General features: G+C 49.2%; 443 protein-coding genes, 4 tRNA genes, 1 other RNA gene and 17 pseudogenes (1 of these 465 only partly in view). 247 read left to right on the forward strand and 218 right to left on the reverse strand.

Translation table 11 applies throughout. The features are described from left to right. Positions 1-49: 49 nt before the first annotated feature. The 3 genes from DBZ16_RS00005 to DBZ16_RS00015 all read right to left on the reverse strand — a co-directional run bounded on the left by DBZ16_RS00005 (position 50) and on the right by DBZ16_RS00015 (position 1483). Positions 50-125, reverse strand: a tRNA-Val gene (locus tag DBZ16_RS00005). 103 nt (positions 126-228) lie between these two features. Next, positions 229-822, reverse strand: a complete 594-nt coding sequence (ribA, locus tag DBZ16_RS00010; protein WP_107812479.1) for a GTP cyclohydrolase II — start codon at positions 820-822, stop codon at positions 229-231. After that, entirely contained in the window at positions 815-1483 is a 669-nt protein-coding gene (locus DBZ16_RS00015) for a hypothetical protein (protein WP_107812480.1), read from the reverse strand. Before DBZ16_RS00015 ends, ribA begins: the two co-directional genes overlap by 8 nt. Before the next feature lie 133 nt (positions 1484-1616). Here DBZ16_RS00015 and DBZ16_RS00020 point away from each other — a divergent pair. The 14 genes from DBZ16_RS00020 (at position 1617) to DBZ16_RS00085 (ending at position 11203) form a co-directional block, all read left to right on the forward strand. Further along, positions 1617-1701 (forward strand) — tRNA-Leu (locus DBZ16_RS00020). 197 nt (positions 1702-1898) lie between these two features. Next, positions 1899-3122, forward strand: coding sequence for a tyrosine-type recombinase/integrase (locus DBZ16_RS00025; protein WP_107812481.1), 1224 nt, complete (start codon positions 1899-1901; stop codon positions 3120-3122). 84 nt (positions 3123-3206) lie between these two features. Further along, positions 3207-3998 (forward strand): hypothetical protein, encoded by a 792-nt coding sequence (locus DBZ16_RS00030; protein ID WP_107812482.1) that lies wholly within the window; start codon positions 3207-3209, stop codon positions 3996-3998. A gap of 90 nt (positions 3999-4088) precedes the next feature. Beyond that, on the forward strand, positions 4089-4301 hold the full coding sequence (locus DBZ16_RS00035) for a helix-turn-helix transcriptional regulator (protein ID WP_070602585.1): 213 nt from the start codon (positions 4089-4091) through the stop codon (positions 4299-4301). Between the two features lie 64 nt (positions 4302-4365). Further along, positions 4366-4605 carry a helix-turn-helix domain-containing protein gene (locus DBZ16_RS00040; protein ID WP_060975619.1) on the forward strand — a complete coding sequence of 80 codons (240 nt, stop codon included), beginning with the start codon at positions 4366-4368 and terminating at the stop codon, positions 4603-4605. A gap of 16 nt (positions 4606-4621) precedes the next feature. After that, complete coding sequence (locus DBZ16_RS00045) at positions 4622-5320, forward strand: hypothetical protein (RefSeq protein ID WP_107812483.1); 699 nt, start codon at positions 4622-4624, stop codon at positions 5318-5320. A gap of 68 nt (positions 5321-5388) precedes the next feature. Continuing rightward, positions 5389-5928, forward strand: a complete 540-nt coding sequence (locus DBZ16_RS00050; RefSeq protein ID WP_107812484.1) for a terminase small subunit — start codon at positions 5389-5391, stop codon at positions 5926-5928. Between the two features lie 284 nt (positions 5929-6212). Then, the gene (locus tag DBZ16_RS00055) at positions 6213-6464 is read left to right on the forward strand and encodes a hypothetical protein (protein ID WP_107812485.1); all 252 of its coding nucleotides are present in this window, start codon (positions 6213-6215) and stop codon (positions 6462-6464) included. A 135-nt stretch (positions 6465-6599) separates the two neighbouring features. Continuing rightward, a complete protein-coding gene (locus DBZ16_RS00060; RefSeq protein WP_107812486.1) occupies positions 6600-6815 on the forward strand; it encodes a PTS sugar transporter subunit IID in 216 nt (71 codons plus the stop codon). Then, entirely contained in the window at positions 6812-6997 is a 186-nt protein-coding gene (locus DBZ16_RS00065) for a polyribonucleotide nucleotidyltransferase (RefSeq protein WP_070680744.1), read from the forward strand. Before DBZ16_RS00060 ends, DBZ16_RS00065 begins: the two co-directional genes overlap by 4 nt. Next, positions 6994-8115: a DUF7146 domain-containing protein gene (locus tag DBZ16_RS00070; protein WP_107812487.1), complete on the forward strand. Its 1122-nt coding sequence runs from the start codon at positions 6994-6996 to the stop codon at positions 8113-8115. Before DBZ16_RS00065 ends, DBZ16_RS00070 begins: the two co-directional genes overlap by 4 nt. Further along, a complete protein-coding gene (locus tag DBZ16_RS00075; RefSeq protein ID WP_107812488.1) occupies positions 8112-9860 on the forward strand; it encodes a DUF927 domain-containing protein in 1749 nt (582 codons plus the stop codon). Before DBZ16_RS00070 ends, DBZ16_RS00075 begins: the two co-directional genes overlap by 4 nt. A gap of 690 nt (positions 9861-10550) precedes the next feature. Next, the gene (locus DBZ16_RS00080) at positions 10551-10889 is read left to right on the forward strand and encodes a type II toxin-antitoxin system RelE/ParE family toxin (RefSeq protein WP_070492805.1); all 339 of its coding nucleotides are present in this window, start codon (positions 10551-10553) and stop codon (positions 10887-10889) included. Then, positions 10886-11203, forward strand: a complete 318-nt coding sequence (locus DBZ16_RS00085) for a helix-turn-helix domain-containing protein (protein ID WP_019270431.1) — start codon at positions 10886-10888, stop codon at positions 11201-11203. Before DBZ16_RS00080 ends, DBZ16_RS00085 begins: the two co-directional genes overlap by 4 nt. Before the next feature lie 596 nt (positions 11204-11799). Here the strand turns inward: DBZ16_RS00085 and DBZ16_RS00090 are convergent. Continuing rightward, entirely contained in the window at positions 11800-12456 is a 657-nt protein-coding gene (locus DBZ16_RS00090; protein WP_049224090.1) for a response regulator, read from the reverse strand. Further along, positions 12446-14266: a histidine kinase gene (locus DBZ16_RS00095; RefSeq protein WP_205836763.1), complete on the reverse strand. Its 1821-nt coding sequence runs from the start codon at positions 14264-14266 to the stop codon at positions 12446-12448. The genes DBZ16_RS00090 and DBZ16_RS00095 overlap by 11 nt, the downstream gene beginning before the upstream one ends. Before the next feature lie 310 nt (positions 14267-14576). Between DBZ16_RS00095 and DBZ16_RS00100 the strand changes: the two genes are divergently transcribed. After that, positions 14577-15161, forward strand: coding sequence for a molybdenum cofactor guanylyltransferase (locus DBZ16_RS00100; protein ID WP_107812490.1), 585 nt, complete (start codon positions 14577-14579; stop codon positions 15159-15161). Positions 15162-15249: 88 nt separating this feature from the next. Here DBZ16_RS00100 and galU read toward each other — a convergent pair whose 3' ends face one another. The 4 genes from galU to ampD form a co-directional block, all read right to left on the reverse strand. Then, positions 15250-16119 (reverse strand): UTP--glucose-1-phosphate uridylyltransferase GalU, encoded by an 870-nt coding sequence (galU, locus tag DBZ16_RS00105; protein WP_107812491.1) that lies wholly within the window; start codon positions 16117-16119, stop codon positions 15250-15252. Between the two features lie 235 nt (positions 16120-16354). Next, complete coding sequence (gene ligA / locus DBZ16_RS00110; protein WP_107812492.1) at positions 16355-18829, reverse strand: NAD-dependent DNA ligase LigA; 2475 nt, start codon at positions 18827-18829, stop codon at positions 16355-16357. Positions 18830-18976: 147 nt separating this feature from the next. Beyond that, positions 18977-20233, reverse strand: a complete 1257-nt coding sequence (locus DBZ16_RS00120) for a cell division protein ZipA C-terminal FtsZ-binding domain-containing protein (RefSeq protein WP_003763891.1) — start codon at positions 20231-20233, stop codon at positions 18977-18979. Positions 20234-20468: 235 nt separating this feature from the next. Next, positions 20469-21041, reverse strand: a complete 573-nt coding sequence (gene ampD, locus DBZ16_RS00125) for a 1,6-anhydro-N-acetylmuramyl-L-alanine amidase AmpD (protein WP_107812493.1) — start codon at positions 21039-21041, stop codon at positions 20469-20471. Positions 21042-21169: 128 nt separating this feature from the next. Between ampD and mltG the strand changes: the two genes are divergently transcribed. After that, positions 21170-22165, forward strand: a complete 996-nt coding sequence (mltG, locus tag DBZ16_RS00135; RefSeq protein WP_107812494.1) for an endolytic transglycosylase MltG — start codon at positions 21170-21172, stop codon at positions 22163-22165. A 149-nt stretch (positions 22166-22314) separates the two neighbouring features. Here mltG and DBZ16_RS15475 read toward each other — a convergent pair. Both DBZ16_RS15475 and DBZ16_RS00140 read right to left on the reverse strand, forming a co-directional pair. Beyond that, a pseudogene (locus DBZ16_RS15475) lies at positions 22315-22431 on the reverse strand (IS5/IS1182 family transposase); the annotation flags it as partial. Positions 22432-22482: 51 nt separating this feature from the next. Beyond that, positions 22483-23226, reverse strand: coding sequence for a hypothetical protein (locus DBZ16_RS00140; RefSeq protein ID WP_107812495.1), 744 nt, complete (start codon positions 23224-23226; stop codon positions 22483-22485). 428 nt (positions 23227-23654) lie between these two features. Here DBZ16_RS00140 and DBZ16_RS00145 point away from each other — a divergent pair, with 428 nt between their 5' ends. Further along, entirely contained in the window at positions 23655-23996 is a 342-nt protein-coding gene (locus tag DBZ16_RS00145) for a hypothetical protein (RefSeq protein WP_107813073.1), read from the forward strand. Between the two features lie 153 nt (positions 23997-24149). On the opposite strand, the gene DBZ16_RS00150 is transcribed toward DBZ16_RS00145, so the two are convergent. From DBZ16_RS00150 to DBZ16_RS00175, 6 genes and pseudogenes are all read right to left on the reverse strand, one after another. Beyond that, positions 24150-24452, reverse strand: coding sequence for an ArsR/SmtB family transcription factor (locus DBZ16_RS00150; protein ID WP_107812496.1), 303 nt, complete (start codon positions 24450-24452; stop codon positions 24150-24152). Between the two features lie 79 nt (positions 24453-24531). Continuing rightward, positions 24532-25052 (reverse strand): annotated as a pseudogene (locus DBZ16_RS16650) (rhodanese-like domain-containing protein). Positions 25053-25064: 12 nt separating this feature from the next. Beyond that, positions 25065-25259, reverse strand: coding sequence for a YgaP family membrane protein (locus DBZ16_RS00160; RefSeq protein WP_019271712.1), 195 nt, complete (start codon positions 25257-25259; stop codon positions 25065-25067). Between the two features lie 254 nt (positions 25260-25513). Next, a complete protein-coding gene (locus DBZ16_RS00165; protein ID WP_107812497.1) occupies positions 25514-26026 on the reverse strand; it encodes a single-stranded DNA-binding protein in 513 nt (170 codons plus the stop codon). A 3-nt stretch (positions 26027-26029) separates the two neighbouring features. Further along, positions 26030-27412 carry an MFS transporter gene (locus tag DBZ16_RS00170; RefSeq protein WP_107812498.1) on the reverse strand — a complete coding sequence of 461 codons (1383 nt, stop codon included), beginning with the start codon at positions 27410-27412 and terminating at the stop codon, positions 26030-26032. 130 nt (positions 27413-27542) lie between these two features. Then, positions 27543-28172: a lytic transglycosylase domain-containing protein gene (locus DBZ16_RS00175; RefSeq protein ID WP_003756649.1), complete on the reverse strand. Its 630-nt coding sequence runs from the start codon at positions 28170-28172 to the stop codon at positions 27543-27545. 257 nt (positions 28173-28429) lie between these two features. Between DBZ16_RS00175 and ppx the strand changes: the two genes are divergently transcribed. Continuing rightward, positions 28430-29938 (forward strand): exopolyphosphatase, encoded by a 1509-nt coding sequence (gene ppx / locus DBZ16_RS00180; RefSeq protein WP_107812499.1) that lies wholly within the window; start codon positions 28430-28432, stop codon positions 29936-29938. 53 nt (positions 29939-29991) lie between these two features. Here ppx and DBZ16_RS16170 read toward each other — a convergent pair. From DBZ16_RS16170 to uvrB, 7 genes and pseudogenes are all read right to left on the reverse strand, one after another. Continuing rightward, positions 29992-30534: pseudogene (locus DBZ16_RS16170) on the reverse strand (nucleotidyl transferase AbiEii/AbiGii toxin family protein); the annotation flags it as partial. A gap of 24 nt (positions 30535-30558) precedes the next feature. Further along, a complete protein-coding gene (locus DBZ16_RS16175) occupies positions 30559-30903 on the reverse strand; it encodes a hypothetical protein (protein WP_240600097.1) in 345 nt (114 codons plus the stop codon). Positions 30904-30993: 90 nt separating this feature from the next. Further along, positions 30994-31581 carry a hypothetical protein gene (locus DBZ16_RS00190; RefSeq protein WP_107812500.1) on the reverse strand — a complete coding sequence of 196 codons (588 nt, stop codon included), beginning with the start codon at positions 31579-31581 and terminating at the stop codon, positions 30994-30996. Between the two features lie 22 nt (positions 31582-31603). Further along, the gene (locus DBZ16_RS00195) at positions 31604-32335 is read right to left on the reverse strand and encodes a hypothetical protein (protein ID WP_107812501.1); all 732 of its coding nucleotides are present in this window, start codon (positions 32333-32335) and stop codon (positions 31604-31606) included. A gap of 143 nt (positions 32336-32478) precedes the next feature. Beyond that, positions 32479-33027, reverse strand: a complete 549-nt coding sequence (locus DBZ16_RS00200) for an SMI1/KNR4 family protein (protein WP_107812502.1) — start codon at positions 33025-33027, stop codon at positions 32479-32481. A 263-nt stretch (positions 33028-33290) separates the two neighbouring features. Next, positions 33291-33944, reverse strand: coding sequence for a hypothetical protein (locus DBZ16_RS00205; RefSeq protein WP_107812503.1), 654 nt, complete (start codon positions 33942-33944; stop codon positions 33291-33293). 23 nt (positions 33945-33967) lie between these two features. Next, on the reverse strand, positions 33968-35995 hold the full coding sequence (gene uvrB / locus DBZ16_RS00210; protein WP_107812504.1) for an excinuclease ABC subunit UvrB: 2028 nt from the start codon (positions 35993-35995) through the stop codon (positions 33968-33970). Between the two features lie 183 nt (positions 35996-36178). Here uvrB and dnaB point away from each other — a divergent pair, with 183 nt between their 5' ends. The 6 genes from dnaB (at position 36179) to DBZ16_RS00240 (ending at position 41221) form a co-directional block, all read left to right on the forward strand. Further along, positions 36179-37585: a replicative DNA helicase gene (dnaB, locus tag DBZ16_RS00215; protein ID WP_107812505.1), complete on the forward strand. Its 1407-nt coding sequence runs from the start codon at positions 36179-36181 to the stop codon at positions 37583-37585. Between the two features lie 157 nt (positions 37586-37742). Then, positions 37743-38429: a pilus assembly FimT family protein gene (locus tag DBZ16_RS00220; RefSeq protein WP_107812506.1), complete on the forward strand. Its 687-nt coding sequence runs from the start codon at positions 37743-37745 to the stop codon at positions 38427-38429. Between the two features lie 13 nt (positions 38430-38442). Beyond that, entirely contained in the window at positions 38443-39141 is a 699-nt protein-coding gene (gene pilV, locus DBZ16_RS00225; RefSeq protein ID WP_107812507.1) for a type IV pilus modification protein PilV, read from the forward strand. Continuing rightward, complete coding sequence (locus DBZ16_RS00230) at positions 39141-40124, forward strand: PilW family protein (RefSeq protein WP_107812508.1); 984 nt, start codon at positions 39141-39143, stop codon at positions 40122-40124. The genes pilV and DBZ16_RS00230 overlap by 1 nt, the downstream gene beginning before the upstream one ends. Continuing rightward, entirely contained in the window at positions 40103-40717 is a 615-nt protein-coding gene (locus DBZ16_RS00235; RefSeq protein ID WP_070495239.1) for a pilus assembly PilX family protein, read from the forward strand. Before DBZ16_RS00230 ends, DBZ16_RS00235 begins: the two co-directional genes overlap by 22 nt. Positions 40718-40729: 12 nt before the next feature. Then, complete coding sequence (locus DBZ16_RS00240) at positions 40730-41221, forward strand: PilX family type IV pilin (RefSeq protein ID WP_107812509.1); 492 nt, start codon at positions 40730-40732, stop codon at positions 41219-41221. 489 nt (positions 41222-41710) lie between these two features. On the opposite strand, the gene DBZ16_RS00245 is transcribed toward DBZ16_RS00240, so the two are convergent. The 5 genes from DBZ16_RS00245 to eno all read right to left on the reverse strand — a co-directional run bounded on the left by DBZ16_RS00245 (position 41711) and on the right by eno (position 49237). After that, positions 41711-43318, reverse strand: coding sequence for a calcium-binding protein (locus DBZ16_RS00245; RefSeq protein WP_107812510.1), 1608 nt, complete (start codon positions 43316-43318; stop codon positions 41711-41713). A gap of 337 nt (positions 43319-43655) precedes the next feature. Continuing rightward, positions 43656-45845 carry a calcium-binding protein gene (locus tag DBZ16_RS00250; RefSeq protein ID WP_107812511.1) on the reverse strand — a complete coding sequence of 730 codons (2190 nt, stop codon included), beginning with the start codon at positions 45843-45845 and terminating at the stop codon, positions 43656-43658. A 473-nt stretch (positions 45846-46318) separates the two neighbouring features. After that, positions 46319-47278, reverse strand: coding sequence for a tRNA 2-thiocytidine(32) synthetase TtcA (ttcA, locus tag DBZ16_RS00255; RefSeq protein WP_049230729.1), 960 nt, complete (start codon positions 47276-47278; stop codon positions 46319-46321). Between the two features lie 377 nt (positions 47279-47655). Continuing rightward, positions 47656-47934 (reverse strand): cell division protein FtsB, encoded by a 279-nt coding sequence (gene ftsB, locus DBZ16_RS00260; RefSeq protein ID WP_003743241.1) that lies wholly within the window; start codon positions 47932-47934, stop codon positions 47656-47658. Positions 47935-47950: 16 nt separating this feature from the next. Further along, complete coding sequence (eno, locus tag DBZ16_RS00265) at positions 47951-49237, reverse strand: phosphopyruvate hydratase (RefSeq protein WP_016687921.1); 1287 nt, start codon at positions 49235-49237, stop codon at positions 47951-47953. 361 nt (positions 49238-49598) lie between these two features. Here eno and DBZ16_RS00270 point away from each other — a divergent pair, with 361 nt between their 5' ends. Further along, the gene (locus DBZ16_RS00270; RefSeq protein WP_070512216.1) at positions 49599-50591 is read left to right on the forward strand and encodes a WG repeat-containing protein; all 993 of its coding nucleotides are present in this window, start codon (positions 49599-49601) and stop codon (positions 50589-50591) included. Between the two features lie 65 nt (positions 50592-50656). On the opposite strand, the gene guaB is transcribed toward DBZ16_RS00270, so the two are convergent. Then, the gene (guaB, locus tag DBZ16_RS00275) at positions 50657-52120 is read right to left on the reverse strand and encodes an IMP dehydrogenase (RefSeq protein WP_003756759.1); all 1464 of its coding nucleotides are present in this window, start codon (positions 52118-52120) and stop codon (positions 50657-50659) included. Positions 52121-52316: 196 nt separating this feature from the next. On the opposite strand from guaB, the gene DBZ16_RS00280 reads away from it, so the two are divergent. Then, entirely contained in the window at positions 52317-52754 is a 438-nt protein-coding gene (locus DBZ16_RS00280) for a DUF4124 domain-containing protein (protein WP_107812512.1), read from the forward strand. A gap of 126 nt (positions 52755-52880) precedes the next feature. On the opposite strand, the gene DBZ16_RS00285 is transcribed toward DBZ16_RS00280, so the two are convergent. Further along, positions 52881-53741, reverse strand: a complete 861-nt coding sequence (locus DBZ16_RS00285; RefSeq protein ID WP_107812513.1) for a tetratricopeptide repeat protein — start codon at positions 53739-53741, stop codon at positions 52881-52883. Positions 53742-53920: 179 nt separating this feature from the next. Between DBZ16_RS00285 and hpnD the strand changes: the two genes are divergently transcribed. The 9 genes from hpnD (at position 53921) to DBZ16_RS00340 (ending at position 67179) form a co-directional block, all read left to right on the forward strand. Beyond that, positions 53921-54769 (forward strand): presqualene diphosphate synthase HpnD, encoded by an 849-nt coding sequence (gene hpnD / locus DBZ16_RS00290; protein ID WP_107812514.1) that lies wholly within the window; start codon positions 53921-53923, stop codon positions 54767-54769. Beyond that, positions 54766-56109, forward strand: a complete 1344-nt coding sequence (gene hpnE / locus DBZ16_RS00295; RefSeq protein ID WP_107812515.1) for a hydroxysqualene dehydroxylase HpnE — start codon at positions 54766-54768, stop codon at positions 56107-56109. The genes hpnD and hpnE overlap by 4 nt, the downstream gene beginning before the upstream one ends. A 235-nt stretch (positions 56110-56344) precedes the next feature. Beyond that, complete coding sequence (locus DBZ16_RS00300) at positions 56345-57604, forward strand: aspartate aminotransferase family protein (protein WP_276308296.1); 1260 nt, start codon at positions 56345-56347, stop codon at positions 57602-57604. A 432-nt stretch (positions 57605-58036) separates the two neighbouring features. Next, positions 58037-60700, forward strand: a complete 2664-nt coding sequence (aceE, locus tag DBZ16_RS00305; RefSeq protein WP_107812517.1) for a pyruvate dehydrogenase (acetyl-transferring), homodimeric type — start codon at positions 58037-58039, stop codon at positions 60698-60700. Between the two features lie 240 nt (positions 60701-60940). Further along, positions 60941-62554 (forward strand): dihydrolipoyllysine-residue acetyltransferase, encoded by a 1614-nt coding sequence (gene aceF / locus DBZ16_RS00315; protein ID WP_107812519.1) that lies wholly within the window; start codon positions 60941-60943, stop codon positions 62552-62554. Between the two features lie 87 nt (positions 62555-62641). After that, positions 62642-64429: a dihydrolipoyl dehydrogenase gene (gene lpdA, locus DBZ16_RS00320; RefSeq protein WP_107812520.1), complete on the forward strand. Its 1788-nt coding sequence runs from the start codon at positions 62642-62644 to the stop codon at positions 64427-64429. Between the two features lie 518 nt (positions 64430-64947). Further along, complete coding sequence (trmB, locus tag DBZ16_RS00330; RefSeq protein ID WP_107812521.1) at positions 64948-65655, forward strand: tRNA (guanosine(46)-N7)-methyltransferase TrmB; 708 nt, start codon at positions 64948-64950, stop codon at positions 65653-65655. A 19-nt stretch (positions 65656-65674) separates the two neighbouring features. Next, a complete protein-coding gene (locus DBZ16_RS00335; protein ID WP_107812522.1) occupies positions 65675-66316 on the forward strand; it encodes a riboflavin synthase subunit alpha in 642 nt (213 codons plus the stop codon). Further along, the gene (locus DBZ16_RS00340) at positions 66313-67179 is read left to right on the forward strand and encodes an ATP-binding protein (protein ID WP_107812523.1); all 867 of its coding nucleotides are present in this window, start codon (positions 66313-66315) and stop codon (positions 67177-67179) included. The genes DBZ16_RS00335 and DBZ16_RS00340 overlap by 4 nt, the downstream gene beginning before the upstream one ends. A gap of 752 nt (positions 67180-67931) precedes the next feature. Here the strand turns inward: DBZ16_RS00340 and DBZ16_RS16655 are convergent. Continuing rightward, positions 67932-68150, reverse strand: a pseudogene (locus DBZ16_RS16655) (integrase core domain-containing protein); the annotation flags it as partial. After that, positions 68148-68726 (reverse strand): annotated as a pseudogene (locus tag DBZ16_RS16570) (RHS repeat protein); the annotation flags it as partial. The pseudogenes DBZ16_RS16570 and DBZ16_RS16655, both read right to left, overlap by 3 nt. A 172-nt stretch (positions 68727-68898) precedes the next feature. On the opposite strand from DBZ16_RS16570, the gene DBZ16_RS00360 reads away from it, so the two are divergent. Further along, a complete protein-coding gene (locus DBZ16_RS00360; protein ID WP_107812524.1) occupies positions 68899-69096 on the forward strand; it encodes a hypothetical protein in 198 nt (65 codons plus the stop codon). Between the two features lie 60 nt (positions 69097-69156). Here the strand turns inward: DBZ16_RS00360 and DBZ16_RS00365 are convergent, their stop codons facing one another. The 20 genes from DBZ16_RS00365 to DBZ16_RS00460 all read right to left on the reverse strand — a co-directional run bounded on the left by DBZ16_RS00365 (position 69157) and on the right by DBZ16_RS00460 (position 98302). Beyond that, complete coding sequence (locus DBZ16_RS00365) at positions 69157-69462, reverse strand: hypothetical protein (protein ID WP_107812525.1); 306 nt, start codon at positions 69460-69462, stop codon at positions 69157-69159. A 9-nt stretch (positions 69463-69471) separates the two neighbouring features. Further along, entirely contained in the window at positions 69472-71175 is a 1704-nt protein-coding gene (locus DBZ16_RS00370; RefSeq protein ID WP_240600099.1) for an RHS repeat-associated core domain-containing protein, read from the reverse strand. A gap of 126 nt (positions 71176-71301) precedes the next feature. After that, a complete protein-coding gene (locus DBZ16_RS00375; RefSeq protein ID WP_107812526.1) occupies positions 71302-71751 on the reverse strand; it encodes a hypothetical protein in 450 nt (149 codons plus the stop codon). A gap of 12 nt (positions 71752-71763) precedes the next feature. Further along, positions 71764-76050, reverse strand: coding sequence for a DUF6531 domain-containing protein (locus DBZ16_RS16190; protein ID WP_107812527.1), 4287 nt, complete (start codon positions 76048-76050; stop codon positions 71764-71766). Positions 76051-76133: 83 nt separating this feature from the next. Beyond that, positions 76134-77270, reverse strand: a complete 1137-nt coding sequence (locus tag DBZ16_RS00385; protein WP_107812528.1) for a DUF2169 family type VI secretion system accessory protein — start codon at positions 77268-77270, stop codon at positions 76134-76136. 12 nt (positions 77271-77282) lie between these two features. Further along, a complete protein-coding gene (locus tag DBZ16_RS00390; protein WP_107812529.1) occupies positions 77283-79556 on the reverse strand; it encodes a type VI secretion system Vgr family protein in 2274 nt (757 codons plus the stop codon). A gap of 142 nt (positions 79557-79698) precedes the next feature. Continuing rightward, positions 79699-83256 (reverse strand): type VI secretion system membrane subunit TssM, encoded by a 3558-nt coding sequence (gene tssM, locus DBZ16_RS00395; protein WP_107812530.1) that lies wholly within the window; start codon positions 83254-83256, stop codon positions 79699-79701. A gap of 31 nt (positions 83257-83287) precedes the next feature. Further along, complete coding sequence (gene tssL, locus DBZ16_RS00400) at positions 83288-84553, reverse strand: type VI secretion system protein TssL, long form (RefSeq protein WP_107812531.1); 1266 nt, start codon at positions 84551-84553, stop codon at positions 83288-83290. Between the two features lie 24 nt (positions 84554-84577). Beyond that, entirely contained in the window at positions 84578-85921 is a 1344-nt protein-coding gene (gene tssK, locus DBZ16_RS00405; RefSeq protein ID WP_049230678.1) for a type VI secretion system baseplate subunit TssK, read from the reverse strand. Between the two features lie 25 nt (positions 85922-85946). Continuing rightward, positions 85947-86573: a type VI secretion system lipoprotein TssJ gene (tssJ, locus tag DBZ16_RS00410; RefSeq protein ID WP_107813074.1), complete on the reverse strand. Its 627-nt coding sequence runs from the start codon at positions 86571-86573 to the stop codon at positions 85947-85949. A 143-nt stretch (positions 86574-86716) separates the two neighbouring features. Beyond that, positions 86717-89368, reverse strand: coding sequence for a type VI secretion system ATPase TssH (tssH, locus tag DBZ16_RS00415; protein WP_107812532.1), 2652 nt, complete (start codon positions 89366-89368; stop codon positions 86717-86719). A gap of 89 nt (positions 89369-89457) precedes the next feature. Further along, entirely contained in the window at positions 89458-90498 is a 1041-nt protein-coding gene (tssG, locus tag DBZ16_RS00420) for a type VI secretion system baseplate subunit TssG (protein WP_107812533.1), read from the reverse strand. After that, entirely contained in the window at positions 90495-92471 is a 1977-nt protein-coding gene (locus DBZ16_RS00425; protein WP_107812534.1) for a type VI secretion system baseplate subunit TssF, read from the reverse strand. Before DBZ16_RS00425 ends, tssG begins: the two co-directional genes overlap by 4 nt. After that, positions 92468-92980, reverse strand: a complete 513-nt coding sequence (gene tssE, locus DBZ16_RS00430) for a type VI secretion system baseplate subunit TssE (protein ID WP_070515412.1) — start codon at positions 92978-92980, stop codon at positions 92468-92470. Before tssE ends, DBZ16_RS00425 begins: the two co-directional genes overlap by 4 nt. A gap of 33 nt (positions 92981-93013) precedes the next feature. Next, positions 93014-93829, reverse strand: coding sequence for a type VI secretion system accessory protein TagJ (locus DBZ16_RS00435; RefSeq protein WP_107812535.1), 816 nt, complete (start codon positions 93827-93829; stop codon positions 93014-93016). Between the two features lie 159 nt (positions 93830-93988). Further along, positions 93989-94471, reverse strand: a complete 483-nt coding sequence (locus DBZ16_RS00440) for an Hcp family type VI secretion system effector (protein WP_003761730.1) — start codon at positions 94469-94471, stop codon at positions 93989-93991. A gap of 87 nt (positions 94472-94558) precedes the next feature. Further along, positions 94559-96058, reverse strand: a complete 1500-nt coding sequence (gene tssC / locus DBZ16_RS00445; protein ID WP_003743368.1) for a type VI secretion system contractile sheath large subunit — start codon at positions 96056-96058, stop codon at positions 94559-94561. A gap of 33 nt (positions 96059-96091) precedes the next feature. Next, a complete protein-coding gene (gene tssB, locus DBZ16_RS00450) occupies positions 96092-96610 on the reverse strand; it encodes a type VI secretion system contractile sheath small subunit (RefSeq protein WP_049254633.1) in 519 nt (172 codons plus the stop codon). A 68-nt stretch (positions 96611-96678) separates the two neighbouring features. Then, positions 96679-97746: a type VI secretion system protein TssA gene (tssA, locus tag DBZ16_RS00455; protein ID WP_107812536.1), complete on the reverse strand. Its 1068-nt coding sequence runs from the start codon at positions 97744-97746 to the stop codon at positions 96679-96681. A gap of 4 nt (positions 97747-97750) precedes the next feature. Further along, on the reverse strand, positions 97751-98302 hold the full coding sequence (locus DBZ16_RS00460) for a TagF domain-containing protein (RefSeq protein WP_107812537.1): 552 nt from the start codon (positions 98300-98302) through the stop codon (positions 97751-97753). A gap of 378 nt (positions 98303-98680) precedes the next feature. Between DBZ16_RS00460 and DBZ16_RS16195 the strand changes: the two genes are divergently transcribed. The 6 genes and pseudogenes from DBZ16_RS16195 to DBZ16_RS00500 all read left to right on the forward strand — a co-directional run bounded on the left by DBZ16_RS16195 (position 98681) and on the right by DBZ16_RS00500 (position 107271). Next, entirely contained in the window at positions 98681-100579 is a 1899-nt protein-coding gene (locus tag DBZ16_RS16195; protein ID WP_346426862.1) for a DUF6531 domain-containing protein, read from the forward strand. 832 nt (positions 100580-101411) lie between these two features. After that, entirely contained in the window at positions 101412-102917 is a 1506-nt protein-coding gene (locus tag DBZ16_RS16580) for an RHS repeat domain-containing protein (protein ID WP_430914327.1), read from the forward strand. After that, positions 102911-103741, forward strand: a complete 831-nt coding sequence (locus DBZ16_RS00485; RefSeq protein WP_107812540.1) for a hypothetical protein — start codon at positions 102911-102913, stop codon at positions 103739-103741. Before DBZ16_RS16580 ends, DBZ16_RS00485 begins: the two co-directional genes overlap by 7 nt. A gap of 289 nt (positions 103742-104030) precedes the next feature. Next, on the forward strand, positions 104031-104831 hold the full coding sequence (locus DBZ16_RS00490; protein WP_205836765.1) for an RHS repeat protein: 801 nt from the start codon (positions 104031-104033) through the stop codon (positions 104829-104831). Positions 104832-105945: 1114 nt separating this feature from the next. Next, positions 105946-106755: pseudogene (locus DBZ16_RS00495) on the forward strand (RHS repeat-associated core domain-containing protein); the annotation flags it as partial. Between the two features lie 189 nt (positions 106756-106944). Next, positions 106945-107271: a hypothetical protein gene (locus tag DBZ16_RS00500; protein ID WP_107812541.1), complete on the forward strand. Its 327-nt coding sequence runs from the start codon at positions 106945-106947 to the stop codon at positions 107269-107271. A 236-nt stretch (positions 107272-107507) separates the two neighbouring features. On the opposite strand, the gene DBZ16_RS00505 is transcribed toward DBZ16_RS00500, so the two are convergent. From DBZ16_RS00505 to uvrA, 6 genes are all read right to left on the reverse strand, one after another. Next, the gene (locus DBZ16_RS00505; protein ID WP_107812542.1) at positions 107508-108131 is read right to left on the reverse strand and encodes an FMN-dependent NADH-azoreductase; all 624 of its coding nucleotides are present in this window, start codon (positions 108129-108131) and stop codon (positions 107508-107510) included. Positions 108132-108228: 97 nt separating this feature from the next. Then, complete coding sequence (gene ilvD / locus DBZ16_RS00510; protein ID WP_107812543.1) at positions 108229-110088, reverse strand: dihydroxy-acid dehydratase; 1860 nt, start codon at positions 110086-110088, stop codon at positions 108229-108231. A gap of 130 nt (positions 110089-110218) precedes the next feature. Next, positions 110219-110632, reverse strand: a complete 414-nt coding sequence (locus tag DBZ16_RS16660; protein ID WP_240600103.1) for an REP-associated tyrosine transposase — start codon at positions 110630-110632, stop codon at positions 110219-110221. A gap of 161 nt (positions 110633-110793) precedes the next feature. Beyond that, a complete protein-coding gene (locus tag DBZ16_RS00520; protein WP_107812544.1) occupies positions 110794-112833 on the reverse strand; it encodes a toll-Interleukin receptor in 2040 nt (679 codons plus the stop codon). A 53-nt stretch (positions 112834-112886) separates the two neighbouring features. Then, complete coding sequence (locus tag DBZ16_RS00525) at positions 112887-113345, reverse strand: toll/interleukin-1 receptor domain-containing protein (protein WP_107812545.1); 459 nt, start codon at positions 113343-113345, stop codon at positions 112887-112889. Positions 113346-113397: 52 nt separating this feature from the next. After that, positions 113398-116268, reverse strand: coding sequence for an excinuclease ABC subunit UvrA (gene uvrA / locus DBZ16_RS00530; protein WP_107812546.1), 2871 nt, complete (start codon positions 116266-116268; stop codon positions 113398-113400). Positions 116269-116715: 447 nt separating this feature from the next. Here uvrA and nrdG point away from each other — a divergent pair, with 447 nt between their 5' ends. Both nrdG and nrdD read left to right on the forward strand, forming a co-directional pair. Next, a complete protein-coding gene (gene nrdG / locus DBZ16_RS00535) occupies positions 116716-117252 on the forward strand; it encodes an anaerobic ribonucleoside-triphosphate reductase activating protein (protein ID WP_107812547.1) in 537 nt (178 codons plus the stop codon). Between the two features lie 34 nt (positions 117253-117286). After that, entirely contained in the window at positions 117287-119068 is a 1782-nt protein-coding gene (gene nrdD / locus DBZ16_RS00540; protein WP_107812548.1) for an anaerobic ribonucleoside-triphosphate reductase, read from the forward strand. Between the two features lie 163 nt (positions 119069-119231). On the opposite strand, the gene DBZ16_RS00545 is transcribed toward nrdD, so the two are convergent. Together DBZ16_RS00545 and DBZ16_RS00550 are read right to left on the reverse strand one after the other, a co-directional pair. Continuing rightward, positions 119232-119561: an NGK_0946 family protein gene (locus DBZ16_RS00545; protein ID WP_107812549.1), complete on the reverse strand. Its 330-nt coding sequence runs from the start codon at positions 119559-119561 to the stop codon at positions 119232-119234. Between the two features lie 56 nt (positions 119562-119617). Continuing rightward, positions 119618-119863 (reverse strand): hypothetical protein, encoded by a 246-nt coding sequence (locus tag DBZ16_RS00550; protein ID WP_070498890.1) that lies wholly within the window; start codon positions 119861-119863, stop codon positions 119618-119620. Positions 119864-120343: 480 nt separating this feature from the next. Between DBZ16_RS00550 and glgB the strand changes: the two genes are divergently transcribed. The 5 genes from glgB to DBZ16_RS00580 all read left to right on the forward strand — a co-directional run bounded on the left by glgB (position 120344) and on the right by DBZ16_RS00580 (position 131821). Next, complete coding sequence (gene glgB, locus DBZ16_RS00555; protein ID WP_107812550.1) at positions 120344-124657, forward strand: 1,4-alpha-glucan branching protein GlgB; 4314 nt, start codon at positions 120344-120346, stop codon at positions 124655-124657. Between the two features lie 550 nt (positions 124658-125207). Beyond that, on the forward strand, positions 125208-125879 hold the full coding sequence (locus tag DBZ16_RS00565; protein WP_107812551.1) for a hypothetical protein: 672 nt from the start codon (positions 125208-125210) through the stop codon (positions 125877-125879). A gap of 20 nt (positions 125880-125899) precedes the next feature. Next, entirely contained in the window at positions 125900-126955 is a 1056-nt protein-coding gene (locus tag DBZ16_RS00570) for an HlyD family secretion protein (RefSeq protein ID WP_107812552.1), read from the forward strand. Positions 126956-127134: 179 nt separating this feature from the next. Continuing rightward, on the forward strand, positions 127135-129135 hold the full coding sequence (glgX, locus tag DBZ16_RS00575) for a glycogen debranching protein GlgX (protein ID WP_107812553.1): 2001 nt from the start codon (positions 127135-127137) through the stop codon (positions 129133-129135). A 205-nt stretch (positions 129136-129340) separates the two neighbouring features. Further along, positions 129341-131821 (forward strand): glycogen/starch/alpha-glucan phosphorylase, encoded by a 2481-nt coding sequence (locus DBZ16_RS00580; protein WP_107812554.1) that lies wholly within the window; start codon positions 129341-129343, stop codon positions 131819-131821. A gap of 163 nt (positions 131822-131984) precedes the next feature. Here DBZ16_RS00580 and DBZ16_RS00585 read toward each other — a convergent pair whose 3' ends face one another. Next, positions 131985-132665, reverse strand: coding sequence for an energy-coupling factor ABC transporter permease (locus DBZ16_RS00585; protein ID WP_107812555.1), 681 nt, complete (start codon positions 132663-132665; stop codon positions 131985-131987). Positions 132666-132803: 138 nt separating this feature from the next. Here DBZ16_RS00585 and DBZ16_RS00590 point away from each other — a divergent pair, with 138 nt between their 5' ends. Together DBZ16_RS00590 and greA are read left to right on the forward strand one after the other, a co-directional pair. Continuing rightward, a complete protein-coding gene (locus DBZ16_RS00590; RefSeq protein ID WP_107812556.1) occupies positions 132804-135953 on the forward strand; it encodes a DNA translocase FtsK in 3150 nt (1049 codons plus the stop codon). 197 nt (positions 135954-136150) lie between these two features. Next, positions 136151-136627 (forward strand): transcription elongation factor GreA, encoded by a 477-nt coding sequence (gene greA, locus DBZ16_RS00595; protein ID WP_016686342.1) that lies wholly within the window; start codon positions 136151-136153, stop codon positions 136625-136627. Between the two features lie 82 nt (positions 136628-136709). Here the strand turns inward: greA and ispG are convergent, their stop codons facing one another. The 9 genes from ispG to cmk all read right to left on the reverse strand — a co-directional run bounded on the left by ispG (position 136710) and on the right by cmk (position 145784). Beyond that, positions 136710-137975, reverse strand: a complete 1266-nt coding sequence (ispG, locus tag DBZ16_RS00600; RefSeq protein WP_107812557.1) for a flavodoxin-dependent (E)-4-hydroxy-3-methylbut-2-enyl-diphosphate synthase — start codon at positions 137973-137975, stop codon at positions 136710-136712. 2 nt (positions 137976-137977) lie between these two features. Further along, complete coding sequence (locus DBZ16_RS00605; RefSeq protein ID WP_107812558.1) at positions 137978-138853, reverse strand: helix-turn-helix domain-containing protein; 876 nt, start codon at positions 138851-138853, stop codon at positions 137978-137980. 4 nt (positions 138854-138857) lie between these two features. Then, entirely contained in the window at positions 138858-139613 is a 756-nt protein-coding gene (gene pilW, locus DBZ16_RS00610; protein ID WP_107812559.1) for a type IV pilus biogenesis/stability protein PilW, read from the reverse strand. Positions 139614-139615: 2 nt separating this feature from the next. Beyond that, positions 139616-140710: a 23S rRNA (adenine(2503)-C(2))-methyltransferase RlmN gene (rlmN, locus tag DBZ16_RS00615; protein WP_049223036.1), complete on the reverse strand. Its 1095-nt coding sequence runs from the start codon at positions 140708-140710 to the stop codon at positions 139616-139618. A gap of 260 nt (positions 140711-140970) precedes the next feature. Continuing rightward, the gene (gene ndk, locus DBZ16_RS00620) at positions 140971-141396 is read right to left on the reverse strand and encodes a nucleoside-diphosphate kinase (RefSeq protein WP_003744626.1); all 426 of its coding nucleotides are present in this window, start codon (positions 141394-141396) and stop codon (positions 140971-140973) included. A gap of 119 nt (positions 141397-141515) precedes the next feature. Continuing rightward, the gene (zapE, locus tag DBZ16_RS00625; protein WP_107812560.1) at positions 141516-142652 is read right to left on the reverse strand and encodes a cell division protein ZapE; all 1137 of its coding nucleotides are present in this window, start codon (positions 142650-142652) and stop codon (positions 141516-141518) included. 305 nt (positions 142653-142957) lie between these two features. Continuing rightward, positions 142958-143272, reverse strand: a complete 315-nt coding sequence (locus DBZ16_RS00630) for an integration host factor subunit beta (RefSeq protein ID WP_003744632.1) — start codon at positions 143270-143272, stop codon at positions 142958-142960. A gap of 10 nt (positions 143273-143282) precedes the next feature. After that, positions 143283-144968, reverse strand: coding sequence for a 30S ribosomal protein S1 (gene rpsA, locus DBZ16_RS00635; protein ID WP_003744633.1), 1686 nt, complete (start codon positions 144966-144968; stop codon positions 143283-143285). A 156-nt stretch (positions 144969-145124) separates the two neighbouring features. Further along, the gene (cmk, locus tag DBZ16_RS00645; RefSeq protein ID WP_107812561.1) at positions 145125-145784 is read right to left on the reverse strand and encodes a (d)CMP kinase; all 660 of its coding nucleotides are present in this window, start codon (positions 145782-145784) and stop codon (positions 145125-145127) included. 353 nt (positions 145785-146137) lie between these two features. On the opposite strand from cmk, the gene DBZ16_RS00650 reads away from it, so the two are divergent. From DBZ16_RS00650 to DBZ16_RS00675, 6 genes are all read left to right on the forward strand, one after another. Then, complete coding sequence (locus tag DBZ16_RS00650) at positions 146138-147352, forward strand: uracil-xanthine permease family protein (protein WP_107812562.1); 1215 nt, start codon at positions 146138-146140, stop codon at positions 147350-147352. A 184-nt stretch (positions 147353-147536) separates the two neighbouring features. Beyond that, positions 147537-148112, forward strand: a complete 576-nt coding sequence (locus DBZ16_RS00655) for a hypothetical protein (RefSeq protein WP_107812563.1) — start codon at positions 147537-147539, stop codon at positions 148110-148112. A 327-nt stretch (positions 148113-148439) separates the two neighbouring features. Then, positions 148440-149384, forward strand: a complete 945-nt coding sequence (locus tag DBZ16_RS00660; RefSeq protein ID WP_107812564.1) for a DnaJ C-terminal domain-containing protein — start codon at positions 148440-148442, stop codon at positions 149382-149384. A gap of 11 nt (positions 149385-149395) precedes the next feature. After that, positions 149396-149689 carry a chaperone modulator CbpM gene (locus DBZ16_RS00665; RefSeq protein WP_009312947.1) on the forward strand — a complete coding sequence of 98 codons (294 nt, stop codon included), beginning with the start codon at positions 149396-149398 and terminating at the stop codon, positions 149687-149689. Between the two features lie 69 nt (positions 149690-149758). After that, the gene (recD, locus tag DBZ16_RS00670; protein ID WP_107812565.1) at positions 149759-151516 is read left to right on the forward strand and encodes an exodeoxyribonuclease V subunit alpha; all 1758 of its coding nucleotides are present in this window, start codon (positions 149759-149761) and stop codon (positions 151514-151516) included. A 247-nt stretch (positions 151517-151763) separates the two neighbouring features. Beyond that, positions 151764-152882, forward strand: a complete 1119-nt coding sequence (locus DBZ16_RS00675) for a hypothetical protein (protein WP_107812566.1) — start codon at positions 151764-151766, stop codon at positions 152880-152882. Between the two features lie 78 nt (positions 152883-152960). Here the strand turns inward: DBZ16_RS00675 and DBZ16_RS00680 are convergent, their stop codons facing one another. The 3 genes from DBZ16_RS00680 to cysT form a co-directional block, all read right to left on the reverse strand. Further along, complete coding sequence (locus DBZ16_RS00680; RefSeq protein WP_107812567.1) at positions 152961-154034, reverse strand: sulfate/molybdate ABC transporter ATP-binding protein; 1074 nt, start codon at positions 154032-154034, stop codon at positions 152961-152963. Continuing rightward, entirely contained in the window at positions 154031-154891 is an 861-nt protein-coding gene (gene cysW, locus DBZ16_RS00685; RefSeq protein ID WP_107812568.1) for a sulfate ABC transporter permease subunit CysW, read from the reverse strand. Before cysW ends, DBZ16_RS00680 begins: the two co-directional genes overlap by 4 nt. A 263-nt stretch (positions 154892-155154) precedes the next feature. After that, positions 155155-155991 carry a sulfate ABC transporter permease subunit CysT gene (gene cysT / locus DBZ16_RS00690; RefSeq protein WP_107812569.1) on the reverse strand — a complete coding sequence of 279 codons (837 nt, stop codon included), beginning with the start codon at positions 155989-155991 and terminating at the stop codon, positions 155155-155157. A gap of 173 nt (positions 155992-156164) precedes the next feature. On the opposite strand from cysT, the gene rep reads away from it, so the two are divergent. The 9 genes from rep (at position 156165) to DBZ16_RS16225 (ending at position 169156) form a co-directional block, all read left to right on the forward strand. Further along, positions 156165-158165 (forward strand): DNA helicase Rep, encoded by a 2001-nt coding sequence (rep, locus tag DBZ16_RS00695; RefSeq protein ID WP_107812570.1) that lies wholly within the window; start codon positions 156165-156167, stop codon positions 158163-158165. Between the two features lie 849 nt (positions 158166-159014). Continuing rightward, positions 159015-159428, forward strand: a complete 414-nt coding sequence (locus DBZ16_RS00700) for a hypothetical protein (protein ID WP_107812571.1) — start codon at positions 159015-159017, stop codon at positions 159426-159428. A 161-nt stretch (positions 159429-159589) separates the two neighbouring features. After that, positions 159590-161065 (forward strand): anthranilate synthase component I, encoded by a 1476-nt coding sequence (gene trpE / locus DBZ16_RS00705; protein WP_107812572.1) that lies wholly within the window; start codon positions 159590-159592, stop codon positions 161063-161065. A 63-nt stretch (positions 161066-161128) separates the two neighbouring features. Further along, positions 161129-161698 carry an RNA 2'-phosphotransferase gene (locus tag DBZ16_RS00710; protein WP_107812573.1) on the forward strand — a complete coding sequence of 190 codons (570 nt, stop codon included), beginning with the start codon at positions 161129-161131 and terminating at the stop codon, positions 161696-161698. Positions 161699-161946: 248 nt separating this feature from the next. Continuing rightward, positions 161947-163854, forward strand: a complete 1908-nt coding sequence (locus tag DBZ16_RS00715; protein ID WP_107812574.1) for an ATP-binding cassette domain-containing protein — start codon at positions 161947-161949, stop codon at positions 163852-163854. A 441-nt stretch (positions 163855-164295) separates the two neighbouring features. Beyond that, entirely contained in the window at positions 164296-164595 is a 300-nt protein-coding gene (gene csx16, locus DBZ16_RS00720; RefSeq protein WP_107812575.1) for a CRISPR-associated protein Csx16, read from the forward strand. After that, positions 164519-165457: a CRISPR-associated ring nuclease Csm6 gene (gene csm6, locus DBZ16_RS16215; protein WP_240600108.1), complete on the forward strand. Its 939-nt coding sequence runs from the start codon at positions 164519-164521 to the stop codon at positions 165455-165457. Before csx16 ends, csm6 begins: the two co-directional genes overlap by 77 nt. Continuing rightward, positions 165447-165809 (forward strand): hypothetical protein, encoded by a 363-nt coding sequence (locus DBZ16_RS16220; RefSeq protein WP_240600111.1) that lies wholly within the window; start codon positions 165447-165449, stop codon positions 165807-165809. Before csm6 ends, DBZ16_RS16220 begins: the two co-directional genes overlap by 11 nt. A 56-nt stretch (positions 165810-165865) precedes the next feature. Continuing rightward, complete coding sequence (locus tag DBZ16_RS16225) at positions 165866-169156, forward strand: hypothetical protein (protein ID WP_240600114.1); 3291 nt, start codon at positions 165866-165868, stop codon at positions 169154-169156. Positions 169157-169907: 751 nt separating this feature from the next. Here the strand turns inward: DBZ16_RS16225 and cas6 are convergent. The 13 genes and pseudogenes from cas6 to DBZ16_RS00800 form a co-directional block, all read right to left on the reverse strand. Continuing rightward, positions 169908-170870 carry a CRISPR system precrRNA processing endoribonuclease RAMP protein Cas6 gene (cas6, locus tag DBZ16_RS00740; RefSeq protein WP_240600116.1) on the reverse strand — a complete coding sequence of 321 codons (963 nt, stop codon included), beginning with the start codon at positions 170868-170870 and terminating at the stop codon, positions 169908-169910. A 1054-nt stretch (positions 170871-171924) separates the two neighbouring features. Then, positions 171925-173043, reverse strand: a complete 1119-nt coding sequence (gene cmr6 / locus DBZ16_RS00745; RefSeq protein ID WP_107812576.1) for a type III-B CRISPR module RAMP protein Cmr6 — start codon at positions 173041-173043, stop codon at positions 171925-171927. Then, a complete protein-coding gene (cmr5, locus tag DBZ16_RS00750; RefSeq protein WP_107812577.1) occupies positions 173040-173420 on the reverse strand; it encodes a type III-B CRISPR module-associated protein Cmr5 in 381 nt (126 codons plus the stop codon). The genes cmr6 and cmr5 overlap by 4 nt, the downstream gene beginning before the upstream one ends. A gap of 1 nt (position 173421) precedes the next feature. Beyond that, positions 173422-174327 (reverse strand): type III-B CRISPR module RAMP protein Cmr4, encoded by a 906-nt coding sequence (gene cmr4, locus DBZ16_RS00755; protein WP_107812578.1) that lies wholly within the window; start codon positions 174325-174327, stop codon positions 173422-173424. Between the two features lie 52 nt (positions 174328-174379). Then, positions 174380-175543, reverse strand: coding sequence for a type III-B CRISPR module-associated Cmr3 family protein (locus DBZ16_RS00760; RefSeq protein ID WP_107812579.1), 1164 nt, complete (start codon positions 175541-175543; stop codon positions 174380-174382). Further along, positions 175540-177378: a type III-B CRISPR-associated protein Cas10/Cmr2 gene (cas10, locus tag DBZ16_RS00765; protein ID WP_107812580.1), complete on the reverse strand. Its 1839-nt coding sequence runs from the start codon at positions 177376-177378 to the stop codon at positions 175540-175542. The genes DBZ16_RS00760 and cas10 overlap by 4 nt, the downstream gene beginning before the upstream one ends. A 17-nt stretch (positions 177379-177395) precedes the next feature. Then, on the reverse strand, positions 177396-178643 hold the full coding sequence (gene cmr1, locus DBZ16_RS00770; protein WP_107812581.1) for a type III-B CRISPR module RAMP protein Cmr1: 1248 nt from the start codon (positions 178641-178643) through the stop codon (positions 177396-177398). Positions 178644-178799: 156 nt separating this feature from the next. Continuing rightward, a pseudogene (locus DBZ16_RS00775) lies at positions 178800-179015 on the reverse strand (transposase); the annotation flags it as partial. A gap of 24 nt (positions 179016-179039) precedes the next feature. Beyond that, complete coding sequence (locus DBZ16_RS00780) at positions 179040-179393, reverse strand: VanZ family protein (RefSeq protein ID WP_107812582.1); 354 nt, start codon at positions 179391-179393, stop codon at positions 179040-179042. Continuing rightward, positions 179390-179596: a dioxygenase gene (locus DBZ16_RS00785; protein WP_107812583.1), complete on the reverse strand. Its 207-nt coding sequence runs from the start codon at positions 179594-179596 to the stop codon at positions 179390-179392. The genes DBZ16_RS00780 and DBZ16_RS00785 overlap by 4 nt, the downstream gene beginning before the upstream one ends. Before the next feature lie 42 nt (positions 179597-179638). Further along, entirely contained in the window at positions 179639-180217 is a 579-nt protein-coding gene (gene pth / locus DBZ16_RS00790; protein ID WP_107813077.1) for an aminoacyl-tRNA hydrolase, read from the reverse strand. A gap of 84 nt (positions 180218-180301) precedes the next feature. Further along, the gene (locus DBZ16_RS00795) at positions 180302-180577 is read right to left on the reverse strand and encodes an RnfH family protein (RefSeq protein WP_107812584.1); all 276 of its coding nucleotides are present in this window, start codon (positions 180575-180577) and stop codon (positions 180302-180304) included. After that, positions 180570-181001: a type II toxin-antitoxin system RatA family toxin gene (locus DBZ16_RS00800; protein WP_167390247.1), complete on the reverse strand. Its 432-nt coding sequence runs from the start codon at positions 180999-181001 to the stop codon at positions 180570-180572. The genes DBZ16_RS00795 and DBZ16_RS00800 overlap by 8 nt, the downstream gene beginning before the upstream one ends. A 159-nt stretch (positions 181002-181160) precedes the next feature. On the opposite strand from DBZ16_RS00800, the gene ssrA reads away from it, so the two are divergent. Then, positions 181161-181523: a transfer-messenger RNA gene (ssrA, locus tag DBZ16_RS00805) on the forward strand. Positions 181524-181648: 125 nt separating this feature from the next. Here the strand turns inward: ssrA and DBZ16_RS16230 are convergent. Beyond that, positions 181649-181821, reverse strand: a pseudogene (locus DBZ16_RS16230) (IS5/IS1182 family transposase); the annotation flags it as partial. A 287-nt stretch (positions 181822-182108) separates the two neighbouring features. On the opposite strand from DBZ16_RS16230, the gene DBZ16_RS00810 reads away from it, so the two are divergent. From DBZ16_RS00810 to DBZ16_RS00820, 3 genes are read left to right on the forward strand one after another with little or no spacing between them, the layout of a single operon-like run. Then, positions 182109-182888, forward strand: a complete 780-nt coding sequence (locus DBZ16_RS00810) for a (Fe-S)-binding protein (protein ID WP_003763626.1) — start codon at positions 182109-182111, stop codon at positions 182886-182888. Further along, the gene (locus DBZ16_RS00815) at positions 182885-183586 is read left to right on the forward strand and encodes a LutC/YkgG family protein (RefSeq protein ID WP_107812586.1); all 702 of its coding nucleotides are present in this window, start codon (positions 182885-182887) and stop codon (positions 183584-183586) included. The genes DBZ16_RS00810 and DBZ16_RS00815 overlap by 4 nt, the downstream gene beginning before the upstream one ends. Further along, positions 183583-185037 (forward strand): LutB/LldF family L-lactate oxidation iron-sulfur protein, encoded by a 1455-nt coding sequence (locus tag DBZ16_RS00820; protein ID WP_107812587.1) that lies wholly within the window; start codon positions 183583-183585, stop codon positions 185035-185037. Before DBZ16_RS00815 ends, DBZ16_RS00820 begins: the two co-directional genes overlap by 4 nt. A gap of 428 nt (positions 185038-185465) precedes the next feature. Here DBZ16_RS00820 and bioB read toward each other — a convergent pair whose 3' ends face one another. Next, positions 185466-186527, reverse strand: a complete 1062-nt coding sequence (gene bioB, locus DBZ16_RS00830; protein WP_107812588.1) for a biotin synthase BioB — start codon at positions 186525-186527, stop codon at positions 185466-185468. 414 nt (positions 186528-186941) lie between these two features. On the opposite strand from bioB, the gene DBZ16_RS00835 reads away from it, so the two are divergent. After that, entirely contained in the window at positions 186942-187385 is a 444-nt protein-coding gene (locus DBZ16_RS00835; RefSeq protein ID WP_167390248.1) for a methionine ABC transporter permease, read from the forward strand. A gap of 262 nt (positions 187386-187647) precedes the next feature. Here the strand turns inward: DBZ16_RS00835 and DBZ16_RS00840 are convergent, their stop codons facing one another. The 6 genes from DBZ16_RS00840 to DBZ16_RS00865 are packed head-to-tail and all read right to left on the reverse strand — an operon-like array spanning position 187648 to position 193920. Further along, a complete protein-coding gene (locus DBZ16_RS00840; protein WP_107812589.1) occupies positions 187648-188304 on the reverse strand; it encodes a MarC family protein in 657 nt (218 codons plus the stop codon). Positions 188305-188315: 11 nt separating this feature from the next. Further along, the gene (rodA, locus tag DBZ16_RS00845; RefSeq protein ID WP_107812590.1) at positions 188316-189479 is read right to left on the reverse strand and encodes a rod shape-determining protein RodA; all 1164 of its coding nucleotides are present in this window, start codon (positions 189477-189479) and stop codon (positions 188316-188318) included. After that, complete coding sequence (gene mrdA / locus DBZ16_RS00850; protein ID WP_107812591.1) at positions 189472-191511, reverse strand: penicillin-binding protein 2; 2040 nt, start codon at positions 191509-191511, stop codon at positions 189472-189474. The genes rodA and mrdA overlap by 8 nt, the downstream gene beginning before the upstream one ends. Before the next feature lie 9 nt (positions 191512-191520). Next, the gene (gene mreD / locus DBZ16_RS00855) at positions 191521-192024 is read right to left on the reverse strand and encodes a rod shape-determining protein MreD (protein ID WP_107812592.1); all 504 of its coding nucleotides are present in this window, start codon (positions 192022-192024) and stop codon (positions 191521-191523) included. Between the two features lie 7 nt (positions 192025-192031). Next, positions 192032-192871 (reverse strand): rod shape-determining protein MreC, encoded by an 840-nt coding sequence (mreC, locus tag DBZ16_RS00860; RefSeq protein ID WP_107812593.1) that lies wholly within the window; start codon positions 192869-192871, stop codon positions 192032-192034. Between the two features lie 11 nt (positions 192872-192882). Then, on the reverse strand, positions 192883-193920 hold the full coding sequence (locus DBZ16_RS00865) for a rod shape-determining protein (RefSeq protein ID WP_107812594.1): 1038 nt from the start codon (positions 193918-193920) through the stop codon (positions 192883-192885). Between the two features lie 226 nt (positions 193921-194146). Here DBZ16_RS00865 and gatC point away from each other — a divergent pair, with 226 nt between their 5' ends. The 14 genes and pseudogenes from gatC (at position 194147) to DBZ16_RS00935 (ending at position 204781) form a co-directional block, all read left to right on the forward strand. Next, positions 194147-194437, forward strand: coding sequence for an Asp-tRNA(Asn)/Glu-tRNA(Gln) amidotransferase subunit GatC (gene gatC / locus DBZ16_RS00870; protein WP_107812595.1), 291 nt, complete (start codon positions 194147-194149; stop codon positions 194435-194437). Between the two features lie 141 nt (positions 194438-194578). Next, on the forward strand, positions 194579-195334 hold the full coding sequence (locus DBZ16_RS00875) for a WGR domain-containing protein (RefSeq protein ID WP_107812596.1): 756 nt from the start codon (positions 194579-194581) through the stop codon (positions 195332-195334). Positions 195335-195380: 46 nt separating this feature from the next. Further along, positions 195381-195983 carry a DUF4240 domain-containing protein gene (locus DBZ16_RS00880; RefSeq protein ID WP_107813079.1) on the forward strand — a complete coding sequence of 201 codons (603 nt, stop codon included), beginning with the start codon at positions 195381-195383 and terminating at the stop codon, positions 195981-195983. Between the two features lie 25 nt (positions 195984-196008). Further along, positions 196009-196641: a DUF6714 family protein gene (locus DBZ16_RS00885; protein WP_240600119.1), complete on the forward strand. Its 633-nt coding sequence runs from the start codon at positions 196009-196011 to the stop codon at positions 196639-196641. A 130-nt stretch (positions 196642-196771) separates the two neighbouring features. After that, a complete protein-coding gene (locus tag DBZ16_RS00890) occupies positions 196772-197221 on the forward strand; it encodes a hypothetical protein (RefSeq protein WP_240600121.1) in 450 nt (149 codons plus the stop codon). A gap of 159 nt (positions 197222-197380) precedes the next feature. Then, positions 197381-198829 carry an Asp-tRNA(Asn)/Glu-tRNA(Gln) amidotransferase subunit GatA gene (gatA, locus tag DBZ16_RS00895; protein WP_107812597.1) on the forward strand — a complete coding sequence of 483 codons (1449 nt, stop codon included), beginning with the start codon at positions 197381-197383 and terminating at the stop codon, positions 198827-198829. Between the two features lie 104 nt (positions 198830-198933). Beyond that, positions 198934-199353, forward strand: coding sequence for an SMI1/KNR4 family protein (locus DBZ16_RS00900; protein WP_107812598.1), 420 nt, complete (start codon positions 198934-198936; stop codon positions 199351-199353). 50 nt (positions 199354-199403) lie between these two features. Further along, a complete protein-coding gene (locus tag DBZ16_RS00905; protein ID WP_107812599.1) occupies positions 199404-199847 on the forward strand; it encodes a hypothetical protein in 444 nt (147 codons plus the stop codon). Between the two features lie 95 nt (positions 199848-199942). After that, the gene (gatB, locus tag DBZ16_RS00910; RefSeq protein WP_107812600.1) at positions 199943-201373 is read left to right on the forward strand and encodes an Asp-tRNA(Asn)/Glu-tRNA(Gln) amidotransferase subunit GatB; all 1431 of its coding nucleotides are present in this window, start codon (positions 199943-199945) and stop codon (positions 201371-201373) included. 192 nt (positions 201374-201565) lie between these two features. After that, on the forward strand, positions 201566-202249 hold the full coding sequence (locus tag DBZ16_RS00915) for a suppressor of fused domain protein (RefSeq protein WP_107812601.1): 684 nt from the start codon (positions 201566-201568) through the stop codon (positions 202247-202249). Positions 202250-202267: 18 nt separating this feature from the next. Continuing rightward, a pseudogene (locus DBZ16_RS16590) lies at positions 202268-202570 on the forward strand (winged helix domain-containing protein); the annotation flags it as partial. Between the two features lie 356 nt (positions 202571-202926). Continuing rightward, on the forward strand, positions 202927-203070 hold the full coding sequence (locus DBZ16_RS14620) for a hypothetical protein (protein ID WP_159070273.1): 144 nt from the start codon (positions 202927-202929) through the stop codon (positions 203068-203070). After that, positions 203067-203690, forward strand: a complete 624-nt coding sequence (locus DBZ16_RS00930) for a peptidoglycan-binding protein (protein WP_107812602.1) — start codon at positions 203067-203069, stop codon at positions 203688-203690. Before DBZ16_RS14620 ends, DBZ16_RS00930 begins: the two co-directional genes overlap by 4 nt. A gap of 83 nt (positions 203691-203773) precedes the next feature. Then, a complete protein-coding gene (locus DBZ16_RS00935) occupies positions 203774-204781 on the forward strand; it encodes a 2Fe-2S iron-sulfur cluster-binding protein (protein ID WP_107812603.1) in 1008 nt (335 codons plus the stop codon). Between the two features lie 54 nt (positions 204782-204835). On the opposite strand, the pseudogene DBZ16_RS16665 reads toward DBZ16_RS00935, so the two are convergent. The 4 genes and pseudogenes from DBZ16_RS16665 to DBZ16_RS00955 all read right to left on the reverse strand — a co-directional run. Next, a pseudogene (locus DBZ16_RS16665) lies at positions 204836-205047 on the reverse strand (hypothetical protein); the annotation flags it as partial. 84 nt (positions 205048-205131) lie between these two features. Next, a complete protein-coding gene (locus tag DBZ16_RS00945; RefSeq protein WP_107812605.1) occupies positions 205132-205626 on the reverse strand; it encodes a DUF302 domain-containing protein in 495 nt (164 codons plus the stop codon). A gap of 55 nt (positions 205627-205681) precedes the next feature. Continuing rightward, positions 205682-206047 carry a rhodanese-like domain-containing protein gene (locus DBZ16_RS00950; protein ID WP_107812606.1) on the reverse strand — a complete coding sequence of 122 codons (366 nt, stop codon included), beginning with the start codon at positions 206045-206047 and terminating at the stop codon, positions 205682-205684. A gap of 125 nt (positions 206048-206172) precedes the next feature. Then, positions 206173-206508, reverse strand: coding sequence for a carboxymuconolactone decarboxylase family protein (locus DBZ16_RS00955; protein WP_045075755.1), 336 nt, complete (start codon positions 206506-206508; stop codon positions 206173-206175). Positions 206509-206665: 157 nt separating this feature from the next. Here DBZ16_RS00955 and DBZ16_RS00960 point away from each other — a divergent pair, with 157 nt between their 5' ends. From DBZ16_RS00960 to DBZ16_RS00975, 4 genes are all read left to right on the forward strand, one after another. Next, on the forward strand, positions 206666-207616 hold the full coding sequence (locus DBZ16_RS00960; protein ID WP_107812607.1) for a helix-turn-helix transcriptional regulator: 951 nt from the start codon (positions 206666-206668) through the stop codon (positions 207614-207616). A 149-nt stretch (positions 207617-207765) separates the two neighbouring features. Beyond that, positions 207766-208611 carry a 23S rRNA (adenine(2030)-N(6))-methyltransferase RlmJ gene (locus tag DBZ16_RS00965; RefSeq protein ID WP_107812608.1) on the forward strand — a complete coding sequence of 282 codons (846 nt, stop codon included), beginning with the start codon at positions 207766-207768 and terminating at the stop codon, positions 208609-208611. Between the two features lie 106 nt (positions 208612-208717). Beyond that, on the forward strand, positions 208718-209089 hold the full coding sequence (locus DBZ16_RS00970; protein ID WP_107812609.1) for a hypothetical protein: 372 nt from the start codon (positions 208718-208720) through the stop codon (positions 209087-209089). Positions 209090-209158: 69 nt separating this feature from the next. Next, entirely contained in the window at positions 209159-210133 is a 975-nt protein-coding gene (locus DBZ16_RS00975) for a class 1 fructose-bisphosphatase (protein WP_107812610.1), read from the forward strand. 282 nt (positions 210134-210415) lie between these two features. Here DBZ16_RS00975 and argB read toward each other — a convergent pair whose 3' ends face one another. After that, entirely contained in the window at positions 210416-211306 is an 891-nt protein-coding gene (gene argB / locus DBZ16_RS00980) for an acetylglutamate kinase (protein ID WP_107812611.1), read from the reverse strand. Between the two features lie 30 nt (positions 211307-211336). Then, complete coding sequence (locus tag DBZ16_RS00985; RefSeq protein ID WP_107812612.1) at positions 211337-211522, reverse strand: pseudouridine synthase; 186 nt, start codon at positions 211520-211522, stop codon at positions 211337-211339. 92 nt (positions 211523-211614) lie between these two features. Here DBZ16_RS00985 and DBZ16_RS00990 point away from each other — a divergent pair, with 92 nt between their 5' ends. From DBZ16_RS00990 to DBZ16_RS15325, 3 genes are all read left to right on the forward strand, one after another. Then, entirely contained in the window at positions 211615-212745 is a 1131-nt protein-coding gene (locus DBZ16_RS00990; protein ID WP_107812613.1) for a M14 family metallopeptidase, read from the forward strand. 109 nt (positions 212746-212854) lie between these two features. Next, entirely contained in the window at positions 212855-213709 is an 855-nt protein-coding gene (gene lgt / locus DBZ16_RS00995) for a prolipoprotein diacylglyceryl transferase (RefSeq protein ID WP_107812614.1), read from the forward strand. A 192-nt stretch (positions 213710-213901) separates the two neighbouring features. Beyond that, on the forward strand, positions 213902-214048 hold the full coding sequence (locus DBZ16_RS15325) for a hypothetical protein (RefSeq protein ID WP_003767024.1): 147 nt from the start codon (positions 213902-213904) through the stop codon (positions 214046-214048). A 361-nt stretch (positions 214049-214409) separates the two neighbouring features. Here DBZ16_RS15325 and DBZ16_RS01000 read toward each other — a convergent pair whose 3' ends face one another. The 4 genes from DBZ16_RS01000 to DBZ16_RS01020 all read right to left on the reverse strand — a co-directional run bounded on the left by DBZ16_RS01000 (position 214410) and on the right by DBZ16_RS01020 (position 218277). Further along, positions 214410-215090, reverse strand: a complete 681-nt coding sequence (locus tag DBZ16_RS01000; protein ID WP_107812615.1) for an SIR2 family NAD-dependent protein deacylase — start codon at positions 215088-215090, stop codon at positions 214410-214412. A 14-nt stretch (positions 215091-215104) separates the two neighbouring features. Then, positions 215105-216319 carry a pyridoxal phosphate-dependent aminotransferase gene (locus DBZ16_RS01005; protein ID WP_107812616.1) on the reverse strand — a complete coding sequence of 405 codons (1215 nt, stop codon included), beginning with the start codon at positions 216317-216319 and terminating at the stop codon, positions 215105-215107. Between the two features lie 198 nt (positions 216320-216517). Beyond that, a complete protein-coding gene (gene glyA, locus DBZ16_RS01015; RefSeq protein ID WP_016688274.1) occupies positions 216518-217768 on the reverse strand; it encodes a serine hydroxymethyltransferase in 1251 nt (416 codons plus the stop codon). Positions 217769-217899: 131 nt separating this feature from the next. Then, positions 217900-218277: a hypothetical protein gene (locus tag DBZ16_RS01020; protein WP_070514258.1), complete on the reverse strand. Its 378-nt coding sequence runs from the start codon at positions 218275-218277 to the stop codon at positions 217900-217902. A 137-nt stretch (positions 218278-218414) separates the two neighbouring features. Here DBZ16_RS01020 and DBZ16_RS01025 point away from each other — a divergent pair, with 137 nt between their 5' ends. After that, positions 218415-219572 (forward strand): sugar transporter, encoded by a 1158-nt coding sequence (locus tag DBZ16_RS01025; RefSeq protein ID WP_107812618.1) that lies wholly within the window; start codon positions 218415-218417, stop codon positions 219570-219572. A 175-nt stretch (positions 219573-219747) separates the two neighbouring features. After that, on the forward strand, positions 219748-220167 hold the full coding sequence (locus DBZ16_RS01030; RefSeq protein WP_070514260.1) for a YidB family protein: 420 nt from the start codon (positions 219748-219750) through the stop codon (positions 220165-220167). Here DBZ16_RS01030 and DBZ16_RS16670 read toward each other — a convergent pair. Both DBZ16_RS16670 and DBZ16_RS01035 read right to left on the reverse strand, forming a co-directional pair. Further along, positions 220135-220308 (reverse strand): annotated as a pseudogene (locus DBZ16_RS16670) (IS5/IS1182 family transposase); the annotation flags it as partial. The gene DBZ16_RS01030 and the pseudogene DBZ16_RS16670 sit on opposite strands and share 33 nt — an antisense overlap. A gap of 36 nt (positions 220309-220344) precedes the next feature. Beyond that, complete coding sequence (locus DBZ16_RS01035; protein WP_107812619.1) at positions 220345-220983, reverse strand: DedA family protein; 639 nt, start codon at positions 220981-220983, stop codon at positions 220345-220347. Between the two features lie 178 nt (positions 220984-221161). Here DBZ16_RS01035 and hda point away from each other — a divergent pair, with 178 nt between their 5' ends. From hda to DBZ16_RS01100, 10 genes are all read left to right on the forward strand, one after another. Beyond that, on the forward strand, positions 221162-221830 hold the full coding sequence (gene hda / locus DBZ16_RS01045; protein ID WP_107812620.1) for a DnaA regulatory inactivator Hda: 669 nt from the start codon (positions 221162-221164) through the stop codon (positions 221828-221830). Beyond that, the gene (locus DBZ16_RS01050) at positions 221827-222495 is read left to right on the forward strand and encodes an HAD family hydrolase (RefSeq protein WP_003756384.1); all 669 of its coding nucleotides are present in this window, start codon (positions 221827-221829) and stop codon (positions 222493-222495) included. The genes hda and DBZ16_RS01050 overlap by 4 nt, the downstream gene beginning before the upstream one ends. Before the next feature lie 243 nt (positions 222496-222738). Then, entirely contained in the window at positions 222739-223038 is a 300-nt protein-coding gene (locus DBZ16_RS01055) for a TonB family protein (RefSeq protein ID WP_070440177.1), read from the forward strand. A gap of 10 nt (positions 223039-223048) precedes the next feature. Next, positions 223049-223369 carry a divalent-cation tolerance protein CutA gene (cutA, locus tag DBZ16_RS01060; RefSeq protein ID WP_070440179.1) on the forward strand — a complete coding sequence of 107 codons (321 nt, stop codon included), beginning with the start codon at positions 223049-223051 and terminating at the stop codon, positions 223367-223369. A 239-nt stretch (positions 223370-223608) separates the two neighbouring features. Then, a complete protein-coding gene (panD, locus tag DBZ16_RS01070; RefSeq protein WP_003778979.1) occupies positions 223609-223992 on the forward strand; it encodes an aspartate 1-decarboxylase in 384 nt (127 codons plus the stop codon). A gap of 87 nt (positions 223993-224079) precedes the next feature. Continuing rightward, complete coding sequence (kdsA, locus tag DBZ16_RS01075; RefSeq protein ID WP_003767526.1) at positions 224080-224922, forward strand: 3-deoxy-8-phosphooctulonate synthase; 843 nt, start codon at positions 224080-224082, stop codon at positions 224920-224922. Between the two features lie 114 nt (positions 224923-225036). Further along, a complete protein-coding gene (locus DBZ16_RS01080) occupies positions 225037-225690 on the forward strand; it encodes a hypothetical protein (protein WP_240600124.1) in 654 nt (217 codons plus the stop codon). A gap of 401 nt (positions 225691-226091) precedes the next feature. Beyond that, the gene (locus tag DBZ16_RS01090) at positions 226092-226706 is read left to right on the forward strand and encodes a phosphoribosylglycinamide synthetase (RefSeq protein ID WP_107812621.1); all 615 of its coding nucleotides are present in this window, start codon (positions 226092-226094) and stop codon (positions 226704-226706) included. Positions 226707-226774: 68 nt separating this feature from the next. Next, positions 226775-227443, forward strand: a complete 669-nt coding sequence (locus DBZ16_RS01095; protein WP_240600126.1) for an OmpA family protein — start codon at positions 226775-226777, stop codon at positions 227441-227443. Positions 227444-227660: 217 nt separating this feature from the next. Beyond that, positions 227661-228500 carry a DUF4198 domain-containing protein gene (locus DBZ16_RS01100; protein ID WP_107812622.1) on the forward strand — a complete coding sequence of 280 codons (840 nt, stop codon included), beginning with the start codon at positions 227661-227663 and terminating at the stop codon, positions 228498-228500. Positions 228501-228569: 69 nt separating this feature from the next. Here the strand turns inward: DBZ16_RS01100 and fghA are convergent, their stop codons facing one another. After that, positions 228570-229418 (reverse strand): S-formylglutathione hydrolase, encoded by an 849-nt coding sequence (fghA, locus tag DBZ16_RS01105; RefSeq protein WP_107812623.1) that lies wholly within the window; start codon positions 229416-229418, stop codon positions 228570-228572. A gap of 449 nt (positions 229419-229867) precedes the next feature. Between fghA and DBZ16_RS01110 the strand changes: the two genes are divergently transcribed. Then, the gene (locus DBZ16_RS01110; RefSeq protein ID WP_107812624.1) at positions 229868-231580 is read left to right on the forward strand and encodes a proline--tRNA ligase; all 1713 of its coding nucleotides are present in this window, start codon (positions 229868-229870) and stop codon (positions 231578-231580) included. 83 nt (positions 231581-231663) lie between these two features. Here the strand turns inward: DBZ16_RS01110 and DBZ16_RS15535 are convergent. Both DBZ16_RS15535 and DBZ16_RS01115 read right to left on the reverse strand, forming a co-directional pair. Then, a pseudogene (locus DBZ16_RS15535) lies at positions 231664-231783 on the reverse strand (IS5/IS1182 family transposase); the annotation flags it as partial. 32 nt (positions 231784-231815) lie between these two features. Continuing rightward, a complete protein-coding gene (locus DBZ16_RS01115) occupies positions 231816-232220 on the reverse strand; it encodes a hypothetical protein (RefSeq protein ID WP_107812625.1) in 405 nt (134 codons plus the stop codon). Positions 232221-232434: 214 nt separating this feature from the next. Here DBZ16_RS01115 and DBZ16_RS01120 point away from each other — a divergent pair, with 214 nt between their 5' ends. From DBZ16_RS01120 to cah, 4 genes are all read left to right on the forward strand, one after another. Then, the gene (locus DBZ16_RS01120; protein ID WP_070514278.1) at positions 232435-232929 is read left to right on the forward strand and encodes a hypothetical protein; all 495 of its coding nucleotides are present in this window, start codon (positions 232435-232437) and stop codon (positions 232927-232929) included. Between the two features lie 144 nt (positions 232930-233073). Then, positions 233074-234132 carry a DNA polymerase IV gene (gene dinB / locus DBZ16_RS01125; protein ID WP_107812626.1) on the forward strand — a complete coding sequence of 353 codons (1059 nt, stop codon included), beginning with the start codon at positions 233074-233076 and terminating at the stop codon, positions 234130-234132. Positions 234133-234261: 129 nt separating this feature from the next. Then, on the forward strand, positions 234262-234993 hold the full coding sequence (locus DBZ16_RS01130) for a phosphoadenylyl-sulfate reductase (protein ID WP_107812627.1): 732 nt from the start codon (positions 234262-234264) through the stop codon (positions 234991-234993). A gap of 316 nt (positions 234994-235309) precedes the next feature. After that, on the forward strand, positions 235310-236068 hold the full coding sequence (cah, locus tag DBZ16_RS01140; protein WP_107812629.1) for a carbonic anhydrase: 759 nt from the start codon (positions 235310-235312) through the stop codon (positions 236066-236068). A 131-nt stretch (positions 236069-236199) separates the two neighbouring features. Here the strand turns inward: cah and DBZ16_RS01145 are convergent, their stop codons facing one another. The 3 genes and pseudogenes from DBZ16_RS01145 to DBZ16_RS16595 all read right to left on the reverse strand — a co-directional run. Further along, positions 236200-236400, reverse strand: a complete 201-nt coding sequence (locus DBZ16_RS01145) for a hypothetical protein (RefSeq protein WP_003765401.1) — start codon at positions 236398-236400, stop codon at positions 236200-236202. 438 nt (positions 236401-236838) lie between these two features. Beyond that, on the reverse strand, positions 236839-238380 hold the full coding sequence (locus tag DBZ16_RS01155; RefSeq protein WP_107812630.1) for an L-lactate MFS transporter: 1542 nt from the start codon (positions 238378-238380) through the stop codon (positions 236839-236841). A gap of 269 nt (positions 238381-238649) precedes the next feature. Next, a pseudogene (locus DBZ16_RS16595) lies at positions 238650-239087 on the reverse strand (DUF6707 family protein); the annotation flags it as partial. A gap of 881 nt (positions 239088-239968) precedes the next feature. Between DBZ16_RS16595 and DBZ16_RS01170 the strand changes: the two are divergent. Together DBZ16_RS01170 and DBZ16_RS01175 are read left to right on the forward strand one after the other, a co-directional pair. Further along, the gene (locus tag DBZ16_RS01170; RefSeq protein ID WP_159070275.1) at positions 239969-240466 is read left to right on the forward strand and encodes a tetratricopeptide repeat protein; all 498 of its coding nucleotides are present in this window, start codon (positions 239969-239971) and stop codon (positions 240464-240466) included. A gap of 107 nt (positions 240467-240573) precedes the next feature. Further along, a complete protein-coding gene (locus tag DBZ16_RS01175; protein WP_107812634.1) occupies positions 240574-241017 on the forward strand; it encodes a hypothetical protein in 444 nt (147 codons plus the stop codon). A 457-nt stretch (positions 241018-241474) separates the two neighbouring features. Here the strand turns inward: DBZ16_RS01175 and DBZ16_RS01185 are convergent, their stop codons facing one another. The 8 genes from DBZ16_RS01185 to DBZ16_RS01220 all read right to left on the reverse strand — a co-directional run bounded on the left by DBZ16_RS01185 (position 241475) and on the right by DBZ16_RS01220 (position 247212). Further along, positions 241475-241783: a hypothetical protein gene (locus DBZ16_RS01185; protein ID WP_107812636.1), complete on the reverse strand. Its 309-nt coding sequence runs from the start codon at positions 241781-241783 to the stop codon at positions 241475-241477. A gap of 99 nt (positions 241784-241882) precedes the next feature. Continuing rightward, positions 241883-242299: a hypothetical protein gene (locus tag DBZ16_RS01190; protein WP_107812637.1), complete on the reverse strand. Its 417-nt coding sequence runs from the start codon at positions 242297-242299 to the stop codon at positions 241883-241885. 108 nt (positions 242300-242407) lie between these two features. Next, positions 242408-242890: an Imm26 family immunity protein gene (locus tag DBZ16_RS01195; RefSeq protein WP_107812638.1), complete on the reverse strand. Its 483-nt coding sequence runs from the start codon at positions 242888-242890 to the stop codon at positions 242408-242410. A gap of 73 nt (positions 242891-242963) precedes the next feature. Next, positions 242964-243329, reverse strand: coding sequence for a hypothetical protein (locus DBZ16_RS01200; protein WP_107812639.1), 366 nt, complete (start codon positions 243327-243329; stop codon positions 242964-242966). Between the two features lie 352 nt (positions 243330-243681). After that, positions 243682-244173, reverse strand: coding sequence for a DUF1841 family protein (locus DBZ16_RS01205; protein ID WP_107812640.1), 492 nt, complete (start codon positions 244171-244173; stop codon positions 243682-243684). A gap of 116 nt (positions 244174-244289) precedes the next feature. Beyond that, entirely contained in the window at positions 244290-245066 is a 777-nt protein-coding gene (locus tag DBZ16_RS01210) for a ferredoxin--NADP reductase (protein WP_003756710.1), read from the reverse strand. Positions 245067-245278: 212 nt separating this feature from the next. Beyond that, positions 245279-246691, reverse strand: a complete 1413-nt coding sequence (thrC, locus tag DBZ16_RS01215; RefSeq protein WP_107812641.1) for a threonine synthase — start codon at positions 246689-246691, stop codon at positions 245279-245281. A gap of 143 nt (positions 246692-246834) precedes the next feature. Continuing rightward, a complete protein-coding gene (locus DBZ16_RS01220) occupies positions 246835-247212 on the reverse strand; it encodes a hypothetical protein (RefSeq protein ID WP_080614307.1) in 378 nt (125 codons plus the stop codon). Positions 247213-247369: 157 nt separating this feature from the next. On the opposite strand from DBZ16_RS01220, the gene DBZ16_RS16235 reads away from it, so the two are divergent. The 5 genes from DBZ16_RS16235 (at position 247370) to aroA (ending at position 252578) form a co-directional block, all read left to right on the forward strand. Next, positions 247370-248770, forward strand: a complete 1401-nt coding sequence (locus DBZ16_RS16235) for a hypothetical protein (protein WP_240593946.1) — start codon at positions 247370-247372, stop codon at positions 248768-248770. Positions 248771-248834: 64 nt separating this feature from the next. After that, entirely contained in the window at positions 248835-250148 is a 1314-nt protein-coding gene (locus tag DBZ16_RS01230) for a replication-associated recombination protein A (RefSeq protein WP_107812642.1), read from the forward strand. A 168-nt stretch (positions 250149-250316) separates the two neighbouring features. Further along, positions 250317-250532, forward strand: a complete 216-nt coding sequence (locus DBZ16_RS01235; protein ID WP_040668071.1) for a hypothetical protein — start codon at positions 250317-250319, stop codon at positions 250530-250532. 71 nt (positions 250533-250603) lie between these two features. Beyond that, on the forward strand, positions 250604-250930 hold the full coding sequence (locus DBZ16_RS01240) for a low molecular weight protein tyrosine phosphatase family protein (RefSeq protein WP_003756693.1): 327 nt from the start codon (positions 250604-250606) through the stop codon (positions 250928-250930). Positions 250931-251279: 349 nt separating this feature from the next. After that, entirely contained in the window at positions 251280-252578 is a 1299-nt protein-coding gene (gene aroA / locus DBZ16_RS01245; RefSeq protein WP_107812643.1) for a 3-phosphoshikimate 1-carboxyvinyltransferase, read from the forward strand. 88 nt (positions 252579-252666) lie between these two features. On the opposite strand, the gene lolD is transcribed toward aroA, so the two are convergent. Beyond that, positions 252667-253347 (reverse strand): lipoprotein-releasing ABC transporter ATP-binding protein LolD, encoded by a 681-nt coding sequence (gene lolD / locus DBZ16_RS01250; protein WP_107812644.1) that lies wholly within the window; start codon positions 253345-253347, stop codon positions 252667-252669. Further along, positions 253340-254590 carry a lipoprotein-releasing ABC transporter permease subunit gene (locus DBZ16_RS01255; RefSeq protein WP_107812645.1) on the reverse strand — a complete coding sequence of 417 codons (1251 nt, stop codon included), beginning with the start codon at positions 254588-254590 and terminating at the stop codon, positions 253340-253342. Before DBZ16_RS01255 ends, lolD begins: the two co-directional genes overlap by 8 nt. 224 nt (positions 254591-254814) lie before the next feature. Here DBZ16_RS01255 and DBZ16_RS01260 point away from each other — a divergent pair, with 224 nt between their 5' ends. After that, positions 254815-255102, forward strand: a complete 288-nt coding sequence (locus tag DBZ16_RS01260) for a hypothetical protein (RefSeq protein ID WP_003760695.1) — start codon at positions 254815-254817, stop codon at positions 255100-255102. Between the two features lie 56 nt (positions 255103-255158). Here DBZ16_RS01260 and recR read toward each other — a convergent pair whose 3' ends face one another. The 3 genes from recR to DBZ16_RS01275 all read right to left on the reverse strand — a co-directional run bounded on the left by recR (position 255159) and on the right by DBZ16_RS01275 (position 258281). After that, the gene (gene recR, locus DBZ16_RS01265) at positions 255159-255764 is read right to left on the reverse strand and encodes a recombination mediator RecR (RefSeq protein ID WP_107812646.1); all 606 of its coding nucleotides are present in this window, start codon (positions 255762-255764) and stop codon (positions 255159-255161) included. 190 nt (positions 255765-255954) lie between these two features. Further along, a complete protein-coding gene (locus tag DBZ16_RS01270) occupies positions 255955-257805 on the reverse strand; it encodes a SurA N-terminal domain-containing protein (protein ID WP_107812647.1) in 1851 nt (616 codons plus the stop codon). A gap of 125 nt (positions 257806-257930) precedes the next feature. Then, complete coding sequence (locus tag DBZ16_RS01275) at positions 257931-258281, reverse strand: ArsC family reductase (protein WP_107812648.1); 351 nt, start codon at positions 258279-258281, stop codon at positions 257931-257933. Positions 258282-258509: 228 nt separating this feature from the next. Between DBZ16_RS01275 and DBZ16_RS01280 the strand changes: the two genes are divergently transcribed. Then, positions 258510-259364: a YgfZ/GcvT domain-containing protein gene (locus DBZ16_RS01280; RefSeq protein WP_107812649.1), complete on the forward strand. Its 855-nt coding sequence runs from the start codon at positions 258510-258512 to the stop codon at positions 259362-259364. Positions 259365-259488: 124 nt separating this feature from the next. Here DBZ16_RS01280 and DBZ16_RS01285 read toward each other — a convergent pair whose 3' ends face one another. From DBZ16_RS01285 to DBZ16_RS01300, 5 genes are all read right to left on the reverse strand, one after another. Then, entirely contained in the window at positions 259489-260832 is a 1344-nt protein-coding gene (locus DBZ16_RS01285) for an aldehyde dehydrogenase family protein (RefSeq protein WP_107812650.1), read from the reverse strand. A 298-nt stretch (positions 260833-261130) separates the two neighbouring features. Further along, positions 261131-261604: a hypothetical protein gene (locus tag DBZ16_RS01290; RefSeq protein ID WP_107812651.1), complete on the reverse strand. Its 474-nt coding sequence runs from the start codon at positions 261602-261604 to the stop codon at positions 261131-261133. A 122-nt stretch (positions 261605-261726) separates the two neighbouring features. Next, positions 261727-262650: an aromatic amino acid DMT transporter YddG gene (gene yddG, locus DBZ16_RS01295; protein ID WP_159070276.1), complete on the reverse strand. Its 924-nt coding sequence runs from the start codon at positions 262648-262650 to the stop codon at positions 261727-261729. Between the two features lie 67 nt (positions 262651-262717). Continuing rightward, on the reverse strand, positions 262718-262843 hold the full coding sequence (locus DBZ16_RS16485; RefSeq protein WP_276308299.1) for a hypothetical protein: 126 nt from the start codon (positions 262841-262843) through the stop codon (positions 262718-262720). A gap of 12 nt (positions 262844-262855) precedes the next feature. Beyond that, the gene (locus DBZ16_RS01300; protein ID WP_107812653.1) at positions 262856-263284 is read right to left on the reverse strand and encodes a hypothetical protein; all 429 of its coding nucleotides are present in this window, start codon (positions 263282-263284) and stop codon (positions 262856-262858) included. Positions 263285-263600: 316 nt separating this feature from the next. Here DBZ16_RS01300 and DBZ16_RS01305 point away from each other — a divergent pair, with 316 nt between their 5' ends. From DBZ16_RS01305 to DBZ16_RS16245, 26 genes and pseudogenes are all read left to right on the forward strand, one after another. Beyond that, complete coding sequence (locus DBZ16_RS01305; RefSeq protein WP_107812654.1) at positions 263601-265373, forward strand: assimilatory sulfite reductase (NADPH) flavoprotein subunit; 1773 nt, start codon at positions 263601-263603, stop codon at positions 265371-265373. Positions 265374-265602: 229 nt separating this feature from the next. Then, entirely contained in the window at positions 265603-266442 is an 840-nt protein-coding gene (locus DBZ16_RS01310; RefSeq protein ID WP_240600129.1) for a hypothetical protein, read from the forward strand. Between the two features lie 33 nt (positions 266443-266475). Continuing rightward, complete coding sequence (locus DBZ16_RS01315) at positions 266476-267246, forward strand: hypothetical protein (RefSeq protein ID WP_107812655.1); 771 nt, start codon at positions 266476-266478, stop codon at positions 267244-267246. A 173-nt stretch (positions 267247-267419) separates the two neighbouring features. After that, a complete protein-coding gene (gene nadE, locus DBZ16_RS01320; RefSeq protein WP_107812656.1) occupies positions 267420-268211 on the forward strand; it encodes an NAD(+) synthase in 792 nt (263 codons plus the stop codon). Between the two features lie 156 nt (positions 268212-268367). Further along, positions 268368-270377, forward strand: a complete 2010-nt coding sequence (locus DBZ16_RS01325; RefSeq protein ID WP_107813086.1) for a site-specific recombinase — start codon at positions 268368-268370, stop codon at positions 270375-270377. 55 nt (positions 270378-270432) lie between these two features. Beyond that, a complete protein-coding gene (mnmC, locus tag DBZ16_RS01330; protein WP_107812657.1) occupies positions 270433-272049 on the forward strand; it encodes an FAD-dependent 5-carboxymethylaminomethyl-2-thiouridine(34) oxidoreductase MnmC in 1617 nt (538 codons plus the stop codon). A gap of 155 nt (positions 272050-272204) precedes the next feature. Further along, positions 272205-273584 carry a multidrug efflux MATE transporter NorM gene (gene norM, locus DBZ16_RS01335; protein WP_107812658.1) on the forward strand — a complete coding sequence of 460 codons (1380 nt, stop codon included), beginning with the start codon at positions 272205-272207 and terminating at the stop codon, positions 273582-273584. Positions 273585-273647: 63 nt separating this feature from the next. Next, positions 273648-274421 carry an LEM-3-like GIY-YIG domain-containing protein gene (locus tag DBZ16_RS01340; RefSeq protein ID WP_107812659.1) on the forward strand — a complete coding sequence of 258 codons (774 nt, stop codon included), beginning with the start codon at positions 273648-273650 and terminating at the stop codon, positions 274419-274421. Between the two features lie 48 nt (positions 274422-274469). Continuing rightward, the gene (murB, locus tag DBZ16_RS01345; protein WP_107812660.1) at positions 274470-275510 is read left to right on the forward strand and encodes a UDP-N-acetylmuramate dehydrogenase; all 1041 of its coding nucleotides are present in this window, start codon (positions 274470-274472) and stop codon (positions 275508-275510) included. A gap of 11 nt (positions 275511-275521) precedes the next feature. Continuing rightward, positions 275522-276172, forward strand: coding sequence for a TetR/AcrR family transcriptional regulator (locus tag DBZ16_RS01350; RefSeq protein WP_003751497.1), 651 nt, complete (start codon positions 275522-275524; stop codon positions 276170-276172). Between the two features lie 47 nt (positions 276173-276219). After that, complete coding sequence (locus DBZ16_RS01355; RefSeq protein WP_107812661.1) at positions 276220-277029, forward strand: SDR family oxidoreductase; 810 nt, start codon at positions 276220-276222, stop codon at positions 277027-277029. A gap of 175 nt (positions 277030-277204) precedes the next feature. Then, positions 277205-277777, forward strand: coding sequence for a ubiquinone biosynthesis accessory factor UbiJ (locus tag DBZ16_RS01360; RefSeq protein WP_107812662.1), 573 nt, complete (start codon positions 277205-277207; stop codon positions 277775-277777). A gap of 20 nt (positions 277778-277797) precedes the next feature. Next, entirely contained in the window at positions 277798-278688 is an 891-nt protein-coding gene (locus DBZ16_RS01365; RefSeq protein WP_049222657.1) for an NAD(+) kinase, read from the forward strand. 156 nt (positions 278689-278844) lie between these two features. After that, positions 278845-279075, forward strand: coding sequence for an NGO_0222 family membrane protein (locus DBZ16_RS01370; RefSeq protein ID WP_019270290.1), 231 nt, complete (start codon positions 278845-278847; stop codon positions 279073-279075). A gap of 156 nt (positions 279076-279231) precedes the next feature. Then, positions 279232-279852 carry a DUF1269 domain-containing protein gene (locus tag DBZ16_RS01375; protein ID WP_003741838.1) on the forward strand — a complete coding sequence of 207 codons (621 nt, stop codon included), beginning with the start codon at positions 279232-279234 and terminating at the stop codon, positions 279850-279852. 130 nt (positions 279853-279982) lie between these two features. Then, positions 279983-280196 (forward strand): annotated as a pseudogene (locus tag DBZ16_RS01380) (HI_0552 family protein); the annotation flags it as partial. A 139-nt stretch (positions 280197-280335) separates the two neighbouring features. After that, positions 280336-280566, forward strand: coding sequence for an NGO_0222 family membrane protein (locus tag DBZ16_RS01385; RefSeq protein ID WP_003741840.1), 231 nt, complete (start codon positions 280336-280338; stop codon positions 280564-280566). A 9-nt stretch (positions 280567-280575) separates the two neighbouring features. Continuing rightward, positions 280576-281169: an RdgB/HAM1 family non-canonical purine NTP pyrophosphatase gene (gene rdgB / locus DBZ16_RS01390; protein ID WP_107812663.1), complete on the forward strand. Its 594-nt coding sequence runs from the start codon at positions 280576-280578 to the stop codon at positions 281167-281169. Between the two features lie 76 nt (positions 281170-281245). Then, on the forward strand, positions 281246-281755 hold the full coding sequence (locus DBZ16_RS01395; protein ID WP_107812664.1) for a hypothetical protein: 510 nt from the start codon (positions 281246-281248) through the stop codon (positions 281753-281755). 78 nt (positions 281756-281833) lie between these two features. After that, entirely contained in the window at positions 281834-282601 is a 768-nt protein-coding gene (locus tag DBZ16_RS01400) for a DUF6630 family protein (RefSeq protein ID WP_240600132.1), read from the forward strand. Positions 282602-282823: 222 nt separating this feature from the next. Continuing rightward, positions 282824-283999: a radical SAM family heme chaperone HemW gene (hemW, locus tag DBZ16_RS01405; protein ID WP_107812665.1), complete on the forward strand. Its 1176-nt coding sequence runs from the start codon at positions 282824-282826 to the stop codon at positions 283997-283999. Positions 284000-284182: 183 nt separating this feature from the next. After that, a complete protein-coding gene (locus tag DBZ16_RS01410) occupies positions 284183-284761 on the forward strand; it encodes an opacity family porin (RefSeq protein ID WP_070496237.1) in 579 nt (192 codons plus the stop codon). A 332-nt stretch (positions 284762-285093) separates the two neighbouring features. After that, on the forward strand, positions 285094-285483 hold the full coding sequence (locus tag DBZ16_RS01415) for a RidA family protein (RefSeq protein WP_107812666.1): 390 nt from the start codon (positions 285094-285096) through the stop codon (positions 285481-285483). A gap of 82 nt (positions 285484-285565) precedes the next feature. Then, complete coding sequence (locus DBZ16_RS01420; protein WP_107812667.1) at positions 285566-286396, forward strand: symmetrical bis(5'-nucleosyl)-tetraphosphatase; 831 nt, start codon at positions 285566-285568, stop codon at positions 286394-286396. 812 nt (positions 286397-287208) lie between these two features. Continuing rightward, complete coding sequence (locus DBZ16_RS01430) at positions 287209-287736, forward strand: SMI1/KNR4 family protein (RefSeq protein ID WP_107812668.1); 528 nt, start codon at positions 287209-287211, stop codon at positions 287734-287736. 639 nt (positions 287737-288375) lie between these two features. Then, a pseudogene (locus DBZ16_RS16245) lies at positions 288376-288522 on the forward strand (IS5/IS1182 family transposase); the annotation flags it as partial. A 63-nt stretch (positions 288523-288585) separates the two neighbouring features. On the opposite strand, the gene DBZ16_RS01445 reads toward DBZ16_RS16245, so the two are convergent. After that, a complete protein-coding gene (locus DBZ16_RS01445; protein ID WP_107812671.1) occupies positions 288586-289716 on the reverse strand; it encodes a polyamine ABC transporter substrate-binding protein in 1131 nt (376 codons plus the stop codon). Positions 289717-289944: 228 nt separating this feature from the next. Between DBZ16_RS01445 and alaS the strand changes: the two genes are divergently transcribed. Then, positions 289945-292569, forward strand: a complete 2625-nt coding sequence (gene alaS / locus DBZ16_RS01450) for an alanine--tRNA ligase (RefSeq protein WP_107812672.1) — start codon at positions 289945-289947, stop codon at positions 292567-292569. A 563-nt stretch (positions 292570-293132) separates the two neighbouring features. On the opposite strand, the gene DBZ16_RS01455 is transcribed toward alaS, so the two are convergent. The 3 genes from DBZ16_RS01455 to DBZ16_RS01465 are packed head-to-tail and all read right to left on the reverse strand — an operon-like array spanning position 293133 to position 294821. Further along, positions 293133-293903, reverse strand: coding sequence for an ATP-binding protein (locus DBZ16_RS01455; protein WP_107812673.1), 771 nt, complete (start codon positions 293901-293903; stop codon positions 293133-293135). A 16-nt stretch (positions 293904-293919) separates the two neighbouring features. Then, positions 293920-294636: a hypothetical protein gene (locus DBZ16_RS01460; RefSeq protein WP_107812674.1), complete on the reverse strand. Its 717-nt coding sequence runs from the start codon at positions 294634-294636 to the stop codon at positions 293920-293922. A gap of 47 nt (positions 294637-294683) precedes the next feature. After that, positions 294684-294821, reverse strand: coding sequence for an excinuclease ABC subunit A (locus tag DBZ16_RS01465; protein WP_430914311.1), 138 nt, complete (start codon positions 294819-294821; stop codon positions 294684-294686). Positions 294822-295239: 418 nt separating this feature from the next. Between DBZ16_RS01465 and DBZ16_RS01475 the strand changes: the two genes are divergently transcribed. Beyond that, on the forward strand, positions 295240-296061 hold the full coding sequence (locus DBZ16_RS01475) for a CPBP family intramembrane glutamic endopeptidase (protein WP_107812676.1): 822 nt from the start codon (positions 295240-295242) through the stop codon (positions 296059-296061). Between the two features lie 204 nt (positions 296062-296265). Next, positions 296266-296853 (forward strand): class I SAM-dependent methyltransferase, encoded by a 588-nt coding sequence (locus DBZ16_RS01485; protein ID WP_107812677.1) that lies wholly within the window; start codon positions 296266-296268, stop codon positions 296851-296853. Positions 296854-297185: 332 nt separating this feature from the next. Here DBZ16_RS01485 and DBZ16_RS01490 read toward each other — a convergent pair whose 3' ends face one another. The 3 genes from DBZ16_RS01490 to DBZ16_RS01500 form a co-directional block, all read right to left on the reverse strand. After that, complete coding sequence (locus DBZ16_RS01490; protein WP_107812678.1) at positions 297186-297533, reverse strand: hypothetical protein; 348 nt, start codon at positions 297531-297533, stop codon at positions 297186-297188. A 575-nt stretch (positions 297534-298108) separates the two neighbouring features. Beyond that, the gene (locus DBZ16_RS01495) at positions 298109-298363 is read right to left on the reverse strand and encodes a hypothetical protein (protein WP_070495335.1); all 255 of its coding nucleotides are present in this window, start codon (positions 298361-298363) and stop codon (positions 298109-298111) included. A gap of 12 nt (positions 298364-298375) precedes the next feature. Further along, positions 298376-300004, reverse strand: a complete 1629-nt coding sequence (locus DBZ16_RS01500) for an ABC-F family ATPase (protein WP_107812679.1) — start codon at positions 300002-300004, stop codon at positions 298376-298378. Positions 300005-300103: 99 nt separating this feature from the next. Between DBZ16_RS01500 and DBZ16_RS01505 the strand changes: the two genes are divergently transcribed. Then, positions 300104-300298, forward strand: coding sequence for a hypothetical protein (locus DBZ16_RS01505; RefSeq protein WP_003742028.1), 195 nt, complete (start codon positions 300104-300106; stop codon positions 300296-300298). 22 nt (positions 300299-300320) lie between these two features. Beyond that, positions 300321-300782 carry a DUF4124 domain-containing protein gene (locus DBZ16_RS01510; RefSeq protein WP_107812680.1) on the forward strand — a complete coding sequence of 154 codons (462 nt, stop codon included), beginning with the start codon at positions 300321-300323 and terminating at the stop codon, positions 300780-300782. A gap of 94 nt (positions 300783-300876) precedes the next feature. Here the strand turns inward: DBZ16_RS01510 and DBZ16_RS01515 are convergent, their stop codons facing one another. Beyond that, on the reverse strand, positions 300877-301569 hold the full coding sequence (locus DBZ16_RS01515; RefSeq protein ID WP_107812681.1) for an O-methyltransferase: 693 nt from the start codon (positions 301567-301569) through the stop codon (positions 300877-300879). 211 nt (positions 301570-301780) lie between these two features. Here DBZ16_RS01515 and DBZ16_RS01520 point away from each other — a divergent pair, with 211 nt between their 5' ends. Then, positions 301781-302662: a YicC/YloC family endoribonuclease gene (locus DBZ16_RS01520; RefSeq protein ID WP_107812682.1), complete on the forward strand. Its 882-nt coding sequence runs from the start codon at positions 301781-301783 to the stop codon at positions 302660-302662. Positions 302663-302671: 9 nt separating this feature from the next. Here the strand turns inward: DBZ16_RS01520 and DBZ16_RS15555 are convergent. From DBZ16_RS15555 to dnaQ, 5 genes and pseudogenes are all read right to left on the reverse strand, one after another. Continuing rightward, a pseudogene (locus DBZ16_RS15555) lies at positions 302672-302791 on the reverse strand (IS5/IS1182 family transposase); the annotation flags it as partial. Between the two features lie 52 nt (positions 302792-302843). Then, positions 302844-303515 carry a ribose-5-phosphate isomerase RpiA gene (gene rpiA, locus DBZ16_RS01525; protein ID WP_107812683.1) on the reverse strand — a complete coding sequence of 224 codons (672 nt, stop codon included), beginning with the start codon at positions 303513-303515 and terminating at the stop codon, positions 302844-302846. Between the two features lie 69 nt (positions 303516-303584). After that, positions 303585-304064 carry a 2-C-methyl-D-erythritol 2,4-cyclodiphosphate synthase gene (gene ispF / locus DBZ16_RS01530; RefSeq protein ID WP_107812684.1) on the reverse strand — a complete coding sequence of 160 codons (480 nt, stop codon included), beginning with the start codon at positions 304062-304064 and terminating at the stop codon, positions 303585-303587. 43 nt (positions 304065-304107) lie between these two features. Further along, positions 304108-304794 (reverse strand): 2-C-methyl-D-erythritol 4-phosphate cytidylyltransferase, encoded by a 687-nt coding sequence (gene ispD / locus DBZ16_RS01535; protein WP_107812685.1) that lies wholly within the window; start codon positions 304792-304794, stop codon positions 304108-304110. After that, positions 304791-305516, reverse strand: a complete 726-nt coding sequence (dnaQ, locus tag DBZ16_RS01540; protein WP_107812686.1) for a DNA polymerase III subunit epsilon — start codon at positions 305514-305516, stop codon at positions 304791-304793. Before dnaQ ends, ispD begins: the two co-directional genes overlap by 4 nt. A gap of 380 nt (positions 305517-305896) precedes the next feature. On the opposite strand from dnaQ, the gene DBZ16_RS01545 reads away from it, so the two are divergent. Beyond that, entirely contained in the window at positions 305897-306379 is a 483-nt protein-coding gene (locus tag DBZ16_RS01545) for a hypothetical protein (RefSeq protein ID WP_009311747.1), read from the forward strand. 166 nt (positions 306380-306545) lie between these two features. On the opposite strand, the gene DBZ16_RS01550 is transcribed toward DBZ16_RS01545, so the two are convergent. Next, a complete protein-coding gene (locus tag DBZ16_RS01550) occupies positions 306546-308114 on the reverse strand; it encodes a YdgA family protein (protein ID WP_107813088.1) in 1569 nt (522 codons plus the stop codon). A gap of 197 nt (positions 308115-308311) precedes the next feature. On the opposite strand from DBZ16_RS01550, the gene uvrC reads away from it, so the two are divergent. Continuing rightward, a complete protein-coding gene (uvrC, locus tag DBZ16_RS01555; RefSeq protein WP_107812687.1) occupies positions 308312-310147 on the forward strand; it encodes an excinuclease ABC subunit UvrC in 1836 nt (611 codons plus the stop codon). Between the two features lie 71 nt (positions 310148-310218). Here uvrC and DBZ16_RS01560 read toward each other — a convergent pair whose 3' ends face one another. The 5 genes from DBZ16_RS01560 to nrdA form a co-directional block, all read right to left on the reverse strand. Beyond that, complete coding sequence (locus tag DBZ16_RS01560) at positions 310219-310644, reverse strand: hypothetical protein (protein WP_049230070.1); 426 nt, start codon at positions 310642-310644, stop codon at positions 310219-310221. A gap of 74 nt (positions 310645-310718) precedes the next feature. Continuing rightward, positions 310719-311021, reverse strand: a complete 303-nt coding sequence (gene yfaE / locus DBZ16_RS01565; protein WP_070774369.1) for a class I ribonucleotide reductase maintenance protein YfaE — start codon at positions 311019-311021, stop codon at positions 310719-310721. A 119-nt stretch (positions 311022-311140) separates the two neighbouring features. Then, positions 311141-312274 (reverse strand): class Ia ribonucleoside-diphosphate reductase subunit beta, encoded by a 1134-nt coding sequence (gene nrdB / locus DBZ16_RS01570; protein WP_036529320.1) that lies wholly within the window; start codon positions 312272-312274, stop codon positions 311141-311143. A gap of 98 nt (positions 312275-312372) precedes the next feature. Further along, positions 312373-313149 carry a hypothetical protein gene (locus DBZ16_RS01575; protein ID WP_107812688.1) on the reverse strand — a complete coding sequence of 259 codons (777 nt, stop codon included), beginning with the start codon at positions 313147-313149 and terminating at the stop codon, positions 312373-312375. 70 nt (positions 313150-313219) lie between these two features. After that, the gene (gene nrdA / locus DBZ16_RS01580; RefSeq protein ID WP_107812689.1) at positions 313220-315499 is read right to left on the reverse strand and encodes a class 1a ribonucleoside-diphosphate reductase subunit alpha; all 2280 of its coding nucleotides are present in this window, start codon (positions 315497-315499) and stop codon (positions 313220-313222) included. 489 nt (positions 315500-315988) lie between these two features. On the opposite strand from nrdA, the gene DBZ16_RS01585 reads away from it, so the two are divergent. Continuing rightward, positions 315989-316318 carry a stress response protein gene (locus DBZ16_RS01585; protein WP_107812690.1) on the forward strand — a complete coding sequence of 110 codons (330 nt, stop codon included), beginning with the start codon at positions 315989-315991 and terminating at the stop codon, positions 316316-316318. An 86-nt stretch (positions 316319-316404) separates the two neighbouring features. On the opposite strand, the gene thrB is transcribed toward DBZ16_RS01585, so the two are convergent. From thrB to lon, 4 genes are all read right to left on the reverse strand, one after another. Next, the gene (gene thrB, locus DBZ16_RS01590; RefSeq protein ID WP_107812691.1) at positions 316405-317322 is read right to left on the reverse strand and encodes a homoserine kinase; all 918 of its coding nucleotides are present in this window, start codon (positions 317320-317322) and stop codon (positions 316405-316407) included. A gap of 151 nt (positions 317323-317473) precedes the next feature. Further along, positions 317474-318007 carry an inorganic diphosphatase gene (locus DBZ16_RS01595; protein WP_049231389.1) on the reverse strand — a complete coding sequence of 178 codons (534 nt, stop codon included), beginning with the start codon at positions 318005-318007 and terminating at the stop codon, positions 317474-317476. Positions 318008-318286: 279 nt separating this feature from the next. Continuing rightward, positions 318287-318556: an HU family DNA-binding protein gene (locus DBZ16_RS01605; protein ID WP_003677477.1), complete on the reverse strand. Its 270-nt coding sequence runs from the start codon at positions 318554-318556 to the stop codon at positions 318287-318289. A gap of 184 nt (positions 318557-318740) precedes the next feature. After that, entirely contained in the window at positions 318741-321203 is a 2463-nt protein-coding gene (gene lon, locus DBZ16_RS01615) for an endopeptidase La (RefSeq protein WP_107812692.1), read from the reverse strand. Between the two features lie 200 nt (positions 321204-321403). Here lon and DBZ16_RS01620 point away from each other — a divergent pair, with 200 nt between their 5' ends. From DBZ16_RS01620 to lipA, 3 genes are read left to right on the forward strand one after another with little or no spacing between them, the layout of a single operon-like run. Continuing rightward, a complete protein-coding gene (locus DBZ16_RS01620) occupies positions 321404-321670 on the forward strand; it encodes an HP0495 family protein (protein ID WP_107812693.1) in 267 nt (88 codons plus the stop codon). 1 nt (position 321671) lies between these two features. Then, entirely contained in the window at positions 321672-322289 is a 618-nt protein-coding gene (gene lipB / locus DBZ16_RS01625; protein WP_107812694.1) for a lipoyl(octanoyl) transferase LipB, read from the forward strand. Next, on the forward strand, positions 322289-323275 hold the full coding sequence (lipA, locus tag DBZ16_RS01630; protein WP_019271297.1) for a lipoyl synthase: 987 nt from the start codon (positions 322289-322291) through the stop codon (positions 323273-323275). Before lipB ends, lipA begins: the two co-directional genes overlap by 1 nt. Before the next feature lie 59 nt (positions 323276-323334). Here the strand turns inward: lipA and DBZ16_RS01635 are convergent, their stop codons facing one another. Together DBZ16_RS01635 and ung are read right to left on the reverse strand one after the other, a co-directional pair. Then, entirely contained in the window at positions 323335-323832 is a 498-nt protein-coding gene (locus DBZ16_RS01635) for a YbhB/YbcL family Raf kinase inhibitor-like protein (protein WP_107812695.1), read from the reverse strand. Positions 323833-323942: 110 nt separating this feature from the next. Then, on the reverse strand, positions 323943-324602 hold the full coding sequence (gene ung / locus DBZ16_RS01640; RefSeq protein ID WP_009311769.1) for a uracil-DNA glycosylase: 660 nt from the start codon (positions 324600-324602) through the stop codon (positions 323943-323945). Positions 324603-324782: 180 nt separating this feature from the next. On the opposite strand from ung, the gene DBZ16_RS01645 reads away from it, so the two are divergent. From DBZ16_RS01645 to ruvB, 5 genes are all read left to right on the forward strand, one after another. Beyond that, positions 324783-325190, forward strand: coding sequence for an NfeD family protein (locus DBZ16_RS01645; protein ID WP_107812696.1), 408 nt, complete (start codon positions 324783-324785; stop codon positions 325188-325190). 101 nt (positions 325191-325291) lie between these two features. Beyond that, positions 325292-326251: an SPFH domain-containing protein gene (locus DBZ16_RS01650; RefSeq protein ID WP_003743103.1), complete on the forward strand. Its 960-nt coding sequence runs from the start codon at positions 325292-325294 to the stop codon at positions 326249-326251. 348 nt (positions 326252-326599) lie between these two features. Continuing rightward, positions 326600-327853, forward strand: a complete 1254-nt coding sequence (locus DBZ16_RS01665; protein ID WP_107813089.1) for a multifunctional CCA addition/repair protein — start codon at positions 326600-326602, stop codon at positions 327851-327853. A gap of 120 nt (positions 327854-327973) precedes the next feature. Next, positions 327974-328282 (forward strand): hypothetical protein, encoded by a 309-nt coding sequence (locus DBZ16_RS01670; RefSeq protein WP_003756802.1) that lies wholly within the window; start codon positions 327974-327976, stop codon positions 328280-328282. 71 nt (positions 328283-328353) lie between these two features. Beyond that, the gene (gene ruvB, locus DBZ16_RS01675; RefSeq protein ID WP_107812698.1) at positions 328354-329385 is read left to right on the forward strand and encodes a Holliday junction branch migration DNA helicase RuvB; all 1032 of its coding nucleotides are present in this window, start codon (positions 328354-328356) and stop codon (positions 329383-329385) included. A gap of 164 nt (positions 329386-329549) precedes the next feature. Here the strand turns inward: ruvB and rpe are convergent, their stop codons facing one another. Next, positions 329550-330233, reverse strand: a complete 684-nt coding sequence (rpe, locus tag DBZ16_RS01680; protein WP_107812699.1) for a ribulose-phosphate 3-epimerase — start codon at positions 330231-330233, stop codon at positions 329550-329552. A gap of 312 nt (positions 330234-330545) precedes the next feature. On the opposite strand from rpe, the gene DBZ16_RS01685 reads away from it, so the two are divergent. From DBZ16_RS01685 to DBZ16_RS01705, 6 genes and pseudogenes are all read left to right on the forward strand, one after another. After that, positions 330546-330917: a Spy/CpxP family protein refolding chaperone gene (locus DBZ16_RS01685; RefSeq protein ID WP_240600137.1), complete on the forward strand. Its 372-nt coding sequence runs from the start codon at positions 330546-330548 to the stop codon at positions 330915-330917. A gap of 622 nt (positions 330918-331539) precedes the next feature. Then, positions 331540-331845: pseudogene (locus tag DBZ16_RS16675) on the forward strand (RHS repeat-associated core domain-containing protein); the annotation flags it as partial. 148 nt (positions 331846-331993) lie between these two features. Beyond that, positions 331994-332353 (forward strand): hypothetical protein, encoded by a 360-nt coding sequence (locus tag DBZ16_RS14685; RefSeq protein WP_159070278.1) that lies wholly within the window; start codon positions 331994-331996, stop codon positions 332351-332353. A 23-nt stretch (positions 332354-332376) separates the two neighbouring features. Beyond that, the gene (locus DBZ16_RS01695) at positions 332377-332751 is read left to right on the forward strand and encodes a hypothetical protein (protein ID WP_107812702.1); all 375 of its coding nucleotides are present in this window, start codon (positions 332377-332379) and stop codon (positions 332749-332751) included. 342 nt (positions 332752-333093) lie between these two features. Further along, a complete protein-coding gene (locus tag DBZ16_RS01700) occupies positions 333094-333624 on the forward strand; it encodes a hypothetical protein (RefSeq protein WP_107813090.1) in 531 nt (176 codons plus the stop codon). Between the two features lie 409 nt (positions 333625-334033). After that, on the forward strand, positions 334034-334555 hold the full coding sequence (locus DBZ16_RS01705; RefSeq protein ID WP_159070279.1) for a hypothetical protein: 522 nt from the start codon (positions 334034-334036) through the stop codon (positions 334553-334555). Positions 334556-334785: 230 nt separating this feature from the next. On the opposite strand, the gene DBZ16_RS01710 is transcribed toward DBZ16_RS01705, so the two are convergent. Beyond that, positions 334786-335265 (reverse strand): FKBP-type peptidyl-prolyl cis-trans isomerase, encoded by a 480-nt coding sequence (locus DBZ16_RS01710; RefSeq protein WP_107812704.1) that lies wholly within the window; start codon positions 335263-335265, stop codon positions 334786-334788. 566 nt (positions 335266-335831) lie between these two features. Here DBZ16_RS01710 and DBZ16_RS01715 point away from each other — a divergent pair. Continuing rightward, positions 335832-336143 (forward strand): hypothetical protein, encoded by a 312-nt coding sequence (locus DBZ16_RS01715; protein ID WP_159070280.1) that lies wholly within the window; start codon positions 335832-335834, stop codon positions 336141-336143. 134 nt (positions 336144-336277) lie between these two features. Then, a complete protein-coding gene (locus tag DBZ16_RS01720; protein WP_107812705.1) occupies positions 336278-337645 on the forward strand; it encodes an FAD-binding oxidoreductase in 1368 nt (455 codons plus the stop codon). 132 nt (positions 337646-337777) lie between these two features. Here DBZ16_RS01720 and DBZ16_RS01725 read toward each other — a convergent pair whose 3' ends face one another. The 4 genes from DBZ16_RS01725 to DBZ16_RS01740 form a co-directional block, all read right to left on the reverse strand. Next, positions 337778-338398 (reverse strand): Smr/MutS family protein, encoded by a 621-nt coding sequence (locus DBZ16_RS01725; protein ID WP_107813091.1) that lies wholly within the window; start codon positions 338396-338398, stop codon positions 337778-337780. Positions 338399-338481: 83 nt separating this feature from the next. After that, positions 338482-338964 (reverse strand): GNAT family N-acetyltransferase, encoded by a 483-nt coding sequence (locus tag DBZ16_RS01730; RefSeq protein WP_107812706.1) that lies wholly within the window; start codon positions 338962-338964, stop codon positions 338482-338484. 106 nt (positions 338965-339070) lie between these two features. Next, entirely contained in the window at positions 339071-340207 is a 1137-nt protein-coding gene (locus DBZ16_RS01735; protein WP_107813092.1) for a 5-(carboxyamino)imidazole ribonucleotide synthase, read from the reverse strand. A gap of 248 nt (positions 340208-340455) precedes the next feature. Next, positions 340456-341391, reverse strand: a complete 936-nt coding sequence (locus DBZ16_RS01740) for a dihydroorotate oxidase (protein WP_003756931.1) — start codon at positions 341389-341391, stop codon at positions 340456-340458. 337 nt (positions 341392-341728) lie between these two features. On the opposite strand from DBZ16_RS01740, the gene crcB reads away from it, so the two are divergent. Then, positions 341729-342091 (forward strand): fluoride efflux transporter CrcB, encoded by a 363-nt coding sequence (crcB, locus tag DBZ16_RS01745; RefSeq protein ID WP_107812707.1) that lies wholly within the window; start codon positions 341729-341731, stop codon positions 342089-342091. Between the two features lie 27 nt (positions 342092-342118). Here the strand turns inward: crcB and DBZ16_RS01750 are convergent, their stop codons facing one another. Continuing rightward, positions 342119-342745, reverse strand: a complete 627-nt coding sequence (locus DBZ16_RS01750) for an NAD(P)H-hydrate epimerase (protein WP_107812708.1) — start codon at positions 342743-342745, stop codon at positions 342119-342121. Positions 342746-343061: 316 nt separating this feature from the next. On the opposite strand from DBZ16_RS01750, the gene DBZ16_RS01755 reads away from it, so the two are divergent. From DBZ16_RS01755 to DBZ16_RS01765, 3 genes are all read left to right on the forward strand, one after another. Further along, positions 343062-343328, forward strand: coding sequence for a FeoA family protein (locus DBZ16_RS01755; protein WP_003742387.1), 267 nt, complete (start codon positions 343062-343064; stop codon positions 343326-343328). Positions 343329-343503: 175 nt separating this feature from the next. Further along, positions 343504-345372 (forward strand): ferrous iron transporter B, encoded by a 1869-nt coding sequence (feoB, locus tag DBZ16_RS01760; protein ID WP_107812709.1) that lies wholly within the window; start codon positions 343504-343506, stop codon positions 345370-345372. Then, entirely contained in the window at positions 345369-345497 is a 129-nt protein-coding gene (locus DBZ16_RS01765) for a FeoB-associated Cys-rich membrane protein (protein ID WP_107812710.1), read from the forward strand. Before feoB ends, DBZ16_RS01765 begins: the two co-directional genes overlap by 4 nt. Positions 345498-345615: 118 nt before the next feature. Here the strand turns inward: DBZ16_RS01765 and DBZ16_RS01770 are convergent, their stop codons facing one another. Then, positions 345616-346221, reverse strand: coding sequence for a phosphatase PAP2 family protein (locus DBZ16_RS01770; protein ID WP_070512143.1), 606 nt, complete (start codon positions 346219-346221; stop codon positions 345616-345618). A 145-nt stretch (positions 346222-346366) separates the two neighbouring features. On the opposite strand from DBZ16_RS01770, the gene DBZ16_RS01775 reads away from it, so the two are divergent. Continuing rightward, complete coding sequence (locus DBZ16_RS01775) at positions 346367-346690, forward strand: hypothetical protein (protein ID WP_070512038.1); 324 nt, start codon at positions 346367-346369, stop codon at positions 346688-346690. Between the two features lie 115 nt (positions 346691-346805). On the opposite strand, the gene mpl is transcribed toward DBZ16_RS01775, so the two are convergent. Next, positions 346806-348182, reverse strand: a complete 1377-nt coding sequence (gene mpl, locus DBZ16_RS01780; RefSeq protein WP_107813093.1) for a UDP-N-acetylmuramate:L-alanyl-gamma-D-glutamyl-meso-diaminopimelate ligase — start codon at positions 348180-348182, stop codon at positions 346806-346808. Between the two features lie 416 nt (positions 348183-348598). On the opposite strand from mpl, the gene DBZ16_RS01785 reads away from it, so the two are divergent. The 3 genes from DBZ16_RS01785 to DBZ16_RS01790 are packed head-to-tail and all read left to right on the forward strand — an operon-like array spanning position 348599 to position 352011. Next, positions 348599-350161 (forward strand): BCCT family transporter, encoded by a 1563-nt coding sequence (locus DBZ16_RS01785; RefSeq protein WP_107812711.1) that lies wholly within the window; start codon positions 348599-348601, stop codon positions 350159-350161. A gap of 3 nt (positions 350162-350164) precedes the next feature. Next, the gene (locus DBZ16_RS16490) at positions 350165-350293 is read left to right on the forward strand and encodes a hypothetical protein (protein ID WP_276308300.1); all 129 of its coding nucleotides are present in this window, start codon (positions 350165-350167) and stop codon (positions 350291-350293) included. Positions 350294-350343: 50 nt separating this feature from the next. Further along, positions 350344-352011, forward strand: a complete 1668-nt coding sequence (locus DBZ16_RS01790) for a choline/carnitine O-acyltransferase (RefSeq protein WP_107812712.1) — start codon at positions 350344-350346, stop codon at positions 352009-352011. Between the two features lie 330 nt (positions 352012-352341). Here the strand turns inward: DBZ16_RS01790 and DBZ16_RS01795 are convergent, their stop codons facing one another. Further along, the gene (locus tag DBZ16_RS01795) at positions 352342-352668 is read right to left on the reverse strand and encodes a hypothetical protein (protein ID WP_107812713.1); all 327 of its coding nucleotides are present in this window, start codon (positions 352666-352668) and stop codon (positions 352342-352344) included. Between the two features lie 116 nt (positions 352669-352784). Further along, positions 352785-352943, reverse strand: a complete 159-nt coding sequence (locus DBZ16_RS01800; protein ID WP_205836766.1) for a hypothetical protein — start codon at positions 352941-352943, stop codon at positions 352785-352787. A 777-nt stretch (positions 352944-353720) separates the two neighbouring features. Between DBZ16_RS01800 and DBZ16_RS01815 the strand changes: the two genes are divergently transcribed. Next, on the forward strand, positions 353721-354215 hold the full coding sequence (locus DBZ16_RS01815; RefSeq protein ID WP_107812716.1) for a hypothetical protein: 495 nt from the start codon (positions 353721-353723) through the stop codon (positions 354213-354215). 106 nt (positions 354216-354321) lie between these two features. Here the strand turns inward: DBZ16_RS01815 and DBZ16_RS01820 are convergent, their stop codons facing one another. From DBZ16_RS01820 to DBZ16_RS01840, 4 genes are all read right to left on the reverse strand, one after another. Beyond that, positions 354322-355548, reverse strand: a complete 1227-nt coding sequence (locus tag DBZ16_RS01820) for an HlyD family type I secretion periplasmic adaptor subunit (RefSeq protein ID WP_107812717.1) — start codon at positions 355546-355548, stop codon at positions 354322-354324. Between the two features lie 90 nt (positions 355549-355638). After that, the gene (locus DBZ16_RS01825; protein WP_107812718.1) at positions 355639-357822 is read right to left on the reverse strand and encodes a type I secretion system permease/ATPase; all 2184 of its coding nucleotides are present in this window, start codon (positions 357820-357822) and stop codon (positions 355639-355641) included. 39 nt (positions 357823-357861) lie between these two features. Continuing rightward, positions 357862-359163: a TolC family protein gene (locus DBZ16_RS01830; RefSeq protein ID WP_107812719.1), complete on the reverse strand. Its 1302-nt coding sequence runs from the start codon at positions 359161-359163 to the stop codon at positions 357862-357864. Between the two features lie 197 nt (positions 359164-359360). Then, complete coding sequence (locus DBZ16_RS01840) at positions 359361-360146, reverse strand: inositol monophosphatase family protein (protein ID WP_107812720.1); 786 nt, start codon at positions 360144-360146, stop codon at positions 359361-359363. A 183-nt stretch (positions 360147-360329) separates the two neighbouring features. On the opposite strand from DBZ16_RS01840, the gene DBZ16_RS01845 reads away from it, so the two are divergent. Continuing rightward, complete coding sequence (locus DBZ16_RS01845) at positions 360330-361145, forward strand: RNA methyltransferase (RefSeq protein WP_107812721.1); 816 nt, start codon at positions 360330-360332, stop codon at positions 361143-361145. Positions 361146-361290: 145 nt separating this feature from the next. Here the strand turns inward: DBZ16_RS01845 and DBZ16_RS01850 are convergent. From DBZ16_RS01850 to radC, 9 genes are all read right to left on the reverse strand, one after another. Beyond that, a tRNA-Ser gene (locus tag DBZ16_RS01850) sits at positions 361291-361381 on the reverse strand. A gap of 192 nt (positions 361382-361573) precedes the next feature. Next, positions 361574-361664: transfer RNA gene (locus DBZ16_RS01855), tRNA-Ser, on the reverse strand. Positions 361665-361744: 80 nt separating this feature from the next. Beyond that, entirely contained in the window at positions 361745-362524 is a 780-nt protein-coding gene (yaaA, locus tag DBZ16_RS01860) for a peroxide stress protein YaaA (protein ID WP_107812722.1), read from the reverse strand. Between the two features lie 177 nt (positions 362525-362701). Next, positions 362702-363889, reverse strand: a complete 1188-nt coding sequence (gene dapC, locus DBZ16_RS01865; protein ID WP_107812723.1) for a succinyldiaminopimelate transaminase — start codon at positions 363887-363889, stop codon at positions 362702-362704. 205 nt (positions 363890-364094) lie between these two features. Further along, a complete protein-coding gene (locus DBZ16_RS01870) occupies positions 364095-365264 on the reverse strand; it encodes an NAD(P)H-dependent flavin oxidoreductase (RefSeq protein WP_107812724.1) in 1170 nt (389 codons plus the stop codon). Positions 365265-365678: 414 nt separating this feature from the next. Then, a complete protein-coding gene (locus DBZ16_RS01875; protein ID WP_107812725.1) occupies positions 365679-366959 on the reverse strand; it encodes a malic enzyme-like NAD(P)-binding protein in 1281 nt (426 codons plus the stop codon). Positions 366960-367178: 219 nt separating this feature from the next. Beyond that, on the reverse strand, positions 367179-367805 hold the full coding sequence (tmk, locus tag DBZ16_RS01880) for a dTMP kinase (RefSeq protein ID WP_107813094.1): 627 nt from the start codon (positions 367803-367805) through the stop codon (positions 367179-367181). A 430-nt stretch (positions 367806-368235) separates the two neighbouring features. Next, the gene (gene clpB / locus DBZ16_RS01885; RefSeq protein WP_107812726.1) at positions 368236-370809 is read right to left on the reverse strand and encodes an ATP-dependent chaperone ClpB; all 2574 of its coding nucleotides are present in this window, start codon (positions 370807-370809) and stop codon (positions 368236-368238) included. 329 nt (positions 370810-371138) lie between these two features. Continuing rightward, a complete protein-coding gene (gene radC / locus DBZ16_RS01890) occupies positions 371139-371819 on the reverse strand; it encodes a RadC family protein (protein ID WP_107812727.1) in 681 nt (226 codons plus the stop codon). Positions 371820-372365: 546 nt separating this feature from the next. On the opposite strand from radC, the gene DBZ16_RS01895 reads away from it, so the two are divergent. The 4 genes from DBZ16_RS01895 (at position 372366) to DBZ16_RS01910 (ending at position 376778) form a co-directional block, all read left to right on the forward strand. Beyond that, the gene (locus DBZ16_RS01895) at positions 372366-373490 is read left to right on the forward strand and encodes an ABC transporter ATP-binding protein (protein WP_029609631.1); all 1125 of its coding nucleotides are present in this window, start codon (positions 372366-372368) and stop codon (positions 373488-373490) included. Positions 373491-373505: 15 nt separating this feature from the next. Beyond that, positions 373506-374471 (forward strand): ABC transporter permease subunit, encoded by a 966-nt coding sequence (locus DBZ16_RS01900; RefSeq protein WP_107812728.1) that lies wholly within the window; start codon positions 373506-373508, stop codon positions 374469-374471. After that, positions 374471-375361, forward strand: a complete 891-nt coding sequence (locus tag DBZ16_RS01905) for an ABC transporter permease subunit (protein WP_107812729.1) — start codon at positions 374471-374473, stop codon at positions 375359-375361. The genes DBZ16_RS01900 and DBZ16_RS01905 overlap by 1 nt, the downstream gene beginning before the upstream one ends. Before the next feature lie 121 nt (positions 375362-375482). Then, complete coding sequence (locus DBZ16_RS01910) at positions 375483-376778, forward strand: NAD(P)/FAD-dependent oxidoreductase (RefSeq protein ID WP_107812730.1); 1296 nt, start codon at positions 375483-375485, stop codon at positions 376776-376778. A gap of 194 nt (positions 376779-376972) precedes the next feature. On the opposite strand, the gene DBZ16_RS01915 is transcribed toward DBZ16_RS01910, so the two are convergent. The 3 genes from DBZ16_RS01915 to metX all read right to left on the reverse strand — a co-directional run bounded on the left by DBZ16_RS01915 (position 376973) and on the right by metX (position 379798). Beyond that, positions 376973-377809, reverse strand: a complete 837-nt coding sequence (locus DBZ16_RS01915) for an NMB0938 family lipoprotein (RefSeq protein WP_430914314.1) — start codon at positions 377807-377809, stop codon at positions 376973-376975. A 271-nt stretch (positions 377810-378080) separates the two neighbouring features. Then, the gene (metW, locus tag DBZ16_RS01925) at positions 378081-378662 is read right to left on the reverse strand and encodes a methionine biosynthesis protein MetW (protein ID WP_003743445.1); all 582 of its coding nucleotides are present in this window, start codon (positions 378660-378662) and stop codon (positions 378081-378083) included. Next, the gene (metX, locus tag DBZ16_RS01930; RefSeq protein WP_107812732.1) at positions 378659-379798 is read right to left on the reverse strand and encodes a homoserine O-succinyltransferase MetX; all 1140 of its coding nucleotides are present in this window, start codon (positions 379796-379798) and stop codon (positions 378659-378661) included. Before metX ends, metW begins: the two co-directional genes overlap by 4 nt. A gap of 157 nt (positions 379799-379955) precedes the next feature. On the opposite strand from metX, the gene DBZ16_RS15335 reads away from it, so the two are divergent. Beyond that, entirely contained in the window at positions 379956-380156 is a 201-nt protein-coding gene (locus tag DBZ16_RS15335) for a protein MIGRI (protein ID WP_003675061.1), read from the forward strand. Positions 380157-380279: 123 nt separating this feature from the next. Here DBZ16_RS15335 and prfH read toward each other — a convergent pair whose 3' ends face one another. Then, positions 380280-380924 carry a peptide chain release factor H gene (gene prfH, locus DBZ16_RS01940; protein WP_167390252.1) on the reverse strand — a complete coding sequence of 215 codons (645 nt, stop codon included), beginning with the start codon at positions 380922-380924 and terminating at the stop codon, positions 380280-380282. Positions 380925-380926: 2 nt separating this feature from the next. Continuing rightward, a complete protein-coding gene (locus tag DBZ16_RS01945) occupies positions 380927-382066 on the reverse strand; it encodes an RNA ligase RtcB family protein (RefSeq protein ID WP_107812735.1) in 1140 nt (379 codons plus the stop codon). 666 nt (positions 382067-382732) lie between these two features. Between DBZ16_RS01945 and DBZ16_RS01950 the strand changes: the two genes are divergently transcribed. Further along, complete coding sequence (locus DBZ16_RS01950; RefSeq protein WP_107812736.1) at positions 382733-383551, forward strand: tetratricopeptide repeat protein; 819 nt, start codon at positions 382733-382735, stop codon at positions 383549-383551. A gap of 45 nt (positions 383552-383596) precedes the next feature. On the opposite strand, the gene DBZ16_RS01955 is transcribed toward DBZ16_RS01950, so the two are convergent. Beyond that, the gene (locus DBZ16_RS01955; protein ID WP_070495908.1) at positions 383597-384100 is read right to left on the reverse strand and encodes a MarR family winged helix-turn-helix transcriptional regulator; all 504 of its coding nucleotides are present in this window, start codon (positions 384098-384100) and stop codon (positions 383597-383599) included. Positions 384101-384204: 104 nt separating this feature from the next. Here DBZ16_RS01955 and DBZ16_RS01960 point away from each other — a divergent pair, with 104 nt between their 5' ends. The 3 genes from DBZ16_RS01960 to DBZ16_RS01970 all read left to right on the forward strand — a co-directional run bounded on the left by DBZ16_RS01960 (position 384205) and on the right by DBZ16_RS01970 (position 386513). After that, positions 384205-384870: an NAD(P)H-dependent oxidoreductase gene (locus DBZ16_RS01960; protein WP_107812737.1), complete on the forward strand. Its 666-nt coding sequence runs from the start codon at positions 384205-384207 to the stop codon at positions 384868-384870. Positions 384871-385008: 138 nt separating this feature from the next. Continuing rightward, positions 385009-385473 (forward strand): carboxymuconolactone decarboxylase family protein, encoded by a 465-nt coding sequence (locus DBZ16_RS01965; RefSeq protein ID WP_107812738.1) that lies wholly within the window; start codon positions 385009-385011, stop codon positions 385471-385473. Positions 385474-385652: 179 nt separating this feature from the next. Continuing rightward, positions 385653-386513: an EamA family transporter gene (locus DBZ16_RS01970; RefSeq protein WP_107812739.1), complete on the forward strand. Its 861-nt coding sequence runs from the start codon at positions 385653-385655 to the stop codon at positions 386511-386513. 55 nt (positions 386514-386568) lie between these two features. Here the strand turns inward: DBZ16_RS01970 and hpnC are convergent, their stop codons facing one another. Then, on the reverse strand, positions 386569-387384 hold the full coding sequence (gene hpnC, locus DBZ16_RS01975) for a squalene synthase HpnC (RefSeq protein WP_107812740.1): 816 nt from the start codon (positions 387382-387384) through the stop codon (positions 386569-386571). A gap of 361 nt (positions 387385-387745) precedes the next feature. On the opposite strand from hpnC, the gene DBZ16_RS01980 reads away from it, so the two are divergent. The 8 genes from DBZ16_RS01980 (at position 387746) to DBZ16_RS02030 (ending at position 394843) form a co-directional block, all read left to right on the forward strand. After that, positions 387746-388006: a hypothetical protein gene (locus tag DBZ16_RS01980; RefSeq protein WP_107812741.1), complete on the forward strand. Its 261-nt coding sequence runs from the start codon at positions 387746-387748 to the stop codon at positions 388004-388006. A 127-nt stretch (positions 388007-388133) separates the two neighbouring features. Next, positions 388134-388652 carry a GbsR/MarR family transcriptional regulator gene (locus DBZ16_RS01985; protein WP_070495920.1) on the forward strand — a complete coding sequence of 173 codons (519 nt, stop codon included), beginning with the start codon at positions 388134-388136 and terminating at the stop codon, positions 388650-388652. Between the two features lie 619 nt (positions 388653-389271). Continuing rightward, positions 389272-389661: a DoxX-like family protein gene (locus tag DBZ16_RS01995; protein WP_107812743.1), complete on the forward strand. Its 390-nt coding sequence runs from the start codon at positions 389272-389274 to the stop codon at positions 389659-389661. Next, positions 389658-390140: a DUF2269 family protein gene (locus DBZ16_RS02000; RefSeq protein WP_107812744.1), complete on the forward strand. Its 483-nt coding sequence runs from the start codon at positions 389658-389660 to the stop codon at positions 390138-390140. Before DBZ16_RS01995 ends, DBZ16_RS02000 begins: the two co-directional genes overlap by 4 nt. A gap of 38 nt (positions 390141-390178) precedes the next feature. Continuing rightward, positions 390179-391018 carry an NAD-dependent epimerase/dehydratase family protein gene (locus DBZ16_RS02005; protein ID WP_107812745.1) on the forward strand — a complete coding sequence of 280 codons (840 nt, stop codon included), beginning with the start codon at positions 390179-390181 and terminating at the stop codon, positions 391016-391018. Positions 391019-391213: 195 nt separating this feature from the next. Beyond that, positions 391214-391942: a DUF6973 domain-containing protein gene (locus DBZ16_RS02015; RefSeq protein ID WP_049230463.1), complete on the forward strand. Its 729-nt coding sequence runs from the start codon at positions 391214-391216 to the stop codon at positions 391940-391942. Between the two features lie 151 nt (positions 391943-392093). Further along, on the forward strand, positions 392094-393095 hold the full coding sequence (gene hemB, locus DBZ16_RS02020; RefSeq protein WP_107812746.1) for a porphobilinogen synthase: 1002 nt from the start codon (positions 392094-392096) through the stop codon (positions 393093-393095). A 335-nt stretch (positions 393096-393430) separates the two neighbouring features. Beyond that, positions 393431-394843, forward strand: coding sequence for a tetratricopeptide repeat protein (locus DBZ16_RS02030; protein ID WP_107812747.1), 1413 nt, complete (start codon positions 393431-393433; stop codon positions 394841-394843). Positions 394844-395220: 377 nt separating this feature from the next. Here DBZ16_RS02030 and DBZ16_RS02035 read toward each other — a convergent pair whose 3' ends face one another. Beyond that, complete coding sequence (locus DBZ16_RS02035; protein WP_107812748.1) at positions 395221-397443, reverse strand: TonB-dependent receptor; 2223 nt, start codon at positions 397441-397443, stop codon at positions 395221-395223. A 250-nt stretch (positions 397444-397693) separates the two neighbouring features. Between DBZ16_RS02035 and DBZ16_RS02040 the strand changes: the two genes are divergently transcribed. Continuing rightward, a complete protein-coding gene (locus tag DBZ16_RS02040) occupies positions 397694-399463 on the forward strand; it encodes an ABC transporter ATP-binding protein/permease (RefSeq protein ID WP_107812749.1) in 1770 nt (589 codons plus the stop codon). A gap of 234 nt (positions 399464-399697) precedes the next feature. Then, positions 399698-401008: a DUF2130 domain-containing protein gene (locus DBZ16_RS02050; protein ID WP_107812750.1), complete on the forward strand. Its 1311-nt coding sequence runs from the start codon at positions 399698-399700 to the stop codon at positions 401006-401008. Positions 401009-401212: 204 nt separating this feature from the next. On the opposite strand, the gene purM is transcribed toward DBZ16_RS02050, so the two are convergent. Then, positions 401213-402247 (reverse strand): phosphoribosylformylglycinamidine cyclo-ligase, encoded by a 1035-nt coding sequence (gene purM / locus DBZ16_RS02055; RefSeq protein ID WP_107812751.1) that lies wholly within the window; start codon positions 402245-402247, stop codon positions 401213-401215. 204 nt (positions 402248-402451) lie between these two features. Here purM and DBZ16_RS02060 point away from each other — a divergent pair, with 204 nt between their 5' ends. The 3 genes from DBZ16_RS02060 to DBZ16_RS14700 all read left to right on the forward strand — a co-directional run bounded on the left by DBZ16_RS02060 (position 402452) and on the right by DBZ16_RS14700 (position 404619). Then, positions 402452-403522: an AI-2E family transporter gene (locus DBZ16_RS02060; RefSeq protein WP_107812752.1), complete on the forward strand. Its 1071-nt coding sequence runs from the start codon at positions 402452-402454 to the stop codon at positions 403520-403522. 85 nt (positions 403523-403607) lie between these two features. Continuing rightward, positions 403608-404324: an S-methyl-5'-thioinosine phosphorylase gene (locus tag DBZ16_RS02065; RefSeq protein ID WP_107812753.1), complete on the forward strand. Its 717-nt coding sequence runs from the start codon at positions 403608-403610 to the stop codon at positions 404322-404324. A 22-nt stretch (positions 404325-404346) separates the two neighbouring features. Further along, positions 404347-404619, forward strand: a complete 273-nt coding sequence (locus tag DBZ16_RS14700; RefSeq protein WP_159070281.1) for a hypothetical protein — start codon at positions 404347-404349, stop codon at positions 404617-404619. A gap of 248 nt (positions 404620-404867) precedes the next feature. Here the strand turns inward: DBZ16_RS14700 and DBZ16_RS02070 are convergent, their stop codons facing one another. Continuing rightward, positions 404868-406238, reverse strand: a complete 1371-nt coding sequence (locus DBZ16_RS02070; protein ID WP_107812754.1) for a polynucleotide adenylyltransferase PcnB — start codon at positions 406236-406238, stop codon at positions 404868-404870. Positions 406239-406641: 403 nt separating this feature from the next. On the opposite strand from DBZ16_RS02070, the gene DBZ16_RS02085 reads away from it, so the two are divergent. The 5 genes from DBZ16_RS02085 (at position 406642) to DBZ16_RS02105 (ending at position 409260) form a co-directional block, all read left to right on the forward strand. Next, complete coding sequence (locus DBZ16_RS02085) at positions 406642-406827, forward strand: DUF3460 family protein (RefSeq protein ID WP_107812755.1); 186 nt, start codon at positions 406642-406644, stop codon at positions 406825-406827. Between the two features lie 12 nt (positions 406828-406839). After that, entirely contained in the window at positions 406840-407508 is a 669-nt protein-coding gene (locus tag DBZ16_RS02090; protein ID WP_107812756.1) for a class I SAM-dependent methyltransferase, read from the forward strand. 1 nt (position 407509) lies between these two features. Then, entirely contained in the window at positions 407510-408250 is a 741-nt protein-coding gene (locus DBZ16_RS02095) for a tetratricopeptide repeat protein (protein ID WP_107812757.1), read from the forward strand. A gap of 77 nt (positions 408251-408327) precedes the next feature. Beyond that, the gene (purE, locus tag DBZ16_RS02100) at positions 408328-408813 is read left to right on the forward strand and encodes a 5-(carboxyamino)imidazole ribonucleotide mutase (RefSeq protein WP_003778018.1); all 486 of its coding nucleotides are present in this window, start codon (positions 408328-408330) and stop codon (positions 408811-408813) included. Between the two features lie 111 nt (positions 408814-408924). Continuing rightward, positions 408925-409260 (forward strand): hypothetical protein, encoded by a 336-nt coding sequence (locus DBZ16_RS02105; RefSeq protein WP_107812758.1) that lies wholly within the window; start codon positions 408925-408927, stop codon positions 409258-409260. A gap of 677 nt (positions 409261-409937) precedes the next feature. On the opposite strand, the gene DBZ16_RS02115 is transcribed toward DBZ16_RS02105, so the two are convergent. Further along, positions 409938-411731, reverse strand: coding sequence for a 2-isopropylmalate synthase (locus tag DBZ16_RS02115; RefSeq protein ID WP_107812760.1), 1794 nt, complete (start codon positions 411729-411731; stop codon positions 409938-409940). Positions 411732-412158: 427 nt separating this feature from the next. Here DBZ16_RS02115 and DBZ16_RS02120 point away from each other — a divergent pair, with 427 nt between their 5' ends. The 7 genes from DBZ16_RS02120 (at position 412159) to DBZ16_RS02150 (ending at position 420910) form a co-directional block, all read left to right on the forward strand. Beyond that, on the forward strand, positions 412159-413277 hold the full coding sequence (locus tag DBZ16_RS02120) for a methyltransferase (RefSeq protein ID WP_107812761.1): 1119 nt from the start codon (positions 412159-412161) through the stop codon (positions 413275-413277). A 40-nt stretch (positions 413278-413317) separates the two neighbouring features. Then, positions 413318-414001, forward strand: a complete 684-nt coding sequence (locus tag DBZ16_RS02125) for a 16S rRNA pseudouridine(516) synthase (RefSeq protein ID WP_107812762.1) — start codon at positions 413318-413320, stop codon at positions 413999-414001. 362 nt (positions 414002-414363) lie between these two features. After that, positions 414364-415623 carry a glutamate-5-semialdehyde dehydrogenase gene (locus tag DBZ16_RS02130; RefSeq protein ID WP_107812763.1) on the forward strand — a complete coding sequence of 420 codons (1260 nt, stop codon included), beginning with the start codon at positions 414364-414366 and terminating at the stop codon, positions 415621-415623. Positions 415624-416178: 555 nt separating this feature from the next. Further along, positions 416179-416739, forward strand: coding sequence for a hypothetical protein (locus DBZ16_RS16265; RefSeq protein ID WP_240600140.1), 561 nt, complete (start codon positions 416179-416181; stop codon positions 416737-416739). Then, positions 416715-417083, forward strand: coding sequence for a hypothetical protein (locus DBZ16_RS16270; protein ID WP_240600142.1), 369 nt, complete (start codon positions 416715-416717; stop codon positions 417081-417083). The genes DBZ16_RS16265 and DBZ16_RS16270 overlap by 25 nt, the downstream gene beginning before the upstream one ends. 412 nt (positions 417084-417495) lie before the next feature. Continuing rightward, positions 417496-419523, forward strand: coding sequence for a BCCT family transporter (locus tag DBZ16_RS02145; RefSeq protein ID WP_107813096.1), 2028 nt, complete (start codon positions 417496-417498; stop codon positions 419521-419523). Between the two features lie 463 nt (positions 419524-419986). Beyond that, on the forward strand, positions 419987-420910 hold the full coding sequence (locus DBZ16_RS02150) for an RluA family pseudouridine synthase (protein WP_107812764.1): 924 nt from the start codon (positions 419987-419989) through the stop codon (positions 420908-420910). A gap of 82 nt (positions 420911-420992) precedes the next feature. On the opposite strand, the gene DBZ16_RS02155 is transcribed toward DBZ16_RS02150, so the two are convergent. After that, complete coding sequence (locus tag DBZ16_RS02155) at positions 420993-422246, reverse strand: D-alanyl-D-alanine carboxypeptidase family protein (RefSeq protein WP_107812765.1); 1254 nt, start codon at positions 422244-422246, stop codon at positions 420993-420995. A 215-nt stretch (positions 422247-422461) separates the two neighbouring features. On the opposite strand from DBZ16_RS02155, the gene ilvA reads away from it, so the two are divergent. Together ilvA and DBZ16_RS02165 are read left to right on the forward strand one after the other, a co-directional pair. Further along, a complete protein-coding gene (gene ilvA, locus DBZ16_RS02160) occupies positions 422462-423988 on the forward strand; it encodes a threonine ammonia-lyase, biosynthetic (protein WP_107812766.1) in 1527 nt (508 codons plus the stop codon). 210 nt (positions 423989-424198) lie between these two features. Next, a complete protein-coding gene (locus DBZ16_RS02165; RefSeq protein WP_107812767.1) occupies positions 424199-424603 on the forward strand; it encodes a hypothetical protein in 405 nt (134 codons plus the stop codon). A 150-nt stretch (positions 424604-424753) separates the two neighbouring features. Here the strand turns inward: DBZ16_RS02165 and DBZ16_RS02170 are convergent, their stop codons facing one another. Both DBZ16_RS02170 and DBZ16_RS02175 read right to left on the reverse strand, forming a co-directional pair. Continuing rightward, the gene (locus DBZ16_RS02170; protein WP_107812768.1) at positions 424754-425095 is read right to left on the reverse strand and encodes a hypothetical protein; all 342 of its coding nucleotides are present in this window, start codon (positions 425093-425095) and stop codon (positions 424754-424756) included. A 10-nt stretch (positions 425096-425105) separates the two neighbouring features. After that, entirely contained in the window at positions 425106-425723 is a 618-nt protein-coding gene (locus DBZ16_RS02175; protein ID WP_240600145.1) for a hypothetical protein, read from the reverse strand. Positions 425724-425813: 90 nt separating this feature from the next. On the opposite strand from DBZ16_RS02175, the gene rph reads away from it, so the two are divergent. The 4 genes from rph (at position 425814) to DBZ16_RS02195 (ending at position 430713) form a co-directional block, all read left to right on the forward strand. Continuing rightward, on the forward strand, positions 425814-426539 hold the full coding sequence (rph, locus tag DBZ16_RS02180; protein ID WP_107812769.1) for a ribonuclease PH: 726 nt from the start codon (positions 425814-425816) through the stop codon (positions 426537-426539). A 422-nt stretch (positions 426540-426961) separates the two neighbouring features. Continuing rightward, positions 426962-428398: an MBOAT family O-acyltransferase gene (locus DBZ16_RS02185; RefSeq protein ID WP_107812770.1), complete on the forward strand. Its 1437-nt coding sequence runs from the start codon at positions 426962-426964 to the stop codon at positions 428396-428398. Positions 428399-428413: 15 nt separating this feature from the next. After that, the gene (patB, locus tag DBZ16_RS02190; protein ID WP_107812771.1) at positions 428414-429490 is read left to right on the forward strand and encodes a peptidoglycan O-acetyltransferase PatB; all 1077 of its coding nucleotides are present in this window, start codon (positions 428414-428416) and stop codon (positions 429488-429490) included. Between the two features lie 113 nt (positions 429491-429603). Further along, positions 429604-430713 carry an SGNH/GDSL hydrolase family protein gene (locus DBZ16_RS02195; RefSeq protein WP_107812772.1) on the forward strand — a complete coding sequence of 370 codons (1110 nt, stop codon included), beginning with the start codon at positions 429604-429606 and terminating at the stop codon, positions 430711-430713. A gap of 380 nt (positions 430714-431093) precedes the next feature. Here DBZ16_RS02195 and trpD read toward each other — a convergent pair whose 3' ends face one another. The 22 genes from trpD to DBZ16_RS02315 all read right to left on the reverse strand — a co-directional run bounded on the left by trpD (position 431094) and on the right by DBZ16_RS02315 (position 442665). Then, positions 431094-432128, reverse strand: a complete 1035-nt coding sequence (gene trpD / locus DBZ16_RS02205; protein WP_107812773.1) for an anthranilate phosphoribosyltransferase — start codon at positions 432126-432128, stop codon at positions 431094-431096. 66 nt (positions 432129-432194) lie between these two features. Continuing rightward, positions 432195-432785 (reverse strand): aminodeoxychorismate/anthranilate synthase component II, encoded by a 591-nt coding sequence (locus DBZ16_RS02210; protein WP_107812774.1) that lies wholly within the window; start codon positions 432783-432785, stop codon positions 432195-432197. Between the two features lie 86 nt (positions 432786-432871). Next, entirely contained in the window at positions 432872-433180 is a 309-nt protein-coding gene (locus DBZ16_RS16275; protein ID WP_240600148.1) for a helix-turn-helix transcriptional regulator, read from the reverse strand. Positions 433181-433317: 137 nt separating this feature from the next. Continuing rightward, positions 433318-433773 (reverse strand): nucleoside triphosphate pyrophosphohydrolase family protein, encoded by a 456-nt coding sequence (locus DBZ16_RS02225; protein ID WP_107812777.1) that lies wholly within the window; start codon positions 433771-433773, stop codon positions 433318-433320. 12 nt (positions 433774-433785) lie between these two features. Continuing rightward, complete coding sequence (locus DBZ16_RS02230; RefSeq protein ID WP_107812778.1) at positions 433786-434070, reverse strand: hypothetical protein; 285 nt, start codon at positions 434068-434070, stop codon at positions 433786-433788. A gap of 109 nt (positions 434071-434179) precedes the next feature. Beyond that, positions 434180-435091, reverse strand: coding sequence for a hypothetical protein (locus tag DBZ16_RS02235; protein WP_107812779.1), 912 nt, complete (start codon positions 435089-435091; stop codon positions 434180-434182). A gap of 59 nt (positions 435092-435150) precedes the next feature. Continuing rightward, the gene (locus DBZ16_RS02240; protein WP_159070282.1) at positions 435151-435546 is read right to left on the reverse strand and encodes a hypothetical protein; all 396 of its coding nucleotides are present in this window, start codon (positions 435544-435546) and stop codon (positions 435151-435153) included. A 31-nt stretch (positions 435547-435577) separates the two neighbouring features. Beyond that, positions 435578-435925 carry a hypothetical protein gene (locus DBZ16_RS02245; protein WP_107812781.1) on the reverse strand — a complete coding sequence of 116 codons (348 nt, stop codon included), beginning with the start codon at positions 435923-435925 and terminating at the stop codon, positions 435578-435580. A gap of 2 nt (positions 435926-435927) precedes the next feature. Next, positions 435928-436155, reverse strand: a complete 228-nt coding sequence (locus DBZ16_RS02250; RefSeq protein ID WP_107812782.1) for a hypothetical protein — start codon at positions 436153-436155, stop codon at positions 435928-435930. 15 nt (positions 436156-436170) lie between these two features. Continuing rightward, on the reverse strand, positions 436171-436611 hold the full coding sequence (locus tag DBZ16_RS02255) for a single-stranded DNA-binding protein (protein ID WP_107812783.1): 441 nt from the start codon (positions 436609-436611) through the stop codon (positions 436171-436173). After that, positions 436601-436897: a hypothetical protein gene (locus DBZ16_RS02260; RefSeq protein WP_107812784.1), complete on the reverse strand. Its 297-nt coding sequence runs from the start codon at positions 436895-436897 to the stop codon at positions 436601-436603. The genes DBZ16_RS02255 and DBZ16_RS02260 overlap by 11 nt, the downstream gene beginning before the upstream one ends. A gap of 9 nt (positions 436898-436906) precedes the next feature. Continuing rightward, positions 436907-437752 carry a phage recombination protein Bet gene (bet, locus tag DBZ16_RS02265; protein ID WP_107812785.1) on the reverse strand — a complete coding sequence of 282 codons (846 nt, stop codon included), beginning with the start codon at positions 437750-437752 and terminating at the stop codon, positions 436907-436909. A gap of 12 nt (positions 437753-437764) precedes the next feature. Continuing rightward, positions 437765-438403, reverse strand: a complete 639-nt coding sequence (locus DBZ16_RS02270; RefSeq protein WP_107812786.1) for a translocation protein TolB precursor — start codon at positions 438401-438403, stop codon at positions 437765-437767. Then, on the reverse strand, positions 438400-438657 hold the full coding sequence (locus tag DBZ16_RS02275) for a hypothetical protein (protein WP_107812787.1): 258 nt from the start codon (positions 438655-438657) through the stop codon (positions 438400-438402). The genes DBZ16_RS02270 and DBZ16_RS02275 overlap by 4 nt, the downstream gene beginning before the upstream one ends. Further along, the gene (locus DBZ16_RS02280; protein ID WP_107812788.1) at positions 438654-438965 is read right to left on the reverse strand and encodes a hypothetical protein; all 312 of its coding nucleotides are present in this window, start codon (positions 438963-438965) and stop codon (positions 438654-438656) included. Before DBZ16_RS02280 ends, DBZ16_RS02275 begins: the two co-directional genes overlap by 4 nt. After that, a complete protein-coding gene (locus tag DBZ16_RS02285; protein WP_107812789.1) occupies positions 438965-439237 on the reverse strand; it encodes a hypothetical protein in 273 nt (90 codons plus the stop codon). The genes DBZ16_RS02280 and DBZ16_RS02285 overlap by 1 nt, the downstream gene beginning before the upstream one ends. Positions 439238-439465: 228 nt before the next feature. Next, positions 439466-439825 (reverse strand): hypothetical protein, encoded by a 360-nt coding sequence (locus tag DBZ16_RS02290; RefSeq protein WP_107812790.1) that lies wholly within the window; start codon positions 439823-439825, stop codon positions 439466-439468. Then, positions 439822-440052 carry a hypothetical protein gene (locus tag DBZ16_RS02295; RefSeq protein ID WP_159070283.1) on the reverse strand — a complete coding sequence of 77 codons (231 nt, stop codon included), beginning with the start codon at positions 440050-440052 and terminating at the stop codon, positions 439822-439824. The genes DBZ16_RS02290 and DBZ16_RS02295 overlap by 4 nt, the downstream gene beginning before the upstream one ends. A gap of 174 nt (positions 440053-440226) precedes the next feature. Continuing rightward, positions 440227-440550: a hypothetical protein gene (locus DBZ16_RS15585; RefSeq protein ID WP_205836767.1), complete on the reverse strand. Its 324-nt coding sequence runs from the start codon at positions 440548-440550 to the stop codon at positions 440227-440229. Continuing rightward, the gene (locus DBZ16_RS02305) at positions 440547-440987 is read right to left on the reverse strand and encodes a DUF6948 domain-containing protein (RefSeq protein ID WP_107812792.1); all 441 of its coding nucleotides are present in this window, start codon (positions 440985-440987) and stop codon (positions 440547-440549) included. The genes DBZ16_RS15585 and DBZ16_RS02305 overlap by 4 nt, the downstream gene beginning before the upstream one ends. Positions 440988-441421: 434 nt before the next feature. After that, positions 441422-441979 (reverse strand): hypothetical protein, encoded by a 558-nt coding sequence (locus DBZ16_RS02310; protein WP_107812793.1) that lies wholly within the window; start codon positions 441977-441979, stop codon positions 441422-441424. After that, positions 441976-442665 carry a LexA family transcriptional regulator gene (locus DBZ16_RS02315; protein WP_107812794.1) on the reverse strand — a complete coding sequence of 230 codons (690 nt, stop codon included), beginning with the start codon at positions 442663-442665 and terminating at the stop codon, positions 441976-441978. Before DBZ16_RS02315 ends, DBZ16_RS02310 begins: the two co-directional genes overlap by 4 nt. Positions 442666-442797: 132 nt before the next feature. Here DBZ16_RS02315 and DBZ16_RS02320 point away from each other — a divergent pair, with 132 nt between their 5' ends. Further along, positions 442798-443031 (forward strand): transcriptional regulator, encoded by a 234-nt coding sequence (locus DBZ16_RS02320; RefSeq protein WP_107812795.1) that lies wholly within the window; start codon positions 442798-442800, stop codon positions 443029-443031. Positions 443032-443059: 28 nt separating this feature from the next. Then, positions 443060-443206, forward strand: a complete 147-nt coding sequence (locus tag DBZ16_RS02325; protein ID WP_016686374.1) for a hypothetical protein — start codon at positions 443060-443062, stop codon at positions 443204-443206. Here DBZ16_RS02325 and DBZ16_RS02330 read toward each other — a convergent pair. Then, positions 443192-443380, reverse strand: coding sequence for a hypothetical protein (locus DBZ16_RS02330; protein ID WP_107812796.1), 189 nt, complete (start codon positions 443378-443380; stop codon positions 443192-443194). The two genes, DBZ16_RS02325 and DBZ16_RS02330, sit on opposite strands and share 15 nt — an antisense overlap. A 181-nt stretch (positions 443381-443561) precedes the next feature. Here DBZ16_RS02330 and DBZ16_RS02335 point away from each other — a divergent pair, with 181 nt between their 5' ends. From DBZ16_RS02335 to bamE, 10 genes are all read left to right on the forward strand, one after another. Beyond that, positions 443562-443789 carry a helix-turn-helix domain-containing protein gene (locus DBZ16_RS02335; RefSeq protein ID WP_016686376.1) on the forward strand — a complete coding sequence of 76 codons (228 nt, stop codon included), beginning with the start codon at positions 443562-443564 and terminating at the stop codon, positions 443787-443789. Beyond that, positions 443786-444598 carry a replication protein gene (locus DBZ16_RS02340; protein ID WP_107812797.1) on the forward strand — a complete coding sequence of 271 codons (813 nt, stop codon included), beginning with the start codon at positions 443786-443788 and terminating at the stop codon, positions 444596-444598. The genes DBZ16_RS02335 and DBZ16_RS02340 overlap by 4 nt, the downstream gene beginning before the upstream one ends. Before the next feature lie 11 nt (positions 444599-444609). Beyond that, on the forward strand, positions 444610-445386 hold the full coding sequence (locus DBZ16_RS02345; protein ID WP_107812798.1) for an ATP-binding protein: 777 nt from the start codon (positions 444610-444612) through the stop codon (positions 445384-445386). Between the two features lie 209 nt (positions 445387-445595). Then, positions 445596-445925, forward strand: a complete 330-nt coding sequence (locus DBZ16_RS02355; RefSeq protein WP_159070284.1) for a hypothetical protein — start codon at positions 445596-445598, stop codon at positions 445923-445925. Next, positions 445913-446287 (forward strand): RusA family crossover junction endodeoxyribonuclease, encoded by a 375-nt coding sequence (locus DBZ16_RS02360; protein WP_107812800.1) that lies wholly within the window; start codon positions 445913-445915, stop codon positions 446285-446287. Before DBZ16_RS02355 ends, DBZ16_RS02360 begins: the two co-directional genes overlap by 13 nt. Beyond that, positions 446277-446573 carry a Ref family recombination enhancement nuclease gene (locus DBZ16_RS02365; RefSeq protein ID WP_083286707.1) on the forward strand — a complete coding sequence of 99 codons (297 nt, stop codon included), beginning with the start codon at positions 446277-446279 and terminating at the stop codon, positions 446571-446573. The genes DBZ16_RS02360 and DBZ16_RS02365 overlap by 11 nt, the downstream gene beginning before the upstream one ends. Next, on the forward strand, positions 446563-447186 hold the full coding sequence (locus DBZ16_RS02370) for an HNH endonuclease (RefSeq protein WP_240600154.1): 624 nt from the start codon (positions 446563-446565) through the stop codon (positions 447184-447186). Before DBZ16_RS02365 ends, DBZ16_RS02370 begins: the two co-directional genes overlap by 11 nt. Then, positions 447183-447581, forward strand: a complete 399-nt coding sequence (locus DBZ16_RS02375; RefSeq protein WP_107812801.1) for a recombination protein NinB — start codon at positions 447183-447185, stop codon at positions 447579-447581. The genes DBZ16_RS02370 and DBZ16_RS02375 overlap by 4 nt, the downstream gene beginning before the upstream one ends. Positions 447582-447637: 56 nt before the next feature. Further along, the gene (locus DBZ16_RS02380) at positions 447638-448075 is read left to right on the forward strand and encodes a hypothetical protein (RefSeq protein ID WP_240600157.1); all 438 of its coding nucleotides are present in this window, start codon (positions 447638-447640) and stop codon (positions 448073-448075) included. A gap of 29 nt (positions 448076-448104) precedes the next feature. Next, positions 448105-448383, forward strand: coding sequence for an outer membrane protein assembly factor BamE domain-containing protein (gene bamE / locus DBZ16_RS02385; RefSeq protein ID WP_107812803.1), 279 nt, complete (start codon positions 448105-448107; stop codon positions 448381-448383). 114 nt (positions 448384-448497) lie between these two features. Here bamE and DBZ16_RS14705 read toward each other — a convergent pair whose 3' ends face one another. After that, positions 448498-448695, reverse strand: a complete 198-nt coding sequence (locus DBZ16_RS14705; RefSeq protein WP_159070285.1) for a hypothetical protein — start codon at positions 448693-448695, stop codon at positions 448498-448500. A 122-nt stretch (positions 448696-448817) separates the two neighbouring features. Between DBZ16_RS14705 and DBZ16_RS02390 the strand changes: the two genes are divergently transcribed. The 16 genes from DBZ16_RS02390 to DBZ16_RS02470 form a co-directional block, all read left to right on the forward strand. Next, positions 448818-449270, forward strand: coding sequence for a hypothetical protein (locus tag DBZ16_RS02390; protein WP_107812804.1), 453 nt, complete (start codon positions 448818-448820; stop codon positions 449268-449270). A gap of 71 nt (positions 449271-449341) precedes the next feature. After that, positions 449342-450763 carry a phage terminase large subunit gene (gene terL / locus DBZ16_RS02395; protein ID WP_107812805.1) on the forward strand — a complete coding sequence of 474 codons (1422 nt, stop codon included), beginning with the start codon at positions 449342-449344 and terminating at the stop codon, positions 450761-450763. Next, positions 450760-452901, forward strand: coding sequence for a phage portal protein (locus tag DBZ16_RS02400; protein ID WP_107812806.1), 2142 nt, complete (start codon positions 450760-450762; stop codon positions 452899-452901). The genes terL and DBZ16_RS02400 overlap by 4 nt, the downstream gene beginning before the upstream one ends. A gap of 68 nt (positions 452902-452969) precedes the next feature. Then, positions 452970-454124, forward strand: a complete 1155-nt coding sequence (locus DBZ16_RS02405; protein ID WP_107812807.1) for a caudovirus prohead protease — start codon at positions 452970-452972, stop codon at positions 454122-454124. Positions 454125-454164: 40 nt separating this feature from the next. Next, positions 454165-455667 carry a hypothetical protein gene (locus tag DBZ16_RS02410; protein ID WP_107812808.1) on the forward strand — a complete coding sequence of 501 codons (1503 nt, stop codon included), beginning with the start codon at positions 454165-454167 and terminating at the stop codon, positions 455665-455667. A gap of 54 nt (positions 455668-455721) precedes the next feature. Beyond that, positions 455722-456045: a hypothetical protein gene (locus DBZ16_RS02415; protein ID WP_107812809.1), complete on the forward strand. Its 324-nt coding sequence runs from the start codon at positions 455722-455724 to the stop codon at positions 456043-456045. Between the two features lie 2 nt (positions 456046-456047). Next, positions 456048-456578 (forward strand): head-tail connector protein, encoded by a 531-nt coding sequence (locus DBZ16_RS02420; RefSeq protein ID WP_107812810.1) that lies wholly within the window; start codon positions 456048-456050, stop codon positions 456576-456578. Beyond that, positions 456578-457060 (forward strand): HK97 gp10 family phage protein, encoded by a 483-nt coding sequence (locus DBZ16_RS02425; RefSeq protein ID WP_107812811.1) that lies wholly within the window; start codon positions 456578-456580, stop codon positions 457058-457060. Before DBZ16_RS02420 ends, DBZ16_RS02425 begins: the two co-directional genes overlap by 1 nt. Beyond that, the gene (locus DBZ16_RS02430; protein WP_107812812.1) at positions 457057-457485 is read left to right on the forward strand and encodes a hypothetical protein; all 429 of its coding nucleotides are present in this window, start codon (positions 457057-457059) and stop codon (positions 457483-457485) included. The genes DBZ16_RS02425 and DBZ16_RS02430 overlap by 4 nt, the downstream gene beginning before the upstream one ends. A gap of 27 nt (positions 457486-457512) precedes the next feature. Beyond that, a complete protein-coding gene (locus DBZ16_RS02435; RefSeq protein ID WP_107812813.1) occupies positions 457513-458286 on the forward strand; it encodes a hypothetical protein in 774 nt (257 codons plus the stop codon). A gap of 57 nt (positions 458287-458343) precedes the next feature. Then, the gene (locus DBZ16_RS02440) at positions 458344-458673 is read left to right on the forward strand and encodes a hypothetical protein (RefSeq protein ID WP_107812814.1); all 330 of its coding nucleotides are present in this window, start codon (positions 458344-458346) and stop codon (positions 458671-458673) included. An 11-nt stretch (positions 458674-458684) separates the two neighbouring features. Further along, positions 458685-458951 carry a hypothetical protein gene (locus DBZ16_RS02445; protein ID WP_107812815.1) on the forward strand — a complete coding sequence of 89 codons (267 nt, stop codon included), beginning with the start codon at positions 458685-458687 and terminating at the stop codon, positions 458949-458951. Further along, the gene (locus DBZ16_RS02450; protein ID WP_070491946.1) at positions 458952-459551 is read left to right on the forward strand and encodes a DUF2460 domain-containing protein; all 600 of its coding nucleotides are present in this window, start codon (positions 458952-458954) and stop codon (positions 459549-459551) included. After that, positions 459548-460834 (forward strand): baseplate hub protein, encoded by a 1287-nt coding sequence (locus DBZ16_RS16280; RefSeq protein ID WP_240600160.1) that lies wholly within the window; start codon positions 459548-459550, stop codon positions 460832-460834. The genes DBZ16_RS02450 and DBZ16_RS16280 overlap by 4 nt, the downstream gene beginning before the upstream one ends. 13 nt (positions 460835-460847) lie before the next feature. Then, positions 460848-461279: an NlpC/P60 family protein gene (locus tag DBZ16_RS02465; protein ID WP_107812816.1), complete on the forward strand. Its 432-nt coding sequence runs from the start codon at positions 460848-460850 to the stop codon at positions 461277-461279. Next, positions 461269-461373 carry the start of a hypothetical protein gene (locus DBZ16_RS02470; protein ID WP_159070286.1) on the forward strand. It continues 447 nt past the right edge of the window, so 105 of the gene's 552 nt are visible here — the first part of the coding sequence; its start codon is at positions 461269-461271; its stop codon lies off the right edge, out of view. Before DBZ16_RS02465 ends, DBZ16_RS02470 begins: the two co-directional genes overlap by 11 nt.

Below are 461373 nucleotides of genomic sequence, written 5' to 3' on the forward strand. Positions count from 1 at the left end.
AACTGAGCTACCACCGCGCATCATTGTTTTGCAACAATGAAAGGAAACTTGGTGGGTGATGACGGAGTCGAACCGCCGACATTCTGCTTGTAAGGCAGACGCTCTACCAACTGAGCTAATCACCCGAGAACTTCGGATTAAACCAAAAAACCTCTATTAGGGCAAGCCGTTTGTTTTAAGATAAATATATTTATTTGAATATAAATAATAAATAAGTTTAGTATTATCTCAATCAAAAATCATATGCCCCAGTTTGTCGGCTTTGGTGTGCAGATACCGTTCGTTTTCCACATTTTCGCCGACATGGAGCGGAATACGTTCGACGACGTTGATGCCTGCATCTTTCAACGTCTGAATTTTTTCGGGATTGTTGGTCAACAGCTTGACCGCGCGGATATTCAGATGGTCGTAGATTTGCTTGGCAAGCGTAAAATCACGTGCATCAACGGGTAGTCCGAGCGCAAGGTTGGCTTCGACCGTATCCATCCCTTCGTCTTGAAGCCGGTAGGCACGGATTTTGTTGATTAAACCGATACCGCGCCCTTCTTGACGCAAATAAACGATGACACCGCGCCCTTCTTGTTGAACCGCTTTCATCGCCGCTTCAAGCTGCGGACCGCAGTCGCATTTTTTGGAAAACAGCGCATCCCCGGTCAAGCATTCGGAATGGATGCGGGTCAGGACAGGGAGGTCGTCTGAAAAATCGCCCATCGTCAAAGCGATATGTTCTTGTCCGCTCGGCTCTTCAAAACCGTGCATAGTGAAGTCGCCCCATTCGGTCGGCAGGCGGCAGGCGGCAACGAATTTCAAGGTATTATTCATGTTCTTCTTCCTTGTCTTCGATGCCTGCCAATGCTTTCAGCGGCTCGGCAAGTGCCAAAGCCAGCGCCGACCAATCCGTTTGGGCTGCTTCATCGGCCTGATCTTTATCGGCAAATTCAGCATGGACCACGCCCAAAACCGTACCGTTTTGAGTAGCGACAGGAATGGACAACTGGCTTCCACTGCCTTTATTCCTGTCGCCTTGGATTTCGTCCAGCGAAAGCCAATAGGCAATATCGTTGGCAATATTCATCCAGCCGCTCTGCGCCGTACGGCAGGCAAGGTAAACCGTACCGTTTTCTTCATGCACCGCCAACAGGTTCTCCAAAGGCTCGCCTTGCGCCGAGATACGAACCAGCCTTGCATGTGGTTCACTCGGAATGTGGATGTAAACCGCCGCGCTTTTGACGGCTGTTGCGCGACTGAATACCGAATCCAGAGCCATGAAAACCTGTTTGAGCAAAACTTCATTTTCCGACGTTTCTCCAATATGGTCTGCCAGCTTCCAACCGTCTTCTTCACGCCATAAAACCGAGCGGTCAATCGAAGCATTGCCCATATCCATCACCGTCTTCGCGGTCAGATAAGCAACACGGAGGTCGTCTGAAGACAGCTTCAAACCCTGTGTCTGTAAAAAATCCTGAATCAGTAAAACGGGCATGATGTTCCTCTTTGATATTAGTGTGTTCCGGCAGATAACCGACCTACCATTATATCGGTCGGAATAAAGCAATTTCAAGCCAAAGATTGTTTGCAGAGCAGGATACTTTGTGTATAATCCCCAGTTTCATCACGCGGACGTGGCGAAATTGGTAGACGCACCAGATTTAGGTTCTGGCGCCGAGAGGTGTGAGAGTTCGAGTCTCTCCGTCCGCACCACCTAACCCCTTTCAGGGGTTATTTTTTTGTCTAATCAAATCTAATGCAGTAATCAAGATTCAATACTGGTAAGGCTTTCAGGCTAATAACCCCCTTGCCAAGTGTCTAAATACCTCCAATGCCGTATAATTGAATAAACCAAAATATGGGGGTATGATTTGGGGAATCTGACAACACCCCCTAAAAACATACCCCCAATGCCCCTGAACGACCGCCAAATCAAAGCCGCCAAGCCGTCTGATACTGGAAAGAAAGCCAAGTTATTTGACGGGGGCGGCCTGTATCTTGAAGTTACCCCAGCGGGCGGAAAAGTATTCCGCCTGAAATACCGTATAGATGGCAAAGAGAAAACTCTCACTATCGGGAAATATCCGACCATTTCACTGGTAGAAGCCCGCCAAGCCGCCGAAAACGCCCGCCGCATGATTGCACAAGAGCAAGACCCATCAGCAATGAAGCAACAGGCCAAACAGGAGCGCAAAACGGCCTTACTGAATACCTTTGCCAACGTTACCAAAGCATGGCATGAGAAAACCACCAAGCGCAAAAGCTGGAAGCCTAATCATGCCGCCCGTGTTTTGCGGTACTTTGAAACAGATGTTTTCCCTATTATTGGGGAAACGCCTATAAACAAAATCGGGAAAAAAGAGATAAAGGCCGTATTGGATAAAGTAACAGAGCGGGGCGTATCTGAAACCGCCGAAAAAATCAGGCAATGGATAGGCGCGGTGTTTACCTATGCCGGTTATGAAGAATTGACCGACCGAAACCCTGCCGCGTTACTGAAAGGCTATATAGAGCCAACAGAAAGCAAAAGAATGCCCGCCCTACCCCGTGAAGAATTGCCGGAGTTTTACCGCCGCCTGATACTGGCAGATTGTGAGCAACAAAACAGAATTTGCGTAATGTTGATTATGCTTTGCTTTGCCCGAAACAAAGAGATACGCGGCGGCCAATGGCAGGAAATCGACTTTAAGCGCAAAACATGGACGATTCCCGCTAATCGTATGAAACGGCCACGAGAGCACACAATCCCCTTGTCTGATTGGGCGATTGAGCTATTAAACGAACTACACGCCATAACCGGCGAAACACCCTTTCTATTTCCAAGCCCTAAATCCAAAACTGGTTACATTAGCGAAAATACAGCGGGCAAAATCATCAACAGCATGGGCTATTACGGGATAGCCACCCCGCATGGTTTCCGCTCGCTTGCAAGCAGCGTTTTGAATGAACAAGGCTTCAACCCTGACGCGATAGAACGGCAGCTTGCCCACATTGAAAACAACAAAATCCGCGCCGCCTACAACCGCGCCGATTATCTGAACGAGCGCAAAGAGTTTATGCAATGGTATAGCGACTTTTTGCGGGAACGGTATAACCAAGCATTGCAACTGATCCGAGATGGTAAGACTGATTAGAGGTCGTCTGAAAATATCTACTTCGAGTTTCGGAGTGTTTTTTATAAGACTGAAAAATAGTATAGGAATTTATAAGAGGTAAAAATGGCTTGGAGACTATATTACACGCTTGAAGAAGCGGCAGAAAAGTTAGGTAGGGAGTTTAACGATACCTACACAGCAAATGACCTAATACATTATGCGGCTATTGGTTTAGTTGAGTTATATATAAATGGGATTGGACGTAAATATTATTTTGCAAAGAGACCATTTTATGATTTGACGTATGACGAAGAAGAAAAAGGGAAATATGCGGAATTACCCGAAGACTTAATATATGGAGGAGACTTCATCCCTATGACACAATTTGATGCGATGTGTTTCGAGGGAGGAACGGAATATATAGAAATAAAACATGTGGATAAATTAGCCGTCATAGATATTCATGGAGAACTGGGGAAAATCTATGCTGAATCTTCTTCTGAGTGGAAAGACCTTGAAACATTAGTGTATTGCCTCATCCCGAATGAGTTACTAGGAAATCTATTTCAAATTTCATCAGAGGACGAACCAACAAAACGAGAAGAAATAGACAAACCTGAAAATGTAATCAGAGTAAAAAGGCATGATTTGTGCATTTTACAAGATGATTTAACCATACTGCGTCAGGAATTGGCATACAGAATTAAAGGTAAGAAAGTAAAAGAAGTAAATGACAAAAAATCGTTACTCAACATCATATCAGCCCTGAAAGATACGCTAATTGACAAAGGAGTCTATAAGAACCAAGCTGGAATTATCGAATATTTGGCAAATGAAGCAGAAGGTTACGGATTATCTGAAGCCAATCTGAAAGCCAAATTTGCAGAAGCGAACAAGCTGAAAAAGTCTAATTAAACTTGGAAAAGTCTAATTGTACTGAAGCCGCCCACATGGGCGGCTATATTTTTGCCTGTCATATAACCCCGACTAAGAAAGGCAAAGCATATGAATACTGTATTACGAGTAAACGATACCGCCCGCGTTATGGGTGTTTCACGGGCGACTATTTGGAATTGGGCAAACCCTAAGAGCCGCCATCACCGCCCTGATTTTCCTAAGCCTATCAAACTTTCCGAAAATATTACCGGCTGGCTTTCTAGTGAGATTGAAGAGTATCTCGGCAAACTAGCAGCCAAACGCGAAGAGCAGGCAAATTGATTTATCAGGCGCAAAACAAATGCCGCCTGAACGGACATTCAGACGGCGGAAAGGATTATTAAGCATGAGCAGCTATTCTACCAACGGCAAGGCAAAAACGCCAAGCCAAAAAGAGCGCGTTTTATCCCGATTGAAACAGGGCAGCGTTACATCATGGGAGCTTACCCAAATGGGGATATTGGGCTACAACACGCGCATCATGGAGCTTCGCAGGGCGGGGCATGACATCGTTACCGTGATGGAAGAAGTAACAAACCAATTCGGGGAAACCGTGAAACGCGGTCGGTTCGTATTAATCAATTAAATCAGGAGCTTTAACAATGAATATCGAATATACAAAGACAACTTTTGAGACCCGTCAAAAGTTACTGAAAGAAGAAGAGGACAAATGCAGCGAACTGACCGCCCAAATTGAAGCGGCGGAAGCTGGTGTTACAGAAGCGCAGGCGGTGATCAATGAATTTGCAGGGTTGCGAAACAGACGCAAAGGCATATTTGCAAATTTGTTGAAAATGGGCAAACCGACAAACAGCGAAGAAGCCAAAGGGCTTGATTCAGAGATTGCCGCCAAACGTGAAGAAGCAGACCGCGCCGCCGATATGCTGGAAGCGCAAAAAGAACTGCTGGAAAGCCTTTTTGATGAACGCCTCCAACATCTGAACCGCATTTCAGAGCTTCGCAATTTATTGTCCGTTTCCCGATATGAGCTGTTTATCGCCGATATAGAAGAAACCCACTTGCCCGAATATTTGGAAGCCGCGCGCGCCTATGCCAATGCCGCCGCGAAATTGGTGGGGATCGGTAAAGCCGCCGTTGAGATGAAAACGAAGCTACAAGAAAACGGTTTGCGGGTTGATTGCCCGTCTTACGGGCAATCCCTGCCAAATCGAATCATTGATTTACGTTTGCCGGGCTTCTTCAACATGATGGACGGTACAGGCGGAGAAGAAAACGCTATTTTCGACATCTTGGAAGACATGGAGAAAGAAAAAGAAGCGGCTTTGGACAATTTGAAATAGCAACACTCAAACAGCCGCCCAAAGGCAGAAAAATCGCTATTGGGCGGCGTTCTGAAAGGATTAAGGACATGACCCCGAAACAAGAACAGTTTGCCCGTCTGTATGTGGAAACGGGCAATGCGAGCGCAGCATATCGGCAAATCTACAACACCGACAACATGAAGCCCGAAACGGTAACGAATGAAGCCTATAAGCTGCTTCAAAACCCCGATATTTCCGCGATGGTGGACGGCTTAAAGGAAGAAGCGCGGCAACGACACGCGGTAACGGTGGGCGACCTGTTGCACGAATTGGAACAGGCACGGGCGGCGGCACTGGCAGCCCCTACCCCGCAAAGCAGCGCGGCGGTATCGGCAACGATGGGCAAGGCAAAAATGCTGGGCTTGCTGGTGGATAAGGCGGAAATCAAGGCAGAGGCGGAAGTCAGCACGAAACAGGAAAAATACACCCCGCCGTTAACGGACGATGAAATGAGGCAAGTCATGGAAGATTTTTTTCACAAGCCATACAGTGAAATCACGCTTAAGGACATCATCGGAACCGTTGGAGAAAATACGGAACGCATCGGGTATGCAATAACCATGATTATCGTGGATAAAAAAATTTAGCCGCCTGATGCAAAAATCATTTGACAAATCGAGCCTTGAGAATCAGAATCTTGGTTCTCTCTCAAATACAGTTAGCCCAAATCAGCAGGGTAAACGCTGATTTTTTATCGCCAAAATTCTTTTACGGGCGTTTGCGATGTTATTAAACGTTAACATTTCAGACGACCTATCACGAGTTATGGCGGTGTGTGGTAACGGTAACGTCCACGCCTGACTAACTGCAGGAGAGAGCACCGCCCCCTTATTTGGGCTTCTCAAATCTCAAACAGTTAGGAGCATTTCAAATGCAATCTTCAAATTCTATCCAAATCCAAGACGTTCAATCCCCATCAGAACAAGGCTTTTGCGCCGTCGTCCACGAACCGACTGCGTATTTAGCCGATATTGACGTTCATTCATGTACCGCCCGCCGTTTGGGTATCTATCCATCACACGCCGCCGCCGTTGCCGCCTGTCGGTCGTTTATTGCTTCACTTTCAGACGACCTAAAAGCATGGGCTGCTTACAGCGTAACGACAGCCGAACAAATCCGCTAAATCCCTGAAAAACACCCGCCTTTATGCCGCCCGTTTTGGACGGCATAAGGCAAACTTCGCCCTAGTGTTTTCATAAGTATTTGATTTTTCGATATTTGATATTTTTGGTGCGCTGGGCATGGAGGACATGAAAACATGAAACAGACTGATAAAAACGACCGTTTCCGCCGCTATTTCAACCGCGCTTTGCTGGTGTTTTGGGTGTTGTTGACGGCTTTGGCAATCCGAGCCTGTAACCAGCCCGCCCATGCAGAAACGGAGCAGGCAATCACGGCAACCCCGACCATATGGGAGACCGACCCGATGGCGGGGGTAGTTTTAGAACCTGTAACAGAGGAGGCGCGGCAATGAAGACCATCACGGAGAAGCTGGCAAACCAGCTAAACAGCAAAGAGAAGGCAATCGCAGCGGTGGACGTTTTGACCGCCGTCTTGCTGATTGTGAACGACGGAGCAAGCCGAAAAGCCGCGATTAATACCGTAGCAGCCATAGCGCGTGAAGCGATGGACAGATATGGGGAGGCAGAACAATGAAGCCGACCTATCAAGACATCAAAGCCGCCGCGCAATACCGCTGGCAGGAAATTCACGCCGCCATAGGCATAGACCCGCGATACCTGAAAAACAAACACCAGCCTTGCCCCGCGTGTGGGGGCAAAGACCGTTTCAGATACGACGACAAGGACGGTAACGGCACATTCATTTGCAGCCATTACCACAACGGCGCGGGCGACGGTTTCGGCTTGGTAATGCACTATCTGAATTGCGGTTTTGACGAAGCATTGCGCGCCGTAGCGGGCGTGTTGAACATGGGCGGGGTAAACCCCTTGCCGATACCGCCCACGCGCCCACAGACGCAACTATGCCCCGAAAAAGACCACATCGGCAAACTTGCCGCATTGTGGGACGGGGCAGAACCGATAACCGCCGATTCCCCCGCCGTGCAGTATTTGAAATCACGCGGTTTGGACATGGCGCAATTACCTGAAAACATCCGTTTTTTGAAAGGGGCGGATTATTGGACTAGGGGCGAAGATACGCCGCTTTTTATCGGTCGTTTCCCCTGTATGGTTTGCGCCATCCGCGATACGGGCGGTGAGCTTCAAGGCTTGCATATGACCTATTTTCAGACGACCTATGACAAGCCATGTGGAGAGGACGGACTACACGCCCCGCATTATCGAAAGCTGGCAATCAAACACCCCGAAACGGGCGAAGATTTGCCCGCCAAGAAAATGCAGAGCCGCAAACAGGGCAGCATTTCAGGCATGGCGGTTCACTTGTTTCCCATTCCTGAAAACGGACGGCTTGTCATCGCAGAGGGTATAGAAACCGCCCTTGCCGCCCGTAAACTGTTCCAAGCCCATGACTGGGGCTTATCCGCCGCCTTGAGCGCAAACAGCATGGCGAAATACCGGCTTTCAGACGACCTAAAGGAAATCGTGATTATTGCCGATAACGACACGCCGCGCCCCGTAGGTTTCAAAGCCGCGCATGATTTGGCAGTCCGAGCCATCAAGCAGGGCATCAAGGCGCGCATATGGCAGAGCGACACACCAGGCTATGACGCATTGGACGAACTGAAAGAAAAAAGGTCGTCTGAAGCCCAATCAGACGACCCTATCCAACAAAATGGAGACGTTACACTATGAAAACGAACGTAATTATAGATGCTAAAGCCATTGAAGACTACAACATCGACAACATCGAACCATACCGCCCGCGCCCCCGCTTCGATACCGACCATCGGGGCGTATGGTGGATAAACGTCAGAACAGGTAAAGACGGCGAAGCCATCGAAGCAGAGCCGCTATTGCTTTCCGACCCTATCGACATCATCGGCACGGGGCAGGACAACGACGGCGCGTATTACCGCGTTATCCGCTGGCAGGACAAAATCACACGCCAAACCAAGACCGCCGCCATCCCACAAGCGGAAATCGGCACGGTTCAGGGCTGGCAGCGTTTGCAGAGTTACGGCTTGACCGTCATGAGCGGGCGGGCAAAAAGGGAGCGGCTGGCAGACTATTTGCAGACACAGGGCAGCCGTACCGCCTTTACCATTACCGACCGCGCGGGCTGGCACGGCGACACCTACATCATGCCCAGCGGCGAAACCATCACGGCAGACGGCAAAACCCCCGCCGTCATCTACAACGGCGACACCGGCCAAGCGGCGGCATACCGACCAAACGGAGAGCTTGGCGACTGGCGGCAAAATATCGCCCGATACGCAGCGGGAAACAGCCGCCTATGCCTAGCATTGGGCGCGTCCTTTGCCGCCCCCTTGCTGTCCCTGTTGAGCGAAGAATCAGGCGGTTTTCATCTGATGGGCGATTCATCCGACGGCAAGACCACCGCCGCCAAAGCAGCCTTGAGCGTATGGGGCAGACCATCGGGCAGCCTGTTGTCTTGGAGTGGCACGAAAATAGGCTTTTCCAATACCGCCGCCGCCCGCAATGACGGCTTGCTGGTGTTGGACGAAATCGGGCAGGCAAGCCCCCACGTCATCGGCGACACCGTTTACAGCGTCATGAACGGAATTAACAAAGTACAGGGCGCAAAACAGGGCGGAAACCGCGCATTGAGCCGCTGGAAAGTGATGATGTTCTCCACAGGCGAAAAGACCCCCGATTCCATCCTGAAACACCACAAAGGCGATTGGAACGCAGGACAAGCCGCCCGTCTGCCCAGTATCAGAGCCGCCGCCCGATACGGCATTTACGACACCTTGCACGGCTTCGAGAGCGGGGCATTATTGAGCGAACATATCGCCCAATCCGCCGAACAATATCACGGGGCAGCGGGCAGAGCGTTCATCCGCCGGCTTTCAGACGACCTAGAGCAAGCCAAACGACAGGCAAACGAGCGCATGATCGCATTTATGGAGACCGTCCCCGAATTGTCAGGGCAGGCACGAAGAGTGGCGAAACGCTTTGCCCTTGCCGCCGCCGCTTTGGAGCTTGCCGCCCCTGTTACCGGCTTGCCCGTAGGTGTAGGCATGGCAGGCGTGAAACAATGCTTTGACGAATGGCTGGAAGCCAACGGAGCGGGGAAACACGAAGACCGTAGAATCATCGAGCAGGCAGCCGCATTTATGGACGTTTACGCTTTGTCCATGCGCTTTTCAGACTGGAACAGCCAAACCGTGAACCAAAATCACGCAGGCTATCGGAAACAAGAAGGGCATATAACTGAATATTGGTTGATTCCTGTTGTATTTGAAGAAGAAATCTGCCAAAACTTCGACAAGCTGAAAGTTTGCGAAGTGTTACACGCCGAGCAATGGCTGAAAAAACCAAACAACGGCAGATGGCAACACCAGCGCAAATACAACGGCGCGTCAGCACGATTCTATGTTTTGATGGGAGAAGCCCCGCCCGATATTGACGAATGACCGAAAGACAGCCCGCTATGACCGATACAGGCGGGCTTTTTTGCGCCCATTACTTCAGGCGAACCATTCCATACGCCATAAAATCAACAGCAAGCCCCTAATTTTCGAGAATTAGGGCTATTCATCCCCTGCCCAATACTAATCCCATACCCAAACAGCAAAACTCGCTTACAGCGCAATTTTGACCTATTTACGCCATATCTACCAAAAAGGCAGGCAGTGAATAAATAATTTCGATACCAATACGCGCGCGCACGCGCGAGAGCCATACAACGAATTTTGCGAGTCCATAAAAAGGAAAAGAAGACCAAGACGCGTGGACAGATAAAACCCTATGCGCGAGACAAATAAAGTGGTTACCGTGGTTACCACAAAACTTAACATTTATAACTATATGAATATAAATATAAAAACACAGAAAAAACGGTAACCACCTACATTAATTTAACAGGTTACCGAGTGGTTACCAGTGGTTACCCTTTTATTTTCATGTACTTATGCCCCAAATCAAATAGCGGTAACCAGCGGTAACCATGTAAAGCTCTGTAAGTGGTTACCGCGAAAGCCCCGATTTATAAGGCTTTGGCAGCGCGGTAACCACAGTAACCACGGTAACCACCACTTTTTTTATCTATATACGCTTTTTCTTTATTCTTGCCTCTTGCTGCTTATTTGTATAAAATTTGATACATGAACAGAGAGAAGCCGATTGAATGGCGTGATACATCGCTAGAAGACCTAAAAGCCTTTCCGATTGAAGCGGTAAGGCATTTCGGCTATGAGTTGGGATTAATCCAAAATGGCTTAGAGCCGACAGACTTCAAGCCGATGATTAGTCTTGGCAGCGGGGTTATGGAACTTAGAAAACGTTTGCCCGACGGGGCGTTTAGAGTGGTTTATGTGGCTAAGTTTGAAAAAGCCGTCTATGTATTGCACAGCTTCCAAAAGAAGAGCCAAAAAACCGCCCCGAAAGACACAGCAATCATCAAGAGCCGATATAGGGCATTGATACAGGAGATAGAAAAATGACATCGAAAACCACGCATATTACACCGGTAGGCGGTAATGTTTTTGCCGATTTGGGTTTTCAGCCTGACGAAGCCGCCAAACTCAAGGCACATAGCGATATGATTATCAGAACCAAGTTACAGCTTGCCGAAAGCGTCAGCGCATGGATAAAAGAGCAGAACTTGAAACAGGAACAGGCGGCAGAAATCTTTAACACCAGCCGCCCCCGTGTTTCCGATTTGGTAAACGGCAAAATCAGCAAGTTCACGATAGATGCGTTATTAACCATGCTTGCTAAGACAGGCAAAACGGCGGAACTGAATATCAGCCGCTAATCTGATGGCGAACAGCTAAAGTGGAGTAATGCTTACCCCTGAAAAATTTTGACTTTGACAAAATGGGGGTGTATTTGGGGGTATTTTTCCAAATTCATAAAATTATATTTATAAATATCAATATCTTAATTATTTAATTCGAGTCTCTCCGTCGCACCATTATAATCGTATAAAACATATACTTACAACACGCTGGGACAGTTATGAGACACAAAAAAGCCGTCATTTTAGATGGCTTTTTTATTTTTATCGTTAGCGGTGTTTTGGGATGCAGGCTTCGATTAGGGTGGGAGGTCGTCTGAAAACTTAAATTGTGTCTGTTTTGTAAGAAACTTGCTTTCGTTTCAATTTTTCGCCCAAATCATTCTGATGGGTTTGATAAGCTATAAGGCGGATGTTTTGTAGTGCATTAGATTAATGAGACAACATAGAACAAGTAAACTAATGGGAAGTAAAACCGAATAAATCAGTATCTTCATTTCTACACCTGTTTGATGGGAAAGGTCGTCTGAAAATGGTTTTAGCGAAATTTGCTATGTCCGTTTTCAGACGACCTTTTTTGTTTTTACCGCATTAGCATCGATATCTTGAGCTGTTTAATTAATTTCAGGTTGCGGGACTTTGTGTTGGACGGCGTAAACGGCGGCTTGGACGCGGCTGCTGAGGTTGAGTTTGCGCAGTAGGTTTTGGACGTGGACTTTGACGGTGGATTCTGCCAAGTCCAGATGGCGGGCGATGACTTTGTTGCTGTGTCCGGCGGCGAGATAGCCAAGGATTTCGAGTTCACGCGGGGTGAGGGTGGCGAGTGCTTGGTCGGTGCGCGGTGCGGACGGGGAAATCAGGGACTGGACGAGGCGTGTGGTCATTTCGGGGGAGAAGACGTTGTCGCCGTCGACGGCTTTGCGGATGCTATCGAGCAGGAAGTCGGCGTTGATGTTTTTCAGCAAAAAGCCGCGTGCGCCGATGCGCATGCATTCGGTCAGGTCGTCGCTGTCTTCGGAAACGGTCAGCATGATGACGGTTTGGTTCGGGTTGACGCCCAAGATTTGTGCCAGTGCTTCGCGTCCGTTCATGACGGGCATGTCAAGGTCGAGTAAGACGACGTCGGGTTTGAGCTGTTCCGCCATTTTGACGCCGGACAAGCCGTCGGCAGCTTCGCCGATGACTTCAAAATCGCTTTGGCGTGAGAGTAGTGCTTTGATGCCGCTGCGGAAGAGTGTGTGGTCGTCGATGAGGATGATTTTAATAGTCATGGGTCGTTCTCTTGTGTTGCGGTAAGGTTAAGGTAACGGTTGTGCCTTGTTCGGGCTGGGATTGGATGTCTAGGTTGGCATTGATGCGGCGCGCGCGCTCTTGCATGATGCCGAGTCCGACATGTTCGCCGGAGAGTTTGTGCAGGTGTTGCGGGTTAAAGCCGATACCGTCGTCTTCGATGCTCAGGGTAAAGTTTTGTTGGTTGAGCATGCTGATTTTGACGTGTTGGGCTTTGGCGTGTTTGCGGATGTTGGACAGGCTTTCTTGCAGGATGAAGATGATTTGCAGCTGTTCGTCATCGTTTAGTGTGCGGCCGTCGTCCTGCCATACTGTTTCTACATTGATTTTGGTTTGGCGTTTAAACCTGGACAGCAGGGTGGTTACGGCTTCCGGGAAGTCTTTGTTGCTGATTTTGGTCCGGAAGTTCAGCAGAAGTTCGCGCACGTCTTCGTAACATTCTTGTACGCCGTCTTTGATGAAGCGGATGTTTTCTTCGGCTTGTTCTTTCTGGTCGGCATGGAACGCGCTTTCCAGCATTTGAACTTGAAGATTGAGGAAGGTCAATGCTTGGGCGATGCTGTCGTGCAAACCTTGGGCAATCAGGTTGCGCTCTTGGAGTACGGCAAGCAGGCGCCGCTCTTGTTCGAGACGGCTGCTGGCGATGGATACACCTAATTGACCGCATAATGTACGCAGGAGTTCGTTGTCGTTGTCGTTAAGTGTGGGGTCGTCTGAAAAATATAGGGTCAGGATGCCGAGTTCTTCTTCTTGATAGGTGATGGGGAAAACGACGGTATGTTTGAATAGGGGTGTTTCTTCTTCAGGTTGGGTTTGTTCGGTGTCCGAATCGTCGCCTTCTGCTTCGGACAAACCGATGGAGGCGACTAGGTTTGTGTTTTTGCGGTCGTTGTCTAAAAGGCGGATGCTGCCTGCGCTTGCGGAAACGGCTGGCAGGGTCCGTGCGAGGAATTCTTCTGCTGCTTCGCGCGGGGTAAGGGTTTGGTGCAGGTCTCGCGTGGTTTGGTAGAGCAGGGTCAGGTCACGGTTTTGGCGGGCGAGGTCTTGGGTTTGTCTGGCGACTTGTCCTTCCAAATCGGTATAGAGGACTTTCAGACGACTGCTCATTTGGTTGAAGCCTTTGCTGACTTGCGCAAACTCTTGAATCTGTTCGGTATCGATTTGTACGCCGAATCTGCCTTGGCTGATGGTTTCTACACCGTCGCGCAGGGTTTCAAGTGGACGGATAATCCAAGCGTAGTGCCATACGATCATTAAACCTGCGGCGACAAAAATCATCAGCATCATCGCCATTTGGAAACGGCGCAGCCATAAGGTGTTTTTTTCGTTGGCGTTTTCCAATGCCTGTAAGAACAATTCGATATTGCCGGCAAAGCGGTAGAGTTCGATCTGCGTCGGTCTGCGGTAACGTTTCAACGCGGGTTGGATGTTTGATTTCCAGTCGATTAAGAGCATGGATTGGATCAGGCCATAGGCCGGCGGTGTTTCCGAAGGCATCAGGGGATAGATGGCATCGCTTTGGGTAATGCGCAGGAGTGTTCCTTCAAATTCGCGTAATTGGTTGTCGATTTGCGCTTGCGGGGTGCGTTCGCTTGCCATATAAGCCAAACGGTAAACCTGCATTCTCAAGCTTGCGGCATCATCAATGACGGTGGCTGCGTTTTCCAGCCTCAGCGATAAAATCAGGGTCAGGATGACGGACAATAAAGCCGAACCAACCCATAAGACAGTCAGCAGTTTTAATCTTGAGGACAGGCTCAGGCCGCCTGAAAATAGGGTTCGTAAGCTCATGGAATAAAGGAAGGGCGTTGTGTTGCCAAATGTTATAAACATATCATTCTTTAAGCGGGGAAACAACCTGTCCGAAAAGGAATTTGGCGCAAATGAGAAGAGATTAGCTTTAATGTAAAATCGTGTTATGATAAAATTCACTTTATATGAATTTTATCGCGGGCAATCGTCTTTTCAGACGACCTCGAGCGATATGCCGATTTCTCAGGGAATCGGTCGAAACACAACATCCATGAATTAAAAAAGATAAGAATCAGCCGATTAACAGTATGGGCACACAAAACCAGAGACTTCACAAAGGACTACCAAAATGAAAACCTTCGCATTGATATTGGCCGGCGGGCAAGGTGAGCGAATGGGAGGGGCGGATAAAGGATTAGCGTTGTGGCGTGACAAGCCTTTGATTGATCATGTTATTGAGGCGGTAAGCCCACAGGTTGAACACATTGCCATCAGCGCCAACCGGAATTTGGAGGAATATGCTCGCCGTAGTGCGCATATTTTTGCCGATTCGCGTCAATGGCAGCATTTGGGACCGCTAGCGGCTTTGTGTACGGCTGCCAATGATTTGCAGATTGCGGCGGCGGATTGGCTGTTGGTGGTACCGTGCAATATGCCCGCGCTGCCGGCAGATTTGGTGGCAAAATTTGAAACGGTTTCCAAGCGCACGCCTTTATGCAACGCGTTTTATGTGGAAACGCCGGTCACGCCGCATCACAACGTGATGTATATCCGCCCGCAAATCCTGCAAAGCACCGTCCCGTATCTGTATTCGGGGATGAAAACCTTGAGTGGCTGGCTGCATCAGCAACGGGCGAGATCGGTGCATTTTGGTTCGGAAGATGTTTTTTTCAGCTGCGATACGTCGGAAGATTTGCGGGCGCAGCCGCTTTAAAAATTGCATTTTGGTTTTAACATGGAAAGCCGTGCATCCCATACAAAAAGGTCGTCTGAAACTTTCAGACGACCTTTTGTCATTTGCTTTATTGGGGGATGTATTGTTTCAGCAGTTCGCGGAACTGCGCGCCGGTTTCCGGATGTTTCAAGCCGTAGGCGACAGTGGCTTCGAGATAACCCAGTTTGCTGCCGCAGTCGTAGCGTTTGCCGTCGAAGGCATGGGCGAGGACGAACTCGTGATCCAACAGGCGGGCAATGCCGTCGGTCAGTTGGATTTCATTGCCTGCGCCGCGTGGCAGGTTTTCCAAAAGGCTGAAAATGTGAGGGGTCAGAATATAACGACCGACCACGGCAAGGTTGGACGGCGCTTCTTCGGGTTTCGGTTTTTCAACGATATTGGTAATTCGTTGAAAGCTTTTCAGTTTTTCCACTTCAACAATGCCGTACGAGCCGGTTTGCGACGGATCGACGGTTTCCACGCCTAACACGCTGTTGCCGCTTTGATTGTAGATATCGACCATTTGCTTCAGCGCGCCTTTGGGCGCGTCAATCAAGTCGTCGGCAAGAATGACGGCGAAGGGTTCGTCGCCCACTGCGGCGCGGGCGCACAATACGGCGTGTCCCAAACCTAAAGCTTCGGCCTGACGGATGTAAAGGCAGGTAATGTTGGAAGGCAGGATGTCTTTGACGTGTTCCAGCAGTTTGTCTTTTTGACGCATTTCCAGCTCGGTTTCCAGCTCGTAGGCTTTGTCGAAATGGTCTTCGATGCTGCGTTTGTTGCGGCCGGTGATGAACACCATTTCGGTACAGCCTGCTTCTACTGCTTCTTCTACCGCGTATTGAATCAACGGTTTGTCGACGATGGGCAGCATTTCTTTCGGGCTGGCTTTGGTCGCGGGCAGAAAGCGCGTACCCATGCCGGCTACGGGGAAAACGGCTTTTTTAATCGGTTTCATGTAGTTCCCTTCAATTTAAATGTGGAATCGAGGTTTCAGACGACCTCGGTTGCATATGATTGACTTGGTTGCCACGCTGTCGACGACAAACGAATAACAGCATCTAAAAGGCGTTCAACGAACTTAGAGTGTTCATTCTCCGATAAGTTGCCAAAATCGGTCGAAAACCGAATCAAGGATTTGGACGATTGTGTAAGCCAGCTTGGTTATCTCTTTGAATGCTCTTAATAAATGCTTAACCCAGCATCGCCAAAAGTTCTTCTTCGCTCAATACCGCCACACCCAAGGCATTGGCTTTTTCCAGCTTGCTGCCGGCGGCTTCTCCGGCGACGACGTAGTTGGTTTTTTTGGAAACGCTGCCGGAAACTTTTCCGCCTGCGGCTTCGATCAAGGCTTGGGCTTGGTCTCGTTTGAGGGTGGGCAGGGTGCCGGTTAACACAAAGGTTTTGCCTGCTACGGCTTCGTTGACGTCGTCTGAAATCCTTACTTCTTGGTTTTCAGACGACGTTTGGGCAAAGAAGGTTTTCAGGTTTTCGAGCAGGGCGGCGTTTTGTGTCTCGCTGCGCCATGCTTGCCAGTCGGCGGGGAGGGCTTTGTCGGTTTGCAGACCTTCTATGCTTTTGCCGGCGAGTTCCCATAAGGCTTGGGCTTTGTTTTCGCTGATTTTGAAACCGGGCAGGCGGGCAATCCAGCGTTGCGGCTCGGCGTGGCGGGCGGGCGGGATGGTAACGGCTTGGGTTTGCGGGGCAACGCCTGCGGCGAGCAACTCGTCTATCATCGCCTGCTGCGCGTCTTGGGCGAAGAAATGGGCGATGGAGTGGGCGACGACGGTTCCGATGTCGGGCAGGCAGGCGAGGATGGGTTCGGGTGCGCGGCGGACGTGTTCCAGCGAACCGAATGCCTGCGCCAGCGTTTTGGCGGTGCGTTCGCCGACATGGCGGATGCCGAGCGCGAACAGGAAGCGGGCGAGTTCGGGCGTTTTGCTGGCTTCTATGCCTGCGAGGATGTTTTCCGCCCACTTGGTCGGCTGTTTTTTGCCGGTTTGGGTGTTGCGTTCAGACAGGTCGTCTGAAACCGTTTCGGCGTCGCTGTTTTCATTTTCAGACGACCCTTTATCCGCTGTTTCCTTCATTTTTTGCAAGGTCGGGATGTCGAGGCGGTAGAGGTCAGCGAAGTGGCGGACGAGATCTTGGGCGACAAGCTGCTCGATTTGTTTTTGACCGAGTCCGTCGATGTCCATCGCTTTGCGTGAGGCGAAGTGGATTAAGCCCTGTGCGCGTTGCGCCTGACAAAGCATGCCGCCGCTGCATCGGGCGACGGCTTCGCCTTCTTCGCGTTCGATTTCGCTGCGGCAGATGGGGCAATGGGTCGGCAGGCGGTAGGGCTTGTGGAGTGGAACGGATTGAGTTTGGTTTGCGGACGGTGTTTTGGCAAACAGGTCGTCTTGCTGATGCTTGAGGTCGTCTGAAACGTTGGAAACGGCGGTTTCCTGCATCGGACGGCGTTCGAAAATCACGCGCACGACTTCGGGAATAACGTCTCCGGCGCGGCGCACGACGACGGTATCGCCGACGCGCACGTCTTTGCGCGATACTTCGTCCTGATTGTGCAGGGTGGCGTTGGTTACGGTTACGCCGCCGACGAATACGGGTTGCAGGCGGGCGACGGGGGTAACGGCGCCGGTACGCCCGATTTGCACGTCTATGGCTTCGACGACGGTCAGGGCTTCTTCGGCGGGGAATTTGTGGGCAATCGCCCAGCGCGGCGCGCGGGAAATGAAGCCGAGTTCGCGCTGTTGCGCCAAGCTGTTGACTTTGACCACCATGCCGTCGATTTCGTAGGGCAGTTCGGGGCGCTTTTGCTGCATTTGTTCGTAAAACGCCAATACTTCGTCGATATTTTTGAAACAACCGAAATTACCGTTGGGCAGACTGAAGCCGAGTTCTTGGAAATAGGTGAGTTCTTGGATATGTGCTTCCGCGATGAAACCGCCTTGCTGACGGGCGACGGAGTAGGGGAAAAAGTGCAGTTTGCGTTGCGCGGTAATACGCGAATCGAGTTGGCGCAGGCTGCCGGCGGCGGCGTTGCGCGGATTGGCAAAGGGTTTTTGCCCGTTTTCGGCTTGACGTTTATTGAGGGTGGCGAAATCGGCTTTGAGCATCAACACTTCGCCGCGTACTTCGATGAGTTCGGGCACATTTTCGCCGTGCAGCCGCAGGGGGATGTTGGCGACGGTTTTGACGTTTTGGGTAACGTCTTCGCCCGTTGTGCCGTCGCCGCGCGTCGCCGCCTGTACCAAGACGCCGTCACGGTAAAGCAGGCTGATGGCGAGGCCGTCGAATTTGGGTTCGATAACGTATTCGGGATTGCCGCCGTCCAAGCCGTCGCGCACGCGTTGGTCGAAAGCGTACATTTCGGCATGGTCGAACACGCCGTTTTCACCTTGCGGGGAAAAGGCGTTGGTCAGCGACAGCATCGGCACTTCGTGGCGCACTTCGGCAAATCCCGCCAAAGGCTCGCCGCCGACGCGCTGGGTCGGGCTGTCGGGCAGTTTGAGCTCGGGATGGTTTCGTTCCAACGCTTCGAGTTCGCGGAATAATTTGTCGTATTCGGCATCGGGTACGCTGGGCGCGTCGAGGGTGTAGTATTCGTAGGCGTAGCGGTTGAGGAGGTCGGTGAGTTGGCGGATATGTTGTGCGGTTTGATTCATGGAGGAGGGTTTTCAGACGACCTTCGTCTGATACAGGAGGATACGGGCAAAGGTCGTCTGGAAAATGATAGGTTGAAAACAGCTGAATTTTACCCGAAAAAAAGCGGATATGCCGTAACGACATATCCGCTTTGATTGCATTCGATTTTAGGAGAACAGGCGCAGGGCTTGTTTGCTGCCGGGTTTGATGCCGACTTTGAGCATTTCTTCCTGACGCGCCAAGACGTAATTGCGAATGTCTTTGAGCCATTGGGTAGAAACTTCTTCCATTTTGTCGTTGACCAAATCCAAGCCCAACTGACCGGAGAGGCGTACCGCCAAGTCCATGAAGAGGTCGAAGGTTTTTTCGCCGGCGGGCGCGTGCGGGATGTCGAGCAGCATACTGAAGCCTTTGTAGGACTGGTTGTCCAAGAGGGCGTTGGTAAACGCGTCGCCTGTGAGACTGTGGATGGCAAACATCGGACTGCCGGTTTGTCCGGTGTAGTGGAATGCGCCGTCTTCGCCCAACACGAAACCGAGGTTTTCAACAGAAGCGCGCAGTTCGACGCCGCTGATGTTGCTGTGTGAAACCAAGTGGATGGCGATGGTTTGATCGACGCGGGCGCAGAAGGTATCCAATGCCTGCGCGACTTCGGTAAACGCTGCCAAATCGGTGTGGAGGACTTTGCCGCCCATCAGTTGGGCGAAGGTGTCAACCTGTTGGTTGAACTGTTGCAATTCTTCTTGGGTTGCCAAACCGTTGCGGCTGACTGCTTGCAGGCCGACGACGAAACCTTGGTAATACACGCTCGGAATCGGTTCGGCAACTTGGAAGCGGTCGTCCATGGTGCAGCCGATGATTTGGAAACGGTGGCGGTTGGACAGGCGGGGCAGGGCGTGCAGCTCTTGCGCTTCAGAGAGGGCGATGTAGGCGAGGTAGTCGAAGCGCGGGTCAAACCACGGCAATTCGACTTGAGACAATTCGTCCAAGCTGACCAAAGGTTGGTTGGCGGCGGACGGCAGGTTGACCGGCTCGTCGCTGGCGGCTTGGGTGGTGATTTCGTTGTTCAGCCCGATGACGGTATGCTGTACCGGCTCGTCGGTAAAGTCGTCTTCAATCGCCAACTCGACATCGGTTTTGATGGCGGAAGGTTTGGCGAGTTTGGCTTTGGCGGCGAAGATTTCGTCTTGTTCTTGCAGATTGCGCAGCGCGGCTTCTTGGGCTTTGTTCGCTTTTTTGACGAACAGGCCTTTGCCGCCGGATTCTTTACCGTCGCGCACATGGCTGGTTTTACTGTTCAGGAGCGCGTCTTTGTCGGAGTGGCCGAACTGCTCGCGCACCTGTTTGCGGTATTGGTTTTCTTGGTACATATTGTAGGCGATGACGGCAAGGATGACTGCCAAGCCTAAGACGATGAAAATCATGGGTAATCACTTTTTTGTAAGAGCGGCATTCCGTCTTCGTTGCCCGGGGTGGTTTGCCTTTGGGCGTATGCGGAATCGTATTGCCGCGAGTAAGTTCGTCGGAGTCGGACACGGATTGTCCCGTATGGATGCTTGATTATAACGAAAATAAACTTTTCTGACAGCAAATGCCGAGAATGATAGCCCAAAATCGGGCCAGGTCGTCTGAAAAATGCTATATGGCATTTTTGAGCGATTAACGGACAACCGGGAAACCTGCTGCCTGCAATCTTTGCCAGTCGAAAAAGTGGCCGGGGTCGGTTTTGCGGTCGGGCGCGATGTTTTGATGGCCGGTAACGGAGGTGATAGGGTAATGCCCGACCAACGCGTGCAGCAGGGTTTCCAGCGTTTGATATTGCGCTTCGGTAAACGGTTCGAAATCGCAGCCTTCCAATTCGATTCCGACCGAAAACGCATTGCACTTTTCACGTCCGCGAAACGACGACACGCCCGCGTGGTACGCCATATCGTCGCAAGAAACAAACTGTACCGCTTCGCCGTCGCGGGTAATCAGAAAATGGCTGGAAACGCGCAAGGTGTGGATGACGCTGAAAAACGGATGTTCGTCGGGGTCGATGCGGTTGGTAAACAGTTTTTCCACCGCGCCTGTCCCATATTCGAAGGGTGGCAGGGAAATATTGTGTAAAACCACCAGCGATACGCTTTCTGATTCTGCCCGCGGTTCGAAGCTCGGCGAAAACGCGCGGCGCGCAGGCTGCCACCAGCCTTGTTGCCAGTCAATGTCTTTGCATTCGGATGGAAGATTCATATTCAGACGACCCTTTATTTCAGACGACCACTGAGGCGGAAAAAACATACGTCGGGCGGGTGCCCGAGGAAGAGGGCGCGCATTTCAGTTATACTGTCGCCCGACGTTCACAAATCAAGAATCCTACCATGCTGAAAAAAATGTTGAAATGGTTTGCGGTATTTTTTGTTGCCGTTGCCGCCGTGTTCGCCGCCTTGCTGTTCGTTCCCAAAGACAACGGCAAAGCATACCGTATCAAAATCGCAAAAAACCAAGGCATCTCTTCCGTCAGCCGTACGCTTGCCGAAGACGGAATCGTTTACAACCGCCACGTTTTGGTCGCAGCCGCCTACATGATAGGCGCACACAATAAACTCAACGCAGGCTCATACCGCCTCCCTTCCAACATTTCCGCATGGGGCATTTTGCAGAAAATCCGCAGCGGCAGACCCGATGCCGTTACCGTTCAAATTGTCGAAGGTTCGCGTTTTGCCACGATGCGTAAAATCATCGACAACACGCCCGACATCGAACACAAAACACGCGGTTGGAGCGATTCAGAACTCATGCAGGCAATTGCCCCCGACGCGCTCAGCAGCAATCCTGAAGGCCAGTTCTTCCCCGATAGCTATGAAATCGACGCAGGCAGCAGCGATTTGCAAATCTACCAAACCGCTTATCAAACCATGCAACGTCGTCTGAACGATGCTTGGGAAGATCGCGAAAGCGGATTGCCCTACAAAAATCCGTATGAAATGCTGATTATGGCGAGCCTGATTGAAAAAGAAACCGCCCACGAAGACGACCGCGCCCATGTTGCTTCAGTATTCGTCAACCGCCTCAACATCGGCATGCGCCTGCAAACCGACCCGACCGTGATTTACGGTATGGGCAGCGCGTATAAAGGCAAAATCCGCAAAGCCGACCTCCAGCGCGATACGCCGTATAACACTTACACTCGCAGCGGCTTAACCCCGACCCCCATCGCCCTGCCGAGCAAAGCCGCCCTTGAGGCTGCAGCCCACCCGTCAAATGAAAAATACCTCTATTTCGTCTCCAAAATGGACGGCACCGGCTTGAGCCAGTTCAGCCATAATCTGGAAGAACACAATGCCGCCGTACGCAAATATATTTTGAAAAAATAGGTTGAATTAAGCCTCAGAAGCATAAAGGTCGTCTGAAAATCTGTTGAACCGGTTTTCAGACGACCTTTTGTATTCAGGACATTGGGACAGAACATTGTTGTCTATCTTTATTGATGGATTGCCGTTTTAACTCTGATTGTGTCCGCAAAAATATATAGTGGATTAAATTTAAACCAGTACGGCGTTGCCTCGCCTTGCCGTACTATCTGTACTGTCTGCGGCTTCGTCGCCTTCTCCTGATTTAAATTTAATCCACTATAAAAACGGTCTGAAACCGTATGATTTGGTTTGCAGACCGTTTTTTAACCTTAAATACTTTATCGGGTAGGCGGTTTGGCGTATCCGTTGTCAGCAGGGAACGCCTCAGGTTCGTTGGTTCGGCGGTTCGGGTCGTACAGTTCGAAAATTGCAGTGCCGATTACACCTGTATTGCGGATGGAGCCATTATCCGAGTTGGCGGCATAAGATTCGCGAGGGCTGCTGAAAATAAACGATGCCACTGCGCTGCTGCTTTTGCGGAAACCTTCGATTTCCAAAGAGCCATGGGGATGCAATACATAACCGCTGGCGTATTTGCTGGCTTGTTTGCCTGAAATTACATCCAAACCATCGACGCTGGCGACGATTTCCAAAGTTTTGTTGCTATTGTTTTTATAGACCAAACGGTATGCTTGTCCGTCTGTACCGCGCAGATAGTAGTTGCCTCTGTCGCGGAAGATCGGCAACAGGTCGCCGTCATCACCGCGCACGGACAACTCCACTTTGCCTGAAGCTAAAGAAATCGAATTGACGCTGCGACCGTGATAATCTTTGGATGAGTAGTTTAATACGCTTTGTGCCAAAGGTTCACGGCTGACGCGGCGTAAATCTACGGAATGGACAGAAGATTGGACTTCATCACCCCAGCGCGTTCCTAATTTCTCTGCCTTGTGAGCACGCTGACTCGGCATTGCTGAATTGGCAGCAGCCGGTGCTTCCATTGCTTGATGCGATTGGGAACAGGCTGCTAAAACGGCAGCCAGTAACACCGGCAACCATAATTTAAATTTCATTTGAGGCATAATCGTTCCTTCGGTAAGGTGGATGATAGATATACAACCTGAAAATACAAAATGAAACTAGCCATATCATTATTGTTTTTTCTGAGTAACAGGAACAATACAGCAAAAGAGTTACCCATATTTTATAAAATTAATCCAAATGGGTAAGAAACAGTATTAAATCATATTTTGTAGGTTTATACATCTAAAGGGTTTATTAAAAAATGTTTTTTCATTGGGGTGTTGTCAATAAGTAGGGTAAATAGAGGTAAAGTTATCGAATAGGTCGTCTGAAAATTATCACCGCATCGTGTTCATCATGCACAGAAATTTTAAGTAGTACATTGTCAATTTAGACAACGGAGATTTGTTTTGAGGGAACAGCATTGTTGTGTATAGTAATCTTGATGATACATTAGAAGATGCCTTTATCTAAGGATGAAATGATAATGAAAGTTAAAGTAATTATGCTGGGTATTACCGGCTTGATATTGTCCGGCTGCTTTTTCGCTAATGATGAAATCAAGTTGGACGATATTGGGAATTTCAAAATTATTGTCAATAAAGCTAAGGGTAATAGACAGGCGCACTTAACAGGCTTGTTGAGTAACAGCGCAATGGGCATTTCAGATATAAAAACAACTTCCCACAAGGATGAGTTGAACATTACTTTATTTCAAAAATTGGCAGGTTCAGAATATTCAGGAAAGCTAGATAAAGAAATTGCTCTGGAACACAATATCAAGAAGATTACTTATGGTTCTAAACACGAGATTATTTGGCAGGAGTAAATGGGCTTCTATGTCAGTATATCTATTGCCTTTTGAAATACTATTTAGCCGTTTTAAATTACTAAACACAACAAAAGGTCGTCTGAAAAATTTTCAGACGACCTTTTAGGCTAATTTTTCCGGATAGTCTGTCCAAGGCAGTACAACCACATTTCAATCTTTTCCTGCACAGAAAAAGGAATATAGCAGCTGTATCATCTCGTTAACTCGGGGATCGGCAATGTAATATTGCCGCTCTCGGTGGTTTACTTCAAAAGACACCAACCTGGCCTCGCGCAACAGGGCTAATTGGCTGGACATCGCCGCTTGAGGCAGGCCGGATGATTCAGCCAGTTCGGTTACATTGTGCGGTCTTTCGTGCAGCTTACATAGTACGGCGAGGCGATGGGGGTTTGCCAGAAGTTTAAGAAAGGCAGCGGCTTCTTCGTAGGGCGGTTGATTATCGGCAGTGGTCATGGTTTGCCCTTTTCGGCAAATGTGAAGGTCCCATTATCAGTCATAACTGCCGCAGCGGCAACTTTCAGACGACCTCTGTTCAGCGGTTCCATGGCATTTTAGCCAGCAGTCGTGCCATGCCGCAGAATCCGGTTAAACCGGCTGTCAACAGACCTGCGCCGACTACTGCGTCTATCAGATAAAACCAAGGCGATACCAGCGAACCTGCCAACACGCCAAACAGAACCAAGCCGCCTGCGATGGTTTGCACCTGCCGCATGATGTCCGGTGCGGCGTGTTCGGCGATTATGGGGAGACCTGCGGCTTTCCATGCCTGCAAACCGCCTTCAAGAATGTAGCACTCGCGTCCCCGACCAAGTTCCGCTAATGCTGCTTCTGCCTGCGCCGTGCGTTTGCCACCCAAGCAATAAAAAATCAGACAGGGGGCAGCATTTTCGACAGTTTATCGCGATGCCGCTCCGGTGGTAGGGATAATGCGCAACCAATATGTCCGCCCCGATATTCTGCTTGGCTGCGAATGTCCACTGCCAACGCACCTTCACAGATTTTTGCTGCCGCTTCCGCAGGAGTAATTCGTGGAAGTTGTCCTTCTTTACTCATATTTTGCCTTCTTTATTTTTTGCTGATGTGGCAGGTATTGATGCCCAATAAGCTGTACAACGCGCAGTTGCCTATCAAGGCGGTAGCCAGCGGAATGATGCCCAACCAACCCCACCAGCCGATTTGACCTGTCGCAGCGGCGGCGATTAAGGCTACTCCAATGACGATGCGGAGAGTGCGATCCAAAGTACCTAAGTTCCGTTTCATTTAATTGCTCCTTGTTTGAGAGTGATTCATATAAAAATAAAGATATATAATAAAAATAATATATAATAAATATTATATTTTTGAGATGATTTTGTCAAACGGTTTGCAACCATGCGGTTCAGCAGGAAGGGATAAGCTTATTTTTTAAACGGGTATGTGCAAGCTAAGTTATGTCTGATTTGCGACACGCAGCAAAAAGGTCGTCTGAAAACCGGTAAAACCGATTTTCAGACGACCTTTTATGCAATTCTGTTTTAGAACGGAATATCGTCGTCGATGTCTTCAACTGGAGCAGCCGGTGCGGTGGGAGCTTGGCGGCGGGGGGCTGTGGGAGGCTCTTGGTTTTGCGGGGCAGCTTGGTATTGTTGCTGCGGTGCTTGTTGGTAGCCGCCTTGGCTGTAACCGCCGTCGTCGTAAGGCGCGCCGCCGCTGTTGTCGTTGCGGCCGCCGAGCATTTTCATTTCGTTGGCGATAATGTCGTATGCGGTACGTTCGATGCCGTCTTTGCCTTGATATTTACGGCTTTGAATGCGGCCTTCCAGATATACTTGACTGCCTTTTTTCAGGTATTGTCCGGCGATTTCGGCGAGGCGGCGGTACATGGTGATGTTGTGCCATTCGGTACGCTCTACGCGCTGGCCGTTGCGGTCGTTCCAGGTTTCGCTGGTGGCGACGCTGAAATTGCAGACGGCTTCGCCATTAGGCATATAGCGGACTTCGGGGTCGCGACCGAGACGGCCGATAAGGATGACTTTGTTCAATGACATTTTTTAAACTCCTGTGATGATGTTTTCGGCGGCCTCTTGGTCAAATCCTTTTTGCAACGCCTTGATGTAAATGGTTTGTTTGTCTGCGCTGAAGGCGATGCTTTCGACGCCTTCGACTTGGGATAATGCTTGGTAGAGCGAATCGTGTTTTTCCTGCCATGCGGGGCTGACCGGATAGCTGAGGTTTTTAACGGGTTTGGGCGCGGGCGCGAGTATGGCGATGACCAGCCATAGCAGCATCAACACGCTGCAAAAGGTGAAAACACCTGCAAAGCCGTATTGTTGAAACAGCCATCCGCCACTTGCCCCGCCCACAAACAGCCCGACGGACTGCATGGTATTGTAAACGCCCATCGCCGTACCTTTCAAATCGGATGGCGCAATCTTAGACACCATGGACGGCAGGCTGGCTTCCAATACGTTGAAGCCGATAAAGTAAACAATCAGATAGGCGGTAATCAGCCAAATCGAGTGCATGCCGAACAATAAGCCGATTTGCGCCGCGGCAATGCAGGCGATGCCGAGGATGAAGACTTGTTTGAGCTTGTTGCGGGTTTCGCCGATGATGATGAGGGGAATCATAATCACCAGCCCTGCGATGGTCGAGGGCAGATAGACTTTCCAATGCTGGATTTTTTCCAAACCGAGCTGCGTCATGGCAAAAGGCAGGGCGGTGAACAACGCCATTTGTGCGGCGTGCAGCGCGAAAATACCGAAATCGAGATTGAGAAGCTGGCGGTCGCGGAGCACTTCGCCCATGCGCGAGGGCTGCGCCTGTGTGTCTTCGTGCAGCTTGGATACTTCGGGATCGGGGGTCATCCAAGCGACAACGCCTATGCTGATGACGGTCAGGATACCGGTCAGCATAAATAATCCGGGAACGCCGATAATGTCGGCAATCATCGGGGCGACCACAAGGCTGACGGAAAAGGTCAAGCCGATGCTTAAGCCTATCATCGCCATTGCGCGGGTACGCACGCCGTCTCGGGTCAAGTCGGCAAGCAGCGCGGTAACTGCCGCACTGACTGCGCCTGCCCCTTGTATGGCGCGCGCGGCAACCAGCATGGGCAATGAGTTGGCGGCAGCGGCGAGAAAACTGCCGGCGGCAAAGACAATCAGTCCGACATAAATGGTTTTTTTGCGTCCGAATTTATCGGAGGCGATGCCCAAAGGCAGTTGCAGCAAAGCCTGCGTCAGTCCGTAAATGCCCATTGCCAGACCGACCAAAGTTTTGTTGTTTTCCGCGCCGGGCAATGAGGCGGCATATAAGGACAAAACGGGGAGAACCAAGAACATCCCCAACATACGCAATGCGTAAACGCCGGAGAGGGTGGTGCTGGCACGCCATTCGTGCGGGAACATTTGGATGCGGTTGTCTTTTGCCATAAACGGTTTTTCAGACGACCCCGTAGGATTCAAAGGTCGTCTGAAATTTTGAAATTGATAGATGTGCGGATTATACAGGATTCAAAAGGGTTTGCATTTGAACAGACCGCAGCCGTCTATAAACCGCGACTCAACCCCACTGCCAACGGTTGCGCCACGCGCCTAAGACGGCGTTGGGGTATTTGTTGCTGCCCAAGCTGCCGTTGAAGCGCGCCAAAGCGCGGACGATGTTGCCTTTTTCAATATTGTTGTAGTGGCGCAGGATGGTGCAGCCGTAGCGCAGGTTGGTGCGGATGTCGAACAGGTTGTGCGAAGGTTTGCCGATATAGTTTTTCCAAAACGGCATGACCTGCATCAGCCCGCGCGCGCCGACGCCGCTGATGGCGTATTGGCGGAATGCGCTCTCGACTTCGATCAAACCCAAAATCACTTGGGTATTCAACCCCGCGCGGCTGCTTTCGTATTGGATGTTGACCAGCAGGCGGCGGCGTTCGGCGGCATCGGGAACGTAGCGGGCAAGGCGGGAGGACATCGCCGCCAGCCAGCGTTCGCCTTCGTTTGGATCGGCGAACACGAGGCGCGGCGGATTGACATTGTTGATAGAGCTGCGCATGACCGAAGCGACATCGTCGGCAAGCGTTTCTTCACGTTGCGCGCCGGCGAGCGCAGCGGCAGGGCTGAGCAGCAATGCGCCGCCTGCCAGTAAAAAGCGGCGGCGGGACGGGGATTCGGGTGTGAGGATCAGGTTTTCCGTTTTCATGTGTAGTGTCATTCGTTTGGTCGGTTTAAAGGTCGTCTGAAAAACCTATTTTCGTTTTCAGACGACCTTTTGACGTTTGCAAAACGGATATTATAAGAATATCTCCGTGCAGAATCAAAGGCAGTGTGCATCATTTATAAATATAAATGGATTGACTTGAAGCAGAATTGCGGCGGTTTAAAGTTGATTTGCGATATTGTCAATCAACGGCGGGACAGAGTAACATTAGACCTTCGTTTATCCACCGGTATCTCTTCATGACCACTACGCCCACCAACGTCCTGGCATCCGTCGATTTAGGTTCCAACAGCTTCCGCCTCCAAGTTTGCGAAAACAACAACGGACAACTAAAAGTCATTGATTCCTTCAAACAAATGGTGCGCTTTGCCGCCGGTTTGGATGAACATAAAAACCTCAGCGAAGAATCCCAAGAACGCGCCTTGGACTGTTTGGCAAAATTTGGCGAACGGCTACGTGGGTTCAAACCCGAACAAGTGCGCGTCGTGGCGACCAACACCTTCCGCGTAGCAAAAAATATCACCCAATTCCTGCCCAAAGCAGAAGCCGCACTGGGTTTCCCCATCGAAATCATCGCCGGTCGCGAAGAAGCCCGTCTTATTTACACCGGCGTCGTCCACACACTTCCGCCCAACGGCGACAAAATGCTCGTCATCGACATCGGCGGCGGCTCAACCGAATTTGTTATCGGTTCCGACCTGCACCCGCTCGCTACCGAAAGCCTGTCTTTAGGCTGCGTCACTTACAGCCTGCGTTTCTTCCAAAACAAAATCACCGCCAAAGATTTCCAAGCCGCAATCTCCGCCGCACGCAACGAAATCCAGCGCATCAGCAAAATGATGAAGCGCACAGGCTGGGATTTCGCCATCGGCACATCCGGCTCCGCCAAATCCATCCGCGACCTCATCGCCGCCGAGCTGCCACAAGAAGCCGACATCACCTACAAAGGCATGCGCTACCTCGCCGACCGCATCATTGAAGCCGGTTCCGTCAAAAAAGCCAAATTCGAAAGCCTCAAGCCCGAGCGTGTGGAAGTGTTCGCCGGTGGACTGGCCGTCATGATGGCAGCGTTTGAAGAACTCGAACTCACCAAAATGACCGTTACCGAAGCCGCCTTGCGCGACGGCGTGTTCTACGACCTGATTGGACGCGGTTTGAACGAAGACATGCGCGATCAGACGACCGCCGAGTTCCAAAACCGCTATCACGTCAGCCTCAACCAAGCCAAACGCGTCGCCGAAACCGCGCAAGCCTTTATGGACAGCCTGTGCCACGCCAAAAACGTAACCGTCCAAGACCTTGCCCAATGGCAACAATACCTCGGCTGGGCAGGCAGACTGCACGAAATCGGACTCGACATCGCCCATACCGGCTACCACAAACACTCCGCCTATATCCTCGAAAACGCCGATATGCCCGGCTTCTCCCGCAAAGAGCAAACCATACTCGCACAACTGGTCATCGGACACCGCGGCGACATGAAAAAAATGGCGGATATTGTCGGCAGCAGCGAAATGCTTTGGTACGCCGTCCTTTCCCTGCGCCTTGCCGCACTCTTCTGCCGCGCCCGCCTACCTTTGGATCTGCCGCCGCAAACCCAACTGCGCGCCGACGAAACCGGAAAAGGCTTCATCCTGCGCATCAGCCAAAACTGGCTCGAACAACACCCCCTAATCGCCGCCGCGCTCGACTACGAAAGCGCGCAATGGCAAAAAATCGATATGCCTTTCAACGTGCAGCCTCAATAGGGTTGAAAATGGTAAAAAGGTCGTCTGAAAATCATTTTCAGACGACCTGAATTTTATTGAGGCAAGACAAGATTGTCTAACGTCAGACCCGCATCGCGCAAGCTTTGTACGTATTGCTCAAACACGGTTTGATAATCGTGCGGTATTTGCGGACAGGTATAGGAAAATTCATCTGTTTTACGTTGGTAGTCCCAGTCTTGGCGGAGGTTTTTGATATAGGGGGGGCGTGTATCGTAATGGCAGAAAATATCACGCAGATTGCTCGAAAACAGGCGGCGTATGTTTCCCAGCGGGATGCGGTCGCGGCGGCATTCGGCGGCGAGTATTTCTAATATTTGTTCAATCAGATTGGTGTCGCCTTGAATGTGTTGAACGAGATAACTCAAGTCATATAAGTCCTTAAAGCGCGGACGGACGAGGGTTTGATGCAGCTTCCATGCGATTTGCGGGGCGAGCGGTACGGAATAGGGTAGTGTGAACTGGTCTATCGCGGTATTGAATGTGGTGTAGTAGTCGGGCTCGATGGGCAAATCCAGATTGAACGATACATCAACACTTAATTCTACGCGTTGGCCGTTGATGGTGCAGGTCAAATCGGTATTGGTGGTGGGGAAATCGTCCTACATGGCGTAATCCACGTTGCGCCAAAAGGGATTTTGGGAGAATGGTGTGAAGGTCACGCTATCATAGGCATAAGTGGTGGTTACGGCTTGCGCCCATTTGTTCAGACTGTTTTCGGCTGAACGGTAGTCTTCTTTATGCGGCAACATCACATAATCCAAGTCGGCAGGCAGACGCATTTGAAGGTTGGGAAAATATTGGCGCGTAACGTGGCTGCCTTTGAGCATAAAGGGGAAATCCAAGCTGGCGGCGCGACGGATAAATGCTTCTTGGGCGATAAGTTCCAGCAGTCGGGTTTCGGAAAGGTCGGGATACTGAAGGGCGTAGAGTTCGATGGGATTCATGATATTTTGGGGGTAAGTTATAAATTAAGACAAAGGCTTAGACATGCTGTTCGTCGAAGATTGGGGATTCAGACGACCCGAAGAGTTCTTTTAATGCGTCCATCCTTTATCTAAATCCAAATTGCCATCATACACACAATATTCAAATTGCTGTTTGATCAGTGAGACCGAATCGGGCAGACCGTGCAACAACTTTTCTACACGCTGGACAAACTCCGTGTAATCACCCGAATGGCGTACGGTAATAAACCGTTGGTCAGGCGTGTGGCGTAAAGTATTGCGCGACAGGTGGGCATGGTTGCGGGTGCAGTAAACATTCAGGGCAGGTAATTCTTCAGCCTCATGGCGCACCTTGCCGTGCCATTCGAAATAACAGGGTTTTTCGTTTGGATAGGTCGTCTGAAAACGGGCGGCACAATCGGCAGGAATTTCAATTTTTTCACGCACGATGGTAAAGCCTTGCGCGGCGAAGCGGTTGGCAAGCATATGCACATACTGCCGGACAGCATGATAATCGTCCGCCTGTATCACGGCAGAAAACATCGGCTGTTGAGGATACGCGCCTTCGGGCAGTTCGATTAGCACGGCTTTGCCTCCCAAGTCGGCACAGGTCGTCTGAAAACGGGGAAGGGCGGAGGAAGGTTGCGGCGTGGCAGTAAGGTGGAGTTCGTAATACATGGTTTCAGACGACCTTAATGTTCTAGGTTGTTTCGTTTATTTGTTTCGGTAGGTCGGATTGCAGGAAATCGGACATTTCGCGATAAAACGCCATAACAGTCTGCATTTTTTGCCGGTCCGGTTCGCTTGTTTGAGGTCGAATGTTTATTTCATCTATCAATTCGCGCAACGGGCGGCGTTTGGTGGGATTGGCTTCGTCCAATATAAAATACAGAATTCCCCCGTCTTGTATCAACCTGCGGCGGGCATCCATTATATGACTGTTAAAAAATAAATTTTGAATCAGATTGGTGCGTTGTTCATCATTTTGTGGAGGTTTAGCGGTCTCAGGAAGCAACACGGTTTTGTTGCATACGCAGGACTGAGACTGATTGAGCGCAAAAACGGGCAGGTAAAACATCATTAACATTGCCTTCAGAATATCGCAGAAATGCCCTTCAGCCTCGTCATCACCCTGTTGCAGGCAAGCGGGCAGTTGGGAGGTTTGAAGGGTAAAGTCCCATTCGCTGCAGCCAGCCGGCAAACCCAGTCCTAAATCCAAATAAAAATGACCGTCCAGTTCGATAAAATGCCACGGCGTGTGGTTGGCGCGTACGCGCGGCAGATGCAGATAGGGATTGCGGCAAATCCGTAGGTACAGGCGGATCAGATGGGCAATACTGCCGCGATAGGCATGACTGAGCGGAGACACGCGTTTGATGCGTGTCGTCTTTTCTTTTTGAAGGGAAAAGCGGCGGTATTGTTTGGGTTTCATCAAAATAATTTGGTCGTTTATCGTAGTTGTATGTGTTCGAACCAGATTTACGGCTGTTTCAGATAATTGTCAAACAGTCTCGAAGGCATCTTTGGAGGTATGGAAAACATGGGCGGCAAGCGTAGAGCGGATATTTACGCCAGTTAGAGTGTATCTTCGCCCTCGCTTTCTACGCAACGAATGATCCAGTCTTCAAATCGCCGCCATTCGGCTTCTTCGGCATAGGTGGCGGGGTTAGCGGCATCGTGGATAAAAATATCGAAGTTAGGTTCGGCACGGGAAAGGTCGAAGCCGAACCAATCTCCCATACTGTGATGTGCGCCGACGATAAAGATTTCGCCTATGTCGGGTTGTTCGTCAGGCAGTAGGTCGTCAAGTTCTTCGCGCAATAATTGTTGGTAATAGAGATTTTGTTCTTGCAGTTGGGCGAGGTTGTAGATTTCTATTTTGGGTGTTTGCGATGCCGTTTGATCTATCACGCTGGTGTACCACGAATAGAAAAAATTCCCCGTGCCGCATTGCTGTAAAAATAAATAATAGCTTTCAGGCAGCCTGTTTTGCGTATATTCGCGTATCGCCTGCAATTTATCGGCTGAAAGGGGATGTACATTGAAATTTAGATGGTTAGCTTGAGATGCTTGGTTGTTTGTCAGCCAGTATTGCAGTTTTTGCAGGGCTTGCAGATAGGTCATGATGGGAGGGTTCTTTTTAAAATGGACTTTGTTGGGTATTGAACCAACAGGAAGAAATAAGTTTTCGAGCCATTATATTTGTTGCTTGGAATGAAACAAAGGTCGTCTGAAAACAGAATCACGGTTTTCAGACGACCTTTTTATTATGTGCCACTTGAGCAAAATGTAGGTTGGGTTGCAAACCCAACATTTTGTGAAATTTAACAGTTTTGTTGGGTCTTGACCCAACCTACGCTTGCTTGCTTGTTTATTATATACATTTATTAAATATGATAGTCTAATTGTTGATTATTGAATTGTTCTAATTTAAGTTGTAATTTTTTTGCATTTTCGTATGGGATTGCTTGGATCCGTATCAATACACTGAAAATCAAAATGACTACTCCTGAAATAAATGAAAGAAATCCACGTAAACTATATTGCCAAGATACAAAATTCAACAAAAATATTATCGATGCAGCGAATATGAATAATATAAAAGCAATTACATAATATATTAGCGCATCTATTACCCAATCAACAAATGAAGTCTTAATAGAAAGTTTCCCTTCTTTGAATTTTATATATCTCCTACTCTTTATAATTTGATTAAAAGTAAACTCTCCATTTAAAAAGGAATGAAACTCAATTAATCTTTCTATAAAAATAACTTCTGCATTAAATTTAAATACACGAACAAAATATTCTCTAATTAATTCATCTTCTAGGAAATTTTTTATTTCTAGTTTTTGTATTTTATTAATAATTTCCTCTAAAAGTCTTCGGCGAAAATTCTGTTTATTAGACCAGTATTCTAAAAAATCTTTAAACTTAAAGATAACAGATAATACTATTAGAAGTAATACCATTATCACTGCTGTTTTATAGTTTCCTTCTTGAATATATTTAAAAATTGTCTCTAAAAGTTTTGTATCCATTTTTATCACCTAAATTTGAAATATTACTCTGCTCCAAACAACAAGTTCTCCTTAATCCCCCGAATCCTATCCCTTAACACAGCCGCTTCTTCAAACTGCAAATCCCTGGCCGCCTGCTGCATGGCTTTTTCCAGTTTGGCGATTTCTTTAATCGCGTCTTCTTCGTTGTGAATCTCGCCGACTTTAACTTTGTTTTTGCCTTTCAGACGACCTTTGCCGCCGTCTTCTTCGTGGTACACGCCGTCGATGATGTCTTTGACCTGTTTTTTAATCTGCTGTGGCACGATGCCGTGTTCTTCATTGAATTTAATTTGTTTTTCGCGGCGGCGTTCGGTTTCGTCGATGGCGGCTTTCATGGAGTCGGTGATTTTGTCAGCGTACAGGATGGCGACGCCGTTCACGTTACGCGCGGCGCGGCCTATGGTTTGAATCAGGCTGCGGTGGGAGCGCAGGAAGCCTTCTTTGTCGGCGTCGAGGATGGCGACGAGGGAGACTTCGGGGATGTCGAGGCCTTCGCGCAAGAGGTTGATGCCGACGAGTACGTCAAACAGGCCGAGCCGCAAATCTCTAATGATTTCAACGCGCTCGACGGTGTCGATGTCGCTGTGCAGGTAGCGCACTTTGATGCCGAGTTCGCTGTAATAGTCGGTGAGTTGCTCCGCCATGCGTTTGGTGAGGGTGGTAACGAGTACGCGTTCGCCTTTTTGGATGCGGTCGTTGATTTCGCTCATTAAGTCATCGACTTGGGTGGCGACGGGGCGGATGATGATTTGGGGATCAACCAGTCCTGTGGGGCGGACGACTTGTTCGACCACTTGTCCGGCGTGTTCTTCTTCGTATTTGGCGGGAGTGGCGGAAACGAAGACGGTTTGCGGCATGACTTTTTCAAATTCGTGGAATTTGAGCGGGCGGTTGTCGCGGGCGGAGGGTAGGCGGAAGCCGTAATCGACGAGGTTTTGCTTGCGCGATGCGTCGCCTTTGTACATGCCGCCGATTTGGGTAACGGTAACGTGGCTTTCGTCGATGAACATGATGGCGTTGTCGGGCAGGTAGTCCATCAGCGTGGGCGGCGGTTCGCCTTCTTTTTTGCCGGAGAAGTGGCGGGAGTAGTTTTCAATGCCTTTGCAGAAGCCCATTTCGTAGAGCATTTCGAGGTCGAAACGGGTGCGCTGTTCGATGCGTTGTTGCTCGACGGGGCGTTGTTCGCGGGCGAAAAATTCGATGCGTTCGCGCAGTTCTTCTTTGATGGACTCGCAGGCGCGCAATACGGTGTCGCGCGGGGTAACGTAGTGGCTGGACGGGAAGACGGTGTAGCGGCCGACGCGTTGGATAAGGCTGCCTGAAAGCGGGTCGAACATATCGAGGCGGTCGATTTCGTCGTCAAACAGGCTGATGCGTAAGGCGTTTTCGGAGCTTTCGGCGGGGTACACGTCAATCACGTCGCCGCGCACGCGGAAGCTGCCGCGTTTGAAGTCCAAATCGCCGCGTTCGTACTGCATGGAAACGAGCGTGGCGATGATGTCGCGCTGCTCGATGGTGTCGCCTTCTTTGACGGACAACACCATTTGTTGATACTCGGTCGGGTCGCCGATACCGTAAATGGCGGACACGGTGGCGACGATAATTACGTCGTCGCGCGTCATCAGGTTTTTGGTAGCGGAAAGGCGCATCTGCTCGATGTGTTCGTTGATTGCGCTGTCTTTTTCGATGAACAAATCGCGGCTGGGCACATAGGCTTCGGGTTGGTAATAGTCGTAGTAGGAGACGAAATATTCCACCGCGTTTTCGGGGAAAAACTCGCGCATTTCGGCGTAGAGCTGGGCGGCAAGGGTTTTGTTGTGCGCCATGATGATGGCGGGGCGGCCGCTTTGGGCGATGACGTTCGCCATGGTGTAGGTTTTGCCCGAACCGGTTACGCCGAGCAGGGTTTGATAGGCCAGGCCGTCTGAAAGCCCTTCGAGCAGGCCGGCAATGGCGGTGGGCTGGTCGCCTGCGGGAGGAAAGGGTTGGTGGAGTTTGAAGGGGGAATTTGGGTATTGGATGACTTCCATATTGCCGCCTGTACCTGTTTTCTAGTTCGGGGAAAAGGGAAATTATAGCAAAAAGGTCGTCTGAAAATTTTCAGACGACCTATCTATTTCTTGATGGCAGTTAAGTTGGCACAAAGCTAATGCCAACCCGATTTCCACTACGCTATAATATCGGATTCCCATTTCAGCCTAAGAGCAACTGCCATGAACGATTATCCTGATACGTCGTCTGAAGACCGCGAAGTCAGCGCGTTGTCGCTGCCGCCGCATTCTATGGAGGCGGAGCAATCCGTTCTGGGCGGTCTTTTGCTTGAAAATTCGGCTTGGGACAGAATCGCTGATGTGGTCACCGGTGAAGACTTCTACCGACACGAACACCGCCTGATTTTCCGCGCCATTGCAAACTTGATTAACGAGAGTCGTCCTGCCGACGTGATTACCGTTCAGGAAAGTTTGGAGCTCAATGAGGAACTAGAGGCGGCGGGTGGATTCAATTATCTGATTACCTTGGCGCAAAACACGCCGTCCGCTGCAAATATCCGCCGCTACGCCGAAATCGTGCGTGAGCGTTCCATCATGCGCCAGCTTGCTGAAGTAGGAACTGAAATTGCCCGTAGTGCCTACAATCCGCAGGGCAGGGATGCCGGGCAGCTGTTGGATGAAGCGGAAAACAAAGTGTTCCAAATTGCGGAAAGTACAGCTAAATCCAAACAGGGCTTTCTCGAAATGCCTGCGCTTTTGAAGGAAGTGGTCGAGCGCATCGACATGCTCTATTCCCGCGATAATCCGGATGAAGTTACCGGCGTGTCGACTGGATTTATCGATCTGGATAAAAAAACCTCGGGTCTCCAGCCTGGCGATTTGATTATCGTGGCGGGTCGTCCGTCTATGGGCAAAACCGCCTTTTCGATCAACATTGCCGAACACGTTGCCGTAGAGGGCAAGTTGCCTGTCGCCGTATTTTCGATGGAGATGGGCGGTGCGCAACTGGTGATGCGTATGCTGGGTTCGGTGGGTAGGCTTGATCAGAGCGTTTTGAAAACAGGCAGATTGGAAGATGAACATTGGGGTCGTCTGAATGAGGCTGTGGTCAAGCTTTCCGATGCGCCTATGTATATCGACGAAACACCGGGCTTGACCGCACTTGAACTGCGCGCCCGCGCCCGCCGCCTTGCACGCCAGTTCAACGGAAAATTGGGCTTAATCGTAATTGACTACCTGCAATTAATGGCAGGATCAGGACGTTCGGACAACCGCGCCTCAGAACTCGGCGAAATTTCGCGCTCCCTCAAAGCCTTGGCGAAGGAGCTGCAAGTTCCCGTCATTGCCTTGTCGCAGTTGAGCCGTACCGTAGAGCAACGTACCGACAAGCGTCCAATGATGTCCGACTTGCGGGAATCCGGTGCCATCGAGCAGGATGCTGACCTGATTATGTTTATGTACCGTGATGAATACTATAACCAAGAATCGCCCATGAAAGGACTCGCGGAATGTATTATCGGTAAACACCGTAACGGTCCTGTCGGGAAAGTATTCCTCACTTGGATGGGACAATTTACCAAATTCGACAATGCAGCCTACATACCCGAATCCGCATTGATGGAAGATTGAGACAAATCAGCCTAAAAAACAAGCAAATTTCATATTTTATTAGGCAATTCATCCCAATATCGTTTAGAATGAGCCAAACCGCATAATTACCGGCGATAAAAACATTCTAAGCCGGATGACAAAACACATTACTTAACTCTAGACGTTTTTACTACTCATGTACGCACAACAAAAAGGTTTTACCTTAATCGAATTGTTGGTCGTGATTGCTATTACCGCCATCATGGCCACTATCGCCCTTCCTAATATGAGCGAATGGATTGCCTCCCGCCGCGCTGCCAGTCAGGCAGAGCAGGTGGCAAATCTCTTGCGTTTCGCACGAGCCGAAGCAGTTCGCCTCAATCTCCCTGTCTATGTCTGTCCCGTGCAAATCAGAAAAAACGGGGTTCCAGACAATAAATGTGATACCAAATACAATCAAAGTGGCATCTTGGCCTATGCTGATAAGAGTGGTGATGTTAACTACAATGATGATAGGGCGGATATTTTCCTGCGCACTATCGTCTTGAACGCTAAGGATGCGAATAAAGTCACCTACCAATTTGATCATGTCAAATTCGGAGGCAAAGACTCTGATTCACAGCCTGTTTTTTGGGCATTTCAACCGAATGGTACTTTTGGCTATTCCGTCAAGAAACCCAGTAAAAAAACTGATTTTACCTACTCAGATGGTTATATCAAGATTAGTATGACTGATAAAGCTGCAACGACCGAAGAAACTAGAAAATCTCGTGCTAGTATCGTTCTTATTGACAGTAGTGGTCGTGTTGAAATCTGCGCCAAATCAGATTCACGCCCTCTCTGCCAATATTCTGAACCTCAAAATTCTGAATCACAAAACTAAAAAACGCTATCCTATGAAATACATGACATTACATACAAAAGGTCGTCTGAAAACGAACGGATCGAGTTTCGTCAAAACGAGATCGGTAAGTTCCTCTAAGCCATATCAATCAGGCATGACTTTAATTGAAGTTTTGGTCGCCATGTTTGTCCTCGCAATCGGCGTGCTCGCTTTGCTTGCCATTCAATTGCGTACCGTTTCCAGCGTGCGCGAAGCAGAAGGACAGACTATCGTATCGCAACTTACTCAAAATTTGGTGGAAGGGATGTTGATTAATCCGAGGCTTGTAGAATGCCCAACCCCTAAACAAGGAGCAACCAATAGCAGGAATGGTAGAGGGTGGTGTAAGAATTATAAGGATTATTACACCACATACGGTGATTCCTCTACTGAACCATTGAAAAAAGGGCCGTTGAAAGAGAGTATGAAAAAAGAAGAGTTGGCTAAAGCACAGCTTGGTAAATTTCATGACGAACTGAAAGCAGCTCTTCCTGACTCTGCGTTCTACTATTCAGTATGTCAAGATAGTTTGAATAAGGAGCCTACTTATGACGGTGCTTTTCACGAAAATTGCGATAAAAAAGCAGGTGCTGATACCGTTATCAAAGTATTATGGCTTAAAGATTTGGAAGGCGGTAAAGCAGCAAGTGATGTCAAAACATATGAAGATTCCATCATTTACACCTACCAAGTACGCGTAAGGGAAAAATAATGAATAATAAAAACCGCTCACACATTCCGGTCAAAACAGGTATGCAAGGCTTCAGCCTGATCGAATTCCTTGTGGCAAGCGCATTGAGCATGATAGTCCTGTTGGCAGTCAGCTCCAGCTATTTCACTGCACGCAGCTTGAATACTGCTGCCACAGCGCGTTTAAATGTTCAGCAGGATTTGCGTAACGCATCTAACCAGATCGTACGTGACGCCCGTATGGCTGGAAACTTCGGCTGTTTCAATATGTCGGCCTATGATGCCCAAGCCGTTATCGCTGACTCAGGCTCCAAAGACTTTCTCAAGCTTAAAGGTAGTGGAAAAATAAAAATGCTTCCTGCCGTCAGACAAATAGATTTTTCAGGTGTGGCTGACTTTAAACCGAGTAGTAAGGCGCTGATTTTCCAATACGGCATAGATACCGCATCACCAGACGCGGCAACAGTAGTGGCCAGCAGCTGCACAAACATTACCAAACCAGGAGAAGAAATTACTGATAGTAAAGCGGCTTTAAAGACAGATAGCTCCCAAGCGGGCAATATCTCCATCATGAAACATGAGGTGAATGCCTATGTTGTGGGTACGGCAGGTGGGCAAAAAGGTCTTTACCGTTTCCAATTGACAGACAAAGGTGAGTGGAGTAATCCGCAGTTGCTGATTAAGGGAATTGAAAGTATGAGTATTCATTACTTTTATACCGAAGGCTGTCCTGAAACATTTGAGGAAAGTGAAGCAGCATCTGCGTCTGCACCTACCCCAACTCCAGCCGGAAATGCTCAGAAGCAGGAGGACGATAAGGCAAAAGATGAAACGTTTAAATATACTTCGACACTGTCTAGTGATGAAGCCCCAGCCTCTATCGAACTCTTGTTGAACAGCGGCAGTATTAATGCTGGCGGAAGCAATGATGAAAACAAAGTTCAACTCTATCAAATCAATGCAACTGTACGCGGAGGAAACAAATGCGCAGACCGATTACTCTAAACCATCCTGCTAAAGCCTCTGCACAAAAAGGCTTTGCATTATTCATCGTCCTGATGATCATGATCGTCATCGCCCTGCTTGTCGTTACAGCAACTCAATCCTACAACACTGAGCAGCGAATCAGTACTAACGATGCCGACCACAAGTTTGCTACGACGCTTGCGGAAGCGGCATTGCGTCAAGGTGAAAACGATATTTATTCTATTGAAGAAGGCACTCAAATTTTTAATGATCAATGTTCCAAGGGGCTTTGTAGAGCTAAACAACTTAGTGTTAAAGAATACACTACCCCAACTGGTATTATTGATGTTAAAGGCGAGGCTGATCTGAGTAAAGTTGAAGAAGCTTGGAAAAGAAAGCATGCAGAATGTCTTGATTCATATTCTAAGAAAGAAACAGAATGTATTAATGTTAATGGTAGAGAGTATCCGCTTGATAAAAATAGCGGAGCTAAAAAACCTCCCCGCTACATCATCGAATACCTAAGCACCAATTCTACCGACAACCGTACCATTTATCGCGTCACTGCTAAAGCATGGGGAAAAAACGAAAATACGGTAGTCATGCTGCAATCCTATGTGGCTAATGAATAAATAGATAAAATCATGAATACGTCTATCACTAAATTTCAAGGGTTTACGCTGGTTGAGATGTTGATTGTCGTTGCTATCATCGGCATCCTCAGTACCATCGCTTACCCTTCCTATATCCATTACATTGAACGCGGCTATCAATCTCAGGCGCATGCTGAATTGGTTATCATCAATAATTCCTTGAAAACCAAACTGGTTAAAAACCCTGCCCTTAAAATGAAAGATGAAATTGAAGGAGATACAGGGTTTTTTAAAAAATATCATGCTACATCTGAAGTTGCGGCTAAATACGACTTCAGCGGTGAAATGAAAAATAAGGACGCTAAAAACAGCAGGGCTTATTATCTTTTCGCCACCCCGAAAAGTGGGACGAATTACAAACTTTCCGTCTGGATGGACAGTTTGGGCAATGCCTACAGATGTACCGATGCTGAATCAGCCAAAGCCAAGTTAACCACTAAAAACGGTAATACAGGTTGCGAACCGGTTTCAAATAAAAAGTAGAGAAAAATAGTTGATACTTTCCTGAGACTTTGTTTGATTATTCAAGAAATCATTACTCAGAAGGTCGTCTGAAATGATGTTTTAGGCTTTAGAATGGATTAAACCACACCTTAGTAGATTCGCTAAGGTGCAGTTTTTATAGGCGCAATGTACTTTACTCTGAAACTTAGGTTTTCAGACGACCTTTTAAATTGATTGGTAAATATAGTTTCAAGCAACTGCTTAAATCAATTTTCTTCCATGTCAATTTAGGATTTGAAACTTGAGTTTGAGGGAGAGCTTCTGATTCGACGAAAGATCTTGTAGATGTCAACAACACGGGTCTTAGAAACCAAAACGTCGTCTGAAACCTGTAATTGAGTTTTCAGACGACGTTTTATATTGAATCAGCTTAGAGAGAACGGACAATTTGTTAACAATAGCGTTTGGTCTTGAATCTGTTATTTGGGGCAGATTCGTTTTAAATGGTCAGTTCTTTTATGCAGGTCTTTAGCCGATGATATTGGATGCGTTCAACCATACTGCTTGGTCGCTATCGAATTTGGCAAATACAGTATTACTGCTTGCACCTGCCGCACGATAAGCAAGAGTTTGCTGCGCTGAATCAAAAACGAGATAAGAGCGGTCGGCATCGTAATAAGAAGGGTTGCTGACGAACATTTCTGACCAGCTCAACTTCGCATTGTTGCCACTCAATAATGAACGCATAGCAGACAGGTCGAGTTTGTCCATATAAGGGTTGAAGTCTGTCAAACGATCTGTGCTGCCGTCACGGATATCTGATGCAGTAAAGGCGACGGTGTCTCTGCCTGCACCTGTGACGATGGTGTCGCTACCTAAGCCACCTGCAAGATAGTCATCACCGTCTCCACCATTGAGGTAGTCATATCCATTGCCGCCTGACAGTGTGTCATCGCCGCTCATGCCGTATAGAGTGTCGTTGCCGTCTTCGCCACTCAAGCGATTATGTCCGCTGTTGCCGGTCAGGGTATTGTTGCCATAATTGCCAATACCGAAGATGTTGTTGCTGCCTGTCAAAGTCAGGTTTTCAACGTTGGTTGGGGCGGTGTAGGAAACGCTGCTGTAAATGGTATCGGTCCCTTCAAACCATCCTTCAGTAACGGTATCGTTCACATTGTCTACATAGTAAATGTCATCCCCATATCCACCGCTCATGCTGTCTGCACCGCTACCACCGTCTAAAGTGTCGTTGCCGTATCCGCCATCGAGCAGGTCGTTTCCTTCGCCGCCTTGTAGAACGTCATTTCCACTACCTCCGTAAAGATAGTCGCGATCATCGCCGCCCATCAGCAGATCGTTACCGTCCATGCCGTAGAGCGTGTCATTTCCGCGCCCACCGCTTAAGCGGTTGTTACCGCTGTTGCCTGTCAGGGTATTATTTGAGTTATTGCCGAAACCGTAGTTGTTGTCGTAGCCTGTCAGCGTCAGGTTTTCAACGTTGGTTGGGGCGGTGTAGGAAACGCTGCTGTAAATGGTATCGGTACCTTCTCCCCACCATTCGGTAACTGTATCGTTCACATTGTCTACATAGTAAATGTCATCCCCATATCCGCCGCTCATGCTGTCTGCACCGCTGCCACCGTCTAAAGTGTCGTTGCCGTATCCGCCATCGAGCAGGTCGTTTCCTTCGCCGCCTTGTAGAACGTCATTTCCGCTACCTCCGTAAAGATAGTCGCGATCATCGCCGCCCATCAGCAGATCGTTACCGTCCATGCCGTGGAGCGTGTCACTTCCACGCCCACCGCTTAAGCGGTTGTTACCGTTGTTGCCTATTAGGGTGTTATTTGAGTTGTTACCGAAACCGTAGTGGTTACCGTAGCCTGTCAGTGTCAGGTTTTCGACGTGTGTAGGTAAGGTAAAGTCCGTATCAGCATAAACCGTATCGTTGCCTTCATATCCATATTCAACGATAGTGTCACCTGCGTTTTTACTGTGATAAATATCGTTGCCTAAGCCGCCGTAGAATACAGTATGTCCGAGACTGCCATATAAAACGTCATCACGGGTCGTGCCTTTAATGACGACGGATTCATTGTTTGCTACGTTATAGTATAAAGGGTGCAATGTATTGGCCATAATGGCTCTCCTTGTGAACAAGTTGCTAGGAAAAAATAGATATAAATATCTATTTGACATTTATAGGTTTTTTCTTGTATGTTTGATGCTGATTGTATCGAGAAATAAAATAATGCAAAAGATATAATAATTTATATTATTGTTTTTTATATTAATTTAAAATATGAAATAATATTGAATAGTATTTTAATGTCGAGAGGGTGAAAAAACGAAAAGGTCGCCTGAAAACTGATTTTCAGACGACCTTTTGTTGCTATCTGTAACGAATCATGCTTTATGTGTCGTTTCCCAGTAAAGGCAGATTCGTTTTAAATGGTCTGTTCTTTTTAGCAAATCTTTAGCCGATGATATTGGATGGGCCCAACCATAGTTCTTGGTTGCTCTCAAATTTGGCAAATACAATATTACTGAATGTTCCTGCTGCATGATAAGCAAGAGTTTTGTCCACTGAATCGAAGATGAGATAAGAACTGTCGTAGTTGTGGTAAGAGTGAGTATAAGAGCTGTAAAACAGCATCTCTGACCAACTCAAATTTTCGCTGCCGCCACTCAACAGCGGACGTATAGCAGATAGGTCGAGTTTGTCCATATTAGGGTCAAAGTCGAGTACACGATCTATGCTTCCATCATGGATATCTGATGGGGTAAAGGCGATGGTGTCTCTGCCTGCACCTGTGATGATGGTGTTACTACCTGTTCCTCCTGCAAGATAGTCATCGCCGTTTCCACCGTTGAGGTAATCATGTCCATTGCCACCTAATAGTCTGTCATTACCATCTCCACCGTTGAGGTGGTCATTTCCATTGCCGCCTGACAGTGTGTCGTTGCCGCTCATGCCGTACAGGAAATCATTGCCGTTATGACCGCTCAAATGATTATGACCGTCGTTGCCTGTCAGGACATTGTCACCATGGTTGCCAATACCGTTGATGTTGCTGCTGCCTGTCAAAGTCAGGTTTTCAACATTTGCTGAGACGGTGTAGGAAACGCTACTGTAAACGGTATCGGTACCTTCTCCCGGTTGCTCGATAACTTTGTCATTTACATTGTCCACATGATAGACATCATTTCCGTCCCCACCGCTCATGCGGTCTGTATCGGTGCCGCCGTATAAAATATCGTTACCGTTTCCACCATCAAGTACGTCGTGGTCTCGATCACCATATAAAATGTCATCTCCGCTACCTCCGTAAAGAGAGTCGTTATCATCACCACCGATCAGAAGGTCGTCACCATCCATGCCGTAGAGCTTGTCTGCCCCCCAACCACCGTCCAAGAGGTTGTTGCCGCTGTTGCCTATCAGGGTGTTGTTGAAAAAGTTACCGAAGCCGTTGAGGTTGCCATTGCCTGTCAGTATCAAGCTTTCAACTGCAGAGCCGTGTTTTATCTCGTAGGAAACGCTACTGTAAATGGTATCGTTACCTTCTCCAGCCCGTTCGGAAACGATATCGGCCACATTATCTACATAGTAAATGTCATCCCCATCTTCGCCGCTCATACCGTCTACGCCACTGCCACCGTCTAAAGTGTCATCGCCATCTCCGCCCCAGAGATTGTCGCTGCCATCTCCGCCCTCGAGCCAGTCGTTACCATATTCGCCATAGAGCCAGTCATTGTCTTTACCGCCCTCGATCCGGTCGTTGTTATTTCCACCATAGAGCCAGTCCGTTTCTCCACCTCCTTGTAGAACGTCATCTCCATCACCTCCGTAAAGATGGTCGATACCATCATCGCCCATCAGCTGGTCGTCACCGGCCATACCGTAGAGATAGTCACTTCCACGACCACCGCTCAAGCGGTTGTTGCCGCTATTTCCCGTCAGTGTGTTATCAGAGTCGTTGCCAAATCCAGAGGTGTCGCTGTCGCCTGTCAGTGTTAATTTTTCGACGTTGGCTGGGGCAGTGTAGGAAACGCTACTGTAAATGGTATCGGTACCTTCTCCACTATATTCGATAACTGTATCGTTTACATTATCTACATAGTAACTATCATTTCCGTGTCTGCCGCTCATGCTGTCTGCGCCACTACCGCCGTATAATTTGTCATCGCCGTGTCCGCCATCGAGCAGGTCGTCATCTTCGTCGCCTTGTAGAAAGTCATCTCCGTTACCTCCGTAAAGATAGTCGCGATCATTGCCGCCTATCAGTTGGTCGTTGCTGTCCATACCGTAGAGCTTGTCACTTCCGTTACCGCCGCTCAAGCGGTTGTTGCCTTTGTTGCCTGTCAGAATATTGTTGGAGTTGTTGCCAAATCCAAAGGTGTTGCCGTCGCCTTCCAGTGTCAGGTTTTCGACGTGGTTTGGTAAGGCAAAGTTTGTACTGGCATAAACCGTATCGGTGCCTTCATGTGCATATTCAACAATGGTGTCGCCTGCGTTCTTACTGTAATAAATATCGTTGCCCAAGCCGCCGTAAAATGTGGTATGCCCGAGACTGCCATGTAAAACGTCATTACGGGGCGTTCCTTTAAGGACGACGGGTTTATTATTTGCTGCGTTGCTGGGTAAAGAGTGCAATGTATTGGCCATGATGGCTTTCCTTGAGAACAAGTTGCTGGGGAAAATAAATAACGCTATCTATTTGACATTAAAAGATTTTTTCTTTTTTTGGTACGATGTTGATTGTATTGGGGAATAAAATACTGGGAAAGATATAATAAATTATATTATTGTTTTGTTTATTAATTTAAAATAAGAAATGATATTTAATAGTATTCTGATGTTGATGAGTGAAAAACGAAAAGGTCGTCTGAAAATCGGTTTTCAGACGACCTTTTGTCGTTATCTGTAACGAATTGTGCTTTATGTAGTTTCACAGCAAAAGCAATTGCAAAAATATACTGGGATTGTTTCTGTATGTCTTGTCAGGAAAAGAAAGAATAATGCTAAATTTCTAGAAAACGGTTAGGTTGATGCAAACGAGCGAATACGTTGAATTTTAGATATAAAAATTCAGACGACCTTGGGGGTGTCTCAAAGGTCATCTGAAAATACAAATTCTGCTATAAACCGCAAGTTTTCGGCTTATTCGCCAGAATATTGATAACTTTACGTTCAGGTTTGGACGGGGTGATTTTGATTTCACTCTCGTCTTCTTCGCTGCCGTCGGAGTAGCGTTCGGGCATTTTTTCGCTGTCAAATGCCAAGTCGCCGCCGTGTTTCAAGGTTTGACCGCGCTCCAAACCGACGAAATCGAAAAGTTCGGGGTCGGCAAGATGGGAAGGAACGACGTTTTGTAGGGCGGAGAACATCGATTCAATGCGGCCGGGGAAACGTTTGTCCCAATCTCGCAGCATATCGCCGATGACTTGGCGTTGCAGGTTGGGCTGAGAGCCGCAGAGGTTGCACGGGATGATTGGGAACTGCTTCAGTTCGGCGTATTTAATTAAATCTTTTTCTTTCACATACGCCAGCGGGCGGATGACGATGTGTTCGCCGTTGTCGCTCACCAATTTAGGCGGCATGGCTTTGAGTTTGCCGCCGTAAAACATATTCAGGAACATGGTGGCGAGGATGTCGTCGCGGTGGTGTCCCAAGGCGATTTTGGTGCAGCCCAATTCTTTTGCGGTGCGGTAGAGGATGCCGCGGCGCAGGCGGCTGCACAGCGAACAAGTCGTTTTGCCTTCGTCCAACACGCGTTTGACGGTGGAGTAGGTATCTTCTTCGACGATTTTATACGGTACACCTATGCTTTCAAGATAGGTCGGTAATACTTCTTCGGGGAAGCCCGGCTGTTTTTGGTCGAGATTGACGGCAACCAGCTCAAAATCAATCGGCGCACTGGCTTGGAGTTGGCGCAGGATGTCTAAGAGGGCGTAGCTGTCTTTGCCACCGGAGAGGCAGACCATGATTTTGTCGCCCGGCTCTATCATGTTGAAATCGTTAATCGCATCGCCGACGGCATGGCGCAGGCGTTTGTTGAGTTTGTTGTTCTCTAATTCTTGTTTGGTTTTTTTGGACATGGCGGTTTGTGCTTTGAAATAAGGAAAAATTTAAGGGCGGTATTGTACCGCAAAAAGCGTTTGGAAACTGCATATTAGAAAAAGAATAGGGGGCGGATTTAGATTTGAAGCACAATATTTTTCTCAAGAGAAAGATTTGTATCTAGGAAGGTTTTTTCTATTGTGTTGAGAGTGGGATGTTTGTATCAGGATAGGGTGGATGAATTGATAAAGCAGGAGGATGATGACAATGAGTACGATGCCGTTTTTGAATGAGAGAAGCCGGCTTCTGTGGCACACAGAAGCCTGCTTGTACGAAACGTCTGAAAGTTATTTATAGAGACCTAAAATTTGGGAATCACTCTTTTTCAGACGACCTTTTATTCCCATCAGGGCAATTAACGGCTGCGTTCGATAAAACGGTAATAGGTTTCGCCGTCTTGGACGTAACCCAATTCCACACGGGCAATTTCAGAAATCGCTTCTTGACCGTTCGCCAAATCATCGACTTCCGCAGCAAGGAACTGGTTGCGCAAAGTGAGCGTCTGGTTTTTCTCCTCCTGCACGGAAAGTTGTTCCTGCAATTCTTCCGTATGCCCGATACTGCCTTTTCCGAACCAAAGGCTGTATTGGCAGTAAGCGAGTGCGATGGATAAAACAACAGTTACCCACTTCATACATCAATACCTTTTCTTATTTGCCCAGTTGATAGAATGCGGCTTTGCCGGGGTAGTAGGCAGCTTCTGCCAATTCTTCCTCGATGCGCAGCAGTTGGTTGTATTTCGCCATGCGGTCGGAGCGGCTCAATGAACCGGTTTTGATCTGCATACAGTTGGTAGCGACTGCCAAGTCGGCGATGGTACTGTCTTCGGTTTCGCCGGAACGGTGGCTCATTACGCTGGCGTAACGGCTGCGTTTTGCCAAGTCAACCGCTTGCAAGGTTTCGCTCAAAGTACCGATTTGGTTGACTTTGACCAGCAATGCGTTTGCCACGCCTTTTTCGATGCCTTGGGCAAGGATTTTCGGATTGGTTACGAACAAGTCGTCGCCGACCAGTTGTACTTTGCTGCCGAGTTTTTCGGTAAGGAGTTTCCAGCCTTCCCAGTCGTTTTCATCCATACCGTCTTCGATGGAGATAATCGGGAATTCGTTAACCAGGCCTTCAAGGTATTCGGCAAATTCTGCGCTGGTGTAAGAACGGCCTTCGGCTTCCAAGTGGTATTTGCCGTCTTTGTAGAACTCGCTGGATGCGCAGTCCAAAGCAAACAATACGTCATCGCCCGCTTTGTAGCCGGCGGCCTCGGTTGCTTCAACCATCAGTTGCAGGGCTTCTTTGTGGCTGTTCAGGTTAGGTGCGAAACCGCCTTCATCGCCGACAGTAGTCGGGAAACCTTTACCGTCGCACAGTTTTTTCAGCGCGTGGAAAATTTCGGCACCGCAGCGCAGGGCTTCGCGGAAAGATTTCGCGCCGACAGGCATAATCATAAATTCTTGAATGTTCAAGCTGTTATTGGCATGTTCGCCACCGTTGATAACGTTCATCATCGGAACAGGCAAAGCCATAGGACCGGCACCGCCTAAGTAACGGTAAAGCGGCAGGCCTGAATCTTCGGCAGCTGCGCGGGCAACAGCCATAGAAACCGCCAAAGTAGCGTTCGCACCCAAATTGCCTTTGTTTTCAGTGCCGTCCAGCTCGATCATGATTTTGTCGATGTAGGATTGTTCGTTAGCGTCGATACCGATCAGGGCTTGGGCAATTTGGTTGTTGACGTGTTCGACTGCTTTCAATACGCCTTTACCCAAGTAACGGGATTTGTCGCCGTCACGAAGTTCCAAAGCTTCTTTTTGACCGGTAGATGCACCGCTCGGTACAGCGGCACGGCCCATTACGCCGGACTCCAGCAATACATCGCATTCTACGGTAGGGTTGCCGCGTGAATCCAAAATCTCGCGAGCAAAAATATCAACGATTGCGCTCATGAATATTCTCCAAATGAGGATAAAAAAGAAAAAGTAGCTTTGTTACATTTCAGACGACCTATGATCGCCGCTGAAAACATATCAATACCGATTATAACGATAGCGATACCAGAATCGCGATGAAACCGACTGTAAGTTTGTTTCACGTCAACATCAGTTTGCACAAAAAGCCAGATACGCCTAAACAGCCCCGCATTTTAACAGTTTTTGAGATTTTAGGGCAGGGAGGCTTGCTGCAAATGCTTTGTTTTAGGTGGAAAGGTCGTCTGAAAATATCTTAAGTAAGCTAATTGTTTTTGAATATGGACAGGTCATATGGTTTTTTATAAAATTCAGACATCATTTTTAAAAAGGTTACCGTATGAAGAAAATATTTTTAGGCGCTTTCATTGCATCAGTGTATATGCCTATTGCACTGGCTGATACCTGCGAAGCACCAAAATTGACCGGTAGAGAAGGTTACAGCACGGTTTTTTGTCTTAATGAAGAAGGCTTGTCTAGGGTTGTGAAGCCGGGTAACAAGAAGAACCCTTTTTTGCATGGCTTTGTTAATCGACAAGGGAAGGTTGTTGTTCCACTTAAGTATTATGATGCCTATGATTTTTCTGAAGGATTGGCAGCAGTATGTAAAACCGTAGGAAAATCAGATCAAATTTTATGCGGTTATATCAATGCCAGTGGTAAAGAAGTTATTCCTTTAAAATTCGAATACATGCCTGGTGATTTTTCACAAGGCATTGCCCCTGTCAAACAAAAAGGCAAATGGGGCTTTATCGATAAAAAGGGTAAAGTTGTCATCCCATTTCAATATGTTAAAGCCGATCCATTCAGTGAAGGACTCGCTGCGGTCGCTACTGTTGATACAAATAAATATGGCTATATCAATACAAAAGGTGAGATGGTTATTCCACCAAAATATGAAGAAGCTTTTTATTTTAATGAAGGCTTAGCTGCTGTTAAGATTCTTGATAAATGGGGTTATATCGATAAAAGAAATCAGTGGGTAATTCCTGCGCGATATAAAAGTGCTTATAATTTTGAGGATGGTATGGCAAGGGTTTCACAAAATGATAAATACGGTTATATCGATAAAAAGGGAAAGGTAGTTATCCCTTTTAAATATACGTATCTAGGTTCATTAAGTGAAGGTTTGATTGGTGCAGAATTAAACGGCAAATTCGGCTATTTAGATAGAACCGGCAAAGTAATCATACCGTTCAAATTTGGTACTTTCAATAATTTCCAAAATGGTGTGGCTCTTGTTAATATGAAAAATATATTTAAAGACGAAGATTATAGTGAGGATGAATTTTTTTATATTGATAAGCAAGGCAAGCCAGTTGAAGTGGAATAACAATTTTTGAATGTGATGCAATTAAGGTCGTCTGAAACTTTCAGACGACCTTTGTTCACTTGATCTCAGCGGTGATAGTTTGGTGCTTCTTTAGTAATCTGAACGTCGTGAACATGTGATTCGCTCATGCCCGCAGAGGTGATTTCTACAAATTCCGCTTTCTCGTGCATTTCTGCGATATTGGCGCAGCCCAAATAGCCCATGCTGGAACGCAGACCGCCGGTCAGTTGGTGAATGATGTTCACAATCGGGCCTTTGTAGGGAACACGGCCTTCGATACCTTCGGGGACGTATTTGTCGGTGCTGTCGGTTTTGTCTTGGAAGTAGCGGTCGGCGGAGCCTTGGCTCATTGCACCCAGAGAACCCATGCCGCGGTAGGATTTGTACGAGCGGCCTTGGTAGAGTTCGATTTCGCCCGGTGCTTCTTCCGTACCGGCAAACATACCGCCGAGCATGACGCTGTATGCGCCCGCTGCCAAGGCTTTGGCGATGTCGCCGGAGAAGCGGATGCCGCCGTCGGCAATCAGTGGAACGCCTGTGCCTTTGAGGGCTTCGGCAACATTGTGAATGGCGGTCAGTTGCGGCACGCCTACGCCTGCAACGATACGGGTGGTGCAAATCGAACCCGGACCGATACCGACTTTGACGGCATCTGCACCTGCTGCGACCAAATCCAAAGCGGCTTTGGCGGTTGCGATATTACCGCCGATGACTTGAATGTGCGGATAGGTTTCTTTCACCCATTTCACGCGTTCGATAACGCCTTGGCTATGACCATGTGCAGTATCGACGACGATGACATCGACTCCTGCTCCAACCAATGCTTTTACGCGCTCTTCAGTGTCACCGCCAGTGCCGACTGCCGCGCCTACACGCAAACGGCCTTCGGAGTCTTTGTTGGCGTTTGGAAACTCGGTGGTTTTCAAAATATCTTTTACGGTAATCAAGCCTTTAAGCTCGTCTTTTTCGTTCAAGACCAAAACGCGCTCAACTTTATGTTCGTGCATCAGTTCGCGCGCTTCGTCGATGCTTGTGCCTTCGGGGACAGTAACCAAACGTTCGCGCGGGGTCATGATGGCGGAAACGGGCAGGTCGAGGCGGTTTTCAAAACGCAGGTCGCGGTTGGTAACGATACCTACTACTTTGCCGTTTTCAACGACGGGCAGGCCGGACATTTTGCGTTTGCGTTGCGCGCGCATTTCCAATACTTCGCGGATGAGCGTCGTCGGGGCAACCGTTACCGGGTCTTTTACCACGCCGCTTTCATGGCGTTTCACTTTGGAAACGGCACGCGCCTGCATTTCGGGCGTCATGTTTTTATGGATAATGCCGATACCACCTTCCTGCGCCATGGAAATGGCGAGGCGTGCTTCGGTAACGGTGTCCATCGCGGCGGAAAGTAAGGGGAGGTTGAGCGTGATTTCGCGGGTGAGCTTGGTTTGAAGTTTAACGTCTCGTGGCAGCACGGTTGAATGTGCAGGAACCAACAAAACATCGTCGAAAGTATAGGCTTTTTCTACGATACGCATGATGCTCAGTCTTTCAGTTTGTGCAAGATGCACGGCATTATAACACCCGCTAAGATTTGTTGACAGCGGATTGTTTGCAATTTGAGATTATTTTTTTACGACACCATTGCAACGCATATTTTTGAATTAATATGACATATTTTTGAAAATCAAGTAGAATAGGGTCGTCTGAAAACACGTTTACGATGAAAACAATATGAAAAAATCATCTTTATCCTTATTTTTGGTGGGCGTTTTGTATGCTGCCGGAGCAGTGGCCGGAAATAACGTTTATACATGGAAAAGCGGCAGTGGCAGCACCAGCTACTCCGATACCCCTAACCGCTTGCAGCCGGAACGTTCGAATATTGTGAATATTCGCACTCGTAATGTGACGCCTGCGGTTGCCAAACCAGAAAATGCCCAAGAAGGGACACTGTCAGAACAGCAAGCCAAGCTGAACGAGAAAATTTTGGCGCAGAATAAGCAGGTTGAGGAGCAGAATAAGAAGGTTGAAGAAGCAAACCGCCAAAATAAGGAAGACAATTGTCGGATTGCCCGTGTAAACCGTCAGTTTGCGGAAAGTGCGCGTACAGCCAATCGTGATGATTTGATTAAGCAATATCAGGGTGATATTAATAAATATTGCAATTGATTGTATCAAAAGAAAAATAAGGCATATGGTTGTAACCGTATGCCTTATTTTTTAGCTTTCTCTAGTATGGCTGTTCAATGGACAGGGTTAATCTATCGGTAATGGTGTATTGGCAAAATATCGGGTTCAGTTGTGATTTTGCTGCGTCATGTATTCCAAGGCGTGTTGTGCAAGCGTATTGCCTTGGGCGGCGGCTTTTTCAAACCAAGATTTTGCTTGGGTAACATTTTGGGTTACCCCTTGTCCGTTTTCGTATAAAACGCCCAAGTTGTTTTGAGCATTCGCGTTCCCTTGTTCTGCTGCTTTGTTATACCAATATTTCGCTTTGGGATAATTTTGGGTAACGCCTTGTCCCTCGGCAAACATGATGCCTAAATTATATTGCGCTTTAGCATTACCTTTCTTGGCAGCTTTTTCAAACCATGACTTGGCAAGCTTATAGTCTTGAGCTACACCTTCACCCGAGTAATACATCAAACCCAAGTAAAATTGTGCGCTGTCTTCTCCTTGGTCCGCTGCTTTGTGAAACCAAGTTTTTGCCTGTATATAATCTTGTGGGATGCCTATACCGGCATAGTGCAGAATACCTAAATTAAACGCTGCTGCTGCATTGCCTTGTTCGGCTGCCTTTTCCCACCAAAATTTGGCTTGACGATAGTCTTGTGCCGTTCCTTCACCTTCGTAATAAACGATTCCAAGATTGAATTGTGCTTCGGCGTTGTCGCTGTGTGCTGCTTTTTCAAACCAGTATTTTGCCTGCTCGTAATCCTGTGTCGTACCGATGCCTTTTGCGTACATAGTGCCTAAGTCAAGTTGAGAACGGGTATCTCCCTGTTTCGCCATTTCTTGCATCAATCGGAAGGCTTGGTTTTCATTATTTTGAGAGACATTGTGACGTGGGGTGTAATGTGGTTTTGCCGCATAAGCCTGCATTCCTGAGATGGAAAGCAGGATGGTTAGGATAAGTGTTTTAGACGTAATGTTCATGACTATAAAATATAATTGGTATTAGGAGAGTCGATTATCTATATTAACTTGTCTTAAAAATGAAGTAAATCAAATATGGACGATTTGAACAATATAGGGATGAAAGGTCGTCTGAAATTGCCACAATTCCCCAAATCCCGATAAAATCGTCCTTCATAACCATATTTTTAGGACACGCCGTGCAAGGACTTGATTATTGCCGTCAGAAGGCAGAAGAAAGCCGCTCCAGTTTTTTATCGGGCTTCCGTTTCCTGCCGCAGGAAAAGCGGGATGCGATAACGGTTTTGTATGCTTTTTGCCGCGAATTGGACGATGTGGTCGATGATTGTTCCGATCCGAATGTGGCGCAGGCAACGTTGAACTGGTGGCGCGGCGATTTGGACAAGGTATTCGGCGGCGTGATGCCGGAGCATCCGGTCAATCAGGCTTTGAGGCAGATAAAGGAAACCTTCAAGCTGCCGAAATATGAATTGGAAGCCTTAATCGACGGAATGCAGATGGATTTGGTTCAGGCGCGTTACGGTAGTTTTGAAGAGTTGAAACTGTATTGCCACCGCGTCGCAGGCGTCGTCGGCTGCCTGATTGCGCGGATTTTGGGTTTTTCAGACGACCGAACGCTGGAATACGCCGATAAGATGGGCCTTGCGCTGCAACTGACGAACATTATTCGTGATGTTGGCGAGGATGCGAGAAACGGTCGGATTTACCTGCCGATGGAGGAAATGCGGCGGTTTGACGTACCTGCAAGCGTGATCATGCAATGTAAGCCGACGGATAACTTTGCCAAACTGATGCGTTTTCAAGTTTCACGCGCCCGCGAGACTTATCGCGAGGCGATGTCGCTCTTGCCCGCCGCCGATAAAAAATCCCAAAAAGTCGGGTTGGTGATGGCGGCGATTTATTACGCGCTGCTGAACGAAATCGATCTCGACGGCGCGCAAAACGTCTTGACTTATAAAATTGCCATTCCTTCGCCACGAAAAAAGCGTATTGCCCTGAAAACCTGGTTATTCGGATTTAAGCCATGAATACTCCGCATCTTCGCCCGAAAATTGCCGTCGTCGGCGCAGGTTGGGCAGGTTTGTCTGCCGCAATATCGTTAGCGCGCCGTGCCGATGTTACTGTGTTTGAAGCCGGTCGGCAGGCTGGTGGTAGGGCGCGTACTTTGGCTGGAAATACCGACGGATTCAGTTTTTTGGACAATGGGCAGCATATTTTGCTCGGCGCGTATCGCGGCGTATTGGCGCTGATGGAACACATCGGTGCCGACCCTGAAGCCGCGTTCTGCCGTTTGCCCCTGCAATGGCATATGTATGAAGGTTTGCAGTTTCAAGGTACCAATCTTCCTTCGCCGCTGCATATTTTGACCGGCATATTGCGTGCTAAAAATATTTCGTTTTCGCTGAAAATCAGGTTGTTATCCGATATGGGGGCGTTGCAGCGTTACGCACGCGGCAAGCACGCTGATTTGGCTGTTGCTCAATGGCTGCGGCAGCACAATGTTCCACGCAGGCTGGTTGCAGAGTTTTGGCAGCCGCTGGTGTGGGGCACGCTCAATACGCCGTTGGAACACGCAAGTTTGCGGGTATTATGCAATGTTTTGTCCGACGGCGTATGGGCGGATAAATCCGGTAGCGACTACCTTTTACCCAAGCGCGATTTAGGTGCAATTATCGCCGAGCCTGCGTTGGCAAAACTCAAGCAATTCGGGGCGGACATCTTTCTTGAAACCCGAGTAGGTCGTCTGAAAAACCTTCCTGACGGACGCGTTGTTGTGAATGATGAGGCTTTTGATGCCGTTATTGTTGCGACTGCGCCGTATCATGCCGTCCATCTTTTTCCTGAAGATACTCCGGACTATATTCAGACGACCTATCAAAATCTCCAATACCACTCAATCACCACCGTCTATCTTCGCTATGCCGTTCCCGTCCATCTGCCCGCGCCGCTGACCGGATTTGCCGATGGTACGGCTCAATGGCTGGTGTATCGCGGCGCACTCGGTTTGCCGACAAACGAAGTCGCTGCCGTCATCAGCGTTTCCGATCATGTTGGCGCGTTCAAAAGCCAAGAATGGGCGGAGAAAGTCCATGCCGACGTAAAACGGATCTGCACTTATTTGGACGAACCCGAAGCCGTCCGCGTTATTACCGAAAAACGCGCGACCACAGCCTGTACGCCAGATACCGCACCTCCCGATTTTGCTTGGCTGCACCAGCGGAATATCTATCCCGCAGGCGACTACCTGCATCCGCGCTATCCGGCTACGTTGGAAGCTGCGGTGCAGTCGGGTTTGGCGGCGGCGGAAAGATGTTTGGCAGAAATCAATTTGAAACCAAAGGATGGAGATGCACAGTCCTTACTTTGATTGGCCAATTAAAATTTGTCGTGAATGTTACGCAAAAAGGTCGTCTGAAAACGTTTGGCAGATTAAATCTGTGTTTTCAGACGACCTTTGTTGATGGTGGTTGCATGATCTAAACATTTGGGTCCGGCTGCGGATGACACATTGTCTTAATCGGCGCATAATCGACGAATTGACTCAATCTCTGCAACGGCGTTGTTGTCTTCGGTTCAAAAACAATCTGGATAGGAAATGTCTCATGCCATGTCAGGCGAAACCATACGAAACAACGCCATTCATTGACTATACATCAGACTTAAACTGCAAAGGAAACCGAATGCAAAACTACCTGACCCCCAATTTTTCATTTGCCCCCATGATTCCCGAACGCGCCCTCGGCAGCCGTGTCTGGGATATCGAAGGTCGTGAATATATCGACTTGTCGGGCGGTATCGCGGTCAATGCGTTGGGACACTGTCATCCCGATTTGGTTGCCGCGCTGGCAGAGCAGTCGCAAAAATTGTGGCACATTTCTAATATTTACACGACCAAGCCCGCGCAGGAATTGGCGCAAAAGCTGGTAGAGCATACATTCGCCGACAAAGTGTTTTTCTGTAATTCCGGCGCGGAAGCCAACGAAGCCGCGCTGAAACTGGCACGAAAATACGGGCGCGATCATTTTGGCGGACAGAAAACCGAAATCATCTCCTGCCTCAACAGCTTCCACGGCCGTACGCTGTTTACCGTCTCGGTCGGCGGTCAGCCCAAATACAGCAAAGACTACGCGCCGCTGCCGCAAGGCATCACCCACGTTCCGTTCAATGATATTGCCGCATTGGAAGCTGCCATCAACGAAAACACTTGCGCCGTAATCATTGAGCCGATTCAAGGCGAAAGCGGCATCCTGCCTGCCACGCAGGAATATCTGCAAGCTGCGCGCCGTTTGTGCGACGAACACGGCGCATTGCTGATTTTAGACGAAGTGCAAACCGGTATGGGGCATACGGGTAAACTGTTCGCCTACGAACATTACGGCATTACGCCCGATATTCTCAGTTCCGCCAAAGCATTAGGTGGCGGCTTCCCCATCGGCGCGATTCTGACCACTGACAAAATCGCTCCGACCTTCGGGTCGGGGACGCACGGTTCTACGTTCGGCGGCAATCCGATGGCGTGTGCTGTCGGCAGTCGCGCGTTCGACATTATTAATGCACCTGAAACCTTGGCACATGTTGAAAAACAAGGACAAAAATTTCAGACGACCTTGCGGGAATTGGGCGAAAAAACCGGCGTGTTTAAAGAAGTACGCGGTATGGGGCTGCTCATCGGCTGCGTGCTGGCGGACAAATACAAAGGCCGCGCTTCAGAAATTACCGCCGCTGCATTGAAACATGGCTTGATGGTATTGGTTGCCGGAGTCGACGTCGTGCGCTTCGCTCCCAGCCTACTGTTAAATGATGAAGATATGGCGGAAGGTCTGAAACGCTTAGAAGCTGCATTGACAGAATGGCTCGTCTGAAACTAATTGATTTTATTTAACTGTTAACAAATTTGATGAGGTATTTCTATTCGGTTGGCAATGGATAATGTGCTTATTTGTTGTTTTTAGAAAATAATTTAATGATAAATTTTCGTTTTTATTTAAATTCGAGCAAAAATCAATCAAATCCATATATCAATTGTTCAGAATAAAACCGATGTTATAAATTGCAATTTGCCAGTTATTCCAATTACTGATACGATTTGCAGCGAAATAAATTCAAATAAATGACTCATTGCGCCCATTGTTTTCAATTATGTTTTTAATTGATTGATAATATTAGGGTAATTGTGGTTTTACGTTTGATTTGATTTTAGGAATTTTCGTTTTTGTACATCAATTTTCGCAAACGAAAGCATTAGGGGTATAACCCTCCGTCATTGAATAACACTCAACATAAGGATAGATACTATGTCCACCCAATTACACGATGTTGACCCGATTGAAACCCAAGAGTGGTTGGATGCGTTAAGCTCAGTTCTCGAATACGAAGGCAGCGAACGCGCGCAATATCTGTTGGAACATCTGGTTAAATACAGCCGCGACAAAGGCGTTCGTATGCCTCACGGCACAACCACTCCGTATTTGAATACCGTTTCGGTTGAAGACGAAAAAGGTATTCCGGGCGACCAAAACATCGAACACCGCATCCGCGCATTTGTGCGCTGGAACGCCGCCGCCATCGTATTGCGCGCCGGTAAAAAAGATTTGGAGCTGGGTGGTCATATCGCATCTTTCCAATCTTCAGCAACCATGTACGAAGTGGGCTTCAACCACTTCTGGAAAGCTAAGGGCGAAGGTGAAGAAGGGGATTTGGTATTCTTCCAAGGCCACATTTCTCCAGGCATCTACGCCCGTGCTTTCGTTGAAGGCCGTCTGACTGAAGACCAGCTGGACAATTTCCGCCAAGAAGTGGACGGAAAAGGTCTGCCTTCTTACCCGCACCCGCACTTGCTGCCTGACTTCTGGCAGTTCCCGACTGTATCCATGGGTTTGGGTCCGATTATGGCGATTTATCAAGCCCGTTTCCTGAAATACTTGGAATCCCGCGGTTTGGCAAAAACCAAAGGCCGTAAAGTATGGGTATTCTGCGGCGACGGCGAAATGGACGAACCTGAATCACAAGGCGCCATCGCCCTTGCTGCACGCGAAGGTTTGGACAACCTGATTTTCGTCATCAACTGTAACCTGCAACGCTTGGACGGTCCTGTTCGCGGTAACGGCAAAATCATCCAAGAATTGGAAGGCAACTTCGCCGGTGCCGGCTGGAATGTTGTTAAAGTCATCTGGGGTCGCCGTTGGGACCGCCTCTTGGCAAAAGACAAAGACGGTATCCTGCGCAAACGCATGGAAGAATGTTTGGACGGCGACTACCAAACTTACAAATCCAAAGATGGCGCGTACGTTCGTGAACACTTCTTCAATACGCCTGAATTGAAAGCATTGGTTGCCGATATGACAGATGAACAAATCTGGGCATTGAACCGCGGCGGTCACGACCCTCAAAAAGTGTACAATGCTTATGATCTCGCAGCTAACCATGCAGATGGCAAACCTACCGTAATTTTGGCGAAAACCATTAAAGGTTATGGTATGGGTGCATCCGGCGAAGGTCAAAACGTTGCCCACCAAGCCAAAAAAATGGACAAAGCATCTCTGAAACAATTCCGAGACCGCTTTGACATTCCTGTTACCGACGAGCAAATCGACAGCGGCGATCTGCCTTACCTGACTTTCGCTCCCGACAGCGAAGAGTACAAATACCTGCACGCCCGCCGCGAAGCCTTGGGCGGTTACCTGCCTCAACGTCATCCGACAAAAGAGGTATTGGAAGTGCCTGAGTTGTCCGCATTCGATGCTCAACTGAAATCCAGCGGTGATCGTGAATTCTCTACCACTATGGCATTTGTCCGCATTCTGTCTACTCTGTTGAAAGACAAAAAAATCGGCAAACGCGTCGTACCTATCGTTCCCGACGAAAGCCGTACCTTCGGTATGGAAGGCATGTTCCGTCAATACGGTATTTGGAACCCGAAAGGTCAACAATACACCCCGCAAGACAAAGACCAACTGATGTTCTACAAAGAATCCGTTGACGGTCAAATCTTGCAAGAAGGTATTAACGAACCAGGCGCAATGGCTGACTGGATCGCAGCTGCAACCAGCTACGCCAACAGCGACTTTGCGATGATTCCGTTCTACATTTACTACTCTATGTTCGGTTTCCAACGTATTGGTGACTTGGCATGGGCTGCCGGCGATATGCACGCACGCGGCTTCCTGCTGGGCGGTACTGCCGGCCGTACGACGCTGAACGGTGAGGGTCTGCAACACGAAGACGGCCACAGCCACGTTCAAGCTGATTTGATCCCGAACTGTGTTTCTTACGATCCGACCTTCCAATATGAAGTAGCCGTTATCGTACAAGACGGTCTGCGCCGTATGTATGCCAACAACGAAGACGTGTTCTACTACATCACCCTGATGAACGAGAACTACGCTCATCCGGATATGCCTGAAGGTGTGGAACAAGACATCCTGAAAGGTATGTACTTGCTGAAAGCCGGTGGCAAAGGCGACAAGAAAGTTCAACTGATGGGCTCTGGTACCATCCTGCAAGAAGTGATTGCCGGTGCCGAATTGTTGAAAGCTGACTTCGGCGTAGAAGCAGACATTTGGTCTTGCCCGTCCTTCAACCTGTTGCACCGCGATGCCATCGAAGCAGAACGTTTCAACCGCCTGCATCCGCTGGAAGCTGAAAAAGTGCCTTTCGTTACTTCACAACTGCAAGGTCATGACGGTCCGGTTATCGCCGCTACTGACTATATCCGCAGCTATGCCGACCGTATCCGCGCGTACATCCCGAACGACTACCATGTCTTGGGTACCGATGGTTTCGGCCGCTCCGACAGCCGTGCCAACCTGCGCCGCTTCTTCGAAGTGGACCGCTACAACGTTGCCGTGGCAGCATTGAGCGCATTGGCAGAACAAGGCAAAGTCAGCAAAGAAACCGTTCAGCAAGCCATCGAAAAATACGGCATCAATGCCGACGTGGCTCCAAGCTGGAAACGTTAATTCTGTTTTCAGACGACCTCAAAGTAAATTTGCTTGCGGGGTCGTCTGAATCAAGAATACGTTGACGGTTTGCATAACGGATAGACCTTGAGTTACCAAGCAGCGGGCGCAAGTTGTACAAAAGCTTCGAAGCGCAGAAAAGCTGCTCTGGAAATGGTTATCCGTGCCGGAAAACATAAGTGATGTCGTCTGAAACAGTTTTTCAGACGACCTCAAACCGAAATCATCAAAGGAACTCAAATGAGTATCGTAGAAATCAAAGTACCTGATATCGGCGGTCATGAAAACGTCGATATCATCGCAGTAGAAGTCAAAGCGGGCGACACCATCGCCGTTGACGACACCCTGATTACTCTGGAAACCGACAAAGCCACTATGGACGTACCTGCCGATGCAGCAGGCGTAGTCAAAGAAGTGAAAGTCAAAGTCGGTGACAAAATCTCCGAAGGCGGCGTGATTCTGACCGTTGAAACCGGTGCCGCCGCAGCTGAAGCCGCTCCGGCTCCTGCGGCTGAGACACAACCTGCACCAGCCGCTGCACCCGCTGCCGCTCCCGCAGGCGGCGCAACCGTTCAAGTAGCCGTTCCTGATATTGGTGGTCATACTGATGTAGATGTAATTGCCGTTGAAGTCAAAGTTGGCGACACTGTTGCCGAAGACGACACGCTGATTACTTTGGAAACCGACAAAGCGACCATGGACGTACCTTGTACTGCTGCCGGTGTCGTTAAAGCCGTATTCCTGAAAGTCGGCGACAAAGTATCCGAAGGTACTGCCATTATCGAAGTGGAAACCGCCGGTTCTGCCGCTGCTCCCGCTCCTGCTCAAACCGCTGCACCGGCAGCTGCACCCGCTCCGGCTGCCGCGCCTGCCGCAGCTCCGGCTCCTGTTGTCGCTCCTGCACCTGCCGCTGCCAAAATCGACGAAGCCGCTTTCGCCAAAGCACATGCGGGTCCTTCCGCACGCAAACTGGCGCGCGAATTGGGCGTGGATTTGGGTCAAGTCAAAGGTACCGGCTTGAAAGGCCGTATCATGGGCGACGACATTAAAGCATTTGTAAAATCCGTAATGCAAGGCGGTGCGGCGAAACCTGCTGCTGCCGGCGCATCTTTGGGCGGCGGTCTGGACTTGCTGCCGTGGCCTAAAGTGGACTTCTCCAAATTCGGTAATGTCGAAGTTAAAGAATTGTCCCGCATTAAGAAAATTTCCGGTCAAAACCTGTCCCGCAACTGGGTAGTCATCCCGCACGTTACCGTTCACGAAGAAGCGGACATGACCGAGTTGGAAGAATTCCGCAAACAGCTGAACAAAGAATGGGAACGCGAAGGCGTGAAACTGTCTCCATTGGCGTTCATCATCAAAGCCTCCGTTTCCGCGCTGAAAGCCTTCCCTGAATTCAACGCTTCTTTGGACGGCGACAATCTGGTTCTGAAAAACTACTTCAACATCGGTTTCGCAGCCGATACGCCGAACGGCTTGGTTGTTCCCGTTATCAAAGACGTGGATCAAAAAGGTCTGAAAGAAATCAGCCAAGAGCTGACCGAATTGTCTAAGAAAGCCCGCGAAGGCAAGCTCAAACCGCAAGAAATGCAAGGCGCCTGCTTTACCATTTCCAGCTTGGGCGGCATCGGCGGTACAGGCTTCACTCCGATTGTGAACGCACCTGAAGTTGCTATTTTGGGTGTGTGCAAATCCCAAATCAAACCGGTTTGGAACGGTAAAGAGTTCGCTCCGCGCCTGATGTGTCCGTTGAGCCTGTCCTTCGACCACCGCGTCATCGACGGTGCCGCCGGTATGCGCTTTACCGTATTCCTGGCGAACCTGTTGAAAGACTTCCGCCGTATTACCCTGTAATCCGAGCGTATTTCAGACGACCTTCGGCAAACAATCCAACAGGTCGTCTGAAAACAGAAGTCCGAATATCATTCAGAAAGATTAGACATGAGCTTAGTTGAATTGAAAGTGCCCGACATTGGCGGACACGAAAATGTAGATATTATCGCGGTTGAAGTGAACGTAGGCGACACTATCGCCGTTGATGATACCCTGATTACCTTGGAAACCGACAAAGCGACGATGGACGTGCCTGCCGAAGTTGCGGGCGTGGTCAAAGAAGTTAAAGTCAAAGTCGGCGACAAAATCTCCGAAGGCGGTTTGATTGTAGTCGTTGAAGCCGAAGGCGCGGCTGCCGCTCCTAAAGCCGAAGCACCTGCTGCTGCCCCTGCGCAAGAAGCCCCCAAAGCTGCTGCTCCTGCACCGCAAGCGGCGCAATTCGGCGGTTCTGCCGATGCTGAGTACGACGTGGTCGTATTGGGTGGCGGTCCTGGCGGTTACTCCGCTGCATTTGCCGCAGCTGATGAAGGTCTGAAAGTTGCCATTGTCGAGCGTTACAAAACCTTGGGCGGCGTTTGCTTGAACGTTGGTTGTATCCCTTCCAAAGCCTTGTTGCACAACGCTGCCGTTATCGACGAAGTGCGCCACTTGGCTGCCAACGGCATCAAATACCCCGAGCCTGAACTCGATATCGACATGCTGCGCGGCTATAAAGAAGGCGTGGTTTCCCGCCTGACTACCGGTTTGGCAGGCATGGCAAAAGGCCGTAAAGTGGATGTTATCCAAGGCGATGGTCAATTCTTGGATCCGCATCACTTGGAAGTGTCGTTGACTACCGGCGACGTGTACGAGCAAGCTACGCCTACCGGCGAGAAAAAAATCGTTGCGTTCAAAAACTGTATCATCGCAGCGGGCAGCCGCGTAACCAAGTTGCCGTTTATCCCTGAAGATCCGCGCATCATCGATTCCAGCGGCGCTTTGGCTCTGAAAGAAGTACCGGGCAAACTGCTGATTATCGGTGGCGGTATCATCGGCCTCGAAATGGGTACGGTTTACAGCACGCTGGGTTCACGTCTTGACGTCGTTGAAATGATGGACGGCCTGATGCAAGGTGCAGACCGCGATTTGGTAAAAGTATGGCAAAAACAAAACGAATATCGTTTTGACAACATCATGATCAACACCAAAACCGTTGCAGTCGAGCCGAAAGAAGACGGCGTTTACGTTACCTTCGAAGGTGCGAACGCGCCGAAAGAGCCGCAACGCTACGATGCCGTATTGGTTGCCGCTGGTCGTGCGCCTAATGGCAAACTCATCAGCGCCGAAAAAGCAGGTGTTGCCGTAACCGACCGCGGCTTCATCGAAGTCGACAAACAAATGCGTACCAATGTGCCGCACATCTACGCCATCGGCGACATCGTCGGTCAGCCTATGTTGGCACACAAAGCCGTTCACGAAGGTCACGTTGCCGCTGAAAACTGTGCCGGCCACAAAGCCTACTTCGACGCACGCGTGATTCCGGGCGTTGCTTACACTTCTCCTGAAGTGGCTTGGGTTGGCGAAACCGAGTTGTCTGCCAAAGCCTCCGGCCGCAAAATCACCAAAGCCAATTTCCCATGGGCTGCTTCCGGCCGTGCGATTGCCAACGGTTGCGACAATGGTTTCACTAAGCTGATTTTTGATGCCGAAACCGGCCGCATCATCGGCGGCGGTATCGTTGGTCCGAATGGTGGCGATATGATTGGCGAAGTTTGCTTGGCAATCGAAATGGGCTGCGACGCGGCAGATATCGGCAAAACTATCCACCCGCACCCGACCTTGGGCGAATCCATCGGTATGGCCGCCGAAGTGGCGCTGGGTACTTGTACCGACCTGCCTGCTCAAAAGAAAAAATAAGTGTATTCAGTCAGTTGAATTAAACTGCTGACGCTGCATTTATCAGTCAAAGGTCGTCTGAATTTTTCAGACGACCTTTTCGTCAAACAGCATATTGTCAGTGATAGTGATTTCATTAACGATATAGTGGATTAACTTTAAACCAGTACGGCGTTGCCTCGCCTTAGCTCAAAGAGAACGATTCTCTAAGGTGCTGAAGCACCAAGTGAATCGGTTCCGTACTATCTGTACTGTCTGCGGCTTCGTCGCCTTGTCCTGATTTAAAGTTAATCCACTATATAATGAATGAACAAGAATGCGTGTCTAAGCTCCAAGTCAGCCATTTAGTCATGCTTTAAAACAGCAAACAAACGAGTTCGGCAGGATTGATACTGTCCGTGGCTTGTTTCATGCTTATTCATCGACTATAAAAACAAACCGTTTGACGGTTGACCCCATACATTCAGAGGTCGTCTGAAACCATACTGTAGATTTTCAGACGACCTTTCCCCAGTTTTATCAGATACAAGAAATGATTTATGAACGAAATAACTCTGGATTCCACCGTTCCTGAAGGGCACAAACGCTCCATCCGCAGCTTTGTGTTGCGTCAAGGGCATATGACTGCGGCGCAGCAGCGTGCCATTGATACGATGTGGCCGCAGTTCGGCATCGATTACCAAGATTCCGTGTTGGACTTGAATCAGCGTTTCGGCAGCGACCGCCCCAAGGTTTTGGAAATCGGTTTTGGTATGGGCGTGGCGACTGTGGAAATCGCCAAGCGCCTGCCTGATACCGACTTTTTGGCGATTGATGTGCACGGTCCCGGCGTCGGCAACATCCTGAAATTGATTGAAGAAGAACGCATCGGCAATATCCGCGTGATGCGGCACGATGCGGTCGAAGTGGTCGAAAATATGCTTTCAGACGACGTGCTCGACGGCATTCACATTTTCTTTCCCGACCCTTGGCACAAAAAACGCCATAACAAACGCCGCTTGGTGCAAACGCCGTTTGTGCAGAAACTGCTGCCCAAGTTGAGAGTCGGCGGCTATATCCATCTGGCGACCGACTGGGAAGAATACGCGCAGCAGATGCTGGAAGTGTTGAGCGGTTTTGACAATTTGCAAAATACCGCCGCCGATTACGCGCCTACGCCCGACTACCGTCCCGAAACGAAATTTGAAGCCCGCGGCAAACGCTTGGGGCACGGCGTTTGGGATTTGGTTTTCAAACGCATCAAATAAACCGATTGGAGAATCTTCCATGTTTACAGGTATCGTCCAAGGTGTCGGCGAAATCATCGCCATCCGCGAACCGTCCGCCGATTTCCGTACCCATATCGTCAAGCTGCCCGATGGGATGACCGAGCATCTGCAAATCGGCGCATCCGTCGCCAACAACGGCTGCTGCCTGACCATTACCCAAATCAACGGCGATACGGTCAGCTTTGATTTGATGAAAGAAACCTTGGAAAAGACCAATTTGGGTCGTCTGAAAACGGGAGATGCGGTTAATCTCGAACGTGCCGCCCGTTTCGGCGATGAAATCGGCGGACACGTCATGAGCGGGCATATCATGACGACTACGCGAATTACTCGGATAGAGCACAGCGAGTTTAACCGCACGGTATGGTTTGCGCTGCCGCCCGAACTCAAGCCCTATATTTTGAGCAAAGGCTTTGTCGGCTTGGACGGTTGCAGCCTAACCATAGGCGACGTTACCGAAACGGAATTCAATGTCCATCTGATTCCGGAAACTTTGACGCGCACCTTGTTCGGCAGTCGGAAAGAGGGCGACGTCATCAATATCGAAATCGACCCGCAAACCCAAGCCGTTGTCGATACCGTGATGCGCGTGATGGCGCAGCAAAATCCTGCCACATCAGGACAAGAGGGATATATATGAAACTCGCCGCCTTTTTGCAGAAAGCCTATTCCGTTTTGAACCGTCTTGATTTGGTGTTGCCCGAAGAACCCGGTAAAACCGACTGGAACGCTTTGGCATACCGTTGGCACAGTGTCGGTAAAAAAGGGATTTTGGAAAGCCTGCCGAACCCGCATACATTCCCGCTTGACCGTCTTGCTGCCGTCGGGGCGCAAACCGAAAAACTGAAACGCAATACTGAACAGTTTTTGGCAGGCCGATCTGCGAATAATGTTTTGATGAGCGGTTCGCGCGGAACGGGTAAATCCTCGTTGGTCAAAGCCTTGTTACACGAATATGCCGAACAAGGGCTGCGCTTGATTGAGGTCGATAAGAGCGATTTGGTCAGCCTGCCAGCGCTGCTTTCCTTGTTGAAAGACCGTCCTGAAAAATTCATCGTATTCTGCGACGATTTATCGTTTGAAACCGGCGATGAAACCTACAAAGCCCTGAAAACCGCATTGGACGGCGGTTTGTCGCAAAGATGCAGCAACGTCTTGGTGTACGCAACCTCCAACCGGCGCCACCTGATGCCTGAATATATGGATGAAAACGGCGGGACAACGGGCATACGCGGCGAAATCCATCAAAAAGAAGCCGTTGAGGAAAAAATTTCCCTGTCCGACCGTTTCGGTTTGTGGTTGAGTTTTTATCCGTTTGATCAAAACGACTACCTTCAGGCAGTTCAAAATTGGTTGAATGATTTCGATGTGGATTTTGATGAAACGGCACACAAGGCAGCATTGCAATGGGCGCAAATGCGCGGCAGCCGCTCGGGGCGCTCAGCTTGGCAGTTTGCGTGTGATTGGGCAGGACGTTTGCCGGAACAACGGATTTTGGATTGAGTTTTTTGAAAATATGCCTGCCGCACTGAAATCTGCGAGAGAGTAAGGGAAGGCAAAGCTTTTTCGGTCAGTTTCCATTTATCTTTCGATGACATCCCTTTAGATTGCCATAGTTCAAAAGGTCGCCTGAAAATTGAACTGCGCCCCAAATCTTGAACACACATAAAAGCCTATTCAGGTACTCTGTGCAAACTGGGTTCTGTATGCGACAGGATTCAGCTTTTTCAATTTCAAACTGCAACGCTCCTAGTTGTAGTAGTCCATATATTCGCCGATCTGTTTCATTAAGTCGCCCACCATCAACTCATCTGGGGCTTTGGGGCTGTGAATTGGCGGCTGGGAGCTCACAAAGTGCAGTTCAAGGTTTTCGACGACCTTGGTGTTTGTTGGGTCTCGAACTAATCTACAGCTACTATTAGGCTATAAAGAAGAATCTAAATATAAATAAGCACGCTATTATATCTAAAAGCAAGCAAATTATAATAAATAATAATAATTTAATGGTTTGGCTTTTTGTTATCAATGATGCTAAGTATTTTGATAGAAAAACAATACTTAAACTTAATAAGTAATATAATAAAATCTCTACTATTCCTAAGATATAATTGCTGATATTTCCATTATAAATATTTAGAATGAGGTTAATAAGTCCTTTCAGTTCTCTGGTTAAGCACAAAATAAACAATAGGTTTAAAAATGATGAGATAAATAATTTCAACATATTATGTTACTTATAATAAAAAATACGTTGTTTACTCAACAGGTTGAGAAAAATAAGTCTGTAAGACCTCAAAAGGCGTATCATCCTTCAAGCTTTTATGAGGCTTTACCATATTATAAAAATTCACAAAGCGGTACAACTCCTTTTGCCGGTGTTCCGAATCCCTAAATGGAAACTTGCTATGTTACATCTCCTTCAAGGTGTGGATTATCCGTTCCGCCTTACTGTTGGTCTGTTGTCGGACAGGACGGTTGCCGTTGAAGTCGTAGTGGTAGCGGACGGTTTCGGTAACGGGCAGGTACAGCATGTCGTACTGCGCATCGCGCCAGTCGGTTTCGGGTAAGCCGTTTCGGGCATTTTCTTCCTTGCTCGGCACCTTCCATTGGTGCTGGGCTATGAGTTGGCCGTTTTCGTTGTAGTCGAAGCAGGTGATGTTATGGCGGTTGGCGGCGCGGACGAGGTTGCCGTCCAAGTCGTATTGGTAAGCGGTTTCCTGAACCTTGTCGTTATCGCGGGCGAGGGTGTGGATTAAGCGTCCCAATTTATCGCGTTTGAACTCGGTAATCCGCAGCGGGGTTTGGCTGTCGAGGTCGTCTGAAAGCGGGGCGGCGTCTTTTTTGGGGATGGGCTGTCCGCCCAGCTGCGCCATCAGTTTGGCGGCGAGGGAGGCGTCGTCGCCGAATTCGTGCTGCTCGACCAGCTCATTGCCGGCGTTGTAGCGGTAGCCGGTGAGCTTATGGTCGAAACCGCTTTCGGCAATCAGGCGGTCGAGGACGTCGTAGGCAAAGCGGTAGCGCGCATCGTTTTCATTGGTAAGGCCGACCAGGCGGCGGGTTTTGTCGTAGTGGTAACCAAAGGTATGACCCAGCGCATTGGTGCGTCGGATCGGCAAACCGTCTTGGCTGTATTCGTAGGAGCTTTTGGCTCAGATTGTTAAAGAATAAATAGTTCAGACGACCTCGAAAAAGGATCGAGGTCGTTTGAAAAGCAGAAACAGCATGATTACCGCACCCACGCTACGGCGGAATTTGAGGTTTCATGCGGGCTACGGCTTGTTGTTGGGTCTCGACCCAACCTACGCTTGCTTTCCATTGGTGCTGGGCGATGAGCTGGCCGTTTTCGTTGTAGTTGAAGCAGGTAAGGGGGATATAGGTAAAGGCCGTCTGGAGGTTATTTCAGACGACCTTGATGTTTGATTAGGTCTCGACCCAAACTACGGCTACTCGGAGTTTTCTTACATTTTATATATTTTTAGATCATAATGTTTTCATATTGAAAGATATTACTTGTGATACCAAATCATTAGTATCAAAAAATATAATTATTCTATAGTTCTCATAATCTCCGTTAGTATCTGGCAACCAACATACGAAGATATGTGAATTCTGATAATTTGAAGCATAATAATCAGGATCAAAAAAATATTTAATTTCAATCCATTCACCACTAGGAAATTCAAATAATTTTTTTAAGTAATTACTCTTTTTTTCTAAAACAAAATCATCTAACAACATATCTAATTCAATTACTGATTTAAGCTCTTCATCTGAGAAAAGTTTCATGATATCTCCTTATTGAACAAATGATTTAATATGAGAAATCTCTTCTAAAGTTGCCCGTCTAATTTTACCTGCGCGTAATCTTTGTTGATGAGCTGCTTTGGGTCTATTATTAATCGTAGTTACCACTTCTCCATCAGGTTCGATAATATGCTCTCGGCTTCCTTTGCACCTAATTACATATCGACCATCGCTTGGCTGAACAAAAATATCTGCATCTCTTGCATTTATTAAATCATTCGTTACATTTCCAACATTCCTACCTTGTAACTGTCTTTCAATAGCATGCTTCCCTTTTCGAAGGCTTACACCTAGGGGGTCAATCCAAATATGGTTATTAGGTGCGAACTGATAAAAATTCTCTCCACTCCACAACCCAATCGGATCCTGATTCACAAACCGCCCGGCATCAGGCTCATAATACCTGAAGAAGTTGTAATGCAGCCCCGTCTCACGGTCGGCGTACTGGTTCTGCAATCGGAACGGCTGGTGCGTCGTTCCCGTTACGTTCGTCTCGTTTTTCAGACGACCCCAGCCGGTGTAGTTGCCGAACCACAGCAAATTGCCATCCTTATCGGTCATCTCCCTAGGGATGCCGATTTGATCGCAGTGGAAGTAGTGGGTCTGTTGGCGGCTTTCGCCGTCTTCGGTTGTCCAGTTTCGGACTTGCGCCAAAGGCTCGTAGGAATCCGGGTCGGTGTAGATATAGGTATATCTACCGTCCGAGTGGATTTCTTGCAGCAGATGGCTGCCGTCCCAAACGAAACGGGTTTGGTTTTCGAGGTCGTTCCCGCTTAAATCATGAGGGAATGACGTTTCTGAAACTTCTTCGTTTTTCAGACGACCTTTGCCTATCCTTCTGCCCAAGGCATCGTAGGTGTACGCCCAAGTTTCTTTCGTGCCGTCTTTTTTGAAGATTTCGGCTTTAACCAGTTGGTCGTGCAGGTCGTAGAAATAGTTCTGCACTTCGCCATCGGCCAATTCGCGGTGGATGAGGTTGCCGAGGTCGTCGTAATAACAGGTCGTGCCGTTGTAGGTTTTCAGGCGGTTGTCGGTGACGGCATTGAGGTCGTCTGAAAGCGGCGCGGCCGTTTTGCCCTCTCCCCGACCCTCTCCCACGGGAGAGGGGGTAGGGTATGGTTTGACCTTTTCCGTCGGGATGTCGAGGATATTGTGCGCGGGGTCGAAGGCGAACAGTTCGCTGCCCGCTTGGATAATCCTGCCCAGTTTGTCGTACTCGAAATGCGTCGTCCCCGTCCGCTGGTCGGTGCTGTGGGTCAGGTTGCCGGTGCGGTCGTAGCCGTAGCTGCGTTTGACGGCGGTTTGGCCATAACCTGCCGCGACTTTGGTTTTGCCTTTGTCGCCCTCAGTCAAGTCGTTGAGGGTGGCGATTTGTCTTTTCAGACGACCTAGGGGATCGAGTTCGTAACGGCTGGCGAGCTTACCCTGTGTGCGGTAGATTTCACGGTGCAGCTGATCGCGTTCGATGTCGGTGATGACTTCGTCGTCGAGGCTGATTTGGTGCAGGTGGCCGCTGCCGTAATACAGATAGTTGATTTGTCTGCCGTCGGGCAGGACGGTGGCGGTACGGTTGCCGTTGAAGTCGTAGTGGTAGCGGACGGTTTCGGTAACGGGCAGGTACAGCATATCATACTGCGCATCGCGCCAGTCGGTTTCGGGTAAGCCGTTTTGGGCGTTTTCTTCTTTGGACGGCACTTTCCATTGGTGCTGGGCGATGAGTTGGCCGTTTCCGTTGTGGTTGAAGCAGGTAAGGGTAAGCGTATAGGGAAAGGTCGTCTGAAGGTTATTTCAGACGACCTTGCGATAGCTACTATGACTACTTCATTCAAGTCCATAATCAGGAATAGATAATTGAAATGGAGACAATATTAAAGACTCTCCGCTTTTAATATTTTTTACATGAAACAGTACAAGACCCATTGTCCAGCGTTTATCAGTTTGAATATCTAAATCACACTGTTCCTGTTCATTAATTGAAAAATAAATTCCCTGTTTATTTTCAAACTGAATTAATCCATTTACTAGAATACCAACAATAGCAAAAGGTGGTATCCACATTGCTTGTATAGCGTAGGAGTCAGTATCAGATAATTCAAAATGAAAATTATCTAATATTCTAATATTTTTTATTCTTTCAATAATAAATTTTTCATACTCTATATAATTTTCTATTATATCATAAGGGTTTCTCATAAAATCAAGACAATCAATAAACTCATATGAATAAGCAAAAAAATTTCTAATATCTTGTGGTTTATAAGGTAAATTCATTATATTTCTTCCTTAAAATATAAGTATGATTTTCTCAGCAAACCGCTGAGCATTTTCAGGGAATCGTGATTTCTGAACCTTAAATGAAAATAAGTCATTTCCTTTTCCATTATTAGGGCATTTTTCTTTTAATGCTTTGTTTATGTCTGATTCTATATTCTTTAATTCACTAGGCAAATCTTTTCCCATTGCTCCTTTTGTTAGCATATCAGTAGCAATAAAAGCATCAATATCTGAAGATGGACTCCAGTTCGTACCCTTATAACTACTTTTCCCTGAAGCGGTACTACCTCTTATTCCAACTCTCGCATCAGAGGCAATACTTTTAATATCATTTTTACGTTTTCCTACCTCAAGTTTAGTGTACTCAATAATGTCTTCTCTAGAACATGGGGTATTGCATGCACCAGGAGTAGGAGATAAACCTAGTAAATCAAACCATGCTTGTGTATTTTTTGCAAACCGATAAAGATTCTCTCCACCCAGCAACCCAATCCTATCCTGATTTACAAACCGCCCGGCATCAGGCTCATAGTACCTGAAGAAGTTGTAATGCAGCCCCGTCTCGCGGTCGGCATACTGGTTCTGCAACCTAAAAGGCTGATGTGCTGTTTCCGTTATGTTGGTTTCGCTCTTCAGCTTACCCCAACCGTAATAATCCCCAAACCACAGTAAATTACCGTCTTTGTCGGTCATCTCTCTTGGGATGCCGATTTGGTCGCAATGGAAGTAGCGGGTTTGTTGGCAGCTTTCGCCGTCTTCGGTTGTCCAGTTTCGGACTTGCGCTAAAGGCTCGTAGGAGTCTGGGTCGGTGTAGATATAGGTATATCTGCCATCCGGGTGGATTTCCTGCAAGAGATGGCTGCCGTCCCAAACGAAGCGGGTTTGGTTGTCGAGACCGTTCCCGCTTAAATCATGCGGGAATGACGTTTCTGAAACTTCTTCGTTTTTCAGACGGCCTTTGCCTATCCTTCTGCCCAAGGCGTCGTAGGTGTACGCCCAAGTTTCTTTCGTGCCATCTTTTTTGAAGATTTCGGCCTTAACCAGTTGGTCATGCAGGTCGTAGAAATAGTTCTGCACTTCGCCGTCGGCCAGCTCGCGGTGGATCAGGTTGCCGAGGTCGTCGTAGTAATAGGTCGTGCCGTTGTAGGTTTTCAGGCGGTTGTCGGGGACGGCGGAGCGACCGTCTGAAAGCGGCACGGTCATTTTGCCCTCTCCCCGACCCTCTCCCACGGGAGAGGGGGCAGGGTATGGTTTGACCTTTTCCGTCGGGATGTCGAGGATATTGTGTGCGGGGTCGAAGGCGAACAGTTCGCTGCCAGCTTTGGTGATTCGACCGAGTTTGTCGTACTCGAAATGGGTCGTCCCAGTCCGCTGGTCGGTGCTGTGGGTCAGGTTGCCGGTGCGGTCGTAGCCGTAGCTGCGTTTGACCGCGGTTTGGCCATAACCCGCTGCGACTTTGGTTTTGCCTTTACCGCCTTCCGTCAGGTCCTTGAGGGTGGCGATTTGCCGTTTCAGACGACCTAAAGGATCGAGTTCGTAACGGCTGGCGAGTTTACCTTGTGTGCGGAAGATTTCGCGGTGCAGCTGATCGCGTTCGATGTCGGTGATGACTTCGTCGTCGAGGCCGATTTGGTGCAGGTGGCCGCTGCCGTAATACAGATAGTTGATCTGTCTGCCGTCGGGCAGGACGGTGGCGGTACGGTTGCCGTTGAAGTCGTAGTGGTAGCGGACGGTTTCGGTAACGGGCAGGTACAGCATATCATACTGCGCATCGCGCCAGTCGGTGTCGGGCAAACCGTTTCGGGCGTTCTCTTCTTTAGACGGCACTTTCCATTGGTGCTGGGCGATGAGCTGGCCGTTTTCGTTGTAGTCGAAGCTGGTGATGCTGTGGCGGTTGGCGGCGCGGACGAGGTTACCGTCCGGGTCGTAGCCGTAAACGGTTTCCTGAACCTTGTCGTTATCGCGGGCGAGGGTGTGGATTAAGCGTCCCAATACATCGCGTTTGAACTCGGTAACTCGCAGCGGGGTTTGGCTGTCGAGGTCGTCTGAAAGCGGGGCGGCGTCTTTTTTGGGGACGGGTTGTCCGCCCAGTTGCGCCATCAGTTTGGCGGCGAGGGAGGCGTCGTCGCCGAATTCGCGCTGCTCGACCAGTTCGTTGCCGGCGTTGTAGCGGTAGCCGGTCAGCTTATGGTCGAAGCCGCTTTCGGCAATCAGGCGGTCGAGGACGTCGTAGGCAAAGCGGTAGCGCGCACCGTTTTCATTGGTAAGGCCGACTAAGCGGCGGGCTTTGTCGTAATGGTAGCCGAAGGTATGCCCCAAGGCATTGGTGCGTCGGGTCGGCAGACCGTCTTGGCCGTATTCGTAGGAAGTGGTATGGCCTTCACCGTCGGTATGGGTTTTCAGACGACCTGCGGCATCGTAGCCGAAGGTTTCTTTGCTGCCGTCGGGATAGAGGGCGAGGGTAAGGTTTTGGTCGGCGTCGTAATGGTATTCGGTGTGCTGTCCCAGCGCATCGGTAATACGCGCCAGCTGTCCTTCGGGGGTGTAGGCCAGTTTGGTTTCGTAACCGGAACAGTCGGTAATGAGGTCGGGCTGGCGGTTTTCATTGTAGTGATAGGCGGTGCTGCTGCCGTTCGGATCGGTTACCGACAGCAACAGGCCGTTGTCGGCGTATTCGAAACGGGTGGTATGTTTCAGCGGGTCGGTATGGGTCAGCAGGTTGCCCGCTTCGTCGTAGGTATAGCCGTCATAACGGCCTTCCGCATCGCTTTTACGGATCAGGCGGTAGCAGTCGTCATAGTCGAAATACAGGATGGCGCCGTCGGGACGGACGATGGTTTCGATCTGTCCCTCGTTGCTGTACTGATAACGGGTAACGCGCCCCATCGCATCGGTGTGGCTGAGCAGACGGCCCAAACCGTCGCGTTCCATCAATACGGTGCTGCCGTCAGCAAACACCCGTTTGGTCAACTCGTTGTTGTAATCGTAATGATATTGCTCGGTACGGCCTAATACGTCGGTTACCTCGGTATAGCCGTCGTGATAGGTAAAGCGCCATTCTTCGCCCAAAGAAGTCCAGTTGCGCAACACCTTGCCGGTCGGGGTGTAATGGTTGTATTCGTATTCCGATACCAATCCTGCCGCATCCGTGTGCGACACCATCAGGTTGTTTTTATAGCCGAAGCTGCGTTTGACGTTGCCGTCGCGGCCGATGACGCGGATCAGGTCGCCGCTGCCGTTGTATTCGTAGCGGACCAGCGGACTGCCGACCCGGACCGCTTCGCCGAAGGCGGGCAAACCCTCCAACAGCGATACCGACAGCAGCCGCATTCTAGGCGACTGCTCATCGGCCACATTGCCGAAGTTCAGCGAGAATACCCGTCCGTTGCCGTCGATGACGTATTGCGGCAGACCGGTCAGCGGATGATAGACGAAACGCTGATGGTTGCCGTTGGCGTCTTCCACCGCGACCAGCGGGAAGAGGGTGGAATCTTTATCCGAACCGTCTTCCGCGACCACCAAAGGTGCAAAGCGCAGCGCTATCAAACCATCCAGCGACGCAATGACATAATGCCCGTCCGGATTTTTGCTGAACCAAATCTGTTCGCTCTCGAACAATACCGGCTCTTCGTCGTCTTCATCGACTTCCGGCAGCGGGAACAAACGACCCTGATCGTCGATATAGGCCAATCCCGCCGCATCGCGGATAATGCGTTGGCAACCCGGCACGCTCCAGCCCTCGCCGAGCCAGCCGATACCGTCTTGGTCGGAATAATAGCTGCGGCTCCAGACCAGCGGCAGGATGCCTTCAAAAGCAAAGTCGGTTTCACTCTCCAAAAACTTCAACCCGTGTATCGGATTGACCGGCCGGCCGGCAGCGGCGGCGGCTTTGCAGGAAATACAGGGTTTTTTTCCTAGTTTTCCTTTGAACTTGTTGTTCATGTAGAACACGTCGCCGGTACGGACGATGTAGCGTTTGCGGATTTTAACCGAAGAAGAATGTATCATCGGCCATGCTGGTTTGGTGGCGGTACGGGAAAGTATGCCCTTGCGGCCGGGCACGGCGGGTTCATCGCCGGTAGTGCGGTTGGTTTTACTGGCTTTGAAGACGAAGGCGGGTTTGCGATTGAGACGCACGTCTTTGGCGACCGTCTTGGCGCCGCCCAAGTCGGCGAAGAGCGGGAAGGGGAGGGGCGGGACTTGAGGAGGAGCAGGAGGAGGCGGCCAACAGAAATCAGGAAGGGTAAAGACGACGCGGAAACTACTGTCTTTGCGGGCGATTTTATTGAATGCCATGGCGGCTTGCTCCTGTTAGGGGATGGGGTCGTCTGAAAGCTGGGTGAATGAGGGTTTAGAGTTTCAGACGACCTATGTGTGGTTTATGCGTGTGCTGCCAAAGATGGTGGGATTGGGATAAATTCATCCTGTGAATCCCGACAAGCTTGGGCGGCTGCGATTTGGTCTGCCCGTTCGTGTCGGGCGATAAATCTGAGCTGACATGCCGCAATTTCCAGTTCTTCCGGAAAAGAAGTACGGTAGCTGCAATCAATGCGGCGTTGTTCTACATCGACGAGGATGGTGTCCAATACCATGTCTTTGCACAATGACGAGTTGGTTGCCGTATGGACGTGGACGAACACGGTTTCTACCGGCAAATCAACGGTAAAACGTTGGTTGGGTGCTTGGAAGGAATGCACCATGCCGGTAAAGGTTAGTTCGTAAATATGGTTGGGTTTCAGATGGGGAAGTTGCAGCGAGGGATGGGCGCTGTTCCAATAAGCCATAGAAAAATCTTTAGGCAGTAGCGGGGCGCGGTTGGCTATCCATTGCTCATCGGCAGTGCCGGTATGTTGGGCGCGCAGTGCGAAATAACGGGGCATAAAGCCGAAACCTTCGGGAGCGGCCTTATCGGACGGATCGCGCACGGGGTGTGCAGGGTCGTAGATCTGATGTGCTTTCAGCGTCCGTTTGAACCCGTTTTTTTTGAGTTCGGCTTTCGGATAGTAGCCGATACCGATGGCGTTCTGCTGATAGCCTGTGTGGTCGTCTTCGACTGCGCTGCCGCCAAAGGCAAATTCATAACGGATAGGCAGCGAAAGGATGGGGTCGGGTTCGCTCAAAGACCATCCTGCCGCCTCCCGCACCCAGTAACGTTCCCCGGTAAGCGCTAGGCTTTTTTGGTAGTCGCCGATACTTACGGATACGGTAAATTGCCGAGAGGGAATATCGTCGGGTGCATAGGCGGTGGCATTGACAACCAAGTCGGTTTTGGGCTTGTAGAGGCTGAAGTCGCTTTCAAACTGAGTCGAGGTTCGCGAAGGATCGCCGTAATAGGTATCGGCAAACGTGAGCGGCGTTTGCTTACGGGCAAACGCAAGCTCCGTTTTTCCTGTTTCCGGGTCAATTTCAAACTCGTAGCTGACTTTGGCGACGACTACATCATAAGCCCGATCTGTTTGGTCGATGTTTTTAAACTGCTGCGTATGAAAGCAGGTAAAGTTCTGCAACTCAAACATGGCGTATCTTCTCTAGTTGATATCGACTTTTTTGCCGTCGATATCCACTACTTTGGTGCCGACGATCTTGATCGTTTTGCTGACGATGCTGATTTTGTTTTTATCAATCAAAATCATGGAACTACCAACTTGTATGGTAATTTTCTTGCCTGCGGACAGGGTAATGTTTCGACCTGCGTTGAGGCCGATGTTCATACCGGCGTTGAGACCCATCACCAAGCCGACGCTATGCATTTCTGCACCGACGACATTGGTCATCCAGCCTGCACCGACGTTCAGCATATAACCGGCACCGATGTTGGTCATCTGACCGATGCCAACATTGTTCATACCGTTTAGGCTGACGGTTTCCTGTCTGTTGCCGCCGATACTGCTGACTTCGTTAGCAACAATGGTCTTGTTGCGGTTGGCACCGACGGTCAGCGCTTGGTTTTTGCCGACAGCAACGTTCTGGTCTTGTCCGACAGTCAGCGCTTGGCTCTGACCTATGCCTACTTTTTCGTTCAAGCCAACAGAACGGCTGCGGTTTTTACCCACGTTGACACTTTGGTCTTTACCTACGCTGGTACTTTGGTTATCACCCACACTAATGCTTTGGTTTTGGGTAATGCTGGAGGTCTCGTTTTGACCTACCGATTTTGTGCGGTTTTGGGTAATCGAAGCCGTTTCGTTTTTTTGGACGGTTTTCGCTCGATCGCCCACTACTGTTACGGTTTCGTTGTTACCGATCGTGGTGGTGCGGTCGTTGTTGACGTTGCGGGTTTCGTTATTTTTAACCAGCGAGGTCAGGTCTTTTTGCGCTTGGAAATTGACCATCTCGGAACCGGCAGTATCGTTGAACATCAGTTCATTGAAGTTGGCAAGCGGCGAATTAAAGCTCTTACTTTTGATACCGGATTGTTTGGCTGCGGCAGGAAAGCCCCATGGTGGCGACATTGCGCTGTTGTACAGGCGACCCAATACAATCGGTCGGTCGGCATCGCCGTTGATGAAGTCAACCAACACTTCTTCACCGATACGCGGAGTATTGATAGAACCGTATCCCGCGCCGGCAGAACCTTGCGTTACCCGAACCCAGTTGGAGCTGTTTTCATCCATTTTGCCGTAGCGGTCCCAATGGAATTGGACTTTAATATCGCCATATTCGTTGGTATAAACCTCTTCTCCGGCAGGGCCCGTTACCGTCGCCGCTTGTGTGCCCAATACTTTAGGTTTTGGCGTTTTAAGGGGAGGGCGGTATGGGTAGGATTTGGGCAATACGCGGAATGAAATTCTGAATTTGCCGATACGATCGCCGGTAGTATAGCCGGCTTCTTCAAAATCATAGTCTGCTTTCAGAATGGTGTATTCGGTATTGGATGACGAGTGCGGGTGCTTACTCAGGGTAAATGTATAACCGGGAGCTACCGTCAATGCAGTACCCGAACCGGTAATGATCTTGGTTTGGCTTTTCAGATCTTCACTGCGTACCTGACTGTAATTTTGCGCTTCGGAAACATCGCTAAAGCCGGTATAAAAATCATAATGTTCCATAGGAACAGAACTGAAGTCGTGAACCGAATCAGAAGACTTCATCGGGACTTTGGCGTTTTTATAATTGTATTCTTGGGTCACGAACTGGCTGGATTTCAGGGCATCACGTTCCTCCCAAACATCGATATAGGCGATGTTGGGTGCACCGGGCGCAGTATTTTTGGAATGGTAAGGAATATTAGGAGAAGGGATGGCTTCCAGAATACCCACATCATCAGCAATAACCAGCTCGTGCGAACCGTTGCTGTGGGTAAAATAATAGTAAATGCCTTCCTGTTCAAATAAGCGGCTCAAGAAGTCAAAACTGTTTTCCTGATATTGGACGCAAAAGCCCCTTGTACGATAGCTTTTTTGGCATTTTACTTGGAAAGGGAATCCGAACGGGGACAAGACTTCATTGGTAATATCCAGAACAGACTTATCGACGAATACCCTGCTGTCGGTATTTTGGGTGAGATACCACATAAACGGACGGGCTGTGCAGGTATAGGCATGATAGTCTTCTTCGTCTTCATCTTCACCGATATAGCCGAAGTCGGTCACCAAACCGTTCAGATAGCGCGGGCTGCCTGCTTCTGTATCAATTTCCAATGTTATTGGCTGACCGATAATATCTTTGCCTTGTAAATTGGAATCTTTGGAAACTAAAGTGATATTAAACTCAAAAAGGTTTGAAACAAATTCGGTTCCAAGCATTTTTTTGAATAATAGTTGTGATCCCAAAGGTGTATGAGCAACGACTGTTCTATTCATTTCGGGAAATTCCTTGTTTACATTAAAAGCCAATTCCGCTTCAACGTCAGATTTTCTATTTTTCAATCACACATAGGGCTGTGGCGGAAGCTTGTTGGAATATGTGATTTCAGACGACCTACTTACATCCTCACTATGACCTTCAAACGCACTGAAAATTCCTTAATTTATTTAAATTAAAGGGGTTGAAGGCTGTGGAAGTAGTAAATTCAAGTACAACGGTTTTGCCTTGGATATTGTATTCGACAACGGTAGTGTTTCCTGTCTGGCGAATGATTTTCCCTTTTTCAATCAGGCGGAATATTGACCATGGTCCGGTTGAACTGATACCCGCACTATTGATTTGAGGGGAGGAAATATCTATTTTTGCCAAGGCGTTTTCTTCTTTTGAAGGCCAAGTAAAGGTTGCAGGATTGACTGGACCGTGACTGTATACATAGCTTTTCCCTGCATAAGAAACATTCACACTTTCCAAGCTGGAGTCAAGAATCAAGACTTTGACTGTAAAGTCAAAAGTGGGTGTTTCTGAGCCTTTGTCAAAATATCCTTGTCGGATTGCCGCTATGTCGTTCAGCCTGGAAAAACGGTCTTTAAATGCGCTGTTTTTAGCAGTCAAGGTTTCCAGTTTTTCTGAACGTGCCAATACGGCGGCTTCACCTGATAAATTGGTAAACTTGCTGTACATGCCGTTTGGACCAAATATGTTGGTGAAGCTTTCCAAGGCAACATTGTTTTCAGAACCTCTGTCAAAAGGGTAACCCTGTTGGTGTATCTCTTGGCAACTGTTCGTTACGGTTGCCAACTGTTTTTCCAAGGTAGACATGAGCTTTTCATCGACAATCTTGTCGGTGTTTTTCAAAATAATCTCAGAAAAGCTGTCTAGCATTGGGCGGAAGGGCATAGGAAGCCGGTTTACTTCAGCTTTGTATTTCACAAACGGATCATCAGGAGGTAAATCTACGCCTTTTTCAACTGCGACATTAACGGCAACCAAATAAACGTACAAATCATTAATGGCTTCAGTAACACTGTTAATTGCCGGAGGTTGATCATTTGTGGTTTCAGTTAAACTATGGAAATCTGCAAAAGCATCATCAACAGGAGTGGCCAGTTTTAAAGCAGCCAATTCATTTTTTACATTGGCCTCTCCTTCAACGTCTAAAAGCTTTGACAGTCCTGCTCTATTTAACCATTCGGCAATTTTACTGTCTGCTTTATCCGTTATCTTTTTATCAATGGTCAGCGTTGTGTTATCACTGATACCTTTGATAATGTTAACCAAGGGAGAATTTTTCTCTGATAAAAGCTTGGCAATCTGAATGCTTTCTCGTGATGATTTAGGTACGACCAATGACAAATCAGCCAAATAGTTATTCCATGCTTTGATGTAATTACTGAAATAAAGCTTTTGAGCATCAGAAAGGACAGTAGCTTTACTTTGGCTTTGAGAAGCATAACTACCTAATACCCAGTTGTCTTCATTAAAAAATTGCTCTGCCGATTTAACCATAGCAGGTAAGACTTTGGTAATGTAAGCCTCTTTGGTATAAATGAAGTTAATAGGCTCTTTTAAAGCTCCACCAGTTTTACGACGGAACAATAAGTGGCTTTGCACACCGCCCATACTTGAAAAAGAAACAGGTGTGATTCCTTCTTTGCCTGAGAGAGCAACTGTGTTGATGGTATCTTCCAGTACCATAGTGGCAATATCTCTTTGGGCAATTTCCTGCCTACGGCGTTCTACCAATTCTTCATCATAGGGTACGCTGGGAGTAATGCTTTGTTTGGAGAGTATTTGGTTTAAAGCTTTCTCAAGAGATTTTTTCTGTTGCTCACTCATACCTGAAGATTCTGCTTTAGACAAATTAGTCATCAGCCAATTTTGCATAAAAGCGGCATCAAAATGTTCTTTGTCATACATCATCAGATAAGCTTTTAAAGCATTGTAACCATTGATGCCGTCTGAGCCGCTGGTTGTACGCAGAAGTTCATCTAATTTGAAGCTGATTAAAGGCATCACGTTGTCTTGAAGGATTCTTCGGTAGGCAGATTCCCCAACGTCTTCCATTTGCCCGCCTTGATAAAGACCCATGCGATAGCTGAGGGGAGGAGAAGACAGATCGGGAATCTCTCTACTGCGGGTCGTATCTTTGACATGTTCTGCAAATGTTACTGCTTTAAGCAGGTCGGGAGCTTCAGTGTATTTCTTCGCCTCTTGACCCAGTTTGGTTGCTTTATCGCCAACCTGCTCAAGATATGAGCGATTATTCGAATAACTGTTCAGCATCATGGCTAAGCAGGCGGCGACTATGGTGACAATAGCTCCAATGCCTAACCAATAGAGCATTTGTTTTTTGACAAACCAAGATTTATTTTCTCCCGCCAGGTTTGCTTCACTAAGAATGACATCAGAGAACAGTCTGTGCAGGAAAAAGCTTCGCTCGTTGTTTTGAGTTTTGGTTCGATCCGAATCCAAGTATTTTTTCGATAATTGGAAATCGTTTTGTAAGCCATCCAAGATGGGATTGAAATGTTGTCCCGTTTGGGTGCCACTTGAGAAATAAACACCTCTCCACGAGATAGGTTGCTCAAATTTTGAAGATTTAGATAATTCTTTAAATAGAGAAAGTACCGCCTGATTAAGACGTTCAAATTCTTCAGGGAAAGCAAAAGCCGCTGCTTTATCTTCAGAAGATTCCAATTGATGGATGGTACCCAACATAGAAGAGCGCAATTTATCAACAACTTCCGATAAAGCATTGGAAGCAGTGGCAATTGGAGTTTCCATTCCTTCGGTATCAGAAAGAGAAATACCCAAATATTGGTTTCTTTGTTCTTCCGTCAGATGATCAAAGAATTTGTCAAAACCATGCAGCAAATCCAGTTTGGTTATCATAAGATAAACAGGGAAATGTATACCTAATTTGGTATGCATTTCGTGGATCCTTTTGCGAAGTTCTGCAGAAATTTCGGTAATATTGGTTTTACCGCCTAAAAGGTCGTCGACTCCTACGGTAACTACTACACCGTTGATAGGTTGTTTGGGACGGTAGCGCTTCAGTAGGGATACAAATTCTTCCCAGTCGCTGGAGTCCTTATTGCTGTGGTTGTCATGTAAAGACAATCTGCCTGCAGTATCAAGAAGTACAATTTCATCGGATAAAAACCAATCGCAATCGCGCGTCCCTGCCAAGCCGCTTACAGATGTTCCTAAAGTGCTTTCTAGAGGGAAGTTGAGACCAGAGCGTTTTAATGCTGTTGTTTTACCAGAACCGGCAGCACCTAAAACAACGTACCACGGCATTTGATAAAGATATTGCCCCTCTTCCAATCTTGCCAATAAACTATTTTTAGATCTGGAAAATTTAGCGTTTTTCAGTACTTTATCCATTTCAGCAAACTGACGACTCATTGAGCTAACATCGCTTGCATTTTTCAAGATGGGTTCTTGCGCTGCGCGGATTTCCTTCAGTAAGGCAGCGTTTCGGCGTGACTCACGATATTGGCGAAATATAGCTTTAGCCAACCAAATGCCGATAATGGCGGCGCACACAGCAAGGCGAATGACCTTGCTTTCTAAGGGGCGAATTTCACCTATGGAAATCAGTGGGCCGATAAACCATACCAATATAATCAGACCGGCGATACCCAGCATTACCCATAAAGAACGGGAGCCTAGAAAATAAAGAATTTTTTTCATATTTGTTTTTCCGTATCAATCCAATTTCAGATTATTGATGTGTATTCACATCACTGCTTGGCTGAGTAGTGGAAGTATTGGTTTTTACTTCCACTGCGCTACCCAGTTTAGGACCGGTTCCAGTTGTGAATAGGGTGATTTCAACCCTTCGGTTTTTGGCTCTATTTTCCAAAGTATCATTTGGCGCAACAGGATCGGTCGAGCCACGTCCTTCAGAACGAATACGTGTTCCACCATTTTTGATGTAATTCAATAAAATTTCTTTTACTGCATCTGCCCTAGCCTGCGAGAGATGCCAGTTAGATGGGAAGTTCAAGCTTTGAATAGGTTTGTCGTCAGTATATCCGGTAACGACGATTTGCCCTTCTACACTGTCTAGAGCTTGGCTGACTCTAGCCAAGACAGGGTAATATTGGTCTTGGATTTGCGCAGAACCAGATTCAAAAAGACCATCACCTAAAATAGTAACCGTACTTCTGTCTTGGAAGTCTTCCACAGAGACTAGCTTTCTGGCGATTTCATTTTCCAATAAAGGCCGTAACCGAATGGTGCCTTGTGTTTCTTGCTGTTTGGCTGTGACAGGAGGAAGTTTGAGATTGTTGACTTTTGTACTGGACGTATCAAAATCATTACCTAAAGACCATTGCATAGCAAAGTAGCCTATTCCCAAGACAACAGCTCCTAAAACACCTACTACCCATAAAGGAATGGTAAGCCTCTGTTTTCGTTGGATAGTATTAGTAATAATTGGATTGTGTTTGAAAAGCTCAGCGGTTTGATCCGGCCGTTTGCTGTGAATTAAGGCAAGCAAATCTCTCTTAATTTTGTCGATTTCGAGTTCACCACTATTTAATACTTGATATTTGCCTTTGTAGCCGAATTGTAAACATAAGTACATGAACTCTAATAAATCAATATTTTTATCCGGATCCTGCTTCAGATTTTGAATAATCTCAAAAAAACGCTCTCCGCCCCATGTTTCGTCATAGAAAGAGACTAACAGGCTGTTTTTGGACCAAGTTTCATCTGCCCAACCCGCCCGAACAGCTAATTCATCTACGAATGTACATAGACAGTACTTTGCAGCTTGGATGGCGTCGTACCTTGCTCCGTTTTTTTCAGCATTTTCTTCAAAATTATTGATTAGTATAGAAAATTTGTTGATCAAACTGTCGGTAGACAATTGACTGGTAGTTTGCTGCATCGCATTGACTAAGATAAAAACCGGTTTGGCTGCCTCAATCAAAGGGTTATAAATATTTGCGATGCTGTGTGCAGCATTATTCTGGTTATCCATAATGAAATTCCAAATTAAACCAAATTAACTTAAAGACTTAATTGCCCAAAATTCAACATCTAAATTCGGAAAATTACCGGCTAAATGGAAGGCCATGCCTGATGAAGTATCAAACATATCCCACAGCTCATGCTTTTTGTCCAATTCAAAATAGACATAACCGCTGTGGTATGGCAATTCTCTTGGTGCTACAGATAAAGCGTGCACCCTGATTCCAGGAAGGTGGTAAGCAACTAATTCTTTTACTTTTTCCACGGTGCCTATTTTTACTACGCTAGGAATTTTTTGGCGCAATGCTTCGTTCGGCATATCGGCTTTAATCGCAAGAACAAATGAAGCTTTGTCTAGTAAACTTTGGTCTGGTGTTTGAGCAACGCGAGTGGCTTCGTCACGCATATCGAGCGGGATTCTGATCGCACGTTGTTCAAGAACGATGGATAATGATTTACGCAGATTGAAAAATAATTTACCGAAGCATGAGGCTAGATCATTATGCTCATATACTGGGATGTCACCTACTTTGCGAGAAGGCAGGAAGGTCATCAAATCAGCACATAGTTTGGATAAGTTAATAAATAATTGTTCAGGGTGCGTTTGTCGGGCGCCTTCATTTTCGTGATGCAAATATGCCAAATATCGATTAATGGTTTGAAGCATCATGAAGTCCATAACTTCAACAGAGCCACCGGTATTAGGATCGTTCACAGCATTAGCCAAGCTATTGCTTTTTTGCATCAATAAACCATAAATCTCTGAAATATAGGCTTTTAGGTGTTGTTGCTTTTGGCTTCCGAGGCAAGGCGGAATATATGATTCGTCTAGAATGATTTCAAAGTCCGCAGAGCTGGAACGGATGAGAGCAATGGGCAGGGCAGTTTGACCGCTGGTTAAGTCGTTTTCTAAAACCAACATTGGATTAAGATCTGCCAGTGTTACTTGACGACCATCTAATTCAGTATTTGTAGTGTCTGCTAGAGTTTTATTAAAGGCTTTGTAGCGACATGAGTCTGAGGAGTCCTGATTTGGAAAATAAATCTCATTATTTACAGAAGAAGGCAGAGTAACAGCTAGGCAGATTTTGGTGTCTTTAATATTTGCAGGAACTTTTAGACTCAAATTTTCGAGTTGTTTTTGAGAGAACAAAAATACAGAACCATCGGGGAAAACACCTTCTGCTTCATTAATACCGATTACCCCTCGTTTGAGGCCGTCTGAATTTAATACCAGCGAAGAGAATCCCCAAAAATGACCCTCTTGAGAAACGGCTAATTGGCGTAGGCCGGATTCAAGATAACGTTCAAATTGCTGGAAATGTTGAGGGGTAATAAAGATACCCTCTGACCAGACTACTTTTGCTTCTATTGCCATTCCTTCATCCTTAATCTTTTAGTTATTATTTTTCTTCACGGAAAACGCCTTTACTAAGGTCGCTACCATATTTGCGCGTTTTTCCATTTTCTTTAATTTTTTTATCGTCAGGGTGCCGTTCTTTATACTCTTTTAACATATCCTTCATTTCTGATTTTGATAGTTGGGTTAATTTATTTTTGCCAACGTTTACATAGAAATAATGTTTACCAAAGTGATACCATCGTTTCTTCTGTTTCAATAATACCAATTGCCATTGACTGTTATCCAAATCTCGATAGCTTGCGACTACACCCAGATATTTCAGGTGGGAATCCATTTTAATCGGCAATATGGTAACCGTATCAGGATGCAGCATGAATTGGTTTTGCTGGATTAACTTCTCACCTAAATTTTCTTTGGCATTGTTGGTAAGTTCAAAATAGTTTGATTTTTTGAACTCTCCATCAGAAGACAATTGATATAAATCCAGTCTGATGGGAGAAGGTTGGCCAACTATATTTGGATTCGCATCAGGAGAAACTATGATTTGCACATCAATTTTTTCCCCACTCTCATCAGATTCTTTAGGGGGTTTATGGTCGGAAGCACATGAGCTTACCATTAAGGATATCATTAAGAATGATATATATTTTATTAGTTGTTTATGCATCTTAATTGCCTTCAAGTCCATCAATATTGATTACGTCTGCCAACAAATATTTCAATCAGCCATACAATATATGACTACTAGAGAAATAAATAGGTTCGTTATAATTAATTAGAAAGACTAAATTTTTTTAATATTTTCTAAAATTATAAAGTATTTTTCTTGCGGGGTTTATATTTATATTGATAAGTAAAGTCATGGTTACTTGCATCAATATTTACGCTTAAAACTTGTTTACCTTGAGTTGCACAAGTAAGCAGTTCCCGACTAATTTGCGGTAAAACCGTATTGGTCAGAATCGCATCAATCATGCGACCACCTGACTCAACTTCTGTGCAGCGCGAAGTAATCAGTTTTAGCACTTCAGGCGTGTAGTGCAGGTCGATACCGTGGTTATCTTTAATTCGATCTACGATACGGCCTAATTGCAATTCCACAATTTTTGAGAGCATATCGTCGGATAGCGGATAGTAAGGAATCACCTGCATACGACCTAATAGCGCGGCAGGGAAAGTTTTCAGCATGGGGGCGCGTAAGGCTTTGGTTAAACCTTCCGGAGTAGGTAGCATTTCAGGGTCATCACACATATCCATAATCAAATCTGTGCCCACATTGGTGGTCAGGATAATGATGGTATTTTTGAAATCGATATAACGACCTTCGCCATCTTCCATCCAGCCTTTGTCGAATACTTGGAAAAAGATTTCATGCACATCCGGATGTGCTTTCTCTACTTCATCAAGCAAGATGACGCTATAAGGTTTGCGTCGCACGGCTTCTGTCAGTACGCCGCCTTCACCATAACCGACATAGCCCGGAGGCGCGCCTTTCAGGGTGGATACGGTATGAGCTTCCTGATATTCGCTCATATTGATGGTAATTACGTTTTGTTCACCGCCGTACAATGTATCAGCCAGAGCCAATGCCGTTTCGGTTTTGCCCACGCCGGAAGGACCTGCCAACATGAAAACGCCGATAGGTTTATTGGGGTTATCCAGATTCGCACGTGATGTTTGGATACGACGGGCGATTGCATCCAAACCGTGACGTTGACCAATGATGCGTTTATTTAAAGTATCAGCAAGTTGCAAGACAGCCTCAACTTCATCTTTCATCATTTTGCCAACCGGAATACCTGTCCAGTCAGCTACAACGTCGGCAACGGTACGGCTATCCACTAAAGGCATAACTAGCGGTTGGATGCCTTGCAGTTTTTTCAGTTTGTTAACCAACTCTTTTTGGCGGGTATGCAGCTGCTTGGTTTCTTTCTCAGCTGTTCCTTCTTCCGCTTGCATGATTTGTTCACGTACTTCTAACAGCTCAGTAACCAAGTCTGCTTCAGATTTCCATCTGTCTTCTAATTTTTTCAGACGACCTTCAACTTCAGTCAGTTCTTTACCGATATTGGTTATCCGCGTTTCAGAATCGAAACTGAGTTTTTTCTCACGTTCCAAATTTGCTTGTTCAAGCTTTAATGCTTCGGATTTCTTGCGCAGAAACTCGATGCTGCCGGGCACAGCATGCTGGCTGACTGCAACTCGCGCGCAGGCAGTATCAATTAAGCCGACAGCTTTATCAGGAAGTTGGCGTGCAGGGATGTAGCGGTGGGAAAGCTTCACGGCTGCCTGAATTGCTTCATCGAGAATAATCACGTTATGGTGTTTTTCCAAAGAAGCATTCAATGCCCTAAGCATGTTGATGGCTTTGTTTTCGTCAGGCTCATCTACTTGTACCACTTGGAAACGGCGGGTTAAGGCAGGGTCTTTTTCAAAGTATTTTTTGTACTCTGCCCATGTTGTCGCGCCGATGGTACGCAGTTTGCCACGGGCCAGCGCAGGTTTGAGCAGGTTGGCTGCATCGCCAGTGCCGGCTGCACCACCTGCACCAATCAAGGTATGGATTTCGTCGATAAAGAGCACAATGGGAGTCGGGCTGGATTCCACTTCGTCCATAACCGCTCTAAGGCGTGATTCAAATTCTCCGCTGATGCTGGCACCTGCTTTGAGTAAACCTATATCCAGCAGGATTAATTGAACGTCTTTCAATCCCGGCGGAACATCTCCAGCAGCCAAACGCAATGCCAATGCCTCGACGACGGCTGTCTTACCGACACCGGCTTCGCCTGTCAGAATCGGATTGTTTTGACGGCGGCGCATCAGGATGTCAATCATTTGCCTGATTTCGGCATCGCGACCGGTAAGGGGATCTATTTCGCCATTTTTAGCTTTTTCAGTGAGATTGCTGCCGTATTTGGCCAAGGCACTTTCTTTGTGGGTAGCGTTAGGCTCCGAAGATAAGGCGTTTTGGGTAACATCAAGATTTTCTTCAGAGTTTGCAGTAATAGCGATGATATTGTTTGCCAATGTTTCAGGTTTGATTTTGAGGAACTCGGATGAAATATTGGCCACAATGCTCTGCAAAGTTTTATTTTCCAGAATGGTGTAGAAAATATGAGCAGTACGGATTTTGTCAGTGCCGAATTTGAGCGAACTGTATGTCCAAGTTTGTTCAACAAGGGTTTGGATATGTTCGGAAAAATCGATGACAGCAGTCGAGCCGGCTGGAAGTTTTTCAACTGCTGTTAATACATCTTTGCGGACTCTGGCTTCGTCTAAATTAAAACTGTTGATCAGACAGAAGATGTCGGTTTTCTCGGTTTGCAGCAGAGAATGAAGCCAGTGAACCAGCTCAACGTAGCTGTTTTCACGAAGACGGCAGAAGGTGTAGGCATTTTCCAAAGTTTTATACAAGGTAGTATTCAACTTGCCAAATAATACGCTGCGGCTGATGTTTGACATAATGTGTCCTTAATTAAATTATTCCAAGTATGTCTAAAAATAGTTTGAAAGAAGTTTTTTCCGACAAAGGGGTCGTCTGAAAAAGCTGTTTAATGGTTGCTGACGATCAAGTCTTCGGCATCACGGGAAACATTCCCCAGCCAAGTTGTTAAGCCGAGTTGTGTTTGTCCGCCTAAGTCCATGAGCGGTACTTCTTTTTGCATTAAAACAGGCTGTATATCCCATTCATATTCATCTGCGGCAAACAGTCTTACCCACTCTCGTAAGCGGGCGGTGTTGATGCCGTCTTTAAAGAATGATCGGTAAGCGGGTAGGGTAAGTGGGCCAATGATGATGCGGAATTTACTTTGAACATCGTAAAGCTTGTCTCCCAGCAGCAAGCCATCTCCCAGCGTATAGTTACCCATGATGCCGATTTGCGTTTTTTCTTCCGAAATCTCAACCCAATATCCGACATTGGTTTGAATGGTAACGGGGACTTTGAAATAACGGTTAAGCAGTTGTTGAAGACTGGCTGCCGACCGACTCTGTTTCATCAGCAGACCGGCAAAATAACGTTTAGCGAATTCGTGGATTAAGCCTTTATTATGTATGGTCGGTGTATCCAGACCATTGAAACTAGCGATATATTTCCCAAAACGGTCTTCAGCATTTTTGTCTAAAGAAGTAATGCTTTGAGCGTTGGCCCATGCCCGATAGAACAAGACAGCCAAACGGTGTTGCAACATATTGGCAAAACCGGTCCATGTTCGGTCGCCGTGCTGGTGTTGGCGCTCATAGGCATATTCGGTCAAATGCAAAGGCAGGGGACCAGATGGTCCGAACAAACCGAATCCGTTGATGGAAATTTCCACATAACGCGGCGATAGGGCAACCGACTGGATGTTGCGGGGAGCAAAAATAAGCGATGGCTCTTGGCGAATCCTTATTTTTTCCATTTTCGGGCTGACGGCTTTGCCTAATAATTTTCCGCCGGTAACAAATTTGACGGACTCAAGCTGGCGCAAGAGTGAAAAATAATCGTATTTATACGGCTGAGATGCGACTTTGTTTAACAAGCCTGTCAGTTTTTCATCCCATGTGTCGTCCAATGAGTCGCCAAAATCTGTTTGAGCGTTAACCGGACTCATACGATTACCCTCTCTCCAACAGCAGTCGGCCAAGTAGCCATGTGTCCTTGTTGGAGCGTGTCAATTTGAAGCTGTATGAATGAGTTAATTGACACCAAACGTTGGAAGTAATGGTTTAAAACCGATCCGAATAGGAAGGGATGGATACCGCCCAATTGCGCTTCATCCAATGTAATCGTGATTTTGATGCCTCGAACAGGCGCCGCAACTCCGTAATGACGGACTACCTTGTTCACGGTGGAGGTCTCAACACGTGTAATCGACTCAATCTGTTTTTTCAGCAAATCATTTTCGGAAGAAACAAACACCATTAAAAGCTCTTTTAAGGTGACGGGTGCATCTTCTTGGTCGATGTTTAATAATGACAGATAGTTCAAGCTTAATTGGTTTAAAAACGACCAAAGCGTTCGATCCTCACTCACAGCCGCTTGAGGACGTGTTAACTTAGAAATCAGCTTGATAGAGTTAACCGGCAGGAAGCCTTCAATCAGGAAATCAGACTCTCCGTCGCGCGGCATCATCAGTGGCAAATCCCTGCTGGTACACCAAGCATCTACGGAAAGATGTTGTATGCCGGAATTGAAGGCGTAATCCCGATTGTCGGCCAGAGACAAAAATACTTCGCTGCCTAAGTAGGAAGAACGGAAGCCATTTTTGACAGAATTTTCCGATGGAACTCTGTCTGCACGCCGTGCTGAAAAATAAGCATGCTGAGTTTGGGCTTCGGGGAAGAGTCCTATATCCGGCGCTTTGTACATCGGCGAAAATACAACGGTTTGACGGTTGTTGGTGTCAAAACCTTTTACTTGTTCGATGGCGTAGATTTCATAATTTAAAGGTTGTGTACGGTCGATGATAACGTGGTGTTCCTGGTCTTGGATGTTTACAGGGAAGCGGGAGCTTTTTTTTCTGAAAAGGTTTACCACAGGTACCGCATTGACGGAAAAATCCTCTACACCGATCAATTCTGTCAATTCGGGTATTTTGTTGCTGAATAAAAATGAAAGACTGAAATAACGTTTGCGATAGGTAATGATTTTTTTATTGACACCCTTATCGTTTACGATTTCTTCCAAATGTTCGGGTACTTTGGGCAAATGTCCGTCATTCTCAGCCTGACGGACAGCCTGTTTGATATCTTTTTGAGCAACAAACAGGAATTTTTCCGGTAGTCGCGCGTATTCCTGCATAATCCGGAATGCACTGACGGATTTGTCCAAATTAAACGATAAGGCTTCATCTTCCCGAAATCCCCGATGTTCCGGTTTGGAGGACAACGGGTAATACCATTGTTTGGGGTTCTCATAACTGTGGCAAACGACGCCTACGCATTCTGAGGCCAGTAAAAACAGCAGTGCAGATGACTTAGAAAGTTCCGTACCTAAAAACACAGATAATTCATCCGGCAACATTTCCGAACATGCGCCAGGTACGCTGAGTGAGAAGTCCAAACGCAAGGCAGATTGCACTTTTTTCCCGGCAGATGCTTTGAGCGCGGGAAGCGTACTTGGTAAATAGCCGAGCGAATCGGTATATTTGGCTTTTTCTATGCGTAAAGGTAGGATTTCAGTAGTTTTAGTTACGGAAAACGGGCAACTTACTTTGAATTCGTCGATGGGTAATGAGCGCAATACTCTGCCACGTTCCAGTAGATTGATCACGTCAGCGTTGTATTGACCGGTAGGTTCCAAATTGACAATAGCTGCCGCCGGTTTCTGATTGATGAAGTCGGGGTAAACGACTTCCAAGATTCTTTGTACGAAACGGGGATATTCCGCATCCAGCTTGAGTTGGGTGCGGGCAGTGAGAAAGCTTACACCTTCCAATAATCTTTCGACATAAGGGTCGGGGATGTCGGTTGTATCCAGTGCCAATCGGGAGGCGATTTTGGGATATTGCTGTGCAAATTCCCTGCCCATTTCCTTCAGGAAGGTCAGTTCTTTATTGTAGTAAGACAATAATTTGTTGTTCAAGACCTATTTCCCCCATCTAACAAGTCAAACAACCCGGTCTCGACATCCATACTGGTTCGCAGCAGGAACTCTTTGGGATAAGGATTGAGTTTCAGGTAACCTTTGACTTCAATAATAAGTTTGTTGTGTAAAGCATCGTCATCATCGTCTACGGTATTCACGATAACTTGCAGGGTTTTGCTTTCAAGGCGTGGTTCGAAATCGATGATGGCCTGTTTGATATTTTGTTCTACATCCTGCCATTCTATGTCGGAGAAATTCACTCCCGACAGGGGCGGAATGCCGTAATTGATTGTGGACGAGCGCACGTTAACAGGCAGATCTTTCTCCATGGTCTCCGCTTGCATGTTGCAGGTATTCAGTAGGTAAAGAATATCGCGCAGCACTGCCTGCCGATATTGGTCAAGATTGATGACCTGATCGGGGCGTGCCTCTTTTTTTTTGCGCGGCTCTTCATCTGTTAGTCTGTCAAACAAAGAAGGCAGCAGTTGGTTTCTGAATTGCGACATGATGGATTGCGATAGTCAGAGGATGGATAAGGTTTAACGCTGTTGTCCGAATTTAATATTGCGAATATCCAAGAGACCAAAATCATGGCTGTCGGTATACAGGTTTTTTTGACCCATGCCTGTAAAGAGCTGTTTGGCTACTTCTATCCAGTCTGTTTGCGAGCAGTTCATCAACATATCCGACCATTCGGTTTCTGCATCCGGCAAAACAGCATAGCGGGCAGGACTGGTACATTGGATACATTCGCCGTCGGTAAATTTGATTTCAGACGACCTCCAGATGATGTCGAGCAATGAGCTGGGTGCTTTGAAAGCTATACTTTCAATAGAGTCCCAAGTTTGCCAATAGTAGTGGCCTTGATAGAAGAATTCATAAACAAAAGCAGTACGTACGTCGCCATCCATAATCCAGTTGCTGTCGGTTTCGGCAACCGATTTATCTGCCAGAAGATAAGTGATGTGCGCCGGCGTACCGTCGATACAGTTGGATAAGGCTTCGTAGTCGGCAGTGAAGGCAGAGTTTTTTTTCTCTGCAACATGAGCAACTAAAGAGAGTTGTTTTTGAAGAATATCGAGTTTGCTTGCGTGCTGTTCCAGAGTTTTAGGTTTTTGCTGTGTTTCCAAAACTGCTTGGCGGCGCATTTCGGCAGAAATATTTTCAATAAGGTAGAGTATCAGGGGCTTTTGTGTATCGGGAAACAGTTTTTGGTATTGTCCGATTTGCTTTAAAGCCTGTTCCCATTTGGCACTCAGACAGAGATATTGAATCAATGCCAGACGATGTTCCTGATTGTCAGGATTTGAACGTACAAGCTCAATCATGTCCGTTAATTTAGTCTTCAAATCCATCCCAGCAACTCCTTATTTATTTGTATAAAGTGTGTAATAGTTGAAACCCGATTAACTTTTCAGGAGGACAGGGGTCGTCTGAAAAGTAAATTTATTGTAATAAAGCCTGACTTAAAACGCCTTTTAAGCCAGGCTTCTGCAGTTAAATGCGCATAGTGGTTATGCGGATTTGTTTTCTTTGATGTTGAAGGCCATTTGAACTTCAGCGCCTTTAGAACCTTTATCGGTTTGTTCCCAATATTGGTTTTTCACTTTGGCAGCTTGGAATGAGTAACGCATTTTCAGCGCATCGTTGTCTTGTACGCCGATGAATTTCACGCCGGTTACCAAGACATCTTCCAAAGTAGTGCGCGAATATTCAATCTGCTCGCCACCGGCTTTGCATACGGAAATTTCTACCTTGCTCAAGTGTTGACCGGTAGCACAGTTTTTCAGAATGGTTGGAGCGGCTTTATCAATAGCGGCAACTACGGTCAAGTCATTGAAATTGACTTTGCCTGCACCACCGCCACCACCACTGGTCATCGAACCGGGTTGCTCGGCACCCCAGTCAAAACTTTCGATGTTGGTCCAGTCTTTGTGGTTGGAATCCTTTGATTCGCCGTTAACACCTTCAACTTTCATGAACATATCAATAGCCATGTTTTTACTCTCCTTGTTAAAAGGTTAAAAAATTAAGGGATTTAACAACAGGGCATGAGTATGCCCACCTAAATAAACCAAACCCGACTATTCCTGTTTAGCCGAAGGAAGTTTGGAAACTAAGCGCAACGAAACGGTAAGACCTTCGAGTTGGTAGTGCGGACGCAGGAAGAATTTGGAAGTGTAATATCCGGGATTGTCTTCAACTTCTTCCACAACGACTTCAGCAGCGGCCAACGGTTTACGGGCTTTTGTTTCTTGAGTGGAGTTAATCGGGTCTCCATCTACATAATTCATAATCCATTCGTTTAACCAGCGTTCCATGTCTTCACGCTCGCGGAATGAACCGACTTTGTCGCGTACGATACATTTCAGATAGTGGGCGAAACGACAGCACGCAAACAGGTAAGGCAGACGCGCAGACAAACGGGCATTAGCGGTAGCATCAGGATCATAATATTCAGACGGTTTATGCAGCGATTGAGCGCCAATAAACGCGGCCAAGTCGGTATTTTTACGGTGAATCAACGGCATGAATCCCAATGCTGCTAATTCGGCCTCGCGGCGGTCGCTGATGGCGATTTCGGTTGGACATTTCATATCCACGCCTCCGTCATCCGTCGGGAATGTGTGGCAGGGAAGGTTTTCAACGATACCGCCGGATTCCACGCCGCGGATTGAGGTACACCAACCATAATATTTGAATGAACGGTTAATATTTACTGCCATTGCATAAGCCGCATTGGCCCATGTGTATTTGTTGTGATCCGCGCCTTCAGTTTCTTCTTCAAAGTCAAACTCATCGACAGGATTTGTCGTGGCACCGTAAGGCAGACGGGATAAGAAACGTGGCAGAGCCAAACCGATATAACGCGAATCTTCGGAATCACGCAGGCTGCGCCATGGGGCATATTCGGCATTTTGGAAAATTTTGCTCAAATCACGAGGATTGGCCAACTCTTGCCAAGATTCCATCTGCATCAGTTTGGGGGATGCGCCGGCGATAAATGGGCAGTGTGCGGCGGCAGCAATTTTTTCAAGACTATTGAGCATTTCTACATCGGGTGCAGAGTGGTCAAAATAGTAGTCGCCAATCAAACAGCCAAAAGGTTCGCCACCAAATTGACCGTATTCTTCTTCATAAATACGTTTGAATAGGGGGCTTTGATCCCACGCGGTGCCTTTGAAGCGTTTTAAGTTGCGGGCAACTTCTTTTTTAGAAATGGGCAATACTTTGATTTTCAACAAAGTATCAGTTTCGGTGTTTGTAACCAAATGATGCAGACCGCGCCATTCGCCTTCCAGCTTTTGGAAATCTTCATGATGCAGAATCAGATTAATCTGTTCGGAGAGTTTTCTGTCGAGTTCAGCAATAATTGCTTCGATAGTTTGATAAGTGTCGTCTGAAATAGTAATGGCATTTTGCAAGGCCTGTTGGGCCAGTGTCGCCACAGCATTATTTACAGCGCTTTTAGCTTCTTCGGTTTTGGGTTTGAATTCTTTTTGCAGCAGCTGTTCAAATTCATTTGCGGCAAATACGCTTTTCGCGCCGCTATCCCCTTGGATATCTAATTGCTTTTCAGTCATGATTCACGCTCACCTTATTGATTTCATCTGAAATTACTGCTCGTCTTTGGGAGTCGCTTTAGGCGCAGCTGCAAGGCTTTTCAGCAGCTCGCTGTCTCCCAAGACTTTTCCGATTAATTCTTCAGCACCACTCTTACCATCCATATATGAAAGCAGGTTGGCAAGCTCTGTGCGCGCTTGTAGGAGTTCATTTAAAGGACCTACTTTTTTGGCGATTGCTGCCGGAGAGAAATCATCCATGCTTTCCAATTCAAGCTCTACATTCAGATTGCCTTCACCAGTAAGCGTGTTTTTTACATTGAATGCTACACGGGGTTTGAGGGCTTTCATACGCTCATCGAAATTATCTACGTCAATTTCCAAAAATTTGCGTTCGGCCAATTCGGGCAGTGGCTCCACAGGTTTGCCTACCAAATCCGCCATCACGCCCATAACGAATGGAAGCTCAATTTTTTTCTCAGAACCGTAAAGTTCTACATCGTATTCAATCTGTACGCGAGGAGCCCGGTTGCGGGCAATAAATTTTTGTCCGGATGATTTGTTTCGTGACATATTCAATGACCTTTAAATGATAAAAGTTGTTTATTTAAACGAACTTTAAATATTGCGGATAGACTAGCTTATTCGTTGGAAGTTCCCGTTTCTTCGTCCTGCTTCCCGATCAAAACTTCCAGATTGGCAATGCTTTCAGGACTGATATCTTTCATGATGTCGTAGAAGTTCATATTCATTTGCCGCTGTACCCTACGGATAAATAACGGGGCAGGGTGGCTGGGTTCAAGCGTTTCAAAGTAAATGCAGATTTTTTCCAAAGCCAAATCGACATCAGCCCGATTTTTGATATTCAGACGACGCCATGCATCCGCTTCTTGAAGGGTCGATTGCTCTTGAACAACGCTTGAAACGGGCATTTCAGCGGGTTGTTCTGTTTGTTCAGTATGTTGCAGCTGCGGGGTACTTCCATCGTTGTAATTGATGGCTTTGTGGATCAGGGTAAGCGGTTTTTGAATCACTTCAAAATTGAGTGAGTGTTCGTCTTGCAGCTGGGTCGAGAAAGTGTTTTGAATATCTTTCAGATGGTCTAATGCCTGGATTAAGGCAATCAATTCCGGTTTACCGGTATCGGCACTTACCCTGATATCGAGCATCAAACGTTCTTTGCCGCCCGGATAACTTTGAGGGTCATTGCCTTGCAAGACAGAAACTGCTTCTTTAACGGTAATAGGCTGTTGGGTCAGTCCGTTTACTAATAATTTAGCTGAAAATACTTCTTTGGCGATGCCATCAAGTGTCGTGAATGCACTTAATGCATTGATTCGATAAAACGGGTCGGGTTCGCCGTCCTCATCTTCGAGTTTGGGATATAGGGATTTCCAATACAAATCCACATTGGTTTTGATGGCTTCGCAGCCGGCGCAAAAGCCAACCAGCCCGTGTTTTGCGGTAAGAGCCTGTGTGTAATAGGCTAAAACATGAAGGTCTTTCGATTCAGCCAGCAATTGATTGCACAGCTTCTCTACTGTTGCCCAATCAGGCTCTTCAGCAGGGATGATGGTATCGCCATATTGTCTTTCCGGTTTCCCTTCGGCAGCGCTTTGAAGCTCTAAAAAGCGACTATCGTATTCAATATTTACCCCTTCAGGGGTGTCGGCGGAAATTGGTTCAGCCCATAGGGGAAATGTACTCATCTACTTATAATCCAAATATTTTATTAAACAGAGAGCACGTTGGCTCTCCGTCTCTTTCTATATGGTTACCACTTTCGCATTCCATCCAAAAGCTACCGATGTTATCTGTTTTGGATAAAAAAATGAGGAAAGATTCAGATAGTGGATTGGTAGGTTTGTGAATTGTATCTAAGCAATCTTTTAAAACACATTTGCCATTAGTCAATGTTTGGTTAAAGAAATCTATATTTTTGTAAAAAAAATTAATAGATTTTAACTGTTCGGAAGGGGGGTAGGGCTTTTGAAATAATACAAAAGGATATTGCCGACCTGTTTGGTCCGAACTAAGGGCTGTTATACCTGTATAGGTTATGTTCGCAGGCAGTTTAACGCAAAACAGCCAAATACGAGATGCGAAAAGCGCCTTTCGGGTAAATGGAATTAACTTATCTTGGTGGGTGCAACGACCAAACCATCCATCCCAAAAATTTTTATCGTTAGCTTGGAGATTTTCAGAAACAATAAAATCACGAGATTGATTTAGCTTTCCGAAAAAGTAGGTTTCTATTTGCTGCATAAATAACAATCATATAATGTAAAATTAACAAAAGATAAAGTTACTTAAGGTATTGATTATGCCTTTGCCTCAAACATATCCAATATGGCTGCCGTATATATACTTTACCATAATTTTGGTTTATGTATTAATATATTTTTTTATTTGTTAAAAGAATAAGTAAGGTAAATCCTTTATGATTTTAGTATATTTACGGAACATTTATTGTTATTTTAGTGTCTTAAGATACAATGTATTTACAGTTTGTTATTTGTTATAATTTTATTGTAATGCTATTTCAAAACAGTCAGAATTATTTTGACTTGGCGTCTTAAGTCTCTAAATATCTTAAGTTTTTCATTTCAAAAGCAATAGAATCTCGACGGAGGGAGTAAGCGCATGGCCTCTTTCGGTAACACTTTCGGTGTTCTCATTCCTAAACCAGCCGCACCAGCCATGGTGTCTCAAGGCTCTGCTAATCCACCCGAGCCGCTGACCAATGCAGCCGGACCGGTTGATGTGATAGAGATGGTTGCCGATGTCGCTTCCACTGCCCTTTCCATAGTTGCGCCTGATTCTGCTGCAGCCGATGCAGTTGATGCCATATCCGAACTGGTTTCCCTTGCGTCCATGATACCCGGTCAGCCGGACCCCAAGCCGCCTTCCCGTAAAATGGTCAGTGGTTTTAGTGGCGGTATGGGCATGGGTTTTGATGGTGGGATAGTTACCTCGGGTCATGGTCACTGTATTCCTTGTAAGGTCGCTGCTGCTATCGGTAACCCCGTAAACGCAGTACTCGGTATCAAAGTCCTATTTGATGATACCGAGACCGACTTTGCCTTCGACTCCCCGCTTCCCCTTGTGTGGCAGCGCAGCTACTATTCCGACCAAATAGGCAATGGCTGGTTGGGGCAGGGTTGGTCGCTGCCGTTCTCCATGCGTCTTGTCCGGACTGCCGACGGTTTCCTTTATATTGATGAGCAGGGCAGGGAAATTCCGTTGCCGGATATCAGCGACGAAGCGGACGAGCCTTATTCCGCAGCCGACGACGATGAAGACGATTTATATGAAGAAGAAGCCGCACCAAGACCTGCTTCCGCCGAAGAAAACCCCTACGGTCTGGATGACGCCTATTTCGATCCTTACGAACAAATTTTCTTTTCACAGATTTCAGACGACCTCTATCAAATCGCCTCCCCCGACGGCGGCGCACGGCTGCTGTTTGCCGAAGTCGATTCCGGCTGCGGCATTTACCAACTGGTCGCCCAACTCGACCGAAACGGTCGCCATATCCGCCTCTGCTATGACGACAACGGACTGCCGCACAGCATTTACGACGGCAGCGGCCGACACTTCCAACCCGTATTCTCCTCCATCCGTCTGAACGACAACGATCCCGACTTTGATCCGGCCGGGGAACGGGACGTCTTCGTTTCCGAAGACGAGCGTTTCTACGTCAACCGCCTCACCTCCGTCACCTTCAACGGCAAGGAACTGGTGCGCTACGACTACGACGGCTACGGCGATTTGACCGCCGTTTACGGACGCGACGGCAAAAAACTGCGCGGTTTCGCCTACCGCAACCACATCATGGTCGAACACAGCCAGCCCGACGGACTGGTATCCCGCTACGAATACGACCGTTACGACACCGACGGCAAAGTGCTCAAAAGCAGCAACAACCTCGGCGAAGCATGGACGTTCGACTACCGCAAAGACCATACCGTCGTTACCGACGCACTGGGGCGGACGGAAGTGTACGGTTTCGATGAAAACCAAGAACTCGTCTACCGCATCGACGCCGACGGACAACGCAGCGACAGCGAACGCGACAGCTACGGCCGCATTACCGTAGAACGCGACCCCCTCGGACGCGAAACCCGCTATCTCTACGATACCGAAGGCAACGTCATCGCCATCACCGCACCGGACGGCAGCAGCACCCAAATCGACTACCACGAAACCCTCAACCTGCCGGTTGCCGTCAACGATCCCGCAGGCAGGATTACCGCCTACGATTACGACGGACGCGGCAACCTCGTCAGCATCACCAATCCCGCCGGTTACACCACCCGCTACGGCTACAATGCCCAATGGTTGCCCGAAACCATTACCGACGCCTTAGGCAAAACCCGACACCTACACTACGACACCCTCGACCAGCTCGTCTGCTTTACCGACTGTACCGGCGAAACCACCCGTTTCGGTTACACCGAATACGGCGATATACGGCGATCTCGAAACCGTTACCGATGCGCTGGGCCATACCACCCGCCATCATTACGACGCAGCGGGTAACCCCGTCCGTACCGATTATCCCGACGGCAGTCACGAAACCTTCGAATACGACCGCCTCAACCGGCTAACCGCCCACATCGACGGACTCGGTGCCAAAACCGCCTACGAACTCGCGGTGGACGGACTGCCGCTCAAACGCACCAACGCGCTGGGCCATACCTTCGCCTACGCCTACGACAAAGCCCGCCGTCTGACCGTCCTCACCAACGAAAACGGCGAAACCTACCGTCTCGATTACGACCCGACCGACAACCTGATCCAAGAAACCGGCTGGGACGGCAAAATCACCGCCTACGGCTACGATGCCGCCGGACAACTGGTTCAGCAGACCGAATACGGTCAAAGCAATAATGAAGGTCGTCTGAAAAACCGTCCCGAGACTTGGCACATCCACCATTTCAAACGCAATATCCTCGGCCAACTGCTCGAAAAACAAAGCCGCAAAGTCTCCGGCCGCAACGGGCAAAGCAAAGACGAAGGCATCAGCCGCACCCGTTTCGACTACGACCCCGTTACCGGCAACCTGACCAAAGCCCGCAACCAACACAGCAGCGTCGAACTCGCCTACGACGAACTCGACCGACTCATCAGCGAAACCACCGTCCACAACGGCCAAAGCGCCACCGTAGGCTACCGATACGACCCGTTGGGCAACCGCATCCGCACCATCCTGCCCGACGGCCGCCATATCGATTACCTTTACTACGGCAGCGGACACCTGCACCAAATCAGCCTCGACGGCGAAGTCATAACCGACATCGAACGCGACAAACTGCACCGCGAAATCCAAAGGACACAGGGCAGTATCAGCAGCCTGTACGACTACGACCCCATGGGTCGTCTGAAAAGCCAGCGTACCGTTTGGAGCGGCACACAAACACCCCGCGGCAAACAAAACCCGCTGGCCGGCGGCGCCGTCAACCGCCGCTACGCCTACGACAAAGCCGGCAACCTGATCCAAAGCGCCGACCAAAGAAGCGGCGTCCTCAATTACATCTATGACAAAATCGGACGCATTCAGGAAGCCCGCAACAGCCAAACCGGCCGCAGCGAAACCTTCGCCTTCGACCCCGCCCACAACATCCTTGACATTCCAACATCTACTCCCTCTCCCGTGGGAGAGGGTCGGGGAGGGGGCAAAACGACCGCCCCGATTTCAGACGACCCCAAAACTCAAGGTCGTCTGAAATCACCTGCCAACCCTAACCCTGTCAGCGGCAACCGCCTCAAAGAATACAACGGCATCGAATACACCTACGACGCCTTGGGCAACCTGATCTACCGCCAGCTTCCCGACGGCGAAAACCAATATTACCAATACGATCTCGAAAACCAACTCGTCCGCGCCGAAATCAAAAAGCCCGCCGGCAATACCGAAATCTGGACATACGCCTACGACCCGTTCGGAAGACGCCTTTCCAAAGAACGCCAAGACAAACTCGCCTGGACGAGCACCGACCCGAAACGCACCCACTTCGTCTGGGACGGAACGCGATTACTTCAGGAGTACACCTACAAAGGCAGCTACACCTATATCTATACCGACCAAGACAGCTACGAACCTTTAGCCCAAATCTTTGACAACGCCAAAGACGGCAAGCAATACCTTGCCTATTTCCACAACGACCAAATCGGCATCCCGCGCGAGATGACCGACATCCACGGCAATCTCCTCTGGTACGGCGAATACACCGCCTGGGGTCGTCTGAAAAAGGACGAGCGGGTTTATAAAGATGCGCATCAGCCGTTCCGGTTGCAGAACCAATACTTCGATGAAGAGACGGGGCTGCACTACAACCTGATGCGCTATTACGAGCCTGAGGCTGGGCGGTTTGTGAACCAGGACCCGATTGGGTTGTTAGGTGGGGCGAATCTTTATTGGTTTGCGCCTAATTCGCAGATTTGGGTTGATGCTCTAGGATTAACTCCTATAGATGGTGGTTCTTACAGTGCTGTACGAAAATCTAGAAAGGGTGGAGAAGTAAATCATATGCCTGCATCTCAAGCATTACAAAATGGGGGTGGGTCTATTTCAAGAGATAATGCTCCTTCCATTTGGATGGAGACGAATGATCATAGAAAAACTAAGGATAACTTAAATGGAACTGCGAGTTGGGGACGTTGGAAAGAAGCCGATCGTTGGCGAAGTCACCAAGCTGAATTAATTAGAAAGGGTAAGGTAGGGAAGGCTATGGAAATGGATATTCGGGATATTAAACGAAAATTTGGAAAAAAATATAATCAGGGGTTAATAGAAATGATTGACTATGCTATTAAAAATGAATACATTAACCGTAAAGAAGGTAGACGTTTAAAAAGGAAGTATACAAAATGCTAAAAATTAGAAAAAACTCTCTAGATAATATACAGTTAGGGAAAAAAAAGGAGGATTTGCCAGAATCAATAATCAATAATACTTTATATTTTTTAGAGTTTGATAGAAGTCATAAAAAATTGGCAGAGTCAACACTTATTACAATATCTGTTAGAGAGGTGCACTCTTTTGATATTAATGGTAAGGTTATATCTTTTAGGAATATTGTTTCTTTCTTGGAGGGCGAAAATCCATTGGTTGAAGATGAATCATTCTATATATTTCCAAAATATTGTTTAAGTTTGTATATAAATTGGGATGAGAAGATATTTAATGAAGTTCTAATTTATGATATCAGCTTAAAAAAAGAGTATGAGAAAGATTCACTCTTGACGTATAAAGAAATTATAGAGAATCAACAGCAAAAGAAAAGATTAAACCTTAATAATCTGTCTTTTGTCCCATATGTAGCAGTTGGAAGTTTTAAATTTGGAATGGACTCTCAATTATTTTCACAGCAAAATAATTTTAATATTCCAAAAGAGATTTCAAAGAGGCAGATTATTGAATTTGATAAAAATATTTTAATTAGGTTTGATGAGAATAAATTAACTCAGGTTGTAATAAATAATAGAAATAATTCTATATTCTATAATAATCTAAACTTATTTTCTCAAGATGCTCTGGATGAATTAATAAGAAGTGAAGAATACATTGAAAGAAATTTGGGGTATGTTTTTGTTAACTTAGGCCTTGCTATTACGCATGACATAGACACTATATATTTCTTCCATCAATCCTTATTACCTTTTTGGAAAAACAAGCACAGGCCTATTACTAGTTGGTAAAGTAATAAATTAAGTCGAGTTAAGACCCAATAAAATTGTCAGCAAGCCGTAGCCCGCACGATACCTTCAGTTCTGACGTGGGGTATGTGCGGTATGCGTGCGTTTTCTGTTTTTCAGACGACCTCACTATCTTCTTGGAGGTCGTCTGAATCATTTGTTCTTTAACAATCTTATTAGCAGTTAACATAGAGGTCGTCTGAAAACCAACTTTCAGACGACCTCTGCCAAATCGCCTCCCCCGACGGCGGCGCACCGCCTCACCTCCGTCACCTTCAACGGCAAGGAACTGGTGCGCTACGACTACGACGGCTACGGCGATTTGACCGCCGTTTACGGACGCGACGGCAAAAAACTGCGCGGTTTCGCCTACCGCAACCACATCATGGTCGAACACAGCCAGCCCGACGGACTGGTATCCCGCTACGAATACGACCGTTACGACACCGACGGCAAAGTGCTCAAAAGCAGCAACAACCTCGGCGAAGCATGGACGTTCGACTACCGCAAAGACCATACCGTCGTTACCGACGCACTGGGGCGGACGGAAGTGTACGGTTTCGATGAAAACCAAGAACTCGTCTACCGCATCGACGCCGACGGACAACGCAGCGACAGCGAACGCGACAGCTACGGCCGCATTACCGTAGAACGCGACCCCCTCGGACGCGAAACCCGCTATCTCTACGATACCGAAGGCAACGTCATCGCCATCACCGCACCGGACGGCAGCAGCACCCAAATCGACTACCACGAAACCCTCAACCTGCCGGTTGCCGTCAACGATCCCGCAGGCAGGATTACCGCCTACGATTACGACGGACGCGGCAACCTCGTCAGCATCACCAATCCCGCCGGTTACACCACCCGCTACGGCTACAATGCCCAATGGTTGCCCGAAACCATTACCGACGCCTTAGGCAAAACCCGACACCTACACTACGACACCCTCGACCAGCTCGTCTGCTTTACCGACTGTACCGGCGAAACCACCCGTTTCGGTTACACCGAATACGGCGATATACGGCGATCTCGAAACCGTTACCGATGCGCTGGGCCATACCACCCGCCATCATTACGACGCAGCGGGTAACCCCGTCCGTACCGATTATCCCGACGGCAGTCACGAAACCTTCGAATACGACCGCCTCAACCGGCTAACCGCCCACATCGACGGACTCGGTGCCAAAACCGCCTACGAACTCGCGGTGGACGGACTGCCGCTCAAACGCACCAACGCGCTGGGCCATACCTTCGCCTACGCCTACGACAAAGCCCGCCGTCTGACCGTCCTCACCAACGAAAACGGCGAAACCTACCGTCTCGATTACGACCCGACCGACAACCTGATCCAAGAAACCGGCTGGGACGGCAAAATCACCGCCTACGGCTACGATGCCGCCGGACAGCTGGTTCAACAGACCGAATACGGTCAAAGCACCGATAAAGGCCGTCTGAAAGACCGTCCCGAGACTTGGCACATCCACCACTTCAAACGCAACATCCTCGGCCAACTGATCGAAAAACAAAGCCGCAAAGTGTCCCACAAAAACGGGCAAAGCAAAGACGAAGGCATCAGCCGCACCCGTTTTGAATACGACCCCATTACCGGCAACCTGACCAAAGCCCGCAACCAACACAGCAGCGTCGAACTTGCCTACGACGAACTCGACCGCCTCATCGGCGAAACCACCGTCCACAACGGCCAAAGCGCCACCGTAGGCTACCAATACGACCCGCTGGGCAACCGCATCCGCACCATCCTGCCCGACGGCCGCCATATCGATTACCTGTACTACGGCAGCGGACACCTGCACCAAATCAGCCTCGACGGCGAAGTCATCACCGATATCGAACGCGACAAACTGCATCGCGAAATCCAAAGGACGCAGGGCAGCATCAGCAGCCTGTACGACTACGACCCCATGGGTCGTCTGAAAAGCCAGCGTACCGTCTGGAGCGGCACACAAACGCTTCACGGCAAACAAAACCCGTTGGCCGGCGGCGCCGTCAACCGCCGCTACGCCTACGACAAAGCCGGCAACCTGATTCAAAGCGCCGACCAAAGAAGCGGCGTACTCAATTACATCTATGACAAAATCGGACGTATTCAGGAAGCCCGCAACAGCCAAACCGGCCGCAGCGAAATCTTTGCCTTCGACCCCGCCCACAACATCCTCGACATTCCAACATCTACTCCCTCTCCCGTGGGAGAGGGTCGGGGAGAGGGCAAAACGACCGCTCCGATTTCAGACGACCCCCAAACTCAAGGTCGTCTGAAATCCCCCGCCAACCCCAACCTTACCAGCGGAAACCGCCTCAAAGAATACAACGGCATCGAATACAACTACGACGCATTGGGCAATTTGATCTACCGCCAGCTGCCCAATGGCGAAAACCAATATTACCAATACGATTTAGAAAACCAACTCGTCCGCGCCGAAATCAAAAAAGCAGCGGGCAATACCGAAATCTAGACATACGCCTACGACCCGTTCGGACGAAGACTGAGTAAGGAAAGAAAAGACAAACTCGCCTGGACGAGTACCGACCCGAAACGCACCCACTTCGTCTGGGACGGAACGCGATTACTCCAGGAGTACACCTACAAAGGAAACTACACCTATATCTACACCGACCAAGACAGCTACGAACCTTTAGCCCAAGTCTTCCGCAACAATCAAGACGAAGCGCAATACCTCGCCTATTTCCACAACGACCAAATCGGCATCCCGAAAGAGATGACCGATATCCACGGCAATCTGTTGTGGTACGGCGAATACACCGCTTGGGGCCGTCTGAAAAAGGACGGGCGGGTTTATAAGGATGCGCATCAGCCGTTCAGATTGCAAAACCAGTATTATGATGAAGAGACGGGGCTGCATTACAACCTGATGCGTTATTACGAGGCGGAGGCTGGGCGGTTTGTAAATCAGGACCCGATTGGGTTGTGGGGTGGGGAGAATCTTTATGGGTTTGTGCCTAATATTCAGATTTGGATCGATCCCTTAGGTGTCAACTTATACGAGAGGCGAAAAAAAGAGGAGCTAAAATTCAATATCTTGGAGCTACAAAACCAATGTGTGGTAGATGCGAGAAAGGAGCGAGAAGAGCAGGGATACTGAGACGTATCATAACCCCAATTAAGAGTAGACACTGTTAGTATTTAATATTTTTAAATTTATTTAAAATTAAAGGAGTCCAATATGAAGCCGATAGAATTGGATGAAATTCCAAATGATATTTTTATTCAGGATATAAAAGAGTTAACGCATAGTTTTTCAATAGAATTTCCTGATATATTTAAACAACTTTTGATAGAGTTAAATGTATCAAAAGATAATTTATTTATCACGGATTTTATTGAACATCAAAAGATAGCCGACTCATACACAGGGTATGTTTTTGACAAAACCCACAAAAAAATGTACGACTATACAATTAAAAATAAGAAACTTAGTATTTTTGAAGTTGATATAAAAAAACTAACTACTAAGAACACGGATAGCATCCGAGTGTTGGATGATCTTTAAAATGCGAGCTATATTTGCATAAAGTGTCAGCAAGTCCTAGCTCGCACAAACATTTGGTTCTGAAATAGGATTTGTGTTTCAAAGCACGCACGCAGTTTTTGCTTTTCAGACGACCTCAATACTTTTTTTGAAGTCGTCTGAAAGACTGTTTCTTTAATAATCCGACTACTGCTCAGTATAAGTATAAAGGTCGTCTGAAACACAACTTTCAGACGACCTTTGATTAGCTGAAATAGTCAGGAGTTGAAAGAGTCGTATACGTCATCGATTTTTGCACAGGCGCGTTGGACTGCGGCTTCCCAGTCGCCTGCCGTACCTTCGGCGTAAACGGTATCCACGGAGGCAAAGCCCAAGAAGCCGCCGAGTAATGTTTTCAAATAGCTTGAAGCGAAATCCATTTGTGCCATCGGACCTTCGCTATAAACGCTGCCGCTGGCCTGCAACAGCAGCACCTTATGCTCGCCCATCAAACCTTTCGGCGTACCGTCTTCGCCGTAGCGGAAGGTTTCGCCGGGCATAACCAGATTGTCTAGCCAGTCTTTCAGGAGGGCGGGAATGGCGAAGTTATACATAGGGTAGGCGATAACGAGACGGCGGGCGGATTTGACTTGGTTCACAACCGACATCAGCCTAGCCTGTAGCGCAGCTTGTTCCTCGTTCGGTTGTTGCCCTTGAAACAGGGTAACGGTAAACATTTCCAGTACTGCCTTATCCAAAGGCTGAATATCTGCTTCTGCCAAATTTACCGTTTGCACGCTGCCTGCAGGCATTTTGGTCAGTAGGTGGGCAACCATGCGATTGGTGGCGGAAGCAGTAGAATGTGGATCAGGATGTGCATTGATAATCAGGGTGTCAATCATTTCAGCGTCCTTTCTAGGTATTGTTGGAATGATAATAGATTTTCAGACGACCTACGATACCGTATGGTCGTCTGAAAACCTTTATTGCCGCACTGCTTTAGCGTTCGATTTGCGATACGTCGCGTACCGCGCCTTTGTCGGCGGAAGTCGCCATCGCGCCGTAGGCACGCAGGGCGGCGGAGACGTAACGGTCGCGGTTTTCCGGTTTCCACGCTTTGCTGCCGCGCGCTTCCATTTCGGCGCGGCGTTTTGCGAGTTCTTCGTCGGATACTTTCAGATTAATGCTGCGGTTTGGGATGTCGATTTCAATCGTGTCACCTTCGTGCACCAAGCCGATTGCGCCGCCTTCGGCCGCTTCGGGTGAAGCGTGGCCGATGGAGAGGCCTGATGTGCCGCCGGAGAAGCGTCCGTCCGTCAGCAAGGCGCAGGCTTTGCCGAGGCCTTTGGATTTCAGATAGGAAGTCGGATACAGCATTTCCTGCATACCGGGGCCGCCTTTCGGGCCTTCGTAGCGGATAATGACGATGTCGCCGGCGACGATTTGGTTGCCCAAAATGCCTTCGACAGCGGCTTCTTGGCTTTCAAACACACGGGCGCGGCCGGTGAATTTGAGGATGCTCTCGTCCACGCCTGCGGTTTTCACCACGCAGCCACGCTCGGCGATGTTGCCGAAAAGTACCGCCAAGCCGCCGTCTTGCGAGTAGGCGTGTTCGACGTTGCGGATGCAGCCTTTTTCGCGGTCGAGGTCGAGGGTTTTCCACATGCGGTTTTGCGAGAACGCTTGGGTGGTGCGCACGCCGCCGGGTGCGGCTTTGAAGCGTTCGATGGCGTGAGTGTTTTCGGGATTGGTCACGTCCCATTGTTCAATCGCGTCTTTCAGCGTCGGCGCGTGGATGGTGTACACGTCGGTGTGCAGTTTGCCCGCTTTGTCCAGTTCTTTCAGGATGGCGAAGATGCCGCCGGCGCGGTGCACGTCTTCCATGTAGTAGTCGTGGTTGTTGGGCGCGGTTTTGCAGATGCAGGGGACGACGCGGCTTAAGCGGTCGATGTCGGCCATTTTGAAATCCACGCCCGCTTCGTTGGCGACGGCGAGCAAATGCAGGATGGTGTTGGTGGAGCCGCCCATGGCGATGTCCATGGTCATGGCATTTTCAAACGCTTTTTTGGTGGCGATGCTGCGCGGCAGTACGGTTTCGTCGTCTTGCTCGTAATAGCGTTTGGTGATTTCGACAATCATGCGGCCTGCTTCGAGGAACAATTCTTTGCGGCCGGCGTGGGTGGCGAGGTAGGAGCCGTTGCCAGGCAGGGACAGGCCGAGCGCTTCGGTCAGGCAGTTCATGGAGTTAGCGGTGAACATGCCGGAGCAGGAACCGCAGGTCGGGCAGGCGTTTTGCTCAACTTCTTCGACCTGTTGGTTGCTGATATTGTCGTCCGCCGATTCAATCATGGCATCAATCAAGTCCAAGCGGCGTTCGGGTTGAATGTTTGCCACGCCGATGACCTTGCCCGCTTCCATCGGACCACCGGAAACGAAGATAGTCGGGATGTTCAGGCGCATGGCGGCAATCAGCATTCCGGGGGTGATTTTGTCGCAGTTGGAAATGCACACCAGCGCGTCAGCACAGTGGGCGTTGACCATGTATTCGATGGAGTCGGCAATCAAATCGCGGCTAGGCAGAGAGTACAGCATACCGCTGTGTCCCATGGCGATGCCGTCGTCGATGGCGATGGTGTTGAATTCTTTAGCGATTGCACCGGCTTTTTCAATTTCGCGGGCAACCAGTTGGCCCATATTGTGCAGATGGACATGTCCGGGGACAAATTGGGTGAACGAGTTGGCAACGGCGATGATGGGCTTGCCGAAGTCGGTTTCCATCACGCCGGTGGCGCGCCACAATGCGCGTGCGCCCGCCATATTGCGGCCGTGAGTGGAGGTTTTGGAGCGGTATTCTGGCATGGAGTGTTCCTCAGAGGGGATATTTTGAAAGGCAGGCCGTCTGAAATAAAGGTATCGACTTGAGCAACCTTTGTTTCAGACGGCATTTAGACCGGTATTTTATATGAAATACCGCATAATAAGAAATGCTTTAAGCGAAACGAAAGGTCGTCTGAAACAAGGTTTCGAATTGAAGAAAACCGAGTTTCAGACGACCTTCAATGAAGAGCTTTGCCATTTTTAACATATAGATGGTGCAACTGCTATGCTGTTTGCTGGCAGACAGGCTTTCGGCACGAAGGAAATGTGCGGAGAATTTGGTTTTAATCAGCCGCCAGCGCAGGGAATAATCCGCATCGTCGGGCGGCAGCGTCCAAATGGCGTGAATATGGTTCGGCAGTACGCATACGGCGACGGTTTCAAAGGGATATTGTTTTTGCACATCCACATAAGCCGCACGCAATAAGTCGATATGTTCGACAAGCAGGCGCGATTTTGGGTTGGTGAGTTTGACGGTGAAAAAGAATGTGCCGCCGGCAATGAAGTTTCTGCGATAACACGCCATAGGATTTTTGTTTTTGGTTTGAGCGTTGGAGAAGGAATGGTTTGTTGTTTAAGGTTTTAACAAAGTTAAAAGTTGAAACGGAGAACCGCCAATCAAGCAACCGTGTGTGTGTGCAGTATACACGCGGTTGCTTGGCATCAAGCTACAGCTTGTGAATGTACTTATCCTTTAGAACGCTTATTTTTATCCATTAATGTTTGTTGTTGTATATCCAGGTTAAGCATTGACGATAATTGTTGTTTTTTCCTGAAATCTACAGGAAACATATAGGTATGCTGAATTACTATTTCTCTCAATATTCGAATGCATACTGGGCTTGTCTCAATTTCATTATACGTTTCCTTCAAATTTTGCATATCTAAAATTCTATTATTAAATCGTAAATCTATGGCTTGATAAATTAGAGAATATGCAGGAGTTTTATTCTTGTTTTTTAATATTTTATAGATCTCCCATGCATCTTTAGATCCAATTGATGATGCTATTTTCTGTAAGACGCTATAAATAATACCATAAGTGATCTGTAGATATATATTTTCTGCATTTTTACCTATTTCTGTATTTGTTAAAGATGGATGCTCTAACAAAGTTTTTTGTATCATATCAATAATTTCAGATTTAAAGTTATCGGAAAGCTCTATGAAATAATGTAAAAAACGAAGACCTGTTGATATACCTTGCTCAGCTAGATGTTCTAAATCATTTTTTCTAATTGTTGCATATCTATTCCTAATAATTTGCCCAGCAATTTCCATTGCTTTAAATGATTTATTAATATTTGATAAAAGATTATCTTCAAAATCATCATCTTTTTCAGTTTTGCTTTCTTCAAAATTATCGAGCTTTTTATTGTATTCATCTCTTTCATTCGTAATATTTCGTTGTTCAATAACTAAATCAGGTATTTTAGAAATGAATTCAGACATAAATCCTAGTTCAGCTCGTGTTAATTTTGCAGGTTCATTTTGATTGAATAGGCTAAGTAAGTATTTATTTATTTCCTCTAAAACCCAAGGATTTTTTGTATGATGAGTAATAAATATTAATATATTAGCATTATCCTCTTTGTATAGTTTATCAAGTACTCTGAAAAATATTTCTTTTGTATCATCATTATTATCATGTAAAGAGTCAGCGATTTTTTTACCCACAAAAAAATAGAATATATAAGGATATTTGAAAGATATGCCTTCATCAGATCTTTTAAGAATTGAACACTTTTCAAGATTATAAATAATTTCTTGAGGGTTATCTAAAATGAAATTATTTTCATATTCCTTAAAAAAAGATTCTAATTTATTGTCGTCTAGTGAATGTTTTTCTTTATATAAATAGAAAGCTAACTCGGAAAGAATATTCATATATTTGTCATACTTTTTCTTGTCAATATTAACTTTTTCAAAAGACTGATAAATTAAATGCTGATAATAATGTCCATAAGATGATAGTTCTAAATTCTGAGTGGTAGCTGCTTCTTGCATTTGAAGAAATATAATCAAATAGATAGGTTTGGATGGGACAATATTATTACTTATTACTGCTTTTAATTTTTCACTTATATCACAAACATTATTATATAATTCACTTTCACTAATTGATTCTTCAATACCAAGCGATACCCATTTTCTAATCAAATCTTCACGTCTCTGATATCCAAATAATTTAAGCTCATAACGATTGAAATTATCTAAATTTTGAATATCAGGTACAATATACTTGAATGAATCGTTGGCAGTAATAATAATCCATGAAAAATGATCTTGAAGCGACTTTATAAGTCTATCTTTAGCTTTTGTATTTAGTGTACATAGATGGAAGTCATCAATTAAAATTACGTTATCATTTAATTTAATATATTCCTTGTATGTTAAATTATCATATTGTTTTTCAAGTAATTTTGAGATAATAGATTCAGTATCTGAACTTTTTATGTCATTTGAATGTAAATATAAGGGAAATTTTTCCCTCTTGCATAGATCAATATATTCCTGTTTTAATAAACTAGTTTTTCCTTGTTGTTCCTCTCCAAATATAATTGAAAAACTTGGAGATTGGAAAATATCCTTTGATGATTTTATTGATTTTAAAATACCATTCTCACTTTCTGGATACAATGTGGAAATATCAGGATATATAAAAATATCAGATAAATTTATATTATCAATTCTTCTGTGGGATAACTGAATATCTGTTTTATTCATGTCTAATAGAAATGAGAAATTCACTCCTTTTATTTTTTCCTCATTTGGTGTTATTAGTGCAGTTTCTTTTTTTTTAAATTTTCCAGAATTTTTCCAATACCATCAACTACTTCGCACCATGCTGAGTCCCGGTCAGGATAAGATGAAATTGCCTTTGCGTCCTTGGGTAATGCTTGGAACTTGCTAAACATTTCATTGTGCCAACGTACAGATCTAACAACAACTGGTACTAGTACTGATCTATGTTCCTCATGCTGTTTAATAGCTTGTTTTGCTTCTATATCCATGCAGTAATTAGATGCTAGAAAATCTGAACTAACTAAAAATAAAATAATATCACTAGTATTTAGATTGTCATCAATTGAACTTTTCCACTCTTCCCCTGGATTGATACAACGATCATGCCAAATATCGATTAATCCCTGACGTTTTAAAGAGGATAAATGATTTTCCAATTCATTTTTGAATGCCTCGTCTTTATGGCTATAACTGATAAATACCTTTTTTGTCATTTCAAGCTCCTAAATATTTTGAAAATACGAATTTGGTAATAATTTTGATATATTACAAGATAACCTTCAAATACTTCCCAGTATAACTCCCCTTAACCTTCGCCACCTGCTCAGGGCTACCTGAAGCAATAATCCTCCCCCCGCCATCACCACCTTCCGGCCCCAAATCCACAATCCAATCCGCGGTTTTAATCACATCCAGATTATGCTCGATAATCACAATCGAGTTGCCTTTGCCTTTCAGACGACCTATGACTTCCAGCAGCAGGGCGATGTCGGCGAAGTGCAGGCCGGTGGTGGGTTCGTCGAGGATGTAGAGCGTTCTGCCGGTGTCGCGTTTGGAGAGTTCCAAGGCGAGTTTGACGCGCTGGGCTTCGCCGCCGGAGAGGGTGGTGGCGGACTGGCCGAGGCGGATATAGCCCAGACCTACGTCCATCAGGGTTTGCAGTTTGCGCGATACGGTGGGGACGGCGTCGAAAAATTCGCGGGCTTCTTCGACGGTCATGTCAAGGACTTGGCTGATGTTTTTGCCTTTGTATTGGATTTCGAGCGTTTCGCGGTTGTAGCGTTTGCCGTGGCAGACTTCGCAGGGGACGTACACATCGGGCAGGAAGTGCATTTCGACTTTAATCACGCCGTCGCCTTGGCAGGCTTCGCAGCGGCCGCCTTTGACGTTGAAGGAGAATCTGCCGACGTTGTAGCCGCGTTCGCGCGAGAGGGGCACGCCGGCGAAGAGTTCGCGGATGGGGGTGAACAGGCCGGTGTAGGTGGCGGGGTTGGAGCGCGGGGTGCGACCGATGGGGGATTGGTCGACGTTGATGACTTTGTCGAGGTGTTCGAGGCCGTGGATGTCGTCGTATGGGGCGGGTTCTTCTTGGGCGCGGTTTAGTTCGCGGGCGGTGATTTTGGCGAGGGTGTCGTTAATCAGGGTGGATTTGCCGCTGCCGGATACTCCGGTTATGCAGGTAATCAAACCGAGCGGCAGTTCGAGGGTTACGTTTTTGAGGTTGTTGCCGCGCGCGCCTTTGAGGACGAGCATTCGGTCGGGATTGACGGGCGTGCGTTCAGACGGCACGGCAATGGATTTTTTGCCGCTGAGGTATTGTCCGGTCACGGATTTTTCGCATTTGGCGACGTTTTCAGGCGTGTCGGCAATCAGTACGTTGCCGCCGTGTTCGCCCGCGCCGGGACCCATATCGACGACGAAATCGGCTTCGCGGATGGCGTCTTCGTCGTGTTCGACCACAATCACGCTGTTGCCCAAATCGCGCAGGCGTTTGAGGGTGGCGAGCAGGCGGTCGTTGTCGCGCTGGTGCAGGCCGATGGAGGGTTCGTCCAAAACGTACATTACGCCGGTCAGGCCGCTGCCGATTTGGCTGGCGAGGCGGATGCGCTGGGCTTCGCCGCCGGAGAGGGTTTCGGCGGAGCGAGAGAGATTCAGGTAATCCAGCCCGACGTTAATCAAAAAGCCGAGCCGTTCGGTGATTTCTTTGAGGATTTTTTCGGCGATTTGTTTTTTGTTGCCGTCCAAATCCAGCGTTTCGAAGAATTGGTGGGTTTTGGTCAACGGCCAAGCGGAGACTTCGTGCAACGGTTCGCCGCTGACGTAAACGTAGCGCGCTTCTTTGCGCAAACGTGCGCCGCTGCAGCTCGGGCAGGCGCGGTGGTTTTGGTATTCGCGCAGTTTTTCGCGCACGGTTTCGCTGTCGGTTTCGCGGTAGCGGCGTTCGAGATTGGGAATGATGCCTTCGAAGGCGTGGCTGCGGTTGAAGGTGGTGCCGCGTTCGGACAGGTAAGTGAAATCAATGACTTCTTTGCCCGAGCCGTGCAGCACGACTTTTTTGACTTTTTCAGGTAGCGTTTCCCAAGCAGCCTGCACATCGAAACCATAATGCCGCGCCAGCGATTGAATCATTTGGAAATAGAACTGGTTGCGTTTGTCCCAGCCGTCAATCGCGCCCGTTGCCAGCGATAATTCGGGATGGGCAACCACTTTTTCGGGGTCGAAGAAATTGGTGTTGCCCAAGCCGTCGCAAGTCGGGCAGGAACCCATCGGGTTGTTGAACGAAAAAAGGCGCGGCTCTAATTCGGGCAGGCTGTACGAACACACGGGGCAGGCGAAACGCGCGGAAAACCAATGCTCTTCGCCGCTGTCCATTTCCATCGCCAGCGCGCGCTCGTTGCCGTGGCGCAGCGCGGTTTCAAAACTTTCCGCCAGCCGCTGCTTGATGTCCGCCTTCACTTTCACGCGGTCGATGACCACGTCGATATTGTGCTTGATGTTTTTTTCCAGCTTCGGTACTTCGTCCAACTGATAGACCTCGCCGTCCACGCGCACGCGCGCAAAACCCTGCGCCTGCAAGTCGGCAAAGAAATCGACAAATTCGCCCTTACGCTCGCGCACCGCCGGCGCCAGAATCATCACGCGCGTGTCTTCCGGCAGCTTCAACACGGCATCGACCATCTGCGACACGGTTTGGCTGGACAGCGGCAGATTGTGTTCGGGGCAATACGGCGTACCGACGCGGGCGTACAAAAGGCGCAGGTAATCATGGATTTCCGTAACCGTGCCGACGGTGGAACGTGGGTTGTGGCTGGTGGATTTCTGCTCGATGGAAATCGCGGGCGACAGACCTTCGATCAAATCGACGTCGGGTTTGTCCATCATCTGTAAAAACTGCCGCGCATAGGCGGACAGGCTTTCGACATAACGACGCTGCCCTTCGGCATAGAGCGTGTCAAACGCCAGCGACGACTTGCCGCTGCCCGACAGCCCCGTGACCACCACCAGCTTGTGGCGCGGAATGTCCAAATCAACGTTTTTCAAATTATGCGTGCGTGCGCCGCGGATGCGGATGGTGTTGTTGTCGCAGGCTTCTGAACGGGGAGTTTTGCTCTCGTTTTGATGATGGTGGTTGCACATGGTCGGACTGCCTTAAGCGGCTAAAATAAAACGGCTATTGTAACACTTTTCGCTTGGGTTTCAGATTGAGAAAGGTCGTCTGAAAAGCCGGGAAGAGGATTTTCAGACGACCTTTGGTCATTGGGATGGAAGGGATTGTTAATAGCTTTTGTTATTACGGAGTTTGCTTATCTTTTTGGGTTTTTCGCTATACGAACAAGGTCGTGCTCTAAGAAAAGGATGTGTATTTTAAAAAACATGATGGCGTAACAGCCGTATTGGGAAATGTGAAGCATGTTTCCCGAGTACGGCTTTTTTATATTTAAGCTGCGTTTTGATTTGGATTTTTAATATAGAGGATTATTAAAAACTATCATATCGGTTTGTTGCATTGTTAAATAAAAATACTATATCTTGTGTTCTTGTGATTTAATTCGCACCATATATTGTATTTATGAGTAGTAAGTCATGACAGCGTTGAAATTCACAGTCGAGCAAATTGTATGGCAGGAAGTGCCGGGCGAAGTGTCGCTGGCGTTTCTGTTTTCAGGCTGCCCGCTGCGCTGCAAAGGCTGCCATAGCGCCGATGCGTGGAAAGAAGGTATCGGCACGGAATTGACCGAGGATTATTTGAGAGGTCGTCTGAAACGCTATCGCGGGCTGATTAGCTGCGTGTTGTTTATGGGCGGGGAATGGCAGCCGAAAGCCTTGCAGAAAATGTTGGGCATCGTGACGCAGGCGGGTTTGAAAGCCTGTTTGTACACCGGTTTGGAGCGTGAGGAGCTGGAGGCGGTTTCAGACGGCATCCTGCCTTATCTGACGTATCTGAAAACCGGCCGCTGGCAGATGGAGCTGGGCGGCTTGGACAGCCCGACAACTAATCAGAAATTTATCGATTTGCGTACGGGCGAGGTGTTGAACCGCTTGTTTATCAAAGACAAACCCGCGCCCAAAATCATCCCGATTACGATTCAGCCGCAGGCGGCCGCTTTTCAGACGGCCTGAGGCTTTTTATCCAACCCACACAGGAGGAATTAACATGATTCGGCTGCATCCCGAACAGTTAAACGGCAAACTGCAATTCATGCATGACTACATCAGCGCGCAAAACGCGGCGGACGGTTCGAAAATGGACGCCAATGCCAACGTTACCCAGAAAAACATCGCCACTATGGAAGCGGAAATTATGAAAGACTTTTTCGTGCAGATTAACCGCGCCCAAATGTCGCGCAAAATCGCCGAAATTTTCGACCAATCCGTTGCCGACGAATACATCCGCCAGATTGAGGCGCACGAGATTTATGTGCACGACGAAACCAGCCTCAAGCCTTATTGTGTGTCGGTTACGCTGTATCCCTTCCTGCTCGACGGGTTAAGCAAACTCGGCGGCGAATCTAAGGCGCCGCAGCATCTGGCATCGTTTTGCGGCTCGTTTATCAATCTTGTGTTTGCCATCAGCGCGCAGTTTGCCGGCGCGGTGGCGACAGTGGAATTTCTGACCTATTTCGATTACTTCGCCCGCAAAGACTACGGCGACGATTATTTGGAAACCCACGGCAAAGAAATCGCCAACCACATGCAGCAGGTGGTGTACAGCATCAACCAGCCCGCCGCCGCGCGGGGCTATCAGAGCGTATTTTGGAATATTTCCGTTTACGATCAATACTATTTCGACGCGATGTTCGGCGATTTCGTCTTCCCCGATTTCAGCAAACCGGTGTGGGCGAGCGTGGCAAAGCTGCAAAACTTCTTCCTCAAATGGTTCAATCAGGAACGCACCAAAGCTGTTTTGACCTTCCCCGTCGTTACCGCCGCGATGCTGACCGACGGCGGCAAATGCAAAGACACCGTGTTCGCCGGCGAAATGGCGAAAGAGTTGGCGGAAGGCAATTCCTTCTTCGTCTATCTTTCTGACAACCCCGACTCGTTGGCTTCCTGCTGCCGTCTGCGAAACGCCATCGAAGACCGAACCTTCAGCTATACACTCGGTGCGGGCGGTGTAGCGACCGGTTCCATCAACGTCATCACCATCAATATGAACCGGTTGGAGCAAGACGGGCGCGACCTTGCCGCCGAAGTCGCCAAAATCCACAAATACCAATACGCCTACCGCAAACTGATGGAAGAATACCAAGCCGCCGGAATGCTGCCCGTTTACGATGCAGGCTTCATCACGTTGGACAAACAGTTCCTCACCATCGGCATCAACGGCATGGCGGAAGCCGCCGAATCGCAAGGCATCAAGGTCGGCTACAACGACGACTATATCAACTTCGTCCAAGGCCGTCTGAAAACCATATTCGAAGCCAACCAAGCCGCCAGCAAACACTACGGCGTGAAGTTCAACACCGAGTTTGTCCCCGCCGAAAACCTCGGCGTGAAAAACGCCAAATGGGACAAAGCCGACGGCTACCAAGTCAGCCGCGAATGCTACAACTCCTATTTCTACGTCGTCGAAGACGAAGAAATCAACGCGCTCGACAAATTCCTGCTGCACGGCAAAGAACTGGTGGACTGGCTCGACGGCGGCTCCGCGCTGCACCTGAACCTTGACGAAGCCCTGCCAGAATCCGGCTACCGCTCGCTCTTGGACATCGCCGCACAAACCGGCTGCAACTACTTCTGCGTGAACGTGCGCATCACCATCTGCAACGAATGCGGCCACATCGACAAACGCACCCTGCACGCCTGTTCCGCCTGTGGCAGCCACAACATCGACTACGGTACCCGCGTTATTGGTTATCTGAAACGCGTATCCGCCTTCTCGAGCGGACGGCGCAAAGAACACGCGCTACGGCATTACCACCGCAAAGCGGCTTGATGGTATTCAATAGATAAAGGTCGTCTGAAAACTGGTTTTGAGGTTTTCAGACGACCTTTGGGGTTTTGTTTATGAATTTATATAAGGATGAACGAGTTTGAAGCCAAGAATAAGAAAAACGACCGATACGCCGTACCGGTCGTTTTTACGAATACCTGTTAAATTAGAACCAAGCTTTGATCAAAGCGGCAGTACCTGCGATACCGCCAATCAAGCCGACTGCATTGGCTGCGGTACCCATTGCGCCGTTGACTTGGTCACGTTTGTCTTGGCGTTTTTCACGTTCCAATGCCAGCTCTTCTGAAACGTTGGTACGTTGACGGCGGTGTTGTTCCAGCTCGGCACGGGAGAGTTGTGCAGATTCGCGGTTGCGGCCTGCTTTGATGGCGGCGGAGTCGCTACCGATAGCCAAATCGCCTACGGAACCGCCGGGAGCGGAGCAACCGGTGATAACGAAAGAAACCAAGAGCAGGGCTGCGATTTTATTTTTCATAATGTTACCTGTTTGAAATGTAAATTAAAAATCAAATAATCCGTAAGGGCCGGCTATTAGTGGAGGATGTAGATGCGGTTGTTGCGGTTGGCGCGGTTGATTGCATCGGCTTCATCCATCATTTCTTGACGGCGCTCGCGGCGGCGTTCTGCACGTTCTGCACGTTCGTCAGCTTGAACGCGGCGTGAGTCGGCACGCATGGTGGCTTCTTGTTCATAGGATGGTGAGTAGTGCATGTGGCCGTAAGTACAGCCGGTAAGCGCACCAATCAGAGCAGTCAATAAAATAGTTTGTTTTAACATATATGATAATCTCAGATGAAAAGAAGGGCTGGTTAAGAAATTTTCTGTATATTATTTTAATCTTATGGAATTTACAAGTTAAAACTTCTGTAGCAATTCAAAAAATTATGTTAACGAATGTTTCAGAATTTATTTCAAATATGAAATGTACAAATTAAATGATTTTTCGGGTAGAAATTGCCTGCTGCATTGGGTTTGCGTGAAAGTTTCCTGATAAATAATTACTGTAAAAATTTATTTGAGTATCAATAAAAGCGAATCAGATATGGAAAGGGAAATGTCTATGCTGATTGTTGAACCAACGGAAATATGTCCCTGCTGTTTCGTCGGCATACTTTTAGAGCCATCATCCAAAATTTTGGGATAAGTCAAACTAAGCAGGGAAATCTTGGTCTGAACGGTTGTTTTCTCTGAATTATGGGAAACATTCAATCTTATTTATATTAAGATTCGGTTTATTGTAAACAGGCGAATTGTGTCATGAGCGAACATTTGGAAGAGCAGGCTCTGGGCTTGGGTATTGATTTGGGTTTCCACGACATCGGTGGAATTTATCATGCGACCAAGCCCGAGGTTTTGGAAGGGATTATTAAGGCTTTGCAGCAGGACGGTTTTTCAGACGACCTTTATACGGATACTTTGGTCGCGCATGAAAACGGTCGGGAATCTTTACAACTGCCTTCCGAGTTCCATGGCGCGGCTGAAATTTGCTTGGAAGACGAAGCGGGCGGACGGCAGGTTTTGGCGTTGAACCATGGCGAAAACGGTGTGCTTTGGGTGGCGCTGCCGGCTTTGGCTTGCGGTTATTATACATTGTTTGCAGAAGTAGAAGACATTGTCCGCAAGGTACGGCTGGTGGTTGCGCCGCAGTCGGTTTATCAGCCGAAAATGCTGGAACACGGTTTGCGCATGAACGGGCTGACGACGCATTTGTACAGCCTGCGTTCGCAGCGGAACTGGGGCATCGGGGATTTTACCGATTTACTGAATTTGATGGCGTTTGCGGCGGATAAGCAACTGGATTTTATCGGCATCAATCCGCTGCACGCGCTTTTTAGTGCCAAGCCTGCTTTTGCCAGCCCGTACAGTCCGTCTTCGCGCGAATGGCTCAATCCGATTTATCTGGATGTGGAGAAGGTTGGTGCGTTCTCCTACAACGAAAAGCTGAAAAACTGGCTCAAGCAGCCGAATATCTGCCAGCGCATTGCGGCGTTGCGGATTACGGAAACCGTTGCTTATACGGCGGTTTGGGCGTTTAAGCGTGATGCTTTACAGAAGGCATTTGATGCGTTTGAAAACGATGAATGCGAAGCCGCCAAACAAGAGCGGGCGGCATTTGACGCCTTTGTTGAAGAACACAGCGAGGCTTTGGAAGGCTTCGGCTTGTTTGAGGCGTTGGATCAGTATTACAACCGTTCCGGCGAAGTGGGTTGGCTCTCTTGGCCGTTGGAGTTTCATGATCCGAATGGCGAGGCGGTTCAACGATTTGCACAGGGACACCGCCGCGAAATCCGTTTTTATATGTGGCTGCAATGGCTTTGCGCGGAACAGTTGCGCGAAGTGAATGAAGCGGCTGCGGCGCGCGGCGTGAAGCTCGGCATTTACGGTGATTTGGCGGTCGGCGTAGCTCGCGGCAGCGCGGACACTTGGCTCAATCGCGCCGACTACTGCATGGATATGGCGGTCGGTGCGCCACCCGATCCGTTCAGCCCGACGGGGCAAAACTGGAATTTGCCGCCGCTCAATCCGACGGTGTTGAAGCACACGGGTTATGAGAAGTTTGTCCGTCTTTTGCGTGAAAATATGCGGCTTTACGGCATCTTGCGCATCGATCATGTGATGGCTTTGTGCCGTCTGTGGTGGTGGGTTGCGGGCGAGACGGCGGACTTTGGCGCGTATGTGCATTACGACGCGGATGTAATGTTTGCCATTCTGGCTTTGGAAAGCCGGCGGAACCAATGCGTCGTTATCGGCGAGGATTTGGGGACGGTACCCGACCAAGCGCGTTATTTGCTGAACCGTTATCAGGTGTTTTCTTATAAGGTCGTGTATTTCAGCAAAGGCTGGCACGGCTTTGAATTACCCGAAGAATATCCAGAACAGGCGATTACGGTGATCAGCACACACGATGTCGCGCCCTTAGCGGGCTATTGGACGGGCAGGGATTTGGATTTGATGTTCCGCTTGGGTACGATTCCCGATGCGGAAACTTTTCAGACGACCTTGGAAGCGCGTGAACACGACAAAGCGGATTTGTTCGATAAGTTGAGACATACGGGCTGCCTGCCTCCTGATGCCGAGATGTCGTCTGAAACCGACGAAACGCTGCTTACCGCCTTACACAAATATGCCGCCATGAGCCGCAGCAAACTATATGCGGTGCAGCTAGAAAACCTGCTGGGCATGAGCGACAACTTGAATGTGCCGGGTGTTGCCGAGGGTTATCCCAACTGGGCGCGCAAAATGCCCGTCGCGCTTGAAGATTTTCCCCACAACCGCCTGATGGGCGGCCAACTTGCCATGATTGGAGAGGTACGCATGAAGAAAAACAGCCGGATGAAGCCTTATCACGAGCTTGACCAAGTCGAACGCGACACGGTCGAAAGCCTGTTTCTTGCCACCCACAGCGATTTGTTTGCCTATTTAGGACGACACCGCCTTGCCGAAGGCGACGAGGTCGTGCGAACCCTGATTCCGAACGCTTCGGGTGTGGACATTGTAAACCGTGAAAACGGCGAACTGATTACGTCGTCTGAAAAAGTCGATGAACGCGGATTCTTCGTTGCCGTGCTGCCCGAAGGCGCGCCCGATTACGCTTTGAACGTCCGTTATGCCGAAGATGCCGAGCCTGTGCGCGAAGAAGACCCATACCGCTTCGGTTCTGCTTTGAAGGACATGGATTCTTGGTTGCTGGCGGAAGGCAAACACCTGCGTCCTTATGAAACTTTAGGCGCGCATTTTGCCGAAGTGGACGGCGTAAAAGGTGTCAGCTTTGCCGTATGGGCACCGAACGCGCAGCGCGTGTCCGTCATCGGCGAATTCAACCACTGGGACGGCCGCCGCCACGTCATGCGTTTCCACCGCGATAACGGCATCTGGGACATCTTTATCCCCGCTGTGAAACTGAACGCCCTCTACAAATTTGAAATCCGCGATGCCAACGGCGATGTGCGGCAAAAAACCGACCCGTATGCCTTCGGCGCAGAGTTGCGTCCGAATACGGCGTCTGTCGTGCGCGGTTTGCCGGAAAAAGTGGATACACCCGACTTCCGCGCCCGCGCCAACGCCATTGACGCGCCCATCAGCATTTACGAAGTGCATTTGGGTTCATGGAAACGCAATCCCGAAAACAACTTTTGGCTGACTTACGAACAGCTCGCTAAAGAATTGGTCGCATACGTCAAAGACATGGGATTCACCCATATCGAATTCCTGCCCGTGTCCGAATACCCGTTTGACGGCTCGTGGGGCTATCAGGCGACCGGATTGTATGCGCCGACCAGCCGTTTCGGTTCGCCCGACGAATTGCGCACCCTGATTAAAGCTGCCCACGACGAAGGTATCGGCGTCATCCTCGACTGGGTGGTCGGACACTTCCCGACCGACGACCACGGGCTTGCCAAGTTTGACGGCACTGCGCTGTACGAACACGCCGACCCGCGCGAAGGCTACCACCAAGACTGGAACACCCTGATTTACAACTTCGGCAGGAACGAAGTCAAAAACTTCCTGCAAGGCAATGCCCTGTATTGGATAGAACGTTTCGGCTTCGACGGTATCCGCGTGGACGCCGTCGCCTCCATGATTTACCGCAACTACTCGCGCAAAGACGGCGAGTGGATACCCAACCAATACGGCGGACATGAAAACCTCGAAGCCATCGCCTTTCTACGCGATACCAACACCATGTTGAAAGAGGTCGTCCCCTCCGCCACCGAAATCGCCGAAGAATCCACCTCGTTCGCCAACGTAACCCGTCAAGAAGGCTTGAACTTCAGTTACAAATGGAATATGGGCTGGATGAACGACACCTTGCGCTACATGATGGAAGACCCTATCAACCGCAAATACCACCACAACAAAATGACCTTCGGCATGATGTACCAATACAGCGAAAACTTCGTCCTGCCGCTCTCGCACGACGAAGTTGTCCACGGCAAACGCTCGCTGCTCGGACGGATGCCCGGCGACTGCTGGCAGCAATTCGCCAACCTGCGCGCCTACTACGGCTTCATGTACGGCTTCCCCGGCAAAAAACTTTTGTTTATGGGCAACGAGTTCGCGCAAGGCAGAGAGTGGAACTACAACGAAGGATTGGATTGGTTCCTGCTCGACCAAGAAGGCGGCTGGCACAAAGGCGTACAAAACTTCGTACGCGATTTGAACCACGTCTATAAAGACACCGCGCCGCTTTACCAGCTCGACCAATGGCCGGAAGGCTTCGAATGGCTGGTCGCCGACGACGGCAACAATTCCGTCTTCGTCTTCGAACGCCGCGACCGCGAAGGTAACCGCGTCATCGTCATCAGCAACTTCACGCCCGTCGTCCACGACAGCTACCGCTTCGGCGTGAACGAAGCCGGCGAATACCGCGAAATCCTCAATTCAGACGACCCCGGCTACAACGGCAGCGGCGTATCCGCCGGACAAGCCTTGCAAACCGAAGAAATCTGGTCGCACGGCAAATCCAACTCGCTCACCGTCAAAGTACCGCCGCTGGCAACGGTTTACCTCTACAAAGCTGCTGAAGCCAGTGGAACAGAGGACGCCGATAAAGTAGAAGGCGAAGCGTAATCTTGAACTGAACTTGTTTTTTTGAACGCAGAAAAACAGGTTCAAACCAACCGCTTTGCTTTTTCAGACGACCTTTTGAGATGAAGAGGTCGTCTGAAATTTTTTGGAGCAGCGGTTAAGGTTTATTTCCACATTCGTTAATGTTTGCAACGCGATTTTCGAGCGAGCCGGAATATCGGCAAACCGTCCAAACTGCTTTTCCATAATTCTCGGTTTGCAGGGTTTCTATTTATTTCGATGATTTTTCAGGAATCTTCCGAAACTGTATTTTCAGACGACCTGTTGGACGTAAAACAATTTAACTATCGGATTTTAATGATAATTGGAAGATGGCTTGCATTGAAGGCGGGGGCGGTTTGTTATATAGTGAAATAAAAAAAACAGACCGGATGACGGAATCGGGACGTTTTGCGTGCTTGATAAAATAACGGTTGGTTGGCATTTGTATCGGCTCGGCTTGGGATGAGGCGTGGTTTACGACGGCAGCGTCCGCAGGCGGTCTGATATTTCAGAAGATTTTTGTTTCATTTGGGTCTTGGATATTTGTCCTATGACAACAATACAGGCAGATGAGGTGAAGATAATGAACGGTGTGACCAGTGCGCAATTTATTTCCGCAGGCATTTGTTTTTATCCTAGATGCGGCTACAAGCGGCTGTCCGAGCAGGCGATCGCGGAGCATTTGAATTCTAATTTGGAAACGTTCAACAGGATGTTTGCCGACAAAGACGAATTTGTGAAGGCGATGTTGATCGAATACAGCAATCGGGCTTTGGGGCGGGTGTCGTTCGATTTTGCCCAAAATATCGAAGATACGGAGCGGCTGTATCAGATTGTCTGGCGGCTGGCGGTTACGATACGCGAGCATTTGGTGTGGATACACAGGATGCTGCTGGACAGCGAAGAGGGCGTCGATTTGATTACCAAAGCGTTGAAAAAGCAGCATAAGATGCTTGCCTACGGGATGATTCGGCATATTAAAGCGTGCAACGGCAGGGAAGATGTGCCGGAATTGGAATTGTTGAATCAGTTTGAGTTTCTCAACGGTGCGGTGATTTCGCCAATGATTATGAACACGCGCTATCGGATGCTGGGGATACTGACCGATGAGATGAACGGGCGGCATGAAGATTTGCTGACCGATTCGTCCATCCACCAAAGGATAGATTGGGCGTTTGCCGCGCTGTTTCCGCATTACCGCTCTAAGGAGCGTCCGTTTTGACGATTAAGGTGTAACGCAATATGAAAAAAGCTGTTATTGCTTCTCTTGCCGTCGCGCTGGCTGCGGGCGGTATGTGGTATGTCCTTCAAAACCAGAAAGAAACTTTGCCTGCATGGATTGCGCAATCCAACGGGCGGCTGGAGCTGAACCGCATCGATGTCGCGAGCCTGTATCCGGGGCGGGTGAAGGCGGTAATGGTGGAAGAGGGCGCAGATGTGAAAGAGGGCGATATTCTGGCGGAGCTGTCGTCTGAAACCAGCAACAGCCGTTTGGAAGAAGCGCGGGCGGCGGAATTGCGGCAAGAGGAGGCTGTCGGTCGCGCCAAAGCTGCCGAAGCGCAGATGAAACAGACGGTTGCGCGCGCGCAGGCGAATGTGGACGCGAACAGGCAGCAGCTGCGCGTGGCGAAAATGGAGCTGGACAATGCGCACAAATTGCTTGCCGACCAGCTGGTGTCGCAGTCGGAAGTTACCAAGCGTCAGGCGGATTATGAGCGCGCTGTTGCGGCGGTCAAGGCGGCTGAAGCGGCGCGGGACGAAGCGCGGGCGACGGTGGCGCAAAGTGCCGCCGCACAAGCGGAAGCGCGCGCCGGTGTGGAACAGGCGAGGGCGGCGGTCAAATCGGCTACATCCGCCAACGATGATATGAATATCCGCGCACCGATAGCGGGCAGGGTGGAATACACCATTGCGGAAGCGGGCAACGTGGTCGCAGCGGGTTCGAAAGTGGTCAGCCTGCTGGATCCTGCCGATGTTTCGATGAATATTTTCCTGCCGACCGACAGCATAAGTCGTCTGAAAGTCAATGATGATGCGCGTATCCGTTTGGACGGCATTGATGCGGTGTTCCCCGCCAAAATCAAATTCATCGCGACGGATGCGCAGTTTACGCCCAAGTCGGTGGAAACGGTCGATGAACGCGCGAAGCTGATGTTTAAAGTAAAATTGCAAGTGCCGCGTGAGACGGCGGTGAAATACAACCGTCTGCTGAAAGGCGGGCTGACGGGCAACGGTTTTGTGAAAACCGACGACAAAGGGGCATGGCCCGCCGAGCTGGCGGTGAGGTTGCCGAATTAGCATCTGACGGATTCGGACGGCCTTGATATGAAAACAAAGGTTTATGGCTAAAAGAGGTCGTCTGAAAACGGGATTTTGCTTTTCAGACGACCTCTTTCCCTTTAAGCATCACCACTATAAAAAGAATACCTATCTGGAAACGCCGCCAAACGCGTTTCCATCAAATCAGGACAAACAAAATGAAAACCAAAGCATGGCGCATTGAAGAAGGTGCGCCTTATCCGATGGGCGTGTCGCTGACCGAGGAAGGGGCGAATTTTGCGCTGTTTTCCATCCATGCCGAAAAAGTCGAGCTGTGTCTCTTTGACAAGGGAGGAGAAACCCGTTTGGAAATGCCTTCGCGGCGTGGGTCGGTGTTTTACGGCTTTGTGCCGGGGGTCGGGGCGGGGCAGCGGTATGGTTTTCGTGTTTACGGACGCGCTGATGCGCCGAGTGGCTCGTGTTTCAATCCGAACAAATTGTTGATTGACCCGTATTCAAAAAAAATCGACGGCAAACCGAGTTATCGGGACGATGAGGAAATGGCGTGGTTTCGTCCGGAAGACGAGCGGGACAATGCGGCGATGGCACCCAAAAGCGTGGTGGTGGGCGATGATGATTTTGATTGGGGCAACGAGCGCCGTCCGAACCATCCGTGGGGCAGGACGGTAGTGTATGAAGCCCATGTTAAAGGGTTTACCAAGCAGTTCCCAGATTTGGAACACGCGGGAACGTATCAAGCGCTGACTGATTCGCGCGTGATTGATTATTTGAAAACTTTGGGCGTGACCGCCGTCGAGCTGCTGCCGGTACACCAGCATTTGGACGAATACCACCTGCAAAAAATGGGCTTGAGCAATTATTGGGGCTACAACACTTATTCCCATTTTGCCGTCGAGCCGTCTTATGCCGCCGATGCCGAACGCGCGGCGGAAGAGTTCAAACAAGCCGTCAAAACCTTGCACCAAGCAGGTTTGGAGGTGATTTTGGATGTCGTATACAACCATACCGCCGAGCAGGATGAAAAAGGTCCGATGCTGTGCCAGCGCGGTATAGACAATGCTTTGTGGTATTGGCTGAAGCCCGACGGCAGCTATGAAAATTGGTCGGGCTGCGGCAATACGTTGAACATCGTCCGCCGCGACGTAACCCGTTGGGCGGCGGACAGCCTGCGTTATTGGGCGGAAACATTTCATGTGGACGGTTTCCGCTTCGACTTGGGAACGGTATTGGGGCGGGAACCGGATTTTCAGGCTTACGGACGCTTTTTTCAGGTGGTGTACCAAGACCCCGTGTTGGCACGCTGCAAACTGATTGTCGAGGCGTGGGACATCGGCGAAGGCGGCTATCACTTGGGCAATTTCCCGCAGCCTTTTGCCGAGTGGAACGGACGTTTCCGTGACGATATGCGCGCATTTTGGGTGTGGGAAAGCGGCAATTTGGGCGCATTTGCCGAACGTCTGGCGGGGTCGTCTGATATTTTCAACCACAGCGGGCGCCATCCTTCCGCCAGCATCAATTTCATCACCGCACACGACGGTTTTACGCTGCGCGATTTGGTCAGCTACAACGAAAAACACAACCATGCCAACGGCGAAGACAACCGCGACGGGCATAACGAAAACATCAGCTACAACCACGGCATCGAAGGCGAAACCGAAGATGTGGCGGTTTTGGAAGACCGCTCCTACACCGCCAAAGCCTTGCTTGCCTCGCTGTTCCTTGCCAACGGTACACCCATGCTGCTGGCGGGCGACGAGTTCGGCAACAGCCAACAGGGCAACAACAACAGCTATTGTCAGGATAACCCGATTACTTGGCTGGATTGGCATCAGGCGGACGAAACATTGCAAGGCTATACGCGCGATTTAATCCGCCTGCGTCAAGAAATTAAGTTACTGGGCGATGACGTTTGGTGGGAAAAAGAGCGCGTCGGCTGGCTCAATGCGGAAGGCGAACCGATGAGCGAACTTTACTGGCACAATCGCAGCGCAAAAGCCATGCAGATTGTCTTGGACGATGAATGGCTGCTGTTGATCAACGCCAAACGCAGTCGACAAATATTTAACCTGCCTCAAGGAAGTTGGCAGCTTTCTTGCGTACCATCTGAGAAGTTTAATTACAATACAGATGGCAAGCTGACAGTCGAACATATGGGTATTTGGGTTTTGCATCGTACAAACGCATCGCCGGATAAATAATGCTTTTTAGTTAGCGAGATGTTTTTAAGGGATAAACCTGTTATTCATGATGTCTCAGTTATAATGCTGGAGATTAGTAATAAATTTACTTGATTGACTTGCTTAACGGAACATAAAGGCATACGGCTTTTCAGACGACCTCAGACCGTCAAAAGATACAAATTCCCCCGCTTCATCACCCCATCCTCAACAGAGAAAGGCTATCATGGCTAAGAAAAAACAACCCATTTCAGGTTTTGATTACGTCATGCCGAAACCGGATGCCGAAACCATCCGCAAGTCCATCGTCTATAAATTGATTTTCATTTTGGGCGTCGATCCGAAAGAGGCGACCGAACACCAATGGCTCAACGCCGCCATGCTCGCCGCGCGCGACCTGATTGCGGAAGACTTCCTGCAAACCCGCCGCGCCCACATCGACAACGGCAAACGCATGGTTTACTACCTTTCCATGGAATTTCTGTTGGGACGCGCCTTCGTCAACGCTTTGATTAACGAAGGCGTTTATGCCGAATTTGAAGAGGCGTTCAAACAATTGGGCAAAGAGTTCGCCGATGTCTGCGAACAAGAACAAGACCCCGGCTTGGGCAACGGTGGTTTGGGTCGCTTGGCTGCCTGCTTCCTCGACTCGCTCGCCACTTTGCGTATTCCCGCCATGGGCTACGGCATCCGCTATCAATACGGTATGTTCAAGCAAGAAATCGTGGACGGTCAGCAAGTTGAAAAACCCGATTTGTGGCTCGACCAAGATTTGGCATGGCAGATCGGCCGTCCGAACAAACAATATGCCGTCAGCTTCGGCGGACAAGTCATCAATATGGGTGATAAAAAAGAATGGCATCCGAGCGAAGAGATTTCTGCGATGGCATACGATGAAATCATCCCCGGCTACGGCGGCGACGTCGCCAACCCGTTGCGCCTGTGGACGGCTCACGCCGGCAACCGTTTCGACTTGGCAGACTTCAACCGCGGCGATTACGCATCCGCCGTCCGCGCGCAAAATAGCGACGAAAACATCTCGCGCGTCCTCTATCCGAACGATTCTACCGACAGCGGCCGCGAACTGCGTCTGAAACAGGAATATTTCTTAGTTTCCGCATCCGTACAAGACATCGTGGCGCGCCACAAATGCCGTTTCCCCAGCATCAAAAACCTTGCCGACAAAGTCGCCATCCACCTGAACGACACCCACCCCGTGCTGGCGATTCCCGAGCTGATGCGTATCCTGATTGACGAAGAAGGTATTGCGTGGACCGAAGCATGGAATATGTGCTGCAAGATTTTCTCTTACACCAACCACACCCTGATGAGCGAAGCCTTGGAAACTTGGCCGGTCGATTTGATGGGCCGCCTGCTGCCGCGCCATTTGGACATCATCTTTGAAATCAACGCCTACTTCCTGAACGCCCTGCGCGCCATCGGCAACTTCGACGACGACTTCGTCCGCCGTGTATCCATCATCGATGAGACCCACGGCCGCCGCGTCCGCATGGCATGGCTGGCAGTCATCGGTTCGCACAAAGTCAACGGCGTGGCGAAAATCCACTCCGACCTGATGACCACTTCCATTTTCGCCGACTTTGCCAAAGTGTTCCCTGAACGCTTTACCAACGTAACCAACGGCGTAACCCCGCGCCGCTGGATTAACATCGCCAACCCCGAATTGACCCGTTTCCTCGACAAACACTTGGGCGAACAAGACTGGCGTCTGCATTTGGACAACTTGACCAAGCTTAATGAAAAAGTTGACGATGCAAGCGTACAGGCGGAATTCGGCGCAGTGAAAAAAGCCGCCAAAGAACGCCTCGCCAAGTACATCGAAACCGAATTGGGCATCAAAGTAAACACGGACGCGCTGTTTGACATTCAAATCAAACGCATCCATGAATACAAACGCCAAGCATTGAATTTGATGCACATTGTCGACCGCTACAACAAAATCCTGGAAAACCCGGATTTCGACTGGCAGCCGCGCGTCTTCATCTTTGCCGGTAAAGCCGCATCCGCCTACTACATGGCGAAAAAAATCATCCGCCTGATTAACGACGTTGCCAAAATCATCAATAACGACGAACGCATCCGCGACCTGATTAAAGTCGTCTATATTCCGAATTACAGCGTCAGCCTCGCCCAAATCATCATTCCCGCCGCCGATTTGCACGAACAAATCTCACTGGCAGGTACGGAGGCATCGGGCACCAGCAACATGAAATTCGCCCTCAACGGCGCGCTCTGCATGGGTACGCTGGACGGCGCGAACGTTGAAATTCTGGAAAAAGTCGGCGCAGATAACTGCTTTATCTTTGGTAACACCGTCGAGCAAGTGGAAGAAATCCGCCGCAACGGTTACGACCCGTTAAGCTACATCGAGCGCGACAACGACCTGCGCCGCGTCGTCAACCAAATCAGCAACGGCACGTTCTCCCCCGAAGAACCAAACCGCTACAACGACGTCCTGCAACCTTACGGCGATTTCTATCAACTGATGGCGGATTTCCGCAGCTACATCGACACGCAATACAAAGCGGACGAACACTACCGCGATGTTGCCGCATGGCGTAGATCCGCATTGATCAACATCGCCAACATGGGCTTCTTCTCATCCGACCGTTCCATCGCCGACTACTGCCGCGATATCTGGTACATAGAGCCGCTGACTTTGAAAGAGCTGCCTAAACACCAATAAAGTGGATATCGATTAAGCAGTAAACAGGAACAGCCGATACGGGAAAGTATCGGCTGTTTTTTGCATGGCTGATTTTAAAAGGATAATGTGAGAAAAGGTCGTCTGAAAATCAAATTTGTTGACTTAAACGCTGCAAAATGGTTTTCAGACGACCCTTGAGCGTTCACCAAATTTTATTGCTGGATTTCAAATATCGCCTATCGTCAAAAGTATTGATCCATTGCGGTCTGAGTGCGATGAAAATAGCGGTAGTGATGCCGCTGAGAAAGGCTTCTGCCCAAGCGATCAGGATGAAAATGGGGAGGGCGGTGGTCCAAAGTACGGATGTCGGAAAGGCATGGCTGAGATCCAAAACGCTGACCAACACCAGTCCGGTCAACATCATGCCTACGGCGGATGCGATGAATCCGTTGACAAAAATAAAGATAAAAATATTCGCGGGCAGACGGTTCACCAAACGACGGGAGAGCTGATTGACAATAAGCGGCGGTAAGAGCAGGGCGAGGGCGTTGACAGGGTAGGCATATCCGTCGCCGCCGTTGAACAACAAAAGATAAGGAAGGAGCAAAGCCGAACCCAGCCATAACGCAGCAGGCGCACCAATCATCAGCGCAACCAAATTCATGGCAAGCAGGTGATAGCTCATTTGCGCAAGCTGTCCTTCGTCAGTCATCGCATTCAGACACCATGCGGTCGTCAGTATCAGGGTAGAGAGGATGGAGGCGGAATGGTGTTTCTGCATGGATCGCCATGCCGGACGCGCGCAAGCGAGAAGCAGAATGGACAACAGCAGCCAAGCAGCGGCTAAAGTCGAACTGGAGAACCATGCGGCTTGAAAATTCATACGAAACCAGACCGAGGGTAAATATTCAGACGACCTGCATTATACCCCGCAGACGAAATTCGCGGCGGACTTGTTTTGTTTAATGCTGAAACACGCTAAAATAACGACCTTTGCCGTTTATTTCAAGGGAAACAGCGAATGTTTTGGACTGTGCTGATTATCATTTTATTGTGTGCCATTTGCGGCGTATTTTGGCTGCACAGAAAACAAGAACGCGACTGGCAGCACGAATTGGCACGCTTAGAGCGTGGTATGCAAGAGGGCACATATATTCCTCACGATCAGGACGCTGATTCTCCACATCAATTTTCCGAAGATGCCAAAGCAGCATACGGAAAAACTATCGCACGTCTGCGCCTGATGGCAGCGCGTTACACACCGCAGCAAGAGCAATCAACAGAAGAACAGGTAAACGCCGAAAACGAAGAAACTGAAGCCGGTATGCCAGATATAGCGGATTTCTTTGAAAGCCAAGAAGCAAAACAGGAATATCATCAAGATACCGACGCCGAAAGGTCGTCTGAAAATGCGCAGACAGAACCTGTTCACCAATCCGAAACCCGGCAACACCACGCATCCTTAAGAAAAGATGCACCATATATCGTTCCTTTCGTTGAAACCGAAGAGCCTGAATATATTCCCCGTATCGTTAAAGACGAAGGCTTTGAAGAAATTACTCTGGAAGAAGCAACCCGCTCGCTCAATGAAGCAGCGTTACAGGAATGGGAAGAGCAACAGACCGCAAACCATCCTGCTGAGGATTGGAATGACGATGAAGAGGCAATTCAGCTCATCCGCGCGTCGGTTACGCCGATGAAAGGTTTGCAGATTATCGATTTCAACGATCCCGTACTGCGCCGAACCCGCGAGCGCGTCATGGCAGGCGTCAACGGCATTCAAATTCCCAAAGCCAGTGCGCCGCATATCGAAACTGTACAAACCGCGCTGCGTACAGCCGAACGCGAAGCTATTTTGCCTGTCATTGACAATCTGGATAGCCGTGCAGAGATTGATGTGACGGACATCCGAAACACATTGGCGAGAAGTACGGCAGCCCGCCAACGCCTTGCCGCAGCGGTTGCACCTGTGCGCGATTTCCAGCCGCAAATCATTCAAAATGATGAAATTTTGGCAAACCTGATTCCTGCAAGCCGCAGACGGACGGTTCGCCATGCTGAAGCGGCGGCGGAGAAACTGGCGCGCAAGCAGCAATCTGCTGCCGCACAGATGAAATTATCGGAGGAAGCCAATCCGCAGCCTGAACAAACGGTTGCGCCTTCTGTCGCGCGTAAACCGCTGTTCCCGCCTAAAACAATTCGCACCGAACCTGTTGCTCCGCCAAAAGAAAAAGCGGTCTACATCTCAAGACAGCCCGCTCCGACGGCAACCGTAGTCGAGCCGCCTGAAGTGCCGACCGTTATCCCTGCGCCAATCGATATCCCTGCGCCACCCAGCTTTACGCCGCCGCCAGTTGCGCCTGAAATCGTTGAGCCGCAGATGACACGTTCCGCCTTGGAAATTCCCGCTTTCCATTCTGAAGTCAACGCGCATGTCAGCGACAATCCTGTCCGCTCGATTCATGATTATTTAATCAGCGAATCCGAAACTGAAGATGAAATCGCAGGCAAAGATGTGCAGCAAAACGCTGAAACTGAATCCACCCATACGGAAAATGCGGAAATTTCTGCTTTTGAACATCATCAACCGATACATCGTCCCGATTTTGCGACGGGCTATGCTGCTGATGATTTTGATGAGGATTCGGAAGAGGATACCGGAGCGTTTTACGAGTTTTCAGACGACCTGAAGCAGCCTCTGCCAACCACAGACCTGCTCCTCCCGCCCCAATTCGACCCTGCCGCTACGCAGACCGAAGAAGAATTGTTAAACAACAGCATCACCATCGAAGAAAAGCTGGCGGAATTCAAAGTCAAAGTCAAAGTCGTGGATTCCTATTCCGGTCCGGTGATTACGCGTTACGAAATCGAACCTGATGTCGGCGTGCGCGGCAATTCGGTTATGAACCTCGAAAAAGACCTCGCCCGTTCGCTCGGCGTTGCCTCTATCCGCGTTGTCGAAACCATACCCGGCAAAACCTGCATGGGCTTGGAGCTGCCGAACCCGAAACGGCAAATGATACGGCTGAGCGAAATTTTCAATTCGCCCGCGTTTGCCGAATCCAAATCCAAGCTCACACTCGCGCTCGGTCAAGACATTACCGGTCAACCCGTCGTTACCGACTTGGGCAAAGCGCCGCATTTGCTGGTTGCCGGTACGACTGGTTCGGGTAAATCGGTCGGCGTTAACGCCATGATTCTGTCCATGCTCTTCAAAGCGACGCCTGAAGACGTGCGTATGATTATGATTGACCCGAAAATGCTGGAATTGAGCATTTACGAAGGCATTCCGCACCTGCTCGCGCCTGTCGTTACCGATATGAAGCTGGCGGCCAACGCGCTCAACTGGTGCGTCAACGAAATGGAAAAACGCTACCGTCTGATGAGCCATGTAGGCGTGCGCAACCTTGCTGGCTTCAACCAAAAAATCATGGAGGTCGCCGCGCAAGGCATAAAAATCGCCAACCCGTTCAGCCTGACGCCCGACAATCCCGAACCTTTGGAAAAACTGCCGTTTATCGTCGTCGTGGTTGACGAATTTGCCGACCTGATGATGACCGCAGGCAAGAAAATCGAAGAGCTGATTGCCCGTCTCGCCCAAAAAGCCCGCGCGGCAGGTATCCATTTGATTCTTGCCACGCAACGCCCCAGCGTCGATGTCATCACAGGCCTGATTAAAGCCAACATCCCGACACGCATCGCATTCCAAGTGTCCAGCAAAATCGACAGCCGCACGATTCTCGACCAAATGGGTGCGGAAAACCTGCTCGGACAGGGCGATATGCTGTTCCTGCCACCGGGAACAGGCTATCCGCAACGTGTTCACGGTGCGTTCGCTTCAGACGACGAAGTACATCGCGTGGTCGAATATCTGAAACAATTCGGCGAGCCGGATTACATCGACGATATTCTGATGAGCGGCACAACCGACGATCTGCCGGGCATCAGCCGCAGTAGCGACGGCGAAGTTGACCCAATGTATGACGAGGCAGTCTCCGTTGTTCTGAAAACACGCAAAGCCAGTATCTCAGGTATCCAGCGTCAATTACGCATCGGCTACAACCGCGCCGCCCGCCTGATTGACCAAATGGAAGCAGACGGCATCGTTTCTCCTGCCGAAACCAACGGCAACCGTACCGTTTTAGCGCAAAGCAACGAGCATTTGGACTAAAACCACACCAAAGTAGGAGAAAAGCCGATTGCCGTTGCAGTTTCCCCTGATTTTGGTACAATACCGCCATTCATTCTTACACAGACAAGCCGCCGAAATTTAGGCGGCTTGTATTTTTATTTTCATTTTGCGGACTATGTTTACCGCGTATTTACCAGGCAAAAGCAGCCCAAACGCTTTTGCGGAGAAGACAAACCATGCAAAAAATTCCATTGACCGCACGCGGCGCAGAATTGCTCAAACAAGAATTGCAACGCCTCAAAAGCGTCGCCCGTCCCGAAATCATCGAAGCCATCGCCGAAGCCCGTTCGCACGGCGACTTGTCTGAAAATGCCGAATATGAAGCCGCCAAAGAAAAACAAGGTTTCATTGAAGGCCGTATTTCCGAGCTGGAACACAAATTATCCATGGCGCACATCATCAATCCTGCCGAAATCCACGCAGAAGGCAAAATCGTCTTCGGCACGACCGTAACGCTGGAAGATTTAGAAACCGAAGAACACGTTACCTATCAAATCGTCGGCGAAGATGAAGCAGACATCAAAGAAGGCAAAATCTACGTCGGCTCACCCATCGCCCGTGCCCTAATCGGTAAAGAAGAAGGCGATGTCGCCGAAGTACAAGCTCCCGGCGGCGTTCGTGAATACGACATTATTTCAGTTCAATATATCTGACTGCCCCGAATATTATTGATATAAAAGGTCGTCTGAAAACCAAAGAAAATGGTTTTCAGACGACCTTTTTTGTTTATGTCTATCAAGCGGACTGTATTGGGATGATACGGTTTTGACTGCGTTTGGCACCGCCTTCGCAATAGTTGGTTTTGACGTATTCTTCGACAATTTCCAAGAATTCGGCTGCGATGTTGTCGCCTTTTAAAGTCACTTTGCGTTCTCCGTCAACATAAACCGGTGCAACAGGAGTTTCGCCGGTTCCGGGCAGGCTGATGCCGATGTCTGCCAGTTTGCTTTCGCCCGGTCCGTTAACAACGCAGCCCATAACGGCAACGTTTAAAGATTCCACACCGGGGTAAACAGTTCGCCATACGGTCATTTTTTGGCGCAGGTAATTTTGTACGTCTTGGGCGAGCTCTTGGAAGACTGTACTGGTGGTGCGTCCGCAACCGGGGCAGGCGGTAACCATTGGGGTAAATGATCGCAGTCCCATGGTTTGCAGGATTTCTTGACCAACGATCACTTCTTGAGTACGCGAGCTGCCGGGTTCGGGGGTGAGTGAAATACGGATGGTGTCGCCGATGCCTTCTTGAAGCAGTACGGCCAAGGCAGCAGTAGAAGCGACAATGCCTTTGCTACCCATGCCTGCTTCCGTCAAGCCTAAGTGGAGCGGATATCGGCAGCGGCTGCCCAGCTCGCGGTAAACCTGAATCAAATCTTGAACGGAGCTGACCTTGCACGACAAGATGATTTTGTTTTCAGGCAAACCTAATCGGACGGCTTTTTCAGCAGATTCCAACGCCGAAATAATCAAGGCTTCTTTCATGATTTCTTCAGGCGGTTTGGGCGATGAGGACGCCAGATTGGCATCCATCATGCGCTTGGCGAGGCTTTGGTCAAGAGAGCCCCAGTTGACGCCGATACGGACGGCTTTGTCGTTTTCGGCGGCAGTTCGAATCATATAGGCAAATTTTTCATCACCTTTTGCGCCTTTGCCGACATTGCCGGGGTTGATGCGGTATTTGGACAAGGCTTTGCCGCACTCGGGAAATTCTGCCAACAGACGTTCGCCATTGAAATGGAAGTCGCCAATCAGCGGGGTGGTGTAACCCATGTCGTCCAAACGCTGGCGGATTTCGGCAACTTTGGATGCGGCTTCCGGACTGTTGACGGTAATGCGCACCATTTCTGAGCCTGCATCGCTCAATTCTTTGACTTGCAGAGCGGTTGCTTTAGCATCTGCGGTGTCGGTATTGGTCATAGACTGAACGACAACGGGTGCGTCAGAACCGACGATGAGATGATCGATTTGCACTTGATGGGTTTGGCGGCGTTTGGGGGTGTTCATCTTTATTTTTTTCCTGCTACAAAGGAAGCGGATTTTTCACCGGCAACCCGGTATTCTGCCAGATTGATGGTTGTCCCGCCATAATTGGCTTGTGCGCCTGTGGCAATACCGATCCAGACATTGTAGGGCGCACCGCCTTTAAAACGCCTTTCGCTTCCTGCGGGAATGATCCGGCTGAAAATCATGGTACCTTTCTTGTCTGTAATAATCAGATTGCTTCGGTATTGGACTTTAATCCAAAGCTCGTCTGAATCGACTTTGACTTCATGTTCGGATGCCGCTGCTTCGGACGCGGCAACGCTGGAAGCTGCTTTTTCAACATTGGAGGAGACTTCTTGTTTGCCGTTTTCTGCCATATTGGAAACGGCAACATTTTCTTTTTTCAAGTCCGGAGTCTGCATACTGTTACGCACGGCATCGCTGTTTTGCGCGACTTGCTGTTCGTTTTCATGATTGGACTTGCTTTGCCAAACGTAAATACCGCCGCCAAGCAGGATGAGCGCTGCTGCACCCAAAACCCATTTGGGAAAACCGACTTTTTCACCATCTTGGTAGTTCAAGCCGGTATTTTGTTTGCGATCCACCAGATAGACATGGTCTTCTTCCGGCGCAGAAATGGCTTTCAGACGACCTGTAATGGTTGCTTCATCGATTTTCAACAGGCGGGCATAAGAGCGCAGATAGCCCATAACGAAGACCAATCCTGAAAAGAACGAATAGTCTCCTTTTTCGAGTGCTTCAATTTGTTCGGCAGACAGTTTCAACCGTCGTGCTACTTCGTCAATATCCCAACCTGATTTTTGTCTGAGTTGTCCCAGCTCATCACCCAATGATTTGGCAGCTTGAATGTCGTATTCGTTTTTCTTTTGATTTTCCATGTAGTTATTTACCTGTGGTTACTGCCTGTAATTGTTCCGAGTAGGGGAAGTTTGCCCTTAACTGGGCTTCGTATTCGTAGGCTGCCTGGCTATTGCCCAAAGCAGTCGCCAATTTCCAACCCAGCAGCAAATCATCTGCCTGCAAGACATCGACTTTGCTTTGGTATTGACGGAAATAATAGTCCGCTTCGTTTAAATTGCCTGCCAGCATTTTGGTTCTTGCCAATTCTTTAAACGCAGGCGGGAATTGAGGTTGTGCGGCCAACGAGCGTTCAAGATAAGCCTCCGCGAGCGAATATTGTCCCATCTTTGCGCTGCAAATACCCTTGTTGAGGTTGGCGATAAATGGAGAAGGATAAGTTGGATCGGCCAGGGCTTTGTCAAAATAACTGATGGACTGGGCGGGATTGTTCATCTCGCTGCACAAGAACCAGCCGTAGTTATTATTGATTTCCGCATTGTCAGGCTTCAAGGATAGGGCTTTTTGGAAGCTTTCCTGTGCCTTGTCGCGTACTTTGAGATATTGATAGATTTGCGCGCGAACCAGCCATGCATCTTCATTGCTGCTGTCCGCTTTCAATGCCTCTTCAATGCTTACCGTTGCTTGACGGTAATCGCCCCCGCGCATGTATTCGATAGCCAACTGAGTTTTGATATTGGCGACCTGTGTCGCACGTTCCGCTCTGCTTGGACCTTTTGTGCCGGCGCATGCGCCCAAAACCAAAGTTAAAATAATGGGTTGCCAAATGTTCAGTTTCATAATCAGCTCTGTTGTTCGACCAAAATCTGCTGCCATTTTTGTTGACGGCGTGTTTTATCTTGTACTTGTCCTGCCAATTGACCGCAAGCTGCGTCAATATCATCGCCACGCGTTTTGCGGACGGTTACCACGAATCCTGCCTGCTGCAAAATATCGCGGAAAACGCGGATATTTTCATTGGTAGAGCGTTCGTAGCCGGAATTTGGGAAGGGATTGAACGGAATCAGATTGAATTTGCACGGTACGTCTTTTACCAGCTCAATCAGTTCGCGCGCATGTTGCGCCTTGTCATTGATTCCGTCCAACATAACGTATTCAAAAGTAATGAAATCTCTTGGTGCTTTGACCAAATAGCGTTGACATGCCGCCATCAACTCTTTCAACGGATATTTTTTATTCAGCGGAACAATTTGGTCGCGTACTTCGTCGTTGGAAGCATGAAGGGATACTGCCAGCGCAACAGGCATCGCATCGCGCAGCCTGTCCATTTGCGGCACCATACCTGATGTGGAAACGGTAACGCGGCGGCGGCTTAGGCCGTAGCCATGATCGTCCAGCATAATGCTCAGCGCAGTAACGACATTATCAAAGTTCGCCATTGGCTCGCCCATGCCCATCATGACTACATTGGAAATCACGCGTTCGTTTTTCGGCGTAACGCCCATTGCTTTATTTGCCCACCACAGTTGCCCAATGATTTCGGCAGCGGTCAGATTACGGTTGAAACCTTGGCGGCCGGTAGAACAGAAGGTGCATTCCAATGCGCAGCCGACTTGAGAGGAAATACACAACGTACCGCGTTCTGCTTCGGGAATAAACACCGTTTCAACGCCGTTGCCCGTTCCTACATCCAACAGCCATTTGCGCGTCCCATCGGCGGATTCTTGCGCCATCATCAGTTTGGGCACATCCACGCTTGCCTGTTCGTTGAGTTTCAGGCGTAGGGATTTTGCCAAATCGGTCATTTCATCGAAACTTTGCGCACCGGCTTGGTGGATCCAGCGCATGACTTGTTTGGCGCGAAACGGTTTTTCACCCATTTCGGCAAAATGATGGGTCAGTCCGTTTAAATCATAATTCAGCAGATTGGTTTTCATGTGGTTTATTTCTTGGTAAAGCTTTTAATAAAAGCTGTCGTGATAAATCTTGCAAATCCGGCGGATTAGGGCGTTGCATAGTGGGTTTGAACATGCCCTGAATCTTGTTGAGCAAACAGCTTTTATTTCCAAGCTCCTTCTATCATATTTTCAGACGACCTCCATTTTAGAAAGGTCGTCTGAAAACAGATTGAGACAAACAATATCGACAAAACCGTCCAAACACCCGAACCGGTCGGACGTTCGAACGGTATCTATCGTTAACGCGGGCAGATTTCGCTTTGGCTGAAGAAGTAGGCAATCTCGATTGCTGCGTTTTCCAGACTGTCAGAGCCATGTACGGCGTTTACGCTGAGAGATTCGGCAAAATCCGCACGTATCGTACCGGGAGCGGCTTCCGCAGGGTTGGTCGCGCCCATCAGCTCACGGTTTTTTGCAACGGCATTTTCACCTTCCAGTACCTGAATCATGACAGGACCGCTGGTCATAAAGGCAACCAAACTGTCGTAAAAAGGACGCTCTTTATGGACAGCATAAAACTCTTGGGCTTCGCGCACGCTGAGGTGCTTCATTTTGGCGGCGACAATACGCAGTCCGTTGTCTTCAAAACGGCTGTAAATTTTGCCGATTACATTTTTACCTACAGCATCGGGTTTAACGATGGAGATCGTGCGCTCAATAGCCATATTATGTCCTTGTTTTCATTGCGTTGTGCAATAGTCTGAGGTTGAGGAAAATGAACTGCTATTTTATCAAATTTCAGTTTGCTTTGGGAAAAGCTACTCTTTTTTTCTTTGCCTAAATCTTATTTTTTCAACGTCAGATGCGGCTGTTCCAAATAAACTTCCGATTGCATTTCCACCATACGGCTGGCAGTGCGGGTAAATTCTTCGGCGAAATCGCCTTCGACATAAATATCGTTTACGCCTACCGCGCTGGTGGCACAGAGTTTTACTCGGAAATCGTACAATACGTCAATCAGCCAAGTAAGGCGGCGCGCTTCGGCTTTTTCCTGCGGAGTAAGGCGTTCCAATCCTGATACGAACACCATTTCATAATGTTCGGCCAAATAGAGGTAATCCGCTTGCGAACGCGGTCCAAAACATAAAGCGCGGAAATCGAACCAAATGGCGCGGTTGGCTTGGGCTTTGTGCGGAATTTCGCGCCCGTGTATCACGCTGATGCCGGGATTCAATTCGGCAATTCCCGCCATTTCTTTAAATAAAGCAGCCAATTTCTGCTCATTTTCTTCATTGTTGGGAACGAAGAAAATCTCGGCAGGACGTAAAGTGCGCAGACGGTAGTCTTCTCCGCCATCAACATTTAAGACGGTCAGGCTGGATTCAATCAGCGCAATGGTCGGCAGAAAACTGCTTCTGTTTTGACCTTGAGGGTAAAGTTCGGACGGGGCATAGTTGGACGTCGCCACCAAAACTACGCCTTCGCTCAACAAGTTTTCCAACAGACGTCCAAGAATCATTGCATCTGCGATGTCGCTGACGTGGAATTCGTCAAAACACAATACGCGGGTCTCTTTGGCAATCTCGGCAGCTACTGCCTTTAAGGGATTAGCTTCGCTTTTCAAGTCTTTCAAACGCCTGTGGATTTCCGCCATAAAAGCATGAAAGTGGACACGGCGTTTGCGGCGGTATGGCAAACAGCCGAAAAAAGCGTCCATCAAAAAACTTTTGCCGCGACCTACGCCGCCATAAAAATACAAACCTTTCGGCACTTGAGGGGAGCGCAGGCTGCGTCCTAGAAAACGGTTGCGTTTGCGTTTGAACATCATCAGTTCCGTCCACAAACGATCCAAATATTCAATCGCACGCGCTTGTGCTTCATCGCGGATGAAATTCGGTTGTTCGGCTGCCGCCTGATACCAAGTCAGCGGGCTGTGGTTTTCAAACGGAGGGGCGACAAACAGTTGACCTCTATCACTCATATCTGACCTTTATTATGTTTTTGGGTTTGACAATTATAGTGGATTAACTTTAAACCAGTACGGCGTTGCCTCGCCTTGCCGTACTATCTGTACTGTCTGCGGCTTCGTCGCCTTGTCCTGATTTAAAGTTAATCCACTATACGTTTTATCAACGGGCAATCATTAAAAGAAACGTATTATAGATGATTTCAGACGACCCTATGAATTTTCCATTACAAATTCCCCCCAAATTCCGAAAACAATAGAGAACCATATTTTCAGGCAACAAAAAACGCCGCATTTCTGCGGCGTTCGTTTACTCAGGTTTAGTTGGCATTTTCTTGTAAAGCCAAGTCCACACGTTCACGCAATTCCTTGCCGGGCTTGAAGTGAGGGACGTGTTTTTCAGGCACTTCCACACGTTCGCCGGTTTTGGGGTTGCGACCGATACGGGCCGGGCGATGGTTCAAATCGAAGCTGCCGAAACCACGGATTTCAATACGCTGACCGCGAGCCAGCGAGCGGGTCATGGTGTCAACCAAAACCTTTACGCTGTATTCGACGTCTTTTGCCAGCAATTGGTTACCGTTTTTTTCGGCAAAAACTTCTGCCAAACGAACCATTAATTCAGACTTCGTCATGTCTGCAACCTTATTCTTGGTCGCCGGACAGTTTGGCTTTCAGCAAGTCGCCGAGGCTGGTAGTACCGGCGCTGGCGGTTGCAGCAGCGTTGACTGAATTCAGGGCTTCACGGTTTTCTTTAGCGTCTTTAGCTTTAACAGACAGGCGGATGCTGCGGTTTTTGCGGTCGACGGTTACGATAACAGCTTCAACCTCATCACCTTCTTTCAGTTTGGTGGTCAGGTCTTCAACGCGGTCGGCTGCGAATTCGGAAGCAGGCAGGTAGCCTTCTACTTCGTCAGACAGGGCAACAACGGCACCTTTGGCGTCAACAGATTTCACAGAACCTTTAACCAAAGAACCTTTGTCATTTACGCTGATGAAGTTACCGAAAGGATCACCTTCCAGTTGTTTGATGCCCAAAGAGATGCGCTCTTTGTCAACGTCAATCGCCAATACAACGGCTTCAACTTCCTCGCCTTTTTTGTATTTGCGTACAGCTTCTTCGCCTGCTTCAGTCCAAGACAGGTCAGACAGGTGAACCAGACCGTCGATACCGCCGGGCAGGCCTACGAATACACCGAAGTCAGTAATGGATTTAACCGCACCGGAGATTTTGTCGCCTTTGTTGTGGTTGGCGGCGAATTCTTCCCAAGGATTGGCTTGACATTGTTTCATACCCAAAGAGATACGGCGGCGGTCTTCGTCGATTTCCAGGATCATTACTTCAACTTCGTCGCCCAATTGTACGACTTTGCTTGGGTGTACGTTTTTGTTGGTCCAGTCCATTTCAGAAACGTGTACCAAACCTTCAATGCCTTGTTCGATTTCAACGAACGCACCGTAGTCGGTCAGGTTGGATACTTTACCGAACAGGCGGGTACCTTGTGGGTAACGACGGGTCAGACCGCTCCAAGGATCTTCGCCCAGTTGTTTCATACCCAGAGAAACGCGTTGTTTGTCTTGGTCGAATTTCAGGACTTTGGCTTCAACTTCTTGACCGACTTCCAAAACTTCGCTTGGGTGTTTCACACGGCGCCATGCCAGGTCGGTGATGTGCAACAGACCGTCGATGCCGCCCAAGTCAACGAACGCACCGTAGTCGGTGATGTTTTTAACGATACCTTTGATGATAGAGCCTTCTTGCAGGTTTTCCAGCAGGGCTTTGCGCTCTTCACCCAAAGTAGCTTCCAGAACGGCGCGGCGGGAAACCACGACGTTGTTGCGTTTTTTGTCCAGTTTGATGACTTTGAATTCGATTTCTTTGCCTTCAAAGTGGGAAGTGTCTTTAACGGGACGTACGTCAACCAAAGAACCCGGCAGGAATGCGCGGATGCTGTTGATCATAACGGTCAGGCCGCCTTTGACTTTGCCATTGATAACGCCGGACAGGATGTCGCCGTTTTCCATCGCTTCTTCCAAAGCGATCCAGTCGGCAGCACGTTTGGCTTTTTCGCGGGACAGTTTGGTTTCGCCGAAGCCGTTTTCAACAGATTCGATGGTAACGGTAACGAAATCGCCAACTTTAACTTCAATCTCGCCCTGAGCGTTTTTGAATTCAGCAACGTCAATCAGAGATTCTGATTTCAGACCTGCGTTTACAGTGACGAAGTTTTGATCAATGCCGACTACTTCGGCAGTAATCACTTCACCTGGGTTCATCTCTTGCAGGGTAAAGCTTTCTTCAAGCAGCTGGGCAAAATTTTCCATAGTCATATATACTCTTTTCGGTACACCGCCAAGGGGTGCGGGGTAGGTTGGAGAATGCCTGCCGCCCTTGGCGCGACAGGCTTTGAAAATAAATATTTTCAGACGACCTTCGGATGCTCCAAAGGTCGTCTGAAACAAAACGCAGGGATTATACCCTAAATTTTAAACTTTATGATACCAATCAAGCACTTTTTTTACAGCTTCTTCGATACTCAGCCCGCTCGTATCCAAAAGCTCGGCATCGGGGAGCTGCTTTAAGGGCGCGACACTGCGGCGGCGGTCAGCTTCGTCCCGTGCTTCAATGTCCGACAAAATCCGTTCAAATTCCAAGCCTTCGCACGGAATGCCGATTTGTTTGGCGCGGCGTTCCGCCCGTATTTTCGCACCTGCAGTCAGGAAAACCTTCAACGCCGCATCAGGGAAAACAACCGAACCCATATCGCGACCGTCGGCGACCAAACCTTTTTCCGTCAGAAAATCACGCTGCCGCTGCAAAAGCGCGGCACGCACTTTCGGCAACTGCGCCACTGCAGAAGCGCCCATGCCGATTGCTTCGCTGCGTATTTGTCCCGAAACGTCTTCATCATCCAAAAAAACCTGCGACCCTTCAAAGCGGGCGGACAGATTTTCCGCCAACTCGGCAACCGCCTCTTCATCGCTCCATTCCACATCCCGTTTCTTCGCATACAGCGCGGTCAGGCGGTATAACGCGCCGGAGTCCATATAAGCGAACCCCAAAGCCTGAGCGACACGGGAAGCGACCGTACCTTTCCCTGAGGCGCTGGGTCCGTCTATGGCGATGACTTTTTGTTTGGTATTCATATTTTGGCTTTCTGAAATAATGTAGAAGGTCGTCTGAAAGAACGTATCAGGCAGGCATTATATAGATAATTGTTTAATGATGAGAACCGAGGTCGTCTGAAAAAGCGTTTCAGACGACCTCAAATGTTAATTGGAGCGTGGGTTAACGTCGTTTTTAAATTGTTTTGCTGTCGTATTGGTTATTTCATTATGAAGAAAAACGATTATCCGTTTGAGATGATTAGGGTAGGGCGGTTCATGTTTTATTTTTTAGAAGTTTGGTATATTTAACGGACTATTTGTAAATTAATGTTCATTTATGGGGTGAAACTGTATAATTCCCGCCGTTTGAATTGATTTGACGAGGCTTTCTGATGAACCAGCTTAAATTGGCGGTTTCCGGCGCGCAGATTTTGTTTGTGGCGTTCGGGGCGATGGTGCTTGTTCCGCTATTGACCAAACTGAATCCTTCTTTGGCACTTTTAGGTGCGGGCATCGGTACGCTGCTCTTTCAAATAGTCACCAAGCGTAAAGTACCGATTTTCCTCGGCTCTTCTTTTGCCTTTATTGCGCCGATTATCTACTCCCTCGAAACATGGGGCCTGCCTTCGACCATGTTCGGGCTGTTTGCGGCGGGTTTTATGTATTTTGTGTTTGCCGCGCTGATTAGATGGCGCGGGCTGGCTACGGTCAACCGGCTGTTGCCGCCCGTGGTTATCGGACCTGTGATTATGGTCATCGGCTTGTCTGTCGCCGCAGCCGCAAGTGAAATGGCAATGGGTAAATCCGGCGGAAAGCAAGTAATCGACTATGCGGATGCGCTGATTTTGTCGGGCTTTACGTTTGCCGTTACGGTGGTTGTGTCGGTTTTCGGCAGCCGCATGATGAAACTGGTTCCGATTTTAATCGGCGTGGCTGCGGGCTATATTTTGGCTTTGGTCATGGGTTTGGTGGATACCTCCACCATCGCGGCTGCGCCGTGGTTTGCCGTGCCACATTTTGAAACACCGCAAGTCAACTGGCAGGCCGCGCTGTTTATGCTGCCCGTCGCCATCGCTCCCGCCATCGAACACATCGGCGGCATCATGGCCATCGGCAATGTAACGGGCAACAACTACACCAAAGACCCAGGCTTGGATAAAACGCTTGCGGGCGACGGCTTGGGCGTGTGTGTGGCGGGTTTGATCGGCGGTCCGCCTGTAACGACTTATGGCGAGGTAACGGGTGCGGTGATGATTACGAAAAACAGCAATCCGGTCATTATGACTTGGGCGGCGATTTTTGCCATCGCTATGGCGTTTTTCGGCAAATTCAATGCTTTCCTCGCTTCCATTCCTCTGCCCGTAATGGGCGGCATCATGCTGCTTTTGTTCGGTACGATTGCTTCTTTGGGCATTAAAACGCTGGTGGATGCGAAAGTGGATTTGATGCAGCCGAAAAATCTGGTCATTGTCAGCTCGGTTTTGACGGTCGGCGTCGGCGGCATGGCGGTTCATGTCGGTACGTTGAGCTTTGCCGGCGTCGGTTTGTGCGCCATTTTGGCGATTGTATTGAATTTCTTGCTGCCGAATCCGAAGACGGAAAGTTGATTTGGCATTGCAGCCGATAAGGTAAAAAGGCCGTCTGAAATGGGGAATGCCCTGATTTCAGACGACTTTTTTAGCAAAAGATTTGATATTGGCAAAATAATAATAGGTCGTCTGAAACGATATCCTTGCCATATAGATATATTGATATGTTAATATCCTATTTTTATTAAACAGGAAAGTAACCATGTTGCACAAAATCGGGATCATGAGTGCGTTGATTTTGGGTTTTGCCATGCCGGCCGCTGCCGAATGTTTGATTCAAAAAGACAGTATCGGAGGAATTAAATTAGGGCAGAACTTAAAGCAGGTAAAACAGAAATTCCCGAAGGCGAAAATGGAGAGAACAAGTGATGCCGAAGGTGTGGCGTATGTTGCCATTACGCTGTCTAAAGACGTTATGGTTATCGCTTTGCAAGATGGAGACGACAATCCTGATTCTCCTATAAAACTCCATAGAAAAATTGATTCTTTGAGCACCTATTCTCCCGCCTGTCACACGGCTTCGGGGGTACATCCGGGCATGAAGATCAAAGATGCAGAAGCCAAGTTGGGCAAAGTCAAAAAAATCATAATGTCGGAAATCGAATCTCGTGAATACGCAATATTTACCCGCCACCCGAAACATTTCGACTTTAGAATGGAAATGGGAACAGGAATTTATCCGGGTAAAGGTGGAGTACCGAATCAAACTCGGCGTTACCGTAAAGGGGGCAGTATTTTAGAAATTTCTGTATCTAAATACGGAGGTTTTGATAACTGAAGAGCAGGGCATTAGGCAAAAAGCTTAAAAAACCGACTACTACGGAATAGAAACGCTCCTGTATGTTCCAGTTGACTTTTAAAATCCCTGAAAACTGTCCAAACGGCTATGGGATTTGAACAACTTCCGCCTTGTAACTGTTGCCGATTGATTTCACTATATAATACAGGTCGTCTGAAAACCGGATTTCCGTTTTCAGACGACCTTTTTGATGCTTACCTGCCTTAACCGTTTATTTGTGCGCCTAGAGTATTGAATCTATGCCTTCCGCCCTTATAAATAGCAAATACGGCATAATGATTAACATGATAAAGACGGAAGAACGATATGGCAGAAAAAACCTATTACGAAATTCTCGGCGTGGACAAAACCGCCGACGCCGACACCATTAAAAAGGCCTACCGCAAACTGGTACGCAAATACCATCCCGACGTCAGCAAAGAACCTGACGCCGCCGAGCGCACCGCCGAAATTAACACCGCCTACGAAACCTTATCCGACCGTGAAAAGCGTGCCGAATACGACGAATTGCTGGCCAATCCCTACGACCGCAGCGCAGGCGGCAATCCGTTCGGCGGCGCGCAATCCGGCGGCTTCCACTACGAATACCGCGGCGGCGAACCTTTCGGTGCGGGCGATTTCAATTTTGAAGATTTGTTTTCCGGCTTCGGCCGCAGTCAGAGACATGCACACGCAAGGCCGGACGGCCCGATTAAAGGCGACGACCAGCATGCCGAACTGAGTATCGATATTTACGCCGCTTATGTCGGCGCGGAGCGTTCGCTGAATCTGAACGTACCGACCGTGGACGAATACGGTCGCGTCGGTTATCAGACCAAAACCCTCAACGTCAAAATCCCCAAAGGCATTACCGAAGGCCAGCAAATCCGTTTGGCGGGACAGGGTCTGCCCGGCTACAACGGCGGCGCAAACGGCGATTTGTATCTGAAAATCAAATTCCACGACAAACCCGATTTATACGTTAAAAACAAAAAAGACGTATACCAGACCATAGACGTCAAGCCTTGGGAAGCCGTATTGGGCGGAAAAATCATCGTTCCCACCGCAGCCGGACGTTTGCAGGTCAACCTACCCGCCAACAGCCAAAACGGTAAAAGCATACGCCTAAAAGGCAAAGGCATTCCGGCCAAAGAAGCGGGCGATTTATACCTCAACATCCGCATTAGCGTTCCCAAGGCCGAAAGCGAAGCCGACCGCGCCGCATGGGCGCAACTTGCCGCCCACTTTGACGGCAAAAGCGCATCAAATTGAAAGGACAAACCATGACGCAACACACCGACATTACCCTGACTTTCGAAGAAATCCTTGCTGCCAGCCGCTGCCGCCGTGATTGGCTGCTGGAGCTGATAGAGGAAGAAATCATCAGCGTAAACGGCAGGCCGGAACAAACTTTGTACAGCGGCTTCCAACTCGCCCGCATCCGTCGCGCCCAGCGCCTGAGCCGCGACTTCGATGCCGGCATTCCTGCGCTCGGCCTGATTATGCGCCTGTTGGACGAAGTGGAAGAATTGCGCAAGGCACAGCAGCCCTTATCCCTGCTGGATGAAGGTAAATAGCGGTCAACAAAAGAAAGGCCGTCTGAAAAACAGTTTTCAGACGACCTTTTTTCAATATGGGAAACGATGATGGCTGAGAATACTGCCGATGATTTGAACCTTGCCGCCGCTCAAGCAGCGGGGCGTTTGCTGGAGCGTTGCGTACCGGAGGATGCTGCGGTGCTGGCGCCGTATGTGTTGCGGCTGTTTACGGCTTTGCAGAACGGGCATTCGTTTGTTTGGCTGGATGAGGGCGAGGCGCAGGAATTGGCGGGATTGGCACCGACGGTCGGGCAGGGTGCATCGCCGTTGGTGTTGCGGGGCAAAAAGTTGTTTTTGGGGCGGATGTGGCAGCTCGAGCATGATTTGGCGGCTGAAATCAAGCGTTTGGCGCAAGCGGAAGTCGAGCCTGTGGATTGGATGAGTGCGTCGCAAAACTTGTCTTGCTGGTTTGCCGATAAAGGAAGCGAAGGGCAGCGGGATGCGGCGGGGCTTGCTTTGCTTCAGGCGTTTATGCTGATTACGGGCGGGCCGGGTACGGGCAAGACGACGACGGTGGCGAAACTTTTGGGGCTGATTTGCACCAACTCTGCCACGCGCCTGCCGCGTATCGCGCTGGCGGCTCCGACGGGCAAGGCGGCGGCGCATATGGCGCGTGCGCTGCATCGGGCGGTGGACGGTTTCGAGATGCCGGATGCGGTGCGCAATCATTTGTCCGCGTTGGAAGGGCAGACGGTTCACCGCCTTTTGAAACTGCGCCCGCCGCAAATGCTGCCTGCGTTTGACGGTAACCGTCCGCTGCCTTTGGATGTGTTGGTGGTGGATGAGGCTTCGATGCTGGATGTTTCCTTGCTGCTTCACTTGCTGCGTGCGATTCCGTCAGGCTGCCGCGTGATTTTTTTGGGCGACGAGTTCCAACTGCCTTCAGTCGGCATCGGCGCGGTATTGGCGGCGTTGTCGAGACGAACGGTTTTGGATAAGGACACGGCGGAGCAGCTGAGTATTTATCTGCCGGAACACGGTTTCCCAGTGGAAGAAAATCCGCCGGCTTTGTCGCAAAATGTCGCGCAACTGACGGTCAGCCACCGTTTCGGCGCAGACAGTGGCATCGGTTGTTTGGCAAGGGCGGTGGTGTCGGGCAAGAGCAGGGAAGGTTGGGCGCAGTTTGCCTTGTTCCCTGACGAGCTGGAAATCCTCGAGGGTCGTCTGAAACAGCAGGCGGAGCTGCTTTACCGCAAACATGAAAAATTCTGGCAGGCAGTCGATAAAAACGACGTGGCGCTGGCGTTCGGACACGCGGCGGATGTGGTTGTTTTGGCGGCATGGCGGCAGGATGCGGATGCGTTCAACGAAGAATATTGCCGTTATCTGCAACGTAAACATCGGGCGGGCGTCGATACGCCGTGGTTTGCGGGGCAAATCATCATGATTGCGCGCAACGACTATACGCTGGAAGTGTTTAACGGCGACATCGGGCTGATTATGCCCGACGCGGAATCGGCAAACGGCTTGGCTGCGTATTTCCCGAATGCGGACGGTTTCAAAAAAATCGCCATCAGCCGCCTGCCGCAATTTGATTCCGCGTTCGCCATGACTGTGCATAAAAGCCAAGGTTCGGAATATCGGGAAGTCTGGCTGCTGCCGCCTTCGGGGAAAATAGAGCAGGGTGGAGATGACGCGCTGTCGGGCTTGAATAACGCGCTGCTCTACACCGCCATCACCCGCGCACGCGAACGCTTTGTCTTTTGGGGAAATGAAGAACAATGGCGGCTATCAGTGGAAACGCGCAAAGCCCGCCGCACGGCATTGGGCGAAATCTTGGATACCATGTTCGGATCGAAAGCTTGAATAAAACCCTAAAGGTCGTCTGACAACGGAACGGATACTGCCGGAAGTTTTCAGACGACCTTTTTCTATTGATATGCGTCAAAATCAGCGTTTGGAATTAAGCATAATACTCTAAATCTTCTTGACGGGTTGTGCCGTCTTTCATAGGATTGAAGCCATTCGATTACAAAAATTAGTAAATTCCTAACAAATATTGATTGGGAATTTTTCATTAAAAATACCTTTTACTACTCAATCGGAGCTTGGCATGAACATCCAAAAAAACTTTGCCGTTGTATGCGCTGCCTTGGCAGCATCATCTTTCGCATTTGCAGAAACCGCCGACGCTGAGCGCGATGCCGCCGCGTTGGCGACGACAAGCGATTACGTCAATTCAGGCAGCGTCATCCGCAAAGACGAAGACAAAATCAGTATTTTCAACGATTTGCTGACTGTAAACGGCTCATTCCGCGTCCGTGCCGACACCAAAGACATCAATGCCAACAACAGCAGCACCAATCCCACGCCCAAAGCCTCCAACACCAATTTCAACGCCGAATTCTGGTTGCGCGCCAAGCTTTACAAAGACTGGAAACTGGTTACCCAAATCGAACCCAACATCGACTTGAAAACCGGTAAATTCAACGGCGACCACGATGTTCCGGTAAACAAACTCTACGTCGAAGGTACGATTACCGAAGGCATCAAAGCCCGTGCAGGTAAATTCGGCGCATTCTCCTCCTACGGCCGCGTTTGGGATACCGCAGTAACCGGCGGCGAAATCTTCTTTGACAACAAAATCCTGCCCACCAAAATCTACGCAGGTCGCTTTACCGGTAGCCTCAACGACAACGCATGGGGCATAGGCGGCCGCCGCAAACATTTTGCCGCCATTCAAAGCAGCCTGCCGGTTAACGAAAACATCAACGTCGGTGCAACCGTCAGCTACATGAAAGACATAGACGTACGCGGCACGAAGAAAAATGCCGTCTTCGGCGAAATCGGCACGGATGTTAAATTCAACGACGATTGGCGTTGGATGGCGGCGGTCAGCAAGTCCAACATCAAAGCTTATAACGACGCAGGACAAAAAATCAAAAACGACGGCGTGTTCACCGAAGTCCGCTATAAACTTGCCGACTGGAAAGTCCGCAACTCCTACGATGCCTTCCTGAACTACCGAAGAGTCGGCGCACTTTCGGGTGTATCTTCGGCCGAGGATTACAGCAAAAACGTACAAGGCGTACAAATCGGCGCAGCTTATATTCCTTGGAAAAATTGGAAAGTATCAGGCTTTTACCTGGCAGGTAAACAAGTTACCCCGACTGCCGGCACCACTAAACAAGACGTAAACGTCTTGCGCGGTCAGGTGGAATATAAATTCTAAGCCGTTTGGATAAAAGCTTTGTGCAATAAAAGGTCGTCTGAAAACCTGTTTTCAGACGACCTTTGCTTTTCTCCTCCATCAAATCGAATATTCAATCAACTCGTTCTGTGAGAACACATAAACCTGTTTCGGCACCAATGCCAATTCCCGCCCTACAGACAAGTCCAGCCTTGACGCGTCGCTGCCTGCCAGCGTGATATGTACGTCCTGTTTGCCGTATTTCACCACAACGTGCGTCAGTGCGCCGACGGCGTGGATTTTTTCGATTTCGGCGCGGATCATCGGCGTTTCGTTTTCAGCGGCGATCTGCCATTCGTGCGGGCGGATGTAGCCGGTGGCGGTTTGTTCCTGCCATTTGTAGTGCGCGTCCAATTTCCACGCAAAGCCGTTGTAGTGCCAGATGCCTTTTTCGATTCTGCCTTCGAAGGCGTCGGTTTCGCCGAGAAATTCGGTTACGAAGGCGTTTTCAGGTTTGCAGTAGATGGCTTCGGCGCTGCCGGTTTGTTCGATTTTACCGTGGTTCATAACGACGATTTCGTCGGAAACTTCGAGGGCTTCTTCTTGGTCGTGCGTCACCAGAATGCTGGTTACGCCTAGGTTGTGATGGATGTCGCGCAGCCAGGTACGCAATTCTTTGCGCACTTTGGCATCCAGCGCGCCGAAGGGTTCGTCCAGGAGCAGGAGTTTGGGTTCGACGGCGAGGGCGCGGGCGAGGGCGATGCGTTGGCGTTGGCCGCCGGAGAGTTGGTGCGGATAGGATTTGGCGAGGTGGGAGAGCTGCACGAGTTTGAGCAATTCTTCGACTTTGGTGCGGATTTGTTCTTTGGACGGGCGTTCGGACTTGGGCAATACGGTCAAACCGAAAGCGACGTTGTCAAACACGTTCATGTGGCGGAAGAGGGCGTAGTGTTGGAACACGAAACCGACTTTGCGTTCGCGCACGTGTTTGGCGGTTACGTCTTGCCCGTCAAACAGGATATTGCCGCCGTCGGCGTTTTCCAGTCCGGCAATGATGCGCAGGAGCGTGGTTTTGCCGCAGCCGGAAGGGCCGAGCAGGGAAACGAGTTTGCCGGTGGGGACGTTGAGGTTGATGTTTTTCAGCGCGTGGAAATTGCCGAAGTGTTTGTTTAAGTTTTGGATGGTGATGCTCATGCTGCGTTCCTTTCGGCGGCGGCGAGTTTTTTATCTTGTAATTTTGTGATGATGTTCTGCACCGCCAGCGTCGCCAGTGCTAAAAGTGCCAATACGCCGGAGAGGGCGAATGCGCCGGTGAAGTTGTATTCGTTGTAGAAGATTTCGACCAAAAGCGGGATGGTGTTGGTTTCGCCGCGTATGTGTCCCGATACCACGCTGACCGCGCCGAATTCGCCCATCGCGCGGGCGTTGGTGAGGATGATGCCGTAGAGCAGCGCCCATTTGATGTTGGGCAGGGTAACGCGCCAAAACATCTGCCAGCCGCTTGCGCCGAGAATCAGGGCGGCCTGTTCTTCGCTGTCGCCCTGTGCCTGCATCAGCGGGATGATTTCGCGCGCGACAAAGGGGAAGGTAACAAACAGCGTTGCCAGAATAATGCCGGGGATGGCGAAGATAATCTGTATGCCTTGCGCTTCCAGCCAGCCGCCCAATGCCGTGTGCGCGCCGAACAATAAGACGAACATCAAACCGGCAACCACGGGCGATACGGAAAACGGCAAATCGAGCAGGGTGGTCAGCAACTGCTTGCCGCGGAAGTCGAAACGGGTCAGCAGCCACGCCATCGCCACGCCCAAGACGGCATTGACGGGAACGACCACCGCGGCGGTAATCAGGGTGAGCTTGATCGCCGCCCACGCTTCGGGATCGGTAAGGGATTGCAGGTACAAATCCCAACCGCCTTTCAGCGCTTCGTAAAACACGGCGACAAGCGGTACGACCAGCATCAGCAGTAAGAACCCCAGCGCGACAGCGGTCAGCAACACGCGCAGCCAGCGCGGTTCGGTCAGGTTGGGATTGATGGAATAGGGTTTCATGGCGGTGGTGTTCTCTGGTTGGTTTTAAGATGTTTGGAGGTCGTCTGAAAAACTGTGTTTTTGGGGGCGGATTCGTTTTCAGACGACCTTTTATTTATTAAGGGAGTAAAAAGCGTCTAGCTGCCGTCATTCCCGCGCAGGCGGGAATCCATCGGTAAAGTTCGGCTGCCTTATTTATTTTTGGTTTTTCTGTTGCCGTGCGGTGGATTCCCGCCTGCGCGGGAATGACGGCAACAGCGTAGTTCAGATTTTCAGACGACTCCTCAACCCTTCGCCTCCGAACGCCTGCTCAACGCCCACTGCATCACGTTCAGCGCAAACAAAATCACAAACGAAACCAGCAGCATAAACAACGCCACCGCCGACGCGCCTTGTACGTCGAACTGTTCCAGCTTGCCCGTAATAATCAGCGGCAGGATTTCGGAAACCATCGGAATGTTGCCCGCGATAAAAATTACCGAGCCGTATTCCCCCGTTGCCCGCGCGAACATCATGCCCGCGCCGGTTAAGAGCGCCGGCGTGATTTCCGGCAGCAGTACGCGGCGGAACGTCGTGAAGCGGTTTGCGCCCAAAGTCGCCGCCGCTTCCTCATATTCGCCCGACAATTCCTCCAATACCGGCTGCACGGCGCGGACGATAAAGGGTAGGCTGACGACAACCAGCGCAATCCAAATGCCGACGGGCGTAAACGCGATTTTGATGCCCAAAGGCTCGAAAAAGCGGCCTATCCAACCGTTGGGTGCATATAGGGTCGCCAACGCGATGCCCGTAACCGCCGTCGGCAGCGCAAACGGCAAATCGACCAGCGCGTTCACCAGCCCCTTGAGAGGAAATTCATAGCGCACCAACACCCACGCCACCAGCGTGCCGAACACGACATTGGTCAGCATCGCATAAAACGACATCCGCAAACTCAGCCATACCGCCGCCAACACGTTCGGCTCGGCAATCGTATTCCAAAAGCCGCCCCAGCCGATTTCCGCCGCCTTCGCCGCCATCATCGCAAACGGCAAAACCACCAGAAGCGACAGGCACAATACGGTCAGGCCGAGGCTGATTTTGAAGCCGGGCAGTACGCTGGGGGTTTTGAGTAGTAACATGGTCGGTCGGAAGGGAAAAAGAAGATGCTGCCACTTTAACGGGGTCGTCTGAAAAAAGGAAAGAATGGTTTGTTTGGTATAAAGATGATTTTGTTATATATGTTGGATTGTCGTTTGGGGCTTTCAGACGACCTGTTATAATCTGCGCCTCTTTTTGGTTCGTCTGCATTTCCATGAAACTCAACCCCCAACAGCAAGCCGCCGTCAAATACCTCGGCGGCCCCCTGCTCGTGCTTGCCGGCGCCGGCAGCGGTAAAACCGGCGTGATTACGCAAAAAATCAAACATTTGATTGTCAACGTCGGCTATCTGCCGCATACCGTCGCCGCGATTACCTTCACCAACAAAGCCGCCACGGAAATGCAGGAGCGCGTTGCCAAAATGCTGCCCAAATCGCAAACGCGCGGGCTGACGATTTGCACGTTCCACTCTTTAGGCATGAAGATTCTGCGTGAAGAGGCGAACCATATCGGTTACAAAAAAAACTTCTCCATCCTCGATTCCACCGACAGCGCGAAAATCATCGGCGAACTTTTGGGCGGTACGGGAAAAGAAGCCTTATTCAAAGCGCAGCATCAGATTTCCCTGTGGAAAAACGATTTGAAAACGCCCGAAGACGTGCTTCAGACGACCTCCAACGCTTGGGAAGAACAAATCGCGCGCGTGTATGCGAGCTATCAGGAAACCCTGCAAAGCTATCAGGCGGTGGACTTCGACGACTTAATCCGCCTGCCCGCCGTGCTGTTGCAGCAAAACAGCGAAGTGCGCAACAAATGGCAGCGGCGGCTGCGTTATCTGTTGGTTGACGAATGTCAGGACACCAACACCTGCCAATTTACGCTGATGAAGCTCTTGACCGGCGCGGAAGGCATGTTTACCGCCGTCGGCGACGACGACCAGTCCATCTACGCATGGCGCGGCGCAAACATGGAAAACCTGCGCAAAATGCAGGAAGACTATCCGCAGATGAAAGTCATCAAGCTGGAGCAAAACTACCGCTCCACCGCACGGATTCTCAAAATCGCCAACAAAGTCATCGAAAACAACCCCAAGCTGTTCACCAAAAAACTTTGGTCGCAGTTCGGCGAAGGCGAAATCGTCAAAGTCGTTGCCTGCCAAAATGAACAACACGAAGCCGACTGGGTCGTCAGCCAAATCGTCAAGCAGAAGCTGGTCGGTGGCGATAAAACCCAATACGCCGATTTCGCCGTGTTATACCGCGGCAACCATCAGGCGCGGATTTTTGAAGAAGCCTTGCGCAGCGCGCGCGTTCCCTACCAACTCTCCGGCGGGCAGAGTTTTTTTGACAAAGCCGAAATCAAAGATGTTTTGTCCTATTTGCGCCTGCTTGCCAACCCCAACGACGATCCCGCCTTCCTGCGCGCTGTTACCACGCCCAAACGCGGCATCGGCGATGTAACGCTCGGCAAACTCAACACCTACGCGCACGAACACGAATGCAGCCTGTATGAAGCCGCGCAAAACGAAGAAGCCCTTGCTTTGCTGAACAATACCAACCGCCAACACCTGCAAGCCTTTATGGATATGTTCGGCAGCTACCGCGCCAAAGCCGAAACCAGTGAAGCGGGCGAACTCATCAACGGCCTGCTCAAAGAAATCGACTACGAAAACCACCTGCTTGCCAGCGAAGAGGGCAAAGCCGGCGAAATCAAATGGCGCAACGTCAGCGACCTGACCGGCTGGTTGGAGCGCAAAGGCGAGCAAGACGGCAAAAACATCATCGAACTCGCCCAAACCGTCGCCTTAATGACGCTTTTGGAAGGCAAAAGCGAAGAAGAAGTCGATGCCGTCAAACTCTCGACCCTGCACGCCTCCAAAGGCTTGGAATACCCCTACGTTTTCCTCGTCGGCTGCGAAGAGGGCATCCTGCCGCACAACGACAGCATCGAAGAAGACAACGTCGAAGAAGAACGCCGCCTGATGTACGTCGGCATCACCCGCGCCAAACGCCAGCTTACGCTGACCCACTGCGTCAAACGCAAAAAACAAGGCACATGGCAGTTCCCCGAACCCAGCCGCTTCATAGACGAAATGCCGCAGGAAGACATCAAGATTTTAGGGCGCAAAGGCGGCGAACCGATTGTGAGCAAGGAAGAGGGCAGAAGTCATCTGGCGGGGATGCTGGATATGTTGGCGGCGAAAGGGAAGGGCTGAAACGAGAGATGGACAAGCAAAAGGTCGTCTGAAATAAGTTGCACATGGTACGCTTCTTTAATTTGAAGTGTTCCGGATTCCTCCTGTCAGCCTGAAAGGACAACAAATCTGTGTCAGCCTCAATAATTCAAAAGCAGCGTTGTCGAATGTAAAATACATGGCTATAATCCGCATTACAAGTTTTCCGACGGATAGCGAAAAGTCTGTCTTTCGGCTGCTCTTTTCAGTTAAGGTTTTATTAAATAATGTCTTTGTTGGTTAAGAAAAAATACTAACCTTTCTTAACTGTATAGAAGATTGAAAATAATAGAATTTTTTAACTGAGTGCAGTCGGAAGACTTGCCCCACTAATCGGGGATTAAGACGGTATTTACCAACTCCAATGCTTCATCACGCATGTCGGAAGACTTGCCCCACTAATCGGGGATTAAGACACGGTTACAAGAGGTTTACTGTTTAAACTCATTGAGTCGGAAGACTTGCCCCACCTATCGGGGATAAAAATCAAACAGCCTTGATGGTTCATCCCATCAAGGCCATTTTTGCGTCATGCGTATTTTTGAGGTCTTAAAGAGGTCGTCTGAAAATGGCTTTAAGGGTATCAAAGGGTATCGGTTTTCAGACGACCTTTTTCCAACGATTTGAAGGTCGTCTGAAACGCCTGTCCTACCAATAAGTAGCATATTCAAACTATTTCGTTTCGGGTATAGTATCGCCTGAACAGACTTTCAGGCAGGCTGACCGGCGCGGAAGCGACGTTTTATATGTTATCCCTAAATATTCCCGCGCCGCCGATTGTCAGCCCGCCTTAAACCGTATGATGCGACATTGCTTTGGAGAAGCGCTGAAATGTTCAAACGTCCTGAAGAAATCATTGTCCTTGTCCTTGCCGTTATTTGGGTGGTGCTGACTTATTTCATCGCCGCCTTTCTCGGCGCAGATACTTACACCATCTTCCTGATTACCGGTTTGACGCTGTTATGGGCAGTTGTGTGTTTTCGCCTGTGGCAGATTAATTTGAGCCGCAATATCTGGCCGCTGTTTTTAGGCAGCTTGGTAATGTGTTGGTGGCCTTATTTGGATTGGTATGCCATCAAAGACATCGTCGTTCCAGCATCCGGAGGGGAGGCTATTATCGTAACCAAACCTTGGTACGCAAGCTGGACATTTAAATTCATCCTGTCCCTCATTCCGGTAGCGCTCGGCTATTCGTTCAAATGGAAGCAGGCTAAAAAACGCCATTCCACCGCTCCGCGCGCCTGAAATCCAAACCTAAAACGCCGTTAACCTCAAACGGCGTTTTGCTTTTTCAGACGACCCGCATACTGTCAACGCTATCGATAAACTGCTATACTTTTCGGATAATTCGACCGGTTTTTACTCGGATAAGGTCGTCTGAAAAATACCCGACAAACGGAATCAAAATGATCAGCAAACAAGAATACCAAGCCCAAGCCGCCCAAGGCTACAACCGCATCCCGCTCGTTCAAGAACTCCTTGCCGACTTGGATACGCCGCTTTCCCTCTATCTCAAACTCGCCAACCGCCCCTATACCTACCTGCTCGAATCCGTTGTCGGCGGCGAACGTTTCGGCCGCTATTCCTTTATCGGCCTGCCGTGCAGCCACTATCTCAAAGCCGGCGGCAAACACGTCGATGTTTATCAAAACGGCGAAATCGTCGAACAACACGACGGCAACCCGCTGCCCTTTATCGAAGCCTTCCACAACCGCTTCAAAACGCCCGAAATCCCAAGCCTGCCGCGCTTTACCGGCGGATTGGTCGGCTACTTCGGTTACGAAACTATCTACAATTTCGAACACTTCGCCCACCGCCTGAAAAATACCGCCAAAGCCGACCCGCTCGGTACGCCCGACATCTTGCTGATGCTGTCGCAAGAATTGGCGGTGATCGACAATTTAAGCGGCAAAATTTACCTCATCGTTTACGCCGATCCCTCGCAGCCCGACGGCTACGAACGCGCCCGCGAACGCCTCGAAGACATCCGCACCCAGCTGCGCCAAAGCTGCGCCATCCCGCTCTCGCTCGGCAGTAAACACACCGAAGCCGTCAGCGAATTCGGCGAAGAGCCGTTCAAAGCCTGCGTCAACAAAATCAAAGACTACATCTTCGCAGGCGACTGTATGCAGGTCGTCCCCAGCCAGCGCATGAGCATGGAATTCACCGACAGCCCGCTCGCCCTCTACCGCGCCCTGCGCACGCTCAACCCTTCGCCTTACCTCTTTTATTACGATTTCGGCGATTTCCACATCGTCGGTTCCTCGCCCGAAATCCTCGTCCGACGCGAACGCGACGACGTCATCGTCCGCCCCATCGCCGGCACGCGCCTGCGCGGCAAAACCCCTGCCGAAGACCTTGCCAACGAGCAGGATTTATTAAGCGACGCCAAAGAAATCGCCGAACACGTCATGCTTATCGATTTAGGACGCAACGACGTCGGCCGCATCAGCAAAACGGGCGAAGTCAAAGTAACCGACAAAATGGTGATTGAAAAATACTCCCATGTGATGCACATCGTTTCCAACGTTGAAGGTCGTCTGAAAGAGGGCGTTACCAACATGGACATCCTCGCCGCCACGTTCCCCGCCGGTACACTCTCCGGCGCACCCAAAGTCCGCGCCATGGAAATCATCGAAGAAGTCGAACCGAGCAAACGCGGCATCTACGGCGGCGCCGTCGGCGTCTGGGGTTTCAACAACGACATGGACTTGGCAATCGCCATCCGCACCGCCGTAGTGAAAAACAACACGCTATACGTCCAAAGCGGCGCAGGCATCGTCGCCGACTCCGACCCGACCTCCGAATGGCAGGAAACGCAGAACAAAGCCCGAGCAGTGGTTAGAGCGGCACAAATGGTGCAGGAAGGGCTGGATAAATAAAGTTCAGACGACCTTTAAAGAGGAAAGGTCGTCTGAAAATACTTAAAAGAAAGAAAAAGACCAATGAAATTAAACGAAAAACAACAAAAATCCGTCAGCAAATTCCTCAGCCTTATCTTACGTCACAGACCCGAACAAATCGGAATCACTTTGGACAAAAACGGCTGGGTGGATATTGATATCCTGTTGGCACAAGCAAATCACCCCAAGCACAACTTTACCGGCGTTGCATTGACGTATGATAATTTAATGGAAATCGTTGAAAAAAATGATAAAAAACGGTTTACCGTATCAGAAGACGGCAAGCGTATTCGTGCCGCGCAAGGACACTCCACAAAACAGGTTGAAATCCAGTATTGCGCAACGACACCGCCTGATATCCTATATCACGGCACAGCGGAAAAATCGGTGCAGTCGATATTTGGTCAGGGGCTGCATGCAGGTTCACGCCATTTCGTCCATCTTTCGGCAGATATCGAAACTGCAATCAAAGTCGGTTCCCGACATGGCAAACCCGTCGTGTTGACCATCGACACCGCCGCCATGCTTGCCGACAGTCATCAGTTTTACCTCGCAGACAACGGCGTTTGGTTGACTGAAAACGTTCCGTCGAAGTTTATTGCCAAGTTGTGAATTTAGTTTGAGTTTTCCTTTCATTGATGCTTAGAAAAATCCGTCCATATAATAGGGGCGGATTTTGTTTGTGTAATGACTTATTGCTCAGTATATTAATTCGTATAATGTATATTATGTTAAATTATATGGATTGATTCAAGTTTCTCAATATTCTTTAGTTCTATCCATCTCTCTTCGTACCTATCACAGAGCTTTTTAAAATCAGTTAAAATACACGACTTGATTTTATTTTTCCCTATTTCCTTATGAACATCTTATCCGTAGAAAACGCTTCCTTTGCCGTCGGCCATGTCGCCCTGCTCGACAAAACTTCCTTCCAACTCGACAGCGGCGAAAAAATCGGCTTAATCGGCCGCAACGGCGCGGGTAAGTCTTCGTTTCTGAAAATCCTCGCCGGCGTACAGAAGCTCGACGACGGGCAGATCATCGTTCAAAACAACCTCAAAATCGTTTATGTGCCGCAGGAATCGTTTTTCGACAAGGAAGCCACCGTATTCGACACCGTCGCCGAAGGCTTGGGCGAAATCCGCGATCTGCTGCGCCGTTACCACCGCGTCAGCCATGATTTAGAACACAATTCAGACGACGTTTTATTAAGAGAACTCAACGAATTACAGCTTGAAATCGAAGCGAAGGACGGCTGGAAGCTGGATGCGGCAGTAAAGCAGACTTTGGGCGAACTCGGTTTGCCGGAAAACGAAAAAATCGGCAACCTCTCCGGTGGGCAGAAAAAGCGTGTTGCCTTGGCGCAGGCTTGGGTGCAGAAGCCCGACGTATTACTGCTGGACGAACCGACCAACCATTTGGACATCGACGCGATTATCTGGCTGGAAAATCTACTCAAAGCGTTTGAAGGCAGCTTGGTTGTGATTACCCACGACCGCCGTTTTCTGGACAACATCGCTACGCGCATCGTCGAACTCGACCGCGGCATTTTGCGTTCCTATCCCGGCTCGTTCTCCAAATACAGTGAAAAAAAAGCGCAGGAATTGGCGGTTGAAGCGGAACACAACCGCCTCTTCGACAAATTCCACGCGCAAGAAGAAGCGTGGATACGCAAAGGCATCGAAGCACGCCGCACCCGCAACGAAGGACGCGTGCGCCGTTTGGAAGAACTGCGCCGTCAGCGCGCCGAACGCCGCAACGTGCAGGGACAGGTCAACTTCAAGCTCGACAGCGGCGAGAAAAGCGGCAAAATCATCGCCGAGCTTGAACACGCCTCGTTTGCCTACGGCGACAAAGTCATCATGGACAAATTTTCCGCCATCTTGCAGCGCGGTGACAAAATCGGCTTAATCGGCCCAAACGGCATCGGCAAAACCACCTTCCTCAAGCTGATTTTGGGCGAATTGCAGCCGACCTACGGCAGAATCCGCATCGGCAGCAAGCAGGAAGTCGCCTATTTCGACCAATTCCGCAGCGCGCTGAACGAAAACGACACCGTGTTTTACACGCTCGGCCAAGGCAACGATTACGTCGAAGTCGGCGGCAAGAAAAAACACGTCATGAGCTATCTGGAAGATTTCCTGTTCCACCCTGCCCGCGCGCAAAGCCCTGTTTCATCACTCTCCGGCGGCGAACGCAACCGCCTCCTGCTGGCAAAACTCTTTACCCGCCCTGCCAATATCCTGGTCTTGGACGAACCCACCAACGACTTGGACATCGACACCCAAGAGCTGCTCGAAGACCTGCTGCGCGATTACCAAGGCACGGTATTCCTCGTCTCGCACGACCGTATGTTCCTTGATAACGTGATTACCCAAAGCATTGTTTTCGAAGGACAAGGTCGTCTGAAAGAATACATCGGCGGCTATCAGGACTATATCGACGCAAAATCACGCGAAGAGAAAATTCAGACGACCTCCGCGCCGAAAACAACCGCAGAACCGGAAAAAGCCAAACCCAAAGCCAACCGCACGGTTAAACTTTCCTACAAAGAACAACGCGAACTCGACGCCCTGCCCGACGAAATCGCCGCCTTGGAAACCGAACAGGCGGAAATCAACGCGCAACTTTCCGATCCTGAAATTTTCAAAGATTACGAAAAAGCCGGCGCATTGCAAAACCGTGCCGAAGAAATCGAAACACTGCTTTTGGAAAAATTGGAACGCTGGGAGCTTTTGGAAGCGAAGCAAAACGGTGAAGTGGTCTGATTTGATACCAACCGTTTTAGGCTATAACAGCTTTTTATAGACATCCCCAAAGCTTCAATCAATACACACAAGGCAATAAAAAAGCTCTGAAACATTTATGTTTCAGAGCTTTATATATCTTACAGAATACTGCTGAAAATTATAGTGGATTAAATTTAAACCAGTACGGCGTTGCCTCGCCTTGCCGTACTATTTGTACTGTCTGCAGCTTCGTCGCCTTGTCCTGATTTAAATTTAATCCACTATAGGTTTGGTGGAGGTGGGGGGGAATTGAAGCTACCTAGTCCGCAATCAGTAGTATGTGTACAAACAAACCCCCTTGGTTTAGAGCGTTTTTTATCTGTTTATATTTTATTTTTATTAACTTCTACGCAAATTTGTCTCTTACCCAAGCCCTATTCTTTACATTAAAATAAGCATCTTGATTAAAAGGGAGAACATATGACTACCTACTTCATCTCGCGTCACTCTGGCGCAATCGAATGGATAAAGCAACAATCGCAATGGCAAATCGATGAATTCACCCCACATCTAGATACAACACAAATTCAAGCGGGCGATGTGGTGTTAGGAACGCTGCCTTTGCATTTGGCTGCGGAAGTGTGCAGTCGTGGTGCTAAGTTTTATTTTTTAACGCTGCCTCAGCAATTTGCCGAACGCGGCAATGAACATACTGTTGCAGCTATGTCTGCAGCAGGCGCAACTTTACAACGGTTTGAAGTCAAAAAAATCTCCGAATAAAACTTCAAGCTTCCTGAAAAACATTGATCCAGAAAATGCAATGAGACAAAAACGCAAAATCTTAATCGCCGTTACAGGCATGTCACCGCAAATTTTGACCGAAACCGTCTATGCCCTGTATACGCAGCAAAATTGGCTGCCTGATGAAATTTTTGTACTGACCACACAAACCGGCTACAACAATATCGTTCGTAATTTGCTTGGGGAAGACGGCTTTTTCACACGTCTTTGCAAAGATTACAAGCTGCCTGAAATTCAGTTCGGCGAACGGAATATCCATGTTATCCACGATGCCGACGGAGAAAAACTGAGTGATATCCGCACACCTGAAGAAAACAATTTAGCAGCAGATATGATTGTGAATTTTATCCGCCAACAATGCGCCGATGATAAGGCCGAGCTGCACGTCTCCATTGCAGGCGGACGAAAGTCCATGGGATTTTATATCGGCTATGCGCTGTCGTTGTTTGGACGTCCGCAGGATAAGCTGTCGCATGTTTTAGTTACCGAAGGATTTGAAAATAATCCGCTTTTTTTCTATCCGACCCATTACGACAACTATATTTCCAAAAAACCGTACGACCCAAATTGCACCGAAACCATTAACACTCGTGAAGCCAAAGTAATGCAGGCAGAAATTCCGTTTGTACGCATGAGTTACGGTTTGGCAAATTTGGCGCAAAATAATGTGAGCTACTCCGAAGCAGTACAGCTCTTACAAAACAATTTAAAAGCTGACCGCATCATTTTAAATATCAAAAATTGCACCATTCAACTTGGGCAGGACAAACCAATTAAAATAGCCGACAAACGCTACTTTTTTTGCCTATGCCGCATTAGCGCGGTTTCATTTGCAAAATAAAAGCATCAAGCTGATAAACCAAGCAACCTGCTATGACAACATTAAAAACAACAAATGGCAACTTGGCGTATATCCTGAACTGGATGATTTTCAAACATGCTATTGGGACATCATGCAAATCAACGAACCGTCTCTCAAAAATGCTCCGAATCGTCAAGAGCTGTTAGAGCAGGCACGCAATAGCGCATTGCAAAGTTTGCGCGAACTACCTTCCAAACTCCGCACCATCTTAACGGAAAACTTTTCAGAATACGTTGCAGAACAATACGGCGTATTTAGCACAGGTACGCGCAAAACAACGCCTACATATTATTTAAAAATGCCGGTCGAAAAAATTGAAATTGTAGGGTAACAAAAAATCATTTTTTAAGCTGCCAGCCCTATTTCCACTTTTACATGGAGTCTTACATGTCCCAAACCATCATTGCCCTTTGCACTGCCGAGCAACTGGCCTCCACCATTCCCGATTGGCAACAACACAACACTCAACAAATACAAACCAAACAGTCGAGAAACCCGTCCGGTGACATGACAGACTCCACACTATTGTTTGAAATATTCAAATTCGCCGCCTGGGGCTTAGACAACAAAGACTATCAAGAAAAAGTAAACGAACTGCTCTACCTTGCGGCACAGCGTGGTACTGAATTGTCACACTCCGCTCAAAAAAACAAGAAACAGGGCGAATACGCCTATCAGCTGACGCAAGAATTAGAAATCTTATTCAGAAAAGACGATTCGACAGCTCTAAACACTTGGTTTAATGAGCAACAAGCCCGTCCCGAACTAAGCCAACGCATCAAAAAACACTTAGCCATCAAACTGGACAAGCTCAACAAGAATAAAGACAAGAGAAAATCCTTCACGCCCACACAAGGCTGCCTGGTACGACCACCCCAATTTACCCAACATCATCCCAACAGCCTGCGCCACCTGACCCAACATTCCAACTGGGAAATCGTCATTGACGAAACAGGCATGGAATTTGAGCAAGCGGAGGATTTATCCATCGATGACTACAGCTTAGGACGCTATGTTGCGCTTGCCATTCCAGAAGGCAAAGCCGAATTGGACAGACTGCCCGAAACATTCCACGCTGCCGAAGAAAAGCCCGAGCTGCTGGACAAAGTCATCAATAACATTCTCTCTCAGTCAGTAGGCGTATTGGGCATTACTGCCAAAGACCCGCTTTCATTCAACCGCCCGCGCTGGTTTAGCGGTGTTTACCGTTTACTGCAACTTGTCTTACGCCTGCTGCCGTTACCCAACGAAGGCAGCAAGCAAGTTCGCGTGTTTATCGAACAACGCGGCAGCTTTAATGCCGATACTGACTTGGAGGTTTTAAAACAACTGCTGTTAAGCGAATTGCAAAGCATAGACGAAGCCCGCTTCAGCCAACTACTCCTGTCGCTGGAAATCGCCCCCAAAGGCAAACACCCCTATCTTGCCCATGTTGATGCACTGGCGCACTGCTGGGGCGGCTCGTCTGCCGCACAACGTTTGACAAAAGCCAAATTCAAAGGGCATTGTTTCCTTACCCCGGAAAGCGGCGATTTAGAACGCATTTATGCCGCACTCGACGGCAAAACTGCCCTGTCGCCGCACGACTGGTTTCAAGCGGTCTGCGCCCTGTCTGGCGAACCCGAACACAGCCTGTTGCGCGAAGCCATGCAGCAATTGGGCGAACGCTGTCGAACACAGTCCGAAATCTGGCAAAACTACCTACAGACAGTCCGCCATCGCCTAAACGAAAAAGACTACCATCCCCAAGCCCTAGATGAAATCTTAGGCTGGCTGCAAACCTACGCCCCGGCAGACAACAAACTGCCGCCGCTATTACAGCTGCGTTTTCAAGCAGCCCGGCTTGCCGCCGACAACCATCGAGGCAGAATGAGTCTGGAAGCCATACAAAGCCTGCTTGATTTGGGCAACCAACTGAAACACGAAGCCGCCCCCGAAGTCGCACAGGTATACAACCGTCTGGCAGTAGCCATCACCAACATATACGAATTCGACTACGCCAAACAAATTCTACAACACGCGCTCAAACTGCCTGAAATCGCCGTCGGCAGGCAGCAATACGGCAGGCTTCTATCGGGTATGGGGCAGATACACGCCTTCTTAGGCGAACACCAAGCCGCCGCATCTTTTTTTGCCCAAGCAGTTGAAACATTTGAAAAACTATCCGATCCCGCAGAAGCACAAAAAGACATCCGGCAAACCAACCTTTACCGGCTGCACAACGCCCTGGACGCAGGCGAAACATGGGAAAACATTCAGCCGCTCGTCACCTCCGCTTTCAGTAGCGACCTAAACAAAGCCGCCCGAAAGTTTTCAAGCAACCTAAACGGCCGCTTTACCCATCATGCCTTATTGCGCCTGTTTTCCGTCTATCCGCAGCAAACCGCATCCGCGCAAAAAAACTATTTGGACAATCAAGCCCACTGGCAAAGCGAAGCAGGACACCCATGGCAGCTTATCCACCTGTGGCGCGCCTGCCTCGATTTACAGCCCCAAAACGTCCATCTCATCGTCACCGGCTGGATAGCCGGTAAAAACGCACACACCCGTTTCAAAAACACGCTGGAGCAAAGCGAACAATTTAACGGCAAAATCCACGAAATCGGCTTTCAAAGCGACAGCCAACTCATCGGCGAACGAACCGAAGAAATCCAAATGTGGCTCGACACCGTCTTCAAAGCCTACTGCGCCGAACACCACATTGCAAACAACGCCATACTCAACATCACAGGTGGCACAAAAATCCTGTCCCAGCTGCTTGCCGCCCAAACCGGCATATGGCAGGAGCTGCACTACCAAGCCTTCCAACGCGACAGCAACCAAATCCACATAGACCGCCTCAATCCCGACAACCTGGCATTTCTGGGCGAAATCGTCCTATCCAATCAATTCTCCCTGCGCGACAGCTTGAAACTCTACGCCGACGAAATCAAAAAACACAGCCCCAACCCCATTATCGAACATCCCGACAGCCTGCCCCTTGCCCAAATGCGTTTTGCCGCCCAAAGCATGCAGCAGCCTGAAAACGGCAATCTCTTCCCCGCCGTTATGCCCGTATTGGAAAAAGCATGGACAAAAAAATATCCCGAAGACCAAAAAGAAATCCTGCTCGAATGGCAAGAGTTCGGGCTTGCACAACCCGACGAACTCAAACCCTTCCTTGAAAAGCTGATCAACCTGATTGACCTGCAAGGACAGATCCGCCTGGACGAAAAAGGACTGATCCTACCCGTCAAATACAATAAAAAAACTCTCAACTACTGGAGAAAATGGATAAGCGGTGACTGGTTTGAACAACTCATTTACACATGGTTGAAAGAAAACGGCGTGAAAGACGAAGAACTGGAGACAGGTTTGCAACTGATACGAGGAGAAAGTCAGGGCAACGAAACCGACATTTTGCTGTTCCGTAAAAACCAACTGATTTTTTGCGAACTCAAATCCGATTTAAGCTCCAAAAGCAAGCTGGCAGACCCGCTAAGGCAAGTGATCGACCAAAGCCTCAACATGGGCAAAGTGCGCCGCGTCCTGATTCTGTCGCCCAAAATCCAGAATGATCACCAAAAAGACGAAAGTAAAAAACAAAAATGGACAGAATTCGAGCGCAACTGCGCCGCCAAAAACATCCAGATCATCATCGCCCGCGACAAAGAAGCGCTGAAAGCCCTGACAAGCTGACATCGAAGACTCTTGACCATGGAAACGTCGTCTGAAAACGTTAAAAAACATTGTGAAATGCAAAGCAGACGGCTATAATCCGAAACACAAGTTTTCCGACGGATGGCAAAAAGTCTGTCTTTCGGCTGCTCTTTTCAGTTAAGGTTTTATTAAATAATGTCTTTGTTGGCTAAGGAAAAATGCTAACTTTTCTTAACCATATAGAAGATTGAAAATAATGAAATTTTTTAACCAAGTGCAGTCGGAAGACTTGCCCCACGAATCGGGGATTAAGACAAGCTAACAATACGCATTGCACCGTACTGTTGAAGTTGGAAGAGTTGCCCCACTAATCGGGGATTAAGACTCTTTATGAAAGGAGGTTTTATCATGTACTACATGTCGGAAGACTTGCCCCATTAATCGGGGATTAAGACGTACTTCCTTAGTTTATCAGCATAAACTTGCACGTCGGGAGACCTGCCCCACTAATCGGGGATTAAGACGATTATCTCCATAAAAGGCTGTTAAAATTATTTACGTCGGAAGACTTGCCCCACGAATTGGGGATTAAGATATATTCTGAGAAAACAGTTTTAAAACCTGTTGAGGTCGGAAGACTTGCCCCACGTATCATGCTTAAAGCTTTTCAGACGACCTCAAGCCTAGGTCGTCTGAAAATATCGAAAGACCTGCCCCACTGATCGGGGATAAAAATCAAACAGCCTTGATGGTTCGTTCCATCAAGGCTGTTTTTGCGTCGGAGGTATGTTCAAGCGGCTTGGATAATGCGGTATTGCCCGTTGCCGAATACGGTTTCTTTGCCTAAGTGCAGCCATTGCCCGATATACAGCATTTGCGAAAAGGAGGGCGAAAGGTTGGTCAGTTGCCATGTGCCGATTGCGCCGCTAAGGGGCGTAATCTGCTTTTGACGGTTGGAAAAACGGCGGTGTTCGTGCCATGAAAGCCGGGGCGGGACGCCTTGTCCGCCGATTTGGGCGGACAGCTCGGCAGCGTTGGCATGATTGCCCCAGTGCAGATGGGCAAGTGTCAGATAGCGGCGCAGGAGCTGGCGCAGGAAAACCGCCTGCGTCAGCTCGGTTTCCCGCAAAATCCTGCCTTTTTGCTGAATACGCAGAGGCGTCAGCAGCTGAATATGCGCTTGGGTGGGATAACGTTCGGGCGGCCTGATATGGTTGTCGTGCAGCGCGATCGGGCTGCCGCGTTCGCTGATCGTCAGGAAACTGCCGTCCGCCTGCTGTACCGCAATGTCGCTCAATTCGCCCTTGCCCGCATTGTTTGCCCCCAACCCTTTGGCAAAAGCCTGGGCAAATACTGCGGCAATCAAAGCCAGGCTATGCCGCGCCCTGCCGAACAACACCAAATTAAACGCATACCCCGCGCCCGCCGGAAAATGCGTGGGCGCAACCAGCGGCGTTTCGATCAAATACGGCGGCGGCGGACTTTGGCGCACACTGCCGGGCAAGTCGGCACAAGGCGCCGGCTCGAAAATCTGCGCGTAGGGGCAATCGGGAAGATGCGGCGTTTGGGGCGTGTCGCAGGTACACGCGGCAGCTAAAAGCGCATGCCCGAACACCCCGCGCAAGGTCGAAGCCGCATAAGACGGAAGCTGCAAATCATGCGTCAGCGTGAAATGCAAACGATAACGGGCTATGGGTAATTCTGTGGGAAGATTAAGCGGATTCATGGCAGACAGACAAATAAAAAATGGCATGATACGGCGTTTCAGACGACCTGAAAATGTGAAATAGAGCAGATTCCAACCATCCCGCCCCTTCAGGCAACCCCGAACTCACACAAACCCTCCGCCAACAAAAACAGCCTTGATGCAATATCAAGGCTGTTTTGCTATGTAGAAACGTCGGAATATTTGTCGGATTCAAGAATCCGACCTGCGTTTTCAGACGACCCGGGCTTGAGGTCGTCTGAAAAGATTGAAACCCCGATGAATGGGGCAAGTCTTCCGACCGAAACTAAATAGCCTAAATACGGAACATTGTATAGTCTTAATCCCCGATTAGTGGGGCAAGTCTTCCGACTTAACATCGCAACATATCCAGTTGAATTTAAAACGTCTTAATCCCCGATTCGTGGGGCAAGTCTTCCGACTGAAATTTGGCTTTTATGGTTATGACCGGGTTGCGTCTTAATCCCCGATTCGTGGGGCAAGTCTGCCGACATGGAAGAGCTGTACAAAGAGTACCTCGCTCAAGTCTTAATCCCCGATTGGTGGGGCAAGCCTTCCGACTGCGCTCGGTTAAAAAATTTTATTATTTTCAGGCTCTTATATGGTTAAGAAAAGTTAGGGTTTTCCCTTAACCATCAAAAACATTATTTAATAAAATCTTAACTGAAAAGGGCAGCCGAAAGACAGACTTTTTGCTATCCGTCGGAAAACTTGTGATGCAGATTATAGCCGTGTGCTTTGCATTCGACAACGCTTTTTAACTGTTTTGCGGCTTGAGGTCGTCTGAAAAAATTGAAACCCCGATTCGTGGGGCAAGTCTTCCGACTGCACGCGGTCAAAAAATTTCATTATTTTCAATCTTCTATACAGTTAAGAAAAGTTAGCATTTTTCCTTAACCAACAAAGACATTATTTAATAAAACCTTAACTGAAAAGAGCAGCCGAAAGACAGACTTTTCGCTATCCGTCGGAAAACTTGTGAGGCGGATTATAGCCGTGCGCTTTGCATTCGACAACGCTTTTTAACTGTTTTGCGGCTTTAGGTCGTCTGAAAAGCTAGTGCTTCGATAAAAACGAAAATCTATTCGCCGCTCAGCTTCGCCAAGATGTCAGTTAAAGCATCTTTGCGTTTTTTGTTGGACAACCAGTTTTTGTGTTCCTTTCTTATCTTATCGACTAACTTGGCGATTTCGGCTTTTTCGACGGCGCTGTAAACGGAGTTATCAGTAACAGATTCCAAATCTGTTTTCCACTCTTCATAGAGTTTTGTGTGCTCATGATTGTTTACGCTTAAGCTCGTTTGCTCTGCAAAACGAGCTTCCCATGTTTGGATAAACTGTTGATGCGCGGGCATGGCGGCAAGCTCGGCGGCTTTTTGTTGCGCGGCCAGGGCTTGGTTCTGTGCATCTTGAATGTTGCGGATGCTTCGTTGTGCTTCTTCGGCTGCTTCTGTGAAATAGCCGTAGCCGGATGCGGTTTTGCTGCCTGCGCCTTGTGTCTGCAGAGCTTGAAGCAGGAGGTTTTGGGCGTATGCTGCCCATGCCTGCGCGCCCGGTGCGCTTTCGATGACGAAATAGAAGCTGCCTTGTGTGGCGATTTGCTGATTGGGAATGGGGGATTCCATTTCGTCGGCTTCGGGTTGTTTGCCGTTGTAGTAGTCTTGGTGGTGGGTGGTGATGATTTCTGCGGCAAAGGGCGGCGTGTTGGCGGGGATGAACCATGCGTCGTGCCAAACGAGTGCGCCTGCTTTGAGGCTGCCTGAGTCGCTGTCGTCGCCGAATAATACGGTCAGATGGGCTTTATCCAGTCCGAGGCTTTCGGCATGGCTGCGGGCGATGCCTTTGACGGATGAGCCTGCGATGAGGGGCATGCCGTAGGTGTGGTGGGTGCTGATGCCTGTTTCCAGTGTGCCTGCGCTGTTTAGGCCTGTATAGAGCCTGCCTGAAATGCCGGCGGCAAGTGTGGCGAAGCGGCCGGTATCGGAAGTGGCCTGCACCCAGCGTGTGAAGGCGAGTGCGTACAGACTGTCTTTTTTGGGCGCGGGAATTTTGACGATTTTTTGAATCAGCTCTGCTTTGGCTTGTTTGTCGTCTTTGTCCCATTTGGTCAGGCCGCGCTGCATGAGCAAACCGGCGTGTGCGTCTTTCAGGTCATCTGGAATGAGTTTTTTCAGGCTTTCCCGCATCAGGTATATGGTCATGATTGTCCCCCTTGTTCGTCTTTGGGTTTGGGCAGCAGGGCTTGGGTGTAGCGTTTGAGGCTGGAGGCGGCTTCTATGGCTTTGCGCGTGAGGAGTTGGTAATGCGATAAGTCTGCTTCTAAGATTTTTTTGTGAAGGCTGTCTTTGTTTTCGTTTTCTTCCAACAATTCGGCAATGTGCGCCAGTAGGAGCAGGTGTTCTTCTTTGCCTTTGGCTTGTAAAAAGCCGATGGCTTGGGCAAGCCCGGATTGCAGGATCATGGTGGGGAAATTCAGCGCAAGCGTGCGGTATTCTTTGACTTTTTCGTTTTTCTCTTTGACTCTTTGAATCAAGCCTAATGCGCGTTGGGCGTATTTTTGCGAGCGGATGTGTGGCATGTTATTCCCCTTTTGTCAGGTCGTCTGAAAGTACGAGACGACACAGGCCGCGTCCGACTGTATGTTTGCCGCCAATCTGGATTTGGGTTTCGCCTGCGGGAATCAATGCGGAGAGTTCGTCTGCGCTTTTGGCGTTGCGGCTGTGGCGCGATTTGTCAATGGCTAAAATGCCGTACAACACGCTTTCGGCAGGCAGGTTTTCTTCCGACCAGAGTGCGCCCTCTTTGACAATGCGCGTTTCGCGGTCGATTCTGATGCGCATGCGGATTTCGGTTGCGGTATCGGCTAAGAAGGAGAATGTGCTGTCGGGCAGGATAATGAAGCGTTGGCAGAGCTGTTCGCGCCATGCTTGGTAGTCTGCGGTGTTTTCGGGGTAAACGGCGGCGGCAATGTGTTCTGCCCATTGTTTGGCTTCGGTACTGGTTTCGCTGCCGATGTCCAAATCTTCCAGCGCGATTTGGCTGCCTGAAACGCGCAATACGGTGTTGTCCGGTACGGATGCGCTATCTTTTAAAACGGGTACTTTGGGGCTTTCCGGCTGCAACCCGCGTACATCGCGCGCATAACGTTGCAGGATAAAGGGGCAAGTGGCAAAGGCGACGGTTCCTGCAAACGAGCGGATCGGAAGCAGCAATAGATGTGCATCGCCAAAGGCGGCGGCGCCGGCATGAATATTTTCTTTATCGGCTTGGCTGTCTGCGCCAAACAGGGCTTGAATGTCGTCTTCGCTGATATGCCATTTTTCTTTGGCTTCATCACGCAATACGCCTTTGAGCGCGCTGCCGGGAACTAGCGGCAGATTGGTGGCGCGGCTGCGGGCGATGGGCAAATCGACTGCGCCGATGCCTTGACCTGTACCGACGTGGAGGGCGGATAAGGCATGTAGGTGAAAAATTCGGGTGTTCATTTTGGTTTCCTTGTTTTTTAAATGTGAAATAGGTTGTCAGGTCGTCTGAAAATTAAATGCTCTGCCACGGGCCGATCAATCCGATACCGAAGCCGTCGCGTCGGTCTTGTCCGTTGTCGCTGAATGCCTGCCATTGGGCTTGGGTAAGTTCGGCCGGGTTGCCGCTTTGTATTTCAAACCAATACACTGCGCCTGCCGAAACGGCTTTTCGCATGGCTTTTGGTGCATGTTGCTGCAAATCCCAACCTGAAACGGGCAGCCAACGGTCTATGGCGGTGGCGCGGAGTTTGACTTTGAGGTTGGTATGCGGGAGTGTGCCTGTTAAGGTTTGGCTGTCCAACCAGCCGGGCTGCCAGCCTTTTTCAAACAAGGCAGGCGTCAGCAAGGTGAGCGTCAATCCGTTTGTATATGCGTATTCGGGCTGTTTGAATACGTCGTCTGAAATTTTATTCAGTCGCGACAGTCTTCCTTCTCCGCCAAAACGCACTACGCTGTTATCTTGCAAATCGGCTGCCGTGCGAATGACGAAACAGTAGCGGTGGCTTTCCCAGCCCTGATGATGCTTCTGCGCAGACTCGGCAAAGTCATAGGCGGCTGTTTGAAACAAACGTCCGTCTTCGGCTGCAAGCGTTTCTCGGTTTATGCCGACATGGGTACGCGTTTCAATCGGCAGCGATTGTGCGCCGCGTTTGTTTACGTCTTCATACGTTAATTTTCCGCCGTTTTGCCAAGCCAGCAGATCCGCCAAATCCCAATACGTTGCGCCGCTTTGAGGTTTGCCTTTGATGGGCGATTGGATTTGTACGGGCAATAAATCGGCATGTGGGAAATCCGCCGCCGTATCGCTGCCAAAGGCTTGAGGCGCGAGACGGACAAGTTCGGTTTGATCTGTCTCTTTGTTTTTCAAATATAAGGCGTTGGCTGGTTTGGGCAATAGGATTTTCAGGTCGTCTGAAATATCCTGTTTCGCTAAAAATGCGCCCTGTACGGCAATTTGGCGTAATTCATCAACTTGTGCGTCTGACAACTTGGCTCGATTGCCTTGTGCTTTGCTGTCCCAATCGCAACCGTTTTGCCGCATGATTTGCGTGCGTACCAAGCCTGCTGCCGCGGAGGGTAAAGGAAATTGAATATCATCGGTATCCGACTGCGCCCCAAACGGCTTGCCGCTGCGGAACACCAACGGCGCAAGTGCATCTAAAAAATAGCTGTTCATGATTGCGCCTCCTGTCCTAAATCGTTTTGTGTTTTGGCTGCAAGCCAGCGGGCGATGATGAGTTCGGTTGCCAGTACATTTAATGCATCTGCGTCTGGACGCGCATTCAGTCGTCTTTTTAGGGCTTCCTGAACTTCATTGTCCAATTTTCCTCCCTCCATATCGCGTGCCTTGTCCAGCATACGGGCAAACTCGGCTTGGCGGATATTTTGATGTAATTCGGATGATAAATCGTTAGACGGGGAAAAATCGGTCCGCATAAAAATATCTCGGCTGTCGTAAGCAATTCGGCTGCTGATTTTTTTCTCCCGATACCATTTTTTCCATTTTTCAAATGCTGCCAAACCTGCTTCATCACTCCATTGCACGCGCCAATCATTGTCCGAACCTGAACGTACAGATAGGGTAATCCCCAATCCATTGCGCTGTTGATCGGCAGGATAATTGTCGCCTTTTGCCACTTTTTCCGCGTGTTTTGCCAAACGGCGTACATTGCCAAGCGGCGTGCTGATGTGGCAAATCGCCAAACCGACGGACAATGTGGGTGCTTTTTCTGCTTTCAAAACATCTGACACTTTTTTCAGGCAGGCTGAAAATGCTTGCCGCAACGCGTCCGCGCAATCAACCGCCTTATCCAATGCGACAAAGCCCAATACATCATCGCCGCCCGCATAAACGCATTGCGCCCGGAAATCGCGCATTTTCGCAGGTACACTTTCGGCAAATGTAGATAATGCTTCGGTAATCTCTTGATGCTCTTCAATCGTTTTTGCCTTATCCAGCAACTCGCCCATACGGTCGCCGTCTGCCAGCAACATCGCCCAGTAGCTGCATGGTTCGCCATATTTGTGCCAAATCGGTTTTAGGACATTTTTCAGATTTGATAATTTTTCTGATGCATCCGCATTGTTTTTATTGTCTGACAAAGCAGCATCCAACCGGTTGAGATACAACAACTGCGCATCAAACGGAAAATCTGCGTAAATGCCTTGATTGCCCTTTACACGAGTCGCTAAATTCAGCGCAATTAAAGGTTCGTAAGCATTGCAAAGTTTGCTTAACTCATTTTCAGGCAAACCTTGTAGCCAAGCATCTGCGGCTACACGTGTAACGGGCGTAAACTGTTCGCTATTGCCGCCCAAACGCTTCACAATTCCTGCGCAATCCAACTGCTCCGACCGACTCAAGCCCAGCTTGCGCCTTGCTACATCGGACAAGTCGGCATCGCCGTTGGCTTTTTCCAGCAATACGGTTTCACGTGCGCCATCCAGTGAGGATTTAGGCAACATAAACCGCTTGTCCCAAGCATCAGTCGCATGTGCAGGCGTAAAATCGCGTGTTGCCTTACGTGCCGCCAAAGCCGATGCGGCACGTTGGCTTGCATCTGAATAACCTTTTTCAGTCATCCGCGCCCATGCAGCCTGGATTTCCAAATAATCATCAAGTTGCATCTGCCAGATTTCATCGCGCAAAGCTGCGTTCAAATCTTGTCGCGCCTGCCGTGCTATGGTTTCAAACCGTGACTGCGCCGCTGCTTTTGCCTGCGCAACCAAGTCTCGTACCGCGGCATCATTGACTGCATCAACCTGTACTTGAATTTTGTTGCCGACTGAAAAATTATCGTCCATCCTGTCACAAGGTTCTAAACGGTCTTTGGTCGCCTCGTCCACAAACGGAAACACCATCTGCGCTCCGGCTTCAAACAAACTCTTTGCAGCAGCCTTCGCCATTTCCGACAGCAGCCAAGAACCGCTCCATAAATCCCGACTCCGTCTTGCCGAAGCGATAAACCCCTGTACGGGACCGATGGATAGGGTTAAAACGTATTGAGTCAATTCAGTTTTCCTCTTTTTTATTTCGTAAAATAATTCAAAAACGCATCAATTGGATTACCACCACCGTTTTCACTTAACGGCTTAACTTGCCGTGCCTTACTTTCCTCCCACAGCGTTACTGGGTGTACAGTTCCCTTGTTTTGTTTTTTTAATTCGACAGAAACATTCAAAACCTTATCCAAAGGCAGGCTCAATGCGGCAGCCTGAAAACCTCCCTTGCCATCCCCAACAGGGCGAATAATTAAAGGGCTGGCCATACGTTCCTTGCATTTAGGCTGTAATGTTGTATCTGTTGGCTCATCACCGCCAACAAAATGAAAAATAATCGGCATACCGAATACGCCACGCGCAAATAAATCTCCGGCAGGATGTTCCGGCCTGTGCCGGTCAGAATGTGTTCGCGTTATACGACGAATTTCATCAGATTCCGCCCAACGGCTGCGACCGGCAGGTTTCGTCGTATCAGATGAGGGATGATTGCGTCCAATACCTACACCTTGCCGAAAATCACGCAATCGTTGAACTGCTTCTTTCCAAGCTACTAAAGCATGATTAGTACTTGGGCGCAGTACCAATTTGCAACCTGCCTGCATTACCTCATCAATACTCAAAGGCTGCTTGAAAACAGGATTAGAACTATCCTTAACCACAAACGCACCGCATCCACGCCGAGTACGCGCACCAACCCCTCCAAAATTTACCCACCAACGTAAGGTTTCCAAAACCTGTTCCCTATCTGTTTCGTTTGCCTTTTCACTCAAACGCCATTGCGAGGTCCAAGTCAAACCCTCTTTAATTAATAACGTTTTTTCACGTTTTTCCTCACTATCCATCGGAAACAGAACATAAGCATAAGGTTTTAAATCATTACTCTTACTCTTCGAACGTACTTTTTTATCTGAAGGTAGAGACGAATCCAAGCTGCCTTGAAAATAAGAAATCTGTTTAACATTTAATACATCAAGCACACGCAAAAACACCAAACTCGCAGCAGCTTCTTCACCAATACCTCCCCACAAACGAAACTCTGCCTCACGCAAACTTTTTTCTTTCAAATTCCATTTTTGCTGAGCTAACAGCCGCCACCAAAAGCGTAACTGACCACGAATCGCTGTGGCACGAATGGGCATTGAAACATCAGGCATAGCTGCCTGAACACCCCCTCCATACATAGGAGTAACCAACTCGCAGCAGATTTCCTGCCAAGATTCTTTGGTTTCAGCCAATGTTTTAGGAGGTTCAAAATCTGGGATCGGTAAAGCCATTTTCTCGTCCTTTATTTATTGTTTAATCAGCAAACCACTTTATAGCAGAACCAACAAAGCTTCGCATTGCACACAAATTTGTTAGGTCTTAATAAAGTATTAAAATAGAAATAGGAGCTACTAGGTCATGTAGTCACAATATCTTAAGCTACACCGCAATCCTTTGTTGCGCCAACGAATAAATCGGTGGTGGGTGTTGCTCCAGCTACCGTAATCTGGCAGCAGGTCCCGCCAGGGGGCACCGGTACGCAGTATCCAGAAAACGGCATTGATGAATTGCCGATTATCCACTGCTTGACCACCTCGGCTGCCCTTGCGTTCGGGCAGGTGATTTTCAATCTGGTGCCATTGATGTTCGGTAAGGTTGTGTCTTGTAGATTGTGGATTGTGACTACACTATCTAATTTTTGATGCAACCCACAGCGCGGCACCTGTACCCAACATATCTGCAATGCCGTCACCGATAGAGCCTTCGCGAGTTGTCGTGAAAGTGGCTTGAGCCCATTCGCTTCCAGTAGCAAACAAAAGTGCGAATATCAACAAACCGAGATATGGAATCTTTGCTTTTTCGTGAATATAAGATTTTTCCAATAACCAAATTTGGGCAAAAAACAAAGCAAAGTGAGCTACTTTGTCGAAATTGGGAAACGGCGGCGGCGTATTGCCTGCCTCTTTGAAAATTAGAGAATAGATGCCGGCAATAAACCAAACGATAGCCAACAGGCTGAATTTATTGATGTAAAATTTCATTTTTGTTCCTCATCCAACCAAGTTTGGCAGATAGTCGCAAGGCGGATGAATTTATTGCCGCGTCCGTTTAGTATGTCGCGCCATTGTTCAACTTCCTCTGCTGTCGGAGCGTCCTCTATACTGCATTCGTACAGAAGAAAATCAAGGGTTTCTTCCACTACGCCGACAGATTCAGTTTGGATTAATTCTAAAATCTGAGTCATATAAGGGAATTTTTCAAAAGAGGGGGCTAAGCAACATAAAATTTATTTGCTGTGCAAGAAACGTGTAGCTTCTTCCCATTCGCCCGACATTATTTTTGGCATCGCTTTTAATGATTTGGCAATTGCCTCGTCAATCTGTTGGCGGTGTTCTGCGCTTGGCTTGTTCAATACATAAGCAACGACAAGGTTGCGGTCACCCGGATGATCTATTCCCAGACGCAAACGGTAATAGTCGGGCGTACCGAGGCGGGCTTGGATATCTTTCAAACCATTATGCCCCCCATTCCCACCGCCAAGTTTGAATTTGATACGGCCGCAAGGAACATCCAGCTCGTCATGTACCACCAGTATCTCTTCGGGCTTAATTTTGTAAAATTGCGCGAGTGCTGCAACAGATTGGCCAGAACGGTTCATAAAAGTCATGGGCTTAAGCAGCCAAACATCGCCACCGGTCAGATTCGCCCGTGCTACCTCACCAAAGAATTTCTTCTCTTCCTTAAACGACACTTTCCATTGCCAAGCAAGTTCGTCTAGAAACCAGAATCCTGCATTATGGCGGGTTTGTTCATATTCCCCCCCAGGATTGCCCAGTCCGACAATCATTTTGATTTTATTCGACATAATCATTTCTCAATTCCGCAAAAAATGCGGTTAATTTCGATAAAAGGTCGTCTGAAAATGGTTTCAGACGACCCAAGTTAAACATCAATCCTGATTTTGTACACGTTTGCGGCGTGCCTCTTTGGGATCGATCAATAATGGGCGATAAATCTCAATCCGGTCTTTATCGCGAAGAAGCGTCTCATCTTTAACTGATTTGCCAAAAATTCCCAGCGGAACAGTTCGCAAGTCCAATTCTGAAAATATTTCATCTAGGCCACTTTGACACACCGCTTCACGCACCGTACAGCCATTTTGCATATTCAGTTTTTTCAACACTTGCTTGTCAGGCAAACCATAGACAATCTCAATCTCAAGCATAACGGCGATCCGCTTCTTTGACGAACGCGTCAACCAACGCCCCTGATAAATGACTGAAAACAGGCGAAATCATGGCAGATAAGACAGAGTTGGAAAATTCATATTCCAAGTTAAATTCGACTTTGCACATATCGTCACCCAAATCTAAAAATTTCCATGTACCCCGCAAGGTTTTAAAAGGGCCTTCCAATAAATCCATTCGGATTTCCTTGCCGGGTATATTGTGATTGTGCGTAGCAAATGACTGGCGGACGCGCATATAGTCCATAAAAAGACGCGCTTTCAACTCATTGTTTTTTCGTTCAATCACTTCAGTTTTACTGTACCAGGGCAAAAATTTTGGATAGTCTTCAACCTTATCAACCAACTCAAACATTTGCTCCGCACTATGCAAAACCAAGATATTCTTCTCAACCTTTTTCATACTCAAACAGGCTCAAAATCGGAAAGCAGTATTATAAACGAATTCACTGTATTTTTCAGACGACCTCAAATCTCCACCACAACCAAAATCCAACTTAGTTAAAAGCCTGCCCAGCTTGGCAAAATATAACGATATGCGTATAATCAGCCTTTCCTATCTGGGGGCGATCTTGGTTTCGACGGGGGTTGCGAAGCAGATGCGGGCATACCGGGGTCTCAGATTTCCCGTAAAACACTGAATCTAAATAGTCGCAAACGACGAAACTTACGCACTGGCCGCTTAAGGCCTGCCGTTGCAGCAGTTGGTCAATGGGCTGTGTGGCGCAAGCTACCGCAACGTCATTCTACATTGACTGGTTTTCCGTCGGGTTACTTGGCGGGAAATGAGATTTAAGGTAACTAGTTCCTAAAAGGCCTGTCGGTCGGCACAATAGGAACAAGATTTTAAATAGACACGACTAAGTATGTAGAACGCTTTGTAGAGGACTTTCGGACGGGGGTTCAATTCCCCCCGCCTCCACCAAACCTAAATTTTAAGCAGTATTCTGTAAGATATATAAAGCTCTGAAACATAAATGTTTCAGAGCTTTTTTATTGCCTTGTGTGTATTGATTGAGGCTTTGGGGATGTCTATAAAAAGCTGTTACAGCCTTCGCTTAACACGGATTTTACCGGCATTCTGTGGGCGTCTACCGCTAGGTGCAGTTTGGTATTCTTAGTCCCCTTTTTGTACGGCTCATGCCTTCATTGCCGCCTTTGGCTTTCGCTTCATGAGAATGAACCTCGATATGGGCGGCGCCCATCATCAACCATTTCATGTCTTTTTTCCGAGAGGATAAGCATCATTTTGGTACAGATACCTTTTTGCTGAGTACACCCTGTTTTCAGGTGGATCATCTATTTCATTTATTAATAAACAAACTTACTTTTAAATATAATGATATCTATTCGCATATAGGCATTAATATTTGTGAAATCAGCATTTCAGACGACCCATCAATCGTTTCCAATATTATTTTTTAAAATTATACTTGACCGCCTACATGCAATTACTTAAAGTAGCCATCTATTTATACAAAGAAAAACGGGTACTCCCGTTAACGAAAAAATGAGCGCAATCACCCCACCCAAAATCACTAAATTCGACAGCAAGCCGACCGATGTTTATTTCTTCGGCACCTGCGTCCTCGATCTTTTCATGCCCGAAGCAGGCATGGATGCCATTACTTTAATCGAGCAGCAAGGCATACGGGTTCATTACCCGATGGCGCAAAGCTGCTGCGGCCAACCCGCCTACTCTTCCGGTCATCCGACCGAGGCGTTTGATGTCGCCAAAGCGCAACTCGACCTCTTCCCCGAAAACTGGCCGATCGTCGTACCGTCCGGCTCATGCGGTGGCATGATGAAACATCACTGGCCTACCCTGTTTAAAAATACAGAATACGAATCCAAAGCGGTTGATTGTGCCAACCGCATCATTGAGTTTACTCATTTCTTGCTTGCCATCGGCTACAAGCCTGAAGACAAAGGCGAGCCGGTCAAAGTCGCCGTCCACACTTCCTGCGCCGCCCGCCGCGAAATGAACGTCCATATCTCAGGCTGGCAGTTGATTGACGGCATGGAAAACGTTGAACGCATCGTTCACGACCATGAAAGCGAATGCTGCGGCTTTGGCGGTACATTCTCCGTCAAACAGGCGGATATTTCCGGCGCGATGGTAACAGACAAAGTTGCCGCTCTGAAAGAAACCGGTGCGACCGAAATCATCAGTGCAGACTGCGGCTGCATGATGAACATCGGCGGCAAAATCGCTAAAGACGAACCGAACATGCCGCGTCCGAAACACATCGCATCCTTCTTGTTGGAACGTACCGGAGGCAAAGCATGAGCGCGCGCGAAAATATTTTGGCAAAACTGAAAAAAGCCGACGCATTGCCGATGGAAGAGCCTGCGGTTTTTGATTATTACCGTGAAATGGGTGTTTCTTGGGATAGCGATGTTGCTCGTCTGAAACATTGGGCTGCCGCTATGCGTGCGGTCAAAACCGAAATTTATTGGGTGACTAAAACCGGCTGGCCGCAAGTATTCCGTCAAGCTGCCGAAGGCAAAGGTTTGAAAAACATCCTGCTGCCGTTGGCGACCGAACACGGACAAATCGCGCGTGCCGCGCTGGTGGACAGCAATATCGACCCGATTGCTTTCAAACGCGAAATCGATACTTGGAAAACCGAGTTCTTCGCGAACATCGATGCAGGCTTTAGCGGCTCGCAATGCGGCATTGCCCGTACCGGTACGCTGATGCTGTTTTCCAGCCCCGAAGAACCGCGTACTTTGAGCCTCGTTCCGCCCGTGCATTTCTGCCTGTTTGATACGGCGAAGATGTATAACGAATTTCACAACGCCGTCGAAGGCGAAAAACTGGTGGAAAACGGTATGCCGACCAATGTTTTCCTGATTTCCGGCCCGTCCAAAACCGCAGACATTCAGTTGACGCTTGCTTACGGCGCACACGGTCCGCGTGATTTGGTCATCCTCGCCATCCTGCCTGACCACATTTCCCCTGCCGATTTGGAGGAAAACGCATGACTACGCAAACCATCAAGTTCCACATGAAGCCGGAAACTTTCAAGCAAAACGCCGCCATTTCTCTTCAAGACAAGCCTTTGCGTAAGAGTTTGCGTACCGCGATGGATATGCTGATGACCAAACGCAAAGCCGTTTTGACCGACGAAGAAGAGCTGCAAAGCCTGCGTGATTTGTGCGAACACGTCCGTCAGCGTTCTCTGTCCAAATTGCCCGCCCTGCTGGAGCAACTGGAAGAAAACCTGACTAAGTTGGGCGTGAAAGTACACTGGGCGGAAACTCCGGCCGAAGCCTGCCAAATCATCCACGACATCATTACTGCCAAAAACGGTAAGCTGATGGTCAAAGGCAAATCTATGGTCAGCGAAGAAATCGAGCTGAACCATTATCTTGAAGCAAAAGGCATTAAAGCGGTGGAAAGCGACTTGGGCGAATTTATCGTCCAAATGGCAGGTGAAAAACCGACCCATATCGTGATGCCCGCCATTCACAAAACCAAAGAACAGGTTAGCGAACTTTTCCACAAAAACCTCGGCACGCCGTTAACGGACGACGTAGACCAACTGACCGGCTTCGCCCGCAAAGCACTGCGCGATATTTACAGCACTGCCGATGTCGGCTTGAGCGGCGTAAACTTTGCTGTTGCTGAAACAGGTACGTTGTGTCTGGTGGAAAACGAAGGCAATGGTCGCTTGAGTACCACCGTTCCGCCCGTGCATATCGCCATTACCGGTATTGAAAAAGTTGTAGCCAAGCTGTCGGACGTTCCCCCCTTGTACAGCCTGTTGCCGCGTTCTGCCATTGGTCAGAACATTACTACCTATTTCAACATGATTACCGGCCCACGCCGTAGTGAAGAATTAGACGGCCCGCAGGAAATGCACTTGGTTCTCCTCGACAACGGCCGCAGCCAAGCCTATGCCGAAGACCAAATGCGCCGCACCTTGCAATGTATCCGTTGTGGCGCGTGTATGAACCATTGTCCGGTTTATACCCGTATTGGTGGCGCGGCATATGGCACAACCTATCCCGGCCCTATCGGAGAGATTATTTCTCCGCACTTGTTGGGTCTGGATGCCACCCGCGACCTGCCGACCGCCTGTACCATGTGCGGCGCGTGTGTGGAGGTTTGTCCGGTACGCATTCCGATTACCGAACAAATGCAGCGCCTGCGTGTTGAAGCGCAACGATCACCATCTGAAGTTGTACCGCATCCTATCCGCGGACAAGGCGCATCGCATACCTTCGGTGAGCAAATGGCATGGCGCACGTTCAACGGCATTTTCAGCGGCAGCAAAACTTACCGCGCCTTCGGTTGGGCAGCCACTAAGTTCCGCGCATTGACGCCGAGCAAGCAACTGGGCTGGACGGACAACCGCGTTCCGATGAAACCTGCCAAGAAAACGCTGCATGAAATGATGGCGGAAAAAATGCGCCAAAAAGAAAAAGCGTAAAGCTGAATCTGACAAGGAGCACGACACATAGTTGAGCTCGTCTGAAAATAACAAACTGCACTTTGTTAGCTGGATTTCATTCCAGCCAGCCAAAGTGCAGTTTTTTATGACTTAAATTTGGCGGATAACATTGCCTCAGTACGGCTATCAGTACTATAGTGGATTAACCGGCGTTGCCTCGCCTTGCCGTACTATCTGTACTGTCTGCGGCTTCGTCGCCTTGTCCTGATTTAAATTTAATCCACTATACATGCGGTTTTGTTCTGTCTAATTTTAAGTCGAGCCACGATAAAACGCATCTGAGCAATACAGAAAGTGTTCTTAAAATTTCATTAAAAAGGTCGTCTGAAAACCGTATTTGAAGCATTAGCTTCGTTAATACAGTTTTCAGACGACCTTGATCTATAGGAAATATAAGAAAGAACGGATTAATAATCCACCTTGATTTTAGGAGCTTCACTTTCCTGTTGCGCCGCTTCGTATTCTTCTTCCAGCTCAAACCGCAGCGGGTACAAATTCAGCTTTTCCATCAGCAAGCGGTCGCCGTCTTCGTCGGGGTTTTCGGTGGTTAAGAGCTTGTCGCCGTAGAAAATCGAGTTCGCACCCGCCATGAAACACATTGCCTGCATGGATTCGGGCATATTGCTGCGTCCTGCCGACAGGCGGACGTAGCTGTGCGGCATGGTAATCCGCGCCACGGCGATGGTGCGGACAAACTCCGTCCAGTCCAAATCTTCGGCATCGGCAAGCGGCGTGCCTTCCACTTTAACCAACTGGTTAATCGGCACGCTTTCGGGCTGCGGGTCGAGGTTGGCGAGGCTGGCAATCAGTCCGGCACGCTCGGCACGGGTTTCGTTCATGCCGACGATGCCGCCGCAGCAGACTTTCAAACCGGCGTTGCGGACTTTGCCCAAGGTATCCATGCGGTCTTCGTGTTTGCGGGTATGGATGATGTCGTTGTAGCGCTCGGGGTCGGTGTCGAGGTTGTGGTTGTAGTAATCCAAACCTGCTTTTTTGAAGTCTTCCGCCATGCCGTCTTCGAGCATACCAAACGTGCCGCAGGTTTCCATGCCCAGTCCTTTGACGGCTTTGATGATTGCAGAAACCGTCTCCACGTCTTTCGGTTTGGGACCGCGCCATGCCGCGCCCATGCAGAAACGGCTTGCGCCGCGCGATTTGGCGATTTTGGCTTTTTCGACGATTTCGTCCACATCCATCATCTGCTCTTTGCCCAAATTGGTGTTGTGGTGCGCCGATTGCGGACAGTAGGCGCAGTCTTCGGGGCAGCCGCCGGTTTTGATGGACAACAAGGTGGAAAGCTGGATTTCGCGCGGGTTGAAATTTTGGCGGTGGATTTCGGCGGCTTGGTAAACGAGGTCTAGGAATGGTAGCCCAAACAGGGCTTCGACATCGCATTTTTTCCAATAACGCGCGGTCGGATGCGGCTTGCGCTCGGTCTTACGGCGCAAGGCAACGGGAGAGATGGTCATAGTGTGTTCTTTCGTGTTTACAGCGGCGCAATGACGCTGACTGCCTGACTGTCGGCGCAATGACGGCAGCGGCGTGGTTGGATAAGTCGGCATCGGATGTTATTTGCTTAAAGGGTGAACTCATCATTCAAATACTTGAATAATTTTGGCAGCTCATAAAATCATCAGATTGCCACCCTACTCTCAATGCCGGATGGAGTGTAACGCTTTTGAAAACTCAGGGCAAAACTTTTTAGTTTTTCACTCAAAAAATCATCTGAATTTCTATTTCTCTTGATGGAACCAACTTTTCAGACGACCTCCAACAAGCGGAACAAATTTTATCTATATGTGATGTTGGCGGGTAAGCAGAATCAAACTAGAATCGATAAAGTAAATTACAATGTGCTAGGAATCATAAATTAAAGAAGGACTATGATGAATCAGCCTAAAATTACAACATATTGGAAATCTGCCGCCCTGCCGCTGGTTGTATTTGTCGTGCAAGTATTGTTGTTTTTACTATTGCTTTACATGTATGTTTTAAATAAAGGAAAGCCGTTTATTTTAGAGATATTGGGCAGTGTTTTGATTTCTGCTGCCCATGCTCTACCCGCCATGCTTTTATGCATCCTTGTCACGAAACGTTTGTGTTTGCGGCGCAGTGTAGCAGGAGCGCTGTTGTTTGCATTGCTTTCAGCGGTAGGCGTGGTGCTTACGGTTGCGGCATCTGAAGGTGTGTTGATGCTGATATATCAGCGTTCAACGACATTGGATTGGCAAATGTACGCCGGAGTCGGAATAATGGGGGCAATTGCGGGCGCGATTGCTTCTTTGCTGTTACCGAGGTCGTCTGAAAACGAGTCTCTTAATAAATAGTTCGTAGTTTTGACGATTGTATAGTGGATTAACTTTAAACCAGTACGGCGTTGCCTCGCCTTGCCGTACTATCTGTACTGTCTGCGGCTTCGTCGCCTTGTCCTGATTTAAATTTAATCCACTATATTTTGGATGGATATTGGTGCTTTTAGAAAGCCAATAGACTAAAGGTCGTCTGAAAACCCTATTTTCAGACGACCTTTTACATTGGCAAGGATAAACAAATATGCGGCAATGTTTGCTTCTTGTCTAATCCGATGAACTAACCTGCCAGTTGCGGGAAAATGGACTTCAATCCGGCAACGATGATTTCTACGGAGACGGCGGCAAGCATCATGCCCATGATGCGGTTGAGGATGGTTAGCCCTGTTGTGCCTAGTTTTTTGCTGATTCTTCCGGCGACAACGAGGATGGCGTAGCAAATCAGACTGACGAGGAAGCCTGCTGCAAGGATCAAAGCAATATCGCTGTAATTTTTGGCGGCTGAGGCGTAGATGATGACGGTGGAGATACCGCCCGGTCCGATGGTGATGGGGATGGCGACGGGAACAACGGCGATGGCTTTAGCGTTTTTCTGGATGTGTTGCACGACGCCCTCTTCCTTGTCTCCGCCGATATTTTGTTTGGCGGGGTTGTCGTTGCCGTTCATCATGGAGATAGCGATGAGCAATACCAAAATACCGCCGCCGACTTGGAAGGAGCCGACGCTGATGCCCAATATTTTCAACAACATTCCACCCATCAATGTGAAGACGGTAATGACGATGAAGACGGCGAGCGCGGCAGTGCGGGCGATGCGGCGTTTTTCTTTGGTGCTGTGATCCTGTGTCAAATCGAGGTAAATCGAAAGCGCGCTGAATGGGTTAATCAGTACAAGGAAGGCAACCAAAAGTTTGCCGATTTCTACACCTAATTCCATTTTTTATTCCCTTATTGGTTTTTTGTAGAGACGTTTACGTCCGCTTTGTCGTTAAATTCGTAGCGGCGTTTGGTTTTATGTTCGCTGGAAATACCCATCAGTAGCGCAAGTACGGTCATGATGGAAAGTGTTGCAGTGCCGCCGTAGCTGACCAACGGCAGAGGAACGCCGACAACGGGCAAAATGCCGCTCACCATGCCCATGTTCACAAAGGCGTAGCAGAAAAAGGTCATGGTCAATGCGCCGGCAAGCGTGCGGCTGTAAAGCGATTGGGCTTTGGCGGCAATCAGTAGTCCGCGCGTCAGGATAACGAGGTAAACCAGCAGCAGCAAGATGTTGCCGATCAAACCGAATTCTTCGCCATATACGGCAAAAATGAAGTCGGTTGTAGACTCGGGAATGTAATCCAAATGCGTTTGTGTGCCGTTGAGCCAGCCTTTCCCCCAAACACCGCCCGAACCGATGGCAATCATGGACTGAATGATATGGTAGCCTGCACCCAAAGGGTCTTGCGTCGGGTCAAACAGTGTCAAAACGCGGGTTTTCTGATAGTCGTGCATCCCGTAGTTCCACAAAAGCGGCAATGCGGCAACAAAGGCGACGATGGCGGCAAAGATGACTTTCCACGGTAGGCCTGCGAAAAAGACGATGAAAATACCCGATGCCATAATCAAAACCGCGGTACCCAAGTCGGGCTGTTTCAAAATCAGCGCAACGGGGACAAGGATTAAAAGCATGGCGATGATGTAGTGAAACCATTTCAGACGACCTTCGTGCCGCTGGAAGTACCAAGCAACGGTCATGGGCAGGACGATTTTCATGATTTCGGACGGCTGGATGCGTGTGAAACCGAGCTCCAGCCAACGCGTAGAACCATTGACAGTAACGCCTGCGACTTCGACGGCGACAAGCAGCAACACGCCAATCAGGTACATTGGCAGCGCCACTTTTGCAGCATCGCGCGGCTTGAAGGAAGCAACGAACCACAGAAGCGCAAAGCCTGTCACGGTGTGCATGGTTTTGTGTTCAAGCTGACCAAAATCCTGACCGTCCGCCGAATAGAGCAAAAACAGGCTCATGATGTAGATGGCGAGCATGGGGAAAAAAAGCCACGGATCTATCGGCGCGGATACGATGCGCTTGATTTTCGCCCACATTCCGACCGTTTCATTCATGATTTGCTTCCTCCTGTTTCAAACTGTAGGCTTTTTGGAATATGGTCGGCAGTTGGGGTTGTGTACGGTGTTGTTGCGGTTCAGGCATTCCGCCTGCGTCGGGGTCGTCTGAAAACTGCTGCGGCTTGACGTTGAGCATATAAAAATCGGTCAGGCTGCGGGCAAGCGGTGCGGCGTATGCACCCCAGCCGCCGTTTTCCAGAATCACAGCGATGGCGATTTCAGGTTTTTCTAAGGGAGCAAACGAGATAAACCACGCATGGTCGCGATGTTGCTCGCGCAAGGCTGAGGCGTTGTAACGACCGCCCTGCTTGATTTGCACAACCTGTGCCGTGCCCGTTTTGCCGCCCATGCTGTAAGCCAAACCGCCGCCGATGCGGTGTGCCGTACCGCCCGGTTTCAAGACTTTCTCCATCGCCTGTTTGACGTATTCGAAATTGTCTTGTTTAAACGGGATTTTGTATTCGGGATTGGGATTAATACGTGTGATTTTGCGTTTGTCGAAATCCAACAACTCTTTCACCAAATGCGGCTGATAAACCACGCCGTCATTAGCGAGCGAGGCGGTGGCGTGTGCCATTTGCAGCGGTGTATAGGCGTTGTAACCCTGCCCGATGCTGACCGATACCATCTCGCCTGCGCGCCATTCTTTGGCGGTAGGATCGGATGATTTGGCAAAGCGTTTCGCCTTCCATTCACGGCTGGGCAAAACGCCCGTATATTCGCTGGGCAGGTCGATGCCGGTTTTTTTGCCGAAACCGAATTGCGCTAAATACGGCGATGCTTTGTCTATGCCCATTTCGTAGCCCAAGCGGTAGAAAAAGGTATCAGACGACACCTGTATCGCCTTGCTCAAATTTGCCGAACCGTGTCCGCTGCGTACGGAATCTCGGAAAACATGGCGGCTACCGGGAATGCTCCATGCGCCGGGCGCGGGAACGACCGTCGTTTGGGTAATTTTGCCGCTTTCCAGCAAAGCCATGCCCATAAACGGCTTAAACGTCGAACCCGGCGGATACAAACCTTGTGTTACGCGGTTGACCAACGGCTTTTTCCAGTCATCATTCAAGGCTTTCCACGTTTCGCTGTCGATGCCGTCGATAAAGAGATTGGGATCGAAAGATGGTTTGGAAACGAATGCCAACACCGTACCGTCTTGCGGATTGATGGCGACAATCGCCCCGCGCCTGTCTCCCAATATTTTGTCCGCTTCTTGTTGCATGCGAATGTCCATGCCCAAACGCAAAGTTTGTCCCATGCGCGACGGCACGTTTTTCAAGACGCGTACGATATTACCGTAAGCGTCTTTTTCCACTTCTTGATAGCCGGGCGCGCCATGAAGCTGCGGTTCGTAAAATTTTTCCAGCCCCGACTTGCCGATGTGGGTGCTGCCGCGATAGAGCGCAGTCAAGCCCTCTTCTTCCAAAATTTCCTGATCTTTGTCGCTGATGCGCCCGATATAACCTAAAAAGTGTGAAGTCAATTTGCCATAAGGATACTCGCGGAAAGTGCGCGAATTGACTTCTACCCCTTTAAATTCATTCAGATGCACCGACAATTTTGCCGCTTCCTCATCTGTCAGGCGCAGCTTGAGCGGGATGTTTTCAAATTTGCGGTAGCTTTCGCGATATTTGTGGAAACGCTTCAAATCAGTAGGCGTAATATCGACATACTTCCGCAGGGCTTCGATGACATCCTCCATCTTGCCCTCAATGCGGCTGGGAATGACTTCCAGCGAAAACACGGGATAGTTTTTTGCCAACGGTACGCCGTTGACATCTACGATTTCGCCGCGAACGGGCGGGGTTGGAATTAATGTGATGCGGTTGCTGGATGCCTGCCCGGAAAAATCATCATGCCGGAACACCTGCAAATAGACAAACCGCGCCACCAATGCGGCAAACAAAACCACAATCAGGATAAACGCCACCAGCAGACGCAATAAAGAATCGGCTTGCGCCGCCTTTGCAGTCTGTATTTTACCGCTACCGCCATTTTTCAGACGACGTTTCATAGTATTCAGTATGGACATGGTTTCACGTTATCTGTTGGCGCGATAAAAATTGGTCAGTACCAGCATCAACTGGCTCAAGAAAGGCCAAAGCAGCGCGCCTGCCAAAGGCGCGATGAAACTTTGCCAAGTAATGATTTGGTTGTTGAGGAACAAACGCGCCGCCACCAATACCGCCTGATGGCAGAACAATGCTGCCAATACCGCCCCGATCTGCATGATGTGGCCGTAGAGCATGATTTGACGGCGCGTGTTCAAGACGAAATACACCATGACCGTATAAGACAATGCGTGCAGCCCCAAAGTCGCTGCCGTTGCAGCATCGACTATCAAGCCGAGCAAAAACGCAATGCCCATGCCGACACGTTGGGGATGATGCATAGACCAATAAAGCAGCATCAGCGCAGTCAGTTCGGGCAGCCAAAAAAACACATCAAAGGGAAAAGGCATGAAATCGACAAGCATGGTTACGGCAAAACTTGCGACAATCACGCCGACGGGCATGGCACGGTAGGAATCGTCAAAATCGTTCATGAATGATTTATTGGGAAGAATGGGAAGAAGACAGAACCAAAACAAAGCGGCTGCGGCGCAAGGCGGCAAACGGGGTCAGTTCTGTGTCGTAATAAGGCGTACCGGACGCGCGGACAACTTTATCCACGCGCGCCACGGGAATGCCTGCCGGATAAATGCCGTCCAAGCCGGAAGTAATCAAAACGTCCTGCGGCTTCAAATCCGATCCCGTTGGGAAATAGCGCAAATCCAAGCCCACACCGTTGCCGTAGGCGAGATTGCGTTCGCCCGTCCGCTCAACGGCAACAGGAACGATACTTTGCGCAGCCGACATCAATTCGACTTCCGCGCTGTTGGCATGAACTAAGGTTACACGTCCGATTAAGCCGTTTTGATCGATAACGGCATCGCCTGCCGCAACCCCTTCGCCACTGCCTTTATTAATAATCAAACGCTCGGACAATGGGTCTTTGCCACTGGACAACACTTCCGTGCCAATGACATTACTTACACCTTTTTGCTGCAAACTGTATAGCTTTTTCAGCTCCTGCAATTCGCTCAGGTTGACCTTGTCGCGTTGAAGCTGGATTTTCAGACGACCGTTTTCCTCCAAAAGGAGACGGTTTTGCTCCAATAGCTCGATTTGCGATTGAGATTGGTTGGAAAAATATTGATAGAGACGGACCGGCTGGTTTGCCAACCATTGCACCGGATAAAGAATCTCCGCCGCCGCAGTACGCACAGGCTGCATCAGATCGAAACGGCCGTCCGCCACCATGATGCCGGCACCCAATAAAAGATACGCAACAAAACGAGGCAACAGCTTTTGGCCCTTTGCCTCGTCAAACCGTAAAGAAGAATGTTCCATTTCAGCCTGCCTTACGGGTTATCCACAAAAACGGCATTCCATTTGCCGATATAATCTAGGGCTTTACCTGCACCATAAGCCACACAGTTCAAAGGCTGGTCGGCAATACCGACAGGCAGCCCCGTCGCATCCGCCAAAACCGTATCCATACCGTGCAACAATGCGCCGCCGCCCGTCAGCATAATACCCCTGTCGGCAATATCGCCAGCCAACTCAGGCGGAGCCTGCTCCAATGCAAGGCGCACGGCGCGGATAATTTGATTAACCGTTTCGCTCAAAGCCTCGCGCACTTCTTCCGAAGTAATCGCCAACGATTTGGGCGTACCTTCCGCCAAATCGCGACCTTTAATCCTCATGGCGGTTTCCGTTGGAAAGCCGGAGGCTGAACCGATTGTTTTCTTCAATTCTTCAGCCGTCGCTTCACCAATCAACACGCCGCGATGACGGCGCAGATAGTGCACGATGCTCTTATCGAACTCATCACCCGCCGCGCGGACAGAGGCGGAATAAGCCATACCGCCCAACGACAAAATGCCGATTTCCGTTGTGCCGCCGCCGATATCCACCACCATCGAACCGGCAGCATCCTCAATCGGCAAACCCGCACCCAAAGCAGCCGCCATCGGCTCCTCAATCAAATGTACGGAAGATGCGCCTGCGGCAAACGCAGAATCCAAAATTGCCTTGCGTTCCACTTGAGTTGCCCCGCCAGGCACGCAGATCACAACGCGCGGCGGTACGACCGAATTACCCTGTGTTGCCTTTTTAATCAACATACCCAGCATACGCTCGGCAATCGTAAAATCAGCAATCACCCCGTCCCGCATAGGACGGACGATTTCAATATTGCGCGGTGCGCGCCCCTGCATTTTTTTGGCTTCCGTACCTACGGCAACAATCTTACTTTTACCGCCCGTACCCGACTGAACCGCCACCACGGATGGCTCGTCCAAAACAATGCCTTTACCACGCACATAAATCAACGTGTTCGCCGTACCCAAGTCAATGGCGATATCGTTGGAGAAAAAACGGGATAAAAAACGAAACATAAAATACCTGAATATCGGCCCAGCACCGATTTTATTTAATTGTTATTCAAAATATTAAAAACATGGGAACAACGCCTTTTCAGACGACCTCCCCACTCCCCGTATGAAACGCATGGCTAAATCACACGCCGTTTGAGTAGTTTTCGGTTATAATTCCTCGTTTCATCGAAGAAGAACGCAATGATACCCCAATAAAGGGGCGTTTGCTATCAGACAAGGATTTTTTATGGCTTTAAGCTTAACCGATGTGGAAAAAATCGCCAAACTCTCACGCCTTTCGCTGACCGAGGAAGAAAAAGGCAAAACCCTCTCAGAATTGAACGACATTTTCGCCATGGTCGAAAAGATGCAAAGCGTGAATACAGACGGTATCGAGCCGATGGCTCACCCCCACGAAGCCGCCCTGCGCCTGCGTGAGGATAAAGTTACCGAAACCGACAATGCCGCCGAATATCAAGCCGTTGCACCGGAAGTGCGCAACCGTCTGTATATTGTGCCGCAGGTAATTGAAGAATAGTGTGAATTTATCCTGTAAGTAGCAAAATGGTGGAAGCTGTGTACAACCATGTGAAATAAAAAAATGCCAGTTGTTTTAATTCTCTAAAGCGGATGTTTATTCTGGCATTTGTATTTTCAGACGACCCGAAAAGGAATTTCTGTGAAACAAGCCTTCATTTATAGCGACGACAAGTCCCAGAAATTTTGGATTATTGATTCCGCTGGTAGCGACATCATGGTTAATTTCGGCAAACTTGGAACTGCCGGACGTTTCCAAATTACCGAATACGACGATGAAGCCGAGTGCCAAAAAGCTGCTGACAAACTCATCGCACAAAAGACCAAAAAAGGCTACAAACCTGCCCCCGATTTTAATTTCATCGACCGCCTTTATTTTGACGTTGAAAATTACGGTCCACATCGTAAAACCTCGCATCCACATTTCGTCCAATACTTAACCGATGATCTCTACTATGATTGCGGTGATGAAGAGGTTCCGTTTGGCAGCGATGAAGGCAGCGATACGTTGTACGAGCTTGCACAAGCCTTCCGTAAAAATAACAATCTGGATACATTAACTTTCCCGCAGAAAATGATTTGTGAATATTGGGGTATGGATTACCTGCCGCCTCAAGCAGACCAAACTGCCGAAAGCATTGAAGAACTGTGTAAACACCAAGAAATCGAAGTTTATCAATCTGATAAAGTGATTATCGCCACAGCATTCGGCAGCATTAAAATTACAGGTCGTCTGAAACCTGAATTGCAGCAACTTGCTCTGCTTGCCATACAAAGATTGGACATACTGGCACAGCTACGCGGTTGGTGTACTGAGGATGGGTCATCTGAAATCAGTCGTCAAATGATAGATGACCTGCGACGCTTTGCCATAGAAGCCAAAGGTTTTTCAAACTAGATGAGATCTTTTAGTCACCCTGAAAACAAAACGGATGATTGGAACTATGACAACCAATGATTTTTGGAACATCATCGACCAAGCATGTCCTGATTCATGCGATATTGGAAAGTTCAACCAAAACTTGATGCGCTTATTGGAATCTTTGCCTGATGAAGATTTGTTGTACTTTCATTATTTCTTTGAGATGTACGAATGCACTGTCATTGCCGGTCCCAATAAATTAATCTGGCCTGCACTATCTTTAGTATACGGTGGTAGGCATGCATACAATACTTACGGTTTTGCCGACTGGTTGATTTTGCAAGGAAAAAGCAAATATCTTGCTGTTTTACACGATGCCGACCGGCTGTCTGATACCGAAGCTGCGCCAAACTATTGCAGTGGCAGCCTAAAGGGGCATGAACATGAATATCCCGAGCAGCGTTATTTAGCCAGTCGAATCTATTGCAAACGAAAATGTATCGGTATCCGTGCATTCAAGAAAATCGCCGACGAATTTGCGCAAAAGGCCAATATAGAATGGCAAGATGTTAGGCAGCGGGAATTAAACATCCCCACCCGTCAATACGACAGAGATTGGACACTGGAAGACCTTGCTGCAGTACTGCCGAATACTTATCGAAAATATATTATGTTTGAACACTAAACATATATTTTCAGACGACCTAACTATGAAACATCAGCGTACCAACTCTGTAAGTACGATGCCTCCCAAGCGACTCATCAAGATACTTGGCTACCTGCGTGAATATGCTCAAAAGTGGAACGCAAGATACGAAGAAATCGCCGAGCAAGTCTGCCACGCATTTGCCGATACCAAGCTGAAAGACGGAATCGGAATATTGGAAGCCGACTGCGTGGATGACTGGATGGATACCAATGATTCGGAACGTTGCCGCTATCGCGCTGAAGATGAACGGGATTATTGGGAAAATGTCCTTTTTCAAGGACACCAAATAGGAGAGATTCCGCGTTTTAATCCCTGCTCCGCCATCACATTTATGGATAGTATGGGTAGGCATTTCTCCCTGCCATATTACTTGCTTTGGGCATTACAAGACCCAGACGGTATAATTGCCGATACATTGGCTTATGCATTGGAGAACAGCTATTACACTGATGAACTGCTGCTCAACGCTGCTCAACAACGTGCTTTGTTGAATGCAGTCCATTTTCTCGTGGAAATAACGGCAAATACCTACGATGACGGTTACTATTCGTGTATCAACAGTCCATGGCAGGCTGCATTTGAACATTTAAATCAAACTTTGTCAGATGCCAATATTTTGCCCGATAAAAAGTAAGCCTTTTAAAAGAACGTCGTCTGAAAGAACAAATACGTTTTTTAAGAGCAATTTTGAAGTATGCAGTGACAAGACAGTTCTGTTTCGCATACGAATAGAATAGATAAAAAGCACGAAGCAAAGGAATCTCATGTCCACCGAGCAACAACAACTGCACTCCATCGCTGTTAACCATATCCAACACTGCTTCAGCCACATCAAGCAACAGGTCGAACAGGCAGGCAAAGAAGTTGCCGCGTATTATTTCTATTTGGTGGACGACTTTTTTGCCGCAGGCAACGCCGCAATTACCCATCAGGATTTAGCAGCCTTTGCTGCCAAGCACAAGAAAGAATACAAAAATTGCACCATCCTGCAGGCGATTTGGGATGGTAGATGCACACTTTATGAAGACAAAACCGAAATCCAGAATGCTTCAGATGACTGGCTGGAAAACCAAAGCGAGCTCTACCAAGTTGCATACCGTGGCATAGAAAATCTAGATGATGACGACACCTATCAGCAAAAACGCACCGAATACGAAACAGCCCTGATAGCCGCACTACAACAATGCGACCAAGAAGGTCTGTTCGGCATATGATGAAAATGACGAACAATCTCTGCTTTACCGTTCCGCCACGCAGCTCAACCCACCGGATACTTACCCAAAATTGATAGGTTGATGTTTTCAGACGACCCTGAAATCAGCCTACACCATTAAACTCTTTAAAATCCCACTTATTTAAACTAAAAGACTCTTATGACCCAATACACCCTCAAACAAGCCAGCCAACTGCTGCAATCCAAACAAATCTCCGCCGTCGAACTGGCAACCGAATACCTCGCCGCCATTGCTGCACAGAACCCGGCTATCAACGGCTACATCACTCTCGACCAAGACAAAACTCTCGCCGAAGCCCGTGCCGCCGATGCATGTATCGCGCAAGGCAACGCTACCGCACTCACCGGCGTACCCATCGCCTACAAAGACATTTTCTGTCAAACAGGTTGGCGCAGCGCGTGCAGCTCCAAAATGCTGGACAACTTTGTCTCCCCCTACACTGCCACCGTCGTCCAAAACCTGCTTGACGAAGGCATGGTAACGCTCGGCCGTACCAATATGGACGAGTTTGCTATGGGGTCAACCAATGAAACCTCATTCTACGGCGCGACTAAAAATCCGTGGAATCCCGAACACGTTCCTGGCGGTTCGTCCGGCGGCTCCGCAGCCGTTGTTGCAGCGCGTCTTGCTCCTGTCGCGCTCGGTTCCGATACCGGCGGCTCTATCCGCCAGCCTGCTTCACACTGCGGCATCACCGGCATCAAACCTACCTACGGCACAGTTTCCCGCTTCGGCATGGTTGCCTACGCCTCCAGTTTCGACCAAGCAGGCCCGATGGCGCAAACTGCCGAAGACTGCGCGATTTTGCTTAATGCAATGGCGAGCTTTGACGAGCGCGATTCCACCAGCTTAGAACGCAACAAAGAAGACTATACCCGCGATTTGGACAAACCGCTCAAAGGCATGAAAATCGGCCTGCCTAAAGAATATTTCGGCGAAGGCGCGGATGCCGATGTGCAGGCTGCTTTACAAAGCGTCATTGACCTTTTAAAAGCGCAAGGTGCGGAAACCATTGAAGTTTCCCTGCCCCAAACCGCCCTGTCCATCCCCGCTTACTACGTCCTAGCTTCCGCCGAAGCCAGCACCAACCTTTCCCGCTACGACGGCGTACGCTACGGCCACCGCGCCGCCCAATTCGGCGACCTAGAAGAAATGTACAGCAACACCCGCGCTGAAGGTTTCGGCAGCGAAGTCAAACGCCGCATCATGATTGGTACTTATGTGTTGTCGCACGGCTACTACGATGCCTATTACCTGAAAGCCCAAAAATTGCGCCGCCTTGTTTCTAATGATTTTCAGACGGCATTCGCGCAATGTGATTTCATCCTCGCCCCGACTGCGCCCACCGCCGCTCCCAAACTCGGCAGCGACATCCACGATCCCGTGCAGATGTACCTTTCCGACATCTACACCATCGCTGTAAATTTGGCAGGTTTGCCAGCCTTGACATTGCCCGCAGGTTTCAGCAGCAGCGGACTACCCATTGGCGTGCAATTTATCGGCAACCACTTCTCCGAAGCCAAAATCCTTGGCGTAGCGCATCAAATACAGTTGGCGAGCGATTGGCATACAAAAGCACCCGCGTGAGGTTTACAGGTAGCCTTTGAGGTCGTCTGAAAAAGGCTACCTGTAAATAGTGGAATTCGTAGCATTATTGTTTTGAATCATTTTTTTTCAGGTAGCCTGAAGTAATGTTCCAATTAAAAATTCCAGAAAACTACAGCAAACTACTCAAAAAATATGAAGGTCTGGATGGCAAACTCAAACAGGAGCAAGACCAATTTGGCTACGAATTGTTTACCGAAACCCATATTTTTTACAACTCAGACGAAATCCTAAAATATAGCCGCGAGCTACCCAAGGATTTCCCCACAGAGGAAGCTGAAGAATATGCCGACTACCAAAATCAAAACGCATACGATTTAGGCTATATCACTAATTTCTCGCAAATCCTCGTATTCGGTGTTGATGGCAGCAATTGCCCGTTCTGCATGGACTTCTCAGAAAACAAAGAAATACCTCGCGTGATTTATTGGGATGACGGCGAACTGACATGGCGTGTTATTGCTAATTCATTAGAAGATTTTTTTAATTTATTTAATTGGTCATAATTTAGACGGCAACTTTCCTGCAGTCTGAAACTAACAAAATCACAAAAATAATGGAATATTACGATTACTTTTCCCCAAAATTTTGGGAAGTCTTATGGCAAGCAGCGGGGCTGGAAATATACACAAACATTGTGCTATTTCTGCTGTTATGGCTTATCCTTTCTACACTTGTTACATACATTTTGTGGCGCAAACGCCCCAGATCACCACATTTTTGGCGAAAACATTTATTACTCAATAGCATTATCTGCCTGCCTTTAAGTCTGTTTATCAACCTTGGTTACATAGTCATGAACTTTATCATGCCGGCTCGCAATCAAGCGGCATCTTATGGGCAATTGACGCTACACCCTCTGGAACAAACATTTGTTACTTTATTTAATGTTATTTATTCCTACGAATGGTTGTTTCTAGTATCTGCTGTGGTTGCTGTGAATGTATTGCTACTGGCTATTTGGCGTAAAAAGATTTTTAAACAATCAACGTTATCCTGAATACAAACAGGTTTCTATGTATTTTAAAAACCTGCCCAATGAAAAATCAAATATCCCCTATTTAAAACAACCCAAATTCAAAGGAAACTTAAACTATGACTTGGGAAACCGTAATCGGCTTGGAAATCCACGTCCAGCTCAACACCCAATCCAAAATCTTCAGCGGCGCATCGACCGCATTCGGTGCGGAACCCAATGCGCACGCCAGCGTAGTGGAATGCGCACTGCCGGGCGTGCTGCCGGTAATGAACCGCGAAGTCGTTGAAAAAGCCATCAAATTGGGCTTGGCTTTGGATGCGAAAATCAATCAGAAAAACGTGTTCGACCGCAAAAACTACTTCTATCCTGATTTGCCAAAAGGCTATCAAATCAGCCAGTTGGATTTACCGATTGTCGAACACGGCAAACTGGAAATCGTGGTCGGCGACGATGTGAAAACCATCAATGTAACCCGCGCGCACATGGAAGAAGATGCGGGCAAATCCGTGCATGAAGGCTTGAACGGCGCGACCGGTATTGACTTGAACCGTGCTGGTACGCCGCTGTTGGAAGTGGTCTCCGAACCTGAAATGCGTTCCGCCGCCGAAGCCGTTGCCTACGCCAAAGCTCTACACAGCTTGGTAACCTGGCTGGACATCTGCGACGGCAATATGGCGGAAGGTTCGTTCCGCGTCGATGCCAACGTATCCGTGCGCCCGAAAGGTCAAGCGGAATTCGGCACGCGCCGCGAGATTAAAAACCTCAATTCCTTCCGCTTCTTGGAGCAGGCGATTAATTACGAAGTGGAAGCGCAAATCGAGATTTTGGAAGACGGCGGCAAAGTACAGCAGGCAACCATGTTGTTTGACCCGGAAAAGGGCGAAACCCGCGTGATGCGTTTGAAAGAAGACGCGCACGACTACCGCTACTTCCCCGACCCGGATTTGCTGCCCGTCATTATTTCAGACGACCGGTTGCAAAAAGCCAAAGCAGAAATGCCCGAGCTGCCGAAAGAAATGTCGGCGCGTTTCGTAGCAGACTACGGCGTGAGCGACTACGATGCGCACCTGCTCACCGCCAGCCGCGTGCAGGCTGCCTATTTTGAAGAAGCCGCCAAAGCCAGTGGACAAGGCAAGCTGACTGCCAATTGGATGAACGGCGAACTCGCTGCTACGCTGAACAAAGAAGGCATGGAACTTGCCGACAGCCCAATTACCGCTCCGCGCCTTGCCGCTCTGGTAGGCAAAATCGCCGACGGCACATTAAGCAGCAAATTGGCGAAAAAAGCCTTTGAAGCCATGTGGGCAGAACCCGAAGCTACCATCGCCGAAATCATCGAAAAACACGGCTTGCAACAGATGACCGATACCGGCGCGATTGAAGCTATGGTGGATGAAGTGCTGGCAAACAATGCCAAAGCCGTGGAACAGTTCAAATCCGGCAACGAAAAAGCCCTGAATGCGATTGTGGGACAAGTGATGAAGGCTAGTAAAGGCAAAGCGAATCCCGCGCAGGTGCAGGAATTGATTAAAGCGAAATTGGCTTAAGTAAGATAAAGGCTGTCTGAAAACGGTAAAATGGTTTTCAGGCAGCCTTTAAGCCAACTAGAATCGGTAATTTAAGCTGATAAATTCAACAACACTTTCATGCAACCTTTCCTAATATTAGGTCCTGTCCCAATTTAATGCGCTAACAATCTTGGTAGATATTAAAATTATTGAATTAAACAAGGATAAAACATGACCGAGCAAGAATACCGCGAAACTTTCTCCGAAGACCAATCCGTCGGCTGGGATGCTATCGATGCCAAACTCGAAAAGCTTTACGGCAACACCAAGCTGCGTCATTACGGCAGTATCGTCAAATACTGTATTGGCGGAGAAGACCCGCTGGACGGCATCAGTATCTACGATTGCAAAGAACAAACACCACACCGCCACATCATCTCCTACGGCATGAGCGAACTTTACTTTTCTCCGGAAAGCGCTGATGCCGAATTCAGCAAATGGGGCTTTGAATTTACCTTCCGTATTACCCCCTACAAACTTGACCCCGATTCGAACCACGGCACGCCGCACGAACCATTTTGGGCTATCAATCTGATGAATAACTTAGCCCGCTATGTTTTTGAGAGCAAAAAATGGTTCGAACCCTACCACTTTATTCCTACCAACAGTCCTATTCGAAGTGATACTGAAACCGCTCTGGTCGGTATCGCTTTTGTTCCTGATCCCAAACTGCCCGCTATTGACACACCGAATGGCAAAGTTGATTTTCTGCAGATGGTTGGTCTGACTCAATCCGAGCTGGATTGGTTGTGGCAAGAACCTTCAACCGCCCGCTGCAAAGAGCTGATCGACAAAATGCGTGTTGACAATCCCCTTCTGATAACGGATTTGGCGCGTACACGCAGTTATGTATAGCCACCTATACGCTTTTATCAATCAAATACCGCTTTTCATCTTGAACAGTTCGCGAATCCCAACGCTACTCCGCTTTCAGACGACGTCAGGTTGAGACTAAATGCCAATAATTTGGATACGTTGGAAAAGGGGCATTTGATTGGGAATGGGATGAAGATAAGCGTAGATGAATTGGGGAAAAAAGTTTTAGAACACATCGGTAAGAATGAACCGTTATTGTTGAAAAATCTACTGGTTAACTTCAATTAGGGAGAACATGAAGAAGTTAGGAAGTTGATTGGAGAGTTGATTAGGGTAGATTTTATTCAAATGAAAGACTAGGCTATGAAATCAAAATTTGTGTATAAGTTACTGGTAATTTCAAAGTACCTGTATATTTTAATTTGTATATCAATACCGATCGTTTTTATTTATGAAAGTTACCAAAGAGATAATGTTGATTTTATGATTTATATTCATGCTTTTATTATTTTTTCCATATTGGGTGTATTGACTCAATATTCTACGTCTAATTTTTTTGAAAAGGAAAAATAACATGATTGAACTATTTCCCGTTGAAACCGAAATTGCAAAATGTCTTCTTCGGAGCATTTTCTGAAAATTGCCAAAATCATGGTTTTGTGGGCTGCATTGTTGGGAATGTGCATGGACGGCTGAATTGAACGAGGATGATGCGGGTGACTGTACTGCTGAACAAAGAACAGCAACCGATGAACCTGAAAATGATTCATCTGTTTTTAGTCAGTCTTGCCATGCCATCTGAAAACAAAGCTTGGTTTTCAGCCGACCTTAAAGCCATTACAAATCAAGGAATAAGATGAAAATAATATTACCCGCAGTGCTATTGCTGGCAACAGCTTCCTCATTTGCAAAGAATCACGACAATCAGCCTTTTACTCCTCAAACAGTACAGGATGTATTGCATTGCAAGGTGTCATCGTTGGATTTTTCGCTTTGGATTCCGGAAAATTTCACCGGCTATCTTGATCCAAATGAACGTGCAGGAGAAAATGTGGGACGTTTTGTCAATGAAATCGACAATATTACTTACCGTTACCGCTTGCCATTTAAGGTGCGTCTTGCCAACCCCTTAGATGGAAAAGAAGTAGAAGGGCAGTATGTCGCTATTCGCAACAATGCTATCTATTTGGAAATTGATTGGACACGATATCCCAAATTGCATTCACTATACCGTCAGAAATATCAGGAAGACCTTCAAGAGCTGACGCAACAGCTAATGGGACAAGATATCACTTCCAAAATGACACCTAAAAAACTGGATACATTGGGCTATGATGTGCCTGCTGTCGAAAAATCGATAACAGATCCCAATAAAAAATCTAAGATATGGAAATATTTTGGCTTTGCTGCTGTCTTTAAAGCAGATGTACTAAGGGGTGATTCAGATAAGGGCTATATCGGCTGCCGTTATCCGTTGTAGACTGTCTTCCAAAAACGGGGGTCGTCTGAAAGTTGATTTTTCAGACGACCTTTTAACTTAATCTATTCAAACCACACCAAGCCATGACCCACACCATTACCCTACCCGACCAAACCACCTTCACCGCCAACGATGGCGAAACTGTTTTAGCCGCTGCCGCCCGTCAAAACCTCAATCTGCCCCATTCCTGCAAAAGCGGTGTCTGCGGACAATGCAAAGCCGAACTGGTCAGCGGCGATATTCAAATGGGCGAACACTCGGAACAGGCTTTGTCCGAAGCAGAAAAAGCGCAAGGCAAGATTTTGATGTGCTGCACCACTACACAAAGCGACATCAGCATCAACATCCCCGGTTACAACGCCAACGCCCTCCCCGTCCGCACCCTGCCCGCCCGTATCGAAAGCATGGTTTTCAAACACGATGTCGCCCTCCTGAAACTTGCCCTGCCCAAAGCCCCGCCGTTTGCCTTCTACGCCGGGCAATACATTGATTTACTGCTGCCGGGCAACGTCAGCCGCAGCTACTCCATCGCCAATTCGCCCGACCAAGAAGGCATTTTGGAACTGCACATCCGCAGGCGCGAAAATGGCGTCTGTTCGGAAATGATTTTCGGCAGCGAACCCAAAGTCAAAGAAAAAGGCATTGTTCGCATCAAAGGCCCGCTCGGTTCGTTTACCTTGCAAGAAGACAGCGGCAAACCGATCATCCTGCTAGCAACCGGTACAGGCTATGCACCCATCCGCAGCATCCTGCTCGACCTTATCCGCCAAGACAGCAACCGCGCCGTCCATCTTTACTGGGGCGCGCGTCATCAAGATGATTTGTACGCCCTCGAAGAAGCGCAAGAGCTGACAGGTCGTCTGAAAAACGCCCGCTTCACTCCCGTCCTTTCAAAAGCCGATGAGGGCTGGCAAGGCGAAAAAGGATACGTCCAAACCGCCGTCCAGAAAGATTATCCCGATTTGAGCGGCTACGAAGTTTATGCCTGCGGCTCTGTCGCCATGATCGAAAGCGCGAAATCCGTGTTGGCTGCACAATGCAGCCTGCCTGAAACAGCCTTCTATTCGGACGCATTCTCGCCGGCGCAATAAATATATCCGCGCCAACCTAAACCTGCCGCAACCGAAAAAGGCTTAGAAACAGAGTTGTCTTAAAAAATATAGTGGATTAAATTTAAACCAGTACGGCGTTGCCTCGCCTTAGCTCAAAGAGAACGATTCTCTAAGGTGCTGAAGCACCAAGTGAATCGGTTCCGTACTATTTGTACTGTCTGCGGCTTCGTCGCCTTGTCCTGATTCAAATTTGATCCACTATAATGTGCCGATGTCGTCGAACAAGTTTTCAGACGACCTCGGCACATTATTTCGTAAAAGGTCGTCTGAAAACTAATTTAGCAAGGGTTTGCTCAGGTTTTCAGACGACCTTCGGATTTGGGCGAACCTTATTCCGCTACCGTTTTACGAATCAGTTTTTCCGCATTGGCGAGTGTGTTTTCCACTTCGGCGAACTCTATTTTGCTGCCCGACACCAGCGCGTGCGTGTCGTTGAACACGACTTGAACTGCGCCTTCGGTTTCGGTAACGAGGACGCGCAATGGCAGTTGCAGGGCGAAGGCGGGGTCTTTTTGCATCAGCGGCGTGCCTGCTTTGGGCGTGCCGAAAACGATGACTTTCGCAGGCTGCATGTCCAAACCGCTTTGGCGCGCGGCGGCTTGGTGGTCGATGACGGCGAACACGGTCATGCCTTTTTCTTTAACGGCGGTTTCCAAACGGCGGACGGTATCGTCGAAGCTGTATTTGCTGACGGCGGTATGGGTTTGATTCATGGCTGAACTTTGTCGGGAATCGGGTTGTCGGGCGGCATCGCCGCTATGTGAAGCGCAGGCGGTCAGGGCGGCGAGAATGGCGGCTGCGGCGAAGGTGCGTATCGGTTTCATGTTTTTCCTTGGATAAAAGGTCGTCTGAAACTTTTTCAGACGACCTTGTTTGTTGTTATTTCAAACCTTTTTTCAGCAAGTCTTCGTAACCGCCGTGATTGGTTACGTTGGTGTAGCCTGCTTTTTTCAACTCGGCAAGCGCGACTTCGGCACGGCGGCCACTGCGGCAGTAGAGGTTGACGGGCGCGTTTTTGTCGGGGCTGACGCTTTTGATGCGTTCGACGATTTGTTCGTGCGGAATGTTGACCGAACCTTGCAGGTGGCCGGATTTGAATTCTTCTTCGGAACGTACGTCAATCCATACGCCTTTAGCTTTAGCAGGTTGCGCGCTGGCGGCTTTAGCAGCGGGCGCGGCATAGGATACGGCGGCAGGAAGGATGAGTGCGGCGGCAGTCAGCGCAGCAGTCAGTAATTTTTTCATGGTTGTTTCTCCAAACGGTTGAACAAAGACATCAATCTAAACGGTTCGGCGGCAAAAAGCAATGCCCGTCAGCAGAAGGGTCGTCTGAAACGGGAGTGGTTTTCAGACGACCCTTTGAGACAAAATCAACGCTGTGCGTCAACCGCTTCCAAAGCACGCAGGGCATAAGTGTAGGCAGCGCCTGCGTTCAGGGAAATGGCGGTCGCCAGCGCGCCGGCGATTTCGCTTTCAGTCGCGCCCGCTTTGGCGGCTGCAGCGGCGTGTACGCTGATGCAGCTTTCGCAACGGGTAGTGATGGCGACGGCGAGGGCAATCAGCTCGCGGGTTTTCGCATCCAACGCTTCGGCTGCGGCGGCTTGTTCCAGCGCGCCGTAGGCTTGCAGCATTTTCGGGTGGTTTTTACCCAGCTCGCCGAATGATTTTTTCACGTGTGCGGTGTGTTCGGGCCAATTTAGAAACATTTTGATTTCCTTTCCAATGTGTTTGATATGAAGGATGCTGCTCTTTCATGGCAAATTTCAATTTAATCCGCCATCTTTACATCCGATGAATGGCATTATTGCAATAATTTGACTATTATAATCGTCAAATCATCTCATTCACTTGCAAAAAATACTTATGGACACTTTGGACAAACTCATCGAACTGGCGCAAATCACCGGCAGCGTGGACATACAATGCCTGTTCCGCGACAAATGGTACGCCCCGCACGGACGCAGACGCGCACACGGCATCGCGCACCTTGTCGTCGCAGGAGAAAGCTACATCAAAATCGAAGGCGAACCCGAAGCACGTCTCTTACAAACCGGCGACCTTATCTTTTTCCCGCGCAGCGCGGAGCACATCATCAGCAGCGAAGCAGACTGCAACAACTGTGGCGATACACCGCATATCAACAACAGCGGCGCATTCACAGTCGCCTCATCCCGTAGCGGCGGCGAAAAAAGCCTCGATTTGTTCTGCGCCCGCTTCGAATACGACGAACACGCCGACATCATGCACGACCTGCCCGAAACCGTCCTTATCAAGATGGACCATCCCTCGCTGCAATGTCTTATCTCCATGTTGCAATACGAAAGCGCGCACACGCTTTCCGGCTCGCGCGCCATTGTCAACGCCCTTTCCTCCGTACTCCTCGTCCTCATCGTCCGCGCCCATCTCGAACAAGGCGGAGAAGCACCTTTGGGCGGCATACTCAATGGCCTGCGCGACAAACGCCTGCGCCAACTCATCCAAACCGTCGTCAGCCGCCCCGAAGACGAGTGGAACATCGAAAAAATGACCGAGCTTGCCAACCTCTCCCGCGCCCAACTCATGCGCCTGTTCAAACAGCAAACCGGCATCAGCCCCCACGCCTTTGTCAACCTCATCCGCCTGCGCCAAGCCGCCGTATTGCTGCGGCAAACCGCCGATTCCGTCCTGTCCGTCGCGCTGAACGTCGGCTTTCAATCCGAAACCCACTTCGGCAAAGCGTTTAAAAAACAATACGGGATTTCGCCAGGGCAATATAGGAAAAACGAAAACGAAACGGCAGATGAAGATACCAGCCGGCCGCTTGAAGGCATTTGAACCCGAAAGGTCGTCTGAAAACGGCAAAGTCAAAAGCGTTATAAACTTTTGATTTATCGTTCAACCATTGTGATACTGCGGAAAAGCCTGTTTGGATACACCGTTTATTTGCCTATATAATCCATTTTTCCCTTTTCAGACGACCTCTTATGCTCAGCTACCGCCACGCCTTCCATGCCGGCAACCATGCCGATATGATCAAGCATTTCATCCTTTTCCTGACGCTTGATTACTTCAATCAAAAAGACAAGCCCTATTGGTATATCGATACCCACAGCGGCGCAGGCTTATATGATTTGAGTGGCAACGAAGCGCAGAAAGTCGGCGAATACAAACAAGGCATCCGGTTGCTCCAAGAGGCGGAACATCTGTCGCCCGAGCTGTCCGCCTTTATCGCCCGTCTAAAATCCATACTCCCGCAAGAACAGCTCTATTGCGGTTCGCCGTGGCTTGCCCAAGCCCTGACGCGCCACAGCGACAAACTGCGTTTGTTTGAGTTGCATCCTGCTGATTTCCAACATTTAAAAAACAATATGGAAGAAGCGCGTTTGGGCAGACGCGGGCAGATTGTGCAGACAGACGGTTTTCGTGGTTTGATTTCGCAGCTGCCCCCGCCGCCGCGCCGTGCTGTTGTCCTGATCGACCCTCCGTATGAAGAAAAGCAAGACTATCAGCGCGTTGTCCAAACTTTAAAAGACGCGCTCAAACGCTTTGAGCAGGGTTGTTATATGGTTTGGTATCCTTGTTTGAGCCGCGAAGAAAGCCGCAAGCTGCCCGAGCAATTGCAAAAGCTGATGCCCGACAGCTACCTGCACGCCGAGTTATACGTCCACACCCCGCGCCCGGACGGATTCGGGATGCACGGCAGCGGCATGTTTATCATCAATCCGCCCTACCTGCTGCCAGAGCTGCTGAAAAACAACCTTCCCGCGTTGACCGACATATTGGCTCAAGACAACGGCGCGCGCTTCATCTTAAACAGCTGCATAAAATAATCATCCTTCCCCAGTCCCACCGAACCAAGACACCGGTGGGAAATCCTGTGGCAGAGGCATCCGATTTAAACTACAATTCACTACATTGTTTTTACGCTTTCAAATTATGACTATCAGACATCCCGCCTCATTGCTTTTGGCTCCCCTTTGTGCGCTTCTTCTATGCTCGTGCGAACGCTCAGTCCAAGATACGGTACAAGAAACCTTCGGCGAAGAGCTTCGCGGTCATTTCATTAGCAGCGCGACCGCCATCTGCGTGGAAAAAGCGCCGAAAAGCAGCGCGATACCGTCTGATACCGTACAGCAAATCTGTTCGTGCGCTTCGGAAAAAACCGCAGACCAGATATCCATCGAAGATATGTCGAAACTCATCGGCGGCGAAGTCGGCGGCGAGCTGAAAACCAAAATCAAGCAAAGCGCGGTCGAATGCGCCAAAGAAATGATAGGCGCCGCCTCCGCTCCTTCAAGCAAAAAATAAATACCGACCTCGTCTGAAAACCATTTTCAGACGACCTTTTCTTTTTTATAGCCAGAAACCGAGTCCGATATGAAAACATTAGCGCAATTCCTACCGCAGCATTTACAGCAAAACAACATTCCTGCCGAATTGGGCAGCGTCCTCGAATCCATTGTTGCCGCCTGCTCCGACATCAGCGGCAAAGTCCGCTTGGGCGCACTCGCCGGCGTGTTGGGCATGGCGGGTACGGGCAATGTTCAGGGCGAAGATCAGAAAAAGCTGGATGTGATTGCCAACGATATCCTGATTGACGTCTTGAAAAACAACGCCCATGTCGCCGGTTTGGCAAGCGAGGAAGAGGATACTTTTGTGGCAGCCAACGAAAACGGCGGCTATCTCGTCTTGTTTGACCCTCTGGACGGCTCGTCCAATATCGACGTCAATATTTCCGTCGGCACGATTTTTTCCGTACTCGCTAAGCCCGAAGGTCGTCTGAATACCGAATCCTTCCTGCAAAAAGGCTGTGACCAAGTGGCGGCAGGTTATGTTTTGTACGGTCCGCAAACCCAATTGGTGTTCACTTTGAAACACGGCGTTTTCGTGTTCACACTCAATGAAAACAACGACTTCGTCCTGACCAAAGAAAATCCAGAAGTTCCGGCATCGACCAAAGAATTTGCCATCAATATGTCCAACTCCCGCCACTGGCAAGCCCCTATGCAGCAATATATTAACGAGCTGCTGGCAGGCGATACGGGCGTTCGCGGTAAAAATTACAATATGCGCTGGGTGGCGAGCATGGTCGCAGAAATCCACCGCATCCTGATGCGCGGCGGCGTGTTTATGTATCCTCAAGACAAACGCGATCCGTCCAAACCCGGCAAGCTGCGCCTGATGTACGAAGCCAACCCGATGAGCCTGATTTTGGAACAGGCAGGCGCAGCGGCAAGCAATGCTTTGGAAAACATGCTCGACATCGTCCCCACGGGTCTGCACCAACGCGTAGCCGTCGTCATGGGCAGCCGCGAGGAAGTCGAATACGTCGGCAAGCTGCATCAGGGCTAACACGTTGAATAGGTAAGATATCCTGCCATAAAAAGGTCGTCTGAAAATCCGTTTCAGCATTCTCTATGAACGTTGAAACAGGTTTTCAGACGACCTTTTGTGTATTTAGTATTCGGGCATTTATAGTGGATTAAATTTAAATCAGGACAAGGCGACGAAGCCGCAGACAGTACAGATAGTACTGCAAGGCGAGGCAACACCGTACTGGTTTAAAGTTAATCCACTATATTGAGTCATCGACAAGGCTCGCTGCTTGGCAAACCTTGAATCAGTTGCCGACCGTTATGAACTTTCGCCCAAAATCATCGAGCCTATGCCCGCATCGGTGAAAATTTCCAGTAAAAGCGCGTTGGGCAGGCGACCGTCAATGATGTGTGTCGCTTTGACACCGTTGCTTGCCGCTTCGACGGCGGAGCTGATTTTGGGCAACATACCGCCGTAGAGCGTGCCGTCTGCGATTAATTCGCCGATACGGCTTGGCGTGAGGTTGGTCAGCAGGTTGCCTTCTTTGTCCATCACGCCGGCGATATTGGTCATCATCAGCAGTTTTTCCGCGTTTAACTCTTCCGCCAGTTTGCCCGCGACCAAGTCCGCGTTGATGTTGAACGCTTCGCCTTTTTCGCCGACACCGATGGGGGCGACGACAGGGATACAGCCGCGTTCGATCAAGCCTTCAATCAGGCGCACGTCTATGCTTTCGACCGTGCCGACTTGTCCGATGTCCACGCCTGCCTGTTCGGGCGTATCGACCAGCAGTTTTTTGGCTTTGATGAAGTGGTTGTCGCGTCCGGTGACGCCAACCGCGCGTCCGCCCTGCAAATTAATCAGCGAGACGATTTCTTTATTGACATGACCGCCCAACACCATTTCTACGATGTCCATCGTTTCGCCGTCGGTAACGCGCATGCCTTGCACGAATTCGCCTTTTTTACCGATTTTTTCCAACATTTCGTTAATTTGCGGTCCGCCGCCGTGAACGATGACGGGATGGATGCCCACCAGTTTGAGCAAGACGACATCGCGGGCGAAGCCTTCTTTCAAAGCAGGCTCGGTCATGGCGTTGCCGCCGTATTTGATGACGATGACGGAGCCAGAAAAACGGCGGATATACGGCAGGGCTTCGGCTAAGATGCGTGCTTTATCGGCTGCGGAAATGGAGTGGGATTTGCTCATAATTGTGTCTCATTGTTAACAATTTAATCATTATAGCGGATTCGCTTTGAATCGGTACAAATCGGCTCTGCTAGTTTCTTCGGCTTTGCCGTCTTGCCATGATTTAAAGCCAAACTGCCCTATCTTAACGTCAAAGGTCGTATGAAACAACATTCCGCAGCCCTTATCGGTTGAGGATGCGCCCGTCGGAATGGTAGAATCAACGGATTCGGGCATATCGGTTTGCCGTCGCCGACGGATACGGTATCGCCCACACATTTTCTCAAACAACGGTTATCCGGTTTACCTGATATACCGAGGACTTTCCCATGATTAAAATCAGCACTCAATTTGACGCCGGCTCCGTTGTTGTCAAAGACCTGACCGACCCCGCCAATATCCGCCTCGAGCTGCGTCCGGACAACGCTTCCGATTTCGCCCAATGGTTTTATTTCCGTCTGCAAGGTGCGGCGTATCAGAATTGCGTGATGCACTTTGAAAACGCGGCGGACTCGGCTTATCCCGAAGGCTGGGAAGATTATCAGGCGTGCGCCTCTTACGACCGCCAAAATTGGTTCCGCGTCCCGACCGAATACGAAAACGGCGTGTTGACCATCAACCATACGCCCTTGTCCAACAGCGTTTACTACGCCTATTTCGAACCCTATTCCCACGAGCAGCATTTAAACCTCTTGGGCGACGCGCAAGGCAGCGGGCTTTGCCGCATTGACGACTTGGGCAGCACCGTACAAGGCCGCGACATCAACCTGTTGACCATCGGCAACCAAGTCGAAAGCGACATGAAAATCTGGATTATCGCGCGCCAGCATCCGGGCGAAACGATGGCGGAATGGTTTATAGAAGGGCTGCTCGGCCGCCTGCTCGATCCGCAAGACCCGACCGCACGCATCTTGCTCGACCGCGCCACTTTCTATATCGTGCCGAACATGAATCCCGACGGCTCGGTATTGGGCAACCTGCGCACGAATGCCGCTGGAACGAACCTCAACCGCGAATGGGAAAATCCGACTTTGGAAAAAAGTCCCGAAGTCTTCCTCGTGCGCGAAAAAATGCTGGAAACCGGCGTGGATTTGTTCCTAGACATTCATGGCGACGAAGCATTACCGTTTGTCTTTGTCGCCGGTACGGAAGGCGTGCCGAACTACAATCCGCGCATCGCCGCACTGGAAACGCAGTTCAAAACCGCCCTGCTCTCCGCCAGTCCAGACTTCCAAGACGAATACGGCTATGACAAAGACGCGCCCGGTCAGGCAAACATGACGCTCGCGACCAACTGGGTGGGCAACCGTTTTGACTGCCTTGCCTATACGCTGGAAATGCCGTTTAAAGACAACGCCAACCTGCCCGACGACGACTTCGGCTGGAACGGTCAACGCTCCTTGCGCTTGGGCGAAGCCATGTTGTCTGCCGTCTTGAACGTTGTCGATGATTTGCGATAATTCTTTTCCCATCACACAAAAGGTCGTCTGAAAATCCTAATCGGCATTTTCAGACGACCTTTGTCGGGCTAAAACACATAAACTGCCCTTCCCATAAGGAACACACATCATGATGATACATCCGAAGTTCAATCCTGTTGCGATCAGTATTGACCCTATCGCCATCCGCTGGTATGCCCTCAGCTATATCGTCGGCTTTATGCTTTTCCTATGGCTGGGTCGCCGCCGTATCAAACAAGGCAACACCGCCTTTACCAAAGAAATGCTCGACGACTTCCTGACTTGGGGCGTGTTGGGCGTCATCCTCGGCGGACGACTCGGCTATATCCTGTTTTACAAATTCTCGTACTACCTCGACCATCCGCTCGAAATGCTCAAAGTTTGGGAAGGCGGCATGTCGTTCCACGGCGGCTTCTTGGGCGTCGTCATCGCCATGTGGCTGTTCAGCCGCAAACACAAAATCAGTACCTTGAAAACCATGGATTTCGTCGCACCGCTCGTTCCGCTGGGCTTGGCTTCCGGCCGTATCGGCAACTTCATCAACGGCGAACTCTGGGGCCGGATTACCGACATCAACGCCTTTTGGGCAATGGGCTTCCCGCAAGCACGCGCAGAAGACCTCAACGCCGCCGTGCGCAACCCGCTTTGGGCAGAATGGATGCAGCAATACCATGTGCTGCCGCGCCACCCTTCGCAACTCTACCAATTCGCCCTTGAAGGCATCTGCCTCTTCATCGTCGTATGGATTTTCTCCAAAAAACCACGCCCGACCGGACAAGTCGCCTCCCTCTTCCTCGGCGGCTACGGCTTCTTCCGCTTCATCGCCGAATACGCCCGCCAGCCCGACGACTATCTCGGCCTGCTCACCTTGGGCTTGTCGATGGGACAATGGTTGAGCGTTCCGATGATTGTTTTGGGCGCCATCGGCTTCGTCTGGTTCGGTAAGAAAAACCGCCTGAACTGATTGCCCAAAGGTCGTCTGAAAACCCAAACGGGACGCTGTAATAAGCATCCCGTCATCACGTCAGCTATTCCAAACGGGCGCAATTTGCGATTCATCAAACCGAATCGCAAAAAATTTTAAATCCGACTTGGTTTATCCGCCGCCCGATGGTATCTTGGCACACCTTTCCACCTTTTTTAAAGAGAGACTAAAATGTCAGAAGAAAACAAAATCAAAGTCAACGACCTGCCCGAAGACAAAAAAGAACAGTCTGAAGAAGTCGAGCTGCCCGTAGTCAACAACGAAGAAAAACGCGGCGGCCACAGCGAAGGCGGCTGCTGCGGCGCATGCGGCGGTTGATTCCGTTTTGAAAAACAAAGGTCGTCTGAAAACCTGAAACAGGGTTTTCAGACGACTTTTTATAATGTAGGAATATGGCAGATTTTGTATAGTGGATTAACAAAAATCAGGACAAAGCGACGAAGCCGCAGACAGTACAAATAGTACGGAACCGATTCACTTAGTGCTTCAGCACCTTAGAGAATCGTTCTCTTTGAGCTAAGGCGAGGCAACGCCGTACTGGTTTTTGTTAATCCACTATAAAACCAGACGTTCTGCCCAACGCTCTGCCAAATTGTCCAAATACGGCACGAAGTCCGTTCACGACAACTCACGCATCATCCGTCCTGAAAACAAAATAAAAATTTCAAAACAAAACGTCTCAAGCCCGACTAATCAAATGTTCGACCAATGCCGGCACGCCTTCCGCCGCGCGTTTCGGAATCACTTCGACATCCGCGCCCACGCTTTGCGGGTTCGGATCGACCAGATAGCGTTCCGCATCGGGCGGCGCGTAATGAATCAGCGAAGCCGCCGGATAAACCTGCATCGACGTGCCGACAATCATGACCACATCGGCATCGCGCATTTCCTCAACCGCCGCGTCAAACATCGGCACTTGTTCGCCGAAAAACACGATATGCGGGCGCATCGGATTGCCTTGGCTGTCGCGCACATCGTCGGTCTGCTCGCCGGTAAATTCGATGATTTCGTCTTCATCGACGGTGCTACGCAGTTTGTTCAGCTCGCCATGCAGGTGCAATACTTTGCTGCTACCCGCCTTCTCGTGCAGCGCGTCCACATTCTGCGTGATGATGTGAACATCGTAATATTGCGCCAGCTTGACCAACGCCAGATGCGCGGCGTTCGGCTCGGCGGCGTTTGCCTGAAACCTGCGCTGGTTATAGAAATCGATGACGAGCTTGGGATTGCGCGCCAAGGCTTCGGGCGTGCAGACATCCGTCACCTTATGCCCTTCCCACAAACCGCCCGCATCGCGGAAAGTCAGCAACCCGCTGTCGGCGCTGATTCCCGCGCCGGTCAGGACAACGCATTTTTTCATATCGTTGCCCTGCCTTATTGCCGGTAAGTCTGTAAGAAGCGCTCGAGTTTGCCCATGGCTTCTTCGATTTGGTGGGTGTACGGCAGGGTAACGATGCGGAAGTGGTCGGGTCGTATCCAGTTGAACCCGGTTCCTTGGACGAACAAGACTTTTTCGCGCACGAGTAAGTCGTAGATAAATTTCATGTCGTCATGAATGCCGTACATTTCGGTATCGATTTTGGGGAACATATACATCGCGCCCATCGGTTTGACGCAGGAAAGTCCGGGAATTTGGTTAATCATTTCCCACGCTTTATTGCGTTGCTCCAACAGGCGGCCGCCGGGCAGGATAAATTCGTTGATGCTTTGATAGCCGCCCAAAGCGGTTTGGATGGCGTGTTGCATGGGCGTGTTGGCACACAGGCGCATGGAGGCGAGCATATCGAGACCTTCGATATAGCCTTTGGCATGTTCTTTCGGGCCGTTGAGCACCATCCAGCCTTGGCGGAATCCGGCAACGCGGTAGGCTTTGGAGAGGCCGTTGAAGGTGATGGTCAGCAGGTCGGGCGCGAGCGCGGCGATGTGGTGGTGGACCGCGCCGTCGTAGAGGATTTTGTCGTAGATTTCGTCGGCGAAGATGATCAAACCGTGTTTGCGCGCCAATTCGGCGATTTCGAGCAGGATTTCTTTGCTGTACACCGCGCCTGTCGGGTTGTTGGGGTTGATGACGACTATGGCTTTGGTTTTGGGCGTGATTTTGGCTTCCATATCGGCAAGGTTGGGAAACCAGTCGTTTTCTTCGTCACACAGATAATGGCGCACCGTACCGCCCGCTAAAGTGGCAGCAGCCGTCCACAGCGGATAATCGGGCGCGGGAATCAGGATTTCGTCGCCGTCGTTCAAAAGCGCCTGCATGGACATGGTAATCAGCTCGGACACACCGTTGCCGATATAAACGTCGTTGACCGAAATATCGCGCAGGCCTTTGGTTTGATAGTAATGAACGATGGCCTTGCGGGCGGAATACAGCCCTTTGGAATCGCAATAGCCCTGCGCGGTCGGCAGGTTGCGGATCACGTCCACCAAGATTTCATCGGGCGCTTCAAAGCCGAACGGCGCAGGGTTGCCGATATTGAGCTTGAGGATTTTATGACCTTCTTCTTCGAGTTGCAGGGCTTTTTTGTGTACCGGACCGCGAATGTCGTAGCAAACATGGTCCAGCTTGGACGATTTGGGAAATTTCTCCATGATGTGTGTTCCGTAAAATTGTTAACAATGGGGGTAAATGTACTCCGTTTACAGGCGGAAAGAAAGGGGCAAATGCGGGATTTTTGCCCGCCGCTTCAATAATCAAGCACCGAAAACAATTAAGGTCGTCTGAAAACCCTTTTTCGGGATTTTCAGACGACCTTTCCGTGTTACAAGATACTTAAACGGGCAAGCCGGTTATGCGCCGTAAACGGGGTATTTGTCGCAAAGCGCAGTGATTTGCTTGCGGACGTTTGCCAGATTCGCTTCGTCTTCAGGGTTTGCCAAAACGTCGGCAACGAGGTTGGCGAGGACACGGGCGTCGGCTTCGTTAAATCCGCGTGTGGTCATGGCGGCGGAGCCGATGCGGATGCCGGAGGTAACGAACGGTTTTTCCGGGTCGTTGGGAATAGCGTTTTTGTTGACGGTGATGTTTGCTTTGCCCAACGCGGCTTCGGCGGCTTTGCCGGTGATTTTCATCGGTTGCAGGTCAACGAGGAAAACGTGGCTTTCTGTGCGGCCGGAAACGATGCGCAAACCGCGTTTGACCAATTCTTCCGCCATGGCTGCGGCGTTGATTTTCACCTGTTTCGCGTATTGTTTGAATTCGGGTTGTAGAGCTTCTTTGAACGCAACGGCTTTGGCGGCGATGACGTGCATCAGCGGGCCGCCTTGCAGGCTTGGGAAGATGGCGGAGTTCAACGCTTTTTCATGCGTGTTGTCGCGGCACAAAATCACGCCGCCGCGCGGACCGCGCAGGGTTTTGTGGGTAGTGGTGGTGACGAAGTCGCAGAACGGGACGGGATTGGGATATTCGCCGCCGGCAATCAGACCTGCGTAGTGCGCCATATCGACAAAGAGGTAGGCACCGACTTTGTCGGCGATTTCGCGGAATTTCGCCCAGTCGATTTGCAGGGCGTAGGCAGATGCGCCGGCAACGATCATTTTGGGTTTGTGTTCGAGCGCGAGGCGTTCGACTTCGGCGTAATCGAGGACTTCGTTTTCATCCAAGCCGTAGGTAATGGCGTTGTAGAGTTTGCCGGAAATATTGACGCTGGCGCCGTGGGTCAGGTGGCCGCCGTGGGCAAGGCTCATGCCGAGGATGGTGTCGCCGGGTTTGAGTACGGAGGCGTACACGGCTTGGTTGGCTTGGGAGCCGGAATGGGGTTGGACGTTGGCGTATTCCGCACCGAAGAGTTCTTTGACGCGGTCGATTGCCAGTTGTTCGACGACGTCAACGTGTTCGCAGCCGCCGTAATAGCGTTTGCCGGGGTAGCCTTCGGCGTATTTGTTGGTCAATTGCGAACCTTGTGCCTCCATCACGGCGCAACTGACGTAGTTTTCGGAAGCAATCAGTTCGACGTGGTCTTGCTGGCGTTGGTCTTCTTGGGCAATGGCGGCTGCCAGCTCCGGATCATATTGGGCTAGGTTGACGCTTTTTGAAAACATCTTCTCGACTCCTTTGTCGGTTGGGAAACGGGGATTCATAAGCATTGAACAATGTACCAAATCGGGTCGGATTGTCAACGATTTTATCTTTCAGACAACCCCTTTGCGGCTGGAGGGGTCGTCTGAAAAGTTTATTTGAACAGATTGTCCTGTTTTAAATGAAAGTCGATTTTTTCGAGCAGGGCTTCGAGGTCGGTCTCGGCTTGGGCGGCGGCAAGGTTTTTGCCCAACTCTTCCAAAGCCAGCGCGTCCAGCCTGCGGCGTTCGAGTTTGCGCGCTTCTTCGTTGAAGATTTTGATGTTGTCGGGCAGGACGAGTGGCGGCACGCTGCCGTCGGTTGTATAAAACGCTTCGTCCGAAAACACAAACCCCTCCGGCAATGCAGGCGCATTGTCGTAGTCGGCATCGTTGACCGGCATCCACTCGGAATGCTGTTCCAACAGGACGAATTGCCCGTTCATGCCGTAAATATGGGCAAAACGGGACAGCTTGGGGCGTTTGGTGTTCATGCAAAGATTGTATGCCGATGATGCGGGAGCGTCTAGGGGCGGAATTTTGTGTCAGCACAGTAGGAAGGTCGTCTGAAAGTAGTATAATTACAGATTCGATAAAATTTTGAAGAAAAATATAAAAAGGGAAAAACCCAATGTCAGCAAACACAAACAAACAATGGCTAAGCGTCATCGCCCTGGCAGTCGGCGCATTCATTTTCAACACCACCGAATATATTCCGATTGCCTTATTGAGCGACATCGGCGCGACCTTCAATATGCCGCCGACCGAAGTCGGCATCATGATTACCGTGTATGCGTGGATTGTCGCGCTGCTGTCGCTGCCGCTGATGCTGGCAACGAAAAACATCGAACGCCGAAAGCTGCTGCTCATCCTCTTTGCGTTCTTCACCCTCAGCCACATCGTTTCCTATTTCGCCCGAAGTTTCGAAATCCTGCTCGTCAGCCGCATCGGCATCGCCCTGACACACGCCGTGTTTTGGTCGATTACCGCCTCGCTGGCAGTGCGCGTTGCGCCGCAGGGCAAAGGCAATCAGGCTTTGGGGCTGCTCAGTACGGGTACGGTCATGGCGATGGTGGCGGGCATTCCGCTTGGGCGCGTTATCGGGCAACACTCAAGCTGGCAGTTCAGCTTTTTGCTTATCGGACTGTGCGCGGCGGCGGTCATGGGCATATTGGCGAAAAACCTGCCGCCGCTGCCCAGCGTAAACACAGGTTCGCTCAAAAGCCTGCCCGGATTGCTCAAGCGCAAAAACCTCATGCTGCTCTACGCGCTGACCGTCCTCCTGATTACCGCCCACTTTACGGCATACAGCTATATCGAACCCTTCGTCCTGCAAGCCGGCGGCTTCGCGCCCGAACAAGTGACCATCGTCTTGAGCCTGTACGGACTGGCGGGATTTGCCGCGTCGTATTTGTTCGGCAAATGGTTTGCCAAACACCAGCGCGCATTCCTGCTGACTTCGGTATCCGTCATTCTGGTTTCGACGCTCTGCCTGCTGCCCCTTGCCGCTTACCCGATAGCCGTTTACGCGCTGGTGTTTGTCTGGGGTATCGCCATCGTCGTCTTGAGCCTCGGCATGGTATCCAAAGTATTGGACTTTGCCTCGGATGCGACGGATGTAGCCAACTCGATTTACTCCGGCCTCTACAACGTCGGCATCGGCGGCGGCGCGCTTTTGGGACATTACGTTACCGTGTGGGCAGGCATTTCCAACATCGGCTTTGCCGCCGCAATCTTAGCAGCGGCAGGATTGGTCGTGTGTCGGATGTTGGTCGGCATGCAAAAATAAGAATGTTGTAAAAAAGGTCGTCTGAAATCGATAGCAGCGTTTCAGACGACCTTTACTTTTGTTGCAGCCCGTCAGTTCGTTGTTTAATTGGGTTAAATTGGCATACATTCGCCGAAATTTTGTTACACTCTAAGTTCTTTACACTTCACACTCACACATCACACAAGGAGGCTTTATGGCATTAATGGACAGTTTGTTGAACGTGGCAGCGCAAGCTTTGGGCGGCAAAGACGAAAACGGACAAAACTCGTTGACCGAAATGGCGATGAATTTGGTACAACAACAAGGCGGTGTGGGCAATCTGATTAATCAATTGCAACAAGGCGGGCTGGGCGACGTATTGAACAGCTGGGTTTCCAACCAACAAAGCAATCTGCCTGTATCCGGCAACGATTTGCAAAATGCTTTGGGCAGCGATGCCATCAGCCAAGTGGCGCAAAAGTTCGGTCTCGACAGCCAGCAAGCCGGCGATATGTTGGCGCAGATTCTGCCCAATCTGGTGGATAAAGCCACGCCGAACGGTTCTGCGCAGGATGCGGACGGATTCGGTTTGGACGATATTGCTTCGGCGATATTGAAAAACTTCACCAAATAAGCAGTAGGAAAGATATAGTGGATTAACTTTAAACCAGTACGGCGTTGCCTCGCCTTGCCGTACTATCTGTACTGTCTACGGCTTCGTCGCCTTGTCCTGATTTAAATCTAATCCACTATACAAAAGGTCGTCTGAAAAACGTTTTCAGACGACCTTTTCTTATGGTTCAAATAATTTTTATTTCTTCGCCGCCCTTCTCGCGCGGATGACTTCGACCACGCCCGGCAGGATGGAAATCACGATAATCGCGACCATCACCAAAGCCAAATTGTTTTTTACCACCGGAATATTGGCGAAGAAATAGCCGGCATAGGAAAACGACAGAACCCACAATACCGCGCCGATAATGTTGTAGCGGATGAAAGTGCCGTAGTGCATGCTGCCCATGCCCGCGACAAACGGGGCAAACGTGCGCACAATCGGGACGAAGCGGGCGATGATGATGGTTTTGCCGCCGTGTTTTTCGTAGAACGCGTGGGTTTTCTCCAGATACGACTGGCGGAAGATTTTGGAATCGGGGTTGGCAAAGAGTTTGCGCCCGAAAAACTTGCCGATCATGAAGTTGGCGGCATCGCCCAAAATCGCGGCGGCCAAAAGCAGCGCGACCATGACATGAATATTCATACTGCCGACCGCGGCAATCCCGCCCGCGGCAAACAGCAGCGAATCGCCCGGTAGAAACGGCGTAACCACCAAGCCGGTTTCGCAGAAAATAATCAAAAACAACACCGCGTAAATCCATACGCCGTATTGCGTGGAAATCTCGACTAAATTCTGGTCGATGTGGAGGATAAAATCAATAAGGGTCGAAATCACGAGATTTTCCTGAAATAAAAAAGACAGAGGTCGTCTGAAAACAGACGCGTTGCCAAATGTCTGCCATTGTATATGAAACCCATGCCGCGCGCCCCTTTTTCAGACGACCCTGTGCCTTGATGCGCCCTGACAAAACAACGTACAATAAACCCGATTCCAACCCATCCGGTATGCCTTTGTGAACCAGCTTATTTTCGACTTCGCCGAACGCGGCTATCCCGGTTTCGACAAATTCCTCGGAACGGAAAATGCCGAACTGGTCTATGTGTTACAGCATAAACACGACCCGTTTATCTATGTCTGGGGCGAAGAAGGCGCGGGCAAAAGCCACCTGCTGCGCGCGTGGGTCGCCCAAGCGCTCGACGCAGGGAAAAAAGCCGTCTATATCGACGCCGCCGCCACGCCGCTGACCGAAGCCGCCTTTGAAGCCGAATATCTCGCCATCGACCAAATCGAAAAACTGGGCAACGAAGAACAATCCCTCTTGTTTGCCGTATTCAACCGCTTCCGCAACAGCGGCAAAGGCTTTCTGCTGTTAAGTTCCGAACACACGCCCCAACAGCTCGTCATCCGCGAAGACTTGCGCACCCGCATGGCGTACTGCCTCGTTTACGAAGTCAAACCCCTGACCGACCAAGAAAAAATCGACGCGCTCGTCAGCATGGCGGCAGCGCGCCAAGTCACCATAGATCCCGAAATCTTCGAATACCTGCTCAACCACTGGCAGCGCGACATGGACAGCCTGATGCAGATGCTCGACACGCTGGACAACTACGCCGTTACCATGGGCAAACGCATCACCCTGCCGCTTCTGCGCCAGCTTTTGAAACAACAGGAAACCCAATGAAAAACCTCGCCATCTTCGACCTCGACAACACCCTCATCAACACCGATTCCGACCACTCATGGCCGCAATATCTCATCAAAAAAGGGCTGGTTGACGCTGCCGAAACCGAAGCGCAAAACGAAAAATTCTACCGCGACTACCAAAACGGCTGCCTCGACATCGACGCCTTCCTTAAATTCCACCTCGCCCCGCTCGCCCGTTACAGCAAAGAAGAGCTGGCGGAATTTCACCGCGAATTTATGGCGGAATTCATCACGCCCCACATCTCGCCCATGCAGCGTATGCTGGTGCAGAGCCACCAAATGGCGGGCGACGAAACCCTCGTGATTTCCTCGACCAACGAGTTCATCATCACCCCCATCTGCCACCTTTTCGGCATCACCAACATCATCGGCACCCAACTCGAAACCGGCGCCGACGGCCGCTACACCGGCAACTACATCGGCACGCCCAGCCTCAAAGAAGGCAAAATCACCCGCCTGAACCAATGGCTTGCCGAACGCGGCGAAACGCTCGAAAGCTATGGCAAAACCTATTTTTACAGCGACTCCAAAAATGACCTGCCGCTGCTGCGCCTCGTCAACGAACCCGTCGCCGTCAACCCCGATGCCGAACTGGAGCAAGAAGCCAAAGCAAAAGGTTGGCCGATATTGAACTTCAAATAAGCAACACCGCATCCGCCGCCAAACGGGCGCAATATCGTAGCGTGGGCTTCGCCCACGAAAACAAAGGTCGTCTGAAAATAAGCGCACCCCCGTAGCGTGGGCTTCGCCCGCGAAAACAAAGGTCGTCTGAAAATAGCACAACACCGTAGCGTGGGCTTAGCCCACGGAAAACAAAAGGTCGTCTGAAAATAAATAAAAACACCCCCCTAAACACTCCACAAATCTACAAATAAGGAAAACAATATGTCCATCCGCGCCATCATCCCCGCCCTGCTGCTTGCCTTCACCCTACCCGCAACCGCGCAAACCGTCAACCCGGCAGAATACGCCCCCGCATCCCAAAATCCCGCACAACCCATCAAACCCGTCAAACTATCCATCTTGGTTTCCCCCGAAGGCAAAGCCGTAGAAGTCAGCATCCTCGAATCCAGCGGTTATGAAGGACTCGACGAAACAGCCGTCGCAACCGCCAAAAAAGACAAATACAAAGCCGCCGGATACTGGGTGAAATATAAAGGAACCATCGAGTTTAAAAACCAATAGGTCGTCTGAAATGTCCGCGTTCAAACCCGTCATCGTTACCACCACCGTCCCGACCCGCGAAGAAGCCGAAAAAATCGGCAACCTGCTTTTAGAAAAGCAACTTGCCGCCTGCGTGCAATACGAAGCCATCACCAGCCAATACCTTTGGAACGGCGAAATCTGCTGCGACGACGAAATCCGCATCACCATCAAAACCTCGCGCCACTGCTACCGCGAAATCCAAAAAAACATCATCGCCAACCACAGCTACGACTGCCCGCAAATCCTGATGCAAAACGTATCGCGCGGATACGCCCCCTATTTGCGCTGGCTGAAGCAGAGTTTAGGTTGATAAAACAGCCCCGCGCCGTCTGAAAAACGCTCAAGCATCATTATGAATTTACAGGGAAGTCCACTATAATGACGGCTTTTGATTTTCAGACGACCTTATAGTGGATTAACTTTAAACCAGTACGGCGTTGCCTCGCCTTGCCGTACTATCTGTACTGCCTGCGGCTTCGTCGCCTTGTCCTGATTTAAATTTAATCCACTATACGTCTGCATCCGCAATCCCAAACCAAAAGGAAACCCATGTTCCGCACCATGCTCGGCGGCAAGATACACCGCGCCACCGTTACCGAAGCCGACCTCAACTACGTCGGCAGCATCACCGTAGACCAAGACCTGCTCGACGCCGCAGGCATCCTCGTCAACGAAAAAGTCGCCATCGTCAATAACAACAACGGCGAACGCTTCGAAACCTACACCATCCCCGGCGAACGCGGCAGCGGCGTCGTCTGCCTCAACGGTGCCGCCGCACGGCTCGTCCAAAAAGGCGACATCGTCATCATCATGTCCTACGTCATGCTGTCCGAACCCGAAATCGCCGCGCACGAACCCAAAGTCGTCCTTGTGGACGAACACAACAAAATCCGCGACATCCTCTCCTACGAGCCGCCGCACACCGTCCTATAAAACAAAAAGGTCGTCTGAAACCGAAAAATCCGCTTTCAGACGACCTTTCAGCCATTTTCAGACGACCTTCAAGAAAGCCCCACCATCATGAACATCCGCATCAACAACCTCACCGTCGGCAACGACCTCCCCTTTACCCTGTTCGGCGGCATCAACGTCCTGGAAGACCTCGATTCCACCCTCAAAGCCTGCGAACAATACGTCAAAGTGACCGACAAACTCGGCATCCCCTACGTCTTCAAAGCCTCCTTCGACAAAGCCAACCGCTCCTCCATTCATTCGTTTCGCGGCGTCGGCTTGGACGAAGGCATGAAAATTTTCCAAGCCGTCAAACGCGAATTTGACGTACCCGTCATCACCGACGTCCACGAACCCTACCAATGTGCCCCCGTCGCCGAAGTCTGCGACGTCATCCAACTGCCCGCCTTCCTCGCCCGCCAAACCGACCTCGTCGTCGCCATGGCAAAAACCGGCAACGTCATCAACATCAAAAAACCCCAGTTCCTCAGCCCCTCGCAGATGAAAAACATCGTCGAAAAATTCCAAGAAGCAGGCAACGGACAAATCATCCTGTGCGAACGCGGTGCCAACTTCGGCTACGACAACCTCGTCGTCGATATGCTCGGCTTCGGCGTCATGAAACAAACCTGCGGCGGCCTGCCCGTCATCTTCGACGTCACCCACTCCCTGCAAACCCGCGAATCCGGTGCCGCTGCATCCGGCGGACGACGCGCGCAAGTGCTGGATTTGGCGCTCGCCGGCATGGCAACCCGCCTCGCAGGCCTCTTCCTCGAATCGCACCCCAACCCCGACCAAGCCAAATGCGACGGCCCCAGCGCCCTGCCGCTCGCCCAGCTGGAAGACTTCCTGACCCGCGTCAAAGCCGTGGACGAAACCGTCAAATCCTTCGCGCCTATGGACATCCGTTAACGCGGCATGGCAAACGAAAGGTCGTCTGAAAATTGAATCGTCGGTTTACCTTGTGTAAACTGACGGTCAGGCAATTTGGTATTTCAATCGATTTTTCGATATAAAATAGTCAATATGCAAACCATCAACATTGTGGGCAAACGCGAAAACCCCAAAAAACGGATTCGCCGCCTGCGCCCGATTCTTCAACTGCTCATTACATATAAGGAAAACAATATGAAAACATGGAAAACCCTACTTGGCGCCGCCGCGTTCACCTTGACCCTGACTTCTGCCGCCGTGGCGGAGACGGCTTATGTACCGGGTCTGCACGTTACCGAACCCAACCAGCTCGTTACCGCCAAAAAAGTCAAACGCAAAGACTTGTTCGGCATGTGGGGCAACACCAGTAAAAACGCTGACGGCTCCCTGCTCAACGCCAGTCTGATGCGCCCCGACGGTACCGGTCGCGACCTGATCCATTTCCAAGCAAATTCCGGCGATACGACCACCATTACCCAAGACTTCAAATGGAAATTCAGCCGCTGGAGACAAGAATTCCGCCAAACCGTCACCAACTACACTGTCAGCCGCAACGATAGCGCGCCCGAACAAAAACCTGACGAAATCGGCAAAACCGTCAGCTTCAAAGTCCCGCTCGTGTTGATGCTGGAAGGCAAACCCAACGTATTGGAAATGACCAATAAAGAAGGCACAGACAGCGTCCGTTATTACAAATACAACGAAGAAGCCATGCCAGAACTGCTGAAAAAACTGGAAGCGCAATAATCAATATTCCAATGCTGAAAGGTCGTCTGAAAACCTGATTTCAAGGTTTTCAGACGACCTTTTTTGTTCCAAACTGAAAAGACAATACCCACTTTGATTTTTTATAGTGGATTAACTTTCAACCAGTACGGCGTTGCCTCGTCTTAGCTCAAAGAGAACGATTCTCTAAGGTGCTGAAGCACCAAGTGAATCGGTTCCGTACTATCTGTACTGTCTGCGGCTTCGTCGCCTTGTCCTGATTTAAATTTAATCCACTATATTCGCAATAATGGATTTTCAGAGATAGTAAATATGTTAATGCTATATTTAACAGCTTGAATTTTATCTGCAATTTTGATACGCTCAGAATGTAATCTTGTTGTTCTCCCCTTAAAATATCCAACCCTAGAGAGGTATTCAAAATGCGTGCTTCCTTATGCACCCTTGCCGTTTTGTCCGCACTGACCATGCTTGCCGCCTGCCAAAAAGAGCCTGAACCGGCACCGGTCGCACCCGCTCAACCTCAGGCACAAACCCAACCGCAACAAGAAGCATCCAAACCCAATCCCACACCGCCTGCTGCCGAAGCGCCTGCTGCATCCAGCCCTGCTTTGGTTCAAGAACCGGCAGCCTCGCAACAAGATCCTGCTGCACAGGCAATTCAGTCCAAGCCTTTGGGTGAAGGTACACTGGCTTTGACCAAAGCCAAAGTGGTCGGTCAGATTCTCAATGTGGAATTTATCTTCACACCGCCTAAACAAGCGGATGGCAGCTACAAAGCTCAATCAGAGTATATTAAAGTTAAAGATTTTGCCTATATAGATGAAAGCACCACTAAACGCATCAGCCTGCTGAAAGACGAAAGCGGCAAATATATGATTGACCCTGCCACCGATGCAAACGATATGACTATGATTTCCGCTCGTTCACCCAAAACCATCGCGATCAAATTTCCTGCACCTCCCGAAACTACGCCGACCATCACCATCGATTTCCCCGGCGCAGGCTCGTTTGATTCAGTTCAGGTAAGCCGCTGATTTTCCACCCTATCAGTGTGCAGGCTGCATTGAGCGGTCTGCACACTGTCTAAAACGCGAGGCTATTTATGAAAACATTGCGTTCTCTGACTTGTATCGCGGTTATTTCTGCACTATGCGCCTGCGGGCAAAAGCCTGATGAACCTGCCGCACCGCAACAACAGGCTTCTCTGGCGCAAGCTTCCGCTACGGAAACGCCGCAGCCCCAACCCGAACCCGTCGCTCCATCTGCCCCTACTCCTGCGCCAACCTCTGCTCCTGAGCCAGCACCCACCACAGCACAAAATAGCGCCGCCGCCGCCCAAGGCAGCAGCCTGACTGGACAAAGCAGCAGTTTGAGCGGTACGGAAACAGGCTTCAATATCCAGATCAATTTGTCGTCCGATGTCTTGTTTGATTTCGACAAAGCCGAACTCAAACCCGAAGCCGACAGCGAGTTGCAAAAAGCCGCCGACATCATCCGCCAGAAAGGCAAAGGGCTGATTCTGATCAGCGGCTATACCGACAGCAAAGGCAGCGACGCCTACAACAAACGCCTGTCTTTGGCGCGTGCGCAGGCAGTCAAAAACTGGTTTGAAGCACAAGGGTTGCATCAAAACTATCAAACCGAAGGTCTCGGCGCCACCAATCCCGTTGCGCCGAATACCAACGATGACGGCAGCGACAACCCCGAAGGTCGTGCTAAAAACCGCCGTGTAGAGATTATCGTCAATAAAACGAAGAAGTTGGGTGAATAATCTTACCCTTAAAACAAAGGTCGTCTGAAAACCAATTTGGCGTTTTCAGACGACCTTTTGTTTTCTATCTTTCATCTATAATGGGTTTCTAATGATTTATCACTATAAATAATCATCAATAGCATTTACATTTCAAAATAAAAAGAGTAAGGTTGCTCTGCTTTTCGGGTTTTCCGTTGGCTTTTAACCTGTAAACAATTGAATATGAGGAAGAAACATGAAGAAATTATGGATACTTGGCGCATTGGGTTTGAGCATGGCGGCGCAGGCGCATGATTTGTGGGTGTCGGCTCCGGTGCGTTTGGATTCGGGCAGTACGTTGAAAGCGGATTTGGGTTACAGCCATGATTTCCCGAATGTTGAGAAAATCGCCGACGACCGCGTGCATATTTTCAAACCGCTGCAATTGACCGACAAATCTGGGAAAACGGTTGATTTGACGAATAAAGGCGAAAATTACCAATATGTTTCCAAATCCCGCCTGAAAGACGGCTCGTATTGGGTCGGTGCGGTGTACAAACCGACTTTCTGGTCGCAAAACAGCGAAGGCTGGAAACAGAAAACCTTGAAAGACCTGCCTGGCGCGACTTATTGCGAACAGGCTCAGATGTTCGGCAAAGCGTTTTTGCAAGTGGGCAAAGCTGGTACGGATGAAAGCGTATTGACCCGTCCGGTCGGTCATGAATTGGAACTGGTTCCGCTGAAAAATCCGAATGAAGTCAAGGCAGGCGGTTTGCTGCCGATTAGAGTGCTTTATAAAGGCAAACCGTTGGCTAAAGCGACGGTAATGGCAAGCTCGGATACGCTGGCAGAAATGGATTTGGCGGCTACGCACGACCACCGCGAGCCGCAAGGTTTCTCAGGAAAAACGGATAAAGACGGTGTCGTCAATGTGATTCCTTTGATTGAAGGTTTGTGGAAAATCAAAGCCGTCCATCAGGCTGACTACGCCGATAAAAGCGTTTGCCAAGAGAACAAATCCTATGCGACATTGATCATGCCTATCGGAACGAAACGCGCGGCAGAACGGCATGAACACCACCATCATCAACACTAATTAAGTGTAAAAGATCAAAAAGGTCGTCTGAAAAAGTTTTCAGACGACCTTTCTTTATAGATGGCGGATTTACAAACCCAATGCAGCGGCATGAAACTCGATATGCGAGTCGATAAAGCTGGCGATGAAGAAATAATCGTGTCCGTAGCCGGGGCGGACTTTATATTGCACGTTGAAGCCGTTGGCGCGGGCGGCGTTGACGAAGGCTTCGGGTTGCAGTTCGTTGGGGAACAGCGGGTCGGCGCCGCCTTGGTCGATGAGTATCGGCAGTTTGCGGGAGGCCGTCTGAATAAGCGATGTGCTGTCGTATGCCTGCCAAGCATCCGACTCCTTGCCCAGATAGGCGGCAAACGCCTGCTTTCCGCCTCGGCTGGCAGTCGGGTGGCACAAGGGGGCGAACGCAGAAACGGCGGCATAGCGACCGGGGTTTTTCAGGGCGATGGAAAGTGCGCCATACCCGCCCATGCTGAAACCTGCGATGCTGCGCTCTTGGGTGGTGGGGAAATGCCGTTCCACCCAATCGGGCAGTTCGCGGCTGATATGGCTATACATCTGATAATGCGCCGCCCACGGCTGTTCGGTCGCATCGACGTAAAATCCCGCGCCTTGTCCGATAAATTCGTTCGCGCTGTCGCTGATATGGCTGCCTCGCGGCGAGGTGTCGGGGAAAACGACGATGATGTTCCATTGCGCGGCAAAACGCTGGATGCCGGTTTGGCGTATCAGTTCCGAGCCGTCGCTGTGTAGTCCCGACAAAAAATACAAAACCGGCGCGGGATAGCCTTTCAATACCTGCGGCGGCAGGTAGATGCCAAAAGTCATGTCGGTTTGGCAGGTTTCGGAATAGCAGCGGTATTGCTCCTGATGGCCGTTGAACATTTTGGCGCGGGAAAGCAGGTGTAATTCGTGTGCGGACATAGATAGGATGGGATAAAAAAAGCGAAGGCATCATCTTAACAGAAAGACCGCGTTACGGGCTGTTAAAAACCTATCGAACGGTATGGTTTCAGACGACACTAATCTATACACAAACTCTGTGGATAAGTTTGTTGATAAGCTTTGGGTAATCGGAAATTTTGCTTTTGGAACAACCCAAGCCTTTCAGTGCTTAAAAAATAGTCAAATAAAATACAATAAAATCAATTAGTTATAAAAATAAAAAATTTCAAAGGATTTATGGGAAAAATCTATAAGCAAAACAAGCCAATGCGAAATTGTGTATAAAAAGTGATTGACACGCCTGATAAATGTCAAATGGATTAGCTCAAAAAGAAAGGCGGCGGCTGTTCGCGCATAGGGAAAAACTTCAATCCCCCTGCCTTTCGCGTTACAATACACGCTTACTTTTTTACACAGAAAAACACACCATGAAAGCCAGCCAATTTTTCATTTCCACCCTGAAAGAAGCACCCGCCGAAGCCGCGCTTGCCAGCCACAAGCTGATGATTCGCGCCGGTCTGATTAAAGCCAACGCGTCCGGCCTTTATACTTGGATGCCGATGGGGCTGCGCGTGTTGCGCAAAGTCGAAAACGTCGTGCGCGAAGAAATGGCGCGCGCAGGCAGCGTGGAGTTGCTGATGCCGGTGGTGCAGCCTGCCGAGCTGTGGCAGGAATCCGGCCGCTGGGAATTTTACGGTAAAGAGTTGCTGCGCCTGAAAGACCGCCACGACCGCGATTTCTGCATGGGCCCGACCTGTGAAGAAGTCATCGCCGACATCGTGCGCAAAGAAATCAACAGCTACAAACAGCTGCCGAAAAACTTTTACCACATCCAAACCAAATTCCGCGACGAAGTGCGCCCGCGCTTCGGCGTGATGCGCGCGCGCGAGTTCGTCATGAAAGACGCTTATTCCTTCCATGCCGACTACGCCTCGCTTCAGACGACCTATGACGCCATGTACGACGCTTACTGCCGCATCTTCACCCGTTTAGGCTTAGAATTCCGTCCCGTCGCCGCAGACACTGGCAGCATCGGCGGCACCGGTTCGCACGAGTTTCAAGTGTTGGCGGAAAGCGGCGAAGATGTCATTACGTACAGCGACACTTCCGATTACGCCGCCAATATCGAGCTGGCGCCGACCTTGCCGCTCAAAGGCGAACGCGCCGCTGCTCAGGCAGAACTGGCCAAAGTACACACGCCGAATGTCAAAACCATTGATTCATTGGTTGATTTCCTCAGCATTCCGATTGAAAAAACACTGAAATCCATCGTAGTCGAAGGTGAAAACGAAGGCGAAATCGTCTTATTGCTGTTGCGCGGCGACCATGAGTTCAACGACATCAAGGCCGAAAAACTCGCAGGCGTGAAATCGCCGCTGATCATGGCAGACCCTGCCGCCATCCGTGCGCAGTTCGGCGCAAACGGCGGCTCGCTCGGCCCCGTCGGCTTCACAGGCAAAGTCTATGCCGATTTCGCTACTGAAAAAGGCGCAGACTGGGTTATCGGCGCAAACGAAGACGACTACCACTATACCGGCTTCAACTTCGACCGCGACGCCGCCGAGCCTGAGTTTGTCGATTTGCGCAACGTCGTCGAAGGCGACGAAAGCCCCGACGGACAAGGTCGTCTGAAACTGGCACGCGGCATCGAAGTCGGACACGTTTTCCAATTGCGCGACAAATACACCCAAGCCATGAACGTGAGCTTCCTCGACAACAACGGCAAATCGCAAATCATGGAAATGGGCTGCTACGGCATCGGCATCACCCGCGTCGTTGCCGCCGCCATCGAGCAGAACAATGACGAAAAAGGCATCATCTGGACCAAAGCGATGGCACCGTTTGAAGTCGTTATCGTGCCGATGAACTATAAAAAATCAGACGCCGTGCGCGAAGCCGCCGACAAAATCTACGCCGAACTGCTGACGGCAGGCGCAGACGTCCTCCTTGACGACCGCGACGAACGCGCAGGCGTGCTGCTGAATGACTCCGAGCTTCTGGGCATTCCGCACCGCATCGTCATCGGCGACCGCGCCTTAAAAGAAGGCAATGTCGAATACGCCGAACGCCGCGACAATCAGGCGCAAACCATAAGCCTGAATGAGATCGCCGGCAAAGTTTTGGCTGCATTGAAAGACTGATGACGGTTTAAGTAGAATGCAGATGAAAAAGGTCGTCTGAAAACTGGGAACAGGTTTCAGACGACCTTTTTATGTGCTTAAAACAAATATAGTGGATTAAATTTAAACCAGTACGGCGTTGCCTCGCCTTGCCGTACTATTTGTACTGTCTGCGGCTTCGTCGCCTTGTCCTAATTTAAATTTAATCCACTATAATCGCATTTAAGGCTAAATTTCATTTACTGCCCCAAACTGCCTATCTCATCCATTCATTCCAACAATCCATAATGGTACGCGGATGATTTTGAACCAATTGTTTATAAAAAATAGCGAATCCGCCGGCTTTGGGATAAAAATGATAAGCAACTTGACTTCCGTCCGCCCTAAACTCCAGCCTCCAAACATGAGTTCCGAAAAGAGCCATCATCGTCCTACTCAAATAAATCAAATCTTGAAGAGGATGACGTGCTTTGATTTCACTGCCTTCACAAATGAAAATCTCGTTTTTGCCAAAATAAATCCGTTCGTTATCCAATAAATTACCGAGACTGATGCAGGTGAGCGGTTCGTTTTCCCAAATGATTTCAGGCGCTGGCCGTACTCTGCGGGCAATCAGGATGAAAATGAAGCATCCAACTAAAAATATAAAAATGTATGCCATAGCTGACAAGCTGAATAAATGATGATGAAACGCGGATAATCATATGGTAAATTTGCGTATTGGGAAACTCATTATCAATATCTTAATATTGTCTTGAGTAATCAGCCTTGCCGACAAATTTCTTTTAATGAGCCAAATAAATAAAAATAAGAATTGATTGCATTTGTATTTTGAACTAAGATAGCCCATATTTCACACCTCGTCTGAAACGACCATGCGCTACCATTTCCCGATTTCCGTCGATATGTACGACTTTTTGACCACAGGCCGATTTGATTATTTGGAAATCGGGCAGACGGCGGAGATGATTCTGCAAATGTTCCCTGCGCCCGAATGCGTGCCTAAAGGGCTTTTGGTGAAAAGGGGCTGGAACATTTGGCTCTATGGCGATATCGAGCTGCATTTTTCAGATGACCGCCTGACCCAAATCCGTGCGGATTTCCAACCCGGCGCCTCGTTGAACGGCGGGCGTTGGTTGAGCCTGAATCCTTGGTTTTTCAGGCATGCAGACAAGCTTGATTTGTATTCCGCCATAGCCAAACTCGTGCAACACCATATCGACTTCATCAAAATTGATACGCCTTCCGCCCTGATTTTGCGTTTGCAAAGCGGCGTAGAGCTGATGTTTGAAAAGTGCAATGGGCAGCGTCTGTTCGCTTTTTGCAAACAAAAAACCACCCTGCCCCAATGGGCGCATGAAACGGCGTAGGTTCAAGTCATCGGGCAAATCTTGAAAACCCGCTTCTCTTCCCTGATCAAAGGTCGTCTGAAAAGTGAAATACCGTTTCAGACGACCTTCGTTTGTCGTTTTCCGCTAAAATACCCGTCTCTTTTTTCTTCACAACCATCTTCAATGACCCAGCGCAAAATCATCCATATCGACATGGACGCGTTCTACGCATCGGTAGAACTGCGCGAGCAGCCACATTTGAAAGGGCTGCCCGTGGTCGTCGCGTGGGAAGGCGCGCGTTCGGTGATTTGCGCCGCATCGTATGAAGCGAGGCAGTTCGGGCTGCATTCCGCGATGTCGGTGGCGACGGCGAAAAGATTGTGCCCGCAAGCGGTGTATGTGCCGCCGCATTTCGATTTGTACCGTCAGGTTTCCGCGCAGATTCACGCCGTATTCAGGCGTTATACCGACTTGATCGAACCCTTGTCGCTGGACGAAGCCTATCTTGATGTGACCCACAATTTCAAAAATATCCCCTACGCCAGCGAAGTCTCCAAAGAAATCCGCGCCGCCATTTTTGCGGAAACCGGCCTGACCGCCTCCGCTGGCATCGCACCGAACAAATTTCTGGCAAAAATCGCGTCGGACTGGCGCAAGCCGAACGGGCAATTCGTCCTGCCGCCGCACAAAGTCATGGCTTTTTTGGAAACCCTGCCTTTGGGCAAAATCCCCGGCGTGGGCAAGGTAACGTTGAAAAAAATGCAGTCGCTGGGCATGCAGACAGCAGGCGATTTGCGCCGTTTCGAGCGCGGCGAACTTTTAAACCATTTCGGACGTTACGGCTACCGCCTTTACGATTTGGCGCGCGGTACGGACGAACGCCCCGTCAAAGCCGAACGCGAACGCCTCCAAATCTCCACCGAAATCACCCTGCCCGAAGACCTGTCGCTCGAACAGGCAGCCGGACACCTGCCCCACCTTGCCGAAGACCTGTGGCAGCAAATCATGCGCAAAAACGTCGAAGCCAAAGGCGTAACCCTCAAGCTGAAAACCCACGATTTCCGCATCATCACCCGCTCCCTGACCTACTCTTCCGTCCTGCCCGACACCGACGCCCTGCTTTGCGCCGCGCAAACCCTGATGCAGCGCGTGCCGCCCCAGCGCGAAGACGCCTTCCGCCTCATCGGCATAGGCGTGAACCACCTCGTGCCGAAAGACCAGCAGCAATCGCTTTGGTTATAAAGAAATAGAAAAGCATTCTTTCCCCTTCACGCGAGACCGCCCGACAATAATGTTCCGAACAAACTTTCAGACGACCCCTTTTGCCGCAAGAGAGGTCGTCTGAAAACAAAAATCAAGGAACAGCCAACCATGTCCCTCTTCCGCCCCCAGCTTTGGACCATCCTGACGACAGGCGAAGCCGAACGGCGCAGACTGCCCAAGTTGACCGCCACGCTCGAAACCCGCCTCAAACACATCGCCCGCCGCTATTCGCAAGCCGTTTTCGCCTCCAGCCTTGCCGTCGAAGACATGATCGTTACCGACGCCATCTGCCGCCTGAAACTTCCCCTGCGCATCATCACCCTCGACACCGGCAAGCTCAATCCCGAAACCGCCGCCCTGATTACCGCCGTCAACGTCCGCTACCAAACCGAGCTGGAAGTTTTCCACCCCGACCCCGAAAGCGCGCGGCAGTTTGAGCAGGAATTCGGCTCAACCGCCATGTACGACAGCGTCGAGCTGCGCCGCCGTTGCTGCCACATCCGCAAAATCGAGCCGCTCAACCGCGCCCTAAAAAACGCCCCCGCATGGCTGACCGGACAACGCCGCAGCCAATCGGCAACCCGCAGCGAATTGGATTTCGAAGAAACCGACCACAGCCGCAACATTGCCAAGTTCAACCCCATTTTCGACTGGGAAGAAAGCGACGTCTGGGCATACGCGCAAGCCTACGATGTCCCGCTCAATGCCTTGTATTTCCAAGGCTACCCGAGCATAGGCTGCGAACCCTGCACCCGCCCCGTCAAAGCAGACGAAGACATCCGCGCCGGACGCTGGTGGTGGGAAAGCAAAGACAGCAAAGAATGCGGGCTGCACAAATAACCCTTGTCATGCAAAGCAAAAAGGTCGTCTGAAAACCGAATTCAGGTTTTCAGACGACCTTTTTCATAAGTCGGCTTTCCTTAAATTTTTAAGGGGTGAAAAATAGGCATTTTCTATTTCAAATTATTATCAATTTTCAGAACAACAACATCGTTTTGAAAAAATGAATTCGCCTTAACTTCATAGCCTTAACAGAATTAACCCAAGAAGGCTTGACCTAATGATTTAATATGTCTATGGTTAAATAAAAAATAACAATAATCTACATACGCACCGCAATGCTTTTTCCCCTCCTCCTCACAGAAAGGATATTGCAATGCCCTGCTTGAACCTCACGCTGCCACGCCTGACTGTCTTCCTGCTGTCCACCTTCGCAGCATTCTCCGCCGCCGCACATGGAAACCACACCCATTGGGGCTACACCGGACACGACTCCCCCGAAAGCTGGGGCAATCTGTCTGAAGAGTTCCGTTTATGTTCCACAGGCAAAAACCAATCCCCCGTCAACATCACCGAAACCGTCTCCGGCAGACTGCCTGCCATCAAAGTCAATTACAAGCCGAGCGCGGTTAACGTGGAAAACAACGGCCACACCATTCAAGTCAACTACCCGGAAGGCGGCAATACCCTCAGCGTGAACGGCCGCACCTACACCCTGAAACAATTCCATTTCCATGTACCCAGTGAAAACCAAATCAAAGGCCGCACCTTCCCGATGGAAGCCCACTTCGTCCACTTGGACGAAAACCGCCAGCCTTTGGTATTGGCAGTATTGTACGAACCTGGCAAAACCAACGACCGCCTCGCGCCTATATGGAACGTGATGCCGATAAAGGAAGGAAAGGTAAACCTCGACAAAGCTTTCGACGCCGGCACCCTGCTGCCGAAACGGCTGAAATACTACCGCTTCGCCGGATCACTGACCACGCCCCCGTGCAGCGAAGGCGTATCGTGGCTGCTGTTGAAAACCTACGACCACATCGATCAGGCGCAGGCAGAAAAATTCACCCGCGCCATCGGCTCGCACAACAGCCGCCCCGTCCAGCCGCTTAACGCGCGCGTTGTCATTGAATAAACGGTAAAGCCGTAAATGAAAAGGTCGTCTGAAAACCAAATTTAGGTTTCAGACGACCTTTTTACATGATGGTCTAAGGTTTCAGAACACCGAGTCCGGCGTATATCCGAAGGAAGAATCGCAATGCAGCATCAATCATCAGGATGAAACCTTGCCGCTTCGCGTTCTTTCATAGCAGTTTCCTTATCCTTCAATTTTGCCCCCAAACCCAAGCGTTTTTCATATTCCGATTGCGGCGTGCCGTCCTCCTGCATACCAAATGCGCTGGCATTTACCCAAAGCGCAAGGACGGCAACTACGAAAGCAAAAAATCCTACGATATACCAAAACATTTCTTTTCCTATCATGGGTCAACAAACGGGAAGAAGACAGATTTCCCGTTTGACCGGCAGCTTACTGCGGTTTGTGAAGGCAAAAATGTATCACAAATCCGGTCCGGTATAAATTGCCGATTTGCCCTGCCATACTTCGTGCAAACCTTATCTCAATCGGCATTGCACACTAATGCTTTTACCAATCAGACGGTTATATAGTGGATTAACTTTAAATCAGGACAAGGCGACGAAGCCGCAGACAGTACAGATAGTACGGAACCGATTCACTTGGTGCTTCAGCACCTTAGAGAATCGTTCTCTTTGAGCTAAGGCGAGGCAACGCCGTACTGGTTTAAAGTTAATCCACTATACAAACAAAAGCCGGTCTTTCCGCTCAAAGGTCGTCTGAAAACCCATATCTGCATTTCAGACGACCTAACGTCGGCATCCGAAAGCCTAACGGAACAAATCCAATGCCTTGACGAACACCATCACCACGCCGTAAGCCAGCGGGACGCCGACCAACATCCAACGCCACCAAACCGAAAAACCGCCTGCCGCAACTTTTTCCTGCAACAAGTAGGCATCGGAAACAGCAGTTTCGTCATCGGGATTGCCGCTGTGCGCCGCTGTTTTGATGTCGGTTTCATGGTGTTTTTCATGAACCGATCTGACGGCAAGGTTGCACAGCAAACCGACAATCAACAATCCCGCCATGATGTACATGGTCACACCGTATGCCTGCGCGGCGGGAACACCGCTGTCGATTTGGCTTTGGCGGATGTAGTTCACCAAAACCGGACCGATCACGGCAGCGGTTGACCACGCCAGCAAAATACGCCCGTGAATTGCGCCGACCTGATAAGTGCCGAACAAGTCTTTCAAATAAGCCGGAATCGCGGCAAAACCGCCGCCATACATGGAAATGATGATGCAGAATCCAATAATAAACAAAGCCTTGTTTCCACTCTCGCCAATGGACGGAACGGCAAAATACAGCAGCGAGCCGAGTACGAAAAAGATGGTGTAGGTATTTTTACGTCCGAGTTTGTCGGAAACGCTGGACCATAAAAACCGCCCGCCCATATTGAACAGGCTCAAAAGGCTGACGAAACCTGCCGCCGCCCCCGCGCCGATTGCCGCTTGTTTGCCGACCGAAGCCTCTGAAAACAGCTCCTGAATCATGACCGAAGCCTGTCCCAAAACGCCGATACCGGCAGTCACGTTCAGGCACAACACCCAAAACAACAGCCAAAATTGCGGCGTTTTCATCGCTTGGGAAACATTGACATGATTGCTGCTGACCAGCTTGTTTTTCACTTTCGGCGCGACATAGCCTTCAGGTTTCCAACCCTCCGCCGGCACGCGGATGGTGAAGGCGCCGAACATCATCAACACAAGGTAAAACAGCCCCAGAACGACAAAAGTCGGTGCGACGCCGACCGACACGTCGTCTGAAAACGCATTCATCAATGATACGGACAACGGCGAGGCAAGCATCGCACCGCCGCCGAACCCCATAATCGCCAAACCCGTCGCCATGCCCGGTTTGTCGGGAAACCACTTCATTAAAGTGGACACAGGCCCGATATAGCCCAACCCCAAGCCTATACCGCCGATCACGCCGTTGCCCAAATAGAGGAGAAACAGATTATGCGTGCTGACGCCGAGTGCCGACACAAAAAAGCCCAAGCTGAAACAGCACGCCGCAACAAACATCGCCTTGCGCGGGCCGACACGCTCCATCCAAGTGCCGAACAAAGCAGCAGACGCGCCCAACATAGCCAGCGCGATACTGAAAATCCAGCCCACAGTCGTCAGCTTCCAATCTCCGGTTGCCGATTCGGTAATGCCGATAAGCTTGGTCAGCGGCGCGTTAAACACGGAATACGCATAAATCTGCCCGATGGCAAGATGCACCGCCAAAGCGGCAGGCGGCACCAGCCAACGGTTGAAACCCGGCTTGGCAATCGTCGCCTCACGGTCTAAAAATTTCATAAAAGCCTCTTGATGTCTAATGAAAAACAGCGTTCTCCGCGAGGAAAACGCTTTAAATTGTTGACAATATTGTACCACGCTTTCATCTAACCTTTACTCCGCTTAACATGAGTTTTTTGAGCAGAAAAAAGAAAAATCATTCATAAACAACGAGGATTTGAAAACGATTTGATGACATCCGTAGCTTGGATTTTCATATCTCAGATAAAAGGTCGTCTGAAAATTGGTTTTCAGACGACCTTTTCGCTTGGTTAGGTCTTAAATCTGACCTACTTACTAATTTCTCTTAATCTAATTAGATTCTTCTCAATTTCATCTGTAACAATAGATTTATTCAATAAACCTGTTGTACCCAAAGCCAATACATATAAATATTCTATAAGTAAATTTACACGCCAAATATATTCTTCTTTAATTCCATCATCTATATATCTCTCAAGTTCTTCTTGTGCGGACTGTACAAGTTCACCATCAAGAATTTTTCGCATAAATTCTTGATGCTCGTCATCATCATGCCACTTAGATTTAACATCTTCGCGTAACATCCTAGTAATCTCTTCTTTAACATTTTTATCGGCTGTTAAATAATACTTAAGACAATAGCTTGGCTGAATAAATGTCCACAAATTAAAATTACAATTAAATTTTAAACTAGTTAGAATTTTTAAGCATATATCGACCCCTTCAAGTCGATTTGAACAAAATAAGCTAAATAATAAATTATTTGCTTATTCCAAATCGGTTTTGTTTGTTGGACTAAACTTTTTACTTAAAGATATAGCCTTTTTTTGCTGCTCTTTGGACAAATTTTCCAAGTTTAATAAATCAGAAAACATGATTTTTACCTCTCCATAAGCGAAACTATCTAAAATTTAATTTTTGCTTTATTCGGAATGTCACTTAATGCGTACCCAATAGAGCTACCTAAATCTCGATTCTCGGATGGATTTATGTTATGAATGTTTACCCCCTTTTCTCCTTCCTTGATCATCGACATAGACCGCTCATCTCTGTCAGCTCTTTTTGTACATTTTATCCCTTTTGATGTATCTTTTGAGACCTTTGCAAAAATAGTCTGTTAACGAAATTTGACGCATAAAAATGCGCCAAAAAATTTTCAATTGCCTAAAACCTTCCTAATATTGAGCAAAAAGTAGGAAAAATCAGAAAAGTTTTGCATTTTGAAAATGAGATTGAGCATAAAATTTTAGTAACCTATGTTATTGCAAAGGTCTCCTTTTCTTATATAGTATTTTTTGTCTATTGTAACAACAGAGAAACTGGGTTCTTTACAAAGGTCTCATAATGCTTACTCTGCTTAAGATGAGTTTCTTGCAAAGAAAAGAAGAAAAATTATTCATAAACAACGATGATTTGAAAATGATTTGATGACATCCGTAGCTCGGATTTTCATATCTCAGATAAAAGTTCGTCTGAAAATTGGTTTTCAGACGAACTCTATACTAACCAGTAATGAGGTTGCTAAAGAACAAATCTTTCAGACGACCTTAAATGTAAACTATGTGCGTACTTTGAAGTACGCCCTACCTATAAATCTGGAAATTTACGGATGTTAAGGACAATTCCTATGTGCAATGACACTTATTTTACCGATGAATTTATACAAGCTAATTATTATCTTGAACATGAAGATTATCAAAAAGCTTTTTATTTTTTGGAGAAAGGAGCTTTGCGAAAAGATGTTAATTGTTATAATAATTTAGCAGTTTTATATGATGTTGGATATGGGGTTCGAAAAAATCCATTTTTGGCACTCAAATGGTATAGAAAAAGTTGGCGATATGAAGGAAAAAGTGGTGGGCTGTGTTCTAATATTGCATCACTTTATGCAAGTTTAGGCAATATACGGCAAGCTAGATTTTGGTGGAACAAAGCAATATCAGAATTTAATGATGGAGATGCAGCTCTTGATTATGCAAAATTTTTAATTAACAGGAAAAATAAGAGAAGCTATCATAAAATAATAGAATTACTTAAGCTTGCTATCAAGAGCGATTATATTACTGAAATCTCTAAGGAAGAGGCAAGCCAATTGTTACAAAATCTAAAAAATTCATCATTTTAAGCTAAATGAATTTCTAAGAAAACCGCAAAGTCGTCTGAAGTAATTTTCAGACGACCTTTTCTTACAAATACTCGCCTTATCTGTTTAACTATCCTAACACCCTCAAAATGATTCACTATTTAAATATAAATTTTGATACATATTTCCAAAAAATTCAAATAGAAAAAGATAAGCCCATAGTCGCTTTAATCAGTCAAAACTACCTCAAAACAATAAATTATAATGATTTATTTGGATTAATTAAACAATACCCTTTATTCTGGATAATTCTTATTGGAGAAAATTCTGATATTTTAGAAGATGAATTTGATAATCTTTTGGAGGCAGAATCAATCAAAAATGACCATATGTTGAATGTAGTAACCACTAATTTTCAATTTAGTGATTTAACAATAGCGGATATAGAAGATATCTATTATGAATTTTTAATTTTACCCTGCCCAAATGGTAATTGCCAATATTTATCATTTTTAGATTTGAATCATACTAGTGACAGGAAAATTTTTAATTTCATCAAAGCACAGCTTAATAAAGTAACTTGGCAAACTTAAATTGTCCCCATGATTTCTGTTGACTATCACTAGCTAGACCCATTTCTTTTTCACTTAACTCAAAGGTGATATATGAAATTAAAAAGGTATATAACCATATCATTGCTATATTTGTCAGTGTTTTATATACTGTTTTTCATAGAACCTTGGATTGCGGAATTAGTTAATATGACCTTAACACTTCCTTGGTCCACTTTTGAAGAAAATATTATTGCAGCCATAGGTTTGAATTTGAGTGCAACTGTCGATAACATACCATATAGAAGATTGATTCACCTTGCATACAGTATAATTTGTTTCTTAATAAATATAGTGCTTATAAGCAAGTTATTATATTTTTTTAAATCGCTAAGAAGTAAAGTCTGAAAAGTAAACGCAAGTTAGATTAAAACCCCGACAAAGCCGTAAGGTCGTCTGAAGTAATTTTCAGACGACCTTTTCCTACGGTAATTTAACATTAAAATTGCCCATTCCAAAACCTTATCGGATATGCCCATTCGTTGGACATGAAATGCTTACTGTAACGTTCTTGGCAGTCAGGCAGATAGAGGTTTTGCACATCGTGTCCCGGTATTTGCAACAGACCGGCAAAGGAGAGCGCGGTTAGTACATTTTGACGGAAATATTTATTGCCTTTGCAGTAAGGTGCGATGAGTTTAACAAGGTCGCTCAACGTTGACTTTTCAGCGGGTTCAGTGTTGTGGACTTTGCCGATAAATTCGTCTACCCAGCCTGTCGGCTCAAAATCGGTTTGCGCGTAGGGCATGGGCAATACAAGGCAAACGTAAGGATCAACTGCGTGATAAGCGGAAAAAACTTTATAAAACAGTTTGCTGGCTATGTACTCAGCCGTAAGTGGTCTATCTCAGATTTTTAGCAGTCGTTCAGCAGTGGCGTTGCGGTGGAAATGATAGGTACGGAATTCCTGCACCACGGCAAAATCACCGCGTTTGGCAGCGGCGGCAAACCGTTGCAGCAACGCAGTTTCATTGGTATGGCTCAGAGTGTGCAGCACGGCTTCGGCAGCTTCGTTAGGCGGAATCGAGGGTTTAGGCAGTCTGAAAACGGATAGAACTTTCTCATAAGCAGCCTGTAAAGCATCGTCTGTTTTAAGCTCCACCCAGCCCATTGCTTCCCGTCCCTCTTTATCGTAGTTCCAATGAAGGCTGAGCAACGTGTGCAGCCATTCCGCATCCAAGCGCATGGCTTTTGCCATATTGGAAATGGTGCGCTTTGCGCTTGTGCTTTGGTTGATTTGAGTGATACTGAGTGTTTTGGGCATGTTTTTGCTTTCGACGGAAGGTGCTTGTTGTTTTATTCCGAACAGTATCTGAGGCAGTGTGAAATTTTCGCTATAAGGCACGGCAATAGAAGTGGTGCAATCAATTTATTAAGATATTTTGCCAGTATGCGGTTGGACGGCATCGTATCCACCCGTTGCCAAAAAATCTGCAATATCATACACAGAAGCGATATATTGTCTGTTCCAATTGCCGTGCTCTTCGAGACTAATTAGGCGGACACTGCGTTGGGGAGGCATACTGTCGGGATAATGGTATAGAGTATTGGCGATAACAAAATAAAAATTCCGTTTTGCGGCATCATCCAATGAACGATGTCCGACAATCGGCCATGTGCCGTCCTTAAGCAGGTGGTTACCAGTGAACAATACGGGTTGGCGCATTTTTTCCGCCCAATTCATCGGCAGCAGGTACTGGAGGTTTTCAGATATTGTTTGATCTTGCTGGAGAGCTAAAACCCCCATCATCAGCTTACTGTAATGGGAGAAAACCACTTGCGCGATACCGAAACGTCCATCTGCCAAAGGAACGGAGAAAATATCGCCTGATTGGATTTTTAGGGATTTCGGCATAATAATTCCTTTGTATTTATATGAACACAACTTATTTTTCAGACGACCTCAAAGATGGAAAGATCGTCTGAAATCAACGAATCAACACTAAATCTCCATTTACAAATCCTGCTGCGATGTGAGGCACACGAAAAACGGCGAGGTCTGGCAACTCGACTGTCAGTTTTCGCACGATTTTAATGACTGTTTCCAATACAATTTCCCAGTTTTGACCATACAACACAGATAAGTCGGGTTCGGCAGCCATAGGATGAAAATCATCATCCGGGCATGCCCAATCATCATCGTTCTCATCGAAATAGGTTGAACCGACTAGAGTGATTTGGTAAGGTTCAGCCAACTCGAACGACCAGGCCGCAATATCATGCGGGATATTCTCCCGACTTACAGCCATCAACCAGTTCCTAAAGTCAGTTTCTAGTTTAATCTCGAAATTCATGTGTATGCCTTTGTTTGTAAGATAATTAATTGCCTTTTCCGCTTAACTTTTAGGCGGCAACCAACTACTTGTCATACAATAGAATCAGAACATATGATTATATATTTACAAGAAGTAGGCATAATAATGAAACCTATACCATTTTCTATTGGACTAAGTTCTATACTCTTATTACTGTTCGAAGATAGAAAACTAGAAATGGGAAGTTTTTATCGTAATTTTTATTAGAACAAGCAATATCTATATGAATAATCATAGGTTAAATCATAAACCTACAAGACTGTAAGGTCGTCTGAAAACAACGTTTCAGACGACCTCAAAATCGTTATCTTACATCACATAGAAAACTTTTTCATCCATCAAATTTAGCATTCACTTCATGTGGATTGATACGGGCGTTTTCCTCCTGCCCTAGACCGACTAATTTACGCAGCCGGGTCATATAGGCATTGACATCCAAACCGCGTCCGTATCGTTGCGCTTCCCAAATGGTTTCCGCCAACGCATCCATCATGTCATGTTCGGCACTCACCCAGTCGTTGTTATAACGTGCGCAAAGCTGCTGATGAATTGCTCGAATACCTGGGGGCTGGTCAATGGCCGCTTGCTCTTGAAGAGAAAGATGCAGTGACATATGTAAAAACGGGTTGCTCTCCCCGTCTTCAGGTAGCCAGTTTTTGTCTAAGTAATCTTCAATGTTTTCAAGATAATGGGTATATTCGGGATGAGATTCGATAATGCGTAGGGCTTTATGCTGAAGTGCATCCAGTTGCAGCGGGGTCAGGCGGTTTTTCCAAACGTGTGCGAAAAATCGGCGGACGTCGTGGGTATTGACATCGTACATGATGAGAATTGTGGCTATTGAAGCGTCTGAGAGAATATGTAGAGAAATGGATTTATAGCGAGGCAGAACCTGATAACAAGTTCTGCCTCGCTATATTTTTATTACTGCTAAAACCCTTATTGGTCCACAAACGCGCGCTCGATCAGGTAGTCGCCGCGTACGCCTGTTTTCGGGGAAACGGTCAGACCGAAATCGTCCAAAACTTTGCAGGTGTCTTTCAGCATGGCAGGGCTGCCGCACAGCATGGCGCGGTCGTCTTGCGGGTTGATTTTGGGCAGGCCGATGTCTTCAAACAGTTTGCCGCTTACCATCAGGTCGGTCAGGCGGCCGTGGTGTTCGTAGTCTTCGCGGGAAACGATCGGGTAGTAAATCAGTTTTTCTTTAACCAAGTCGCCGAGGTATTCGTGTTCGGGCAATTCTTTGGTGAAGCGGTCGTAGTACGCCAAATCTTTTTTGTAGCGCACGCCGTGTACGAGGATGATTTTTTCAAATTGCTCGTAAATTTCGGGGTCTTTGGTGATGCTCAAGAAAGGGGCGATGCCGGTACCAGTGCTCAACAGGTAAAGGTGTTTGCCGGGATTCAGGTCGCCGGCAACCAAAGTTCCGGTCGGTTTTTTGCTGATTAACACGTCGTCGCCGACTTTAAGGTGTTGCAGGCGGCTGGTCAGAGGGCCGTCTTGGACTTTAATGCTGAAAAATTCGAGGTGTTCTTCCCAGTTGGCGGAGGCGACGCTGTATGCGCGCATCAGCGGCTTGCCGTCCACCATCAATCCGACCATGACGAATTGGCCGTTTTCGAAGCGCAACGATTCGTCGCGGGTGCAGGTAAAGGTGAAATACGCATCCGTCCAGTGGTGTACGGACAATACTTTTTGGGTATTGAATGCTGCCATTTGAGTTTCCTGTCGGTAAATCCGTCTGAACACGCGGGTCGGGCGGATGATGGTTTTAAAAGGGTTTTCAGACGACCTGTCTCGCCTGTGAATAGATAGTGCCGAATTAGAGCAAACGCGCAATTTTAAACGAAAATATTTATCATCACAATGCTTGCTGCCTCGTAGAGGTCGTCTGAAAACTTTTCAGACGACCTCTTGGGCAACACGCATTACTTATCTAAGGTTTCGCGGATAATTTCTTTAACGGCGGCTGCATTGTTCGGCACGACTTGGACGCGCTGCGGCAGGTTTTCCAAACCTTCCAACGCGGCAGGGCGCGGAATGGCGACATCGCCGACCGCTTCGCGTATGGTCGCATCGAATTTTGCCGCCAATGCGGTTTCCAAACACACAACCATCTCCCCTTCTTCGCGCACTTCGCGAGCGACTTTTACGCCATCGGCGGTGTGCGGGTCGATGAGTTCTTTGTCTTGCTCGTAAACCTGCTTAATGGTGGCGAGGCGGTCGGCGTGGGTGGATTTGCCGGAGGTAAAACCGTATTTGCCGCCGACTTTTTCCAAGGCAAACTGCAAGTCAAAGCCTTTGCCCGCCGCTACTTCCGCCCACAGCGTATTGATTTCCTGAGGATCGCGATCCATCAGGTCGAACACGAAACGCTCGAAGTTGGACGCTTTGGAAATGTCCATAGACGGGCTGGAGGTAACATAAGTATGCTCGCTGTTTCGCGGGCGGTATGCGCCGGTTTTGAAAAACTCGTCCAACACATCGTTTTCATTGGTCGCGACAATCAGGCGGCGGATAGGCAGGCCCATTTGTTTGGCGATGTGTCCCGCGCAAACGTTGCCGAAGTTGCCGCTCGGCACGCAGAAGCTGACCTGCTCGTCATTGCTTTGCGTCGCCTTGAAATAGCCTGCAAAGTAATAAACCACTTGCGCGACGATGCGTCCCCAGTTGATCGAATTAACCGTACCGATATGGTATTTTTCCTTGAACGCGGCATCGTTTTGCACCGCCTTCACAATGTCCTGACAGTCGTCAAACATACCCTTCACGGCGATATTGTGGATATTCTCGTCTTGCAGACTGTACATCTGCGCACGTTGGAACGCGCTCATTTTGCCGTCGGGTGACAGCATAAATACATTCACGCCCTTTTTACCGCGCAACGCATATTCCGCAGCCGAACCCGTATCGCCGCTGGTTGCGCCCAAGATATTGAGTTCCCTGCCCTTTTTGTTCAACACATATTCAAACGCATTGCCCAAAAACTGCATCGCCATATCCTTGAACGCCAGCGTCGGGCCGTTGGACAGGGCTTGGATTTTGATACCGTCGGACAAAGTACGCACAGGCGTGATTTCCTTAGAGCCGAACGCCGCTTCCGTATAAGTACGGTTCACAATATCGCGCAAATCGTCCGCCGGAATATCCGTTACAAACAGGCTCATCACCTCAAACGCCAGCTCCGGATAGCTCAAACCGCGCCACTTGTCCAAAGTCTCGCGGCTGACCTGCGGATAACGCTCCGGCAGCATCAAACCGCCGTCGGGCGCAAGCCCCATCAACAAAACCTCGCTAAATGGTTTATGCGCCGTCTCGCCGCGCGTACTGATATATTTCATGATTTCTTCTCTATAAAAACAAAAATATTGCCAATCAAAACAGGAAACCTGCCAGCGAACAATCCCGCAAGCCACCCTATCCCGACCTTAATCCACTATAAACTTTCAGACGACCCCGATACACAGAGGTCGTCTGAAAAACATTATCTATACAAACGCTTGAAACAAGCATTGACGGTTTTCACCGTTACCGACGCAATCGCACGATCGCGCGAAGAAGGATTCAAAACATCCATCAACTCTTGCGCGGACACCTGATTCGGCGCCTCCTCGCTCGCGCAGCCGCAGATTTTGTCTTCCCACTCGCGCTGTTTGTCCGCGCTCATCGTCAGCGCAATCAAACGCCACTCATTACGCTTGTTCAACTCCGAACGGCATTGATGATCAACCGCCATTTTCACCACGCTGCCGCCAATCCCCGTACCGCCGCCCAAACCGCCGAACGCCGAGTCAGCATCATAAGCGCAACCGCCCAACAACACCGCCACAGAAGCAACGGCGACCATCTTTTTCATATTCATAACCATCCCTTGCCGCAAGGTCGTCTGAAACGCCCCGCAAAGTCTTTAAACAAACGCGTATTATACCGTAAGCAGTGTGAGATGGGGGATTGGGAGACGTGGGGTATAATTTGGAAAATATTGAATGATCTTATAGAAATAAGGAGTGGTATTCAAAATGTACAAACCAAAGAAAAAATCTTCATTTGTTGAAGTCTTGGAAATAATCGGCAAATCGATAACAATTTTAGCTTCAGCAGGAGTGATATTAGGCGGCTTTCTTTCCTACAGCTACTTATCTTTCATCCGGCAGCCAAGTGTTTTTACCGATGCAATATCAAATCCTTCTAGTCTAGCATCTATTTTAATCACATTTGTATTAACAATAATAGCCCTTATTAGCCCATATATTTTCCCTCACATACTTATCCCTTTATCGAAAGATGTTAAACAGGAAAAAATAGCTATTAAAAATCTGCTACCATGCTTATCCATAGCTCCTTTAACATTTATAGCAATAATTACATATATATATTTATCCAATGATCTTCCTAAAATCATATTAGAATATATTTCATATATCGCTATTTTTCTCCCTGTGAGTGTATATTTAATTCAAATAACAATCAAAAACAGGAAAGATATTGAAATTTTTATATTAAAATTTATTTTCTATGCAATATACTACCTAGTATCAGCATTGATCTTGTTTCCTATAATCATTATTTTTACTATTCCAGCTTTAATTTATTTAATAATATTTTCAAATAATGATATAAAAAATATATATATAATTAAAATTATTGATTTTTTAAAAAAATTAAAAAATTATTTTTCTAAAAATAAGAATAAAAAAAGAAAAAATAAGATAACAGAGGAAATTACTACATTAATACTCTTTATAATGATAATTATACTCTCATCTGCTACAACATTTTTATACTCCTTAGTTTTTATAATAATGACTAACGATTGGTTGCCTGGAGAAGAAACTCAATACTTATACTTACTTTTTCTCGGCATAATGATGCTATTGAATGTCTTCTTAGTCTCTCGCTTCATTCGCCACCAAAAAAACAATAAAAATGATCATAAGAAAGTTCTTATATTTCCTTGTATGATTGCTTTTTTTTCATTACTCTTGATAGTAATACTATCTGAAAATTTTTCTGTGCGTATGCTTTATCCAGTTCGTTTTACAGAAATACCACAAAACTCTTCATGGTATTTATTACACAATAATTTTCAACAAAACAATGGCTTGCAAGAAACTAGTGGGATTGATAAAAATGACTTATTCAAGTTAAAACAGAAATTTAAATGCTCTGTGCTCTCAGAAAAAGAAAAAGTAGAAAAAGACATTACCTGTTCTTCAATCCCCGAACAACGCAACAACGCCCTATACGGCTACATGGCTTGGAACTTAGGCGACACTAAGGTCTTCTGCCCACCAACTGTTGAAAACAACAAAGGAAAAAAGGAAGCCGCAAAATTAGCAACAGAATGTATCGTTATCAGTGGGAAATTCCTGCAAATTTTGAATGAAAACTATATTGATATTATGCCCAAAGAGCGTTAATCCTCCTTTCAGACGACCTGCTATAATCCACGTCGTCTGAAAACCCTCTTTCACGGAAACCGCCATGTCCGACCTTTTCACCCGCCAACCCGATGCGCCGCTTGCCGAACGCCTGCGCCCGCATACGCTTGATGACGTTATCGGGCAGCAGCATTTAATCGGCGAAGGCAAGCCGCTGCGTGTGGCGGTGGAAGGCGGGAAACCGCATTCTATGTTGCTGTGGGGGCCGCCGGGCGTGGGCAAGACGACGTTGGCGCGGATTTTGGCGCAGAGTTTCAATGCCCAGTTTCTGCCTGTTTCCGCCGTATTCTCCGGCGTGAAGGACATACGCGAGGCAATCGACAAGGCAGAAATCGCCTTGCAGCAGGGACGCGCGACGATTTTGTTTGTCGATGAAGTCCACCGCTTCAACAAGGCGCAGCAGGACGCGTTTTTGCCCCATGTCGAAAGCGGTTTGCTGACCTTTATCGGCGCGACTACGGAAAATCCGTCGTTTGAAGTCAATCCCGCGCTGTTGAGCCGCGCGCAGGTGTATGTTTTGCAATCCTTGTCTTCAGACGACCTCAAGAAACTGATTGCCAAAGTATTGGCATTGCCCGAATACCGGGATTTCACGATTGAAGCCGATGCGCAGGAGCTGCTCGTCAATACCGCCGACGGCGATGCGCGCAGATTGTTGAATTTATTGGAGCAACTTTTACGCGCCGCCGACACACGTCGTCTGAAAACCCTGACCGCCGAATTTCTCGTCGACAGCTTGGGCGCGCAAATCCGCCGTTTCGACAAAGGCGGCGAGAGTTTCTACAACCAAATCTCCGCCCTGCACAAATCCGTGCGCGGCTCGCATCCGAATGCCGCGCTGTATTGGTTCTGCCGTATGCTCGACGGCGGCACTGACCCGCGCTACCTCGCCCGCCGCATCGTGCGCATGGCGTGGGAGGACATCGGGCTTGCCGACCCGCGCGCCTTCCAAATCGCCAACGATGCCGCCGCCACCTTCGAACGCTTAGGCTCGCCCGAAGGCGAACTCGCGCTGGCGCAAGCCGTGCTGTACCTTGCCGCCGCCGCGAAATCCAACGCGGGCTACAAGGCATACAACCAAATGCGCCGCTTCGTCAAAGAAAACGCCAGCGACGAAGTACCCGTCCACCTACGCAACGCCCCGACCAAGTTGATGAAGGAATTGGGCTACGGACGCGAATACCGCTACGCCCACGACGAACCGAACGCCTACGCCGCCGGTGAAAGCTATATGCCCGACGGCTTGGACGAACCGGATTTCTACCAACCCGTCCCGCGCGGGCTGGAAATCAAAATCGGCGAAAAGCTGGAATGGTTGAAATCGCTGGATGAAGAGGCGTTGGATAAGCAGAAGTAAATGGCGTCTCGCATTTCAGACGACCTGTTCCACAACGACGGTCAAATGCTTGTATCGTCAAGCTAATTTGGCTACAATCCGATTTTCCTTTTTCTTGCTGAATAATCGAACACAGAAAAAATCGCGGCTGCTGAACCCGATTTCCGAAACGAAGTTAGAAAGCAGATAATGGACAATTTAGACCACAGTCGCAGCCGTGCATGGCGGCGGCATCAAGCAAAACGACCCAGCCATCGCGTACACGGCAAAAACCCTTCTGAGGGTAAGCTCGAGAAAAAGTGGGATTTGATGTATTTCCGCAGGAATAAAGTCAAACGCGCGCAAAAACTGGGCTTTGTTTACCCCTTCAGGCAGCATGAATTTGAAGCCGAATGGTTTGATTAACTTAAAACACATTTCGACTCAATCGAGATGATTTTCACAAGGCGGATATTTCTCCGCCTTTTTTAATTTCTATGAACGCACTTTTTATTTGCAGCCGCAACCAATGGCGCAGCCCCACTGCTGAAGCGGTATTCCGACGCTATCCGAACGTACAGACCCGTTCCGCAGGCACAAGCCCTAACGCACGGCACACCGTTTCCATCAACGACATCGCATGGTCGGATAAGATTTTTGTGATGGAACAAAAGCATAAAAACCGCCTGTCGGCGCAGTTTCCCCGAGCTTTGCAACATAAGGAAATCATTGTTTTGGACATTCCTGACGATTACCGCTATATGGACGAAGAATTGATCGAGATATTGAAGGAAAGCGTCGAGCCGTATTTGTCTGACAGCTAGTCTATAAGAGCTTGAATAAGCAAAGGTAAAGGGTATGGATAAGGTTTCAGACGACCCCAAAGGTCGTCTGAAAATCCAATCATCAAAAGAAAAACCGGATTCCCAGTTGATGGTAATCCGGTTTGTTTTATTTCACACTTAGAAATTCATTCTCACGCCTACGCGGACGGAGCGAGTGGACAGCGGCGCAGTTGGCAAGGTTGAATGCGTCAACAAACCATTCAGATGCACCTTGCCGTGTTTATCTGATTAAAGCCTATCATTCATTGAATCACAGCAGCCACGTTTTTCAGACGACCCTCCCTGCCGTATAATGCCTTTTTCCGTTCCCGCTTCCTAAACAAACATCATGACCGAATCCATCCGCCTCCCCGCCGCCTCGCTCAAGCCCGCCACCGTCGCTCTGCCCGGCTCCAAAAGCATCAGCAACCGCACTCTGCTGCTCGCCGCCTTGTCCGACAACACTTGCGAAATCCATTCCCTGCTCAAATCCGACGATACCGATCGTATGTTGGAAGCACTCGATAAACTCGGCGTTGAAATCGAATATCTTGCCGAAGGTCGTCTGAAAGTACACGGCACAGGCGGACGTTTCCCCAATCGGACTGCCGATTTGTTTTTAGGCAACGCAGGCACGGCGTTCCGTCCGCTGACTGCCGCGCTGGCGGTTTTGGGCGGCGATTATCATCTGCACGGCGTTGCGCGTATGCACGAACGCCCTATCGGCGATTTGGTCGATGCGCTGCGGATTGCTGGCGCCGATGTCGAATATCTCGGCAACGAACACTATCCGCCGCTTCATATCAGCGAGCGCCAAGACCGTGGCGAGCGCGTGATTCCGATTAAAGGCAATGTGTCCAGCCAGTTTTTGACCGCCCTCTTGATGGCGCTGCCGCTGACCGGACAGGCATTTGAAATCCGTATGGTCGGCGAGTTGATTTCCAAGCCCTACATCGACATCACCTTGAAACTGATGGCGCAATTCGGCGTACAGGTTGCCAATGAAGACTACCGCGTCTTCAAAATCCCCGCCGATGCCCGCTACCATGCGCCCGAACACTTACACGTCGAAGGCGATGCTTCCAGCGCGTCCTACTTCCTCGCAGCCGGTTTGATTGCCGCCACGCCCATCCGCGTTACCGGCATCGGCGCAAACAGCATACAGGGCGATGTCGCCTTTGCCCGAGAGCTGGAAAAAATCGGTGCGGATGTAGTGTGGGGCGAAAACTTCGTCGAAGTCTCGCGCCCGAAAGAACGCGCCATCCAAGCCTTTGATTTGGATGCAAACCATATCCCCGATGCCGCCATGACCCTCGCCATCGTCGCGCTTGCCACAGGACAACCCTGTACGCTGCGCAATATCGGTTCATGGCGCGTCAAAGAAACCGACCGCATTGCCGCGATGGCAAACGAGTTGCGCAAACTTGGAGCTAAAGTTGTCGAAGAAGCCGAAGCGATTCACATCACCCCGCCTGAAACGCTGACTCCCAACGCCGTCATCGACACTTACGACGACCACCGCATGGCGATGTGTTTCTCGCTGGTTTCCCTGTTGGGCGTACCCGTTGTCATTAACGACCCGAAATGCACCCATAAAACCTTTCCGACTTATTTTGAAGTGTTCTCATCGCTGACCGACGCGGTTTAAAACAGAGAACGTTTCTCCCCCAACAAAAAAGGTCGTCTGAAAAGCATCCATTGCTTTTTCAGACGACCTTTGCGTATTTGCCAGATAGTTACTGCTCTTCCAAGCGTCCGTCGTGCATCAACATGACCCGATCAAAGCGTCCAGCCAATTCGTCATCATGTGTCACCACAATCAGACTGGTATTCAACTCAGATTTCAGGTCCAGCATCATATCGAGTACATTTTGCGCATTTTTACGGTCAAGATTACCTGTCGGCTCATCGGCAAGCAGGCATTTCGGACGCGTCACCAGCGCGCGCGCAATGGCGGCACGTTGGCGTTCTCCACCGGAAAGCTCGCTGGGGCGGTGCTGTATGCGTTGTTTCAAACCTGCTTTTTCCAACATTTCAACCGCACGCTGTTCTGCTTCGGCTTTTTTCATCTTACCGATTAAAAGCGGCATCATGACGTTTTCCAAAGCGGAAAATTCAGGCAGCAAATGGTGGAACTGGTACACGAAACCCAAATACTGATTACGCAGCAGACCCAGTTGCTTCTGTCCCAACTGACTCAAATCCTGCCCCATCAGCACCACGCTGCCGGAAGTCGGCTTATCCAAACCGCCCAAAATGTGCATCAAAGTCGATTTGCCGCTACCGGACGAACCGATAATGCTGACGCTTTGACCTTCGAGCACTTCTAGCCTCAACTGATTCAAAACGTTGACATTCAATTGACCATCTTTGTAGCTTTTGCTGACATTATCGCATTTCAAAACTACTTTATTCATAGCGCAAAGCCTCCGCCGGTTGGGTTCTTGCAGCACGCCAGCTTGGATAGAGCGTAGCGATAAACGACAAAATCAGGGAAATGCAGGCTATCAGCACAACATCATGAATACTGACATCACTCGGGATATAATCAATGAAATAAACTTGCGGTTTGATGAATTGGAAACCAAACCAACTCTCTAACTGTTTGACAATACTGCCCACGTTCAAAGCCAGCGTGACACCGGTAATCACACCGGTCAAGGTACCGAAAAAGCCGGCAAATACGCCCTGCACCATAAAAATTTTCATAATGCTGCCCGGGGAGACACCCAAAGTCCTCAAAATGGCAATATCGGCTTGTTTTTCTGTAACCGCCATGACCAAAGAAGAAACCAAGTTAAAGGTGGCTACGGCAACAATCAGCAGCAGAATGATGAACATCACTCTTTTCTCCATTTCTACAGCCTCGAAATAACTGCGGTTGGTGTATGTCCAATCGCGCAACCATACTTCTTCTTGCAGATTTTTCGGCAGTAGTGTTTCGGTAAACGACGGCGCATTGATCGGATCGGCGAGTTTCAATCTCAAGCCTGCCGCATTTTCATCCAGACGGTACAAGACTTGGGCATCTTTCATGTGCGTCAATGCCAGAGTAGTGTTCAATTCATGGATTTTGGTTTTGACCAAGCCGACAACTTTGAACTGTTTCAGACGAGGTACAACACCGGCTGGCGTCACGTTGCCTTCAGGCGTAACGACAGTGATTTTTTCACCAACCTTTACATCCAAAGACTCAGCCAAATCCTGTCCCAAAATAATATCGAATTCGCCCGGCTTCAAATCATCAAAACTGCCCACAGGCATTTCTTTACTGTATTCAACGATCTTTTTTTCTTCATCAGGCAAAATCCCGCGGATTTGAACGCCTTGGACCTCACCCGCATTTGCCAGCAATGCCTGTCCGGAAACATAAGGTGCCGACTGAAGCACCTCTTTGCGCCCTTTAATAATCTCGCGCAGGCTCTCCCAGCTTTTACCGTTGCCGTTATCGTAATAACCCATTTCGGCATGAGGAGCCACTTTCAAAAGCTGCCCGCGTATATCCCGCTGGAAGCCCGCCATGACAGACAATACGACAATCAAAGCCATCACACCGAGTGCAATACCTACAATAGAAATGACGGTGATAAACGACATGAAGCCATTGCGTTTTTTTGCCCGCAAATAGCGCAGTCCTATCCAAGTCTCTAAAGAAGCCATTTATATGCCTCATCCGTTTGTCAAAAAACGCTTATTGTACCGTAAAACCGACAGGTCGTCTGAATACGCCGAAACGACCGAGAATAGAGACATCGCAATTTGTAAACCAAAGTCTTCTTATTCAGGGCTACCGTAAAATCGGTCGAAAAACTTGCACAATCATCTATTCGGCCTTATTCTGAAATCGCGGTAAAGCTTACCGCCATCAAAAAGGAAAACCATTAATGAACATCACAAAATTCTTAGCATTATCCGTTGCCGCTGCCGGATTGGCATTCAGTGCAAATGCGTATGCGGCTAAGGAGATTAAAATCAGTTCGAACAATACGTCCTATTCCGCTGCCGACGTGCAAAAACTTGCCGCAACCGCAGTCGGTATGGGTGTTAAAGAACCGGTTAGCCTGACCGCAGGCAGCGGTGTCGTCACCGTATCTGGCAGCAGCGCCACCAAATGTGCCTTCAAAGTAGGCAGCGGCGATACTCCGCAAATTCAAGGCGTAAGCTGCAAATAAACCGGCTTTGTTTGAAATAAGGTCGTCTGAAATGCGTTTTCAGACGACCTTATTGTTTATTCTTTAACTGCGCGCCTTTCATAAACGGCCTGCGCCAAAGTTCCTGCATCGACGTATTCCAGCTCTCCGCCTAAAGGAATACCTCTGGCAAGACGGCTGACTTTGTATGGAAGATTTTTAAATAATTCTGCCAACACATATGCTGTCGCATCACCTTCGGCAGTAAAGTTTGTTGCAATGATGATTTCTTCGACATCGGCATTCTGCAATCTCGTCACCAGTTTATCCAATGCGATGGCGCTCACATCCATTCCTTGCGCGGGACTGATTTGCCCCATCAGCACAAAATACAAACCATCATGGCAATTCGCAGTTTCCATATTGGAAACATCTGCCGGCATATGGACGATCATCAGGCGGCGTTTGTCCCGTGATTCGTCGGAACAAATATCGCACAAACTCCCTTCGCAAAATGTGTTGCACATCCTGCAATGCTGGACTTGCTTTAATGCGTATTGCAAAGCATCAACCAACTCCTGCGCCTGCTCCCGCTTGCTTTGCAGCAATTGATGCGCCATGCGTTGCGCGGATTTGGGACCGACATTGGGTAGAATTTTCAAGGCATTAATCAGCCGCGTAAAAGCATCGGGAGCTTTGCTCATGGTATTCAGACGACCTCTAACCGAAAGACAGGAAAATCGGGATAATAGTAGCGAATCCACTATATCAATAGTGAAGAAAAGGCTGATTATATAATGAAAACGGTCGGATTTTCTCCGACCGTTTTATTCTGTTTAAGCCAAGCGGGCAATCATGTACGCTATCGTTGCCGCCTGCTCGTTCATCAACTGCTTATTCTGTTGAATTATCGACTTTTTGCGCACCTTGCTCGCTTTTGATTTCCTTGCTGAAATAACGCAGCAATTCATCAAAAATGTTGGCAGATTGCTGTTGCGCCAGCATTTGTTTGGTAGCAGGAATTTGGGAAGCGACATTTTCCGGCGCTGCAATGTTCTGCACTTCAACAATTACAGGAGCCGGCATGCCTTCCAGCAGCATGGCGTATGCAGGTTTGCCATTTTGCGGACGGGCTTTAATCAGTTCGTTGTACGCTTCGGGTGCCATGGTCCGGCGTGCATCTTGCGCACTCAATTTCGATACTTCCGACCATTTCAAGTCAACTGCCTTGCCTGCCTTCAAAGCCTCGATGGCTTCTTTGGCTTTTTTGTCCGCCAGTTTTGCAGCCTCGCTACGCAGATAAGCCAAACGCACTTCTTCTTGAACATCAGCGAAAGGCGCGGTTTTTTCTTCCCTGACTTCTTTGACACGAATGACCCAAACCGTATCTTTGTCCATGGAAATCAGATCGGAATTGTGTTTTTTCTTCAACACATCTTCACTGAATGCCGCATTAATCAACGCATCGGGCAAACCTGCTGCTTTACCGTTGGCTTGAGTCAACCAATCTTGATCCAAACTTTCCAGTTTCAGATTTGTTTTCTTGGCGACATCCGCCAGGGAAGTCGGCGTATTAAATGCTTCTTCAGAAAGCTTTTCTTTTGCCGAATTGAATTCTGAAGCGGCTTTTTTCAGCTTCAAATCAGCTTCAATACGGGCTTTTTCATGCTCAAAAGACACTTTGTCTTCAATATTCAAAACTTGGACGATATCGTAACCGACTGGCGTTTGAACCACATCGCTGATTCCACCTTTAGGCAGCGAGAATGCCACGTTTTCCAAATCCGTACCCAAGCCGCCGTCTTTTGAAAGATAGCCTAAGTTGCCGCCTTTGGAAGCAGATGTAGTGTCTTTCGAATATTTTTGCGCCAGCGCAGCAAAATCGGTCGGCTTGGCTTTCAGCTCTGCCGCAACTTTGTCTGCTTCGGCTTTGATTGCCGCGCGTACCTCCTCATCGGCATCTTGGGGAACCGGGAAGAAGATGTGGGCAATTTCACGGCGGGGCGAAAGACGGGGCGCCTGTTCATCAAATGCTTTTTTCACTTCGTCTTCGCTGACAGTCTGCTTATCCGCCAAGTCTTTTGCACTCAGTGCAATGTATTCTAATTTCACGCCTTGCGGAATCAGATAATCTTTTTTGTGCGCCTCATAATATGCCTTCAATGCGGCATCATCGACTTTTACTTGAGAAACAAAGGCTTCAGGATTGAATGTTACCGAACGGATATCGCGGGTTGCCTGAGTCAGCTTAACCAGTTGCTCCGCTTGCGCATCGCTGACAATCGCACCGTTTTGCACCAAATTGATCAAACTTTGCAACGCATAACGCTCGCGGATATCAGCGATAAACTGATCTTCCGTCATATGGCGCTGGCTCAGGAAGTTTGAAAAGATTTGTTGGCTGAATTTACCGTTTTGATCGTGAAAGGTAGGATCGTCCACAATCAGTTGTTTAAGCTGATCTTGGGAAACTTCCACACCCATCAGCTTGGCACCTTCCTTCAGATAGGCGCGTTGAACCAAAGATTGGAATACGGCTCCTCGCGACGGGCTTTGACCTTGAAGCTGCTCACCTTGCAACGCATCGTTCAAAGAATACTCACTGATTTTTTCATCCCCTATTTTGACGATAAAATCAGAGCCGGGCGCAGCAACCGTGCTGACACCGAAGCCGACAAAAGTCAGCGCAATCAAACCCAACAAAATCTGGGCTGGAGTTTTATATTTTTCAACGGTATGGAACATATTATCTGAAGACGTAATGGTTAAAATAGCAAACGCGCATTGTAGCGCGTTTTGCCTTGTTATGCACTCTTGGCAGAACGATAGTCCGACTTATTTTTCAGACGACCCTATCCCGCCGTATCGTGTTATTTTGAAAAAATTTCTTGATAGTTTTCTTCGGAAAAGCCGACGAAAAACTGCCCCTCCTTTTCCAAAACCGGACGCTTGATGATGCTGGGCTGTTCCGCCATCAATCGAACCGCGCCATCGACAGTAGCCGCAGCAGCTTGGGCTTGCTCATCCAGCTTGCGCCACGTCGTACCGCGTTTGTTCAACAAAACCTCCAAGGGTATCTGCTCCAACCATTTGCTTATCGTTTCAACTTGCGGCGGATTCTTTTTAAAATCCACAAATTGAAAATCAACGCCATGTTCTTCCAACCATTTGCGGGCTTTTTTCACCGTATCGCAATTGGGAATGCCGTATAACTGAATCATCTTGAACTCTTTTCCTTCTTAATTCTAAATGACCGCCATTTTATCTGATTTTCCTTTCGTCCAGAACAAGACAACCGTCCTGCCTATTAAGACGAATAACTGATGATGGGTCGTCTGAAACCGTTTCAGACGACCTTTTTACGCGCCACCAATTGAACAGCTTTTTTCATCAAGCATTTGTTCTTATAATATCGAACCATTCCATTGCTACCCGACAAAGGATTCCACATGCAAACCCGCCTGCCATTTTTTGGTGTCGTCCGAGTCAGCGGGGAGGACAGAGCCTCCTTTCTTCACGGTCAATTATCCAACGACATCAATCACTTGAACGAAAATACCGCCTGCTATGCCACTTACAACACCCCGAAAGGGCGCGTGTTGGCAAATATGATCGTCCTCAATCGCGGAGAGGATTTGCTGCTGATTATGGCGCAGGATTTGACCGAAGCCATTGTCAAACGGTTGCGCATGTTCGTTCTGAGAGCCAAGGTCATCTTCGAACCGCTGCCCGATTTAGCCGTCGCAGGCGAGTTGGACGAAACTGCCTCTCCATCCCCCGCTTCCGAACCAACCCTGTCCTTTTCTGCCCAAGCAGACGAAGGTTTATATACCATTACCCTGCCCCATTCAGGTCGTCTGAAAATCGGAGAAACCGGACGTCTGCCCGAATATGACGCAGCAGCCGAAAACGCCTGGAATCTGCATGAAATCCGCAGCGGCTACGCATGGATTTCGACGGCAACCAAAGAAACCGCTGTCGCCCAAATGCTCAACCAACATATCATCGGCGGCGTACATTTCAAAAAAGGCTGCTATCCGGGACAAGAAATCATCGCCCGCGCCCAATATCGCGGACAAGTCAAACGCGGGCTGGCTGTTTTGCAGGGCGATTCATTGGAAGCCGCAGGCGTTGCCGTTCAAAACGGAGGCGAAGAGGCCGGACAAATCATCAATACCGCGCTGACCGATAGCGGCAGCCTGAGCCTTGCAGTTATCAAATTTTCCGCAGCGCACGCCGATTTGACCGATGCCGACGGCAATGCTTTAAAACAAGAAACCTTGTTCTTTACAGTTGATGCTTGAAGCGCGGCGATAGCGTAATAAGCGTTAAGTCATCTGCTACATCTTCTGCACACGACAAAAAGGTCGTCTGAAAACGAAGCATAGATAATCCCAGCGTTTTCAGACGACCTTTTTCAATCATTCCTTATTTTTGCCAATACGTTTTCACGTTCACAAATTCATACAGCCCGAATTCAGACAATTCCCGTCCGTAACCTGAGGCTTTGACGCCGCCAAAGGGAAGGCGCAGGTCGCTGCTGGTGTGGCGGTTGATAAAGACCGAGCCTGCTTGGATTTTTTCGGCAAAATCCCATGCGCGGCGGGTATCGGCGATATAGATACTGGCGCCCAATCCGTAGGGCGTATCGTTGGCAAGGGCGACGGCGTGTTCCTCGTCCTTTGCCCGCAAAATCATGGCAACCGGCCCGAAAACCTCTTCATTCCAAACGCGGCAGTCGGGATTCACTTTGTCCAACACGGTGGCGGGGTAAAACCAGCCCTTTCCTTCGGGAATGAATCCACCCGTCAAAACCTCTGCGCCATGTGAGACTGCGTCCTGCACTTGAGCGTGTACGTTTGCGCGTAAGTCTTCGCGGTGCAGCGGAGCAAGTGTGGTCGCAGGGTCTTTGGGATCGCCCGTTTGCAATTTGGCGCATTCGGCAAGGAACAGGGGAATGAAGCGGTCGGCAACTGCTTCGGTTACGACGATTCGTTTGGCTGCGTTGCAAGATTGACCCGCGTCGCGGAAACGCGAATAACAGGCTTCGACAGCGGCGCGTTCGAGATCCGCATCGGGCATGACAATGAAAGGGTTGCTGCCGCCGAGTTCGAGGACGGTTTTCTTGAGGTGCATTCCCGCATGGGCGGCGAGCAGGCGGCCGGTTCGCGTCGAGCCGGTAAACGCCATCGCGTCGGTGTCTTCAATGGCCTTCAACGTATCGTCGTTGTCCAGCCATGCGCCAATCAACGGGAGGTCGTCTGAAACCAGTTCCAGCAGCGCAGCGCTGACCCGCGGAACACTGGGCGCGGGTTTGACGGCGCAAGCGTTTCCCGCGCACAGGGCAGGAACGGCGAAACGCAAAACCTGCCAGACAGGATAGTTCCACGGCATGACGGCAAGCACAACGCCCAACGGCTCAAAACGCACCTGACTGAGGCTCGCCTGTGTGGCAATGGTCTTATGCGCCAGCAACTCAGGGGCAAGGCGGACGTAATATCGGATGAGCTCGACGGATTTATCCAGTTCGGCACGGCATTCATGCAAACAGCGTCCAACTTCTTCGCAAACCATTTCCGCAAGCCACTCTTTGTTTTGCGCCAAACGCTCGGCAAAGGTTTGCAGCAAAGCAGTCCGCCCGGTAACGCCCAACTGCGCAAACGCCTGTTGACGCACCTTCAACGCTGCCAATTCTTGCGCAAACTCTGCATAACTCTGCGCAGGATGGCGGCAAAGGGTTTCGCTGGTATAGGCGTTGATGCTGTGAAACATGGTTCGGCTCCTTTGTATGTCGGTTTTATTTTAGGTCGTCTGAAAAACAAGGTATGTTTTCAGACGACGTTTGTTCGTCAAAGAAACGCGATTATATAGCAAACTCGGATAGAACATCTCTACACAGTCCTTTCCGGGCAGACAACCCAGACTAAAAGGAATTTATGTCATTCGCTAATAACGCTTAAATTTTGCCATTCCCATCCCCTGATTTTGTAGAAACTGCTGAATTTATCGAGGAATCAGCCGTCTTGTTCTGACCACCCAAATGCCGCACCTTCTGAATAACGCGACTTGATTAAATCCTTTTAATGAAAAAGAAAAGAGAAAGTAATAAAAAGAATACTGCCAACTTTAAACAAAATACTGAGTTATAAGCTAATATTGCAAGTAAATTCACATCCTTCGTTATTTTTTTGTTTGAATAAAATATATCATTTTTGTAATACGAAACTAAAACGCCATTTAAAAAGTTTGTTTCATTGGGGTTTAATAATAATATTTTTGCATTTGTTATAGGGAATCTTTTATTTATATTTTCCATTTTACATAAATCATCAAGTCCGTAACAAGATAGCCAGTATGATCTTAATCCTGTTTCAAGCTTAATCTTTCTTTCTCCTCTATTAGGGGAGGAAATCAGCATTGTTGCCTCATTGAAGGATTGCTCCTCACCTTTAAAATTCAAGCCATAGGGAGCAATAAAAATACCTGACAAAAGAATGCAAAACAACGAGAAAAATAAAGAAATAATATAATATTTAAATTTCATGTTTAACCTATATATGAAAAGACATGGTAAATAAAATTTGGCTGAAAATACAATAAAAGGTCGTCTGAAAATATTCAGACGACCTTTTTGATATTTTCAAAAAACCTGATGTAAGGGCCAAACTATTCGACTCGTCTGAAACTGAAGTTCTGCGTCGCAAGCCAGCACACGCCTGAGCCGATGCAGACCATAATCGCGCCCTGCCAAAACTGTACAGACAGGGGCGCATTGAGCAGGAAGGAGGAAATGAGAGCAGAAAAAATGGGAATGAAATAGGAAGCGCCTGCCAAAACGGTCATATTGCCGCGTGAAATGCCGATGTTCCAAACCGCATAGCCCAAGCCCATGCAGGCTGCGGCGGCAACGGCATAAAGTATGGCGCCGGTCTCGAAATGAAGGCTGCCGTAGCCGCCTGCGAAATATTTTGCCCACAGGATGCAGGAGACGAGGAGGAAGAAAAAACCGACGGCATTGCCCTGCGCTTTGGTTCTGGCGGTCAGGGTGCAGTATGCCGCCCAAAACAGCGCGTCCAACAATGCCATGATGTAACTGAGCGGATTGGTTCGGACGTTGCCGATAATCTCGGGCAAAGAGAATCCGCCGTCACCGCCTAAAACGGTGGCAATGCCTACAAACGACAAGACAAAGCCTATGCCTATCCACCATTTTGCGGGCTGCTTGTTAAACCAAACCGCGCCGATGATGGTAAACGTCGGCCAAAGATAATTGACCATGCCGACTTCGACCGCTTGGCGTGCGTTGTCGGCAAAACCGATGGAAAGAGACAGGCACAATTCGCAGCCGACGAAAAAAATGCTCGCCCAAAAAAGGTAGCTGCGGCTGAACTGCCGCAGATTCGGCAATCCGAAAATAGCCCAAAGCAACAAAGTGGAAAGGCTGTACATCACCGCCGCACCGCCGACTGCACCCATGTGCAGGCTCAAGGCGCGTATCAATCCGACTACGGAACTCCAAAAGGCTACGGCAAGCAGACCTATGGATGTGGCTTGATTGGGGGTAAATGCGTGTTGGAGCAGACGGTTCATGATGTGTTGTGTTGGAATTTGTTTTATTGTGTAATTTTTTGATATTTTACGCCTCCTGTTTGCATAATCAAGAGGAAAGGTCGTCTGAAAACACGAGTGCAGATACTGCCAAACTGTTTTCAGACGACCTTTTGCTGTTTTCTGAATTTAATATCCCTTCCCCTAGAGACGAATTCAATTTCATGTCAGTCATGACTGGCACTTATTACAATCGCAACTCTTCAAAATAGTTATTTACCGTAACATTTGAAACAGTAGGAAAATTCATCAGTTCTGGGTTGATTATGTAATTTGTCAAACTATCAGAAGGATTCAAATGGTAAATAGTCGTCAACAAATTAACAAAATACCTTTCCCCTTTTACCATTATTTTTTCATCGACATCCGTTATAAAATAAATTTCCCTATCTTTCAGATATATGATTTGATTTCTCTTCAAATCTACCGTCCATTCCTCAATCGATTTATTCATGCGCGCATTTTGAATATACAGTTCAAACTGATGGCTATAAGAAAAATCTATTCCTACTTTAATAAATAAATTATCTCCAAAAAATTTGGATTCAAAATCAGCCCATAGCTCATCTTGAAATTTTTTATTTACTTCTTTTATAAAATCATTAAATTCAATCATCTGATTACCTCCGACGGCAGCTTTATATAAGCTGCTTGACTAGTTGTCCGATGGACATCTGCGCTTTTGCTGCCCCTTAAAAATCTCAAAGGATTATAGTCGGGTCGTCTGAAAACCGATATCAACCCTCTCCCCCTCTCCCAATCCAGAATATAACGAAATCGCATTAAATTAAAACCAAGCATTCTTTCCGTTTTTCAGACGACCTGTTTACAGTATCGCCACTGTTTCTATAAAAATCATCAACCAATCAAACCATTAAAGCCGCGCAGGCAAACGCTCTGCCTCAAGCAGCCGTCCGCACAAAGGAACCGACATGACCCCAGCCAACCCGCTTCCCATCGAACTTTCCGCACAACTCGCCGCCCTCTCGCCTACACAGCTCGCTTGGCTTTCCGGCTACTGCTGGGCGCAAAGTCAAGGGGCGGCGGGCGGTTTGGAGGTTTCCGCTGCTCCTGCCGTTGCCGCCACCGCGCGACGCGTGTTGGTTTTATCCGCCTCGCAAACGGGCAATGCGCGCGGCGTTGCCGGATCTTTATATGCCAAACTAAAAGCCGCAGGCGTAGAAGCCGTATTGAGCAGCGTGGGGGACTTCAAAAGCAAAACCCTGCCCGATGAAGACATCGTGCTGTTGGTAACATCCACGCAAGGCGAGGGCGAGCCGCCCGAAGAAGCCCTGCCGCTGTATAAATTCGTCTTCGGCAAAAAAGCCCCCGATTTGGGCAAACTCACTTTCGCCGTTTTGGGTTTGGGCGATTCCTCCTATCCTAATTTCTGCCAAGCAGGCAAAGACTTTGACGCCAAATTCGCCGAACTGGGTGCACGTCGTCTGAACGACTTGGGCATCTGCGATTTAGAGTTTCAAAACGCTGCCGACGCATGGGTCGAAGCCGTCGTCCCTAAAGTTGCCGAGCTTGCTGCGCAAACCGCCGCTCCTTCAGCCACACCAGCCGCAAACCAAACAGTCGGCACTGTCTATACCAAAGATAAACCCTATACCGCCACCCTGTCCGTCCGCCAAAAAATCACGTCCCGTTCCGCCGAGAAAGACGTGGAACACATCGAAATCGACCTGTCCGGCTCCGGCTTGCACTATCAGGCAGGCGACGCGTTGGGCGTACTCCCGCTCAACGATTCGGCTTTGGTTCAAGAAATCCTCGATTTGCACCAATTAAGCGGCGAAGAAAAAATCCGCCTTTCAGACAACCTCGAAACCGACATCCGCACCGCCCTGACCGAGTCCGCCGACATCACGCAAAACACGCCGGCACTCGTGCAGCAATACGCCGAGTTGTCCGGCAGCGAAGCACTCAAAACCACAGCCGCCGACAAAACCCGATTGGACGCCTATCTCGCCACCACACCGCCTGTCGGTGTCTTCGCCGCCCATCCTCATCCCTTGGATGCGCAAACCCTGTTCCAACTGTTCCGCCCCCAAACCCCACGCCTTTACTCCATAGCCTCCGCGCAAGACGAAGTCGGCGAAGAAGTCCACCTGACCGTCGGCGTCGTCCGCTTCGACCACCACGGCAACAGCTACACCGGCGCAGCCTCAGGCTATCTGGGCGAACGCCTTGAAGAAGGCGGCGAAGTACGCGTCTTCGTCGAACCCAACCCCAACTTCCGCCTGCCCGCCGACGGCAACACCCCCGTCATCATGATAGGAGCAGGCACAGGCATCGCCCCCTTCCGCGCCTTCATGCAGCAACGCGCCGCCAACGGTGACAGCGGCAAAAACTGGCTCATCTTCGGCAACCAACGCCTCGCCGACGACTTCCTCTACCAGCTTGAATGGAGCGATTACCGCAAAGACGGCATCCTCACCCGCGCCGACTTGGCATGGAGCAGGCAGAGCGAACGCAAAGTCTATGTCCAACACAAAATTGCCGAACACGCCGCCGAAGTCTGGAACTGGCTGCAACAAGGCGCACACCTCTACGTCTGCGGCGACGCCACCCGCATGGCACGAGATGTAGAAACCGCCCTGCTCGACGTCATCGAAACCCAAGGCAAACTCAGCCGCGACGATGCCGAAGACTATCTCAACGAAATGCGCGAAGACAAACGCTACCAACGCGACGTTTATTGATACCGCGCCAAACGAAAGGTCGTCTGAAAAGCCCAAATCAGGTTTTCAGACGACCTTTCGCATCACCAAGCCATTTATCTCGCTCAGACACAGCAAACCATTCAGACACACCTTCCACCGCTTATCCCATTTGCTTTACCCTGTATCTCAACCCAGCTAACATACAAAATTCATCGTCATTTCCATCCAACAAAAAACCCGATTTATTTGTTACAAACCGCATCAGGATATGATGAACATCGAAAAAGTAAAAAGAAGGTTATCAATAATGAAGACATTTAATAGAAAGCTGATGATATTGGCTGGTTTGCTGGTTATGACGGCGTGTACAAATCAATCAAACTTAACTCTGGATGGAAAACAAAATGTCCAAGCTGCTAAAACCAAGCAGAAAAATTCACCTCCCCTTCATTTTGAATGTCATCCCTCCGAAAATAAATTCAATACACTCCCAGAAATCCCCCCACCTTTACCTAATGTTACAAGTATACCAATCAGTTTAGCGCAACAGAGAAAATCGGCTTTTAGAGATGAAACCAAACGTCTCGCTATCCCTATGAACAAAGAACTGATTATTCCCAAATTGCAGGAGTTAGGTTTTATAGAAGATAGCAGTAACGAAATCTATGAAAAAAATTTCGGAAAGAAAAATATGTATGATACTGTTAACTATAATGAAAATATTTTTTCTATAACTATCACTTTAAAAGACATTATCGATCAAGGGTGTCCATATTATATCAATATTTATCATGTAAATAACGAGGTAAACGGCGTAGAAATATTGATTGGAAACGATGGACTTATCTTAAAAGACACCACCATTCCCGATTTAGTCGTCTCTAACATTGATCATAAACACAAGCCTGAAAACCTGTTTAAAGACCTGTTGGACAAACATATCCAAAACATCGAAGCCTTTAAACAGAAACAGCCGCTTAATGAAGAGCTGATCAGTACGCGTGCCGTATACGATGGCATTACCTATGAAATCAACTCGTTCGGCGGAGGCAGGGAAACAATGCTGCAAATTTATCGATATAAAACCCGAAAGAAAGTCCATAACTGATTACAACAAAGACCAAATAAAGAAAGTGAAATCATGGAGATGGTCCATAAAAGGTTGATGATATTGGCGAGTTTGCTGGTTATGGCAGCGTGTAGCAATCAGCCGAACTTGGCTCAAGATGGGAAGCAAAAGGCAGAAGCCGTTAAAACCGCAGCTACATCGCATTTTGAATGTCATCCTTCCGAATATAGGTTTAATACACTTCCCCCGCTCCCGCCTGCAGACCCTGCGGCATACCCGCGATATGAGCCTACGCATTTTGAGGCAGTTAACCGCCTGCCTATCCCCATGAACAAAGAACTGATTGTTCCCAAATTGCAAGAGTTAGGCTTTATCGAAAAAAGCAATAATGAAATCGTTGAAAAAAATTTCGGGAAACAAAATATGTATAGAGCCGCTGACTATCATGCCAATCTTTTTTCTGTCACTATAGTTTTAAAAGACTTTGTCAAGTTGGGATGTCCGTATAGTGTCAACATATATCATGTCAATAACAAGGTAGACGGTGTGGATGCTGTGATTGGAAACGATGGACTTATCTTGAAAGACACCACTATCCCCGATTTAATCATTTCCACCATCAACCATAAAAACAAACCGGACAATCTGTTTAAAAACCTATTGGACAAACATATCCAAAACATCGAAGTCTTTAAACAGAAACAGCCGCTTAATGAAGAGCTGATCAGTACGCGCGCCGTGTATGATGGCATTACTTATGAAATCAATTCTTTTAAAGGCGGCAGGTCAACCAATCTGCAAATCTATCGATATAAAGACAAGTCAAACAAAAAATCTCATTAAAACACGGGAGCCAGCCGTTCATCACACAGGTCGTCTGAAAACCTCAAACCGACAATATTGCAAACACGGCAGTCTATTTCGTAACGCCAAACCCATGTTTTCAGACGACCTGCCATATGCCGCAGCCTTTCAAAATCGGGTATGATTCCCCCTTTCAAATCAGGAGCCTGACTATGCAGACCCAAGCCGTTATCCGCCATATTGCCGACTGGCTGAAAAACTATGCCGCCACCGCACACGCCAAGGGGTTTGTCGTCGGCGTTTCCGGCGGTATCGATTCCGCAGTCGTTTCCGCCATCGCGGCACGGACGAGACTGAAGGTTCTGCTGCTTGAAATGCCCATCCGCCAAAAAGCCGACCAAGTCAGCCGCGCGCAGGAGCATATCCGCCGATTGGAGCAGGTATTTCCAAATGTAAGTGGAATGAGCGTGGATTTGACGCCGACTTTCGATACTTTTGCCGCCGATGTCGAAGTCGATGAAACCGAGTTCCCCACCAAACAGCTTGCGCTTGCCAACGCCCGCAGCCGCCTGCGGATGCTGACGCTTTATTATTACGGTCAGCTAAACGGTTTACTGGTTACCGGTACGGGCAACAAAATCGAAGATTTCGGCGTCGGTTTTTTCACCAAATACGGTGATGGCGGCGTGGACATCAGCCCGATTGCCGACTTGACCAAAACGCAGATTTATCAAATTGCCGCCGAACTGGACATCGCTGAGTCCATCCAAAAAGCCGTGCCGACCGACGGACTTTGGGATACCGAGCGCACGGACGAAGAACAGATGGGCGCGAGCTATCCGGAACTCGAATGGGCGATGAGCGTTTACGGTACGCGCCGCCCCGAAGATTTTGAAGGCAGGCAGCGGGAAGTCTTGGAAATTTACACCCGTCTGCACAAAGCCATGCTACACAAAGTCAATCCGATTCCCGTCTGCAAAATTCCCGAAGAGATGCTGAAATAAGCGAAAGGTCGTCTGAAACCGGTTTTCAGACGACCTTTTCAAAACAAAGAGGGTTGAAATCGTCAAACATTGCTCCAAAATATCGAATGTGCTTACAGCAGGTTGCATAAATTACCCGAACTTATCAAACCCGCCGTTTTGTGTAAAAATACCGCAATGGAAAAAATTACTCACCAAAATCTACATCCCTTACTTTCCAAAAGCCTGACCGACACCGATTTCGTCCTTATTCTCAATGCCTTAATCAAATTCCTGCGGCGCGGCGGCAAAAAACAGGCGGCAGAACGCTTCGACCTGATTATCGCCACGCTCAAACAAGACGAAGCACTCGCAAAAAACTTCAGCGGCCGCTTTTACCACTGGCTTTCGCAAGTCCACATCTATCCGGCTTTGATCAAACTCGGCATCTTCTCGCGCCACAGCTTCACCCGCGAGATGGGCATACGCATATACGAACGTTTCAGCCCGTCCTACAAAGATTTTGCCAACCTGCGCGAAGTGTTCCTCTATCTTTTTCATTCGGAAAACGACGACAGATGGCTGCAAACCCTCAGCATCCGCCAATGGTTGAGCCTGTACGATCTGATCCGCACCAGCGTCGATCCCGCCTTGCTGCAAAACGCCTGCCGCCAGTTGGTTGACGCACGTCTGCGCGCCATTGAAATGCTCGCCATTTGGATTGCCTCCGAAGCCCTCGAACCCGACCTTATCCGCATCGCCCCGCGCCTGCTCGAAGCCGACTCGCCCTTCGTCGCCCTCCAACGTGAAACCGCCAAACTGGTCGAACACTACCGCAACGACACCAGCCCTTACGACACTGCGCATCTCGAAGTCATGTTCGACCAGTGCAGCAAGCAAATCGACTATCTGCGCCGCAAAGGGACGGGTGCAGGTTCAGGCTCGTCCGTCAAAGTCGCCCACCTGCTCGAACGGCTCCAGCAGACCATAGGTCGTCTGAAACTGCTCACCGACATCCAAACCGATGCCGGCAACCGCAACCGCCTGACCATCACCCTGATGAATTCCCTCATCTACGCCGCGGTCGAGCAATACAGCACCCGCCACCTGCGCCGCAGCAGCATCCGTATGCTCGCCCGCAGCATTACCGAAAACAAAAGCCACCACGGCGAGCATTACATCACCCGCAACCGTAAAGAATATTTCAAAATGTTCTATTCCGCGGCAGGCGGCGGCGTCATCATCGCCTTGATGGCGCTGTATAAAATCCATATCGGCTCACTCGGCTTCAGCCCCTTCGTTACCTCCTTGTTGGCAGGGCTCAACTACGGCATAGGTTTCATGATCATCCACATGCTGCACTGCACCGTCGCTACCAAACAGCCTGCCATGACTGCCGCCAGCTTCGCCGAACAAGTCGATCTCAACGAAGGCGGCAAAGCGGTGGACAACAAGCTTGCCAAGCTCCTCATTGACGTATGCCGCTCCCAAAGCGTTGCCGTCTTCGGCAACGTGTCCATCGCCATCCTTTTGGCGTGCGCCATATCGTTCGGCTATGCTCATCTGAACCAACAGCCCATACTCGATGCCCACACCACCGCCTACCAGTTCAAATCCATAGACATCATCAATCATCCGACCCTATGGTATGCCGCTATTGCAGGCTTGTGGCTGTTCTGTTCCGGCATCATCGCAGGCTTCTTCGACAACCGCGCCGACTATCTCAACCTGCGCCAACGCCTGCCCTTCAACCCTTTGCTGCGCAAAATCATGCGCCCCAAACCCCGCCGCGTCCTCGCCGCCTACATCCACAAACACTACGGCTCGCTGGTCGGTAACTTCATCTTCGGTATGCTCTTGGGCATGACCGGCTACTTCGGACACCTCCTCGGCCTGCCGCTGGACATCCGCCATGTCGCCTTCTCCTCAGCCAACCTAGGCTACGCCGCCGTCAGCGGCAACGTCGGCTTTGGTACATTCATGCTCGGCATTTGCAGCGTCCTCGCCATCGGCCTAGTCAACCTCATCGTCAGCTTCACCCTCGCCCTCTTCGTCGCCCTGCGTTCGCGCGGCACGAAAATCGGCAGCGTCGGCAATTTGTGCAAAAGCTTCTGGCAGCAGATTAAAGCCAACCCGCTGATCTTGTTTTTCCCGGTTACGCCGGTTCAAACCAAAGAGCCGACCAAAGAGCAGGGAGAAAGGCATTAAGGCAAGCCGACAGACAGCGCTTCAGTAATCAAACTTTTTTTCAGACGACCCCGCCATGCTCATCCTCGCTTGGAACACCCCGCCCGCCCCCGCCGAACTTGCCCGCGTGATCGAAACTCATCCCGCGCCGCTGCATCTGGTTGCCTGTCTGAGCGAAAACCGCATTCCCGATTTTCCTTTGTCCGATGCTCCGAGCGAGCTGGAAGGTCGTCTGAAAAACAGCCTCGACCAAGCCGTAAAATGCCTTCAGTTCAACAGCGTCAACTTTCTGGAAAACCTGTTACCTAATGTGCATCTCTGGCTTGTCCCGCCGCACCGTGCCGACAGCCTGCACGAACATTTCGACCCTATCGAATGGCAGACCGAAGCCGTGCCGCAAGCCGCGCCCAAGCCTATTAAACCTTGGTTCAGACGACCTCAAGCCACCACTCCGCCCGAACACGCGCTGGTTATCGGCGCGGGTATTGCCGGCGCTGCGACCGCGCGCAAGCTGGCGGAACACGGCGTGCGCGTTACCGTTTTGGAAGCGGGCAAAGCGGCGCAAGGCGGCAGCGGCAACCGCCAAGGGCTGCTCTACGCCAAAATCTCGCCGCACGACACCGAGCAGACCGAACTGCTGCTGGCAGGCTACGGCTATACCCGCCGCCTGCTGCAAGACCTGCTGCCCGATTCCGACGCATGGGGCGGCGACGGCGTGTTGCATCTCAATTTTGACGAAGCCGAACGCAAACGCAATCAGGCATTGAGTTTGCAGCAACATCACGCCCACCTTTACCGCAGCGTATCCGCCGACGAAGCCGCGCAAATCGCAGGCATAAACGTCTTTTCAGACGGCCTCTACTGGCAGCAGGGCGTATGGCTGAACCCGCCCGCCGTCGTCCGCGCCTTGCTGAATCATCCGCTGATTGCGTTACACGAAGACACGCCCCTATCCTCCGCCGAATACGACGGCGCAAACTGGACGGCACACACGCCGCGCGGCAGCTTCAGCGCAACCCACATCATCTACTGCATGGGCGCGCACAGCCCGAACGCCGCCGATGCCAACGTCTCCGCCCTGCCGTTCCGCCAAATCCGCGGGCAAACCGGCGTAGCGGCGGCAAGCGGTTTTTCCAAACGCCTGCGCTGCGCGCTATCCGGCGAAAGCTACATCAGCCCGAGCTGGCAAGGGCAACACTGCTACGGCGCAACCTTTGTCCTTAACAGCAACGACGACGCTTGGCACCCGCACGAAGAAACCGCCAACCGTGCCGCCCTGCAACAACTCAACCCGCCATTGGCGCAATCATTGTTTGAACAAAACCCGCTTCGCTCGGTTTCAGACGACCCCTTTGAACAACCACAAGGACACGCCGCCCTGCGCTGCGACAGTCCTGACCACCTGCCCGTCGTCGGCGCACTCGGTGACATCGCCGCCATGCAGACCGCCTACGCCAAACTCGCGTTGGACAAAAACTACCGCCTCGACAACATCCCCTGTCCCTACCTGCCGAACGCCTACATCAACACCGCACACGGCACCCGCGGCCTCGCCACCGCCCCCGTCTGCGCCGCCGCCATTGCCGCCGACATCCTCGGCATGCCTCAGCCGCTGTCCCAACGCCTGCGCACTGCCCTGCACCCCAACCGCGCCGTCATCCGCGCCATCGTGCGGCAGCAGCCTTTGCTTTGATGCGCAAGAGGTCGTCTGAAAAGCTGCCTGACCAAGCTGTCAATCGACCTCCGTTTCCACTATAATGTCGCATCCCATGCCCATACGGAACAGGCCGTCTGTTTTCAGACGACCTGTTTCTTTATTTCCGCTTTTTTAAAGTCCTACAAACACTTATGCTGCTCGACCTCAACCGCTTTTCCTTTCCCGTCTTCCTGAAAGAAATCCGCCTGCTGACCGCCCTTGCCCTGCCCATGTTGTTGGCGCAGGTTGCGCAGGTGGGCATCGGTTTTGTCGATACCGTGATGGCGGGCGATGCGAGCAAGAAGGACTTGGCGGCGGTGGCTTTGGGCAGCAGCGCGTTTGCCACGGTTTATATTACCTTTATGGGCATTATGGCGGCGCTGAACCCGATGATTGCCCAGCTTTACGGCGCGGGTAAAACCGGTGAAGTGGGCGAAACGGGGCGGCAGGGGATTTGGTTCGGGCTGATCTTGGGGATTTTCGGCATGGTATTGATGTGGGCGGCGATTACGCCGTTCCGCAACTGGCTGACCTTGAGCGATTATGTGGAAGATACGATGGCGCAGTATATGCTGTTCACCAGTCTGGCGATGCCGGCGGCAATGGTACACCGCGCCTTACACGCCTACGCCTCCAGCCTGAACCGCCCGCGCCTGATTATGTTGGTCAGCTTTGCGGCGTTTGTGTTGAACGTGCCGCTGAACTATGTTTTCGTTTACGGCAAATTCGGTATGCCCGCTTTGGGCGGCGCAGGCTGCGGACTGGCGACGATGGCGGTGTTTTGGTTCAGCGCGCTGGCGTTGTGGATTTATATCGCCAAGGAAAAATTCTTCCGCCCGTTCGGACTGACGGCAAAATTCGGCAAACCGGATTGGGCGGTGTTCAAACAGATTTGGAAAATCGGCGCGCCCATCGGGCTGTCTTATTTTTTGGAAGCCAGCGCGTTTTCGTTTATCGTGTTTTTGATCGCGCCCTTCGGCGAGGATTATGTGGCGGCGCAGCAGGTCGGCATCAGTTTGTCGGGGATTCTCTATATGATTCCGCAAAGTGTCGGCTCGGCAGGGACGGTGCGCATCGGCTTTTCATTAGGACGGCGCGAATTTTCGCGGGCGCGTTATATTTCGGGCGTATCGCTGGTGTCGGGCTGGGTGCTCGCCGTGATTACCGTGCTTTCCTTGGTATTATTCCGTTCCCCGCTGGCAAGCATGTACAACAATGATCCGGCGGTTTTAAGCATCGCCGCCACCGTCCTGTTGTTCGCCGGCTTATTTCAACCGGCAGACTTTACCCAATGTATCGCGTCCTACGCCCTGCGCGGCTATAAAGTCACAAAGGTGCCGATGTTCATCCACGCCGCCGCCTTCTGGGGCTGCGGCCTGCTGCCGGGCTACCTGCTCGCCTACCGTTTCGATATGGGCATTTACGGCTTCTGGACGGCATTGATTGCCTCGCTCACCATCGCAGCCATCGCCTTGGTGTGGTGCTTGGAATTGTGCAGCAGGGAGATGGTCAGAACGCATAAGGTCGTCTGAAATTTCTTTCAGACGGCCTCCATTGATATTTCATTTACGGCTTATTCACTTTTAAGGGAAAAAATGTTTTCAACTTCCATTATAGAAAAACTTGCTTACTATGTTTATTGCTTGATTGACCCTAGAGACGGCAATATTTTCTATGTAGGTAAAGGCGTAGGCAATCGCGTTTTCCATCATGCCCTAGGTTCATTACAAGAAACAGAAACGCCAAGTGATAAAATTGCTTTGATTAGGGAAATACATAAAAGCGGAAACCAGCCCGTGTATTACATTCTGCGGCACAACATCCAAACAGACAAACAGGCTTTTGAATATGAAGCAATGGCGATAGACCTACTCTCCCTAGTCAAGCCGAGCCAGCAGCCGCTGACTAATATTCAAGGGGGCACGCATTCTGCTGAAGTAGGATTAATGAGTTTGTTGGAATTAAAACGAAAGTATGATGCTCAAGAATTAAAAACTGACGAACCCATTGTTTTAATTACGATTAATAACGAATACGAGAAACTGAAAAAAGACATCAGATCAGGGAATATTCCTGAAGCCGATAGGCATAAGGAAATTTATGAGCGCACACGGAAATATTGGAAAATCGGAAACAGGCGCGAAAAAGCAAAATATGCAGTTGCAGTCTATCGCGGCTGGACATTGGCAGTGTATGAAATCGAAAGATGGATTTCTGCCGACGATATTATTCAAGGCCGCTGGATGTTTGAAGGCAAGCCGTTACCAGATGACTCCAAAATTTATGAAGAAATCGTGAATAAGCTGACCTATTCCTCCCAAGAAAACTATAAAGCGCCCCAAAACCCCATTACCTATCGTAATTGTTAAATAGTAAGTTTTCAGACGACCTGAATCCTCCATAAAACACAAATCATCATGCAACCCATCCAATACCAAACCGACCTTACCCCCTACAACACCTTCGGCCTTCGCGCCCAAGCCCAAGCCTTTATCGCGCTCGAACACGCTGACGAGTTGCGCGACATCGTCCGACTGCCCGAGTTCGACCGCAATACCGTTTTATGGCTTGGCGGCGGCAGCAACATCCTCTTGATGCAGGATTACGTCGGACTGGTCGTACATATGGAAAACAAAGGCATACGCGAGATTGCGCGTTCAGACGGCCTCGTTTACATCGAAGCGCAGGCAGGCGAAATCTGGCACGATTTTGTCCTGCACACCGTCGCGCTGGGTTTGAACGGTCTGGAAAACCTGAGCCTAATTCCGGGTACGGTCGGCGCGTCGCCCGTGCAGAACATCGGCGCATACGGCGTGGAAGCGAAAGACGTGATTCACAGCGTGCGCTGCTTCGATTTGGATACGGAAACCTTTGTCGAGCTTGCCAATGCCGATTGCCGCTTCGCCTACCGCGAAAGCCTGTTCAAGCAGGAAGGCAAAGGGCGTTATGTGATTGTTTCGGTCGTATTCGCCCTGAAAGAGCGTTTCGAGCCGAATTTGGGTTACGGCGATTTGGTAGCCGCCGTTGCCGAACTGAGCGCGGGCAGGGTGCCGACGGCGAAAGATGTTTCCGACGCAGTGTGTGTAATCCGCAACAGTAAACTGCCTAATCCTAACGTACTTGGTAATGTCGGCAGTTTCTTTAAAAACCCCGTCGTCAGCGCGGAAAAAGCTGCGTCCCTGTTGCAGCAGCATCCCGATATGCCGCGCTATCCGCAGCCTGACGGTTCGGTTAAACTCGCTGCCGGCTGGCTGATCGACCAATGCCGTCTGAAAGGCTTCCAAATCGGCGGCGCGGCGGTACACGACAGGCAGGCTTTGGTTTTGGTGAACAAAAACAATGCTTCTTCAGACGACGTCCGGCAACTGGCGCAACATGTCTGCGATACAGTATTTACTCGATTTCAGGTAGAATTACACGCCGAACCCAATTGGCTGCCCGCTTCGTTCAGCCTGTAAATCCAAGGAGTATGCCCGTGACCCGCATTGCAAAAACCAATACTTACACCCGCATCATCGACGCCAGCCTGACGCTTTTCAACGAGGAAGGCGAGCGCAACATCAGTACCAACCATATCGCGGCGCATTTGGGCATCAGTCCGGGCAATCTTTATTACCACTTCCGCAACAAAGACGAAATCATCGTCCAACTGTTCAAACGTTACAGCGAAGCCCTGCTGGCATATCTGAATGAAGCCGTATTGCCGTCCGATGTGGAAGACTCCATCAACTATATGGCGGGCATTTACGATGTCATGTGGGAATACCGCTTCCTCTTTAGCGACGTGAACACCCTGCTTGCGCGCAGTGCCGAACTATTGGGCGAACACAATACCTTCACCCAAGCCAAAGTCTCCCCGCTCTTGGTCAACCTGCTCACTCAGCTCAACGGATTGAACATCATCCAAGCCGACCAAACAGCCATGAACGACCTCGCCGTCAATATGTGGATGGTCACGAAATACTGGTTCGACTTCGACAGCTCCCTGCGCGGCCGCACCAAGCTGACCGAAGACTCCAAAGCACGCGGCATCCGTCGTACCTTAAGCCTCCTGCGCCCCTATCTCTTGCCGGAACACCGCGAGGAATACGACCGGAAAATAGGCGGTGCGCAGTCATAATCTTCATGCCGTCTGAGCTAATTTTCAGACGGCATTCATCTATAAACATGATACATACCCCTCCTTCCGCTTCCCCCGACGCATCTATCTTAGGCTTAGGCTACCTCGGACGTCCTTTGGCGCAGAAACTTTACGAACACGGCAGCCGAGTCGCTGCTGTCAAGCGCAGCATGACTTCGGACGATATTAATCTGCCCATACGCCTCGACACCCTCGACCTCAATCAAGACGACGTGTTTCAAAGCGCGAACCTTGCCCGCGATACAAGCTTTTGGCGGCACCACGCCGACAAACCCGTTTGGTTCTATCTTTTGCCGCCATCCTCGCTGACGCATTACGCCGACACCGTCAAACAATGGGCAGAACTTGCCCGAGCGTGTAACGTGCAGCATCTGATTTTCACGAGCAGCACCAGCATTTACGGCGATAAAGCGCGCGAATGCGACGAAACTGCCACACCCGACCCGCAAACCGAGTCTGCCCGTCAAATCCTCGCCGCCGAGCAATACCTGCTCGACAGCGGCGTTCCGAACATCGACATCCTGCGGCTGGGCGGGCTTTATTGCGCCGAACGCCATCCCGTCAGCCGCCTTGTTCAAAAGCAAAACATCTCGGGCGGCAACCAACCTGTCAATATCGTCCACCGCGACATTGCCGTCGAAACCCTGTTTCAGACGACCCTCCATCCAAACGGCAGGCGCATCCGCAACATCGTCGAACCGCGCCACCCGACCCGCCGCGATTTCTACACCGCCGAAGCTGCCAAACTCGGTCTCCCGCCGCCCGATTTTGCGCCTGATGACACAAGCAGCGGCAAAATTGTAAATACCGTTTCCGCCGACGGCTTAAGCCTGTAAAATTACGGCTCCGCGACCGTTTCAGACGACCTTTCGGCAGCGGCAAAACCAAAACCAAAAAACACAGTCTTACTTAACATAGTGAGTCGACAAAACAGGATAAGGCGAAGCATCGCCGCACAAATCAAGTTCACCCACTATACAACCCCAAGCCCGAAAGTATCGAGAACACTCTATGTCCGCCCTATTTCCCGTTATCAACCACCTGATACAGCAAAATCCGGAACATCAACAAGACCTGTCCCGCCTGTCAGGCAAAACCCTGAGCCTCAACCTCGCCGGATTCGGACTGACCGGACGCATCAATTACGACGGCTTCCTCGAAACCGCCGACCAACCCGCCGACACCCTCATCACCTTCCACCAAAGCGCCATCCGCAAAATCCTGACCGGACAAGAACCCGGCGTCGGCGACATCAGCCTCGAAGGCGACCTTATGCTCGGCATGACCGTCCTGCCCATACTCGGCAGCCTGCGCTACTACGCTTCAGACGACCTCGCCCGCATCTTCGGCGACTCACTCGCGGGCAGCATCAGCGAACGCGCCGCAAACATCGGGCAAACCGTCAAAAAAATCGGACAAAGCATAGCCGAGCAAATCAGCGACTTTTCCCGCGAACCTGAATCTCCCGTTATCGACGCCGCCACCCTGTCCGCCTGGATGGAAGAAGTGGACAAACTGCGCGACGACGTTGCCCGCCTTAACGAACGCCTCGACCGGCTCGAACGCGACATCTGGATAGACTAATTTTCAGACGACCCATGCCTATGAACAGCCCGTTTCACAACATCGGTATCGTAACCCGCCCCAATACCCCCGAAATCCAAAACACCGCCCATACCCTCATCCAATTCCTGCAGGGACACGGCTTTACCGTCTATCTTGACGAAATCGGCATAGAAGAACGCTGCATCTATGTTCAAGATACCGTCGGCTGCCACATCGTCAGCAAATCCGACTTGGGCAAACACTGCGACCTCGTCATCGTCCTCGGCGGCGACGGCACATTCCTCTCCGTCGCCCGCGAAATCGCCCCCCGTACCGTACCCGTTATCGGCATCAACCAGGGGCATTTAGGCTTCCTCACCCAAATTCCCCGCGAAAACATGACCGAAGAGCTGCAGCTCGTCCTAGAAGGCAAATACCTGCCCGAAGAGCGCATCCTCATCGAAGCCACACTCGTCCGCGACGGCGAAACCATCCACCGCGCCCTCGCCCTCAACGATGCCGTCATCTCACGCGGCGGCGCCGGACAAATGATCGAGTTCGAAGTCTTCATCAACCAAGAATTCGTCTATACCCAACGGTCCGACGGTCTCATCGTCTCCACCCCCACCGGCTCCACCGCCTACTCCCTTGCCGCAGGTGGCCCCATCATGCAGGCAGGATTACACGCCTTCACCCTCGTGCCCATCTGCCCCCAATCCATGACCAACCGCCCCATCGCCATCCCCGACACCTCCGAAATCGAAATCCTCGTTACCCAAAGCGGCGACGCCCGCGTCCATTTCGACGGACAATCCTTCATCGACGTACAAAACCTCGACCGCATCATCATCCGCCGCTACCACAACCCCCTGCGCATCCTCCACCCCACCGACTACCAATACTTCCGAACCCTGCGCCAAAAATTACACTGGGGCGAACAGCTCGTATAAACACCAAAGGTCGTCTGAAACCCGATTGCCAAGTTTTCAGACGACCTCATCAACCCACAAACCCTTCCCCCATTCCCAAACCAACGCCATCCCTATCTAACAACAAACGGACAACCTAAACCCCACGTCCGCCCTTTATCAAAAACGTCCCCAATCATGAACCGACAAAAAACCTACCTCCTGCTGACCGCCCTGTTCACCCTGATTTTCATCGCACTCATCATGCTCGGCGGCTACCTGCTTTCCATCCAAAGCAAACAGTTCGCCGTCGCCGCCTTCCTGTTCGCCTTCGGCGCCGTCTTCGCCCAAATCGGCAGCCTCGCCCTCTACATCCGCCACAAAGCCCGCGCACAAATCATGCGTGAGCAACAAACCGAATCCCATTAAGGCTGGGTATTGTTCGTTATCCATTTGCCGGTTCTACAGGCTTTACATAGGTAAAGTTTTGTTTGCCGCATTGCTCCCCCCCCCCCCTTGCAATTTACACTGACACCGCATACAACTTGTATGTTCTTAAATCTTTCAACCCACGGGAGTAGACTTATGAAACAAAACATCATCGTTGTCTTATTCAACATCTCCAGCGAAGCTTATCAAGCCTTTTCTGAATTGAAAGCTTACTCGCAGACAACAGATGCTTTGGTGGCACAAGCCGTTTTGATTAAAAAGGAAAATGGTCTGATTATCCCAGCAGAAAGCACCGACTTTACCGCCAATACGGTCGAAGGCACATGGACGGGCGGCCTCATTGGTTCACTGGTCGGCATTCTCGGCGGTCCTATCGGTGTTCTGTTGGGTGGAGCTACTGGCGCACTCATCGGCAGTGATGCAGGCACTGCCCAAACATTGGGAGAGGGGTTGTTGCTGGAAAATACAGCCAAAAAACTGGATAACGGCAGTACTGCAATCATTATTTTGGCGCAAGAATCCGACGAAGCTGTATTGGATGCCTTCTTCCACCGTTTCAAAACCGTTATTCTCCGGCAAGATGCAGCCGTTGCCCAACAGGACGTATTGGCAGCAATAGAAGCGCAGGAAGAAGTGGCACGTCAGGCACACGAAGCGTGGAAAAAACAGCGCAAAGCCGAGCGCAAAGAGAAAGTGGAAGCCTTCAAGGCCGACATCAAACAAAAATTCGACAAATTGGCAGCCAAGTTGAAATAACACTGCCACCAACCCAAGGTATGTAACCGCTCAAATTTTCCGTTTCGGATGCATGCCAAACCGGTTTGAGGCTACCTGAAAATCTATTTTTCAGGTAGCCTCTCCCTTTTTCATGCCCCGCCAAACCATCATGCTCACCCCGCAAAGCTGCGACCTATTCCAACGCCCATTTTTCCAGTTCGCCCAAATCCGCCAATACCAGCCCGAAACCGAAGCGCAAACCAAGCAAGGCCGACTACAAAGCCGCGTGGCAAGTGTGGCGCACGTTGGTTTTACAGGTAGCCTCACAACTGGGCGCGGGCTTTGCCCCGCCGCATATCGAACGCTGGTGCAACGGCTGGCAGCGCGACCTGGCTAGTCGAAACCCTGCACCGCCTGCTGCCAGTGTACGAAGCCTGCCACAATGTGCGGCTGTGAGCGGAAGCAAGCTTCCCCCATCTGCCGTTAAGGCTACCTGAAATCTAAAAGAAACAAACAAAACCAATGACCAAACGCCGAACCTTCCTCATTCTGACCATCCTCTTCACCCTGCTCTTCATCGCATTGGTAACGTTGGGCGCCTACCTGCTTTCCATCCAAAGCAAACAATTCGCCGTCGCCGCCTTCCTATTCGCCTTCGGCGCCGTCTTCGCCCAAATCGGCAGCCTCGCCCTCTACATCCGCCATAAAGCCCGCGCACAAATCATGCGCTCGCAACAAACCGAACCCCATTAAGGAAAACCCATGTTCGACAAAATCGTCCTCGCCAGCGGCAACGCAGGCAAACTCAAAGAATTTTCCCGCCTCTTCGCCGATTTGAACATCGAAGTCCTGCCGCAATCGCAGTTCGACACGCCCGAATGCCCCGAGCCGTACCACACCTTCGTCGAAAACGCGCTCGCCAAAGCCCGCCACGCCGCACGCCACAGCGGTCTGCCCGCGCTCGCCGATGACTCCGGCATCTGCGCCGCCGCATTAAACGGCGCACCCAGCGTCCTCTCCGCCCGCTATGCCGGAGCCAATCCTAAATCCGATGCCGCCAACAACAAACGCCTTTCAGACGACCTCGCCGACAAAGCCGACAAAAGCTGCCACTACGTCTGCGTCCTCGTCCTCGTCCGCCACGAAAACGACCCGCAGCCCATCATCGCCGAAGGCATCTGGCGCGGACAATGGCAGGCAGAAGCCGCAGGCACCAACGGCTTCGGCTACGACCCGCATTTCTACCTGCCCGAACATAACTGCACAGCCGCCGAGCTTGACCCCGAAATCAAAAATGCCGAAAGCCACAGGGGACAGGCTTTGCGGGAATTGTTGAAAAAAATCGAAGCCTTATAAATCGATGATAGGTCGTCTGAAAACCCCGAAACGCTTTTTCAGACGACCCAAACCCACCACATCACGAAAGAAACTCATGTCCCCCAAGCAAATCCTGATTGCCGCCATCCGTTTGATCGTTTTAATCGGTATCGTACAAACATTCAGCAGCATCGTTACCATATTTGCCCAGTCTGGAAGCGAATATAACAGCGCACAACTCCTGTTGCCGCTATCCATCTACGGCTTTTATTTGGCCGCATGGCTGCTTGTATGGTGTTTTCCTGCCACTATTGCCAACCGCCTGCTGCCCCAACACCTACAAACCGCACAGGAAACCCCAAAACACCCTGCGCCATGGATGACGACCGGTATTGTCTTGATCGGCGTATACACTCTTTCCCAAGCCATACCCAACCTGATTTACTTGTTCTCTATCTATCGTTTTACACAATCTACCCTCACCGACGCACACACATCCGTTTGGGTAAATCTCGGTCCGCAAAACCAAGCCGGTATATTCGCCAGCACCGCCCAGTTCCTTATCGGCATTTTCCTGCTGTTCGGCGCGCCCAAACTCTCGTCTTGGATTCGCAAAAGACTTTAACAACATAAAGACAACAGGTCGTCTGAAAAAATTTCAGACGACCTGCAATTGTCCTTGTATCGAAATAAAAACGAATTTATGGCCCATTCCCGCCACCAACTTTTGAAACTGCCCTTACTGCCCTCTACCCTACTAATGAAAACCATCCGTTTGATATTGTCGTATATAGTAACTTTATCATTAATTTTGTTACTGTTTATTTCTAAAACTTTGTTGTTTGTCTCAAAGCCTTTTCTGCCCATCATTGTCGTTTTGCTGCGTTTATTGATTTGGCTGATGTTCCCTTTATATTTTATCTGTTTGTTTATTTACACATTGTTCCGCCCATTTAAAAATCATGAAACACTTTTCCGGCATTGGCTGGATGTCATTTACCGCGACCGTCCGGAAACCGTTGGCATCATTATCGAAAATATCCATCAAGACTTAAGAGGGGAAGATGAAGACGGGGAAAATAATGCGCAGGAAGAAAATAACGAAACCACCGTATTCAAAAACCTCTTAACCGAAGGCTTTATCCTACACAATAATCTCGAAGACTACGCACATCTGTTTTCCGTTGATTGGAAAGACGGAGAAGGTTTTATTGACTGCATCGCAGAAATGGCGCAACGTTTTAATGTCAACCTGAATTGGACTGAACAGCAGCTTGAAGACGATCTGCCCGATCAGTTGGCAAGGGCCGTATATCCCTTATTTGAAGCTGCCGGTGCAGTACTTTATAGTGCAGACACGGGAAGCGACTATTACACTTTTATCATCATCCCGCAACAAGACACAGCCGATTTTGAAAAAGTATCGAAACAATATGGTGTGTCCTTGCAGCGGGTAAATATAGTGGATTAAATTTAAACCAGTACGGCGTTGTCTCGCCTTAGCTCAAAGAGAACGATTCTCTAAGGTGCTGAAGCACCAAGTGAATCGGTTCCGTACTATTTGTACTGTCTGCGGCTTCGTCGCCTTGTCCTGATTTAAATTTAATCCACTATAAAACCATCTGACACGAAACTTAATACCACAGATGCCGTCTGAAAAAATTTCAGACGACCTCAATCCCCAAAACACACTATGACCCAAATCACATTCCCCCAAGCCGGACAGCTCACGGCCCTGCCGCCCCTGTCGCTCTATATACACATCCCGTGGTGCATCAAAAAATGCCCGTATTGCGACTTCAATTCCCACAGTCTGAAAAACGGATTGCCCGAAGCCGCCTACATCGACGCGCTGCTGACCGACTTGCAGCTCGAATTGCCCAATATTTGGGGTAGGCCGGTGGAAACGATCTTTTTCGGCGGCGGTACGCCCAGCCTGTTTCAGGCGGAATCGATTGACCGTTTGTTAAGCGGCGTGCGTTCGCTGTTGCGCTTGCAGCCCGAAGCGGAAATTACTTTGGAAGCCAATCCGGGTACATTTGAAATTGAGAAGTTTCAAGGATTTAAAGATGCGGGTATCACGCGGCTTTCTATTGGCGTGCAGAGTTTCAACGACGATATGCTCTCAAGGCTGGGGCGCGTCCACAACGGCAAAGAAGCCTTAACCGCCATCGATACCGCCTTGAAATTATTTGATAAAGTCAATATCGACTTGATGTATGCGCTGCCAAACCAAACTGTTCAAACGGCATTGGACGACGTGCAAACCGCCATCGCCACGGGCGCGACACATATCAGCGCGTATCATCTGACGATGGAGCCGAACACGCCGTTTGGTCATACGCCGCCGAAAGGTTTGCCGCAAGACGAAGCTGCCCTCGATATCGAAGACGCGGTACACGCCGCGCTGGAGGGCGCGGGTTTTATCCACTACGAAACATCGGCTTTTGCGAAACCCGCCATGCAGTGTCGCCACAATTTGAACTACTGGCAGTTCGGCGATTATTTAGGTATAGGCGCGGGCGCGCACGGCAAAATTTCCTACCCCGACCGCATCGAGCGCACCGTCCGCCGCCGCCACCCCAACGACTACCTCGCCTTAATGCGAAGCCAGCCGAGTGAAGCCGTCGAACGCAAAACCGTCGCCGCCGAAGATTTGACGTTCGAATTCATGATGAACGCCCTTCGCCTGACCGACGGCGTACCCGCCGCGATGTTGCAGGAGCGCACAGGCATACCCGCCGCCAAAATCATGGCGCAAATCGAAACGGCTAGACAAAAAGGTCTGCTGGAAACCGACCCGACCGTGTTCCGCCCAACTGAGCAGGGACGGTTGTTTTTAAACGATTTATTGCAATGCTTTTTATAGGATTAGATTTTTTCAGACGACCTTAATACACCAAACCGTAACATCCGCAGGCTGCTAACGAAAACCATGACAGACAGTTTTTATCTTGTTTGTTTTATCATAATAAAATACAATTGGGATAACCGTCGGTCTTGAATAAATATTCGGCGGTAATACCCCTTATTCCGTTGCAAGGAAACAAACATGAAAAAAATTCTGACTACCCTGATTGCCCTCTCCATCTCAACCGTTGCGCTGGCAGATGACAGCCATGGTTTCTACATTCAAGGCGATCTTGGCCACTCAACCCTTAAAACCAATGACGAAGGTGGCAAAACTAGTGCCAAAGGCTTCAGCCCGCGTCTGTCTGCCGGATATGATTTCGGCGATTTCCGTGTCGCTGCCGATTACACCCACTATAAAACTTTGAAAGACCATGAACAGGGTCGGTCTTACACACTCGACTCAAAAATCAAACTCCAAAGCGTCGGTGTTTCCGCCATTTATGATTTCGACTTAAACTCCCCAGTTAAACCTTATGTCGGCGCACGCGTAGGCATCAATCGCTTTTCTTATGACGACGATTACCGCAGTGTGAATTTTCATGAGACTGAATCGATCCGCAAAACTAAAACCGGCGTAGGCGTATTGGCAGGCGTAGGCTATGACATTACCGAAAACGTCGCTTTGGACGCCGGCTACCGCTACAACCACTTGGGCAAATTCGACGGCTTAAAAGTGCATTCTCACGAAGTATCTGCCGGTGTCCGCGTGAAATTCTAATTCCCGCACCCCTCATAACAAAACCGCCCGAAGCGTCCAAACTTCGGGCGGTTTTCGCAAATGATTGAAGTACATACGATATATAGTGGATTAAATTTAAATCAGGACAAGGCGACGAAGCCGCAGACAGTACAGATAGTACGGCAAGGCGAGACAACGCCGTACTGGTTTAAAGTTAATCCACTATAATTCTATTCTCATTCAAATTTATTTAACCAAAGGTCGTCTGAAAATATCCATACCCTACACAATCCCTCGGTTTTATACGATAATCACCACCGTTTTCATCAAAGTTTCCATCTTTCAGACGACCCCGACAACAGGAGAAAATCATGTCCAAAACCATCATCCACAGTGACAAAGCCCCCGCCGCCATCGGCGCATACAGCCAAGCCGTGCGCGCGGGCGACACCGTTTACATGAGCGGTCAAATCCCTCTCGATCCCGTCACCATGACCGTTGTCGGCAATGGCGACTTCCGCGCCGAAGCACGCCAGGTTTTTAAAAACCTGCAAGCTGTCGCCGAAGCCGCAGGCGGCACGCTGGCTGACATCGTCAAACTCAACGCCTACCTGACCGACCTTGCCAACTTCGCCGTCTTCAACGAAGTCATGGCAGAGTTCATCCAAGAACCCTTCCCTGCCCGCGCTGCCGTCGGTGTCGCCTCCCTGCCCAAAGGCGTGCAGGTCGAAGCCGAAGCCGTGCTGGTACTGAACGCATAAGACACGCAACCCGTTTTCAGACGACCTCCCACAAGCCAAAGGTCGTCTGAAACACCACACACACAATCGGACAATAACAACAATGGCACACTACGCAATCGGCGATATTCAAGGCTGCTTCGACGAATTCACCCTTCTGCTCGACAAAATCAACTTCAACCACGGCACAGACACCCTCTGGCTCGTCGGCGACATCGTCAACCGCGGCCCCAAATCCCTCGAAGTCCTCCAATTCTGCATGGAACACGAAAGCAGCGTCCGTATGGTTCTCGGCAACCACGACCTGCACCTGCTCGCCGTCGGCTGCGGCGAAGGCACGGTCAAACGAAGCGACACCATTACACCCATCCTCACACACCCCGACAGCAAAAAAATGCTCGACTGGCTGCGTTTCCAACCCCTGCTCATCAAAGGCGTCCGCCATGTTATGGTTCACGCCGGCATCCTGCCCCAATGGACCATCGCCCGCGCCGAACTGCTCGCCAGCGAAACCGAAGCCGAGTTGCGCGGCAAAAAATACAAAAAGTTTTTCTCCAAAATGTACGGCAACAAACCTGCCGAGTGGAGCGACGAGCTGACCGGTTACGACCGCCTGCGCATGATTGTCAACGTCTTCACCCGAATGCGCGCACTGACGCTGAAAAACGAACTCGACTACGACTACAAATCCACCCTCAAAAAAATGCCCTCGAACCTGCGCCCTTGGTTCAAAGCCCCAAACAGGCAAAACCTCAGCCACACCATCGTCTTCGGCCACTGGTCCTCGCTGGGCTTTATGAACACCGACAACATCCTCTCCCTCGACACCGGCGCACTTTGGGGCGGCGAACTGACCGCCATCAACCTTGCCGACCACAGTATCACCCAAGTCCCCTCCCTCGGCGGTTTGGACTGGAAAACGGCTTTGAAATAAATCAGGATACCAGTTTGTTGAGCAGGTCGTGCCCGACCATGATACGGTTTCAGCGGGAGAAACCGCACAGTTTCCTGTTGTCACTTCTGTAAACAGCAATTAAACCGTCGTAGCCGTTGTTATCATAGCTGCCGTTGATCATAATGGCGGGAGGCGCTTTTCTATAAAAGCACGTTTTCGACAATAAAAAACGAAGGTCGTCTGAAAACTAACTTTCAGACGACCTTAAGATTTGTTGGACACTGCCCCAATCTGCTTATTTTACTCAATATTATTTTTATATATTTTTATCAAATTTCCCCTGTCATCATACTCATAAGTAAAACCCATTATTTTATTACCATTAATATATAGTGGAATAAATTTAAATCAGGACAAGGCGACGAAGCCGCAGACAGTACAGATAGTACGACAAGGCGAGGCAACGCCGTACTGGTTTAAAGTTAATCCACTATATTTATCAAATTTAATTAATTTCCCATCTCTATAAAACCCAACATAATAGGATACAATCTCCTTGCGTTTGCTGATTTCCTCGACCTTATCCAAATTAACCTCATCATACAATATTGCAGGATGATTATATTTAGGGAAACTCATTCCTAAATAGTGCTTAATAGTTAAATCATTGTAGAGAGTATTTTTTCAAGCGAATGTAACATACTTAAATAAAAATACTTGTTTGAGATAATAAGACGGATATCATAGTTCACGATTGAATAGAAAATGGATTACGCCAAAATACTAGATGCCAGTATTGAAAATATTCAAAATAACTTAAAGAATAAAATTTTAAAACAGGAAAATAACAAATGGGTTATAACTTAGAGATATTAAATACTTCTCAAGTATTTGCTGATAAAAAATACTTGAAAGAATTTAAATTTGCAAATGGCAAATCATTTCCTCATTCTTACCAATCTTTCGCAACACAATTTGGCTGGGGGAGAGTATTGAACAATTACTTAATTTACATCCCCCTAAATCCACAGTTTCATGATTCGTGGCAAAATGCTCGTGAACATATAAAATCAACATATATGAATGATATTGATGAATATATTGACTATTATCCTGATGAATCATTAAATTTAATGAAACGAATGGAACCATTTGCCAAAAGTGAGTCAGGGTATTATTTATTTTGGGATATATATAGCGAAGATTCACACAATGAATTTAATATATACGCAACAGATTTTGTAGGCGATATATATCTACTAGGAAAAGATTTATTTGAAGTATTTTATAACTTGACCAATGACACCAAAATCTTAAAAGAATGTTTTAATAGGGCACCTTGGCCCAAAACATTTGAAGGTTTTACATTTATTTATTAAAAACTCAACTGCTTAATAAATATAAATAAGCCGTAGTTGGTGTCGCCCCAACAATCAAGAAAGCTCTCTGCCAACACCAGACTCGCCAAACACAAATCGACAACATCGAACAACTGATGCCCATTTTGAAAGGAGCTGTGTGTGTGCCACCGTTACGATAACGAGGCTCAAGCAGCTCATTCAGTTTTTTTACCGATGTTTGCACTGTCTGAGGGTAAGCCGTATAAAGTTACTTTTACGGCATGTATGTGCAAACTGCTGAGGGTATTGAATATCATGATGCGTAATTATAGTGGATTAAATTTAAATCAGGACAAGGCGACGAAGCCGCAGACAGTACAGATAGTACGGCAAGGCGAGGCAACGCCGTACTGGTTTAAAGTTAATCCACTATACTTTGCCAAAATGTTTTTCTAAAATTAAATATAAACTAGAAATGATGGACACCTTTGAAGCAATATTAAGTGAAACTTATTCTATAACTCAAATTCTATCTGTTTTATTATTTTTGATATTATAACTATCTCATTTCTATTAATTTATATACGATTCAAGGTCGTCTGAATAACTGTTTAAAAGCCATAGTTACAGTGTATGCAAGTATACCCCGCCAAAGGCAACTGCTTTTCGACCCATTACCTGTACCGTTACCGTCATTTGGAGGAGCACCGTTTTTTGGATTTCAAACGTTGGCGGGATATTGCCACGCGTTATGCAAACAAACCGGCTTCATTTGCGGCGGCAATAGAAATCCGGATTATTGCGATGTGGCTTAATATATTGTGACTACACGACCTAATGTTGCACTTAAAATCCGAATTCAAGAACCTTTAATCTATCCGTATCAAGTTATTTGCCCGCTTTTACGCCCTGCCATTGGCGAACCATGAATTTCAAAATGGTGGGTTGGATAGGGACCATGATAAAGCTGTTTTTCAAATCTTCTTCGCTCGGGAAAATGGTGCGGTCGTCCCTGAACTCGGCTTCCATCAATTCGCGTGCGGGTTTGCTGGAAGGGGCGTAGGTGACGAAATTGCCGTTTCTCGCGGCGACTTCGGGGTCGAGGAAGTCGTTGATGTATTTGTGGGCGTTGGCGATGTTCTTCGCATCTTTCGGAATGACGAAGGAGTCCACCCAAATCCCCACGCCTTCTTTGGGCATCATCACGCGGATTTTTTCTTTGCCGCCCGCTTCTTTGGCGCGCCGTCTGGCGATGTTCAAGTCGCCGCCGAAGCCGATGGTGACGCAGGTATCGCCGCGCGCCAAGTCGTCGATGAAGCCGGACGAAGTAAAGCGTTTGATGTTGGGACGGTTTTTCTTGAGCAGCTCGGTTGCGGCTTTGATGTCTTCGGTATCGTTGCTGTTGGGATTTTTACCCATGTAGTTCAAGACCATAGGATAGATTTCCGCCGCGCTGTCCAAGTAGCTGATGCCGCATTGTTTCAGCTTGGATGTGTATTCGGGGTTGAACACCAAATCCCATTGGTTGTCCGGCAGTTTGTCCGTGCCCAAGGCTTTTTTTACGCGCTCAGTATTGATGGCGAAGGTGTTGGTTCCCCAATAAAACGGAACGGCGTATTCGTGGCTCGGATCAACGCCTTCCATCAGTTTCATCAATTCGGGATTGAGGTTTTTATAGTTGGGAATCAGGGATTTGTCGATTTTTTGATAAGCCCCCGCCTTAATCTGCCTTCCGACGAAGGTATTGGACGGGCCGACGATGTCGTAGCCCGATTTTCCGGTCAATACTTTACTTTCCAGCGTCTCATCGCTGTCGTACACGTCGTAAGTTACCTTGATACCGTTTTTCTTTTCAAAATCAGCAACGGTTTCGGGATCAACGTATTCCGACCAGTTGTAAATCCTCAATACATTTTGGTTTCCCGCCTGACCCGCTTTGTCGGAGGTGTTTTTATCCGAACCTCCGCAGGCGGCGAGCATGACGGCGGCTAGGGCGATGAGGGGCAGATGTTTGGTCATTATCATTCCTTGCATATCAGGTGGAAGGGAAAGTAAGGGATTATAAATCAGGCACGCACTATCTGATAGCAATTTCCATTATATTGATAGCCCGAAGGTCGTCTGAAAGTCCCTGATTCAATAGCTAGAAACAAGGTTTTGCGGTAATATAGCACCCATTTTCTTTTCACAATTACATACGGCCGGGAAGGTCGTCTGAAATCTTTTTAGTAGAGACAACGAAACATCATGAAAACCTCCGAACTACGCCAAAAATTCCTAAAATTCTTCGAATCCAAAGGCCACACCATCGTCCGCTCTTCCAGCCTCGTGCCGCACGACGACCCGACGCTGCTGTTTACCAACGCCGGTATGAACCAGTTTAAAGACGTGTTCCTCGGCTTTGACAAACGCGCCTACAACCGCGCCACCACCGCGCAAAAATGCGTACGCGCAGGCGGCAAACACAACGACTTAGAAAACGTCGGCTACACCGCCCGCCACCACACCTTCTTCGAAATGATGGGCAACTTCTCCTTTGGTGACTACTTCAAACGCGATGCCATCCACTTCGCTTGGGAATTCCTCACTTCCCCCGAATGGCTGAACCTGCCCAAAGACAAACTCTTGGCAACCGTGTATGCCGAAGACGACGAAGCCTACAACATTTGGCTGAACGAAATCGGTATGCCTGCCGAGCGCATCGTCCGCATCGGCGACAACAAAGGCGCGAAATACGCGTCCGACAACTTCTGGCAGATGGGCGACACCGGTCCTTGCGGTCCGTGTTCCGAAATTTTCTACGACCACGGCGAAGAAATCTGGGGCGGCATTCCCGGCAGCCCTGAAGAAGACGGCGACCGCTGGATTGAAATTTGGAACTGCGTTTTCATGCAGTTCAACCGCGACGAACAAGGCAATATGAACCCGCTGCCCAAGCCGTCCGTCGATACCGGCATGGGCTTGGAGCGCATGGCGGCCGTGATGCAGCACGTCCACAGCAACTACGAAATCGACCTGTTCCAAGACCTGCTCAAAGCCGTTGCCCGCGAAACTGGTGCGCCGTTCAGCATGGACGAACCGAGCCTGAAAGTCGTTGCCGACCACATCCGCTCCTGCTCCTTCCTGATTGCCGACGGCGTGATGCCGTCCAACGAAGGCCGCGGCTATGTACTGCGCCGCATCATCCGCCGCGCCGTGCGCCACGGTTACAAACTCGGTCAGAAACAGGCGTTTTTCTACAAACTCGTGCCCGATTTGGTCAAAGCGATGGGTGACGCATATCCTGAGTTGAAAGAAAAACGAGCCCAAATCGAAGAAGCCCTGAAAAACGAAGAAAGCCGCTTTGCCCAAACTTTGGAAACCGGCATGGCTTTGCTGGAAAACGCGTTGACCAAAGGCAGCAACAAACTGGACGGTGAAATCATCTTCAAACTCTACGACACATACGGCTTCCCATACGATTTGACCGCCGACATCTGCCGCGAACGCAATATCGATTTGGACGAAGACGGCTTCAACCGCGAAATGGAAGCCCAACGCGCCCGCGCCCGCGCCGCGCAAAACTTCAAAGCTAACGCGCAACTGGACTACACAGGCACGGACACCGAGTTCACAGGTTACGAAAAACGCAGCCAAGACACCAAAATCATCGCCTTATACAAAGGCAGCGAAGCCGTGGACGAACTCCAAGCAGGCGAAGCAGGCGTGGTTGTTTTGGAACAAACCCCGTTCTACGCCGAAAGCGGCGGCCAAGTCGGCGACGTAGGCTTTATCTTCGCAGGCGAAAACCGCTTCCGCGTCGAAGACACGCAGAAAATCAAAGCCGCCGTACACGGACAATTCGGCGCAGTCGTTTCAGGTCGTCTGAAAGTGGGCGATGCCGTATCCGCAGAAATCGACAACGATATCCGCGACAGCATCATGCGCAACCACAGCGTGACCCACCTGATGCACAAAGCCCTGCGCGATGTTTTGGGCACACACGTCGAACAAAAAGGCAGCCTGCAAAACGCCGAGCTGACCCGCTTCGACATCTCCCACCCGCAAGGCATCAGCGCGGAAGAAATCGCCGAAGTTGAACGCCGCGTCAACGCCGCGATTATCGCCAACGTGCCCGTCAAAGTGGAAACCATGTCCATTGAAGACGCGCAAAAATCAGGCGCAGTCATGCTCTTCGGCGAAAAATACGGCGACTTCGTCCGCGTCATCACCATGGGCGAGTACTCCACCGAACTGTGCGGCGGCACCCACGTCGCCCGCACCGGCGACATCGGCTTCTTCAAAATCATCAGCGAAGGCGGCATCGCCGCAGGCATCCGCCGCGTAGAAGCCATCACCGGCCTTGCCGCGCTGGCATGGGCGCAAAACCAAGAAAGCCTGATGAAAAACATCATTGCCGAAGTCAAAGCCCAAACCGAAAAAGACGTACTCGCCAAAATCCAAGCCAACGCCGCCAACGCCAAAGCCTTGGAAAAAGAGTTGGCAAAAGCCAAAGCCGAACTCGCCGTCCACGCAGGCGCAAAACTCTTGGACAACGCCAAAGACTTGGGCGCAGCCAAACTCGTCGCCGCCCAAATCGAAGCCGACGCAGCCGCCCTGCGCGAAATCGTTACCGATTTAACCGGCAAATCCGACAACGCCGTGATTCTTTTGGCGGCAGTAAACGACGGCAAAGTCTCTCTGTGCGCCGGCGTATCCAAAGCCCTGACAGGAAAAGTGAAAGCCGGCGATTTGGTCAAATTCGCAGCCGAACAAGTCGGCGGCAAAGGCGGTGGTAGACCGGATTTGGCACAGGCCGGCGGTACAGATGTCGCGAAACTGCCTGAAATGCTGGGAAGCGTGGAAGGCTGGGTAAACAGTAAGCTGGTTTGATAAGTGATGTATTAAGTTAAGTAGAGAAGGTCGTCTGAAAAATTTTTCAGACGACCTTTTTTGTACTGTCTGTGATACTTATTTTTACAATGGGTTGCAAAGGTCTCAGGTTGCGTTTTTGAGTTTATGGAAGAAGCTAGATAAGCCCTTGCTGTATATCATAGAGACGAACTTTACACGTTGATTTCAGGCTTCAAAGTAAACGAAAGGTCGTCTGAAACGAGGTTTTGGATTGACGAAAACCGTAATTCAGACGACCTTCACAACCATAAAAAACCATTTTGCCATTTAGCCCGATTTAAAGCGGGGTGGTTCGTTTCAATTTTTATCATCGGGGGATGATAACCAAAGAAATTTGTATTGTTTTGATAGCTGAAGCTTTCAGACGACCTTTAAGGTCGTCTGAAAATACAAAACGGCAAACCGTCAATTAGATGACCGCGTGCGTATGTACCGCACACTCCCTACACCTTGATTTTCAAGTTTCGCGTAATTTACAAGTAGGGTGTATGGCGTAGCCACGCACGTGGTGGGTTGAGTATACAGGCTACGGCTTGTTGTTATTAAGTTCTGAAAACCAACATCACTGAAAATTTACTGTACTCAACATTGTTTATAGTAGTAATTATTTCTTTATCTGAGAATAATCTGAGTTCGACTGAATGTAATTTACATAATTGATCTGCAATATAAAGTCCTAAACCTTCACCAGGGAAATTTAAAGCATTTTTAGCTCTGTATTTTTTCTCCTTCAGGTGAATAATTTCTTCCTCTGATATTTTGGGTCCTATAGACTCAATAATAACTTCTAATTTTGTAGCAATTGTAGGGTTGTCATATGTTTGAAAACGAACATCTATAGGCATGTCGTTAGGAGTATATTTTAATGCATTATCAATTAAAATAAAAGGAACGCAATCAAATGCGCTCATTGCGCTAATTGCATATTTTGTATTTCCATGAAATTGGACTTTATTATTCTTTTTACGAGATTTTTTATTAAAAATGTATCTAGCTTTATCAAATTTTTGGTATATTATAGCTGGATATTTATGTTGTTTTTCTAAACCTTTAGGGTTCAATTCTAATTCTGAATATATAATTCTTGAGGACAGTATAGAGGATATATTTTGAATTGTATTACTTAACTCATATGCCCTACTTTCCTTTTCTTTATGAAATAATTCGACAAGTTCTTGAGAATGATTTAGTATTAAATCATTAAACTTAGCAACCTCGTGCTTTAAATTTTTTAAAATCTCAATTTCATCTTCTAATATAGATATTCTATCCCTCAGTTTTAATAACTTTTTATTTTGTTTATCATAATTCATTTTTTCCTCCTAATATTTATTTTATTACTTCTTTTGCTATTTCAATTAATCCACTTGATAAACTACTAGATATAAACTGATTCACAATATCCTGAAAATAAGGATTTATAGAAATACTTTTTGTTTCATCTAAAATAGTGTCTTTGTTTTTTTGTTCAACCAAATATTGAATATATTTCTGTTCTAATTGAAATAACTCATATAACTCCATATTTTTTTCAAGAAGAATGGAGCGAAACCTTTTCCAACGGATAATAGGATTGCTGCAAATGCGAATAGCCTCCTCAAAAATGGAAGACCATTGCTCTACAGAAGTACCTTTACCAATGAAAATATCCGCATGTTTGGTGTATTCTTGTAGCACTAAATCATAGCTATGCGTTGAGTATGCAATAATATATTTGTCAGGATATTGATTTCTTATTTCTTTTATTATAAAAGCCCCACCTCTGGTAGAATCTGACAATTCTTTTCCTACACCTTGTATATCACATACAACAATAGGAAATTCTTTTACTATTTGGATAGATGAAATATCATCAAATTTAGTTATTTGGAAATTATTATTTCTTAATTTATTTAAAGGGGGGAAATCATTATCATCTATAATGAGTATCTTGTTAAGTTCCTTTAATTTGTTTATACCTACATTTTCATTGATATTTATATCTGACAATTTAAATATTTTAGTAGTATTTTCTACTTTTTCACTTTTACGAAAGAAATTTAGCATATTAAAGCTCCCCTTATTTATAAAGTAATTTTGAGATTACAAAATCCTTAGTAAATACTTCTCTTATTCTTTGCTACCTGCTCCAGACTGCCACAAGCAATAATCATACCGCCACCGCCTTCCGACCCTAAGTCGACAATATAATCAGCCGTTTTAATCATGTCAAGATTATGCTCGATAATCACAATCGGGTTGCCTTCGCCTTTCAGACGACCTATGACTTACAGTAAGCCGTAGCCTGCATTTCCACTAATAGGGCGACGCAAACCTTAAGATTGTGGTGTAGGGTGTGTGCGGTACGCACGCACGCGGTTTTATCGTTACCGAATTATTCCAAACCATGCCGTAATACGGCCGGCAGCAAGCGTAGCTTGGGTCATGATCCAACGAAATCCTCATATCACCTGTAATATCAAAGCTGCCTGAAAAATAATTTTCAGACGACCTTTCTCTATCAAAAGCAGCCTGCACTTTCAAAAATTGAAATGCAGGCTGCTTTTCATAAAAATTAGAAAAAAACGCGCAATATTTTTATACTGTACATCATGTAGCAAGTCGTACCTGCTCCCCTGCCAACTTATTTACTGAACGAACAGGAATAACATGCAGAAGCTTCCTTCAGAAAAACCGACAGCCGGTTATTCGCATCCGTGGCAATACTTTCTGCTGGTGTACGCTTTGAGCGCGCCGTTTTGGCTGCTGTCTTTGCTCCTCAAAAACAGTCCTCTGCCTGATAATCTGCCGCTGACCGACATCGGCGCGGCACTCACCCCGACAGTTGCCGCCGCGTTGCTGCGTTACCGTGAGGGCGGAATGGCAGCGGTGCGCAGCCTGTTTGGACGTGTGTTTGATTACGGGCGGATCAAGCATTCTGCCTATTTTTGGACGGCAATACTGATTTTTCCCCTGCTTTATCTGCTGACTTATGTCGCGATACGCCAAACAGGACAAACCATACCTGCCTTATCCGTATCGTTTGCGCCGCTTGCCGGTGCGTTCGTCATGTTCTTTATCGCAGCAGTTGCCGAGGAATTGGGCTATGCCGCCTACGCTACGGAAAGTCTGCAACGGCGTTTTACCCCGCTCGTTACGGCGCTGATTATCGGGGTGCCGTGGGCGTTGTGGCACTTGCCGTCCATGATTGCCGTGGGGCAGTCTGCCGAACTGATTGCATGGGGGCTGGCAGGGACGGTTGCCGTGAGAATTATCTATGTATGGCTGTATAACGGCAGCGGCGGTTCGGTATTTGTATTGATTGCATGCCACACGGTTGCCAATACCGCGCGTACGGGCTTTCCGGGCGGACGGGCGGCATATGAAAACGGCAATGGTATGATTCCATACGGAATCATCATCATTGCGGCGGCAATCGTGATGGTTTTTTGGCATAAGGCGATGTGTTCATTTAATGGTAAGCAACCGTAGTTTGGGTTATATATCCAACGGAACTGAATATCAAAGGTCGTCTGAAATCTATTTTCAGACGACCTCTTTATATAAAAAGCAGCCTGAACTTTCAAAAATCGAAGTGCAGGCTGCTTTTTGTGATGATTGGAAAAAACGCACACTATTTTTATACTGTATATTGTGCAGGCACAATGCAAAACAACATTACCCAAAGGAATCCTTATGTTTAAGACGCTCAAAAGCATTTGGCAGGGACTTACGCAAAAAGGCAAAATCTTCCCGCATCAGCTTGCATTCACGCTGCTGATTCCTTTACGTAACTGGGCGCTTTCGCCGCAACAAATCGTACAACGGCTACACCTTGCGCCGCACCACTGCATTTTGGAAGTAGGCTGCGGAGCGGGTTATTTCAGCCCGACGCTGGCGCAGTCGGTTCCGCAAGGACGATTGGTGGCAGCGGATATACAGCCGGAAATGTTGGCTTATACCGAAAAACGTTTGCGTCGTCGACATATCGACAATGTAGATTATTATTTGTGCGACGGCACGCATTTTGATTTTCCCGATCAATCGTTTGACCGCATTGTGCTGATTACCGTGTTGGGCGAAGTCGCCAACCAAGCCGAGTATTTGGCAGAGTTCCGCAGGCTGCTTCGCCCTGACGGGCTGCTGTCGGTTTCCGAAACAGCAGGCGACCCCGATAAACCGAGTCGCGCCGAATTGCGCGATTTAATGCGGCAAAACGGGTTTGATGTGGCAGACGAATATGGAAGCGAACGCAATTTTACTTTGAATTTTAAATTAGTCTGACCTGAAGATATCACAGTAAACTGGCTGAATGGAAATGAAGATATAGGTTAAAGTTCAGATTCAGCCCCTCCTTATACAGCGTGTAATATCAAAGGTCGTCTGAAAACTATTTTCAGACGACCACGTATTTTGATTTCAAGCACCCCGATTGCTCTATAGGGATGGCTTGTATATAAAAACAAATGTTTATTGCGTTTGAAATTATATTGAAAGTTAATTTTCATACATATTTCATAATAATTAAATCACTTAATACATAACTAATCAGTAAAGGCATAAATAAAAACGGACTCTGAGTCATCAGAATCCGTTTTTCTGCTAAAGGTACAGTATTACTTAGCTGCGTCAGCAGCATCTTTTGCTTCTTCTTTAGCATCAGCAGCAGCTTCTTTGGCATCGTCTGCAGCGTCTTGAGCTGCTTCTGCAGCTGCCGCAGAGGATTCCTTAGCAATTTCTTGTAATCCAGTCAAGCCATTTTTACAAGCCAGTTCCTGCTGATCTGAAGCCATCTTTTTAATTCCCTCAAGCTGTTCTTTCATAGTTGCTTTTGTTTCTGCAGGAAGTTCTTTAGAATTTTCGATAGCTTTTTGGTATTCATCACAAACTGCAGGAGTACCACCACCACATGCAGACAAAGACAAAGCGGCCAACAAAGTTGCCAATAAAGCTGATTTTTTCATGAGTCTCTCTTTTTGGATCTTGGTTAAAAAAGAAATTGTATGTTAAACCATTCTTGCGGAGTGTCAAGCACAGCCATTTTGTTTCCATGACTAAAATCATGGGATTAGATGAAATTAGACGGTTTGAAAGAAAAAAGTTAAGTAATGAATACCGTTATTAAGGAATATTTTTTGATGGAATACGTGTTTAAATTCTCTTTTATTTTATAGGGTTATTTAATTTTTTATTTTGTTTGAATTGAGTTTGTATAGATGATGTTAAGCCATATGCGCTTGAGTTAGTAAAATAATTTCAAAATCGGTTAAATAATGGTAATTCAGGCTATTTTCAAATGTGAAATAAATATATTTTATATGTCATATTGAATGTATTTTGAATATAGACAATTTAGTTAATTATTTTTGAGGAGTAAGGGTAATTAAATCTATTGTGAATGATTTATAAACTATAGCATTAGTAAGATAACTTGCTATATAGTTATGTTGTTTGTATTTTCTTTGCTATCTTCCTTTATTGACAAAAAATCAGGCAGTCTGAAAGTCACTTTCAGGCTGCCTGAGCTTTTCATTTATTGCTATTTATCTTTCTGCCACGCCTGATATGAACGAATGGCTAAAAACAGGCAGACAATCCATGCTATGCCTAGAAAACCCCACACGCCGGTTACGCCGAACTCTTTAAATAGCCAAGCGACTGCGCGACCTTTTCTATAAGCATGTTCGGTATCAACCACATGCACCGTGCCGTCTTGCGTAAGGTACCAGCCCAATGCGGGCAATACGATGAGCGCAAGCAGGTTTTGCAGCAGCTTTCTTAGATTGGCATTCATGTTTTTATTTCCTTACTCAATTCCTTTTTTCGCCAGGTAGCTTTCGTAATCGCCCAGATAATATTCATAACTGCCTTTGCCGTCCAGCTCGATAATCTGTGTGGCGAGCGAGGAGACAAACTGGCGATCGTGCGACACGAAAATCAGCGTGCCGTTGTATTTTTCCAGTGCCATGTTCAGCGATTCGATGCTTTCCATGTCCATGTGGTTGGTGGGTTCGTCCATAATCAGCACATTGGGTTTCAGCAGCAGGAGTTTGCCGTAGAGCATACGGCCTTTTTCACCACCGGAGAGAACCTGCACTTTTTTCACCACGTCGTTACTGCCGAAGAGCAAACGCCCCAAAGTACCGCGGATGACTTGTTCGTCGTCGCCTTCTTGTCCCCATTGGCGCATCCATTCGCTCAGGTTCATATCGACATCGAAGTCGTTTTCGTGGTCTTGCGGGTAATAGCCGATGTTGGCTTTTTCCGCCCATTTGATGGTACCTGCATCGGGAGCGATACCTTCGGCGTATTCGGGCTTGAATGCGCCGGCGAGGAGTTTCAGCAGGGTGGATTTACCTGCGCCGTTGGGGCCAATGATGGCGAGGCGCTGACCTGCTTCGAGGATGAAGCTCAGGTTTTTGAACAACTGGGTTTCAAAGCGTTTGGCCAGATTTTCGACTTCCACCGCCTGACGGTGCAGCTTGGCTTTTTCATCGGCTTCAAAGCGGATATACGGGTTTTGGCGGGTGGAAGGTTTGACTTCGACCATTTCGGCTTTGATTTTGTCTGCCTGTTTCAGACGACTGGTTGCCTGGCGGGCTTTGGATTTGTTGGCAGAGAAGCGGGCGACGAACTCTTGCAGCTCTTGCAGTTTCTCTTTTGCCTTGGCGTTGTCCTTCAGGGCGCGTTCGCGCGATTGGGCGGAAGCGAGCATGTAATCGTCGTAGTTGCCCGGATAGATGGTGATGGTGTTGTAGTCCAAATCCGCCATGTGGGTGCAGACTTCGTTCAAAAAGTGACGGTCATGCGAGATGATAATCATGGTGGAGTCGTATTGGTTCAACACGCCTTCCAGCCAGCGGATGGTGTTGATATCCAAGTTGTTGGTCGGCTCGTCCAAGAGCAGCACGTCGGGCTTGGAAAATAGGGCTTGCGCCAGCAATACGCGCAGCTTGAAGCCGGGGGCGACTTCCGCCATGGTGGCGTTGTGCAAATCTTCGGAAATGCCTACGCCGCTCAACAGTTCGGCGGCGCGCGCTTCGGCGGTGTAGCCGTCGTATTCGGCGAACTTGGCTTCCAGTTCGGCGGCTTTCATGTAGTCGTCTTCGGTGGCTTCGAGGTTGGCGTAAATCGCGTCGCGTTCGGTCATCGCCGCCCACATTTCGGTATGCCCCATCATCACCACGTCCAGCACGCGCATGTCTTCGTAAGCAAACTGGTCTTGGCGCAATTTACCCAAACGCACGCCGTTTTCAATCGCCACTTCGCCCGCAGTCTGTTCCAAATCGCCGCCGAGGATTTTCATGAAGGTAGATTTGCCCGAACCGTTCGCGCCGATCAAGCCGTAGCGGTTGCCTTCGCCGAACTTGACGGATACGTTTTCAAACAGCGGCTTCGCGCCGAACTGCATGGTAATGCCGTTGGTAGAAATCATTATTGGTAAAACCTTTATAAATATAGATAAACAGGGTGTTATAATCGCCGGCGATTGTAGCATATTTTGTATAGGTCGTCTGAAACGGGGGCGGAGGAAATGGAAACCGAAAAAATCTATTACGCCGTGATTATTCTGTTGTGTGCCGCATCTATGCTCCTCAGTCCGTTCTTCTATATTCGCCGCACACGTTCGGGTGCAGAATTGCGCCACGCGCCTAGGCAATGGAAGCCGATTATTATTGCCAATTTGGTGATGATTATTGCTTTAGTGGTGTGGTGGATATGGTTTTGATGATTTGATGAAAGGTATAACAATGAATAAATTGATTTTAAGCACATTACTGCTCGCATTTTCCGCCGTAGCCACGGCATCCCCCGTATTTGAATGTATCGACAAATCGGGACGTAAAACCTATACGCAGACCGGCGGCAAAAATTGCAAACCGGGCAATATCGGCAGACCTTCGCTTTATACCTCCGCCGCACCGTCTGCACACTCGGCATCAGCAAGCGCTGCTTCAAGAAACGCTCCTTCCGAACAAATGCCGCCTCCGCCAGCCGGAGCAATGCCCGGTTCATCTTCGGCGCAAAACGAATTGGCTCAGGCACAGAAAAATCTGGAAGAGGGCAAACAGGTCCGTTATGGCAACGAGCGCAATTACGCCCGCTATCAAGAACGGATTAAGGGTCTGGAAAATCAAGTGAAAGCCGCGCAGGAGCGGGTTAATGCGGTAAACAGCATGGGCGTAGAAGGTGAGATGATGCCCGAGCAGTGATGGTTGCAAAGATAGCAATAAAAGGTCGTCTGAAAACTCGGTTTAAGCAAAATAGAATTGCTTTACCGATTTTCAGACGACCTTTTTAGTTTTTTCAGTTTGTCTTGACTGTATATTCTAGTGCCTTATAGGGCTTTAATGTGCTTGAAATATAACCGTTTTCAGGACGGCGGACGTAATCGAGATAATCCTGCATGGCAGGTGAGAAGCCTTCCACATCGTCCACGGCGATGACCGCGCGGTCGGCAAGATTAGGTTCCAACAGTTTAAATACGGGGAATACCAAATCCGGCCAGCCGTCGAGTAAGACAAAATCGGGGCGGATGTCTAAGTCTTTTAAAGTTTCCAGCGCATCGCCTTCGCGAAGTTCGATGTAGTCTGCCAAGCCGGCTTCTTGGAAATGTTTTCTCGCCGCTGCGGCTTTGTGCGGCAGATATTCGCAAGTGATAACGCGTCCGCCGTTACGTTTGGCGGCTGCCGCGAGATACAGCGTCGAAATGCCGTAGGAAGTCCCGAATTCAACAATGTTTTTTGCACCCGATGCTAAAGCCTGCATATATAGGAACTTGCCTTGCTGCGGTGCGATGGGGATGTATTTGTCTTCGTAAAAACTTTCATTTTCCCCCGCCCAATCCAGCCCTTTACCCAACAGCTTGAAAATCTTGGGTAGAAAGTGGAAAAACATTTGCCTGTTTTGCTTTAAGGCTTGGGTGTAGAGCCGCAGCAAAACAGCTTCAGCTTGAGGCGCTTGCAGAAAAGCGAACATTTTTGGTGTCAGCTTGGGCATGGGCTTTCTCCTTTTTAGTTCAAATCCTCTATATCGCTACAATCTTGCCACAGCTTCGCTTTTCAGACGACCTTTATGTACAAACATCAAACAGGTTTCTTGCGACTGTCTTTTATCCTGCTCATCCCAATCCTCCATACTTGCAGTCATCAAAGTCCAGATATGATATAGTCCCTCCACTTTCACTCGTATTTTAAAACGGAGTAAAACCATGACTAAATCCATCCATATCCACAGTATGACCGGCTTTGCCAATGCCGCAGGCGAATGCGGCGGCAAGCGCGTGAACTTGGAAATCCGTGCGGTGAACCACCGTTATCTGGATGTCCAATTCCGCATGCCTGAAGAATTGCGCTATCTGGAAGGCGCGTTGCGCGAGAAAATCGCGGCTTCAGCCGCACGCGGCAAATTGGAATGCCGCATTCAGTTGCAGGACGCGGCGGTCGGCGGGCAGAGTTTGGAAACCAATGAAGAGTTGGTGAAACAGCTTGCCGACTTGAACAAAACTTGGCGCAAGGAACACGGTTTCGGCAAGCTGACGGTCGCTGAAGTGTTGCGCTTTCCTGGGGTATTGGCAGGTCAAAGCGAAGATCCGGAGGCTTTGGCGAAAATCGTACAAGAGCTGTTGGATGAGGCGTTGAAAGAATTTGCTGCCGCCCGCAAACGCGAAGGTAAAAAACTCGGCGAACATTTGTTGCAACGCTTGGCAAGCATGGAAGAAATCGTGGATGCGTTGGGCGAGCTGTTCCCCAGCCTGCTTCAAGCGCATATGGACAAGGTGAACGCGCGCTTGGCGGAAGCGGTCGGCAATATCGACAACGACCGTTTGCAGCAGGAATTTGCGCTGTTTATCCAAAAATCGGACGTTGACGAAGAATTCAGCCGCCTGCGCACACACATCGCCGAAGTCCGCCGCATCGTTACGGAAAACAAAGGCAGCGCGGGCAAACGTTTGGACTTCCTGATGCAGGAATTGAACCGCGAGGCAAACACGCTGGGCAGCAAAGCGATCGCGGCGGAATGCACGCAGGCTTCGGTTGAACTGAAAGTCTTAATCGAGCAAATGCGCGAGCAGGTACAAAATATCGAATAAGCCTTCAAAAATAAAATATAGTGGATTAACTTTAAACCAGTACGGCGTTGCCTCGCCTTGCCGTACTATCTGTACTGTCTGCGGCTTCGTCGCCTTGTCCTGATTTAAATTTAATCCACTATAAAGGTCGTCTGAAAAGCCATTTTTCTGCTTTTCAGACGACCTTTGTTTTGATGGATGCTTAGCTTTGTCCGGGTTTGATGACTTTAACGCCCTGCTCTGTGCCCAAGATCAACAAATCCGCGGCGTTGCGCGCGAAGATGCCGTTTTCGACAACGCCGGTAATTCGGTTGATTTCATCTTCCATAGTCAGCGGACGGTCGATATTCAAGTCATAAACATCGACGATTTGGTTGCCGTGGAAAGTGGTGCAATCTAAGCGCAATTCAGGTTGCCCGCCCATTGCCAAAAGTTTGCGCGACACCAGCGAACGCGCACCGGGTAATACTTCTACGGGCAGCGGGAATTTGCCCAAGCGAGATACATATTTGCTCTCGTCGGCGATACAGATGAATTTGTCAGACGCGCTGGCGACGACTTTCTCGTTCAGATGCGCACCGCCGCCGCCTTTAATCATTTGCAGCATATGGTTTACTTCGTCCGCACCGTCGATATAGACAGCGAGGTACATCACATCGTTCAGCGATACTTCGGGGATGTCGTATTGCGCCATCAATTCGCTGGACTTTTTAGAAGTCGAAACCGCGCCTTTGATTTTTTTGCCGCTTTTGCCCAACGCTTCGATAAACATATTCACGGTCGAGCCGGAGCCGATACCGATGTATTCGTTTTCAGGTACGAATTCCACCGCTTTCTCGGCGGCAATACGTTTCAATTCATCTTGAGTAGCCATGAGTTCTCCTTAATGGATGTTGGTCAATAGGATTATCTTAACATTTTCATGCCGTTTGTGCTTGCCTGCTTACGCTTTTTCCAGCAACACCGCCGCCTGCGCCTCGATGGCTTCCATGCGACCCAGATAGCCGAGCTTTTCGTTGGTTTTGCCTTTGATGTTCACACAGGTCGTCTGAATGCCCAAATCAGCGGCAATGTTGGCGCGCATGGTGGGAATGTGCGGCGCGAGTTTGGGCTTTTGCGCAATGATGGTCGTGTCCACGTTCACAACGCGCCAGCCTAAAGCCTGCACGCTTTTATACGCTTCGCGCAACAATACGCGGCTGTCGGCATCTTTAAACTCGGCAGCGGTATCGGGGAAATGGCTGCCGATGTCGCCCAAGCCCGCCGCGCCGAGTAAAGCGTCGGTAATCGCGTGCAACAGCGCGTCGGCATCGGAATGGCCGAGCAGACCTTTTTCAAACGGGATGTTTACGCCGCCGAGAATCAAATCGCGACCCTCGACGAGTTGGTGGACATCGTAGCCTTGTCCGATGCGGATATTCATGTTTTGTCCTTTTTTCCATGTCAGGTCGTCTGAAAAACGGGTTTCAGACGACCTGCAACAACAGCCTCACAATCAATTCATCCTGCGGCAGCGTCAGCTTCAAATTGCGCGTATCGCCCTGCACCAGCAGCGGCTGCACGCCCAGCTTTTCCACCGCCGACGCTTCGTCTGTAATATCGCTCAAATCCTCTGCCGACAAAGCTCGGTGTAACAAGGTCGTCTGAAAAAGCTGCGGGGTTTGCGCCTGCCACAATCCGGCGCGGGAAACGGTTTCGCCGATATGGTTTTTACCGTCGGCGCGTTTGAGCGTATCGGCAACGGGTATTGCCAAAATACCGCCCTGCTCTTTTCCGCCCGCTTCTTCAATCAGACGGGTCAATGCCTCGGGTGGCAGGCAGCAACGGGCGGCATCGTGAACGAGAATGTTGTCCTGCTCCGCCGCCAAACCTTGCGCCAACAATGCGGATACGCCGTTGCGTACCGTTTCGGCACGGCTTGCTCCGCCTACGCGAAATACGCGTGTTTTGCTTAAAGGGGTCGTCTGAAACGTTTGGTCTTCGGGCGATACGATAACGGCAATCAAATCGATGGCAGGATGTTTTTCAAAAATGTCTATCGTATGCTGCAACACGGTTTTGCCGTTGATTTCAACGTATTGCTTGGGCTTTCCCGCCCCAAAGCGCGTTCCGATACCGGCAGCGGGAATCAGAGCGATATGGCGACGCGTCATGCTTCAGCTCCGGCTGTTTCAGCTTTGCGCCACAGACAGGCTTCGCCCAAACCGTCCAGGTATTGTTCGTGTGCGGCGAGTTCCTCTACGTCGGCTTTGATAACCTTCAAATGCGCCGGACGCTTGGTTTCGGCAACAATGACCGGTTTGACTTCCTCATCTTCTTCTTTTTCTTCGCCACCCATTAAATCGAACTGCTGGCGCGTCATGGCGAGATACACTTCGCCCAAAAGCTCGCAGTCAATCAACGCGCCGTGCAGCACGCGTTTGCTGCGATCGACGGAAAGGCGGTTGCACAAAGCATCCAAACTGGCTTTCTGACCGGGGAACATTTCCCGCGCCATCGCCAGTGTGTCGGTTACAGTACAACCAAGCTCCTCAATGGAAGGCAGCCCCATACGGCGGAATTCCATGTTCAGGAAGCCAACGTCAAACTTAGCATTGTGGATAATCAACTCGGCATCGCGTATAAAATCGGCAATCTGACGCCCTACTTCGGCAAACGGCGGTGCGTTTTTCTCTTCCAAAACCTCAATGGTCAAACCGTGTACCTTCGCCGCTTCTTCAGGCATATCGCGTTCGGGATGAACATATAAATGTAGGTTGTTGTCGGTCATTTGGCGGTTGATCATTTCCAGACCGGCAAACTCGACCAAACGGTCGCCGCCTTCGGCATAAAGGCCCGTGGTTTCGGTATCAAGGATAATCTGGCGTTTGCTCATAGGAATATTCTGTATAGCGCTCATTGATAAAATGCCTTGAATCATACGCAAGGCTGCTAAAAATGTATAGTCGGCAAAAATCGGGACGCGTGTATTTGAATGCAATATTTCTTAGGGCGTGAATGCAGCCTGACAAGAAATTTTGCTGACAATTTTCCAGACGTATTTATCTTCGCATTCCCGCTAAGGCTTGTTTTCTCTAAATTCCGAGTAAATCACTCAACTTTTATAATTTTTTAAAAATTAATTTCTATAAAAATCATTATCTTATTACACATCTTCATAATAATAACAATTATCATTTGCAAATTTTGAAATTATCCGTATAATGCAATTCATCGAAACGAAATCAACGCACTACAGAACGAAAGGAGAAGAAAATGCCTGAAAATATTTTCCAGCAAGTCTCTCTCGACATTCTGAGACTGCACCAACATACCATCCGCTCTCTTTTGGCAACCCAGTGTTGCGATGATTGCGAAGTACATGATGCCGTATATGTTACGCTCGATGGTCGTTATTATGTTTGGCTTCCCTGCATGGGTAAATCGGAGCAACCGCAAACCGGCATCCTCCTGATTGAAGATGAAGACAGCCATTCCCGTTTAAGCTGGGTCGCCAGCACTCGGGAGGTTAAACAAAAAGACAGTTTGTACAGCCGCGTCGTTTCCGTTTTACAACGCAAAATGCAGAAGGCAAAAGAAAAGTTTATTCATGCGTCTGATGCCCGTTTGCTTGAACTGACACCGCAGCAAGGTCGTTTGACGACCAAAAGCAAAGATTTGTCGCTTTCACCCTATGATTTGATGAAGGCACTTTATCCGGCAACCCATCAACGTCAATTAGAGGAGTTCGCCCTGTAACAGTTTTGGTAGTGGTTTGTGTTCCTTTTGCGCCCCTTAAAATTAAAGGGGCGATTTTTTTTGCCTGCAACTCAACATGGCTTCCATCAAACCAATCAAAAAAGGTCGTCTGAAATCGGATTCAAACTTCAAATCCGGTTTCAGACGACCTTTTGTCTATTGCCGTTTATTTGCCTGCTTCAGATGAAGACAGATTTTCCGGCAACATGTCCTGCTCGTCAAAATCAGGTTCTGGCTCGTTTTGCAACACCTTGCCATTCAATTTCAACTCGTTATTTTGCAGGGTCAGATGGGTTTTAATGCTGTCATCTACCAGAGTCAGGTATTGCTCCTGCGCCATACTTTTCACGGTACTGTCGACCATCAGACGCAGCGTTTCATTGATGTCCTCAATTCCTGCGCGTCCGGCTTCTTCATCTTCCGCATTAACGCTAAACAGGCTGCGCGCTTGGTTGATTGCCATCTGCTCCAACAGTTTTTTCGGAACGCTCACATTGAAATCGGCATTGGTTTTTTTCAGCATTTCGCTGAGGCTGTTCAGATCTTTTGCTGCCAAGCCTTTAAAGGCGAGTTTACCGCTGACATCCACTTGACCTTGCGGCATGGTGAATTTGAATGTTTTGACATTCAGCACCGGATCATTGGTAAATAAACCCGAAGCTTCGTTTTTGGCGGTTTGGAGCAATGCGTTTTGGATCTCTTCCTCACTCATTTTCTTATTGGCGACTTCGGCAAGCTTGGCTTTCAAAGCCTGCAAACCTTTGCCGTCCAAGTGCTCTGCTGCCACATTGATATCCAACGGACCATATTTATCTTCGCCATAAACCAGCTCTTCAAATTGGAACCGTCCTTCGCTGTTGATGAATTTATCAACTTCGTTGGTATTGGTATCAAATTTCAGTTTGCTGACTTCGATTTTGGAAGGCGCGATACTGCCGGTCGGATTGATAAATGCGCCGATTTGCAGATTGGTCACAAGATTGACCAGCTCGTTCAGCTTGACGTTGTAATCAATATTTTCTTTCCATTGCAGCAGGAATTTATCCAAAGTAATGCTGCTTTTGCCCAAGGAAAGCTTGTTGAGTCCGTCTGAAGTCTCAGATTGGAAATGTAGGTTTTCCATCGAAACATCGCCCTTGTCCGCCAGCTTGAGCTGCAAAGACGGAGCGGTATAATCATGACGGTAGCTTTGGAAATCTTTTTCGTAATCGGTGTTGCCGCTCAAGCCTTTCCAGCTGAGCTTGATGCCGGACAACTCTTCATAGTCGAAAGCCGGAACGCTGAGTTGAAGCTTGCCGCTTCCTCCGAAATAAATCGTATTGCTCATGGTCAACGGAGCTTGTTGGCCAAAGAAGCGAGACAATACTTTTTCGGTTTCCGGATGGTATTTAAACTCTGTTTCCACATGAGCCTGAGTACCGAAACCGCCAGCAAACGGACCATGGCTGATATGGTTCACAACCGTAATCGGCTCTTGCAAGACGGTTTTCAGATTATCGGGCAGATATTGCTGGGTATTTTGAAGCAATGTCGGTTTCAGGCGTATGACCGTAGTTTCGGTCGCACCGAACCAGCCTCGATCATATTGGTGGGATTCTACGGTTAGAAAACCTGATTCCTGCAACAGCTTTTGTTGTGCGGTCAGGGTTTCTTCTGCTTTGATGCCGAAGTAGTAAGGCGCACCGAGGCCGACGGCGATGGCTACGGCAACGGTCGAAATAAGATACTTTTTCATTGCTACAAACAGATAGGTTGAAAGCGATAAGAATAGCATTTTTTGACCGATTTGTCTTTTGGGAGACCTGGGCGGTACAAATAAACCTATATTTGGTACTTTCCCATCCTTATATACCGACCACTTGCATTCTATTATTTCAAGCGTTCTGATTTATAATCGGGTCGTCTGAAAACTTGACCACTACCACCCGCCCCATGACCACGGACTTCGACATCCCCCTCTTCCTCAAAAACCTGCCCAACCTGCCCGGCGTATACCGTTTTTTCGACGAAGGCGGCAACGTCTTATACGTTGGCAAAGCGGTCAACCTCAAGCGGCGCGTGTCCGGTTATTTCCAGAAAAACGACCATTCCCCGCGCATCGCATTGATGGTGAAACAGGTTCACCACATCGAAACCACCATCACCCGCTCCGAAGCCGAAGCCCTGATTCTCGAAAACAACTTCATCAAAGCCCTGTCGCCCAAATACAATATCCTTTTCCGCGACGACAAAAGCTATCCTTACCTCATGCTCAGCGGACATCAATATCCGCAGATGGCGTATTACCGAGGCACGCTGAAAAAGCCCAACCAATACTTCGGCCCCTATCCCAACAGCAACGCCGTGCGCGACAGCATCCAAGTCCTGCAAAAAGTCTTCATGCTGCGTACCTGCGAAGACAGCGTGTTCGAACACCGCGACCGCCCTTGCCTGCTGTATCAAATCAAACGCTGCACCGCGCCCTGCGTCGGACACATCAGCGAAGAAGACTACCGCGACAGCGTGCGCCAAGCCGCCACCTTCCTCAACGGTAAAACCGACGAACTGACCCGCACCCTGCAACACAAAATGCAGACCGCCGCCGCCAACCTGCAATTTGAAGAAGCCGCCCGCTACCGCGACCAAATCCAGGCACTCGGCATCATGCAGAGCAACCAGTTCATCGACAGCAAAAACCCCAACAACCCCAACGACATCGACCTGCTTGCGCTCGCCGTTTCAGACGGCCTCGTCTGCGTACACTGGGTCAGCATACGCGGCGGGCGGCACGTCGGCGACAAAAGCTTCTTCCCCGACACCAAAAACGACCCCGAACCAAACGGACAAGACTACGCCGAAGCCTTCGTCGCCCAACACTATCTGGGCAAAAGCAAACCCGACATCATCATCAGCAACTTTCCCGTCCCTGATGCATTGAAAGAAGCCTTAGAGGGCGAACATGGCAAACAAATGCAGTTCGTGACCAAAACCATAGGCGAACGCAAAGTCTGGCTGAAAATGGCGGAACAAAACGCACAGATGGCGATTGCCCAACGCTGCCTGCAACAAAGCAGCCAGCAACACCGCATCGACGAGTTGGCAAAAATCCTGAACATGAATTCAGACGACCTCAACCGCCTCGAATGCTTCGACATCAGCCACACCCAAGGCGAAGCCACCATCGCCTCCTGCGTCGTGTACGACGAACAAAACATCCAACCCTCGCAATACCGCCGCTACAACATCACCACTGCCAAACCCGGCGATGACTACGCCGCCATGCGCGAAGTCCTCACCCGCCGCTACGGCAAAATGCAGGAAGCCGAAGCCAACGGCGAGGCCGTCAAATGGCCGGATGTCGTATTGATTGACGGCGGCAAAGGACAAATCGGCATCGCCGTGTCCGTATGGGAAGAACTCGGGCTGCACATCCCCTTGGTCGGCATCGCCAAAGGCCCCGAACGCAAAGCTGGCATGGAAGAACTCATCCTCCCGTTTACCGGCGAAACCTTCCGCCTGCCGCCCAACAGCCCCGCCCTGCACCTTCTGCAAACCGTGCGCGACGAATCGCACCGCTTCGCCATCACTGGCCACCGCAAAAAACGCGACAAAGCCCGCGTTACCTCGTCCCTCAGCGACATCCCCGGCGTAGGCAGCAAACGCCGCCAAGCCCTGCTCACCCGCTTCGGCGGCCTGCGCGGCGTCGTTGCCGCCAGCAAAGAAGATTTGGAACAGGTCGAAGGCATCAGCAAAGCATTGGCGGAAACCATTTACGAGCATCTGCATTAACGATGGGATGAATAAGGCAAGAGGTCGTCTGAAAAGTTTTCAGACGACCTCTTGTTGTTCGCTATGCTGCCTTAAAAACAATATTTTTTTAAAACCTTATTAGGAACGTATTGATAAATATCCAGAAATTCTTTCTTTACCGCGCCTGAGGCAGGATTCAGCTTCTCATTCCTTACCAATTTTATATTATCTCTGGTTACTTCCGACAAGGATGCGACGGTATAGCGGTACTCCCGATGCAACCCTGCCGTCAAACGGTCTCGGGTAAATTCATACTGGTATTTAGCCAGTCCCGTTTCCCCATAAAAATCAACATCCATCCTGCAACGTCCTTGCGATTGGGCAAACAATACCAACCCGCTTCCCTCTGCACTCAATTCAAAATCCGTCAAATCCCTTTCATAAACTTTTTTCCATTGGGAATGATGACTTTGAGCAGCAAGCAAACCCGAGCTCAAGAATAAAACTGAAACCAATAAACCCTTAGCGACATTCATGCGATTACACCTAAATTTGAAGAGCCATTATTAAAGCAAAGGACTGAAAATAATACAATTAGATTTCAATTGACTCAATCCTGTTCATCAAACAAGCCAACATCGAACAAATCCGGCTCACTCATCCGAGCGCGGCAATCGACCTTGATGTCCTCATTCACCTGACAGCAACACGGCAGAATTTCGCCGGGCGCGACAAACGCCAGCGGGAAATCGTCGTAAGACACCCTGCCGTCCAATATTTTGACGCGGCAAGAACCGCAATAGCCGCTGCGGCACTGGTATTCGACCTCGTGGCCGGTGCGCTCCAAGCCCTCCAATAAGGTTTCGCCCTCTTGAAGCTCGAAGGTTTTGTCGTGTGTACTGATGAGTGCCATTATTATCTGTTTAAGCGGGAAAGGCCGTCTGCACGGTGTAACCGAAATCTTTAGTTTCGTTTCTACACCTGTTCAGACGACCTCTGATGATGGAAATGCGGAAAAACCGCCGAGTTTGATTACAGTTCGAAATCGCCCAAATCGTCCGCGCTGACTTCCGAATCGATCTGACCGATTAAGTAAGAAGAAATTTCCACTTCCTGCGGCGCGACTTGTACGTTGTCGGACGACAGCCACGCGTTAATCCACGGAATCGGGTTTTGGGTAGCACCTTCGAATCCGGCAGGCAGACCGACCGCCTGCATACGCAGGTTGGTGATGTATTCGACGTATTGCGCCAAAATTTCCTTGTTCAGACCAATCATCGAACCGTCTTTAAACAGATAGGCTGCCCATTCTTTTTCCTGCTCCGCGGCTTTTTTGAAGAGTTTGAAACATTCGTCCTGCAATTCGACGGCGATTTCCGCCATTTCAGGGTCGTCGGCACCGGCGCGCATCAGGTTGAGCATATGCTGGGTGCTGGTCAGGTGCAGGGCTTCGTCGCGGGCAATCAGTTTGATGATTTTGGCGTTGCCTTCCATCAACTCGCGCTCGGCAAAAGCGAACGAGCAGGCGAATGAAACGTAGAAACGGATGGCTTCCAACACATTGACGCACATCAGGCAGAGATAGAGTTTTTTCTTCAACTCGCGCAAAGACACGGTAACGAGCTTGCCGCCGACATTGTGCGTTCCTTCGCCCAACAGGTTGTAATACTGGGTATATTCGATTAAATCATCGTAATAACAGGCGATATCTTCGGCGCGGGCGATGATGTATTCGTTCTGCACGATGTCGTCAAACACGACCGACGGGTCATTCACGATATTGCGGATGATGTGGGTATAGCTGCGCGAGTGGATGGTTTCGCTAAAGCTCCACGTTTCAATCCAAGTTTCCAACTCGGGAATCGACACCAAAGGCAGCAAGGCAACGTTCGGGCTACGGCCTTGAATGGAGTCGAGCAAGGTTTGGTATTTCAGATTGCTGATGAAAATGTGTTTTTCGTGTTCGGGCAGGTTGGCGTAGTCGATACGGTCGCGCGACACGTCGATTTCTTCCGGCCGCCAGAAAAACGACAGTTGTTTTTCAATCAGTTTTTCAAATACTTCGTATTTCTGCTGGTCATAACGGGCAACATTTACCGGCTGACCAAAAAACATCGGCTCTTTAAGCGCGTCGTTTTTGGTTTTGGAAAAGGTGCTGTATGACATGACTAGGTGTTCGCAGGACATGGGGGACTCTTTGTTAGATTAACTTAAAATGGTAATATTAATATAGTGAAATTTATCTCTTTTATCTAAAAACATGATTATAAATTATTAAAATCTTTAATATTTTCAATTAATTCAAAACCCTTATTAGCCAACTCTAAAATCCCCGTAAAACAGGTAACTTTTTTTGCAATTTCTCCCATTTTAGAAAGGAGATTCTTACCAGTTTCTGTATTGCTCATGAATTCTTTATATTCATGATTGAAATACATATGACCAACAGTATTTTCTAGGACTTCGATAATAGCTTCAGAACCAGTAATTGCATATTGATCAATGGATTCAATAAGACGCAAAAGATACTTTAGAATAGAAGACTTAACATTGTCTTCTATATTTTCAGAAATTAATATATCCTGATATATGCTTTTTATAGAATTATTTATTTCAATTAGTTCACTTTCATCAATTTTTCTCAAAAATGAAAGTTGATTTTTTTCAAAATTAGCATCAATAATCTTAACAGAAGAATAAAGATATGAAGTCATATTTTCATCTAAATAACGGATGACATCACTCCATTGTCTATCTAACTCTACTGATCTACCAAGAACAAACAATATGTTTCCCATCCAATTCTGACAATGCTCGATATAGTCAGGTTCATTTACTTGAAAATAGTTATTAATCTCCTCAATTAAATTTATAACTTTGCTAATCGAAAATAGAATATTACGATCACTAGCTTCATCATTAGTTAAATTTAAAATCTCCTTCCACGCGCCTCTTGAAGTGCGATTTGATGAAACTTCTTTAGCTTTTTTAATAATTTTCAATAATCTTTGTGCCGGATTATCATAATAAGTATTAGACATTTTCTTCCATCCTTTGTTTTATTTTCAGACGACCTCTTAAACTCTAAAGGTCGTCTGAAATCTCTGATTATCAAATCTTACAAGCCCCACCTGCACAACCGTCATCCTGAATATCGGTCTGTGTATCGTCCGCGCCGTCGCGGGTGTTGTGGTAGTACAGGGTTTTGACGCCGTATTTGTAGGCGGTCAGCAGGTCTTTGAGCATTTGTTTCATGGAAACTTTGTTGCCTTCGAATTTACCCGGGTCGTAGGCGGTGTTGGCGGAAATCGCCTGGTCGACGAATTTTTGCATCACGCCGACAAGTTTCAGGTAGCCTTCGTTGCCCGGAAGTTGCCACAGGGTTTCGTAGGCGTCTTTCAGGGTTTCAAATTCGGGCACGACTTGTTTCAAGATACCGTCTTTCGATGCTTTGACCGTTACCAATCCGCGCGGCGGTTCGATGCCGTTGGTAGCGTTGGCGATTTGCGAACTGGTTTCAGACGGCATGAGTGCGGTCAGGGTAGAGTTGCGCAGACCGTATTTGACAATGTCGGCGCGCAGGCTTTCCCAGTCGCACAACAGCGGTTCGCTGCATACGGCATCCAAGTCTTTTTTGTAGGTATCGATGGGCAGTTTGCCTTGCGAATAAACGGTCTGGTCGAACAGCGGGCATGCGCCGTATTCTTTGGCGAGGTTCACCGATGCTTTGAGCAGGTAATACTGCATGGCTTCAAAGGTGCGGTGGGTCAGACCGAGTGCGGAATCGTCGCTGTAACGGACGCCGTTTTTAGCCAGATAGTAGGCGTAGTTGATAACGCCGATGCCGAGCGTGCGGCGGTTCATGGTCGCGGTGCGGGCGGCTTCGACCGGATAGTCTTGATAATCCAACAAGGCATCGAGTGCACGCACGGTCAAATCGGCAAGCCCTTCCAGTTCGTCCAAGCTGTTTAATGCGCCCAAGTTGAAGGCAGACAGGGTACACAGGGCGATTTCGCCGTTCGGGTCGTTGATGTTGTCCAACGGTTTGGTCGGCAGGGCGATTTCCATGCACAGGTTGGACTGGTGCACGGGCGCGACGCGCGGGTCAAACGGACTGTGCGTGTTGCAGTGGTCAACGTTTTGGATATAGATGCGTCCCGTTCCGGCGCGTTCCTGCATCAGCGTGGAGAACAAATCGGTAGCCGACAAGGTGCGCTTGCGGATGTTTGGGTCTTGCTCGTATTTCGTGTAAAGACGCTCGAATTCGTCTTGGTCGGCAAAGAACGCGTCGTACAGGCCGGGGACTTCGTTGGGCGAGAACAGCGTGATGTTGCCGCCTTTAATCAGGCGTGTGTACAGCAGGCGGTTGATTTGCACGCCATAGTCCAATTGGCGGATACGGTTGTCTTCCACGCCGCGATTGTTTTTCAATACCAACAGGCTTTCGGCTTCGATGTGCCACAAGGGGTAGAACAAAGTTGCCGCGCCGCCGCGCACGCCGCCTTGCGAGCAGGATTTAACCGCCGCTTGGAACATTTTGAAAAACGGGATGCAGCCGGTATGTTGCGCTTCGCCGCCGCGGATTTCGCTGCCCAAGCCGCGGATACGTCCGGCGTTGATGCCGATGCCCGCGCGTTGGGAAACGTATTTCACAATCGCGCTGGTGGTGGCGTTGATGGAATCCAGACTGTCGTCGCATTCAATCAATACGCAGCTTGAGAATTGGCGCGTAGGCGTGCGCACGCCGCTCATAATCGGGGTTGGCAGTGATACTTTAAACGTAGAAACGGCGTCGTAAAAACGTTTGACGTAATCCAAGCGCGTCTCTTTCGGGTATTTGCTGAAGAGGCACATCGCTACCAAAATGTATAAGAACTGCGGCGTTTCATAAATCTGGCGGGTCACGCGGTTCTGCACCAGATATTTGCCTTCGAGCTGTTTCACGGCGGCATACGAGAAGGTCATGTCGCGGCTATGGTCGATATAGGCATTCAGCTCGTCAAACTCTTCGCGGCTGTAATCTTCGATGATGTGGCGGTCGTATTTGCCCGCATCGGTGAGTTTTTTAACATGGTCGAAGAGATGCGGCGGTTCGAACTCGCCGTAAGCGATTTTGCGCAGGTGGAAAATCGCCAGACGCGCGGCGAGATATTGATAGTCGGGCGTATCTTGCGAAATCAGGTCAGCAGCCGCCTTGATGATGGTTTCGTGGATGTCGTCGGTGCGGATGCCGTTGTAAAACTGGATGTGCGATTTGAGCTCGACCTGCGATACGGAAACGTTTTTCAAGCCTTCCGCCGCCCAAGTAACAACGCGGTGGATTTTGTCTAAGTCGAGATTTTCCAAACGTCCGTCGCGCTTGGTTACTTTCAAATCAGTCGGTGCATTCATCGTCAGTTTTCTCCATCCTGAAACACAAGATACAGTAGGTATTAATATCGAGTGGCACAATATAGTGTATTTTTCGTTGCTTATCTAGTCTTGACAAGGTCGCTGTTTTGAAATCGTGCTTTTCCCAATTTTCTTTCAGACGACCTCTTTCCCTATGATTCAAGCCTTACCGCAAAGATGTGTTTTTTAGCATCAAAACCCTCATTCGGCTATGCGCTTATGAAATAAGGCAAATTCGGATTTGTGTTAAATTTTGAAAATAAACAGCATGACAATGGATGACATATACAACATGAGGTCGTCTGAAACATGATAATTTATGTAGTTTATTATTTTCTCTGTTTGATAATATGTAATGGAAGATGGGTTTCGTCAAAATGCTTTAAATACCCCGCTTGCTTTTTCAGACACCCCATCCTGCCAAATTTCCTTTTTACAAAAGCCATGAATATAATGAAATGCGCCCCTTTAAATAAACAGGAGTCCGTCATGTTACTGAAAAAAAGTCTTCTTCCCGCCTTGTCTGCTGCGCTGATACTGGGTTTTGCAGTCCAACCTGCCGATGCAGTGGCCCACAAACACCATAAACCCCACCACGCTCAAACCCAAGCTAAAAAAGGCAAGTTGCATCCTGCCTGCAAAAAATATCTCGACCGCCGCGCTGCATGGTACAAATACAAAGGCAACAAAGCCGAGCTGAGAGAAAACGTCAAAGCCCGCAAAGCCTTCCGCCAACTGTCCTATAAAGAACAACGCATCCAATGCCAAGCAGCCTATGAAGCATTTGATGATTTCGACCACGGCAAATTCCGTCGCTAAAAACAGACAAAGGTCGTCTGAAAGATTCTTCGGCATTTCAGACGACCTTTTGTTTCTTTGGTTATATTAAAACTGCGGCTTGCCCATCAATTCAAACTTAATAACAAATCTCTAAAAGCATTGGGGTCTTTAATAAAGGTCATTTCACCGGTGTGCGGAAAGTGAAAGTCTAAAAGACGCGACACCCAAAACCGAATACAGCCCGCTCTTTGTGCAATCGGGAAATATTCGCGCTCTTCATCAGACAGCGGCCTAACGCTTTCATAACCTCTAACAAAAGCATCTTGCAAAGCAATATCCAGCTTGTTCTCCGCTGTTCTTGCCCAGTCATTGACGGCAATTGCCAAGTCATACATAAAATTTCCGTTGCAGGCATAGTAAAAATCGATAAAGCCTGCCACGTTTTCCCCATCTAATAAAACATTATCCTTAAACAAATCGGCATGGATAATGCCTGAAGGCAGATTGTTACCCAGATTGCTATCCAAGTGAGCAATCTCCTTTTGCAATAAAGCCGCGTCATCCTCACTCAATACCGGTAAAAGCTGGCTACAAGCATCATGCCACCAGCGGTCGTAACGCGGATTCGCCATTTTTTGCGGGAAACTTTGTCCGGCAATATGCATTTTCGCCAGCATCGCCCCCGTATTGAAGCATTGTGTTTCCGTCGCCCAGCTGGTATCCGAACCGTTCAGGCAAGTAACCAGACAAGCAGGTTTGCCCACCAAAACAGAATCCAGCTTGCCATCCTTGCGTGCAATAGGAGCAGGACAAGCTACGCCATTACTACTTAGATGCCGGCTCAGCTCCAAGAAGAACGGCAGCTCCTCTTGCTTCAATACTTCGAAGACAGTTAAAACATAACGCCCAGTCGTGGTCGTCAAAAAATAATTACTGTTCGTAATCCCCTGCGCAATTCCCTGCAACGATACAAAGTTGCCCAAATCGTATTGGGTCAAAAACTCCCGCATTTCCTCATCAGAAACACTTGTATAGACAGACATGGTGCAAACCTATCAATAGAAAATATAAGGGGCAATCATACCAAAAAATTCCCCTGCCAAACAGGCAAACGCCAAGCTCGCGCCATAGTCATAAAAAACAAAAAGGTCGTCTGAAAATATTTTCAGACGACCTTTTGCTTGTTGATCTCAATTAAGCTTGTTTATTCCAACGCTCAATCGATTCTTTAATGACTTGTTTCGCTTCTTCAACATCACCCCAGGATTCGACTTTGGTCGTACCTGCTTTTTTCAAGTCTTTGTAGTGGTTGAAATGGAATTCGATTTGCTTGATTAATTGTTGCGGCAAATCAGACAATGTTTTGTACGCATTGCCATTGTTGCGGTCGTCGGCAGGAACGCAAACGATTTTATCGTCAACCTCACCATCATCAACAAATTTCATCACGCCGATGACGCGCGCTTCCAGAAAAATGCCGGTTGCCAATGGCTGCTCTGTCACCAACAAGACATCCAATTCATCGCCATCTTCGTCTAAAGTCTGAGGGATAAAACCGTAGTTTGTAGGTTTGGAAAAAATTGCAGGTTCAACACGGTCGAGTTGGAAAGCCGCTAATTTGCGGTTCCATTCGATTTTATGATTGCTGCCTGCAGGAATTTCGTTCACAACATTAATAATGCCGCCATCGACATCACCCGGCGTCAAGATTTTATTAAAATCTGCCATTTTGCGCTCCTTATAAACAATTGCAAAAGTTAAACGCCGAAAGTATAACAAACAAAAGACATTTCTGGAAATGTATCGCTTTCCGCCTAATTCATGACGGCAAAATTCTTCCGAACATCTCAAAACCATGAACATAACGGCACAAGGCGGCATTGCTCACAAATTTTATTCGATTTATTTCTAGATTTATTTCTATGTTAAATGTACAAAAACAGTACAAAATAAAAATCGACTCCTATATCAGAGTCGATTTTTATCAGGCTTAATGCCTATCTATGCTTACAGAGCATCTTTCAATGCTTTACCGGCACGGAATTTAGGAGTTTTAGCAGCAGCGATGGTCAGAGGCTCGCCGGTTTTAGGGTTGCGGCCTTGACGTTCTGCGCGTTCACCAACGTAGAAAGTACCGAAACCGACCAGAGTTACGGTGTCGCCTTTTTTCAGAGCGTTGGTTACAGCATTGGTAGTGGCATCCAGAGCTTTTTGGGCGGCAGCTTTAGAAATGCCGGCTTCTTGAGCAATTGCTTCGATCAATTCAGACTTATTCACAATCAGTCCCTTCCTATCGTTGAAAATAATGAAATGCCCGAATACTCGGGGCTTCGTACTTTTGAGTACCTTTGCGCTTTATAGCAATTCTGAAAATACCGTGTCAAGCAAAAAATGCGGAATTGCCCTATTTTACAGGCTTTCAAGGCAAACCCGCATCTTTTGCAACACATTTTTTACAAAATCAGTGTTTGGTCGCTTTCGCCCTTGACTTAGGCTTGGCGGCTTCAACCTGCGCCTCTTCGGTACTTAAAGGCGCAACCCAAGGTGTCGGCTGGCTTTCCAATCCCAAAGCGAGGACTTCGTCTATCCATTTGACCGGATGGATGGTCAGGTCGGTTTTCACGTTTTCAGGGATTTCTTCCAAGTCTTTGACGTTGTCTTTCGGAATCAGGACGTGTTTGATGCCGCCGCGCAAGGCAGCCAACAGTTTTTCCTTCAAACCGCCGATTGGCAAGACTTCGCCGCGCAGGGTGATTTCGCCTGTCATCGCCACATCGGCGCGCACCGGAATTCTGGTAAAGGCAGACACCATCGCCAAAGTCATGGCAATACCTGCGCTCGGGCCGTCTTTCGGCGTCGCACCTTCGGGAACGTGAACATGGATGTCTTTTTTCTCGTAAAAATCAGGAGCCAAACCCACTGATTCTGCACGGGAACGGACAACAGACCATGCCGCGGACACAGATTCCTTCATCACGTCGCCCAACTGGCCGGTACACTGAATCACGCCCTTGCCCGGCAATGCTACGGCTTCGACAGTCAGCAATTCGCCGCCAACTTCCGTCCACGCCAAACCGGTAACCTGCCCGATGCGGTTTTCACTTTCGGCAACGCCGTAATCGAAGCGGCGCACGCCCAAGTAGTCATGCAGGTTTTTCTCATTGACTTTAATCGCTTTAGTCTTGGCTTTGCTGGTTTTCTTGGTTTCAGACGACCTCTTCTTGTCTTCGTTCAAAGTAATCTGCATCACCACCTTGCGGCAGATTTTGGCAATCTCGCGATCAAGCGAACGTACGCCGGCTTCACGGGTGTAATAACGGATGATATCGCGTACCGCGCTTTCTTCGACCACCAATTCGCCTTCTTTCACGCCGTTGCGTTTCATTTGCTTAGGCACGAGATACTGCATGGCGATATTGATTTTCTCGTCTTCGGTATAGCCGGACAAACGGATGATTTCCATACGGTCAAGCAACGGAGTCGGGATATTCAGACTATTGGATGTGGCGATAAACATCACATCGCTCAAGTCATAATCCACTTCCGCATAATGATCGGCAAACTTGTTGTTTTGCTCAGGATCGAGCACCTCAAGCAACGCGCTGGCAGGATCGCCTCGGAAGTCGCTGCCCAATTTGTCGATTTCGTCGAGCAGGAACAGCGGATTCCTCACGCCCGCTTTAGCCATGTTTTGTAGAATTTTGCCGGGCATAGAGCCGATATAGGTGCGGCGGTGTCCGCGGATTTCGCTTTCGTCGCGCACGCCGCCTAAAGCCATGCGGACATATTGGCGGCCTGTCGCTTTGGCGATGGATTCGCCCAATGAGGTTTTACCCACCCCCGGAGGACCGACCAAACACAGAATCGGACCTTTCAGCTTGTCCATACGTTTTTGGACGGCGAGGTATTCCAAAATCCGCTCTTTGACTTTTTCCAAACCGTAGTGGTCGGCGTTCAACACCAAATCGGCTTTGGCAATGTCTTTGCTGACGCGGGATTTTTTCTTCCACGGCAGCTCAAGCAAAGTATCGATGTAGTTGCGTACTACGGTGGATTCCGCAGACATAGGCGGCATCATTTTGAGCTTTTTCAATTCAGACAGGCATTTTTCCTCAGCTTCTTTGGTCATGCCCGCTTCTTTGATTTTTGCTTCCAACGCATCCAGTTCGCCGCGTTCGTCTTCTTCGCCCAATTCTTTCTGAATCGCTTTCACTTGCTCGTTCAGATAATACTCGCGCTGGGATTTTTCCATCTGGCGTTTAACACGGCCGCGGATGCGTTTTTCAACTTGCATGATGTCCAGTTCGGATTCCAACTGGGCGAGCAGAAACTCCATACGGCCGATAATGCCAAAGGTTTCCAAAATCTGTTGGCGCTGCTCCAGTTTCAACTGCAAATGCGCCGCAATTGTGTCTACCAAACGGCTGTTATCATCGATGCCATTGATGGTATTGATAATTTCGGCGGGGATTTTTTTATTCAACTTGGCGTATTGGTCAAACTGGGTAAGCAGCGTCCGGCGAATGGCTTCAATATCGGGATTGTCCGCATCCGCATACTCATCGACAGCTTCAACATGGGACAGGAACAACCCGCCGCTCTCTTCAATGGTCAACACTCTGCCGCGTCGGATACCTTCGACCAACACTTTCACCGTGCCGTCAGGCAGCTTCAACACCTGCAAAACCTGCGCGACCGTACCCGTACGGTGCAAATCGGATGCAGTCGGATCTTCGGTATTCGGGTCGATTTGCGCCAGCAAAAACACCGGATCGTCATTCGCCATTGCCGCTTCCAATGCCGCAATGGATTTCGGGCGGCCTACGAACAGCGGCAACACCATATGCGGATAAACGACGACATCACGTAAAGGCAGGGTCGCCAATGCGCTGTATTCCTCAAAATGTTTTTCTTTTGTCGGCATATTGTTCTCTACTTGGTAATAAATTCGGAATGTCGCTTAAATTGGGATGGAAAAGCGTATTTCAAGACTTGAAAAAACCGATACACGCTTCTATTTTTATCGGCAACTTTTTGCGATAAAATACACGCCATTCGAGGTCGTCTGAAAGGCTGAAAACTTTTCAGACGACCTCTCGACATACAGCACATCAGGAGTCAGCCATGGCCGACAATACCTCACTAATCGAATTCCCTTGCCAATTCCCCATCAAAGTCATGGGCGATTCGCATCCCGAATTTGAAAAAAATATTCTAGAAACCGTCCGCAAACACGCGCCCGATACCGAGCCGCATCACATCACCACCCGCCTGAGCAGCAAGGGCAACTATACCGGCGCGACCGTCAAAGTAAACGTTGACAGTAAAGAGCAATTAGACAAAATCTACCGCGCCCTGACCGATCACGAAATGGTAAAAGTAGTGTACTGATATGAAAATCGTGCATAAAGGCATGGTCGAGTACCAACCGACTTTCGAAGCCATGAAAGCGTTCAATGCAGCCCGCGACGAACATACCGAAGACGAATTATGGGTGGTCGAGCATCCGCCCGTCTTCACGCAAGGTCTGGCAGGCAAACCGGAACATCTCCTGATCCGCGACGACATACCCGTCGTCCAAATCGACCGGGGCGGGCAAATCACCTATCACGGTCCGGGTCAGTTGGTCGTTTACACCATGATCAACTTCAAACGCCGCAAAACCAGCGTCCGCAACATCGTTTCCGCGCTTGAAAACAGCATCATCGCCACGTTGGCGGAATACGGAATCGAAGCGGCGGCAGACCCGAAACGCCCCGGCGTTTATGTCGACGAACGCAAAATCGCCTCACTCGGCTTGCGTATCAAAGACGGTTCCGTCTATCACGGTCTGGCATTAAACGTAAACATGGACCTAAGCCCGTTTACCCACATCAACCCCTGCGGCTATGCCGGCATGGAAATGACGCAAATCGCGGATTTTGTCCAACCCTGTCCCACCTTGGACGAGGTTGCACAAAAACTGACCGCACACCTCGAGACACAACTCACACCGAAAGCGAACAATTAATGAGCGAAATCAAAGTTGACGATCCCAAACGCGGCGTCAAACTCAAAGGCGCGGACAAAACCGCCCGCATCCCCATCAAAGTCGTTCCCCTTCAGGAAAAACTGAAAAAGCCCGAATGGATACGTGCCAAACTCCCGTCACGCAAATTCTTTGAAATCAAAGACATTTTGCGCGAACAAAAAATGCACACCGTTTGCGAAGAAGCCTCCTGTCCGAATATCGGCGAATGTTTCAGCAAAGGCACAGCGACCTTCATGATCATGGGCGACATTTGTACCCGACGTTGCCCGTTCTGCGATGTAGGACACGGCCGCCCGAATATGCTCGATCCCGACGAACCGAAAAACCTCGCAGAATCCGTCAAAGCCATGAACCTGCGTTACGTCGTCATTACTTCAGTTGACCGCGACGACCTGCGCGACGGCGGCGCACAGCATTTCGCCGACTGCATCAAAGCCATCCGCGAAACCAGTCCGAACACCAAAATCGAAATTCTCGTTCCCGACTTCCGCGGCCGTTTGGACATCGCACTGAAAATCCTTGCCGAAACTCCGCCCGACGTGATGAACCACAACTTGGAAACCCATCCGAGCCTGTACAAAAAAGCCCGTCCGGGTGCCAACTATCAGCACTCCCTAGACCTGCTGCGCCGCTACAAAGAAATGATGCCGCACATCCCGACCAAATCCGGCATCATGGTCGGCTTGGGCGAAACAGACGAAGACGTGCGAGAAATCATGCGCGATATGCGGGCGCACAATATCGAGATGATTACCATCGGCCAGTACCTCCAGCCTTCAGACGGACACCTGCCCGTCTTGCGCTACGTCACGCCCGATCAGTTCAAAATCTTTGAAAAAGAAGCGTACGAACTGGGCTTCACCAACGCCGCCATCGGCGCCATGGTCCGCTCAAGCTACCATGCCGACGAGCAGGCTGCCGAAGCATTGCGCGAAAGTCATGGCGGCGGTTGCGGTCATCACTGATAACAAAAGGTCGTCTGAAAATTTTCAGACGACCTTTTTTCAAACAAGCTGCTTAGGCTTTATACATCATACGTTCCCATCACGCTTGCGCTGTCTAAAATATGTCCCTGCATGGCAAAGTGCAGGTCGTTGAAGCGGAAGCCGCGCGGTAGGTTTAACACGGTGTCGAGCGCGTAAACAATAAGTTCGTAGCGATGGCGGCAGTTGGGCGGATACATGCCGCCGTAGCCTGTGGCTTCTTCGATGTTCAACTTGCCCAACAGGCTCGCCCAACTGTTTGCGCCTTGCGTGTAGTCGGTGGCAGTCAGGCTTTCGTTTTCGGCAACGGAGGTGCGCTTGAGGTCGGCAATCAGCCAATGTGTCCACACGAATCCGCTGGCGGTAATGGCGTCTTTGTCTTCCAAAACGACGGCAAAGGATTTCGTGCCTTCCGGCGCGCCGCTGATTTCAAAAGGGATGGAGTAAGTCGGCATGTTGTTCGGACTGAACTGGCTGCCGCGTTTGCCGTATTTGTCTTCAAATTCGCCGTTGGCAATGGCTGAAGTCGTTACCTGCATAGTGTTCTCCTGTGGGGTTGGGAAAGGGGTCGTCTGAAAAAGGAAGGCTTGTTCAGACGGTGGGTGGATTGTCCGGTTTGCTATGGCTGCTGTTTTCAGACGACCTGTTTTTATACCTGCCAGTCTATCGGCGTTATCCCGTTTTCCTGCAAATAGGCATTGGCGCGGGAAAAGTGTTTGCAGCCGAAGAAGCCGCGATAGGCGGACAACGGCGAGGGGTGTGGCGCGCTAAGGACGAGATGGCGGCTGCGGTCAATAAATGCGCCTTTTTTCTGCGCGTGGCTGCCCCAAAGCATGAAAACGACGTGTTCGCGGTTTTGGTTGATTTGATTGACGACTTCATCTGTAAAGCGTTCCCAGCCCAAAGTGGCATGGGAATGCGCCTGCCCCGCGCGGACGGTCAGGACGGTATTCAGCAGCAAAACGCCTTGCTCCGCCCAATGTTGCAGATAGCCGTGTTGCGGGATTTGGAAACCTTCGATGTCGTCTGCCAACTCTTTGTAAATATTGACCAGCGAAGGCGGTACGGCGATGCCTTCGCGGACGGAAAACGCCAGCCCGTGCGCCTGCCCTGCCCCGTGATACGGGTCTTGCCCCAAAATAACGACTTTGACGTTACCGAATTCGGTTGCTTTAAAGGCGTTGAACACGTCTTCGGCAGGCGGGTAGATAATCCGTCCCATGCCGCGCTCTTTTTTGACGGTTTCGATGATGTGTTGGAAATAGGGTTCGGACTTTTCCGAGCCGATTGCTTCGTGCCAAGTTTGCATATTGCTGCCTTCATGATCGTGAAAAATGATTATAACGCAGCAAAATGGAGATGACGTCTTTTCTGCCGACCTTCTATTTCTTCCGGACGCATCAAATAAAATATTGTCATGATTGAATTGTCAGTCACCCTTTGTGCCGTTATGATTGAGTCTGTCCCACCCGAATCTTAAGGAATCTATATGACTACTTGGTTTATCGTTGCCGCCGCCGTCCTGATTGTCGAGCTGTTTGTCGGTACTGTATATCTCTTGGTTGTCAGCGCGGCTTTGTTCGGCGCGGGATTGGTGTATGGGCTGACCGGTGATACTTCAATTGCCGTTGCAGCGGCAGCCGTTTTGTCCGCCGCCGGTATCTGGCTGGTACACGGCAAGTTCAAAAAAACTGCGCCCCGTCAGGAGCTGAACGATGATTTGGACATCGGACAAACCGTTCATATCCTCCAGCGCCTTCACGGCGATTGTTATGAAGTTTCTTATCGGGGGACATACTGGCAGGCGCAGGCTGAAAATGCCGATGCCGTTCAGACGACCTCCACCGCCGTGATTACCGGTAAAAACGGTAATGTTTTGCTGATTCGTTTAAATTGATCATACGATTGAAAGGAGCATTTATGGGCGAATTAATTACCCTTCCTGAAAATATTCATCTATTAATATTAATTTTTGCTCTCACAGCATAAGGAAAAACAATGGAATTTCTATACAGCTTCCCCGTCATTCTGCTGATTGTCGTCGTGATTTTCGGCTTCAAGTCGTTTATCGTGGTGCCGCAACAGGAAGTTTACGTCGTCGAACGTCTCGGCAGGTTCCACAATGCGCTGACTGCCGGTCTGAACATCCTGATTCCTTTCGTTGACCGCGTCGCCTACCGCCACTCTCTCAAAGAAGTGCCGTTGGACGTTCCCAGCCAAGTTTGTATCACCCGCGACAATACACAGCTTACCGTTGACGGCATTATCTACTTCCAAGTAACCGATCCGAAACTCGCTTCCTACGGCTCCAGCAACTACATCATGGCGATTACCCAGCTCGCCCAAACCACGCTGCGTTCGGTTATCGGCCGTATGGAGTTGGACAAAACATTTGAAGAACGCGACGAAATCAACAGCATCGTCGTTTCCGCGCTGGACGAAGCGGCAGGCGCATGGGGTGTGAAAGTATTGCGTTACGAAATCAAAGACTTGGTTCCGCCGCAAGAAATTCTGCGTTCCATGCAGGCGCAAATTACCGCCGAACGTGAAAAACGCGCCCGTATCGCCGAATCCGAAGGCCGTAAAATTGAGCAAATTAACCTTGCTAGCGGTCAGCGCGAAGCAGAAATCCAACAGTCTGAAGGTGAAGCGCAAGCTGCCATCAACGCGTCAAACGGTGAAAAAATTGCCCGCATCAACCGCGCACAAGGTGAAGCCGAAGCACTGCGCTTGGTTGCCGAAGCCAACGCCGACGCCATCCGTAAAATCGCCGAGGCAGTCCGCGCAGAGGGCGGTTCCGAAGCCGTCAACCTAAAAGTTGCCGAACAATATGTCGAAGCTTTCAGCAATCTGGCAAAAGAAAGCACCACGCTGATTATGCCTGCCAACGTCGCCGACATCGGCAGCCTGGTTTCAGCCGGACTGAAGATTGTCGACGGCAACAAAGCGGCAAAATAAACCTTTCGTTTTGCCACAAGGTCGTCTGAAAACGAGTGCAATGCGTTTCGCTAGAATAAAGAGCGAATTTCGCCAAACCGTTTTTCAGACGACCTTTATTCACATGATGGCAGACAGAATGCCCATCTGACCAAGCTTCAATATAGTGGATTAAATTTAAATCAGGACAAGGCGACGAAGCCGCAGACAGTACAGATAGTACGGAACCGATTCACTTGGTGCTTCAGCACCTTAGAGAATCGTTCTCTTTGAGCTAAGGCGAGGCAACGCCGTAGTGGTTTAAAGTTAACCCACTATACATTCTGATTGTTACCAAAGACCAATTCAATGACTCAGAAAACACACACCATCAAAACCTACCTCGTCGGCGGCGCCGTCCGTGATTATCTTTTAGGTTTGCCCGTCAAAGACCGCGACTGGGTGGTCGTCGGTGCCGATGCGCAAACTATGTTGGCGCAAGGCTTCCAGCCGGTCGGCAAAGATTTTCCCGTGTTCCTCCATCCCGACACCCACGAAGAATACGCCCTCGCCCGTACCGAGCGCAAAACCGCCAAGGGCTACGCCGGTTTCAGTTTCCACGCCGACAAAGACGTTACGCTGGAGCAGGATTTGATGCGCCGCGATTTGACCATCAACGCAATGGCTCAGGGCTCAGACGACCTCATCATCGACCCCTTCGGCGGACAACAGGATTTGGCGGCAGGCATTTTGCGCCACGTCTCACCCGCCTTTGCCGAAGACCCCGTCCGCATCCTGCGTACTGCCCGCTTTGCCGCGCGCTACGGGTTTGAAATCGCCGAAGAAACCATGAAACTGATGCGGCAGATGGTGGAAAACGGCGAAGCGGACGCTTTAGTTGCCGAACGCGTCTGGCAGGAGTTGGCGAAAGGTTTGATGGAAAAAAATCCCCGCAGGATGATTGAAGTGTTACGCGAATGCGGCGCGCTCAAAGTCTTGCTGCCCGAAGTCGATGCCCTCTTCGGCGTACCGCAACGCGCCGACTACCACCCCGAAATCGACAGCGGTATCCATACCCTGATGACGCTGCAACGTACCGCCGATATGGGTCTGAGCCTACCCGAACGCTACGCAGCCCTGCTGCACGACTTGGGCAAAGCCAAAACTCCACCCGACATCCTGCCCAAACACCACGGACACGACCTCGCAGGCGTCGAACCCGTACGCAAAGTCAATCAACGGCTGCGCGCGCCGAAACACTGCGCCGAGCTTGCCGAGCTGGTTTGCCGCTGGCACATCATGTTCCACCAAGTCGAGCAATTCAAAAACAAAACCATCTTAACCGTCCTGAAAAAAACCGATGCTTTCAGACGACCCGAACGCTTCGGCGCCGCCTTAAACGTCTGCATTGCCGATACGCAAGGTCGTCTGAACCGCGAAAATACGCCCTACCCGCAACGCGCGCACTGGCTCGCCCTGCTCGAAGCCGCCAACCAAGTGGATTCGGGCAAAATCGCCGCAGAATGCCGTGCGCAGGGAAAAGCCCACCTTATCGCCGAAGAAATCGACCGGGCGCGGTTGGCAGAAATTGCTCCGTTGCAAAAAGTGTTTCAGGCAGCGCAAGACAAAACAGAAAGACATTAAAACGCCCAATGCAGCGACTTTTAAAGTTTTGAGGACGATACCCAACCCAAGCTTTGAAACAGCCGCCGCCATATCCGCTATAATCTGCCTCTCAGCCATTCCGTTCTAACCATAAAAATCATGACCATTCAGACCGATTTATTGCCCAAAATCAACAACGAAGATTACCAACGCCTCATCCTCAAACACAGCGTAGAATTCAGCGAAGGCGAAATCCGCCTGTTGAACGAAATCCTCGAAAAATTCACCTTCGACGTCGTTCAGGCGCAGGCATTGGCGCAGGCGGTGATGCAGCAGGTGCGCTTCGACCCCAACGCCTACCACATCGACAGCGACGACGAAGACACCACAGGCATCTGCCCCCACTGCATCAACCCGCCCATGCCCCCCCTGCGCGATTACCTCGTTTGGCGCGAAACACGCGGCTAAACCCCTTTCAAAAAGGTCGTCTGAAAACGGCAAACCGCTTTTCAGACGACCCCGAACCCACCGGAAAACCCATGCTGCAAACCGACAACCTGACCGCCGCCCAGCCCCAGCGCATCATCACCGCCCAAAGCATCTCCTCGCAGGAAGAGTTGCTCGAGCGCGCCCTACGCCCTAAAACACTGGACGACTATATCGGGCAAGACAAAGCCAAAGAACAGCTCGTCATCTTCATCCAAGCCGCCAAAAAACGCGGCGAAGCCCTAGACCACACCCTGCTCTTCGGCCCGCCCGGACTAGGCAAAACCACGCTGGCGCACATCATCGCCAAAGAGCTGGGCGTCAACCTGCGCCAAACCAGCGGCCCCGTCCTCGAACGCGCCGGCGACCTTGCCGCCCTTCTGACCAACCTCGAGCCGCACGACGTATTGTTCATCGACGAAATCCACCGCCTCAGTCCAGTCGTCGAAGAAATCCTCTACCCCGCGCTTGAAGACTACCAACTCGACATCATGATAGGCGAAGGCCCTGCCGCCCGTTCCGTCAAAATCGACCTTCCGCCCTTCACGCTCGTCGGCGCAACCACCCGTGCAGGTATGCTGACCAACCCTCTGCGCGACCGCTTCGGCATCGTTGCCCGTTTGGAGTTTTACCAAAATCAAGACCTTGCCACCATCGTCCGCCGTTCCGCACAATTACTGCAACTCGACATGGGCGAAGAAGGCGCGATGGAAGTCGCCAAACGCAGCCGAGGGACGCCCCGCATCGCCAACCGCCTGCTGCGCCGCGTACGCGATTTTGCCGATGTGAAAAACAACGGCGTAATCGATGCCGCCGTTGCCGATGCCGCTTTAAGTATGCTGGATGTGGACGCACAAGGTTTGGACGTCATGGACAGAAAATTCCTCGAAGCCATCCTGCACAAATTCAGCGGCGGCCCCGTCGGCCTTGACAACGTTGCCGCCGCCATCGGCGAATCTACGGACACCATCGAAGACGTGATCGAGCCTTACCTTATCCAACAAGGTTTCCTGCAACGCACCCCGCGCGGCAGAATGGCAACCGAACGCGCCTACCTGCACTTTGGCTTGAAAATGGAAAAATAAGTGTTGATCAACACAAAAAGGTCGTCTGAAAACCCGATTTTTGGTTTTCAGACGACCTTTTGTTATCAGCGTAGTTGGTGCGGATAGATTTTAAAGCAGAGCAAGGTAATCAAGTCTGAGAAGATACAGAGATTGAGAAACGATTTGCCAAGCAGTTCAGCACATTAGACCACAGAAGCCAGTTCCGCCCTCATAGCATCAATCACCGCCTTATAGTCCGGCTTCCCAAAAATTGCCGAACCTGCCACAAAAGTATCGGCACCCGCCGCCGCGACGGCAGCGATATTGTCGGTTTTGATGCCGCCGTCCACTTCGATGGTAATGTGCCGTCTGCTTTGCGCTTCATACTGATCGAGCATTGCCCGCACTTGACGGATTTTTTCAAGGGTATGCGGGATGAAGCTTTGCCCGCCGAAACCGGGGTTGACCGACATCAGCAATACCATGTCCAGCCTGTCCAATACGTTTTCCAAAACGTAGGTGGGAGTTGCCGGATTCAACACCAATCCTGCCTGACAGCCCGCATCTTTAATCAGACTCAGGCTGCGGTCGATATGGCGGCTGGCTTCGGGATGAAACGTGATAATCGACGCGCCTGCTTTGGCGAACGCCTGAATCAGATCGTCAACAGGTTCGACCATCAGATGCACATCAATCGGCACGGTGGCATAAGGTTTCAACGCCGCGCAGACCATCGGTCCGAACGTCAGGTTCGGCACATAATGATTATCCATCACGTCGAAATGAATCAAATCGGCTCCCGCTTCGATAACTTTCGTTACTTCCTCACCCAAACGGGCAAAATCGGCGGATAAGATGCTGGGCGCAATACGGAAATTGTGGTTCATAGAAATCCAGTCGGATGGTGTGGTTTGATAAACGGATAATTTTTCATATTCTACCACCAACGCCTCACGCAACACTAACTATGCATTGTTAATATTTAACAAAAGTAAGCATATGCATAGATAATTATTGGTTAACGATATGTTTTGACAGAAATAAAATAAAGATATGAAGTTAACAAAAGTTAACTGGAGGGATACTGCCTTTCACACGCTAATCGGGTATATTTGCGCGGTTACGGAAACTAGGAAAACACTGTGTCTGCTGGATTCAAATCTTATTTACCCCTCTGTGCATTATCAGTTGCGCTACTGATGGCTGTCAGCCCTGCGCACGCCGGTCCCCAATATATCAAGCTGGACGATTTTCAAGCCAATTGCGACATCCGCTCCCTTAATCTGACGCAAGACCAACACAATGCCTTGCGCCGTATCCGTAATGATTACAAACAGGCATCGGACAAGGCATACCGCAAACTTGTCCGCACAGACCGCAACCGCCGCCAAGTCATTATGAAAATCCTTGCGGCAGATAATTTCGATCAAAACAACGCGCGCGATTATGTCGAAACCCGCTACTTGTCGAGCATGGATTTTGCCGTAGAAGAATTAGAAATCCAACACCGCTTCTACCACCTGCTCAATCCGCGCCAACGTCAGCTTTGGCTCTCTTCCTGCCTTCGCTGACATATCGCTTTCCTGATTTACCGTACAAAAAGGTCGTCTGAAATCCTTGAACTGCACTTTGCGAGTTGGACATCCCCTCCAACTCATAAAGTGCAGTTTTTTATGATCCAATATACATTACACTCCAAATACCAAGCCGTACTCCACTACCTGTGCATACACAGCCAACAACGAAATGGGGGGAAGAAATGCTGCCCAAAGCCGCTAACCGGCTGACAGGCAAAGAAGCGATACTTCATTCCGACCAAAGCGTGTTTTACCGTACGCTCAGATATAAGCAATTGCTTACGGAACATTCCATAATTCAAAGCATGTCGCGTAAGGCGAACTGTTGGGACAATGCGCCAATGGAAGTTTCTTTGCCACGTTGAAGTCGGGGCGTTTTTATAGCGTTGCGGTTTAACAAGGAGAAAACCGACAACAAACCCACTACTTCCACTGCAACCAAATCGGCATTCCAAGAGAGATGACCGATAAAGACGATAATCTCTTATATAGTGGATTAAATTTAAATCAGGACAAGGCGACAAAGCCGCAGACAGTACAAATAGTACGGCAAGGCGAGGCAACGCCGTACTGGTTTAAATTTAATCCACTATAGTTCGGCGACTATACCGGCTGGGGTCGTCTGAAAGAGGAAACAAAGGTGTCGGATTGCGCTTACCAACCCTTCTGCCTGCAAAACCAGTATGCCGACCGTGAGACAGGGCTGCATTACAACTTCTTCGGGCATTATGAGCCCGAGTGCGGGCGATTTATCAGACAGGATCCGATTAGGTTAGAGGGCGAAACGAATCTATACAGTTTTGCTTCTAATGTGGAGATCTGGATTGATCCTTTGGGGCTTTTTGCCTTTGCAAGCCCTCTTATAATAAAAGGTGGTGCAATTATAAAAGGTCTTTTTATTTGTAGCTTCAGCAGCAGTTAGATATGCTGGCAGTAAAGCTATTAAGATCGCACAGTCTCAATCACAAACTAAAGCGCAAGCTATTGCCAAGCCTGTACCACCTACCATAGCTCAAAATAACGCCAATAAAAAAGGCTGTGGAAAATGTACTCGTACGGATACTGGTATAGTGGGGGCTGAAGCAGGTACCCCTATGCCACCTGATGACGATGATGACAATGATGAGAAGAAAAATGAAAAAAGCTCTATTGATAATATAGTTAAAGATAAAAATGGAAATTATATTGAAAAAGTTAATAAAGGAGCAACCGAAAATATCAGAACAGTCTCAAAACAAGAATTTAACAATATAAGAAAAGAACTATTAAAAAATTCAAAAAAAGTTAGAGAATATAGTAACTGCATAGGAACTTGGGACGAATTACCAAATGGCGATAAATTTGGTATTAGGCACTCGTCAAGACATAGTGAAATACTGGATTGCAATGCCAAAGTGCTTCCACGAGATTTTAAAATCCATCAAAAATAATATAACATTAGGAGATTTTTATTATGCATAACCCTAGAGAACATATATATATTGATAAAAAGTTAAAAGCTAAAGGATACTGCGATTTAAACGATTATATTGATAAAAGGAGTAACGAAATATTAGATGATGAAGTTTGGCTATGGAGAACCAAGATTGGAATACAAGATGATTTTCCTGAATCATCAAATTGCGAGATTATTGAAATATTAAGGGATGTAATGACTAGCATTGTAAAAAAGGGAGGAGTTATCTGTGATTATTCCAATGGAAAAGCAACACATATAATAAAAAAATATGATGACTTATCCTCCCCATTACTAATATCGGATATTGTTAATTTCTTGCTTCTCAATCCTGACTATGGAAGTGATGGAAATGGTATTTGGTATGAATAACAAACCTTTAGTAAATCCCCCCCTAGCAAACCATAGCCTATATGTAGAGTGCGTGTCCCAAGGCACGTACGTAGTTTTTTACTCCAAATTATTTATAAAGTGCAAAAAGGTCGTCTGAAACCGCCAAACGGTGTTTTCAGCAAGCGTAGGTTGGATTGAGACTCAAAAAAACATCAAGGTTATCTAAAATCAATTTTCAGACGACCTTCTCTATCATTTTTATCCAAACAATACTGGAGGAGGTATGGATGGAAATCGGTCAGCTATCAGCAATGGCTTTCCGCAATGGATCAAGACGACGAATTAAAATTAGATTTAAAAATAGTTATAAAGGAAATGTTTATGAAAAAAATAAATGATATTTTTATTGGGCAGAATTTTTCTTTACCCAACAATTTTTTAATACCAAAGTATGATACTTTTTTGTTCTTTGATTTTGGTCTTGGAATGGATTTAGAGTTTCTTGAGGAATTTTCTGACTTGTTAGATTTAGGTGGCTTTAATAAGCAAGTTAATGTTTTAGACTGTGATTTTAATATTGTTGTGGAAAACTGGATTCTTGAGCATGATAATTTAATAAAAAATATACGAAAAATAACAGGCATTACGAATGATTATGGCAACGGTGGAGTTATTATGGCAGATACTGATTTAAATTGGGTTGCGGTTCAGGATATCCCTATTAATTGGGGTGTTTTTGCATTTCAAAGTTCAAAAAAAGAATCTATAAGATTATTCCATATGATGGATAGAGATTGGTTTGTAGACATTGAAAGATTTAAGGCTATGGAGAAGGTATTAATAAGAGAGTTTGGAGAGGAGTTTATAAATATCTTATTAAGCAATTATGCTAATATTCGCAGCAAGCTGTAGCCTTCGTAGGTAGGTTGTGTGCGGTACACACGTATCATATCAACAAAGCCCCACCCTAATCATCTTCAATACCGGTTAAACCGCCATGATCTCTACCCTCCGCCTACGCATCTGCCTCGATCTCATTGAAACCGAATTTCTCCACAACAGCAAATAGTATTCAAGCGAGCTTTACGATGCCCACCAACGCGCTTGGGGCTATATACTCTGCCCCAAGAGTGAATGGACGCAAACCCATACCACTCCGCACTATCCGCCCGGCAGCGATTTACTTACCCTACTCTCAGCGCGCAATTTCCTCGCACCATACACGGCGGATTATGTCCAAGAAGCACACGAATCAACCTTTTTCCATGCATTGGCACAATATGATGTCAAACTGCCGGAAGCATTTGTCCGATACCGCCAAATGCGATTAAACGATATAGGCGAAATTCAACTGATTACGCCCGAACAGCTGGCCGAGTTAAAAGCATACTCAGGATTTGAAAGCATTTTGGTAGAAGATTGGTACGATGAAATAGAACTGTTCGAGCGCGTTCCGACTCAAGAAATCATATTCAAATCTCTGGATTTTTTAGACCGGTACGTCCGCCCCTACAGCCAAAGCCACTTGATGTTGTTCGACTACCCTTCTGCTACCCGCGCCTTTTTCCAAGGCCAGATTTCCTCTGTTGAATTAGCAGATAAATGCATACTGCATTGGCAGTATCATAATGATCAATTCAAAAATGTCCCACATTTACGTCGCCAAGACTCTGCCATGGGCTTTTTCCTGTGGGAGGCAGCATGGAACGAAGAATTGGCCGACCAAGAGGGTGTGCAAGACCCGCCGTTTTTCTATTTCCTCGACAACCTTACCAAAATCAATGCAGGACTTGCTCTACAATGGCGGGATTTTGTTGCGCCGTTGCTGGGCGGGTATTCGTAAATGGCCCCGCACCAACTCGACCATACCGTACTTTTCAGACGACCTATTTGGGTTCGAGCAAAGTGAACGTGCAAAGTCATCTGAAGACGATGCAGGAAAAGGTAAAGGGGGACTATTTTGCCAAGGTCTCTATTTAGCCAAAATAGTCTTAGAAAAATACAAAAAGGTCGTCTGAAAACAGAAACCCAATCCTGTTTTCAGACGACCTCTTAGATTGTCAATCAACTTAATTAGTGATGATGACCGTGCGGGCCATGAACGTGGCCGTGTGCGATTTCTTCTTCAGTCGCATCGCGTACGCCGTCAACCGTTGCTTTAAACAAAATTTTCATGCCGGCAAGCGGATGGTTGCCGTCTACTACGGCTTTGCCGTCCGCTACGTCGGTTACGCGGTAAATCAATACGTCGCCAGTTTCAGGATCATCGGCTTCAAACATCATGCCTACTTCAACATCGACAGGGAATGCGTTGACATCTTCAATACGTACCAGGCTAGAATCCTGCTCGCCGAACGCATCATCGGGAGACAGCGCTACTTCAACTGTATCGCCGACATCTTTCTCGTGCAAAGCCTCTTCCACCAAAGGGAAAATGCCGTCATATCCGCCGTGCAGATAGACAATGGGTTCTTCGGTTTTGTCCAGCAGTTGGTTGTCTGCATCGTACATTTCATAGTGAAGCGAAACCACGGAATTTTTTTCAATAGCCATTTCTTATCCTTTAATCATGACTGTTCATCAAAACAGGTTTTCTTTATTGACAACCCTCTGCCAACAAATCTAAAACATTCTAACACACAGCCGTCATGTGCGGAGATTTATCGCAACATTATTAAACATAACAATTATAAAATTTTACAAACAATAATTAACCTAAATCATACAAAAGCGTAAAATTTGATAATTTTTATAACAGTGTAACTTTTTTACAACTTTTACTTTTATGCGTAACAATTGCTCACATTTCATTCAAACCAATTGAAAACAAAGGCTCATCGCGCATTATTTAAATATAAACACATGAAATAAATAAATTTTACTATACAATTTATTTCAAATGTACATTGAATAACAGCCAATGCGGATTAGTTTCACCCCCGTCTTTCGACCATTTCAGATTGATTAAAAATTACTAATTCGTCCGTATCGTTGCACCGAAGCACCCTGTGGGGCATAATGCAGGAAATTCAGCAATGAATTTTTACTCTAAATGAAACGACTGATATGTCGTTTTGTTGTTTTGTTCTACTTAAATCGATTTAAAGAAGGTTCTCAAAATGAAAAAATCTCTGATTGCTGCTGCTCTGTTATCTTTGGCTTTGGCTGCTTGTAACAAAGGCGCTGATACTGCTGCTCCTACCGCTTCCGGTGCTTCTGAAACTGCTGCTTCTGCCGCTTCTTCTGCAACTGGTGCTACTTCTGCCGCTTCCTCTGCAACTGAAGCCGCTTCTGCAGCTAACACCGCTGCTTCTGCTGCCAACACTGCCGCTTCTGCAGCTAATACCGCTGCTTCTGCTGCAACTGGTGCTGCTTCTGCTGCCAGCTCAGCTGCTGCTTCTGCCGCTTCTGCCGCTTCTGCTGCAAAATAATATTTTTACAGTTAAAAAAGCAGGATACGGATTGTATCCTGCTTTTTTGTTTTTCAGACGACCTTTACCGTTTTTCGCTCCTCTTATTCCGCTATATAATTCCCGTACACATATAAACCATTCCTGCTCGCGCCATGTCCAATCTGTACGACCGCTTTCTTGAATTCCTTTCTCCCGCCGAAATCCTCGAAGCCACTCCCGCCCTCTTAAACGACCAGCGTCGCCGTTTTGTTTCCGAGCCTGACATCATCTTGCAACCGCATTCGATAGAAAACGTACAAAAAATCATGAGGTTTTGTTTTGAACAGCGTATCCCCGTTACCCCGCAGGGCGGCAATACCGGTTTGTGCGGCGCGGCGGTAGCCTCCAGCGGCGTGCTACTCAATCTCTCCAAAATCAACTGCATCCGCGAAATCAACCTTGCCGATAACAGCATCACCGTCGAGGCGGGCGTAATCCTGCAAAACGTCCAAAAAGCGACAGCCGAAGCAGGCAGGCTGTTTCCTCTCAGTCTTGCCAGTGAAGGTTCGTGCGAAATCGGCGGCAATATTGCCTGCAACGCCGGCGGATTAAACGTTTTACGCTACGGCAGTATGCGCGACTTGGTATTGGGCTTGGAAGTCGTCCTACCCAATGGCGAACTTGTTTCCCATCTCCAACCATTGCACAAAAATACCACCGGCTACGACCTGCGCCACCTCTTTATCGGAAGCGAAGGCACGCTCGGCATCATCACTGCCGCCACGCTCAAGCTCTTCGCCCGCCCGCAAACCATAGCCACCGCGTGGGTAGGTCTGGATGACATCGAATCTGCCGTACAGCTTTTAACAGCCGTACAAGGGCATTTTGCCGAACGCCTCACCAGTTTCGAGCTGATCAGCCGCTACGCTTTGGCATTGTCTTCCGAGTTCAGTCATCTGAAACAGCCGACCGATGCAAACTGGCACGTCCTAATCGAACTGACTGACTCCGTTCCCGATGCCGCGCTCGACGAAAAACTTGCCGAGTTTCTCTATCGAAACGGCAAAGAAAACAGCATCATCGCGCAATCCGAACAAGAGCGCCTCGATCTGTGGACGCTGCGTGAAAACATTTCCGCCTCCCAGCGCAAGCTAGGCACCAGCATCAAACACGACATCGCTGTCCCGATTGCCCAAGTCGCCGCCTTTGTCCGTCAATGCGCCCCCGCCTTAGAAGCCCGTTTCCCCGGCATACAAATTGTCTGCTTCGGACATTTGGGCGACGGCAGCCTGCATTACAACACTTTCCTGCCTGACGTTTTAAGCAACGACGTTTACCGCTATGAAGATGCCGTCAACACCATCGTCTATGAATACATCCTCGCCTGCCACGGCACCATCGCGGCGGAACACGGTATAGGCACCATCAAAAAACACTGGCTCCCCAGCGTCCGCACCCCGTCCGAAATCGCCCTGATGCGCGCCATCAAAGCCCAGCTTGACCCGCACGACATTATGAATCCGGGCAAGCTCCTGCCGTAAACAGTATTTACGCATTTGCCAAAATCGAAAAGGTCGTCTGAAAACCTAATCCCAGTTTCAGACGACCTTTGACATGGTTCGCAGATTGCATTTAAGACAATATTGCCGCAGCGCAATCAATCTAGCACAAATCTATTCCTCATCTTCCCTGCACCGGCGTTTCAACAAAATCCGCACCGCGCCATCATTGCCTTCTCTCGGCTCGATATAAGCCAATACATCGGGGTGCTGCATCAGCCAGCGGCGCGTCATGTTTTTTAAAACGGGTTTGTAGCCTGACGAACCCAAACCGCTGCCGTGGATGATTTCGGCGCATACGCCACGCTTTTGGGTAAATTCGATAAATTCGTTTAAAACCTGTTGTGCCTCTTCCTGTGTGTAGCCGTGCAAATCGACATCGGCGACTACGGGATAATGCCCGTTGCGCAGACGTTGCAAGTCGTTTTTCCCTTGTCCGTTTTTACTGAACGAAGCAGGCGGTTCATCCCAAGAAGCACCGCTACCGATATAGAAATAATCTTCGGCTGCCAAACTTTCCTGCTCTTTCGGACGGGGTTTGATGGGCGTTTTATCACGCGGTGCTTCATAGCGCGGCGCGGTTTTCAGCGGCGTTACTGCACCTACGGCTTTGGCGAAATCGATATTCTCTTCCTCGCGCTTCTTCGCCAAGGCTTGCTCCTGCGCCCGCGCTTCGGCTTCTTTTTTGGCTTGCTTGCCTAATGCTTTCAAGGCGGATTGGAAATCTGTTTTCATCATGGGGATATTTTGAGGTTGAACATGAAAAACACATTTTCAGACGACCTCGGCGCTCCGTGTACAGGTCGTCTGAAAACGGCTTATAGATATTTGCGCATCAGTTCGCACTTGACCTTAACGTCTTTGTTCAACTGCAATATGGCGGAACCCAAAGATTCGTAATGGTTCAAGCGGTAGAAAGGAACGGAGTTGAGCGAGGCGTACAGTTTCAAAAAGCTCAAACCCGCCTGATGGGCAAGTTCTTCGGCACGGCGCAGCAAGGCTGTACCCAAGCCGTGATTATGAACGAAGGGATGGACATACAATGCGTCCAATTGGGCTTCTTTGAAGTCCACTTGGAAAAAACCCTGTATGGTCCCCCTGTATTCCACCACCCAAAAGGCTTTGCCGGGATCGGAAATGGTTTCGAGGTAGCTGTCGATATCGAGCAGGGCTTCCCACGCATGCAATACTTTATCGTCGTAACTGCGGATGCAAGTATATTGGACGGCGTGCAGATGGGCATTGTGTATGGCTTGGCAGTCTTGCGCGACTGCAGGACGGAGTATAGTCAGAAGGCTCATGGCAAGATGTGTTGTAAGATGTATTGTAATGCGTGTTCAGACGACGTTTTCTTCATAAACAGACAGGGGGCCGTCTGAACGCTGTTTCCGATATTATATTTTATATTCAAAGGCTTTGATGTAATTTTCCTGCTGCTTCAAACGCAGTGTCGGCATCGGCGGACAAAACGGTGAAATGCCCCATTTTGCGTCCTTTCCGCGCGGCTTTTTTGCCGTACAGGTGCAGGTGCGCGTTCGGATGGCTTTGCAACGGCAGCCAATTCGGTTCGCCACCGTTTTCCTGCCAAACGTCGCCCAAAATATTCGCCATGCAACATGAAGAAAGCAACTTGGTATCGGCGGGCGGCAGATTGCACATAATGCGTACCTGCTGCTGGAACTGGTCTGCCGCGCAGGCATCCAGCGTATGGTGGCCGGAATTGTGCGGGCGCGGGGCGATTTCATTAACGACCAATTCGTGCGTGTCGCCGACGACGAACATTTCCACCGCCAACACGCCGACGTAATCCAATTCGTCTGCCAAACGTTGTGCCATCTGCCGCGCCTGTTGCTGCACGTCGGCACTCAGCCGCGCGGGAACGATGGAATAGGCAAGAATGCCGTTTTCGTGGATGTTTTCGGCGGGGTCGAAGGTTTGCACATTTTCATTGTTCAGACGACATACGATCACGGAAATCTCGCCGCGCAAATCCACCATTTTTTCTAAAACGCAATCCACACCGCCGTGTTCGGCAAACGCGACTTTGAGTTCGTCCACCGTTTTGACGCGGATTTGACCTTTGCCGTCGTAGCCCAAAGTGGCAGTTTTTAGGATGCCGGGCAGGAATTGCGCGCTTTCTTCGCTGATGTCGTCTGAACGGCAAACCACTTGATACGGTGCGGTTTGCAATCCCGCTTTGCGTATCCACGCTTTTTCCTGAATACGGTTTTGCGCGATGGCCACGCAGTCGCCGCAGGGGGAAACGTTGGTATGTTTTGCCAAAAAGCGCATCGCGTCGGCATTGACGTTTTCAAATTCAGTGGTAACCGCCGCGCATTTTGCCAACTCGTCCAAAGCGGCTTGGTCGTCAAACGGCGCGCACAAATGGCGGTCGGCAAATTCCGCCGCCGGCGCGTTCGGATCGGGGTCGAGTACGGTTACTTTGTAGCCCATGGTTTTGGCGGCAACGGTAAACATTCTGCCTAATTGGCCGCCGCCGAGGATGCCGAGCATGGCGGGCGGGAGGATGGCGGATGAGTTCATCAGCATTTTGCGGTTCCACTAAAATTTTCCCGAAATTGTAACAAACCTGCTTATAGAGATAAATGTTAAAACGCCTTTTACACGCTATTTCGATGCCTGCCGTATGAGCAAAATGACAACAATCAAAACATCCTGCCGCGATACCCGGATTTTCCAAAGAAACCTATCGGCAGCCGTTTTGTAATAAAAGGTCGTCTGAAACCGTATGATGGTTTTCAGACGACCTTTTCCCCTTCATCTGAGCAGACTTACCCCAGATATTTCAGTTTGCCTTTGAAATCTTCCAGCTTCTCATAGCCTTTTTTCGCCATGATGGCTTTCAAACCAAGCGAGACGCGTTCGAAAACTTCGACACCTTGCTGATGCAGCGCTGTGCCGATTTGCACCATGCTCGCGCCGCACAAGATATGTTCGAACGCATCGCGACCGGTATAAACGCCGCCTGTGCCGATGATTTGGATGGACGGATTCAATCTTTGGTAGAACGCGTGGACGTTGGCAAGCGCGGTCGGTTTGATGTATTCGCCGCCTATGCCGCCGAAGCCGTTTTTAGGCCGGATCACAACGGATTCGTCCTCGATATACATGCCGTTGCCGATGGAATTGACGCAGTTGACGAATTTCAGCGGATGGCGGTTGAACACTTCCGCCGCTTGGTCGAAATGGACGATGTCGAAATACGGCGGCAGTTTGATGCCCAAAGGCTTGTCGAAATAGCCGAAGGCTTCGCCCAAAATCCGCTCGGTCGTTTCAAAATCGTAGGCGATTTGCGGCTTGCCGGGGACGTTCGGGCAGGAAAGGTTGAGTTCGGTAATGCCTTTAAAACCGCTGTTTTGCACTTTTTTCAACAGCGTGTGTGTTTCATCGGGCGACATACCGACCAGCGAGAGGAAAAATGTCCGTTCGGGCTGCGATTCTTGAAGGCTCAGCAAATAATCCAGATAGTAATCAATGCCTTGATTCGGCAAACCCATGGAATTGATGCTGCCCAGCGGTACATCGCGGTAACGCGGCTCTGGATTGCCCGCACGCGCTTCCAGCGTCGCCGTTTTGGTGACGAAGCTGCCTGCGGCGGATTGCCTGACTTCTTCCAATTCTTCTACGGTCATACACGCCACACCAGCGGCGTTCATCAGACAGTTGTCAAAAGAAAAACCGGCGATTTGCGTTCTCAATGACGGCATATCCTGCTCCTTTCCCTTGAAAAATCAAATTGATTGCGAAGCGTAACACGAATAGGCGGCAAAATTTTTAACAAACATCAAATGACAGACAATGTAGGGAAATGTTGTTTTATAGTGGATTAAATTTAAACCAGTACGGCGTTGCCTCACCTTGTCCTGATTTAAATTTAATCCGCTATATATAATGGAGGAAAGGTGCAAAAAAGGTCGTCTGAAAGCATGGTTTCAACAAAGTGAAAACCTAAGATGCTTTTCAGACGACCTTTTTTGCCTGTTCAAAATACGGTTAAAATCCCCAACCCTACCCTTTTGATTTTTCTTCTCTCCGGATTTCGATATGTTTCAAAACGTCATGGCGATTGCGTTTGGCGCGGCTTTGGGCGCATTGTCCCGCTGGTTGCTCGTTCTCGCCTTTGCCGCCCTATCCGTCCCGTTTTCGGTCGGCACGCTTGCTGCCAACTGGATCGGCGCGTTCTTAATCGGCATCTGCGCCGAATGGCTGGATAATCCTCAATGGAAGCTTTTACTGATTACCGGTTTTCTCGGTAGCCTGACGACTTTTTCCAGCTTTTCACTGGAAATGGTTACTCTGATGCAAGCGCAACGCTGGGCGACGGCGTTTTCAGCGGTCTGCCTGCATGTTTTCGGCTCGTTTCTCTTGACGGCGTTGGGCATTTATTTGGTGCAAAGCTGGAAATAGCCTCCTATCTTCTCGATAAAAACCCATTCACTCTATCCCAATATCCAAATACACGGTCTCTCCGCAATATGCTTTGCCTGCGTCGGTCATATGTGCGGGTTTGTAGGCGGCGAAGGCGTAGGTCAGGTCGGCGCGGAAGGTGTCTTGATCTGCTTCGCCTGTGTCGCAGTTCAGCCCGGTCGGAATGTCCAGCGCGATTTTGAAGCCGTCGGCTTGGTTCAGCAGGCGGCAGACGGCGGCGGCTGTTTCGGGCAATGCGCCGCTGAAGCCTGTTCCGAAAATGCCTTCGATAACGAGACCGTAACCTGTTTTCAGACGACCTTCCAGTTCGTCGGATCGGATAAAGCTGACGCCGTCTAAATGATTCAAACGCTCGCGATTCAACTGCGCCAGCGGCGACAGTTTATCTCCCAAGACGAAAACAACATCCGCCTGCCAATCATGTTCGGACAACACGCGCGCGATGACCAAACCGTCGCCACCGTTATTGCCCTTGCCGCAAACGATCAGCGCGCGCCCTGCTTTGGGAAAACGGCGCAGCAAATCCGCGGCGGCGGTTTGTCCCGCGTTTTCCATCAGTTGTTCGAAAGTCGTGCCTTTATCGACTGCCATTTGCTCGTGTTCGCGCATTTCTGCGGCGGTGTAGATTTTCATCATTCGCTCCTTTTCTCTTTACGCCTATCAAACATCCAAATGCAAACCTTATCAATAGCCCTGCCCGACTTTCCCGTCAAATCATTCGCTTTTTTTGATTTGCCGCAAGAGGTCGTCTGAAAATCAGGAATTTGGTGGCTTTGGATTTGATTTTTATGTTACCAAGATTTATTATCAAAATAAAACAAAGTGATAAACAATCAAAACTACTTCTTTTGCGGGAACGGGCGTTGGAACATGCCTCGGCCTACCCTGTGTCAAATTCGTCTTTACTTGCCGTCTCTTTTTTCAATCGACAACGAAAGTAAAACACCCTATGTCTGCCATACCTTTGTCAAAACTCAGTAAAGGCGCAGTCGCGCACATCGACTCCATCGTCCCCAATTCGACTTTCGGCGAACTCGACCCGCTGGTTACGCGCCGTCTTGCCGACTTGGGTTTTTCAAGCGGAATGCCGTTGCAGGTGATTGCCGTCGGCGGATTTGGGCGCGGCCCGTTTGCCGTGCGTTTGGGCAACCAGTCGCAATTCTCGTTGCGTCAGGAAGAAGCGGGAAAGATTATGTGCCACGTGATTGACGGCTGACTTACGCCGTACGCGCAGGCAGGCTTCATATTCTGAAAATGTGCGGCAAAGGCAGGTTAAATCTGACCGCCCTATCCTTTTCAGACGACCCGGGTCGTCTGAAAGCGCCGTTTCAAAGCCTTTTCCCCAATCCAACGCCAAACTCATCACACAATCAAACAAGGAGAATAAATAAATGGAACTAAGCTATTTTGCCTTGATTGGCGCGCCAAACTGCGGCAAAACCGTTTTGTTCAACGGTTTGACCGGCGCACATGCCAAGGTTGCCAATTATCCGGGCGTAACGGTCGATAAGCGCGAGGGCGCCTTACTTGACGACAAGGCCGTTCGCATTATCGACCTGCCGGGCACATACAGCCTGCGCACGACCAGCCCCGACGAAGCGGTGGCGAAAGATGTCGCCGTAGGCAAGCTGGGCATTCCGCCCGACGCCATCATTGCCGTTGCCGACGCGACCAACCTGCGTATGACCCTGCGCATGATTTTGGAACTGAAAACGCTGGGACTGCCTATGGTGGTGTCGCTGAACATGAGCGACGTTGCCCGCAGAAGGGGCTTGAATATTGATGCGGCCAAACTGAGCGAGTTGTTGGATGCACCTGTTTTGGAAACAGTTGCCGTGAGCGCGTCGGGCGTACAGGCCGTGCGCGAAGCCGTGGCGAAGCTGCCGCGTAAACGCTCTTTCCCCGCCAACCCCGCTTCTGCCGAACGCACGCTCGAGGCGCTGGAGAGCGACAAACTTTATCAAGAAGTCGAATCGATTTTGGCACAGGTGGTGCGCACGGAAATGACGCTGCCCGCATGGCACAAAAAACTCGACGACATCGTGCTGCACCCCGTCTGGGGCATAATTATGCTGCTGTTTATCCTGTTTATGGTGTTCCAAGCGGTTTACACTTGGGCGGCACCGATTATGGAAGCCATCGAAGGCGGCTTTGCCGCGCTGGGCGAATGGATAGGCACCAACATGGAGCCGGGCATCCTCAGCGACTTGCTCGTCAACGGCGTCATTGCCGGTTTGGGCAGCGTGTTGGTGTTCGTGCCGCAGATTACGATTTTGTTCGCCTTCATCCTGCTTTTGGAAGACTCAGGCTACCTGCCGCGTGCGGCGTTCCTGCTGGATAACGTGATGGCGAAAAGCGGCCTGTCCGGACGCTCATTCATCCCGCTCCTGTCGAGTTTCGCCTGTGCCGTTCCCGCCGTGATGTCGGCGCGTACGATTAATGACCCGCGCGAACGCCTCGTTACCATCGCCGTCGCCCCGCTGCTGACCTGCTCCGCGCGGCTGCCCGTTTACGCGCTGATTATCGCCGCCGTCATTCCTAATCGCACCGTAGGCGGGATTTTCAACCTGCAAGGACTGACGCTGTTCATCCTCTATCTCGTAGGCATCCTGTCTGCCGCCTTGGCAGCGTATATCATGAAACGCTTGGCGCGTATGAAAGGCAACGTGCAGCAATTCCCGCTCTTGATGGAGCTGCCGACTTTCCGCACGCCCAACTTCAAACACATCATGACCAGCCTGTGGGACAGGGTAAAAGCCTTCCTCAAACGCGCCGGTACGATTATCTTCGCCCTTGCCGTAGTTTTGTGGGGCTTGGTAAGCTGGCCGCAACCGCCCGCAGGTGCAACAGGCGCGGCAATCGACTACAGCTTGGCGGGTATGCTCGGCCACGCTATCCAACCATTGTTCGCCCCGCTGGGCTTCACTTGGGAAATGTGTATCGCCATGATTCCGGGCATTGCCGCGCGTGAAGTCGTCGTTGCCGCACTGGGTACGGTCTATGCCGTCAGCGCGTCGTCTGAAGACGCCGTACAAAACGCGCTGATTCCGATTGTGCACAACAACTGGGGTTTGCCAACCGCCTTCGCCTTCCTGGCTTGGTATGTGTATGCCCCCATGTGTGCCGCGACATTGGCTGTGATTAAACGCGAAACCAAATCCACAAAAAATATGGTGATGATTACCGGCTATTTGTTCCTGATGGCTTACTTTGCCGCATTTGTGGTTTACCAAATTACTTCAAGGATACTATCGTCATGACTCAATATATTATCGTCGGCATCATCATGCTTGCCTGTCTGTTTTTCCTCTTGCGAAAATTCTTGTTCAAACCGAAAAAACACAATTGCAGCAGCGGCTGCGGCAAATGCGGCGGTTGCGGCTGAGCATGGATAGCTAGAAAGAAGAAAGGTCGTCTGAAATGGTTTCAGACGACCTTTTGTATGTTTGGAGCTATAGTTTAGTGGTTGTTGTAGGACTTTCCATCATTCGGTAACAAAACGCTTAAACAGCCTTTTTTCTTGGAAAGATGATACAAGTAATTAAAAATATCAAAGTTCCGCCCACAAAATCAATAAAATGGTGTTGATAGACAAACAAGACCGAAATGGCGAGTAAAAATCCCCATATACCAAATAATGATTTTAAGAATTTGGATTTGACTTCTCTGCAATAAACCTCCGCCGAAAGAAAAGCAAAACTCACATGCAATGACGGGCATTGGTTAAAACTACTGTCCAATTTTCCCAATATATAAAAGAAGGATTTTAAAATTTGGTTATCGACTTCGGGTTTGGGAAAATAAAATTTCATTGGAAATATGACAAATAAAGCAGTAGAAACCGCAATTAAAAAGGCTGCCCTCTTTATCAGCAATTTCAAATTGCTTTCGTTCTTTTCCAAAAATATAGTGGCTAAGAAGAAAACCTGAGACGTCATATAAGGCAACATAAATATGGGCAAAAAAGGAATATTCCTTTCCCAGCCCATAAAATATGAAGGCACGTTATCGACTGTATAGGTATAAAACTCAGCCCCTTTGTACAAAATGACAAAAAATATCGATATAAAAATTGTATATTTAATCTTTAATTTTGACAGCTTATCCACTTGCAAACTTTCTCCAGTCACAATTCCAACTTAATCAAAACAGCAAAATTGCATCACGATATCATATATGGTAATGATATGGAATATCTGACACTATTTGCACATAAGCATTAAATCGTAAGAAAAAATGTAGGGATAAAACAAAATGGAATATCTGATTAATTTTAGGGACGGTATCATTACTTATGAAAATTTATTTTGGTTATTTAAATACACCCCTCATGAAGCAATTGATCAACTTGAATTTGAAGAAGATCTATTACAAGTATCTTTCTTTGATGAGAAATACATTTTAGATGTTGGATGGTATCCGAATCCTAGAAAAAACGGGGTATTTAAAGTCTACGTCATTAAAAATTATGATTGGGAAAATCCACTATTTACCCGCTCTCATAGAGATATAAATCATTTAATTCCTATTATTGAACAAGGGATTAACTGTATATATAAGAAATACCTCCATCGGTGAGCCTAGTTTGGGTCATACCCAACCATCACATCTAAGCCTTCACAACAAAAAGGTCGTCTGAAAAGCAAACTTCGGTTTTCAGACGACCTCAATAATTCCAAACTTTCAACCAACCTTATTTCAACGCTTCCAGCAGCTTCCCGTGTATCCCGCCGAAACCGCCGTTGCTCATCACCAAAATATGATCGCCTGCTTCGGCATTTTTCACGATTTCGGCAACGAAGGCATCGAAGTCTTGTCCGACGTGCAGCTTGCCGCCCAAAGGCGCGAGGGCTTCGGCGACGTTCCAGTCCACACCGCCGGCGTAGCAGAACACTTGGTCGGCACCTTTGAGGCTTGCGGGCAGGGCGGCTTTCATGGTGCCGAGTTTCATGGTGTTGGAACGCGGCTCGAGGACGGCGAGGATGCGGGCGTTTCCGACGCGCTGGCGCAGGCCTTCTATGGTGGTTTCTATGGCAGTCGGGTGGTGGGCGAAGTCGTCGTAAACGGTGATGCCGTTCACCGTGCCTTTGATCTCCATGCGGCGTTTGACGTTTTTAAATGCGCTCAAGGCTTCGCAGGCGGTCTGAATATCAACTCCGGTATGGCGTGCGGCGGCGATGACGGCGAGCGCGTTCATGCGGTTGTGTCCGCCCATCAAATCCCATGCGACGTGTCCGGCTTTTTTGCCGTCAAGCAATACGTCGAACGAGCCGTCGGCATTGACTTCGCCGACCTGCCAGCCGTGTTCGGTGCCGAATTTTTCCACCGGCGTCCAGCAGCCTTTGTCCAAAGTATCTTGCAGGCTTTGCTGCTGCCCGTTGCAGACGATTAAGCCTTCGGATGGCACGGTGCGCACGAGGTGGTGGAACTGGGTCTGTATCGCGCCCAAATCGGCGAAGATGTCAGCGTGGTCGAATTCCAGATTGTTCAACACGACGGTACGCGGGCGGTAATGTACGAATTTGGAGCGCTTGTCGAAAAAGGCGGTGTCGTATTCGTCGGCTTCGATGACGAAAAACGGCGATTTGCTGTTCGGATCTTGGCGCGGCGTTTGCGGCAGGCGGGCGGAAACGCTGAAGTTTTCGGGTACGCCGCCGATGAGGAAGCCCGGCGCGAGTCCGGCATATTCCAAGACCCATGCGAGCATAGACGCAGTGGTCGTTTTGCCGTGCGTCCCCGCCACGCCGAGTACCCAATGATGGTGCAGCACGTTTTCCGACAGCCATTGTGGGCCGGAAATGTAAGGCAGACCGCGGTCCAAAATCGCTTCAACCACCTCCATCCCGCGCTTGGCGACATTGCCGATAACGTAAACGTCGGCTTTAAATTCGTCCAACTGCGCAGCATCGAAGCCTTCGTGTACGTCTATGCCCAAGGCTTCGAGCTGGGTGCTCATCGGCGGATACATCTTCGCGTCGCAACCGCTGACTTTGAACCCCGCTTCTTTGGCAATGGCAGCAACCCCGCCCATAAACGTACCGCCAATACCGATAATGTGGATGTGTTTCATGATAAGACCGTCTTTTGAATGAAATAATTGGAAAGCCGCCATTATAACGGAGTTTGGATGAAGGGGTCGTCTGAAAAACAAAGCTGTAAAAGGAAGCAGGTATCTCAATCATCAAGCTGATACTGGAAAGATTTTCTTTTTTGAGAATGAATCGCAAACTAAAACCGTCTGCCTGACTCTAAGCATTGAAACAAATAATCAGATGTTTTCCTAGGGATAAAATATCTGAGGAAAAACTGACCGAACATTAATACAAGTCAAACATACTAGATATTAATGATTAATCCCCGCTTGGAAACCTTTGTTTTTCTAGGCTTCCAATATAGAATCCAAGAAAAAATTACTTAATCTTACATTACACGGTTTACTCGCTTTTTTAGATTTAAAAATTGTTAACAAACTAAAAAGGCTTGCGTATGTCCGCGAATGAAGAAATTCAACCCAAGCGTCCTAAATACTTTTTATGGACTGCTTTCATAGTGGGTATTTTGGCTACCATAGCTGTTGTTGAACCCGCCTTATTCACCAACACAATCACCGACGTCAGTAAGTTCTTTTATTTGAAGTTCGACTGGCTGATTATGTGGCTGCCTCTATTGGCATTTACCGTGTGTATGGTCGTTGCTTTATCCCCCCGCTTCGGCAATATCAGGTTAGGCGGAAAGGATGCCCAGCCAGAATATTCATTCTTTTCTTGGATGAATATGCTGTTTACCGCCGGCATCGGTGTGGGCATCGTGTTCTTCGGCCCGATTGAGGCGTTGTGGCACTATTATCATTCGCCCATCGGTATACAAGCTGCAAATTTGCCTGAATACCAGAAAGTGGAAAATGCAATGAGCCTTGCGTTGCATGTATGGGGTATTCCGGCATGGTCGCTTTATACCATCGGCGGGCTGGTGCTGGCATATTTCATGTATCAGCATAAAACGGAATGTACGCCCTCCGCGCCGCTGGAATATGCGTTCAAACACAAGAAATGGGCAAAACCATTGGGCATTTTGATTACAGGCATAGCGATTGTGTCGATTGCCATGTCGGTTTCCTCTTCCATTGCCATGGCTTCCACCCAAATCTCTTCCGGTCTGAAAATCATCACCGGAACAAACTTCAGCACAATAGGCTGGCAAACCGTCGTTCTGATCATTATCGCTTCCCTTTATACTTTGGGCGCTGTGTTGCCGATTGAAAAAGGTATGAAATGGCTGGGCGATTTGACCGTAGTTTTGTCTTTGCTCATGCTGGTCTTTGTTTTCTTGGTCGGCCCGACCCACTACTTCCTCAGTAATTTGGTCGTGTCTATCGGCAATATCCTCACTCAAACCGTTCACCATTCTTTCGAGCTTTATTTGTTCCATAACCGCGATTGGCTGGTATGGTATCCGATGGCTTACTGGGTATGGTGGATTACTTGGACACCGTTTGTAGGCGTGTTCCTCGCCAAAATTTCCAAAGGCCGCACTTTGCGCGAATTCGTGCTGGCTTCGATTATGGTACCGGTCGGCTTCTTGGTAATCTGGTTCTCCGTATTTTCCGGCTTCAGCCTGCTTGACACCGTAGAAGGTACCGGACGCTTGGCGGAAATTGCCAATAAAGGCGACTACGAAGGTACATTCTATTATCTGCTCAACATGCTGCCTCTGTCTTTCGCAACCAAACCGCTGACTGTGGTTCTGTTTCTCGGCTTCGTGGTAACTACTGTAACCAGCTCCGCCATTTCTCTAGGCATTATGACCAGCAACGACGGACGCCGCGAAAACAAAACCCGCGCAGTAATTTGGGCGATCTTAATGTCGCTTATCGCCTACGCCGTGATTGTTACCGGCAAAATGGAAGGTATTAAAGCTGTCGGCTCATTCTCCGGCTTCCCGTTTGTATTCATTATGTACTTATGGTTCGCCGCACTTTGGCGCCAGCTCAAACGCGACGTACCCCGCGTATCGCCTGCCGTCCAAGAACCCGTAAAAAACAAGGAGTAAACCGTGGATAAACAAATTATGTATTTGAATCAAAGCGTTCAAGACAACATTATCGAAACTGTATTGATGGTTTTGGTTCTCGCCTTTTTAGGCTATGTCATCAAACTGGCCTTTATTGAAAAAGACGATTAAACACTTATAGGCAGGCATTACCGCCTGCCCCCAATGAATAGGAGAACACGATGTCCCAAACACCCCGCCTCCCTGTACCTGATTTGACCGAAACCTGCGAACGCTATTTGAAACAGGTACGTCCGCTGCTGAGTAATGAAGCTTTTGAAAAAACCGCAGCGACTACCCGTAATTTCGAATCGCGCAAAGGCAAAGAATTGCAAGCCGCGTTGCAGCAATTTGCAGCAGAAGTCGAAACCAGCTGGTTGATCGACGCTTGGCTCGAAAGCTATCTGCGCGTACGCACTCCGCTGCCTTTAGCCAGCAACGTAGGTTTCAACATCCAAACTCAAGGTAAAGGGCTGGCGGAGTGGGCATCGGCATTGGCTGCGGTGTGCGCTGATTATCACCATCAGCGCATTCCCGTGCCGCAAACCCCGCAAGGTACGCCCGTATGCATGGAGCAATGGAAAATTTTGCAAGGCGCCGCGCGCGTGCCGCAAAAAGAAGTCGACGGCTTCCGCTTCTCACCCAACGGCAGCCGCCACATCGGCATATTGCACAACGGCTTCTACTACCGCATTGCCGCGCTCGACGAACAATTTGAAGCCTACCATCCCGATGCGTTCAAACAGGCATTTGAAGAAATCCTTTCCGATACCCATCAAAACAAATATTCGGTAGCCGTACCCTGCTACTTGGGCGGCAACGAAACCGCCCGCGTGTACCAAGCCCTGCAACAGCATGACGACAACACCCGCCTGCTGGAACACATCGAACAAGACCTGTTCCACATCAGCATCAGCAGTGAAGATCTCGATGCCGACAGCGATTTGGCGCAAACCACGTTCCAACCCAAGCAAAACGTTTGGTGCTACAAACCCACCACCTATTGCTACAACACCAGCACCAAACGCCTGTATCTGCATTGCGAACACACTTGGGCTGACGGTGGCGCGCTCAAAGGCATCGTTACCCTTGCCGCAGCCAAACTGGCTGCACGCGGCGGCAAGAAAACCCGCCCTGCTGTCCACCGCTACGAATGGCAGTTGGATGCCGACTTGCTGAAAAACTGGGACAACTGGCAGCAAAACTATGCCAAACAGGCTGACCAGATGCACGTAACCAGCGTTACCATACCGTTCAACGGCTTAACCATTCCCCAAGGCATGAGCCAAGACGCATTGATGCAGTTCCTCCTGCAATATGCCCAGCTCACCACCTACGGCAGCGTCCGCAACACATACGAAGCCGTTGACGTGAGCCACTTCAAAAACGGCCGCACCGAATGTGTGCGCCCCGTTTCCAACGAATCTTTGGTTTTCGTCAGCACCTTATTGCAGGAAAAACCTTCTCGCGAAGCACTGGAAGCCGCGCTTGCCGAACACAAAGCCCGCATCAAAGCCAGCAAACTCGGTCAAGGCGCCAACCGCCACCTGCTCGGTTTGAAACTGATGGCAGCCAAAACCAACAGCCAGCCAGTCTTTTTCAAAGACGAAGGCTACGAGACCTTTACGACCGACTTCCTCTCTACCTCAACCGTAGGCGACAACAGTACGGTAGTAAACTTCGCCTTTGCCCCCACCTCGGTTGGCGGCTTGGGCATCAACTACACCATTACGCCCGAAGGCTGGCTCTATACAGTAAGCCACACCAAAAACCAACAGCAGAAAGTCAACGTATTCTTGGAAGCCCTGAAAGTCGGCGGACAACATCTGCTCGAATTTCTCAACGCTTGACGAAATACCTGTCTGAAAGCCTGCTTTCTTTTCAGACAGGTTTAGATCTCTATACTGACCAATGGTGGCATTATAGAGAACAAATATTTCAGACGACCTCAAATAAGGTTTTGAGGTCGTCTGAAAACAAAAAGCCCGCATCTTTAAGTCTGCACTTACTAAATACATCCATCGAGATTAGATGGTTTTATGCGATTACAAACAACAACCATACTCCCAATATCGGAAGCAACAAATTGACAGGGGTCGTCTGAAAAGCAGAAATCGCGTACGTACAATCCGCTCGCACTCTACATCAAAATTGTAAGTTTCATCGTTGCTACTGTGTACTTATACCTCTATAAAACATTCAAAAAAATCAAAGTGATTTTTATCAAATGCAATTAATAACTTGCCTTCAGGAATTTTTTTCCTGGTCATACCGCCTATACAAATCCCGAGATTCTTAAAAAGAATATATTTTTTTCCTTCGATAAATTCTGAATCGATGGCTTTAAGGTCTTCGATTGAATTTTTAAATATATCAATATCTCCTAATATGGGATTAGAATCTTTTAAGCAATATCCATAAACCAATTGATCGTTTTCATAAACTGAGACCTTTGCAATAACATAGGTTACTAAAATTTTATGCTCAATCTCATTTTCAAAATGCAAAACCTTTCTGATTTTTCCTACTTTTTGCTCAATATTAGGAAGGTTTTAGTCAATTGAAATTTTTTGGCGCATTTTTATGCGTCAAATTTCGTTAACAGACTATTTTTGCAAAGGTCTCAAACTAACTCACAAGCATTCCTATATTCCACCTTATTATTCATAATATTATCTTCAACCATTCTTGCTGGTTTTCCATATTTTTCTTGTATTTCCTCAAGAGAAGTACCAAATACGAAATCACCAATTGATTCATATGGTTTAATCAAGTAGGTCATATTAACCCTTTCCAATATATTTACATTAATAAAATTAGGAACACTTACCAATAACTCTGCACAATCTTGCTACCTGTTTCCCAGAAATTAATCCCTGCCGTTTAGCTCCGAAATCATCCTTCCTAGATGATTTGATATCCGCCTTTGATTCTAACTCAGTTGATTTCTTTTTGAAGCAGTCTTGCTGGTAACTTCTTGAACAACTCCCACCATTTTTACCAGTTCCTTCAACAGCAACCGTGCGCCATCATCGGGAGAAGCGATTTGGTAGAGGTCGTCTGAAAATCGGTTTTCAGACGGCCCCAAATTCGGATTGTAAGTGCAACTTTCCATAAAAGGAAAAGACCAGTATGCGGCTGAAGCCCAACCAAACATTAAGACCTTTAATAAGATTATTATAGGATACCAATCATGATAAATACTGATTATTTTTGGTTTAGAGAATGCCCTATATGCGATAGACAGGGTAGATTAATTATAAAAAAGATAATTAACTCTAATAAGTTATTTTTCTGCTGCGATGAATGCATGAGTTGCTGGGAAAATGAGGCTGATTTGACTCAACAAAGAAAAAAATTTATGGAATATTCTATCAAGTCAAAGATAGTGAACGCTTCAGAAGAAGATATTAGTAATTTTCATTGGGAAAAATATAAATTACATAAATGTTCTGATACATTCATATGATTTTAGTACATACAAGAAATTTGCCTTTACACTACGGCTTGAGCTTCATTCCGTACATCTCGTTCCCGTCTACAGAACCAGCATAAACTTATGGAAAATCAAAATATTTTAGGCATAAAAAACAAGTCAGAATTAATAGAAAAAATTGAATTCATGACATCTTTAGGTATTTATCAAGCTGAATCAATAGCAACTACACTTATGGACTACTATGTTTTTGGAAATAATCAGATTAGTTCTATTTCAAAACAAGACATTTTTAATTTTTGCATAATAATTTACTGCACACAGATTAAAAAAGGTGGAATTAATAGCAAATATTACCTAGCTGAACAGCTATTAAAAAGACAAAATATTTATTTAAAATTGGATAAGCATCTAGGAGAGTTTTTAATGAACATTGCTGCTTATGAAAATTCATCAAAAGCCTGTGGATACTTTAGTGATAAGTTTTACAAATTAAATCGTAAAGATTTAAGTAATTTTTGGGCAAGAAAAAGTACCATTGGATGCTTTGATAAAACTGGAATATCTCTAAATTTATTCTTTAACAAACAAAAAAGAGAAATAGTATTGAAATTATAATCAAGAACAAGTATAGATTGAGTCCAAATCCAATAAAGCCCAAAGGTCGTCTGAAATACATTTTCAGACGACCTTTTGACTGCTGAATAAGTTTTATTTGATGAAATTAACGCTCGCTCAATGCCTGTTTCATACGGGTAATTGGTTTGATCAGGTATTGGAAAATGGTTTTTTCACCGGTTTTAATATCCACCGTAGCAACCATACCGGGGATGATCGGCATGTCTTTACCGTTTTTGTCTTTCAGAGTGTTGTTCTCAGTTTGGACGATGACTCGGTAGTAAACTTGGTTGGGGTCGAGTTTTAAGTCATTGGCGCGGCTTTGCATGGAGTTGCTGACGGTATCGGCGCCGACAAGGGTAACTTTGCCGTCTAGACCGCCATAGATGGAATAGTCATATGCGCTGACTTTGACCAAAGCGGGCTGTCCTGCGCGGATAAAGGCGATGTCTTGCGGACGGATATAGGCTTCGACGAGAAGTTTGTCGTCAACGGGGACGATTTGCATGATTTCTTCGCCCGGGTTGACTACGCCGCCGATGGTATTGATTTTGATGTTTTTGACGATGCCGCGCATGGGAGAGCGGATTTGGGAGCGGTCAACCGGGTCGGCGCGCATTGCCATGTTTTCTTTGGATTGCGCCAGCTCGGACTCGGATTGTACGAGTTCGTTGTTGGCATCTGTCCTGTAACGGTTGCGGCGTTCAGCAATTTGCAGGGTCAGATCGCTGGATTCGCGGCGCATTTTGAGGAGTTCGACTTCGGACATAACGCCTTGTGCCACCATAGGTGCAGTAATGGCGATTTCGCGATCAAGTGCTGCTTTGCTTTGTACCAGACTTTGTACGGCATCGGTCATGGCTTGGCGGCGGGCATTATATGCGGCAGTTTCGCGGCGACGAAGTTCAGGGCTGACGTTTTTAGGGAAAGTGAGTTTGCCGCCGTAGGCTTCGGCTTTCAGGCGGGCGATGGTGGCTTCGAGGTTTTGGACTTTGGCTTCGCTCTCACGTAAAACGGCAAGGCTGCGGGTGTCGTCGAGCTTCAGCAGAATTTGGTCTTTTTCAACCAAATCGCCTTCTTTAACCATCATTTGGGTAATCACGCCGGGATCCAAACTTTGGATGACTTGTTCGCGGCTACTGGGGATGACGTTGCCGTTACCGCGGGTTACTTCTTCGACGGTACTGTTGTATGCCCAGACGACAAAGACGACGAGCAATAGGAAAAACAGGATGATAACCCAAAATTGGCCGCTGTGTTTTTCTTTTTGTAAGGCTGCATTCAAATCGTTGATGAGATGCAGGTCTTTGGATTTAACGTTGTTTTCGCTCATAATGATGAATCTTCGGTATCTGTTTGTTGTTTTCAAAGAGGTCGTCTGAAACGCTTTCTACGTGTTTTCAGACGACCTTTTCCCTTTTCGTCATGCTTGCGCCGCTTCGCCGGGACGTTGGTTTTCTTGCGCTTGTTGTGCTGCTTTGACTTTGTTTTGCTCGTTTTGCATCAGTTTTTGCAACACTAAATCGCGCGGACCGTCCATAACGACTTTGCCGTTTTCCATCACGATAATGCGGTTAACGATTTGCAGCACTTGCGGACGGTGGGTGACCAAAAGCATTGTGCGGTTGCGTCCCCATTGGGCGATAGCGTTCAATGCCATGCGTTCCGTACCTTGGTCGAGACTGGTTGTCGGTTCATCCAAAAGGACGACTTTGGGGTCGCGCAGCGTCATTCGTGCGAGGGCGATGATTTGTTTTTGACCGCCGGACAGACCCAAGCCGTCTTCACCCAAAGGCATATCCAAGCCTCTCGGGTGGTTGCGGATGATTTGGTCCAGACCGAAGCGTTTGAGTGCGGTCAGCAGGTCTTGGTCGGTCGAATAACTGTCGGAACGTGCCAAGTCCATGTTTTCGCGCAATGTGCCCAAGAAGAGGCGTGGAGATTGGCTGAACAGGAGAACTTGGTTACGCAGGAAATTCGGATCGAGTTGACGCATATCCACGCCGTCGAGGGTTACGTTACCTTTTTCGGTATCGTACAGACCGCTTGCCAGCTTCAGCATGGTACTTTTACCGCTACCGATGCGTCCGAGAATACCGACTTTTTCACCGGGTCGGATGTTGATGCGCAACTCGTCAACCGCGTTATTGCTTTCGTTTTTGTATTTGAACGTTACGTTTTCAAAGGCGATATTGCCTTGAACGTTATCCAAAGTGATGTATTTGCGCTCCGGGCTGCGTTCAATCGGACGGGAAACAATGTCGTTCACGCCTCTTAACGCCAACTTAGCCTGTTGGAAGCGGGTGGCAAGGCCGGCAACTTGAGCCAACGGCGCCAATGCTCGACCGGACAGGATGACTGAGGCAATCAGCGCACCCATAGTGATTCGTTCTGCGTGGTTATCAGCATGAATCAGATAGGTACCGACCACGACTAAAAAGACGGTATTGAGTTGCTGCATGGCAACGGCGAAGTTGACCATGAAGTTGCTGGTATCTTTCACTTTGATGGACGAGGCGGAGGTTTTAGCGGTAAATTCGTCCCAGCGTTGTTGTGCCCATGAAGTCGCGTTGTTGGTTTTCAGGGTTTCGATACCTTCGATGGCTTCTACGGCAAGACCTGAACGTTGCGAACTTTCTTTCATAGATTCGTTAATATGGCGCGACAAGGGGCGTTGGACGATGAAGCCGACAATAACGACAATCGGAATGATGGCCAAAGGAACCAAAGCCAATTTGCCGCCGACTATCGAAATAACAAAGATAAACAGCAATAGGAACGGCAAGTCCACCAAAGTCAACAGGCTCGCGCTGGTCATGAATTCGCGTACGGATTCAAATTCGCGCAGGTTGTTGGCGTATGAGCCGGACGAAGCAGGACGGTCGGCGAGGCGCAATGCCATCACGCGGCGGAACAAGGCGGAGCTGATAATCAGGTCGGCTTTTTTACCAGCGATGTCGGTCAAATGACCGCGTATCATCTTGGCGGCAAATTCGAACAAAATGGCGAGGACAACACCGATACTCAAAACCCACAGGGTTTCATAGGCTTGGTTGGGAATGACGCGGTCGTACACGTTCATGACATACAACGAGCTGACCAAAGCGAGGAAGTTGATGATGACGGTCGCCAAAATTACTTGATAGTAATAGCTGCGGAAACGCCAAATGACTTTCCAAAACCATGCTTTGGGAAGGTGATATTCGGGCAGTTCGGAACGGGTGTCCGCCGCCATTTTAGGCTTGATAAACCAACAGTAACCCAGATACAGACCGGAAAGCTGGTCATGATCAAGCTGCTGCTCCAAGCCATCTACCTGACGGATATGATATTTTCTGTTTCGACCCGAGCCTTCGATATTGGTAATGACGGCAGCCTCTTCGTTGTGAAGAATGATCATCACAGGAACGGCAAGCGAAGGAATGTCTTCCAGATTGCGCTTGGACAATGTGTTTTCAAAGCCATGGCTGCGCAAGACTTCGACGAGGGAATGATAGTTGACATTGAGTTTTTTATCCCGCACCACCTCTGCCGTCAGCGCGGCTTCTGATACAGGCGCCCCTAAGAGACGGGTAACCAACACAATATGTTCAATGATTGCTTTCATGATAATTCGCGTAATGAGTAATGATGTTAAGATTTTATGTTATTGCTTCAAGCCTGCCCAATTTGCCACTTGCGCCTGCGCAGATAAATAATCCAACGCGGCATCGCGGAAATCGTTGCGCGCTGAAATGTTTTCCTGCTCGATGCTGGACAATTCGTTGTATGCGCCCAAAACGTCGGTCAACGTGCGGCGGGCGATTTTGAATTGCAGTTCGTAAGTTTTAACCACGTCTTTTTGAGCGGCAATATGTTGCGCGGCAATATCGGCACGGCGTTCGCTCTCGCGCATGTCGATTTCGGCAGTTTGGGTTTTCTCGGTAATGTCGCGCATAATCTGCTCGGATTTCGATTCGGCAGCAATCAATGCATCAGCATTTTTCTGCACATTATGGCGCGCGGCAACGTCCAAGACATTCCATGCCACATTCAGATAAAGCTGTCTGTTGTCGCGGTTCGCATTACCTTCCAAATTTACGGCGGGTAGACGTTCTGCCTTGGAAACGTCCAAATCTGCCTTCACGCTGTCGCGTTCTGCTACCTGCGCCCGATAGGAAGGATTGGTGTTGTTATCGACGGTTTTGAAACGGCGAACCAATGATTCCGCGCTGTCGTTGGCAAACGGATCTTCCAAATCTTCTGCCGTCAACTGCCGTCCGGTGTAGCGGGACAAGCGGCTCAACGCCAATTCCATCGTGCGTTGTTGTTGCGCGATTGATGATTCGACCTGCAACTGGCGCGCACGCGCTTCGATAAGTTCGGAACGGCGACCGCTGTCGTATTTCACAATAATATTCAAATCTTTCAGAAGATTATTGTGTCGAACCAAGCTCTGACGGTTAATGCGCAGGATTTCTTTTGCGCGTAATGCGGTCAAATAAAGTTTACCGATGTCGCTGCCCAAGCGTTCCTGATTTTCGAAATAACGATGATGGTAGTACTGCTCTCTGTTTTTATCGCGCCGTACCGCCGCATTGATGGCACCCCATGAATAAACATTCACAGTTCCGCGTATGCCGACACCGTCACTCATATCGCTGCTGGAATATTTGTTTTTCTGCGCCAAAACTTTGGTACCGGTCAGCGTCAACACAGGATAATGCCGAGCACGGGTTGCCTTTGTTGTGCTTTTTGCCGAATCTTCGGTCGCTTTCGCTTCTTTCACAATCGGATCGGACACCATGGCATCCCGCAAAATAGCCTGCAAAGGATACGCCTGCACCGTTGTCGCACACACCGCCGCACAAACGGCGGCAGCAAGCTTGCCAGCGCGAAGGATGGAAGCTTCGGGACGATTCAAAAATGTTTTTTTCTTCATATTATTCACAGCAATACGGTTCGTCATTTATCTGATTGGCAGAGGCGTGGCCTTTTGCAAATCAATTCTTTGAGCATATTATCATTAATCGGAATCTCTGTTTTCAGATTGCGACAAAAGGTAGTTATATGCTCCTGAAAGTAACATAGATGATATTCCTAATATTGCTAAATCACGACACCGTATTAAAACGGACAAAAGGTCGTCTGAAAACGACCTCCTGTTTACAGATGTCCAGCAATAATTTGCAGCATCTGCGCCAGCACTTTCGGATTGGCTGCCACAATATCGCCGCTTTCCAGCCAGCCTTCGTTACCAGACATATCGGTAACGATACCGCCCGCTTCCTGCACAATCAGCGCACCTGCGGCAACATCCCAAGGTTTTAGGTTGAACTCGAAGAAACCATCCAAACGACCGGCCGCCACGGCACACAAATCCAACGAAGCCGCACCTTCTCTGCGACCTCCGGCAGTTTTTGCTAAAAAGTCTTTCAAAATCACTAGATACTTGTCCATTATGCTTTGATCGACGACTGGGAAGCCTGTACCGATCAAGCAGCGGTTCAATTCGATGCGTGAAGAAACGCGGATGCGGCGGTCGTTGAGCAACGCACCTTTGCCGCGCGAAGCCATGTAAACATCGTTGCGTTCAGGTGCGTACACCAAAGCTTCCTGCAACACACCTTTGTGCAGCAGCGCCATAGAAATCGCGTATTGGGGATGGCCGTGTAAGAAGTTGGTTGTGCCGTCGAGCGGATCGATAATCCATTCATATTCCGCAGAGGCTTTGCCGTGAGAACCGCCTTCTTCGCAAGTGATTTTGTGATGCGGATAAGCTTCTTTGAGCGCTTCCACCAAAATCATTTCAGAATTGCGGTCAACGTCGGAAACAAAATCATTGAATGCCTTGCTGTCAACTTTGACGGCATCCAGATTGCCGCTTGCGCGGATCATCATCTGCCCGGCTTTACGGGCGGCTTTGAAAGCGGTATTTAAAAACGGATTCATGGGTTTTCTTTCTAAATCAGGTAAAATACCGTCTGGCGCATCTGCACCGGACGCAACGTTTGTACGTTTCCGACGTTGTTAAAGAACATTTCAGACGACCTCTCAAGCCTCAAGGCGAAAGGTCGTCTGAAAACAAAAAGATGGCGCATTATACCCGATTCCCGAACAAACCGAAAACAAAACATGACTTCAGCCAAGCCCGAATTGCCCGACTATCTCGGCAACATCCGCATCATCCTCACCCGCACCAGCCATCCCGCCAATATCGGCTCTGCCGCCCGCGCCATGAAGACCATGGGGCTGCACAATCTCACCATCGTCGCCCCGAATTTGATGTCCACGCCGATGACCGGGCAGCCGCCCGTTTTCAACCCCGAAAACCCGCAAGATTTCCAACTGCCGGAGGAAAGTTTCATCCTCGCTTCCGGCGCGGCAGACGTATTGCACAACGCCGTGATTGCCGCCACGCTTGACGAAGCCCTCGCCGACACCACGCTTGCCTGCGCCCTTACCAGCCGCCGCCGCGAAATCACTGCCCCGCTGCAAACCCCGCGCGAACTGGTTCCCGAATTATTGCAGGCGGCACAACGCGGAGAACAAGTTGCCCTCGTCTTCGGCAACGAAACCTTCGGCTTGAGCATCGAAGAAGTACAGGCATGCAACCGCCTAATGACCATCAACGGCAATCCCGACTATTTCTCGCTCAACCTCGCCCAGGCGGTGCAGGTTGTGTGTTACGAAATCTTCAGTCAGACCGATATGCCCATGACCCACCTGCAACAAGAAGACCACGCCGCTACACACGAGCAAATCAAAGGCATGGTCGCCCACATGGAAAGCGTCATGGACGACATCGGCTTCTTCAACCGCCGCAACAGCGAACGCTTGATGCGCCGTATGCAAAGCCTGTTCGGCCGCGCCAACACACAAACCGAAGACATCGATATCCTGCGCGGCTTTTTCAATACCGTCAGCCATCGTTTGAAGAAGAAAGACTAAAAAAGGTCATCTGAAAATTCTCTATGGCGGATATAGTGTTACGATGAGTAGATGCAAGTTGACCCTTGACCATTACCGCTGATTCTGCTTGTTGATGGCTGGGATAAGAAAAAAGCTGCTATTTTCATAGCAGCTTTTTTTGGTTTGGCGGAAGCGGTGAAATTCGAACTCACGGAGGGCTATCAACCCTCGACGGTTTTCAAGACCGTTGCATTAAACCGCTCTGCCACGCTTCCTGTTTGATTGTTTGATTTGTCTTGGTCGAAATGGTGGATTAACCAAACAAAGGATTTTTGTCCTTAGTAGTTTTCAGGCTGCTGTATTCAGCTTTGTCTACCACTTTTCTTCAAGATAAAGTAAAACCAAATAAAAATGCTGTTGCACAAGGCTTCAATTCATCTTTATTTGGTTTTGCTGTTTTCAAGAAATGGCGGAAGCGGTGAGATTCGAACTCACGGAGGGCTATCAACCCTCGACGGTTTTCAAGACCGTTGCATTAAACCGCTCTGCCACGCTTCCGTCTCTTGAAGCGGGAATAATAATGAAATTCGTCCGGTTTGCCAAGCGAAATTTTAGGCTGAATATTTAGTTTTTTGTTTTTACTTGGTTTGTTCTTTGCGCATAAACACCCATTCAGACTCATTGGACGCTGCTTCGTTAAATGCGTAACCTTCGTAATCGAAGTTTTTCAGCATTTCCGGGTCAGCGATATTGTGTTCTGCCGCATAGCGTACCATAAGTCCGCGCGCGCGTTTGGCGTAGAAGCTGATGATTTTGTATTTACCGTTTTTTTCGTCCTTGAAAACGGGGGTAATCAGGCGGGCTTTGAGTTTTTGGATGTTGACGGATTTGAAATATTCTTGCGAGGCGAGGTTAACCAGTATGTCGCTGTCGGCTTGGGCAAGGGTGTCGTTCAACAAATCGGTAATGATGTCGCCCCAAAATTCGTACAGATTCTTGCCGCGCGTATTCGCAAATGCGGTTCCCATTTCCAGACGGTAGGGCTGCATCAAATCCAGCGGGCGTAAGACGCCGTATAGACCGGAAAGCAGGCGGACGTATTGTTGCAGATATTGGATTTCTTCGGGTTTGAGGGTGTCTGCGGCGATGCCTTCGTAAACGTCGCCGTTGAACATAAAGACTGCCTGTTTGGCGTTGTCGGGGGTAAACGGCGTATGCCATTCGGCGTTGCGCTCGGCGTTTAAGAGGGCGATTTTGTCGGAAACGTACATCAGCTCGGCGATTTGCTGCGGGGCAAGTTCACGCAATTGGCGCATCAGGATTTCGGCTTCCGCCAAGAGGTCGGGTTGGGTAAATTCTTTGACGGGCGCGGGGTCTTTTTCATTGAGGTTTTTGGCGGGAGAGAGAACGAAAAACATGATTGGCTCGGAGATGTGATAAACAGCAGCATTGTAGGTTTAAAATGTTTTATGGGCAAGTTTATAAAGTGAAGCAAATACCGTTATAGCAAAGACTGTTTGAATGGAATTAAAAAGGTCGTCTGAAAGCTTGGATTTGAGGTTTTCAGACGACCTTTTATTGAACCGCTACTTTATTCAGCGATACAGGGAAACGATGGTTTCGGCGGCTTTGACGCAACTGTCGACATCAGCAACCAAGGCGATGCGGACGTAGCCTTCGCCGGGATTGCCCCATTCGGTATCGCGGGCGAGGAAGCGACCGGGGAGGACTTGGATGGCGGCTTTTTGCCAGAGGTTTTTGGCAAATGCCAAATCGTCGCCATCGGGGACTTTCAGCCAGATGTAGAACGATGCGTCGGGCAGTTTGACATCGAACGCCTGCTGCAAAATGGGGATGACGCGGTCGAATTTTTCCTGATACAGGCGGCGGTTGGCGATGACGTGTTCTTCGTCGTTCCATGCGGCGATGCTGGCGCGTTGGACGGGGATGCTCATTGCGCTGCCGTGATAGGTGCGGTAGAGCAGGAAGTTTTTAAGCAATTCGGCATCACCTGCGACAAAACCGGAGCGCAGTCCGGGAACGTTGGAGCGTTTGGAGAGGCTGGTGAACATGACGATATTGCGATTGCTGCGACCTAATTGCGCTGCTGCCTGTAAGCCGCCTATGGGTTTGTTGCCGTCGAAATAAATTTCGGAATAACATTCGTCGGAAGCGATGATGAAACCATATTTGTCTTGCAGATCAAAGATTTCTTGCCAGTCTTCCAGTTGCAGGACGCTGCCGCTGGGGTTGTTGGGCGAGCAGACGAACATGACTTTGGTGCGTTGCCATACGCCTTCGGCAATGCTTTTCCAATCGGGCTTGAAGGACGGGGCGGGACAGTTGGCAAAACGGATTTCGCCACCACCGAGAATGGCTGCGCCTTCGTAGATTTGATAGAACGGATTGGGGCTGAGGACGACGGGTTTGAGGTCGTCTGAAACGGGATTTAAGACAGCTTGAACGAAGGAAAACAAGGCTTCGCGGCTGCCGAGTACGGGCAGGACTTCGGTGTCGGGATTGACGGTCAACCCGTCGTAACGGCGTTGCAGCCAGTCGGCACAGGCTTGGCGCAGTTCGGGCAAGCCTGCGGTCAGAGGGTATTTTTCCAGTTCGTGCAGCGAGGAGGTTAGTGCATTGGTGATGACTTCGGGCGTAGGGTGTTTCGGCTCGCCGATGTGCAGGTGGACGGGGGCGACGCCTTCGGGAGGGTTAACGCCCTGCATGGCTTCGCGCAGGCGGGCAAACGGATAGGGTTGGAGCTGGTTGAGTAGTGGGTTCATGGGTGTTCCAAATGTCTATCGAGACGGTCATCTTAGCATTTTTTATGCGGATTTTGTTGACAATGTATCCATAGAAAGGGAGGCAGGATGAAGGTCGTCTGAAAACTGTTTTCAGACGACCTTTGGAGAAGAACATGATTTGCCAGCGATAAAAAAGAGCATATTAAATATGCCCTTTTTTGTTTTGCAAATCTGCGGATATGATTTATTTCGCTGCTGCGGGGAGAGCGCCGTTGAGCAGGTATTGAATGGTTTCTTGAACTGTGCGGATAGCATTGCCAAAAGGCAGCGGATCTTTACCGCGGAAAAACAATCCCTTATCGACTTCGCCACGGAAAGCGGCAGAGAGTTGGATGTCGATGCAGAATTGTCCTGCTTTTGCCAAACCGTCACGCAAGCCGCAGCTGGTCAGACAGTTCAAGCCTTGCGTACAGCGGCGCGGGTCGGCTTTGGCGTTGGCTTGCAGCTTGGATTCGCGCTTGATGTAGCTGTCTAGGAATTTGGTACGCACACCGCGTGCGGGCAGTCCGGCAACAGACATAAATTCGACAACATGCTCGGTTTCCGCGCCTGCCAGCGTTTTTTTGAAGTTGATGTGGGCATCGCCTTCTTCAGTAACGGCAAACGCCGTGCCGATTTGGACGGCGGACGCACCCCAGTTTTTCAGGGCAGTTTTGACTTTTTCAAAGTTCGCCATGCCGCCGGCGAGGATGAGCGGGATTTTTTCACTTTCAAGACCTAAGTTCTTGAATACTTCAAAAGTTTCTTCGATGACGCGTTTGAATTCAAACTTGGCATCGTTCACACCTGCCACGCTTGCCGCGCCTAAGTGTCCGGCAGCGTGCGCGGGATGTTCGATAACGATAGCGTCGGGCAAAACACCTTTTTTCATCCAGCGTTTCAATACGATACCGATACCGCGCGATTCGGACAAAATCGGGAACAGGGCGACATCTTTGTGATAACCCTCAGTCATTTCAGGCAAATCCAGCGGTAATCCCGCACCCATCACAATCGCGTCCGCACCCGATTCGCAGGCTTGGCGGACGTAGGCGGCGTGGTCTTTGACGGCTTTCATGACGTTAACGGCAATCATACCTTTGCCGTTTGCGTCGGCTTTGGCTTTTTGGATTTCGCGGTCAAGCGCGGTACAGTTGAGTCGGGTGTATTTTTCTTCGCTCGGGTTGATTTTGGATTCGGCGAGCAGGTCGTCATGCAAGTGGCGCAAATCAACGCTGGCAATCGTGCCGACACCGTTTTCGCGGGCGACCGCGCTGGAGAGTTTCGATGCGGAAACGCCCACGCCCATTCCGCCTTGGACGACGGGAATCAATGATTTGCCTCGGATGAGCAATGGGTCGAAGTTGTTTTGCATGTATGGGTTCCTTGATGGTTGCAGGGGCGGACTGATATTTTCAGGCCGGCTTTGCTGAATTTTTGAAAATTGCTTTTTAATCAATTAGTAAGGTTTGTTTTTTTACTCAGCCTGATGATATTAAGCTGCTTGCATTTTAGATTTTAGTAATTATACTCTAAATGTGGACAAAAATTAGAGTATCAATACAGTTTTTGCAAATTAAATTTGAAAAGTATTGTTAACTAAGAAATATTTTTTAGGGTTAGGTCGTCTGAAAGATAGAGTTATCGGAGGTTGGTTTGGATGAAGGCTGTCCGTTTTGCCTACTTTCATTCCATTTGATTAGGTTAGGCAAAGAATTACGCATAAGAAAAGGTCGTCTGAAAATTGATTTCAGACGACCTTCCCTACATCACTTCAAATCAAATCGGATTACAATTTCCACTCGCTCAGTTTGGCAGCATAGGCTTCCAAGTCTGCAATCGGACGGGTTGCCACGCCGCTTTCCATCGCAGCTTTGGCGGCAGCCGAAGCAACGCGCGGCAGCAGGCGGGAATCGAACGGGGTCGGAATCAGGTATTCCGCGCCGAATTCGAATTTTTTACCGTAAGCGGCAACCACTTCTTCGGTTACCTCTTCCATTGCCAAATCTGCCAAGGCGTATACGCAGGCGCGTTTCATTTCTTCGTTGATGGTCGTCGCGCCGACATCCAACGCGCCGCGGAAGATGAACGGGAAGCACAATAAATTGTTCACTTGATTCGGGAAGTCGGAACGGCCGGTACCGATGACCACGTCAGGACGGGTTTCTTTTGCCAGTGGCGGCAGGATTTCCGGATTCGGGTTTGCCATGGCGAACACGATAGGCTTGGCGTTCATGGTGTTCAGCATTTCAGGCGTCAACAGGTTCGCGCCGGAGAGGCCCAAGAATATGTCTTTGCCTTTGACGGCATCGGCAAGCACGCGTTGACCGTTGTCTTCAATGGCGTAGAACTGTTTGGACTCGTCCATGCGGTCTTTGTCTTCGCGGGTTTTGTAAATTACGCCTTTGGAGTCGCAAACGGTAACGTTTTCGCGTTTCAGACCCAAATCGAGCAGTTGGTTTAAGCAGGCAATCGCAGCCGCACCCGCACCGGAGCAAACCAAGGTCGCTTCTTCGATTTTACGGCCGGTATAGCGCAGGGCATTCAATACGGCGGCGGCGGTAATGATGGCGGTACCGTGTTGGTCGTCGTGGAATACGGGGATTTTGCAGCGTTTGCGCAATTCGCGTTCGACGTAGAAGCACTCAGGCGCTTTGATGTCTTCGAGGTTGATACCGCCGAAAGTCGGCTCCAACGCAGCGATGATGTCTACCAGTTTTTGCGGGTCTTTTTCATCAATTTCGATGTCGAATACGTCCACGCCAGCGAATTTTTTGAACAATACGCCTTTGCCTTCCATCACAGGTTTGCCCGCCAACGCGCCGATGTTGCCCAAGCCCAAAACGGCGGTACCGTTGGAAATCACAGCAACCAAGTTGCCTTTGGCGGTGTATTTGTACGCATTTTGCGGATCGGCATGGATTTCCATACAAGGAGCCGCTACGCCCGGCGAGTACGCCAAAGCCAAGTCTTTGGAAGTGGCCAGCGATTTAGTGGGGGTAACGGAGACTTTACCCGGCACGGGGAATTCGTGAAATTTCAGTGCGGCTTCTTTCAATGAGTTTTCCATTTTTCGATCCTGTTGCGAGAGAGAGATTTTGAGTTGAGGTCGTCTGAAACATTGGTTTCGGGACGATTGGCGTTACAAAACCATTTATTCATAAATAAACCTATTTTGTAACGGGCTGTAATTCTATCATATTCCCAATACGGCGCATACCGCTATTTTCTATCTGAAACAGCTAATTTTGAGGCAAAACATATACTTTCAGACGACCTTCATTCGGTTTTAAACATCCATACCGAAACTACGCGCCAGCGCATATTCGATATCCGCCCTTACCTCTTCCAAACTCCGGTTGCTATCGATAATCGCATAGCGTTCGGGATGCGCGGCGGCGCGTTCGAGATAAACAGCACGCACGCGGGTGAAAAAATCCGCCTGCTCCTGCTCGAAACGATCTTTCTCGCGCGTCTGCCCGATACGCGCCATCGACACTTCCAGCGGCACGTCCAGCAGCAAAGTCAAATCAGGACCAAACCCGCCCTGCACCCAATTTTCCAGCATTCCAATATCTTGCAGAGGAACGCCGCGCCCGCCGCCCTGATACGCAAAAGTCGCATCGGTAAAACGGTCGGAAACGACATGAACGCCGTCCGCCAGCGCAGGCAGGATGACGTCTTCAAGATGCTGCTGCCGCGCGGCAAACATCATTAAAGTCTCCGCGCGCAATCCCGCCTTGGTTTCAGGATTCAGCAAAATTTCGCGCAAAGCTTCGCCGACAGGCGTACCGCCCGGCTCGCGGGTGAACAATACGGGAAGATGATGGGATTCGAACCATTGGCGGATAACTGCAAGATTGGTCGATTTGCCCGCACCGTCTATGCCGTCCAGAGTGATGAATTTGGGTTTCATAAGGTCAATTTTATTGAGAGAACGGATGTTCAAAAGGTCGTCTGAAAGCGGGATTATAAATGCTTTCAACGCTCTTGATACAGTTCGGGACTGATTTTCAGACGACCTCTTAGAGCGCCTTCAGTTTAAATTAACCGCCTTGATGCAAAGAAAGCGATGTTCTAAAAGTACGGTACAAGCAAATTGGCTCTGTGTTATCGCCCGCATCCTCTTAGCCTTGTCGGAAGTTATAGTGGATTAACTTCAAATCAGGACAAGGCGACAAAACCGCAGACAGTACAGATAGTACGGCAAGGCGAGGCAACGCCGTACTGGTTTAAAGTTAATCCACTATAAATTGAATCCAAACTGAAGACAGCCCATTTCAATAAAAAGGTCGTCTGAAAACCTACAATCAAGTTTTCAGACGACCTTTCATCAGACCATTAAATCAAGCAAACACCAGCTTGCCGCCTTCTTCTTTCACATGAATCGTGCTTTCGGGCGCATATTTGCCTTCGAGCAACGCAATGGCCAGCGGGTTTTCGATTTCCGACTGGATGGCGCGTTTGAGCGGGCGTGCGCCGTACACGGGGTCGAAACCGGCTTTGGCAATCAAATCCAAGGCGGCATCGTCCACTTTCAGGTGCAGGTGCTGCGCTTCCAAACGTTTTTCCAAGCCTTTAAGCTGGATTTTCGCGATGTTGCGGATATTCTCCTGATTCAGTCCGTGGAACACGACCACTTCGTCGATACGGTTGATCATTTCGGGGCGGAAGTAGGCTTTCACTTCTTCCATCACCGCTTCTTTCACGGCTTCGTAGTCCTGCGTACCCATTTGTTGGATGTGCTGGCTGCCGATATTGGAAGTCATGACGATGACGGTGTTTTTAAAGTCCACGGTGCGACCTTGTCCGTCGGTCAGGCGACCGTCATCCAATACTTGCAGCAGGATGTTGAACACATCGGGATGGGCTTTTTCCACTTCGTCCAGCAGAATCACACTGTACGGTTTGCGGCGCACTTGTTCGGTCAGGTAGCCGCCCTCTTCGTAGCCGACATAGCCCGGAGGCGCGCCGATGAGGCGGGCAACGGCGTGTTTTTCCATGTATTCGGACATGTCGATGCGGATGAGGTGGTCTTCGCTGTCAAACAAGAAGCCTGCCAAAGCTTTACACAACTCGGTTTTACCCACGCCGGTCGGGCCTAGGAACAGGAAGCTGCCGTAGGGTTTGTTCGGATCGGCAAGACCGGAGCGGCTGCGGCGGATGGCATCGGACACGGCACGCACGGCTTCGTCTTGACCGACCACTCGGCGGTGCAATACTTCTTCCATTTTCAGCAGCTTGTCGCGTTCGCCTTCCATCATTTTGGACACAGGAATGCCGGTCATGCGCGATACGATTTCGGCCACTTCGTCCGCGCCGACTTCGGTGCGGAAGAGTTTGTTTTGTTTTTTGCCGTCAGGGTTACTTTCCGCCGCCTGCAACTGCGCACCCAATTTCGGCAACTCGCCGTATTCGAGTTCGGAGGCGCGGGCGAAGTCACCTTGGCGTTTGGCCTGCTCGATTTTGACTTTGATGTCGTCCATCTGTTTCTTGATGTCGGCGGTACTGGAAGACGCGGCTTTTTCGGCTTTCCAGATTTCGTCCAAATCGGCGTATTCTTTTTGCAAGCCGTCGATTTCTTCGTCTATCAGTTCCAAACGTTTTTTGCTGGCGTCATCGCTCTCTTTGGCAACGTGCATTTTTTCCATTTTGAGCTGGATGATTCGGCGGTCGAGTTTGTCCATCTGCTCGGGTTTGCTGTCCAGCTCCATTTTGATGCGACTGGCGGCTTCGTCAATCAAATCAATCGCTTTATCGGGCAGGAAGCGGTCGGTAATGTAGCGGTCGCTCAATTCTGCGGCGGCAACGATGGCGGGGTCAGTGATGTCGATGCCATGATGAATTTCATAGCGCTCCTGCAAACCGCGCAAGATGGCGATGGTGTCTTCCACGCTGGGTTCGCCGACCAATACTTTTTGGAAGCGGCGTTCGAGTGCCGCGTCTTTTTCGATGTATTGGCGGTATTCGTCCAAGGTGGTCGCGCCGATGCAGTGCAGTTCGCCGCGCGCCAAAGCCGGTTTCAACATATTGCCCGCGTCCATTGCGCCGTCGGTTTTGCCTGCGCCGACCAAAGTATGGATTTCGTCGATGAAAATCAGGGTGTTGCCGTCGTCTTTCGCCAAATCGTTCAACACGCCTTTCAAGCGTTCTTCAAATTCGCCGCGGTATTTCGCACCGGCAATCAATGCCGCCAAATCCAAAACCAGCAGGCGTTTGTTGCGTAGGGATTCAGGCACTTCGCCATTGACGATGCGTTGCGCCAAGCCTTCGACGATGGCGGTTTTACCCACACCCGGCTCGCCGATCAACACTGGGTTGTTTTTGGTTCGGCGTTGCAGCACCTGAATTGCGCGGCGGATTTCGTCGTCGCGGCCGATAACGGGGTCAAGTTTGCCGTCGCGGGCGCGCTGGGTCAGGTCGAGCGTGTATTTTTTCAGAGCATCGCGTTGATCTTCGGCATTGGCATCGTTCACGTTTTGTCCTCCTCGTACCGCGTCAATCGCGGCATTGATGTTTTGTTCGGTCGCGCCGGCTTCTTTCAAGATTTTGCCGGTCGCATCGTTCTGCTGCACCAAGGCGAGCAGGAAAAGTTCGCTGGCGATATAGGCATCGCCGCGTTTGGTTGCCGCTTTGTCCATCAGGTTCAACACCGCCTGCAATTCGCGACTGGGCAGAATATCGCCGCCCTGGCCGGATACTTTCGGCAGGCTGTTTAAATGCTGCTGCAAACGCTGTTTCACCTGTGGCACATTCACGCCCGCATGAGCCAAGAGCGCGGCGGCTCCGCTGTTTTGGTCGTCAAGCAGGGCTTTCAGCACAAAGCCCGCTTCCAGATAGCTGCTGTCCGCAGCCAACGCCAAACTCTGAGCTTCTGCAAGGGCTTGTTGGAATTTGGCGGTTAATTTGTCGAATCTCATCTTTTTGGTTTCCTTTGGTTAGAATTTCGTTACACCCAATATAGGCCCAAATGTGGATAACTCAACACCATAAATTTCATTAAAATAGAAAAATATAACTATATATATGTTTTATATAGATTTTATTTTCAAAATATATGTGTATAACTTTTATTGTTTGAGTTCAAAAGAGATTACCGATACAAAAATAAAGACTTCCTCAATCGTAGAAAGGTCGTCTGAAAACATTTTTCAGACGACCTTTTTGACAGTCGAATACTAATGAAATCAATTAGTTCCCACAGAATCAGAACTAAGACAATCCGCTCAATTCCAGCAAGACACCTTCCTTACCCCTCCATATACCCCTGCTCCCGCATAGAGCAGACTTCTTTCGTCGTAACAATGAAATGATCCAAAAGCGAGACATCAACCAATGCCAAAGCCTGTTTCAGACGACCTGTAAATGCAATATCTGATTGCGAAGGCGTAGCCGAACCGCCAGGATGATTGTGCGCGATAATCAGGCTGTCAGCGTATTCGTCCAATGCGAGCTTGACGATTTCCCTGATATAGACGGTATTTTCCGCCACCGTTCCGCGCGAAAGTTCGCGCATGGCAATCAGCCTGTTTTGGCGGTTGAGCAAAAGCGCGGTGCTGACTTCTATCTTTTCATGCCCCAAATGCAGGCGCAGATAGTCGACAACGGCTTTCGGACTGGAAAGCGTGATGTTTTCCTGCAAATCCTCGCCCAAAATCCGCCTGCCGATTTCTTTGACGACGGCAAACTGGGTAAAACTCGCCAAACCCATGCCCTTGTATGCGGAAAGTGTTTTAGCGTCGGAACTCATCAGTTTGCCCAAGCTGCCAAACTCGTTCAGCAGATAACGTGCCAAATCCACCGCGCTCATCCCGCGCGTACCCACCCGCAGCAAAATCGCCAGCAGCTCCGCATCGCTCAATGCGCCTGCACCGCGTGCCAATAATTTTTCACGCGGCCGCTCGCCTTCAGGCCACTGTTTGATACTCATGCTTTACCCCTTTCGTGAAATTCACGAAAAAATCTATTTGAAATCTGTTTCTCATTGCGTTTGATAAAATAAAATACCCACCAAGAAACTACTTTTATTGTTAATATTTCAAATTTTATTATATTTTGAATAAATATTTAAAATAAAAGCATAATATCCATATAAATTAATTGCATAAAAACAACGCGCTTAAATTTCCCATATGAAGGCAACTGCTCATCCCTATTTGCCCGTATGGGTTTGATAGTAGATTCAATCCGACCGATAACAAGCCGCACTGTTTAAATCGAATCCGCGAGAAATCAGCCCCTTCGGGCAATTTCGTATTGCCCCTGCGTGCCATAGGCTAATATAATAGCGAGTTCTGCGGAGACGGTTTATCCTTGTATTTCCACCCGTTTCCCATCCATGCTGCCCGTGCGCTTCACAAGAGTTTCAGACGACGTTTCGACGTTGCGACTCCCGCCAGCAATCAAACAGCTTTTTATCACCCTTTCGAAAATCCGTTTTGCCGGTACTCGTCATTTTTATTGGAGTATTGCCATTATGACCGCAACCACTGCGTCTTCAGCCAAACCTTATCTCAAAATCCAAGGCTTGGTGAAAAAGTTTGGTGACAATTACGCTGTCGATAACATCGACTTGGATATTTATCAACATGAAATCTTTGCCCTTTTGGGCAGCTCCGGCAGCGGCAAATCCACGCTGCTGCGTATGCTGGCGGGCATGGAAAGCCCCAATCAGGGCAAAATCATTCTGGATGGTCAAGACATTACCAAACTTGCCCCCTACGAGCGCCCCATCAATATGATGTTTCAAAGCTATGCCCTGTTCCCGCACATGACTGTGGAGCAGAACATTGCCTTCGGTCTGAAACAAGACAAAATGCCGAAAGATGAAATCGCCGCGCGCGTGGAAGAAATGCTGCGTCTGGTTCAGATGACCAAATACGCCAAGCGCAAACCGCATCAATTATCCGGCGGTCAGCAACAGCGTATCGCTTTGGCACGCAGCTTGGCAAAACGTCCGAAAATCCTGCTGCTTGACGAACCTCTCGGCGCGTTGGACAAAAAATTGCGCCAACAAACCCAGCTCGAATTGGTCAACACGCTGGAACAAGTCGGCGTAACCTGCATCATGGTTACGCACGACCAAGAAGAAGCGATGACAATGGCGACCCGCATCGCCATTATGTCCGACGGTCAGTTGCAACAAGTCGGTACGCCTAGCGATGTATACGACTATCCAAACAGCCGCTTTACTGCTGAATTTATCGGCGAGACCAATATTTTCAGCGGCGTTGTGATTGAAGACCATGCCGATTATGCCGTCATCGAATGCGAAGGCTTGGAAAACCACGTCCGCATCGACCACGGTTTGGGCGGCCCGAGCGAACAAGACATTTGGGTCAGCATCCGTCCCGAAGACATTGATTTGTACAAAGAAAAACCTGACCACTTGGGCAGCTTCAACTGGGCAAAAGGTACGGTTGAAGAAATCGCCTACCTGGGCAGCTTCGCGATTTACCACATCAAACTCGCCAACGGTCGCGTCGTCAAAAGCCAAGTTCCCGCACCTTATTGGTATGTGCGTAACATCACGCCGCCGACTTGGGACGAAACCGTCTATATCAGCTGGCCGGAAAACCAACCGACTCCGTTATTCCGTTAATTTAAGGGGAATGAGATGAACCTTAAAAAACTGAAAAACAAACTGTTCCGCCGCCCGGGTCAGCGCGCGGTCATCGCCGTGCCATATGTTTGGCTTTTAGTGCTATTTCTGATTCCGTTCGCCATCGTGCTGAAAATCAGCTTTGCCGAACAAGAAATCGCCATTCCGCCGTTTACGCCGCTGACCAGCGTCGATGAAGATTTAGGTCGTCTGAATATCGCCATCAGTTATCAAAACTATGCCGATATTTTCCAAAATTTTTGGAACACCCTGAATCCGTTCGGCGACAGCGAAAACAGCAATATCTATCTGATGACCTACTGGTCTTCGATTAAGACTGCGCTGACGACGACTATCATTTGTCTGCTGATCGGCTATCCGACCGCCTATGCGATTTCGCGCGCCAATCCCTCCATGCGCAACGGTCTGCTGCTTGCGATCATGCTGCCCTTCTGGACTTCCTTCCTATTGCGTGTTTACGCATGGATGGGTCTTTTGGGACACAACGGCATCATCAACAATTTCCTGCTCAAAATGCAGATTATTGAAGAACCTTTAGACCTGTTCTACAACGCGTTCTCGCTGAACTTGGTTATGGTTTATGCCTATCTGCCGTTTATGATTCTGCCGCTTTACACGCAACTGGTGAAACTCGACAACCGCCTGCTCGAAGCTGCTTCTGATTTGGGTGCAGGACCGGTCAAATCGTTTTTCACCATTACCCTGCCTCTGTCCAAAACCGGCATCATCGCAGGTTCCATGCTGGTTTTCGTTCCCGCAGTCGGTGAATTCGTGATTCCCGAGCTGGTCGGCGGTTCGGAAAACCTGATGATCGGTAAAGTCTTGTGGCAGGCGTTCTTCGATCAAAACAACTGGCCGCTGGCTTCCGCCGTCGCCGTCGTCATGGTCGCATTGCTGGTCGTGCCGATTGCACTATTCCAACATTATGAAAACCGCGAATTGGAAGAAGGAGCCAAATAATGCAAAAATCCCGATTATCTTGGTTCCTGAAACTGATGCTGATGCTGTCGCTGGCGTTTCTGTACATTCCGCTGGTCGTCTTGGTTATCTATTCGTTTAACGAATCCAAGCTGGTTACCGTTTGGGGCGGCTTTTCGACCAAGTGGTACGGTGCATTGCTGGAAAACGACACCATCTTGGAAGCCGCTTGGCTGTCGCTGCGTATTGCCGCCGCATCCTCGCTTGCAGCCGTCGTTTTGGGCACGCTGGCAGGCTACGCGATGGCGCGCATCAAACGCTTCCGCGGCAGCACCTTGTTTGCCGGTATGATTTCCGCGCCTATGGTTATGCCTGACGTGATTACCGGTTTGTCCATGCTGCTCCTGATTATTCAGGTGCAAATGTTCCTGCAAGGCAGCGGCGAATTGCTCCAAAGGCTTTACTTCGACCGCGGTTTCTTCACCATTTTCCTCGGACATACGACGCTTTGTATGGCATACATTACCGTCGTTATCCGTTCGCGTCTGGTGGAGCTCGACCAATCGCTCGAAGAAGCCGCCATGGACTTGGGTGCGCGTCCGCTGAAAATCTTTTTCGTCATCACCCTGCCCTTGATTGCCCCTGCCATCGCTTCAGGCTTCCTGCTCGGCATTACCCTGTCGCTGGATGATTTGGTGATTACCTCCTTCCTGTCCGGTCCCGGTTCTTCCACATTGCCGCAGGTAATTTTCTCCAAAATCAAGCTGGGTCTCGACCCGCAGATGAACGTGTTGGCAACCATCCTTATCGGAATCATCGGTACGCTGGTTATCGTCATCAATTATTGGATGATGCGCCAAGCAACCAAACGCGATCGAGAAGCCGCCGAAGCCTACCGTCAGGAAAAGCTCGCCGCAGAAAAAGCGAATTGACCCAATCAGACAGGCTGACCGCATCAATGCAAGGTCAGCCTGTTTTCTTCACACAACCTGTTTGACAACTTTTCAGACGACCCTCCAAAGGTCGTCTGAAACCACCGTAAAGCATTACCCTATGATTCATCCCAATTTGAAAGAATACCTTCCCTCCTATTATTTCAGCACCATTAATCCCCACGCCGCTTATCCCAAACTTGAAGGTCGTCTGAAAACCGAAACCTGCATCATCGGCGGAGGATTGACAGGACTTTGCACCGCCCTCCCCCTTGCCGAAAACGGACGTGAAGTAACCGTACTCGAAGCTGCACGCGTCGGCTTCGGCGCATCAGGGCGCAGCGGCGGGCAAGTCATCAGCGATTACGCCTGCGGTATGGAAGAAATCGAAAAACAAGTCGGTTTGGAACAAGCCCGCTGGTTTTGGCAGCAATCCCTGCAAGCCGTCGAACTCGTTGACGAACGGGTTAAAAAACACCAAATCGCCTGCGACTGGCAGCGCGGCTACGCCACCGTCGCCGTCCGCAAACAGCACTGGAAAGAATTGCGACAATGGCACGAACACGCTCAAAAACATTACAACGCCACGCATTACCAACTTTGGGATAAAGACACGCTCAAACAACAGCTTAACAGCGATATGTACTTAGGCGCGCAATTCGACCCCAATTCCGGTCACCTCCATCCGCTCAACTACACCCTGGGCGTCGCCCGCGCCGCTGTTGAAGCCGGCGCGCAAATTTTCGAACAGTCCCCGATGACCCGTATCGAGCCCTATCAAGGCAGCTGGCTCGTCCATACCCCGAGCGGCAGCATCGAATGTCAAAACCTCGTATACGCCGTCAACACCTACGCCGGTTTGCATAACAAATTCAAAACACTAGAAAAAAAAGCCATCGCCATCAGCACCTTCATCATCGCCACCGAGCCGCTGGGCGAACGCGCCAGAGACCTCATCCGCAACAACATGGCCGTCTGCGACAACCGCTACGTCCTCGACTACTACCGCCTCAGCGCGGACGGCCGCCTGCTCTTCGGCGGTAAAGACAACGAGTTCATCGACGACCCTGAACGCATGACCGAGCTTGTCCGCCAAGACATGCTCAAAGTCTTCCCGCAGCTTGCCGATGTCAAAATCGAACACTCATGGGGCGGCGAATGCGACATCACCGCGAACCTCGCCCCCCACTTCGGCAGACTCGCCCCTACTGTTTACTATGCCCAAGGCTACTCGGGACACGGCATGGCGATTACCGGCATAGCAGGCCTTGCCATCGCCGAAGCCATCATGGGCGACGATGGTCGTTTGAAACCGTTTGAAAAACTCAAACACCCAAGCATCATTACCCAACCTTTCCTGCGCAAACTCGGTTCCTTCCTCGGCTCGAAATATTACCAATGGAAAGACAGCCGTTAAGTATTTGGTTAAGCTCAACCACACAAATAAAAGGTCGTCTGAAAACCCGATTCAGGTTTCAGACGACCTTTTCGATATTGAACGCGAAACAAGATAGATTCTTAAGGTTTCCAATCACACTGCCATCGCATCAAGCTCTCAGCCGACGCTCAATAAGTCTAGGTTTCCACCCTTCCCGTTTACTCCCAAACCCATCACATCAAATGAATCCTGCTTGCCGGATTGGAGACATTTTCATAGACGGTAATCAAAACGATTTTCCCGCTCTCGTCAAACACAATTTCCAGATAAGGTTTATCGGGGCTGCGGTCGCGGTTGAACAGGCGGAATGCCTTTTGCGCCTCAAAAATCTTCCCGCGCGATTTCAAATATTCGGGCAACTGGCTGATGTTTTGAAAACTGCCGCCAAACCCGCCGCCGTGTTTCTTGAGATATTCCGGCGTTGCTTCTATGCCGAAATTGCGCGTTATTCTCAGCGGCTGATCCGAGCCTTGGCTTGTCTGTTTGCCTATTGATAAAACCAGCGCATCCTGCTGTCTGAGTGTCTCTACCTTTTGTGTCAGCGATTCTACCGCCTGCTGATTATAGCTCCGCTCCCTTTTTGCCATCTGATCAATAGCTTCTATCACTTTATTAACGTTTTCAGGGTCATTCGCATCGATATCAGGAAACATTGCCTGAGCCAGAGGATCATCTCCGCCGGGAATGCCCCAAATCGCCGCCAATTCTTTAGGGCTGCGTTCAAACAAACAACTGGAATCGATATTCTCGGCAACCTGACGGACAAAATCATCAATGCCGTCAATCTGATGCAGGTTGGTGCAATTTGAAGAAGGTGCACTTTCTGCTTGCTTGATGCTATTAGAGTTGGACACTATTGGGTTCAAATCGGATTGGAAAGAGGCTGACGATGCGGAGGACGAAGCGGCAGATGCGCCGACTTCTTTCGTTTTATCTTCTTTGTTCGGAGAACACGCGGTCAGCATGATTGCTGTGACCAATAAGAGAAGTGATGACGTTTCGTTTTTCATAATATTGTTTTCAACATAAAAAGGTCGTCTGAAAATCTGCCATTTCATTTTTCAGACGACCTCTTGTTAGTACAACTCAAAAACCTCATTATTATAGTGGATTAAATTTAAATCAGGACAAGGCGACGAAGCCGCAGACAGTACAAATAGTACGGAACCGATTCACTTGGTGCTTCAGCACCTTAGAGAATCGTTCTCTTTGAGCTAAGGCGAGGCAACGCCGTACTGGTTTAAAGTTAATCCACTATACCAACAAGGTTCTCAGCCTATCTTACCCAACGCGGTAAAACGCCAAGCTGCCCAAAAGGTTGGGGAAATGTTTGACCTGTTTGTTACCCGTCATGACCGCGCGTTCGAGGACGCGGATTTTGTTTTTGGCGCACAACAAATCAAAGTCTTTGAGCGTACACCAATGGATATTCGGCGTGTCGTACCAATGGTAGGGCATGCGTTCGGAAACCGGCATATGACCGCCGATGGCGATTTGGAATCGGTTGCGCCAGTAGCCGAAATTCGGGAAGCTGACAATCGCCTGTTTCGCCACGCGCATGAGGCAGCGCAGGATTTTTTCGGTATTCTGCATGGCTTGGATGGTTTGGCTCAAAACGATAACGTCAAACGTTTGGTCGCCAAATTCTGCCAAACCTTGCTCCAAATCGGCTTGAATGACGTTCACGCCGCGCGACATGGCGGCGATGACGCTGTCGGTGTCGATTTCGATGCCGTAGCCGCTGCATTTTTTGTGTTCCACCAAAGCCGCCAGCAATTCGCCGTCGCCGCAGCCCAAGTCCAAGACGCGACTGCCTTCGGGAATCCAGTCGTAAATCAACTGCAAATCGTCGCGCAAATTCATGATCGGCAATCCTTGTCAACATTGTTCATATAAACCGCTACGGCGCGCATATAAGCCTCGTCTTTCATCAAAAAAGCGTCATGGCCGTGGTTGGATTTGACTTCGATATACTGCACCGGCTTGTGCGCCGCAATCAGCGCTTTGACCAACTCTTTGGAACGCGCGGGCGAAAAACGCCAGTCGGTACTGAAGCTGGCGACAAAAAATTTCGCTTTCACATTTTGCAGGGCGCGGGTCAGACTGTCGCCGAAATCCGCCGCCGGATCGAAATAGTCCAAAGCCTTGGTCATAAGCAGGTAAGTGTTGGCATCAAACCGTCCGACAAATTTGTCGCCCTGATAGCGAAGATAGGATTCCACTTCAAATTCAACGCCATAGCCGTATTGATAGCCATTGGAACGCAAATCGCGTCCGAATTTTTTGCCCAAACCGTCTTCGGCAAGATACGTAATGTGTCCCATCATGCGGGCAATCCGCAAGCCCCGTGCGGGAACGGTATTGTGGCTGCGGTAATGTCCTTCGTTGAAATCGGGGTCGGTCAAAATCGCCTGACGCGCCACATCGTTGAACGCGATATTTTGCGTGGACAGTTTCGGCGCAGACGCAATCACCAAGGCATGGCGCACGCGCTCGGGGTAAGAAATCGTCCACTGCAAAGCCTGCATACCGCCCAAGCTGCCGCCGACAATCGCCGCCCATTGTTCGATACCGAGATAATCGGCAAGCGCGGCTTGGGATTTTACCCAGTCCTTCACCGTAACCACCGGAAAATCCGCGCCGTATTCCCTGCCCGTTTCAGGATTGATCGACAAGGGCCCGCTGCTGCCGTCGCAGCCGCCCAGATTGTTCAAACCGACCACGAAAAAACTTTCCGTATCAATCGGTTTGCCGGGGCCGACCATATTGTCCCACCAGCCTGTGTATTTATCCTCCGCCGAATGCCTGCCCGCAACATGATGGTTGCCCGACAGCGCATGACAGATTAAAACCGCATTATTTTTTTCGGCATTCAGCTCGCCGTAGGTTTCAATCATCAGATCAAAACGCGGCAAAGTTTTACCGTTTTCCAAAACCAGCGGCATCTCAAACGGAATTTTTTGGGGCGTTACAATGCCCACCGAGGCATTTTGACTCATATCCTATTCCAACAAATGCGGCGAAAAGCGTTATTATATAGCAAACGGCATGACTTTTTGACACGGACGGACAAGCAGCCTGACGCGCTGAAACATCTGTCCCCATGCCACCGTGCCCGAACCATACTTTTTCAGACGACCTCCACCGTTTCCCGATATGATAGGCAGACTTTTCCGTATTTTTTTCTTTTTCGCACTTGCCGCGCTGATTATCAACCGCCTCTTCAGCCGCAAGCAAAAACGCGCCCTGCGCGATGTCGCCAAAATCAGCGCATGGGTACTGCTCGGCGCAGCCGCAGCGACGCTGTTTTGGTATCTGGTCATGCTGTATTTCAAACACATTCCGGATTCTTATTGACCGGATGTTGGTAGCCAAACAAATAAAAGGTCGTCTGAAAACCCAAATTCAGGTTTCAGACGACCTTTTCCCGTATATCAAAAACACGGGGGATTACGGCATTACCAAAGCGGCTGTCTCAACTCAACGTTTAGAATCCGACTTCTCCTTAAACTCCGTTCCGACGAACGTCCGTTTCGGATTGCCACGTTCCACCTGATAAAGCCGGCTGTGTTGCGCGCGGGCGTAATCGTCGGTCTGCCCGGCATAATGTTCCGCCAGCTTTTGCGCCAGCAGGGTCAAAGCCAATTTTTTGTTGGCATGCTGGCTGCGTTCGCTTTCGACGCGTACGGAAATACCGCTTGCCTTATGAGTGGCACGGACGGCACTTTCAGTTTTATTGACGTGCTGCCCGCCTTTGCCGCCCGAACGGCAGGTTTGAAACTCAATTTCGCTTTCAGACGGCATTTCAGGCATATCGGGCATACGGAAAACGCCAATATACCAGTTTTTACGCGGATGCTTGGGGCGGACGGGGCTGGTGCATATCCATTGGAGCGAACCTTGCCAACGCTGTGCCAAAGTTTCGGCATGATTGCCGTCCACTTTAAGCATCGCAGACATAATACCGTGTTTATCGGCGGTTTCGGAGATGATTTCCACTTCGATACCTTCCGCCTTCGCCTCAGCAAGCAACCTGCCCAATACGAAACGAGCAAAGATGCGGCATTCGGCAGGCCCTTGCGCAGTGGAAATTTGCAGATAAACCGTTTGTAAATTTTGCTTCATATTTATTCTCCGCATCCGCTGCTGGTTTTGTAAGTCAAAACAGGTTTGAACTGGGCGACCAATTCAATCAGACCAGCGTTTTTCATGGCTGAAATAACGCTGTCTATGTTTTTATAAGCCTGCGGAGCTTCTTCAAAAATCAGAGCCTTATCCTGACAAACGACCACGCTGCCGAAGGCGGTTTGGCGCAGGCTGTCGACGGAATATTTGTGTGACAGGCGACCTTTGCATTCGCCGCGTTGCCATTTCCGTCCTGCGCCGTGTGCCAATGTGTTCAACGAAATTTGGCAATCTTGGGTCGGCAGAACCAGATAGCTATAATCGCCGCGCGAGCCGGGTATCATGACCAAACCTTTATCGGCGGGCGTTGCTCCTTTGCGATGCAGCCAGCCGGTTTGCCCTGCGATTTCGGTTTGCTCGAGGAAATTGTGATGCACGTCGAGCAGACATTCGCCTTCCGTACGCCAGCGGTCGAGCATTCTGGCGGCAATCAGGCGGCGGTTTAGACCGGCGAACTCAAGGGCTGCCTGATGTTCGGCAAGATAGTCCGCCGCAGCCTCGCTGCCTTCCGCCAAACCTCGATGACCGTAGGCTTCGACGTGGCGTCGCAAAATCTGCTGACCCAAGCCGCGCGAACCGCTGTGTACCAACAACTGCAAACGGTCTGAATCAAAGGCAGCGGGAAGCAAATCGTCGCGGTAAACAGTTTCAACGGTTTGCAACTCGGCAAAGTGATTGCCGCCGCCGATGGTGCCGACTGCGAGGTCGTCTGAAAACGGATAATCGGATGCGGATTCTCCGAGTAAGATTTCTTGTTCGTCTTGGCTCAAAGGCGTATCGATGTTGCCAAGCTGCTTGGCGAGTTTGACGGGTTTGAGCTTGGCAGCGGACAAATCGGTTTGCCAAAACGCCATGCCGCAGCCGATGTCGTTGCCGATGAGTGCGGGGTAAAAATGGTGATCGCTGAAAAAAGCTGCGCCGACGGGATAACCGCGCCCCGCGTGCAAATCAGGCATACCGGCTACGCGCAGTATGTGCGGCAGCTTGGCGGTGGTTTCGAGTTGGGCGACGGCGTTGCCTTCAATCCAGGTTTCTGAATCAGCGATGATGTGAATATGATGGGGATGTTGATAATTGCCCATGTATATGCTTTCTTTAACACGGACAGAGGGCAAAACGAATCCAAACCGACGGCTTAAAAAGGAAACGCGGCTTGAAAATATACCGACTGCCGTCTGACGTTTTCAGACGACCTCTGTCCGATTGATGGGAAAGCAGCCCGAAGCGGGCGATAGGGAAAATGCGGGAACGCGTTGTCCGAAAATCAGACCGACGCTTGGGCTGCAAAGAATGTGATTGAGCGGATTGAAGTATTGCGTGTCATGGCTGCTCCTTTCTTTGCATGTGAAAATTGAAAACAGGCGGATTATAGGGGAAATGTTTGAAACGTTACAATAAAACTGCGTTTTTTATGAAGAAATGTTGTATAACTGCCATAATGTAATGAAAACAAAAAAGCAGCCTGTTACACTACCCGAACCATCGTTTCACGTTATCAGACCGCCGCTTGGTTTATCATCTATTTAAACCTGTTCCGACAGGCTTTCAGACAACCCCAAAGGTTGTCTGAAAATCAACAACACAAAAATTAAAACCTTACCGACCACCCATACGCATCAACCGCAGCATGCCCAACCGCTGGCGGTAAAACTTCCGAAAAGCCATTCAAAAAGCGGACTGCACGCCAAATAAATTTTGTAAACGGTTCCACACAGAGGTCGTCTGAAACCACCAGAAAGGCAAAAACCATGAAACCTAAATCCCTCTACCGCGCCGCCCTGCTCGAACACCTCTTTTATGCTTCCTTAACCACCGATCCTGCCGAAGCCCGCCCTGCCTACCGTACCTACCGCCAACTCGCCAAAAAAGGCTGTCCCGACGGCTGGTTCGGTCTCGGTCGCAGCCGCCAATACGGCTACGGTATCAAACAAAACCGCGAAAAAGCCGAAAAATATTACCGCCGTGCCGCCAAACTCGGTCACGCCGAAGCACAGGAAGCCCTCGGTCTTCTATACGAATTTGAAGAAAAGCCCGACTACCGCCGCGCCCGCAAATGGTATACACGCGCACTTGAACAACACAGCAGCGATACCCCCGATGCGGCCTACCGCCTCGGCTGGCTGTACGAGCGCGGCCTCGGCTGCAAAAAAGACATTCAGAAGGCCTGTCAGCTCTACCGCAAAGCAGCCAAAGCGGGTTGCGCCGAAGCTCAACGCGCCCTCGGCTACCTATACGATGAAGGCCTCGGTCTGCCCCGAAACTACACCAAAGCCTACAAATGGTACGCCCGCGCCGCCTTACAAGCAGATGAAGCCGCCTGCAACAACATAGGCTTCCTCTACTACAAGGGCAACGGCATGCGCCGCAACACACACCAGGCAAAAAAATGGTACAAACTCGCCGCCCGCGCGGGCTGCATCATGGCATTATCCAACCTCGGTATCCTCTATGAAGATGCCGGTCGTCTGAAAAAAGCCGCCCGCTACTACCGCCGTGCCGCTGAGGCTGGCAATAAATATGCCGCCAAGCAATTGAAGCGGCTGGACAAGAAAAAGTCTGCACAATAAACTGAGGTCGTCTGAAAACGGCGTGTCGCGTTTTCAGACGACCTTTCACTTATTCCCTTCCAAAATATCCAGCCATTCCTCCAGTCCGTATTGAAGCGATGTTTTGGTTTTTAAATCTAATTTTTTCATCAGCAGCTTTTCGTTCTCCACATGCGGAAACAAAGCTTTCTCAATCAATTCTTTGCCTTTATCGGTCAAACGCACCAGCATACTTCGCGCGTCGTCCGGATTGGGCAGGCGGTCGATTAAGCCTTGGTTTTCCAAGTTTTTCAGGCGCGTGGTCATGGTACCTGATGTTACCATCAGCGAAGAGAACAACTCAGTTGGGGTCAACGTATAAGGCGCGCCGCTGCGGCGCAAAGTAGCCAGCACATCGAACGAGCCTTCGGTTAAACCGTATTCTCCGTAAACTTTTTCCAATTCGCGTGCGATTAAAGCAGCGGCGCGTTTCAGACGACCTATTAACAACATATTCTCTGCTTCCAATTCTGGTAGTTCCTGCTTCCATTGGGCAACGGCGCGGGCGGCTGCATCAAGGTGTTCGGTCATAGAATGCTCCGTTCGGTTTTCAATGGCGATTATTTTATCTTGACTTCAAGCTAATTTCTATTTATATTTAACTTGAAATCAAGATAACTCAACTGGAGAAAACCATGTTTGCCGATAAACAAACCGTTTTAAATGCCTTCCATTTCCGCCACGCCTGCAAAAGTTATGATGCGGCGAAGAAAATCCCTGCCGATGATTTTGCTTATATTCTGGAAACCGCACGCCTGTCGCCCAGCTCGTTCGGGCTGGAACCTTGGCGGTTTTTAGTGGTGCAAAACGGTACTCTGCGCGAAGAGTTGCGCGACATCGCATGGGGAGCGGCGGAAAAAATTATGGATTGCAGCCATTTTGTGATTCTGCTGGCGCGTACGCAGACTGCCATGCAGACGGATTATCAGGAAAAAATCTGGGGCGGCGTGCATGGGATGCCGTCTGAAACCGTTGAAATGATGCAAGGTTTTTTTAACCAGTTTGCCGAAACCGATTTTGCCATTGCCGATAATCCGCGCTCGTTTAACGACTGGGCGTCCAAGCAAACCTATATCGCGTTGGCAAACATGATGACCGCTGCCGCGTTGATTGGTGTGGATTCCACACCGATGGAAGGCTTTCAAAAAGAAAATGTGGAAAAACTGCTGTCGGAAAAAGGTTTAATCAATCTTGATGAATACCGCGTCAGCGTCATGGCGGCGTTTGGCTATCGCACAGGCGAACCCAAGCGCGCTAAAACGCGGCAGACGATAGAAGATATCGTTGATTGGATTGAATAAACGCCTGAAAATCAGCAACACAGACATTCACCAGTTGGCAAAATCAAGAGTTTTGAATGATGGCAGCCTGCACTTGGATGAAGAAGGTTTCCGTCAGGCTAAATTTCCCACCCGCTTATTCATTTATTTGGAGGACTTATGCGCTTACATTATTCCCAATATGCCCTTGACAGCTATAAGGCACTGCTGGCTTTGGAAGCCAGCCTCACGCTGAATAATACCTTGAAAGATTTAGTGAAACTGCGCGTTTCGCAAATCAACGGGTGCGCTTTTTGTGTCGATATGCACGTTAAGGAAGCCAAGCTGCACGGCGAGCGCGAACTGCGCCTGCACCATTTGGCCGTTTGGCACGAATCAACTCTGTTTACTGAAAAAGAACGGGCCGCGCTGAAATGGGCGGAAAACCTGACCCGCATCTCCAAACAGGGTATCCGCGATGCGGACTACGCAGCGGTACGCACTCATTTTGATGAAGAAGAACTGGTGGCGTTGACCCACGTCATCAACACCATCAACGTCTGGAATCGCCTGAACGTGGCTTTTGCCACCCCAACAGGCAGCATGGACGGCCTGATGGGATTGGAGAAGGCAGGGCTGGTTTAGTCTGGCAAGACAATCTGAAATCGATCAAACAACGACAGAGGCTACCTAAAATATAAAAAGCAGTCTACACATTCAAAACCAAATTGCAGGCTGCTGTTGCCCCATCACACCCCATTCCCTTTTTTCAGACGACCTACTGCATAGTCAATCTGAAAAGCTGCATTCCTACGAGAATCAAAATGCCCAGCAGTACCGCCACCATCCTGACCACCGCGCTCGCCCCGCTGATTTGGGGCAGCACCTATCTCGTGACCACCGAATTCTTGCCGCCCGACCGCCCATTTACTGCCGCTCTGATACGCGTGTTGCCCGCCGGACTTTTGCTGTTGGCGTGGACGCGGCGGATACCCAAACGCGATGAATGGGCGACGGTTGTCTTGCTCGGTTTTTTGAACATCGGCTTTTTCCAAGCCATGTTGTTTGTGGCGGCGTATCGCTTGCCGGGTGGACTGGCGGCGGTGTTGAGTTCGACGCAGACGCTGATGGTGTTGGTGTTCACTTGGTTAATCGGCAAAACCATGCCGCCGAAAGCGGCTTGGGCTTGGTCGGCGGCAGGGGTTTTGGGGATTGCGCTCTTGGTTTTGTCGCCGCAGGCGCGCTATGACGGGATGGGGATTTTGGCGGCATTGGCGGGCGCGGCGGCGATGGCGTTGGGTGTGTATTTGTCGAAACACCGCCGCACTTCGTTACCCGTGTTGGCGTTTACCGGCTGGCAGCTTTTCATCGGCGGCTTGTTTTTACTGCCCGTCGCCCTGCTTGCCGAACCGCGGCTCGAATCTTTAAGCCCCGCCAATATCGGCGGCTATCTGTATTTGTGCCTGTTTGGTGCCGTGTTAGCTTATGTGTTGTTTTTCAGAGGAATTGCCAAACTTTCGCCTGCTGCGGTTTCATCGCTGGGACTACTCAGCCCTGTCTCGGCATTTGTTTTAGGCTGGCTGCTTTTAGGGCAAGGGATGGACGCGAAGTCATTGGCAGGATTTGCGTTGGTGTTGGTATCGATATTCGGGGTACAGCGGGCGGTCATGAAAAAGGTCGTCTGAAAACAGCCTTGAGCCTTCAAGCTGCGTTTTCAGACGACCTTTTGCACTGGTCGGTTTATTTCTTCAAGAATGCCCGTTTCAGAATAATCAACCAATCTTTTTTATCCAAAACAGGACGTTGCGTAAATACATCGTATTTGCTGCCGTCCAGTTTCTGCAAAATCAGTTGTCCGCCGACAATAATCATCCGCAATTCAAATCCCAAGCGGCCTTTCAGCGTTTTACCCAAGGGCGAACCGCCTTTGAGCATTTGGAACGCACGGTTGCATTCATACGCCATCAGCCTTTGGAACGCAAAATCCGCTTTGCCTTCGGCAATTTGCGCTTCGCTGACATTAAATTTTTGCAAGTCGTCCTGCGGGATATAGACGCGGCCTTTCTGCCAATCGACGGCAACGTCCTGCCAAAAGTTGATGAGTTGTAATGCGGTGCAGATGCCGTCGCTTTGGGCGATGCTGACTTCGTCGGTTTGTCCGTACAGGTGCAGCATAATGCGCCCGACCGGATTGGCGGAACGGCGGCAGTAGTCGATCAGGTCGCCAAAATCCTGATAACGGGTTTTGACAACATCCTGACTGAATGCGGACAAAAGATCGTAAAACGGTTGCAGCGGCAGCTTGAAAGGTGCGATGGCTTCGCGTTGCAAACGTTGCATTAACGGAGTCAACGGCGCTTCGCCGCGCTGTATGCGGTCGAGCTCGGCTTTGAGTTCGTCCAAAGCGCGCAAGCGTTCAGCGGCTTCGGCATTGCCTTCGTCGGCGAGGTCGTCAGCAGTGCGCGCAAAAGCGTAAACGGCATGGGTGGGCTTACGCAGGCGGCGCGGCATGACAAGCGAGCCGACGGGGAAATTTTCGTAATGATTGACGGACATAGATATTTTAAATTCGGTATCTTGGGGTCGTCTGAAAGTACGGAGCCGCATTCTCAAATGGTTTACCAACAACGCGATATACTTTCAAACCCATATTAGCAACTCAGCATGATTTTAACACAACACATTATTTTATTAATGATTTAACTGTACGGTGCAAATGGAAATCCAAATTCAAAAACACCAAATCATCCTGTTGTCCAAATTCAGACGACCTTTTTCACAAAACGGATTTTAGATACAAAAAAGACGCGAAGTCATCAAACCTTGATTCAACACCACGCCTCCCTCATTCCCCAATATATCCGCAACCGTTTGATTCGCTTATAATCCTCATACTTCCAAGCAAGCGGAGACGACGATGGATATGATTATTTTCACTAATATTTTCTTAATCGTTCTATGTATTTTCACCATGCTGCTGGTGTGGTCGCGCAATTGGAAGCGCAAACAGGCGTATTTTGAAAAAATCAAAAACAATCCGGACAATCTGAAATGGCTTGAGCACAATCTGACTGGAAAAGAAACAACAGACCTTAAAAACATCAACGAGCATTTCGGGCTGCCTTTGCTGCAAGCGAAGCAACTGCTGGAATACTACAAGCAACAGTCAAAAAAATAATCTGTCTTTCCAAACAGGCGGACTGAATAGCGGGCAATATTCAGTCCGCCTGTTTTTTACCCGTTTCAAAAAATCTTTTTATTTCTGTATTGACAGAAATAAAAGACAAAAATAAAATACTCTCACTATGAAACTGAATCCGACCACTGAAAAATTCATCCTCCACTGGGGCGAAATGGGCACCAAATGGGGCGTCAACCGTACCGTTGCGCAAATCCATGCCCTGCTCTACATCTTGGGTAGACCGATGAATGCCGAAGAAATCACCGAAACGCTCGGCGTAGCGCGCTCCAATGTCAGCAACAGCATCAAAGAGCTGCAAAACTTGAGACTGGTGCATACCGTGCATATTCTGGGCGACAGGCGCGATCATTTTGAAACTTCAGACGACGTCTGGACTTTGTTTCGCACCATTGCAGAAATGCGTATGCAGCGTGAAATCGAACCGACGCGGCAATTTTTGCAAAGCCTGATCGACAGCCCTGAATTTAGTCAGGAAAACGAAACCGCCAAACAGCGAATCCGACAAACCCATGATTTCATCAATACGCTTACCATGTGGGCAAATGAAATGTTGAAACTTTCTACTTCAACCATGGTGAAAATTTTAAAAATAGGCGCCGGAATACAAAAATTTTTCCGATGATGCCAATCAAATGGTTTTTTATAGTGGATTAAATTTAAATCAGGACAAGGCGACGAAGCCGCAGACAGTACAGATAGTACGGCAAGGCGAGGCAACCCCGTACTGGTTTAAAGTTAATCCACTATAATATACCCAACCTGGTTTCTCTTACGCAATCATAGGTGTGTTATGTCGCATTCAACAGAAGATTATTTTGACTATCCGAGAGGGAGAGTCATTGTCGTTTATGCTGCATCTACGCTATTTTTTGCGTTTAGTCTCGGCTACTATGCTTTATTCTTTACCGTACCTGCCCTAATTTGCGGTTTGATCTTAAGCTTGACGTCTACATACAGAGACTTACACGGCCTTATACGGGCAATCATAACCGGATCGTTATGCGGTTGCCTGTATCTTTTACTGTTTGGTGCAGATTTTGTCACCAGCCTCCTAGCCGGCGTGGTAATAGGCGGTACTTATTCTTTAATTGTCGGTCTTTTGAGCTTACCCAATCCTCCGGGGGAGGATGATATTCAAGAACCTACCTAATTTTTTTACTCCAACATTTCTCTTTTGGCAGAAATTTTAGAAATTACAGACTAAATATATAAACAACCCGAAATGAAATTAGGAAACCAATATGTCTGGCAACGCTACGCACACTCTCCCCGCTTACCTGCCTTACTCGATGGGGCTGCTATGGCTTTGGAGCGGTACGCAACCTCTGTTCTTCATGCCTGAAATGTCATTGGATTTGCTGCATTCGGTCGGCATTCCTAATCCGTTGCAATGGCCGACATTAATCGTCGCTTCGCTGCTGGACATCGGTTTTGCCTTTTTATGCTTCAGCCGCTTTCGCTCCCGTTCAGCAATATGGCTGCTGCAATTGATAACCGTCGCAACATACAGCCTGATCATCGCCTTCAGGCTGCCTGAAATGTGGGCGCATCCATTTGCGCCTTTGGTAAAAAACCTGCCGATTATGGCTATTTTATTTTTCCTGTATCAATCCGTAGGAGATAAGAAATGAACACCTATTTAATTGTTAAAACCCTGCACATCATCTCGGCTACCTTAATGGTCGGCACCGGTTTTGGTACAGCGTTTTACCTCTTTTGGGCAAACCGCAGCGGCTCGGTTGCCGCGCAGTCGGTCGTATCGCATTGGGTCATCAAAGCAGATTGGTGGTTTACGACCCCCGCCGTCATTTTCCAACCCTTGTCCGGTTTATGGATGCTATACGAACGCAGCTATACCGTGTCGACGATGCTAGAACAAGATTGGATATGGATGACGCTTGGTTTATACGTTCTTTCGGGCATTTGCTGGCTGCCCGTTGTCTGGCTGCAAATCCGCATGGCAAAGATTGCTGAAAAAGCGCACAAAGAAAACGCAGACAGCATTCCGGAACCCTATTGGCGTTACGCCAGACGCTGGGAATTGCTGGGCTATCCCGCTTTTTGCGCCACTATCGTGATTTACTTCCTGATGGTAATGAAACCGATTTAAAGATTTTCAGACGACCTCAGCAACAACATAGAAAAACCATGAACATCATTATTTTCGGAGGCAGCGGCTTCATCGGCAGCCGTACCGCCCAAATCTTAAAAGAACAAGGTCACCAAGTTTGCACACCCGACCGCCGCGCCTTCGATTTTCTTCATCCCAACGAAACCGCCGCACGCCGTTTATTAGAGGGGCAAGACGTCCTCATCAACTGCATCGGCATCATGAACCGTCATGCTGAAATACTCGAAACCGTACACCACCACACGCCCAAACAGCTCGCCACATGGGCAAAAGCAGCAGACATAAAACGCTGGGTGCAACTATCCGCACTGGGTGCCGATCCATCTCAATCCATCAACTTTGTCGGCAGCAAAGGACGTGGAGATGATGCCGTCGCCCAAAGCGGCATACCGATTGCGATAGCCAGACCATCCGTCGTTTACGGGCGTGGGGGAACCAGCTGCGAACTGTTCATCAAACTGGCCCGCCTCCCTTTGCTTCCCCTGCCGGAAGGCGGACGCTTTTACTTACAGCCCGTACATCTTGCCGATGTTGCCGAAGGTTTGGCAAAACTGGCTGTCCAAACCGACACCGATCATAGCATCATCAATATGACCGGCAGTCAAACGCTGACCTTGGCAGAATACCTAACCACCCTCCGCTTAACCCTGCACCACAAACCGCCACAACGTATCCTGCCCATCCCCCTGCGCCTGATTGACCCTGCGCTGCCGTTGGTAAACATCCTCAGCAACGGCATCGTCAGCCGCAACAGTTTTGCCCTACTCGAGCAAGGTTCGTGCGCCGATTATTCTGATTTTGCAGCTTTACTGGGGAGAGAACCATTAGCCGCAGAAAACTTTTCCCGTCAAAGTTGAATCAGACATACACACGAAAAGGTCGTCTGAAACCGCCTCGTCATAAGCCGGTTTCAGACGACCTTTTACCCTAACGCAAGAGACCGCTGATACAATAAAGCGCCCGCCTGAAGAATATTTTGCTACAATATGTAATTATATGTTATATAATCAGTATATTATCAATAAAATAATATTTTTATCACGACTCATATTATGGCTCAGAAACTTAAAACACATATTAAATACATCCTACTTGCTTCCGTCTTGCTCTCCGGCTGTCAGACAACCTTTGAAGAAGATCAAACCCGGCGCAGCAAAATCACCCAATTCGCCCTCAATCACCCCGTAGCGGCGCAAGCCATCGGTATGGAAGACACAGGCTCATTCAATATCAGCAGCAATGCCACGCGTTTTGCCTACCGCAGCGGCTTAGACGACACAGCCAACGGAGATGGCAAAGGCACGCAGGTCAATGCCGTGCGCCAAGCCCTGTGGCAAGCCGCCATTACCTCCCAATTCGACAACGTAATCGCCGAAGAAGCAGGTAATGCCTACCTTGCCGACATCAAAATCCGCGAAGGGAAAATCAACTATTTCAGCCGTTATCTCGCGGACCAGGCAGTTGACCAACGCAACAACCGTATCGGCCGCAGCATCGGCAGCGGCAGACCCAATACCGACATGAAAACCCTTGCCGAAAGTGTTTTGCTCTATTACCACAAAATCGGCTTGTGGACCGCATCGGAAACACGCACCGGCGGACGCAAAGTATGGCGCATCACCCAAGAAAAACTCAGCCCTGCCGCCTACCGCGAAGCCATGAAAAATATCGAGCCGCTGGATGCCCAAGGCTTGCGTGAGGAAGAGCGCAATATGCCCAAACCCGACAAAATCGACTCGATTTCCAAAACGGTCAAAGCCATCAGAAAAGTAAAAGACTGATTTGTCGGTACTCTGAGCAAATTTTGAGTAATCTCCCAAAACGGCGTAAACTATCGTAAACCCATTTTCAGACGACCCCTGCTTGTAAAGAGGTCGTCTGAAAACATTTCTCCTGCCGATTTAGCTGTTTCCAGAAGGACAAAGGACGATTATGAACTTCCCACCGCGTTACGTTTCCGCCACCCGTATGCGCCGTATGCGCAAAGACGACTTTTCCCGCCGCCTGATGCGCGAGCATACCCTGACCGCAGACGATCTGATTTATCCCGTTTTCGTACTCGAAGGCAGCAACCAAGAAGAAGCCGTCCCCTCCATGCCCGGCGTGAAACGGCAAAGTCTGGACAAATTATTGTTCACCGCCGAAGAAGCCCTCAAGCTCGGCATACCCATGTTGGCACTCTTCCCCGTTGTTACCCAAAATAAAACCGAATTGGCAGAAGAAGCCTACAACCCCGAAGGACTCGTGCCGACCGTCGTACGCACCCTGCGCGAAAAATTCCCCGAACTGGGCATCATGACCGACGTCGCACTCGACCCCTACACCATCCACGGGCAAGACGGGCTGACCGATGCAAACGGCTACGTCCTCAACGACGAAACCATCGAAGTTTTAGTGAAACAAGCCTTGTGCCATGCCGACGCAGGTGCGCAGGTCGTCGCCCCGTCCGACATGATGGACGGTCGCATCCTCGCCATCCGCGAAGCCCTTGAAGACGCAGGACACATCCACACCCGCATCATGGCGTATTCCGCCAAATACGCTTCCGCATTTTACGGCCCATTCCGCGATGCGGTCGGCAGTTCCGGCAACTTGGGCAAAGCCGATAAGAAAACCTACCAAATGGACCCCGCCAATACCGACGAAGCCCTACACGAAGTCGCCCTCGACATTCAGGAAGGCGCGGATATGGTGATGGTCAAACCCGGTCTGCCCTATCTTGACGTTGTCCGCCGCGTCAAAGACGAGTTTGGCGTACCGACCTACGCCTATCAGGTTTCCGGCGAATACGCCATGCTTCAGGCAGCGATTCAAAACGGCTGGCTGGACGGCGAAAAAGTCATACTCGAAAGCCTGCTCGCCTTCAAACGCGCCGGCGCCGACGGTATTCTGACCTATTACGCCGTCGAAGCAGCAAAGATGTTGAAAAAATAAAACGACAACAAAATGCCGCCGGTTTTCACAGAATGCCCGGCGGCATTCACATTCAGGCATTTGCCTGACAAAATTTATTACAACGGAATGAATAATCAGGTAATTTCTGGTAAAATACTGCAACTCTCAAGCAAACACTTACAGCGTCCGTTTTATATAGTGGATTAAATTTAAATCAGGACAAGGCGACGAAGCCGCAGACAGTACAGATAGTACGGAACCGATTCACTTGGTGCTTCAGCACCTTAGAGAATCGTTCTCTTTGAGCTAAGGCGAGGCAACGCCGTACTGGTTTAAAGTTAATCCACTATAAAATTCAAAACATATACAATAAAATGAATACAACAACCGCAGATACACTATTCCGGGAAGCTCACTCATTCATGACCCAAATCCCGCCCGATTTTGCCGCCGCAGTCCCGCTGTTGCAAAAAGCGGCAAACGAAGGTCATACGGAAGCAGAATTCCATCTTGCAGGCTGCCTGTTGCAAGGGCAAGGCATACCTGCCAACCGCGAAGCCGGCATACGCCTGATGCAGCAAGCGGCGCGTGACGGTCATCCCTACGCCAGTTATAACCTTCTTCAAATCCAAGAAGCACAAGGCATGCCGCTCAATACCCTGCTTCCTTCCTATCGGGAATTGGCAGAAGCGGGCATTATCGAAGCACAGCTTAAACTGATGCGCGCTTATCATGACGCAGGTCAGCACGAAGAAGCCGTCGATTGGGCCGTACTTGCCGCGCGTCAGCAAAACCCTCAAGCCTTATATTTCTTGGGGCAGCATTGCCAATATACTTCGCCGCCCGATTATCCCCAATCACACCAGCTTTACCAACTCGCCGCCAAACAAGGATTTACTCCAGCGAATTGGCAGCTTGGGTTGCAATACAAGCTCGGACAAGGCGTGGCGCCAGATATTGATCAGGCAGCCCAACACCTCTACATCGCGGCAAGTGACAACATTGCGCCTGCACAGGTCGCCCTTGCGGAAATTCTGCTTCCGACCCATCCCGACAAAGCCATCCGTTGGCTGGAAACCGCCGCCAGACAAAACAGCAGCGATGCTTACGCCAAGCTCGCAGAAATTCATCTGTTGGGCAAAGATGTTCCGAAAGACACGGATAAAGCACGCCGCTACGCCAAAGCAGCCGCCCGCCGCAATCATCCCGAAGCGCTGCGTTTACTCGGCGATATCTACCGCTACGGACTGGGTATCCTTCCCGAGCCCTCCAAAGCGCGCCATTACTATCAGCTTGCTGCTGATTTGGGCAATCTTGCTGCACACCAAAAACTACTCGCCGACATTGCCCTGAACAATAAGCAAAACTACCCCCAAGCCAAAGAACACGCGTTGCAACGCCAACAGGCAGAGCAATTCTATCAGCTGGCTTTTGCCGCCCATTACGGTCTGAACCGCTCGCCCGACCATACTGAAGCGTTAACGCTCTATCAACAGGCCGCAGATTTGGGACACAGCAAAGCGCAAACCAATCTCGGCATGATGTACTACAACGGTCATGGAACAGAGACCGACTATACCGAAGCCGCCAAATGGTTCGCGCAGGCGGCACAGCAAAAAGACACGATGGCGCAATACAACCTCGCCTGTCTCTATTTCCACGGGACAGGCGTCCGCCGCAATACTGCTTTGGCATGCCGTTGGCTCGAAACCGCCATTAACGACGGTCACGAACAATCTGAAATCCTCAAGCAACTGCTGGCGCATTGGAAACAGCAACTCCCATAATATCCTACGCGCGGCAACATTTTTCCAAAGAAGCTGCCAACGCTTGTGATATCCATCCAAACCATTGCCTCCGCGTTGCGATTAATGAGGTATCGTTCTACGATAAGTTGTATCACTTGCCCATTTTAAAAAATATAGTGGATTAACTTTAAACCAGTACGGCGTTGCCTCGCCTTAGCTCAAAGAGAACGATTCTCTAAGGTGCTGAAGCACCAAGTGAATCGGTTCCGTACTATCTGTACTGTCTGCGGCTTCGTCGCCTTGTCCTGATTTAAATTTAATCCACTATATTGGAAAACAATAGAAAAGGTCATCTGAAAACCCTGATTGGGGATTTTCAGACGACCTTTGTCTTTGCCGGTTGGTCTATCCGGATATTAGAAATCCAATTCCGCTTTCAGCCAGTAAGTACGCGGCATGCCGACGACGGCGAAGCTGCGGTCGTATTGCCCGCGCTGTACCTGCCAGTAGTTTTTGTTGAACAGGTTTTCCACCGAGCTGCTGACGGTCAGGGTATTTTTGCCGAGCTTGGTTTTGTAGCGCGCACCTACGTCAACCAAGGTATAGGATGGGAAGGCGTATTGTTTTTGCGTGTCTTGATAAGACTTGCCGAAGTACGAAACGTTGCCGTTCAGCGTCAAGCCTTCGGCAAACGGGGTGTCCCATTCCACGCCCGCTTTGGCAATCACGCGCGGGTTGGCGACTTGTACGCCGTTAACCAAATTATCGGCGAAATTCGGATAATCTTTTACGGTTGATTGCAGATACATCAGACCGAAAGTCGGACGCAGGGTTTTGTTCAACAAGTTGGCATAGGTATTGAACTCAATACCGCGGCTGCGCTCCATGCCTTGCTCGGAACCGCTATAAGCCAAGCCTGCATTTTTGCGCGCTGCGAAATCAGTACCTGAAGTTGTGTTGCCGCGCCAGTAGCCCGGACGTTTGATTTGGAACGCGTTTAAAGTGGTTACAAAGTCGCCCCAGTTTTTGCGTACGCCGACTTCAAATTGGCGGCTGACGCGCGGATCTGCCATCGTCACATGACCGTCCTCATCGGTACGGATGTTGGACGGCTCCAAATCTTCCATATAGTTTCCGTAAACCACCAAATCAGGCTGCGGAACCCATGCCGCCATCAACATCGGGCTGAAACGGTTCGCATCCGCTTTGCGGCCGTTTAATTTGTTTTTCTGCTCGACGGCTTGGAAACGCCCGCCCAAAGTGAGTCGGTATTTGTTGTCGGCAAAACCAAGCGTGTCAGATACCGCCAAACTGTTCACTTTGATCACGGTGTCCACTGAAGGCGTTGCACTCCATGCCGTTCCTAAGTTGGAATCCAATTTTGCCAACTGGGTTGGAATATCAAGGCTCGGATCGATAACGCTGCTTCGTGTTTGACGTGCGCCTTGATAAGTGGTGCGTTTACGGTCGATACGGTCAAATGCGGCACTCCAGTTGTGACTTACCGGTCCGGTTTCAAATTCGCCGCGAGCAGTCAGATTCATACTGAGCGTTTTGAAACGCTGGTCGGTCAAACGTGCGCGACCTGAATTGTAGGTCAAACCGCTGCTTGTGACGGTAGGAGAGGCGAAATTACCGTAATAACGTGCATTGTTGTAGCCGATACCGCCTGTAATTTGGGCATTTTCAAATGCATCCCATTCGAAAGTCAGCATATTCGTTTGACCGCGCGTATTTTGAGCCTGCCAGCTCGGCGCCAGATTCACTTTGCCTTCAGGTGCGGCAAACAAGCGTCCGTTGGCGTTTTGAATGTCCTGCATACGCGCGCGGCCGCCGTTGGTTTTGCGTTTGGCGTAGATGGAGTCGAACGCCACGCGCAGTGTTTCGCCGCGGTAGTCGGCATTTAAGGCAAATTCTTTGTTGTCTTCGCTGTAACCGTGGCGCGGGGTGTCGCCGTGGCGCAGTTTGCCGTTGGCACGCACGCCGAATTCTTTGTTTTCGCCGAAACGTTGACCCAAGTCGAATGTGCCTTGTGCGCGGTTGTTGCTGAACCAGCCCAGACCGATTTTGCGGTTGCCTTCATCGGCGGCTTTTTTGGTTTCGATATTGACGGAGCCGGATACCGCGCCTTCGGGGTCCATGCCGTTTACGGCGGTGGACGCGCCTTTAATCAATTGCGCGGAGCCGACATGTACGCTGGCTGTGCCTTGCGTGCCGTACATACCTGCCAAACCGTTGACGCTGAATTGGCGCGCATCAAGCTGATAACCGCGGAAATACAAGCCGGTCAATGTGTTGCTTTCGCCGCCGAACTGCCAAACGGAAGCGTCTTTTTTCGCTACGGCATCCACTAAAGTACGCGATTCGGTGTTGTTGAGGGCTTGTTCGTCGTAGTTGACGACGGTAATCGGCGCGGTAAAGGCGTTGGCTTTGCCCAATACGCCCAAGTTCACGCGGTCGCGCAAGTCGCCGTCGCTGGCGATGGAGTAAGAACGGGCGGCTTTGACGCGTTTGGCATCGGCGCGGACATTGACTTCCTGCAACTGCTGTTGCACAGGGGTTTCGGGTGTCGCTTCATCGGCGGCATACGAAAATGCGCTCGCAATCAAAAGCGGCATCAGGGCTAATTTGCTGTTCATAAATTCCTTCTGTCTTTGAGGTGGGTTATTTTTGTTGCAATAAGCGTTAAAAATCACAAAGTAATTTTGCTGAGGAATTATATTTGATAACATTCTGCTTTTCTATAAAAAGTGATGATAACTATTTGTAAAAACAAAAATACAACATCAATCAAAACTTTATCCATAGTAATTGTAAATTATTTTATTAAGCGGAGAATCAGGGTTTCAGACGACCCCTACCCGCTGCCTGCCTCAAGAGACAACGCATATGCAAAAATGGCAAACCGAGCTTTATTCCACGCCGTCTTGGCTGTTACAGACCTTGTTGATGGTCGCCGCCGCCTCGGCGGTGATTCTGTTTTTGGCACGCGAAACGCGCTTCGGGCGTGAGTTTGCCTATATCCTGCGGCTGTGCCTGACGCCAAAAAGCGCGGTCAAAGTATTGCTGCTGATTACGGCGATGATTGCGCTGCTGCTGACCGAAGTGCGGCTGAATGTATTGAGTACCTTTATGTCCAAAGGGCTTTACGACTCGATGCAGGATTTGAACGCCTCCGCGTTTTGGATGTTTGCAGCGATGAACGCGGGCGTGGTGTTGGTGCGGGCGTTTAACAACGTCGTCAACGACTTTCTCGACCAAGGCTTGGCGATTAAATGGTCGGAGCGGCTTAATGAAGTGCTGACGACGCGCTGGCTTGCCGACAAAAACTACTACCGCCTGCAAATGCGCCGCCATGCGCCGGACAACATCGACCAGCGTATCCAACAAGACGCGCAGGATTTCATCGCCTCAACCATAGAATTTGTGCGCGGCATGGTCAATTCGGTCGTTACCTCGCTGGAATTTGCCGTTGTTTTGTGGGGCTTGGCGGGCATCCTGACCGTGTTCGGTTTCGACATTCCGCACGGCATCGTTTGGTTTGTCTATATGTTTGTGATTTTGGCGACCTTTATCGCCATGTGGATAGGCAACCCGTTGATTCGTTACAACTATGAAAACGAAAAACTCAACGGCGACTACCGTTATTCCCTCATCCGCGTGCGCGACCACGCCGAAAGCGTGGCGTTTTACAGCGGCGAACAACACGAACACGACCAGCTTGCCAACCGCTTCAAAGCCATCATCCGCAACCGCTGGCGTATCGCCCGCCAAAGCGTCTGCTTAAGCGGCTTTAACGATATGTTTACCAACGGAATCAAGCTCTTCCCCATTATTTTGCAAGCCCCGCGCCTGTTTGCCGGACAAATCAAAATCGGCGACATCCAGCAGACCGTCCAAGCCTTCTCCCGACTGCAAAACGCCCTCTCCTTCTTTCGGATGTTCTACAACAAATTCACCGCCTACCGCGCCCGACTGGAGCGTCTGTACGGATTCTTGCTGAGTACGGAAGAACAACATAGCGCGCAGCAGCCTGACATTACCGAAGTTTCAGACGACCTCTCGCTGGAAAACGTCGCCCTGTTCCGCCACAACGGCGAAATCCTGTTGAGCGGCATCAACGTCAACCTCAAAAGCGGCGATTCCCTGCTGATACGTGGTCCGAGCGGTTGCGGCAAAACCTCGCTGCTGCGCGCGCTGGCAGGGCTTTGGCCGTTCGGCAGCAGCGGCAAAGTCAGCCGTCCGCCGCATCAAGACATCCTCTTCCTGCCGCAACGCCCGTACACAGCGCAAGGCAGCCTGCGCGACGCGATTTGTTACCCCGACATCGACAAACAGCATCCTGAGCTAGCCGAAGCCATGAATACCTGCCGCTTAGGTTATCTGATTGATAAATTAGACAAAACCGACGACTGGCAACACAAGCTCTCCCCCGGCGAACTGCAACGCGTTGCCTTTGTCCGCGCCCTGCTCTCGCAGCCCAAAGTCATCCTACTCGACGAAGCCACCGCCGCCTTGGACGAACCGACTGAAGCCCTGCTCTACCGCGCCCTGAAACAAAAACTGCCGCAGAGCATCATCATCAGCATCGGCCACCGCAGCACGCTCAACGAGTTTCACGATTTCCGCCTCGATGTCGGCAACGCAGCTTGCGATTGAATGTATAGTGGATTAACTTTAGACCAGTACGGCGTTGCCTCGCCTTGCCGTACTATCTGTACTGTCTGCGGCTTCGTCACCTTGTCCTGATTTAAATTTAATCCACTATAAAGCGACGAGGTCGTCTGAAAACCCGTAAGGGTTTCGCCAAAACGAGCGCAGCGAGTTTCGCTAAAACTTTTTCAGACGACCTTTCTGCTAAAATGACACGCTTCAAATACGAGGGAACCCGCCATGCACGAAATCAAATGCCCGCACTGCCATACCGCGTTTACCGTCAACGAAGCCAGTTACGCCGACATCCTGAACCAAGTCCGCACCCAAGAATTTCAAACCGAAATACACGAACGCCTGCAACAGGCGCAGATGCAGTTTCAAAGCGACATACAGCTTGCCCAAGCGCAGGCGCAAAATCAGTTCGACAAAATCTTAGCCGACAAAAACCACGAAATCGCCACCCTGTCCAACCAAATCAACGCTTACGAAAAAGACAGCAAACTCGCCGCCGCCGAAATCGAAGGTCGTCTGAAAGCGCAAATCGCCGAGCAGGACAAATTGATTGCCGAACTGAAAGCGCAGGCAAAATCGCTGGAAACGGCGAAAAACATGGAAAAAGAGCTGGAAATCACCAAAGCCGTTGCCGAAAAAGAGCGCGAATTGGGCAATTTGAACACGCAGCTCATGCTGCAATCCAAAGAAAACCAGTTGGAAAAACAAAGCCTGCGCGAAAAATACGAAGCCGAACTCAAACAAAAAGACGAAACCATCGCCTTCTACAAAGACTTCAAAGCCAGACAGTCCACCAAAATGATAGGCGAAAGCCTCGAGCAGCACTGCGAAACCGAATTCAACCGCATCCGCACCACCGCCTTTCCACAAGCTGTCTTCGGCAAGGACAACGACGCCAAAACCGGCAGCAAAGGCGACTACATCTACCGCGAAACCGACGAAGAAGGCAACGAAATCATCTCCATCATGTTTGAGATGAAAAACGAAAACGACGAAACCGCCACCAAAAAGAAAAATGAACACTTTTTCAAAGAGTTGGACAAAGACCGCAGAGAGAAAAACTGTGAATACGCCGTCCTCGTCTCACTCTTGGAAGCTGACAGCGACCTCTACAACAACGGCATCGTCGATGTATCCTACGCCTACCCGAAAATGTATGTCGTACGCCCGCAGTTCTTCATCCCCATCGTTTCCCTGCTGCGCAACGCCGCGCTCAATTCATTGAAATACAAACAAGAATTGGCACAAATGCGCGCGCAAAACATCGACATCACGCACTTTGAAGAAGACTTGGACAAGTTCAAAACCGACTTCGCCCGCAATTACGAACTCGCCAGCCGCAAGTTCCAAACCGCCATCGACGAAATCGACAAAACCATCAGCCACCTGCAAAAAACCAAAGAAGCCCTGCTCTCTTCGGAAAACAACCTGCGCCTCGCCAACAACAAAGCAACCGATTTGACCGTCAAAAAATTAGTACGCAAAAATCCGACCATGAAGGCTGCCTTTGCCGCGTTGGAGAAAAAAGAGGATTAGACTTGCATCATGAATGGACATAGACACCCGCCAGCCGTCACGCCCGCGTAAATACGCCCGCGTAAACAGGAATGACGGCGGACAGGTGTTTCGTTTTCCATCAATCCGTAAGCAAATCCATTTGTCCAAACATACAAAAAGGTCGTCTGAAACAGATGGTTTGGCTGTTTCAGACGACCTTTTATTTAGATTCAGGCTTTCGATTTAAGCCACTTGTGTTTGATGCTCGTCGCCATTGCGTTCGCGGATTTTGCCCAAGCGGTAAACCGTTTCGCCTTGTTCGGTTAAGAATGCCTGTACCGCATCGGCATCTTCTTCGGCAATCACGACCACCATGCCGATGCCGCAGTTGAAGGTACGGTACATTTCTTGCGTTTCCACATTGCCTGCCTGTTGCAGCCATTGGAACAGCTTGGGCAATTCCCATGCTTTGGCGTCGATTTGGGCGACGGTGTTTTCAGGCAGGATGCGCGGCACGTTTTCGGTGATGCCGCCGCCGGTGATGTGCGCCATGCCTTTAATGGTGAATTTTTCCAAAGCGGCGAGGATGGGTTTCACATACAGGCGGGTCGGGGCGATGATGGTTTCGCGCAGTGTTTTGCCGTTGTCGAATTCGGCATCCAAATCGGGATTGTCGCGGGCGATGATTTTGCGGACGAGGGAGTAGCCGTTGGAATGCGCGCCGTTGGAAGCCAGACCCAACACGATGTCGCCCGCTTTGATGCTGCGGCCGTTGATGACGCTTTCTTTTTCGACCACGCCGACGGCAAAGCCCGCCAAGTCGTATTCGCCTTCGGGATACATGCCGGGCATTTCGGCGGTTTCACCTCCGATAAGGGCGCAGCCGGATTCTTCGCAACCTTGGGCGATGCCTTTAATCACGTCGGTAGCGCGGGCGACGTCGAGTTTGCCGCAGGCGAAATAGTCGAGGAAGAACAAAGGTTCCGCGCCTTGAACCAAAATATCATTGACGCTCATGGCGACGAGGTCGATGCCGACGGTGTCGTGTTTGTCCCAATCGAAGGCGAGTTTGAGCTTGGTGCCTACGCCGTCTGTGCCGCTGACGAGGACAGGATTTTTGTATTTTTTGCTGATTTCGACCAATGCGCCGAAGCCGCCCAAATCACCCAACACTTCGGGACGCATGGTGCGTTTGGCAAAAGGTTTGATGTTTTCGACCAGTTGATCGCCGGCGTCAATGTCCACGCCTGCGTCGCGGTAGCTCAGTGGAGTGCTCATGAATGGGTTCCTTATCGTGATTGGGACGGAAAAACGATGGAGCGTATTTTACCTTATTTTGCAGGCGCGGGCTTGGATTTTTCGGTGATTTTGTAAACAATCTGAGGTTTCAGACGACCTCATTTATTCTGTTATACTGGACGGCTAGGGGTCGTCTGAAAATCATCGCGGCGGCTCCCGCTGAAACACACATGGAAAGGTTTTATGTATCAGAAAAAAACGCGCGGCATGAAGCCGTGGATCATTATGGGCTGCGTGATTGCGGCTTTTGTCTGGCTGCTGTACGCGCTGGGCGACATCCTGACGCCGTTTATTGTGGCGGCCGTCTTGGCTTATGTATTGAATCCGCTGGTGGAATGGTTGCAGAAAAAACGGATCAAACGCGCTCCTGCTTCCATGATCGTGATGGTATTGGCGCTGCTGTTGCTGCTGTCGCTGATGCTGATCATCGTGCCTATGCTGATCAACCAGTTCAACAATATGGTCAGCCGCATTCCCCAAATCGTCGATTTTACGCAAAACAAACTATTGCCTTGGCTGAACAATGCCGCAGGCGATTATATGCAAATTGATCAGGAGTCGGTCATTGCATGGTTGCAATCCCATACGGGCGAATTGAGCAACACGCTCAAGGCTTGGATGCCGATGCTGATGCGCCAAAGCGGCAACGTCATCAGTGGCATGAGTAATCTGATACTGCTGCCGCTCTTGCTGTATTATTTCCTTTTGGACTGGAAACGCTGGTCTTACGGAATCAGTGCCTTAGTTCCGCGCCGCTTTATCGACACTTATACGCGCATCACCAGCAATATGGATGAAGTTTTGGGCGAGTTCCTGCGCGGACAGTTGATGGTAATGCTGATTATGGGGCTTGTGTACGGGGTCGGGCTGATGCTGGTCGGACTGGATTCCGGTTTCGCCATCGGTATGATTGCCGGTATTTTGGTGTTTATCCCGTATTTGGGCGCATTTACCGGACTTTTGCTGGCAACCGTCGCCGCTTTGCTGCAATTTAGCACATGGAACGGTCTGATTATGGTGTGGGTAGTGTTCGCTATCGGACAATTCCTCGAGAGCTTTATCGTTACCCCAAAAATCGTCGGCGACCGCATCGGTCTGTCGCCTTTCTGGGTGATTTTCTCATTGATGGCTTTCGGACAACTCATGGGCTTCGTCGGCATGCTCGCCGGTCTGCCGCTTGCCGCCGTAACCTTAGTCCTGTTGCGCGAAGGTGTGAACGCTTATTTCCACAGCCGTTTTTACAAACACAAGTAAAAGGACAAAAAGGTCGTCTGAAATCGGATATGGGTTTTCAGACGACCTTTGTTTCTCCTTGTAAACACATAAAGGAACAGAAAACATGTTAGCCATCATCGGCGGCAGCAGCCTGACCAAGCTGCATGAACTGAGCATCACCGACCGTAAAATCGTCCGCACCCCCTACGGACTGACCAGCAGCCCTGTCTTAAGCGGCAAACTGGGCAGTCAGGACATCATCTTCCTCGCGCGGCACGGCTTCGGCCATACCGTCGCGCCGCATGAAATCAACTACCGCGCCAACATCTGGGCGTTGCATTCCATAGGTGTGGAATACATCGTCGCCGTTTCCTCCGTCATCAGCATCAACGACCGCTTTGAAAACGGCGCGCTCGTCCTGCCCGACGATTTGATCGACTACACCTACGGTCGTAAAGACACCTTTTTTGAAGGACAGGAAGAACCGGTCGTACACACTGATTTTCTCGACCCCTACACCGCCGGACTGCGCGAAAAAATCGTCGAACACGCGCAACAGCACCAAATGCCTTTATACACCCAAGCCGTTTACGGCTGCCTGCAAGGCCCGCGCTGGCCGACCCGCGCCGAAATCCGACGTTACCGCCGCGACGGTGTGGACGTATTGGGCATGACCGGAATGCCCGAAGCCGTCCTCGCCCGCGAACTGGGCATAAAATACGCCCACTTTTGCGGCATCACCAACATCCGCTGCCTCAGCGGCGAAGCGACAGATACAGGCTGCGACTTGGAAACTGAGCTTGCCATCGGCAAAATCCGCCGCCTGCTTGCGGGTTTGTAAAAGCTGAGGGAATGAAAAAAGTATGATTTTTGAAATTTCTCAAAAACATTCATCAATCCTTTTTCAAGCTATTAGAGATGCTGAAGATTTTGCCAAAGAATTAAATATTGATGTTTACAAATGCCATATTGAATTTCATGAGAATATTCTTTGCAAGGATTTGCCATGCTATTTGATTCATTTTTATGAAGAAATAGTCAATACGAGTTGGATGGATGTTTCTACTTTAAATGACGTCTGTGTGTATATTTCAATGGAAAGTTGCCAAACTATTTTACTGACTCAAAGTAGATAATTTGAATACATATCCTATGAGTAATAAGCCGTCTCCAATCCTGACATAGTGTGTGTACAGAATGTACACACACTATGTTGAGGCTTCTCCCTTTATACTTCAAACCATGCAAAAAGGTCGTCTGAAAATTTTCAGACGACCTTATCATTAAGATAGATACGGCAGAAACAATTTGGCATTCAAACCAACACTTCAGTCCTTCAGCAAATAACAAACCAATAAGACAGAACCGCTTATTATCCGCCGATTCATGATTCCGGCTTATCCGCCGCCGTTTTTTTCTTACGCGTGCGACGGCGTTTGCGATTCGGTTTGCCATCCGCACCATCGCCTTGCCCGTGTTGCCGGCGCTGTTGTGTGGCAAGCGTCATTTCTGCGCGGGCTTCCGCATCCGTATGTTGGAACTTCGTCCACCATTCAACCAAATCCCGCTCCACTTCGCCGACCTCTCCGCGCAACACAAGAAAATCATAAGCTGCACGGAAACGCGCTTGTGCCAGCATTTTGTGCGGACGTGCGCCGCGTGTGAAGTCGAATTGCGGCTGAAGTTGCCAAATTTCCCGCATGGTCGCGGCAAATCGCTGCGGCACGCCCCAACCTTTTTCCACCGTCTCGCGCATGGTGTTCATGGCTTCGGACAAAGCATGGGCGGGCTTTTGACCGCGTTTGATGTTGTCCTGCCAATGTCGGTTCAAAACCGGCCACAATACGGCGGCGAGAACAAAGCCCACCGACACGGATTTGTCCGCGCGCAAACGCTCGTCCGTATTTTTCAAAGCCAGCGAGATAATGCGGTTTTCAGGTTTTGCAGCCGATTTGAGCGCAGTCAGAAGCGGATGGACGTCGTCTGAAACGCCGAGAGTATTCAATCGTTTCAGACATTCTCTGGCATAACCGGAAAACAGCAGCTTCATGATTTCGTCAAACAGACGCGCTACGGGTTCGTGTTTCAGACGACCTGCCTGCTCCGGAATCGGCGCGGCGGTGTTTTCTTCCACTTCAAACCCAAGTTTGCCCGACAACCGCACGGCACGAAGGATGCGGACAGGGTCTTCCTGATAACGTTCTGCCGCATTGCCTATCATCACCAGCTTGCGGTCGGCAATATCGCCGACGCCGTGGTGAAAATCGACGATTTCTTCTTTAATCGGGTCGTAATAAAGCGCGTTGCAGGTAAAATCACGGCGCATAGCATCTTCTTCCATGCTGCCGTAAGTGTTGTCCTTCATAATCCTGCCGTGCGCGTTCTGTTGCACCTTGCCGCCGCCCCTGAAGGTCGTCACCTCTATGGTTTCGGGACCGACCATGACGTGGACGATTTGAAAACGTCTGCCGATGATGCGGCTTCTGCGGAAAATCTTATGAACCTGCTCCGGCGTCGCATCGGTGGCGATATCGAAATCTTTAGGCTCGACACCCAGCAACAGATCGCGAACCGCCCCGCCGACAACATAAGCCTGAAAACCTTCGTCATGCAGACGGCGGACAACCTTTTCCGCCGCGAAACTCAGCATATCCGCGCTGATGTGGTGTTTGTCGAAAGGAAGGATTTCCTTCGCCACAGGCACTTGCTTCGGCTGCTTTCCGGGCAAAACTTTATGCAACCATTTTTTCAACATAAACTACTCTTTCCAAAATAAAAAGAGGTCGTCTGAAACCGGCGGCAAAGCCTTTGCGCAATATTCTGCCGGAAATACGGGCAAAATATTATGCAAAGGCTTCAGACGACCTGCCGTATCGCATTAAAAAATAAGGCGGCATTATACCCGAAACACCATAAGCCCTGAAAATATAGTGGATTAACTTTAAACCAGTACGGCGTTGCCTCGCCTTAGCTCAAAGAGAACGATTCTCTAAGGTGCTGAAGCACCAAGTGAATCGGTTCCGTACTATCTGTACTGTCTGCAGCTTCGTCGCCTTGTCCTGATTTAGTTAATCCACTATATAGTCAAATATCTAAAAACCGTAACGGCGTTATCAGTTATAATAAAAGGCTGACGCAAACCCGCACGGAGCCGTACCATGTATCACTACAAATCCGAAGCCACCCAATTCCTAGACAAACTCATCAAAGACAATCCGCAGCTGGAAACACAACGCCTTGAAAACCGTCATTTGTTGTGGGATGTCGAGCTGAATCCTCAAGAACAAAAAGAATTCGAAGCCGCCAAAGTCGCCAAAAAACCTTATACCTACTACCAAGACTGACGGCCAAACGGCATGACCACCCAGACACACAATATCAATCCGGCGCTGCAAGACTACCTCAACAGCATCGGCGAAAAAGAGCATCCCGCCCTGACCGCCCTGCGTTCGCGCACGCAATCCCACCGTTTAGGGAAAATGGCGATTGCCCGCGAACAGGCAGCCTTGCTGACTTGGCTCGCGCGCCTGCTCAAAGCCGAAAAATATCTGGAAATCGGCGTATTTACCGGTTACAGCAGTACTGCAGTCGCCCTAGCCCTGCCCGAACACGGCAAAATTACCGCCTGCGACATCAACGTTACCTTTACCGATATCGCCCGTGAAACTTGGCAAGCGGCAGGGGTAGGACACAAAATTTCGCTACACCTGCAACCCGCCCTTTTGACTTTGGACGACCTGATAGCGCAAGGAGAAGCAGAAAGTTACGACCTCGCCCTGATCGATGCCGACAAACCGCCCACACCGCAATATTTCGAACGCTGCCTGCAACTGGTTCGCAGCGGCGGCGTTATCGCCATCGACAATGTCCTGCTGAACGGGCGCGTTATGGGTAAAGCAGAACACGATGCCCCGCCCAGCCTAAACATACTCCAGTCCTTCAACCGCAACCTGCCCGACGATTCCCGCATCGTACCCATTACCCTGCCCGTCGGCGACGGTCTGACTTTGCTGCTTAAAAAATAAAATGAACAAAACCCTTCCCATCCTGTTTGCCGGCATCCTCCTGCTCAACGCCTGCGCCTCTACCGCCCCCAAACCCAAATCCGGCGACACCTTCATGCTGCCCGATATTCCCACCGCCGCAGCCGAATCCTCCGCCATTCCCTATCCCGATTTGAACACGATGACTCAAATCGAACGCTTGGGTATGCAGGTCGAACGTTTGGAGCGCGAGATGGAAAACACCAACCAGCGCCTGCAACAACTTGAAAAACAAAACAAAACCCCGCGTCACACCAATAGGAAAGTGCCCGCCCAACGTTTGGACGACCAAAAACTCAAAAGCACCTATCTGGCAAACGGCGGCACCGCACCTTCAGAAGCCGACTCCGCCGACCAAAACGAAACCCGTCTCTACAACCAAGCCCTCAAATACTATCAGCGCAACAATTACGCCGCAGCGGCCGCAGTCTTAAAAGGAGCAGACGGCGGCAACGGCAGCGAAAGCGCCCGACGCAATATGTATCTGTTGCTGCAAAGCCAACAGCGCATGGGCAATTGCGAATCCGTCATCGAAATCGGCGGACGCTTCGCCAACCGTTTCCGCAACAGCCCGCAAGCCCCCGACGCGCTCTTCAGCATCGGGCAATGCCAATACAAGCTGCAACAGAAAGACATCGCCCGCAACACATGGCGCAAACTGATACAGAGCTACCCCGGCAGCGCCGCCGCCAAACGCGCCGCCGTCAGCATCAAGCAACGATAACTTTTCAGACGACCTCCCATATTCAAAGGTCGTCTGAAATCATTCATTGAATAACGTTTTATACACCAGGAGTAAATATGGCCAAAATCGGCATCATCATGGGCAGCAACAGCGACTGGCCCGTCATGCAGCAGGCAGCGCAGTTTCTCAAAGAGTTCGGCGTCGAATACGAAGCCCGCGTCGTGTCCGCACACCGCACCCCCGATTTAATGTTCGAATACGCCGAAACCGCCCGCGAACGTGGCATCAAAGCCATCATCGCGGGCGCAGGCGGCGCGGCACACCTGCCCGGCATGGTTGCCGCCAAGACCACCGTCCCCGTATTGGGCGTTCCCGTGCCCAGCAAATACCTGCGCGGCGAAGACTCCCTGCTCTCCATTGTACAAATGCCCAAAGGCGTTCCTGTCGCCACTTTCGCCATCGGCGAGGCAGGAGCCGCCAACGCCGCCCTGTTCGCCATCTCATTGCTTGCCAACGAAAACCCCGAGCTGGCGCAAAAACTTGCCGATTTCCGCGCCAAGCAGGAACAAACCGTTTTAGACATGGAGCTGCCTGAGGCATAACCATCGAGTTCATCTGAAAGGTCGTCTGAAAATGGGGTAAACGAAATCAAAGATTTTTGTTTACCCCATTTTCAGACGACCCTGTTTCATCACACAATCCTCTGAACGACAATGAACAAAACTTTTGCATTCTTTCTACTCTCCGCCCTACTCTGCGCCTGTCAAAGCCCAAGCAAACCGCCCCAAGCGACTGAAGCAGTCCCCACCCGACAAGCACAAGCCACAACGGGCAACCTGATTATTTTCTACGATGAAGGCATCGGCTCAGGTTCATTGATGAAGGCAGTGAAAGACTCCGGTGCGAGCTTGGTTTACGAATACAAAAACCTGCACGGCATTGCCATCCGTCCAGCCGCCAACACCAATATTCAAGATGCCATTGCCTATTTCCAAAAAGTAAACGGCGTATTGTCAGTCGAACAAGACCGACTGATGAAACTTCAATAAAGGTCAGCACTTAAATCAGCACATCTTTTAGAAGCCGATTATGTTTGAAGCTTTTATGATAGACTGATTTTTTAGTTTACAATATCTATTATCTATTGCCTTCCTTTCAGGCAGGAATACGTTATAAAAAATACACAGAAAAAATAAAACGAATGGGAGCATGATGGCAAACCGTATTTTCAGTATAAAATTTATAAAACCAATTAATTACCTCATTTTATTGCTACTTATTTCGTTTTCATTTCTCCTTAATACTGATGAATTTTACATCATAGACTATATAACTGATGGGGATGTCTATAATTTATCTGGTTTACAAGGTGAAATAAACGACAACCCCATGATTATTAAATTATTTTTGATAATAAACAATATTTCTATTCTATTCTTTCTATTAGGAAGAAAGTTTATTGGCATTTTCTGTTTCATCCTTACAGCGTATTTTTTTGTCCATTTAATAGGCGACCTAGATTTATTGTTTCATATCATTTACTCAAGTATAAAACTTAAAAATTTATGGCTGATTTTAATACTCGTTTTGTATTTTTTACTGTGTTTGATTAACTTTTTCCCCCTGTTCAGTTCTGTGAAAAAATAAAAAAAGGTCGTCTGAAAACCCAAAATCCGGTTTTCAGACGACCTCTTTGCTTTTTAAATTCAAATCAAGCCATTTAAGCTCAAATCGTACCGCTGCCTTGCGCTTTCGGTTTAGCAGAACCAAATTCCAGTTTGCTCAAGGCGGAGAGGTAGGCTTTGGAAGTGGCGACCAAAACGTCGGTATCCGCGCCTTGTCCGTTGACGACGCGGTTGCCGCGCGCCAGCCGCACGCTGGTTTCGCCCTGACTTTCCGTGCCTTGCGTTACGGCGTTGACAGAGTAAATCTGCAAAGTCGCACCGCTTTGCGCCACGCTCTCAATCGCTTTGAAAATCGCGTCGACAGGGCCGGAGCCGGTGGCGGAAGCGCGTTTTTCTTCACCTTTGATGCTGAACACGATGTCGGCGCGCGGCTCTTCGCCGGTTTCGGTGCTGATTTTTTGGGAGATGAATTTGTAGCTTTCGGCGCCCATGCTGCCCATTTCGTCGGACACCAGCGCGTGCAGGTCTTCATCGAAGATTTCGCGTTTTTTATCGGCGAGTTCTTTGAAGCGGGCAAACGCGGCGTTCAGCGCTTCCTCACTTTCCAACTCGATGCCCAAATCCGCCAGTTTGCTGCGGAACGCGCTGCGGCCGGACAATTTGCCCAAGGTCAGGCGGTTGGTTGACCAGCCGACCGATTCGGCAGTCATGATTTCATAGGTTTCGGGGTGTTTCAACACGCCGTCCTGATGGATGCCTGATTCGTGTGCAAAGGCGTTTGCGCCGACCACCGCCTTGTTGGGCTGAATCGGATAGCCGGTAATGGTGGACACCAGTTTGGATACCGGCACGATTTGCGTGGTGTCAATGCCGGTTTCCAAGCCGAAAAGGTCGTGGCGCACTTTCAAAGCCATCACGATTTCTTCAAGGCTGGCATTGCCCGCGCGTTCGCCTAAGCCGTTGATGGTGCATTCCACCTGACGCACGCCTGCCTGAACAGCGGCCAGCGAGTTGGCAACTGCCATCCCCAAATCGTTGTGGCAGTGGGTCGACCAGACTACTTTGTCGCCGTTGGGCACGCTTTTGATGATGTTGCTGATACGCTCGTACCACACGGAAGGGATGGAGTAGCCGACGGTATCGGGAATATTGATGGTGGTCGCGCCCGCTTCGATAACCGCCGTAAAGATTTTGGCGAGGAAGTCCAAATCCGAACGCACGGCGTCTTCGGCGGAAAATTCCACATCGTCGGTGTATTCTTTGGCGATTTTCACTGCTTTGACCGCCGCATCAATGACCTGCTGCGGCTTCATTTTCAGTTTGTGCTCCATGTGGATGGGGCTGGTGGCGATGAAGGTATGGATGCGTTTTTTCGGCGCGGGGGAAACGGCTTCGCCCGCTTTGCGCACATCGTTTTCAACGGCACGCGCCAGCGAGCAGACTGTGGATTTGGTGATGATTTTGGCAATCGCATTGACCGACTCGAAATCGCCCGGGCTGGCTGCGGCAAAACCCGCCTCAATCACATCCACACCCATTTTCTCCAACTGGCGGGCAATGCGGATTTTCTCCTCTTTGGTCATGGATGCACCGGGCGACTGCTCGCCGTCGCGCATGGTGGTATCGAAAATAATTACGCGGTTGGTCTGTGTCATTTCTGTTCTCTCCAGAGATTCGTTTTTTTGTAAAAAAGCATTCAAATCCAGCGGCCTGCCTTGCGCTTCCGCCAGCGCGGTCAGCTTTTGCAGTTGCGCCAAAGGCAGCGACCCGCGCGTGCGCCATTTATAGATGGCGGCAGTTGTTGCGGCATTTTCGGGGTCGTACTGTTTCAACGCTTCGGCAAGTGCATTCACGCCGCCGAAATAAGCAACTAAGCGGTCAATGTCTAATTGCATGATGTTCCTTGTCCAAACTTTATCGAAATTATGGTTTGCTTTGGAAGGGGATTATACGCATTTTAGACAAAACGACAATCTATTTTTCTAAAAATACGGATTTACTTTTTAAATCCAGAATTATTTTATACATTTTGTCCAATTTTATTTCAATATCTGAGTACAAAAAGGCAGGCGACACATAACTGCCCCTAAAAAATGAATAGGCATCACTGCCCAAACTACGCTCGCTTATTTTGAATGTCCTGCACACCATAACGGCAATACATCGTAAGCCGAAATATATAGTGGATTAAAATAAAAATGAGACAAGGCGGCAACGCCCGCCGTGTACGGGTAGTACATAAGGGCGTTGGCAACGCCGTATCATTGCAATTTTAATCCACTATAGTAAACTTGCCGCCGGTTTCCCTTCCTCCTTCCCGCCATGTTTCCCATTATCCCCACCGACCGCGCCGCTGCCGAATGGCGCAACGAAAGCACGCAGAAGCCGCCCAAACAGGCGGTTTATGTGCATGAAAGCAATGCCGCCGATATTCTGAAAAACGCCCACGCCCAAACGGCAACCGTTTGGACGGGCGATTTCCACAACGCCAAGCAAGTGTTGGCGGCGATGAAAAAACGCGTCCGCAGGCCGTCTGAAAAAACAAAAAACACGCTTGCCGATATTCAGACGACCTTCCACACCCACCGCATGAAACAGGCGCAGCAAAGCCGTGTGTTGAACATGCTTGCCGTCGAAATCGGCGCGGGTTTTCAGTTAAGCAACCCGCGCGCGCCCGACGTCCGCGCCGCCCTTGCCGATGTGTCCGCCGAGCCAAACGACACGCCGTTTTTACTGCCGCTTAACCAGCTTTTGGGCTTTATCGGCGCACACGAATGGCACAAAAAAGGCATAGACATTCCGCAGCTTGGCGGCAAAATCCATGTTCCCTTCGGCGTGTTCTCACCCCTGCGCGGCGAATATTTGGACTTAATCGCCCAAGCGCCGTTGAATCCCCATATTCAGACGGCGTTCGACATCGGCACAGGCTCCGGCGTTATCGCCGCCATCCTCGCCAAACGCGGCATTCCCGACATCACCGCCACCGACACCAATCCCAAAGCCATCGCCTGCGCAACCGCCAACCTCGCCCGCTTGGGGCTGGACAAACAAGTCGCCGCCCAAGCCGTCGATTTGTTTCCCGAAGGACGCGCCGACCTGATAGTCTGCAACCCGCCGTGGCTGCCCGCCAAACCGACTTCCGCCGTCGAAACCGCCCTCTACGACCCCGACAACGCCATGCTGACCGCCTTCTTAAACGGCGTGCGGCAGCATTTAAACCCGCAAGGCGAAGCGTGGTTAATCATTTCCGACTTGGCGGAACATCTGCACCTGCGCGACCGCGATTTTCTGGAACAATGTTTTCAGACGACCTCTCTAGAAGTGGTCGATATTCTGAAAACCAAACCGCACCACCGCAAAGCCGCCGACGAATCCGACCCGCTCGCCTTCGCCCGCAATCGGGAAACCACTTATCTCTATCGTTTGAAAGCGAAGTCCTGATATACAATTAGGTCGTCTGAAACCCGTTCCTGCCATTCCCATGCAACTGATCAAATACCTCCAATCCCAAGGCATAGGCAGCCGCAAACAATGCCAGTGGCTGATTCAAAACGACTGTGTCGAAATCAACGATACGGTCTGCAACGACGCCAAAGCCGACATCGATCCCGCCGAAGTCCAAACGCTGCGCATAGACGGCGAAGACATCGTCGTCGTGCCCATGCCTTATTTTTATATCCTGCTCAACAAGCCCGCCGATTACGAAACCTCGCACAAACCGCAGCAATACCCCAGCGTTTTCAGCCTTTTCCCCGACCATATGCGCAATATCGACATGCAGGCGGTCGGCAGGCTGGATGCGGATACGACGGGCGTTTTGCTGATTACCAACGACGGGCAGTTCAACCACCGCGTTACCTCGCCGAAACACAAAGTACCCAAAATCTACCGCGTTACCCTGAAGCATCCTGCCGATAACAGCTTGTGTGAAACGCTGAAAAACGGCGTCCTGCTGCACGACGACAACGAAACCGTCCGTGCTGCCGAAGCCGTTTTGGAAAATCCGACCACCCTGCTGATGACCATTACCGAAGGCAAATATCATCAAGTCAAACGCATGGTCGCCGCTGCCGGCAACCGCGTCGAACACCTCCATCGGGACGAATTTAACGGACGAACGGTAGAAAATTTAGCCTCAGGGGAGTGGAAATTCATCACAGTTTGAAAATTTTGAAGTTTTTTCAAAAAAATTTTAACCATTATGATTTTTTTATTTGTTTAAAAACATGATGATATGATTGTTAAGATGTCATTAACTAAACTTAACGTCATCATTCGTGAACTATTATATAATTCGCGTGTCTGAGTAACACTTGCTTCGAGAGAAGTGAGTAAGTGAGTAAGACGTTTTCCCCGTAATGTGTTTGGCCATCTATACTTTTCCCCTTAGTATAGATGGTTTTTTTTATCTGCGATTTTCTCAGTCCCCTTCCCCAGTATCATTTGAACCGTCTCCCTGCATCCTATTGAATTCCCGTTCAGACGACCTTATCATCAACCCATTCCCATTTTTCCCGCAGAAACACCATGCAAAACATCCAAGACTACGTCCGCCGCACCGCGTCCGCCGCCAAGCAGGCTTCCTATATTGTCGCTGCCGCCGAGACCGCACAAAAAAACGCCGCGCTCCTGCGCGCCGCCGAACTCATCAAACACCATCAAACCGCCATCCTCGCCGCCAACGCTCAAGATATGGAACAAGCCGCGCAGAAAGGTTTGAATGACGCCCTGCTCGACCGCCTTCGGCTGAGCGAAAAAACCATAGATGCCATGTGCGAAGGTTTGCGCCAGATTGCCGCCCTGCCCGACCCCGTCGGCGAAATGGACGAATTCCGCACCCGCGAAAACGGCCTGCAAATCGGCAAAATGCGCGTCCCGCTGGGCGTTGTCGGCATCATTTACGAATCCCGCCCCAACGTAACCGTCGATGCCGCCGCCCTCTGCCTCAAATCCGGCAACGCCTGCGTCCTGCGCGGCGGCAGCGAAGCCTTCAACAGCAATATGGCGCTCTCCAAACTGATTACGCAGGCGTTAGTTGAAAACGGCCTGCCTGCAGCGGCGGTCAGCCTGATTGAAAACACCGACCGCGAAAGCGTCGGCGCCATGCTGCAAAGTCCCGAGTTTATCGACGTCGTCATCCCGCGCGGCGGCAAATCGCTGGTTTCCCGTATCGCCGCCGAAGCCCGCGTACCCGTCATCAAACACCTCGACGGCATCTGCCACGTCTATATCGACCGTGCCGCCGACGCCGACAAAGCCGTCAACATCGCCTTCAACGCCAAAACCTCGCGCTACGGCACCTGCAACACCATGGAAACCCTGCTCGTCCACCAAAGCCGCGCCGCCGAAATCCTGCCCGTACTGGCGGAGAAATACGCTGCCCGCGACGTCGAGCTGCGCGGCTGCCCGCGTACCCTGTCAATCCTGCCCCACATTCAGACGGCCTCTGAAGAAGACTGGGACACCGAATACCTCGCCCCCATCCTCTCCATCAAAATCGTCGACAGCCTCGAAGAAGCCGTCGCACACATCAACACCCACGGCAGCCACCACACCGACAGCATCGTAACCGAATCCTACACCGACGCCCGCACTTTCCTGCGCACGGTCGACAGCGCCAGCGTCATGGTCAATGCCTCCACCCGCTTCGCCGATGGTTTCGAGTACGGCCTCGGCGCGGAAATCGGCATCTCTACCGACAAAATCCACGTCCGCGGCCCCGTCGGTCTGCACGGATTGACTTCGCAGAAATGGATTATCTTGGGTGACGGACAGGTACGTTCGTAATCCATCGCTTTCTTGAGAGATAAACCGATAAAAGGTCGTCTGAAAAACAGTTTTCAGACGACCTTTTTTACTGCAATGGCAAATCTTGTCGCTCTTTCTTATAGTGGATTAAATTTAAATCAGGACAAGGCGACGAAGCCGCAGACAGTACAGATAGTACGGAACTGATTCACTTGGTGCTTCAGCACCTTTAGAGAATCGTTCTCTTTGAGCTAAGGCGAGGCAACGCCGTACTGGTTTATAGTTAATCCACTATGTTTTGCGGAAACGCAATATCGGCATACGGCTGTCATCAATTCAAACTATTCCATTATAATCATTCAAATTTCCATAACGGCTTAACCGCAATCCGATACGACGATTTTAAGTTTGATGTATCCGCGCTCAGTATCTGCGCCCAAGAGGTCGTCTGAAACCACCCCGATTCCCATAAATCATCATCAAAAGGAAACCAGCATAATGTCGGACAAACCCGCTCTGAAGGACGAAAAACCGCGCAAGCCGTACCTTACGCTGCTCTTTACCGTTTACGCCTTGTGTTACGGCGTTTTACTCGTGTTTCTCACCGTTCAGCTTGGCGTAGCTTCCGGCGCAGTGGCGGCTTTTTTTACATCTATGCTCTACGGCGGTATTTTCGGACTGGTCGCCGGCAGTCTGGCTACTGTGGCTGCAATGATTACCTATTCGCTCTATATGCTCGGCTATATGCTGGTTTGGGGCATATTTACCGGTCTGATGATGACGCAGCTGCGTTTGCGTAGAAACCTGAAGCATATCTTGACCGCCATGCTCATCAGCTTTGTCTGTTCCTACATAGCCACGATATTGTTTGCGTTGTTTTTGTCAAAAGATGTAGAGATGCTGTTTACTTCTTATTTCAACGAAATAACGGCATTCAGCCTATTGAATGCGTTTGCCGTTATTCCTTTTGGGCTGGTGTTTTTACCTAGTGAAAGCGGGTATAAACGGGAGCGTGAAATTGCCGTGAAAACCTTAAAGGCGGGCATTCATACGGGGCAAGTTATTTTTGAACATGCAACTGAAAAAAAGGTATTTTCTCCTACCGCTGGTGGATTCTGCTTGCTTTTGCTTTGGCAGGCACGCCGATTTTCCTGACTTGCGCCCTCCTGATGCAGCCGGATTCCGCCTTCCCCGACGTACAGGCTTGGAGCGCACACTTTATCCCGATGACTTTCTTTGGTTTTGCCGCCATGGTGGCAAGCGGTTTGACGGCAATGCTGATGCGTCTGCGCAAAGACCAAAAAGGCATTTTGAGCTGCCTTGCCCTATCGTCTGCCTACTTCGGCGTTATGGTTTATCTGCCGCCCATCAAGAATCCCGATTTGAACCCCTACGCCCATTTGCTCAACCCGTATTGGCTGCTGGTGGCTTGGCTGATATCGGTCGGCGCCTGCATTTGGCTGTCGTTTAAGAAAGTAGATAGAAGTAATGGCTCATAACACTGACGAGGGGTCGTCTGAAAGGCGTTTCAGACGACCCCTTTGTCCATTTTATCGCCGCCATTTTTCTTGTCCAAATACACACAAATCTTTCCCAATTTGAAACAATCCCCTGATTTTGTTATTATTCCTTCAAACAAAGAAATAATCATCATCCATTTTGTCTCACCCGGCCCTCATTACGGCTCATTCATCTGTGCGTTTTTACTCTCTTTTTCCCTTGTTTTTCGTCCGGCAGGACGGTTTAAACGCCATTCGTTTTTTGTCTGCGTTTTATAGTGGATTACCAAAAATCGGGAAAGTCTCGGACCCTGTCCGACAGACCATGTTTTATTCCCAGTTTTTGTTAATCAACCATATACGGCCTTGCGCCCGCGTCCGCCTGCCTCACCATCCCAAAGGAGGTCAAGGTTTGTCTTTATTTCATTTCTTACGCAACCGCTCTTCGTTCAATCCCTTCGTTGTTTCCGTTACGCTGTCCTTCGTGCTGCTGGTCATCAGCATCGCACTTTTGGTGCCTCAACAGGCGGAAACCGTCCTCAATGCCGCCAAAACGGGCATTTTCAAAAACTTCAGTTGGTTTTACATCTTGGCGTTTTCAGCCTTCTTCTTCTTCCTGCTCGCACTTTCGGTCAGCAGCTTCGGCAACATCAAGCTGGGCAGTAACGAAGAAGAGCCTGAATTTAGCTTTTGGTCTTGGCTCGCCATGCTGTTCGCGGCGGGTATGGGGGTCGGGTTGATGTTTTTCGGCGTCGCCGAACCGCTCACCCACTATCTGTCCCCAATTACCGAAGGCGGCAGCGGCGCAAGGCAGCAGGATGCGTTGCTCCACACCCTCTTCCACTGGGGCGTACATGCCTGGTCGGTTTACGCCGCCATGGCGTTGGCGCTCGCCTATTTTGCCTTCCGCTACAAACTCCCGCTTTCCCTGCGCTCCTGCTTTTATCCGCTGCTAAAAGAGAAAATCGACGGTAAGGCAGGCGACATCATCGACATACTCGCGCTGGTCGCCACCCTGTTCGGCATCATTACCACGCTCGGCTTCGGCGCGGCGCAGTTGGGCGCGGGTTTGGCACAAATCGGCTGGATAAGCGAAAACACTTTTTCCGTACAAACCATCGTGATTTTCGCCGTCATGGGTTTGGCAGTCGCCTCCGCCGCCTCCGGCATAGGCAAAGGCGTTAAAATGTTGAGCGAGATGAACTTGACCCTTGCCTTCGTACTGATGGTTTTCGTCCTCGCCACCGGCCCGACCCTCCACCTGCTTTCCGCTTTCAACGACAATCTCGGTACTTACCTGAGCAACCTCATACAACTCAGTTTCAAAACGTACAGCTACGAACAAAACCATACTGAATGGTTCGGCGGCTGGACCATCTTATACTGGGCGTGGTGGTGTTCTTGGGCGCCTTTTGTCGGACTCTTCATCGCCCGCATTTCGCGCGGACGCACCATACGCGAATTTATTTTCGGCGTTTTGGCAGTTCCCTCCTTGTTCTGCGTCATCTGGTTTACCATCTTCGGCGACACCGCCATTTGGATTAACGACCACGTCGCAGGAGGCGCGCTCGGCGCATTGACCGGCACGCCTGAAAAACTCCTCTTCCGCTTCCTCGAATACCTGCCGCTGCCGACTATTACCGGATTCATCAGCCTGACGGTTATCGCCCTATTCTTCATTACCTCCGCCGACTCCGGCATTTACGTTCTCAACAACATCGCCTCCCGCGACAAAAGCCTAACCGCTCCGCGTTGGCAGGCAGTGATGTGGGGGCTGTTGATGTCAGCCGCAGCCATCGTCCTCTTGCGCTTCGGCGGACTGCCCACCCTGCAAACCATGACCCTCATCGTCGCCCTGCCTTTCGCCATGCTCATGTTGGTTATGTGTTTCAGCCTCATGCGCGGACTAAACGCCGACCACAAATACTTCAGCACCGCCGTTACCGCTTCCAGCGTCTATTGGAGCGGCGACAACTGGCAGGACAGGCTCGAGCGTATGCTGAACCAAACGCAGGAACAAGACATTCTCAAGTTCCTCAAAACCACCGCCCTGCCCGCCATGCGAGAACTGGGCGAGGAGCTGTCCGACAAATACAGCCTGAGCGTCAACATCCAAACCCACTTCGACCGCGAAGAGCCTGCCGTCGAATTTACCATCCACAAAGAGTCCCTGCGCGACTTCATGTATGGCATTAAAACTATCAAGCGCGAAGTGTCCGAACAACTTATCAAAGACGGCCACCTCCCGCACATCCGCCACAACGTAACCTACGAGCCCTACACCTACTTCTTCGACGGCCGCAGCGGCTACGACGTGCAATACATGAACCGCCGCGAACTCATTGCCGACATCCTCAAGCAGTACGAGCGTTACCTCAACCTCCTGACCAATGTCGGACAAGAACTCATGTCACACCAGCAAACCGAATTGGCGGAATAAGTTTTGTTTGAATAAGTTGTAACCAAGGTCGTCTGAAAACGGATTTCCCGTTTTCAGACGACCTTTTGTCATGTATCTACCCCCGTAGCGTGGGCTTTGCCCACGAAAAACCACCGCCCAATCCATCTTTAAAAAAACCAAATAAAAAACGTCGTCTGAAAACCCAAGTCCGGCTTTTCAGACGACCCCTTTTGCCATCATCCGTAACACAATCTTTCCCCCGCGCAAACCGCTTCATTATAGTGGATTAACTTTAAATCAGGACAAGGCGACGAAGCCGCAGACAGTACAGATAGTACGGAACCGATTCACTTGGTGCTTCAGCACCTTAGAGAATCGTTCTCTTTGAGCTAAGGCGAGGGAACGCCATCCTGGTTTAAAGTTAATCCACTATATCACCCGACAGCGTTAACCCGACCGAAGTCGTCTGAAAAAAAGACCGAAACCGAGTACAATCCGCCACATGAAAAAACGCTCCAATCCCCTCCCGCTTTTAAACGGCGTCAAACCCAGCTATTTGGTGCTGCCGCACGAAAAATTGTTTTACGGCCTGCCCCTGTTGCATTTCCTCTGCGTCCGCTTTCCCTTCGTCGGCGAAAACGACTGGCGCAGGCGCTTGAACAGCGGCTTCGTCGTCGATGCAGACGGCGTGCCGTTTGACGAACACACGCTGTTCGAGCCGGGCAAAACCATGTTTTATTACCGCGAAACCAGCAGCCAAGATGAACCGACCATCCCGTTTGAAGAAAAAATCCTACACATCGACGACCATCTGATTGTCGTTGACAAACCGCATTTCCTGCCCGTTATCCCCAGCGGACGTTTTCTGCGCGAAACCCTGCTCACCCGCCTGCGCCTGCGTCCGGAATTGCAACATTTGAACGTAACAGACATTACGCCGGTTCACCGCTTGGACAAAGATACGGCGGGCGTGATGCTGTTGTCGCACAATCCTGCCACACGCCGCGATTATCAAACGATGTTTCAAGAAAAAAGCGTCCGTAAAACTTATCACGCCATCGCGCCGACGCGGACGGATTTGGTGTATCCCTTAGATGTCGCTTCACGCATGGTACGCGGGGAACAGTTTTTCACGACGCAAGAAATCGAAGGCGAGCCGAACGCCCATACAACGGTCGAATTGATTGAAAACCGCGGCGAATTCAGCCTCTACCGACTGACGCCGCATACCGGAAAAAAACACCAGCTTCGGGTGCATATGATGAGTTTGGGTATGCCGCTGCTAAATGACGCGCTTTATCCCACCCCTTTGGCGGCGGGGGATGAAGATTACGAAAAACCTTTGAGATTACTGGCAAAACGGATTGAGTTTACCGACCCGATCAGCGGAGAAGAACGGATGTTTGAAAGCGGATTTGAACTGTAAGGACTTTGCCATCGTTCCATGCGATTCCAAAACAAAGGTCGTCTGAAACCATTTTCAGACGACCTTTTTACATCAACTCAGCTTATTTCGAACTGCTGCCGAACAAGCCTTTGAACCACAATACGATATCATCCCACATCCGTCTGAACCAGCTGCCTTCTTCAACGGAATGCAGGGCGACGACGTTTTTCTCGGTAATGACTTTGCCGTCTTTGACGATTTTGAGTTTGCCCAAGCTTTGACCTTTGCGGATCGGGGCGACAACGGGCTGGACGGTTTCTAAAATCGGTTTGATGTTTTGTCCGGCATCGTGGGGAATCGTGATGTACACGTCTTCCAGGAAGCCGACGTTCACCGATTTGCTGCTGCCTTTATAAACTTTGACCTTAGAAATGATTTCGCCGCTGTTGTAGAGCTTGGGCGTGTCGAATGCCTGCAATGCCCAGTTGAGCAGTTTGCCGCTTTCGGAAGCGCGGGCTTCGGTGGACTCAGTACCTACGACGATGGACACGATGCGTCTGCCGTTACGTTTGCTGGACGCGGCAAGGTTGTAGCCTGCGCTTTCGGAATGCCCTGCCTTCAAGCCGTCCACGCTGGAGTCGCGGTAGAGCAAAAGGTTGCGGTTGGGCTGTTCGATATTGTTGTATTTGAAGGATTTAATCGAAAATACGGGATAGTATTTCGGATAATCGTGTATCAGCGCGGCGGACAAAATGGCTAAATCGCCGACGGTGGAAACGTGGCCTTCGGTAGCCAATCCGGTCGGGTTTTTAAAGTGGGTTTTGGTCATGCCCAAACGCTTGGCTTCTTCGTTCATTTGTTGGACGAACACGTCCACCGAGCCTCCTCCCATAGCTTCGGCAAGCGTGGTGGCGGCATCGTTGCCGGATTGGACAATCATGCCTTTAATCAAATCACTCACGCTGGCGGGGACTTTGGGATTGAGGAACATCCGCGAGCCTTCGATTTTCCAGCCTGCGTCAGACACGGTCAGCATTTGGTCGGCGCGCAATGTGCCGTTTTCCAAAGCCTTGAACGTGAGGTAGGCGGTCATCATTTTGGTCAGCGAAGCCGGTTCGATCTGCGTGTCGATATTGTTGGAGGCAAGCACTTGATGGCTGTGCAAATCGGTAACAATGTATGCGGCGGCGGCAATGGCAGGCGGCGCATCGGGGCTGTTGATGCTGGGCATCATGGCTTCGGGCTGGGACGCGGCGGCAGGAGCCGGCTCGGAAGCGGCAACTGCAGAGGCTGCGTTGTTTTTAGCCGCTTGCGGCGCGGCTTGCGCGGCGGTAATCATCATCGCCGCGATCAATACGGATAATGTTTTTTTCATTGGAATGTGGTGCGGAAATAGAAATAAAAACAACCGCGTCGTGCGGTTTGGCGCAAAAGGCAATCATTATACCGCCGCATCTTCGCTTTGCTAAGATTTTTCTTGATTTCAGACGACCTCGAGGGTATGGTTTTACCTTTCCGCCGTTTTGTTGACAAAGTTTGACGCGGACGGCAGACACTCCTTTCGAAAATACTCCTCCGGCACACAAAACCATGAACAACCGCCCATCTTATTCCGATTACCTCATCCGCATCCTGACCGCCTCCGTTTACGACGTTGCCGTCGAAACCTCGCTCGAACCCGCAATCGGGCTGTCGGGTCGTCTGAACAACAACGTCCTGCTCAAACGCGAAGACCTGCAACCCGTGTTTTCCTTCAAAATCCGCGGTGCGTACAACAAAATGGCGAAACTGCCCAAAGAAGCGCTCGCCTGCGGCGTGATCGCTGCCAGCGCGGGCAACCACGCACAAGGCGTCGCACTTTCGGCACAGCGTCTAGGCTGCCGCGCCGTCATCGTTATGCCCGAAACCACGCCCCAAATCAAAATCGACGCCGTCAAAAGCCGCGGCGGCGAAGTCGTCCTCAAAGGCGTTTCCTACAACGATGCCTATGATTACGCGATGGAATTGGCAGAAAAAGAAAAACTGACCTACATCGCCCCGTTTGACGACCCCGACGTTATCGCCGGACAAGGCACGGTCGGCATGGAAATCGTGCGCCAACGCCCCGACGACATTCACGCCATCTTCGTCCCCATCGGCGGCGGCGGACTGGCGGCGGGTGTTGCCGCATTCGTCAAACAAGTTCGCCCGAGCATCAAAGTCATCGGCGTACAAACACAAGACTCCTGCTGCATGAAACAATCCGTAGAAGCCGGAAAAGTCGTCAGCCTCAAAGATGTCGGCCTCTTCTCCGACGGTACCGCCGTCAAAGTCGTCGGCGAAGAAACCTTCCGCCTCTGCCGCGATCTCTTGGACGACATCATCACCGTTGACACCGACGCCATCTGCGGCGCCATCAAAGACATCTTCGACGACACCCGCAGCATCACCGAACCCGCCGGCGCGCTCGCCCTTGCCGGCTTGAAAACCTATGCCGCCCGCAACCGCATCCAAAACCAAACCCTCGTCGCCGTCACCAGCGGCGCCAACATGAATTTCCACCGCCTGCGCCACGTTTCCGAACGCAGCGAATTAGGCGAAGGCAACGAAGGCATTTTCGCCGTAACCATCCCCGAAGAGCGCGGCAGTTTTCTCAAGTTCGTCAACCTGCTCGGCAGCCGCAACATCACCGAGTTCAACTACCGCTACGGCGATGACCAAAAAGCCCACATCTTCGTCGGTCTGCAAACCGCAGGTTCCCAAGACCTCGCCGTCATCAGCCGCCAACTGACTGAAGCCGGGCTGCCCAATGTCGACCTAACCGAAGACGAAATCTCCAAAATCCACATCCGCTACATGGTCGGCGGACGCACAACAAAAGTCGCCCACGAACGCTTAATCAGCTTCGAGTTCCCCGAACGCCCCGGCGCGCTCGCCCGCTTCCTCAACCATATGCAGGGCGGCTGGAACATCACCCTCTTCCACTACCGCAACCACGGCGCCGACTACGGCCGCATCCTCGTCGGCATCGACGTCCCGACCACTGACGATGAAGCATTCGAAGACTTCCTCGAAAGCCTCGGTTACAGCTATCAGGACGAAACCCAAAACGCCGCATACCGCCTCTTCCTCGCTTGATAGGAATGTGCAATATGAAGGTCGTCTGAAAACCTTTTTTATGGTTTCAGACGACCTATTCTTTCAATACAGCAGGACAATGTTAAATTCCAAAACTCCAAACCCATAAAAATAGCGCGGAGCGGATTATTCACTCTCTTTAAAATCCGGTTTTCTTTTAAAACAAGACAACGCAAATCCCTCTGTTTTCAAAACAACCCTAATACCGCCATGAACAAAACTTTCTTCCCCCTGCTCTACCTGCTCGTATCCCTCCCAATTTATGCACAATATGCCGACTACGATAAACCTGAACATTGGAAATTGATTCATACCGACGAATCAAAAGGATTCCGCATGTACGGCAACAGCTTTATCCGCCTGAACACAGAAAACAGAATGATGATAGAAGGACGCCACCATCAAGCCAAACCGTTGAAATATTCGGGCAAGTTTTATACTAAATCACGCTTCATATACCGCATCGATTGTCAGAACAAAACAGGCACAGTGGAAGAGTTTTTCTTTCTGGACAATGAAGGGAATATTCTCGAGCACTCCCTCGTGGATACCCTCCCTGTCGACATGATGCAAACCCCGCTTTCAAAGAAATTGCTCGAATTCACATGCATGTAAGCAATCAGAATTTTATAACACGACAAAGCATCATCAAATCATAAAGGTCGTCTGAAACCCTGTTTGATGGTTTCAGACGACCTTTATGATTTGTACAGAATCGGTTTACAAATAAATTTCTACCAAGAAGGAAATACAGGCTGCAACTTGCTATACCAACTGTGCAGCTTGATCTTCACACACAATCACAGCTTCCAGCCCTACCGATGATGAAATATAGTAAAAATCATATGATTCATGCCGTCTTTGTTCTACATAAAAACTGATGGATGGAAACGACTCAATCAACCATTCAGGACATGATTGATTGTGATACGTCTGAATATCAAAAATAACATTCTGCGTACCGATATTATCAAAATCAAAAAACACTACATCCTGAAAATCCAATATTGAATCATCGTCGAGGAAAAATTTTAGGATTTGTTTTTTTTCCTTATAAACATAGCCGATAATTTCTGCGTCGTGATAATCCTTATCAAAGTTTTTCATACTCTCCTCACTAACCTAAAGCTATACGTGCATCTTCCGAAAAAACTGATTTATCTTCAATTAGCTGCTTAAGATACAATTTAATGAAAGGCAGTTTCCGATGAAATGTCAAAACTTGGAGTGCAGCACTGGTTATTAACTCATTTTCATTTTTCTGGATGACATTCATTGCAAATTCTGCTTCATTAACAGTTATTGGCGCTCTTTTTAAAATACTCAGCGCCTCAATTCTAAGATAAATATCTTCATCAAGATTCTCAAAAAAATCAATTATTTTTTCAAAAATATAACCATAATCAAATTCGCCTATATACACCCTTAAAATGCTGAATGCTTCATGGCGGGCAATATCGGATTCTTTTGAACTTAGACCGATATCCAAAAGAAAATTCGCCAACTCCTCAGACATATCCTCATCAGCGTAATTTTGTAGAAATTCTTCTTTCTCTCTGTCATTGTCAAATTTTTGATAGGATGATTTAAATTCTGCACCATTCATAATAATGATCTCAAAAATATTTTTTGAATTTAATTTTAGTCCCAATTTGATTAACTTATCAGACACATATTCAAATTGCTGATAATACTCGACACGACTGACTATACCGCCCCTATTTTTGGGATTCAACCTTTGTTTTCAGACGACCTTCCCATCTCATTTGGCTTCTGCCCTATAATACCAACCACAAATTTTTACCGTTCCCCCTAAGGACAAATCATGAGCAATTACACCCGCACCTCGCGCGCTGCCGACAGCCTGCGCGACATCAAAATCACTCCGCACTTTCTGCCGCACGCCGACGGTTCGTGCCTGATCGAATGCGGCAACACCAAGGTTATTTGCACTGCTTCCATCGACGAAAACGTCCCGCCGTTTCTTCGCGGCAAAGGTCAGGGCTGGGTTACTGCCGAATACGGGATGTTGCCCGCTTCCACTGCCTCGCGTATGCGCCGTGAAGCCGCGGCGGGCAAACAGTCGGGGCGCACTCAAGAAATCCAGCGCCTGATCGGGCGTTCGCTACGCGCCGTCGTGGATATGGAAAAACTGGGCGAACGCCAAATCCTGATTGATTGCGATGTGATTCAGGCAGACGGCGGTACGCGCACCGCGTCTATTACCGGCGCGTTCGTCGCCCTGCAAATTGCGGCCAACAAGCTGCTTTCAGACGACCTTATTAGTGAAAACCCCATCCGCGAAGCCGTTGCCGCCGTATCCGCGGGCGTAGTAAACGGCGTGCCGCTTTTGGATTTGGACTATCCGGAAGACTCCGGCTGCGACAGCGATGTCAACATCGTTATGACCGCTTCAGGCAAAATCATCGAAATACAGGGCACAGCGGAAGGCGCGCCGTTCAGTTTGGACGAATTGGGCAAACTGATCGCGCTAGCGCAAAAAGGCATTGCCGAATTGACGGCACATCAGCAAGCCGCGCTTTCTTTATAATTACAAATACTTGATAATAAAGAACAAGATCATTAGTTCTTAAAAAACCAAACCGTATTAAATAGCAGATTCAAGGTAAAACTCGTCAAGGTTCAAGCATCTTACTGGCATCTTTACCCCGAATCTGCTTTTTTTCATCTTTAATCAGGTCATTAGTTGAAATTAGGGGAAAAATGTAGGCAATCGGTATAAGCTGTCCAACCTGCTTTTTTGCATCTGAAATTTTAAAAAATCCTGCTTATCCAATACGATATTTATGACAAACGCCATATTAAATCGTCCCTAATTCAGACGAGCGGTCCTAAAACAAGATTAGCGTTAGTTGTATAAATTCAAACACTTATTTACAATATATGGTTCGCTTCGAGTTGCCAAACCTATATTTCGGGGCATCTGAATAATAAAAATTTCAAGGAACACTTATGCCGTTGCTGTCGATTGAATTCGCAGTATTTTTTATTGCTTTTCTGCCTCTTTATTGGGCATTTTTCCGTATGCCGTCGGTGCAGAATATTTTGCTTCTGCTAGCGGGTATGGGTTGGCTGTATCACTTGAATCCTATCTTTGCCGCCGTGATTGCCTGCTATTCGTCCTGCGTGCATTTGCTCGGCCTGTTGATGTCGTCTGAAAACGAAAACATACGGAAATTCTGGCTGGGCTTCGGCGTAGCGACTGCTTTGGCAGTATTGTGTTTCTTCAAATATTTCGATTTTTTCCGCCCGTTTATCCGCCAATACACGGGGCAGAGCGAGATTGTCGATATCTTGATGCCTTTGGGGCTGTCTTATTACACGTTTCAATCTTTGGCTTATTTGGTGTACTGCTGCCGCCATCCGATGGGCGACCGCTTTGCGTGGCATGAGTTGCTGCTGCATTTGAGCTTTTTCCCGACCATTACTTCCGGTCCGATTATCCGCGCGGCGGCGTTTAAGAGCATAGACGGCGAACAGGCGGGGGCTTTGGCGCAGATTCGGACTGCCGAAACGCGCGCATTGGTACGCCCAGCGCTGGCGGTGTGCTTGATTTTGCTGGGCATTGCTAAAAAGTGGTGGTTGGCGGGTGCGCTGGGAGAAGGCTGGGTATCGCCCGTTTTCGAGAATCCCGCCCAATTTGACGGCTGGGGCGTGTTGTCGGGGGTGTACGGCTATACCTTCCAGCTTTTCTTTGATTTTTCAGGCTATTCGGATTTGGTTATCGGGATGGCGATGCTGCTCGGTTTCCGCCTGCCGAAAAACTTTGCCGCACCGCTGCGCGCGTTCAATATCCGCGACTTCTGGAACCGTTGGCACATCAGCCTTTCCACTTGGATACGCGACTACATTTATATTCCTTTGGGCGGCAACAAACACGGCTTCGTCCTGACGCAGTTTAACTTGTTGCTGGCGATGGTATTGTCGGGCGTTTGGCACGGCTACGGCTGGAATTTCCTGCTGTGGGGCGCGCTGCACGGCGTGGCATTAATTTTGCTCAACTGCGGCGACAAGATATTCGGTCGGGACGGTTCACGTCGTCTGAAAATCTTGCGACCGCTTGCCTGGTTCGTCACTTTTCATTTCGTCTGCTTCACTTTCGTCGTGTTCAACACCGGCAGCCTCGCCGATACGCAGATGGTTTTTGATGCCTTATTTACCAACGAAACAGGTTGGGCTGCGCCGAAGCAGGCAGATATCCTGCTGCTTGCCGCGTTTGGTCTGATGATTTTGCTCTACCCGTATTTGCTTCGCCTGTTTGACGGCGCGGTGGCGGCGTTGGAAAAAATGCCGATGTGGCTTTGGTTTATACCGCTGACGCTGGCGTTGGTGTTGATTATCGTATTGGCGCCGTCGGGCATTCCGGGCTTTATTTACGCCGACTTTTAAAAGGACAATCAGAATATGAAACGCTTTATTTCCCTGTTTGCTTCCCTTTTGGTTTGTACCTTTGGCGCGGCGTGGTTCAGCCAAGACTCCATTAATGCCTATTGGCAGCAGACTTATCATCAGGCTTCGCCGCTGGAGCCGTTGTCCGAATACGAATGGTGGCGCACGGGCGCGAAGCTGCAACAAGACGCATACGCCTTTTCAGACGACCTCAAAGCACGTTTGGCAGGACAGCCTGTGATTGCCGAACCGGAACCTCAAATCGCTGAAGACGACGGGTCGTCTGAACAAAATGCGCAGCTCAATGCGTCCGAACCGCACGAAAAAAACCGTCCCGCCAACGGACGCCAAGCTCAAACGGCGCAACACGGCGGACAACCCGAAGCACATCATCTCCCTATTACCCCACCTGCCAATATCGTTCTCGGACAAGGCGACAAAGTCTTTTTTGCGGGCGACTCGATGATGCAGGGCGTTGCGCCTTTTGTCGAAAGAAGCCTGAAAAAACAATACGGCATCCAGTCGGTAAACTTAAGCAAACAAAGTACCGGATTGTCCTATCCCAAGTTTTTCGACTGGCCGAACACCATCGAGCAGACGCTGAAACAACAAACCGACATCCGCCTTCTGGTCGTCTTCCTCGGCCCTAACGACCCGTGGGACTTCCCGAAAGGCAAAAAATACCTGAAATTCGCCTCGCGCGAATGGTCAGAAGAATACCTCAGCCGCGTCAACCGCATCCTGACCGCCGCCGAGCAACACCACGTCCAAGTCATTTGGATGGGCATTCCTTATATGAAACAGGCAAAACTTAACAAGCAAATGCGATATCTCGACAAACTTTTAGCAGACGAGATTAGTCCAAAAGCCTTGTGGATACCGACCGACAAGCTCCTCAGCAACGGCTCGGACACCTACGCCGACTCCGTCAACATCAATGGAAAAATCATCCGCTACCGCAGCAAAGACGGCATCCACTTCTCTGCTGAAGGACAAAAACTGCTCGCGGATAAAATCATGGAAAAAATCGTTTTTCAGACGACCCCTGAAATGAACGGCGAGGAACGCACGGAACAATTATCCGCACGTTAAGCCCGTATCGGCAGCAAAAGGACGGCGTTTTGTTTATCCAATGCCGTCTTTTTCGTTACAATAGCCCTCCGCCGCGTCAAAAGACGTCGTCTGAAACCACACACAGGAAACTCATGAACATCAAAACCCTGTCCGTATCTCTTACCGCATTGTGTCTGTCTGCCGCCGCCCCTGCCGCCGATATGCTGCTGGAAAACTACGGCAGCAGCCGTCCCACATGGCTCTCCAAGCTCAAAAAACTTGACCGCAGCTCAGACGGCAAATTCCGCGTCCTCCAAATCGGCGATTCACACACCGCCGGCGACCTTTTCACCGAACAACTGCGCCTGCGCCTCCAACAAAAATGGGGCGACGGCGGCATAGGCTGGGTTTATCCTTCGAGCGTCAAAGGACAGCGCAGCGCAGCCGTCCGCTATGACGGCTCATGGCAAACCGTCAGCAGCCGCAGCGTTTCAGACGACTTCCCCTTAGGCGGCATCATCGCCAAAGCCAACGGCAGCAGCGTTACCATCAGCGCCAAAGACGGCAGCAGCGGCGAGAAGCAGATTTCCGTCTTCGCCAAACCCGTCCTGCCCGAACAAACCCTGTCTTTCAACGGACGCGAAGTTCCCGCCGGAAGCAGCGGCTGGCAAATCATCCGTAGCACCAGCCGCCTGCCGCTGACCCTCAGCAGCTCCATGCCTTGGGACATCGGCTACATCAATATCGAAAATCCCGGACGCGGAGTAACCGTTTCCGCGCTCGGCATCAACGGCGCGCAACTGACCCACTGGTCCAAATGGCGTCCCTCTTGGCAGGATGACCTTGCCCAAACCCGCGCCGACCTCGTTATCATCGCCTACGGCACCAACGAAGCCTTCGCCCGCGATTTGGACATCACAGCCACCGAACAAAGCTGGCGCAGCTACATCCGCCAAATCAAACAAAGCCTGCCCGACGCGGGCATCCTAATTCTCGGCGCACCCGAATCCCTTAAAAGCACTTCAGGAAGCTGTGGCACACGTCCCTCCACTTTAAGCAGCATCCAACAAATGCAGCAGCGCGTCGCCCGCGAAGAAAAAATCATGTATTGGTCGTGGCAAAACGCGATGGGCGGCGAATGCAGCATGAAAAGCTGGATGAACCAAGGTCTTGCCGCTAAAGACGGCGTCCACTTCTCAGGCAAAGGCTACCGCCAAGCCTCCGACCGTCTCGCCGACAGCTTGATACAAATGGCGGATTAAACAATAAAGGTCGTCTGAAAATTTTCAGACGACCTTTTGTTATGTTCGGGTTATCTCTACGCTTTCATTTAGGGCTCCAAACCGCAGGCAGAACAGTTTGGCGCTCCCTTTGAATCGCGCGTAGCACTATCGTTGCGAATATCAAGCCGAATCATGGCGCGGACGATATAGTGGATTAAATTTAAACCAGTACGGCGTTGCCTCGCCTTAGCTCAAAGAGAACGATTCTCTAAGGTGCTGAAGCACCAAGTGAATCGGTTCCGTACTATCTGTACTGTCTGCGGCTTCGTCGCCTTGTCCTGATTTAAAGTTAATCCACTATAAGAGGGTCGTCTGAAAACAGAAAAAAAAGATCGTGACCGTTTTCAGACGACCTTTGCTCATTCTTTGGCAAATTGCTGCGTAAAGCGGATAAATTCTTCTTTTTTCGCTTTTGCCTTGCCCGAATCGATGGCTGCCTCGGCGGCTTTGACACCGTCAGCCAGCGAAGGCACGACATTGCCGGCATAAAGCGCGGCGGCAGCGTTGAGCATGACGATGTCGCGTGCCGCGCCATGTTTGCCGCTCAACACTTCATCCATTTTCTCCAAAGATTCTTGCGCGTTGGCAACTTTGATTTCGTCCAAATCGCGGCGGATTTCAATGCCGAAATTGGCGGGGTTGATGTCGTATTCGCGGATTTCTCCGTCTTTCAGCTCGGCAACGCGGGTTTTGCCGGTCAGCGTGATTTCGTCCAAACCGCCTTCGCCGCATACGACCAAAACGTGTTTGGAGCCAAGCTGTTTCAATACGCGCGACAGGATGCCGCACAAGTCGATGTGGAACACACCCAAGAGCTGGTTCGGCGCACCGGCAGGGTTGGTCAGCGGACCCAAGATATTGAAAATACTTCTAAACCCGAGCGAACGGCGCACGGGTGCGACGTGGCGCATCGCGCTGTGATGGTTTTGGGCAAACATAAAGCCCAAGCCTGTTTGACGGATGCTTTCGGCAACTTGCTTAGGCGTAATGTTCAACACCGCGCCCATCTGCTCCATCACGTCCGCCGCGCCGCTGGACGAAGAAACGGAACGCCCGCCGTGTTTGGCGACTTTCGCGCCTGCCGCCGCCGCGACAAACATGGAAGTCGTGGAAATATTGAAGGTTTTTGCGCCGTCTCCGCCCGTACCGACAATATCGACGAGGTCGTCTGAATTTTCCAGCGGCACTTTGGCGGCAAATTCGCGCATGACGGCGGCGGCGGCGGTGATTTCCGATACGGTTTCGACTTTAATCCGCAGACCGGTCAGGATGGCGGCGATTTGTTCTGGCAGCACCTGCCCGCTCATAATCTGGCGCATCAGGTCGGTCATTTCATCGTAAAACAATTCGTTGTTGCTGATTAATCGTTCGATGGCTTGTTGCGGTGTAATCATGATTCAATCCTTTTTCGGGTATTTTTACGTCAAACGTCGTCTGAAAGTTTTCAGACGACGTTTGTTTTAAGCGGCGGACGCTTGGAAGTCTTTAAATTCTTCCAAAAAGTTTTTCAACATATCGTGTCCGTGTTCGGTCAAAAGGGCTTCGGGGTGGAACTGCACGCCTTCAATGGCGTATTCCTTATGCCGCACGCCCATGATTTCCTGATCTTCCGTCCATGCGGTTACTTCCAAACAGTCGGGCAGCGTATCGCGGGCGATGACAAGGCTGTGATAACGCGTGCAGGTAACGGGGTCGGGCAAATCTTTGAACATGCCTTTGTTTAAATGGAACACAGGCGAAACTTTGCCGTGCATCAGCGTTTTTGCCCGCACCACATCCCCGCCGAACGCTTCGCCTATCGTCTGATGTCCGAGGCACACGCCCATAATCGGCAGCTTGCCGGCGAAATGGCGCATGGCGGCGACCGAAATGCCCGCTTCTTTCGGCGAACAAGGACCCGGCCCGATAACGAGATATTGCGGTTTCAAAGCTTCGATTTCTTCGAGCGTAATATCGTCGTTTCGGCGGACGACGACTTCCTGACCGAGTTCGGCGAAATATTGGACGATGTTGTAGGTGAAGCTATCATAATTATCGAGAAATAAAAGCATTTCGAATCTAACCTGCTGTTAATTAAAGAATCTTTGTTATTACCGCCTGAATCATACCCGATTTAATACCCGCTTTTGATTTTCTGTTACGAAACTGGGCGCGTTTTAATCCAGTTTTCCACTTCATCTAATCGCCATCGGGAAGCTGATCCAATCTTGTACGGGCGCGGAAATTCTTCCTCCTTAATCATGGCATAAATTTTCGTTTTCCCGCAACCTGTTTTCTCGACGACTTCTTTTATTTTAAGAAATTTCATTTTCTGCCTGCCTTTCGTATTTTCATCAGGCGGTATTTCCGCCGCCTGTCGGATTTGGTTTTGCTGATTTTCAATTCTTTCTTTTAAAGAATCGTTTAAGCCAAGAAGCCCCACACAATACAGGCAACCTTGCCACAACTTCGCCCTCGTAAACTGCCGCGGCCTGCGCCCGAATCTTCCGCTTCGCCTCTTCGGCACTGTCGGCAAATACAGATGCCGACCAACACTTGCCGCCAAACTTGTATTTGAATGTAAACTCTCTCTGTTTTGAATTTTTACTCATTTTCCCCTGCCTTTAAAAACTTCGCTAAATCGGGTTTGAAGTAATTTTCGCCTTTTACGATTTTCCCGTTCTCGTTGAAAATCGGATTGCCGTTTTCGTCGAACTTACTCCAGTTTGACAAATTGACTTCTTGCAGCGCGCCGACCATATCAAACCCCATCATATAGCCCACGCCGATTGCTGTTACGATTTGGTCGCAAAGGGAATCCAGTAGGTCGATTTCCCAGTTTTCGGGCAAATCTACAAGATCGCCGTCAATATTCTTATCAATGGCATCACATACATAAAATTCTTGCGAAAGCTGTTCTGCTTGTTCCGCGTTGCAGGACAACGCCTGCATCATTTCTGAAACTTCTTCAAAATGCGCTCCAATTTGGGTTGCCTTATCTTTTTCTGTTGGATTTGGTTTTGCTGCCTTGAACCAATTAATGATTTTTTCAATGTTCATTTTTTTTAACTCCTATTTAATTTGCACGGTGTATTCTTTTTGGTCATGCGGCTTGTTTTGGTTTACCGCCTGCGCTTGGTAGTAGGCGCATAAGCCGTCTGCACTTGGATAGGTTAAGACGTTGATTTTCTCGACCTTGTAAACTGCGCCGTCCTGTGTTTTAAATTCCTGCCCGATGCGGTATGGGCAGCCGTGTTTTTCAGGGTGTGCTTTCAGGTCGTCTAAAATATCTTCACGCTTTCGGCTTAGATAATTAATCGTGGTTGATAGCTGTCTCAGGTCGTCTGAAATTGTCATTTCGCTGGCCCTTTCTGATATTCGTTTATCTGCACCGCCCCTTTCGGGATTCCTGATAGCTCGATAGTCATGACGACTACGGCGATCAGGATTGCGGCAATTATGTCTTTCATATAATTTCTGCCCGAATCAAATCCTTGCGGAATTGGTTGTAATTAATCAGGCTGATTCCCGTGTTTTCCTCGAACGGAATCAGGATTTTTGCCATTGCGACACGCACAAAATCAGACAATCGGTCGAAGCTGCCAAGCGTCTTATAGTCGTCATGGCGAAGTTCGGGGATTGTGTTTGCCGGTTCGATTGTGTTGTTACATTCAGCAATACGGTAGAAATGCCATGCCGCGTTTAAGACTTCCTCGCGCAACACGTTTTCTTTTTCGCCGATGTCTTTAGCGATGGCGCGTATCGATTTGCCGTTGATGATGTCGAATAAGGCTTGGATGTAGCGTTTCGGTCTGTCGTACAGGCTGGCGGTGTACAAGGCGATTTGCACGCTCGCGCAATATAAACCGACCTTGTCGATGGTCTTTTCAGGGACAACCGCGTCGTATGCTTCGCAATATTGGATCAGCTTCAACACTGGCTTCAGGATTTCACGCCGTTGGTTTGGCGATAGGTCGTCTGAATCATTACCGCGCAGGCTCTCGATTGCCGCCTGTGCTTCATTGGTCGCCTTACTTAATTCACTGTCGGCGTAGATGCAGGCGATGACACGCATTGCGCGGATAAGTTTTTCAAACACGGTTACGCTGATTCGGTCATAACCGTAAACCAGCACTTCATAGTGCATAAGGTTTTTGATGTTTTCGGTCAGTTGCGCGTCAAGGTTTTGCGGTTCGCCTTTGTGCATCGCCATTTTGTTCATGGCGTGGATTGTTGCGATGGCCGACAGCTTGTTACGGTCAGCGCGTTTGTTACCGATATTTTCGCGGGCGTATTTTTTGACGGTTGATTCTTTCTTCGACGCACGTTTTGCAGCCATCATTTGACTTGCCGTCGGTCTTGTTGCTACTGTTTGCATTTTGTTTCCTCGCTAATTTCCGTCCTCTCAACGGCACTGGTTTTACTTGTCTATTTGTTTCACAAATCCGGTTCGAAGAACTCATAAACATTAGGAAAATCAGGCCAGTTTGTAACAATTCCATCGTCACTAATATCAATATGGATATATTCGCCTCTTTTACCTGGTATTAAATCAAACGGAACGTAATAATTATCAATCTTTCCTACCTCATTCCCAGATTTGTCAAACAAGGTGTATATGCCGTTATTGCAGATATTGTCATGTATTACTACTGGCACATCTCCTTGCCAAGATATAACCTTACCTGTGTCAACTTCTATTAATAAATCAAGTTCGCCATCATCATTAAATAAATGGTTTGGCAAGCTTTCTGAAACATTATCATGTAATTCAACTTCTATTCTTACAGAATGAATTTCAACTTCGGTTAATTTGTAAACTTCTACTTTCATTTTTTTGCTCCTAAAATAGTCTAACGTCATGTTAGTTGTCTGCTGATAATTTCATTGCCGCGTCTATCGCGTCGCGCAATAATGGTTTAGACGGCGTTAACTCAATACCATCATCAACCAAAACCCAGCCTTTACGCATTTCACGCTTAACCATGCCGTCAATATTAATTATCCTTTCGATAAAATCTAAACGTTTAGTGTCTAAATTCTTAACAGAAACTAATTCATTAGCTTTTACAAATTCAGGATGGTGGTATCCTTTAAAATGAACCTTTGCTTCATTATGCTCTGTATTCATTCCAACAATTACCCCGATTTCAGGGTAAAAATCTTTGTTTTCATGTTGAACCAAATCGCCGAATTTAAATTGGTTGGTCATTTTTAATCCTTGCCGTGAATGTATTCTTCAATGATTCTTGAGGCTTCGATTAACTTCTCTTCGCCTATTTTTAATTCGCTTATTAAATGTTCGAAATTGTCGAGCGCCTCTTCTGCATGCCAATTAATTTCGCGTATATAAAATTCACAATCATCACTTTCTTTTAAAGCTTTACTGCACAAATCATCAATGTTTTTTAATGATTCTTTTATGTCTCTTAAATAACTCATTCTTTACTCCATAACTCAAAATGGGATTTCATCTGATTCATCATTACCATCAACTGGCGCGGCAGGTGCTTGTCGGCGCGGCGGCGTTGGCGTTTCGCCTTGTGCCGATTGCGCCTGTTGCCCATCATTACCACCGCCGCCCAGCATTTTCATTTCGTTGGCGATGATGTCGTATGCGGTGCGTTCGATGCCGTCTTTGCCCTGATATTTACGGCTTTGGATTTTGCCTTCCAAATACACCTGACTACCTTTCTTCAGGTATTGCCCTGCGATTTCAGCAAGGCGGCGATACATGGTTATGTTGTGCCATTCAATTCTCTCTTGACGCTGCCCGCTTTGGTCTTTCCAGCTTTCGCTCGTGGCGACGCTGAAGTTACAGACGGCTTCGCTGTTAGGCATGAAGCGCGTTTCAGGGTCTTTACCCAAACGCCCGATTAAAATTACTTTATTCAGCATTTTTGCTTCCTTTTAAAACTGTTTTGACAGGCTTCCAAACGGTCTTTCCGTTTACTTCCTGCGCCTGTCTGATTCCTACGATGTGGATGTCAGGATTACCCGCCGACAGCCTGATAAATTCCTCCGCCGTTTCAATCGACGAATATTCAGGGCTGATTTGGTAGCGGGCGTTGCTAAGCCGCTTCCATTTGCGGGTATCCTCGTACCACTTGCAATCCGTTTTGTCATATACAAGCCGCCGCCGTTTTTCTTCTTCGGGGCGGCTTTTGCCAAACACTGCGAACATGACGGCTCCTTACAGGGCGTTGATTTCTGCCTTTTGCTCGTCGGTCAGGTTGTAGGTTTCCAAAACTTCGGCGACCTCTTTCACGCCTGTTGACACCGCCTCCACCAATGCCGCGAACTGTTCTTCAGTCGGCGTGGGCTTAGTTTGCTCTACTACGTCAGCCGTAATAGTGTTTTCGGCAATTTGCTTAAACCGTTCATGATTCTCGCTGCCCAGTTTCAGACGACCTGCGGCACCAATATCGGAAAACCATTTTTTGTATTCCTCGATGCCCTTGTTTGCCGCTGCTTCGCCATCTGCAATCAAGCTGTCTTGCTCAGGGTCTGCTTTTACTTCTTTAGGCGTTTCGGGCGTTTGAATGCGCTGCGCCTCGTCCTCGTCGTAGATTCCGCCGAAACCAAACGCTAGGCGCGCGGCTTGAATCATGGCTTTGTGTCGGAGCATTCGGCGCGGGTGGCTGTCCCACGGTTGGGTATTGCGTTTACACTCTTCCAAGTATTCAGTTACAGTTGTTGGATGGTTTCGGTCTTTGCGGTAGATTTTGCAAGTGCAGCTTTCCGCATCGGCTGTAAATTCCATGCCGTCAAATTGCGGATGGCTATTGATAATTCTTGCCCAGCCGTCCACACCGACAACGGGCGTGATACCGTTGTTTTTATCCGGGAATGCGTAAATCTCTTTGGTAAACGGGTTTAATCCGTATTGCGTTGATACAATCATCAGGGCATTAAATTGCGCGTCTGTCGCATTGCCTTTAAAGGCGGTTGCCTTGAGTGTTTGAACCAGCTCTTTCGGGTCGCCTTGGATGTTGAATTGCTTCGCAAGGGCTACTGCTTGGTTTTGGGCGATACTCATTTTTTAAAATCCTTATTTGTATTGATTCAAAAGCGTTTCGTAATAGGCTTGACAGGCTGTTACACGCTCTTTGATTAGTTCGATTTTTTCTTCATCTCGCATGACGGTTACGGTCGTTATGCGCTTTTCAATCGGGATGGCTTCCACAAGGTCGATGTATTTCTCACGGTCTTCCCACGGTTTCAGCAAATCTTCAGGCGTGGCTAACAGCCAAAAATCAACATCGGCGCGGTCGCAATCAAACAACCACATATAGCCTTGCATTTGCCAGTCGTAACCGGCTTTGATTGCTTTCTTTTCGGCTTCATCGCGGAAAAATGGATGCGTCCCGATGTCCCATGAACACTTCGTGTCAACAATCAGGCGGTCGTCTGAATCGTAAACATCACATTCACCCGTTAGCCAGTCATTGACGCGCCGTTCGATGTTCTTTTGATACTCTTTACCTCGAACCAAACCGCTGTATTTGATGGCGGTTTCTTCCATCAGGTCGCCCTTTTCGGTATAGGCGTTGCCGTCGAAAGATTCAAAGCCGAACAGTTCGCGCTTCGCCATCTCAATCAATTTGGATTTTGCGGTCTCCGTGATGGTCTCGCCTTTGGTTTTTGGCTTGCCGATGATGTCGGAAATGGATGAACATCGAATCTTCATAATCCACCCGCCAAAAGGCTATCCATATAAACCCGCGCGTCAGATTCCGTCTTGAAAACTTTAACGCCCTCCAACTGCGCCCGCTTTGTCTTGTCGGGTCGGTATGTGACCTTGTTGTAGCCGTCAGGCATGATTCTGACTTGATACCCGCCTCGTACTTTTCGCATGACTACGTTCAGGCTGCGCGGTAAGCCCATAAAACCTTTTACTTTTGCCGACAGGCTGCCAGCTAATCCGTATGGTCGATGGTTCATTTTGGCAACTCCCTATGTTTGTAATATCTCATTGATGGCTTACCAGTTTTTTTGTCTAACTTTTCATTGCCGTATTTATCGACTTTAGGCTTAAGAATTGCGATGAAAACAGGTCGAATAAAATCTTCTTGCCCCTTGCAAAGCTCCACGAAATCCATAGCTATCTTTTCGGACGAAAAGTCGCCTGAAATTTGATAGCATCCTGTATCTTTCGCAAAAGATTTTTCTTCATCTTTAATTTTTACGCCAAGTTTATTAAACGAATTTTCAAACTCTTTTTTCTTTGACTTGTCAAATACTGAAAACATTATTTAACCTCCGCGTCGCCGCGCATTCTTTCGCCGGCATTCAGTTGTTCGTACATTTGCGCTATTTCTACTTCGCGCTCCCGCGTTATCCTTGCTGCTTCCCGCATTTCATGGCGGGCAACTTCGTCGCGTATGTTTTCGTATGGGTCGATAGCGTCCACGTCGATAAATGCGGCGTCTGTCGTGTAGTCCATATATGCCTGCGCTTTCGCGTATGCCTGCACACAAAATGCAAAGGCTGCTGACGCGATGATGATTGCTGTGTATTTCATGATTGTTTCCTCGTCTTAATTTAGGGGGTTGCACGCCGAATCTTCCTTGCTAGATTCAGCGTGCTTGGCTGCTTCTTCGTTCAACCTGCGCCGCGGCAACTAAAGGTATCGTCGCCCGCGCATTGTCGCGGTTTGAGGCGGTGTAAAACTTTTCAACAAAACCACCGCCGGCATTCCCACTCACGACTTACGGTCTGCCTACTCTATTCCACTTCATGGGTATTCTTTTCAGGCTGCGATAATCCGCGCCTGCTCGATAAATCGGTCTGCGTAAAAGTCGAGATTTTCGATTCGTGTGTAGTAATGGTCGTCTTCGATAGCGGCTTCCATCACTTCCATCATCTTGTTACTGACCCACGCGGCTTCATCTCTCAGATTCATTCTGTATTCCCACTGGCGCGGGGTTTCGTCTTGGCACTCTTTAAGGGCTTCGCGGTATTCAAACGCCGTCTTCATGACGAGATGTTTGATGTCGTCTTCCAGTGCGGTAAACGCTTCTTGCTTCGCCTCGCCGATTGCCTGCGCTCTCGTGTAGGCTGCGTCTTCGCCTGCCATGCCCCAATCGGATGTAATCGGTTCGCACATCATTCAATGACCTCGCATTTGATTGACGGCGACGATGTGATTTTCAGTTTCGTACCGTCGGGGAAGTAATAGAACATGGCTTTTTCTGTGCCCAATCCCAACTTTCCGCCGATAAATGAAATCGTTTCGATGGTATCTCTGTAAAGCTGGGAAGCGGGGAAGCCTGCTTCGACCTTATCGTCAAACTCGCCCTTTACCCATTGCGCCTTGTTTTTTATGTGTTTGCTCATATCAAGCATTTTGCGTTTCCTCGCGTTGTTGTCTTAATCAAGGGGTCGGGGCTTTCCGTTTCCGCGTGCCGTTGCCCTGCCGTGTGTAGTCGGTTTGTGCCTCCGCGTTGGCGGTAGCTCGCCCAAGCCCTTGATTAAGCCGCCTATCTTCCAAAGCGGCTCTGTTTTCGTTTCTTAGCCGTAGCCGCTGCCGTTGCCGTTGCCGCTGCCGTCGCCGTAGCCGTAGCCGTAGCCGTAGCCGTAGCCGTTGCCGTTGCCGTCGCCGTAGCCGTTGCCGTTGCCGTTGCCGCTGCCGCCGCCGTTGCCGTAGCCGCTGCCGTCGCCGTTGCCGCCGCCGTCGCCGTTGCCGCCGCCGTCGCCGCCGCCGTCGCCGTAGCCGTAGCCGTAGCCGTCGCCGTAGCCGTAGCCGTCGCCGTTGCCGTAGCCGTCGCCGTTGCCGCCGCCGTCGCCGTAGCCGTCGCCGTAGCCGCCGCCAATAGTTTTATCTAGGTAGCTCATGATTGGGCAACCTCTAGCGCGGTACGAATTGATTCAGCAGCGTTACCTGATACCGTAATAATCTCAATCGCTTCAAGCCATACCGAATCAAGCTCACCGCAAATTTTGCTATCTTCTTGCTTGATTCCGTGCCGTGCGACACCTGATAGGCTGATTGATTCTTTAGCCCACCATTTGTACATGCGGCGCGCTTTCGTCAGAATCACTTCATTGCCTGCTTTTTGGCTCAATACCCCAAACCAAACGCCTGCCGAGTAAGTGCGGATAATCACTTCCTTGCCGATGGCAAAGTCATTAATGCCTTTCGCCTCTGTAACTGTTACAGGCGGCAAGGGTTCTTCTTCTGCCTGCTGTTTGCTTTCTGCGCTTGCCAAAATATCCACAAACATCGCCAGCAAATCAGAGGGACTTTTTACTTCAAATTTTTTAACTTCCATTTTGTTTACTTTCTTAAATTAAAAATTTGTGCTGCGGGTTATTGTCTTTTCGGCTTCCCGCCTGCCTGTAACCGTTTGTTCGACTTCCCCCCATGCTTTACCATGTCTTCCTATCGGCTTTCGCCTACCTGAAGGGCGGTTACTGCGTTTCCTGATTTTTAAAGACCGTTGAAACCATGTCAGACTTTGTTTAGCTGTCTGTTTTGTTTCGATGTGTGTATTATAGCAAAGCTAAATATAATGTAAATAGCAATGCTAATCTAATTTGCTATATTTTTTGCTATATATTGATTTTAAAAAGAATTTAGTTCAAACTGATTTGAACCGCCTTGAACAAGGCGAAAAAAAGCCGCCCTAAATCGGCGGCTGTCAAGGTAGTAGCTTGTTGATTTCCTATTTTGGATATGAGAAAGCCCGCATTGCGCGGGCTAGATTTAGATAACTGGCAGGTAGCAACATCGGCAACCTGATTTGTGTGTACATTGTGCATGGGGCAAAACAGGGGCTTCAGACGACCTGTATGCCTTGCCGCTTTGCGATTTACAAAACTCGCAACTATCATGGCAGCCTAAAATCTCAACCTTTTCATACCGTTTAAGCTCTTGCCGTGATTTCGCGCGGGATAGCAACATCAACGGCGCGGCAGAATCAACAAGGCTGGATGACGAAAACTCATGATAATAAAGCCATTTAGGGATTTTGCTTAATCCCCAAACGAAGTTAAACGCGGCAATGATACGTGTGGCATTTAAATCGTCATCGCTTATTCCGTCCGGTGTCTCTAGGGGTTCTGAAAATATAGACTCCAAGATTTCAACGTCTGACGGCTCAGGGTACCGCGCCCAGTATTCTTGAGGGGATACCCACGAAAACAGCCCGCGCGGTTGCGGTTGTGATAATTCATAATCTGCAACCGTCCGACACGCCGCCAATATGTCGCCTGATCGGATTTGCTGCAAACTGATTCTGTATGCTTCGTCTCTATCTATCATGCAATCACACTCCACCAAAACACGCGCCCGATGATGTTCATCTCATCTGCGTCCGCCTCTTCATCGGGATAGGCTTCAGAATTGTAGCTTTTGATGCGGATTTTATTGTCAGGCAGCTTTTGCAGGATTTTTGTCCGCAACAGCCCGCCATGATTGACGGCGTAGATTTTCCCGTCCTTGATAACCTTGTCGGCGGTGTTGATGCCGAGTGTCGCGCCGTCGGGAAATACCGGCTCCATGCTGTCGCCGTCCGCGCAAACGCAAACCACGTCGGCAGGATTGATGCCGTGCCGTCTAAGGGTTGATTTCGAGAAGCGCAGTTTATAGCCGTTGTAGTCCTCGATGTCGTCTGAAAATCCGTTGCCCGCCGATAAATGCACGTCCTTATAAAACGGGACTTCGCAATCATCAGCCGATAACGGCGTCTTACTGTCCCAAACGTCCAGCGTGCCAATTACTGTAGCGTTTGATTCAGGTCGTCTGAAATCTTCTTTCCCGTCTAACCACCCGCGCGGCAAAGATAGGGAATCTTCAATCTGCGCCGCTGCGCCATTGCCTATATTCCGATAGCCATTTACCCACTGGTTTACCTGCGCCGGCGCTTTCCCAATAGCGCGGGCAAATTCCGCTTGGCTGCCGTTAAACCGGCTTTCAATCAAGTTTTTCAGATTATCAAGTCTGCTCATTTCTTTACTCCCAGCTAAATCAACGTTTTAAATTATAAAGCAACGCTATATATAACAATGCTACTATTTTGCTTGCGTTTTGAAAATAGCTTTGCTATACTATTGCTATATTGAATATAGCAAGGTTGAAATATGAACTTAATTGAATATTGCGCCATTCGCGGGAATCAATCTTACCTAGCAAAAAAAACGGGGATTTCACCGGCATTCATCAATCAGATCGCACGAGGCGTTAGAAGTGTTCCTGTTCAGTCAGCGGCACTGATTGAACAGGCAACAAAAGGCGAAGTAACACGGCAAGAGATGTTCCCTGATGATTGGGAAAAGATTTGGCCTGAATTGGCAAAAAAGCAGCGAAAAAAGTGAATAACCGAAAGAAAAGAAAGGAAAGAAGATGAAGAAGCAGGACAGAAACCGCCTGTCAAAGAAAGACAGACGGCTGATTAAAAAGGCGATGCTGAAAGCCGCCGCCAAAGGCAGCGATGAGGTTTACAAAATCGCGCTGGGTTTGAAAGAAGGCTTTGAATTACTTGGAAAGTAGCTCAATCAAATGGCCGTCATCGGTATTTAGCTCCGATTCTTCGAGTTTTTGATGAAGTGTTTGGATGAATACCGCCAATTCTTCGGCTTGTCCTTTGGCTGTATTGCCGTTTAAGCGGATAGAACCGCTGCGGATAAGCTCTTTGGTAAGTATGAAGGATAAGTTGGACGACATTTTTTACTCCGTCGGTTGTTGTGTGGAAACTCGATTGTAACGGAGTGATGACAAATCGGAAAGACGGTTGACTGCCCGGACAGACGGGCGACCGATAAAGAAAAGCCCGCACGAGGCGGGCAATTCCCCTGAATTGCGAGGAAACGATTCAGGTAAGACTAAAAGTAAGGCGAAAGGAATTATGAACCAAAAACAAACGCAATGCAAGAAGATTGTCGAGTATATCCGGCAAAACGGGCATATCACATCTTTGGAAGCGGCAAAATATTTGAATATCACGCAGTTATGTTCTCGGATTATCGACTTGGAAAGCAGGGGCTTTGTTTTCAACAAGCCTAAATTCAAGGTCGGCAACTGTAAAAATCCGGTCGCCCATTACTCTATCGCTAGGTCAGGAATCGAACCATGAATGAATTTATCCCAAACAGTTTTCAGGTTGCAAATTCGGTTGTCGATGAATACCTGTCGAAGATGAGCGGCAATGCGTGGAAATGCTATGTCTTGATTGTTCGGAAAACAAGGGGCTGGCAGAAAACACATGACAGCCTATCAATTTCGCAGATTCAAAAAGCAACCGGAATCAAGTCGGAAGAAACGGTCGAGAAAGCCATTAACGAATTGGTCGAATTAGGGCTAATTGGCAAGCAAAGCAGAATCGGATTGCCGAACGTGTATTTTTTAATTTCAGACCCCAAAAATGGGGGGACACCACCCCCAAAAAATGCACCACCCCCAAAAAATGCACCACCCCCAAAAAATGCACCACCCCCAAAAAATGGGGGAACACCACCCCCAAAAAATGGGGGTCACATAAATACAAAATACAAAAAACAAATATCTACTAACGTAGATATTAATACAGCGCGCGAGGAAACAGCGAAAAAACCGACCAAACACGAAGCCGATTTGGCACTGTTGGCAGAACACGGAATCGCCGGGCAAATTGCTGAAGATTTTTTGACAATCCGCAAAGCAAAACGGCAGCCGCTGACAGAAACGGCAATGCGCCTGATTGCAGCAGACGCGGAGAAATGCGGGATGACGGCGGCGCAAGCAGTTGAATACGCCATCGGCAACGGCTGGGGCAGTTTTAGGGCGGAATGGCTGAAAAACAAAACATTCGGCAGGTCTGGGAATCGTGGTGGTCTGACACACAATCAAACCGCCGATGTGATGGACGACAAAAAATACGGCGACGCGCCGACGACTGATTTTTAGGGGTTTGGGAAATGGCTTTGAAAAACGCATCTGATTTTTTGAAAAGTTATGGCGGCGCAAAAACCGAACAACGGCAATGCGCCGAACATGGCGAATACACGTCAAAAAGCATTTTTCGCGGCGTGTGGACTGGCTGCCCTGTTTGCCAAAAACTGAAAGCGGCGGACGAGATGGCGGCATACGCGGAAACGTTGTGCCGTGAAGCAAAACGCGACGAACTGTCAAAACGCATCGGGCGATCAGGCATAGCAGAACGGTTTAAAAATTGCCGAATTGAAAATTATGCCGTCGATGATGCGGTACCGGGAATGGCAAGGGCAAAAGCCGCCGCCGCCGACTATGCGGAAAACTTCGATGATGTTTTGCAGACCGGGCGGAACATGATTTTTTCGGGTAAGCGCGGCACCGGTAAAAACCATCTCGCTTGCGGCATTGCTCACAAAATCATCAGCAATGGCAAAAGCGCGATTGTCATCACGGTGGGCGATATGTTGCAGACGGTCAAAGACAGTTTCAACGGCGGTAGTGAAAAAGAGGCGGTCGGCGTGTTTGTGAAACCCGATTTGCTGGTGCTGGATGAATTTGGCGCGGGCGGACTGTCTGAAACGGATGGACGGATTTTGTTTTCAGTCATCAACGGGCGATATGAGCGGCTTATGCCGACACTGGTGTTAACCAATCTGTCCCCCGAAGAGTTTAGGCAAAACGTTGATGCGCGTATCAGGGATAGGCTGCGTGATGGCGGTGGGAAATTAATACCGTTTGACTGGGGGAGTTATCGTGCGTGAAACCTGTTACCACTGCGCCCACGCAGATTTTAAAGCCGAATCGGAAAGCACCATGCGCGGATTTGCGAAGTGCGGTAAGGCGCGAAATACGGAAGAAAGGGCGAAATATACTTCGGCGGCTACGAGTGCGATAAAGGTAAGTTTGAAGCCGCGCCGGCGGCAACGATGGCAAAACGGAAAAACGAATTTGAAAAATGGAGAACGAAAAAATGACGAAAATTTGTATTAGATGCGGCGAAGAAAAGCCGTTGAGCGAGTATCACAAATGCGGCTTGGATGCCTATGGGAACAGTATGTTTAAGCCCAAATGCAAGGAGTGCGTCAGTATTGAGGCTAAGTATTACCGCGAGAACAACAAAGAGGCACTAAAACAAAAACGCCAAGAACTGCGAGAAAAGGCCTCTCCCGATGTGGGCGTCTTGATGCGCGAAGCCGCGCAAATGGCAAATCAGGCATTCCCGCTTTTAAGCTCTGCGTATTGGAACACAGGCGCGGCAAAACGAGTTTACGAAGAATTGGGGCTGAAATGGACGTTTTAAGTTTGCCCTACCCCATCAGTACAAATCGATATTGGCGGACGTTCCGCAACCGTCAAATCGTCAGCAAAGAGGCGGTGGCATACAAGGCGCGGGTTGCCGCCATCGCCGCTGAAAACGGTATCAAGCCGACCGGTAAGGCGGTAAGCCTGACGGTGCAGCTAGTCCCAAAGGCGAACAAAGACGGGTCGGCAAGCAAAGTATGCTTGGATTTGGATAACTGCTTAAAAGTCTGTTTAGACGCATTACAGGGTGTCGCCTACGAAAACGACAGACAGGTCAGACGTATTGTTGCCGAGTATGGCAGTGAGCCGGTAGCAGGCGGCGGGTTGGTGGTAAAGGTCGAGGAGTTGGATGAAAAGTAAAACTAAAGCGGAAAAATTACATCTGCAAAAAGTGGCGGATATAGGTTGTATTGTTTGTCGTAATTGTGGGCGGTTTGGTGTTCCTGCCGAGGTTCACCATATCCGAAACGGTGCAGGTATAGGGCGGCGGAATAGCCATTTTGAGACGATTCCGCTATGCCCTGCCCATCATCGGACTGGTGGAGTAGGGATAGCCTTTCACGCCGCGCCGCGAACATTTGAGGCGACATATGGGACAGAACGTGAGTTATTAAAACAGGTTGAGGGGATTTTAAATGGCTGTTGATTGTTTGAACTGGAAAAGCGGTTTGGAGTATGACGAGATACGGGCAAATAGAGAGGCTGCAAGAGACGCAGAAGTTTTACGCCTGATTGAAATGGGCGGAGTGGTTTTATCGGATTATCCTGATTACATCATCTTTAAAAACGGGGATGTTTTTTCTACATTATGCCGCAAGGTTGTGAAGCTAAAACCCGGGAAGAAGAAAGCTGGGTATAGGTTCATAGGGTTAAATAAAACAAACGGGGAACGTAAATACGAGATGGTGCATAGGCTCGTTGCAAAAACTTTTATCAAAAATCCTGAAAATTACCCCGAAGTTAATCATAAGGATGGAAATAAAAACAATAATGATGCATCTAATTTGGAGTGGGTTACAAGCAAGGGGAATATTAGTCATGCTATTAAAACAGGTTTAATTAAAACAGGGGGTAATTGTAAATTAAATGATATTGCCGACGTTGTATCTATTTTTAAGGCGCACGGCAAATACAGAGATATTGGCAAACGGTTTGGGGTTTGCGCGCAAACTGTTTGCAATATTAAAAAAATGAAAGGTTTTTACGGTCGCCGCCTTGAAGAATTGGGGATTATCAGCGTGAAAGGTCGTCTGAAATGAACGAAGCGAAATTTATGCTGACACCCAAAAACAAAAAGGAAGTCATGCGGTCGATTTGGGGTAACCTGAACGGCTGGTTTGAAAACGGCAATTTAGACATCACGATCCGCCCGCACAAATCGAAACGCAGTATCGAACAAAACCGCCGCTTGTGGAAAATTTACGGGGAGTTGGCGGATAAGGCGTGGGTCAATGGCAGGCGGTACAGCGCGGAAACGTGGCACGAGTATTACAAGGGCGTGTTGCTTGGTTTTGATATTAAAGCCATGCCCGACGGCACAGAAGTCAAAACGCCGATAAGCACGACAACGCTTAATACGGCGGAAATGACGGACTATCAAAACCGCTTGCAGTCGTTGGCGGCAGGGGAATTTGGAATAATTTGGGAGTTTTGATGTATAAAAATGTGGAACAAGTCTTACGAGATGTTTATAAAATTCAAGGTGTACGGATGGAGCCGCTGAATAACACGGCTTCGGTCTGTGCTTGGTGCGAAAGCAAGGGCGTGATGGGTGGCGGTGGAGAATTGACGCAAGCCGAGACGCACGCAAACGCTGCGATGATTATCAGCCGTATCGAACGTGTGCTTAACCGCTATGAGTTGGCGGCGGTAGAGTGTAAATACAGCAGCGACTTGAGTGGGGTTATCGACCTGACGGCATACATCGAAGAGCAAAACAACGGCGTGAATCTGTTGCTGTGTGATGCGATTTTATCGAATCTGTTCACGGAGCAGCCGAAGAAAACCGCCATCATGGATAAATACGACGTGTCAAACGGTCATGTTTACCGACAGTTTGAGAAAGTGGGGAAGATTTTAGCGGTGATTGAGACATCAGCTTATTTGAAACTCTATGACGAGTTTAAACAATGTGGCATAATTTCATAACCCACATTACTACACAAAAAGGATGAAAAATGAAGAATCTGATTCTTGCTGTTGTTGTCGCTGCCGGTCTGGCAGGTTGCGCTGGTACTAATTTCAACTGGAACAACGCCCGTCAAATCAAAGAGGGCATGAGCGAGCAGCAAGTTTTGTCCCTGCTTGGTAAGCCAAACATGACGACATCTACACCAAACGGCTTGATTTATGTATGGTCGTTCGCAAATGGCTTTACTGGTTCAGCGCGTTCCGTCTCTGTCGTAATGAAAGATGGTGTTGTGGTTTCTGCCCCATCTATTCCCAATAGCTATTAAACACTTGACATAGCGGAGGAAAATGTTAGAATTATGCTATAGTTTGGAAATAGCTATATAAACCGCCTTTATTGGGCGGTTTTTGCGTTTTCAGACTGCCTGAATTTCAGGTTTCTAGCCGTGCCATGATTGGCAAAAGGCAAAAGGGGCGGCGTAGCCGTTGAGGAAGATGACGCGGACGCTTCCAAATAAACAGGGGGTCGCGCCCCACTCTCCTTGTTGGTCTCTGTAAAAAAACGCGGAGCAAGTGAAACAGCGTTTGCCCGTCCTAATGGTCGCCTGCCATGACAGGCTGTAAAGCGGTTCTTGCACATAGCCCCTGCTGTTATCGGTATGGGGCTATCCATTTTTCATGGCGTATTACTCTCCTTTGCCGTCTGTATTCTGATCCAAGATTGGAATTAGGCGGCTTTCTTTTTTCTGTGAGGTTCGATATGAGCGAAAAAGAAAAACGCCCTATCGGGCGTCCTAGTAAATTCAGTCAAGACTTGGCTGAGAAGATTTGCGAACAAATCGCGCATGGTAAAAGTTTGCGTGCTATCTGTGCTGAAGATGATATGCCATCAACCTCGACCGTTTGTAAGTGGTTATTTGAAAACCAAGAGTTTTCGGAACAATACGCGCGCGCGAGAGATAAGCAGGCGGACTATTTCGCGGAAGAGATTATCGAGATTGCCGATAACGTGGAGGCGGAAAGTGCGTCAGTGGCAAAGGCTAAATTACAGATAGACGCCCGCAAATGGGCAGCGTCAAAGATTGCGCCGAAGAAATACGGCGACAAATCGGAGCTTGACGTTAAATCGAGTGATGGCAGCATGACGCCGACGGTACGCTTAGATGCTGAAGAATATCGCAAGATAGCTGAAGACGTTTTGCGAAAGATTTAGCACAAAATGCCAATCCCATAGACGGCTTTAATGCCATTTCTGATTAATTTCCCAATGGAATTTAAAATAAAATGGCATTACAGCAATTTGATGAAAAAGAAATATCGGTCATTCGTGATTTTTGCTTTCGCGATTTATACACATTCACGCGCTGGATGTTTCGAGAGCGGCGCGGTTACCAATGGACGCAGGCGAAGCATCATGAGTTAATATGTTCTGCGTTGATGCGTGTTTTTAACGGCGAAACAAAACGCCTGATTATCAACATTCCGCCGCGCTACTCTAAGACAGAGATAGCGGTTGTGAACTTCATCGCGTGGGCGATGGGTCGTGCGCCTGATAGCGAGTTTATCCATGCGAGCTATTCATCGACGTTGGCGGTAAATAACTCCGTGCAGATTAGAAACCTTGTCCAGCATGAAGAATATCGGGCGATATTCCCAGGTGTGGAGCTTGCAAGCGAAAGCAGTCATCACTGGAAGACGACTGCGGGCGGCGTGATGTACGCAACAGGTACAAGCGGTACGATTACAGGTTTCGGCGCGGGCAAGCATCGGGATGGTTTCGGAGGCGCACTAATCTTAGACGACCTGCATAAGGCTGACGAAGCACGAAGCGAGGTCAGACGGCAAAACGTCATCGACTGGTTTCAAAACACGCTGGAATCACGGAAAAACAGCCCTGAAACACCCATTGTCGTGATTATGCAAAGGCTGCACGAGAAAGACATCGCGGGCTGGCTGCTTGATGGCGGCAACGGCGAAGAGTGGGAGCATTTGTGCTTATCCGCCATTCAAGACGACGGCACGGCGTTGTGGTCTGAAAAGCACGACATCGAGACGCTGCGACGAATGGAGCAAGCCGCGCCGTATGTCTTCGCTGGGCAGTATTTACAACGCCCTGCCCCGCCCGATGGCGGCACGTTCAAACCTGACAATCTGCAATTTGTGAAAGCCCTGCCCACTGGGAATATCCGATGGGTGCGCGGATGGGACTTGGCGTCCACTGCAAACGACGGCGACTACACAGCAGGCGGCAGGCTTGGTGTTACAGAAGATGGGCGGTACATCATCGCAAACGTCGTGCGCGGTCAGTATGGCGCAGACGAAAGGGATAGGATATTGCGAAACACGGCGCAAAAAGACGGCGTGAAAACGAAAGTATCTATCCCGCAAGACCCTGGTCAAGCTGGTAAGTCGCAAACCCTGTATCTAACCCGTCAACTGGCGGGTTTTTCCGTATCTGCCAGCCCCGAATCGGGCGACAAGGTAACGCGCGCCGAACCGTTCGCCGCACAAGTCAACATCGGTAATGTGATGGTGTTGGATGATGGTACATGGGACACAGATGCGCTGATTGCTGAGATGCGGATGTTTCCAAATGGTCAACACGACGACCAAATAGACTGTCTGAGTCGTGCGTTTGGCGAGCTACTAGACACCCGAACAGGCATGATTGATTACCTGCGTTCGCAGGTCGAGGCAAACAAATGAGTAAAAAGACACCTTTATCACAAGGCTTTATTGCCCGCGTTGCTGCCGGTGTCCGTTATGCCTTTACTGGCAACGCGGATGCTTGGATGGATGCGGGCGAGCCTTTAGCTCCTGTCGCGCAGCAGGCAGAGGGGCGGCGGTTCGATTATGAGCCGTTCTACAACGTCGGGCATTCTAAGCCGCGCGAACGGGAAGCAATAGGCTTCGCACAATTGCGCGCCCTTGCCGATAACTACGACGTGTTGCGGTTGGTTATCGAAAAGCGCAAAGACCAAATGGAAGGCTTGAAGTGGACAATCCAAAAGCGCGATATTGCATCAACTGCAAACAACGAATCACAGCGCAAAGACCGAAAGGTCGATGAAGCCATTGCGTTCTTTCAGTCGCCTGACAAAGAGCATACATGGTCGGATTGGCTGCGCATCTTGCTGGAAGACCTGTTTGTTATTGACGCGCCGTGCATCTACCCACGCAAAACACTGGGCGGAGACTTGTACGCCCTTGAAGTGATAGACGGGGCGACGATTAAGCGTGTACTGGACAATACAGGCCGCCTACCCTTGCCGCCTGAAACGGCGTATCAGCAAATCTTGCACGGCATGGCGGCGGTTGATTACACGGCGGACGAATTGATTTACCGCTCACGCAACAATCGAAGCTACAAGGTTTACGGCTATTCGCCCGTTGAGCAAATCATCATGACTGTGAATATCGCCTTAAAACGGCAGATTCACGCGCTGGAATACTACACAGCGGGCAGCGTTCCCGATGCTTTGGTCGGCGTGCCTGAAACGTGGTCGGCTGACGACATTCAACGCTTTCAAGAATACTGGGATTTGTTGTTGTCAGGCGAGACGGCGGAACGGCGCAAAATGCGGTTCGTTCCGGGCGAATTGTCCCGAAACTTTAAAGAGACCAAGCAGCCGCCGCTTAAGGACGTTTACGACGAATGGCTGGCCCGCGTCGTCTGTTTTGCGTTTAGCGTCGAGCCTACGCCGTTCGTAGCGCAGGTAAATCGCAGCGTAGCAGAGACGAGCCGTGAGCAGTCGTTATCCGACGGCATGAGCAGCCTGAAGAACTGGGTTAAAGCCCTGATTGATGACGTGCTTTCCCGTTACATGGATATGGCGGCCTATGAGTTTGTTTGGCAGGAAGAGGAATCACTCAACCCGAAAGAGCAGGCAGAAATTTACGCCATCTACAAAAACGCAGGCATTCTGACCGCTGATGAAATCCGTGCCGAACTGGGTAAAGAGCCGTTACCGGAGCAGCCTGATCCGAATCAGCAAGACGACAAGCAGCCCGAAAAGCAACCAAGCCAAGAGGCTGAAAAGCTGGGGAAGTCGGAAAGCCCGATGAGCGAAGACGAAGCCGCCGCGCTTATTGAGGCTTATTTGCTGACGCGCGTGGACGGCATGGCTGAACAAATCACCGCGCTGATTGACGGTGCTGCTGTTGATTGGCAGGCTGATGACCTCGCCGCCGAACTGAGCCGAGTAGCAAAAATCGTTACCGATGGTTTGGACTTTGGCGAGTGGGACGGCTTGTCTGATGTGGTCGAGCCGATTATCAGGCGAGCGGCTGAAGATGGGGCGGTTGCCGCCTTGTTGCAGGTCATGCCTGACCCTGCTGTCGGTATGGTTACGAACATTCGCAGCCGTGCCGTCAAGTGGGCGCATGACCGAGCCGCCGAAATGGTCGGCATGAGGTGGGTGGGCGGCGAGCTTATCCAAAATCCTGCCGCCGAGTGGCAAATCACAGAGGGAACGCGCGAAATGATACGCGCCCAAGTGGTCGAAGCCATGCAAAACGGCGACAGCGTGCAGGAATTAGCAGGTCGTCTGAAAGAATCTCACGCCTTTAGCAATACCCGCGCCCGAACTATTGCCCGAACAGAAACGGCGATGGCGGACAACATGGGCAACCTGATAGGCTGGGAAGAAACGGGGCTTGTTGCCGGTAAGCAGTGGATAACCGCCGAAGACGACAAGGTTTCCAAAATTTGCAATACGAACGGCAAGATGGGCGTGATTGGGCTGCATGAGCATTTCGCACATGGCGGCATGACGCCGCCTGCCCACCCTAATTGCAGATGTACGGTCGTCCCTGTTTTGGCAGAGGATATGCCGAAAGTTTAGTTTTTACTGTTGGTAGTGTTGGGGTTTGCCGCTCTCTTTACGGGGGCGGCTTTTTTTTGGAGTACAGAATGGCAAAGTTATACGCAGAAATCGCCAAGATGGAAGCGCAGGACGACGGAACCGTCAAAGTTTGGGGTTATGCCTCAAGTGAGGCGGTCGATTCGGACGGCGAAATCATCGCGGCGGAAGCAATGAAAGCGGCTATTCCCGACTATATGAAGTTTGGCGCGGTGCGTGAAATGCACGGCTCAAACGCTGCGGGGACAGCTATCGAAATCAACGTCGAAGACGACGGGCGCACATTCTTTGGCGCGCATATCGTTGACCCTATTGCGGTTACGAAAGTCAAGACAGGCGTTTACAAAGGTTTCTCAATCGGCGGAAGCGTTACCGCCCGCGACGAGTTGAATAAGTCGCAAATCACGGGCTTGAAGCTGACAGAAATTAGCCTTGTTGACCGCCCTGCAAATCCTGACGCGGTGTTTACCTGCTACAAGGCAGATAAGCCCAAAGACGGTGAAGAGGCTGATAAGGACGACAAGCCAGCCGATAAAGCTGACGAAACGCCTGCCGACGACACCGAAAAGGCAGACAGCGATACGGTCGATGAAAAGGTTGACAACAAAGAAGACGATAAAAAGGACGAAGCCGAAAAATCGGCAAGCGTGAATTTGTCTGAATCTGAAATCGCCATCTTGAAAGCGGTATTGGCTAAAGCCGAAAAACCGAAAGACGAGCCGGTCGCTAAATCAATGTACCAAGTCAAATCACTGGCTGACGTGCTGACGTCGCTGAAATGGCTGATTGAGGACGCAGCCTACGACAACATCGATGAAACCGTTATCGCGCAAATCAAAGAATCAGCGGGCAGCCTAGCCGAATCGCTGAAAGCGTTGACAGTAAGCGAAGCCGACAAGCTGGTTGATGGCTTGGCAGCTAAAGCCGACAAATCAGACGACCTTGCCAAAGCGGAATCGGCTGACGAACTGGTAAAAGCGCAAGACGCGCTGAAAAAATCGAATGACGCACTTGCCAAAGCGCAGGCGGAAATCGAAAGCCTGAAGAAACAGGCAGCCCCACCGAAAGGCAGCACCAAAGCCATCGGCAAAGCAGAAGATAGCGGCGAAGACCCTCTGAATGGTTTTCAGCCGATTGTGAAGAATGACGGTTCGCTTGATGATGTGGCAACACTCGTCAAGGCAGCACAAACAGGTCGTCTGTAACACCGCTTACAGGCGGTTTTTTTATTATCAGGAGCGATAAATGAAGAACGTGAATCAAATCACAAAAGAAACAATTGAGCTGATGAAGTCAGCTCAAGCAGGCGGCGAGCCGCTGAATAAAGGTTTTACTCAGCCGACCAGTTTCACAACTGGTCTGCAAACCTATGACCTTTCCGCGCCGTCTCAGAAACTCTATCCGGTATTGACCCCGTTGCGTAACCGTATCCCCCGCGTTGGCGGCGGTCGCACCATTGGTTCAAACTGGAAAGCCATTACTAATATCAACGTCGGCAATCAACGCGCGGGTATCAGTGAGGGTAAACGCGGCGGCGTTATCAATCATGAAATCGTCGAACGTAACGCGCAATTCCGCGCCATCGGCTTGGAGAACCAAGTAACCTTTGAGGCAGACTATGCTGCGCGCGGTTTCGAGGACGTGAAAGCGTTGGCGGTAGCCCAAACTCTGCAAGCGACTATGGTTGCCGAAGAAATGATTTTGCTGGGCGGTAACACCAGCCTGAAATCAGGCGTTACCCCTACCCCGACCGCTGTCGCCTCTAACGACACTTTGGGCAAAATCAGTGCCTCTACCCTGTCCATCGTCTGCGTGGCTTTGGGTTTGCAGGCATATTGGGACGTAGCAGGCGCAAATAACGGCGCAATCGGTCAAAGCCTGAACATCAAAACTGCTCAAGTCCCTGCCAAAATCACACGCCAAAACGCTGACGGCACGACCGACACATTTGGCGGTGGCTCTGCCCAAAAATCTGCGGCAGCTTCCGTTTCTGGTGTTGGCACAGGCAAAAAAGTAACCGCCATGATTCCAGCCGTTCGCGGCGCGGTTGCCTACGCTTGGTACTGGGGTGCGGCTGGCTCTGAAAAACTGGGCGCGATTACCACTTCTGCCAAAGTGGAAATTTTGGCAGACGCTGAGGGTACTCAAACCGCTGCTTCCCTGCCGTCTGAAGACAATTCGACTTCAGTGCTGGAGTTTGACGGCTTGCTGACCCAAATCGCCCTGCCTGATTCAGGTGCGTTCTGGTCGGACAATAAAGGCAACGGCTTGACTTCCGACGGCGCGGGCGGCGTGTATGAATTTGAAGAAGCGTTCGCGCATTTCTTTACGCGATACCGCTTATCGCCCGATACCATCTACATCAACGCCCGCGACTTAGCTGCGTTGACCAAGCTGATTATCGGCAACGGTGGTGCGCCGCTGATTAAGCTGAAAGTGGACATCGACAACGCCGCGAACATTCGCGCGGGTGTGGTGGTTGGTTCATACCTGAACAAAATCACAGGCGATGAACTGAACATCGTGGTTCACCCGAACTTACCAGCCGGTACTTACCTGTTCTACTCGACCCGTCTGCCTGCCTATGTGCAAGGCATTGGTAATCTGCTGCAAGTACGCACGCGCCAAGAGTATTACCAAATCGAATGGCCGCTGCGTACCCGTATGTATGAATACGGTGTCTATGCGGACGAGTTGCTGCAAGGTATGTTCATGCCTGCGTTTGGTATGATTACCAACGCTGGTTAATCCTAATAAGGTCGTCTGAATTTTCAGGCGGCCTTTTCTTTTTGGAGAATCAAAATGACTAAATTGGTTAAATTACAAGCACCTGAGGGCTTTACCGATGTTTCCTTTGGTAGCCAAAGCTACACAGTTGGCGAAGACCGCATCGTGGAAGTCCCCGCCGAAGCCGCGCAATTCTTGTATCAATTCGGCTTTGGCAACGTTGTGGCTGAAACTGCCGAAACTGAAGAGCCTGAAAAAGCCAAGCGCGGACGCAAAGCCAAGACCGAGCAGCCGGCAGAACAGCCAGCCGAACAGGCTGAAACTGTTGAAGCGGTAGAGCCTGCCGAAGCCGAACAGGCTGAAGCCGAGCAAACCGCCGAAGCTGAAAAGGCTGAATAACGATGACCGCCCTTGTCTCTCTTGATTTATTCAAACAGCGACTAGGCGTTACCCACGATAAGCAGGACGGATATTTCCAAACCCTGCTTAACGGGGTATCGGCGGCTGTTGAAGCCTATATCGGGCGAAAACTCGAAGCGGCGGATTACGTCGAGCGTTACAACGGCAACGGCAAAAACCGCATCGTCCTGAATCAATACCCTGTCCTATCCGTGTCGTCCGTGAAAATCAACGGACGCATGGCGAACGACTGGGATTTTGATAATTGGCTGCTGATACGCCATGCCTGTTTTGCACAGGGTATCCGAAACGTTGAGGTATCCTACCGCGCAGGCTATGAAACCATACCCGCCGATATTCAGGAAGCCATCTTGATTATTGCAACGCAGCGCATGAACGAAATCGAGAACAAGGGCGTACAGTCGAAAACACTTGCAGGCGAAACCATCTCGTTCTCTACGTTCAGTGATTCGGGCGGTATCCCCCCGTCAGCGTTTGCGATACTCAATGAGTACAAGCGGAAAGGCGTGTGATGCTGAAGATGGAATTTATCGGCGGCGATGTTTTGGCTGCGGTGTTGCGCTCCTATGGCGACAAGGTTCAGACGGCTATTGTGCAGTCCATTGGTCGGTCGGCGTTGAAGTTGCAAAGCGAAGTCATGCAAAACCGTCTATCGGGGCAGGTGTTGAATGTACGGACGGGTAATCTGCGTCGGTCGATACACCAACGCGTAACCAACACGGGTAGCGCGGTAATCGGCGAAGTAAACACAAACGTCCGCTACGGCAAGGCGCATGAATATGGCTTTGCAGGCACGGTAAACGTCAAGGCATCTTTGCGTCAGGCCCGTCAGGCATTTGGGCGACCGCTCAAATCCCCGCGATACGTTCAGGTGCGCGCGCATTCCCGCAATGTTCGTTTGCCTGAACGGTCGTTTTTACGAACGGCTTTGCGCGATATGAAAACTGAGATTGAAGCCGATTTGAGAAACTCCGTTAAAGGGGCATTGCGATGAACCGTGAAGCGATTTATTCCGCGCTGTGGGCGAAGCTGGACGCATTGGACGGTTTTGTTACCAAGAGCCGAAAGCTGCTGCACTGGAACGACGTTAAACGCTACGACCAGCCCGCGTTATTCATGGCGCAGGGCGATATGCAGGCGGTAACGCTGACAGGGCAGGAAACCAAGTGGATTTTGCGCGTCGATGTGTATCTGTACGTCCAAACGTCAGGCGAGCCGCCCGCACCCATCATGAATCCGCTTATTGACGCGGTGTGCAATACCGTGAACGCCGTCCACCCTATCACGGGCAAGACGGCTTTAGTGGTCGATGGTGCGGACATTGAGTATTGCCGTGTCGAGGGTATGGTGGAAACAGACGAGGGAACGCTTGGCGAGCAGGCGGTTTGTATTATCCCGATTGTGATTTGTGCCGCGTAATGCGGTTTTATTTTGAAAGGAAATGTCATGCAGTTGACGTTTGGTAGCGGCGAAGTGTTCGCCGAAATGATTACGGATGCCTATGGCAACCGTGTGCAGAACGCAACGCCCGTGCGAATCATGGGCTTGCAAGAAATGTCCGTTGACTTGTCGGCGGAATTGAAAGAGTTCTACGGTCAAAACCGCTTTGCGCTGGCTGTTGCACAAGGCAAGGTCAAAGTGTCAGGCAAATTCAAGGGCGCGTTAATCAACGGTCTCGCCCTGAATACCCTGTTTTTCGGCGCAGAATATGCAACCGGCACCATGAAAGCACTCTGGGCGGATGTAACGGGTAAAGCGATTCCAGCAAGCGGCGCATATACCGTGCAAGCAACCGCCCCTAACGGTGGTCGCTTTGTTGAAGACGCGGGCGTAATGGGTAGCGATGGTACGGCATACGTCAAGGTCGCCAGTAATCCGACAGCCGGTCAATACATGGTGTCCGCAACAGGCTTGTACACTTTCCACGAATCGGAAAAGGGTAAGACCGTTTACCCAAGCTTTACCTATACCCAAACCATGCCGTCAGCCAAGAAACTTGAACTGACTAACTTGGCGATGGGTAATACGCCGACCTTTAAGCTGAAATACCTGACGCAGTTCAAGGGCAAAAAAGCCCTGTTGGAACTGGAAAGCGTAACCAGCGGCAAACTGGGCTTGTTCTCAACCAAAAACGATGACTTTTCTGTCCCTGAAATCGACTTCACGGCACAAACCGATGAGGCGGGCTTTAAAGTTGGTACGTTGTGGATCCAAGAGTAATCACGCAGACCGTCTGAAAGGGCGGTCTTTTTATTTGACCTGAATTAGGAAACAAAAATGACAGTACGAATTAAAGGCGTAACCGTTGAATTGAACGGCACAAATTACGTTATCCCACCTATCGCACTTGGCGCACTGGAGCAGTTGCAAGAACGTATCGGCACATTTGACGGCAACGTCCAAGACGTAAAACAAATCTCTACCGTTATCGATTGCGCCCATGCCGCCATGCGTCGGAACTATCCCGACATGACGCGTGAAGAAGTCGCCGACTTAATCGACATTGGTAACATGAATGAAGTGTTTGCCGCTGTGATGGACGTATCAGGCTTGAAACGCAAAGAACAGGAAGCCGCACAAGCGGGGGGAGTTCAGGCGGCGGACTAAGTTTCGGCGCGATGATTGCCCACGTCTGCGCCTCTACGGGGTGGACGTGGGACTACGTCGCCGACAACTTGGATTTGCCGCGCATACAGTATTTGAACGAGTATTGGCGCGAACATCCGCCCGTGCATATCTTGGTAGCGTCGTACATGGGCATCAAGCCGTCGTCGGGCGTCGTACAAAGCGAAGCGGACGAAGCCGAAGCCATCAATATGTTTGGCGGTAACGAACTGTCTGAAGACGAATTTAACGCCTTACTGAAAGCGAAAGGAATTATCTAAATGGGCAATGCGATTTTTCCCACGTTCCCCGGCTTGAAGTGGGGGCGGAAGAAAACGGCGGTGTGGAGTACCGGGACGCAGAAATCGGCAAGCGGTCGTGAATTGCGAACCGCTTACTACACCTACCCGCAATGGCGGTTTTCGCTGTCGTTTGAGGTGCTGCGGACAAAAGCGTCCGTCAACGAACTGGAGCAACTGGCGGGATTCTTCAATGCCCGCAAAGGCAGCTTTGAAAGTTTTTTGTACGAAGACCCGACCGATAACGCGGTAACCGACCAGCCCATCGGAAACACGGTGCAGGGCGTTACGCGTTACCAGCTTGTCCGTTCGATGGGCGGTTTTATTGAGCCTGTATTGGCAGTCAAAGAACGACCCGCCGTCAAAGTGGGCGGCGTGGCTTTGACTTATGGGCGCGATTATTCCGTTACCGATAAAGGCGTTTTGGTTTTCAACACGCCGCAAACGCCGGGTCGTCCGATTACATGGACGGGTGGTTTTTATTTCCGCGTGAGATTCACATCTGACACAGTGGATTTTGAAAACGTTTTGGGCAGCCTGTGGGCAGCCAAAAAGATTGAGTTTACGAGTGTGAAGTTATGAAGACAGCGACAAAAGAACTGATTGACTTGCTACACGGTAGCGACGAGTTTCAGATGGCGGATTTGTACACCATCACGCTTTCTGGCGGGCAGGTGCTGCGCCATACCAGCGCAGATATGCCCGTCGTTTGGGATGGGCAGACCTACGAAGCGCATAAGCTGATTATCAAGCGCGGGGCAACCCGTATCGCTGTCGGCTTGGACGTGGATTCCAACACACTGCAAATCGCCTCCGACCCTGATTACAGGCTTGAGGGATTGCAATGGGCTGAAGCTGCTTTGGGCGGCGTGTTGGACGGCGCGCGGGTCAAGATAGACCGCGTTTTCTTTGGCGTCGGTGCGTCATCTATTGGCAATATGGTTGAGGACGCAAACACCGTCTTAGAGGTTTCTGGCGTGAATCGAACCGAGACAAAAACGCTGCAAGTTCGTGGCGATTTACCGAATGAATTTGTCTTGTCATGCGACATCGCGCTTGAAAACGCAACGTCAATCTATGGCAAGCCCTACCCGCGAATCGGTGCTGAATTGTCTGTTACCTATACGGACAATTCCGTCGGCTATTTTAGCTGCTGGTACGAAGATGCGGTCAGCGGTAGTACAAAAACGCTGTCTGAGCGCATTTCGGCAAAACATGAAATCCCCGCAGGTAAGACGGTCAAGGAAATACGCAGCCTGATTATACAGGCGCGGTATCAAACGTCCGATTCCATTCGGATTTCGGGTGTTGATTTACGGTCGGCTGCCGATGTTGACGGCTCTCTTGCCGAACTTCGCCCTGTCGGTGCTGTGAATATCTTTTCCGGTCGCGTGTCGGACGTATCGGGTAGCAGGTCGTCTGTAAAGGTTGACGTCAAATCAGACATCGAGCTTTTGAACGTATCAAGCCCGCGCAACATCTATCAAGCGGGCTGCATGAGGACGCTCTATGACGAGGGCTGTAAAGTCAACCGCGAGAAATTCACGGTGGACGGTCGTGTAACGGAAAACAGCCAAACAGGCAATGCGCTGAAACACAATCTGACGCAGCCTGACGGGTGGTTTTCGCAGGGCGTGATTAAGTTTACGAGCGGGCGAAACGCAGGCTTGAGCAGGACGGTCAAGGTGCATAGCGGCAATACGTTCGAGTTTGCCCTACGCCTACCCTATCCGCCGCAAGCGGGCGATGTGTTTAAGGTTTATCCCGGCTGCAATAAGCGTCAGGATACCTGTAAAAACAAATTCAATAACATCGTGCATTTTCGCGGATTCCCGTATATCCCGTCTGCTGACACGGTGGTTTAAGAGGTCGTCTGAAATGGATTTGCGAGAACAAATCATCGAAGAGGCGCGGTCATGGCTTGGTACGCCCTATCATCATTTCGCAATGGTCAAGGGCGCGGGTGTGGATTGCGCCATGTTGCTTGTCGGAGTTTACGGCGCGGTCGGCATCGTCCCCGATGACTTCACGCCGCCCAAATATTCCCGCGACTGGCACCTGCACCGCGACACAGAGCGGTATTTAGAGGTCATTGCCAAGTTTTGCAAAGAGACGGACGATCCGAAGCCCGGCGACATTGCCATGTGGAAGTTCGGGCGCACGTTTAGCCATTCCGCCATCGTGGCGGGCGACGGCAAGATTATTCACAGCTACATCGGGCGCGGTGTGGTTTTGGACGACATCAATCAGCCCGAACTTTCAGGGCGTGATATGAAATTTTTTACGTTGGAGGCATTGAATGAACATTGAAGTATCAGCCTACGGTCTGGGTGGTGGTCGCAGTGGCGGTAGTGGTGGTAGTGGCGGCGGCAGTTATGACGACACGGCAATCAAACAGGAATTG

It is taken from the genome of Neisseria sicca, assembly GCF_003044565.1.
Classification (GTDB): Bacteria; Pseudomonadota; Gammaproteobacteria; order Burkholderiales; family Neisseriaceae; genus Neisseria; species Neisseria sicca_A.

Coding starts and splice junctions, on each gene's coding strand:
- nadE (WP_107812656.1), top strand. CDS start 267,420: ATGCAGACCCAAGCCGTTATCCGCCATATTGCCGACTGGCTGAAAAAC.
- DBZ16_RS01455 (WP_107812673.1), bottom strand. CDS start 293,903: ATGAATTATGATAAACAAAATAAAAAGTTATTAAAACTGAGGGATAGA.
- DBZ16_RS16580 (WP_430914327.1), top strand. CDS start 101,412: ATGGGTCGTCTGAAAAGCCAGCGTACCGTTTGGAGCGGCACACAAACA.
- DBZ16_RS02405 (WP_107812807.1), top strand. CDS start 452,970: ATGGCAAAGTTATACGCAGAAATCGCCAAGATGGAAGCGCAGGACGAC.
- DBZ16_RS02225 (WP_107812777.1), bottom strand. CDS start 433,773: ATGAACATTGAAAAAATCATTAATTGGTTCAAGGCAGCAAAACCAAAT.
- patB (WP_107812771.1), top strand. CDS start 428,414: ATGAAACGCTTTATTTCCCTGTTTGCTTCCCTTTTGGTTTGTACCTTT.
- DBZ16_RS00060 (WP_107812486.1), top strand. CDS start 6,600: ATGAAACAGACTGATAAAAACGACCGTTTCCGCCGCTATTTCAACCGC.
- DBZ16_RS01420 (WP_107812667.1), top strand. CDS start 285,566: ATGGCACACTACGCAATCGGCGATATTCAAGGCTGCTTCGACGAATTC.
- galU (WP_107812491.1), bottom strand. CDS start 16,119: ATGAAACCGATTAAAAAAGCCGTTTTCCCCGTAGCCGGCATGGGTACG.
- ndk (WP_003744626.1), bottom strand. CDS start 141,396: ATGGCTATTGAGCGCACGATCTCCATCGTTAAACCCGATGCTGTAGGT.
- ligA (WP_107812492.1), bottom strand. CDS start 18,829: ATGAATCAAACCGCACAACATATCCGCCAACTCACCGACCTCCTCAAC.
- DBZ16_RS01960 (WP_107812737.1), top strand. CDS start 384,205: ATGTTTGCCGATAAACAAACCGTTTTAAATGCCTTCCATTTCCGCCAC.
- DBZ16_RS02150 (WP_107812764.1), top strand. CDS start 419,987: ATGAAAAAACGCTCCAATCCCCTCCCGCTTTTAAACGGCGTCAAACCC.
- DBZ16_RS02105 (WP_107812758.1), top strand. CDS start 408,925: ATGAACAAAACTTTTGCATTCTTTCTACTCTCCGCCCTACTCTGCGCC.
- DBZ16_RS02065 (WP_107812753.1), top strand. CDS start 403,608: ATGTTAGCCATCATCGGCGGCAGCAGCCTGACCAAGCTGCATGAACTG.
- DBZ16_RS01695 (WP_107812702.1), top strand. CDS start 332,377: ATGCATAACCCTAGAGAACATATATATATTGATAAAAAGTTAAAAGCT.
- nrdB (WP_036529320.1), bottom strand. CDS start 312,274: ATGTCATACAGCACCTTTTCCAAAACCAAAAACGACGCGCTTAAAGAG.
- DBZ16_RS16175 (WP_240600097.1), bottom strand. CDS start 30,903: ATGAATCCCATCGAACTCTACGCCCTTCAGTATCCCGACCTTTCCGAA.
- guaB (WP_003756759.1), bottom strand. CDS start 52,120: ATGCGTATCGTAGAAAAAGCCTATACTTTCGACGATGTTTTGTTGGTT.
- DBZ16_RS00975 (WP_107812610.1), top strand. CDS start 209,159: ATGAAAACATTAGCGCAATTCCTACCGCAGCATTTACAGCAAAACAAC.
- DBZ16_RS01340 (WP_107812659.1), top strand. CDS start 273,648: ATGTTTTCAACTTCCATTATAGAAAAACTTGCTTACTATGTTTATTGC.
- DBZ16_RS02295 (WP_159070283.1), bottom strand. CDS start 440,052: ATGAGCAAACACATAAAAAACAAGGCGCAATGGGTAAAGGGCGAGTTT.
- DBZ16_RS01800 (WP_205836766.1), bottom strand. CDS start 352,943: ATGACCTACTTGATTAAACCATATGAATCAATTGGTGATTTCGTATTT.
- DBZ16_RS01815 (WP_107812716.1), top strand. CDS start 353,721: ATGGAAAATCAAAATATTTTAGGCATAAAAAACAAGTCAGAATTAATA.
- hemW (WP_107812665.1), top strand. CDS start 282,824: ATGACCCAAATCACATTCCCCCAAGCCGGACAGCTCACGGCCCTGCCG.
- DBZ16_RS01520 (WP_107812682.1), top strand. CDS start 301,781: ATGACTAAATCCATCCATATCCACAGTATGACCGGCTTTGCCAATGCC.
- DBZ16_RS02270 (WP_107812786.1), bottom strand. CDS start 438,403: ATGAAGATTCGATGTTCATCCATTTCCGACATCATCGGCAAGCCAAAA.
- ppx (WP_107812499.1), top strand. CDS start 28,430: ATGACCACTACGCCCACCAACGTCCTGGCATCCGTCGATTTAGGTTCC.
- DBZ16_RS01170 (WP_159070275.1), top strand. CDS start 239,969: ATGTGCAATGACACTTATTTTACCGATGAATTTATACAAGCTAATTAT.
- prfH (WP_167390252.1), bottom strand. CDS start 380,924: ATGAAGCAAAATTTACAAACGGTTTATCTGCAAATTTCCACTGCGCAA.
- DBZ16_RS00140 (WP_107812495.1), bottom strand. CDS start 23,226: ATGCCTCAAATGAAATTTAAATTATGGTTGCCGGTGTTACTGGCTGCC.
- DBZ16_RS00025 (WP_107812481.1), top strand. CDS start 1,899: ATGCCCCTGAACGACCGCCAAATCAAAGCCGCCAAGCCGTCTGATACT.
- DBZ16_RS00375 (WP_107812526.1), bottom strand. CDS start 71,751: ATGAATTTACCTTATAAACCACAAGATATTAGAAATTTTTTTGCTTAT.
- DBZ16_RS01685 (WP_240600137.1), top strand. CDS start 330,546: ATGGCTGTCAGCCCTGCGCACGCCGGTCCCCAATATATCAAGCTGGAC.
- DBZ16_RS01080 (WP_240600124.1), top strand. CDS start 225,037: ATGCAAACCATCAACATTGTGGGCAAACGCGAAAACCCCAAAAAACGG.
- DBZ16_RS00810 (WP_003763626.1), top strand. CDS start 182,109: ATGAGCGCAATCACCCCACCCAAAATCACTAAATTCGACAGCAAGCCG.
- lolD (WP_107812644.1), bottom strand. CDS start 253,347: ATGAATAAAGTAGTTTTGAAATGCGATAATGTCAGCAAAAGCTACAAA.
- DBZ16_RS02365 (WP_083286707.1), top strand. CDS start 446,277: ATGAAAAGTAAAACTAAAGCGGAAAAATTACATCTGCAAAAAGTGGCG.
- tssB (WP_049254633.1), bottom strand. CDS start 96,610: ATGTCACGAAACAAATCATCCGGACAAAAATTTATTGCCCGCAACCGG.
- DBZ16_RS01275 (WP_107812648.1), bottom strand. CDS start 258,281: ATGATTCAGTTATACGGCATTCCCAATTGCGATACGGTGAAAAAAGCC.
- DBZ16_RS01725 (WP_107813091.1), bottom strand. CDS start 338,398: ATGAAAACAGATTTCCAATCCGCCTTGAAAGCATTAGGCAAGCAAGCC.
- DBZ16_RS01755 (WP_003742387.1), top strand. CDS start 343,062: ATGTCTGCCATACCTTTGTCAAAACTCAGTAAAGGCGCAGTCGCGCAC.
- DBZ16_RS01050 (WP_003756384.1), top strand. CDS start 221,827: ATGAAAAACCTCGCCATCTTCGACCTCGACAACACCCTCATCAACACC.
- tssC (WP_003743368.1), bottom strand. CDS start 96,058: ATGACTGAAAAGCAATTAGATATCCAAGGGGATAGCGGCGCGAAAAGC.
- DBZ16_RS01965 (WP_107812738.1), top strand. CDS start 385,009: ATGCGCTTACATTATTCCCAATATGCCCTTGACAGCTATAAGGCACTG.
- DBZ16_RS00270 (WP_070512216.1), top strand. CDS start 49,599: ATGAAGAAAATATTTTTAGGCGCTTTCATTGCATCAGTGTATATGCCT.
- DBZ16_RS00055 (WP_107812485.1), top strand. CDS start 6,213: ATGCAATCTTCAAATTCTATCCAAATCCAAGACGTTCAATCCCCATCA.
- DBZ16_RS01560 (WP_049230070.1), bottom strand. CDS start 310,644: ATGAATGTCGCTAAGGGTTTATTGGTTTCAGTTTTATTCTTGAGCTCG.
- DBZ16_RS01210 (WP_003756710.1), bottom strand. CDS start 245,066: ATGGCAGCATTCAATACCCAAAAAGTATTGTCCGTACACCACTGGACG.
- csm6 (WP_240600108.1), top strand. CDS start 164,519: ATGAACATACTGTTGCAGCTATGTCTGCAGCAGGCGCAACTTTACAAC.
- DBZ16_RS02040 (WP_107812749.1), top strand. CDS start 397,694: ATGCAAAAATGGCAAACCGAGCTTTATTCCACGCCGTCTTGGCTGTTA.
- DBZ16_RS16190 (WP_107812527.1), bottom strand. CDS start 76,050: ATGGCATTCAATAAAATCGCCCGCAAAGACAGTAGTTTCCGCGTCGTC.
- norM (WP_107812658.1), top strand. CDS start 272,205: ATGCTGCTCGACCTCAACCGCTTTTCCTTTCCCGTCTTCCTGAAAGAA.
- DBZ16_RS01005 (WP_107812616.1), bottom strand. CDS start 216,319: ATGGAGAAATTTCCCAAATCGTCCAAGCTGGACCATGTTTGCTACGAC.
- DBZ16_RS02165 (WP_107812767.1), top strand. CDS start 424,199: ATGAACAAAACTTTCTTCCCCCTGCTCTACCTGCTCGTATCCCTCCCA.
- DBZ16_RS01870 (WP_107812724.1), bottom strand. CDS start 365,264: ATGCAAAACAACTTCGACCCATTGCTCATCCGAGGCAAATCATTGATT.
- DBZ16_RS00545 (WP_107812549.1), bottom strand. CDS start 119,561: ATGAAAAATAAAATCGCAGCCCTGCTCTTGGTTTCTTTCGTTATCACC.
- yfaE (WP_070774369.1), bottom strand. CDS start 311,021: ATGGCACTCATCAGTACACACGACAAAACCTTCGAGCTTCAAGAGGGC.
- dnaQ (WP_107812686.1), bottom strand. CDS start 305,516: ATGAGCAAACGCCAGATTATCCTTGATACCGAAACCACGGGCCTTTAT.
- DBZ16_RS00205 (WP_107812503.1), bottom strand. CDS start 33,944: ATGGATACAAAACTTTTAGAGACAATTTTTAAATATATTCAAGAAGGA.
- DBZ16_RS00340 (WP_107812523.1), top strand. CDS start 66,313: ATGAAACTCGCCGCCTTTTTGCAGAAAGCCTATTCCGTTTTGAACCGT.
- uvrA (WP_107812546.1), bottom strand. CDS start 116,268: ATGTGCAACCACCATCATCAAAACGAGAGCAAAACTCCCCGTTCAGAA.
- DBZ16_RS00160 (WP_019271712.1), bottom strand. CDS start 25,259: ATGAAACGGAACTTAGGTACTTTGGATCGCACTCTCCGCATCGTCATT.
- DBZ16_RS15335 (WP_003675061.1), top strand. CDS start 379,956: ATGATAGGCAGACTTTTCCGTATTTTTTTCTTTTTCGCACTTGCCGCG.
- DBZ16_RS00550 (WP_070498890.1), bottom strand. CDS start 119,863: ATGTTAAAACAAACTATTTTATTGACTGCTCTGATTGGTGCGCTTACC.
- DBZ16_RS01325 (WP_107813086.1), top strand. CDS start 268,368: ATGGAAAAAATTACTCACCAAAATCTACATCCCTTACTTTCCAAAAGC.
- DBZ16_RS00230 (WP_107812508.1), top strand. CDS start 39,141: ATGAATAATAAAAACCGCTCACACATTCCGGTCAAAACAGGTATGCAA.
- metX (WP_107812732.1), bottom strand. CDS start 379,798: ATGAGTCAAAATGCCTCGGTGGGCATTGTAACGCCCCAAAAAATTCCG.
- DBZ16_RS00630 (WP_003744632.1), bottom strand. CDS start 143,272: ATGACGAAGTCTGAATTAATGGTTCGTTTGGCAGAAGTTTTTGCCGAA.
- DBZ16_RS00840 (WP_107812589.1), bottom strand. CDS start 188,304: ATGGAATTAGGTGTAGAAATCGGCAAACTTTTGGTTGCCTTCCTTGTA.
- DBZ16_RS01545 (WP_009311747.1), top strand. CDS start 305,897: ATGCCTGAAAATATTTTCCAGCAAGTCTCTCTCGACATTCTGAGACTG.
- DBZ16_RS01315 (WP_107812655.1), top strand. CDS start 266,476: ATGGAGATGGTCCATAAAAGGTTGATGATATTGGCGAGTTTGCTGGTT.
- tssK (WP_049230678.1), bottom strand. CDS start 85,921: ATGGCAATAGAAGCAAAAGTAGTCTGGTCAGAGGGTATCTTTATTACC.
- terL (WP_107812805.1), top strand. CDS start 449,342: ATGGCATTACAGCAATTTGATGAAAAAGAAATATCGGTCATTCGTGAT.
- DBZ16_RS01595 (WP_049231389.1), bottom strand. CDS start 318,007: ATGGCAGATTTTAATAAAATCTTGACGCCGGGTGATGTCGATGGCGGC.
- cutA (WP_070440179.1), top strand. CDS start 223,049: ATGTCCGCGTTCAAACCCGTCATCGTTACCACCACCGTCCCGACCCGC.
- DBZ16_RS01300 (WP_107812653.1), bottom strand. CDS start 263,284: ATGATTGAATTTAATGATTTTATAAAAGAAGTAAATAAAAAATTTCAA.
- DBZ16_RS01985 (WP_070495920.1), top strand. CDS start 388,134: ATGAAACTGAATCCGACCACTGAAAAATTCATCCTCCACTGGGGCGAA.
- DBZ16_RS01705 (WP_159070279.1), top strand. CDS start 334,034: ATGCGATTAAACGATATAGGCGAAATTCAACTGATTACGCCCGAACAG.
- DBZ16_RS00835 (WP_167390248.1), top strand. CDS start 186,942: ATGATGAATCAGCCTAAAATTACAACATATTGGAAATCTGCCGCCCTG.
- DBZ16_RS00250 (WP_107812511.1), bottom strand. CDS start 45,845: ATGGCCAATACATTGCACTCTTTACCCAGCAACGCAGCAAATAATAAA.
- cysT (WP_107812569.1), bottom strand. CDS start 155,991: ATGTTACTACTCAAAACCCCCAGCGTACTGCCCGGCTTCAAAATCAGC.
- lipB (WP_107812694.1), top strand. CDS start 321,672: ATGAAAATCGTGCATAAAGGCATGGTCGAGTACCAACCGACTTTCGAA.
- rpsA (WP_003744633.1), bottom strand. CDS start 144,968: ATGACTATGGAAAATTTTGCCCAGCTGCTTGAAGAAAGCTTTACCCTG.
- DBZ16_RS01790 (WP_107812712.1), top strand. CDS start 350,344: ATGTCCCAAACACCCCGCCTCCCTGTACCTGATTTGACCGAAACCTGC.
- DBZ16_RS00590 (WP_107812556.1), top strand. CDS start 132,804: ATGTTTTGGACTGTGCTGATTATCATTTTATTGTGTGCCATTTGCGGC.
- DBZ16_RS01280 (WP_107812649.1), top strand. CDS start 258,510: ATGCAAACCCGCCTGCCATTTTTTGGTGTCGTCCGAGTCAGCGGGGAG.
- DBZ16_RS01155 (WP_107812630.1), bottom strand. CDS start 238,380: ATGAAATTTTTAGACCGTGAGGCGACGATTGCCAAGCCGGGTTTCAAC.
- DBZ16_RS02285 (WP_107812789.1), bottom strand. CDS start 439,237: ATGAAATACACAGCAATCATCATCGCGTCAGCAGCCTTTGCATTTTGT.
- crcB (WP_107812707.1), top strand. CDS start 341,729: ATGTTTCAAAACGTCATGGCGATTGCGTTTGGCGCGGCTTTGGGCGCA.
- DBZ16_RS01575 (WP_107812688.1), bottom strand. CDS start 313,149: ATGTCTAATACTTATTATGATAATCCGGCACAAAGATTATTGAAAATT.
- ung (WP_009311769.1), bottom strand. CDS start 324,602: ATGCAAACTTGGCACGAAGCAATCGGCTCGGAAAAGTCCGAACCCTAT.
- DBZ16_RS00935 (WP_107812603.1), top strand. CDS start 203,774: ATGACCCACACCATTACCCTACCCGACCAAACCACCTTCACCGCCAAC.
- dnaB (WP_107812505.1), top strand. CDS start 36,179: ATGAACGATTATCCTGATACGTCGTCTGAAGACCGCGAAGTCAGCGCG.
- DBZ16_RS01110 (WP_107812624.1), top strand. CDS start 229,868: ATGAAAGCCAGCCAATTTTTCATTTCCACCCTGAAAGAAGCACCCGCC.
- DBZ16_RS01750 (WP_107812708.1), bottom strand. CDS start 342,745: ATGAAAATCTACACCGCCGCAGAAATGCGCGAACACGAGCAAATGGCA.
- DBZ16_RS00120 (WP_003763891.1), bottom strand. CDS start 20,233: ATGATTTTCATCGTCTTAGGCTTGGCAGTCATCCTTGCCGTCATCGCC.
- DBZ16_RS02380 (WP_240600157.1), top strand. CDS start 447,638: ATGGAGCCGCTGAATAACACGGCTTCGGTCTGTGCTTGGTGCGAAAGC.
- DBZ16_RS00955 (WP_045075755.1), bottom strand. CDS start 206,508: ATGTTTCTAAATTGGCCCGAACACACCGCACACGTGAAAAAATCATTC.
- DBZ16_RS02355 (WP_159070284.1), top strand. CDS start 445,596: ATGACGAAAATTTGTATTAGATGCGGCGAAGAAAAGCCGTTGAGCGAG.
- DBZ16_RS01905 (WP_107812729.1), top strand. CDS start 374,471: ATGCAAAAATCCCGATTATCTTGGTTCCTGAAACTGATGCTGATGCTG.
- DBZ16_RS00365 (WP_107812525.1), bottom strand. CDS start 69,462: ATGAAACTTTTCTCAGATGAAGAGCTTAAATCAGTAATTGAATTAGAT.
- DBZ16_RS01485 (WP_107812677.1), top strand. CDS start 296,266: ATGTTTAAGACGCTCAAAAGCATTTGGCAGGGACTTACGCAAAAAGGC.
- DBZ16_RS00195 (WP_107812501.1), bottom strand. CDS start 32,335: ATGAAACCCAAACAATACCGCCGCTTTTCCCTTCAAAAAGAAAAGACG.
- lipA (WP_019271297.1), top strand. CDS start 322,289: ATGAGCGAAATCAAAGTTGACGATCCCAAACGCGGCGTCAAACTCAAA.
- nrdG (WP_107812547.1), top strand. CDS start 116,716: ATGACAGCGTTGAAATTCACAGTCGAGCAAATTGTATGGCAGGAAGTG.
- DBZ16_RS01030 (WP_070514260.1), top strand. CDS start 219,748: ATGGCATTAATGGACAGTTTGTTGAACGTGGCAGCGCAAGCTTTGGGC.
- DBZ16_RS00200 (WP_107812502.1), bottom strand. CDS start 33,027: ATGACCTATCTGCAAGCCCTGCAAAAACTGCAATACTGGCTGACAAAC.
- DBZ16_RS01220 (WP_080614307.1), bottom strand. CDS start 247,212: ATGAATATGAAAAAGATGGTCGCCGTTGCTTCTGTGGCGGTGTTGTTG.
- DBZ16_RS00300 (WP_276308296.1), top strand. CDS start 56,345: ATGCCATGTCAGGCGAAACCATACGAAACAACGCCATTCATTGACTAT.
- DBZ16_RS16195 (WP_346426862.1), top strand. CDS start 98,681: ATGGCCTCTTTCGGTAACACTTTCGGTGTTCTCATTCCTAAACCAGCC.
- ampD (WP_107812493.1), bottom strand. CDS start 21,041: ATGAATCTTCCATCCGAATGCAAAGACATTGACTGGCAACAAGGCTGG.
- DBZ16_RS01735 (WP_107813092.1), bottom strand. CDS start 340,207: ATGAACTCATCCGCCATCCTCCCGCCCGCCATGCTCGGCATCCTCGGC.
- DBZ16_RS02340 (WP_107812797.1), top strand. CDS start 443,786: ATGAATGAATTTATCCCAAACAGTTTTCAGGTTGCAAATTCGGTTGTC.
- DBZ16_RS00965 (WP_107812608.1), top strand. CDS start 207,766: ATGCTCAGCTACCGCCACGCCTTCCATGCCGGCAACCATGCCGATATG.
- radC (WP_107812727.1), bottom strand. CDS start 371,819: ATGAGTATCAAACAGTGGCCTGAAGGCGAGCGGCCGCGTGAAAAATTA.
- DBZ16_RS00080 (WP_070492805.1), top strand. CDS start 10,551: ATGAACAGAGAGAAGCCGATTGAATGGCGTGATACATCGCTAGAAGAC.
- DBZ16_RS00605 (WP_107812558.1), bottom strand. CDS start 138,853: ATGGAAAATCAAAAGAAAAACGAATACGACATTCAAGCTGCCAAATCA.
- cmr4 (WP_107812578.1), bottom strand. CDS start 174,327: ATGAACACCCGAATTTTTCACCTACATGCCTTATCCGCCCTCCACGTC.
- DBZ16_RS00680 (WP_107812567.1), bottom strand. CDS start 154,034: ATGAGCATCACCATCCAAAACTTAAACAAACACTTCGGCAATTTCCAC.
- DBZ16_RS01715 (WP_159070280.1), top strand. CDS start 335,832: ATGAAAAAATCTCTGATTGCTGCTGCTCTGTTATCTTTGGCTTTGGCT.
- DBZ16_RS00650 (WP_107812562.1), top strand. CDS start 146,138: ATGAACCAGCTTAAATTGGCGGTTTCCGGCGCGCAGATTTTGTTTGTG.
- DBZ16_RS15325 (WP_003767024.1), top strand. CDS start 213,902: ATGTCAGAAGAAAACAAAATCAAAGTCAACGACCTGCCCGAAGACAAA.
- DBZ16_RS00085 (WP_019270431.1), top strand. CDS start 10,886: ATGACATCGAAAACCACGCATATTACACCGGTAGGCGGTAATGTTTTT.
- DBZ16_RS01945 (WP_107812735.1), bottom strand. CDS start 382,066: ATGGGCAATTATCAACATCCCCATCATATTCACATCATCGCTGATTCA.
- DBZ16_RS00700 (WP_107812571.1), top strand. CDS start 159,015: ATGTTCAAACGTCCTGAAGAAATCATTGTCCTTGTCCTTGCCGTTATT.
- tssH (WP_107812532.1), bottom strand. CDS start 89,368: ATGTCAAACATCAGCCGCAGCGTATTATTTGGCAAGTTGAATACTACC.
- DBZ16_RS01410 (WP_070496237.1), top strand. CDS start 284,183: ATGAAAAAAATTCTGACTACCCTGATTGCCCTCTCCATCTCAACCGTT.
- DBZ16_RS01505 (WP_003742028.1), top strand. CDS start 300,104: ATGGAAACCGAAAAAATCTATTACGCCGTGATTATTCTGTTGTGTGCC.
- DBZ16_RS02280 (WP_107812788.1), bottom strand. CDS start 438,965: ATGTTTTCAGTATTTGACAAGTCAAAGAAAAAAGAGTTTGAAAATTCG.
- DBZ16_RS00665 (WP_009312947.1), top strand. CDS start 149,396: ATGACGCAACACACCGACATTACCCTGACTTTCGAAGAAATCCTTGCT.
- mpl (WP_107813093.1), bottom strand. CDS start 348,182: ATGAAACACATCCACATTATCGGTATTGGCGGTACGTTTATGGGCGGG.
- lpdA (WP_107812520.1), top strand. CDS start 62,642: ATGAGCTTAGTTGAATTGAAAGTGCCCGACATTGGCGGACACGAAAAT.
- DBZ16_RS01955 (WP_070495908.1), bottom strand. CDS start 384,100: ATGACCGAACACCTTGATGCAGCCGCCCGCGCCGTTGCCCAATGGAAG.
- DBZ16_RS01205 (WP_107812640.1), bottom strand. CDS start 244,173: ATGTACGATGTCAATACCCACGACGTCCGCCGATTTTTCGCACACGTT.
- DBZ16_RS01090 (WP_107812621.1), top strand. CDS start 226,092: ATGCGTGCTTCCTTATGCACCCTTGCCGTTTTGTCCGCACTGACCATG.
- DBZ16_RS01395 (WP_107812664.1), top strand. CDS start 281,246: ATGTCCCCCAAGCAAATCCTGATTGCCGCCATCCGTTTGATCGTTTTA.
- DBZ16_RS00565 (WP_107812551.1), top strand. CDS start 125,208: ATGACAACAATACAGGCAGATGAGGTGAAGATAATGAACGGTGTGACC.
- DBZ16_RS00040 (WP_060975619.1), top strand. CDS start 4,366: ATGAGCAGCTATTCTACCAACGGCAAGGCAAAAACGCCAAGCCAAAAA.
- DBZ16_RS01120 (WP_070514278.1), top strand. CDS start 232,435: ATGCGCTACCATTTCCCGATTTCCGTCGATATGTACGACTTTTTGACC.
- DBZ16_RS02240 (WP_159070282.1), bottom strand. CDS start 435,546: ATGAAAGTAGAAGTTTACAAATTAACCGAAGTTGAAATTCATTCTGTA.
- DBZ16_RS01785 (WP_107812711.1), top strand. CDS start 348,599: ATGTCCGCGAATGAAGAAATTCAACCCAAGCGTCCTAAATACTTTTTA.
- DBZ16_RS01550 (WP_107813088.1), bottom strand. CDS start 308,114: ATGAAAAAGTATCTTATTTCGACCGTTGCCGTAGCCATCGCCGTCGGC.
- glgX (WP_107812553.1), top strand. CDS start 127,135: ATGAAAACCAAAGCATGGCGCATTGAAGAAGGTGCGCCTTATCCGATG.
- DBZ16_RS02120 (WP_107812761.1), top strand. CDS start 412,159: ATGTTTCCCATTATCCCCACCGACCGCGCCGCTGCCGAATGGCGCAAC.
- DBZ16_RS02155 (WP_107812765.1), bottom strand. CDS start 422,246: ATGAAAAAAACATTATCCGTATTGATCGCGGCGATGATGATTACCGCC.
- tssJ (WP_107813074.1), bottom strand. CDS start 86,573: ATGCATAAACAACTAATAAAATATATATCATTCTTAATGATATCCTTA.
- DBZ16_RS16485 (WP_276308299.1), bottom strand. CDS start 262,843: ATGACTGACATGAAATTGAATTCGTCTCTAGGGGAAGGGATATTAAAT.
- cmr6 (WP_107812576.1), bottom strand. CDS start 173,043: ATGACCATATACCTGATGCGGGAAAGCCTGAAAAAACTCATTCCAGAT.
- lgt (WP_107812614.1), top strand. CDS start 212,855: ATGATGATACATCCGAAGTTCAATCCTGTTGCGATCAGTATTGACCCT.
- DBZ16_RS01310 (WP_240600129.1), top strand. CDS start 265,603: ATGATGAACATCGAAAAAGTAAAAAGAAGGTTATCAATAATGAAGACA.
- DBZ16_RS00505 (WP_107812542.1), bottom strand. CDS start 108,131: ATGATTGACACCCTGATTATCAATGCACATCCTGATCCACATTCTACT.
- DBZ16_RS00815 (WP_107812586.1), top strand. CDS start 182,885: ATGAGCGCGCGCGAAAATATTTTGGCAAAACTGAAAAAAGCCGACGCA.
- DBZ16_RS00520 (WP_107812544.1), bottom strand. CDS start 112,833: ATGAATAAAACAGATATTCAGTTATCCCACAGAAGAATTGATAATATA.
- DBZ16_RS01730 (WP_107812706.1), bottom strand. CDS start 338,964: ATGAGCCTTCTGACTATACTCCGTCCTGCAGTCGCGCAAGACTGCCAA.
- DBZ16_RS02095 (WP_107812757.1), top strand. CDS start 407,510: ATGAACAAAACCCTTCCCATCCTGTTTGCCGGCATCCTCCTGCTCAAC.
- DBZ16_RS01375 (WP_003741838.1), top strand. CDS start 279,232: ATGAAACAAAACATCATCGTTGTCTTATTCAACATCTCCAGCGAAGCT.
- DBZ16_RS00970 (WP_107812609.1), top strand. CDS start 208,718: ATGACTATCAGACATCCCGCCTCATTGCTTTTGGCTCCCCTTTGTGCG.
- DBZ16_RS01270 (WP_107812647.1), bottom strand. CDS start 257,805: ATGTTCCATACCGTTGAAAAATATAAAACTCCAGCCCAGATTTTGTTG.
- DBZ16_RS01895 (WP_029609631.1), top strand. CDS start 372,366: ATGACCGCAACCACTGCGTCTTCAGCCAAACCTTATCTCAAAATCCAA.
- DBZ16_RS00945 (WP_107812605.1), bottom strand. CDS start 205,626: ATGAAACCGATACGCACCTTCGCCGCAGCCGCCATTCTCGCCGCCCTG.
- DBZ16_RS01720 (WP_107812705.1), top strand. CDS start 336,278: ATGTCCAATCTGTACGACCGCTTTCTTGAATTCCTTTCTCCCGCCGAA.
- panD (WP_003778979.1), top strand. CDS start 223,609: ATGTTCCGCACCATGCTCGGCGGCAAGATACACCGCGCCACCGTTACC.
- DBZ16_RS02245 (WP_107812781.1), bottom strand. CDS start 435,925: ATGACCAACCAATTTAAATTCGGCGATTTGGTTCAACATGAAAACAAA.
- DBZ16_RS00065 (WP_070680744.1), top strand. CDS start 6,812: ATGAAGACCATCACGGAGAAGCTGGCAAACCAGCTAAACAGCAAAGAG.
- DBZ16_RS02060 (WP_107812752.1), top strand. CDS start 402,452: ATGTATCAGAAAAAAACGCGCGGCATGAAGCCGTGGATCATTATGGGC.
- DBZ16_RS00655 (WP_107812563.1), top strand. CDS start 147,537: ATGTTGCACAAAATCGGGATCATGAGTGCGTTGATTTTGGGTTTTGCC.
- DBZ16_RS02415 (WP_107812809.1), top strand. CDS start 455,722: ATGACTAAATTGGTTAAATTACAAGCACCTGAGGGCTTTACCGATGTT.
- DBZ16_RS01510 (WP_107812680.1), top strand. CDS start 300,321: ATGAATAAATTGATTTTAAGCACATTACTGCTCGCATTTTCCGCCGTA.
- DBZ16_RS01875 (WP_107812725.1), bottom strand. CDS start 366,959: ATGGAAAACTCATTGAAAGAAGCCGCACTGAAATTTCACGAATTCCCC.
- uvrB (WP_107812504.1), bottom strand. CDS start 35,995: ATGGAAGTCATCCAATACCCAAATTCCCCCTTCAAACTCCACCAACCC.
- trmB (WP_107812521.1), top strand. CDS start 64,948: ATGAACGAAATAACTCTGGATTCCACCGTTCCTGAAGGGCACAAACGC.
- DBZ16_RS02390 (WP_107812804.1), top strand. CDS start 448,818: ATGAGCGAAAAAGAAAAACGCCCTATCGGGCGTCCTAGTAAATTCAGT.
- DBZ16_RS01400 (WP_240600132.1), top strand. CDS start 281,834: ATGGCCCATTCCCGCCACCAACTTTTGAAACTGCCCTTACTGCCCTCT.
- DBZ16_RS01055 (WP_070440177.1), top strand. CDS start 222,739: ATGTCCATCCGCGCCATCATCCCCGCCCTGCTGCTTGCCTTCACCCTA.
- rlmN (WP_049223036.1), bottom strand. CDS start 140,710: ATGAAAACCAATCTGCTGAATTATGATTTAAACGGACTGACCCATCAT.
- aroA (WP_107812643.1), top strand. CDS start 251,280: ATGACCGAATCCATCCGCCTCCCCGCCGCCTCGCTCAAGCCCGCCACC.
- DBZ16_RS01765 (WP_107812710.1), top strand. CDS start 345,369: ATGACTCAATATATTATCGTCGGCATCATCATGCTTGCCTGTCTGTTT.
- gatA (WP_107812597.1), top strand. CDS start 197,381: ATGACCCAATACACCCTCAAACAAGCCAGCCAACTGCTGCAATCCAAA.
- DBZ16_RS02450 (WP_070491946.1), top strand. CDS start 458,952: ATGGGCAATGCGATTTTTCCCACGTTCCCCGGCTTGAAGTGGGGGCGG.
- DBZ16_RS02035 (WP_107812748.1), bottom strand. CDS start 397,443: ATGAACAGCAAATTAGCCCTGATGCCGCTTTTGATTGCGAGCGCATTT.
- DBZ16_RS01350 (WP_003751497.1), top strand. CDS start 275,522: ATGCCCGTGACCCGCATTGCAAAAACCAATACTTACACCCGCATCATC.
- DBZ16_RS01260 (WP_003760695.1), top strand. CDS start 254,815: ATGAACATCACAAAATTCTTAGCATTATCCGTTGCCGCTGCCGGATTG.
- DBZ16_RS02465 (WP_107812816.1), top strand. CDS start 460,848: ATGGATTTGCGAGAACAAATCATCGAAGAGGCGCGGTCATGGCTTGGT.
- DBZ16_RS01670 (WP_003756802.1), top strand. CDS start 327,974: ATGACCATTCAGACCGATTTATTGCCCAAAATCAACAACGAAGATTAC.
- tssL (WP_107812531.1), bottom strand. CDS start 84,553: ATGGATAACCAGAATAATGCTGCACACAGCATCGCAAATATTTATAAC.
- rodA (WP_107812590.1), bottom strand. CDS start 189,479: ATGAATGAAACGGTCGGAATGTGGGCGAAAATCAAGCGCATCGTATCC.
- tmk (WP_107813094.1), bottom strand. CDS start 367,805: ATGAAACCCAAATTCATCACTCTGGACGGCATAGACGGTGCGGGCAAA.
- DBZ16_RS00335 (WP_107812522.1), top strand. CDS start 65,675: ATGTTTACAGGTATCGTCCAAGGTGTCGGCGAAATCATCGCCATCCGC.
- DBZ16_RS01355 (WP_107812661.1), top strand. CDS start 276,220: ATGATACATACCCCTCCTTCCGCTTCCCCCGACGCATCTATCTTAGGC.
- murB (WP_107812660.1), top strand. CDS start 274,470: ATGCAACCCATCCAATACCAAACCGACCTTACCCCCTACAACACCTTC.
- DBZ16_RS01285 (WP_107812650.1), bottom strand. CDS start 260,832: ATGTTTCACAGCATCAACGCCTATACCAGCGAAACCCTTTGCCGCCAT.
- DBZ16_RS01175 (WP_107812634.1), top strand. CDS start 240,574: ATGATTCACTATTTAAATATAAATTTTGATACATATTTCCAAAAAATT.
- DBZ16_RS00145 (WP_107813073.1), top strand. CDS start 23,655: ATGAAAGTTAAAGTAATTATGCTGGGTATTACCGGCTTGATATTGTCC.
- DBZ16_RS00930 (WP_107812602.1), top strand. CDS start 203,067: ATGAAAATAATATTACCCGCAGTGCTATTGCTGGCAACAGCTTCCTCA.
- DBZ16_RS01980 (WP_107812741.1), top strand. CDS start 387,746: ATGGATATGATTATTTTCACTAATATTTTCTTAATCGTTCTATGTATT.
- DBZ16_RS02030 (WP_107812747.1), top strand. CDS start 393,431: ATGAATACAACAACCGCAGATACACTATTCCGGGAAGCTCACTCATTC.
- tssG (WP_107812533.1), bottom strand. CDS start 90,498: ATGAGTCCGGTTAACGCTCAAACAGATTTTGGCGACTCATTGGACGAC.
- DBZ16_RS01820 (WP_107812717.1), bottom strand. CDS start 355,548: ATGAGCGAAAACAACGTTAAATCCAAAGACCTGCATCTCATCAACGAT.
- DBZ16_RS00570 (WP_107812552.1), top strand. CDS start 125,900: ATGAAAAAAGCTGTTATTGCTTCTCTTGCCGTCGCGCTGGCTGCGGGC.
- argB (WP_107812611.1), bottom strand. CDS start 211,306: ATGAGCAAATCCCACTCCATTTCCGCAGCCGATAAAGCACGCATCTTA.
- recR (WP_107812646.1), bottom strand. CDS start 255,764: ATGAGCAAAGCTCCCGATGCTTTTACGCGGCTGATTAATGCCTTGAAA.
- DBZ16_RS02320 (WP_107812795.1), top strand. CDS start 442,798: ATGAACTTAATTGAATATTGCGCCATTCGCGGGAATCAATCTTACCTA.
- aceF (WP_107812519.1), top strand. CDS start 60,941: ATGAGTATCGTAGAAATCAAAGTACCTGATATCGGCGGTCATGAAAAC.
- DBZ16_RS01370 (WP_019270290.1), top strand. CDS start 278,845: ATGAACCGACAAAAAACCTACCTCCTGCTGACCGCCCTGTTCACCCTG.
- uvrC (WP_107812687.1), top strand. CDS start 308,312: ATGACCACGGACTTCGACATCCCCCTCTTCCTCAAAAACCTGCCCAAC.
- bioB (WP_107812588.1), bottom strand. CDS start 186,527: ATGACCATCTCTCCCGTTGCCTTGCGCCGTAAGACCGAGCGCAAGCCG.
- DBZ16_RS02050 (WP_107812750.1), top strand. CDS start 399,698: ATGCACGAAATCAAATGCCCGCACTGCCATACCGCGTTTACCGTCAAC.
- nrdD (WP_107812548.1), top strand. CDS start 117,287: ATGATTCGGCTGCATCCCGAACAGTTAAACGGCAAACTGCAATTCATG.
- DBZ16_RS01830 (WP_107812719.1), bottom strand. CDS start 359,163: ATGACGAACCGTATTGCTGTGAATAATATGAAGAAAAAAACATTTTTG.
- DBZ16_RS01845 (WP_107812721.1), top strand. CDS start 360,330: ATGACTTCAGCCAAGCCCGAATTGCCCGACTATCTCGGCAACATCCGC.
- DBZ16_RS02315 (WP_107812794.1), bottom strand. CDS start 442,665: ATGAGCAGACTTGATAATCTGAAAAACTTGATTGAAAGCCGGTTTAAC.
- DBZ16_RS02005 (WP_107812745.1), top strand. CDS start 390,179: ATGAACATCATTATTTTCGGAGGCAGCGGCTTCATCGGCAGCCGTACC.
- DBZ16_RS00715 (WP_107812574.1), top strand. CDS start 161,947: ATGAACATCTTATCCGTAGAAAACGCTTCCTTTGCCGTCGGCCATGTC.
- DBZ16_RS01360 (WP_107812662.1), top strand. CDS start 277,205: ATGTCCGCCCTATTTCCCGTTATCAACCACCTGATACAGCAAAATCCG.
- thrB (WP_107812691.1), bottom strand. CDS start 317,322: ATGTCTGTCTATACAAGTGTTTCTGATGAGGAAATGCGGGAGTTTTTG.
- feoB (WP_107812709.1), top strand. CDS start 343,504: ATGGAACTAAGCTATTTTGCCTTGATTGGCGCGCCAAACTGCGGCAAA.
- DBZ16_RS00435 (WP_107812535.1), bottom strand. CDS start 93,829: ATGGATTTGAAGACTAAATTAACGGACATGATTGAGCTTGTACGTTCA.
- kdsA (WP_003767526.1), top strand. CDS start 224,080: ATGAACATCCGCATCAACAACCTCACCGTCGGCAACGACCTCCCCTTT.
- DBZ16_RS00385 (WP_107812528.1), bottom strand. CDS start 77,270: ATGTTTGAGTTGCAGAACTTTACCTGCTTTCATACGCAGCAGTTTAAA.
- DBZ16_RS00800 (WP_167390247.1), bottom strand. CDS start 181,001: ATGAAAAAGGTTGAGAAGAATATCTTGGTTTTGCATAGTGCGGAGCAA.
- DBZ16_RS01585 (WP_107812690.1), top strand. CDS start 315,989: ATGTTACTGAAAAAAAGTCTTCTTCCCGCCTTGTCTGCTGCGCTGATA.
- ilvD (WP_107812543.1), bottom strand. CDS start 110,088: ATGCCAGAATACCGCTCCAAAACCTCCACTCACGGCCGCAATATGGCG.
- DBZ16_RS00235 (WP_070495239.1), top strand. CDS start 40,103: ATGCGCAGACCGATTACTCTAAACCATCCTGCTAAAGCCTCTGCACAA.
- greA (WP_016686342.1), top strand. CDS start 136,151: ATGCAAAAAATTCCATTGACCGCACGCGGCGCAGAATTGCTCAAACAA.
- eno (WP_016687921.1), bottom strand. CDS start 49,237: ATGAGCGCAATCGTTGATATTTTTGCTCGCGAGATTTTGGATTCACGC.
- ispF (WP_107812684.1), bottom strand. CDS start 304,064: ATGAATATCCGCATCGGACAAGGCTACGATGTCCACCAACTCGTCGAG.
- purE (WP_003778018.1), top strand. CDS start 408,328: ATGGCCAAAATCGGCATCATCATGGGCAGCAACAGCGACTGGCCCGTC.
- DBZ16_RS02125 (WP_107812762.1), top strand. CDS start 413,318: ATGCAACTGATCAAATACCTCCAATCCCAAGGCATAGGCAGCCGCAAA.
- DBZ16_RS16280 (WP_240600160.1), top strand. CDS start 459,548: ATGAAGACAGCGACAAAAGAACTGATTGACTTGCTACACGGTAGCGAC.
- DBZ16_RS01645 (WP_107812696.1), top strand. CDS start 324,783: ATGACTACTTGGTTTATCGTTGCCGCCGCCGTCCTGATTGTCGAGCTG.
- mltG (WP_107812494.1), top strand. CDS start 21,170: ATGCTGAAAAAAATGTTGAAATGGTTTGCGGTATTTTTTGTTGCCGTT.
- DBZ16_RS01305 (WP_107812654.1), top strand. CDS start 263,601: ATGACCCCAGCCAACCCGCTTCCCATCGAACTTTCCGCACAACTCGCC.
- DBZ16_RS02235 (WP_107812779.1), bottom strand. CDS start 435,091: ATGCAAACAGTAGCAACAAGACCGACGGCAAGTCAAATGATGGCTGCA.
- cysW (WP_107812568.1), bottom strand. CDS start 154,891: ATGAAACCCTATTCCATCAATCCCAACCTGACCGAACCGCGCTGGCTG.
- DBZ16_RS00460 (WP_107812537.1), bottom strand. CDS start 98,302: ATGCAGCAAATAGAAACCTACTTTTTCGGAAAGCTAAATCAATCTCGT.
- DBZ16_RS02335 (WP_016686376.1), top strand. CDS start 443,562: ATGAACCAAAAACAAACGCAATGCAAGAAGATTGTCGAGTATATCCGG.
- DBZ16_RS01500 (WP_107812679.1), bottom strand. CDS start 300,004: ATGATTTCTACCAACGGCATTACCATGCAGTTCGGCGCGAAGCCGCTG.
- DBZ16_RS00585 (WP_107812555.1), bottom strand. CDS start 132,665: ATGAATTTTCAAGCCGCATGGTTCTCCAGTTCGACTTTAGCCGCTGCT.
- DBZ16_RS01430 (WP_107812668.1), top strand. CDS start 287,209: ATGGGTTATAACTTAGAGATATTAAATACTTCTCAAGTATTTGCTGAT.
- DBZ16_RS01495 (WP_070495335.1), bottom strand. CDS start 298,363: ATGAATGCCAATCTAAGAAAGCTGCTGCAAAACCTGCTTGCGCTCATC.
- DBZ16_RS01700 (WP_107813090.1), top strand. CDS start 333,094: ATGAAAAAAATAAATGATATTTTTATTGGGCAGAATTTTTCTTTACCC.
- DBZ16_RS00390 (WP_107812529.1), bottom strand. CDS start 79,556: ATGAATAGAACAGTCGTTGCTCATACACCTTTGGGATCACAACTATTA.
- glgB (WP_107812550.1), top strand. CDS start 120,344: ATGAGCGAACATTTGGAAGAGCAGGCTCTGGGCTTGGGTATTGATTTG.
- DBZ16_RS00095 (WP_205836763.1), bottom strand. CDS start 14,266: ATGAGCTTACGAACCCTATTTTCAGGCGGCCTGAGCCTGTCCTCAAGA.
- DBZ16_RS01970 (WP_107812739.1), top strand. CDS start 385,653: ATGCCCAGCAGTACCGCCACCATCCTGACCACCGCGCTCGCCCCGCTG.
- DBZ16_RS00165 (WP_107812497.1), bottom strand. CDS start 26,026: ATGTCATTGAACAAAGTCATCCTTATCGGCCGTCTCGGTCGCGACCCC.
- DBZ16_RS02345 (WP_107812798.1), top strand. CDS start 444,610: ATGGCTTTGAAAAACGCATCTGATTTTTTGAAAAGTTATGGCGGCGCA.
- cmr5 (WP_107812577.1), bottom strand. CDS start 173,420: ATGCCACACATCCGCTCGCAAAAATACGCCCAACGCGCATTAGGCTTG.
- DBZ16_RS00280 (WP_107812512.1), top strand. CDS start 52,317: ATGAAAAAATCATCTTTATCCTTATTTTTGGTGGGCGTTTTGTATGCT.
- DBZ16_RS15585 (WP_205836767.1), bottom strand. CDS start 440,550: ATGAGCTACCTAGATAAAACTATTGGCGGCGGCTACGGCGACGGCTAC.
- DBZ16_RS01145 (WP_003765401.1), bottom strand. CDS start 236,400: ATGTTTTGGTATATCGTAGGATTTTTTGCTTTCGTAGTTGCCGTCCTT.
- DBZ16_RS01475 (WP_107812676.1), top strand. CDS start 295,240: ATGCAGAAGCTTCCTTCAGAAAAACCGACAGCCGGTTATTCGCATCCG.
- ftsB (WP_003743241.1), bottom strand. CDS start 47,934: ATGAAGTGGGTAACTGTTGTTTTATCCATCGCACTCGCTTACTGCCAA.
- mreC (WP_107812593.1), bottom strand. CDS start 192,871: ATGGAACATTCTTCTTTACGGTTTGACGAGGCAAAGGGCCAAAAGCTG.
- cah (WP_107812629.1), top strand. CDS start 235,310: ATGCCCTGCTTGAACCTCACGCTGCCACGCCTGACTGTCTTCCTGCTG.
- DBZ16_RS01840 (WP_107812720.1), bottom strand. CDS start 360,146: ATGAATCCGTTTTTAAATACCGCTTTCAAAGCCGCCCGTAAAGCCGGG.
- DBZ16_RS16660 (WP_240600103.1), bottom strand. CDS start 110,632: ATGGCGTGTTATCGCAGAAACTTCATTGCCGGCGGCACATTCTTTTTC.
- DBZ16_RS01100 (WP_107812622.1), top strand. CDS start 227,661: ATGAAGAAATTATGGATACTTGGCGCATTGGGTTTGAGCATGGCGGCG.
- rpiA (WP_107812683.1), bottom strand. CDS start 303,515: ATGGCTACTCAAGATGAATTGAAACGTATTGCCGCCGAGAAAGCGGTG.
- DBZ16_RS02085 (WP_107812755.1), top strand. CDS start 406,642: ATGTATCACTACAAATCCGAAGCCACCCAATTCCTAGACAAACTCATC.
- DBZ16_RS01020 (WP_070514258.1), bottom strand. CDS start 218,277: ATGAACACCAAACGCCCCAAGCTGTCCCGTTTTGCCCATATTTACGGC.
- DBZ16_RS00780 (WP_107812582.1), bottom strand. CDS start 179,393: ATGAAATTTTACATCAATAAATTCAGCCTGTTGGCTATCGTTTGGTTT.
- DBZ16_RS00525 (WP_107812545.1), bottom strand. CDS start 113,345: ATGACAAAAAAGGTATTTATCAGTTATAGCCATAAAGACGAGGCATTC.
- DBZ16_RS00030 (WP_107812482.1), top strand. CDS start 3,207: ATGGCTTGGAGACTATATTACACGCTTGAAGAAGCGGCAGAAAAGTTA.
- DBZ16_RS00070 (WP_107812487.1), top strand. CDS start 6,994: ATGAAGCCGACCTATCAAGACATCAAAGCCGCCGCGCAATACCGCTGG.
- ispD (WP_107812685.1), bottom strand. CDS start 304,794: ATGACGCGTCGCCATATCGCTCTGATTCCCGCTGCCGGTATCGGAACG.
- DBZ16_RS01445 (WP_107812671.1), bottom strand. CDS start 289,716: ATGACCAAACATCTGCCCCTCATCGCCCTAGCCGCCGTCATGCTCGCC.
- yddG (WP_159070276.1), bottom strand. CDS start 262,650: ATGAACCGTCTGCTCCAACACGCATTTACCCCCAATCAAGCCACATCC.
- DBZ16_RS00885 (WP_240600119.1), top strand. CDS start 196,009: ATGAAACATCAGCGTACCAACTCTGTAAGTACGATGCCTCCCAAGCGA.
- DBZ16_RS02000 (WP_107812744.1), top strand. CDS start 389,658: ATGAACACCTATTTAATTGTTAAAACCCTGCACATCATCTCGGCTACC.
- DBZ16_RS02360 (WP_107812800.1), top strand. CDS start 445,913: ATGGACGTTTTAAGTTTGCCCTACCCCATCAGTACAAATCGATATTGG.
- DBZ16_RS00960 (WP_107812607.1), top strand. CDS start 206,666: ATGGACACTTTGGACAAACTCATCGAACTGGCGCAAATCACCGGCAGC.
- DBZ16_RS02375 (WP_107812801.1), top strand. CDS start 447,183: ATGAACGAAGCGAAATTTATGCTGACACCCAAAAACAAAAAGGAAGTC.
- DBZ16_RS00090 (WP_049224090.1), bottom strand. CDS start 12,456: ATGACTATTAAAATCATCCTCATCGACGACCACACACTCTTCCGCAGC.
- tssM (WP_107812530.1), bottom strand. CDS start 83,256: ATGAAAAAAATTCTTTATTTTCTAGGCTCCCGTTCTTTATGGGTAATG.
- DBZ16_RS01635 (WP_107812695.1), bottom strand. CDS start 323,832: ATGCAGGTAACGACTTCAGCCATTGCCAACGGCGAATTTGAAGACAAA.
- ttcA (WP_049230729.1), bottom strand. CDS start 47,278: ATGTCCAAAAAAACCAAACAAGAATTAGAGAACAACAAACTCAACAAA.
- DBZ16_RS01910 (WP_107812730.1), top strand. CDS start 375,483: ATGATTCATCCCAATTTGAAAGAATACCTTCCCTCCTATTATTTCAGC.
- DBZ16_RS01515 (WP_107812681.1), bottom strand. CDS start 301,569: ATGCCCAAGCTGACACCAAAAATGTTCGCTTTTCTGCAAGCGCCTCAA.
- nrdA (WP_107812689.1), bottom strand. CDS start 315,499: ATGAATGCACCGACTGATTTGAAAGTAACCAAGCGCGACGGACGTTTG.
- pilW (WP_107812559.1), bottom strand. CDS start 139,613: ATGAAACTGAACATTTGGCAACCCATTATTTTAACTTTGGTTTTGGGC.
- DBZ16_RS00760 (WP_107812579.1), bottom strand. CDS start 175,543: ATGAACAGCTATTTTTTAGATGCACTTGCGCCGTTGGTGTTCCGCAGC.
- DBZ16_RS00190 (WP_107812500.1), bottom strand. CDS start 31,581: ATGTATTACGAACTCCACCTTACTGCCACGCCGCAACCTTCCTCCGCC.
- DBZ16_RS00710 (WP_107812573.1), top strand. CDS start 161,129: ATGAAATTAAACGAAAAACAACAAAAATCCGTCAGCAAATTCCTCAGC.
- DBZ16_RS01095 (WP_240600126.1), top strand. CDS start 226,775: ATGAAAACATTGCGTTCTCTGACTTGTATCGCGGTTATTTCTGCACTA.
- DBZ16_RS01490 (WP_107812678.1), bottom strand. CDS start 297,533: ATGAAAAAATCAGCTTTATTGGCAACTTTGTTGGCCGCTTTGTCTTTG.
- DBZ16_RS00485 (WP_107812540.1), top strand. CDS start 102,911: ATGCTAAAAATTAGAAAAAACTCTCTAGATAATATACAGTTAGGGAAA.
- DBZ16_RS00170 (WP_107812498.1), bottom strand. CDS start 27,412: ATGGCAAAAGACAACCGCATCCAAATGTTCCCGCACGAATGGCGTGCC.
- DBZ16_RS02230 (WP_107812778.1), bottom strand. CDS start 434,070: ATGACAATTTCAGACGACCTGAGACAGCTATCAACCACGATTAATTAT.
- DBZ16_RS00220 (WP_107812506.1), top strand. CDS start 37,743: ATGTACGCACAACAAAAAGGTTTTACCTTAATCGAATTGTTGGTCGTG.
- DBZ16_RS01950 (WP_107812736.1), top strand. CDS start 382,733: ATGAAACCTAAATCCCTCTACCGCGCCGCCCTGCTCGAACACCTCTTT.
- hemB (WP_107812746.1), top strand. CDS start 392,094: ATGAACTTCCCACCGCGTTACGTTTCCGCCACCCGTATGCGCCGTATG.
- alaS (WP_107812672.1), top strand. CDS start 289,945: ATGAAAACCTCCGAACTACGCCAAAAATTCCTAAAATTCTTCGAATCC.
- DBZ16_RS01235 (WP_040668071.1), top strand. CDS start 250,317: ATGGACAATTTAGACCACAGTCGCAGCCGTGCATGGCGGCGGCATCAA.
- DBZ16_RS01650 (WP_003743103.1), top strand. CDS start 325,292: ATGGAATTTCTATACAGCTTCCCCGTCATTCTGCTGATTGTCGTCGTG.
- hpnE (WP_107812515.1), top strand. CDS start 54,766: ATGAATACTCCGCATCTTCGCCCGAAAATTGCCGTCGTCGGCGCAGGT.
- DBZ16_RS00905 (WP_107812599.1), top strand. CDS start 199,404: ATGGAATATTACGATTACTTTTCCCCAAAATTTTGGGAAGTCTTATGG.
- dapC (WP_107812723.1), bottom strand. CDS start 363,889: ATGAACCCACTACTCAACCAGCTCCAACCCTATCCGTTTGCCCGCCTG.
- recD (WP_107812565.1), top strand. CDS start 149,759: ATGGCTGAGAATACTGCCGATGATTTGAACCTTGCCGCCGCTCAAGCA.
- pth (WP_107813077.1), bottom strand. CDS start 180,217: ATGTCGAATAAAATCAAAATGATTGTCGGACTGGGCAATCCTGGGGGG.
- DBZ16_RS02420 (WP_107812810.1), top strand. CDS start 456,048: ATGACCGCCCTTGTCTCTCTTGATTTATTCAAACAGCGACTAGGCGTT.
- DBZ16_RS02440 (WP_107812814.1), top strand. CDS start 458,344: ATGACAGTACGAATTAAAGGCGTAACCGTTGAATTGAACGGCACAAAT.
- DBZ16_RS02130 (WP_107812763.1), top strand. CDS start 414,364: ATGCAAAACATCCAAGACTACGTCCGCCGCACCGCGTCCGCCGCCAAG.
- DBZ16_RS01900 (WP_107812728.1), top strand. CDS start 373,506: ATGAACCTTAAAAAACTGAAAAACAAACTGTTCCGCCGCCCGGGTCAG.
- dinB (WP_107812626.1), top strand. CDS start 233,074: ATGACCCAGCGCAAAATCATCCATATCGACATGGACGCGTTCTACGCA.
- DBZ16_RS00880 (WP_107813079.1), top strand. CDS start 195,381: ATGACAACCAATGATTTTTGGAACATCATCGACCAAGCATGTCCTGAT.
- DBZ16_RS00675 (WP_107812566.1), top strand. CDS start 151,764: ATGAACATCCAAAAAAACTTTGCCGTTGTATGCGCTGCCTTGGCAGCA.
- trpE (WP_107812572.1), top strand. CDS start 159,590: ATGATCAGCAAACAAGAATACCAAGCCCAAGCCGCCCAAGGCTACAAC.
- DBZ16_RS01195 (WP_107812638.1), bottom strand. CDS start 242,890: ATGCCGAAATCCCTAAAAATCCAATCAGGCGATATTTTCTCCGTTCCT.
- bet (WP_107812785.1), bottom strand. CDS start 437,752: ATGAGTATCGCCCAAAACCAAGCAGTAGCCCTTGCGAAGCAATTCAAC.
- cas6 (WP_240600116.1), bottom strand. CDS start 170,870: ATGCCATTTTTTATTTGTCTGTCTGCCATGAATCCGCTTAATCTTCCC.
- DBZ16_RS02090 (WP_107812756.1), top strand. CDS start 406,840: ATGACCACCCAGACACACAATATCAATCCGGCGCTGCAAGACTACCTC.
- hpnC (WP_107812740.1), bottom strand. CDS start 387,384: ATGTCCGTCAATCATTACGAAAATTTCCCCGTCGGCTCGCTTGTCATG.
- DBZ16_RS01740 (WP_003756931.1), bottom strand. CDS start 341,391: ATGCCGTCATTGAGAACGCAAATCGCCGGTTTTTCTTTTGACAACTGT.
- DBZ16_RS00795 (WP_107812584.1), bottom strand. CDS start 180,577: ATGCTTGAGATTGAGATTGTCTATGGTTTGCCTGACAAGCAAGTGTTG.
- DBZ16_RS01130 (WP_107812627.1), top strand. CDS start 234,262: ATGTCCCTCTTCCGCCCCCAGCTTTGGACCATCCTGACGACAGGCGAA.
- clpB (WP_107812726.1), bottom strand. CDS start 370,809: ATGAGATTCGACAAATTAACCGCCAAATTCCAACAAGCCCTTGCAGAA.
- DBZ16_RS00900 (WP_107812598.1), top strand. CDS start 198,934: ATGTTCCAATTAAAAATTCCAGAAAACTACAGCAAACTACTCAAAAAA.
- DBZ16_RS01365 (WP_049222657.1), top strand. CDS start 277,798: ATGAACAGCCCGTTTCACAACATCGGTATCGTAACCCGCCCCAATACC.
- fghA (WP_107812623.1), bottom strand. CDS start 229,418: ATGTCCGCACACGAATTACACCTGCTTTCCCGCGCCAAAATGTTCAAC.
- DBZ16_RS16235 (WP_240593946.1), top strand. CDS start 247,370: ATGTACAAACCAAAGAAAAAATCTTCATTTGTTGAAGTCTTGGAAATA.
- DBZ16_RS01185 (WP_107812636.1), bottom strand. CDS start 241,783: ATGCCCTACGCGCAAACCGATTTTGAGCCGACAGGCTGGGTAGACGAA.
- DBZ16_RS02070 (WP_107812754.1), bottom strand. CDS start 406,238: ATGTTGAAAAAATGGTTGCATAAAGTTTTGCCCGGAAAGCAGCCGAAG.
- DBZ16_RS02290 (WP_107812790.1), bottom strand. CDS start 439,825: ATGATGTGCGAACCGATTACATCCGATTGGGGCATGGCAGGCGAAGAC.
- DBZ16_RS02275 (WP_107812787.1), bottom strand. CDS start 438,657: ATGAACCATCGACCATACGGATTAGCTGGCAGCCTGTCGGCAAAAGTA.
- csx16 (WP_107812575.1), top strand. CDS start 164,296: ATGACTACCTACTTCATCTCGCGTCACTCTGGCGCAATCGAATGGATA.
- DBZ16_RS00075 (WP_107812488.1), top strand. CDS start 8,112: ATGAAAACGAACGTAATTATAGATGCTAAAGCCATTGAAGACTACAAC.
- mreD (WP_107812592.1), bottom strand. CDS start 192,024: ATGAACGATTTTGACGATTCCTACCGTGCCATGCCCGTCGGCGTGATT.
- DBZ16_RS02185 (WP_107812770.1), top strand. CDS start 426,962: ATGCCGTTGCTGTCGATTGAATTCGCAGTATTTTTTATTGCTTTTCTG.
- DBZ16_RS02305 (WP_107812792.1), bottom strand. CDS start 440,987: ATGGAAGTTAAAAAATTTGAAGTAAAAAGTCCCTCTGATTTGCTGGCG.
- gatB (WP_107812600.1), top strand. CDS start 199,943: ATGACTTGGGAAACCGTAATCGGCTTGGAAATCCACGTCCAGCTCAAC.
- DBZ16_RS00950 (WP_107812606.1), bottom strand. CDS start 206,047: ATGAAAAAATTACTGACTGCTGCGCTGACTGCCGCCGCACTCATCCTT.
- trpD (WP_107812773.1), bottom strand. CDS start 432,128: ATGATTACACCGCAACAAGCCATCGAACGATTAATCAGCAACAACGAA.
- DBZ16_RS01115 (WP_107812625.1), bottom strand. CDS start 232,220: ATGGCATACATTTTTATATTTTTAGTTGGATGCTTCATTTTCATCCTG.
- DBZ16_RS01915 (WP_430914314.1), bottom strand. CDS start 377,809: ATGAAAAACGAAACGTCATCACTTCTCTTATTGGTCACAGCAATCATG.
- DBZ16_RS02260 (WP_107812784.1), bottom strand. CDS start 436,897: ATGTTCGCAGTGTTTGGCAAAAGCCGCCCCGAAGAAGAAAAACGGCGG.
- DBZ16_RS02410 (WP_107812808.1), top strand. CDS start 454,165: ATGAAGAACGTGAATCAAATCACAAAAGAAACAATTGAGCTGATGAAG.
- DBZ16_RS02015 (WP_049230463.1), top strand. CDS start 391,214: ATGGCTCAGAAACTTAAAACACATATTAAATACATCCTACTTGCTTCC.
- DBZ16_RS01775 (WP_070512038.1), top strand. CDS start 346,367: ATGGAATATCTGATTAATTTTAGGGACGGTATCATTACTTATGAAAAT.
- DBZ16_RS02115 (WP_107812760.1), bottom strand. CDS start 411,731: ATGCAATTAGACATTGACCGCTTAGTTGCTTATTTCGGCGGCGTGAAT.
- tssE (WP_070515412.1), bottom strand. CDS start 92,980: ATGTCGCAATTCAGAAACCAACTGCTGCCTTCTTTGTTTGACAGACTA.
- DBZ16_RS02255 (WP_107812783.1), bottom strand. CDS start 436,611: ATGCTGAATAAAGTAATTTTAATCGGGCGTTTGGGTAAAGACCCTGAA.
- DBZ16_RS01385 (WP_003741840.1), top strand. CDS start 280,336: ATGACCAAACGCCGAACCTTCCTCATTCTGACCATCCTCTTCACCCTG.
- DBZ16_RS00100 (WP_107812490.1), top strand. CDS start 14,577: ATGAAAACCTTCGCATTGATATTGGCCGGCGGGCAAGGTGAGCGAATG.
- DBZ16_RS02425 (WP_107812811.1), top strand. CDS start 456,578: ATGCTGAAGATGGAATTTATCGGCGGCGATGTTTTGGCTGCGGTGTTG.
- DBZ16_RS02310 (WP_107812793.1), bottom strand. CDS start 441,979: ATGATAGATAGAGACGAAGCATACAGAATCAGTTTGCAGCAAATCCGA.
- rep (WP_107812570.1), top strand. CDS start 156,165: ATGAAACTCAACCCCCAACAGCAAGCCGCCGTCAAATACCTCGGCGGC.
- gatC (WP_107812595.1), top strand. CDS start 194,147: ATGGCTTTAAGCTTAACCGATGTGGAAAAAATCGCCAAACTCTCACGC.
- DBZ16_RS02400 (WP_107812806.1), top strand. CDS start 450,760: ATGAGTAAAAAGACACCTTTATCACAAGGCTTTATTGCCCGCGTTGCT.
- DBZ16_RS00150 (WP_107812496.1), bottom strand. CDS start 24,452: ATGACCACTGCCGATAATCAACCGCCCTACGAAGAAGCCGCTGCCTTT.
- DBZ16_RS00890 (WP_240600121.1), top strand. CDS start 196,772: ATGTCCACCGAGCAACAACAACTGCACTCCATCGCTGTTAACCATATC.
- DBZ16_RS01620 (WP_107812693.1), top strand. CDS start 321,404: ATGGCCGACAATACCTCACTAATCGAATTCCCTTGCCAATTCCCCATC.
- DBZ16_RS00440 (WP_003761730.1), bottom strand. CDS start 94,471: ATGGCTATTGATATGTTCATGAAAGTTGAAGGTGTTAACGGCGAATCA.
- DBZ16_RS02435 (WP_107812813.1), top strand. CDS start 457,513: ATGCAGTTGACGTTTGGTAGCGGCGAAGTGTTCGCCGAAATGATTACG.
- ispG (WP_107812557.1), bottom strand. CDS start 137,975: ATGAACACCCCCAAACGCCGCCAAACCCATCAAGTGCAAATCGATCAT.
- DBZ16_RS01240 (WP_003756693.1), top strand. CDS start 250,604: ATGAACGCACTTTTTATTTGCAGCCGCAACCAATGGCGCAGCCCCACT.
- DBZ16_RS02210 (WP_107812774.1), bottom strand. CDS start 432,785: ATGCTTTTATTTCTCGATAATTATGATAGCTTCACCTACAACATCGTC.
- DBZ16_RS02250 (WP_107812782.1), bottom strand. CDS start 436,155: ATGAGTTATTTAAGAGACATAAAAGAATCATTAAAAAACATTGATGAT.
- DBZ16_RS00500 (WP_107812541.1), top strand. CDS start 106,945: ATGAAGCCGATAGAATTGGATGAAATTCCAAATGATATTTTTATTCAG.
- DBZ16_RS01200 (WP_107812639.1), bottom strand. CDS start 243,329: ATGAATTTCGAGATTAAACTAGAAACTGACTTTAGGAACTGGTTGATG.
- DBZ16_RS02430 (WP_107812812.1), top strand. CDS start 457,057: ATGAACCGTGAAGCGATTTATTCCGCGCTGTGGGCGAAGCTGGACGCA.
- DBZ16_RS00915 (WP_107812601.1), top strand. CDS start 201,566: ATGACCGAGCAAGAATACCGCGAAACTTTCTCCGAAGACCAATCCGTC.
- rph (WP_107812769.1), top strand. CDS start 425,814: ATGAGCAATTACACCCGCACCTCGCGCGCTGCCGACAGCCTGCGCGAC.
- rdgB (WP_107812663.1), top strand. CDS start 280,576: ATGTTCGACAAAATCGTCCTCGCCAGCGGCAACGCAGGCAAACTCAAA.
- metW (WP_003743445.1), bottom strand. CDS start 378,662: ATGAATTTGCGCGACGATTTGCAGTTGATTTACGACTGGATTCCCGAA.
- DBZ16_RS01995 (WP_107812743.1), top strand. CDS start 389,272: ATGTCTGGCAACGCTACGCACACTCTCCCCGCTTACCTGCCTTACTCG.
- cmk (WP_107812561.1), bottom strand. CDS start 145,784: ATGAATACCAAACAAAAAGTCATCGCCATAGACGGACCCAGCGCCTCA.
- tssA (WP_107812536.1), bottom strand. CDS start 97,746: ATGAGTACATTTCCCCTATGGGCTGAACCAATTTCCGCCGACACCCCT.
- DBZ16_RS01255 (WP_107812645.1), bottom strand. CDS start 254,590: ATGGCTTCTTTAGAGACTTGGATAGGACTGCGCTATTTGCGGGCAAAA.
- DBZ16_RS02330 (WP_107812796.1), bottom strand. CDS start 443,380: ATGTCGTCCAACTTATCCTTCATACTTACCAAAGAGCTTATCCGCAGC.
- DBZ16_RS01000 (WP_107812615.1), bottom strand. CDS start 215,090: ATGAAAAAATGCGTTGTCCTGACCGGCGCGGGAATCAGCGCCGACAGC.
- DBZ16_RS00580 (WP_107812554.1), top strand. CDS start 129,341: ATGGCTAAGAAAAAACAACCCATTTCAGGTTTTGATTACGTCATGCCG.
- DBZ16_RS00785 (WP_107812583.1), bottom strand. CDS start 179,596: ATGACTCAGATTTTAGAATTAATCCAAACTGAATCTGTCGGCGTAGTG.
- DBZ16_RS00035 (WP_070602585.1), top strand. CDS start 4,089: ATGAATACTGTATTACGAGTAAACGATACCGCCCGCGTTATGGGTGTT.
- DBZ16_RS01025 (WP_107812618.1), top strand. CDS start 218,415: ATGTCAGCAAACACAAACAAACAATGGCTAAGCGTCATCGCCCTGGCA.
- mnmC (WP_107812657.1), top strand. CDS start 270,433: ATGCTCATCCTCGCTTGGAACACCCCGCCCGCCCCCGCCGAACTTGCC.
- DBZ16_RS00285 (WP_107812513.1), bottom strand. CDS start 53,741: ATGAACATTACGTCTAAAACACTTATCCTAACCATCCTGCTTTCCATC.
- rpe (WP_107812699.1), bottom strand. CDS start 330,233: ATGAACCACAATTTCCGTATTGCGCCCAGCATCTTATCCGCCGATTTT.
- DBZ16_RS01825 (WP_107812718.1), bottom strand. CDS start 357,822: ATGAAAGCAATCATTGAACATATTGTGTTGGTTACCCGTCTCTTAGGG.
- mrdA (WP_107812591.1), bottom strand. CDS start 191,511: ATGTCCATACTGAATACTATGAAACGTCGTCTGAAAAATGGCGGTAGC.
- zapE (WP_107812560.1), bottom strand. CDS start 142,652: ATGAGTGATAGAGGTCAACTGTTTGTCGCCCCTCCGTTTGAAAACCAC.
- bamE (WP_107812803.1), top strand. CDS start 448,105: ATGAAGAATCTGATTCTTGCTGTTGTTGTCGCTGCCGGTCTGGCAGGT.
- DBZ16_RS00050 (WP_107812484.1), top strand. CDS start 5,389: ATGACCCCGAAACAAGAACAGTTTGCCCGTCTGTATGTGGAAACGGGC.
- DBZ16_RS01415 (WP_107812666.1), top strand. CDS start 285,094: ATGTCCAAAACCATCATCCACAGTGACAAAGCCCCCGCCGCCATCGGC.
- DBZ16_RS00985 (WP_107812612.1), bottom strand. CDS start 211,522: ATGCCCGAATCCGTTGATTCTACCATTCCGACGGGCGCATCCTCAACC.
- DBZ16_RS02170 (WP_107812768.1), bottom strand. CDS start 425,095: ATGAAAAACTTTGATAAGGATTATCACGACGCAGAAATTATCGGCTAT.
- DBZ16_RS01190 (WP_107812637.1), bottom strand. CDS start 242,299: ATGCCCAAAACACTCAGTATCACTCAAATCAACCAAAGCACAAGCGCA.
- ruvB (WP_107812698.1), top strand. CDS start 328,354: ATGCTGCAAACCGACAACCTGACCGCCGCCCAGCCCCAGCGCATCATC.
- DBZ16_RS02195 (WP_107812772.1), top strand. CDS start 429,604: ATGAACATCAAAACCCTGTCCGTATCTCTTACCGCATTGTGTCTGTCT.
- DBZ16_RS01460 (WP_107812674.1), bottom strand. CDS start 294,636: ATGCTAAATTTCTTTCGTAAAAGTGAAAAAGTAGAAAATACTACTAAA.
- ilvA (WP_107812766.1), top strand. CDS start 422,462: ATGAACAACCGCCCATCTTATTCCGATTACCTCATCCGCATCCTGACC.
- DBZ16_RS00175 (WP_003756649.1), bottom strand. CDS start 28,172: ATGAAAACGGAAAACCTGATCCTCACACCCGAATCCCCGTCCCGCCGC.
- ribA (WP_107812479.1), bottom strand. CDS start 822: ATGAATAATACCTTGAAATTCGTTGCCGCCTGCCGCCTGCCGACCGAA.
- purM (WP_107812751.1), bottom strand. CDS start 402,247: ATGAGCACTCCACTGAGCTACCGCGACGCAGGCGTGGACATTGACGCC.
- DBZ16_RS00660 (WP_107812564.1), top strand. CDS start 148,440: ATGGCAGAAAAAACCTATTACGAAATTCTCGGCGTGGACAAAACCGCC.
- DBZ16_RS00240 (WP_107812509.1), top strand. CDS start 40,730: ATGAATACGTCTATCACTAAATTTCAAGGGTTTACGCTGGTTGAGATG.
- lon (WP_107812692.1), bottom strand. CDS start 321,203: ATGCCGACAAAAGAAAAACATTTTGAGGAATACAGCGCATTGGCGACC.
- DBZ16_RS00245 (WP_107812510.1), bottom strand. CDS start 43,318: ATGGCCAATACATTGCACCCTTTATACTATAACGTAGCAAACAATGAA.
- DBZ16_RS00360 (WP_107812524.1), top strand. CDS start 68,899: ATGATTACCGCACCCACGCTACGGCGGAATTTGAGGTTTCATGCGGGC.
- DBZ16_RS00990 (WP_107812613.1), top strand. CDS start 211,615: ATGATTAAAATCAGCACTCAATTTGACGCCGGCTCCGTTGTTGTCAAA.
- DBZ16_RS00045 (WP_107812483.1), top strand. CDS start 4,622: ATGAATATCGAATATACAAAGACAACTTTTGAGACCCGTCAAAAGTTA.
- DBZ16_RS01230 (WP_107812642.1), top strand. CDS start 248,835: ATGTCCGACCTTTTCACCCGCCAACCCGATGCGCCGCTTGCCGAACGC.
- DBZ16_RS01710 (WP_107812704.1), bottom strand. CDS start 335,265: ATGGCTATTGAAAAAAATTCCGTGGTTTCGCTTCACTATGAAATGTAC.
- glyA (WP_016688274.1), bottom strand. CDS start 217,768: ATGTTTTCAAAAAGCGTCAACCTAGCCCAATATGATCCGGAGCTGGCA.
- thrC (WP_107812641.1), bottom strand. CDS start 246,691: ATGAAATATATCAGTACGCGCGGCGAGACGGCGCATAAACCATTTAGC.
- DBZ16_RS00865 (WP_107812594.1), bottom strand. CDS start 193,920: ATGTTTCGTTTTTTATCCCGTTTTTTCTCCAACGATATCGCCATTGAC.
- cmr1 (WP_107812581.1), bottom strand. CDS start 178,643: ATGGCTTTACCGATCCCAGATTTTGAACCTCCTAAAACATTGGCTGAA.
- DBZ16_RS14700 (WP_159070281.1), top strand. CDS start 404,347: ATGATTTTTGAAATTTCTCAAAAACATTCATCAATCCTTTTTCAAGCT.
- DBZ16_RS00820 (WP_107812587.1), top strand. CDS start 183,583: ATGACTACGCAAACCATCAAGTTCCACATGAAGCCGGAAACTTTCAAG.
- aceE (WP_107812517.1), top strand. CDS start 58,037: ATGTCCACCCAATTACACGATGTTGACCCGATTGAAACCCAAGAGTGG.
- DBZ16_RS02445 (WP_107812815.1), top strand. CDS start 458,685: ATGATTGCCCACGTCTGCGCCTCTACGGGGTGGACGTGGGACTACGTC.
- DBZ16_RS02325 (WP_016686374.1), top strand. CDS start 443,060: ATGAAGAAGCAGGACAGAAACCGCCTGTCAAAGAAAGACAGACGGCTG.
- DBZ16_RS02370 (WP_240600154.1), top strand. CDS start 446,563: ATGGCTGTTGATTGTTTGAACTGGAAAAGCGGTTTGGAGTATGACGAG.
- DBZ16_RS00015 (WP_107812480.1), bottom strand. CDS start 1,483: ATGCCCGTTTTACTGATTCAGGATTTTTTACAGACACAGGGTTTGAAG.
- yaaA (WP_107812722.1), bottom strand. CDS start 362,524: ATGTTTTTCGTTCTCTCTCCCGCCAAAAACCTCAATGAAAAAGACCCC.
- pilV (WP_107812507.1), top strand. CDS start 38,443: ATGAAATACATGACATTACATACAAAAGGTCGTCTGAAAACGAACGGA.
- DBZ16_RS16225 (WP_240600114.1), top strand. CDS start 165,866: ATGTCCCAAACCATCATTGCCCTTTGCACTGCCGAGCAACTGGCCTCC.
- DBZ16_RS01290 (WP_107812651.1), bottom strand. CDS start 261,604: ATGAAATTTAAATATTATATTATTTCTTTATTTTTCTCGTTGTTTTGC.